The following is a 461,373-nucleotide window of genomic DNA, read 5'->3' as shown; positions in this document are numbered from 1 at the left end:
GCATCAGCCAGAGGCCGACCTTCGTGACGATCCCGAGGTCGGACTGCGTGAAGAGGCCGTCAACCCATGGGCCGTACCCGAATTTGAACAGCTGCCAGCATGTGCTCTTGGGCATGGCTCCCATGCCCGTCCGCACGCTGCGACCGTCGGCCAACATGACCTCGAGGCCACATTGCATGAGATAATGGTCTGCATATGGCGTATAACCGGCGCGGCGCTGGATGAAGGCATCAGCGACAGACTCATCGGGATCGCCGGGGCAATCGATCCCGAGTCTGAGGCCGCGCTCGCTGATATGCTCGGACAATTGCTGGAAGGTGACGCCCGGTTCGACCAGACAATAAGCGAGTTCCTCGTTCACCTCGAGGATCTTGTTCATGCGGGAAAGGTCGAGGATGATGATCTTGTCGCGCGCGGCTGCATCGCGCCCCGGCGCCGCCCGGGATGCCGGCTGAAGTGCGGCGCCTGCCGACCGTGCCGCGGCGAGGATCCTGGAAAGCTCCTCCTCGCCGGCCGGCGCGACAATCGCTATCGGCAGATTGCGTCCCGATCGAAACGGCTCCAACATCGCGGGATCGCGCGTCAAACTGGCGCCTCCCACCGAAGCTTCAATGGCGTTGACCGCCGCGGCTTGTCGCGTCGCGTCCATTTGGAGCTCCTATTTCTGGAAGTTCGAAGGCTGGAGGACGACCGGGAACCGCCCGGGGTCCGAAATGTCGAGAGCGAATTCCCCGGCGCGCAGCTTGCGGTCGATCGCGCTTGCCGGCTCGCTGTCGCGCCAGGAAAAGCAGCAATCGTTACAGCGCCAGATCGTCCAGACGGTCTCACCGTCATCGACACCGCGAAAATCGGCGGTGCTACCGTCGGATCCGCATCTTGGGCATTGCGCTGGCGTCACCGCACGTCTCCTCGCTGCATCTGGCGAATGCGTTTGCCAAGTTCTTCGATTTCCGGTCCGGTGGGCGGGGATACCAGATGAGCCTCGCCGACCGGATCAGGCGGTAGGTAGCTGGTCGCATCGATAATGAGATGATGCCCTTTCCCGGGCGTCACGGCGGCAGGATCGATCGGGACCATTGCCATATTGGGCAGCACGATGATGTCGTCGGCGCGCGTTCGGGTCGATAGGGCCCACATGACCTGGTTCAGGTCGAACGGATCGATGTCGGCATCGACCATGATCAGATTCTTGAGATACATCAGGCCGTGCGGAGTCCCGAGGGCGCGGAGTGCCACCGACTTGGCGAAGCCCGCCATCCGGTTCTTGACCGCAATGATGCCTGTCAGCCCATGCTGGTAAAGCGCATTAACCGCGGTGACTTCAGGAAAGGTCTGGCGGAGCTGCGCATAGATCGGCGCGGAGGTATGAAGGCCGATCAGCGTGTCATGTTCGGTCCAGCCCCTCCCGATGTAGATATTCTCGAAAATCGGGTTCTGCCGGTGCGATACCGCCGTCACCTTGAATACCGGGGCGCGCCGAACCCCGCTGTACGAGCCCGGGAATTCTCCAAACGGTCCCTCGAAGACGCGCTCGCCCAGGACGAGTTCCGCTTCGATCACGATCTCGCTGTCGGCGAGGATATCGATACCGTTTCCGGAGTTGGTGAGGCGTATCGGTGCTCCCATCATCGCCGAGGCATAGGCATATTCGGATTCATCATATCCGATCGGGGTCGCGGCAAAAAGCGCAACGCCCGGATGATTGCCGAGCATCACCGCGACCTTGAGCGGGACCCCTTCCCGCTCCGCGGCCAGGATCTGCCGGCCCATGTCATGGGCCGGGATCGTCATCAGGCTGAAGCGATCGGGTCCCTGGATCTGCAGGCGGTAGATACCGACATTCTGCTTGCCGAAATCGTCCGGTTCGAGCGGATCGCGCGATGCGACCGACGCCTTCGCAAGATAGAAGCCGCCATCATATTCGTTGATCCTGTAAACGGGCAGAATATCATAGAGGTTGATATTCTCTTCGTGGCGACATTCGTGGACGGGCGCCTGCCCTTCCGACACGCGGCTGATCTGCGCCGAGGCATCGCCCCATCGACCCGCGATATCGAAGAACATCTCCCTGATCGTGGTTCCCTTGGGCTGCCCGAGAAGCAGCGCGATATTGTCCCACGAACCATGGACGCCGACGACCGTTCGCTTCCCCGGATAACCCGCAATATTGTCGAATATGATCGCCGGCGCGTTGTTGACGTCCCGCGAAGCCGCGACGGCGATATTGCGAAGGTCGGGTTCGGGCATGACGCGGTCGCTCCAGCGAACCGCCTGCCCATGCTCCTCGAGAAGCTCCAGGAAGTCGCGCAGCGATCCGACCCCTCGCGCGCGCTCCGCGAGGTTGCTTCGCAAATTGCCGTCTGCCCGCTCCATCAATGCCCTCCTTCACCAGCGGCGCCGGTCTGAATGGTGACCCACTTCCACTCGGTCATGATGTCGAGATCGACCTCGGTTCCTTCCCGGCCGAAACCGGAGGCTTTCGCACCCCCGAATGGAACATGGGGCTCATCGTGCAGGGTCGGGGCATTGATATGCACCATACCGACCTCCGCTTCGCGCGCGAACTTCAGCGCCTTGTCGATATCGCGCGTGAAGATCGCCGCGCTCAAGCCATATTCGGTATCATTTGCGAGGCGCAGGGCCTCGTCCATGCTGTCGAACGGATAGAGCGACGTCACGGGACCGAAGGTTTCCTCCCTTGCGACGTCCATCTCCGGCATGACGCCGGCGAGGACTGTGGCTTCGCACACATTTCCGAGCCATTGCCCTCCCGCCAGCACATTGGCGCCCTTGTCCCTGGCGTCGTCAACGTGACGCCGGACGCGTTGCCGTTGGCGATCCGAGATTATCGGCCCCAGCATCGTCGAGGAGTCGCGGAGATCGCCCCCCGTCAGCCGCGAGGCGGCCGCGGCAAACGCTTTCGAGAAATCCTCGAATATCGGTCGCTCGACATAGATTCTCGAGGCGCCCATGCAGACCTGCCCCTGATACATGAAAATGCTGAAGATCGCAGCCGCGACCGCCTTTTCGATATCTGCGTCGGCGCAGATCACGAGCGGGCTCTTGCCGCCGAGTTCGAGCGTGTATTTCTTCAGCTCCCTTGCGGCGATCGCCGCAATATGCCTTCCGACGCGCGATGAGCCCGTGAAGGTTATCGCGCGTACCTTCGGATGGCTCGTGAGCGTGTCTCCGATGCGCGCGCCGTCGCCATAGACGACATTGAAAAGCCCAGCCGGAACGCCGGCCTCGGACCAGAGCCGGGCAAGCATGTCGGCAACCCGCGGCGCAGACTCGGAGGGCAAAAGGACAAAGGCATTTCCCGTCGCCAGAGCCATTGCGGACTGCTTGATCCCCTTGATCAACGGCACGTTGAACGGGGTAATGCCCGCGACCACGCCAACCGGCTCGCGCAGGCTCATGCTGAACCTGCCGGGGGCGTCCGAAGGGATGGTCTCGCCACGGATACGGCGCGGCACACCCGCCGCGGCGCGCAGGAAGCTCGCGGCAAATCGGGTTTCGAAACCGGCCTTCGCGATCGGTGAGCCGATTTCCTCGATGAGGACATCCGCAAAGGCTCCGGCGTCGCGCTCGATCAGCGCCGACGCCTTCACCATCCAATCCTCGCGCACCGCTGCCGGCAGGTGGCGATACTTGCGGAAGGCATCGTCGGCCGTCTCAACGGCCCGTTCGATGTCGGCGGACGTCCCTGCCGCGGCGCGCGCGTAAAGGCTGTCGTCAACCGGGTTGAGGTCGTCGAAATATCCGGCATCTCCGGGCGCCACGAACTCGCCGGCGATCCAGTGGTGAAGGTGGGGACGGGCATGGGTCATGATGAAAATCCCGGGAGATCAAGGGACGCCGACATCAGCCGCGCGCAGCCTTCGGCCAGATACCCTGCTTGCCTGGCGACAGAATTCCATTCGGATCGAGCACATCCTTCAGGCGGTGGTGCAGGTCCCATAGCGCTCCATCATTGTGGCGATAGGTCTTCGCGATCTGGTCCATGAAGGCGAGATGGGTGCGATATTCGCCGAAGCCCGCGTCGGCGGCCTCGTCCACAAGGAGGCTGAACAGGTCGTATGCACTTTTGCGCATCGCTTCGTCGGCGCGATTGTACATGATCATCAGGATGTGATGCATGTCGCGCCACCCCACGAGGAATTCGCCGATATAGTCGAAGCCGAACTGGTGGCAGCGTTGCTTGATCAGATTATATTGCGACATCGCCTCGGCCCCGTTCGGCGCGGAGATTGGCGAGAAGTTCACATGCCCGCCCCCCCCGATCCAGTTCATTATGCTGAACTCGGTCATATTGGGTTCGCCGCGCATCAGTTTCACGCGATAGTCCCATGCCGGGTCGTTTTCGCGCGCGAAGTGAAATTTCGCCCCCGGGATGCTGCCGAATGCGTCCTCGATGACTTTCCAGTTGTTCTCGATCATGGGCGGCGGCCCGTAAAGCGCGCCGTAAAAATTCCACATGCCAAGATCGAGATCGGATGCGATCTTGGCCCGGACTGACGGCGGAACCGGGCCTTTTCCGTCATAATAGTGGCGGCGTGTCGTCTTTGCCGATGCCTCCCACAGCAGATCGACTGCGACAGCAGCATTCGGGATGATCTGGTTAACCTTGAGCGGGCGCGTGATCTCGAAAATCTGCTCGAGATCTTCTTCCCGCGGGAAGGTGATCATGAACGGCTTGTACCCGGGTGGTTCGGGCATCAGCCAGATGCCGAGCTTGGTGACAACGCCGAAGTTCGATTGGGTGAACATGCCATCGAACTGGGGACCGATGCCATGCTTGCTGATCTGCCAATTCTTGCTTCCCGCGATTCCACCTTGCCCCGTGCGCACGACCTGACCGTCCGGCAACATCACTTCCATGCCGCACTGCATGATGAAGTGATCGCCGTACGGAGTGTAGCCGGCGCCATGTTCAAGGGCATTCCCCATCACGCCGCCCCATGCCGGCGCGGCGGGATCGATCCAGAGCTTGCTGCCGATCCGCTGGAGGTGCCGGTAAAGCTGCATGTAGGAAACGCCGGGCTCGACCAGCGCATAGCCATATTTCTCGTTGACCTCGATGATCCGGTTCATGCGCTTCAAGTCGAGGATGACATATCCGGACTTGCGGGGGGCCGGGCCGCCATAGGCAAAATTTCGCCCGGTCCCGATCGTCCACAACGGCGCGCGATAATTGTTCGCGATCGCGAGAATTTTCTGAATTTGCTCGATATTCTCTGGAGCAACGGCCGCCGAGGGCAACAGCGTGCCGTCGGCGAGAGGCGAATATGCATCGCGGTAGCTTGAAAGAGGAAGCTCGTCGACGAACACCCAGGATTTCCCGACGACGCCGGAGAGCTCCTCCAGAAGGCGCGAGAAGTCGGCAGCAGCAATGCCCTCGGGAAGGTTGGGCGTCATCGGACACCTCCGTCGAGGCGAAATGCCCAGGTCACGAGAAATCCGGGACTGCGCGCACTCAAGCCGCAAATCTCCGAGGCACACACCGACTCCCGCGGCCCGGCCGCCCGTCCGGCGAGCTCGTCGCGGAGGCGCATCGCAGCAACGGCCGGCCATGTGAATTGCGAAACACCTGCGAAGCCTGGCTGGCCGGCTATCCGGTGCGTCCATCGGCCGGCACCATAACTATGGTCCCAGCGCAGGATCGGAGTGGCGCCCGCCTCGACCAGAAGCTGACCGGCGATCATCGCCACCGGGTCGGAGGTCAGTCCGGCAATCACGCCCTTTCCGCTCGGGCGGTATCCGAATAATTCGTCCAGCCCAGGCCCAACCTCCAACGCGCTGGCGGTCGGAACCTCCGAGGCAAGCGCATCGGAGAAGCGGATGCTTTCGGGGATTCCCTGCTGCCGCACCACCCGGACCGGTTCGCCTCGCGCAGGCACGGAGCCGAGGCCGGCGACCCCTGCCAATCCAGCGGTGACAAGCCCTGCCCCGAGCAAGTCGCGGCGATTAAGCTCGTTCATCATTGGCTTACCCTTTCCGAAGGTTCGGTCGATTCAAGGCGCGTGATCTGGGCACTGCTGAGGCCGGTCCAGCGCCGGTCCTGGTCCCGATGAATTCCGAATTGATCGAGGACGCGAATGCAGCTGTGATCGACGATGTCCTGGACCGTCGACGGCCGCGCGTAGAAGCCGGGAACAGGCGGAAATATGACCGCGCCCATTTCAGAGCATGCGACCATGTTGCGCAGGTGAGCGAGATTGAGCGGCGCTTCGCGGACCATCAGCGTCAGCCTGCGCCGCTCCTTGAGCATGACGTCGGCTGCACGAGTGATGAGATTGTCGGACAGCCCGTTGGCGATTGCGGCCAGAGTCCGCATCGAGCATGGCGCGACCACCATACCCTCGCAAAGGAAGGATCCGCTCGCGATAGAGGCTCCCACGTTGCGAACATTGTGCACCACGTCGGCTGCCGCTTCGAACTGCTTCAGCGTCAGCGGTAGCTCCTCACGGATATTCAGCACAGCGGCCTGAGAAACGACGAGATGCGTTTCGAAGCCGGGCGTATCGCGCATCATTTCGAGAAGCCGCAGACCGTAGACTGCGCCGGTGGCGCCAGTCACGGCAATAACGATCCTCCGCAGCGTCACAGGACCCGGCGGATCGCGTCGCATTTCGGTCCAGAAATCGCCATTGCAGACCCGCTCCCGATTCTATTGTTGACGCACACCATACAATCCATTGCTCATTGTGCAAGGGATAAGTGGGTGACACCGTCGCGCATCATGGCTTGAAGCGTTCCAGCAGCCTCCCGGCCGCATCAGCGAGCGCGAATGCGTCGATTCCGACGGCGACGAAGCTCGCCCCGCCCGCGAGATGGGCATCGACCAAGGAGAGATCGCGCGACAAGATTCCTGCGGGCTTTCCGGCCGCGATGATCCGCGCGAGAGCGTCCAGCGTCAGGTCCCGCAGCCTGTCCCGGTTGGAGCTGCCCATCAGCCCCGCGGAGGCTGCGAGGTCCGCGGGACCGATGAAGAGGGCATCGACACCGTCGACCGCGGCAATTGCCTCGAGATTTTCTATCCCCGCCATGGTCTCGATCTGCGCGATTACGCAAAGCTGCGCGTTCGCTTCAGAGACAAAGGTGGGGATAGCACCCCAGCGCGACGCCCTCGCGCCGCCGATCCCCCGACTCCCTGCAGGCGGATACCGGCATGCATCGACGATCCGGGTCGCCTGTTCGGCATTTTCGACCATCGGGATCATCAGCGTTGCAGCGCCCAGGTCCAGGATCTGCCGCAGCACGATCGGATCGGAGGAAGGTGCGCGTACCACGGCGGCGCAGGAAGAGCAGCCTTCTATCGCGCGAAGCTGGTCAATAATGCCGGGCAGCGTCTGCGGGCCGTGCTCGGCATCGATCAGCAGCCAGTCGAAACCGACCCCGGCGCATATTTCAGCCACACTGGCGTCGGCCAGGGCAAGCCAGAATCCGAACAGGGGACGTTGCTGCGCCAGCGCGGCTTTGAAGCGATTGGGAGGCATGGGCAACGGCACGTCAGGCGAATCTCATGCCGATGGAGCCGAGCCTGCCGAAGTCGGCCGATATGACGTCGCCTCGAGAGACGGGAACGGGGCGCGTAAAAGAACCTCCGAGCAAGATTTCTCCGGCTTGCAGGTCCTCGCCCCAAACCCCCAACCGGTTCGCGAGCCAAGCGACGCCGCGCGCTGGATGGTTCAGCACCCCGGCCGAGAGGCCGGTCTCCTCGATCACGGCATTGCGCGAGAGGATGGCGCCCACCCACCGAAGGTCAACGGCATCGACCCGGACCGGACGCCCGCCGATGACGATGCCGGCATTCGCCGCATTGTCCGCGATCGTATCCTGGATCTTGCGCGCGCTTCCCGTCACCTCGTCGATGGCTTGAACGCGGCTATCGATGATCTCTATCGCCGGTACGACATAGTCCGTCGCCGCAAGGACGGCGTGAGCCGTGACACCGGGCCCTTTCAGCGGGCGAGCCAGGAAGAAGGCGAGCTCGACTTCGACCTTCGGGTTGATGAAGCGATCGATAGGGATATCGCCTCCTTCCTCGAAAGCCATGTCGTCGAGCAATGTGCCATAGTCCGGTTCGGTAATGCCGGCCGATTGCTGCATTGCGCGGGAGGTCAAACCGATCTTGCGCCCGATGGAATGGCGGCCCGATGCGAGTTTGCCGTCCACCCAAGAGCGGGCGACCCGGTAGCCATCCTCGATCGTCATATCGGGATAGCGGGCCGACAATTGACGAACGGGCGTCCGCGTCTTCTCGGCTTCGCCCAATTCGCCGGCGAGCGTCGCGATGAGCCTATCGTCCATGGCGGTCCCCTTCCGATCTTCCTTCGCGAGCCAAAGCGCTGCGCGTGGAAGTGAAATCCAATGGGCAATGCATTGCACATAGAGATATTCGAGTCTAGCGATATGGGATCTCGCGAGATTCCAAACGCGAATACATTAGACAATGCGATATCCATTGTGCAAAGCACTTGATCGTCTTGGACATGGAGAAGGAAGGGAGAGACATCGTGAACACAGCTGTACGCGAAGAAAAAATCGTAGGCCGCGGGCTGACATCGCACACGCTCATTGCTGGCGATCCTGCCAATCCGGCGGTCCTGCTGCTGCATGGCGCCGGGCCCGGAGCGCACGCCGCGTCGAACTGGCTGCACCTCATGCCCGACCTGGCGGAGAATTTTTTCGTCGTCGCTCCGGATCTGATCGGCTTCGGGCAGTCGACGATCCCCGACCCCTCGCCGGACAATATCATGGGCTGGATCGGCACGCGCGTGGAACAATGCCTCGGGCTCATGGAGACCATGTCGATCGACGTCGCGCACGTCGTCGGAAATTCGATGGGCGGCGCGCTTACGCTGCAGCTTCTGAGCGAGGCCCCGGAGCGTTTCGGCAAGGTCGTATTGATGGGTTCCATCGGGGCTCCCGCTCCCCGGACGCCGGAACTCATCCGGTTTCTTTCATTCTATTCCGATCCCCGTCCGTCGCGGTATCGGCAGCTTATGCACAGTTTCGCCTATGATGCAGACAAGTTCGAGGGCATGGAGGAGATCGTCTCGTCGCGCTACAAGATTGCCACCGACCCGTCCGTCATGGCCGTCGCAGCGAAGATGATCGACTCGATGAAGGTTGGTATCGAAGCTCTGGCGATGCCGCCGTCGATCCTGAGCAAGCTTCCGCACGACGTGCTGATCTTCCACGGCAGGCAGGATCGCATCGTCCCCCTCGACACCAGCCTTTATCTGCTGGAACATCTGCAACACGCGGAACTTTATGTTCTCGACAGGTCCGGCCATTGGAGCCAGCTTGAGCGGTGGGACGTCATGCGGCCGATGATGGAACTTCACTTCGGCGCCAGGGACTGGGCAAAATCGGGCTGACGATTTGGGCCATCGTCTCGAATGAGCCGACGCCGTTTGCCGGGCGGCCACTCCCCCAAGTGACCGCCCGGCGGGGCTAAATCGGATAAACCAGGTAACGTGGCAGCACGGTCGTATCGAGCAGCGCCCGGCGGGAGAGGAGCCTAAGCTCTCCCGCCGCGGATTCGCGCACGACATCCTCGTACCTGCCCGTTGCCAGCACTTCCGATACGCCGCTATCTTCGGGCGTCATGAACACGCTGAAATTCGAACGTGCGTGCCAGGTCTGATCATCGATGCGCCCGGTCGCCACCCGCTGTACAAAGTGCCGCGTACGATAATCCTGGAAGGTTCCAGCCCAGATTTGCGTGATATAGGTAACCCGGTCGAGGAGCCGTGCGCGGCAATCGTCGTACATGAAACCGAGCGCAAGCCCCTGTTCCTCATTCTCGGCCGACAGGCAGATATAGGAGGCCGCATCTTCCTCGGCATAGTTGGACAACCAGCGCGCCATGTCCTTGCTGTCGAGGGCGTCTGCGTCGGACACGAGCAGAGCGTCGAGGGCGCGGTTCAGAGAATCTGGCGCGAGGCTCATGCCGCACGCCTCGCGAATCCCATGACCTCGCGATAATATTCCCAGCGCGGCAAGTTACCGCTCTCGTCATTCTGCAGGAATTCCTCCTCGATCGTCTCGGGATCTCGGACGCCTTTCTGGAAGACGGCTGCTCCCGGCGTATGATTTCCGATGTGAATGCGATGGAAGATCGACGCGTCTTCCATGCTGATGAGGCCGCTCGGCCCGAGGAGGTTGGAGCTTTGACGCAGCCGGTGACGCACCATTTCCTCGTCGTCATCGGCGTGCGCAAAATAGGCGTAGTGAACTTCCACACGCTCGTGATCGATGGGAGTCGCAAATCGCAGGTTGATGACATCGAGATGTTTCGTCGCGACGAACGTCGGAAAAAGGCTCACGATCCGCGACCCGACCGAGGGGTCCTGACCCTTGAACTCGATGATCGAGGGATCTTGCAGGATGGTGTCACCGCGGGCGACCGACAGCTCGGATTCGAATCCGATATGGCCTCGCTTTGTGCTGGTGAACTGCCGTCCCTTTCCGCCCTGCCAGTTCAGAAGGTTGAAGGCCTGATGGAGCAAGGGGGCGTGATACCCGTCATTGTCGGTATAAGACTTCCAGTTCGTATTGTAGCGAACCTTCTGATAGCCAAGCAGCTTCAGGCGTCCGTCGCCGCCAACAAGCTCCCGCAGCGTCTCCATCATCCCCCCGAGGCTTTCCACAAGGGGTTCGGTCCGCGCCGACATCGTGACGAATACGAGACCGTAGACGCTCTCCATTCTCGGCTGCGCGAGCGGATAGTCGGAGCGGTTGAATCCGGGCAGGAATTCGCGCTGGTTCGGACAACCGACCAGCTCCCCCTTCGTGCTGAACAGCCAGCGGTGATAGGGGCACTCAAATTCTGTCTTGTTCCCCATCGGCGCGGTCTCGAGCTGATTGCCCCGGTGGGAACACGCGTTGAAAAAGGCCCTTACGACCCCATCGTCGCCACGCGCGATCAGCAGCGGGACACCCGCGAGCCTGAAGGTCTTGAAATCGCCTGGCTCGGGAATCTCGCTCTCGTGACACACGGGGTGCCACTCCTCGCCATGAAAGATGCGACGCAATTCGACATCGTAAATGTCCTTGCGCGTGAAAGCTTCCTTGGGAATCTCGTTTATATTGTGCGGCCAGTCCAGCTCCACCTTTGTCATAACGCCGACTCCATTGCTGCGGGGCTGGCGCGCTCCGCTTCAAGCGCCCTGCCAAGGTCAGCCCACATCGTCCCCGACTGCCGCGCGCCGGCGAGAAAGGCCTCGGGAACGAGATGGTATGGTGGCCGGACGGGGCCGGCCTTCATCCAGCCTGCGGCGTCCATCCGCGCCTTCTCCAGCCCGATATTGTACGTCGAGAATTCCTTGAAACTTCCATTCGGAAATAGCGGGGCCGCGGTCGGCCCGAGGCGAGACTGGAGCGCCCGGGCAGCCGTCCAGTCACCGCTTGCCCTCGCTCCCGCGACGATGTCGCGCAAGGTGGTCGTCACGAGGGGATGGCACACCGCACCGCTCGACCAGAAGGCGTCGACATCGTCTGCCATCCTCGCCGCGGCATAATAGTCGAAATCGATCGGAAGCAGCTTGATCTTGTCCTTCACCGCGGCAAGATCGGCCAACAGGGTTCCGATCCCGATATATTTGGCCGTAACGACTTGCGGAATCTCGGCGACTTGCGCCCAGAAGGATCGCGGAAAGTCGAATTTGAACGCTTCAGGGTTCGCATAGACCGCGATGTTCATGCCGGGCACTGCCTCTGCGACGTCGCGGTAGAACTGGACTGCCACGTCGAGCGCAGGCGCACACCACATCGGGATGCCGAGCATCGTTCCATCCGCGCCGATCTCGAGTGCCTCGCGGGTCAGCGCGATCGTGTCGCGCGTGTTGAGACAGGTCGTCCCGACGAACACCGGTACGCGGCCTCGGGCGGCATCCACGATGGCACGCATATAGTCGAGCTTTTCGGCGTGGGTGAGCGTGGCTGCCTCGCCCAGCGTACCCATGCTCAAAATCCCGTCGATCCCGGCTTCTATCAGGCCATTCACAACGCGTGCGGCCTCGTCGAGGTCGACGGTCTGCGTGGCCCGCCAGTCCGACGCATCATCGGTTGCTGGCGTCGGTACGATCGCCCAAGCGCCCCTGATATCCCGCGGGTGGATTAGCCTGTCGCGCATTGTCCCTCTCCTTTGAAGCTCCGCAGAATCGCGGGCCCCATTTCATTGTTCATAGTGTAATGCTTTACCCCTTGTGTTTGCAAGCACCGAGATGGTAAGATTGGACCGATCGTCCGATGCCAAGATAAACACCTGAAACTATGTAACTAATTGCGATGCGGGAGAAATGATCCATGTATGGCGGCTCTAATCGTTTTGCTGGTCAAATCGCGGTGGTCACGGGAGGCGCGCAAGGGATCGGCCTCGCTGTCGCAACGCGGATGGCCCGCGAGGGGGCCTCTGTGACAATTGCCGACCGCGCCGAGGAGGCGACAAAAGGAGCGGTAGCGGAACTGCGGTCGCAGGGGCTGGACGCACGGGCCGAGTGCCATGATCTGGAAGGCCTTGAGGGAGCGCGAGCCCTTTATAACAATGTCATGAGCCGTCACGGCCGGGTCGATGTCGCCGTGCATAATGTCGGTGGCACGATTTGGGCGAAGCCATTCTGGGAATATTCCCCCAACGAGATCGAAGCGGAGATCAGACGGTCGCTCTGGCCGACCATATGGTGCTGTCACGCTGTCTTGCCGCACCTCATTTCCGCCGGGCAAGGCGCGATCGTGAATGTCGGATCGGTTGCGACGAGAGGCATCAACCGCCTGCCCTATGCCGCCGCGAAAGGGGGTGTCTCCGCGTTGACGGCGGCATTGGCACAGGATCTGGAAGATCGCCCGATCCGCGTGAATTGCGTGGCACCTGGCGGCGTGAATGTCGCGCGCGTAACGCCCCGCAACCCGGCACCGCCCACCGACGCGGACCGCGCGGGTTTCGACACCGTTGTCCGTCAGACGCTTCGCGACACGCCGATGGCGAGGTTCGGCGAGCCGGACGAGATCGCGTCCGCGATCTGCTTTCTTGCCGCGCCGGAGGCATCCTATATTACGGGGCAGACCTTGTATGTCGCAGGGGGCGGGATAGGCTGAGGTCGACGAGGCTCAGGCCGTCGCACGCTTCAATATCTCCCGCAGCGGTGTATCGACATCGGCAAGATGCGCCGCGTCGATCTGCGTTCTGCGCTCCACGAGGCGCTTTGCGATGCCCATGTCGGAGGGGCGGTTCGCGGTGAGTGCACCGGTCACGACGCCGTCCGACAGGAAGAATGCGGAGAAGGCGCCATCTTCCATCCTCCCGCGGAGTACCACCTGCTTTTCGGCATCGATCCGCCCTGTGCACTGAATATTGAGGTCATACTGATCGCTCCAGAACCAGCAGGGACGACAATATTCCACCGGCAGCCCGAGCATGCCCGACGCAGCCGCCGCCCCTTGCTCCGCTGCATTCTGGTAGGTTTCCAGACGAACGCGCCCGCCAAAGAAGTCAGGCTGCTCGGCGACATCTCCCGCGGCGAACACGTTGGGATTGCTGGCCCTGCACTGGGCATCGACGACGATCCCGTTGCCCACGGCAAGTCCGGCGCTCGCTGCCAGCTCGATCGCGGGCACGATTCCTATCCCTACGACGATGGCATCGCACGGCACCAGCTCGCCGTCGTCAAGCTCGACCGCATTGACCCTAACCCCGTCGCGGCGGAGCGCGGCAACCGACCTGCCGAACAGGGACCGAACACCCTGCGTACGATGATATTCTCCCAGCCACCCGCCGAAATGCTCGCCGATCGTGCGAACCATCGGGGCGGCAAACGGCTCGATGGCCGTGACCTCGCACCCGATGCGGCGCGCACTCGCCGCAACCTCGGCGCCAATCACCCCCATTCCGATCACGACTATCCGGGCGCCAGGCCGCAAATCTCCGGCCAGACGAAGCGCATCGTCATAGGTTCGCAAATGATGGACGTTGACAGCGTCCGCGCCGTCCAGCGGTAACCGTCTCGCGGCCCCGCCCGTCGCGAGCAATATCCGGTCCGCGTCGATGCGCTCGCCCGAAGCCAGCCCAATGGCCCCCGCGCTCAGGTCGATGGTGTCCGCTCGCACACCGAGGCGAAGCTCTATTCTGTTCGCTTCGTACCAGGCTTCATCATGGAGATAGAAGGTTTCCGGCGGCGCTCCGTCGTGCCACAGCAACTCTTTCGAGAGCGGCGGTCTTTCGTAAGGCCGCCACGGCTCGTCGCCGACGAGGTGTATCCGTCCGTCATATCCAGCGCCGCGGAGCGCTTCCGCTGCGCGCGCGCCGGCCATATTGGCGCCGACGATCGCAATATTTCTGATCATCTGCGCTCGCCCTACTGATCGAACATTCCAAGCTTGCCGTCCTGGAGATTGACGATAACCGACTTGGTCTGCGTGTAATGGTTCAGAACCTCGTGGCTGAACTCGCGGCCGAAGCCGCTTTGCTTATAGCCTCCGAGCGGCATGTTCGGCTTGAGATTATAATAGCGATTGATCCAGACGGTCCCGGTCTCCAGCTTTCGCGCGATGCGGTGCGCCCGCGCGATATCACGGGTCCAAACGCCACCGGCCAGGCCAAAACTGGTGTCGTTCGCGCGCGCCATCATTTCATCCTCGTCGCCCCAGCTCTGCACGGTGGTCACGGGACCGAATATCTCCTCTTGCGCGATGCGCATGTCGTTCGCGACCTTGGTGAAGATCGTCGGCTGCACATAGTGACCTTTTGCAAGACCAGGATCGGCTGACCGCGCTCCGCCGGCAAACACGGTTGCGCCTTCTTCCACGGCCAGCGCGAGATAGGATTCGACCTTCTCCATCTGCATTGCCGACGCCTGCGCTCCGAGCTGGGTCGCCGGATCCAAAGGGTCTCCCTGGCGGATGTTGCCGAGCGCAGCACGAAACTTCTCGAGAAATTCCTCCTCGATGGCCTCATGGAGGAAGAGCCGCGATCCGGCGAGGCACACTTCGCCCTTGTTCAGGACCGTGGACATGGTGGCGCTCTCGACAGCGGCGTCGATATCGGCGTCCGCACATATGATATGGGCCGACTTTCCGCCCAGCTCGAGCGTCTGCGGCACGATGTTGGCAGATGCATATTGGATCACGCGCCTTGCCGTCGCTACCGACCCCGTAAAGGCCACTTTACGCACATCCGGGTGGGTAACAAGGGCTTCCCCGACGTCGGCGCCATAGCCTGTCACGACATTGACCACGCCTGGGGGCAACAGATCTGCCATTTCCACGAAGAATTCGAGCACCGACAGACATACGGTCTCGGCCGGCTTCAAGACAATGGTGTTGCCGGCCGCGAGCGCGGGCGCCACCTTGCACGCCATCATCAGGAGCGGGACGTTCCAGGGAATGATCTGGGCGCAAACACCAAGCGGCTCCCGGTGTACGATCCCGATCGCATCGGGAAAGTCCAGCGTCTGGCCATGCAGGCCGTAGGCCGCGCCGGCAAAAAGCTCGAACTGGCCGATCGCATTGGGCATGTCGAAATACATCGACTCCCGGATCGGCTTGCCGTTGTTCAAGGTCTCGAGGATGGCATATTCCTCGTGCCGGGCCTTGAGCCGGCGAGCGATCTCGTAAAGCAAGTCCTGGCGCTCTGCCGCGGAACTTTGAGACCAGGCCGGAAATGCGGCTTTCGCCGCAGCGACCGCGAGCCCTATATCCTCTGCATTGCCGGCCTGGATCCGCGTCAAGGTTTCCCCTGTCGCAGGATTCAAGAGCGCGATCGTCTTTCCGCTCGAGCCTGCGATCCACTCGCCGCCGATCAGGTGGCCATATTCGCTCCGGATGCCATAATTGCTCTCCACGGGTTTCAGCGATGCAGACATGTCAACTCTCCAGGATTAATCCACGACTTCGATCGTCAGCCGTCCCAGTGGATAGAGGCGGCACGCGAGGGCAATTCCGGCGGCCAGGTCCGAGTCCGACACATGGGCCTTGCTCATCTTGCCGAGGCGATGCGGTCCGCGAAGCACGCGGACCTTGCAGATACCGCATCCGCCTCCGCGGCATCCCACCCCGATATCGCTTGCTCCGCTCCGTTCCATCGCGACCAGAACGCGCTCGCCGTCAGGGCAGGAGAAAGCGCTCCCGCCGTGAATCTCCACCATATGCGCGAGACTCATGGTCCCGGTCCCAGCTCGCGCGCGCGGCGTGCGGCGATCGACTGACCTGCGACTGCAAAATGCGCGGGCGGTATCTCCCGCAGGATGACCCGCACCGACTCGACAGGGGCGCCGATGGCCGTCACGGCCGCAGCGGTCAGCTCGGCGATGAGCGCCTCCTTCGCCTCGGGCGTCCGCCCCTCGAGCAAGGTGACCTCGATGATCGGCATCAGGCTTGCACCCTGAGCGCTACGGACCCGAGATTTTCGATCGTCGTACGTATTGCTTGACCCCCATGGAGGGCCGGAGCGGCGGTGATGCCGCCCGCGAGAACGATGTCGCCTTCCTCGATGCGTCCGCCGCCCTGCGAAACCATTGCCGCGGCCGCCACGAGGGATCGAAGCGGGTGACCGAGGATCGCGGCGCTCGAACCCACTTCCGTTACCGCGCCGTCAACTTCCAGGATCACCCCGAGATTGGAGAGATCCTGCGAGGGATCGTTCCATCCGCCGATCACGAAGCCCGAGGATGAACTGTTGTCGGCGATCACATCGGGCAAGGCGAACTTGAAGTCTTCATACCGGCTGTCGATCACTTCCATGGCCGGCGCCACCGCCGCCACGGCGGCGAGCGCCTCGACCATCGTGACCCGCCCGGCCAGCGGAGCGCCCATCAGAAACGCGATTTCCGGTTCGATTCGGGGATGGATGAAGTTCGCGAGGGAGAGGCTTCCGCCTTCGTCCAGCATCATCGCGTCGGTGAGCCGACCCCACGCCATCTGGTCTACTCCGACCTGCCGCATTTTCGCACGGCTGGTCAGTCCCATCTTGATGCCGACCAGTCGCTCGCCGCGATCGAGGCGACGATCGATCGATAGCTTCTGGATCGCGTAGGCATCCTCTACCGTGAGGTCGGGACGCGCATGGGTAAGCTGCGGGACGGCCCTGGCGCCGACCGCGGCCTGATCGAGCGTCTCTGCAAAATCTGCCAGCCAGTTCATCGCGTCGCTGCCTGTCCGCTGCGCCCCACAAGATCGAGGGCCACGTCGACGATCATGTCCTCCTGGCCGCCGACCATTCGCCGCCGCCCCAGCTCGACAAGTATGGCCCTGGTATCGAGGCCATATTGATCGGCCGCCTTTTCCGCATGGCGGAGGAAGCTCGAGTAAACGCCCGCATAGCCAAGGCTCAGTGTTTCGCGATCCACGCGAACTGGCCGGTCCTGCAGTGGTCGGACCAGGTCTTCTGCGGCATCCATGAGCGCCATCACGTCGCAGCCGTGCTGCCAACCTTTCCGATCGGCGGCCGCGATGAAGACTTCGAGCGGCGCGTTACCAGCACCCGCTCCCATTCCGGCCAGGCTGGCGTCGATCCGTATCGCGCCCGCCTGGGCGGCGGCGATGGAATTCGCGACGCCCAACGAAAGATTGTGGTGAGCGTGCATGCCGCGCTGGGTCTCGGGCTTCAGCACGCGATCATAGGCCTCGAGCCGCGCGCGCACTCCGTCCATGTCGAGCGCGCCCCCGCTGTCGGTAACATATACGCAGTGCGCACCGTAGCTTTCCATGAGAAGGGCCTGCGCAGCGAGCGCGTCAGGCTCGATCATATGGCTCATCATGAGGAAGCCCGAGACATCCATGCCGAGGTCCCTGGCAATCCCAATGTGCTGCTTCGCGACATCGGCTTCGGTGCAGTGGGTTGCGACGCGAACCGACCGAACTCCGATGCTGTGCGCCCGCCTCAGTTCCTCGACCGTTCCTATGCCGGGAACCAGCAACGTCGTGAGAACGGCATTTTTGATCACGTCCGCAGCCGCCTCGATCCATTCCCAGTCGGTATGCGCGCCGAACCCATAGTTGAAGGACGTCCCGTTCAGGCCGTCGCCATGCGATACCTCGATCGCATCGACGCCGGCGTCATCGAGCGCCTTCGCGATCATCCGGACGCTGTCGGTCCCGTACATATGCAGGATCGCATGCATTCCGTCTCTGAGCGTGACATCCTGGATGTAGAGCGGTTGGGTAACGGGATCGAAAGTCATGCCGCCGCGCTCCCCGCATGCTGCACCATCACCTCGGCAGCCGCCTTTGCGGCGGAGGTCATGATGTCGAGATTGCCTGCATATTTGGGCAGATAGTCGCCGGCGCCTTCGACCTCCAGGAAGACGCTTGTCTTCAGCCCTTCGAATTCGCCGTAGCCCGGAATTCTCAGGGGGCGGTTCGACCCGAACCGCTCGAACTGAACATCTTGCTTCAGCCTGTAGCCCGGGACGTAGCGCTGGACCTGCGCCACCATCTCCTCGACCGCACTGCGAACCAGCCCTTCGTCAACGATATCGGTCAGCGTGAACACCGTGTCGCGCATGATCATCGGCGGTTCGGCAGGGTTCAGAATGATGATCGCCCGCCCCTTTGCGGCACCCCCGACAACCTCCAGGCCCTTCGCCGTCGTCCGTGTAAACTCGTCGATGTTGGCCCGCGTGCCAGGCCCGGCGGACCGCGACGAAACCGAGGCGACGATCTCCGCATAATGAACCGGGGCCACGCGCGATACCGCCGCGACGATCGGGATTGTCGCCTGCCCGCCGCAAGTCACCATGTTGATATTGCGCGCGCCCGAGGAAACGGAGGCGTTGACGGGCGGCACCGTGAACGGCCCCAGCGCGGCCGGGGTGAGATCGACGACGAGCTTGCCGTCCTCCGCCAGCGCTTTCGCGTGCTCGATATGCGCATAGGCGGAGGTTGCGTCGAACACGAGGCCAATTTCGCCATATACGTCGAGCGCCTGAAGGCCGGCCATACCTTCATGCGTCGTCGTTACGCCGCGCTCCCTTGCCATCGCCAAGCCTTCTGACGCCGGGTCGATACCGATCATCGCGGAGAGTTCCAGCTCACTGGAGCCCTTGAGAATCTTGATCATGAGATCGGTACCGATGTTCCCGGACCCGATTATCGCGCATTTGGTCTTTTGCATGTCATTCTTCCCTTCGGAACTTCCGCAACGGCTCGCGACGTCTCAGCCGGCGAAAGCCGCCTTGACGCTACCGAGCCCGTTGATTCTCGCTTCGATCACATCGCCGGCCGCCGCTGCCGCCATGGGACCGAGCGCGCCGGACAGGAGAACATCGCCCGCGACGAGCGGTCGGCCCTCTCTCGCCATTACCTGCGCAAGCCAGAGCGAGGCGCTGATCGGACTGCCGAGGCAGGCTATCCCGGCTCCGACCGAAATCGGCTCCCCGCGGCACTCCATCACCATGCCGCAGGTCCTGAGGTCCAGGCCCTCGAGCTTGCGAGGCACCGCACCGAGGACGAAGAGGCCGCTCGACGCATTGTCCGCAACGGTGTCCCAGATTCTGATGTCCCAGTTGGCGATGCGGCTATCGACGATCTCGATGGCCGGCACGACATATTCGATGGCGCGTATCAGTTCCGCAGTCGTGAGGTCCGGATAGGGGAGATCGCGCCCGATGATGATCGCGACTTCCGCCTCGACTTTTGGCTGGATGACCCGATCGAGGGCTACCGGCTCTCCTTCGGGCACATCCATGTCAGCGAATAGCATCCCGTAGTCGGGCTGATCGACGCCAAGCTGTGCTTGAACGGCACGGGAGGTAAGGCCGATCTTTCGGCCCACGAGCCGCCGACCCGATTCAAGCGCATTCTTGGTATTGGCCTCCTGGATCGCGTAGGCGGCCGCCACCCCCCCATCGGAAATCCGATCGCGGAGAGGGCGCACCGGAGTCCGCGTTTCTGCCGCGACTCTGAGTTCGGCCGCGATCTGTTCGATGATCTGCTGGTCGAGTTGTTCCTGATCGGGCATGGTCAAACCTTCACGCAGATATTTTCGAGTTCGGTATAGAATTCGAGGCTGTGCTGCCCGCCTTCACGGCCGATCCCGGATTGGCCCGCTCCACCGAACGCCGTCCGCAGATCACGTAAGAACCAGCAGTTCACCCAGCAAATGCCGACCGACATGGCGGCCGCGACGCGGTGCGCGCGAGACAGGTTCTGGGTCCAGATCGTCGCACACAGGCCATAGCTGGTGTCATTTGCGAGAGCGACGGCTTCGTCTTCGCTGTCGAACGGGATCACACCGCAGCATGGTCCGAATATTTCCTCGCGCATAACGGCCGCGTCGTGGGGCAGCCCCGTCCAAATTGTCGGCTCGATCCAGAAGCCCCCGGACGCGGCCGGATCGACTTGCGGTATACCGCCCCCCGTGATCAACGTGGCCCCTTCCGCCAGCGCCCGCTCGTAATAGCCGAGCACCTTTTGGCGATGCTCTTCGCTGATCAAGGGACCGACATATTGGGGATCATTGACGTCGCCCGGCCTGAGCGCTTGGGCAGCGGCGGCGAGCCTCGCTACAAAGGGCTCGAATATGGAGCGCTCGACGTAGATGCGCTCCGTCCCGAGGCAGACCTGCCCGGTGTTGAGAAACGCCGCTCGCGACACCCCTTCGACCGCCTTGTCCAGATCGGCATCGGCAAAAATCACCGCAGGATTCTTACCGCCCAGTTCGAAGCTGATATCGCGAACCCCCACGGCCGCCTGCTTCATGATCGCCTCGCCCGTACCTGTCTCCCCCGTGAAGGTGATGGCATCGACACCTGGATGGGAGGTCAGGAACTCCCCGGCCGCATCCGGGCCGAACCCGTGTACAACATTGTACACGCCCGCAGGCATACCCACCGCGTCCATCACCTCGCCCAGCAGCGCGGCGGTCCGGGGCGTCTCCTCCGAAGGTTTGACGACCACCGTGTTACCGCAAGCAAGCGCCGGTCCTACCTTCCAGGTCATGAGCAAAAGCGGAAAGTTCCATGGGCAAACGACGGCCACGACGCCTTTCGGCTTGCGGACAGAATAATTGAGCGCGCCCGCCCCGTCGGGGGTCGGGGTGGAGAACGTCTCGGTGGGAAGGGTCGAGACGACGTCCGCGAACATCCGGAAATTCGACGCGCCCCGCGGAATGTCGATATGCGAAGCGACGTGACGCGGCTTGCCGGTATCGGCGACCTCGGCGGCCAGAAAGTCCTCCGCCCTGCGCTCGATCTCGTCGGCGACCGCGGCAATGAGTCGGACGCGTTCAGCCGTCGTCATCTTGCCCCAGGGGCCGGTCAGCGCGCGCCGGGCTGCCCCGACAGCGCGATCGACATCCGCTCGCGTCGCCTCGTGGACGCGCCCCGTTTCGAGGCCGCTTGCAGGATCGATGTTGGCAAAGGTGGCGCCTGCGCTGCCCTTTTCGAAACGGCCATCGATATAATTTAGAATATGGCGTGCAATCTCCAATCCGCCTGCCGCGTCCGTAGCCTCGAGCCGCCTTGCCTGTTCCATTTAAAACTCCCTCGCCCCGATCGCAGCGGCAGCCGCATTGGCGCAGGCGACGTCGACTTCCTCGCTGCCGCCCGAAACGCCAATTCCCCCAACACATTCTCCGTCGAAGACGACCGGGACGCCTCCCCCGAACATCACGACACGGGGCTGGTGCGCGATACCTTCGCAAAGCGCAGCCGATCCCGACACCAGATCGTAAACTTCGGCAGTAGGAACCTTGAAACTTGCAGCGGTGAACGCCTTGTCCTGCGCAATCTTCTCGGAGTGGAACGGTGCCGCGCCTCCCCGCAGGAACGCGACCAACTCACCGGAAGCCCCGACGACCGCGGCGACTACCGGCGTACCGTTCGCGGCGCCGTGTCCGACAGCTGCCGCAACGGCCTGCACGGCAGCTTGATGCGTTATGGTTCGATAGTTCTCAACCATGGCGGCGGTGTCATGTATTGACCGTCATGAACCGGTCGTTCAGCGCCTTCTCATAGTAGAAGATCGCCTTGCCGGCCTGATCGACCCCCCATGTCCTTCGCGGATTGTCCGGATAATAATCGTAGCCGCCGGAGAAGGTTTCGTTCCGGTTGCCGGACGGATCGAAGAAGTAGATGGTCTGCCCGCGCGTGATCCCGTGTCGAGTCGGACCGATGTCGAGAGAGATGTCATATCGGCTGATGATATCCGCCGCATTGCCGACATCGTTCCACGATTCCAGACGGAACGAGGTGTGGTGAATTTTCGCGTCCTCGGGACCAGCAAGAAAGGCGATATCATGCGCCTTGTTGCTACAGCTCAGGAATATGCCAAGGCGCGCGCCGCTCTCCTCGTCAACCAGTTCCTCGGTGACGGAGAAATCCAGAGCATCCACGAAGATGCGCGCCGAACCGGCAACATCGATGCCATTGAGCGCGGAGTGATCATAACGCATCGCCCGCATGCCCCGCGGTTCGCTGCGCCAGACGTCCGGATTTTTCACCGGCGGACCATCCGCCGAAAGCTCCATTTCGGCATAGAGGTCGAAAATGTGACCCGTCGGAACTGCAAACCGCAGCTTGCGGCCGACGCCCGGGTCCTCACCCGCCGCGATCCAGTCGGTAGCGACGCCGCCAGCTGCGAGGCGCTCCGCGAAATGATCCAGATCCTTCTCGCTGCACACCTTGAAGCCTATCCTGTCGAGGCCGGGCATGTCGGCTTCGCGCAAAATGATGCTGTGGCGATCAAATTCGTCGAAGCCGCGAAAGAACGCGCGGTCGCCTGACCGCCCGACCAACTCCAACCCGATGCGATCGCGATAATGGAGGGTCGCCTCGTCGAGATCGAGGACGCGCATCTGGACATAGCCCGGACGCATGACGCCTGTAACTGCCATTATGACTCTCCCAGAGTTTTTACCATTTCAGCCCATGTTTGAAGAACTCGGACACTGCCCGATTGAAGCTGGCCATGCGCTCGATCTGAACCCAATGGCCGCATTCGCCGAAGAAGCGGACGTCCGAATGTTCGATGAGGTTGCCGAGGCGCAGGGAAACTTCCTGCGGGATCACCTGGTCTGCCTTGCCGTGAAGAATGAGGACCTCGTGCGGCAACGCCGCGATATCTTCCTCGCGGCTCGCCAGCATATTGATCCCCGCCTGCCGATCCGGCCCCCCGAACGTGGCGCGATATGGCTCGTGCGCGCCGGGCCGAATGCTGGCCTGATATCTGGAATCGATCAGGTCGTCGGTCAGGCGGCTTTGATCCCAAGCGAGCATCTTGAGCGATGCGTGCATCGCCTCGCGCGAAGGCTCGTAACCCCAGACGAAGTCGAGAGCCGGCGTCAGCGGGAACTCGAGCCCGGCGGCGCCCATAAGAACCGCCCGGTGCACCCGGTCGGGATGTGCGATCATGAAGGCGAGCGTGACGCCGCCGCCGAAAGAATTGCCGACCATCGAGACCCGTTCGAGACCGAGCTCATCCAGCAGGCGCACCAACTGGTCCGTCCACACCCGCTTGTCGGTGATCGCGCCAATGGAATCGCTGTAACCGAAGCCCAGCATGTCGGGCGCGATGACCCGGAACTCTTCGGCGAACACCGGCATATTGAGCCGCCAGTTTGCCCACGACGTCACGCCGGGCCCCGACCCGTGAACGAGCAAGATGGGATCGCCCGACCCGATATCGTGATAATTTGTGGTCACTCCGTCGAACGTCGTCGACTTGCCGATTTCCGGGCGATCCTGGATCGTTTCGGAGGTCATGCCTCAACCTCCATCGCATGGAAACACGTGCAAATGGCATTGGTCGCTTCGAGCATCCTCACCCTCCGTTCCGTCCGTTGAATATCGGCCGTCTGTAATGAAATTGTTGCACCATGAGAAACGCGTTTGCAACAGGTAAATGGGAACATGCCGCCGAATTCACAGAAGTCCCTCGGCCCGAAGAGCTTCGCTCACGCCCTTTTCGGCGGCAATGCGCTCCCGGAAGCGACTGAGCGAAGGGAAAGCGGCCAGTTCGATGCCGCAGAGCGGCGCCCATCCCAAGATGCAGAAGAGATAGGCGTCGGCCACTGTGAAGGTCTGTCCGAAGCAATAGCTTCTCTCGTGGAGACAGGCCTCCAGCGCTTCGAGATGGCGCAGCACTTCGGCTCGTGCCGCTGCCTTGGCAGCTTGCGGAGCCCCCTTTGAAAAAAGGGGCACGAAGCTCTTGTGAATCTCCGAAGAGATGAAACCGAGTAGGTCCGTGAACAAATATCTTTCGAAGGATCCTGCGGGCGGCGCAAGCCCTGACCCGGGCGCGAGATCGGCGACATAAAGCAGGATAGCCAGAGTCTCGGTGAGAACCTCTCCCGAGGCGAGGCGGAGCGCGGGTATTTTTCCGGACCGCTTGATATCACGGAAATCCAGCCCGTCTTCCGTGAGGCGCGTGGCCATATCGACTCTCGTCAGGGAGAAGGCCTTGCCGGTGCGCGCGAGCGCGATGTGAGGGGCCAAGGAACAGAGCCCGGGCGCGTAGAATAGCTGCATTCGTAACTCCGCGACTTCAAGGGCGGATCAAGTCCGGTGGCGGCCAGCCAGCCGGGTCAGTTGTCGATTCCGGAGAAGCCTTTCCCCGCTGCCAGGACACCGCAGGTCCGCATTGCGCTGAGCATCATCGCGGGATCTGCCTTCCCGGTTCCCACGATGTCGTAGGCCGTCCCGTGCGCAACCGACATGTGGAGATAGGGTGGCCCCATCATGATGACGCAATTCCCGGAAAAGCCCCACGTCTTCACGGCAATATGGCCCTGGTCGTGAAACATCGCGAGCACCAGATCGTAACGACCCTCTATGCACTGGCGAAACACTGTATCCGGAGCCGACGGCCCTTCGACGTTGATCCCGCGCTGCCGCGCGCGCGCAACGCCCGGGGCGATGGCACGCACCTCCTCCTCGCCGGTCGCGTGCGGATTGAGCCCTGCCACGACGATGCGAGGATCGTTGACACCCCAGCTTCGCATTGCCGCGTCGATTTGCTGCAGGGCTCCATCGATAAGGTCGGGTGTGATGAGATCGCAGACTGTGCGGATCGACATGTGGTCCGTCAGGTGGGCAACGCGCAACGGCCCGGTGAGCAAAAGCAGGTAGCTTTCGCCCGGGGTCGGGCTGATGACCATATCGAGCTTGCCGGCCAGCTTGAGCGAGCCGGTGCTGATCGGCCCCATTACCGTCCCGGCAAAATGTCCGTCGCGGGCCAGCGCGTCGAGCTCGGCGAGCCACTGAGCGGTTGCCAGGCCAGACGCGAGGGTATCTTCTGCAAAAGGGAGATCGGCCGCATCAAGTGCGCCGGTGTCGAGGACGTCGATGATCGCAGGATCGTCGCTCGGCGCGTCGAACGAGCGCAAGACCCGGACGCGCGCCGCGACGCCCGTCACTTCCAGCGCGCGTTCGATGGACGCCGCCGAGCCGACCAGCATGGGTATCGAAACCTCGTGCACCCGCCCCGTCGCCCACGCACGCACGACCACCTCGGGACCGATACCGGCGGGTTCGCCGACCATCGTCCCGATACAGGGCCTGCCACCTGTCCCGGACGTCACCGCCGCTGCCTCAGATGCTGTAGACATCGAGCATCGTCTGCGCCATGTCGTTGACTACAATGGTATATTTGCGCCGAATGACAAATGTGTCGCCGTGGGGTTCAAGGTCGTAAACGGCCGAGCCGCAATATACCGTCGGCCGATCCTCCAGCACCGACGTTGCCGACCAGTTGGTCCTCGCCTGAATGGCACCGTCGACTTGCTCGACAGAAAGCAGGCTGAACAGGTGAGATGTTCGCGGTGCCGGAGAGCTCGCTGACGATCGTCCCGTCCTGATCCTGTAGACGCGGTCCTCGAGGCCCGCGCGAGTTGGGTAGTAAATCAGCGAGATCTCGCGCTCGGGGTCTTCGGTCAGTCGGCCGCTGTCGTCCCAGGCCGGAACCCAATATTCGGCCTCGGGGTGATAGAGGTCCAGCCAGCTGTCCCAATCCTTGGCGTCCAACGCTGCGGCTTCGCGGCCAAGGAAGCGCTGGATCGCCACCCATTGTGCAACCTCGCTGCTCATTTTGCCATCTCCGGAACCGCGGTCGCGCGCTCCGTCTCCTCGCGCTCGATCGCGGTATGCATCCGCGAGACCCACTCGTCGTGGATAGCCACATAGAGGCCCTCATCCGCCACGGCGGTCCCGCTCATGATGGCATCGACACCGAGCGCGTCGCCGTGACTGCTGACTCCGCGCACCCACCTCGTCGCGCCGCGCGACATATCGTTCGCCCGCCCTGCGCCGCCGCCGAATCCGACTTGGCAATTGTTGAACTCGGTGAGATCGTCGGGCGTTGCCATTCCGCTGGCGTTGAAAAAATCCTCATATTGGCGAATGCGTAACGCACGGGCGCGGTCGCTTTCACCGACCGGAGCGATGCAATAGGTCGTCACCTCGGTCTCATCGACCGAGATCGGCCGAATGATGCGAATCTGCGTGCTGGTCTGATCCATCAGGAACACATTGGGGAACAGCTCAAGATTTCGGATTCTGCCGTTCATCCATGTGGCGCGCTCCTCGCCCCGCTCGCACTGCAGCCACTCCAGTATTTCGAAATTGGGACGATCCTGGAAATTCGCATAGTCATTCCAGAGCACGCAGTGCCCGTTGTCGAACGAAAATGACCCCCCCTCGAGCTGGTTCCAGCGACCGAAATCAAAGGCCCTTGTCTCGTTCTTCGAGGTTCCGTCGACGCGGCGGGCTACTGTCATGAAGTAGTTCGCGTGCACCGTCCCGATATGGTAGCCGTCAAGGCCGTTTTCGACCTGCAGCTTCCAGTTGCCGCGGTAGCGGTAGCGCGTTGCGCCGGGCAGAACCTCGAGATTCCCCTCGATGGACTGGTCGACCATCAGATCGATGAAGGTCTTCGCCCCGGCAAGATAGTCTTCGAGCGATACCACGTCCGGGTCGAGACTCGCAAAGACGAAACCCCGGTAGGTTTCAAGCCGCGCGACATGTTCGAGCCCATAATCTTCGCGCTTGAATCCGGGCGCGTAGCCTCCTCCGGCCTCGTCGGTGACGTCGAGCAGCCGACCGGCTGGGTCGTAGGTCCAACCGTGGAAGGGGCAGGTAAAGTTACGGCGACTGCCGCTCTTCTCCCGGCAGACACGTGCGCCGCGATGCGCGCAGGCGTTGATCATGCAGTGCAGGTTGCCCGACCTGTCGCGTGAAAGGATCACGGGTTGCCGGCCGATGAAGGTTGTCAGGAAGTCGTTCGGCTTGGCCACCTGGCTCTCGTGCGCGAGGAAAACCCAGTTTCGCTCGAAAATATACTTCATCTCGAGCGCGAAGACCTCGGCATCCGTAAAGGCGGCCCGATCGATTTGAAACCGGCCGCTCGCTTCGTCCTTGACGAGCCATGCATCAATACGCGCGCGAAGTGATTCAAGGTCGGTTGTTCCGGCCGAAGCCTCTCTCCCAGGTTGCGACATCCCTCTCTCCATGTTCGCCGGCCGTTCGTCGGCGGGCCCGTTACGCTTCGGGAGGATCGGAAAGGCGCGAACGCTGCGCTCAAGCCGATTTCGCCCTGACGATCACCATAGCAGCTATGCCATAATGTGCAATGGGTTGCACTCAGAACAAAGTTGCACTATCGGAACCACGTTGCACCATAAGAGATGCATCGGGGCGAATCGCCCCTCAAATGAGAAAAAATGCTGTGGGAGTGCGGAAAATGACGGGCGTGACCGAGCTTGGCTATCTGGGACTGTCGGTATCCGACCTTGACGCCTGGAAGCGATTCGCCAGCGGCATCGCGGGCATGGAATATGTCGACGAGGGCGAGGACGGTCGCGCCTATTTGAGAATGGACAAGTGGCATCATCGAATCGCCCTGCACCGGGACGGCGGCGACGACCTCGCCTATCTGGGGTGGCGGGTGGCCGGACCGCGCGAGTTCGACGACCTTGTCGAAAAGCTGGTCTCGCAGAATATCGAGGTTGATGTATCGACCGAAGCCGAGGCCCTCGATCGCCATGTTCTCGGGCTTGCCAAGCTGAAGGACCCAGGCGGCAATCCGACCGAGATTTTCTACGGTCCGCAAGTCGACAATCATCGTCCTTTCCACCCGGGCCGCCCGATGTTCGGAAAGTTCGTCACCGGGCCGGAAGGCGTAGGTCACTGCATTCTACGACAGGATGACGTTCCCGCTGCGGTCCGCTTCTACGAATTGCTCGGTTTGAGGGGGTCGGTCGAGTATCGACTCACCCTTCCGAACGGCATGGTTGCCACACCTTATTTCATGCATTGCAACGACCGGCAACATTCGGTCGCCTTCGGGCTCGGACCGATGGAGAAGCGCATCAACCACCTGATGCTCGAATATACCGAGCTCGACGACCTCGGCCTTGCTCACGACATGGTGCGCGAGCAGAAAATCGACGTGGCTCTCCAACTCGGCAAGCATGCCAACGACGAAGCGCTCACCTTCTATTGTGCCAACCCGTCGGGGTGGCTGTGGGAATTCGGCTGGGGAGCAAAGAAGGCCGGACCCCAGCAGGAGCATTATCTTCGCGACCTCTTCGGCCACGGCAACGAGGCCGAGGGTTACGGCATGGATATCCCGCTCGGCTGATTTGGCGCCGATCAATCAAGGGCATCTAACAAATGGAAATGGTTGCGATGGAGAGAATTCGCCTGTGCCGAATAGAAGAACCGAAGGACGGCGAACCCGTCGCGATAGCTCCCGGCGCCTATCCGCCTCTTGCCGTCTATAATGTAGACGGCGACTATTTTGTCACTGACAATACTTGCACTCACGGAAGCGCTCTCCTGACCGACGGATATCAGGACGGCGCGACGATCGAATGCCCTTATCATGGCGGCGCATTCGATATTCCGAGCGGGGCCGCGACGACCTATCCTTGCCAGATTGCCCTGAAGACCTACCCGGTGACCCTGGAAGACGGGTGGATCACCATTGATCCGCCCCGCAGTGAAGCCTGAGCCGGTGGACCTCACGACCCTCCCTCGGGCAGAATTGATGCGCGAAGTCACCGACCTCGTTGCCCTCCATGCCGAATTGATCGACGACGACCGTTTGGAGGAGTGGCCGGACCTCTTCACCGAGGAATGCCTATATTCGGTCATACCCCGCGAAAATGCAGACCGCGGCCTGCCCGTCGCAACCATCTTCTGCGACAGCAGGGGCATGCTCGTCGATCGCGTCGTCTCGTTACGAAGGGCGAACATTTTTCCCGTCCATAACTATCGTCACATCATCAGCACCAGCCGTATCCATGGCGTTACGCCGGAGGCTGTCACGGCACACACCAACTATGTTGTACTGCAGACCCGAAATATAGGCCAGTCATTCGTTTACAACACCGGGAAGTATGTCGACGAAATAGTTTACAGTTCAGGACGATTTCTTTTTCGTTCGAAGAAAGCGATCTTCGATACGGACCTTGTGGACACTCTGATGGTTCGACCCATCTAGGACTGAGGTAAGGCATGCTCAACAATCACGGCGCGGCCGACGCATCGGCAACAGCGAGCGAGCACGATCGCATCGGGTGCCGGGTTCCCTACTCGGTCTTCACTGACGAGGCGTATTACAAGGCGGAACAAGAGCGTCTCTTTCGCGGCCCCACCTGGAATTTCGTCGCCTTGGAAGCCGAGGTGCCGGAGCCGGGCGACTACAAGGCGACGTTCATCGGCGACACGCCGGTCGTCGTCACGCGCGACAAGGATGGCGGCCTGCATGTCGTCCTCAACAGGTGCGCGCATCGCGGCGCCATGGTTTGCCGTGAGCGCCGCGGCAACGCGCCGCACCTCGAATGTGTCTACCACCAGTGGGCCTACGATCTGAACGGGGATCTCATTGGTGTTCCCTTTCGCCGCGGTATCAAGGGCCAGGGCGGAATGCCCGCTGACTTCGCACTCAAGGATCACGGCCTGGTCAAGCTGCGGGTGGAGTCCCTAAACGGGCTGGTCTTCGCCACATTCTCCGAAGAGGTCGAGCCACTGCGCGACTATCTCGGCCCGCTCATCACGGAGCATGTCGAACGGATTATGTGTCGCCCCGTCAAGATTTTGGGGAATCAGCGCCAGTTCATTCACGGCAACTGGAAACTGTACGCCGAGAATACGCGCGACCCCTATCATGCGAGCCTGCTTCACCTGTTTCACAATACATTCGGTCTTTATCGCTCGACCCAGACAGGCAAGTGCGTGATGGACGAGAACAAGCGGCATTCGCTCCTGTTTTCGATGGCAGGAAGCAACGACGCCGAGCGCGACAGCCAAGTCTACCAGGAATCGCGCAGCTTCGACACGAGCTTCACGCTCAAGGACCCCTCGCTGCTGGCGGGGCGCAGCGAGTTCCCGGATGGGATTACGCTCGTCATCCTGGCACTCTATCCGAACCTCATCCTCCAGCAGATATCGAATACGCTCGCGGTGCGCCAGATTGTCACGCGCGGGCCGGACTCGTTCGAACTCGTGTGGACCCAGTTCGGCTACGCCGACGACGACCCGGAAATGGATGCCATCCGGCTGAAGCAGTCCAATCTGATCGGTCCCGCCGGGGTTATCTCGATGGAGGACGGCGAGGCGGTAGAAATCGTCCAGCAGGCAGTCACACCCGATCGCGGTGCGAAGTCGTACATCGCAATGGGCGGCGGCGGCGCGGACGATGCCGATCATCTGGTGACCGAAGGGGCCATTATCGGCTTCTGGCAAAACTATCGGAAGATGGTCGGCTTCGAAGAGGCCCTCCCATGACATCCGTCATCGATTTCTACTTCGATTTCATCAGCCCGTTCAGCTACCTTGCTCACGTGCGGCTACCCGCAATGGCGCGCGCGCATGGCCGGACCCTTGCCTATCATCCGATCGACATACCCGAGGCCAAGATTGCGGCAGGCAACTACGGCCCGTCTAACCGCGAAGTTCCGGCCAAGATCAAGGTTCTGATGGCCGATCTTGGACGCTGGGCGGACCGATATGAGGTTCCCCTCGCCTTTCCCGCAAGCTTCGAGTGCTCCGAATGGAACATCGCTGCCATATACGCGGCGCAGTGCGGCGCTGCCGAGGCGTTCGTCGCCGACGGGTATCGCAGGATCTGGGGGATCGGCATCGACCCCCGCGACGACCAGGAACTGCGCGCAGCATCATCGACGGCGGGGCTCGATCCGGACGAAGTGACGGCCTTCGTCACGTCCGGGGAGGGCGCGCTCCGCTACCGCGAGGCGAGATCGAAAGCTTATGCGCGCGGCGTGTTCGGCGCGCCGATGATGTTCGTCGATGACCAGATTTTCTGGGGCAACGACCGCCTGGATTTTCTCGAAGGATATTTGCGTCTGAACTGAGCAGAATAATCAGGGAGAGGGAGAAAAATAATGTCGAAGAATAGCCGCAGAGGCTCGCGCATCCTGGCGAGCGGCGTCGCAATGATCGCGTTTGCATGGAGCGTGGCCGGCCACGCGCAGGAGACCGCAACGGCCACCGAGCCGGAGCCCGAAGCACAGTCGAGCACAGGCATTTCCGATATCATCGTGACGGCGACCCGGCGCGAAGAGCGGCTGCAGGACGTCGCTGTCGCCGTGACGGCAATCACGGGAGATTCGCTTTCGGCCGCCGATGTGTCGACGGTTCGTTCGCTGACCCAGGTTGTGCCCGGCTTCATCGGCAGCCGCAACATGGGCGTCTTTCAGCCCGTCATTCGCGGCGTCGGGTCGACCGGGATTTCCATCGGCGACGAGCCCAATATCGCCACCTATATCGATGGCGTGTACCAGCCGGAATCGGCCGCGAACTGGATCGACCTCGTCGAGGTCGAGCGCGTCGAGGTGCTTCGCGGCCCCCAGGGCACGACATTCGGGCGCAATGCCACCGGCGGCCTCATCAACGTGATCACGCCGGACCCGAGCTTCGATCTCCGCGGCAAGGCGTCGCTGCGTTACGGCCGGATGCGCAACGATGCGGGCGACTACGACGCGCGCTTCTACATCACCGGCGGCCTGAGCGACAAGTTCGCGGCGGATTTCGCCGCGCTGTATCGCAAGAACGATGGCTATATCGACGACCTTGTTCGCGGCGGCACGCTCGGCGACCAGCAGGTGATCAACCTGCGCAGCAAGCTTCTCTGGCAGCCCGCGGACAACGCCAAAATCATCCTTACGGGCGAGTTCTTCGACCAGAACAGCACGACCAACTCGCCGCAGCCGGTTAACGGAAACACCGCGGGCCGCCGTTTTCCCGGCGTCATACTGCCTACCGATGCATGGCAGGCATCCTTGACCGGTATCCCGGCACTGGATCTTCGCCGTTGGAACGCAGCGCTTCACATCAAGCTAGAATTCGATGGCTTCAACGTCGAGGCGACGAGCGGCTTCATGAACCTGCGCTGGTATCAGGAAACCGATTCCGACGCCTCGAACATCTTCCTGGGTAATTTCCCGGCAGCCTTTGCGACCGAGTCGGGGAGCCAGGAAATCAAATTCAGTTCCGCCGATCCCGGCCGCTTCCAGTGGCTTGCCGGCGGCTATTTCTACCAGTTCGGGGGGCATTCCGGCCTGCAAATCGTGACCTCTGCCGGCCCCGGCATTCCAGCGACCACGCTCCGCCTTGACCCCGCGCTGTCCGGTCGCTCCTTCGCAGGGTTCGCCGAAGGAACATACGAGATCGTCGACGATCTGTTCGTGACCGTGGGCGCCCGTTATACGACCGAAAGGCGCACGTTCGAACAGGTCGTGAATGGCAATCTCGTTGTTCCGAAGACGGCCAAATCCTTCAACAAGTTCAACTATCGCGGTGCCATACGCTACCAATTTTCGCCGGACGGCAACATTTATGCGAGCTACGGCACCGCGTTCAAGAGCGGCGTCTATAATATGGCCGGCACCTCGCCAAACCCGGTCAATCCGGAAAATATCAAGGCGTGGGAAGCCGGAATCAAGGTCGATCCCGCCGATTGGCTGCGTACGAACCTCGCCGTCTACCATTACACCTACGACGATCTCCAGGTGCAGGCGAAGGACGCGTCGGGCCCGAGTTACATCCTGCAGAATGCGGCCAATGCGAAGATCTACGGCGGTGAGTTCGAGGCGATCGTGCAGCCGGTACAGGACCTGAGCATCCGCGGATCGGTTGCTTACAGCCACGCGCGCTATCGCAACTTTCCGCTCGCCCAGAGCTTCTTTCCCCGCCCGGATGGCGGCAACACCGTTTCGCCGGCGGACGCTTCGGGCAACGTAATGACCCGCGCGCCCGAATGGACGTTCAACCTCGGCGTCGACTGGGGCCACGAGTTCGATGCGGGTCGCCTCGGCGTTTCCGTGAACACCTTCTATTCGAGCCGGCTCTATTATGATTTCCAGAATCTCTTCTCGCAGCCGAGCTATACCCTGACGAATGCGTCGATTTCCTTCGCTCCGACCGGAGATCGCTGGAAGTTCAGCCTGTGGGCGACCAACCTCACCAACGAGAAGGTCTTTCAGACGATCCGCGTCGGCGCCCAGGCGACCGATGGCTTTTACGAACAACCAAGGAAAGTGGGCGTCAGCGCCGAACTGCGGTTCTGACGCGCCCGAACGCGATCCGAGGGCGACGAATTCGCGGATCGCGTGCGGCCAGGCTGCCGCCTTGTCCGCCAGCGCTTGCCGATAGGGCACGTGCTGGCGGACTTTGATTCACAATCGCTGGAGATTAGGTGGTCCATACCGACCCGGAGTGACTTCATGACGATCAACGGACAGATGCAATCGGCGCAGCTCACCATCGGGTCGATACTCGATTATGCCGTTCGCGCGCACGGTAACCGGCCCGTCGTATCGGTCGAACCCGGTAGCGCCGATCTGTGGCGCTACGACTATGCCGGACTGGCGCGACGGACGGCGCAGAGCGCCAATATGCTCGCCGCCGCGGGCGTCGCCAGCGGAGACAGGGTATCGTCTCTCGCATGGAATACACACCGCCACCTTGAGCTCTTCTACGCCGTGCCGGGCCTCGGAGCGGTACTCCACACCGCCAATCCGCGCCTGTCCGACGAGCAACTGATATACACGCTGAATCACGCCGAGAGCCGCGTCCTCTTGTTCGAGGCGAATCTCGCGGCTCTGGTCGAGCGCATCGCGCCCGCGCTTCACCATGTCGAAACTTTCATCGTCCTCGCGGCCGAGCCGCTTGCCGCTGGCGGTGAATTGGAAGCGCGCGCGTACGACACTTTGCTCGCCCAGTTCCCGGAGACGATCAGCTGGCCCATGTTCGACGAGAATTCGGCGGCATTTCTCTGCTATACCTCGGGCACGACGGGCGACCCAAAAGGGGTTCTGTACAGCCACCGGGCCGTTGTGCTTCACGCGATGGGAGCAAGCCTTGCGAGCGCATTTGGCCTCACGCCCTTCGATTCCGTGATGCCCTGTTCGTCGCTTTACCACGCAACGGCCTGGGGGCTTCCCTTCGTGGCCCCGCTTTGCGGCGCCAAGCTCGTACTGCCGGCAGACCGGCTGGACGGGGCGAGCCTCCACGAGCTCATTCGCGACGAGGAGGTCACCTTTACCGGGGGCGTTCCCACGATCTGGACCATGTATCTTGCCCATCTCGAGGCGACCAGGAGCGCACCCGGACCTTTGAAACGCATCATGATCGGCGGATCAGCCGTTCCGCGCGCAATGGCTGAGACATTCAAATCCTCCTATGATGTCGATGTTCTCCAGCTTTGGGGAATGACAGAAACATGCCCACTCGGCGTCATTGCGACACCGACCCCGGCAATCGCTGCCCTCGGCGAGGCGGAGATGCAGGACATGTTGTGGACGCGCCAGGGGCGACTCCAGTTCGGGGTCGACATGCGGATTGTGGGAGACGACGGCACCACATGCGCCCACGACGGCCGCAGTTCCGGGGCTTTGCAGGTGCGAGGCCCTTGGGTCGTACAACGCTATTTTCGACAGCCATCGGACTGTACGGACGATCTCGGCTGGTTCGATACCGGCGACGTCGCGACGATCGACAGCTTCGGCTTCATGCGCATTACCGATCGCACGAAGGACGTTATCAAGTCGGGGGGCGAATGGATCAGTTCGATCGACCTCGAAAATGCAGCTGCCGGATGCAGCGGAGTAAAGGTTGCTGCCGTAGTCGGTATAGCGCATCCAAAATGGGAGGAGCGCCCGCTACTGATCATCGAGCCCCATGACGGGGCGGAGCCGGCCGAAAGCGATGTCATGGCGACCCTTTCAAGGGAGTTTGCCAAGTGGCAGCTGCCCGATCAGATTCTGTTCGGTCCCGTCCCGCTCACCGCGACGGGGAAGATCGACAAGAAGCAGCTGCGTGACCGTTATGCCGGGCTCTACGGGGCTGACAACTGACCGGGACCGGCGGCGGGCAGCGCCAAGGTCAACCGGCCTCGCCGGGCCCCTCGCCGTGGGCCGGCTGCTTGCGGAGCTTCCCGGTATATTCCGAAAGCAGATCGATGGTCATCCTTGTCACGCGCTTAGAGCGTTCAGGGTCGCGGCCAATCTGGTTTCTGATGGCCAGTCCTCGAATGACGCTCCACATCAGCCACAATATGTCCTCGGCGTCGGAAGGCGAAATACCGGTCCGGGCGAAGCGCCGAACCCAGGCCTGCTCGGCTCCGACACGCCGTCGCTTCGACATTCCCCGCACATCGTCCGCAAGCGCGCGAAGTTTGTTGCCCGAAATGACAAGGTCGAGTGCGATCAGGAAATCCTCCCCGTAAAAAAATGCTTCCGCATCCTCACAGGCGGCCTCGAGTATCCGATCGTCGTCTGCGGCTCTACCGGCAGCTTCGCTGGCTCGTTCCAACGCGACGGCAAAGACTTGCTCGAGGCACGCCGCAACGAGGAGGTCCTTCGTTGGGAAATGATGCAATTGCGCGCCGCGCGATACGCCAGCGGCGTCGGCTACATCCGCAACACGAAAAGCCGAATACCCCTTCTCTCGAAGTAGTTCGATCGCCGCGGCGAGTATTCGGGCCCGCATCTTCCGGCTGCGCTCGCCCTGCGGGACACGGGATGCACCCGCTGCTTGGAGGTTATCCGTCACTCGCCTGCCACACCTCTCGCCTGAGCCTTCGCAGCACCGCTCGAAAAGGCTGCATAGCTTCCCGTCGGTCCGAGTTAAAGGCCTATTGGGTCCGCGGATCGCTCGCTGGCTTGCGGCGCGAAGTTCATATCATGTGCCGGCAGAGACCTCAGCGAAACGTCGTTCCTCCATCAACGGCAATCGACTGACCTGTTACGAACTCGCCTCCCTTGGAGGCGAGATACAATGCGGCAGCGAGCAGGTCGTCGGCTGTCTCGTGCCGCTTGATGCATTGCATGTTGAGTATCTGGGTCTTCTGCTCGGGGGTCACCGTTTCGCGTTCAATCTCCGTGAAGGTTGCGCCTGGGAGCAATGCATTGACCGTGATCCCGTCAGTGCCGAGTTCGCGCGCCATGGCGCGCGTCATACCTACGACCGCCGCCTTCGAGGCGACATAATGAAGATAATAGGGTCGCCCCAGCGTCACCACGCCCGACGAGATATTGATAATCCTGCCATGGCGGTTCCGCCGCATTACGGGGGCACAGGCCTTGGTGACGAGCATGACGCCGTCGACGTTGACGCGCATCACGTCGCGCCACTCCTCGTAAGGAATTTCCTCGAACGACCGCATCTTCAGCGTCGAGAATATGGCAGCGTTGTTGATGCAAATATCGATACGGCCGAACGCCGACAAAGTCTGGGCCACGGCGGCTTCGACGGCATCGGGATCGGCAACATCCGCAACGATGGCGATGGCGGCGCCGTCGCCGAACTCCGATACGATCTCCGCGGCAACCGCATTCGCCTTGGCCTCGTTGAGTTCAACGATCGCGACTTTCGCGCCAGCCCGAGCGAAACCGTTCGCGAAGGTCCGGCCGATCCCCTGCCCTGCTCCGGTGATCAATGCTACCTGCCCTGCAAGATCCTGCCCATATTCGGTCATATCCACTCCCTTTCTATCTCTTCGCGGTGCGACACCGCGACCTGCACGGCCGCATTACCGACTTGCCGCGCGTGAATCCTCGGGCTGCTGCCATTCGGTCAGCCATTGCCAAAGTCTTTCGACAACCCCTCCCGACAGGGTCTGCCGCGCCCTGATCTCGCATGCGTCCAGGAGTCCCGTTGCGGGATCGAAGCCCATCGAGCGAATGTCCCGCTCGACGCGTGCCGCATCTTCGAGAAAGAAGGCGAAGGTTGCCGCCTCTTCTATGTCCCGGCCAACGGTAATCGCACCATTGGCACGCATGACGACTGCTGATGCGCTTCCCAGGGTCGTGGCGAGCCGAGAGGCGGATTCAGAATCGCGCAGCAACCTCGGGTCGTTCCAGAGCGGCGGGGCGGGCGCGAAATAAGCCCCCAGTCCATGGCGGGCCGCGGGGGTGATCCCCATCGTTGACAGGGCCATGGTCGCCGGCGGCATGATCCGGCAGATACCTCCGACATCCGGTCGCGCGCGATAGATGGCCTGATGGGCTCGAACCTCTCCGAGGACGCCGGAAGGCAGATCCCCTTCGACCGAAACAATCGTCCCGGGCTCGTCGCGGATAAGACCCATAGGCATGGGCGCACATACCAGGAATTTTTCTGCATCGACCCTGGCGCTGCAATGCCCAAAGGCATGAACCAGCCCTGCGCGCCCCAATCCGCGAGCTGCCAGGCGGACCCGCTCGTCGAGAACGGGATCAAGGCGGTCCATCGCCGAACCCCTTTCCGCAACACAGCGACTCCGCCATTCGCATCGCAGCCGCCATGCTGGCGTGCTGAGCCACTCCTTTTCCGGCAATTTCCATAGCGGACCCGTGCGGAACGGTTAGGCGAACATAGTCCAGGCCGACATAGATTGTGCAGGCGCCCTCGAAGGCCGCTGTTTTGAGAGCGATCTGGCCCTGGTCGTGATACATCGACACGACGACGTCGTAACGGCCCTCGATAGCAAGGCGAAAAATCGAGTCGGGAGATACCGGCCCCTCCACGCGCCGCCCTGCCGCCCGCGCCCGCTCTATGGCCGGCGCGATCTCTGCCGCCTCCTCCATGCCCATCGCGTGGGGGTTGAGACCGGCCACGCCGATCCTGGCATCGGGCACCCCCCACCGCTGGAAGCTGTCGTCGACGACCTCAATCAGCCGGGAGATGGATGATGCGTTCACTGACGCCGGGACGGCGGAGATTGCAATATGTTCGGTTATGGGAACTACGCGAAGCGAGGGACTTACCCTGAGAAGATAGGTCCCCTCTGGCTGCAGGTCGTCGATCGATTCGACTTTCCCGGAGAGCTTCAGCGAAGAGGAATCGACCGGCGCCATGATCCAGGCCTGGATCTGCCCGTCCCTCGCCAATCCTTCCGCAATCTCGATCCATTCGATGACCGCCCTGCCCGACGCAGCGCCGGCCTGCCCGACCGACCATGCCACCCTGGGCAGATTCCCGGGGTCGAGGACGGCAATCCCGTCGGCCGCATCGTCGATATCGCCAGGGGATCGGACCGGGTAGGCTTGACACGCGATTCCGCTCGCCGCGACCGCCAGCCGGACAGCGTCAATGCTTCCGATGAGGAGGTGGCGAGCCGACCGCGGATCGCGGTCCAGCGCGAGGGCTTTCGCGCAGACTTCCGGCCCGATACCTGCCGGGTCGCCGATCACCGTCGCGACGACCGGCAGCGCGCCCAAGGCTGCTGACGCGCCGCCGTTCACAGGAGAAACGTCACGTTGCGCATCGGGGAATCATTGGCGATCAGGTAAACTTTCTTCCCGAGTATCCGCAAGCCGTCCGCCTCGCGCCTCAATCGATGGGCGGCACGCCCGAACAACGACTGCTGCTCAGCCCCCCTGACTTCCCCGAGAATGAACGTCGAGAATGCCAGGATATCTGCAGGTCCCGAGGCGCTCGCGGTGATGTTGGAGACGATCCGGATCAACCGCGACTTCGGACTTTGCGAATGCATGCGCTTGTCCTTCAGGCGAAATATCCTGTCCTCGATCTGCGGATACCGTTCGTAGATGATCGAGACCGACTCTCGCGGATCGATGTCTTCGCCATTCGACGGAACCCAGTAAAGGCCGTCGGGGTGCCAGAGCCCGAGCCATGCGTCGAACGAATGGCTGTCCATGAGTTCGGCCTCGCGATACAGGAGCGCCTCGATCTCGCTATACAGGCTGCTGCCCGGCAATATGGACGTGTCGTCCCCGGCCCGCACAAACATGGAGACTTCGTCCCGTTCGGTCATCGCAACGCCCATTCTAGCCCTCCTCGAATTCCGGACGCCCCACCATCATCGTCAGCCATTGCTTGAGCTGGCCCCGTTGCGGCACCTCGTCCGAAATATGGCCAACGATGGTGCCGTCGGCCTCGACTCGTTCGCGGTTCATGCCGCGCGAAATGTTGATCCAGGGGTCGATGCTGGCGCCGAGACCTTTTTGGACGCGCTCGAAGATTTCGGCGTCGTCGGTGGAGCCAGACCCGGCCGGCCCATAAAAGGATTCATGCTGTCGAAGACGCAGCGCGTTGATTTCGGGACTGACGTTCGCAAACAGGACGGGGAACATGACGACCTCGGTCTCGTCGACAGAGATCGGGTTCACGATCCGTATCTGGTTGTTGATGAGCTGGAGATTGGGGAAAATCCCGACATGGGGGTCCCCGGCCATCGCGAGAAGCACATCGGCCCACGATTCTTCATGTTCTGCGTAGAGCGCCTCGATGTAATCGGCCCCGCCAGGCGTGTTTTCGAGGATTGATCGGAACTTGCCCGAGTGGTTTAGCCGGTGCTTCAGAAAATCGAGCATCGTGTGGCCATTCCCGAAGTCGCGCGTTTCGGAGACGCCGTCGAAGTTGAACGGGTTCGCGCTGTGGGTCGCGCCGAGACTATGGCCGGAATCGGAATGCCGCTCCCAAGTTGCCAGCACGGAGGCATGGACGAAGAGCGGATGATACCCGTCCATGCCGACCTGCTTCCAATTCCCCTTGTATATCGTTCGGTTCGACCCCGATCGCACCAGCAGTTCGCCGCGCGGGGCTGAATCGACGAGAATGTCTATGACCTTTGCGGCGCCGCCGAGATAGTGTTCGAGAGGGGGTACGGCATCGTCCAGTGTCGCGAACACGAACCCCCGGTAGCTTGCAACGCGGGGCACTGGGGTGAGGCCGTTCTCCCGGGCATCGAAACTCGGGCCGTAGCCATCGGGTCCGGATACGCTGACCAGTTCGCCCGAGTTCGAGTAGGTCCAGCCGTGATACCAGCAGCGAAAATAACTGTCGCGCCCCTCGTCGACTTCGCAGACGATCGCGCCGCGATGACGACACCGGTTCAGGAATACCCGAACTTCGCCATCCTGGCCACGAACGAAGATGACAGGCTGCCGGCCCATCTGGCGGCGTCGGAACTCTCCGGATTTCGCGATCTCGCTTTCGTGACCGATGTACACCCAGCCCTTATGGAAAATACGTTCCAGCTCGAGCTCGAATATGCGGGGATCGGTATAGACAGCCGAATGCACCCAGCCGGGCGCAACGAGCGAGCGCAGCCCCGCGGCATCGTATCGACTGCGCGCCACGTCGAGGCGGTCCGGCACACGATGCGGCCCTGGCGGCGCGGCGCGCTCCATCGCTGCCACATCAGCGGAGGCAGGCCGGACAGGCGAGATTTGGTGCTCAGTTGGCATTTCATTCTCCGGATTGCGTCAAGAAACGGATGTCCATTTGGTCTGAAGGGCTATTCACGAGACCATGTCGTCGGCAATCGACCTCCTCGCTTGCCAGAATATGTAGGCGGCGACCGGGGCCAGGAGGCTCGCGCCGACGAGAGCGAAGCGCAGGCTCGCTCCCTTGTCCTCGCCTGCCTGCCAGGCGATGGCGTCGCTCGCTGCTCCGACGAGCAGCGGGCCAAGGCCGACGCCGATCAGGTTGAGGATTAGGAGGAACAAGGCGGTCGCTGCGCCGCGCATCTCCGGCGGTGACACGCTTTGATGGGTGCTGTGGACCGGCCCCATCCACATGGCTCCCAGAATATTGGGAAGGGCGAGACCGGCGAGCGCGAATATTCCGCTGTCGACCGTAAAAATCAGCGCGTAACAAGGCAGGGAAGCTGCCGCCGCCAGCGCGGGGACGGTGACATAGGCCCGCGCGTCATTCCGGCCATGTCGGTCGGCAAGAAAACCGCCGAGCCACACCCCGATCGCACCGCCAAGGCCGGTGGATAAACCGAGAGTCAAACCCAGGAAGCCCGCCGCGCCTAGGCCGGCAGAGGAGGCAAGGTCGCCAATCTCGGCGCCGTGGTTTCGGACGAAAAACGAGGCAAGAAACGGACCGAAGCCGTAGCCCACCGCCGCCTGGAGCGCGGTGGCCATGACCACCAGGCGGTAGGTGCGGATCCGCCACAATGTCACGACGGTCGCCACCGTCCCGATCGGCGCAAGGTCGGGACCCCGCTCCTTGCCGGTTCGCGGCTCGGACAAGACGAAGAGAAGACAGGGGGCGAGAAGAAGCCCTGGAACGCCGGCAAGGAAGAAGGCAGCGCGCCAACCATAGGCATCTGCGACCAGTCCTCCCAGTGCCATCCCTGCCAAGGTTCCTATCGGGACGCCGAGATAGTAGAGCGCCAGCGACGAGGCACGGCGCTCGGGCCGGACATAGTCGACTATCAGCGAGTTTGCCGCTGGTGTCAGACCGGCCTCGCCGATGCCGACGCCGACGCGGCCCAGGAGAAGCTGAGGAAAGTTCCGCGCCAAGCCGCAGGCGATCGTGAAGCCACTCCACAGGAGCACGGCCAACGCCATGATCCGAGGGCGGTGGCCGCGATCTGCCCAGCGCGCGAACGGAATGCCGGCGAGACCGTAGAGCAACGCGAATGCGAGCCCCGACATCAAACCGATCTGCCAGTCCGCGAGCTTCAATTCTCGACTGATCGGTTCGGCGAGAATATTCACGATCTGCCGGTCGACGAAATTGAGCGCCAGTGCTGCGGTCAGGAACATCATGGCCGCGCGCGGCCCGAAGGGCAGCCCGGTGTCCGCGGCGCCCGGAGCGTCGTTCGATCCGCGCTCCCCCGTCAGAGTGTCGGGTGCGGGGATCGACATCGGGGGTGCGTCCGGCGCTTTCACGTCCCGCCGGACCTGAGGGAGATGAAGATATTTTTCTCCTGCGAGAAGGCGAGCAGTTCGCCGAGACACTCCTCACGGCCGATCCCGGATTGTTTCATGCCGCCAAATGGGGCGCCGAGAATGTGGCGGGACGTCTCGTTAATCCACACATAGCCGACATCGACTTCCATCGCGGTTCGGTGCGCCGTTTCGAGGTCACGCGTCCAGATGGAACATGTCAGTCCGTAATCGAGTTCGTTCACCGTCTCGATCATTGTTCTTTCGTCGGTCCACTTCATGATCCCCAGCACTGGCCCGAATATTTCCTCCTGGGCGATGCGCATGCCGGGCGTCACGTCCGCGAAGATCGTCGGTTCGACAAAGAGTCCCTTCGAGAGAACGGGGTCTGATGGCGCCCCTCCTCCGCAAATGAGACGGGCTCCATCATTCTTTGCCGAAGCGATCGCTCCCATGATGCGCTCATACTGCTGCGGGCTGATCACGGCTCCCATAGACGTATCGGAATCGAGCGGGTCTCCTGGTCGAAAGCGCCCGACCGCCGCCTGGATATGCGCGAGCACATCATCGTAGATGTCCTCGTGAACGAACGCCCGGCTAGTGGACCCGCACGACTGCCCGCACCAGGCGAAGTTCATGCCCTGTACCAGCGCCTGCCCCACTTCGCCCGGATCGGCGTCTCCATAAGCGATCAGGGCATTCTTTCCCCCGAGCTCCAGCAGGACCGGTTTCAGCGTAGCGCTTGCCGCGCGCATCACCTCGCGCCCAGCCGCCGCACTCCCGACGAGACTGATCATCGCCACTTTGGGGTGCGAGGCGAGCGCGGCCCCCGTCTCACCGTCTCCGGTCAGCACGCCGAAGGTCCCGGCGGGCAACAAGCCGTCGATCAGCTCTGCAAATCTGAGGGCCGAGAGGGGCGCCTGATCGGATGGTTTGACGATGACCGCGTTGCCCGCGGCCAGCGGAGCCGCGATTTTGCCAGCGCAGAAGAGAAAGGGGTGGTTGAACGCCAGAATGCGAGCCACCACGCCGAAGGGTTGCCGAACGGAGAAATTCACCGCGTCCGGGCCGACGGGGATGGACGCCCCTTTCATTTCCGTCACCAGGCCCGCGAAATATTCTATGAGCGCTGCCGCGACCTGCGCATCGCCGATCAATTCCCGGATCGGGTTTCCGCAGTCCAGCGCGTCAAGCCGGGCAAGCTCGGCGTGGTTCTTGCGGATGATTGCAGCCATCTCGCGAAGCAAGCGCGCCCGCTCGAGGGGCAAGACATCGCGCCATACGCGAGATGCGGCAACGGCGGCCAGCACCGCCCGATCGACGTCCTCCTTGCCGGCCTTCGACACGAGTGCGATGTAGGATCCGTCGGCAGGATTGATCGACGGTCGAAAGGTGTCGGATATCGGGGCATGCCACGCACCGCCGTAGTAGAGGCCATGTTCGATCATTGCTGCCATACCGGGACTCGCTGCTGGTCGATAAATCGGGTGACGGTGTTCAGAAGCTCAGCTCGATCCCGGCACCGATGCGCCGCGGCAGTTCGTAGCGAAGGTCGGTGCCGAGCGCTCCCGGGCGCACTTCCTGGATGATCTTCTCGTTCGCGATATTGGTAGCCCAGATCGAGAAACGGAACTTCTCGTCGGCGGTCCTCCAGGAAATCTCGCCGTTGATCGAGGTGTAGGGATCCTGCTTTGTCGTGTTCAGGAAGTCGAAATAGACAGTAGAACTGCGAAAGAGGGAGCCATTGATATTCAGCGTTCCGGACTCCAGGGGCACATCGAGGCTGGGAGCGATATTGAAGGTCCATCGCGGTGCCCGCGGCAGGCGGTTGCCGGAGACATCGGCCTGCGAGACGACGTTCCCGCCCGTCGGCCTGGGGATGAAGACCTGGGCTTGCGGGAAATTGTCATATTGAGCGTGGGAATATGCGATGGCGCTGCTGACCCTGAAATTCTCGCTCGGCGCGATCGTAGTTTCCAGCTCCCCGCCATAGAGCGTCGCGTCCGCGGCGTTCTGCAAGACGTATCCGGGACCGATCGGATCCCTGGCAGTCACCTGCAAATCCTTGTAATCATAATGGTAGAGCGCAAGGTTCGCGCGTAGCCAGGGCGTGATATCCGACTTTATACCGCCCTCGAGGGCTCTCAGCGTTTCGGGATTGACGGCCGTCGCTGCCGTACCGGTCATGTTGAACACGCCGCTCTTGAACCCGGTGCTATAGGTTGCGTAGACATTCGTGTCCGGGGAGATCTCGAAGCGGACCGTTCCCTTGTAGGTGACCCGGCTGAAGGATTTTTTCGCGGTTTGCGGAAAGAGGGCGACGCCGTTGACAACCTGGTCGAAACTCCTCTTCTCGTCGGTGTACCTGATGCCCCCCGTTACGAAGAGACTGGGAACGACCTCGAGCGTCGCCTCGGCAAAGGCGGCATAGGAGGTGGTCTTGATCAGCGGGTCAAATGTGCGGACGAGCAGCGGCTGTGAAGGATCGGTGCGGCTGCTGAGAATGAAGTTCGCGTCGCCTTCGAGGTGGAAGGCGTAAAGGCCGGCGATCCACTGGAGCGGACCCGATCCATCCGATAGCAACCGAACCTCCTGGCTGTAATATTCGGACGTGATATTCGGTGCCACGAACGTCGCGAGGAGAATGTTGGAGGAATCGGAGTCGGTCGCTTGGGACGTTCGATTATGCGCATAGGCGCCCGTCGTTTCCAGGTTCACGCCCCCAAGATCGAAGCGCGTCTGAAGCGCGACACTGTACCGCCGGGTCTTGAGACTCGGACGCAGGTCGGTTGATAATTGCCAAGGCTTGGTCGGCAGGATTGCGCCGGCAAAAGCGCGCCCTGCCGTATTGCTTTCATAGGGCTGATACACATTCTCGGAACCGGCGCGATCGAAATACTCGCCAGTCAGGACGATCTTGCTGCCGTCGCCGTCGTTGAACATGAGCTTGCTTCGAACGTCTATGACACGATAGCCGCCAGCTTTGCCGCCGCGGACGAGATCGTCGACGAAATTGTCGGACTTGCGGTAAATACCTGCGATATCGGCCGCCACGGAGTCGGACAGCCCCCCGGTAAGGTAGCCGCGAATGTTATAGTCCCCGTCGCCCGTTTCCATGGCAGCGGCACGGGCCGAGACGAGGCCGCTGAAGTCGAAGCTCGGATCGGGCGTGATGACATTGATCAGGCCGCCGGTCGCGTTGCGTCCGAAAATCGTTCCTTGCGGGCCTCGAAGCACTTCGACGCGGTCGACTTTCACGAGGTCGGTCCAGGTCGAGAACGGATCTCCTTGATATATGCCGTCAACATAAGTCGCGACATTGGACTCGTCGCCCACCGAAATGCTGCTCGATCCGACGCCGCGAATGACAGGAAGGAAGACGCCCGCCGCACGCCCGCCGAAAAAGCCGGGAACGACTTGCGTGAGATTGCGAATGTCGGCCGCGCCCGACCGTCCCAGGGCCTCGGACGTCACGGCGGTCACGGCCACCGGCACATCCTGCAGCTTCTGTTCTCGCCGCGTCGCAGTAACGACGATTTCCCCGAGCCCTCCGCCTTGCTGGGTCGATTGCTCGCTTTCCTCCTGCGGCGCCGTTTCTGCGGTCGGGGGCTGCGACCCGTCACCGACAACCGCAGACGATTGCGCGTTGCTCGGCGCAGCAATTGTCGCGCCTGCTGCGAGCAGCAAAGCTCTTGTGAGGTGATAGCCTTTCATTCCCCGTCCTCCTCCTCGTCATATATTTTTTGTAAATGCCGTTCGCCCCTCAGAGCGGGAACACGAGGTACCGCGGCAGGACCGAATTGTCGGTCACGGCGGTCCGCGACAGGAAGCGGCATCGACCGCCATCCATCCGGATGATGTCTTCGTATGTCCCTGTCGCGAGTTGCTGCGGCAGCCCGGTGTCGTCCGGCGTGAAAATCACCGAAAAATTCGACGACATCGCCACGCTGCCGTCTTCGCGCCGTTCGGCTGTTACGCGCTGCGAAAAGTGGCGCGTCCGGTAATCCTGAAACGTCCCGGCCCAGATATCCTCGATGAAGGTACAGCGGTCTATGAGCCTGTCTCGACAATCGTCGAGCATCATTGCCACCTTCAGGCCGCATTCGACGTCGTTTCGGGCCGTGCAAATGTAACTCGCATCCGGGTCATCGTCGAAAGTATCAAGCCAGGCCTTCATCGCCTTGCCGTCGAGTGCGGAGATATAGGCGGCTTGCAGCACGTCGAGGCTGGCCAGCTCTTCCAGGCTCAACTTGCTCATGCCGCCGTCCTCCGGAAGCCCATCGCCGCCCGGTAATATTCCCAGTGGGGAAGATTGCCGCTTTCGTCATTCTGCCGAAATTCGAAGCTGAGGCGCGAGGGATCGGTCACACCTTTCTGGAAGACGGCCTTGCCCGGCGTGCGATTCCCGATGTGCACCCGGTGAAAAACCGACGCATCCTCCATGCTGATCAGGCCGGACGGCCCGATCGCATTGGAGCTTTGGCGGATACGGTGGCGCACCATTTCCTCGTCATCGTCCTGATGGGCGAAATAGGCGTAATTTACCTCGACCTCATCGATCGCGACCGGCGTGGCAAATCGAATGCTGATGACGTTGAGATAATTCGACGCGACGAGCATCGGAAAGAGCGCAAGAACGCTTGACCGCTTCGGGCGCCCTTCGTCACGGAACTCGATTACGGAGGTGTCGCGAATGACGCTGGTCGGCTTCGGGACGGTGAGTTCCGTATCGATACAATAATGCCCACGACCGGTCGTCGCATATTGTCTGCCGGCACCGCCCTGCCAATTAAGCATGGTGAACGCCTGGTGCAGAAGCGGCGGATGATAGCCGTCGTTGTCGCTGTAGGCCTTCCAGTTGGTGAGATATCGGACCCGGTGGTAGCCGATCAACCTGAGGCGACCGTCACCGCCCATGATATCCATCAGCGAGGTCTTGGCTTCCTGCAGGAAATCGTCGAGGCTGTCGGTCTCGGGCGACAAGGTGACGAACAGGAGTCCGCCCAATGATTCCTGACGCGGCTGAGCCAGCGGATAGTCCTTCTTGTCGAACCCGGGCGTGAACTCGCGCTGGTTCGGACAACCGACCAGCTCGCCTGCGCTATTGAACAGCCAGCGATGATAGGGACATTCGAATTCGGTCCGATTGCCGGACGGTTTGACCTCGATCTGGTTGCTGCGATGCGAGCAGGCGTTGTAGAAGGCCCTGACCTTCCCGTCCTCGCCCCTGATGATCAGGAGGGGGACGTCCGCGAGATTGCAGGTCTTGAAGTCGCCGGGGAGCGGCACCTCGCTTTCATGCGCGACGGGATGCCATTCCGGCCCCCGAAAAATCCGGTTGATCTCGGCTTGATAGAGATCCTGCCGAACGAATATCTCCTTGGGGATCTCATTGTAATTTGCCGGCCAGACAATGTCTCGCTGATACGCCTCCTGACCCGTCATCTCCCGTCCTTCCTCTAGCGCTCCACCGGCGCGTTATCGTTTGCTTCAAGATTTGAAATCGATGTGCCCCGGCTACGCTCGCAGGCACCGCGAGCCCAAGGCCGCGGACATTTAGCTCGACAGCTCCTTCATCTTCGGCGAGGCACCCCACATGCAGAAGCTCCTCGGCTCGAACCCGAACTGACGCTCCCTGTATGTCTCCTCATCGACCTCCCGGACCCCAACGGAATATTCGAAGACCATTCCGTCAGGACCCTCGAAGTAAACGAACCGCGCCCCTGAGGTCGGGTGCCGACCGGGACCGAACACGATTGGAACCTTGTGCTGCCGAAGCAGCGAATAGCTGCGTTGGACGTCGTCGATCGACTCCACTTGGTGATTGATATGCTGGATTCCGGAACGATCCGACGGCACCAGCGCGATGCTGTGATGAATCTGGCTCAGTCGCAGCAGCGGGAGCTCGCCGACGCGATCGCTCACGCGCGCGTTGCAGACCTGGGTCCAGAAATGTTCGTCGCGCGCCGGGTCGCTACTGAACAATCCGACGTGGCTGAAGCCCGTGATTCCGGCATCGCGACTTAATGTCGCGCCGCGCCCCGAGACCTGGGGAGCGACCGCGAATTCGATTTGCGCGCCCCCCGCATCGCGGAATGATATGAAGTCGATGACGCAACGTTGTTCGCGCTCCTCGTGCGATCCGCGCCGCACCGCGTGCCCGAGCGCCTCGAGCGTCGTGGCCGCACTCTCGAGGTCCGTGCCACTGGCGAGTTCGAAGCCAACGACCGTCTCGGCCGGATCGCCGGTTTCGTAACTCATCGTGCACATGCGATGGTCGGACCGAAAGGATCCGCGACCGCGTGCGCGATCGACAACCTCGAGTCCGAGAATGCGGGTCGCGAAGTCCGCAGCATGCTCGAGATCAGGGGTCTTGAGCCGTGTGTACGCGATATCGAGAATGCCGATTGTCATAACGCCGAACCTCCCAGTTCAACGAGTTCGGAGGTGGACCCCCAACTGCACCGTGACGACGGCAGGTCGGCGAACTGGCGAGGTCGCGAGCCTTGCGGAAGAGGAACGGACCCAGTCGAATAGGAGAAGTAGAAGCCCGGTACCGGACTGCTGAAAGTCAGGAAGATTTCGCCGCTCGCCGGATCCTTGCCCGGACCTCGAACGATGGCGACCTGGCGCTCCAGGAGAAAATAGCTCGATTGCATCACGGCATCGATGCTCTCGACCTCGTATCCGCCAACGAGAAAGCTGTCGCGCTTTGTCGGGACGAGCATCACGCGATGATGCTGCCCGTCCCAGCTGAGGTAGACCGCGTCCCCGACCCGGTCAGTGATGCGCGCGCCAAAGGCCTCGACCCAGACTTCAGCATCGGAAGCGGGATCGAGACAACCCAATATGACCTGGTTCAGACCGAGAATTCCCGCGTCTCGGGACGGAAAATAGCGTCGACCGCTATCTTCGGGACGTACGACGAGCTCGATGCAATTGCCGCTGAGGTCGCGGCAGCTGAGTCCGGCATGGTAACGGCGCGCCCGGCATAGCTCATATGGTATCGTCTCGGCTCGCCATCCCAGCTTCGGTAGCTGCTCCGAAAGCGCGTCCAATTGTTCGACAGTCCGGAGCGAGATGCCCACCACAGGGCGCGTCGTCTGTCCCGAGGCATCGAACTCGAGGCTATAGTATCGGGCATCCGAACGAAAACGTTCCCCATTGGGCACCTGGTCGACACGCTCCAGGCCCACAATCTCCACGGCGTGGCGCGCCGCTTCATCGAGCATGGGGCATGGGACCCGAATGAACCGCAACTGCTCTAGCATGAGCGCCTTCCATAGTTTCAGTCCGTCCATACTGTTTGTTTTGATTCGAAACAAGCCTGTTGGAAAGGGCAGCCCAAATCTAACAGTCAAGTGGTTGATTCAGAACGACAACAAGTCTCTATTTCCGCGCGGGGTCGTGAGCAGGCGTGCACCGCGCAAGACACTCTTCCGGAGCTCGCGGAGCCACATCGGCAAGCATCGCTATTCCGAGGGCCGTGCAAGACGCTTCAGGAGAGGGTGGGCTCGAGGATAGGCCTCGGCAAACGACAGCGGCTTGCCATCGGCCCTTACCTTGATCTCGAATATCGGCCCTTCGGCGCATGATACACCCGCCGTTGAATGCACACGGCAATATGGTGGCGGCGACGATCGCGGCAAATCCACCTCCCAGAATCAGACCATTGTCCTCAAGGAAAATCGTTGCACATTATGCCAAACCTGTCAATCAGCGGCGCCTCGCCCCGCTAAGACATCGCATCGGACAAAGACTGATCCCGAGCTCAAGGCGCTACGTTCAGGACGCTGCCATTCTCCGACGTCTGCTTGCTCGAGCGAGCATTTGATTGCGGGGGCGCGCACCGGACAGCCAAATGCTGGATGGGGAAGCGCGTTCAAACCTCTTGGTGGGAAATTTGTGCGGCACATTCCGACCCGGCGATTCGCGGCAGTCGATGGTCGACGAGCGGCTGGAAGCGCGGTTGCGATAAGCGCCGAATGTCACAGCAACAGCGCTACCCCTTGGAGAAAACCGTTGCAAATTCGCGCAAATCCGTGCCCAATTTCGGACCTCGGCCGCGCTCCGAGGCGAGCCGATAGTTATCGATAGGTTCCGAATTCGCGACACGGTCGAATCGAGGAATTTCTCTCTATTTTTCAAAAGCGTAGGTTTTTGACGGGCCGCAGTTCGGTCATTTCGGACCAAATATTTTTTTTGGACTTATTTTCAGTGCGTTACGCCTTAGAAAATTATTGAGTGGGAATGATGCCGGCGTCGCGGCGCTGGCTGGTATCGACAGTCAGCCGCTGGCGGCCTGCGAATGGCGGCAATCGTTAGGATCATCCGGGCGGGCATCATCGGCCTGATCGATTGAGGAGGACCATATGGACCGCATCGAGACCGAAGCGTCGGGCGGGTGCCAGTGCGGCGCGGTGCGCTGGCACGTCACGGCGGTGCTCGACACTTCGCATATCTGCCATTGCCGCATGTGCCAGAAGGCGGCGGGCAATTTCTTCGCGGCGCTGATCGGGGTGCCGCGCGACGCACTGGCCTGGACGCGCGGCGCGCCCGCGACCTTCGCCAGCTCGGACAAGGCTTCGCGCGGTTTCTGCCGCGACTGCGGCACGCCTCTCACTTACGATTATCACGAAAGCGGGCACATCAACCTGACCACGGGGTCGTTCGACGAACCCCACAAATTTGCCCCGAAAGTGCAGTTCGGCAACGAAGGCCGGCTGGCTGTCTTCGACGACCTGCCGCTGAAAGCCGAGGGGACGACCGAAGCGACGATGAGCGCCCATGTCGCCGCGATCAGCGCGAGCAACCACCAGCACCCCGACCACGACACCGACCGCTGGCCGCAATAATTCGCTAGCGCCGGCGAACGCCTGTGATACCCAACGTCCGGGCTTTGGGGAGGCACGGGGATGGCGACGCAACCGATGGGCCAGCGGATAGGCGGCGGGCGGCTGACATGGGTCGTCGGGCTGATCGCGCTGTCGTTGCTGCTCAACTATATCGACCGCGGCGCGATCGGCGTCGCCGCGCCGCTGATGAAGGACGAGCTCCAGCTGTCCGCCACCGGCTTCGGCCTCGCGGTGTCAGCCTTCTTCTGGGTCTACGCCCCCGCCTGCCTCTTCGTCGGCTGGCTTTGCGACCGTTTCTGCGTCTACCGCGTCTTCGCGCTCGGCGTCGCGATCTGGGCCGTCAGCACCGCGCTCACCGGCTTCGTTGGCGGTCTCGCATCGCTGATTTTGCTCCGCTTGTTCCTCGGCCTTGGCGAGAGCATCGCCTTTCCGGGCAGCAGCAAGATTTTCGCGGCCGAAGTGCCGATCGAACGCCGCGGCATCGCCAACGCGTCGGTCTCCGCCGCGCTCGCCTTCGGCCCGGCGCTCGGGGTCCTCCTCGGGGGAGCGATTCTCGGCGAATGGGGTTGGCGCTCGGTCTTCTGGATTTTCGGGCTGGGCACGCTGATCTGGCTGATCCCCTGGCAGATCGCCTCCGCGCCCCTGCGGGCAAAGACTTTCGCGGCCGAACCCGGCGAGCGGCTGTCGATGCGGCGGCTGATGCGCGTTCCGACCTTGTGGCGGATGGGCATCGTCCATTTCCTGTCGAACTACGGCTTTTACTTCCTGCTCGCCTGGCTGCCGCTCTACCTCGTCAATACGCGCGGCTATTCGATCGGCGAGATGACGGCGCTGACCACGCTGAGCTTCACGACGCAGGGTATCGTCGCGCTGGCGGGCGGCTGGATTTCGGACCGCATGGTCCAGCGCGGCGCCGACGAAGGCGAGCTTCGCCGTTGGCTGATGATCGGCGGGCAGACCGCGACCGCGGCGGCCATCGCCGGAATCGCCCTCAGCGACAACCCGGTGACGCTCGGCCTGTGGCTGGCGGTGGCGGGCCTCGGCACCGGGCTGATCGCGACGAACCTGTTCGCGATCGCCCAGATTTTCGCCGGGCCGCGCGCCGCGGGAAGCTGGGTCGGCATCCAGAACGCCTTTGGCAATATTTCGGGCATCATCGGCCCGATCGTCACCGGCCTGATCGTCGATTATCTTGGCGGCTATGGCTATGCCTTCGCCGCCGCGGCGGGTCTGTCGCTGCTCGGCGGATTGCTGTGGTGGACGATCATTCCCAGGATCGAGGCGATCGAGCTTTGAGCGACCCTCTGGCGAATCCCGCCGCGCGGCACTAGAGCGCGGCGAACGCCAGCGACGAAAGCCCCAGCCATGACCCCCACCGCCAAAATCCTGCTGCTCGGTTCGGGCGAGCTCGGCCGCGAGTTCGTGATCTCGGCCAAGCGGCTCGGCTGCCATGTCATCGCTTGCGACAGCTATGCGGGCGCGCCGGCGATGCAGGTCGCCGATGCGTTCGAGGTTTTCTCGATGCTCGACGGCGAGGCGCTCCGCGCGACGATCGAAAAGCACCGGCCCGACCATATCGTCCCCGAGGTCGAGGCGATCCGCACCGAGATCCTCGCAGAGGTCGAGGCCGAGGGTTTCCACGTCGTGCCCTCGGCGCGCGCCGCGCAGTTGACGATGAACCGGGACGCGATCCGCGATCTCGCCGCGAGCGAACTCGGCCTCAGGACCTCGACCTTCGAATATGCGACGAGCCGCGAGGAACTCGCCGCCGCCGCCGCGCGCATCGGCTTTCCGCTCGTCGTGAAGCCGGTGATGTCCTCGTCGGGCAAGGGCCAGAGCACGGTCAAGGATGCGGGCGGCATCGACGCCGCATGGGACTACGCCGCCGCGGGGATGCGCGGCGATCGCCTCCGCGTCATCGCCGAGGCGTTCATCGACTTTGATTACGAGATCACGTTGCTGACCGTGCGCCACAAGGACGGCGTCGCCTTCTGCCCGCCGATCGGCCACCGGCAGGAACGCGGCGACTATCGCGAAAGCTGGCAGCCCGCGGCGATGTCGGATGCGGCGCTGCGCTCGGCCGAGGCCATGGCGACCAAGGTGGTCGATGCCCTCGGCGGGCACGGCATCTTCGGCGTCGAATTCTTCGTGAAGGGCGACGAGGTGATCTTCTCCGAACTCAGCCCGCGGCCGCACGACACCGGCATGGTGACGCTGATCTCGCAAGCGCTGTCCGAATTCGACCTTCATGCCCGCGCCATCCTCGGCCTGCCGATCCCCGCCATCGCGGTGCCCGACGCCAGCGCCAGCGCGGTGCTGCTCGCCGACCGCGACGCGAGCGATTTCACCATCACCGGTCTCGCCGATGCGCTGACCGCACCCGGTGCTGCAACCTCGGTCGATGCACGCATCTTCGGCAAACCCGTGACGCGCCCCTGGCGCCGCATGGGCGTCGCGCTCGCCAGGATCGCGGACGGAACGACCGACGACGCGCGCGCGGCAGCAGTCGCGGCGGCGGCGAAACTCAAGATCGAGTATCGACGATAAAGATCCAGGCGCCGATCGGTAGAAAACCACCTGTTACGAACGTTCGCAGCGCTGATTGGGGAAGCACGAGAAGGACAATCTGGGGAGGATATCCAAATGAGCTGGAGTCGAGCGGCGACGTTAGCGCTGGTCCCATGGGCACTCTTTCTGGGGGCGCTGGTGCCATACCAGATTTGGAACGGCATGGCCGATCATTATGGCTGGGCCGACTTCGCAAAGAGGATGATTTCGATTGCGGTTATTCTCTATTGCTCTTTCACGATTGCTCTGCGGATGCGCGGGCGCGTGTGACCGGACAACCAATCGTGCTTTTTGCAATCGGCGTAACGAACCGCCCGCTAACGACCGATTGCGCACATTCTTTACCATCGTCACCCCGGACTTGATCCCGGGTCCACAGCGACCGTCGCGCCAATGGATCCCGGATCAAGTCCGGGATGACGAAAATGGGAATGGCAGCTCCCCACCCCAAATCCGCCGTCCGTCCACATCGCCGCTCAACGCTCGGCACGGACATAGCTAGCCCGCGCCCTTGGCCCGCGCTACACCCCGCGCCATGTCGGACAAGAATCATCTCTATCTGGTCGATGGCTCCAGCTACATCTTCCGCGCCTATCACCGCCTGCCGCCGCTGACGAACCCCAACGGGGTGCCGGTGGGTGCGGTCTATGGCTACACCACGATGCTGTGGAAACTCGCGAAGGATCTGCACGACGCCGACGGGCCGACCCACCTTGCGGTGATCCTCGACCATAGCAGCCAGTCGTTCCGCAACGAGATTTACGACCAGTACAAGGCGAACCGTCCCGAACCGCCCGAGGATCTGCGCCCGCAATTCCCGCTGATCCGCGACGCGACGCGCGCCTTCTCGCTGCCGTGCATCGAGATGGAGGGCTTCGAGGCCGACGATCTGATCGCCAGCTATGCCGAGGCCGCGGTGCGCGAGGGTTGGGATGTCACGATCGTGTCCTCCGACAAGGATCTGATGCAGCTGATCCGCGAACCCGCCGACGGCCCGCACGTCGACATGCTCGACACGATGAAGAATGTCCGCCTCGGCCTTGACGCGGTGCACGAGAAGTTCGGTGTCACGCCCGATCTGGTCGGCGACGTCCTCGCGCTGATGGGCGACAGCGTCGACAATGTCCCCGGGGTGCGCGGCGTCGGGCCGAAGACGGCGACCAAGCTGATCCAGGAATATGGCAGTCTCACCGCGGCGCTCGACGGCGCCAGCGGCATGAAGCCAAGCAAGCTGCGCGAAAATCTGATCGAGCATCGCGCGATGGCTGAACTGTCGCGCATCCTCGTCGACCTTAAACGCGATTGCCCGCTGCCCGATGCTCTCGACGACCTGAAGCTGGGCGCGATCCCGCCGCTGCCGCTGAAAGCGTTCCTCGACGAACATGGCTTCCGCTCGCTCTCGGCAAAGCTCGACACCGGCGCGGCGCCCAGCGGTCCGCCGACGCTGCCGCGCGCTTCGGCCCCCGCCGCTGCGGCCGCACCCGCTGCGCCCTCGACGCCTGCCCTGCCCGCATGGCCCGCGATCGACCGCGCCCTCTATGAAACCGTCACGACCCTCGAGGCGCTCGATCGCTGGATCGCCGACGCCCGCGCCGCACACATCGTCGCGGTCGATACCGAGACGGCGACGCTCGACAGCGTCACCGGCACCCTCGTCGGGGTCAGCCTGTCGACCGGCCCCGGCAAGGCCTGTTACATCCCGCTCGGCCACGGCGGCACCGACATGTTCGCCGAAAAGCCGGATCAGATTCCGCTGGGCGAAGCGATTGCCCGCCTCGGCGCGCTGTTCGCCGACGATGCGGTGCTGAAGGTCGGGCACAACCTCAAATACGACATCGGCGTGCTCGCGCAGCACGGCGTCACGATCGCGCCCTATGACGACACGCTGCTGATGAGCTTTGCGCTCGATGCCGGCAAGCATCAGCACGGGCTCGACGAGGCCGCGAAGATTCACCTCGATCATGTCTGCCTGTCTTTCAAGGACGTCTGCGGCACCGGCAAGTCGCAGATCAGCTTCGCCGAGGTGCAGCTCGACCGCGCCACCGAATATGCCGCCGAGGACGCCGAAGTCGCGTGGCGGCTGTGGAAGCTGCTCAAGCTGCGCCTGCCGATCGAGGGCGGCACCCGCGTTTACGAGATGGTCGACCGTCCGCTCGCCGCGATCGTCGAGACGATGGAGCGCGCCGGGATCATGGTGAACCGCGACTATCTGGCGAAATTGTCGGGCGAATTCGCGAACGAGATGCTGCGCATCGAGGGTGAGATCCATGAGCTCGCCGGCCAGCCCTTCGCGATCGGCAGCCCCAAGCAGCTCGGCGAAATCCTGTTCGACAAGCTCGGCCTGAAGGGCGGGCGCAAGGGCAAGTCGGGCGACTGGTCGACCGACCAGAACGAGCTTGAACGCCTCGAGCGCGACGGGGTGCCGATCGCGCGCAAGATTTTGGAATGGCGCCAGCTCGCGAAGCTCAAGTCGACCTACACCGACGCGCTGCAGCAACAGATCAACGCCAAGACCGGCCGCGTGCATACCAGCTACAGCCTCGTCGGCGCGCAGACCGGGCGGCTGTCGTCGACCGACCCCAATCTCCAGAATATCCCGATCCGCACCGAGACCGGCCGCCAGATCCGCGACGCCTTCATCGCCGCGCCCGGCCATGTGCTGATCGCCGCCGACTATAGCCAGATTGAACTGCGGCTCGCAGCGCATATGGCCGACGTCCCCGAGCTCAAGGAGGCCTTTGCGCAGGGGCAGGACATCCACAGCGCGACCGCGATCGAACTGTTCGGCGAGGTCAACCGCGACACCCGCGGCAAGGCCAAGACGGTCAATTTCTCGATCCTCTACGGCATTTCGCGCTGGGGGCTGGCGGGCCGCCTTGAAGTCACCCCCGACGAGGCGCAGGCGCTGATCTCTCGCTATTTCGAGCGCTTCCCCGGTATCAGCGACTATATCACCGACACGCTCGAGACCGCACGCGCACGCGGCTATACCGAGACGTTGTTCGGCCGCAAAACCTGGTTCCCGCGCATCAAGGCCGCGAGCCAGAACGAACGCGCCGGCAGCGAGCGCGCCGCGATCAACGCCCCCATCCAGGGCACCAGCGCCGACCTGATCAAGCGCGCGATGGCGCGCATGCCCGCCGCGCTCAACGAGGCCGGCCTGTCGGACGTCAAGATGCTGCTCCAGGTCCACGACGAACTCGTCTTCGAAGCCCCCGAGGACAAGGCCGAAGCCGCGGGCGAAGTCATCCGCCGCATCATGTCGGGCGCGGCCGAACCCGCGCTGACGCTGTCGGTGCCGCTGGAAGTCGAAATCGGCATCGGCAAGAGCTGGGGCGAAGCGCATTGATCGAAGCCTGGTTTTTCGTGGCGGCGCTGGCCGCCCAACCGGTCGCGGCGCCCGCGCCACCCGCCGCGACCGAAGTCGCTGCGCCCGCCGTCGCCGACACCGACCTGCGCGAATATGCCGCCGTCGCCGGCCGCAAGGTCGTTGGCCGCCCGGTCGGCGGGCCCTATGCGACCGCCGACAAGATCCTGCTGCTCGGGCGCGACGGCAAGGGGTATCCGGTCGTTGCGGCGAGCATCGGCTTCCCCGCACGCCAGTCGCTGCCAAAGCCGCCCGCGGGCACGCTTGCCGTTGTGCGGCTGCACCAGCGTTATGAAACCACGCTCCCCGGCCCGACCGCCGACGACCTTGCCTTCGTCGCGGCGAACCGGATGCCGTTGTTCGTGATCGGCGAATGGGCCCGGCCGGCGCCGATGTGGGAGGTCGCGTGGGTCGACGACGCCGTGCGCTTCCGCACCATCGGCGAGGTCGGCGAGATCGGCCCCTGGCAGGAATAGGCTCGCCCCGTCCACGACCGGGGAACTGGCGACGCGGCGCTGCGTCGCGCTCGCGGCGCGCGCCCGCGTGAGGCACGCCGCCGACGACGCCATCGCCGCCCAATGCATCGCCCGTCGCCGAACCGAGCCGATTTGGCGGCAAAGCCCCGTATCGCGCGCCCTGGCGAGGGCCGCGCCCTTTTCCGGCCGCGATTTTGCCTCTATGACAGGACAATGACATCCCGCTGACGCCCCTGCGACAGCGACAGTGAAAGATTTTCATGAGCACCAACCCGGCGGCGAACATGCCGACCCGCATCCAGCAGAATTTTCTGGCGCGCCACGAGCGCCGCCTGCTCAACTGGATCTGCCCGCGCCTTCCGGCCTGGACGACGCCCGACCAGCTGACGACGCTCGGCTTCCTCGGTGCGGTGATGGTCGCGGCGGGCTATGTGCTGAGCTGGATCGACGACGAGTGGCTGGGGCTGGCGCTCGTCGGTTATATCGTCAACTGGTTCGGGGACTCGCTCGACGGCAGCCTCGCGCGCTGGCGGCGGATCGAGCGGCCGAATTACGGCTATTTCGTCGATCACAGCGTCGATGCGGTCGCGACCCTTCTGATGGTCGGTGCGATCGGGATGAGCCCCTACCTGCGCCTCGACGTCGCGCTGATGGCGGTGATCGGGTATTTCCTGCTGTCGATCCACACCTTCATCGCGGCGAAGGTCGTCGGCGAATTCCGCCTGTCCTACATGGCGGGCGGCCCGACCGAGCTGCGGCTGATGCTGATGGCGATGACGATGGCCATGCCGCTGATCGGCGGCGGCGACGTGCTCGGCACCAATTTCTCGGCATTCGACCTGTTCGGCCTGGTCGTCGCGAGCATCCTCGTGACGCTGTTCATCATCCAGAGCTTCGCCACCGCGCGGATGCTCCGCGCCCGCGGCGCTTAAGGCCGCAGGCGCGCCTGCGGGTAGGTTCCAAGCAGTCGCAGCGACTTGGTCTGGAAATCCAGCTCCTCGAGCGCGCGGTCGATGCGCTCGTCGCCGGGCGCGCCGACGATATCGGCATAGAATTTGGTCGCCGCGAAGCTGGCGCCGACCTGATAGCTTTCCAGCTTGGTCATATTGACGCCGTTGGTCGCGAAGCCGCCGAGCGCCTTGTAGAGCGCGGCGGGAATATTCTTCACCTCGAAGACGAAGGTCGTCATCAGCGGCACGCCGGCGGGCGGCGCGGCCAGCGCCTCGCGCGCCAGCACGACGAAGCGCGTCATATTATGGTCGGCGTCTTCCATCCCCGTCCCGTGCAGCGTCAGGCCGTACAGCCCGGCCGCATGGGGCGGCGCGAGGGCCGCCAGGCCGACCTCGTCGCTGTCGGCGACCCACGCGGCGGCGCCCGCAGTGTCGCTGTGCGCGACCGGCGAGATATTGTTCGTGCGCAGCCATTTGCGGCACTGGCCGAGCGCCTGTTCGTGGCTCATCGCGCGGGTCACGGGACCAAGGTCGCGGCTCATAAGCCCGTACCGGATCGGCAGGAAATGCTCGCCGACGATGTGCAGCCCGGATTCGGGCAGCAGGAAATGGATATCGGCGACGCGGCCGTGCAGGCTGTTCTCGATCGGGATGATCGCGCGGTCGACGCTGCCATCGCGCACCGCCTCGATCGCGTCCTCGAACGAATAGCAGGGCAGCGGCAGCGAGGCCGCGTCATATTCGCGCGCGGCAAGGTCGCTGTTCGCGCCGGGCGCCCCCTGAAAGGCCAGACCGCGCGCCGGATCGGCGAGCGCCGCCGCCTTCATTTCGTCCACCAATCGCTGCGCCGATGCCGAATAACTGCCCATGTCTGCCTTCCCGAACTGCGCCGCGGCGCATAGCGGGGCGTGGCACGACGCGCAACCGGCCGGGCGCGCTATTTCATCCCCTTGCGCCGGGCATCGCGCGCCAGTAAGGGAGCGTCCAAATCATTACACGCGCTCGGGTTTGGAGCGCCAGCGAACGGGGCTGCACGCATGGACAATCGCAACAATACTATTGCCGGCTGGGTGCTGTTCGCCGGCATTTGCGCGCTGGGCCTCTCGATCGGTTCGGGGATGGTGTTTGCGGGCCACAACCCCGAAAAGCCCGGCTTTCCGATCGAGGATGCCGATGGCGGCGCGGGCGGCGGCGCGTCTGCCGTGCCGCTTCCGAACCTGCTCGCGGCGGCCGACGTCGCGAAGGGCGAAGCGGTGTTCGCCAAGTGCGCGGCATGCCACACGATCAACGCGGGCGGCGCCAACGGCATCGGCCCCAATCTCTATGCGGTGGTCGGCGACGAGATCGGCCATGGCCGCGGCGGCTTCGCCTTTTCCGACGCGCTCAAGAGCCATGGCGGCACCTGGACCTTCGAAAATATGGACGCGTGGCTCGCCAGCCCGCGCAAATTCGCCAACGGCACCAAGATGTCGTTCGCCGGCCTGTCGAGCCCGGAGGATCGCGCGAACCTGATCGTCTATCTGAACAGCCAGGGCTCGAACGTGCCGCTGCCCGCCGCGGAGGCGGCTCCGGCGGCCGACGCCGCCGCAGCCCCGGCCGAAGGTGCGGCCGCTGCCCCTGCCGAAGCCGCAAAGGGCGCCGAAGGCGCTGCCGCTGCTCCGGCGCCGGCTGAAGCCAAGAAATAATGCGCCTCGCGTCGGTCGTGCTGGCGGGCGCGCTGGCCCTCGCCGGCTGCGGCCAGGCCGACCAGCCTGCCGAGACGTCCACCGGAACCGCGCCCGCCGAGCCCGCCCCCGCGATCGAACCGACCGCGGCGATGGGCGAACAGGTCTTCAAGCGCTGCGTCGCGTGCCACACGATCGACAAGGGCGGCGCCAACGGCATCGGCCCCAACCTGCACGGCGTCGTCGGCCGCCCGGTCGCCTCGCATGCCGGGTTCAGCTATTCGTCGGCGATGAAGGCCAAGGGCGGCGTCTGGGATGTCGCGGCCCTCGACACCTATCTGGAAGCCCCGATGAAGGCGCTCCCCGGCACGCGCATGGCGTTCGCGGGGGTCTATGACCCCTTGGATCGCAAGGCGCTGCTGCTGTATCTGGAAGCGCAGTCGAAATAGCCCCCTTCCCCCTTGATGGGGGAAGGATATGAAGCCTTGCGCCTTTGGCGCTAGGCGAAGTTGGATGGGGGTGAGGGTGCGTCATGGCACCGCCCGTTTCGGGCCGACACCGCACCCCCACCGCTGCGACCAGGCAGCAAGCTGCTAAGTCTCGCTGCCTTCCCATCAAGGGGGAGGGATAGCTGCGCTACTCCGCCACTTTCGCGTAGAAATCCTGGATGATCTCCCACGCCTCCTCGGCCGTCTCGACGAAGTGGAACAGCGACAGGTCGCGCTGGCTGATGACGCCCTCTTCCACCAGTGCATCGAAATTGACGACGCGGGTCCAGAATTCCTCGCTGAACAGCACGATCGGGATCGGCTTGATCTTGCCGGTCTGAATGAGGGTCAGCAGCTCGAAGGTCTCGTCGAACGTCCCGAAACCGCCCGGAAACACGCAAACCGCGCGCGCGCGGAGCAGGAAATGCATCTTGCGCAGCGCGAAATAGTGGAACTGGAAGCTGAGGTCCGGGGTCACATAGCGGTTCGGCGCCTGCTCGTGCGGCAGCACGATGTTGAGGCCCACCGATTCCTTGCCCTCGTCGTCGGCGCCGCGGTTCGCCGCCTCCATGATCGACGGCCCGCCGCCCGAGCAGACGACATAATTGCGGCAGCCATTCTTGTCGGGCGGCACCTGGCTCGCGATCCGCGCCAGCTTGCGCGCTTCCTCATAATATTTGGACTTGGCGGCGAGCCGCTCGGCGATGCGCTTTTCCTCGGGGGTGCGCGCGGCGTCGAGGACCGCCTGCGCCGCGTCGGGCGCCGGGATGCGCGCCGAGCCATAGATGACGAGCATCGACTCGATCTTCGCCTCGTCGAGCATCAGCTCGGGCTTGAGCAGTTCGAGCTGGAAGCGCACCGGGCGCAGATCCTCGCGCAGCAGGAACTCGGTGTCCTGGAACGCCAGCCGATAGGCCGGGCTCTGTGTCTGGGGGGTGGAAACCGCCTGCTTGGCGAATTGCGCGTCGTCCTTGGCCTTGTGGAAACGCGAACGATGGGGTTGTTTGTCTTCTGTCATTGGCGGACGGCTACTCCCTCCGCGTGACTTTGCCAAGACTGGGGCCTCTTGATCCTCCCTGTGGCGAAGCCATGGGGAGGATCGAAGAGCTAGCGGCAATAACCGTTGCCGCTCATATCCATATGGAAATGATTATAGTGCGCCGCGTTGTAATCGGGGCTGAGCACCGTGCCGAAGCGCCGGCACGCCGATTTGTGGAGCGCGCGAAGGAAATCCTGCGACGGCTTGTCGCCCTTCCAGCCGCCGTCGAGCATGATCCGGCGGCCGTCGGCGAGGACGAAGCCCGACACGTCGATCGCGTTCGAATAGGCGTGCTGCGACAGCCGGCCCGAGCGGCCGCCATAGATGTTTCGGCAGCTGTAGGTGCCATAGGTCTCGATCTTGACAACCTCCTGCCCGAAATATTTGCGCGCCGCGGGCTTGACCGCGAACTGCGCCCACGCCGCGAAGCTCTTCGCCAGCGGACAGGTCATCGCGCCGAGGTTGGTCACCGGGGTGCCGATGTCGAGCAGCTTCACCGAATCGATCGAACTGCACCCGCCGCCATGATCCTGGTTGGGGAGCGGCGTGAAGCGCACGCCGGCCTGCTTCAGGTCGAACGCGCATTGCTGCGCCTCGGGGCTGGTGAAGGATGGTGCGCCGACCGGTTGCGGGCGCATCGGCTTGCTCGCGACCGCCTTCTTGCCGCCACCCTGTTTCATCACCTCGGGAGCGCCGAAACAGGCCGAAAGCGCCAGCGCCGCGGTGGCGGCGATCAGGATCCGGGGCTTCAGGAAAGACGGGATCGGCATAGCCGCCACAGTAGCGGCAAGATGGTTAACAAGGCGCTAACTTTTGGCCTCGGCTCGTCTGAAATTTCGCGCGGGCGGTGCAATTTGTTTGACAGCCCGGCGCACGACCCTAAACGCGGCGCCGGGCCACGCGGTCCCAACGCCGCGCGAGCTCTCTGCAAGGAGAGACTATGATGAGTGAAGTGCCGACGCCACAGGTGCGCCCGATGCGCCCCTATTTTTCGTCCGGACCCTGCGCCAAGCCGCCGGTCTGGTCCCCTGACAAACTCGCTACCGAATCACTCGGCCGCTCGCATCGCGCGAAGATCGGCAAGACGCGCCTCGCTTACTGCATCGACCTGATGCGCGAGATGCTGCAGCTGCCCGACACGCACCGCATCGGCATCGTGCCCGGATCGGACACCGGCGCTTTCGAAATGGCGATGTGGACGATGCTCGGCGCCCGCCCCGTCACGACGCTCGCATGGGAGAGCTTCGGTGAGGGCTGGGTCACCGATGCCGCTAAGCAGCTCAAGCTCGACCCGACGGTGATCCGCGCCGATTACGGCCAGCTCCCCGACCTCGGCCAGGTCGACTGGTCGAACGACGTGCTCTTCACCTGGAACGGCACAACCAGCGGCGTGCGCGTCCCCGACGGCGACTGGATCTCCGCCGACCGCGAAGGGCTGAGCTTCGCCGACTCGACCTCGGCCGTGTTCGCCTACGACCTGCCGTGGGACAAGATCGACGTCGCGACCTTCAGCTGGCAGAAAGTGCTCGGCGGCGAAGGCGGTCATGGCGTGCTGATCCTCGGCCCGCGCGCGGTCGAACGCCTCGAAACCTATACCCCCGCCTGGCCGCTGCCGAAGGTGTTCCGCCTCGTCAGCAAGGGCGCGCTCGCCGAGGGCGTGTTCAAGGGCGAGACGATCAACACGCCGTCGATGCTGGCGGTCGAGGATGCGATCTTCGCGCTCGAATGGGCGAAATCGCTTGGCGGTCTCGACGGTCTGAAAGCGCGCAGCGATGCGAATGCCGCGGCGCTCGACAAGATCGTTTCGGAACGCGCGTGGCTCAGCCACCTCGCCGCCGATCCCGCCAGCCGCTCGAAGACCTCGGTCTGCCTGTCGGTCGCAGGCGCCGACGAGGGCTTCATCAAGAAGTTCGCCGGGCTGCTCGAAGCCGAAGGCGCAGCGTACGACATCGCGGGCTATCGCGACGCGCCCCCGGGGCTCCGCATCTGGTGCGGCGCGACCGTCGACACCGCCGATATCGAAGCGCTCGGCCCGTGGCTCGACTGGGCCTACGCCTCGCTCAACGCATAACGTCGTCCCAGCGAAAGCTGGGACCGCTATCGATCATCCCCATTCCCAACGATCCCAGCTTTCGCTGGGATGACGGAGAAAATGACATGACCGCACCCAAAGTCCTCATCAGCGACAAGATGGACCCCAAAGCCGCCGCGATTTTCAAGGAGCGCGGCATCGACGTCGACGTCATCACCGGCAAGACCAAGGACGAGCTGATCGCGATGATCGGCGACTATGACGGCCTTGCGATCCGTTCGGCCACCAAGGTCACCGCCGACGTCCTCGCCGCCGCCACGAACCTGAAAGTCGTCGGCCGCGCCGGGATCGGCGTCGACAATGTCGACATTCCCGCGGCGTCGAAGCAGGGCGTCATCGTGATGAACACCCCCTTCGGCAACAGCATCACCACCGCCGAACATGCGATCGCGATGATGTTCGCCCTCGCCCGCCAGATTCCCGAAGCCAACGCGGGCACACAGGCGGGCAAATGGCCGAAGAACGACTTCATGGGCGTCGAGCTGACGTCGAAGACGCTCGGCCTGATCGGCTGCGGCAACATCGGCAGCATCGTCGCCGAGCGCGCCCTCGGCCTCCGCATGAAGGTCGTCGCCTTCGACCCCTTCCTGACCCCCGAGCGCGCGATCGAACTCGGTGTCGAAAAGGCCGATCTCGACACCTTGCTCGCCAAGGCCGACTTCATCACGCTGCACACGCCGCTGACCGACCAGACGCGCAACATCCTGTCGAAGGAAAATCTCGCCAAGGCCAAAAAGGGCGTGCGTATCATCAATTGCGCGCGCGGCGGGTTGATCGACGAGGCGGCGCTGAAGGACGCGCTCGAATCGGGCCACGTCGCCGGCGCCGCGCTCGACGTGTTCCAGACCGAGCCGCCCGCCGCCGACCATCCGCTGTTCGGCACGCCGAACTTCATCTGCACCCCGCATCTCGGCGCCTCGACCGACGAGGCGCAGGTCAACGTCGCCATCCAGGTGGCCGAGCAGATCAGCGACTATCTGCTCACCGGCGGCATCACCAACGCGCTGAACGTCCCCAGCCTGTCGGCCGAGGAAGCGCCCAAGCTGCGCCCCTATATGGCGCTCGCCGAAAAGCTGGGCAGCCTGGTCGGCCAGCTCGCGCACGACAATCTCGCCAAGATCTCGATCGAAGTCGAGGGCGCGGCGGCCGAGCTCAACCTCAAGCCGATCACCGCCGCGGTGCTCACCGGCCTGATGCGCCGCTATTCGGACGCGGTGAACATGGTCAACGCCCCGCACCTCGCGCGCGAACGCGGCCTCGACGTCCGCGAAGTGCGCCACGACCGCGACGGCGATTACCACACGCTCGTCCGCGTCACCGTCGCCACCGAAGCCGGCGACCGCTCGGTCGCGGGCACCCTGTTCAGCAACGGCGACCCGCGCCTCGTCGAGATGTTCGGGATCAAGGTCGAGGCCGACCTCGACGGCCACATGCTCTACATCGTCAACGAGGATGCGCCGGGCTTCATCGGCCGCATCGGCACGACGCTCGGCGACGCCGGGCTCAACATCGGCACCTTCCACCTCGGCCGCCGCGCCGCGGGCGGCGAAGCGGTGCTGCTTTTGAGCCTCGACTCGCCGATGCCCGAGCCTTTGCTGTGGCAGCTTTGCCAGTTGCCCGGCGTGAAGACGGTAAAGGGTTTGAAGTTTTAAAGCCCGCCTCTCAATCCCGTTCGTGTCGAGCGAAGTCGAGACACCCATCGTCGGTGTTTGCCCTCGCGGCATCTCGACTGCGCTCGATGCGAACGGAATTCGGGATTGTTGACCGCCTTAGACCATCCTAAAGGCCGCAATCGATGACCAAGGCCCCTGCCCTGCTGCCCGAAGGCCTCCGCGACCGCCTGCCCGCGCAGGCCGAGGCCGCGTCGCGCGTCACGCGCGCGCTTGTCGATGCGATGCGCGCGCACGGCTATGGCCGCGTCGCGCCGCCGCTCGCCGAGTTCCGCGAGACGCTGGGCGGCGACGACGACCGCAGCGCGCGCGACCTTCTGCGCTTCACCGATCCGGTGTCGCAGCGCACCCTCGCGCTGCGCCCCGACATCACGCGGCAGGTCGGCCGCATCGCGACCTCGCTGCTTGCCCATGCACCGCGCCCGCTGCGCCTCTGCTATGCCGGCCAGGTCGTGAAGCTGCGCGCGAGCCAGCTTCGCCCCGCGCGCGAAATGCTTCAGGTCGGCGCCGAACTGATCGGCAGCGACAGCGTCGCCGCGGCACGCGAGATCGTGACGGTGATGATCGACGCGCTCGATGCGGCGGGGATCGGCCCGGTGACGATCGACTTCACCGTGCCCGACGTCGTCGACCTGCTCGCGGGCGGGCCGCTGCCGGTCGCCGCCAGCCTCGACGCGCTGCGCGACGAACTTGATGCCAAGGATGCGGGCGCGCTCGTGCGGATCGGCGCCGAGGCCTATCTGCCCTTGCTGCGCGCCACCGGCCCGTTCGACCGCGCCATCGCCGACCTGCGCACCTTCGACACGACGGGCGTCCTGTCGACGCGGATCGACGCGCTCGAAGCGATCGCCGCGCCGATCCGGGGCCGCGTCAACCTGACCCTCGACCCGACCGAACGCCACGGCTTCGCCTATCAAAGCTGGTTCGGCTTCCAGATATTCGTCCCCGGCCAGGGTGACGCGATCGGCCGCGGCGGCGGCTATGCGATCCCGGTCGGTGACGAGCAGGAAGAGCCCGCGGTCGGCTTTTCGCTCTATCCCGACCCGCTGATCGACGACGGCCTCGGCGCCGAGGACGAGGCCGAACGCCGCATCTTCCTCCCCCTCGGCCACGACCCCGCACTCGCAGCGAGCCTGCGCGCCGACGGCTGGCAGACGATCGCGGCGCTGTCGGACGCGGACGAGGCGCGCACGCTGGGCTGCGGCTACCGCCTCACGGCCGACGGCCCGGTCCAGGCCTGAGACCCACTCCAAAGAGCCCAAGCTAAAAATCCGCCTTCCCGAACCGCGGAATCCCCTGATTCACCCCCGGCGGATCGAGCACCGTCAAGTCGAGCTCCACAGGCTCGCCGATCCAGTGCGCCAGGCTGGTGTGATCGGCGACATCGTCGTCGGTCAGCGGATGCACCAGCGCGCGCAGCCCCGTCGCCTCGATCGCCGCCACGACCGCAGATCGGTGGGCCGCCAGGAAATGCACCTCATATTGCGCAATCGGATGCGGCCCCGCCGCGCCATCGGTCAGCGCCCCGACGAACAGGATCGCGGGATCACCCCCGAACGCATCGCGCAGCGCAACCGCGGCGGGCCGTTCGGCGGGATCGTAATAGATATGCGCATGATAGGGCGCAGCGGGGTTCGTCATCGTCTCATCTTTCCAACTGCCTCGCTCGGACCCGGCCCATGGCCGTCCGATGGGATCCGGGGCAGCCGATATTGAAGGAAAGGCGCGGTCCCGCGTCAAGCTCGGGATGACGAAGGCGGGGAATGTGCGGTGACGGCCGGAAGTTGCCGTCGCCCCCGCGAAGGCGGGGGCCGCTGGAGCCGTTACGCAAGGCCGACTACGGCCCCCGCCTTCGCGGGGGCGACGGACTATTTTAACCTCCACTCCCCACCCCAAAACGGACGCCGCGCCCCGCTCGCTCAGCTGAAATCGAGCTGGATGATCTCGTTCGGCGTCGCGCGGCAGTACATTTCGATCGACTGCGAGCCGCTCGGATAGGTTGCGGTCATCGCGGCGCGGATGCGCCAGCCGCCGTTGCCTTGTTCGAGCGAGACGAGCTTGTCATACGACAGCCTGGTCCCGCCGGTCGCGCCGATCTGCCGCGCGGCGTCGTTGAAGCAATTGAGCACCGACGGACGCGACGCCGCCGGCAGGCTGTTCAGATTTGCGCTGAGCGTCGCAGGCGGGCCCGACGGATTGGTCGTCGCCGCCTCTTCGGTCCCGTCGGCCTTTTTCTTCTTGCTCGCGAGCAGCGCCAGCAGACCGCCCGCGACGACGATGCCGCCGATGATCAGCCCGGTGCTCGGCCCCTTCTTCTTTTCGGGCTCGGGCCCCGGCAGCGGCGTCAGATTGGCATAGCCGTATCCGAATTCGGCGCGGCAGCCGCTGGTCACCCAGATATAATCGGCGCCATAGCCCCATTGCCGCCCGGCGTTGCATTTGCCGCCGAGCTTGCGGAGGAGTTCGACGCGGCCATTGGTCTGCACCGCGCATTGTTCGTAACGATTGCCGCGCGACTCGCAGCGAAGCGTTCCTGCGAAATCATTGCCGGGATAGGTGCCGCCGGCGTAGCCATAGCGAAACTCGGCGCGGCACCCGCCCGATACCCAGATGCCGTCGGCGTCGAAACCCCAATCGCGCCCCTTCGAGCAGCGCCCGCCGATGACGCGGACCAGCTCGACGCGATTGTCGGTGCGGACATTACAGCGTTGCTGGCGATTGCCATAGGATTCGCAGCGGATCGTGCCCGCCCAACCCTGATTATAGCCCGGCGATCCGGTCGGCGGCGGATAGGGATAAGGGGTCTGGGCAAAGGCCGGGACGGCAAGCTGGCTGGCGACGAACGAGGCGGCGGTGACCGCGGTTACGACTGGATTGCGCATAGCTATCTCTCCCCGGTTGAATTCTGTGCCCTACAGTCCTCTTTTCCTTCGACGATCGATGCGAAGTGTTTCACATTTCAGCCGCTGGCGCCATCTTCGAAAGTGCGCGTCGATGGGGCTTTCCTACAGTATCCGGCCATGCTTAACGGATATTCCGCCGCAGCGCCGCGACGCACCAAAAAGTCACAAAGTCACAGTTCCGATCCGCGCATGCGGGGCTTTTGGAGCGTTGGCGATCTCCCGAGGCCCCGGGATAAAGGGACAAAGGAAACAAACGGATGCGTTCATCGGTGTCCCTTGTCGCTTTAAGGGTGATCGCGGCATCGGCTTGCGCGCTTTCGCGCATGCGCTAAGGACGTTCGATGGATCAAATCGTCATTCGCGGCGGCCAGCGACTCAAGGGCCGTATTCCCATCTCCGGCGCGAAGAATGCGGCGCTGACCCTGCTCCCTTGCGCGCTGCTCACCGACGAGCCGCTGACGCTGCGCAACCTGCCGCGGCTCGCCGACGTCGACGGCTTCGGCCACCTGCTCAACCAGCTCGGTTGCTCGACGACAATCGAAGGGTCGCGCCCCGAAGATTTCGGCCGCGTGATGACCGCGCGGGCGACGACGCTGACGTCGACCGTCGCGCCCTATGACATCGTCCGCAAGATGCGCGCGTCGATCCTCGTCCTCGGCCCGCTGCTCGCGCGCGCGGGCGAGGCGACCGTGTCGCTGCCCGGCGGCTGCGCGATCGGCAACCGCCCGATCGACCTGCATCTGAAGGCGCTGGAAGCCTTCGGCGCCGAGATCGAACTGGCATCGGGCTATGTGAAGGCGGTCGCGCCCGGCGGACGCCTCAAGGGCGGCAAATATACCTTCCCCGTCGTCTCGGTCGGCGCGACCGAGAACGCCGTCATGGCGGCAGTGCTCGCCGGCGGAACCTGCGTCCTCGAAAATGCCGCGCGCGAGCCGGAGATCGTCGACCTGTGCAACTGCCTCGTCGCGATGGGCGCGCATATCGACGGCATCGGCACCGAGACGCTGACGATCGAAGGCGTCGATCGCCTGCACGGCGCGACGTACCGCGTGATGGCCGACCGCATCGAGGCGGGCAGCTATGCCTGCGCCGCCGTCATTACCGAGGGCGACGTCGAGCTGGTCGGCGCGAAGGCCGACGAAATGGAAGCGACGCTCGCGGCGCTCCGCGAAGCCGGCGCGACGGTCGAGGAGACCAAGAGCGGCATCCGCGTCGCCATGTCGGGCCGCGCCCAGCCGGTTACGCTATCGACCGCGCCCTACCCCGGCTTCGCGACCGACATGCAGGCGCAGTTCATGGCGATGGCAACACTCGGCGCCGGCGCCTCGCTGTTCACCGAAACGATTTTCGAGAACCGCTATATGCATGTTCCCGAACTCGCGCGCATGGGCTGCGACATCCAGGTCAAGGGACGCACCGCGATCGTCCGCGGCGTCGACCACTTGGTCGGCGCGCCGGTGATGGCGACCGACCTTCGCGCGTCGATGAGCCTGATTATCGCCGGGCTGGCGGCGCAGGGCACGACCGAGGTCAACCGCGTCTATCACCTCGACCGCGGTTACGAGCGGCTCGAGGAAAAGCTGCAGGCAGTCGGCGCCGATATCGAGCGGATCAGCGCGGGCTAGTCCGCGTCGACCGGCACCGACACCATATTGCCGCTCACCGAGGGGCGCTCGGGCCGCTTGGCGACGGCGATCACCAGGCCGATCAGGGCGACCACGCCGCCCGCGATCGACAGCGTCGCCCAATGATAGTCCTCGAACACCGTCGAAAATCCCATGGCGATGATCGGAATCAGCACGCTCGACCAGGCCGCCTGGCCCGGCCCCACGGCGCGGATGACGTTGAAGTAAAGAGGAAAGGTGACTGCGCTGGCGATGATGCCGAGGTAGAGCACCCCGCCGAGATAGCCGGCAGTCGCCTCGATCACCGGCGGCCCGGTGGTGATCCACGCATAGCTGCCGTCGGCGAGCGCGCCGAACAGCATCGCCCAGGCGATCATCACCACCATCGACTGCGCCCGCGCCATCCTCGTTCCCTGCATGACGTTGGCGGTCGACGCGCTGACCACCCCCGCGATCGTCAGCACCGTGCCGAGGATCACCTCGTCCGCACCGAGCGCCGCGGCACGATATTCGTGCAATATCATGAGGCCCACACCGACGATGGCGATGCCGGCGCCTGCGAGGAAGCGCCCTTCGAGCGGCGTCTTCAGAAACGCGCGGCCGAGCAAGGTGTTGGGCACGATCAGCAGCGCGAACAGCACGGCGACGAGCCCCGAGGTAATATGCTGCTCGGCGCGGTAGACGAAGTTGAAGTTGAAGGTGAACTGGGCGACGCCGAGCAGCATGGCGAACGCCATGGCTTTCGCGTCGAGCCACAGCCTCTCCCGCCGGACGATGGCGAAGGCGAACATCGCGATCGCCGCCACGGCAAAGCGGTAGGTGACCGACCAGCTCGGCGGTACGATGCCGAGCTGCCCCTTGATAACGATCCAGGTCGATCCCCAGATCAGCGTCACCAACGCAAACGGAATGAGGACGCGAGGGTGGAGGAGCGTTGCGGGTTGGCTCATAGCGCCGCGATGGCGGCGGCGAGCGGTGCGACCGCGGCGGCGTCCTGATCCCAGCTGACGACAAGACGCGCGGCGCCATTGCCCCAATCGTAGAAGTCGAAGCCCTTGGCGCGAAGGTCGGCCGCTTCCTCGGCGCTGATCCTCAGGAACAGTTCGTTCGCCTCGACCGGATACATCAGCCGGTCGCCGCAAGCGGCCGCCAGCGCGGCTGCGCCGGCGTTCGCGGCGCGGGCATTTGCGAGCCAGAGATCGTCCTTCAGCATCGCGCGGATCTGCGCCGCGACGAAACGCCCCTTGCTGAGGAGGTGGCCGCCGCGCTTCTTGAGCTCGCGCACGCCAGCGCCGCCGCTGCCGCCGAAGAAGACGAGCGCCTCGGCCATCATCGCCCCATTTTTGGTGAAGCCAAACGATAGCGCATCGACCCCGGCGCGCCATGTCACATCGGCGGGCGAGCAGCCGACGAAGGCGACCGCATTGGCGAAGCGCGCGCCATCCATATGCAGCTTGAGCCCGCTCGCCTTCGCGATCGCGCTGATCTCGCGCACTTCGTCGGGGCGCCAGGCGAGGCCATATTCGGTCGCGTTGGTAATGCTGATCGCCGCGGGCTGGACCTGATGGACGTCCTTGCGGATGCCGGCGATGCGCGCCTTCAGCGCATCGGTGTCGATCTTCGCGCCCGGTCCCGGCAGCGTCATCAACTGCGCGCCGCCCGAATAGAAGGTCGGCGCGCCGCATTCGTCGACCTCGATATGCGCTTCCTCGTAACAGAGGATGCCCTGCCAGGGCCGGACGAAATGCGCGAGGATGATGCTGTTCGCGGCGGTGCCGGTCGAAATCCAGACCACCTCGCAGTCGGTTTCGAAGAGGTCCGAAAAGGCGGCATCGAGCGACTGGCTGAGCGCGTCGCCGTCGTAGGCGGTGTCGACATGATTGGCGGCGGCGAGCGCCTCCATCACCTGGGGATGGACGGTCGCAGCATTGTCCGAGAAGAAACGCATGGCGGTCATGGAGGCGCCCCTTAGCGCAGGATTCGCGATCACGCTAACGCGTTAAGATTTGGACTGTCCGGTGGCGGAATCGTCCTCCTCCGGCGCGCTGCGCGCCAGGCCCATGCCACTCGCGAGCCCAAGGCCGCCCGCCATTCCCATTCCGCCGCCGCCCGCGCCGCCGCCGCGTCCACCGCCGCTGCCGCCGCCAGCGCCGCCGCTGCTCCGCCCGGATCCCCCGCCCTTGCCACCGGCGCCCGATGGCCGAGTCGGGCCCTGCAGGGGGATGGCGATGTCGTCAGGCACGGGATCGAGGTCGAGCGCGTCGCGGATATAGTCGCGCAGCGCGATGACCAGTTCGTGGACATGCACGGGGCGGCCCTCGGCAAGTTCCTGCGCCGCGCTCGCCGCCAGCCGGACCTGTTCGGCGGTGCCGAGCAGGATGATGTCGGAAAGCGCCGCCTCGACCGCATCGCGGATGCGGCGCGGACGGTCCGATTCGCTGCCCCGCCCCTCGTCCCGGTCGCCGGTCGGCGGGTCTGTCGCAGCGTCTTGATTCGCGCCGGCGCGCCGCAGGTCGCGCAGGTGGCGCGGATCGACCGACAGGTTGCCCGTGAACGAGCCGCCGAGCACCTTATAGGCGGCGATCAGCGTCCGCAGGCGCTCGTTGATCTGACGATTGAGCCGTTCGCGGCGTTGCTGGATCGTCATCATGACCATCAGCCGGATACCGACGCCGATCAGCGTGACGAGCGCGAGCCCGAACAAGGTGGTGGCGATGCTCTGCCACGATGAGAAATCGAAGACGCGCACGGATCGGCAATCCCTTCGGCCCTGAATGCTTCAAATCGATCCTGACGCGTGTCGGCATCGCGCGCCACCCCAGAATAGGTCGAGGCGGCCAAGGCCTGGATTCGCCTTTAGCGTTCCTAGCGGTCGCGCTTCGCGAGCAGCTTCAGGCGCAGCGCGTTCAATTTGATGAAGCCCGCGGCATCCTTCTGGTCATAGGCGCCGGCATCGTCCTCGAAGGTCACATGGCGTTCGCTGTACAGGCTGTTCGGCGACTTGCGCCCGACGACGCTGGCGTTACCCTTGTAGAGCTTGAGGCGGACGGTGCCGCTGACCTTTTCCTGGCTGAGGTCGATCGCCGCCTGCAACATCTCGCGCTCGGGCGCGAACCAGAAGCCGTTGTAGATGAGCTCGGCATATTTCGGCATCAGCTCGTCCTTGAGGTGCGCGGCGCCGCGGTCGAGGGTGATGCTTTCGATGCCGCGGTGCGCGCGGGCATAGATTTCACCGCCCGGCGTCTCGTACATGCCGCGCGACTTCATGCCGACGAAGCGGTTCTCGACGAGGTCCAGGCGGCCGATGCCATGCTTGCGGCCGAGGTCGTTGAGCGCCGCGAGCAAAGTGGCTGGCGACATCGCCTGCCCGTTCAGCGCAACGCCGTCGCCCTTCTCGAACTCGATCTCGATATATTCGGGCGTGTCGGGCGCGTCCTCGGGATTGACCGTGCGCGAATAGACATAGTCGGGGGTCTCGTCCCACGGATTTTCGAGGACCTTGCCTTCCGAAGAGGTATGGAGGAGGTTGGCGTCGGTCGAAAACGGGCTTTCGCCGCGCTTGTCCTTGGGCACCGGGATCTGGTTCTTTTCGGCGAAGTCGATCAGCGCGGTGCGGCTGGTGAGGTCCCATTCGCGCCACGGCGCGATCACCTTGATGTCGGGATTCAGCGCATAGGCCGACAGCTCGAAGCGCACCTGGTCGTTGCCCTTGCCCGTCGCGCCATGCGCCACGGCGTCGGCGCCGACTTCCCTCGCGATCTCGACGAGCCGCTTCGAAATGAGCGGGCGCGCGATCGAGGTGCCGAGCAGATAGTCGCCCTCGTAGCGCGCATTGGCGCGCATCATCGGGAAGACGAAGTCGCGCACGAATTCCTCGCGCAGATCGTCGATATAGATATGCTCGGGCTTGATCCCCATCAGCTCGGCCTTGGCGCGCGCCGGCTCCAGCTCCTCGCCCTGCCCGAGGTCGGCGGTGAAGGTCACCACTTCGCAGCCATAGGTGACCTGCAGCCACTTCAGGATGACGCTGGTATCGAGACCGCCCGAATAGGCGAGGACGACGCGCTTGAAGGACTCGGACATGGACATACCTTTGGCGAGGGGAAGACGCGGGCGCGGCTAGCAGTCCGCCGCCAAAGGTGCAACCGGCTTGCCCTCTCTTGCATACACCGTGCCCCTGCGAAGGCAGGGGCACGGCAGTTTAGGAAACGCGCGTCCAGTCCATGAACCAGCCGTCGTCCCACGACTTGCCGCCGTCGCGCGAGACCCCCTGGAACCAGCGGCAGCTTTTGGGCGTGATGCGGTCCCACACGCCGCGATAGAGTTCGGGGCTCGCAAGTCCGTCGGCGCCGCCCTCGCCTTCGGACAGGAAGGTGCCGACGCCGTTCTCGAACACGCCGAGCTGGCCGGGGACGCCGACGACGCCCGATTTGGCGTTGACCCAATGGTCGGACCATATCCTTTTTTCGACGTCGAGCAGGCGGAGCCCCATGCCCGAGAAATTACGCGCCGGGATGCGCAGTTCCTCGATGCTGGCGATGCCGCCGAGGATCGCAAAGACGGTCGCCTCGCCCGGAAATTCGATCCATTTTTCGCCCTCGCGGAACCTGTTGTGAATGCGCCATTCGCCGGTCAGGAAATCGAAATCGCCGGGCTTGCCGACGGGTGCGGGGTTGATCGCGGCGGATGCGGCGGCGGGGATGAGGCTGGACATGAAGGCTCCTGTTGCAAAGGCGAGCAAGGTTCGCCGGTCTGGGGTCGCCCCCGCGACGGTGAAGTGGGGCATCGGACATTCCTTTCGCCCCCTGCCTACGCCCTCTATCCTGACATTTTCTGTCAGTTATTTTCTGCTAAGGCAGAAAAATGCGCGCGAGCCGCCTTCTCTCGATCCTGATCCTGTTGCAGGTGCGCCAGCGGCTGACCGCCGCCGATCTGGCCACCGAGTTCGAGGTGTCGGAGCGCACCATCTATCGCGATGTCGATGCGCTCAGCGCCGCGGGGGTGCCGGTCTATGGCGACCGCGGGCCCGGCGGCGGGTTCCAGTTGCTGGACGGTTATCGCACGCGGCTGACCGGCCTGTCGGCGGGCGAAGCCGAAGCGATGGCGATGATCGGCCTGCCCGGTCCCGCGGCCGACCTGGGGCTGGGCGCGGCAACGAGCGCCGCGCGCAACAAATTGCTTGCAGCCCTGCCCGGCGGCGGCGGGGCACTCGCCGACCGGATGGCGGCGCGCTTCCATCTCGATGCCGTCGACTGGTATCGCGGCAGCGAGGCGCTGCCGCACTTCCCCCGCCTGGCGCGCGCGGTGCTCGACCAGCGGTCGTTGGCGATGCGCTATGAAAGCTGGCAAGGCGTGCGCGACTGGACGGTCGATCCGCTCGGCCTCGTCCTGAAGGCGGGCATCTGGTATCTCGCCGCGCGCGGCGTCGGAAAGGTCCGGGCCTTTCGCGTTTCGAATATCCAGAGCCTGATCGTCGAGGACGAGAGCTTCGAACCGCCGGCCGATTTTCACCTGGCGCCCTGGTGGCAGGCCGAGCAGGCGCGCTTCGAAGCCGCGCTGTTCGCGACGCGCGCGACCGTACGCGCATCACCCGAAGGCTGCAAAAGGCTCGCGGCGCAGTCGCCGCGCGGCGCGGCGGCCGTCGCCGGGGCCGGCGATCCCGATGCGGACGGCTGGCGACGGATGACGATGATGGTCGAGGACGCCGACCATGGCGCGCGCGACATGCTGGCGCTCGGCGCGGAGGTCGAGGTCGTCGCCCCGGCCGACTTTCGGCGCCGCGTCGCCGCGCTCGCGCGCGAGATTGTGGCGCTCTATGACAGAACCGGTTAGTCTTTGCCTGCGGGAGGAGCATGATGAGCAAAGTCGAGATCAAGACCAAGGCGACCGAAGTGACCGTAGAGGACTTCATCGCCGCACTCCCCGACGCGCGGCGCCGCGAGGAGGCGCCGGTCATCGACGCGATCTACCGCCGCGTGACGGGGCTCGATCCGAAGATGTGGGGACCGTCGATCATCGGCTATGGCAGCTATGACTATAAATATGACAGCGGTCATTCGGGGACGATGTGCCGCGCGGGCTTTTCGCCGCGCAAGGCCGCGATCACGCTTTATCTGATGGAGAATTATGGCGATCGGCAGGACGAAGCCGACGCGCTGCTAGCCGCGCTCGGCAAGCATAAGACGAGCAAGGTTTGTCTCTACGTCAACAAGCTCGCCGACGTCGATCTGGGGGTGCTGGAGAAGCTGGTCGCGCTGACGTGGGACGTGACGAACGAGCGCTATCCGAGCTGATTGCAGGATGGGCGGGTTGCGACCGGAAGTTACCGTCGACGCCGCGAAGGCGGGGGCCGCTGGAGCCGTTGCGCAAGACCGACTACGGCCCCTGCCTTCGCGGGGGCGACGGACTATTTTAACGTCCGCTCCCCACCCTAAACCGACGTCGCTCCCTCCTCGGCCACGCCGCGTCGGAGATAGCGCCCTTCGGCCTCGCCCATATAGTCGCGCGTCAGCGGCAGGGCGTGGCGGCTGCGGGCGAACTGGATCTGGTAATTGCCCATCCCGCCGCTCTCGAACGCTGCGGTCGCGCCGGCGAGGTAGAAGCACCACATGCGAAAGAAGCGCGCGCCCATCATCGCCACGATTTCGGCCTCGTGCGCCAGCGTGTTGGCGTACCATTGGCGCAGGGTCAGCGCATAATGCAGCCGCAGCGTCTCGACGTCGGTCGCGATCAGCCGGCTTTTCTCGCTCGCCGCGAGCGTCTCGCTGAGCGCCGGGATATAGCCGCCGGGGAAGATATATTTGCGCGTGAAGGCGTCGGTCGCGCCGGGTTTGCCGAAGCGCCCGATCGTGTGGAGCAGCATCACGCCGTCGGCGGTCAGCATGTTCGCGCAGGCGCGAAAGAAGGTTTCGAAATTCGCCGCGCCGACATGTTCGAACATGCCGACCGAGACGATGCGGTCGAAGCCGCCGACTTCGCGCGCGGCCAGGTCGCGATAGTCGATCAGCTCGAACCGGACGCGGTCCGCCACCCGGGCCTGCTCCGCGCGCTGCCGCGCAAGCTCCAGCTGTTCGACCGACAGCGTGATGCCGAGCACCTCCACCGCTTCGAGCTGCGCCAGCGTGATCGCCATCCCGCCCCAGCCGCAGCCGATGTCGAGGATGCGCTGCCCGGGCGCGAGCGCGAGCTTGGCGGCGATATGAGCCTTCTTCGCCTCCTGCGCCGCGTCAAGCGTCATGTCGGGCCGCGGCCAATAGGCGCAGCTATACTGCATGTCACGGTCGAGGAAGAGGCGATAGAGGTCGTTGCCGATGTCGTAATGATGCGCGACGTTCGCGCGCGACTGGCGCCGCCGGTTGATCGAGCCGAGCCGCGTTTTCAGGCCGTCGATCCAGCGGCCGAGCCGCGTCTTGTCCTTGAGCTTCGCGCCGCGGTCCCACGGCGTGTTCATGCGAAGCAGGCCGATCAGCGCCATGATATCGCCCTCGACGACCTCCATATCGCCATCGATATAGCTTTCGCCCGCGCCGAGCCGCGGATCGAGGATCACCCGCCGCATCGCGCGGCGGCTGGCGAACCGTACGCGGACCTCGGGGAAGCCGGGAGCGGGCGAACCGAAGGTTTCGACCCCGCCGTCGGGGTCGATAACGGTCAAGCGGCCGTGGCGGATGACGCGCGAGAGGAAGGGGGTGAGTATGGACAAAAATGCGACCTCGTCATGATGGTGTCTGCCTCCCCCAAAAGTTCAGATACCGGCGTACCATTCGTAATCGACCTGGTCTTCCCAAAAGCCGCCTTTGCCCGCGCCGATGCCGTCGAGACTCGCGACGGCCTCGATCCCGGTCAGATATTTGGCGTGCTTGTAGCCCAATTGGCGCTCGATCCTGAGGCGCAGCGGCGCGCCGTTGGCGATCGGCAGAATCTCTCCGTTGAGCGCCCAGGCGAGGATCGTCTGCGGGTGGAGCGCATCGACCATGTCGCAGCTTTCGTAATAGAGCGCGTCGCCGATGCGGTCGGCGCAGCGGAAGACGATGTAGCGCGCGCTGTTCCTGACTTTCGCCGCCTCAAGGATGCGGCGGAGCTGCGGGCCGGTCCAGCCGCCGATCGCGCTCCAGCCCTCGACGCAGTCGTGGCGCGTGATCTGCGTGCGCTGCGGCATCGCGCGGATGTCGGCCATCGACAGCGACAGCGGCCGCGCGACGAGGCCGGTCACCGCGAGGCGCCAATTGGCAAAGCCTGCTCTGGCCTGCGCGGCATAGTCTTCGCCGTCGGGCAGGCTGGTGCCGTTCGAGCGAAAAACGGGCGAGAGATCGGCGACGGTGAATTCGCGGGCCAGCGCACCGCGGTTCATGAGCGCGCGCTGGCTCGCGCGGTTCATCTCCTCGCCCATCGAGAGGATCTTGCGGACCGCGGGGGCTTCGTTGATCGCGTCGCAGCCCGCCAGGAGCGGCAGCGCGCCCGCCGCGGCGACGACGCCCCCGGCGCGGGCGATCAACCGGCGGCGCGGCAGGATGAGGCCCGTCATGCCCCGTCCTCCTTTTCGGGCGGCAGCGTGAACCAGCCGCTGACCATCGACCTCACCTCATTGAGCGGACCGGCGAGGAACACCATCGCGATATGGACGAGAAAGAACAGGACGAGCGTCCATGCCGCGATGAAATGGATCGAGCGCGCCGATTGCCGTCCGCCGAAGACGTCGAGCAGCCACGGCCACGCGGCGTCCATCCCCGGCGACATGGTCAGCCCCGTCAGGATCATCAGCGGCAGCAGCACGAAGATCACGCCGATGTAGCTGAGTTTCTGGAGAATTCCGTAGCGCGCCGCCGCCTGGCCCCTCGGCAAGCGCAGCCGCGCATGATCCTTGATGTCCTGCCAGATATGCCGCGGCGACCATTCGGCGCGGCGCACGTGAAGATTGCGGCGGATATGCCCTCCGATCAGGCTCCACACCATGTAGAGCGACAGGCTGATCGACAGGACCCAGGCGAAAAACAGGTGCCAGCGCCGCCCCGAGGCAAGATCGTAGGTCGTCGGGATCGTGGCCCAGCCAGGGAAAGCCCAGGTCTGTTCGGCGCCCTGCCCGTCGGTCCAGCGCCCCAGCACGCCGGTGGTCTCGATCCGTGTCTCGCCGAAGCGGATATAGCCGGTGTCGGGCGTCGCGCCGATCGCGAACCAGGCGTGATCGAGGTTCGCGCCATATTGGCCCCAATATAGCCGCGGATGCGCGTTGAAGATCATCAGCCCGCTCATCAACAGGATGAGCAGGGTGACGGCATTGACCCAATGCCAGGCGCGCGTCGGCAAGCGGTGGCGATAGATGCGGGCCGGTGGGGAGGAAGCGGCGACGGGAGGGTCAGGCTCGGCCATAATCCTCTTTCGCTCCTCCATGCCGATCGGTTACGCTGCGACCTCCGCTTGATATTCCTCGCGGTAGCGGTTGCGCAAGCTAACCTTGTCGATCTTTTCGCTGCCAAGCTTGGGCAGTGCTTCGTTCGACAACCAGATCTTGCAAGGCACCTTATAGGCCGCAAGCCGGGCGCTCAGAAATAATACCAACGTTTCGGCATCGACATCGCTGCCGGGCTTCGTCCAGACGACCGCGCCGACGCATTCGCCGAGCCGCTCGTCGGGCAGGCCGAACACCGCGCATTCATTGACCTCGGCGTGTTCGTAGATCGCGGCTTCGACCTCCTGGCAGCTGATATTCTCGCCGCCCCGGATGATGATGTCCTTCTTGCGGTCGACGATGAACAGATAGCCGTCGGCGTCGAGGTAACCAAGGTCGCCCGAGCGGAAATAGCCATTGTCGAAGAAGGCCGCCTTGGTCGCGGCCGCATTGTTCCAATAGCCTTCGAAATTGCACACCGAGCGGATGCACACTTCACCGACGCTGCCCTGCGGCAGTTCCTTGCCATTGTCGTCGAGAATCGCGAGATCGACGAGCGGCTTCGATGCCGGACCGGTCGACGTGGGCTTCTCGACGTAATTTTCGTTGATGATGCCGCAGCCGACGGCGTTGGTTTCGGTCAGGCCATAGCCGAGCAGCGGCTTGGCCTCGCCCATCTCGGTCGCCAGGCGGCGGACATGTTCGGGCGCGCGCGGCGCACCGCCGCCAGCGTAGCTCTTGCAGGTCGAGAGATCGTAATTCTTGCGGTTCGGGCTGACGAGAATTTCATAGCTCATCAGCGGCACGCCGACGAAATAATTGCACTTTTCGTCCTGGATCAGCCGCATCGCTTCGTCGGCGTTCCACTTGGGCATCAGGACCAGTTTGCGCCCGAGCGCAAAGCTCTGAAGGAACACGGGGATTTCGGCGGTGACGTGGAACAGCGGCGTGCAGATCAGGGTCGCGGGCTGGATGTCCGACATCTGGCCGTCCTCGGTGAGCAGATGGACGATGCTCGCGGTCTGCGTCACATAGTTGAAGATCGCCTGCACGACCGCCTCGTGGCGCGAATAGGCGCCCTTCGACTGGCCCGTCGACCCCGAGGTGAAGAGAATCGTCGCCAGATCCTGCCCGGTGAGCGCCGGCAGCGCGGTTTCGGCGCTGCCGCCCGCGGCGATCGGCGCGATCGCCTCGTCGATGGGCCGGGAGATGTCGAGCGTGACGACCTTCGCGCCGTGACGGACGCCCGGTTCGGCGAGGCGCGCCGCGCGCTGCGGGTCCGCAATCACGAGCTTCGCCTCGGCGTCCTCGATCCCCGCCGCGAGTTCAGCACCCTGCCACCAGCCGTTGAGCAAGGTCGCGCAGCCGCCCGCGAGCAGGATGCCGATATAGGAAACGCACCAGGCATTGGCGTTGCGCATCGCGATGGCGACGCGGTCGCCGCGCTGGACGCCATGACCGTCGATGAGGCCCGCCGCGACCCGGCGCGCCGCGGAATAGACCTGTTTGAAGCTCAGCCGTTCGTCGCCCTCGACCAGAAAGGTCGCATCGCCATGCTGCGCAGCAAAAAATGCGACATAGTCAGCCAGATTGGTCGGTGCGTTGGAGATAAAGGGAAGCTGGTGGCCGAAGCGTTCGACCGACCCGACCTGGATCGGTCCGCCCGGACCGGTGATCAGATTATAGGCGGCTTCCAGGCGCAAATCGAGCGCTGATGGCATCTTTCATCTCTCCTCTTGGTCTCGCTCGCCTAACCCCTTATGGGGAGGCCTCTCCTGGGGAAGGATCGCGCGACTATATGTTTCTTTTTGCAACCTTAGCCGAAGCAACACAATATGTGAACTTCACTGACCTGATGGGGGAACATAGCGAAGTCGCCTTCAGCGTCTTCGGCTTTCCCATCCGCTGGTATGCGCTCGCTTATCTGGCCGGCATCTTCCTCGGCTATTGGTATCTGCTGAAGCTGATCGCGCAGCCCGGCGCGCCGATGGCGCGGCGCCATGCCGACGACATGATCTTCTATGCGATGCTGGGGATCATCCTCGGCGGGCGGCTCGGCTATGTGCTGTTCTACAATCTGGAAGCCTATCTGAAGGAACCCGCCGCGATCGTCCGGCTGTGGGACGGCGGCATGTCGCTGCACGGCGGCGTGCTCGGCGTGCTGGTCGCGATCTTGTATGTCACGCGCAAGGAAAAGCTGAGTTTCCTGCGCTTCTGCGACTATATCGCCTGCACCATTCCCTTTGGCCTCTTCCTCGGCCGCCTCGCCAATTTCGTGAACGGCGAGCTGTGGGGCCGCGTGACCACCGTGCCGTGGGCAATCATCTTTCCGCGCGGCGGACCCGATCCGCGCCACCCGAGCCAGCTCTATGAGGCCGGCCTGGAGGGCATTGTCATGATGGCGATCCTCGGCTGGCTCTTCTGGCGCACCGATGCGCGCTACAAGCCCGGCCTTCTCGTCGGCATGGCGTCGATCATCTATGGCGTCAGCCGTTTTATCGTCGAATATTTCCGCGAGCCCGACGTGCAGCGGATGAACGTCGTCGAGGCGACTGGCCTGTCGATGGGCCAGTGGCTGACCGTGCCGATGATCGTGATCGGCATCTGGCTGGTCGCGACCGCGAAAAAGCGCCGCCAGCGCGTCGAACCGATCGCGGGGCCCGACGCCGTTGCGTAACGGCCCGCCGACGCCCGAGCAACTGATCAAGGATATCGCCGCCGCCCGGCCGATGACCGTCGCCGACTATATGGCGGCGGCCAACGCGCATTATTATGCGACGCGCGATCCGCTGGGCACGGCGGGCGACTTCACCACGGCGCCCGAGATCAGCCAGATGTTCGGCGAGTTGATCGGCGTCTGGATCGCCGACCTCTGGAGCCGCGCCGGAAGCCCATCCTTCCGCTATGTCGAACTGGGGCCGGGCCGCGGGACGCTTGCCGCCGATGCGCTGCGCGCGGCGTCGCGCTTCGGCTGCGTGCCCGCCGGCATCCATCTGGTGGAGACGAGCCCGACGCTGCGTGCGGCGCAGTCGGCGCGACTGCCTGCTGCAGAGCATCATGACGAAGTCGATGCCCTGCCCGACGACGCACCGCTGGTGATCGTCGCGAACGAATTTTTCGACGCGCTGCCGATCCACCAATATGTGAAGACCAAGAGCGGCTGGCGCGAGCGGATGGTGGAGCGCAGCAGCGACGGACTGGCGCCGATAGCCGGCGACATCCCGGCCGACGATGCCGTTCCCGCCGGTCTTAGTGACCGGCCCGACGGCACCATCGTCGAAACGACGCCCGTGTCCGCCGCGATCATGCAACGCTGCGCCCTTCGGATCGCGCGGCAAGGCGGCGCGATGCTGGTAATCGACTATGGCTATAGCGGGCCCGCCGCGGGCGACACGTTGCAGGCGGTCAAAGCGCATCAATTCGCGAACCCCTTCGCCGAGCCCGGCGAGGTCGACCTGACCGCGCATGTCGATTTTACCACGCTCGCCGAGGCGGCGCGGCCGGCGGGTGTGGCGATCAGCAGCGTCGTGACGCAAGGCGAGTGGCTGAAGCGGATCGGCATCGATGCGCGGCTCGCGTCGCTATCGAATGCCGCACCCGAGCGCGCTGACGACCTCAAAGGCCAGCGCGACCGGCTGGTCGGCGCCGATGCCATGGGCAAGTTGTTCAAGCTGATCGCGATCACCGCGCCGGGCTGGCCCGCACCCGCAGGATTCACAGGAGACGCCGCATGACCGCCATCGAACTGGCGAGGCCTGACGATGCCGAAGCGATCGCGATGTTCGCGAACGGATCGTTCACGCACACCTTCGGGCATATCTATGACCCCGCCGACCTGGCGGCCTTCCTGGCGGGCTGGAACCCGCCCGGGCGCGTGCGCGCGCAGATCGAGGATTCGGAGCACGACATCGCGCTGGTCCGCGACGAAGCGGGCGCGATCCTCGGCTATATCAAGATGGGGCCGGTCGAATTCGACCTGCCGCCCGAGCAGCCGACCGACCATGCCGTCGAACTGCACCAACTCTATGTCGCCGAAGCCGCCAAGGGGACGGGCGTCGCCGCCGCGCTGATGGACTGGGGCATCGCCTGGGCGCGCGAGCGGGCGTCGATCCTGTACCTGACCGTCTTCACCGAGAACGACCGCGCGCAGGCCTTCTATCGCCGCTACGGCTTCTACGATGTTGGCCGCAACGAATTTCGCGTCGGCAATCATGTCGACGAGGACCGCTTCTTCAGGCTCGACCTGTGACGGCGCCTTTCGTCTCCGCGCCGACGCTCGCCGGCATTCCGCACGGTTTCTTTGGTCGGCAGGGCGGCGTTTCGAGTGGCGACCTCGCCTCGCTCAACTGCGGGCTTGGTTCGGGCGACGATCCGGACCTGATCGCCGAAAACCGAAGGCGGGTGGCCGATGCGGTGCTGCCGGGGGCGACACTCACCGGTCTGTATCAGGTCCACGGCGATCGCTGCGTGATCGTCGATGACGACACCGATCTCGCGGCGCGGCCCCAGGCGGACGCGCTTGCGACGCGCTCGCCGGGCATATTGCTCGGCATATTGACTGCTGACTGCGTCCCCGTGCTGTTCGCCGACCGCGAGGCCGGGGTCGTCGGTGCGGCCCATACGGGATGGAAGGGGGCAATTGCCGGGGTGACGGACTCGACGCTGGGCGCGATGGAAAGCCTGGGCGCCAGCCGCGCCAATGTCGCCGTCGCGATCGGCCCGTGCATCGGGCGCGCTTCCTATGAGGTCGACGAAAATTTCGTGCAACGCTTCGCCGCCGCCGATCCCGCAAACGAACGCTTCTTTGCTGCCGGCAAGCCCGGTCACGCGATGTTCGACATCGCCGCCTATGTCGCGGCGCGCCTCGCCGCGGCGGGCGTGTCGCGAATTGCCATCGGCGGACAGGACACTTATGCCGAGGAAGCAGATTATTTCAGCTATCGCCGCGCGTGCCACAAAGGGGAAAATACCTATGGCCGCCAATTGTCGGTGATCGGACTGGCGGGAGGATAAGAGGCAAGATGACGCGCACGCGCTGGTTTGGGCTGATCGGCGGGCTCATCGTCTTTTGCACCATGCTGCTGTTGCCCGAACCGGCGGGCATGGAGGCGACGGCCTGGCGCGTCGCGGCGCTGACCGTGCTGATGGCGATCTGGTGGATGACCGAGGCGCTGCCGCTGACCGTCACCGCGCTCCTCCCCTTCCTCACCGTTCCCGCCTTTGGCGTGATGGACGCCAATGCGATCGCCAAGGAATATTATTCGCCCATCCTCTTCCTGATCCTTGGCGGCGCGTTCCTTGCGCTGGCGATCGAGCGCGTCGGGCTGCATCGGCGGCTGGCGCTCGCGCTGCTGAAACGCGCCGCGCCGACCGGGTCGGGCCTGCTCTTCGCCTTCATGGCGGCGACCGCGCTGCTCAGCATGTTCATCTCCAACACCTCGACCGCGCTGATCATGATCCCGATCGCGCTCGCGGTCGTCCGCGCGGGGGGCGTGCGCGAGGGCGAGACCGAGGGGTTTGCGGGCGCGGTGATGATGGGCATCGCCTTCGCGGCGTCGATCGGCGGGCTCGGCACCCTCGTGGGCAGCCCGACCAACGCGATCGCCGCGGGCCTGATCGAAAAGGCGCTGGGTCTGCGCATCTCGTTTCTCGACTGGGCCATCTATGGCGTTCCGGTGGTGCTGCTGGCGACCCCGGCCGCCATGTTCGTCGTCGCCCGCGTCCAGCGGCTCGCCGAGCATCCGTTCGACGGCACCGCGGCGGCAGCGGCGCTCGGCAACCAGGCGGCTTGGTCGACCGCCGAGCGCCGCGTGGTCCCCGTCTTCCTGCTCGTGCTGCTCGCATGGGTCGCGCAGCCATGGCTGGAGCCCCTCCTGCCCAAGGGGGCGCTTACCGACGGCACGATCGCGGTTGCCGGAAGCCTGCTGCTCTTTGTCCTGCCCGACGGCACCGGCCGCCCGCTGCTGCTGTGGAAGGAAGCCGACCGTGCGCCGTGGGGGGTGATCATGATGTTCGGCGGCGGGCTCGCGCTCGCCGCGGCGATCACCGCAAGCGGCCTTGCCGCCTGGCTGGGCGCGGTGCTGGCGCCGCTCGGGTCGATTCCGACGATCCTGCTGGCGGCGATCATCGTTGCGCTCACCATTCTGATCACCGAGTTCGCGAGCAATGTCGCGACGGCAAGCGGGATCATGCCGGTGCTCGCCGCGCTGATCGCGGCGACGGGCGCCGACCCCGTCCTGCTCGCGCTTCCCGTCGCGATGGCGGCGAGCTGGGGCTTCATGCTCCCCTCGGGCACCGGACCCAATGCGCTTGCCTGGGCGACCGACCACATCGCGCTGCCGCGCATATTGAAAGCCGGGTTCGCGCTCGACATCATCGGCGTGCCGCTGTTGATCGGCGTCATCTGGGCGATTGCGTGGATAGCGTAGAAAGCGACCGGCGCGCGGACGATTTGCGCGCAATATAGTTTCAAACGAAACCTGGAGCGCTATAAGGGCCGCCATATCTCAAGGAGCTTCCCCCATGGCCATCCGCGGCACACCCAAGGCAAATACGAAGAAAATCGGCGACAAGGACCTCAGCCCGGCGACGCTGATGATGGGGCTCGGCTATGACCCGGTGCTGTCGGAAGGCTCGCTGAAGCCGCCGATCTTCCTGACCTCGACCTTCGCCTTCGAAAGCGCGGCGGCGGGCAAGCGCTTCTTCGAACATATTACCGGCAAACGCGAAGGGCCGGCCGACGGCCTCGTCTATTCGCGCTTCAACGGGCCGAACCAGGAAATCCTCGAGGATCGCCTCGCGGTCTGGGACGGCGCCGACGACAGCCTCGTCTTCTCCAGCGGCATGTCGGCGATCGCAACCCTGCTCCTCGCCCTCGTGAACCAGAATGACGTGATCGTCCATTCGGGTCCGCTTTATGCTGCGACCGAAACGCTGATCGCGCGCATCCTGTCGCGCTTCGGCGTCAGCTTCCTCGACTTCCCGGCGGGCGCGACGCGCGAGGAGATCGACGCGATCCTGGACCGCGCCAAGGCGCTCGCGGCCGAAAAGGGCGGGAAGGTCGCGCTCGTGTATCTTGAGAGCCCGGCGAACCCGACCAACGCTCTTGTCGATGTCGAGGCCGTCCGCGCGGCGCGCGATTCGGCCTTTCCCGGCGAGCAGAAGCCGGCGATCGCGATCGACAACACCTTCCTCGGCCCGCTCTGGCAGCAGCCGATCAAGCAGGGCGCCGAACTGGTCGTCTACAGCCTCACCAAATATGCCGGGGGCCATTCCGACCTGGTTGCCGGCGGCGTGTCGGGCGACCAGAAGCTGCTCAACATCATCCGTCCGATGCGCAACACGATCGGCACGATCTGCGACCCGAACACCGCCTGGATGCTGCTGCGCAGCCTCGAAACGCTGGAACTGCGGATGAACCGCGCGGGCGAGAATGCGCTGAAGGTCTGCACCCTCCTGCGCGATCATCCGAAGGTCGAAGGGCTCGGCTATCTGGGCTTCATCAGCGACGCGCGGCAGAAGGACATCTATGATCGCCATTGCAGCGGCGCCGGATCGACCTTCTCGCTGTTCATCAAGGGCGGCGAAGCCGAAAGCTTCCGCTTCCTCGACGCGCTGAAGATCGCGAAGCTGGCGGTCAGCCTGGGCGGCACCGAGACGCTGGCGAGCCACCCCGCGGCGATGACGCATCTGTCGGTTCCCGACGAGCGCAAGAAGGCGCTCGGCATCACCGACAATCTGGTGCGCGTGTCGATCGGGATCGAGGACGCCGACGACCTGATCGCCGACTTCGCGCAGGCGCTCGACGCGGTCTGACCTGTTCTCCCCTCCCGCTTGCGGGAGGGGCTATTTCTTCGCGCGCCAATCCACGACCTGCCAGCCCATCTTCGGCGCGAGCAGCTTCAGCTTGCGCGAGGGCGTGGTCGCAACGGCCTCGTCGGCGAAGTGCAGCATCGGATGGTCGGAGACATGGTCCGAATAGGCGCGGATATGCGCCGCATCGCGCGTGATCTCGTTCGCGGCAAGCCAGTCCGCGATGCGCGCGAACTTGGCCTCGCCATAACAATTGTCGCCCGCCAACCGCGCGTGGATATGATCGGCGCCGTCGGGCTCGTCGAGCCGGGTTGCGAGCACGTCGTCGATGCCCAGCCGCCGCGCGATCGCGTCGACATAGAGATGGAAGGATGCGGTCGCGAGCAGCAGCCGGTATCCCGCCTCGCGGTCGGCGGCGATCTGGTCGAGCGCGGCGCCATGCAAGCCGCGCGCGATCACCTTGTCGGCGTAGCTTTCGGCGAGCGGCGCGATCTCCGCGCGATTGAAACGCTTTCCGACGAGCAGGCGGAGGTTGATCGCCTTGAGCTGTGAGCGGTCGATCAACCGCAGGCTGTAGCCGATCCCCGCGAGGGCGACGAGCGGCAGGAACACGAGCCGCCACTGTTGCCGACGCCTTGCCACATGCATCAGGAATCCGCTGTAAGTCCCTGAACGCGTTATCGTTCGGTCCATATCGTACATTGCGACGCGATGCGCATAATCGATCGGGGGCTGAACCGGCGGCGTTTCCATGATTTCGTCCATAGAGCCGCGCATCGTTACGGCCAAGGGGGCCGGAATGACTTGCTGTCCCAATGTAAATAATACACTGTCCTCCGCAAGATGGTGGCCAGAGCGGATTTCGAAACTAGCGACGGCGCCCATGGCGCCGCGGTCCGTTTTACCGGCCGCCTGACGCTGGCCCGCCTGGGCGACGTCCCCGCGCGGCTCGAGGCGTTGGGCCCCATCGAATCGCTCGACCTGTCCGGACTCGAACGCATCGATACGGTCGGAGCGTGGATCGTCACGCGGACGGTCAACGAGCATGGCGCAAAAATCATCGGCGCCAGCCCCGAGGCCGAGCGGCTGCTGGACGCGCTGAAGGACGACAAGAGCGAATATCGCGTCCACCGCGACCGCCGCTCGGCGATCGAACGGATGCTCGACCAGGTCGGGACCGCAAGCGTTGCGATCTGGCGCGAGCTCGTCGGCATCGTCGATTTCTTCGGCGCGATGATCATCGCGCTTGCCGTCCAGATACGGGCGCGGCGGCGGCTTCGCTGGAACGCCGTCGTCACGCGCTTTCAGGCGGTTGGCGTCGACGCCCTCCCCATCATCGGCCTGATGAGTTTTCTGATCGGCATCGTCATCGCGCAGCAGGGCGCGGTGCAGCTCGAACAATTCGGGCTGGAAGTGTTCACCATCAACCTCGTCGGCCGCGCGTCGATCCGCGAACTTGGCCTGCTGATGACCGCGATCATGGTCGCTGGACGCTCGGGATCGGCGTTCGCCGCGCAGATCGGGACGATGAAGCTGACCGAAGAGGTCGATGCGATGCGGACGATCGGCGTGTCCCCGATGGAGGCGATCGTGTTGCCGCGGGTCGCCGCATCGACGATCACCATGCCGCTGCTCGGCTTCTACGCCAGCATCTGCGCGATCGTCGGCGGCGGCGTCTTCTGCTGGGTCGGCCTTGAAATTCCGCCGCTGACCTATGTGCAGCGGCTGCGCGAAATCATTCCGATGACCGATTTCTACATCATGCTGATCAAGGCGCCGGTGTTCGGCATATTGATCGGGGTGACGGGCTGTTATGAAGGTATGCAGGTACGCCAGAATGCCGAAGAAGTCGGCAAGCGCACGACCTCGGCCGTCGTCGCCGCCATATTTCTGGTGATCGTGCTCGACGCCTTCTTCGCGGTCTTCTTTTCCTCGCTGGGATGGAATTGATGACCGACGACATCCAGCAGCAGGAAATCGAAAATGAGCTGGCGGCCGCCGACGCCGTGCGGCCCGAGAAATTCGAATATGCGATCCGCATTCGCGGGCTGCGCAACCAGTTCGGCGATGCGATCATCCACGACGGCCTCGATCTCGACGTGCGTTCGGGCGAGATCCTCGGCGTGGTCGGCGGATCGGGCACCGGCAAGTCGGTGCTGATGCGCTCGATCGTCGGGCTGCAGACGCCGACGGCGGGCGAGATCGAGGTCTATGGCAAGACCCTCGACACGATCACCGACGCCGAGGAATCGCGCGACCTCCGCCGCCGCTGGGGCGTGATGTTTCAGGGCGGCGCATTGTTTTCGACGCTCAGCGTGGCCGAGAATATCCAGGTTCCGCTGCGCGAATATTATCCGCGGCTGGACCAGCGGCTGCTCGACGAGATTGCCGCGTACAAGGTGCAGATGGTCGGCCTGCCGCCCGATGCCGGTCCGAAATATCCCGCCGAGCTGTCGGGGGGCATGGTGAAGCGCGCCGGCCTCGCCCGCTCGCTCGCGCTAGACCCCGCGCTGCTCTTTCTCGACGAGCCGACCGCCGGGCTCGATCCGATCGGCGCCGCCAAGTTCGACGAGCTGATCCGCGAACTTGCCGACACCATGGGGCTGACCGTGTTCCTGATCACGCACGATCTGGATTCGCTTTATGCAACCTGCGACCGGGTCGCGGTATTGGCAGAGAAGAAGGTGATCGCCGTCGGGACGATCCCGGAACTGCTTGCCACCGAGCATCCGTGGATACAGGATTATTTCAACGGGCCGCGCGGGCGCGCAGCAGCAAGCTGCAAGCAGGCCACCGAACGGCAGGATGGGAAAAGCTGATGGAAACACGGTCGAACAATGTGCTCGTCGGCGCTTTCGTCCTCTTCTTCGTGGCGGCGCTCGCGATCTTCGTCGTCTGGCTCGCGAACGACAGCGGCGGTACGAAGCGCGAATATGACATTTTTTTCAAGCAGTCGGTCGACGGACTGAACAAGGGCGCGCAGGTGCAGTTTTCCGGCGTTCCGGCCGGTCAGGTGCGCGAGATCGCGCTGTGGCCGGAGGACCCGCAATTTGTGCGCGTGCGTATCGAGGTGAACGAAGGCGTCCCGGTGCTGCAAGGGACGACCGCCGCGCTCGAAGGCGTCGGCTTCACCGGCGTCTCGCAAATCTCGCTCGACGGCGCGGTCAAGGGCGCGCCGCCGATCACCGACAAGGGGCCGGCGGGCAAGCCCGTTATCCCGACACGCGTCGGCGGCCTTGGCGAACTGCTCAACACCGCGCCGCAACTGTTACAGCGGCTCTCGACGCTGACCGAGCGGCTGGCCGAACTGGCGGACGACAGGAATCAGGAGAGCTTCGCGAACATCCTCGACAATGTCGAAGCGACGACCGCGACGCTCGCGCGCAACGGCCCCGCGCTCGAACGCGCGCTCGCCGACGCGCGCATCGCGATCCAGCAGGCGGGCAATGCCGCCGAGCAGGTCGGCAATCTTGCCGCCTCGGCGCAGGGCACGATCGATCGCAACGTCGATCCCGCCATGCAGAATCTGCGCGATACGCTGAAGTCGGCGAACAGTTCGATCAAGACGCTCGAAGGCGCGATCTCGGACGCCCGCCCCGGCCTCCAGACGTTCAGCGAGACGACGATCCCCGAAGCCAATGCGCTGATCCGCGACCTTCGCCGCACCTCCGCCTCGCTGTCGAGCCTGACCGACAAGCTCGACCAGCAGGGCGCCGGCGCGGTGCTCGGCGGCAGCAAGCTGCCCGATTACAAGAAATGAGGACGCAGATAATGCAAACGCTCCGTACTTCCGTGCTTGTCGCCGCGGCGGCCGTCACGCTCTCGGGCTGCTTTGGCGGGCTGGGCGGCAAGACCCCGCCCTTTCTGCTGACGCTCGACCCCGATGCCGCGCCGCCGGCCGGCTCTGCGCGCACCGCGGCTGAATCAGCGACGCTGACGATCCTAATCCCCACCGCGCCGCAGAAGCTTCGCACGACGCGCATTCCGGTACAGCAAGACGACAGCAGCGTCGCTTATGTAAAGGACGCGCAATGGGTCGAGGCGCCGTCGCGGCTGTTCCAGCGCCTCGTCTCCGAAACCGTCGCCGCGCGCACGTCGCGCGTCGTGCTCGACGAAGGGCAATATCTGACCGCGCCCGGCGAGCAGCTTGCCGGACAGCTGATGGAATTCGGCGTCGATGCGCGCACGAACGAGGCGGTCGTCGTGTTCCAGGCGATGCTCGTCGCGGCGGGAGGCAAAACGGTGACCCAGCGCCGCTTCGAGGTACGCGAGCCCATCGGCGCGGTCGAGGCCAAGCCCGTCGGCGAAGCGCTCACCCGTGCGGCGAACAAGGTCGCGATTGATGTGGCCGGCTGGCTGGGGGGATGACGGCCGGGTGCGGCCTTTTCTTCCCTTTCGTCCACAAGCGACCGGAACACGACATTTATAGCTTCGTCATCCTGAACTTGTTTCAGGATCCATGGTCTGCCGTTTCCTTCGGCGCGGCATTTCATTCGAGCTCAGACCATGGATGCTGAAACAAGTTCAGCATGACGAGAATTGAACGACCGCTTCCCACCCCAAAGCAGCCCTCACCCCAGCAAGCTCTTCGACGCCTGCTCGGTCACGTCGCGCGATAGGCCGGGCTGGGCGAGAATACGTTCCAGTTCGGTTTTCATCATCGCGGCGCGTGCCTCGTCGAAGCGCTTCCAGCGTCCGAGCGGCGGGATCATCCGCGCCGCGGTCTGCGGGTTCTTCGGGTCGAGCGCGATGACCAGGTCGGCGATCAGCCGATACCCTGCCCCGTCGGCCTGATGAAAGGCCGCCTGATTGCCGGTCAGCGCGCCATAGAGCGCACGCACGCGGTTCGGGTTGGCGAGCGTGAAGTCGGCGTATCCGGCCAATTCCCTGACCGCGTCGACGGTATCGTCGCGCATCGACCACGCCTGCACCTGAAACCATTTGTCGAGCACGAGCGGATTGTCGCGATAACGCTGGTAGAAGATGTCGAGCGCCGCGACACGCTCGTCGCTGTCGCCATGCGCCAGCGTCGCCAGCGCCGCCTGCCGCTCGGTCATGCCGTCGGCATCGGAGAAAATCCTGAACGCGAGCGCCGGCACGTCGGCGAGGTCGGTCGCTGCGAGATAGGCCAGAGCGACACCGCGAAGGCGGCGGCCGCCCTTTGCCTTGCGCGACAGGATCGCCGCCGGCGGCGCGACGTCGGACAGGATCGCGCGCCAGTCGCTCTCGAGCGCCTTTCCAATCTCCGCCTGCAACGCGAGCCTTTCTCGGCGGATCGCGTCGGGATCCACGGTGAGCATCTGGTCGCCGATAAACGCTTCGCTCGGCAGCAGCACGGCCTCGGCGACAAAGGCCGGATCGGCGGCGCGGCCGGACAGCGTTTGTCCGACGGCGTCGATCACGGCCTGCGCGTTCGCCTTCTCGCCCGACACCGCTGCGACGAGCGTGTCGAGCATCAGCTGTTGCAGCGCTTCGTAACGCGCGAAGGGATCGTCATCGTGCGCGGCAAGCCATGCGAGCTCGCCGGGGGCGCGGTCGAATTCGACGATCACCGGCGCCGAGAAGCCGCGGTTGACCGACAGCGCCGGGCGCGCGGCGAATTTGCCGAGCGCGATGAGCTGGGTCGCGCCGGTCAGCACGGCGAGCGTGTCGGGCAGTTTCGCTCCGCCGTCCATGGCGAAGGCTGCAACGCGCAGCGGCATCATCGCCGGCTGCTTGTCGGGCTGGCCGGGGGTCGGCGGGACGGTCTGCACCACGTCGAGGAACCATTCGCCGCGCTCTTCGGCAAGCGACAGCTTGAGCTTGGGCGTCCCCGCCTGTTCGTACCAGCGGCGGAACTGGGTGAGGTCGATGCCCCCGCCTTCCTCCATCGCGCGGACGAAATCCTCGCACGTCGCCGCCTCGCCGTCGTGGCGTTCGAAATAGAGATCGGTGCCCTTGCGGAAGCGTTCGGGGCCGAGCAAGGTCGCCATCATCCGGATGATCTCGGCGCCCTTGTTGTAGACGGTCGCGGTGTAGAAATTCGAGATTTCCTGATAGCTGTCGGGCCGGATCGGGTGCGCCAGCGGGCCGGCGTCCTCGGGGAATTGCGCGGCGCGGAGCAGGCGGACGTCCTCGATCCGCTTGACCGGCGGGGAGCCCATGTCGGCGGAGAAGCTCTGGTCGCGAAAGACGGTGAAGCCCTCTTTCAGGCTCAGCTGGAACCAGTCGCGGCAGGTGACGCGGTTGCCCGACCAGTTGTGGAAATATTCGTGCGCGACCACGCCCTCGACCCCGTCGTAATCGAGGTCGGTCGCGGTGTCGGGGTCGGCGAGGATATAGCGGGTGTTGAAGATGTTGAGACCCTTGTTCTCCATCGCCCCCATGTTGAAGTCGCTGACCGCGACGATGTTGAACAGGTCGAGATCATATTCGCGGCCATAGACGCGCTCGTCCCACGCCATGCTGTCCTTCAGCGCCTTCATCGCGTGACCGGTGCGCTCCACATCGCCCTCGCGCACCCAGATGCCGAGTTCGACCTTGCGCCCCGACATGGTGACGAATTCGTCGCGGTTGACGACGAGGTCGCCCGCCACGAGCGCGAACAGGTACGACGGCTTCGGCCAGGGATCTTCCCACAGCGCCCAGTGATCGCTGCCGTCCTCGCCCGAGGCGATGCAGTTGCCGTTCGAGAGCAGGATCGGAAACAGCGTCTTGTCCCCCGCCATGCGCACCTTGTAGCGGCTGAGCACGTCGGGGCGGTCGGGATGGAAGGTGATGCGGCGAAACCCCTCGGCCTCGCACTGGGTGCACAGCATCCCGTTGGAGGCGTAGAGGCCCATCAACTGCGTGTTTGCGGCGGGATTGATCGCGGTATCGACCTCGACCACCGCCGCGGCGCGGTCGCCGAGATCGACGATCAGGTCGGGGCCGTCCATGCGCCAGTCGTTCCAGCCCTCGCCATCGACGCGCACCGCAAGCGGCGTGAGCCCGTCGCCGCGCAGGGTCAACGGCAGCGGCGCATCGGCATGGCGCACGACCGAGAGCGCCGCAGACACCCGCGTTTCGTCGATCCCGAGGGCGAAATCGAGCGCGATGTCGGGGATCTGCCATTCGGGCGGTCGATAGTCGCCGCGGTGGATGGTGACGGGGACGGCGGGGGTGGAAGAGGCGTCGGTCATGCACGAGGGTCTAGGCGCGGCGGCACAGGCGCGCAATAAGGTGCGCGATGGCGAAGATGCTGATTTTCGGAATGGGCTATGCCGCGGGACATCTCGCCGCGCGGCTCGATGCGCGCGGCTGGGAGGTCGTGGGCACGACGCAGGACGGACGCGGCGACAGCATTGCGTTCGGCGATGAGGCGGCGGTGATCGGGGCGCTGCGCGCGGCGACGCACATCCTGTCGTCGGTGCCGCCGGTTGCAGGCGCCGATCCGGTGCTGGCGCGCTATGGCGAAGCGCTCGGCGTCGCGCCCGCAAACTGGGTGGGCTATCTTTCCTCGACGGGCGTCTATGGCGACACCGGCGGCGCATGGGTCGACGAAAGCGCGCCGATCAAGGGCCGCCGCGCCGATCGCAATGCGGCCGATGCCGCGTGGCAGGCCCTGCGCAGCGATGTCCGCGTGTTTCGCCTGCCCGGGATCTACGGCCCCGGCCGGTCGATCCTCGACCGCATCGGCGAAGGGCGGGCGCACCGGATCGCCCTGCCCCACCAGGTTTTCAGCCGTGTCCATGTCGACGACATCGCGGGCGGCGTGATCGCGTCCTTTGGGGGTGCAGCGGGCGTCTATAATCTTGCCGACGACGAGCCTTGCCACCAGAACCGGCTGGTCGAATGGGGCTGTACGATGCTGCGTGCGCCCTTGCCGCCGCTTCAGAAGATCGAGGACGCGGGGCTGTCGCCGGCCGCGCGTGCTTTCTATGCGGAGAACCGCCGCGTCGCGAACGGCAAGGCCAAGCGACTATTCGGCTGGACGCCGCGTTATCCGACGTTTCGTGAAGGACTGAGCGCGGTGCTTGGTTGATTGCACGCAAAGGCGCGAAGGCGCAAAGACGGCAATCGGCGCTCCGCGTTGGAAACCTTACGCAAAGACACAAAGGGGGCGCGCTCCGCATCGTCGCCCCCCGGCGCCTCAGGCAATATTGAAGAGAGAACTTCGCGCAATCTCGACGCCGCGCCGGTTGAGCGGCCGCCCTCTTTGTGTCTTTGTGTGAGATACTCTTCTTTGCGCCTTCGCGCCTTTGCGTGAGGCCCTATTGTTTCCCGTCAGATCAGCACATCCACCGTGTGGATCAATACGCCCACCAAACCGCCGACCAGCGTGCCGTTGATGCGGATATATTGCAGGTCGTCGCCGACGGCACTTTCCAGCCGGTCGGTGATCGTCTTGGCGTCCCAGCCGCGGATCGTGTCCGAGACCAGCTTCAGCGCGGTCTCGCCATAGCTGTCGACCATGCCGACGACCGCACGGCGCGCGTAGCGGTTGAGCGTGCGCTTGATGCCTTCGTCCTCGCCGAGCATCGTGCCGAACTGCGTGATCAGCTCGCCAAGCTGACCCGCCAGCATCGTGTCGGGATCGCGCGCGGCCTTCAGGAGCGCGCTGCGCCCCTGTTCCCACAGGCCGTCGAGCCAGCGCTTGACCGCCTTGTTCTCCAGCAGTTCGTCGCGGACCTTGGCGACCTTGGCCTTCACGTCGGGGTCATGCTGCAGGTCGAGCGCCATCTTGGCGAGACCTTCCTCGACGCGGATGCGCAAGGGGTGCGTTTCGTCGACCGCCATTTCGCTGAGCAGCTTGCTGAGCCCGGCGACGATCCGGTTCGAGATGCTTTCGTCGAGCCCGGTGAAGCGCACGATCGCGTTGCTGTTGTCGTGGACCATCTGGTGGATCAGATGCTCGTTGAGTTCGAGCGTCTTCGATCCCCATTTGACCATCGCGTCGAGCAAGGGCTGGTGGCGACCCTCGGCCAGCGCCGCCTGGAGCGCCTGACCGAGCAGGGGCGCGACATCGAGCTCGCGCAGACGGTCGGCGATCGCCGATTTGACCATGCCGCCCAGCCGCTGCTGGTCGAGCGCGCCGAGCCCGTCGGCGATGATCCGCGACGCCCCGAGTTTCAGCCGTCCGCCGCCCTCGGCCGGCTGCGAGAGGAATTTACCGACGGCGCCCGCGACGTCGACCGTTTGCATCTTGCGCGCGATCAGCCGCGGCAGCAGAAAATTGGTGAGCAGGAAGCGCGCGAGCGTGTCGCCGATGCGGTTCTTGTTGCGCGGCACGATCGCCGTGTGCGGGATCGGCAGCCCCATGGGGTGGCGGAACAGCGCAGTGACCGCGAACCAGTCGGCCAGCCCGCCAACCATCGCCGCCTCGGCAAAGGCGCGGACGAAGCCGACCGCCGGATGGACATCCTGGAAATATTTGGCGCTGATGAAGACGATCGCCATGACGACGAGCAAGCCCGTCGCGACGACGCGGATATTCGAGCCCTTCGCCGGAATCGCGACGCCAATCGGCCGGGAGAGCGCATGGTCGGTCATGCGAACCAAATGGCGAAATGCCGCAAAGGTTGCAACCGGCGCAGTCGTTTACCGCGCCGGCTGCGATCCCTCATTCGGCCGGTTCGGGCGCGGGCGCGCTGTGCGGCTTGGTATCGTCGCCCTTGCGATAGGTCAGCAGGTTCATCGAGAAGAAGCGGCCGAGGCGCTTTTCAATGCTGTCGGCGAGGCTGAAGCCGGCTGGAACGATCAGCAGCGTGAGCATCGTCGACAGCGTGAGGCCGCCGATCACGACCACGCCCATCGGCGCGCGCCACGCACCGTCGCCCGACAGCGACAGCGCGGTCGGCACCATGCCGGCCACCATCGCAACCGTCGTCATGACGATGGGCTGCGCGCGCTTGCGGCCGGCATCGAGCAGCGCCTCCATCTTGCTGACGCCTTGGTCCATCTCCTCGATGGCGAAATCGACCAGCAGGATCGAGTTCTTGGCCACGATGCCGAGCAGCATCAGCAGGCCGATATAGACCGGCATTGAGACTTCCATGCCGGCGATCCACAAGCCGAGCAGCCCGCCGAGCGGCGCGAGCAGCAGCGACGACATGTTGACGAGCGGCGACAGGAAGCGGCGATAGAGCAGCACCAGCGTCGAGAAGACGAGCATCAAGCCCGAGATCACGGCGATCAGGAAGTTCATCGCCAGTTCGGCCTGCCACTTCGCATCGCCCTGAATCACCCGGCGTACGCCCTGCGGCATATTCTTGACCGCGGGCAGCGCGTCGATCTTCTTCTGTGCATCGCCCGTGACCAGTCCCGGCGCCAGATCGGCGCCGATCACGATGCGGCGGGTCTGATTGTAACGGCGAAGCTCGGTCGGACCCGCGCCAAAGCCGATCTCCGCGACCGATTTCAGCGGGACGGTCGTCCCACGCGAGGTGGGCACCGGCAGATTCTCGATGGTGGCAAGGGCGCGGCGCGAATCTTCGGACAGCAAGACACGGATCGGAATCTGGCGATCGGACAGCGAAAATTTCGCTGCATTCTGATCGATGTCGCCGATCGTCGCGATACGGATCGTCTGGCTCAGCGCAGCGGTCGTGACGCCCAGCTCCGCAGCGAGATCGAGGCGCGGCTTCACGATGATTTCCGGGCGCGGAATGTCACCCTCGATCCGCGGCGAGCGCAATTCCTTGAGCTTGCCCATCTGGCTGACGATCGTCATCGCATGCTTTTCGAGCAGCGCCGGATCGTCGCCGCCGATCACCATGGTGATGTCGCGGCCGGAGAAGCCACCCGACTGGCTCTGGAACGACACGCGCGCGTCGGGAATGGCCGCCATCTTGGGCTGAAGGCTGCGCTCCCATTCGACGCTGCTGATTTCGCGTTTCTTCTTCAGCGTGATGTAGACGCTGCCGCCGCCGACATTGACGTCGTAGAAGGCGTTTTCGACCGTGCTGTTCGCATCGAGGATCGCATTGATCTGGTTCGAGATATGCTCGCTCTGCGCCAGCGTCGAACCCGGCGGCAGTTCATAGCGGACCTGGCTATAGTCGCTGTTGGTCGTCGGCTGAAACTGCTGGGGCAGCGTCATGAACAGCACGATGCTCGCGGCAAAGGCGACAACGCCGATGCCGACGATCCAGACGCGATGGTCGAACAGGCGCGCATAGGCGCGCTGCGCAATCGACTTTGCCCAATGGGTGAACGCCCATTGGCGCAGGCCAAGCGCATAAGCGAGCGCACCGACGATGACTTGCAGCAGCGCGACGAGCAGATACGCCGCGATCACCGAGATCGGCGTAAGCAGCAGAAAATGCAGCGCAGCGTTAGGAGCATCCTGGCCGACCGGCACCGGCTTGAAATAGCTCGCGATCATAAACAGCCCGGCCAGGGCGGCCGAAACAAGCGGGACGATTAGAAACATCGGGCGCGTCGGTATCAGTTCATAGCCCGCCCGCTTCGCCTGATGCTTCGAATTGTCGAGCGTCCACGCGAGGATACGCTCGTAGCGGTCGACCCACGGACCCGAGGCGTGATCCTGTTCGCCCTGCGCCGACAGAAAATAGGCAGCGATCATCGGCGTAATCATGCGCGCGACCGCCAGGCTGACGAGCACCGCGAAGACCACGGTCATCCCGAACTGGATGAAGAACTGACCCGACACCCCCGGCATCAGGGCGACGGGGAGGAAGACGGCGACGATGGACATCGTCGTCGCCACGACGGCAAGGCCGATCTCGTCGGCGGCGTCGATCGACGCCTGATAGGCGGTCTTGCCCATGCGCATATGCCGGACGATATTCTCGATCTCCACGATCGCGTCATCGACGAGCACGCCTGCGACGAGGCTGAGCGCGAGCAGCGACAGGCCGTTGAGCGAAAAGCCCATCATTTCCATGAACCAGAAGGTCGGGATCGCCGACAACGGGATCGCGAGCGCGCTGATCAGCGTCGCGCGCCAGTCGCGCAGGAACAGGAAGACGACGACGACGGCGAGCACCGCGCCCTCGATCATCGCGGCCATCGAGCTGCGGTATTGCTCCTTGGTATATTCGGTGCGCGTGAAGAGGATCTTGAAATCGACCTTGGGGTTGTTCTTCTTGATCTCTTCCAGCTTCTTCATTGTCTCGTCATGGACGGTGACGTCGGACGCGCCCTTTGCCTTTTCGATCGAAAAGCTGAGCACCTGACGGCCCTTGATCTTCGCAAGGTTGCGCTGTTCGGCATAGCCGTCGGTCACCGTCGCGATGTCCGACAGGCGGATCGTGCGGCCGTTGCCGATCGAAATGCGCGAGTCGCCCAGCGCGAAGGCATTGGCGGCGTTGCCGAGCACGCGGACGGCCTGCTCGGACCCCGCGATTTCGGTGCGGCCGCCCGCAGCATTGACGTTGGTCTGGCGAAGCTGCTGGTTCACCTGGCTTGCAGTCAGGCCATAGCTTTGCATGCGCGCCGGATCGAGGATCACGCGAATCTCACGGTCGACGCCGCCCGAGCGGCGCACCTGGCTCATGCCGGGGATCGACAGCAGATCCTTCGCGACGGTGTTGTCGACAAACCACGACAATTGCTCGAGCGTCATGTCGCTCGTCTCGACCGCGAAATAGGTGATCGGGCCGCCGGCGATATCGACGCGGACGACCTGCGGCTCGAGGATGCCGTCGGGCAGGTCGCTGCGGATCTGCTGCACCGCCTGGTTGACGTCGTTATAGGCGCGGTCGATCGGGGTGCCGATGGCGAACTGCACCATCGTGCGGCTGTTGCCTTCGCCGATATAGGACGACATTTCATCGACGCCGCTGACGCCGCGCACCGCGGCCTCGACGCGCTGCGTCACCTGCGTTTCAAGCTCGGTCGGCGCGGCGCCCGGCTGGGAGACGATGACCTGCACCGCCGGGAATTCAACGTCGGGATTGTCGTTGACGTCCATCCGGTTGAAGCTGACGACACCGGCCAGCAGCAGCAGCACGAACAGGACGATCGGCGGCACCGGATTGCGGATGCACCAGGCGGAGATGTTGCGAAAGCTCATGATTCAAACGCCTTTTGTGCGCGTGCTGACCGTATGCGGTTCGTTACTGCGACGATTTCTGGACCACCGGCTTCACCTTTTCGCCGGGGTTGAGGAAAGCGCCCGCAAGCACCACGACCTTTTCGTTGCCGGTCAGGCCCGAGGCGATCGACACGCCGCCATCGGTCACCGTTCCGACCTTCACCGGCACGCGCTGGATCACATTTTTGCTGTCGACGACGAGGACATAATTTCCGGCAGTGCCGTCGCTCTGGACCGCGCTTTCGGGAAGCAGCGGCGCCTGTTCGGTGCCCGAGACGAGCCGCGCGTCGGCAAAGCCGCCGGGGCGCAGCGCCGCGCTGTACGGGACCGCAATGCGAACCGTGCCCTGGCGCGTCTCCAGGTTCACGATCGGCGCGACCTGCCACACCTGACCCGCGATCTGCAGGCTGGTGCCGACGGGCGTCACCGTCGCGCGGGTGCCGACCTTTATCCGCTGCAGATCGGCCTCGGACATTTGCGCGAGCATCTCCATCTCGCCGCCTTTCGCCATGCGGAACAGCACGCCGCTGCCCGCGCCGACCACCTGTCCCGGCTCGACCTGGCGCGTCAGCACCAGGCCCGCCGCCGGCGCGACGATGTTCAGGCGGCTGTTGCGCGCCGTCGCCTCGCCATATTGGGCCTGCGCCACGCGGACCCGGGCGTTCGCGGCGTCGCGCGTCGCGCGCTTGCGATCCATGTCGGCTTTCGAGATGAAGCCGCGGCCGACCAGCGCCTGCGCGCGTTCGAGCTCGGCCTGCGCCAGATCGGCGTCGGCCTGCGCGACCTTGATCGAGGCGGCAAGGCTCGCCGCCTGCTGCGACTGCACCGAGCGGTCGATGATCGCGAGCGTCTGCCCGGCACCGACCCACTGGCCGGGCTCGACGAGCACGCGGACCACCTGGCCGCCCTCGCCGGCGATGCCGACGGGCATTTCACGGCGCGCGGCGATGGTGCCGTTCGCGGCAATGGCCGTCTGCACCGACACGCGGCCGGGGACCATGACGGTCACGCTGGGTATATTCTGTGCGCCCGGCCCCCCGGCTGCCGCCGCCGGATCGTCGGCGGCCCTGTGGGTGAAGGCATACCAGACGCCGATCAGGATGACGGCGATCAGGACGACGGCGGCGATCGTGAACATCCGCTTCCGGCGATTGTCCTGATCTTCGTAAAAGCTTTGGGTCCCCGCCAGGCTGTCCATCGAATCCACTTTCCGCTCGTAGTTCACGCCAAATTCCTCATCCGCCGCCCCGCGGCGGCCGGAACCGCGATCGCCCTCAAGCGACCCGCCCCCAATCCACGCAGCGAAACAAACCCTTCGAAGGTGTATTATCTTATTACATCACCATAGGCAAGGCTTGAAACAACAGTTGCCGCCCGACGCCTCGGCGCGCGCCTCTTAGGCAGATTGGGCTGTGAATTCCAGTGCTTGGCGCAAGAAAAAGGGGCGGCCGGTCGATCCCGGTCGCCCCTTTTGCGGCCATCCGTCCGGATCGGACGAAATGGCGATGCCGGTCAGCGCACCCTGCCGCGCCGGACGAGGTTGACGATCGCGAGCAGGATGATCGCGCCGAGAAACGCCGTCAGCAAGGTCATCGGGTCGAACGCGTCGCCGCGGAGATGGCCGCCGCCGAGGAACCGGCCAAGCAGGAAACGCCCGAGGATCGAGCCGATACAGCCGACGATGATGTTGAGGAAAATGCCCTGCTGGGCATCGGTCCGCATCACGATGCTGGCGAGCCAGCCGATGACGCCGCCCATGACGATAGCGATAATGAAATCAATCATATTGAGACCCCCTACGATCCTTATGATGCCCGACGCTGCAGGCGGGATGATGGTAACCTAAATCCTTGCAATTACCTAGCGAAATGGCCGCATCCATGGGGTGCGGCATGCCTCGCCGGATGCGCATATAATCGAGAATGGGGAAAAAGGTTCCCGGCCGGTCCCTGAGGACACGGCCGGGAGAGGAGGATCAGTTCCGGTCGGGGAACTGCTCCGGGTCGCAGGAACAGGCTTAAGCAGGGTTGTTTTACGGCGATGTGACGAAGGTCACAGGCGCGGCAATTTGTTGCGGGCGGGCAGAAGGCGGCGCGCAAACGAAATGGGGGCCGACATTGCTGCCAACCCCCACTATCCGGTTGTTGCTCCCGCGGGCCTCCGCTCCATGTCATCCCGGTTTACCGGCCCGAAGGCCTGCAACCCGCAAATGATACGTCGCGGCGCGCGCCGGATCAGTCCGGCGATGGTTTGGTCGGCCCCCTTTCGGGGGCCGGCCTCACCTGAAAGACCCTTCATCATCTCGTCCGTGCCTCTGCCGAAGCAGCTGCGCTTCCAAAGCGATGGACTGTCTTTCATATGCCCGGTCTGGTTCGCCTCAACTCGTGGGAATCGCTGCGTTCCGTGACCAGACTGTCGGTCGATTTCCTCGTAAATCCAGTCCGTTATCTTCTGGCTAGTCTTGCAACTACCCTTCGTGTCCCGGCGGCTTTTCGTCTCTGTCGTCCGATGATTTGAAGCTGTCACGAACCGTTTTCGCCGCCAACAAAAAATGCGCGAAAAATCCGCTGCCGGCTCCTGCGCTTGTGGATAACTCCGGCATTAGCAACAAGCGGATCCACTGCTGCATTTTTGTAACAAGCGCGCAGCATTTTCCAACGCGATTGCCGCGGTGCAGCAATCGAGTCCCGAAAACGACTCAGTCCGAAAATCCCCGACGCGGTCAGCGAGTCGCGACTCAGGCGCGGCCGAGATCGCCCTTGCCGACAGTCCCCGACGCCATTTCGAGCATCCGGTCGAGGCTCTTGCGGGCGGCGAGACGCAGCCCCTCGTCCATCTCGATCTGCGGTTTGAGGTCGCGGAGCGCCAAATAGAGCTTCTCCATCGTGTTGAGCGCCATGTACGGGCAGATGTTGCAGTTGCAGTTGCCGTCCGCGCCCGGCGCGCCGATGAAGGTCTTTTCGGGCAGCGCCAGCTCCATCTGGTGGATGATGTGCGGCTCGGTCGCGACGATCAGCGTGTCGCCGGGGAAGCTCTTGGCGAACTGCAGGATGCCGCTGGTCGATCCGACATAGTCGGCATGGTCGACGATATGCGGCGGGCATTCGGGGTGCGCCGCGACCGGCGCGCCCGGGTGCTGCGCCTTCAGCTTCAGCAGCTCGGTCTCGCTGAACGCCTCGTGCACGATGCAGACGCCCGGCCACAGCAGCATGTCGCGCCCGAACTTGCGGTTGAGATAGCCGCCGAGGTGCCGGTCGGGGCCAAAGATGATCTTCTGGCTCTCGGGGATCTGGCTGATGATCGTCTCGGCGCTCGACGAGGTGACGATGATGTCGCTGAGTGCCTTCACTGCCGCCGAGCAGTTGATGTAGGTCAGCGCGATATGATCGGGGTGCGCCGCGCGGAAGCGCGCGAACTGTTCCGGCGGACAGCTATCCTCGAGGCTGCAGCCCGCGTCCATGTCGGGCAGGATCACGGTCTTTTGCGGGCTCAGGATCTTCGCGGTCTCGGCCATGAACTTGACGCCGCAAAAGGCGATGACGTCGGCGTCGGTGTCGGCGGCCTTGCGCGAGAGCTCCAGCGAGTCGCCGACGAAATCGGCCAGGTCCTGAATCTCCGGCTTCTGGTAATAATGCGCGAGGATGACGGCGTTGCGCTCCTTGCGGAGGCGCTCGATTTCGGCGCGCAGGTCGAGGCCCGAGAGATTCTCGCGGACGGGAGCAGTCATGGCTTTATCCTTATATGGCCTTGCCTTGCGGGCCCTCTACACCGGGGTCCGCGGCAGGGCAATCGGCGCCGTCCTTACATGGTTGGCGGCGGCGCAAAGGCAAGGCCGTCGACGGCGGCGCCCGGATGACCCGAGGTAACGAACGCATAGATGGCGTCGCCGAGCGGTGAAAAGGCGATCAGATGCGCGATCAGGATCGGCGCGAGGATACCGAGGATACCCCACCACCACGCCGGATGCACCCGCCCCTCGCGCCTGAGGTCGCGCGCCATGCCGACGGCCGGCATGGCCAGTCCGCACAGGAGGGCAATGTCCCAGGCGTGCGCCCCGAGCAGCGGCATGGGCAGCAGCCGTCCGAACGCCGGCCCGAGGATCGACGCCATCGCGCACAGCTGAAGCCGCATATGCCAGTCGCGGCGCCGACGCATCTTGAGCGCGGCGGCAATCAGCACCGCGAAGCACAGGACGTTCACCGGATTGGCGATCAGGAAATGCTGCGGCTGAAAGAAGAAGGGTGCGGTCCCGCGCTGGATGACGTCGATGGTGATCCAGAAGCCGAGCAGGATCATCGCCAGCGTCCAGACCGCGGCCAATTGGCCCAGCCGTCGATGGAGTGCCGCCGAGCCGTTCGATGCGAACCAGCTTTGCGCCACGAAGATGCCGACCCAGGTCATGAAGATGAGGGCGTGGACATGGACCAGCGGGCGCGCCGCGAAGGTCGAGCGCCCCATCGCCCATTGCATCGAAAAGCCCGCGACGACGATGATCGCCATCGCCGCTGCGCTGCGAAAATAGAAACTGTCCTTGCCCGCCGCCGCGGATGATTCCTGCACCATGGTCGCCATCGGAACGCCCCTTTTGCCCCAATGCCGGCGAGACTATCGCAACGGCCGGGCTGCGGAAAGTCGTTTCACTCGGCGAAGCGCGCCGTCACGTTCGCGTCGATGCCGGCGGCCTTGAGTGGCATCGCGAAGCTCTGTTCGACCGCGTTGCGGGCGGCGGTGCGCGCGAGGCGCATCGGGGTCGCGCCCTTCGCCTGCTTGATGAGTTCTTCCTGCGCCGCCTTGCGGTTCGCGGCGTCGAGCGTCTTTTCCGCGTCGGTCAGCGTCAGCAGGATCACGCCGTCGCGATATTCGCTGATCGAGTCGAGGTCGATTTCGGGTCCGGCGAGGCGGAGCGGCGGCAAGGTGATGCCGAGCGAATTGGTCGCCGCGTCCCAGTCGAGATCGGATTGCTTCAGCTTCGCGAGGTCGAGTTCGTAGCGCACGGTGCCGGGCATGATCAGCGTCTTCTTTGCCTCAAGCCCGAGCCGCGACTGTGTCGAGGTGACGACCGCCACATAGCGCGCGGTAAAGGGGACGAGGACATTCTGCTCCTGCAAGCCCTGGAGGCTCGCGGCGACGACGGTCTCGGGATCATAGCCGCGCTGCCAGTCGCGCCACGCCCGCCAGCCGAGGAAGAGCGCCACGCCCAAGAGGACGAGGACCAGGATGCGGAACAGCGAACGGTTCATGCAAGGAGCCGCCATTCGTCGGCCGCGCGCGCAACCTGACCGCGCTGTTCGAGGTCGAGCAGATGCGCGAGCACCGAGCGGCCGGCGGCGCCGGTCAGGCGCGGGTCGAGTCCCTTGTACATATGCTTCACCATATCGGGGATGACGTGCGTGCCCTTTTCGAGTTCGCGCAGGATCTGGCGCTCGCGCTGCCTGCGATGCCCGAGCATGCCGCGGACGAGCTGGCGCGGCTTGGTCACCGCCGGCCCGTGCGCGGGATAATAAACGCGGTCGTCACGGTCGTAGAGCTTCGAGAGGCTCGCCATATAGGCCGCCATGTCGCCGTCTGGCGGGCTGACGACGCTGGTCGACCAAGCCATGACATGATCGCCGGTGAAGAGCGCGCCGCTTTCGACAAGCCCGAAGCAGAGGTGGTTCGAGGTGTGGCCGGGCGTCGCAACGGCTTCGAGCGTCCAGCCGTCGCCCGACAGACGCTCGCCGTCGGCGAGCACGCGGTCGGGGGCATAGTCGGGGTCGAACGCCGAGTCCGCGCGCGGGCCGTCATCGCGAAGCGCGAGCGGGGCGCAGCCGATGATCGGCGCGCCGGTCGCTTCCTTGAGCGGCGCGGCGGCCGGCGAATGGTCGCGGTGGGTGTGGGTGCACAGGATGGCTGCGACGCGCTGGCCTTCCACGGCGCGCAGGATCGCGTCGACATGGCCCTGCCCGTTCGCGTCAGGCGGATCGCCGATGCTCATGCCGCTGCCCGTCGGGCCGGGGTCGATCACCGCGACGTCGCTGCCCGCGCCGACGATCCAGGTCTGGGTGCCGGTGAAGGTATAGGGCGACGGGTTCGGCGCGAGGACGCGGCGGACGAGCGGCTCATGCCGTTCGCAATCGCCGGCGCGGATCGTGTCGGGCCAAGGCTTTTCTTCGCTCATGCCCCTGCATGTGGCATCGCCGCCGCCAAAGGAAAAGGGCGGACGCGAAAAAGGGAGCGGTCATGAAACCGCTCCCTTTCCCCGCCCCTGCCGCCAGCCCCACCGGGGAATGGGGGCCGGCCAGGTAGCTCTTGGCCCGTCAGTTGCCCGCTTTTTCGAGGTCGGCGATCGCCTTGTCGAGGTCGGCGGCGACCTTCGCGCGCATCTCGTCCGACAGGCCCTGCGCCGTGCGGCCCTTGTCGAATCCCTCGCGCGCCTTCTTGAGCGCCGAGAGCCGCGCCGCCTTGGTTTCGGCAGTATCGCCGCAGCGGATCATGTAGATGTGCTCGCGCTTGTTGCCGTCGACCTCTTCGCGGTTGACGATCGGCGCGGGCTTCGATCCGTCGCCGCACTTGCCCATCACCATCGCCTTGCCATCGGGCGACTTCCACGCGCCATGGGGCATAATCGCCATCGGCGGCAGAGGCGCCATCGGGGGCATCGGCGCCATGACGGTGCGAATGCGCTCGCGGCGCTTCGCCTCCAGCTTGTCGGCGATCGCCTCCGCCTGCGCACCGGCGATGCCCTGTTCCTTCAGCGTCGCAATCACATCATCGCGCGACAGGCCGCCGGGGGTGCGGATTTCGATGCGCTTCATCTTCCCATCGGTGGGCGCGAACATCACCGCGGGGTGATCCTTGCCCTCACCCTCGCCGCTTTGACGGATGACGATGCGGCGGACTTCGCGCTTCTTGCCGTCCTTATCGGTGCCCGCATCGCCGTCGGCATGTTCGGTGAAGACCATGAAGCCGGGTGCTTCGGGTGCTTCGGGGGCAGCGGGCGCTTCGGGCGGCAGCGGCGCCTCGGGCGGCGCCGGCGGCTCGGCGATGTCGGCCTGCGCGCTCGCCGTCGCGGCGGGAATCAGCGTCGCGGTCGTCGTAAGCACCGCAAGCGTCGCCCCGCCGACCAGCAGCTTGCCGATCAGACCCCGCTTCTTTGAAATATCCTCCCTGGTCAGCATCGTCAGTCTCTCCTGCAGATTGTCATGGACCGCCATCGGCGCGGCGAGCGACAGGCGGGAGCCCACCGCCGCCTTGGCGATCGCGGTGGCGTAGCGCGCGGTCCGCAAATGGCGGGGCGCGGCGTCGGACATCGTCAGGACACGCGCGTCGCACGCCGCCTCCTGATCGAAACGGAAGGCACGGATCGCGCGCCAGGCAAAGGGGTTGAACCATTGCGACGCGAGCAGCAGCAGCGCGGCGGCATTCGCCCACAGGTCGCCGTGGCGATGGTGCGCCAGCTCGTGATCGATCGCCAGTGCGCGCTCCTCGGCGGCGTAGCGGGCGAAGAAATCATGCGGCACGGCGACGAAGCGGTTCCAGAGGCCGAAAGCGACCGGGCCGTCGACCATATCGGTCATCACCAGCCGAATCTTGCCGATCGGTTCCAGTTCGACCGCGGCGCCGAGCACCTCGCGGCGGAAGCGGCGGTGCGACAGCCAGGCCGCGACCAGCACGAAAGCGACCCCCGCCATCCAGATCGCAAAGATATAAGGCACAAGGTCTGCGAAGGACCAGAGCGGCCCGGCCGCGACCGGCGCATCGGCCAGCGCGTCGACCGGCACCAGGAACACCGCCTCGCTGGCGGGCTGCGCCGCGGCGACCGGCACCGCATCGGCGAAGGGCAGCGGCGGCAGGAACAGCCGCAACGCCGGCACGAGCCAGAGCATATAGGTGAGCTGCGGGCCGAAATGGCGCGCAAAGGGCTTGCGGATCAAAAGGACCGCGAGGACGAGGGCCGCGGTGGTGACCATCGTGTCACCCCAGACCTGCAGGACCATGGCGGCGCTCATGACTTGAGCTTCCGGAGCAGGGCCTCGATTTCGGCAATGTCGCTGTCCGATAAGGCTTCACGCTCAGCAAGATGCGCGATCAGCGGGCTGACGCGGCCGCCGAAGAGGCGGTCGACGAAGCGCTGCGATTCCTCACCGACGGCGTCGGCGCGTTCGACCGCTGGGCTGTAGAGATAGCGGCGGCCATCGGCCTCGGCCGTAACCGCGCCCTTCTGGACGAGCCGTGCAAGCAGCGTCTTCACCGTCGCCTGCGTCCAGCCGTTGATCTTGCCGATGCGCTGGGTCAGGTCGGCGGCGGTCTGCGGGGCTTTCTCCCACAGGGCCGACAGCACCTGCATCTCCGAGTCGCTTGCTCTTTCCGCCATGCCGGAAACCCCTCCCATCGGCGCTGATCTGCAATACGACTACAAATGTAGTCAATCGGCTGAACGCTTCCTGAACGAAAATGAACCGGCGGATGTCGGGAATTTTGACAGGGCGCAGGAGCGGTAAGGAATTGCTAACCAGCGTCTCCCGCCAAAATCCCCGAAGCCGGCAAATTGGCACGCGGCTTGTATAGTATCAGATGTTCCCGAGTGTTCCGCTCAATGGAGCGGTGGGGGACATCAGTCTGGTCCCTGATGTCCCCTGCCCCCACTCCGGAAATCCCCACTTGCCCCCGATGCAAACGGGGGGCGGAGCGGCCGAAAGGCCCCGCCCCCCGGATGCTTTTCCATGCGACGGAAAACAAAAAGGGACGGGCTGCGAAGGCAGCCCGCCCAGATATCGGCCGTCGCGGTGAGCGCGACGGCCGCCCCATCTATCGGTTATTCGGCGGACTGCGCCTGCGCGTCCTGCTGCTGCTCGGCGGCGTTCTTGAGCTGGCCCTTGGTCATGCCCGTGACGAGCACATCGCCCGACCCGGCGAAGTTCGCCGCCGGAAGCGTCGCGACGCGGTTGCCGACCTCGACCGTCACCGCCTGCACGACACCGCGGCCGGTCTGGCGCAGCTCCTGGACATAGCCGATCACCTTACCGCGCGGGTCGGTGACGGGCATGCCGGGGGCAACGGCGAACATGCCGTTACCGCTGGCGGCACCGCTGCCCGCGGCCGCAAGCTGGCCGAGGCTGCCCTGAAAGCTGCCCGCGGCCGAACCCGCGCCGCTCGCGGTCCCTGAAACGCCCGACAGCGTGCCGCCGGCCTGATCACGGACCTTGCCCACCGCGCCGCGCGCAGTCCCAGCGACGGTCGAGGCGCTGTCGCGGGCGGCGCCGATGGCGCCGCGGGCGGTCTGACCGACGGCGTCGGTGCCGACCAGCTGGGCGTCGAGGCTGCCGTTGCCCGAGGCGCTGCCCGAACCATTGGCGCTGCCGCCGATCGTGTTGCCGATCAGATTGCCGTTGCCGTCCAGCGAGCCGCGGCCGCTGGCATCAGCGCCGCCCTTGCCCTGCACGCGGCCCGAGCGCCGATCGACGCTCGCGTCGCCGCGACCCGAACCGGCGATGTCGCCGGTCGAACCGATGGTGCTGCCAATCGGACCGGTGGGGTTGCCGAGCGTCCCGCCCAGCGTACCGCCGAGGTTGCCGCCAAGCCCGCCGCTGCCGCCGAGTAGCTGCGCCGAGGCCGGAGCCGAGAAAGCCATGGCCGACGCAGCGAGCGCGATGGCCGAGATGAAAATACGATTTGCCATTTGTCCTACTCCTGAATGTGCGGCCCGGAGGGGGTGGGCCTGAGGAGAGAACGAGGGCGCGTTCGATTTTCTTCCGAAAAAATTTGTGCGCGCCCGGCGATACGTCCCTTCGTCATCCCGGCGAAGGGACGTTCAGCGGCCGCCGCAGGTGCCGCAAATCAGGCCGTGGCCGTAAAGCTTGTCGCGGCCCTTCTTGCCGAGATCGCGCGCCTCCATCACCATCGCGGCGACCGCCGGGCCGATGCGGTCGATGCCCGGGGCCGGGTAACGGAGCGCGAGGCGTCCGGCGACGAGCGGGGCGGCGAAGGACGTCCCGCGCAGCCGCTCACTCGACGCGGCGCCGGTCGCGGCGAGCACGGCGTCGCCCGGCGCCGCGAAATCGACATGGAGCGCTCGCCCCGCCTCGGGAAGCACGCGATCCTTGGCGTCGACGCCGGTCACCGCAAAGACCCCGCGGTAGGAGGCCGGATAGGCGGGCGGCGCCGCTGGTCCGTCGTTGCCGACCGCCGCGACGACCAGCATGCCGCGCTGCTGCGCGCGCTGGATCGCCGCCGCGAGCAGCTTGTTGTCGGGGCCCACCAAGCTGATCGTCGTCACCGCGACGCCGCCTTGGGCGAGCCAGCCGAGCGCGCGCGCGATTGCGCTGGCGTTGCCGCCCGCGGGATCGCTGCCATAGACATCGGCCGCGCGTAGACGCTGCCCCGGCGCGCTGCCGCGGACCGCGCCGTTGCCGATCAGCAGCGACGCGACCGCCGTGCCGTGCTTGCTGGCCGCGGGCGCCCCCCTGGCGAAGCCGCGCTGCTCGACCCGGCCACCGAGCGACGGGTGCGCCGCGACGCCGCCGTCGATCAGGCCGAGCGATGCCGCGCCACCTGCCGAGGGCGCCGCGAGCGCGGCACCGGACAACGCGCCGCCGGGTCCGCTGGCGAAATAGATATTGTCGACATCGACCTCGGCGGCCGGGAGCAGTTTCGCGAGCTGTTTGCGCGCGCGGGCGAGGCTGCGCCCCTCGGGCACGCGGAAGCGCGCGATATCGAGGTCGAGCCCCTCGACATGTTCGCGGTCGATCAGCGCAAAGCCCTGTTTCGCCGCGCTCGCCACCATCGCGTCGTCGATGCCGGTCGCGACGAGGACGCCGCGCACCGCGGGCTCGCCGCGCTCGTCGAGCTCGATGCTGTCGCGATGGCCACGGACGAGCGCGGCGATACGGTTGAGACGGACGTCGGCGAGCGTATCGGCAACGGTGATCAGCGGATCGGCGCCCACGCTCGGCAGCGGCGGGATCGTTCGCGCCGCATCGGGCAGCTGCACCGGCGGCAGCGCGACCTGCGCCGAGACCTTCTGCCCGATCCCGACTGAAATCAGGAGCAGACTCGCAATCAGCAACAGGATGGCGGTTACTCGCATCATTGACCCTCATACGCGGCGGCCGCGAAGCCGATGCAGAAAAATTTATCACGATGCGGAAGAAACGATAGAAGCGCATCGTTTCTTCCTGCGAACGGCGAGAAAAGGCGACGATGCGCTTCGAAGAGGAACTGATCGAACTGCTGCCCCGGCTGCGCCGTTTTGCGCGCGGGCTGGCGCGCGACGCCAACGATGCCGACGATTTGTGCCAGGCGGCGATCGAACGCGCGTTGAAGTCGCGCGATCAGTGGCAACAAGGAACGAGACTGGATAGCTGGATGTACCGCATTACCCGCAACCTCTGGATCGACGATCGCCGGGCCGCGACCCGGCGCGGCATCCATGCGCCGATCGACGACGCCGTCACCCAGATCGCGGGCGACGGCGCGGCCGAAGTCGAGGCGGGAACGCTGCGCGGCGACGTCGACGGCGCGATGGCGCGGCTACCCGACGAACAGCGCGAAGTGGTGATGCTGGTCCTCGTCGAGGGCTATGCCTATCGCGAGGCGGCCGAGATACTGGAGGTGCCGATCGGCACTGTGACCTCGCGCCTCGCACGCGGACGCGAGACGTTGATGAATTTGCTGGGAGAAGCGGCATGAGTTTCGATCCCGCCACCGTTGCCGCCTATGTGGATGGCGAGCTCGACGACCTGACCGCGCGCCGGATCGAGCGCGAGGCCGAAACCGACACCGCGCTCGCGGCCGAGATCGTGCGGCACCGGGCGCTGAAAGCGCAGCTTGCGGCCCATTTCGCACCGATCGCCGAGGAGCCCGTTCCCGAACGGCTGCGCGCGCTGCTGGCGACCCGCGAAACGGTCGACACGAGCCTTGCCGCGCGGCGCGAAGCGAAACGGTGGCGGCTCGACGCCACCCACTGGGGCGCGATGGCCGCGGCGCTTGTGCTGGGCATTACGGTCGGCACGCGGCCTTGGGCGCCGACGCCGAACGTCGCGACGTCGAACGGAACGCTGATCGCCGCCGGGCCGCTGGCCGAGGCGCTCGACACACAGCTGGCGTCGAATCAGCCGGCCGGCGCCGATGTCCGGATCGGGCTCAGCTTTGCAGACAAGGACGGCCGCTTCTGCCGCAGCTTCGAGAGCGCGACCCTCGACGGCATCGGCTGCCGCAAGGAAGGTCGCTGGCAGCTCGAGCGGACGCTGCAGGGACAGGCGGGATCGGACTACCGGCAGGCGTCGTCGGGCGAGCTTGCAGCAGCCGCCTCCGCGATGATGGCGGGCGATCCGCTGGACGCCGACGCCGAGCGCGCGGCGCGCGACGGCGGGTGGCGCAAGAAGTAGGGCTTAGCGCTTATTCGGCGCGGGCGGGGATGCCGGTCACCAGCTGGTGAAGCTCGCCGGCTTCCCACATTTCCATCATGATGTCCGAGCCGCCGACAAATTCGCCCTTCACATAGAGCTGGGGAATCGTCGGCCAGTCGGAAAATTCCTTGATGCCCTGGCGAATTTCCATGTCCTGCAGCACGTCGACGGTGTCATATTCGATCCCCAGGCGGTCGAGCATTGCGATCGCGCGCGAGGAAAAGCCGCACTGCGGGAACAGCGGCGTGCCCTTCATGAACAGCAATACGGGGTGATCGGCGACCAGCTTGGCAATACGGTCGTGGGTGGCGGGATCGCTCATTGATTCAGTCTCCGGGGCGCGTCGCGCCGAAAAAGTTGGCTCAGTCCCTTATGAAGGAACGCCGGTCGTCAATTGCAAGGCATGAAGTTCGCCGCCCATGCGTCCGCCGAGCGCGGCGTAGACCGCCTTGTGCTGCGCAACGCGCGTCAGGCCGCGAAAGGATTCGCTGACGACATGCGCTGCATAATGGTCGTTGTCGCCCGCCAGATCGGTGATCGACACGCTGGCGTCCGGGAACGCCGCCTCGATCATGGCCTTCAGATCGGCCTGCTGCATGCCCATCGGATCGCCCCTCAGTTCTGGCTGTCCATGAACTGGCGGCGCGCCTCGGCGGTCTTGTCGTTCAGCACCGAGCGGATTTCGGCGTCGCTGATCTCGACCTGCGCCGCGGTGAGGTCGCCCGCGAGCTTGCGGATGACGTCTTCGTCGCCCGCTTCCTCGAAATCGGCCTGCACGACCGCCTTGGCATAGGCGTCGGTTTCCTCGGGCGTCAGCCCCATGCGCTCGGCCGCCCATTCGCCGACCAAGCGGTTGCGGCGCGCGATGATGCGGAACTGCACTTCCTGATCGCGCGCATATTGCGCTTCAAAGGCTCGTTCACGATCGTCGAATGCGCTCATTTTTAGTCCTTGCCGGAAAATAGGGGTTCGCAGTCCAGATAGGTCGCTGTGCCAAAGCGCGCAAGGCGCTGTGCCGCTGATCACTTCCCTTTTTCAAATGATGGGTTTAGGGTCCGCCCCGACGGGAATGGGTCGTACCGCAGCATTGAAGACTGCGCCTTGCCGCCGACAGTTGCGGACATGGCGCCTTGAAGCTTGCTTTGGGGGATTTGGTGATGACCGCTCGACGTCCGTTTTTCGTGCCGATTCTGGCGGCGCTGGCTCTTGCCGCGCCCGGAGTCGCACAGGCACAGGCCAGCGACCCCACGCTCCGCGACAGCTTCTCGATCGGCGACCAGGGCGGTTCGCTCTGCGAAGTGCAGGCGACGGTCCGCGATTCCGTCATCAAGGGGATGTTCGACCGCGCCTGGCTGATCGTGTGCCGCGACGCCAGCCAGCCGGTGGGCTATGTCCGCATGCTGCGCGCCAGTCCCGAGGAGGCGCGCGCGCGAATCGACGCCGGCCGCACCGGCACGATCGTCTGCGCCGACGGCGCTTGCACCGTGAAGGACAGCAATGTCGCCTGGACGACGCGCGTCGAGGGCGCCGGCGACGTGACTTACGCGGCCGAAGGCTTCGAGGCCTATGGCGACGCGCTGACCATAGCGCTCGCTTCGATCAAGCAGCGCAAGGTCGTGCCCGGCGTGATCAAGGTCGCAACGACCTCGGTCGGCGGCAACGACGGCTTCGCCCGCACGCTCGCCGGCACCATCGACGTCGACAAGGCGCTGGCCGAGGGATACCGGCGCAACCACAGCGGCGACTATGCCGAAGCCGCCGAATTCTTCGAGGCGCTGTCGCGCCGCGCGCTCGACGAGCAGGCGGCCGCCGACCTCGACCCGACGGAATTCACCCTGAACCGTGCGCTCCAGCGCTCGAACCTCGGCGAGTTTGCGGAAGCCGAGCGACTGTTCGGCGAAGTCGAGGCGATCCCGACCAGCGATCCGGTCCAGCTGCGCCTCCGCCGCAATTTCCGCGCGATCCACGCGCTGAACCAGCGCGACTATGACGGCGCGGCGGCGCTGCTCCAGACGCCGATCCCGCCGTTGTCGAACGCGGTGACGGTCGAGGACGGCGCGGTGACGTTGACGCCGGAAATCGCCGCGGGCGTCAACAGCGGCGCCAACGCGCGCGCAGTGCGCCAGACCGGCGACCGCGAGCGGCTGACGCCGCTGGAGCGCGCCCAGATCATCGACGCACAGGCGGTGCATCTGCTCGGCACGGTCGAACGGCTGCGCGGGAATGCGGCGGCAGCAAAGACGGCGCAGCTCAAGGGGCTTGGCGACGCGCTTGCGGTCCGCGAAGGGCGCGTGACCTCGATCGTCCGGCTGCGTTCGCAGATGCTGGGCGAACTCGCGCTCGCCGAAGAGGCGCTCGGCAACGAGGCTGCAGCGGACGCGCGCTTCCTCGAATCGATCAACGCGCTGTCGGTCGAATATCCCGAGACCAACGCCCTCGCCTCGGCGCGCGCGCGCTATGCCGCGTTTCTGACGCGGCATAGACAGGACGACAAGGCGCTGGCCATCTACAAGGAGGTTGTCACCGCGCTTGCCGCGTCGCAGCGATCGACCACCGGCATGGCCAATATGATGGCGCCCTATTACAAGCTGCTCGCAAGCCGCAGCGCGGCCGACGCGTCGGCGGTCGGCGACTTCTTCGTCGCCAGCCAGTTGCAGGTCCGTCCCGGCGTCGCCGACACGCAGGCGGTGCTCGCGCGCGAACTGTCGGCAGGCAGCGACGACGGGGCGCGGCTGTTCCGTCAGGCGACGACGCTGAACCGCGACATCGAGCGCGCGCGGATCGAGGACGCCCGCCTCGCGCAGCTGCCGGTCACGCCCGAAATCAATGCGTTACGCGCCGACCTGAAGACCCAGCTCGACAATCTGTCCTTCCAGCAGGCCGAGACGGTCGCGAAGCTGTCGGCTTATCCGCAATATCGCGTCGTCGCACCGGGCAAGCTCGACCTCGCCGAGCTGCAACAGGTGCTGAAGCCCGACGAGGCCTATCTGAAGATGCTCGTCGTCGGCGATGCCGTCTACGCCATGATGATCGGCAACCAGGACGCGCAGCTCTGGCGTACCGATATCAGCACGCAGGGGCTGGAGAATGCGGTCGATGCAATCCGCGCGACGATCTCGGTGGTCGAGAATGGCCGCCGCGTGACCTATCCCTTCGACGCGGCCACCGCGCGCCAGCTTTACACGCAGCTGTTCGCGCCGGTTGCCGACCGGCTGCCGCGCGTGTCGCACCTGATCTTCGAGCCGGACGGTGCGATGCTGCGGCTGCCGGTCAACCTGCTGATCACCTCCGACACCGGCCTCGCCGCCTATGAGGAGCGGCTGACCGATCCCAATGCCGACGCGTTCGACATGCGCCAGATCGCCTGGCTCGGCCGCACGACGCGCCCGAGCACCGCGGTATCGGCGCTGTCCTTCCGCAACGCCCGCCAAGCCCCGCCTTCGGACGCGGCGCGCCAATATTTCGGGCTGGGCCAGAATTTGCCGGTCGTCGGCGGCGTCCTGCCCTCGACCGGGACGCGCGGCGCGGCATCGGGCAGCGCCATCGACGGCAGCTGCCAATGGGACGTCAGCCAGTGGAGCCGGCCGATCTCGGCGACCGAGCTGGTGACCGCCACCCGCACAATGAGCCGCGACACGACGACCATTCTGACCGGCGGCGCTTTCACCGACACTGCGGTCAAGAACCGCGGCGACCTGTCCGATTATCGCATCATCCATTTCGCGACGCACGGCCTGGTCACCGCACCCCGGCCTTCTTGCCCCGCACGCCCGGCGCTGGTCACCTCGTTCGGCGATCAGGATTCGGACGGCCTCCTGACCTTCCAGGAAATTTTCGACCTCAAGATCAACGCCGACCTCGTCATCCTGTCGGCGTGCGACACCGCGGGCGCGGCTTCGGTCGCAGCGACGCGCGAAGCGGGCGTCGCGAGCGGCGGCGGCAACGCGCTCGACGGGCTCGTCCGCAGCTTCATCGGCGCCGGCGGCCGCTCGGTCGTCGCGAGCCACTGGCCGGCCCCCGACGATTTCGACGCGACGACGCGCCTTATCGGCGGCCTCTTCGCAGCCCCGCAGGGCGAGAGCGTCGCCGATGCGCTGTGGCAGACGCAGATGGTGCTGATGAACGACAAGCAGACCTCGCACCCCTATTATTGGGCGGGTTTCGCGATCATCGGCGACGGCGCCCAGCCACTGCTGCGCGCGACGACGACCGCCGCGGCGGACGGACAGGCAGCAGGCCGCGCGGCCCGCTGACGAAACCCGGACCCTGATGGCCAGCCAGACGATCGATACAGCGACGGCAGACGCACGGCCGGCGGCCGTGCCGCTGCGCAAGCGCATCCGCCGGCTGGTCATGCAGCTGGGCCCGTCGCGCATGGCGGCGACGATCCTGTTCCTGATCGTCGCGACATTGTTTGCGCGCTTCAGCTGGCAGATGCCGCTGGTCGGCGATGCCGAACGTGCGCTGTATGACGCGCGTTCGATGGTGATGGCGCCGCATGTCCCGCAGGACAAGCGCATCGTCATGGTCACTTATAATGACGAGACGCTCTTCAACACCGGCATCCGCTCGCCGCTCGACCGCACGGTGCTGACCAACGCGCTCGCCAATCTCGACCAGATGGGCGCGAAGGCAATCGGGATCGACATATTGTTCGACTCGCCGCGCCCCGACGACGATGCGCTGAAGGCGCAGTTGCGCGCGATGAAGACCCCGACCTGGATCGCCTATATCGAGCAGTCGAGCAATCCGAACACCATCTTCTTCGAACAGCAGAAGTTCCTTGCCGCCTATCTGGCGGACGTCACCACCGACAAGACGAAGCCGACCAGCGTGCGTTTCCGCACCGATGCCGACAGCGTGATCCGCAACTGGCCCGACCGGCCGAAGGGCCTGCCGCCGCTGATGGCGAACGCGATGGCGCCGGTCGATGCGAGCCACGCCGATTACCAGGGCAACATCCGTTTCCTGGTCCCCGCGCGCGCCGCCGCGGGCCAGGAGGAACCGGTGTTCGCGAACATCCCCATCGACACCTTCGCCATGCCGATGGACGACGAGATGCGCGCCGGTTTTTCCGAGCTGATCAAGGACCGCTATGTCCTGATCGGCGGCGACATCATCGATACCGATCAGTTCAACATCCCGTCGAGCCGCTTCGTCGACCCCACCACCGGCCAGCACGAGACGATGATCGGGCTGGAAGTCCATGCGAGCATGCTGGCGCAGCAGCTGGACAAGGACTGGTCGCAGCGGCTGCCAGGGCCGGCGCTCTGGATCCTGGCGCTGCTCGTCGTCCTTGCGGGCGGGTTGACCGCGCTGATCGACATGCGCGCGCGCTGGGTCGCGGTGGCGTTCCTCGGGCAGATGGCCTTCTTCGTCGCCTTTCCCTTCTGGCTGCAGGGCAATGGCGTCGACACCACGACCCTCCCCGCCTTCGGCTGGGCGCTCGGCTGGCTGCTCGGCTATGCCGCGGTCGGCACCGCAGCGCGCACCATCGGGTCGCGCCAGCGCGCCTTCGCGCAGTCGGCGCTCGGCAAATATCTGCCCGCCGACGTGGCCGCCCAGATCATGCGCGACCCCGATCAGTTGTCGCTGCACGGTGAGCGTCGCAACATTTACTGCGTCTTCACCGACCTCGAAGGCTTCACAAAACTCAGCCATGCGACAACGCCGGAAACAGTGGCGCGCCTCCTCAACGAATATCTCGACCGGCTGTCCGACGTTGTGCTCGAGCATGGCGGGACGATCGACAAATTCGTCGGCGACGCGATCGTCGCCTTCTGGGGCGCGCCGCTGAGCCGGCCCGACGACGGCGAGCGGGCGGCAGCCGCCGCCATCGCCATGAACCAGGTCGGCGAACAATTCCGTACCGACTTGAGGGCCGAGGACGTCCCGCCGATCGGCATGACGCGCGTCGGGCTGCACGTCGGCGACGCGATCGTCGGCAATTTCGGCGGTGAGGACCGTATTCAATATACCGCGCTCGGCGACAGCATGAACACCGCCTCGCGGCTCGAATCGGCGAACAAGAGCCTGAAGACCGCGGTGCTGATCTCCGCCGAAGCCGCGGTGAAGTCGGGCCGGGATGATCTGGTGCCAATGGGCCGCGTCACGCTGCGCGGCCGCGCTCAACCTGTCGACGTCTTCACCCCGCGCCCCGACCTGTCGGCGCAGCAGCGCGCGCGTATCGCAGACCTTGTTGCTGCGCACGCCGCAGGTGATAAAAATGCCTATGTGACCTGCGCCACAGCGCTGGCCGAAGAATTCGGTCAGGAACCAGCCATCATGTTCCTGATAGAACGCTTGAACGAGACGAAAAAAGGAGAAAGCTATGTCCTTTCCTGAAAAGTCGATCCGCCGGATGGGGCTGACCGCCGCGGCCGCGATCATGGCGCTGGCCGTCGCCGGCACTGCCGCCGCGCAGTCGATGGTCGTCCGCTCGACCGGGCCCTCGGCCGGCAAATATCCGACCGGCACCAAATTGAAGTCGACCGATAAGCTCACCCTTGCGTCGGGCGACAAGGTCATCCTGATGCAAGGCGGCAAGACCCGCACGCTGTCGGGGCCGGGCACATTCGGCGCGACCGGGGTAATCCAGGCGAGCAGCTCGATGGGCACCACGGTCACGCGCATGTTGTCGCCCAGCCCCATGCGGCCGCGCGGGGGGGCCACCCGCGGCGACCTGCCCGAACCGGCGCCGAGCGAGATGCGCGCACCGAACGTCTGGCTGCTCGATTATCGCGAAAGCGGCACCTTCTGCGTCGCCAACCCCGCGACATTGATGCTGTGGCGCCCGAACATGGAAGGCGACACCGCGCTGGAGATCGAAAGCGGTGGCAAGAAAGCGACGGTGGCGATCGTCGACGGCGCCAATTTCCGCAAATGGCCGACCGACCAGGTGCCGCTGCAATATGGCGTCGACTATCGCTTGTCGGGCGCGGGCCTGTCGAAGCCGGTGACCGTGCGCTTCGCCGAAATGGGCGCGATCCCCGACACGGTCGAAGGGTCGGTGGACATGCTGATGGCCAAGGGCTGCACGCCGCAGCTCAACCGCCTGGCCGAGGCGATGTCCGAAGCCGAGACAGCGGGTGGTTAACGGAAACGGGTTGGCATTGAACCGTTTCGGACCATCTGTTAACAACTGAACAAAATCAGTCGCAACCAAGCGGCAAGTCCTTTCCTTGGGTCGAAAATTCGCACTGCTGCGCCAGCGGCAGAGCCTGCAGAATTGTTGCGTTTCGTAGGTTGCGAACGCATGCGAACACAAGGGGTGGTGATGACCGACAAGGGGTATGTGGACACGATGGGAATCGCGGTGCCGAAAGGCGGAGCGATTCGGCGGGCGCTGGCCTGCTCGGCCGGGCTGATCGCCGCCGCGATACCCCTGACCGCACAGGCGCAGGTGGTGCCGACCCGAGAAGAAATCCAGCGCCCGAACCTGCCCCCTGCCTCCCCTCCGGGGGAACAGGTCGTCACAAGCGACGATGCCATCGAGCGCGCGCCCTGCCCGCTCGCCAATCCCGAATTCGCGAATGTTCGCGTCACTGTCCGCGGCGTGCGGTTCTCGCCCGTCGAGGGGATCGATACCTCGATGCTCGACGCCAGCTGGTCGGACAAGGTCGGCCAGGATCTGCCGATCGCCGTCGTCTGCGACATCCGCGATCGGGCCGCGACGATGCTGCGCAGCAAGGGCTATCTCGCCGCCGTCCGCGTGCCGCCGCAGACGATCGGCGCCGACGGCATCGTCCAGCTCGACATTCTTTCGGCGCGCATGACGCGCATCGAGGTGCGCGGCGACGCCGGCGCGAACGAGCGCCTGCTGCAACGCTATCTCGCGCGTCTTGACGATCAGCCGGTGTTCAACATCATCGATGCCGAGCGCTACCTGCTGCTGGCGCGCGACATTCCGGGACTCGACGCGCGCCTGACCCTGCGCCCCGGCGCGGTGCCGGGCGAAGTCGTCGGCGAAGTCACCGTCGTCCGCACGCCGGTGCTGTTCGACGCCAATATCCAGAATTTCGGGTCGAAGGACGTCGGCCGCTGGGGCGGGGTCGCGCGGGTGCGCTTTGCCGGGCTGACGGGCATGGGCGACCTGACCACGGCGAGCTTCTATACGACGCCCGATTTCGATGAGCAGAATGTTCTGCAGCTGGCGCACGAGTTTCGCATCGGCGGCGAAGGCCTGCGCCTCGGCGCCAGCTACACCTATGCCTGGACGCGTCCCGATATCGCCAATTTCCCGGTGAAATCGACGACGCAAATCGTCAGCCTGTTCGCCTCCTATCCGCTGGTGCTGACGCAGGCGCGGCGGCTTTCGGTCGGCGGCGGGCTCGACATCATCGATCAGGACATCGGGCTCGGCGGCGTGCCGCTCAACCGCGACCGCATCCGCGTCTTCAACCTGCGCGCCGATGCGAGCTGGGTCGACCCGGCCTCGATCGGGGGCAAGGGCGGATTCAGCCCATCCGAACCGCGCTGGAGCATTGCGACATCGCTCGAGGCGCGGCAGGGCGTGAATTTCCTCGGCGCGAGCGACGATTGCGGTCCCGGCGGCGCGACCTGTTTCCTGCCCGGCGCGATCCCGCTGACGCGCATCGAGGCCAAGCCCGACGCGTTTCTCGTGCGGGCGCAAGCGCAGATCGAATGGCGGCCGCACAAGCTGTTCACGCTCGCGATCTCACCCCGCGGCCAATGGGCGAGCGATCCGCTCGTCGCCTATGAGGAGTTTTCGGGCGGCAACTTCACCGTGGGGCGCGGGTTCGATCCCGGCACGATCATCGGCGACAGCGGCGTCGGTGTGTCGAGCGAGCTGCGCTACGGCTCGTTCGTCCCCGCGAACACCAAGGCCTTCGCGCTCCAGCCCTTTGCCTTCTTCGACGCGGCATGGGTGTGGAACAAGGACACGGCCTTCAACGGGCTCAACCCGCAGAAGCTCTACTCGGCGGGCGGCGGCCTGCGCATCGCCTATGGCGCGCTGGCACGGCTCGACCTGACCGTCGCCGCGCCGCTCAACCGCGCGGGTTTCCTGGCCCAGAAGCCCGACCCCCGCTTCCTGGTTTCGTTTACGACCCAGTTCGGCGTGAAGGCGCGCTGATCCATGACTTTTGCATCGAGGACCCATGCCATGCGTGCCACCGCCACCCCCTCGCCCGTCCGCAACGGCAAGCGGCGCCTGCTAAGCAGCTGCGCAATCGCCGCGGGCATCGCGGCGCTTGCTTATGGCGGGCCGGCTCTGGCGCAGGTCGCGGGATCGGGGACGATCACGTCGCTGCCGGGCGGATCGACATCGAATACCGGGGCGAACCCTTCGACGATCAACGTCAACGGCGCGCAGACGATCATCGATTGGACCCCCTCCAACACACCGGTTGGCGGCGTCATCGATTTCCTGCCTTCCTCCAATAACCTTACCTTCGTCGGCAACGCGCAGAACTACATCGTGCTCAACCGCTTCGCCGGAACCGGGACCAACCAGGTCGGAATCAATGGCACGGTCAACAGCTTCGTCAACGTTCCGGGTATCGGCAACGTGCAGGACGGCAATATCTGGTTCTACAATGCCGGCGGCATCCTGATCGGCAGTTCGGGCGTCTTCAACGTCGGCAGCCTAGTGCTGACGAGCAACAATATCGACACGACAGGCGGCCTTCTCGATCCGTCGACAGGGGCGATCCGTTTCCGCGGCACATCGGGCAGCACCGCGCCGGTCACGATGAACGGCGAGATCAACGCCAGCCGTGCTCTGGGGCAGGCGGGCAGCAGTTATGTCGCGCTCGTCGCACCGCGCGTCACGCAGGCGGGTTCGGTCACCGTCAACGGCTCGGCGGCCTATGTCGCCGCCGAACAGGCCGACATCACCATTCGCACCAGCGGCCTGTTCGACATCAACGTCACGGTTGGCGCCGAGGGCGGCAATGCCCTCACGCACAGCGGCACGACGACCGGACCCGAACAGCAGGCGGCGGGCCTTGCCCAGCGCATCTACATGGTCGCGATCCCGAAGAATGTCGCGGTCGGCATGCTGGTGTCGGGCGACGTCGGCTACACCGATTCGACATCGGCCATCACCAATTCCGACGGATCGGTGGTCCTGTCGGCGGGCTATAACATATCGAACGGCGCGATCACCACGACCCCCGTCAACGCCACCGCGGCGAACCTGACGATCAACGACGCGCTGTTCCGCAGCGACGTCCTTGCGCATGCAAGCGGCGCGTTTGTCGGCCAGCCGCTTTTGACGGTTCCGCCGCTTGGCGGGCCATCGTCGGGTCCGCCGCCATTGCAGATCGGCCGTATCATCATCCAGGGCAGCGGAACCTTCATCGGCGACGCGAGCGCCACGCTGACCGTCAATGCGGGTCGTCAGGTCGGCGCGAGCGGTCCGTTGACCGTGCTGTCCGGCGGCGTCGGCAGTTCGCCGGGCAGCGCGGCGGTCAACGTCAATGGCGGCGCTCTGATCCCGGTCGGCGGCCTGTCGATCCTGGCAAATGGTCATCTCGATAGCGTGACCGGCAATGTGCTTGGTGGCAATGCGTCGCTTTCGATTACCAACGGTGGCATCCTCCAGACGACGAGTTCGGTCCTCGTTTCGGCGACGGGAACGGGCGGCATCTCGGGATCTGGCGCGGGCGGCAACGGCGCCGGCGGCACGGCGAGCATCGCTGTCAGCGGCCTCGGCAGCCAACTCAACGCCGGCGATGTTTCGGTCGACGCCAACGGCTTCGGCGGCGGGCTGACCACCAATCCCTCCGGCGTCACCACGGCCGCAGCCAACGGCGGCAACGGCCAGGGCGGCACGGCGACGGCGACGGTCGACAATGCGGCAAGCGTAACCGTGGGCGGCGGCGTCACCCTGTCCGCAAGCGGATATGGCGAGTTCGGCAGCGCCCTGTCGGGCAATGGAACGGGCGGCACCGCGCGGTTGACGATCAACGGGGCGCGCACGGCCTTCACCTCGCAATTCGCCGCGATTGAGGCGCAAGGCTTTGGCGGCGGATCCTTCTCGCGGTCATCAATCGGCACTTTCCTCTCGCCGATCGGCGGCGACGGCACGGGCGGCGTCGCGGAGTTGCTGATCAATGCCGACACGTCGGCCGCGCTCAGCCTGGGCGCGGTGGGGCTCAACGCCAGCGCGGCCGGCGGCCAGGCGAGCGGCGCGGAGAATGCGGCGGCCGGCGACGGCTTCGGCGGGACGGCGAACCTGACCGTCGATGGCGGGGTATTGCTGGCCTTCAACGACTTTTCTGCCCTTGCAAGAGGCGATGGCGGCAGCGCGTCGAGCCCGACCGGCCTGACGGGCGTGTCGGGCAACGCCCGCGGCGGCGACATCGCGGTCATCATCGACAATGGCTCGGCGCTGACGGTGAACGGCAGCTTCGTCACCGATGCGAGCGGAACGGTGCTGACGTCGGATCTGGTCGGCAACGGCGCGGGCGGCAACATCGACATCACGGCGCTGAACGGCGCGCTGCTCGACGTCAACGCCGTCCTTTATGCCTATACCTTCGGCGGCAGCATCGCCAACGGCTTGCCGGGCAGCGCCGGAACCGGGTCTGGCGGCACGATCGATGTGCTGGCCGACCTCAGCGGCACCGTCAGGGCCGACAATTACTATCTCGATGCACGCGCGTCGGTCGCCAACGTGTCCGGCAACAACGGCATCGCCCAAGGCGGCCAGATCACAATGACGTCGCTCAACGGCGGCGTGCTCGAATCGACGAGCGACGGGCTCGATTTCCTGGGGGTCGACGCGGGCACCGGTTATAGTCAGGGCGGCGCGTCGGCAACGGGCGGCGACATCACGATCTTTGCCAATGAAGGCAGCATTTCGCTGGCAAATCCGTTACTTTCGGCGTCCGGCGTATCGGGCGGCGCGCTCGCCGCGGGGGCGCCGACCCCGACCGGCACGGGCGGCACCATCACCATCCGGACCGGTTTCGATGCGACCAGCGCGCTGACGTTTGGAAGCTTCAGCGCCATCGCGAACGGCAGCACGCAGGCTTTCGTCGAAGGATCCGGCGGCGAAGAATTCATCCCGGCGGGCAATGGCCAGGGCGGCACGATCCTGTTTGAAGCGAATGGCGGCACCGTCACCGCCAACGGCTCGATGACTCTTCGGGCGGACGGATATGGCGGCGTCGGAACAGGCAATATCGGCCGCGGGGGCACCGCCGGCTTCAGCCAGATCGGCGGCGCGGTCACGGTCGGCGACTTGCGGATCAGCGCCGACGGTTACGGCGATGCGATCCAGGGCCTGTCGGGCGATGGCTATGGCGGCAGTGCGTCGGCCGCATTCACCGGCGGCACCTTCACCGGCGGCGACCTTCGCGTTTCGGCGAGCGGCTTTGGCGGCAACGGGTTCAGCGGCGACGATCTGGACCCGTCCAATCCGCGCGCTGCCGGCGACGGCGGCAACGGGGTCGGCGGCAATGCGACGATCACCGTTGGCGGCGACACCGTCATCGATTCCGCCGGTCTCACGGCGACTGCAAATGGCTTCGGCGGCTCCGGCGGCGATTTCTTCAACTATAACGGCGTGACGGGCAACAGCGGCGATGCCGGCAACGGCGCGGGCGGTTTTGCGTCGATCAACCTGACGTCGGGCGAGATCAACGCCGATGCCATCGTCGCCGACGCCGGCGGCACCGGCGGCAATGGCGGCCGGACCTTCCTGCCGTCGAGCAGTTCGGGCCTTGCGACCGGGTTCGGGGTCGGCGGTAACGGCGGCAACGGCGACGGCGGCTCGGCAATGATCGAGATCGCCGGCGCGACGCTCAACATCAGCGAAAGCATCACAAGCTATTCGGGCGCGCGCGGCGGCGATGGCGGGGGCGTCCCCGAATCGAGCAGTTCGGGTACGCCGACCGGCGCCAGCGTCGGCGGCACCGGCGGCAGCGCACGCGGCGGCCTCGCGCAGGTGATCGTCGACAATTATGACGCCGGCACCCTCGCGATCGTGCTCGACACCTCGTCGTTCGGCGGCCGCGGCGGCGACGGTAGCGACGGCGACGGCGGACGCGGCGGCGATGCCTTCGGCGGCACCGCGCGCGTCGAGGCGATCGGCGCGAATGCCCGCGTTATCGTCTCGCAGGCCAATTTCGAAGTCAGCGCGGTCGGCGGCGACGGCGGCGATGCCTTTACCGATTTCTCCTCGCGCCCCACAATCGGCGGCCGCGGCGGCGACGGCGGCTTCGGCACCGGCGGCGAGATCCAGGTCGTCGCGAGCGACGGCGCGATCGTCGGGCTCGGCATCGGCCGCACCGGCGGCGGCGTGTTCAGCAGCATGGGCACCGGCGGCAACGCGGGCCGCGGCGCCGACAATCCGAATTCGGTCACCCTGCCGGGACCCGACGGTATTCTCGGCACAATGGACGATATCGTGCCGCGTGGCGGCGACGGCGGCATCGGCGGCGGCGGCACCGGCGGCACCGTTTTCCTGTTCGGCAACGGCGGCACCATCACCTCGGGCGGCGCTCCGATCGACATCACGGTCAACGGCCTGTCGGGTCTGGGCGGCGATGGCGGCATCGGTTCGGGCGGCACCGGCGGCTGTTGTTCGGCCTATCTCGATTTCGGCGGCCGCGTCCTGTTCGAAACCCGGAACACGGCGGGCGGGGCCGGTCAGATCACGCTGGGCGACACGGTCATCGACGCCAATGGCGGCGGTGCGGGGCGTATCGAGATGCGATCGGTCGGCAATATCACGATGACGAGCCTGACCGCCGAAGCGCTGGGTTTCGCTTTCCCGACCAGCAACAACACCGACGAAGCCAATCAGGGCATTTTCCTCGCTCCCGTCGGCGGAACGATCGGCACCGGGGGCGACCTGACGCTCCGCACCAGCGGCTCGATCGGCGTCTATGCCGCGGGTAGCGGCAGCGTGAACGCCGGCGGAAACATGTCGCTGGAGGCCGGCGATCAGATCGACCTGCGCCATGATGAGCGGGGCGCCGCGAATGCCACCCTGTTTGCCACAGGCGACCTCACGATCACTGCGGGCAACACGCTCAGCGGCGCGGCGGGGACGCTGCTTGCCGCCGACGGTAGGCTGACGCTGGCGAACTCGACGCCGGCCGGCAGCATCGCGGTCGACCGGCTCGACGGCGACGACATCTTCATCACCAGCGACGGCAGCGTCAGCGTCGAGCATGCCGAGGCGGATGGGGATTTCACCGCGACGGGCGCCAGCTTCCGTACCGGACTCAATTCCATCATCACCGGCGGCAACATCAACATCACCTCGCCCGGCGCGGTCGATCTCGGCAATTCGACCGCGGGCGGATCGGTGTTCGTGACCGGCCAGTCGATCGTCTTCAGCAACATCGACGCGGGCTTCTTCGTCGGCCTCAACGCGACGGGCACCACGACCGGCGCCGAGGGCATTCGCGGCGCATCCATCACGTCGGACAACAGCAGCGTCAGCGTCAACGCCAACAGCATCGCGGTCGAGGCGGTCCAGTCCGACGGCTTCCTCAGCGCTGCGGCGAGCGGCGGCAATGTCGCGATCGGCGAAGCGATCGCCCGCACGGGCATCGATATCTTCGCGCAGGGCGATATCACCGGCAGCTATGCGGGCGGCGGCGATGTCTCCCTGCGGGCAGGGAGCGACATCATCGCTTCGGCGAGCGCGATCGGCGAAGGCGGCAGCAGCAGCAGCGGATCGCCGACAGCGGCGAGCGTCTATGCCCAAGCGGGCGGCGACATCGTCCTCACCAACAGCGAGGCGTCGGGCATGTTCGGCGTCGCGGCCGGCGGCGCGATCGACATCGACGGCGCGACGGTCGGCGAGGATATGCTTGTCATCGCGCGAACCAGCGCAACGCTGGCTAACATCACGGTGGGCGACGATTTCGACGTCCGCGCTACCGGTGACATCAACGCGACCAATGTCGCCACGACCGGCGCCGGACCCGATACGCAGTTCCTGCTGTACCTGCCCGAGGGGGGCTTTACGATCACGCAGGGTGAAGGCAGTTCGGCGATCAACGGCGCGGACATCAACATGACGTCGGTGACCGGCACGATAGCCGCGACCGACGTGTCCGCCGACGATGATATGACGCTTGATGCGGCGATCGACATCACCGGCGACGGCGACCTGTTCGCGGGCGGCAATTTGACGCTGACCGCGGGCGGCGCGATCGCGATCCTGGACGCTGAAACGGGGGATGGCGGCGCGATGACGCTGACCGGCGCAGCGGGCGTGACCGCAAGCACCCTGCGCAGCCGCGGCGTCACCACGCTGACTGCCGACAACGGCGACATCGAGATCGGCAGCCTGAGTTCGTCGGGCAACGTCACAGCGAGCGCAGACAGCCTCAACATCGGGACCAGCGGCCCGATCGCGTTTGCAAGCATCGTCACCGACGTCGGCGACGCGACGATCGATTCGAACAACGTCCTGACCATCGACAGCGCGACGGTTGCGCGCACTGCACGCTTCGTCAACAGCGGCGAGCATATGATCATCCGCAGCCTGACCGCCGCGGACGCGCAGATCGACGGCAACGACATGATCACGATGACCAGCGTCAACGTGACCAACAGCATCGACGCCTTTGCGCGCGGGCTGGTTCTGGTCGACGGGGTCGTTACCGCCCGCAACATCGCGATCGGATCGGGCGACATCACGATTGCGCCGGCCGGGCGCGTCGGCACCGCGGGCACGACCGCGGCGCTGTCGCTCGCGAACAGCGATAATGAAAGCCCGACCTACGTCGGCGGCACGGGGTCGCGCAACGGCTACCACATCGACGCGGACGAGCTGACGCGCCTGTTCGGGACCGACATCGAAATCTTCGCGCCCGAGCTCGATATCGTGTCGGGCGGTTCGGTCGGCAGCAGCCTGCCCCCCGACGTGATCGTCGACAGCTTCACGCTCACCGGCGGCGGGCCGAACGCGCAGGGCGTTCCCTCGAATCTCGGCGCCAACGGCTCGTTGACGATCCGCACGCCGGGCAAGATGCGCGTGATCGGCAATGTCCAACTGACCGGCCTCAGCGATACCAACGAATTGAACCTCTTCGCCGATGAGGCGCTGGAGGTGATCCTGGGCCAGGGCACCGTTCGCCTACTCGGCGCGAACAATGCAACCGGCGGCGTGCTGAACATGCGGTCGGAGGACATCATCGTCGCGACCACCGCGGCGATCACCGATGTCGCCAACGCGACGACGGTTACCGCAATCAATACGCGGCTGGGCCAGAACGACGGCGTCGTCCTCGACGAGGGCGCGCTCTTCGCGCGCCGTATTGCCTTCGACGTCATCGGCGGCGTCTATGTCCAGAACAGCGGCGCCGGGACCGACTTCGGCCAGCGGCGCGGACTGACCTTCGGCGCCGGGGGCCTCGATGTCGTGACCGAGGGGCCGTCGCGGATCGTTATCAACGGCGTTCAACTTGGTCCCAACGGCCAAATCACGGGGCTCGACACCATCTCGCAGCTGACGATCGCGGGCAGCCCCTTGTCAAGCCAGCCGACGACAGGCTCGCTGGGCTTCGATCCGCTCTCGACCTTCAACGGCTGTGCGATTGCGAATGTGGCGAGCTGCTCGGTCCGCTTCGACGGGGAAAGCCTGTTCCCGGTGCAGGACGTGATCGAGGATCAGGAAAGCGATGGCGACGGCGACGAGGGCGACGGCACGACGCTGCCCACCGCGCTGATCACGATGCGCGATCTCGACCCGCTTTCGGGTGAGCCGCTGCTGGACGATCCGGTGACGGGCGCGGGCAACGACGATCTGTGGACGCCAGCACCCGACACGCAGCAACCCTGAAACGTCGCCCCCCGCGCACGCGGTGGCCCTTGGCGGCTTCGGCCACCATCGCTGCGTAAAAGGTTCGCGGCCCCCGCCTGTGCGGGGGCGACGTGGGAGTTGACGCATAGCGATAGATCAAGGCATGGGCGCGGACATGACCGACGCCCCTGCCCCCCTGCGGCTGTTCAACAGCCTGACGCGCCAGCTGGAAGAATTCCAGCCCGTCCACCCCGGCGAGGCGCGCGTCTACAGCTGCGGGCCGACGGTCTATAACTATCCCCACATCGGCAATATGCGCGCCTATGTCTTCGCCGACACGCTGGGGCGCACGCTGTCGTTCAAGGGCTACAAGCTCACCCACGTCATCAACATCACCGACGTCGGCCACCTGACCGACGACGCCGATGCGGGCGAGGACAAGCTGGAGAAGGCGGCGGCCGAGAAAGCCCAGTCGATCTGGGACATCGCGCGCCATTATACCGAAGCCTATTGGGCCGACGTAAAGGCGCTCAATATCCGCCAGCCCGCGCACTGGTCGATCGCGACCGACTATGTGCCGCAGATGATCGAGTTCGCCAAAGCGATCGCCGACAGGCATTGTTATGAGCTGGAGAGCGGCCTCTATTTCGACACCACGACGGTCGCCGACTACGGCCGCCTCGCGCGCCACGGCACCGATGAGGGCGAAAGCCGCATCGATCCCGTCGACGGCAAGCGCCACCCGGCGGACTTCGCGATCTGGCGCAAGACCCCCGCGGGCGAAACGCGCCAGATGGAATGGGACAGCCCCTGGGGCAAAGGCGCGCCCGGCTGGCATCTCGAATGCTCGGTGATGTCCGAAGCGCTGCTCGGCTTTCCGTTCGACATCCACACGGGAGGGATCGACCACCGCGAAATCCACCACCCGAACGAGATCGCGCAGAACCAGGCGCACAGCTGCTCCGACGCGAGCGGTGCGCGCATCTGGATGCACAATAATTTCCTGATCGAACGATCGGGCAAGATGAGCAAGAGCGCGGGCGAATTCCTGCGCCTGCAACTGCTGATCGACAAGGGCTACCACCCCCTCGCCTACCGCCTGATGTGCCTGCAGGCGCATTATCGCAGCGAGCTGGAGTTTTCGTGGGAAGGCTTGGGCGCGGCGCTGACGCGGTTGAAGCGGATCGTGATGGGGGTCCAACGATTGAAGACCCAGCACAAGGAAAAGTATGGCGCTGAATGGTCACCTCTACATCCGCCCGGCGAATGGACGCTCCAAAAGTTCAAGAGCGCAATGACGGATGATTTTGCGCAGTCGAACAATCTGCTTCAATTTGACCGAGAAATCTCGAACGACCTCGGTGCCCAAAGCGCCTTGTTGGAAATCGAGTTGGTTCTTGGGCCTGGAGCAGAGAAGCAGTCGGCTTCTGACAGGTTGAATACTCTCGCCGCCATCGACGACGTTCTTGGTCTCTCGATTTGCACCATATCCCGAACTGATCTGCGTGTCCGCCCCAAAGCCGCTAAGATAACCGAAGACGAAATCGAAACATTGCTGGCCAAGCGCAAGGAAGCCCGCGCCATCAAGGACTTCGCAACCTCCGACAAGCTCCGCGACGAACTCGTCGCCGCGGGGGTCGAGGTGATGGACGGCGACCCGCTCGGCTGGGACTGGCGATTGGAGAATTAATCGGCTTCTCTTCCCGTTCGTGTCGAGCGAAGTCGAGACACCCGGAAGGAGTGCGCCGTCGATAGGCATCTCGACTTCGCTCGATGCGAACGGGAATGGGAGAGCAAGATAATGCCAAAAACCGTCACCGTCCTCTCGGGCCTGATCCGTCCGCTCGTCGAAAACCGCCTGCCCGACTGGATCGAACCGCGCTTCTTCGCCTCGAAGGAAGAGGCACTCGAACTCGCACCATCGGCAGAAATCGGCTGGTTCGACATGTACGACAAAAAGGATATGGCCGCGGTCATCACCGCCGCGACGCAGCTGAAATGGCTAAACTCGATCTACGCCGGGGTCGACGGCATGCCGCTCGATCTGCTCGCCGAGCGCGGCACGGTCGTGACCAACGGCGCGGGCATCAACGCAATCACCATCGCCGAATATGTCGTGATGGGTATGCTCACCGTCGCCAAGGGCTACCGCGACGTCGTCCGCGCCCAAGAACGGCGCGAATGGCTGATGGAGTCGCCGGGCAAGATCGAACTCTTCGGCTCGAAAGCGCTCCTCCTCGGCTATGGCGCGATCGGCAAGCTGATCGAGGAGCGGCTGAAGGCGTTCGCGGTCGACGTCACCGTCGTTCGCCGCTCGCCCGGCGCCAACACGCTGACCCCGGACCAATGGCGCGATCGCCTGGGCGATTTCGACTGGGTGATCCTGGCGGTGCCTGCAACGCCCGAAACCGACGGGATGATCGGCGCCGCCGAACTGGCCGCGATGAAACCGACGGCGACGCTCATCAACATCGCGCGCGGCAGCGTCGTCGATCAGGACGCCCTCCTCGTCGCGCTGAACGAGCAGCAGATTGCCGCCGCCTTTCTCGACGTCACGACCCCCGAACCGCTGCCTGCCGACGATCCGCTGTGGTCGCTAGACAACGCGCACATCACCATGCACCTGTCGGGCCGCGCGCAGGACAAGATGTTCGTTCGCTCGGCGGCGCGCTTCCTGGAAAATCTCGATCGCTGGAAAAAGGGCAAGGCCGTGGAGCCGCGGGTGGATTTGACGCTGGGTTACTGACGCGGCCGCTCGGCCTTCAATTCACGCACCAGCGGTTGCAGCCGCTCGTCATATTTGGCGAGCATCGTGTGCGCACCCGCATGGTCGTAGAAGCTGACGAGCTCGCGCCCGTTCCAGCGATGCAGCGCATAGGCCGGGTCTTCGGCGACGATCATCGGCCGGTCGTCGGGGTGGTTCTCGTCGATCGGACGGAGGTCGAGCGAGACTTGCGGCGCGGTCGAGGAGCAGATCGCGACGGTGCGCCCCTCCCACGACACGGTGACGCTGCGATGCAGGTGGCCGCAGATCAGCCCGCGCACCTGCGGGTGGCGCTGGATCACGGCGGTAAAGGCGGCGACCCACGGTTCGTCGGGGTCGGTGTTCATCCACTCGATGCCGCTTTCGACCGGCGGGTGGTGCATGACGATATAGGTCGGCTTGCGCTTGTCCTTCGCCAGCTCGGCATCGAGCCACGCCGACCGCCGTTCGCAAAAGGCGCCGCCATGGCGACCTTCCTCCAGCGTATCGATCGTCACCAGCCGCAGTTCGGGCAGTTCGATCGTATATTGGATGAAGCCATTGCCGTCGTCGAAGCCGGGGAATTGCGCGTGGAAATTGTCGCGCAAATCGTGATTCCCGACGCTCGGCCACACCGGAAAGGGGCAGCGCGAGAAAGCGGTGGACAGGCGGCGGTAGCTGTCGGCGTCGCCGCGATCGGTGATGTCGCCGGTCGCCAGCAACAGGTCGGGGCGGTTCGGCCCCTCGATCAGCACATCGAGGACGTCATCGAGCCGCTTGCGGTTGTATTCCGCCGGATTATCGGGATCGAACCCGATGTGGATGTCGGTGATCTGGGCGATCAGCATCGTCGTTCATTGCCCCTGCTCCGGCCGTCCGGTCCCGGCCGTACCACGTGTCATCCACCCCGCCTAATGGCCCCGAGCGCCGGTGTGCGCCACGTCACATCATAGAGCCCGCGCCCCTGCGGACCTGTGATCATGCTCACACCATAGATAGCGCGCAGAGGTTTATTTGTGATTGCCGCGCTGTTTACCTTTCTTTTGCGGGCCGGCGACCACGGTTTGCCGCCGTCCGAATGATATTCGTGGCACATCGCGCAGGGCGATTCGGTCGCCGTCTCGACCTTCACCAGCCGCGCCCCATTCTCGCCGACATGACAGTCGCGGCATTGGCGCAGGGCGGGCACGAGCAGGTCGGCCGACTGTTTCGATCCCGGCGCCGCGGTGTGGCAGTCGGCGCATTGCGTTTCGCTGTGCGCGTCATGATCGAACCAGCCCTTGGTTAGGAAGCGCGGCGTCTGGTTGACCGCCATCACGCGCCAGCCGTTGCCTCCCTGCGGGGCAAAAATCGTGTGGCAGTCGTAGCAGGCGCCGCCTTTCGAGAAGACGGCGCGCACCGCATCCTCGGCACGGTTCGGGCGCACCGCGACCTCGCGGAAATAGATGTTGTAGACCCGCCCCTCGGCATAGTTGCCGGGGCGGCGGCGCTCCATGCCGCCGAGCTGCAACGGCCGCGACGGCGGGGTCGAGCGGTAATAGGCGGTCAAATCGGCGACGACCTGGTCGGGCTCGCCGTGACGCAGCGTGCGCGTGACGCCGCCGACGGTCTCGAACGCCAGGCTGTGGCACATCGCGCAGTCGCGCTCCATCTCGACCGGCTTCACACGCACGCCGTCGGCCTCGACGCGGTGGCAATTCTCGCACTCGAGCTTGTTCCCGAAATCATAGCGGCCGCGGAAGCTCGCCGCCATCCGCGCGACGCCGCCGGTCGCCTGCAGGTGCAGGTCGTGCGGGAATTTGAGGCCGTCATAGTCGAGCGGCGCGCCCTGGCCCAAGGCCGCGCGCATCGGCTTGGCGCCCGGCGCGGCGCGGACGAGCGGGCGGAATTCGGGGTGGCTGGTGCCGAAATCGGCGGCGTCGGCAAGCAACGTCGGATGCCCCGCGGCCTTCAGGCGACCGGACATCCCGTCGTGGCAGTCGGCGCAGAATTTCTGCGGCGTCGCCGCCATCGGCCCCGCGCCTTCATGCTCGGTATGGCAATCGACGCAGCGGCCCTGCGGCTTGTTGAAGGTCTTGGCGAAGCCCGCCAGCACCTTCTCGCCGATCCCCGGCGGATGCCGCGCGGCAAGCAGCATCGCGGCGGGCGCGTCGGCATGCGCCATGCTCATCGCCTTATGCTCGCCGGTGTGGCAGCCGACGCACGCCTTGTCGGTCACCGCGACGAAGGGCTCGACATGGCACGACTGGCAGTCGTTCTTGAGATTTGCGTGCGCGCTCGACAGCGTTCCGGACAGCCAGGCCGTATCGGCGTGATAGCCGTCGGGCCGCTCGTCGACATTTTTATAGCTGTACCACGCCCAGATCGGCCCTACGAGGAAGGCGAAGAGCATCAGCAGGCCGAACACCCACGCGCCCATGCGCTTGCCGGGCATCACGCCCTGCAACGAAAAGGCCTTGGCCTCGTCGACGTCCTTCGACGATTGCGACAGCTCGTCGATGCGCTCGACGAGCAGGATGATATTGTCACCCTCGCGCGCGATCGTCAGGCGATGGCCGCCAAACCGCAGCTCGGCGCCGGCGGCGCTGTCGATATCGGCGGCATCGACGCTGCGGCCGTTGATGTCGAACCCCAGTCCTTCCTGCGCCTGCACCCGGACATGGCGGCCGTCGGCGCTGCTGATCGTCGCATGGTGCGGATTGACCGCCAGATCGGCGATGTGGATGACATTGCCGCCCTCGCGGCCGAGCGTGATCGTATCGCCCGGCAGCGCTTGGTCGCGGATGATCTGCTTGCCCGTCTTGGTCGTCGAGATACGGCGCAGGATAAAGCTCATGGTCCCCCTCTCCCCGCCCTACCAGTAGAAGAAGACGCTGATGATGTGCGCCGACAGCGCCGCGATCAGCGCGAACGTCAGCGGCACATGCACATAGAGCCAGATTTCGAGCAGCGCCCGGATCTTGAGATGCTGGCGCAGCCGCGCGAGTGCGGCTTCCTTTTGCGACAGCAGCCCGATCACCTTGTCGCGCGCCTCGGCATCGCTGCTGCGCGACATGCCGAGCGTGCGGAGCGCGGCGGCGGTCGCGCAGCGCGGGTAGCGGCCCGACAGGCGCGCGCCGATGCCCCCCGCGAACGGATCTTCGTCGAGCGCGGCGAGCACTGGCGCGGTATCCTCGGGCGTCAACGGCTGCGCGGCGGAATGAAGCTGGCGATCGAAGGCGCGGATCGCCTCGAGCATCTGCATCTGCGTCATTTCGTCGCGGTTGTTCGACAGCGCGGCGGGCAGGGTCGAATAGACGACGACACCATAGAGGCCCGAGAGGATCACGAGCATCATAAGCGCCCAGGCCAGCGTGTGGACGTTCCAGCCGAGCTGGAACCCGGTGTGCCAGGTGCCGATGACGATCAGGCTGAGGCCCAGATAGACATGCGCCGAGGTCCACGCCTTCAGCGACCAGTAATCGCTCGTCATCTTGCGCTTGCGATAGCCGAGCGCGGTCAGCCACAGGATCAGCCCGGCGCCGATCGTGCCGAGCGTATAGCCGTACCAGCTGCCGCCATTGTGCCGCGGGGTGACGTCGACCAGCGCATAGCTGACGATGATCAGCAGGCAGAGCCCGCCGGAAATCTTGGCCCAGCGGAAATTGGCGTAGCGCAGGAAGCCTTCGTGCCGCCGTTCGCGGACGCGCTCGGTCTGGGTCGCCTTGCTGCGACGGCCCAACAGCCTTTTGGGAAACAAGGACGCCATCAGCCCGCGTCCTCCTGCAGGCGCGCGATCGACAGGAATTCTTCGGGCGAAACGCGGATCGCGGCGCCGGTCGGGCAGGCGCGGACGCAGGCGGGGCCGCCGGCGATGCCCTTGCACATGTCGCATTTGACCGCGATCTTCTTGGGCTTCTCCTCACCCAATTTCTTCTTGGTCCATTTGGGCGAGGGTTCGCCGGGTCCGGGGCCGAAACCGGTGAGCAGCCAGCGCAGCAGGCTGGGCTTCTCGGGCGGCGCGGCCTCCATGCGGATCACGCCATAGGGGCAGTTGCGCATGCAGTTGCCGCAGCCGATGCAGCCGGGCTCCATGAACACTTCGCCGTCCGGTCCGCGATGGATCACATTCGGCGGGCAGTCGGCCATGCAGTGCGGATGTTCGCAGTGACGGCAGCTGGTGGGGACGTGCAGGTGCGCGAAGGTCTTGCCCGCTTCACGGTCGAGGCGCGACAGGCCCTCATGGCTGTCCGCGCAGGCCTTTTCGCAATTGTCGCAGCCGACGCACAGATTCTCGTCGATCAGCAGCGCATCGGTCGCCTCGCCGAGGCCTTCCTTCATGATGAAGCCTGCGGTGTCCGAATAGAGATCGACCGCACTCGAATAGCTGGCCTTGCGCGATTCGATGAAATTGTTAATCGCCGCGCGCTCGGCGACGGCGGCCTCGGTCGCGATGCGGACCTGCGGGCGCTTGGCGAGCATCTCCTTGAACTGCTGACCCTTCAGCCGGATGACCTCGCTCGCGACCGCCGCCTTCACCGTCGCATTGCGCTTCTCGCCGCTCAGCACCGCCATTTCGCCGAAAAAGCTGCCGGCTGGCAGGTAGCGGAGAAAGATCGGCTTGCCGCCGATATCCTTCTCGACGACCATCGAGCCCGAGCGGATGACATAGACGTCGTCGCCTTCATCGCCCTCGGCGAGCACGACCTTGCCCGCGGGGACGCGCTCGATCGCCGGGTCCTCGACGATCGGCTGCAGATCCTCGACGGTCAGGCCGCCCTTGAAGATCTGGAGCAGCTGGCGTTCGAGCGAGATGCGGTTGATCACGCGTTTGGCGCCCGGCACCGCCGCCATCAGTTTGAGCGCCGCGGTGCGCGACACCTCGACGAAAATGCTGTCCTCGCCGGCGCGGATCGTCGCGCCGCGCTTGCGGCCCGAGATCAGGCCGACCTCGCCAAAGATCGACCCCTGCTCGATCGGCACCGTCACGCCGCCGCCGATGTCGACGACCGCGCTGCCGTCGGCGATCGCGAAAAGCGACGATCCCGGCTCATCCTTTTCGAACACCACCTCGCCCTTGCGATAGAAGGCGACCTTGGAATCGAGCATGAACTCGCGCATCTGCAGCGGCGACACATCGGCGAAGATGCGGACGCGCTCGCGCAGGAAATCCAGCCATTCGGTCACCGACCGCTGCTGCGGCAGGCCGGCAAAGATCGCCGCAAGGTCCTTTTCGTCGGCGGGGGTCAGCGTCTTGTTGCCGTTGATGAACTCGACGACGTCATAGCCCTGGTTCATGCAATGCTTGATCAGCGGATAGCCCGCGAGCGCGCCGATGACGAAGATGCCGGGCACGGTCGATTCAAAGGTCGGTGACAGCTTCGGAAAGGCTTCGCGATCGGGGCCGGTAAACTCGATCCCCATCGACTCCACAAAACCTCGCGGCGCGACCGAGCCCAGCCGCGCGACGATGACATCGCACTGGATCTTTTCGTCGCCGGTCGGGGTCTCGAGCGTCAGCCAGCCGGGCTCGACCAGCTTCGGCTGGGTCTCGGTGCGGATCGACATGAAGCCGTTTTCGCCCGCCTCCATCATGTCGGAGACATTCTTGGCCTTGGCGCGCGCGAAATCCTTCGATCGGTTGAGGATGGTCACGGTATTTTCGAGCGCTTCCTCGGCGACGCCGAGCGCATTTTCGATCCCCGCGTCACCCGACCCCACGACGGTGATATGCTTGTCCTTGAAATCCTCGGGATCGTCGACGGTGTAGATGATGTGCGGCAGGTCGTTGCCGGGGCAGCGCATGCGGTTGGGATTGCCCTGCGTGCCGATCGCCAGCACGATATTCTCGGCCTTGAACGCGCCCTTCGTGGTCTTGATCTCGAACGCGCCCTGCTGGCCGGTCACCTCGGTGACTTCGGCTTCCTTGACGACATTGACCTTGTTTTTGGCGGCATCCTCGTCCCAGTTGGCGAGGATATATTCGCGCGCGCCCTCGGCAAAGCGGCAGTCGGAGCGAAGATCGAGCCGGTCGGGCGTCGCGAGGACGCGCTTGCCCTTCTGATATTTATAGATGGTGTCGGAAAGGTGATCGGTCTTTTCGAGCAGGACGTGGCTCATGCCCAGCTGCCCCGCGCGCGACGCCGCGCTCAGCCCCGCCGGTCCCGACCCGATGATCGCAACCTTGACCGTCTCGCTCATGCGCCCGCGCTCCCGCAGGAGCGGCCTTGGTCAGTCCTGTTGCTGAAGCACGCGCGCACGGGCATCCTGATCCCCCCAATCGCCCACCCCTGGACGATCATCAAACTGGATGCGACCCGGACTTATGTCCTGGAGGACGAGCTATGCCCTTGAAAGCGGGAAAAGGTCAACCGGCGAGACACCAGATTCCCCCTGCTGCGATACGTTCGCAATAGGGCGGTTTCAGGCGAGTTCAAACATCGCCGCGATGCGGTCCGACGTCGCCGGCTCGAAACGCGACCAGCCATCGGGGCCGAGCTTTTCGAGCGGACGGAAGCGCGCCTTGTACGCCATGCGCGCCGACCCCTCGATCCAGTAGCCGAGATAGACATATGGCAACCCGGCGTTCGCGGCGCGCAGCACATGGTCGGCGATGATATAGGTGCCGAGCCCTTCGCGCAGCGCGTGGCCCGCATCGAAAAAGCTGTAGATCATCGACAGCCCGTCGCCCTGCCGGTCGGTCAGGCAGCAACCGACAAGGCGGCCCTTGCTGCCGTCGGTCGTCGGCTCGCGATATTCGATCATATAGCTGTCGACCGGGGTCTGCTCGACCATGTCGGCAAAATCCTGCTCGTCCATGTCGGCCATGCCGCCATTGGGGTGGCGCGATCCCAGATAGGCGCGCAGCAGCGCATATTGCTCTTCGGTCGCCCACGGCTTGCACGCGACGGCGACAAGATCGCGGTTGCGGCGGATCGTCCGCTTCTGCGAATTGCTGGGCGTGAACTCGCTGGCGCAGACGCGCACCGAAACGCAGGCCGAACAGTCGGCGCAGCTCGGGCGATAGGCGACCGACTGGCTGCGGCGGAAACCGATTCGGCCCAGCGCGTCGTTCAATTCGGTCGCGTTGTTGCCGCTGAGTTCGGTGAACACCTTCCGTTCGGTCTTGCCTTCGATATACGGGCATGGCGCCGGGCTGGTGACGAAAAAGCGCGGGAAACGGAAGGGTGCGGACACGCGAGACGGACCTTTCGGACTAGCAATGCGGAGCCCCCCGACGCGGGTCCGTTGCGCTACATGCAGCGGTTATGCCGCGCGCCGTCAATGGTGCAAAGACCATTTACCATTTTTGTCCGTGCCGATTTGAATCAGGCGCAAAAAATTCTGAATCGCCTGGTAACTTTTGTGCCGATTTGAATCGGATCAGGCGTATCCACGCAGTTCGTCGCCGGTCAGCGTCGCGACGTGCAGCACATTTGTGGACCCCGGCGTGCCGAACGGGACGCCCGCCATCATGACCAGCTTCGATCCCGCCTTGCCGATGCCGTGGCGCAGCGCCATGCGCTTGCCCTTGGCGATCATCTCCTCAAAGCTGCCGATGTCCTTGGTCGGAACGGCATGTGCGCCCCACAACAAGCCCATGCGCCGCGCCGCCTCGCGCTTCGGCGTCAGCACGAGGAGCGGCGCCCCGGCCCGCTCGCGCGCGACGCGGCGCGCGGTCGAGCCCGAGAAGGTGAAACAGATGATCGCGTCGGCGCCGATCGTCCGTGTGATGTCGCCCGCCGCTTCGGCGAGCGCGTCGGCGGTCGTCGCGTCGGGCGTCGTCTCGGTAAAGTGCAGGCGGCGGAAATAATCGGGGTCGCTCTCGACCGACCGCGCGATCGAATCCATCATCGTGACAGCTTCCACCGGCCAGGCGCCCGCCGCAGTCTCGGCCGACAGCATGATCGCATCCGCGCCGTCGTACACCGCCGTGGCAACATCGCTAACTTCCGCACGCGTCGGCGACGGCGAGACGATCATCGATTCGAGCATCTGCGTCGCCACGACGACGGGCTTGCCCATGCGCCGCGCGGTCGCGACGATGCGCTTCTGCAGCGGCGGCACCGCCTCGGGCGGCAGTTCAACGCCCAGGTCGCCACGCGCCACCATCGCGGCGTCGGCGATCTCAAGGATTTCCTCGAGCCGCTGCACGCCCGAGGGCTTTTCGAACTTCACCAGCAGCGCCGCCTTGCCACCGATCAGCCGCCGCGCCTCGGCCACGTCCTCGGGGCGCTGGACGAACGACAGCGCGATCCAGTCGACATGCTGTTCGAGCGCGAAGGTCAGGTCCTTGCGATCCTTTTCGGTCAGCGCCGCGAGCGGCACGACGACGTCGGGGACGTTGACGCCCTTGCGATCGGAGATCTTGCCGCCGACCTCGACCACCGTCTCGATCCGGTCCTTCGAAACGCTCTTCACGCGCAGCACCAGCTTGCCGTCGTCGATCAGCAGCCGCGTGTCGGGTTCGAGCGCCGCGAAGAGCTCGGGATGCGGCAGATAGACCCGCGTCGCATCGCCTGGCGCCTTGTCGGCGTCGAGAACGAAAGGCTTGCCCTTCACGAGTTCGGCCGGGCCATCCTTGAAGGTGCCGACGCGCAGCTTCGGCCCCTGCAGGTCGACGAGGATGGTCGTCGGGCGCCCGGTGTCCTTTTCCAGCGCCCGGATCGCCGCGATCACCTTGGCGTGACCGGCATGATCGCCGTGGCTCATGTTCACCCGGAAGGCATCGGCCCCGGCGCGATGCAGCGCCGCGATCATGTCGGGATTCGCGCTGGCGGGGCCAAGGGTCGCCAGGATGCGCACCTTGCGCTGGCGGGGGGTGAAACTCTGGACCACAAATGCTCCGATGACGTGGGGGGAATTGAGACCGCTTGCCTAGGCGCGTTGCCCCGGCCAAGGCAAGTCGCGTATAGCTATTCATCCGCCGACCAGAAGGAAAGCCGCCATGTCCTGCAGCGACGACACGACCGCCCCGAACGATGCGCTCGACACCCTCGACGACGCCGCCGCCGCCGCGGCGTTTCGCCGCCTCGTCCGCCTGCTCCAGCATCGCAGCGACGCCCAGAACATCGACCTGATGGGCCTCGCGGGCTTCTGCCGCAACTGCCTCGGTGACTGGATCGCCGAGGCGGGCGGCATGGACAAGGAAGCCGGGCGCGCAATCATCCACGGCATGCCAACCGCCGACTGGAAAGCGCGCTTCCATACGCCTGCCACGGTAGAGCAGCTGCAACGGATGGAAGAAAGCATGGCCAAGAATCCCTGACCTCGCTAGGTGAGCCGCGAGGCGATTCTCGCCACCCAAATCCAACCTTCAGCGGAGTCCAAAATGAGCGAAGCCACCGTGTCCGACGAACAACTGCGCCTTTTCATCGAGCGCATCGAGCGGCTGGAAGAAGAAAAGAAGGGCATCGCCGACGACATTCGCGACGTCTATCTGGAATCGAAGTCGCAGGGCTATGATCCCAAGATCATGCGCCAGATCGTGCGCCTGCGCAAAATGCCCGTCCACGACCGCAAGGAGATGGAAGCGATCCTGGACGTTTACAAATCGGCGCTCGGCATCGCCTGACGCCTTTTATCCAAGCCGGGAGAATGACGATGTTCAGCACCACCACCAACATGATCGAAGGCCGTCCGGTCCGCGAATATCTGGGCATCGTCACCGGCGAGGTGATCGTCGGCGCCAACCTCTTCCGCGACCTGTTCGCGAGCATCACCGACATCGTCGGCGGTAGGTCGGGCAAATATGAGGACGTCCTCGCCCGCGCGCGCAAGGAAGCGATCGCCGAGATGGAAGCCGAGGCCGCACGCCTCGGCGGCAACGCCGTGGTCGGTGTCGACCTGGACTATGAAGTGCTGGGCCAGAACGGGTCGATGCTGATGGTGAGCGCCTCCGGCACCGCCGTGGTTGTCTGAAACCGCGCGCCACGCTAGGGGCGGCGCCAGCTTTCAAAATTACCGATGGAGGGTGGCTGTGGCCGGCCATAGTAAATTCAAGAACATCATGCACCGCAAGGGTGCGCAGGACAAAAAGCGCAGCGCGCTTTTCTCCAAACTCGCGCGCGAAGTCACGGTCGCGGCGAAGATGGGCCTGCCCGACCCCGATGCCAACGCGCGCCTGCGCGCCGCGGTCAACGCCGCCAAGGCGCAGTCGATGCCCAAGGACAATATCCAGCGCGCGATCGACAAGGCCGCAGGCGGCGAAGGCGAGAATTACGAGGAAATCCGCTACGAGGGCTATGGCCCCGGCGGCGTCTCGCTGATCGTCGAGGCGCTCACCGACAACCGCAACCGCACCGCGACCAACGTCCGCACCGCCTTCTCGAAAAACGGCGGCAACCTCGGCACCTCGGGCAGCGTCAGCCACGGGTTCGACCGGCTCGGCCTGATCACCTATCCTGCGAAAGCCGGCGACGCCGACACGGTGTTCGAAGCGGCACTCGACGCGGGCGCGGACGATGTCGAATCGTCCGAAGACGGCCATGAAATCTGGACCAGCGTCGACAGCTTGCACGAAGTCGCGAAGGCGCTCGAGGTCAAGATCGGCGAAGCCGAAGGCGTAAAGCTGGCGTGGAAACCGACGATCAAGAGCGAAGTCGGCGACGAAGCGACCGCCCAGTCGCTGTTCAAGCTGATCGACACGCTCGACGACGACGACGATGTTCAGACCGTGTGGGGCAATTACGAAATTCCCGACGCGGTGATGGAAAAGCTTGGCTAGACCCCAAGACCCGTTCGCATCGCGCGAAGTCGGGATGCCCATCGGTCGTACACGCCTCCGGGGTGTCTCGACTTCGCTCGGCACGAACGGATTGTGATGATCATCCTCGGCCTCGATCCCTCGCTCAGCTGCACCGGCTGGGGCGTCATTCGCGTCGAGGGTAGTCGGATCAGCCACATCGCCAACGGCCAGGTGAAGACCGACGCCAAGGCGCCCCTGCCCGAGCGGCTCGCGCATCTCGATACGGTGCTCGCGGCCGTGATCGCCGATCATGCTCCCACCTGCGCGGCGGTCGAGGAAGTGTTCGTCAACGACAATCCGCAATCGACGCTCAAGCTGGCGCACGCCCGCGGCGTCGTCCTGCTCGGCTGCGCGCGCGGCGGGCTGGACGTCGCCGAATATGCGCCGCGCCTCGTCAAGAAAGCCGTCGTCGGCACCGGCGGCGCGGCGAAGGAGCAGGTACAGGCGATGCTGCGCGTCCTGCTGCCGGGAGCGAAGGTCGCGGGCGCCGATGCGGCTGACGCGCTGGCGGTCGCGATTTGTCACGCGAACCACCGCCCGCGCTTTTGATGATTTCACGCGAAGGCGCGAAGACGCGAAGAGGCCCGCTTGGGCCGTCAGGCCCGGTTCTCGCGCTCCACCGCGTCGTCGCCAACGTAAGGGGAAACAAGCCGCTTCGCGGCAAACGCGGCATCTTCGCGTCTTCGCGTCTTCGCGTGAACCAAATCTGTTCCCTTTTCATTCCTGCCGCGCTAGCACGGTGAAATGATCGCAAAACTCACCGGACGGCTCGACAGCAGCGGCGCAGGCCATGCGGTGATCGACGTCGGCGGCGTCGGCTATCTGGTCGAGGCCTCGGCACGCACCTTGGACGCGCTCGGTCCGGTCGGCGGCACCGTCACCATCCACACCGAAATGCTGGTCGGTGAGGATTTCCTGCGCCTGCTCGGCTTTGCCAAGGCCGAGGAACGCGACTGGTTCCGCCTGCTTACCAGCGTCCAGGGCGTCGGCGCCAAGGTCGCGCTCGCGATCCTGTCGGCGCTGGAAATCGGCGACCTGCAACGCGCGCTCGCCAGCGGCGACAGCGCGATGATCGCCCGCGCGAACGGCGTCGGGCCGAAGCTGGCGCAGCGGATTGCGCATGAGCTGAAGGACAAGGCGGGGGCGCTGGGCGGGATCGCGGGTTCGAGTCCAGCCCTGTCCGCCACCAGCGGCCCGCTCGGCGACGCCGTCACCGCCCTCACCGGCCTCGGCTTCAAGCCCGGCGAAGCCAGCGCCGCGGTGGCAGCGGCGAACGAGGAATTGGGTGCAGGGGCGAGCCTCGACGCTTTGGTTCGCGCGGCGCTGAAGAAAGTGGCCAAGTGACCGCCCGCATCCGCAACGCCGCCTGCCGCTGCGGCCAGCTCCGCATTGCATGCACTGGCGAGCCGATCCGCGTCTCGGTCTGCCACTGCCGCAACTGCAAGGCGCGAAGTGGAAGCGCCTTTGCCGCACAGGCGCGCTTCCCGGCCGATCAGGTTCGCACCGAAGGCGAAGCGAAACTGTACCAGCATCCCGGCGGCAGCGGCACTCTCGCGGACTTCTACTTCTGCGAAAACTGCGGATCCACGCTCTGGTTCCTCAATCGCCCGGGACTCGACAGCTACGCCGTGCCGATCGGCAATTTCGAACCCGGCCATGATTTCGAACCCCAATTTTCGGTCTATGAGGATCGTCAGGAACCTTGGGTTTGTATCCTCGGCGAGGCAATAGAGCGTTTATGACCGAGCCCGCCCTCACGACCCCGATCCGTACCCCCGAGGACGCCGACGCGGCGCTGCGGCCCAAGTCGCTCGCCGAATTCGTCGGCCAAGCCGCGGCGCGCGAGAACTTGCGGATTTTCATCGAGGCGGCGAAGGCGCGGTCCGATGCGCTTGACCATGTGCTCTTCTATGGCCCCCCGGGGCTCGGCAAGACGACGCTGGCGCAGATCGTCGCCAAGGAGCTCGGCGTCGGCTTCCGCTCGACCAGCGGACCGGTCATCGCCAAGGCGGGCGACCTCGCCGCGCTGCTTACCAACCTCGAGGACGGCGACGTCCTCTTCATCGACGAGATCCACCGCCTGTCGCCTGCGGTCGAGGAAATCCTCTATCCCGCGATGGAGGACCGTGCGCTCGATATCATGATCGGCGAGGGGCCGTCGGCGCGGTCGGTCCGCATCGACCTACCGAAGTTCACCCTCGTGGGCGCGACGACGCGGCAGGGGTTGCTGACGACGCCGCTCCGCGATCGCTTCGGCATTCCGGTGCGGCTCAACTTCTATACGCATGGCGAGCTCGAACAGGTCATTTCGCGCGCCGCGCGGCTGCTCGCGCTGCCGATCGCGGCCGACGGCGCGCTGGAAATCGCTAAGCGCTCGCGCGGGACGCCGCGCATCGCCGGACGTCTGCTCCGCCGGGTGCGCGACTTCGCGACCGTCGCCGGGCATGCGGTGGTCGATGCGAAGGCCGCCGATGCCGCGCTCAATCGGCTGGAGGTCGACGCGCTCGGGCTCGACGCGATGGACCGCCGTTACCTGACCATGATCGCCGACATCTATCGCGGCGGCCCCGTCGGGGTCGAGACGCTCGCGGCGGGTCTCAGCGAGCCGCGCGACACGATCGAGGACGTGATCGAGCCCTATCTGCTGCAGGCCGGCCTCATCGCCCGCACTGCGCGCGGGCGGTGTCTGAATGCCAGCGCGTGGAAGCATCTGGGGCTCAATCCGCCCGCAGGTTCGCAGGACGGACTTTTCGATCAGGCAAAATAGGCGGATTTCCGCGGCTTTCATTCCACCAAGCGGCCCTCAAGTGCGACGAACCGTTGATGAGGGGTTTGCGACGAGTCGTTGCGTCGCTATCGGTCCTAAAGATGGCCGATGTTCCCCCACCCTTCGTCCCCGGCGCCTTCGTCGGGGCCGCGCACCATTATCGCGCGCGCATCTATTTCGAGGACACCGACCTGTCGGGCATCGTCTATCACGCCAATTACCTGCGCTATATGGAGCGCGCGCGCTCCGACATGCTGCGCCTTGCGGGCATCGACCAGCGCGCAGCGATGGAGGGCGGCGAAGGCGCGTGGGCGGTCACCGATCTGACCATCAAATATCGTAGCCCCGCAAAGCTCGACGACGACATCTTGGTCGTCAGCACCGTCGAAGCGGTGCGCGGTGCAAGCGTGATCATCGCGCAGCGCATCCTTCGCGGTCAGGACGAGTTAACGAACGGACGCGTCACCGCGGCCTTCCTGTCGCCCGAAGGCCGGCCGCGTCGCCAACCCGCGGGCTGGGCCGAACGCTTTACCGCCATCATGAATGGAGAGACTTTCCCTTGCTAGACAATATCAAGCTGGCCGCCGACGCGGCGACGCTTTCCCCCGTCGCACTGTTCCTGCAGGCCGACTGGATCGTCAAAGGCGTGATGATCGGGCTTTTGCTTGCATCGGTCTATGTCTGGGCAGTGATCTTCACGCACGGCCGGGGCGTCGGGAAGATGATGCGCGCATCGGACCAGTTCGAGCGCGATTTCTGGCGCGCCGAGAATATCGACAAATTCTATGACAAGAACAGCACCGAGGAACTCCCCAGCGCGAAGGTGCTGGCGGCCGGGATCAGTGAATGGCGCCGCTCGACCAAGGGCAAGGTCATCGATCGCGACGGCACGCGCGAACGGCTCGGCATTGCGATGAACGCCGCGGTCGAGGGCGAAGTCGACCGGCTGGCCGAAAAGATCGGCACGCTCGCCACCATTGGCGCCGTCGCGCCGTTCGTCGGCCTGTTCGGTACTGTCTGGGGCATCATGCGCAGCTTCACCGCGATCGCGGCGGAGAATAACAGCAGTCTTGCCGTCGTCGCGCCCGGCATCGCCGAGGCGCTGTTTGCGACCGCGATCGGCCTGTTCGCGGCGATCCCGGCGGTCATCGCCTACAACGCCTTCTCGCAGCGGCTGAACCGCCTCGAATCGCGGCTCGGCCGCTTCGCCGACGGGCTGCACGCAACCTTCAGCCGCGAACTCGAGGTCGAAGCCTGATGGCGATGTCGGGCCCTTCCGGCGGCGCCGGCGGACGGCGGCGCGGGCGCGGCGGACGGCGGGCGCCGATGGCCGACATCAACGTCACCCCGCTCGTCGACGTCATGCTGGTGCTGCTGATCATCTTCATGATCACCGCGCCCTTGCTCGCCTCCGCGGTGCCGATCGACCTGCCCGACAGCCGCGCCAAGCCGGTCGAGACCGAGGAGCAGGAACCCGTGCAGCTGTCGATCAACGCCGACGACACCATCTATCTTGGCGATCAGGTCGTGCCCGAGGCCGAGCTGCCCGCGCGGCTCGACGCGATCGCGCGCGAGAATGAGGGCAAGGACAAGCCTCGCCAGATCATGCTGCGCGCCGACAAGGGCCTCGACTATGGCCGCGTGATGGCGGTGATGGGTGAACTCAACCGCGCCGGCCTGACACGCATCGCGCTCGTCACCACGGGAGCCGAAAGCGGCGCGGCGGCCGAAGCCGCGGTCACCGACGGTTCAGGCAGCGGCCAATAGGCTCCGGATCATGGCTGCCACAACAGCACCCGGGGGGAACCAGAATGCCGGCATCGCGATCGCGGTGCTGCTGCATATCGTGGTGATCGGTCTGCTGTCGGTGCAATGGACGGCCGGCGACCGGCGCTTCGACAATCCGCCGATGGAGGTCGATCTGGTTGCCGAGACGGCACCGCAATCGAGCGCGCCGGTGATCACCGAAACGCCACCCGCGGCGCGGCTGGGCGAAGAATATTCGGAAGAGATCGCCGTGTCCGAGCCCGTGCCGACGCCGCCGGTGCCCGAACCGGTCGTCCGGCCGACGCCGGCTCCGACGCCCAAACAGGTGGCGCGGCCGGTGGTGACGCCGAAGAAAACGCCGCCGGCTGCACAGAAGGCGGTGCCCAAGGCCACGCCGAAGGCGACCACGCCGCCGAAGAAGACAACGACGCGCCCGACCGGACGGCTCGACGGGATCGTCGACGGCCTCAGCAAGGGACCAACGAAGTCGACCCAAACCAAGGGCGCGCCGGCCGCGACGACGGCGGCCGAGGTCAAGCGGTCGATCGATGTCGCGATCGACGGCAAGATCCTGCCCTACTGGCGGCGCAATGTGCCGTCGGGGGTCGATATCGACCAGCTGCGCGTCGTGCTCCGCATCCAGCTCAGCCGCGACGGGCGCGTGACCAGCGTCAGCCAGGTCGGCGAGCTATCGGGCAAGACCGACAGCAATGCGCCGCAGCAGAAACTGTTCATCGAACGCGCGGAACGCTCCATCCGCCAAGCCTCGCCCTTCGACTTGCCCGACGAATATTATGATCAATGGAAGGTCTGGGACGTGACCTTCCGCGCGAAAGGAATGTGATGACACCGCTGACTCTCCGGCTCGCTCTGCTTGCTTCGGCGCTCGGCGCCGTTTCGGCGCTCCCCGCAGCAGCCCAGACGCCGCCCGCGACGACGACCGAGGCCCCGCGTACGGCGGAGGTGGTGGCCGAGGTCTCGACCGAGCGCACCATCATCGCCGTCCCCGCCCTCGCCACCCCCGCGGTCACAACTGTCGCGGGCCTGCGCACGGACAGTCTCGGCCGTCAAATCGCCGAGGTCATCGCTGCCGACCTTGAGCGCAGCGGGCTGTATGCGCCGCTCGGCCCCGGCAGCGTCCGTGCGATCAGCATGGCCGAAGTCCGCGCGCCCAATTTCGCCGATTGGCAGGCCAGAAACGCCGACAATGTCGTCCACGGTTTCGTGCAGACGAACAGCACCGGCGGGCTTGTCGTTGGATGTTATCTCTACGACACGGCGCTTGGCACCGAGCTCGTCCGCCAGGGTTTCGAAATCCAGCCCGGCGACTGGCGCCGCGCCGCGCATAAATGCGCCGACGCCATCTATTCGCGCCTGTCGGGGGAATCGCCCTTCTTCGACAGCCGCGTCGCCTATATCGCCGAGAGCGGGCCCAAGGGGAACCGCATCAAGCGGCTCGCGATCATGGATTCGGACGGCGGCAACCACCGCTTCATCACCAACGGTCAGGCGCTCGCGATCAGCCCGCGCTTCTCGCCCGATTACAAGAAGATCGTCTACGTCTCCTATCTGAACAACCGCGTCCGCGTGTTCATTTACGACATCGCGAGCGGCAGCCAGAAGCTGGTCACCGAAAGCGGCAACGCGACCTTCGCGCCGCGCTGGTCGCCCGACGGGCGCCAGATCCTCTATTCGATGGCGGTCGGCGGCAACACCGACATCTATCGAATCTCGGCCGACGGCGGCACGCCGGTGCGCCTGACGAGCACGCCGGGGATCGACGTGGGCGGCAGCTTCTCGCCCGACGGCAAGAAGATCGTCTTTGAAAGCGATCGGTCGGGCAGCCAGCAAATCTATACGATGAACATCGACGGATCGAACCAGCAGCGGATCAGCTTCGGCGGCGGGCGCTATGCCACCCCCGAATGGTCGCCGCGCGGCGACCTGATCGCCTTCACTCGCATGGGCGGCGGCGAATTCCGCGTCGGCGTCATGACGCCTTCGGGCGGCGGCGTGCGGATGCTGACCAACAGCTGGCAGGACGAGGCGCCGACCTGGTCGCCGAACGGCCGCGTCATCCAGTTCTTCCGCACCTCGCCTGGCCGCGAAGGCAAGTCGCAGTTGTGGCAGGTCGACCTGACCGGCGTGAACCTGCGCCGCCTGCCGACGCCGCAAGACGGTTCGGACCCGAGCTGGGGTCCAATCCTGCCCTGAGCGATCGGTCGAAGGCATCGGAACCAAAGGAAATCGGCCGGGTTCAACTTAAGTTAATCCCCGACCCGCACGACTGAAGACGAAACAACAAGAGGACAGAAGCCATGACGATACGCAAAACCACCGCGATGATCGCGGCGATCACCATGTTGACTGTTGGGGCTTGTGCGAAAAAAGCACCCGATACGCTTCCCCCTGCGCCCGATGGCAGCGGCACCGACACGGGGACCGGAACCGGAAACGGGGTCGTTCCCGGATCGCAGGAAGATTTCCTGGCCAGCGTTGGCGCCATGGGCGACCGCATTTTCTTCGATCTCGACCAGTATAATGTCGATGCACAAGACCAGGCGACGCTGCAGACCCAGGCGCAGTGGCTGGCGCGCTATCCCGCTGTCCGCGTCACGCTGGAGGGCCATGCCGACGAACGCGGCACCCGCGACTACAATATCGCGCTCGGCGAGCGCCGCGCCAATGCTGCCAAGAATTACCTCGCCTCGCTCGGCGTCGATCCGAACCGCATCCAGGTGATCAGCTATGGCAAAGAGCGCCCTGCTGCGCTCGGCTCGACCGAGGAAGCCTGGGCGCAAAACCGCCGCGCGGTGACCGTCGTTATCGGGAGCTGATAAGCGGCCACAAAGGCACCGCGGCCCACGCCGCGGCGCACGCGAACAATCCGAAGGGGACCGGCCGCTGGGCCAGCGGCTGGTCCCCTTTTCGCTGTCCGAATAGCGCCCAGACAATCCCGCCGAGGCTGGCGAGCAGCAGCATCAGCGGCAGCGCCTGCCAGCCGAGCCAGGCCCCGATCGCGGCGACGAGTTTCGGATCGCCGCCGCCCATGCCGTCCCTGAGCCGCACCCTTCGGTAAACCCACGCGATGGCGGCGAGCGTCAGACCGCAGACCACGGCACCGACCCAGCGGTCAATGAGCAGCGTGCCGAGCATCGGCCCCGCGATCAGCAGCCCGGTCGCGCCAAGCAAGGCGTTGAGCCCATCGGGCAGCCAGAAATGCCGCGCGTCGAGCAGCGCGAGCGGCAGCAGCATCCAGCCGAACAACGCCCAGAGCCACCCCGCCGTGCCGGGCATCCACGCGAGCGCCGCGACGCCGATCAGCGCCGAGCCGAGTTCGACGCGCCAGTGGAAGGGATCGATCGGGCGATGGCACTGGCGGCAGCGTCCGCGCGAGGCGAGCGCCGACAGCAGCGGCACCAGATCGGATACGCCCAGCCCCCGCCCGCACCCGTCGCACTGCGAGCGGCCGAGGACTGAACGTCCCGCCGGCCAGCGCAGCACCAACGTTGCGATGAAGCTGCCGAGAACCAGCCCGACGAGCCCGGCAAAAGCGACGCCCGCGCCAAAGGGCAAGGCGCCGAGGATCGGCATGTCAGAAGCGGCCCGTGGTCGCCAGCACGTAGCCGTCCGATTCCGGCTTGAAGCCGAGCACCGCGAGCGCCGCCGCCATCGCCGGGTCGCGGTCGACGTTGATCGCGAATTGCGCACGATAGGCGCCGCTGCCGTCGAATGACAGCGTCAGCCGTTCCATCCCCGACTGACTGGCGAGCGCCGCCTGCGCGCGGCCATTTGCGCAGCTGAGCGGGCCCGACAGCCCGTGCGACAGGTCGAGGCCCGCGATCGGCGCGCCGACCATCAGCTGCAGCCGTCCCGCGGCTTCGACGCATTTGCCGTCTGCGCCGAAGCGAACGGACGCGCCCTCGAAGCGGATCGTGTCGACCGGTAGCAGCCCGAGCCCGCCGGAGAGCGAGGTCACGCCATTGACGTCGGACATGCCGCGCGGATCGCTGCCGTGCAGCCGCCCCGCGAGCGCGCCCAAGCGATCATCGGCGCGCGAAAAGCTGAGTTCGGTATCCCCGCCGAGCAGCGCGAGCGGCGAAAGGCTGGCGCGCACGCTGCCCAGCGGCAGCGCGCCCAGGCGCGCGTCGATCAGGGCGCCCGACCAGACCGAGCCGCGCACCTCGCGCGCCGCGATCCCGGCCTCGCTTGCGCCGGACCATGCGAGCGCGAGCCGCATCGGAAAGGTCGTGACCAGCAGCAACAGCGCGAGGAGCGCCGCGGCGATAATCCAGCGCCGGCGCGACCTCATTGGTCGCCCTTTCGAAGCTCGGCGGTCATCCCGACTGTGCCGTCGGCCGCGGGCGTGATGGTCAGCTGGTCGACGACGAAGCCCTGCGCCTCCAGGCTGGCGATCCAGTCGGTGAGGACGGGCGCTTTCGCCGTCGCGATCGCGATCGTCGCCTGCCCCTGCCCGCGCGCCTCGTTGCGGTCGAGCGTCAGCCCGATCTCGCCCGCCGACTGCGCAAGATATTGGTCGAGCGCGACCGCGTCGACCGCAGCGGCAACCGGTTTGGCGGGGCGCTGACCCAGTAGCGCGACCTTCGCCGCGACACGGCCCTCGCGCTCGATCGCCGCCGCATGACGGGTTTCGAGGTCGACGAAGGCGGCGTAGGCGGGACGGCCCAGACCCCAGATGACGACGCCGAGCGCAAGCATGCCTGCGACGCCGACGAGCCAGCGTTCGCGCGTCGACAGGCCGCTCCACCAATTTTGCAGTCGCTCGGTCATGGCACCGCCCGGATCGTGATGTTTGCCATCTGCTGGCCGTCGGTCCCTGCCATCGGCTGCGCCGTGACCTTATACCCGCGCGCCTGCAGCGCGAGCAGCACCATATTCACATCCTCGACCCGCGGCGCGGCAAGCGTCGTCGTCAACGTGCCGTCGGTGCGGTGCGACAGCGCTTTCAACGACACGCCGGGCACGTCGCGCATCGCGTCATAGAGCGCCGAGGCGGGTATCGAGAAGGCGAGCGGTCCGCCGCCCGCTGCGGCCAGGCGGCGGTCGATCTCGGCTTCCGCCGCCGCCGCGTCCGCCGCCTCGATGCCAGCCTTTTTCGCTGTTACGACAACGACTTCGTCGGCGCGACTGGTATCGGACATCAGCCGAATGGCATGGACAATCGGGATCGCGACGCTGACGATGACGAGCGCGATCAGCAGCCGCTTCGCGAGCGTCAGACGCTCCGCATCGACCGACCAGCGCCGCTTCGGCTTCCACGCGCCGCTGCGCAGGTCGAGCGGGGGCGCGGCAAGCGAGAGCAGCAACGCCTCGCGCATCCGGTCCGCGTCGAGCGGCGCGATCACGCGCTCGCCCGCGATCCACGGATCGAGGTCGGGGTCGGACTGAAAGGCGCGGTCTGGCGTGCGGATGATCGCCTCGCCGGCGACTTCGGCGAGCCACAGCGAGTCGGGCTCGGGCGGCGGCACCGTCGCCGCCGAGGGAATGATCGTCGGCGCGTCAAGGCCGCGCGCCGTCAGCCAGTCGGTCCACGCCGTCATCGCGGCATGCGTCGTAACCGCCACGGGAACCGCCTGCCCCGCTTCGGCGGGCTGGCCCGCAACCACGTGCAACGCCGCGGCGTCGCCCAAGCTATCCTTCAGCGCGTCGAGCCGCGCCGCGGCGGCGGCCTGCGCGGGCGGCGCGTCGGGATAATGATGCCAGCGCAGCGGCACGTCGGCGGCGGGCGCGAGCGCGATCAGCCGGTCGTCGCCCCTCCCGTCCTGCGGTTTCTCCCACGCATCGACCCAGCCGTCGTCCTGCCCCGAATCGACGATCACGCCGTCATCGACGCGCAGCCAGGCGGGGCGCACGGCATCCTCGCCCGCGAGCGCCGCCACGGGGGGCAGCCACAGAACCAGGGTGCGCGTCACGTCAGTCGCTTTCGCCCCAGTCGCGGCGCACGATCGCGGGCGGCGCCCGTCCGGCGCTGGCCGCACCGCCATTGGCGTCGATGAGCGACACTGCCTTCAAGAAACCGTCCCCCATCGTCACATTCGTCGTCAGCGCCAGCCAGCGACTGTTCACCCCGGCCTGTTCGGCAACGTCGCTCGGCGGATCGAGCCGTTCGAGCGACCGCGCCTCCCAGAATCGCACGCTGCTGCCATAGCCGCCTGCGGGCCGCGCCGCCAGCGCCGCCCGTGCATCGGCGATGCGGATTTGACCGGGGATCAGCATCGCGATGAGCGGCGCCTGTTCGGGCGCAAGCGTGTTGACGTTGAGCTTTACGGGTTCGGCGACCGGCAGAACGCAAATCCAGGGCTTCAGCCGCGCATAGGTCTTCGGCGTCACGCCACGCACCGCCCGCAGCTCGCTGACATCGGCCATCTTGCGGTTGGCGGGCAGATAGGCGGCCTGCAATCCGCGATAGACATTATCCTCGGCGCCCAGCGGCCCCTCGTTGCTGTCGCTGTCGATCCAGTCGGCGGCGGCGCCCGCGATTCCCTGTGCCTCGCTTTGGTCTATGCCGATCAGCTTCATCAGTTCCGCAAATTGCGCCACCGCGCCCGACCGCTGGCTGAGCTTGCCCGGCAGCGTCTCGGCCGCAAGGCTGTTGAGGTTGAAGCAATTGTTGGCATCGCTCAGCCGCGCGCGCCCTTCGCCGCCGGGCAGCGGCAGGGTGAAATCGCGGCCGAGCCAATCGCCCGCAAGCGTCAGCTTGGCCGGGTCGCGCCCGACGAGATCGGCGACACGGCGGAGCGCGATCTGTTCGGCGGCGAAGGTGTAAGCGCGGCCCTGATCCACCGTCGCCGCGCTGCCCGCGATCCGCGTCGCCAGCGTCAGCCGGTCGAGCGCGGTCGCGGCGATCACCGCCATCACCGCCACGAGCAGCAGCACGCTGAGCAGCGCCGCACCGCGTTGATCCCTGCCCCGCTTCATGGCGCGGGCACCGGAACGACGGGAGGCGGAGGCAAGGTCGGCGCGGTCAGAAAGAGCATGGTCAGCGGCTCGCGGCCGCGCCGCGTCAATCGCACCTCGACCGCGCGCGGAAGGCGATCGCCGGGTTCGCTGGTCCAGCTGTCGCTCCAACCGCCCTGCGCGTCGCGATAGCGCACCGCGACCCCCGCCACTTCGCCGATCAGCCGGTCGCCGTCGGACAGCGCCTTGCCGTCGAGCATCGGCTGCGTTACAAGCCGCCATTCACCGCCGACCAGCGCATAACCGACGCGCTCGACGCTCGGCCGCGGACTGCCGTCGTCGGCCCCCGCCCCGGCATGGACGAAGGCGAAGCCGGTCGAGGAGCCGATGAACGCCGGCACGGCCTCGCCCGCGGGGCCGCGCGTCGGCCGCTGCACCGCCTGCGCGAGGTCGTTCGCCATCACCGCGCGCAGCCGGTTGATCCCGCTCATCCCCTTGAGCCGCGCTTGCACCGCATCCTGCGTGTCAACGCTGCTGCGCAGCAGCCCGACGCCCATCGCCGCGATCACCGCGAAAATCGACAGGGCGACAAGCATCTCGACCAGGGTAAAGCCGCGTTCGTCCCTCATCGCGACGGCCTGATGATCGTCAGCACCGCCTGCCCGTTGCCGCTTTCGGGACGCACGGTCAGGTCGATGCGCAGCAGGCTGTCGTCGGCGGTGCGCGCGACGCGCTGTTCGATGCGCCAGGTGCGCCCCGCGTTGGAGATGCTGCTGGCGCTGTTGCCGATCGTCGGCGGTGCGGGATCGGTCCAGAGTTCGACCGCGCGGTTCTGCGCGACGATGCCCGCCATCGTGCTTTCGTCGAGGTCGCCGGCGGTGCGGACGGCATAGGCGTCGAGCCGGACCAGCGTCAGCGCCGCGATGCTGATAATGCTGAGCGCGACGAGCATTTCCAGGAGGGTGAAACCGCGCTGGCTATTGCCCACGGCTGACCTCCCCGGTCGCCGAGACCCGGACGATCTCGCGCGCGTCCCCGCCCGACAGGACGACCGCCTGCGGGGTCGGGCTGGTGCCAACGCGGTCGAAGAGGATGCGCGACGTCGCCTGTCCGTCGCCCGCCGCAAAGTGGACGTCGTTGGGCCAGCCCCGCTGCTCGAAGGCGCGGCCCGGCACCGGCTGCCAAGCGCCGTCTATGCGGCGCTCAAAGCCATAGCCCGACGGCGCGAAATTGACCGCGACGCTACGCCCCTCGATCACCGCGACGTCGCGCGCAGCGGCGAGGCGCGCGGCAAGCCGATCGGCTTCGGTCCGCACATTGCGCTCTTCGCCGGGAATGGTCAGCACGACGACCGTCGCCGCGAGCGCCATGATCGCAAGCACGACCATCAATTCGACGAGCGTGAATCCGTTGACCGGAGGCGAAGGCGCCTCAGCTGTCCGCCCGGATGTCCGCATTATCGCCGGTCCCGCCGGGTGCGCCGTCGGCGCCCATCGACCAGATCTCGAACGCCTTTCCGTTCGCACCGGGCGCTTGGTAATTATAGGGACGGCCCCAAGGGTCGGCGGGCAGCTTCTTGATATAGCCGCCGCGTCGATAGCGCTCGGGCTGCGCGAGTGCGGGCGGCGCGGTGACCAGCGCGTTGAGACCATCTGTCGACGCCGGATAGGTCAGATTGTCGAGGCGATATTGCTCGAGCGCGCTTTCGAGCGTCGCAATATCGGCCTTCGCCTTGGTCACCATCGCCTTGTCCTGGCTGGGCAGCACGTTGATCATCACCACCGTCGCCAGCAGGCCGATGATGAAGATCACGACCATCAACTCGGTGAGCGTGAAGCCGCGTTCGCCCTTGCGGGGCCGGCGGGACGGACGCGCCTGATTGGTGTAGGCAGGATCGAGCATCAGGCGAATGATTAACTTCATCAGCGACATTTTCATAGTCCGGCAAGGTTCTGCAACTGGAGGATCGGCAGCAGGATGGCGAGGATGATGAGGGCGACGCACGACCCCATAACGACAATTATGACAGGTTCGAGTAAGGCCATCGACGCGGCGGTGAAGCGGTCGAACTCGCGCTCGAGATAGTCGGCGGCGCGCTCCAGCATCTGCTCGAGCCGCCCCGCGCTTTCGCCGCTCGCGGTCATATAGACCAGCAGCGGCGGAAAGACGCCGGCGTCGCGGAGCGCTGCCGACAGGCTGCCCCCTGCGCGCACCTGGTCGACGATGCTGGCGGTCGCCGCGGCAAGCGCAGCGTTGCGGATCGTCGGCACGGTCAGCCGCAGCCCCTCGACCAGCGGCAGCCGGCTCGACACCATCGTCGACAGCGTGCGCGCGAAGCGGGCGGCATGGAGATCGCGGAGCAACCGGCCGAAAAGCGGCAGGCGAAGCAGCCGAGCATCGACCGCGGCCTTGAAATCGGGGCGGCGCATCGCCGTGACCCAGCCGAATATCGCGGCGGCGATCAGCAAGGCGATCAGCCACCACCAGCTCGCGGCAAAACTTGAAATCGCGATGACCGCGCGGGTCAGGAATGGCAGTTGCTGGCCGACATCGGTGAACTGCTCGACAACGCGCGGCACGACAAAGATCATCAACGCCGCCACGACCCCGATTGCGACGATCGCAAGCACGACCGGATAGGCGAGCGCCGCGATCAGCTTGCCGCGCACCTCGGCTTGGCGTTCGAGCAGGTCGGCGAGGCGCGCGAGGATCGTCGTCAGGCTGCCCGTCGTCTCGCCCGCCGCGACCATCGCGCGATAGAGCGGCGGGAAGCTGCCCGGCTGGCGCCCCATCGCGTCGGCGAGGCGGCGCCCTTCGAGCAGGCCGGCGTGGACGTCGGCGATCACCGCTCGTGCGCTTTCGGCCTCGCTCTGGCGGGTCAGCGTGCGCAGCGCCTCTTCGAGGGGCGCGACTTCGACGAGCGTCGCGAGCTGACGCGTGAAGAGCGCCAGCTCCTTATGGCCCAGCCTGCCCTTGCGAAACGCGAGCAGCGAGCGGCTGGCGACGGGCTTGCTCCCCGCCTCTTCGACCGCGACGATATGGAATTTGCGGCGAACGAGGTCAGCGCGGGCGGCATCGTCGTTGGCGGCGGTCAGCCGCCCCTTGCGCTCGCGGCCCTGGGGATCAATCGCCACATAGCGATAGTCAGGCATCGACATCCTCGCGCCGCGCGATGCGGATCGCTTCCTCGGGCGTCGTCAGCCCCTTGGCGACCATCGTGCGGGCCGCGCTGGCGAGGGTCGGCGCCTTCAGAAAGGCGTGCTTCGCGATCATCGCCTCGTCGCCGCCGGCATAGATGTAGCGGCGCACGGTCTCGTCGACCTTGATCGCCTCGAACACCCCAATGCGCCCCTTGAAGCCGGTGCCGCCGCACTGGTCGCACCCCTTAGGGCGCCAGATGACTGTGCCGATGTCGAGCCCGAGCATGGCGGCGACGCTGTTGTCGGCCTGCACCGGCTCGCGGCAATGGTCGCAGAGCTTGCGGACAAGCCGCTGCGCCAGCACCGCGCGCAGGGTGGAGGCGAGTAGGAAGGGCTCGACCTTCAGATCCTTGAGGCGCGTGATCGCACCGACCGCGTCGTTGGTGTGGACGGTCGACAGCACGAGGTGGCCGGTCAGCGACGCCTGTACCGCGATATCGGCGGTCTCGCGGTCGCGGATTTCGCCGACCATCACGACGTCGGGGTCCTGGCGCAGGATCGCGCGCAGCCCCGCGGCAAAATCGAGCCCGACCTTGTTGTTGACCTGCGTCTGTCCGACCCCGTCGACGGCATATTCGACCGGATCCTCGACCGTCAGGATATTGCGCTGGCCGTCGTTGAGCTGCTTGAGCGCCGCATAGAGCGTCGTCGTCTTGCCCGATCCGGTCGGCCCTGTGACGAGGATGATGCCATTGGGCTCGGCCAGCGCCTCGCGCAAGATCCGGTCGGCCTCGCCCGCCAGGCCGAGCACGTCGAAATCGATCCCTGCCGTCTCCTTGTCGAGGATACGCATCACGACGCGCTCGCCCGCCCGGCTCGGCAGGGTCGAGACGCGGACGTCGACCGCCTTGCCCGCCAGCGTCAGCGCGATCCGCCCGTCCTGCGGCACGCGGCGCTCGGCAATGTCGAGGCGCGCCATGACCTTGATGCGGCTGACGACGACCGGCGCGACGTGCGGCGGCATCCGCAGATGTTCGCGCAGCACGCCGTCGGTGCGCATGCGCACGACAAGCCCGCTTTCATAGGGTTCGATATGGATGTCGCTGACCCCCTGCCGCACCGCTTCGGCGATGATCGCATTGATCAGCCGGATCGCGGGCGCATCGTCGGCGCTGTCGAGCAGATCCTCGGCGCTGGGGATGCCGAGTTCGAGGTCGCTGCCGCCCACCGTGCCCGCCATCGCGGCGGCCGAGGCGTCGACGGCATAATGGTCGGAGAGCAGCCGGTCGAAATCGGCGGCGTTTGCCGTGGCGACGCGGATCGGCGCCGCGAGATAGCGCTTCACCTCGATCAGCACCGCAGGATCGCTGCCCTCCCGCAAGGTGGCGAGCCAGCGTCCCTCGCCGTCCTGCGCGATGACGACGCCGTGGCTTCGCGCGAATCCATAGGGAATATCGACCGGCGCCGGGGGAGGCGCCGCCGGTTCGATGTCGGTCACGGATAGTCTCCGGGCGGGGGTGCGGGCGCTTGCGACACCGAAGGGGGCACGTCGGTGCTGATCACCTTGCCGTCGGGGCCGCGCAGTTCGGGCAGGTTGACGGGGCCGACGGTGATATCGGCGGCGGTCGCTTCGGTCGGAACCGGCGGCACGGCGCCCAGATAGTCGCGCACCAGCGTGTCGATCGCGGGCTCTTCGTCGGGGTTCCGCTGCAACTGGAAGTCGCGGATATAGCCATAGCGGCGCGCGGTGAGCGCGGCATTATCCTCACGATTGCGCAGAACCGTCGGACGGATAAAGACCATCAGGTTGGTCTTCGAGCGGCTGCGGCTGCGCGACTTGAACAATTCGCCGATCAGCGGAATGTCGCTGAGCAGCGGGATACGCTCGATCGTCTTGCGCTCATCGTCGTTGAGCAGGCCGCCGATCGCCAGAATCTCGCCGTCATCGACGGTCAGCACCGTCTCGAAAGAGCGCTTGTTGAGGATCAGGTCGCTGTTGCGCGACGATACGGGGCCGGCGACGCTCGACACTTCCTGCCGCAGAAACAGCTTCACCTCGCCCGCGCCATTGACCTGCGGCGTCACCTCCAGCTTGATCCCGACCTCTTCGCGCTGGACCGTGCGGAAGGCGTTGTCGAAATTGTCCGAAAGCGCCTCGCCCGTCGTGATTGGTACTTCCTGCCCCACGAGGAATTTCGCGGCCTGATTGTCGAGGGTGACGATGTGCGGCGTTGCGAGCAGGTTCGAGGTCGTGTCCGACTTCACCGCATTGATGATCGCGCCGAAGATGGTGTTCTTGCCGATATCGCCAGCAAAACCCGCAAAGCCACCGGTCGCCGTGAGGAGCGATGCCGCAGCCGCTTCCTGCAGACTGTTGCCGAGCGCGCTGTTTGTTTGAGTGACCGTCGTGTTGCCGTTGACCGTGGTCGTCTCCTGCGACAGCCGGTTCGCCGCATAGGCGCCGCCCAGCGTGAAGATGTTCGGCTGGGCATTGCTGTAATTGGTCGCGACGAATGGGATATTCTTGCCGCCGAGCAGGAACTGGACGCCGAGGCGCTTCGCCGCATCGTCGCCGATTTCGACGACGATGGCCTCGACAAGCACCTGTTGCCGCCGGCTGTCGAGCTGGCGGATCAACTCCCCGAGCATCCGCTGCACATCGCTGTTCGCGGCGACGATGATCGCGTTCGCGCCCTCGTAGCGCGTGACGATCGCGGGGCCGCGCGTCGCGATGCTGCCGCCCGAGCCGCTGACCGAGGTCGAGGTGGTGGCTGCCGGTGCCGATGGCGCCGGCGCGCTGCCCGTCGAGGCAGAAGACGAAGAAGTCGCCGGAGGCAGCCCCGCCTTCTGCGCCGGATCGCTGCCGCCGCCGACGAGTTGCTGCAAGGTCGGCAGCAATGTCTCGGCATTGGCATGTTCCAGCCAATAGACGCGCAGTTCGGTCCCGCCGGCTGCTTTCGCATCGAGGTCGTTCGCCATCGACGCAAACCGCGCGACGAGCGCCTGGTCGCCGCGCAGCGCGATCGCGTTGCTGCTGTCGATCGGCACGATTGCCAGCGGCGCGCGCGCGCCCTCGCCCGCCGCCGGGACAAGCGCGGTGAGCGCGGCGGCGATCTCACGCGCGCCGGCATTTTTGAGCGTAACGATCTGGCTGGTCGAACTGTCGCGGTCGATGCTCGCCGCCAGCGAACGGATGCGGCGGATATTGTCGGCGAAATCGGCGACGACCAGGCTGTTCGCGTTGCGGTTGGCGGTCAGCGAACCCTGCGGGCTGACCAGCGGGCGCAGGGTTTCGACCGCGGCGACAGCGTCGATATGTTTCAAGCGGATGATTTCGGTGACGAACTGGTTCTGCGCCGCGCCGCCGCTGCCGATGCGGCCCGGCTGTGCCGCGGCGCCATCGATCGGCTGGACGCGGTAGCTGCCGTTCGGCCCCGGCACCGCGACGAGGCCGTTCGAACGCAACGTCGACAGGAAGATTTCGAAATACTCGCTCCGCGACAGCGGCCGGTCGGTGACGACCGACACCTTGCCGTTGACGCGGCCGTCGATCACGAAAGTGCGCCCGGTGATCCGCGCCGCGTCCTGGATGAAGGCGCGGATATCGGCGTCGCGCACGTTCAGCGTATATTGCGCGAGCGCAGGGACAGGCGTGGCAGAAACGAGCGCGGCGGCAAGCATCAAGGAGAGTTTGAAGCGCATGGATCTCTATTGTTTGGACAGGAAGATGGCGACCGGGACGACGCTGGCGCCGCGCTCGACCTCGAGCGAGAGGCGTGCGCCCGGCGCGAGCTGATTGGCGAGCGCGGCGGCATCGGCCGCCGAGCCGATCGGCCGGCCGCCGACCGATCGGATGACGTCCCCGGGGCGCAGGCCCGCGGCGCGGAAAGCGCCGCCGTCGCCCTGCGGCTGGACGACCAGCCCTGTGACCTTGCCATTCTCGGTGCGCGGCGCGAAGCCGACGCCGGCCTTGATCGCGGCAGGCGAAAGTTCGCCACCCGCGGGTGTTGATCCGACCTCGGGGGTAGGCGCAGGCAGCGGCGTGGCCGCATTCGGCGCGGCAACAGGCGCGTCGCTGCTCTGGTCCAGGAACAGGCTCTCACGGGCGCCGCCGCGGTCGAGCAGCACATGGTCGAAGGCGACACCGACAAGCTTCAGCCCCGGCGCGACCTCGTCGCCGACCGCATAGCTGTTTTGCACCCCGTCTTCGCCCGCGATGATAGCAGAGCCGCCGCCGGTCGCTTCGTTGATGTTGATGCCGAACAGCGTGAGGCCGGCGGACGTCACCGTCGCATTCGCAGGCCCGGCTGCGCTTGAGCGGAAGAAGGGGTCCAGGCTGGAAAAGAGCGCGCGGCGTTCGGCCGGCGATGCGATCACCGCGGTCTGCGGCTGCCAGGCGCCGAGCGGCGACAGGGGCACGACCAGCGCCCAGAGCAATCGCACCGCCTGCCACACCAGCAGGGCTCCGAGCAGGCCGACCAGCAGCAGCGGCCAGATTTCCCGCGGCGAGCCCCCCCGGACGCGCAACCACGACGGGAGCGCGCGTGGCAACCGAACGGCCGATCCGGACATCAGCGTCGCCATGAAATCGTCCTGTCCCCCTTAACTGAAACCCGTCTCGCGAATCGCCTAGAGGCGAACGGTGACAATCAGTTGACGGGAAGATTACAGTTTTTTGTCAGAGGGGCGAGTCCGCCCTGCACGGCTCGTCGCAGTCGCCACCCCGGCCAAAACCGGGGTAGCGCGCAAGGGACGCCTAAAACTTCAACGTGCCGCCCAGCGAAAAAGTCGTGCCGGTCTTATAGAGGTTATAGTAGATGATGTTGTCGCCGTTCTGCTGCAGTTCCTTGTACTTCGTACCGAAAATGTTGCGGGCCTCGAACTTCAGCTCCAGCTCCTTGCCGAACATCGAGACGCCCTGCCGCGCGACGAAATCGACCTGGATGCTGGGGCGTTCGAAGATATCGGGCTGACCAGACGGACCGCGACGCGTGATACGATCCGAGGCATAGGAGACCAGTATCGTCTGCTGCGACAGTCTCTCCGTGTCCTCGAGGCCGAATTCGACGTTCACCAGATGATCCGACTGGCCGGTCAACGGCGCACCGTCGCGGAAGAATTGGCTGGCCAACGTCGCGCCGGTGAACGGAAAAGCCTGAACCGGGTCATCGGCGGCGACCTTAAGCTTGGACTTTGAATAGGTGTAATTGCCGATGAACACGCCGCGGCGGGTCGCGAAAAAGCCATCGCCCCAGCCGCTGAGCTCGAAGAATTTTTGGACCTCGAACTCGGCGCCATAGAGCGTCGCTTCCGGCGCATTGGCGAACCGCGTCGTCACGCTGTTGCCGTCCGAGCTGGCGTAGGTTTCGATCGGATTTTTGATCTTCTTCCAAAAGCCGCCGATCGACACGCGCTGTTCGGGCGCGAAATACCATTCGAAGCGCCCTTCGGCGTTATAGAGCTGGCTGTCGACGAGTTGCGGGTTGCCCTGGAAGGTCCGGTTGGTGTCCGGATCATAATAGGTCTGGAACACCAGCTCGCGGAACTGCGGCCGGGCGATCGTTTTTGATGCGCTGAGGCGCACCTGCATCTGCGGCTGCAGCTCGTAGGTGAGCGTCGCGGCGGGCAGGAAATAGTCGCGGTTGAGGCTGGTCGGGGGCGGCAGCGTCGGGCTGACGTTATAGACCTGCACCGCGCTGACGCGTTGCACAGCGGTTTCATAGCGAACACCAGCGTTGATGTTCAACCCGTCGAGCAGGTCGGCCTGCAGCTGGAAATACGCCGCATGATTGCGCAGGATCGCCTCGAAAGTCGGGTTCGAACCGGTGCTGTCGACAAGGCTGATACCCGTCGGGCTGGGGTTCGCCGGGCAATTGGGATCGGTCGGCGGGTTGAGCGGCGGGAAACAGATCACCGCCTGCGACAGCAACTGGTCAGGGCGCAGAATCGAAATGGCCAACGGGATATTGTTGTTGCCCTGAAACAGAAAATCGCGGCGTTCGGTGACGCGGTTGGTATCGGCATAGGCATAGCCATAGACCGCCTTCACCGTTGGCGAGAGCTCGTAGGTGAAGTCGACGCCCGCCGAATAGAGATTCTCGTTGAGCTCCGAAAAGGCGATCGTCGCGCTGCCCGGACGCTGGCCCGTGTTCAGCGTGTTCGTATAGAATTGGCCGAAGGGATCGGTCGCGCTGTTTGAGCGGCTGTAGAGAAAGCTCAGTTCAAACGGCGCTTCGCGCCGCGAATTGGCATAGCTTGCGCGCACGTCAACGCTGAGGTCGTCGAAGGGCTGGAATTCGCCGACGAACTGGGTGTTGAACAGCTGACGCGCGAACCAGGCGGTGTCCTGATACAGGAAGCTGACACCGGGGTTCGAATCCGCGGTCAGCGGGCGGTCTTCGGCGCCGAGACGCGCCTGCTTGATCGTGTCGCGGATATAGAGATTGGTCCAGCGCACCTTGTTTTCGCCGAATTCGGCGCTGAGACCGATCAGCCCGTTCACCACGACGCGATTGTCGGTGATCACGCGGTTGACGTTGGTGTTGAGCGACGACAGATCGAGCGCGTTCGCGGTTTGCTGCGTTACGTCGCGCGTGCGCCAGCGGCTGGTATAGCCCGCCGTCGCAATCAGGCCGACTTCGGTGCTGCCAAGCGTCCAGGATTTGCCGCCGGTAACATTGGCACCCCAATTGACCGGCATATTGTCGTTGCGCTGGACGATCGCATTGCGGCCGGTGACGAATTGGCCGGCGATCGCCTGCTGGTTGACGCTCGGGTCGTTGATGCGAAGCCCCGACGCGCGCCAAGCCTTGTACGCGGACGGCAGATTGCGTTCGCCGTCGCCAAAGCCGGTCCAGTCGGTGCTCGACCCATAATAGGTATAGCCAAGCTGGCCCGTCGTTTCGGAATTGCCGCCGATGCTGCCGCCGACCTGCAGAAAGGCGTCGCGCGGAACGGCCTTGGTCGTGAGGTTGATCACGCCGCCGCCGAATTCACCGGGGAAGTTTGCCGAATAGCTCTTCTGCACCAGCGACGAGGCGATGATGCTGCTCGGAAAGATGTCGAGGGGAACGACGCGCTTCAGCGGCTCCGGGCTCGGCAGCGGCGAGCCGTTGAGCAGCGCGAGCGAATAGCGGTCGCCAAGGCCGCGGACATAGACGAAGCCGTTGCCGACGACGCTAAGCCCGGTGACGCGACCGAGGGCGCCGGCGATATTGCCTTCGCCCGTCCGCGCGATGTCGGCAGCGCCGAGGACCGAGACGACCTGCGGCGCGGTGCGTTCGATATTGGCGTTGCGGCGGCCGGTGACGACGATCTCGCCGCCGGGGATCGAGACGTCGGTGTCGTCATCGGCCGGCGCTTCGTCGGTCGCCGCCTCGGCAGGCGTGTCGGCGGCCGGATCGGCCGCGGGCGGCGCCGCGGTTTCCGCGGCGGGGTCCGATTGCGCCATCGCCGGGGCGGGCGCGACGAGCGCCGTGGTGATCAAAAAAAGGCTGGCGAGCCGGATCGGCTTGGACATGACAGTCACCCCTCAGAAACTCATAAAAATGCGGGAAAGGGAGGGCGCGGCCTGGACCGCCCCCTCCCCTCCAAGAGCCGAAGCCTCAGGTGGTCGGGATCGCGGTGCACAGGCCCGAGTTGGTCGTACCGAAGTTCGCCGTCGCGCTGTTGCACGTCCAACCCTGATACCAGGTGTCGCTCGCGCCGCTGACCGCGCCGATGTAGGTTACTGCGTCGAAGAAGCCCGCCCGCGTCAGCGCAAAGCCGTTGAACGTCGTACCGTTCAGCGTCGACACGTTGAACGGCGTAACCGCTGTTTCGGTCGCGCCGTTGACGAAGACGTTGGTCAGCGTCGGCGTATAGGCGTCGTTGTTACCGTTGGTGCCGGTGCCGAAAATCGCCTGGACGTCGCCCGCGGTGACGCCGTTGCTGCCGATATATTTCGTCGCGCCGCACTGCATGAGGACCGAGCGGAAGAGCGGAGCGCCAAATTCGTCGACCGCCGCATCCTGCGTTCCCGACGCCGTCTGGGTGCGGCTGATGCGGAGGCACGAGTTGTTCGGGCTGACGACGACCGAGTTGTAGAGGCCATAGTCCGTGCCGCCGCGCAGCAGGAAGGTCGCCTGGTTCGACGAGCTGTTGGTCGAATTCTGCACGAAGACATAGTTCGACACGCGGGTGTTCTGGCGCGGGGTGTTGCCATCGCGGTCGTTGTCGGTGTCGGCTTCGATCATCGAGTCGCCGACGTTCGGACGCTGGACAAGGATGCCGTACTGGAAGTTCGCTTTCGCACCGACGTCGGTGTCGAGATTATCGTCTTCGGCCCCGACCGAAATAAAGTGCTTCACATGCGTGTTGCCGCCGAACACCTCAATCGCGTCGTCCGAGCTGTTGTACGACTGGACATGGTCGATCTGCGTCGCCGAGCCCACGCCCTGAAGCGTCAGCGATTGCAGCTCGCTGTTGCCCGAGAGAATGTAGCCCGAGAAGCGGATCTGGACATAGCTGATCGTGCCGCTGTTGTCGGTGTTGAGCTCGCCGCCATAGAGCGCCGGGTCGACCGCGCCTTCGGTCTGGCGTTCGCAGGCGTTGGTGCCCGGGGCCGCTGCGGTGGCGGCACAATCGGTGATCCGGCCCCGGCCGCTCAGCACGACGCCGCCCCACTGGCCCGACGAATTTTCGGTGTTCAGGCCCTGGATGTTGTCGCGGCTGGTGAAGATGATTGGGCGCGTGGCGGTGCCGACGGCCGAAATGCGGTTGCCGCGGTTGACGTTAATCCATGACGGACCCGATTCACCGTAGAGGATGACGCCCGGTTCGATCGTCAGGACGACGTCGGTCGGATCGGTCGTTTCCTCGGTCGGCCCCTGGTCGAAGCCCACGTCGACGCGGCCGTTGATGCGATAGACGAGCCCGGCGATTTTCGGCAGCGTCGAGCTGGCGGTGAAGCGCGCCGGCAGCGTGCAGACGCGAAAGCTGCCGACCGAGGCGTTGGCGATCGTGCCGCTGTCGGTGAGCGTGCCGCCGCCAACGGTCGGACAGCCGGCGGCCGGGGTCACCGACACGGGGGTCGGCGTCGGAGTCGGGGTGGGAGTCGGGGTCGGCGTCGGGTTGATGATGATAGGACCGCCGGTGCCCGGCGACGCGATATCGTCGGCGCCGCAGGCTGCGAGGGTAGAACAGGCCACGCTGGTGAGCATGACCAAACGAACGCGCGCAAAAGCCGCCATGATATCTCCGTTCCCGGTGTGCGCCTGCGGCGCGATGAAAAAACAGGCCGTGAACGAGTGAAGAGTCGCCGTCTCGCCCCCGGTGACGCCGCCACTAGGGTGATTCGATGACGGTCTGACGCCAGAGCGATGACATTTGGGTGACGCTTTCGCGTCGGTTCGGTGACATCGGCGAATAGCGCAGCGGAAGCCCGGACGCGGTCGCTTCGCAGGCGTAAGAAATAAAAGCCGAGAAGCTCGCTTGCATCGCCCGAAAAGCTTTGCTAGGCGCCCGCTCCTACCTGGTGCCGGACCCGATCCGGACCATCATGATGTGCGGTCGTGGCGGAACTGGTAGACGCGCAACGTTGAGGTCGTTGTGGCCGAAAGGCCGTGGAAGTTCGAGTCTTCTCGACCGCACCATTTAGCCCGATCATGGCTTATCCCGATCATCTGGGAGCGATCCGGCAGGCTTCGGCCGGGCCGCCGCAACGTCGTTGACGGCCGTGCTCGATCGGCAAGGCACGGGTCCGAACCTTAACCGCCCTTAATTGCGCACTCCCGCGGCGGCGGCCGGAGCAGCGCGCGGCCGGCGGCGGCGCCCGTCGTCCGGCCGTCATCGACGGCGAGCACCCCGTTGACGAACAGCTTACGCACCCCAGCGCTTAGTTCGCGCGGGTTCACATAGTGGGCGCGGGGTCTGTATTCGATGGGGTCAAATACCAGCACGTCGGCGTAGTAACCCGAACGCAGATAACCGCGCCCGTCGAGCTTGTAGATGTCGGCGGTGCGCCCCGTCGACTGGCGGACAAAGGTCGCAAGATCGATGACCTGCCTTTCGCGGACATAGCGCAGATATTTCTCCGGAAAGGTCGCGAACATGCGCGGATGGCCGTCCGATCCGTCGGACGACGTCACCATCCAAGGCTGCTGCATCAGCAGGTCGACATCGGCCTGCGCCATGTTGAACGAGGCGACCGAGGTGCCGCCGCCGCGCTCGCCCAGGCCTTTCGCCTGGACGCTCTGGCGGATGATGCGCAGCGCCGCGTCGCGGCTGTCGACTTTCCACTCCGCCGCGACCTGCTCGAGGGTTTGGCCGGTCCACGGAAAGCCTTGCGCGATCAGCAGCAGCGCTCCAGCTCCGCCGCGCCGGCGCAGATTGTCCTGCATTTCGGCGCGGATCCGGGCAAGCGTCGCCGGTTCGTCCAGTCGCTTCAACAGCGCTGGCCCGCCGCCATCGACCGCCCAACGCGGCAGCAGCGCCGCGTCGAGGTTCGATCCCGAAGCGAGCCACGGATATTGGTCGGCAGTCACATCGACCCCCTCGGCGCGCGCGGCGTCGATCGCCGCGATCACCGCGCCCGCCTGACCGTGGACATCGACGCCGAGCGCCTTCAGATGCGCGAAATGCACGGGCATGCCGGCCTGCCGCCCGATCTCGATCGCCTCCCGCACCGAGCCGAGCAGGCCGATGCTGTAGGTTGATTCATCACGCTGGTGCGTGTCGTAGAGCCCGCCGCGAATCGCCGCTTCGCGCGCCACGGCTACGACTTCGCCGGTTTTCGCAAAGCTTTGCGGCGCGTAAAAGAGTCCGGTCGACAGACCCAGCGCGCCCTCGCACATGCCCTTCGCGACGAGCGCCCTCATCCGGTCGAGTTCCGCCGCATCGGGTGCGCGGGCGTCCTGCCCGAGGACGCGCTGCCGCACCGGCCCGAAGCCGACGAAGAAGGCGACATTGGTCCCGACGCCCGAGGTCTGAAGCTGGGCGGCATCCTCGGCGACATCGGGCGTGCCGGCGCCATCGACTCCGATCATCACCGTACTGACGCCCTGGTTGAGCCATGCCGCGTTGACGCGGACCGCCTTGTCGGGCGAGCGCAGAAAGCCGTCGGCATGGGTGTGCGGGTCGATGAAACCTGGCGCAACGATCAGACCGGTCGCGTCGATCACGCGATCCGCGGCATAGCCGCCTGCCGGGCCGACATAGACGATCCGGTCGCCGCGGATCGCGACGTCACCAACGAAGGGCTTGGAGTCGCTGCCGTCATAAATCATCCCGCCGCGTATGACGACATCGACCGCCTCGTCGGCCTTCGCCGATGCGCCCGAAACGCAGAGCATCGCGGCGGCGGCCGAGAACGCGGCCATCGTGCGGGCGATACGAAGCGAGGCTAGCGGCATGTCATGACCTTTCGGCGGATGCGTCCCGCAACGAGATGTCCCGAACAGGCGCCGCGCGTCCAGCGAGCGTTGTTGCACCCCCTATAACCCGATGGCATAGAGAAGGAGCCGCCGCCGGGCAATCCGTTGAATGGCGACGCCGGCGCAGTCTTCACAGGGACAAGAACGCGATGAATCTGCGCCAGATCGAGGTCTTCCACGCGGTGTTCCTGCACGGCACGGTCAGCGCCGCCGCGCGCTCGCTCAACGTGTCGCAGCCGTCGGTGACGAAAGTCCTGCGCCACGCCGAACGCTCGATCGGCCTCACCCTGTTTGAACGCTCGAAGGGCCGGCTGATCCCGACACAGGACGCGCATACGTTGTTCGCCGAGGTATCGGACATTCAGGACCGCGTGCGATCGCTGCGGCAGGCGTGCCAGAATCTGCGTCACGGCCGCGGCGGCCTGCTGCGCATCTCGGCGCTTCCCTCGCTCGGCCTCGGCGCGGTGCCCGAGGCGGTGTCGCGCTTTCTCGTCGACCATGACGATGTGATGTTCGACCTCCAGACGCTGCATCACGACGAAATGGTACGCAAACTCTATGAGCATGAGACCGACATCGCGATCAGTTTCGAGGTGCCGCTGTCCGCGCCCGTCGCGCATCAGGTCATCGGCGAGGGCGAGTTGGTCGTCATCTATCGCGAAGAGGATATGCCCGGCGCGCCGCCGCGATTGCATCTCGACGAGCTCTGCGGCCACAAATTCATCAGTCCCATCCAGGGCGGCCCGATTGGCCGAATGCTGTCGAGCGAGCTCAGCCGGCTGGAAGTCGTGCTCGATGAAGTCGTATCGGCGCGAACCTATTATGTCGCGGCGGCACTGGTGAATGCCGGGGTCGGCATGGCCATCGTGGACAATTTCACTGCCCATGCGGCGCTGCCGCCCGGCGTATCCAGCCGGCCGCTCCAGCCCGCGATCACCTTCGACATCAACGCCGTCTATCTTCAGAACCGGCCGCCGTCGAAAACCGCGTCGGCCTTTCTCGCGACGCTTGCCACGGTGCTGGAAGGATTATAGCGTCAGGCTATAGGATATATGGCGCTAGATATTGGGGCGCCGCGCCCGGCGAGAGTAGGGTCGGCGCTTCCGTCATCCGCAGGTTGCCCTGATCCATGATCGAAACGCCTTATCTTCTCTACCTCGGCCATTCGACCGACCCCGCCGACATCAAGACCTCGCGCGGACTCGCCGTGTTCCGGCCCGACATCTGCATCGGCGAATATCGTCATGACGATTGCCCGCTGACGCTCGACCTGCCGCGCATGGATTTCGCCGCGGCGCATGCGGCGGGCGCGCGGACGCTGGTGCTCGGCATCGCCAACGCCGGGGGCAAGCTCGGCGAGGCGCTGATCGTCGACGCGCTCGCGGCGTTGGAGGCGGGGCTCGACATCGCATCGGGGCTGCACCACCGGCTCAACGCCGAACCGCGGCTGGTCGAGGCCGCGGCGCGGCTGGGGCGACGGCTGCACGACGTACGCGACCCGCGGCCCGACATTCCGATCGGCAACGGCAAGAAACGCGCCGGCAAGCGCCTCCTTACCGTCGGCACCGATTGCTCGGTCGGCAAGATGTACACGACGCTCTGCCTGGCCAGCGCGCTTAAAAAGCGCGGCGTGGCCGCCGATTTCCGCGCAACCGGGCAGACCGGGATCTTGGTCGCGGGCGACGGCGTGCCGCTCGACGCGGTGGTCGCCGACTTCATTTCGGGCGCGATCGAGCAGGTGTCACCCGCGCGCGACGACGGCGGCTGGGATCTGATCGAGGGGCAGGGCTCGCTCTACCATCCCTCCTTCGCCGGCGTGTCGATGGGCTTGCTCCACGGTGCGCAGCCCGACGCGCTGGTGATCTGCCACGACCCGGTGCGCCCGCATATGCGCGGCCTGCCGCACTATCCGCTGCCGGGCATCGCGCAGACGATAGAGGCCAATCTGACCGCCGCGCGGCTCACCAATGCCGATGTCCGCGTCGTCGGCATCGCGCTCAACACCTCGGCGATGACAGAGGACGAGGCGAAGGCAATCTGCGCGAGCATCGAGGCCGAGTTCGGGCTGCCAACGAGCGACCCCTACCGCTTCGGGGTCGAGGCAATCCTCGACCGGCTGCTGGATGTCGATGCGACGGCGCAAACGGCCGTCACCGCCTGACCCGAGCGATATGCCCCGTACCCTGACCGTTGCCGGCGAGATACTGCCGCTGCACACCCCGTTCCGCATCTCGCGCGGGGTCAAGACGGCCGCGCAGGTGGTGACCGTCGCGATTGCGCAGGACGGGGGCACCGGGCGCGGTGAATGCGTTCCCTACCCGCGCTATGGCGAGAACGCTGAGAGCACCATCTTGACAATCGAAGCGGCGCGCGGCGCGATCGAGCGAGGCGCCACGCGGCAGGAGCTTTTGCAGCTGATGCCCGCCGGGGCCGCACGCAACGCCGTCGATTGCGCGCTGTGGGATCTCGAGCTGAGGCTTGCGGCAACCGATATCGCGACCGCGCTGGGCCTCGAAACGCCGCTGCGCCCGATCGTCACCGCGATGACCGTCAGCCTCGACGCGCCCGACCGCATGGCGGCCGCGGCGGCCGCGCTCGCCGACGCGCCGCTGCTGAAGGTCAAGGTCGATCGGAGCGATCCCGCCGCGCAGATCCGCGCCGTCCGCGCCGCCGCCCCGAAACCTAAGATGATCGTCGATCCCAACGAGAGCTGGACGATCGCCGAAGTCAGCGACCTGCAAGGGCTGTTGACCGACCTTCGCATCGACCTGCTCGAACAGCCGCTTCCCGCCGACGCCGACAGCGACCTGATCGGTTTCCGGTCGGCGATTCCGATCGCAGCCGACGAGGCGGCGCACGTGGCGGACGATCTGGAAAGCCTGCCCGACGGCTATGGCGTGGTGAACATCAAGCTCGACAAGACGGGCGGACTGACCGCCGCGCTGGAACTCGCGGAGGCGGCGCGGGCCCGCGGGCTGCGGGTGATGACCGGCTGCATGATCTGTTCATCGCTGTCGATCGCGCCGGCCTGGGCCATTGCGGCGCAGAGCAGCTTCGTCGATCTTGACGGGCCGCTCTGGCTTGCAGAGGATCGCGCGGGCGGGGTTCGGGCGGACAACGGCATCCTGATGCCCCCGCAGCCCGGCTTCTGGGGCGGCATGTGACGTAATCGATCGGGTAAGGGGGCGGATGACAGGCTTGCTTCGACGCTGGTTCGCGGTGCCGCTGTGGCAAAGGGTGCTCGGCGCGATGGCGATCGGCGTGCTGCTCGGCCTCGTCTGGCCCGCCGCGACCGATGCGATCGCCGTCGTCGGCGAACTCTTCGTCCGCCTGATCCGGATGCTCGTCGTGCCGATCGTGTTCATCAGCATCGCCTCGGGCGTCACCGCACTCGCCGACCCGCGAAAGCTGGGCTCGGTCGGCGCGCGGACGGTCGCCCTGTTCGCCGCGACGACTTTCTGCGCGGTGTCGATCGGCATGATCGTCGGCCTGCTGCTCGAACCCGGCCAGGGCGCCGCGCTCGGCAGCGCCGCGCCGCATGCACTCGGCGAGCCCAAGTCGCTGCACGACCAACTGGTCGGCATCGTGCCGCTCAATATCGTCGAAGCGCTGGTCGCGGGCGACATGCTCGCGATCATCTTCTTCTCGATCCTGTTCGGCTTCGGCGTCATCCTCGCCGGTGAACAGGGCCGCCCGATGGCCGACCTGCTGCAATCGGCGGGGCATGTCCTGTTCCAGCTGGTGCGGATCGTCATGGAAATCACGCCCTTCGGCGTCCTGGCGCTGATTGCGAAAGCGGTCGCCGACAATGGCGTCGCCGTGTTCGCCAACATCGGCTGGCTGGCGGTCGGGGTCGCGGCGGGCGTGGTCCTGCAGATATTGCTGGTTCACGTGCCGCTGCTCGCCTTCGTCGCCAAACAGCCGGTGTTGCGCTTCTACCGCAAGATCGTCGATGCGCTGGCAGTGGCCTTCTCGACCGCATCGTCGGCGGCAACCCTACCCGTCGCGCTGCGCATTGCGCTCGAAGATCTTCACATCGCCCCCGGCGTCGCCAAGACCGTCCTGCCGATCGGCGCGAGCATCGGGAAGGACGGCACCGCCATGTATGTCGGGCTGCTCAGCATATTCGCGCTGCAAGCCGTCGGCGTCGAACCCGACCTGCCGATGCTGGCAATCGTCCTGCTCACCGGCGCGCTCGCCGCCTTCGGCACCGCGCCGATCCCGTCGGCTTCGCTCTTCATGCTCGCCGCCGTGCTGTCGGCGGTCGGCGTGTCGCCTGAACAAACGGCACTCGTTGTCGGCTTCATCCTGCCCTTTGACCGGCTGCTCGACATGACGCGCACCGTGGCGAGCGCGAGCGCAAACCTGACGGTCACGAGCACCGTGGCGCGTTGGGAAAAGGCGATCGAACCCGAGGCTCAGGCGTGACCGCCATCGCCGTCGATGCGGGAGCGGTCCCGGCCGAAGCCCCCGTGAAGCCGTCGACGCGCCGCCTGCTCGGCCTCTACCTGCTGCTCGGCTTTTCGGCCGGCCTGCCCTTTTACATGTTCAACGCCGTGCTGACGCTGCGCCTGTCGCGGCACGGCGTCGATATCGTGATCATCGGCTTTTTCGCATGGATCGCGCTACTGCCGACGTTCAAATTCGCCTGGGCGCCGCTGGTCGAGCGCTATGACATCCCCGGATTTGCACGCTTCTGGGGGCGGCGGCGCGGTTGGATCATGTTGTCGCAGCTTGGAATCTTCCTCTCCATGGTCGCGATGGCCTTTACCTCGAGCGACAAGAGCCTGCCGCTGACCGCCTTATTCGCCATCCTGCTCGCGTTCTGGACCACGACGCTCGAGGTCGCAGCCGACGGCTGGCGCATCGAGCTTGCGCCGACCCAGGCCGAACAGGCGCCGCTCGTCGCCGCGAACCTGTGGGGCTATCGCAGCGCGATGGTGGCGGCGGGCAGCGGCGCGATACTGGTGGCGGCTTGGTCCGATTGGACGATCGCCTATCTGGTCATCGCGGTCGCCGCCTTCCTCCCCTTCCCAATCCTCGTGGCGATGCGGCCCGAGCACGAGGGTGCGCGCCGCGCGCGTGCGCTGGTGAAGGGAATCCTCGCCAGCCTCGTCATCCTGTTTGCCGTCGCGCTCGTGACCGCAGCGGTGGGTTGGGCGCTGCTATCGGTCGCACAGGGCGCGGGCATTTCCGCCAGGACCAACGTGACCCCCGTCGTTCTCGCCATTGCGCTGCTGCCTTTCGCCGCGCTGGCGCTCGCCCTCCCCCGCATCAACCGCCTGCCCGCGGATGCGTCCGCGCGCATGTCGACCTTCGCAGCCCCCTATGTCGAGTTGTTCTGGCGCTACGGCTATGCCGTCCTCGCCGTGCTGGCGTTCGTTTCGCTATACCGCATGGGCGATGTGCTCGCGCTGACCCTGTCGCACCCGCTGTGGAACGATGCGGGCTACAGTCTGCACCAGATCGGCGTCGCCGATGGCGTCGTCGCGCTGTCGGCGAGCATGGCGGGCGTCGCGCTCGGCGGCTGGCTGTCGACGCGGCTATCGCTCGGTTGGACGCTAGGGATCGGCGCGGTGACCGCGGCGCTCGGCAACTGGATCTATGTCTGGCTGTGGCACAGCGAGCCTTCGGCTTTCGTCCTCTACACCTCGGTCGCCGTCGATCAGTTCGGCAACGGCTACGCGGGCGCGGTCTTCGTCGTCTATCTGTCGATGCTGGTCAGCCCCAAATATCCCGGCGCACAATATGCGCTGCTCTCGGGCTTCGCCTTCCTGCTGCCGCGCCTGCTCGCGGGCGCGTCGGGATCGATGCAGACTGAGATCGGCTATGACGGCTTCTTCCTGCTATCGGGTGCATTGAGCTTTGCCGCGATCCTGCTGTTACCTGTCATCGTGCGCGTGAAGGCGCGGCTGACATGACGATCGAAGCTGTCTGCGAAGCGGGCTTCGCCCCAGCGTTGGATGCGGTCGAAAGCAGCCGCATTCCCGGCGCGGCGCTAGGTGTAATCGACGCCCAGGGGGCAAGTGCCGTGCGCTTCGCCGGCATGGCCGCGCTCGTCCCCGAGCGTGAGGCGCTGACGCGCGAGCACTGGTTCGACCTCGCTTCGCTCAGCAAGGTCATCGCGACGACCGTGATGATCCTGACGCTCGCCGAACAGGGCCGCCTCGACCTCGACCGCCCGCTGACCGACGCAATTCCCGATCTCCGCCAATATGACGTCGCGAACGCCGCCGAGCGCAGGCTAACCTTCCGCGACTGCCTGATGCATCGGACCTTCCTGCCCGCGGTAGAGCCCATCTATACCTATGGCGACGATCCGGCGCGGCTGCGCGCCTTCGTGCTGCAACGCGAATGGCGGCACGGGCCGCCGGTCTATTCGGACATCAATTTCATCCTGCTCGGCATCGCGATCGAGCGCCTCACCGGCGCACCGCTGTCGGATTGGCCACTCGGCGAAGGGCTCGGCTTCGGCCCGCCGCCCGGCCCCGCGGTCGCCACCGAACATTGCAGCTGGCGGGGGCGCGTGATGAAGGGCGAGGTCCATGACGAAAACGCCTTCGCGCTAGGCGGCGCCGCGGGCCATGCGGGGCTGTTCGGCACCGTCGAGGGCGTCCTCGGCTTCACGCGCGCGCTGATGGCGGGCGAAATTCTCTCGCCCGCCATGCTCGCCGAAATCCGAACCGCGGGCGACCGCCATCGCACCTGCGGCTGGGAGCGCGCCTTTACCGGATGGCACGGCGGCGACACCTGCTCGGCCAATACCATCGGCCATACGGGCTTCACCGGAACCGGCCTCTGGATCGATTTCGAGCGCGGCCTTGCCTGGACGTTGCTCACCAACCGGGTCCACCCGACCCGCCACGCCGACAGCGGCATCGCGACTCTCCGCCCCGCCGTGGGCGAGCGGGTCATTTCAGCTTGGGACGAACGGACATAATATGACCCCATCGATTGCACGCTTCACTTTCGCATCGGCTCTCGCCCTGTCGCTTTCGTTGACGACGGCCGGCGCCCAAACGACCCCGGCGGCGCCATCGCCGCAGACAATCGTCGAACAGAAGCTCGCCGAAGGGCCGGCAGGATCGCGCTTCGGCGTGCTCGTCACGACGCTCGACGGTAAAATCCTCGTGTCGATCGCCCCCGACCAGCGCTTCATCCCGGCCTCGAACACCAAGATGTTCACGACCGCGATCGCCTATGCCGAACTGCCCATGCTCCAGCGCACCGCGAAGGGCGCGGGGGTGCGGCTGGAAGAACGCGCGGGCGGCGTTGCCGATGTCGTACTGCACGGCCGCGGCGACGCGGTGCTGTCGAGCGCCGACGACTGCAAGACCGACTGCCTTCAGACACTCGCCGACGCGGTCGCCGCGAAGACGCGCCATGTCCGCAACATCGTCGGCGACGACAGCTGGTTTCCCGACGAGCGCTGGAGCCCGGGGATGAGCTGGAACAATATCCAGTCGCGCTATGGCACCGGCGTTTCGGCGTTGACGCTCGACGATAATGAGCTGGTGATGACGCTGACGCCCGGAGCGGTCGGCACGAAGCCCGCTCTTCAGGCATCGGGCTATTATATCGTCGAAAATCTGGTCGCGACCGTCGCAGGCAAGGCGGAGAATATCGAGGCCTTCCGTATGCCGAACAGCCGCGCGCTGCGTCTGACCGGCACGGTCGGCGCAGAGGCCGGGCCACTGACCCTTCGCTATGGCATCGACGATCCGGCCCATTATTCGGCATGGCGTCTCGGCGAATTGCTGAAGGCACGCGGCGTCCGCGTCGATGGCGCGATCGAGGTGCGCCACCGCCCGCTGACCGCCGCCGACGATCCCAGGAACCGCAACGGGGGCCCGGTCGTTCTGCCCGCCGAGCCCGCGATGCTCGCCGAGCTGCCCGCGCCGTCGCTCGCCGAGAATATGGTGCGGATCAACAAGGAGAGCCAGAATCTCCACACCGAGCTGATGCTGCGGCGCGTGTCGCGCAACGCTGGCAGCGGCTCGATCGCCGACGGGCAGGCGGTGATGCGCAGGGTCATGACTGAGGCGGGGCTGCCCGCCACAGGCTATTTCTTCGCCGACGGGTCGGGCATGTCGAGCTACAACCGCATCAGCCCGCGCGCCGCGGTCGGGCTGCTCAGCTGGATCGCGCGCCAGCCATGGGGCACGGATTGGCGCACAACGCTGCCGATCGCCGGGCGCGACGGCACGCTCCAGAACCGCTTCAAGGGCACCATCCTCGAGGGCAAGCTGTTCGCGAAGACCGGGACGCTCAACGCCTCGCGCGCGCTGTCGGGCTATTTCATCGCGCGCAGCGGCCAGACCCTGGTCTTCTCGGCGCTGGCGAACGACATGCCCGAGGACACCGACGCCCAGGCAAGCGCCGCGGTGGACCGCGCACTCGTTGCTATTGCCGAAATGCTCTAGGCTTCGGGGTCAAAACGGTGTGGGCTACGGCATGCCGATCCACCGCCGCGTTGCTGAACCACAAAGGCTGCATCGTCCCCGCGAGCCATAGGGGATAGAAGTCCCGGTAGCGCGGCGAGCGCGGATCGGCCGACTGTCCGGGCAGCAGCAGGAAGCGGCTGTTGTCCCATGCGCCGACGTCGGCGACGAACAAATAGCTTGCGCCGTGCGAGACGTTGAAGCTGCGCCGCGCGTTGAAACCGCGCGCCATCGGCGTCTGGCCGTCGCCGCCCGAGCGCCCGCCCTCGATCTTTGGAAAGGCGGCCGCGATCGCACGATTGGACGCCGCAAGCGGATGCTCGATCGCGACACGGTGCAGGTCGCCCCATTGCCAGCCCGCCGGATCGGGACCCCCGAGCGTGATCGCCCGGTTCCAGCCCGCGACCAGCGCGCGGTCGATCATTGCGTCGCGCTCGGCAACCGGATCCTCGCCCAGACGATTGTCGGGCGACGCCAGGATACGCAACATTTCGGACAGGTTGACCGACGAAATCAGGTCCTTTGCGCCCGCTGGGACAATCCGCTCGCGAAAGTCCGCCGATAGCGCGAGCATCACCATTTCATAGAGCAGCGCCGCGGCGCTGTCGGCCTCGATCCCGCAGTCCCAGCGCCGCAGCAGCGCGACCGCCTTGGCGGCCTCGGCCGTGGGCGCGCTCGGAAGCAGCTTGAGCAAGGCGCGCGCCGGCAGCGACTGGACGTCGTGCTGCAACGCGATGCTGTCGGCGATCCGGTGTTTCGGTTGCGCGCGCAGCACTTCGGCGCAGCGGTCATAGCGAAAGGAATCGCTCCAGCTGAAGCTGATGATCCGCTCGCGATAGGGATAGCCCGCGGGCAGGTTCATCTGGTTCGCCGAGGCGAACCAGCCTTCGGGCGGGTTATAGACGTGCGGCATATCCTCGACCGGCAGGATGCCCGTCCAGTCGAAATCGCCGTCGCCGGGTGCCGGAAACAAGCCGTCGTGCTTGGGCCGCCGCGGCACGAAACCGATCGTCTGCCAGCCGGTGTTGCCGTCAATATCGGCATAATGGAAGTTGGTCGGCGAGACATGCAGCTTGAACGCCTGGCGCAGCGACGCCCAATCCTTCGACAGGTTGATCGCAATCATCGCAAAGCGCGAATTCGCGCCCGGCAACATGCTGGCCGTCGCAAAGGCGACCGCGCGGTTTCGCGCCGCATCCTGTGAGACGATCGGACGTCCCCCGGCATAGCGCAGCGTAACGCGCTCGGGCGGCGCGCCCTTGACCGCAATCTCGTCCTCGAAAATCTCGAACGCCTTCCATTCGCCCTGGTGCCAATAGCGGGCGGGGTCGCCCTCCTTCGTGCGCAGGATGAACAGGTCGGTCTGATCGATATGGAAATTGGTGCGACCGAAGGCGAAGCGGTCGGTGTGGCCCTGCATGATCCCGGGCAGCCCCGGCGAACCCGCCCCGATGACGTCCAGCCCCGGCGCGGTCAGATGCACCATATGCCGCGGGCTCGCACGTCCGATGCCCAGATGCGGGTCGTTGGCCAGGATCGGCCGCCCCGTGGCCGTCCGCGACCCGGCAACCGTCCACGCGTTGCTGCCCAGCGCAAAGCGATCGCTCGTCCGCGTTTCGGGGTCGAAGCGCGCCTCCTGCACCGGATCGAAATCGAGCGGACGGTTCGCGGGGTCCAGCACCCCGAGATCGGCCTCGCTGACCGCCGCGACGTCAAGGCCTTCGGGCACGGTAAAGGACCAGGCGGGGCGCAGCGGGATCATCAACTGCTCGGCCTCGAGCAATCCCCGCGCCTGAAGCTGGGCGCGGCGTATCTCGTCGTCGGCGTCGCCCATGCCGATGCCGCGATTGCGGACCAGATCGCGCACATCCCAGCGCAGCGGGCTGATCCCGAGGATGCCATATTCGAGCGGCAGCTGCGATGGTTCGGCGGCCAGCTCGTCGATCCGGGCATTGACCCCGGCGACATAGCCGCGCGCGCAATCGAGCACATCGGGCGGCATCGCGGCCAGTTCGGCGTCGATGTCGCCGCGATACAGGAACAGCCGCGCCGCCTTGTCCGCGGCGACGAAACGCGGGCCGAACGCCTCGGCCATCCGCCCCATGTCCCGGCGCTGCTCCATGTCGATCTGGAACAGTCGGTCGCGCGCAACCAGATAGCCCTGCCCGAAATAGGCATCGTGCAGCGAGGCGGCGCGGACGTGCGGAACGCCGAGTTCGTCCTCGATCACCTCGATCGGCGCCCGGGCGCCCGCCAGGCCGATCTTGCGCGTGCCGCCCTTGATCCGCGGTTTTGCCCAAAGCTCCCCCGGCGTCGCGACAAGTGCGGCGGAAGCCAGCAAGAACGCACGGCGCTGGATCAACGGCCCCTCCCCCCAAATGGATAACGACAGCAAAAGCAGACCCTATCCCAGCAACATACCCGCAGGCCATAACAAGCGAACCGCCCCCTATAACTGCAAGCTATCCGGCTTCGGCCATGCTTCACGCTACCCATTCCCTTGGGCTATATGTCCATATCGCGAGGTTAGCAGCGAAGCTGTTGACCGGCCGCGGCCACCCTGTAACCTCGCTGTCACGAAATCGGCTGTCCGCGGCCTCCGGCCCCCGCGATGACCGAGGCGCGCAAAGAATATCATGAAAAAATAAAAGGGCGGAGCGAGACATCCGCCAGGCGATCAGGTGGGACAATAGGGCGGTCGGGAGTACGCGTTGGACGGCTCACGGCGCAGCCCTTGGTCAAAAAGGGGACTGTTAACATGCATGATTTTGGACGAGTTCGCCGGCCGCTGGGCCGCCGCAGTGCTTTCGGCGCCGCGATGACCGCGCTGGCGCTGGTGCATGGCGCACCCGCCCTGGCGCAGGAGAGCGCTGCGCCCGCCGACGCGGCCGAGGCGGCGGCCGCCGACCAGATCGTCGTCACCGGCTCGCGCGTCGTCCGCGACGGGTTCCAGGCCCCAACCCCCTTGGTCGTGCTGACCCGCGAAGACATTCAGAACACTTCGCCGACGAACAATATCGCCGATTTCGTGAACCAGCTGCCTCAGCTCGCCGGTTCGACCAAGCCCGCCAACTCGCGCCTCAACATCTCGAACGGTTCGGCGGGCATCAACGCGCTCAACCTCCGCAACCTCGGTGAGGGCCGCGTCCTGATCCTGGTCGACGGCCGCCGCTCGGTCGGTTCGACGATTTTCGGCTGGGTCGACATCAACACCATTCCGCAGGCGCTGGTCGAGCGGGTCGAGGTCGTCACCGGCGGCGCCTCGTCGGCCTATGGTTCGGACGCCGTCACCGGCGTCGTCAACTTCATCCTCGACAAGAAGATGACGGGCGTGCGCATCACCGGCGATATCGGCATCACCGACGTCGGCGACGGCTTCAACTATTCGGGCAGCATCGCGGGCGGCAAGTCCTTCGCCGACGGCCGCGGCCACGCCCTGTTCAACCTCGAGGTCGCGCATCAGGACGGCATTTACGAGGTCGATCCGAACGACCGGCCTTGGAACCACAAGGGCTACCTAGCCTTTGCGAACCCGGCCTATACGGCGACCAACGGCCAGCCCGCCTTCATCACCTTCCGCCAAAATGCCGGTCAGACGAACCAGGCGCCCGGCGGCTTCATCACCGCCTCGACCGGCACCACCGCGAACGCACTGCGCGGCCTCTATTTCGGCAACGGTGGTCAGGTCATCCCGTTCCAGTATGGCTCGTTCAACTCCCCCGCGCTGGGCGGCGCTGCCGCGGTCACGCGTACGGTCGGCGGCGACTGGCGGGTCAATGACTCGGGCCGCCGCATCGGCCTCAACCCCCGCGACGACCGTTGGGGCGCCTATGGCCGCCTGAGCTATGAAATCTCCGACAATGTCGAGATTTTCGCCGAAGGCTCGTTCAACAAACAGGAAGTCTTCTTCAACGCCGGGCCCAACCTCGGTTCGGCCAACCTGAACACGACGGGCTGTACGACCGTTCCGGTTCCGATCACCTGCAACGCCTTCGCCCTGCAAACGCTGGGCGCAGCGCGCCTCGCAGGGGTCACCCAGATCAGCATCACGACCACCGCGGCAGATCTGCCGTTCCGCGGCATCAACAACAAGCGCCAGGTCCAGCGTTACGTCGCCGGCGCGCAAGGCGAATTCGACGCGTTCGGCAATGCCGCGCGCTGGGATGTCTTCGGCCAGTACAGCCGGTCGGATCTGCGCGAGCAGCTTCGCAACATCATGCATGTGACGCGCATGGCGCAGGCGACGAATGCGGCCTTTGCACCGGCGGGCAATGCGCGCGGCTATGCCGTCGGGTCGATCCAGTGTCTGATCAACGTCGACGCCGTCACCACCAACGACGATCCGAACTGCGTGCCGCTGAACCGCCTCGGCATCGGCGTCGCCGATCCGGCTGCGATCGACTATGTGCTGGGCGACCCGTACCGCAAACAGGTGCTCGAACAGTTCGTCACCGGCGCCAACCTGTCGCTGACGCCTTTCGCGACATGGGCCGGCGACGTCAGCGTCGCGGTCGGTGCCGAATATCGCGAGGAAAAGATTCGCGGCAGCGTGCCTGACGAGTTCCAGCCGATCATAAACGCCAACGGCACGACGACCAACCGCTGGTCGGTCGGCAACTACCTGCCCTTCCGCGGTAGCTACAATGTGAAGGAAGCCTATCTCGAAACCGTGGTCCCGCTCGGCCTTGGGCTTGAGTTCAACGGTGCGGTGCGCGGCACCGACTATTCGAACTCGGGCTATGTCACCACGTGGAAGTTGGGCGCAACCTGGGCGCCGATCGAGGATATCCGCTTCCGTGTGACGCGATCGCGCGACATTCGCGCGCCGAACCTCAATGAGCTGTTCCAGGCCGGTACGGCGAACAGCGATTCGGTCCGCAATCCGGCCTTCACGCCCGACCTCGCCAACGGGCCGCAATTCTTCCCCTATTCGGGCCTGACGACGGGCAACCCGAACCTGACCCCCGAAAAGGCGGATTCGTGGAACATCGGCGGCGTGGTCACCCCACGCTTCATTCCGGGCTTCACCGCATCGGTCGACTATTTCCGCATCGACCTGGAGGACGCGATCGATTCATTGAGCGCGCAGGAAACGATCAACCGCTGCTTTGAAGGGCGGCAGGAATATTGCGACGCGATCACCGACGATCCGACCCGCTCGACGCCGACCGTCCCCTACAAGCTGATCCGGACGCAACCATTCAATTTCGTCAGCAAGCTGGTGCGCGGTATCGACTTCGACGCCGCCTATCGCCTGCCGGTGGGCGAGAACGCCGCGATCACGCTGAAGGGCACAGCCACCCGCTATATCGAGAATCTCTCCGATACCGGCATCCCGGGCACGGTGCCGGTCAACACGGTCGGCGCCAATGGCGGTCAGGCCAGCACGCCGAAATGGATTTTCCGCGCCAACATCAACTATTCGACCCCGACCTTCTCGGGGACGGTCACCGGGCGCGGCGTCAGCGCGGGCAAGTATCTCGCCAACGCGATCGAATGCACGACCGGCTGCCCGACCTCGACCAGCCAATTTCCGACCTACGACAACAACCACGTCAAGGGTCTGTTCTACGTCGACCTCAATCTGACGCAGAAGATCCGCTTTGAAAGCGCCTCGCAAGCGGAGCTTTTCTTCAACGTCACCAACCTGTTCAACGCCAACCCGCTGCTGCTGCCCGAAACCGGCCTGGCGGCGAACAGCACCTATTCGGACCTGCTCGGCCGCCAGTTTCGCGTCGGGATCCGGTTCAAACTGGACTGACGCAACATCATTGGCGCCAAGGAAAGGGAGGGCGGCGCCCTCCCTTTTTTTTGCCCCACCCGCCGAACCGCGCCCGGACCGCAAAACGCGATCCATAAGGGATAGGCTCGGCGTCGATGGCGTTTGAATTTGCGCGAGGTTCGATGTGACGATGCCGGCGCTGTGACGTCTTGACCGCGGCGCGATCGCATTCCACATTGTTGCTATCGTTCAACAACGGAAAGGAGGTGGTCTGATGTCTCATTGTCATATGCCGCGTGCGGCAAAGTTCATGAGCCTGGCCTCCGCCACGGAGGCACGGCTCGCCTGAGCTGGCCCATGTTGGCTGACAATGGAAAGGCCGTCCCGAAAGGGGCGGCCTTTTGTCATGGCGGCGTCTCAGGTGACGAAGAGGTCGGGAAACTCCCGCGGTTGCGATCGCAGATATTGCGGGGGCGCCTTGACGCTCGCGCCCAGATGCGCCGCGGCGTGCCACGGCCAGCGCGGGTCGAACAGCATCGCACGAGCCAGCGCGATCAGATCGGCATCGCCCGACGCCACGATCGCTTCGGCCTGGTCATAATCGGTAATCAGCCCGACTGCGACGACGGGCACCGCGACCGCCGCCTTCACAGCGCGCGCGAGCGGCACCTGATAGCCTGGCCCGACCGGAATCTGCTGTCGCGGATCGAGACCGCCGCTCGACACATGGACCGCCGCGCAGCCGCGCGCTTCGAGCACTCGCGCAAACGCGATGGTTTCCTCGATCGTCCAGCCGCCTTCAACCCAGTCGGTGCCCGAAACGCGGACGGTGACCGGCCGCTCGGCGGGAAAGGCGCGGCGTACCGCGTCGAAGATTTCCAGCGGAAAACGCATCCGGTTTTCGAGGCTGCCGCCATAATCGTCGGTGCGCTGGTTCGACAACGGCGAGAGGAATTGATGCACCAGATAGCCATGCGCCGCATGGATCTGGACCGCGGCCAAGTCCAGCCGCGCCGCCCGCTCGGCCGACGCGGCGAAGGCGTCACAAATGCGCGCCATCTCGCCGCCGTCGAGCGCAATCGGTGCGACTTGCCCTGCGGCGAAGGGCAGCGGCGATGGCCCGACGGTCTGCCAGCCGTTTGGATCGCCCGGCGGCAGCTGCGCCCCGCCCTTCCACGGCACTTCGACCGAGGCCTTTCGCCCGGCATGGCTGAGCTGGATCGCGATCGGCATGTCCGACCAGCGGCGAACGCTTTCCAGCGTGCGCGCCATCGCGGCCTCGGTCCCCTCGTCCCACAGCCCGACGTCGGCATAGCTGATCCGCCCCTCGGGCAGCACCGCCGTCGCCTCGATCGTCAGCAGCGCCGCCCCCGATAGCGCGAGGTTGCCGAGATGGATCAGGTGCCAGTCGGTCATGCAGCCATCGACCGCCGAATATTGGCACATCGGCGCGATGACGATGCGGTTGCGAAGGTTGAGGCCGCCGACGGACATCGGCTGGAACAGCGCAGGTTCGGTCACAAAAACTCCAGAGCAGAGGGGATCAGACGCCCATCATACCCGCGGTTGTGGCGCCGTCGATGACATAGTCGCTGCCCGAGATGAAGCCGGCCTCGTCGGACGCGAGAAAGGCGACGAGCGCGCTCACTTCATCGAGCTGCGCCATGCGCCTCATCGGCGCCATCCCCTCGAACGTTGCGCGTGCGGCCGCGGGATCGGGCGAGCGGTCGATGACGCCGCGGATCATGTCAGTTTCGACGACACCGGGCAGGATCGCATTGACGCGGATTTTATACCCCTTGCCCGCGCAGTGGATCGCCGCCGATTTGACGAGCGCGACCACCGCCGCCTTGGTCACCGAATAGGCGACATAATTTCCCATGGCGCGGTGCGCGTTCATCGACGAGTTGACGATGATCGAACCGCCGGGCCCTTGCGGGTTCTTGGCCATCGCGCGGATCGCATGCTGAACCGTCAGCATTACGCCGGTCTGGTTCACGCCGACGATATGGTTCCAGGCATCGATGCCGATGTCCTCGACGCTGGCATCGCCTGCCTCGGTCCCGGCATTGGCAAAGGCGACGTCCAGCCGGCCATATTCGGCCTCGACCTCCGCCATCAGCGCATCCCACGCCGAAGCGTCTTCGACGCGATGGGCGCGGAAGATGGCGCCGGTCCGGGCTTCGACGAGCGCCGCCGCTTCGGCGTTCGAGCCGGTGAAGACGACCTTCGCGCCTTCCTTCGTCAGCCGCTCGACCGTCGCCGCCCCGATTCCGCTCGTCCCGCCGGTGACCAAAGCGACCTTGCCGCCGAGCCTCTGCTGCATCGCACCTCTCCTCTCGTCCGCCCTCTTGCCAGTTTCGCTCCATTCGGGAACCTATCAATACAGCAAGGTGACGGCAGCGCACCGCGTTCGCATGATGGCGCCATAACAGGAGGAGAGGACCGGCGATGAGCGACAGCGAACATCCGCCCCGCATCAACTGCGTGCTGATCTGCGGCGGCGTCTGGCACGACATGGATTTCGCGCGGCTCGAGCTGCTCAAACTGCTCGCCGAGGACCAGCGCGTCCGGACGCGCGTGTTCGAGAATTACGACAATATCGAGGCGATCGAAGGCGCCGACATCCTCATCACCTACACCTGCGACGTCGCGCCGTCGCTCCCCGCGCAGGAGGCGCTGAAGCGTTGGCTCGCCAGGGGCGGGCGCTGGTACGCACTCCACGGCACCAATTCGATCCTGCGGTTGCTCGACACGGGCGTGTGGGATGCGCCGCGCTGGGCGCCGCTGATGATGGATTTGCTGGGGTCGCAGTTCATCAGCCACCCGGCGATCGAGCCTTACACCGTCCGCGTCGTCGATCCCGATCACCAGCTCACCAAGGGCATCGAGCCGTTCGAGACGACCGACGAGCTCTATCATCTCGAAACGCACGGCGACCTCCATGTCCTGCTCGACACCGAATGCACCGGGCCGGGCACCGGCTTCGTCGAGGCCGAGGATGCGCCGGGCACCTATCCCGTCTTCTATATCAAGCGGCATGGCGCGGGCGCGGTGCTGTACCTCACGCTCGGCCATTGCCGCGGGCATTATGATTTGCAGCCGATGATGGACTGGTGGCCGACCGTCGACCGCTGCGCGTGGGACCTGCCGGTCTTCTACGACCTGCTGCGCCGCGGGATCGGCTGGCTGAAGGACCGCGAGAGGGTTTGAGTGGAGGTGCCGAGCACGAGGCAACATTTCCTTATCTTGTCATTCCCGCGAAAGCGGGAACCCAGAGTGGGGTATGCCGACGGACGCCCTGGGTCCCCGCTTTCGCGGGAATGACAAACGGGGCGGGTCCGCTTCCGCCCCAAAACTGCCCCGCCAAACCCCTCAAGCCACCGCGCGCAGCTTGCGCCTATCCTCGCGGATCAGCCCCGCCGCCCGCAAAGCAACCGCCATCGCCGGCGCGTTCGTGTTGCCGGTCACCGGCGACGGCATCACCGAACAGTCGACGACACGCAATCCGTCGACGCCGTTGACGCGCAGCCGCGCGTCGGTGACGGCGCGGTTGTCGCTTCCCATGCGGCACGTCCCCACGCCGTGCAGGCCGCAGGTCGCGAGGCGGCGGAAAGCGGCGAGGATTTCGGCGTCGCTCTGCACCGCCGCGCCGGGAAGCAGTTCGCTTTCGACCAGCCCGACGAGCGCGGGCTGCGCCATATAGCGGCGCATCGTATGCACCGCGGCGATCGCGGTGCGCTCGTCCTCGCGCGTCGAGAGCCAGTTGGGCTTGATGTCGGCGGGCGCGTCGCTGCCCGGCCCGGTGATCAAAATGCTCCCCTCGCTCGTCAGGCGGAGCAGCTGGCCATAGATGGTCATCCCCGGCTTGCGGTCGATGCTGCTGAGCGGCACCGGATGCTTGTCGTCGCCGAGCGCGAAGGTGTAGCCGCCGAGGTAAAGCTGAAGGTCGGGCCGCAGGTCGCGGCTGGTCAGGTTCAGGAAGGCGCCGACCTCGAACGGTCCCGTCGCCATGATCCCGCCGCGCGTCAGCAAATATTGCGCCATCGCGCGCATCAGGCCGATGCCGAAGAAACTGCGGTTGCTGCCGACGTCGCGCGACAGGCGGTGCGGCATCGAAAAGCCCAGATGCTCGCGCATCCGCCCGCCGACGTCGGGCGCATCGACGACCGGGCCGACCCCGGCGGCGCGCAGCACATCGGCGGGGCCGATCCCAGAGCGCTGGAGCAGCAAGGGACTTTCCAAAGCGCCGCCTGAAACGATGACCTCGCCGGCGCAATCGAACCGCTGCGGTTGGCCCGCGACCTTCGCCTCGACCCCGACGACCCTGCCGCCCAAGATGACCAGCCGCTCGGCCATCGCATGCGTCACGACGCGCAGGTTGGGTCGTTTCTTCGCCCGCGCGAGAAAAGTCGTCGCCGCGCTTTCGCGCCGCCCACTCCGGACGTTGTGCGCGTAAAAGCCAACGCGATCCAAGGTCGATCCGTTGAGATCGTCGACGGGCTTCAGCCCCATCTCGACGCCCGCCTGCACCATCGTCTCGGCCAGCGGATAGCTGTGGATCTTCGGCGCAACCCTGACCGGCCCGCCCGCGCCGCGCATCGCGCTGGCGCCGAGGCCATGATCTTCCAGCTTGCGAAAGGCGTCGGTCATCGCATCGCCATTCCAGCCGGTGCAGCCGAGCTTTTCCCATTCGTCATAATCGGCCGGTTCGCCGCGGCTCCAGATCATGCCGTTGACCGCCGACGATCCGCCCAGCCCCTTGCCGCGGATCCACACCTCGCCGGGCGCGCTGCCGTCGCCGCGCGGCTGCGACACGCCATAGGCCCAGATATGGTCGGGATTGGTGACCAGCTTGGCGACCCCCTTGGGGATCGCGACCCAGCGGCTGTCGTTGCTGCCGCCCGCTTCGAGCAGCAGCACCCGGATGGCGGGGTCGGCGCTTAGCTGCTCGGCAAGGACGCAGCCCGCCGACCCGGCGCCGATGATGATATAGTCCCAGTCCGTCGTCATGCGGCCTCTCCTGTCCCGGGCCAACCTTGGAACCGTCGGCGCAGCCGGCGCACCTAGCTCAATAAATAGTCCCCTCGCCCGCTGTCCGGCATGATAGTGCCGCCACAAAATAAGGGAGGATGCGATGGCAGGAGCAAGCGGGCGGATTGCCGAGAAGACGGCCTTTGTGACCGGCGGCGCGTCGGGGCTGGGGCTCGACATCGTCCGCCGCTTCGTCGCCGAGGGCGCCAGCGTCGTGATCGCCGACATCGACATCGCCGCGGGCGAGGCGCTCGCCGCGGAGCTTGGTCAGCGCTTCGTCAAACTCGACGTGTCGCAGGAAACCGAATGGCTCGCCGCGCTCGGCACCTGCGAGCGCATCGACATCCTCGTCAACAATGCCGGGATCACGACGCACGGTTCGATCGAGGATCTGACGCTCGCGGCCTTTCGCCACGAATTTTCGGTCGACGTCGACGGGGTGTTCCTCGGCTGCAAGCATATCATTCCGAAGATGAGGGATCATGGCGGGTCGGTGATCAACATGTCGTCGATGTGCGGTGTGCGCGCGCAGGCCGATCTCGCCGCCTATAACGCCGCCAAGGCCGCGGTGACGCATCTCACCAAATCGGTCGCGCTGCATTATGCCCGCAAGGGCTATGGCATCCGCTGCAATTCGGTGCATCCGGGCGCGATCCACACCCCGATCCTCGAGAAAGTGATGGCGCAGGTCGCCGACGGCCAAGCGCTCTACGACAGCTGGGTCGCAACCCACCCGGTGGGCCGCCTTGGCAAACCCGAGGAGATTTCGGCGATCGTTCTCTATCTGGCGTCCGACGAATCGGCGTTCGCGACCGGCGCCGAGTTCCGCATCGACGGCGGCAGTTCGCTGTGACGGCGGGGCGCCTCGACGGCCGCGTGGCGCTCGTCACCGGCGCGGGATCAGGGATCGGCCTCGCGACCGCACGGCGCCTCGCCGCCGACGGCGCGCGCGTCCTGACCACCGACCGCGCGGGTCAGGTCGACATCGTGGGCGATGTCACGGCGCCGGGTATCAATGCAAAGCTGGTAGCCGAAGCCGAGGCGCGGTTCGGCCGGCTCGACATCGTCGTCGCTTGCGCCGGCATTACCGGCTTGCAGATGCTCGACGAGGCCAGCGACGAATTTTTCGACCAGATGATGTCGGTCAACGTTACCGCGGTGTTTCGCCTGATGCGCGACGCGCTGCCCCTTCTCAAACAATCGCCGCACGGACGGATCATCCTGATCGGATCGGTGATGTCGAGCTTCGGCGAAGCAGGCATGACCGCCTACAGCGCGTCGAAACATGCGGTGCTGGGCATGACCAAGTCGGTCGCGGCCGAGGTCGGCGCGCATGGCATCACGGTCAATTGCATCCAGCCCGGCGCGATCGAGACGCCGATGACCGCCCCCGCCTTCACCGCTATGCCCGAATTCCGGCAGAAGTGGATCGACAAGGCGGCTCTCGGTCGGCTCGGCCAGCCCGAAGACATCGCCGACGTTGCCGCCTTTCTGGCCTCCGACGACGCCCGTTTCATGTCGGGGCATGGCGTTTTCGCCGATGGCGGCGCGACCCAGAGGCAATAGAAAGCAAGGAAATCAGGGGATTTCGTGCCGCTACGGCATGCCTGATATTTTTGATGATTGTTGAATCGCACCATAAAGCGGACCTTCCCCCCAACGCGACCGGCGGGCTATGCGCCGGCGCGAGAGGGAGGAACGACGATGATCACGCATGCCCGAATGCTGCCTGCCATCCATGCCACTGTGTCGCTCGCTGCACTGGCCATTGCCACGCCGGCGTTTGCCCAGGAGGCACCGGTGCAGGACGACGGCGGCGCCATTCGCGAAATCGTCGTCACCGCCCAGAAGCGCGAGGAAAGCGCCCAATCGGTCCCGGTCGCGATTACCGCCTTGGACGAAAAGGCGCTGGATACCGGCATGGTGCAGGATATTCGCGACGTCGCGGGGCGCGTTCCCAGCCTGGTGATCGACAGCGTGTCGGCCGGTCCGAGCGCAGCGGCGATTTCCATTCGCGGCATTTCGTTCGAGGATATCGAAAAAAGCTTCGACCCGACCGTCGGCGTCGTCGTCGATGGCGTGTTCATCGGCACCAACACCGGCCAACTGCTCGACAGTTTCGACCTTGAAAGCCTGCAGGTCCTGCGCGGTCCGCAGGGAACCCTGTTCGGCCGCAACACGATCGGCGGCGTGATCGAGGTGAAGCGCACGAAGCCGACCGACGATTTCGGCGTCAAGGGCCGCCTATCCTATGCCAGGTTCGACACCAAAAGTGCCCGGCTGGTCGCCAACAGCGGCAAGCTGGGAGATTTCATCGCGATCAAGGCCTTCGGCTTCTACGACAAGACCGACGGTTTTGTCCGCAACCTCAGCACCGGCGGCCGCGATGGCAAATATGAAACGCTGACCGGCGGGGCGACCCTGTTGATCGAGCCCAGCAGCGATTTTTCGGCCGAGATAACCTATGAACATATGCGCGAGCGCGGCGAGACGGTTTCGATCCCGACATCGTCGAGCCTGGACCTGATCTGCCTCGCCGCCGGCGCGCCCGGATTCTCGCCGGTCGCCGAATGCAACCGCTTTGCCCTGCCCGATCGCGGCGTCGACGGCACCTACCAGCGCGCCCCGCACGACGTCACCAACGACACCGACGCGGTCACCGGCAACATCACCTGGTCGCTGAACGACAATATCACGCTCTTTTCGGTCACCGGCTATCGCACCAATGACGAGAATGTCGCGCAGGACTTCGACGGCAGTTCGGCGGATTTCTTCGCCACCCGGCGCATCCAGCAATTCGAACAGTTCAGCCAGGAGCTGCGGGTGCTGGCCGAGCTGAGCGACGCGGTCAACCTGCTGGTCGGCGGCTATTATTACAACAGCAATTACCAGCTGGACCAGTTTACGCGTCTGGGACCCGTGCCCTCGCAAAGCGCGACCGGCGCGACGCTTCGCGCCTACACCGACAATAAGGCCAGGTCCTATGCCGGCTTTGCCGACGCCCAGTTCAAGCTGACCGACCGCTTCAAACTGTCGGTCGGCGGCCGCTACACCCGCGACAGAAAGCAGACCTTCAACAACTACGGCCAGGTCGTGGGGCTGGTCGAATTGAGCCAGCCGAACTTCGACGGACGGTCCTGCGTGCGCGTCACCGGCGTCTTTGGACCGGGACCCCTCGCAGGGCTGCCGACTTACGGTCCCGCCACCAATTGTTCGGGCAAGGCGTCGTTCGGCAAATTCACTTGGCGCGCCAACGCGACCTATGAAGTCGGCGACAACAAGATAATCTATGCTTCCTATTCGACCGGCTTCCGGTCGGGCGGGTTCAACGGACGCGCCGCATCGCCGACCTCGCTTGGTCCCTATTTCCCGGAAACCGTCGACGCGTTCGAGGTCGGGTTGAAGGCCGACTGGCTCGACCGGACGTTGCGGACCAACATCGCGCTGTTCCACACCAAATATGACAACAAGCAGGAAGAGGTCGTCCAGCCCTCGCCGCCGGGTTCGGCCCAGCCGCAGGAGACGGTGGTCGGAAACGCCGCGTCGGCAAAGATCACCGGCGCCGAGCTCGAACTGATCATGCAGCCGTCCGAATCGCTGAACTTCACGGCATCGGCAAGCTATATCGACGCCAGGTACGGAACCTTCCTAAAGGATCTGAATGGCGACAATGTCGGCGACGACGTGTCGACGCTCACCCTGCGCCGCGCACCGAAATTCCAGTTCTCGACCGGGGCCAATTATTCGAAGGACATCGGCTCGGGACGCCTCGACGCCAATATCTTGCTCCGCTTCCAGAGCAAGGTGGCGACCTGCATCGTCGCCAACCGGCCGGTCGTCTTCGGCGCGGTCACCAACGATTTCCGCTGCTTTACCAAGGATCGCGAAAATCTGTCGGGACAGGTGTCCTACACCTTCATGACGGGCAGCGGGGAAGTCAGCGTCGCCGTGTTCGGCCGCAATCTGACCAACGTGCGCGACATCGGCAGCACCTTGCCGGTCGCCGGTCTTTTCACCTTCTCCGGCTCCATCGAGCCGCGCACATACGGTGTCGAGCTCGGCTTCAAGTTCTGACGACAGAATGTTCCCGCCGGGGCACGGCGGGGTCGTAAAAGGGGAACCAAGAACAAGGGGCGGCGCATTGCACCGCCCCTTGTTTGATGGACAGACCAGAGGAACCAGGATGACGCAGGCCTTTTTCGACCATCCCTATCTGTCCGGGCATCATCAGCCGGTGCGGTTCGAGGCGACCGCGCCCGACCTGATCGTCGAGGGCGAGATCCCGGCGGATCTGGTCGGCGTCTTCTATCGCAACGGCCCCGAACCGCTCTATCCGACGCGCGAGGGCGAGTATCATTGGTTCGACGGCGACGGCATGGTCTATGCCTTCCATATCGCCGACGGCCGCGCATCGATGCTCAACCGCTGGGTCCGAACCGAAAAGTTCGAAATGGAAATGGCCGCGGGCAAGCGCCTGTTCGGGCTGTTCGGCAACCCGATGACCGCCGACCCGTCGGTCGCGGGCAAGCGCTACAACACCGCGAACACCAACATCATCGTCCATGGCGGCAAGTTGCTGGCACTGATGGAGGGCGCACCGGCGGTCGAACTCGATCCGCGCACCCTCGAAACGCTGGGCGAGGAACATTATGGCGGGACGATCACCACGACCTTTTCGGCGCATCCCAAGATCGACCATGCGACGGGCGAGCTGATCAATCTGGGCGCGATGATCAACGGCCCGATGGGGGCGCCGCAGATCCGCTACGACGTGATCGACGCCGATGGCCGGGTGACCAAGGCCGAGCTGATCGACATGCCGCACAATGCGCTGATGCACACCTTCTTCCTGACCGAAAACTGGGTCGTCTTTCCGGTCATCCCGATCGACGCCGACCTCGGCCGCTTCATGCAGGGCGGGCCGATGACCGCGTGGGTCAATGGCCGCCCGACGAAATTCGCGATCATGCCGCGCCAGGGTTCGGCGAGCGACATACGCTGGTTCGACTATGAGCCGCGCCACATGTTCCACGAACTCAACGTCTGGGAACAGGACGGCAAGATCGTCGCCGACGTCGCCGCCGCGAACGGCACCGCGCTGTTCCCCGACGAGACGGGCGCGAAAAAGACCCATGGCGATACCCAGCAGAGCCTGCGCCGCTGGACGATCGATCCGGGCACGAACGGCAACGGGACGTGGCTCAGGGAGGAAACGCTCAACGACCGCGACATCCAGTTTCCGCGCCCCGACGACCGGTTCATGACCCGCGCCTCGCGCCACAGCTTTGCCAACATCAATTTGAACAGCCGCGACGGCCGCGCCGAGGGGATGGACGCGGTACTGCGCTTCGACACCGTGAGCGGCCGGGAGGATATCTACCACTTCGGTAATGGCGCTTCGTGCGGCGAGCTGGTTTTCGCGCCAAAGATGGGCGCTGTGGGCGAAGGCGACGGCTATGCGATGACGCTGGTCCACCGCGCAGGCGCAGCGACAAGCGAGCTTGCGATCTTCGACGCGCTCGACATCGCGGCGGGGCCGGTTGCGACGGTCCATGTCCCGTTCCGCGTCCCGTCGGGTTTTCATTGCAATTTCTACGCCGCCGACTCCAGTCTCTACCGGCAGGCGTTCGGTCACGCCTGACCAGGGGAGAGAAAGTCAGTGAAGGTTCCAGCCTTTCAGCGGATCGCCGACGTCGCGCGGACCAACGCGCGCGAACGTCCCGACCGGATCCTCTTCCACTTCGAAGGCCGCGCGACGCGTTACGCCGATTTCGACGCGAACAGCAGCCGCGCCGCGAACGCGCTGATCGCGCTCGGCCTGAAGCCCGACGACCGCGTCGCCTATCTCGGCAAGAACAGCGATCTTTATTTCGAGCTGCTGGTCGCGGTCGCCAAGGCAGGGGGCGTCATGACGCCGGTCAACTGGCGCCTCGCGGTCCCGGAAATCGCGTGGATCATCGAGAATTGCGGCGCGCGCATCCTGTGCGTGGGACCGGAATTCACCGAGCTGGTTGCCGCGAACCGCGCCGCCTTTCCTGGCGTCGAGCATGTGGTCGCGACCGAAGGCGCGGCGAGCGGCTTTCCCGATTATCGCGGCTGGCGCGACAGCTTCCCCGCCACCGACCCCGGCATCGCGCGCGGCGAGACCGATGCGGTGATCCAGATGTACACCTCGGGCACCACCGGCAAGCCCAAGGGCGCGGTGCTGACCAACGGGTCGGTGCTACGTTCGCAGCTCGATCGCGATCCAGCGCTACAGGCCGAATGGGAACGCTGGGACGAGGATGACGTCGGGCTGGTCGCCATGCCCTGCTTCCACATCGGCGGCACCGGATACGGCATCACCGTGATGACCAACGGCGCGACCGGCGTCATCACGCGCGAGTTCGACCCCGGCGGGGTGCTCGACCTGATCGAGGCCTATGGCATCTCGAAAATCTTCATGGTGCCCGCGGCGATGCAGATCATCGTCAACCAGCCCCGCGCACGCGAGGTCGATTTCTCGCGCCTGCGTCACATCGCCTATGGCGCCTCGCCAATCCCGCTCCACCTGCTGCGCCAGTGCATCGACGTCTTCCAGTGCGGCTTCGTCCAGATGTACGGCATGACCGAGACGTCGGGCACGATCGCCGCGCTGCCGCCCGAGGATCACGACCCGGCGGGCAACGAGCGCATGCGCTCGGTCGGCAAGCCTTTGCGCGGGGTCGAGATGCGGGTGATCGATGAGGGCGGCAATCCCCTGCCCCCGCGCGAAATCGGCGAGATCGCGATCCGCGCGCAGGCCAATATGCGCGAATATTGGGGGCGGCCCGAAGCGACCGCCGAGACGATCGACGCGGGCGGCTGGCTGCGCACCGGCGATGCCGGCTACACCGACGAGGACGGCTATTTCTACCTCCACGACCGGGTGAAGGACATGATCATCTCGGGCGGCGAGAATGTCTATCCGGCCGAGGTCGAGAATGCGATCTATGGCCACCCCGCCGTCGCCGATGTCGCGGTGGTCGGCGTCCCCGACGACAAATGGGGCGAAGCGGTGAAGGCCTGCGTCGTCCTGCGCGAAGGCCAGAGCGCCGATGCAGGCGAGATCATCGGCTGGGCGCGGACACGGATCGCGGGCTATAAATGCCCGAAGTCGGTCGACTTCATCCCCGCGCTGCCGCGCAACCCGTCGGGCAAGATCCTGCGCCGCGAGCTCCGCGCGCCCTATTGGGAAGGGCGCGAGCGGCAGATCAGCTAGCTTGCAGCTTCGCCATCGCCGCGCCGACGGCGGCGGCGATATCATGCTCCTGCGGATTCCCGCGCAGCGCGAGACCGCCATTGGGCTGCAAATTCTCGCCGGTCACGAACGCCTCGTCGCTCGCCAGCCACAGGCATGCGTTCGCCACATCCTGCGACGTGTTCAGCCGCCCCAGCGGATAGCGCGGCAGGAAGGCATCGACGAGCCCCGGCGTCGCGAACGCGCCCTCGGTCATCGGCGATTCGGTGAACGCCGGCGACACGATATTCGCCCGGATCCCCGCCGCGCCGAAATCATTGGCGACGCAGCGGATCAGCGCCTCCGACCCTGTCTTGGTGCCGATGTAGGCCGCGTGATTGCTGATCGGCGAGCGCGTCGTCGCCGACGATATCTGGATGATCGAACCGCCGCTCGGGTCGTTCGCCAGCATCGCGCCGACGAACGCCTGCAGGAAATGATGCACGCCGGTGAACTGCAGCGCGACGATGCTCGCCAGCTCCTCCTCGGTCACCTCGAGCAAGGGCTTGAGCAGCCCCCAGCCGCTCGCGTTCAGCGCGACATCGACCCCGCCCATCTTCGCCTTCGCCGCATCGGCGAGCGCGAAGACCGATGCCTTGTCGGTGATATCGCAAAGCGCGGCGTGGCCGCCGATCTCCCCAGCCAGCGCCTCCAGCGGCTCCGCCTTGCGCCCCGCCACCATCACCGTCGCACCCTCGCGCGCAAAGAGCCGCGCGGTGACCTGCGCCATATTTCCCGTCGATGCCGCGCCGATGATGACGGCGCGCTTGCCTGCCAGCCTGCCCATGTCGATCTCCCTACAGCTTCAACAATTGCTTGCCGCGGTTCTGGCCGCTGAACAGGCGCTTCAGCGTCGCCGGAGCATTTTCGAACCCCTGCTGCACATCCTCGCGATAGGTGAGCCGTCCATCCTGGACGAAACCCTCCAGCCGTTTGCGGATCGCCGGAAATTCGGCGGCCCAGTCGAGCACGATAAAGCCCGCCATCGTGCCGCGGCGAAAGACCAGATTGAAATAATTTTGCGGGCCCGCGGGCAGCGATCCGGTCTCGTACCGGCTGATCCCGCCGCAGATCACGACCCGCGCGCCTGTCGCGATCTCGCCGAGCATGTCGTTGAGGATCGCGCCGCCGACATTGTCGAAAATGACGTCGACCCCGCGCGGACAATGTTCGCGGATCTGGGCCCGCACATCGCCTGCCTTGTAATCGATCGCGGCGTCATAGCCCGCTTCCTCGACGAGCCAGCGGCATTTGTCCTCGTCGCCCGCGATGCCGACCGCGCGGCACCCCGCAATCTTCGCAAGTTGACCCACGACCGACCCCGTGGCCCCCGCCGCGCCCGAGACGAGCACCGTATCGCCGGCGACCGGCCGCCCGACCTTGAACAGTCCGCACCAGGCGGTGACCCCGGTCGTCCCCAGCACGGACAGCATCGCGGTCGGCGGCAATTTTGTGTCGATCTTCACCAGCCCCTCGCCGGTCGAACGGTGCCATTCGGTCCAGCCGGTCGATCCCATGACGAGGTCGCCGACCGCAAAGTCCGGATGGTTGCTCTCGACAACTTCGCTGATCCCGCTACCGCGCATCACGTCGCCGATCGCCATCGGCGCGACATAGTCGGCGATATTTTCCATCCACCCCTTTTGCGCCGGATCGAACCCCAGATAGAGTGTCTTCAGCAGCAGTTCGCCCTCGCCCGGCGCGCCGATCCCGGTCTCGACGAGCTTGAAATCGCCATCCTCGATCCCGCGCCCGCGCGGATGTCCGTTCAGCAGCCATTGGCGCGATGTCGGCATCGATACTCTCCCTGTTCGTTGCCGCGAAATTGCGCTCGCGCCGGACAGGCATCCACCGCCAAAAGTGCCAGTCGATTGCGGGGCGGCGAGGCGTAGGGTGCAATCAGGGAGAGATATTATGCCTGAGGTCCGCCGCAGTTTCTGCCGCTTCTGCCATGCCAATTGCGCGATGCTGGTCACGATCGACGAGGGCCGCGTCACCAAGGTGCAGGGCGATCCCGACGACCCCGTGTTCGGCGGCTATACCTGTATCAAGGGCCGCCAATTGCCCGACGCCCACCACGGCCCGCAGCGGCTGACGGTGTCGCAAAAGCGCGTCGCCGGGGCGTTTCAGGATATCGCGATGGACACCGCGCTCGACGAGATCGCCGCGAAACTGTCGGCGATCATCGCCGAGCACGGCCCGCATGCCGTCGCAGTCTATGGCGGCACCTACGCCTTCCAGAACAGCGCCGGGGTCGGCAGCGCGATGGCCTTCGCGCAGGGGCTGGGCACGCGCAACATCTATACGTCGGTCACCCTCGACCAGCCCGCCAAAGTCTATACGACGATGCGTTACGGCAACTGGATGGGCGGGATGCACAGCTTCGCCGAGGCCGACGTCGCCTTTTTCATTGGCAACAATCCGATCGTCTCGCATTATGGCCCGCCGGGTGGCCTGCCGCCCTTTTCGCCATCGCGCCGCTTGCGCGATGCGCTGGATCAGGGGCTGAAGCTGATCGTCGCCGACCCGCGCGAGAGCGACGTCGCGGCTCTCGCACACATCCACCTGCCGGTTCGCCCCGGCGAAGATCCCGCGCTGCTTGCCGGGATCATTCATGTCATCCTGTCCGAAGGCCTCCAAGACCAGGCGTTTGTCCAGCAATATGTCGACGGCCTCGACGAGCTGCGCCGCGCCGTCGCCGATTTCACCCCCGCGGTCGCGGCCGCGCGCGCGGGCGTCGACGAAGCCCAACTGGTCGCCGCGGCGCGGATGTTCGCGGGCGGTGCCAAGGGCGTCGTCTCGACCGGCACCGGTCCCGAAATGGCGGGAAACGGCACGCTCACGCAGTATCTGGTCTCGTCGCTCAACATCATCTGCGGGCGCTTCTGCCGCGAGGGCGAGAAAAGCTCGATCCCGCGCGTCTTCACCCCCGTCACCCCGCGCCGCGCGCAGGTCGCGCCGCCGATGGCGCTCTTTGGCGAGGGCTTCCCCGCCTCGCGCATCCGCGGCCTCACCCATCTCGGCATGGAGATGCCGTGCAACGTGCTCGCCGACGAAATGCTGACGCCTGGCGAAGGCCAGGTGCGCGCGCTGATCGTGATCGGCGGCAATCCGGTGGTCGCCTTTCCCGATCAGGACAAGATGACGCGCGCGATCGACGGGCTCGACCTGCTCGTGTCGATCGACGTCAACGCCGAGTCCGCGACGGCGAAGCGCGCCGACTATATCCTCGCGCCCAAGATGTGCCTCGAGCGCGAGGACATCAGCAACCTTTCCGAATGGTGGTACGAAATCCCCTACGCCCGCTATACCGAAGCGATGATCGCCGCACCCGGCGACCTGCTCGAGGAGTGGGAGATGCTCTGGGAACTTGCACACCGTCTCGGCACCGGCCTGCCGCTTGCGGGCGGGGCGTGTCCGATGGACGTGCGCCCGACCAAGGAGGCGTTCCTCGACCTGATGGTTGCGGGCTGCTCGGTCGCACCGAGCGTCGTGCGAGCGGATACCGTCGACGGCAAGGCAGTCATCTATGAGGATCTGCATCCGATCGTCGAACCCGGCGATCCCGATGCGCCCGGCCGTTTCGACCTCACCGCAGGCGCCATGCCCGACCAGCTGATCGCCTATGGCAACGCCGAGCAGCCGACGCCCGATTTCCCGTGGCGCATGGTCTCGCGCCGCAGCAGGCACCGCTTCAACTCGACAGGGCAGAATTTGCCCGCGCTGCGCGCCAAGCGCACGACCAATCCCGCCTTTCTGCATCCCGACGATCTGGCGCGCATTCCCTGCAATGACGGCGACACCGTCCGCATCCGGTCGGCGGTCGGCGAAGTCGTCGCGGTCGCGCGCGCGGCGGAGAATATGCGCCCCGGCGTCGTGTCGATGGCGCATGCCTTCGGCGGCCCGGACATCGGCCCAGACGGGGTGCATGAGCATGGCGCCTCGACCAATCGCCTCGTCAGCGAGAGCGCCCACTACGACCCCATCACCGGCCAGTCGCTGCAAAGCGCGATCCCGGTCTCCATCGTTCCGGCTTGAGGAGCCCCTATGCCCGACAACCGCCGTTTCCTGCTTGTCCGTCGTCCCGAGGGGGAACCGGTGCCGGACGATTTTTCGCTGGTGACCGAGCCGACGCCCGAGCTCGCCGACGGCGAGTTCCTGATCCGCAACCATTATGCCTCGCTCGACCCCGCGATCCGCGGCTGGATGGACGATGCGCCGAGCTATATGCCGCCGATCCCGCTCGGCGCGCCGGTGCGCGCGTCGACCGTCGGGATCGTCGAGGCGAGCAGGGCGGAGGGCTTTGCGCCCGGTCAATGGGTGATGGGACTGAACGGGATCGAGGATTATTCGGTCGGCACCGTCGGCGGCTTCACCCAGCCGATCGACGCCAGCCTCGTGCCGTCGGTGACCAACTACCTCTCGGTGCTCGGCGCGGTCGGGATGACCGCCTATTTCGGCTATATCGACGTGTGCGAGCCCAAGGGCGGCGATGTCGTGCTGGTGACCGGCGCGGCGGGCGCGGTCGGTTCGCTCGTCGGCCAGATCGCGAAGATCAAGGGCGCCAGCAAGGTCATCGGCATCGCGGGCGGCCCCGAGAAATGCGCCCGGCTGATCGACCGCTACGGCTTCGACGCCGCGATCGATTATCGCGGCAAGGATGTGCAGGCGCTGACCGATGCGATCCGCGCCGAAGCGCCCGATGGGGTCGACATCATCTTCGAAAATGTCGGCGGCGACATCCTCGACGCCGGGCTCAACAATCTGCGCCACGGCGCACGGATCGGCCTTTGCGGGTTGATCAGCGAGTATAACAGCGTCGAAAAGGTCGGCGCGCGCAACATCTGGCAGCTCATCGTCCACCGGGCCTCGATCCGCGGGCTGCTGGTGGCCGATTATATTCCGCGCTTCGCCGAGGGCGCCGCCGAAATGGCTGCATGGCTCCAGCAGGGTCGGCTGATCGCCGACGAGCATGTCGACGAGGGGATCGAGAACAGCTTCGACGCCTTCATGCGGCTTTTCGCCGGGAGCAATCAGGGCAAGATGATCCTCAAGATCGCATGACCGGACCGCGCCGCCTTCTCGTCCTGTCGGGCGGCCATCCCTATGAAGCCGAGCCTTTCGCCGAGCTGCTCAAGAGCTTCGAGGACTGGACGGTCACGCACCTGGCCCACCCCGAAGCCGAGATCGCGGTCGCCGAGGGTGCGGCTAACGATGCCGATGCCATCCTCTTCTACGACATGCCCGGATACAGCTTCGGCGACGGCCGCGCAGCGACGCGGCCGCCATCCTTCACCTATCGCCGCGCCATCACCGACTATTTCGCCCGCGGCGGCGGCGCGGTCGCGATGCATCATGCGATCGCCGGCTGGGCCGAATGGCCCGATTGGGCGGAGATGATCGGCGGGCGGTTCCTTTACGAGCCTGGCGAGGCACATGGTGAGGAGCACCTCGACTCGGGTTACCGCCACGAGGTCCGCTACGACGCGGTGGTCCTCGACCCTGCGCATCCGGTGACCGCCGGCCTGCCGCCGCGCTTTCCGCTGTGCGACGAGCTGTATCTGGCGCCGGTGTGGGGCGCGGCGACCCCCCTGCTCCGCGCCGATCACGCCTTCGTCCGCGGCAATTTCTATTCGGCGGCGCAGGCGGTGGCGGGGCGCATGTTCAGCAACGACGGCTGGGACCATCGTCCCGAAAGCGACCTGATCGCGTGGGAGAAGCCGGTCGGCGCGGGACGCCTGATCTATCTTCAGCCCGGCGACGGCCCCGCGGCCTATGCCGACCCGAACCTTCGCCGCTTCCTCGCCAACGCGCTGGCGCATGTCGCGCGCGCCTAACGAAAACGTGCATCGCGCGGCGGGTGCGGCTGCATATAGTTGCGCCGATAACGAGAAGATTGAGGGACGAGGCGTGAACACTATCGCCGCAAGCAGCTTTTTCGAGCCGCAGGTCATCGCCGACCCGTTCGATTATTATCGCGCCTGGCTGCCCAAAAGCCCTGTCGTCCAACTGTCGGAAACGATGTTCCTGGTGCTCTCGTACGACCTGTGCGCGCAGGCGACGGGCGATGTGGAGACTTTCTCGAACAATTTTCAGGGCGCCTTGTCGGGCGCGATGGCGGAGGATGGCGATGTCGCCGCAATTCTCGCCGAGGGCTGGCCGCAGGTCGATACGCTGCTTACCGCCGATCCGCCGACGCACACCCGCTTTCGCAAGCTGGTCAATCTCGCCTTCTCGATGAAGCGCGTCGCCGCGATCGAAGAGGATATGCGCGGCGTCGTGATCGAGCTGATCGAGAAGATGGCCGCAGCCCATGAGTCCGGGGCAGAAGTCGATTTCGTCCGCGATTTCGGCATTCCGCTGCCCGTCGCGATGATCGCCAGCCAGATCGGCATGACCGGCGACGATCTCGACAAGGTGAAGCGCTGGTCCGATGCCTTCGTCGACCGTCTCGGGCGGATGATCCCCAAGGAGCGCGAGCTGGAATGTGCGCGCGAGGTCGTCGAGTTCCAGCATTTCGTCAAGGCCAAGATCGACGAGCGCCGCGCGAACCGCACCGACGACCTGCTCTCCGACCTCGTCTATGCCGAGGTCGACGGCGAACGACCGCTGGAGGACGCCGAAATCCTGTCGATCATGCAGCAGTTGATGGTCGCGGGGAACGAGACGACGACCTCGGCGCTCGCCGGCGGTCTGCTCCAGCTGATCGAAAACCCCGACCAGATGGCAAAGGCGGTGGCCGCCGCCGACACAGGAAACGAGCGCGCGATCATCAATCTCGTCGAAGAAGTGCTGCGCACCGAAAGCCCGACCGCGGGCATGTGGCGGATCGTGCTGAAAGACGCCGAGCTTGGCGGAGTGAATATTCCCAAAGGCGCGATGGTCCAGCTGCGCTATGCCGCGGCGAACCGCGACCCGGCCAAATATCCCGACCCCGACCGATTCGACATCGAACGCGCCAATGCGCGCAGCCACCTGGCTTTCGGCAAGGGCATCCATATGTGCGTCGGCAATATGCTGAGCCGCAAGGAAATGGCCGTCGCCTATACCGAGCTGCTAAAGCGCCTGACCGATTTTCGCGTCGCCGACGGACATGTTCCGAGCTGGCCGCCGAACATGCTGCTGCGCGGGCTGACCACGCTGCCGATCAGCTTTCGGCGGCGCGCATGAACTTCGACCTCGACGAAGACCAGCAGCTGACGCGCGACACGATCGGCCGCTTTCTGCGTCCGGTCGATGTCGCGGCGCGGCACGCAATGCGGCGCAGCGCAGGCGGCTATCCGCGCACGCGCTGGCAGGAGATCGCCGACTTGGGCCTGCTGGCGCTCGCGGCGCCCGAGGCGCTGGGCGGGATCGGCGGCACGATGGTCGATCTGGCGCTCGCCGCCGAGGCGCTTGGCACGGGGATCGCGATCGATCCCTGGATCGAAAATGGCGTGCTGCCGATCCGCCTTGCCGCGGCCGCCGGAGACGCAGCGCTTGTCGCCGACCTGCTGGCCGGCCAGCGCCTCGCGGCCGTCGCCTTTGCCGAGCCGGGCCGGCGCTATGAAACGACAGCGGTCGGGACGAGGGCCGAGGACGGCCAGATCGTCGGCGCGAAGATTTTCGTTCTTGGCGCGCCGCTGGCCGACACGCTGCTCGTCACGATCGCGGGCGACCGGCTGGCCAAGATCGCGCCCGATGCCGCCGGGGTCGTGCGGCAGGATTATCCGGTAATCGACGGATCGAACGCCGCGACGCTCGACCTGCACCGGGCGCCGGCCGACATCTTCGACCTGCCCGACGCCAAATTCCGGCGCGTGATCGGCGACGTCCAGACGCTGGCCGCCGCCGAAATGCTCGGCCTGGCGCAGCGGATGTTCGACGACACGCTTGCCTATGTCGGCGAGCGCCAGCAGTTCGGCGCCGCGATCGGCAGCTTTCAGGCGCTCCAGCACCGGCTCGTCGAATGCTATGCCGCGCTCGAACAGGCGCGTTCGATGGTGCTGCGCACCGCGATGCTCGACCCCACCACCGACGACGCCAACTGGCCGCGCATCGCCGCGGGGGCCAAGGCCTTTGTCGGCGAAGCGGCCATGCGGATCGGGCTGGAAGCGGTGCAGATGCACGGCGGCATGGGGCAGACCGACGAGCTGGCGATCGGCCATGCGCTGAAACGGGTGATGCTGCTCGACAAATTGTTCGGCGATCAGGACCATTGCCTGCGCAGCTTTGCGAGAGCGGGATGAGCGCGCTCGCCCCCATTGCGCCGGGCCTGTGGACCGACGAGGCCGAACCGCGGCTGATCGGCGGCCGCCGCGCCGACGGCGAGATCGTCTTTCCCGTGCCCGATGGCGACGCCGCGGCGCTGGTCGAACCCGTCGCGCTGTCGCGCAAGGGTGCGCTTTGGTCGTGGACGACGCAGGGGTTCGAACCCAAGGAGCCCTACAGCGGCCCGCAGCCGTTCCAGCCTTTCCTCCTCGGCTATGTCGAGCTGCCCGGCGAGGTGATCGTCGAGACGCGGATCGTCGATGCCACTCCCGACGACCTGATCATCGGCATGCCGATGGAGTTCGCGGTCGTTCCCTTCGACGACACACGGTCGACCTATGCCTTCCGCCCGGAGCGCCAGCCATGAGTGACGACGTCTATATCATCGGCGCCGGCATCCACCCCTTTGGCCGCACCGACGGGCGGTCGGGGCGCGACCAGGGCGTGTTCGCGGTGCGCGAGGCGCTGGCCGACGCAGGCATCGCGTGGAGCGACGTCGAATTCGCCTATGGCGGGTCGGCGGCGGCGGGATCGGCCGACATCATGGTCAACGAACTCGGCCTGACCAGCGTGCCCTTCATCAACGTCGCCAATGGCTGCGCGACGGGAGGCAGCGCGCTGACCGCGGCGCAAAATGCCATCGCGGCGGGCGCGTGCGACATCGCGCTCGCCGTCGGTTTCGACAAGCATCCGCGTGGTGCCTTCAACGCCAAGCCTGCCGATTACGGCCTGCCCGATTGGTATGGCGAGACGGGGATGATGCTGACGACGCAATTCTTCGCGCTCAAGATCCAGCGCTACATGGCGCTCCACGGGATCAGCCGCCGGACGCTGGGGCTGGTGGCCGAAAAGGCGTTTCGCAACGGCACCTTATGCGACCATGCCTGGCGGCGCTCGCCGGTCGATCTCGACACGATATTGAACGCGCCGATGGTCAACGATCCGCTGACCAAATATATGTTCTGCTCGCCCGCCGAGGGCGCGGTCGCGCTGGTGCTGGCATCGGCCAGGAAGGTGCGCGAACTCGGCGCCGACGCGGTGCGCATCGCGAGCGTCGCCTTCCGCACCCGCCCCGAGGGGTCGTTCGAGGTGTTCGCGCCGTCGATCAGCGTGGGCGGCGGCGGCAAGCCGACGGAGATCGCCAGCAAGGCCGCGTTCGAAATGGCCGGCATCGGGCCCGAGGATGTCTCGGTCGCGCAGTTGCAGGACACCGAAAGCGGCGCCGAGATCATGCATATGGCCGAAAACGGCTTCTGCGCCGACGGCGAACAGGAACACTGGCTGGCCGAGGGCTGGAGCGAGATCGGCGGCAGGCTGCCGGTCAACACCGACGGCGGCTGCCTCGCGTGCGGCGAGCCGATCGGCGCTTCGGGCCTGCGGCAGGTCTATGAGAACACCGTGCAGCTGCGCGGGCGCGGCGGCGAACGACAGGTGCCGAACGACCCCAAGGTCGGTTATTCCCACGTCTATGGCGCGCCCGGCCTGTCGGCCGTCGCGATCCTCGAACGCTAGAAGAAATATGGATCTGGATCTGACCAAGGACGAACAGGAATTTCGCGAGGAAGTGCGCGACTTCCTGCGCACGTCGCTGCCCGATTATGTCCGCGACGGCGCGCGGCGCACCCCCGGGGTTTTCGTCGAACCCGACATCGGCCTCGTCTGGCACCGCATCCTCAACGACAAGGGCTGGGTCGCCTATCATTGGCCCGAGGATTGCGGCGGCACGGGCTGGACGCCGATGCAGCGCTATATCTTCGAAAAGGAGTGCGCGGTCGCCGGCGCCCCTGCGCTGTCGGTGCTGGGTCTCCGCCTCGTCGGCCCCGTGATCTGCGCCTTCGGCACGCAGGAGCAGAAGGACCGCTTCCTCCCCGCGATCCGCGCCGGGACCGATTATTGGTGCCAGGGCTACAGCGAACCGCAGAGCGGCTCCGACCTGGCCTCGCTGCGCACCCGCGCGCGGCGCGAGGGCGACGAATATATCGTCGATGGGTCGAAAATCTGGACGACGCACGCGCATCACGCGAACTGGATCTTCTGCCTCGTTCGCACCGACGGCGAGGTCAAGAAACAGGCTGGGATCAGCTTCCTGCTGATCCCGATGGCCCAGCCCGGCGTCACTGTCACCCCGATCATCACCATGGCGGGCGATCACGAGGTCAACCAGGTCTTCCTCGACGGCGCGCGCACGTCGGTCGACAACCGGATCGGCGAGGAAGGCCAGGGCTGGACGATCGCAAAATTCCTGCTCGAGAACGAGCGCGGCGGGTCGTTCCACGCGCCGCGCCTGATCCGCGCCATCGACCATCTGGAACAGCTCGCGGGCGCCGCGCCGAGCGGACATAATGGCCCGCTCGGCGACGATCCGCAGGTCGCGATGCGAATCGCGCGGCTGCGACTGGAGGCCGAAGCGCTCGAAACAACCGAACTGCGCATCCTCGCCGACATCGCGAAGGGTCGCCCGGCCGGGCCGCAGACGTCGCTGGTCAAACTGATCTCGTCCGAGATCCACCAGCGGATCGATGGCGTGGCGATGGATCTGCACGGCTATGACGGCCTGCAATTGCCGACCGTCCGGCCGCTCTATGGCAATGAAGCGCCGCCGGCGATCGGCGACGAGGACGCACAGGTCGCGGCGGCCCGCTATCTCAACAGTCGTGCCTGGACCGTCTTCGGGGGTTCGAGCGAGGTCCAGAAGAATATCATAGCAAAGACGGTGCTCCGCTTATGACACATGCATTGCGACTTGCCGGTCCGTATGAGATAGTCCCCGCCATGGGAGAACAGGCAGAAAAACTGCCGGTCGACGGGTTTGCACCGCCAATGGACGCCCGGACGCTGGTCGAAGCGGTCACGATCCGCAATGTGGAGGATATTCACGATGCGGCCGTCGTGCTGCGCGATTATGCCGCGGCCTATGGCCTGCGCGTCGCGCTGTGCGACGATATCGCATCCAAAGAGACGATGGTCGATGCCGACGGCGCGGTTCTGGCCGCCGACCTGTTCGGCTGGCTGGGAGACGGCGAGCGCTGGTGGGAGGACCATCGGCTGGCGCTCCATTCGCCGCTGCCGCGCTCATGCCGCTACGAAAGCGAGCCCTTCTGGTGCAACAGCGAAGGATTTCGCACCGCGCAGCCCAACCCCTATCTCGAAGAGATCGATCCGGGGCGCTATTTTGCCGCGAACCCGCGTTACAAATCGGCGATCGTGGTTCCGGTCCATCTGCCCTTCGGCCAGATTTCGGCCAACAGCTTTCATCCTGGCGATCCAGACATCGTCGACCTGACCGATTTGTTCGCCGAAATCGGCGACACGCTGGGCCTCGCGACGCGGCGCTTCATCGCCGGCTATGCCTCGGCGATGCGCACCAAGCGACGCATTCCCTCGGATTGCGAACTGTCGAAGCGCGAAGTCGAATGCCTGCGCTGGGCGGCGATCGGCAAGACCGACCGCGAAATCGGCATGATCATCTCGCTGAGCCACGCCACGGTCCGTTATCATGTGCACCGCGCGGGCGAGAAGCTGAACTCGGTCAACCGCGCGCAGACGATTTTCAAGGCCGGGCAGCTGGGGTATCTGGGGGCGAATAGTTAGAGCTATCCTATATTCCGTTCGTGCTGAGCTTGTCGAAGCACCGTCCTTCTCTTCTGCGCCGCCAAAAGGAAGAGCGGCGCTTCGACAAGCTCAGGGCGAACGGAGTTGGGCGAGCGCGATCGAATTACCCCAACGACCGGAGCGGCGCGCTTCCGTCCCAGTCCTTCGCTGCATCGCGCATCATTGCGAACAGTTCGCGCGTGCCTGCCTGCGGTTCCAGCAGTTCGATCAGCGTCCCCGGCCCGGTGCCGGGGTCGGCGTAGATCACCCCGCCGCTGTCGCCGACGGGCGCCTCGAAGATGACTACCGCACCGACCTCGGCGCAGCGCGTCCGCGCCTCCGCAATCGAATCGACCAGCACGCACACATGGTGCAGCCCCTCGCCCACCGCATATTCGCCGCGATAGAGCGACTTCGCGTCATTCTCCGGCTGGATCAGCTCGATCTGCATGTCACCCCAATAGCCGAGTGCCATGGTGAACACCGGATCGCTCGCCTCGCCGCGATAGCGCCCTCCGGGGAGCGACACGTTGGGCAGCAGGAAGAAGGGGCCCGCACCCATCACCTCGGTCCAGTGCTTTACCGCGGCGTCGAAATCGGACGGCACGAAGGCAAGCTGCATGATGTCGCCCAGCGATGCCAGCGTTGCGGGTGCGGCCATGTCTCTCCCCTCAAAAGCGATAGCGCACAAGCGCCAGCCTTTGTGCGATAAGCTGTTCGAGACCCGGAGTCATACTGGGCAAAATGTGAGGGATAGCCATGGCCGAGTCCGACCCCAAGATCGCCGCGCAGGACTGGTTCACCGTCCGCAAGCGCAACGCGCGCGCGGGTCTGCGGAAGCTGGTGGCGATCATCGCCGAGAACCGCACCGACCGCGCCGAGGCGCCGCTGCCGCTGCACAAGTCGGTCTATATGAGCGATGCTCGCAATGCGGCGGAGATGGAGCATGTTTTCCGCAACGAGCCGATCGTCGCCGGGCTCTCGGGCGACATTCCCAAGGCGGGCGACACGCTGGTATTCGACTCGGTCGGCCCGTCGATCCTCGTCACCCGCGGCAAGGACGGCGTCGCGCGCGCTTTTCTCAACATGTGCACCCACCGCGGCGCGAAGCTGGTCGAAGAGAAAGAGCCCTGGAGCGGGCCGCGCCCGCGCCTCGTGTGTCCGTTTCACGCCTGGACCTTCGACCCGGCCGGTCAGCTCGTCGGTCAGCCGGGCAAGGAAGGTTTCGCGAACTGCGAAATCGGCGCGCGCAACCTGATCGAACTGCCTTGCGCCGAGCATCTCGGCCTGATCTTCGTGCGCGCCAATCCCGATGGCGCGCCGATCGATGCCGCCGCGCACTTGGGCGATTTCGGGCCGGTGCTCGCGCAGCTGGAATTGCACCGCGCCGAGCCGGTCAAGAAGGGCATCCTCACCGCGGACGCCAACTGGAAGTTCGCGCTCGACACCTATGGCGAGGGCTATCATTTCAAGATGCTCCACGCTTCGACGATCGGGGTCACGCACTACAGCGACCGCAACGTCTATGAACCGATGGGCCGCCATCACCGCGTCAGCTTTCCCGACCTGTCGATCGGCGAGCTGGTCGGCAAGGACGAAAGCGAATGGCCCGAGACCGACTATGGCGGGGTGCACTTCCTGTTCCCCAACACGGTGATCTTTTTCGGTGCGGTGACGCCCGGCGTCTATTTCACCCAGGTGTTTCGCCTCTTTCCCAACGGAGCGGGCAGGATGTTCTGCCAGTTTGCCGTCTATGCGCCCTTCGGCGTCGAGAGCGAGGAGCATCGCGCGATGTGCGAGATGGCCTATGACGCGACAGCGACCGTCGTCCAGACCGAGGATTATCGCGTCGCCAGCAACGGCTATGCGAATCTCGTCACCGCGCCCGACGATTTCCATGTCGTGCTCGGCGCGAACGAGCCGGCGCTGCACGGCGTCCACCGCTCGATCGCCGCGGCATGCAAGATGCCGCTCGACCAGATCGCCTGACCTTTCCGGAGCTATCGATGAACGACCTCTCCCCGCCCCAGGACCAGACCCGCGACGACCGCTGCCCGGGTACCAGCTATACCGACATGCTCAAAGCCGACACCCGGCGCGTCCCCGACTATCTCTTCGCCGAATCCAATCAGGACCTCGGCGACGCGCCGATCCCGATCGCACGCTATGTCAGCGAGGATTGGGCGAAGCTCGAACGCGAAAGGATGTGGCCGAACATTTGGCAATTCGCCGCGCGCGAAGAGGATATGCCCGAACCCGGCGACACCGTCGTCTATGACATCAACGAGAAGAGCATATTGCTCGTCCGCCAGAAGGATTATTCGGTCAAGGCCTTCTACAACGTCTGCCTCCACCGCGGCCGCAAGCTGCGCACCGAAAGCGGCCCCGCGGTGCATCTGCGCTGCCCTTTCCACGGCTTTTCCTGGCATCACGACGGCCGCTTCAAGGAGGCGCCCTGCGCCTGGGACTTCAAGCATCTCGAAGCCAAGGACATGAGCCTGCCCGAGTTGAAGGTCGAAAGCTGGCAAGGCTTCATCCTCGTCACCGAAAATCACGACCTGCCCGCGTTTCGCGACTGGATCGGCCCCGGGGTGGAACATTACGACAATTGGCGGCTCGACGAATGTTACACCGGCGCGTGGGTCGGCCGCGTCATCCCCGCGAACTGGAAGGCGGTTGCCGAAGCGTTCATGGAGGCGTGGCACAGCATCGTCACCCATCCGCAGATCCTGGGCTTCACCGCCGACGCCAACACGCGATACGATCTCTATGGCGACTTCCTCAATCGCGCGATCACCCCGGCGGGCGCAATGTCGCCGCACATCAAGGGCAAGGACCAATTCTACGTCCTGAAATCGCTCGAGGAGTTCATCGGCGGCGGCGACAGCCGGGCGCGCCGCGCGACGGGTGATCCGACCGACCTCAAGGGCTTCGAGGCCGACGACCCGATGCTGGCGCGCAAGGTGTTGGCGCAGGCGAACCGCGACGCCTTCGCGGCAATGAACGGGCACGATTATTCGAACGCCACCGACAGCGAGATGCTCGACAATTTCACCTATAATGTCTTTCCCAACTGGTCGCCGTGGGGCGGGCTGGTGCCGAACATCGTCTATCGCTGGCGGCCATGGGGCGATGCCGACCATTGCCTGATGGAAGTCCGCATCCTGATGCGCACGCCGAAGGGCGAAAAGCCGCCCAAATCGGCGCCGATGCACCTGATCCCCGACGACCAGCCCTTCGCCAGCGCCAGCCACCTGATCGGCGCCGCGCTCGCCGGGGTGTTCGACCAGGATATGGAAAACCTGCCCTATGTGCAGGAAGGGATGAAGTCGTCGCCGAACGGGGTGATCGAGCTCGGCCATTATCAGGAAAGCCGCATCCGGCATTTCCAACGCACGCTCGGCAAATATATCGACGGCGAACTTCCCGTCTGATGGCGCGCACGGCCCCGCTGCTATCGCTTGCGGCCGGGGTCCTGCCCGAATTTTCGCCCGAGCAAACCGTCGCGGCGGCCATCGACGGCGGCTGGCCGGCGACCGGCATCTGGTACGATCCCGAAACCTGGACCACCGCAACGACGATCGAGGTGCGCGACCGCGCCGCCGACGCAGGACTCGCGATCCTCGATATCGAGGTGATCTGGCTGAAGCCCGGTCCCGACGATCCCGCGCATTTCGCGGCCATCGACGCCGGCGCGGCAATCGGCGCGCGCAATGTCCTGATCGTCAGTTCGGAAGACCATGACGCCCGCGCGGCGGGCAAACTGAACCGGCTCGGCCATCATGCCGCAGCGGCGGGGCTGCGCGCCTGTCTGGAATTTGCGGCCTTCACCACCGTCGGCAGCATCGCGAGCGCAACGGCCCTGCTCGACGCCGCCGACTGCGACAATCTTGGCCTGCTGATCGACCCGCTGCATCTGGCACGGACGGGCGGCTCGCCCGCCGACCTGGCGGCGATCGATCCGCAGCGTTTCCCCTACGCGCAGTTCTGCGACGCGCCGGCGTCGGGCCCGCCGCCGAGCGACGTTCCCGAAATCATCCGCGAAGCGCTCGACCTGCGCCTGATGCCCGGCGACGGCGCGCTGCCCCTGGACGCGCTTCTGGCGCAGTTACCTCCGGCCACACCGCTCAGTGTCGAGCTGCGCAGCGCCGCATTGCGCGACAGGCACCCCGATCCTGCCGATCGCGCGCGCGCGCTCTTCGCCGCGACGCAGCGCTGGTTCGTCGCCTAAGTCCAGTCCTGTCGCTTCGCCCATTCCGAAAACGGGGTCGGTGTTACCCCCAGCAGCCGCGCCGCCGGCGCGGAATCAAGCGCGACGGGCGACACCGGCTGGTCGTTGTACCAGCGATAGAATTTCGCCATCCCGTCATAAATGCTCGCCGGCTGCACCTCACGCGAGCCGGTTACAAGCTCGCTCATCCGCGCCGCGAACTCGTCGGGGCTCAGGCTCTGAAAGCGCACCGGCCGTCCGGTCGCGACGCTTAGCCGCTCGGCAACTTCGGCGCCAACCAGCGGCTCGGGACCGCCCACAGCGATCCGGTCGGCGACCAGATCCTCGTGCAGCAGTGCCGAAGCCATATAGGCCGCGACATCAGTCAGGCAGATCCAGCTGATCTTCAATGTCTCGGCGGCGGGATAGGCGAATACCCCGCTGTTCACGATCGCCGGACGCGACCAGATGCGCGTGATATTGTCCATGAACACCATCGGCTCGATGATGACATAAGGCACGCCGCTCTCATGGATCGCGCGCTCGATATCGCGCCGTCCGTCGTGCGCCGACAGGCCCAGGTCGCGGTCGGCGACGAAGCAGCTGGTGTTGAAGACGATCTTCTGCAGCCCCGCCGCGCTTGCCGCCGCGGCAATATTGCGCCCCATCGTCGCGGCGCGCTCGCGGTCGAATTCGAACGGCAGGTGCATCGCAAGCGCGTCTTGCCCGTCGAAGGCTGCGGTCAGGCTGGCGACGTCGTAGAGATCGGCCGCCACCTCAGGCACATCGGCATGGACCGTCGCCGCCATGGCGCCCGGCCGCCGCACGCCGGCGGTCGGATCGAGGCCCCTCGCCTTCAACGCGGTCAGAAGCGGAATCCCCTGATCGGCGGGGGCGCCGAGGACGAGAATCTTCTTCACGCCGCGCCTTGAACGCTCTCAGCGTTCAGTTGCCCGACCATGTGCGCGGTGTCGAAATAATGGATGCGCATCGACGCCATCTTGCCCGCATCGTCGAATTCGGTGACCTCGGCGATATGCGTCTCGAAGCGTTTGCCGCTCGACTTCGCGGTCACGGTGAAGTGCAGCAGCGCGACGGCATATTTCTCTCCGCCCACCAGCTCCTGCCACTGGACGACGGGATCCTCCCAAAAGCCCATGACATGCGCGTAAAGCCGCTGCAGCGCGTCGCGCCCGCGCCATTCGCCGCCGTAAGGAAGCGACATGGGTTCATAGATGACGAGATCGTCGGCCATGAAATCGGCGACCGCGTCCCACTCGCCGCGTGCGACCGCGGCGTACATCGCCTTGCTGGCTTCGAGCGGGGTCATTCGATCGTGCCGACCAGCGCGCCGACCGGATAGACTTCGCCCTCGACCCCGATCGGACGGATGATCCCGGCGACCTGCGCCTCGACCTCGACCGTCGTCTTGTCGGTTTCGACCGTATAGATGATGTCGCCGACCTCGACGCGCTCGCCGTCGCCGAACATCCATTCGTTCAGCGTCATTTCGGTCGCCGACATGCCGACCTTGGGAATCCGCAGCTCTTCCGCCATGGCTCAGCCTTTCCAGTTGACCGCCGTGCGCACCGCATCGGCGATCGCATCCTTGTTCGGGATCCACGCCTGTTCGAGCGCGTTCGCCATCGGCACCGCCGAAAAGGCACCGCCGATGCGCGTCACCGGCGCCTTGAGCTTGCCGAAAAGCCGTTCGTTAAGCCGCGAGGCGATTTCGGCGCCGGTGCCATATTGCTTCACCGCCTCGTGCAGCACCACCGCGCGGCCGGTCTTTTCGACCGAAGCGTTGACCGTCGCCTCGTCGTAGGGGGCGATGGTGCGGAGATCGATGACCTCGACCGAAATCCCCTCGTCGGCAAGCTTGCCCGCGATTTCGAGCGCGTCGAGCACGGTGCGGCCATAGGTGACGATCGTGCAGTCGCTGCCTTCGCGCGCGATCGCCGCCTTGCCGAGCGGCACGATGTGCCCCGGCCCCGGGTCGTCGGATTTCAGGCCGTAGCAGAGGATATTCTCGATGAAGATCACCGGGTCGTTGCACGCGATCGCCGCGCGCATCAGCCCCTGCGCGTCGGCGGCGTTCGACGGGGTGACGATCTTCAGCCCCGCGACATGCGCGAACCAGGCCTCGAGCATGTCCGAGTGCTGCCCACCGAAGCCGACGCCGACCCCGGTCGTGGTGCGGATCACCAGCGGCACATGGGTCTGCCCGCCCGACATGAAGCGCAGCTTGGCGGCATGGTTGACGATCTGGTCCATCGCGACCGTCACGAAGTTCATCAGCATGATCTCGGCGATCGGGCGGAAGCCCGCGAGCGCCGCCCCGACGCACGCGCCGACGATCGCCTGCTCCGAGATCGGCGTCGCGCGGACGCGGTGCTCGCCATATTTTTCGGTCAACCCCGCCGAGATCTTGAATACCCCGCCGCCTTGTTTGGCGGCGACATCCTCGCCAAGCAGGATCACGCCCTCGTCCTCGGCCATCGCCTCGTCGATCGCGCGGTTGATCGCCTGCGTCATCGTGATCTGGCTCATGCCGCAATCTCCTCTTCGAAGACATCCTTGCGGATTTCCTCGGGCCCCGGCAGCGGGCTGTTGGCGGCGAATTCGGCAGCGGCGTCCATCTGGGCATCGAGATCGGCGACGATCGCGTCGAGCTCCGCCTCGGTAAACTGATGGTCGAGCATCAGTTGTCGCAGCCGCGGCAATGGATCCTCGGCGGCCATTTCGGCGAGATGCTCGGGCGGCATGTAGGAAAAGTCCGCGCCGAAGAAATGGCCCATCATGCGGTAGCACATCGCCTCGATCAGCGTCGGCCCCTCGCCCGCACGGGCGCGGTCGACCGCGGCCTTGGTGGTGGTGTACATCGCGATCGCGTCGTTGCCGTCCACCTTCACGCCGGTCATCCCATAGGCCTTGGCGCGGGTGACGATCGAGTCGACCTTGGTATGGTCGGCAAAGGCGGTGTGCTCGCCGTACCGGTTGTTCTGGCAGAGGAAGATCACCGGCAGCTTCCAGAGCTGCGCCATGTTCATGGCCTCGTGAAACGCGCCGATGTTGGTCGCGCCGTCGCCGAAGCAGACCATCGTCACCTTGCCGTCGCCACGGTTCTGCGACGCGAGCGCGAGGCCGTTGGCGATCGGCAGGCCCGATCCGACGACCCCCGTCGTCACCATCACCCCGGTTTCGGGATGGGTGATGTGCATCGATCCGCCCTTGCCGCGGCAGGTGCCGCCGACCTTGCCTGCAATCTCGGCGAAGAGGGGGTTCAGCGGTACGCCCTTGGCGATCTGGTCGTGCTGGCCGCGATAGGTGGTGACGAGATAATCGTCCTGTTCGAGCGCCGCCATCGCCGCCGCCGACACCAGTTCCTGCCCGCGCACCGTGTAATAGATGACCGCGAGCTTCCCGGTCATCAGCAGCGAACGGAATTTCTCGTCGGCGCGCGCGACGCGCATCGTGCGGGTGTAGATGTCGCGCAGCTTGTCGCGGTCGATCGTCGTGTCGGTCATGCAGGCTCTCCGATGCCCAGTTTGGGGTTGGCGCTGGCGGCGGCACTGGGACGCGCGGCGACCCGGTCACGCCAGGCGGCAAGGTTGGTCAGTGCGGGATCGAGCGGCTGCCCGACCATCGCGCCGAATTCGACGAAGCTGTAGAGCAGGATGTCGGCGAGGCTGAAACGGTCGCCCGCAAGCCACGGCCCCGCCCCGACGATCCGGTGGAGCTGGACCAGCCCGTCGGCAGCGAGCCGCTTCAAATCGGCGGCTGCATCGGGCAGGCAGAGCAGCCGGCTCTCGAACATCGGCAGGCCCTCGGCACCGCGGAAGCCCGCGGTCATCGGGACGACGACGAGCTGGTCGACGATCCGCACCAGCATCCGCGTCTGCGCACGCTCCTCGGCGCCCGCGCCGAGCAAGGCGCGGCCGCCCATAGTCTCGTCCAGATATTCGCAGATGGCGACACTCTCGGCTATGCAGCCGCCATCGTCGAGCTCGAGCAATGGCGTATGCCCAAGCGGGCTCTTGGCGCAGAACTCTGGCTGCCTGTTCTCGGCCGCCATGATATCGACGAACTGGCGATCGACCGCGACTCCCGTCTCGGCGAGGTACATCAGCACCACGCGCGGATTGGGGCCGAGCGACTGATAGAGTTTCATCGCAAGGGCCCTAGAACTGGACGCGCTTGGTGAAGCCGCCGTCGATGACGAGATGCGCACCGGTCATGTAGGGGCAGGCGGGCGAGGCCACGAACACGATGCCTTTCGCCACTTCCTCGGGCTCGCCGAACCGCCCCATCGGCATCTGCGCGAGCGTCGCATCATACAGCGCGGGAACCGCCGACTTGATGACCTCCCAATTGCCGCCGGGATAATAGATGGCGCCGGGCGAGACGATGTTGACGCGGATATTCTGCGCCGCGAGCGCCTGGCTGAGCTGCGAGCCATAGGTGATCAGCGCCGCCTTCAGCGCGTTGAACGCCTGCGGCACGATGAAGGTCTCGACCGCGGCGGTCGACGACATGAAGATGATCGACCCCGATCCCGACGCCGCCAGCGCTTCGGTCAGCGTCTCGACACCGTGCACCGCCCCCATGATGTCCATGTCGAGACCGCGCTGCCAGTCGCCGGTCGCCCCCTGCCCCGACGAGCTCGCGGTGTGGATGAAGATGTCGCAGCCGCCGAGCGTATCGCGCGCCTTTTCCAGCCAGGCGCGATAGCCGTCGGGATTGTTCGTCATGTCGAACTGTTCGCCAAAGACCTTGCCAGGCCCCGCGGCGTCGATCGCCGCCACCGCGGCCGCGACCTTGTCGGCATCGCGCGAGAAGAAAGCGACGTCGGCGCCCTCGGCGGCGAAAATCTTGAGCGAGGCGAGCCCCAGCCCGTGCGCGCCGCCGTTGATGATCACCTTCTTGCCGGCAAGACCCAGATCCATCGCATCCTCCTCATGTCATTTTGCGAGGAAGAGTAACGCGATCTCCGGGTCCTAGACATCAGCAAAAATGGGAGCGGCCAACCGCCGTCTTTGCACGTCCATCAGCCCAAGCTCGCCCGGCGAAAGGACGCGCAGCTCCTTTACGAAGTCGCGCGCCGCGCCGCCCATAGCCCGAAACTGCCGATAATCGCATAGCAGAGGAGCGGCACGGCCAGCGCGACCCGGATATCACCGCTGACGTCGGCCACGACGCCGAACAGATAGGGGACAATCGCGCCGCCGATGATCGCGGTGCACATGATGCCCGAACCCTGCGGCGTCCGGTCGCCAAGCCCCTCGGTCGCGAGGCTGAAAATCGTCGGAAACATCAGCGAGTTGCAAAAGCCGACAAGGACGAGCGCCCAACCCGACAGGGATCCGGTGGTCACCGCCGACAGGATGATCAGCGAAATCGCGCCTGTCGCAAAGGCCGCAAGCACACGTCCGGGCTTGGCCAGCCGCAGGATGAAACCGCCGAGCAGACGCCCGACCAGCGCGCCGAGCCAGTAGAAGGCGACCAGCTTGCCCGCCGCCTGAAGCCCGAGGCCCATGACGCTGGCCTCGCCGAGATAGGCGATCAGGTTCGAACCGATCGCCACCTCGGCGCCGACATAGGCAAAAATGCACAGCGCGCCGAACTGGACGCGCCGGTTGTGGGTGAGCAGGCTCCAGGTGCCCTCTAGCTTCACGTCATCGGTCTTCGCGTGGTCGAGCGCCGATCGATACGTCCAGAACACCGCCGCGATCACGAGCATCAGCACGCCGAGCCACATATAGGCCGTGCCGATCGACGCGCCTTCGGCGACGCGATAGGCCTGAATCTGCGCCTCGGTTGAGGTGTCGGCATCGATCGGCTGCGAATCGCCGAGCAGAAAGGTCGCGCCGCCATAGACCATCAGGAATACGCCGATCGAGTTGAACGCCTGCGCGAAGGTCAGCCGGCTGTGCGAGGTTTCGACCGGTCCAAGCGTGAGGATCACCGGGTTCATCGCCACCTGCAGCACGGTGATCCCCGCGCCGATGCAGAAGAGCGCAGCGAGGAAACCGGGGTAGGACGCCGCGGCCGAGGCGGGGATGAACAGAAAGGATGCCGCCGCGACGATGACGAAGCCGAGCACGAAGGTGCGGATATAGCCGAGCTTCGACATGATGATGCCCGCGGGAATCGAAAAGGCGCCATAGGCGATGAAAAACGCCATCTGGACGAGGTTCGCCTCGGCATGCGTCAGGTGGAACATCGGCTTGAACTTGCCGACCAGCAGGTCGTTGATGTTCGTCACCCCGCCGAGCAGGAAGAACACCGCAAAAGCCAGGATGAGTACAATCTTCGTGCTGCCGCCGCCCCTCCCGGGTTCTTCGACGACACCCGGATCCGCATGTGTCGCAACGTTCGGCGCCAATGCCATGTCTCTTTCTCCCCGGCCTGCCTATATTTTTCGATGTGTGGTCATTCTGCCTTTGGCGGGCAAGCCAGATTCTCACCGACCGCCTCGACCCGCGCCGACATCAGCGTCAGCGCGAGACCCTTGTCGCCGCTGAGGTTCACCGCTTCGTCGATCTTCTTGAAGTCGGCGCCCGCGTCCGCGAAGCAGCGCAGCGGAATCTTGATCATCGAGACCTTGCTGGTGGGCGCGGTCTTGACCAGCTCGCCGATGTCAAAGGCCCGGCCGCCGAGCGACAGCCGCGCCGGGGCGGCGGCGTCGATGCGCCAGTCGAGGCGTAGCGCGAAGCTGTTGTTGAGCTGGCGCATCATGTCGGCGTTCGGGCCGGAGAGGCGGAACGAGGCGGCCCCGGTCCAGACGAAGCTCTTGCCGTCTTCCTGCGCGGCGACATCGACCGAGCGCGTCTTGAGCAGGCCGTAGCTGCTGTCGAGCGGCCCCGAATCGACCTGCCGCGATCCCCCGGCGTCGGCGATCGACAGCGTCCATGGCGCGCGCGCACGGCCGCCCGAGAAGAAATTCTCGACATTCAGCATGCCGGCGATGTCTATGCCCGGCTTCTCGGAAAGCTGCGGCACGCTCTTCTTGTCGGCGTAGGTCAGGCCGTAACCGACGTCGAACTGCGGCTTCTCGATCGGCGAACGCGCGTCGGCGGGCCAGGCGAAGGGCAGTTTCCCGGTAAAGCCGCGCGGCGTCTCGCCATCCTTGCCCGCGACGAGCACGTCGGCAACGCCGTCGCCCTGCGATCCCGGCAGCCAGGCCGCGACGAAGGCGTCGGCGGCGTTGATCTCGGCATTGGTGAACATCGGACGGCCCGACAGGAACACCGCCACCACCGGAATGCCTGCCGCCTTCAGCTTTTTGAGCGTCGCAAGATCGGTCGCCTCGGCGGGCTGATAGTCGAGCGTCGGGACGTCGCCCTGGAATTCGGCATAGGGATGCTCGCCGAACACGACGACCGCCACGTCGGGCTTTTCCTTGTAAGCGCCGCCGTCGGACAGCGTCGCGACGCCGCCCGCGTCGCGCACCGCCTTGTCCATCGCCTCCCAGATCGTCTGGCCGTTTGGGAAGTCGGCGTGGGTGACGTCGGTGCCCTGCCAGCTGATCGTCCAGCCGCCCGACTGGATCGCCATGTCGTTCGCGCCGGGGCCGGTGACGAGGACGCGGGCTCCGGGCTTGATCGGCAGCACGCCGCCATTGTTCTTGAGGAGCACGAGCGATTTCGCGACCGCTTCGCGCGCCACCGCGAGATGGTCGGGGCTCCCGACAGCAGCGAAATTGCCGCGATCGACATGCTCGACGTCGAACAGGCCGAGCTTGTATTTCACACGCAGGATACGGCGCACCGCATCGTCGAGGCGCGCGGCGGGGATCGTGCCGTCCTTCGCCTGCTTCACCGTGGTTTCGTAGAGCCCCTTCCAACTGTCGGGCGCCATGAACATGTCGAGCCCGGCGTTGATCGACTGCGGGCAGTCGGTGACGCTGCACCCGGCGACCTGGCCGTGGCCGTTCCAGTCGCCGACCACGACGCCTGCAAACCCCATCTTGTTCTTGAGCGCGTCGGTCAGCAGGCCCTTATTGCCGTGGTGCTTGACCCCGTTCCAGCTCGAAAAGCTGGCCATGACCGTCAGCGCGCCTGCGTCGATCGCGGCGGGATAGCCCTGCGCATGTTTGGCGACCAATTCCTCTTCGCCGATCTTGGCATCGCCCTGGTCCTTGCCCTCGAAGGTGCCGCCATCGGCGAGGAAATGCTTGGCAGTGGCTGCGACATGCGTCGCGCCGACCGATCGGCCGGGAACGAGCGGTCCCTGCAGCCCGAGCACCATTGCCTTCGCATAATCGGCGACCAGCTGCGGATCCGAAGAATAGCCTTCGTAGCTGCGACCCCAACGCAGATCCTGCGGCACGGCCAATGTCGGTGCGAACGTCCATTCGATCCCGCTGCCCGAGATTTCGGCGGCGGTCACTTGGCCGATGCGGCGGATCAGATCGACATCGCGCGTAGCGCCCAGACCGATATTGTGCGGGAAAAGCGTGGCGCCGGGGATATTGTTGTGGCCGTGGACCGCGTCGACCCCAAAGATGATCGGGATCGCGACGCCGTTCGGCTGCGAGCGCAACGATACCGCGCGAAATTCGCCGACGAGCTTCGCCCAATCTTCGGCGGTCGAGCGTTCGTTGCCGTTGGGGCCGCTATTACCCCCCGCGAGGATCGACCCGAGCGGGTAGGTTTCGAGATCCTTGGGCGTGATGGTGCTGATGTCGCCCTGGATTAGCTGGCCGACCTTCTGCTCGACCGTCATCTTCGCGAGCAGCGCGTCGATGCGCGCTTCGGTTGCGGCGTCGGTGAGCGCGGCGGGGCTTCTGGCGGCCGGCCAGAGATCAGTGTGGACCTCAGCGCTGCCCGAATTCACCGGCTGCGCCGTCGCCACATTGGACCCGCTTGCCAGCAGCATCGCGGTCGCCATCGCTATCGCCTGTCGACGCATCTCTCTCCCATCCCTTTATTGTCGCGCTCTATGTGAACGTTATCAAAATCTCTCTCGCACAGCGTCTGGCCGAAATCAAGCGCGATCGTGGGATGCCGGTCAGGCCCGGCGGGGCATGGTCGCGAGCAGCAGGACGGCGACCGCCGTCAGCCCTGCAAGCAGCAGGAACAGCGCGCTGAATCCGAATCCCGGCACAAGCGAGAGCGTCAGCCACGGCATGATCAGCGACGGCATGGTGTTGGCCAGATTGAAGATGCCGAGGTCGCGCCCGCGATACTTCGCGCGCGGGAGAATACGGAGCGTCTGACCCGCGTGGAGCGACAGAAAGGCTGTCGTCGTGATGCCGAAGACCAGATAAGCGAACTTCGCCGATGTGGGGTCAGCGGCCAGCGCCATACCGACCAGCCCCGCCGCCGACACGATCGCCGTCACAACCAGCGGCGCGAAGGGGCGATCGTTGCGGTCGGCCCAGCGTCCCGCGAGCAGCGCGACCGGCACCGCCACGGTCAGTGCGACGCTGAAAATTCCCGCCTTCTCATTGTCGCCCATCGCGGGGTCGATCGAGCGGAACCAGAAATAGAGATAGGCGAACAGCGCCGCCTCGGCGATCTGGACGAGCAGGCGCGCCAGCCACATTCGCGCGGCAGGCTTGGTGACCTTGCGCTCCTCCGACGCCTCCGACCGCATGAGTTCGGGAAAGGCTCGCGGGCGGCCCAAGACCAAAGCCGGCAGGACCGCGGCCGCGACCATCGCCGCGATCACCGACAGCCGTTCCCCGAAACCGGTGATCCCGGGCAGTGTGACGATCGCCCCCGACCAGGCTCCGAGCGCGGGCGAGAGCGCGAGAAGGCCGCCAAGCAGGCCCTTCTGCTCGTCGGGGACGACATCGCCGGCCCAGGCCGCGAGCGGTCCCAGGATCATGTTGAGCGCAAACTGCCAGGCGATGATCAGGCTCATCAGCGTCGCCATGTCATGCGCGAGCGGCATCGCGAGGAGCAGGAAAATCGTAAGGACCAACCCCGCGCCCACCCACAGCCGCCGCCCGCCGGTCCGGTCGCTGAGCCAGCCGAACAGGATCCCCGCGGTGCTGGCCGCGAGCGCGCCGAAAAAGGTCAGATAGCCGAGCCACTGGACATCGTTCGCGCCCGCCAGCTCGGCCATGCGCGCGGGCAGCAGCAGCGTCAGGAAGGGCACATAGGCGATCGCGCCGCCGGCGGAAGCGAGCGCATAGAGCAACAGGAAGCCGAGTGACTGGCGCCGCGGCGGTTCGGCCTCATCCATAGGGCGCTGTCGATCCGCGCTCGACGAGCCCGCCGCTGACGACTGCGGGCTCCGTCGGCCGCGGCGCGCCGCGCTGCGCGGCGATAATCAGTTCGACCGCGCGCGCCACCGTCTCCGAAATCGGCTGGTCGACGGCGGTCAGCGGCGGTTGGCTGAAATTCACGATTGGCGTGTTGTCGAAGCTGACAAGCGACAGCTGCCCCGGCACATCGATGCCCAGCTCGCGGGCGACCTCGAGCGTCGCGAGCGACATCTGGTCGTTGCTCGCGATGATTGCGCTCGGCGGGTTCGCCTGCCCCAGCAACTGCCGCGCGGCCGCTTCGCCCGAGGCATAGCTGAAATCGCCCTCGGCAAGCAGGCCGTCAGTCAGCAGCCCCGCGGCGGTCATCTCTGCGCGCCAGCCGTCGATGCGCCAGTGGCTGAGGTCATATTCGACCGAGCCCGAAATGAACCCGATGCGCCGATGGCCGAGGTCGATCAGGTGCCGCGTCGCGCGCGCCGCCGATCCTTCGTCATCCATCGTCAGCGCAATCCCCGCCTCGCCGCCGTGCGAGCCGATGCGCGCGAAGGGAATCTTCTGTTGATGCAGCAGGTTGACGATCTGCGGATTGTCCGAATGGGGCGGTGTCAGGATCACCCCGTCGGGTTGCAGCGCCGCGATCGCCGCGCGAAGCTCGCGCTCGATATGGTCGCTGTGCGTATCCACCAGCTCGAAGATCATCCGGTATCCGAACTCGGCGCATTTCAGCATCCCGCCGAACAGCATCTGATCGACCCAGTCGGTGCCCTGCCGCGCCTTCCAGTCCGCGATCGTGCGTTCGCGGTCGTTGATCGCGAGGATGAGGTACGAACGCGACCCGCTCATCCGCTGCGCCGCGATCGAGGGGACATAGCCGAGCTTGTCGATCGACGCCTGCACCCGCTCCTTCATTTCGGGGCGCACATTCGGTTCGTCGTTGATGACGCGGCTCACCGTCTGCAGCGACACCCCCGCGTCGGCTGCAACATGCTTGATCGTCACCGACTGCCGCCGACGCCCCATCAGTCCCCGTCGCCCCCCTTCATGCCACGATTTGCGCTGCTAGCCGCCTCATCGCCGCATTGCCAGACGCTAAACCGACCGTCTTTCATCTTCTCCAAGGTCACGCCGCTTTCGGCTCCGCCGCGCCGCAATATTGCGCAACATAATCCTGATGCGACGGCAGCGTCGCGGCGGTGCGCGTGACGCTCTCGCGCAGCGAGGCCATCAGCCGTTCGAGTTCGTCGTCGGACAGCTTCTCGGCGATCGGGTGATAGCTTTGCGGATCGACCCCCTGCCCCATCATCACCTGCACCCAGCTGTTCTCGGCGAACAATTCCTCATTCTTGCGGAAGGTGCGGCCGGTCTCGCGGAACAGCTCGATCTTCTGTTGCAGGCTATCGGGCACCGGCATGTTGGCGACATGCCGCCAGAACGGGCTGTCGCGGCGCTCGGTCGCCTTATAGTGCAGGATCACGAAGTCGCGGATCTGCTCGATGTCCTGCCGCTGTTGCTCGTTGAACTCGATCGCGTCGCGTTCGCTGACGCGGCCGTTCGGCATCAGGCGGATGAAGCGCAGCACCGCGCGCTGAATGAGGTGGACCGTCGTCGCCTCGAGCGGTTCGACGAACCCGCCCGCCAACCCGACCGCGACGCAGTTGCGATACCATTGCTTGCGGCGGACGCCGCCCTTGAACTTGATGTCGAAGGGCTCGATCCGCGGCGTGCCGACGCTCGACATCAGCCGGTTCAGCGCCTCGTCGCGCGACAGATAGCCGCTCGCATAGACGATCCCCGCCCCCATCCGGTGCTGGAGCGGGATGCGCCACTGCCAGCCGGCGTCGTGCGCGATCGCCTGGGTATAGGGCATCGGCGGCCCGAGATGGTCCGACTGCACCGCTATCGCGCTGTCATTGGGCAGCCAGTGCGACCAGTCCTCGAACCCCGCGTGCAGCGCACCGTCGATGAGAAGCCCGCGAAAGCCAGTGCAGTCGACGAACATATCGCCCTCGACGCGGCGGTCGCCGTCGAGCAACAGCGCCGCAATGTTGCCGCTCTCCCCATCGAGCTCGACCTTCTGAATCTTGCCCTCGACCCGCTTCGCGCCGTCCGCCTCGGCCAGTTTGCGCAAAAAGCGGCCATAGAGCGTCGCGTCGACATGATAGGCATAGTTCATCCGGTCTTCGGGCAGGTGCGCGAACTTGCCCTGCAGCCCGGCAACGAGCTCCAGGCAATAATCGTCGTAGCTGTGCGGATAGCCCTTCGCGCGGGCGTGCAGCCAGAAATGCTGAAAACCCGCCGACCAATGATCCTTGCCGCTGAGGCCGAAGCTGTGGAAATAGCTGTGCCCGTCATATTTCCAGTTGTCGAACAGGATGCCGAGTTTGAAGGTCGCCTGCGCCGCGCGCATGAACTCGGGCTCGGGAATGCCGAGGATGCGATTGAAATTGACCAGCGGCGGGATGGTCGATTCACCGACGCCGATCGTGCCGATCTGCTCGGACTCGACCAGCGTCAGGTCGACGGTCTTGCCCATCGTCCGCGCGATCGCCGCGGCCATCATCCAGCCCGAGGTTCCGCCACCCGCGATCACGACCCGGCGCACTGGCTTTGCTTCACTCATCTGCTCAACGTCCTCAATAAAAAGGCGCGCAGGCGCCCGGCGCTTTCAGGGGTCAGGGGCGCCAATATGCTGCGCCCCGCTTCGGGGATATGATCGGTGACGGCACTGCCGGCGGCGAAGACATAATGATCGAACAGGTCGCGCCAGATCGCGCGATCTTCGGCCGGCAGGTCGCGGATAGCGAGGATCGCATGATTGAGCGCCTCCTGCGGCTGGCCCAGCCAGGCGGGGGTCCGCCGCCACCAATAGTTGACGAGGATATTGAAATCCTCGAGCCCCTCGACATGGTGCCACCACATCGACGGAATGAAGATCGCGTCGCCGGGCTCCAGCTCGACCGTCTGCGCCTGCGCCATCGCCTCGACGAACTTCGGATGCGCCGCGAGGTCGGGATGGTCGAAATCGACCATCGAGACCGCGCGCCCCGCCGGGGTGTTGTCGATCGGGCCGAGATACAGGTTGCGAAACTCGCCCGGCGGAAACAGCGTGAAGCGGCGGCGGCCCGCGGCGCAGCAGGCGAGATTGTCGGGAAAATCGTTGTGCGCCGCAATCCGCGTCCGCGTCCCGATCCAGATGCTTTCGAGCGGCGCGCGGTTGCCGAGATCGACCCGGTTCGCTTCGCGGAGCCCATCGAAATAGGCCGCCATGTCGACCGAGCCCAGATAGACCGCGCGCGGATCGTTCAGCTCTTCGCTCTTGTCGATCCCCGCGAAAATGTCGGTGAGCTTGCCGGTGCCGGTGCGGAAATTCATCTCCATGTTGGCGTCGTAGAAGAAGCGCCCGTCGTGCCCCGGCGGGCCGATCGATACGGTGAACGGCCGGTCGCGTGCGCGATCGAGCAGATATTGCCGCACCGCGCGCGCCGATGTTTTCGCCTCGGCGACGAGCGGCCAGTCGGCGACGAGGCCGCGGATCACGAAAGGCTCGCGCGCCTCGTCCAGCAGGGCATCGAGCGCCGCGGCATCCGCCACCGCCCGCTCCCGAACCCGCGCCAGGCGGTCGTAGATCGGGGCGTCGCGATCAGCCACCGCGCCGCCCGTTCTTGCGCGCGATCATCGGCCCGATCTGCGCCAGCGAGGCAAGCGCCATGAAGATCGGCATCAGATGTCCCGCCTCGTGCAGCGCGCCGAGCGCCGCAGCATCGAGGCTGCGCAGCTTCGCCTCGTCGATGATGTGAAAGCCGACGAGCGAATGCACCGACCCGTCGTCGAGCGTCACCTCCAGCGTGAAGGGTTCGAGCAGGTCATGCTCGGCGAGCGCCGCGAAGAACGCCGCGCTTTCGCGATAGCCTTCGTCGAGATCCCCCAGCTTGTCGGCGATATCTTCCAGGAAGGGCGTCGACAGCCCGCTGGCGTCGAACAGCCGCACCCCCTCGCCGTCCGCCGCGATGCGCGGATGGCCAAGGTCGACATGCACCTGCCCCGGCGTATCGTCGTCGGCCGACCGCCCGATCAGGAAGGGCTGGATCGCGAGCGACAGCGGGCGATAGCCCGCGTCCCAGCGCGGCCCGTCGAGAAACAGATTTTCGCCGCTCTCGAAGCCGAAGAGCGCAACCGCGAAGAATTGCTCCTGACCCGCCTCACGGCGGAAAAGGATCGGAAAATGCCCCTGCACGCGCCGGAACTCGGTCGGCACGGTCAGCGTCGCCATCACCCCGTCGCCGAGACCCGCGCCCGGTTCGACCCGCACGCGAAGCTCGCGGTGGCTGCTGCTGTCGAGAAGGGCGTGGTTGGTCATTCGGCTCTTTCTTTATTCGGCGGCGATGCGTTCGGCAGCGAGCGCGTCGAGGTAGCTACGGTTCGTCGGCAATCCCGCGGTGAGCATCCGCGCGCGCTGCCGTATCTCGGCCAGCGCCGTCATCGCGCGGTCGCTCGTGGACCAGCCGGCGGGAGCAGGGAAGCCCATGCCGTAGAGGATATATTGGTGGCTCTCGGCCGAGAAAATCTCGTCGACGTAGGGAAAGTCCCACGTCGACGGCGGCTGGCTGCGCCACAGCTCCAGCATCTCGGCAAGGTGCGGCGGGATATGACTTGGCTCGCGGTGCGCGCGCCAATAGGGCTCGTCGCGGCGGCTGAGCACATAATGGAGCTTCAGAAACTCGACGATGCGGTCCCAGCGATAGCGGAAGAGCGTGTTGAAGCGCGCGGCGTGAATATCCATCGCCGTCCGATCGGCAGGAAAATTGTCGGTGAGCGCGCGCAGCGACAGTTCGATCAGCACGATCGCCGAGGCCTCGAGCGGCTCGATGAAGCCCGCCGACAGCCCCACCGCAATACAATTCTTCTCCCAGAAACGGGCGCGGTGGCCGGTGCGAAAGTCGATATGCCGGAAGGGCACCTCAGGCGCGTCGGGCAGTTCGCGGGCGATATGGGCGCGCAGCACGGCCTCTGCGGCATCGGGCTCCATAAAGCGGCTGGAATAGACACAGCCGATCCCTCGCCGCGATGGCAGGCCGATGTCCCAGATCCACCCCGCTTCGTGCGCGGTCGCGATCGTCTGCGATGCAATGGGGCTGCCCGGCGGGACAGGCACCTGCGATGCGATCGCGCGGTCGTTGAACAGCTGGCCACCGCGGTCGATCCACTCGATGTCTAGCGCGCGACCGATCAGCAGCCCGGCAAAGCCGGTGCAATCGATGAACAGGTCGCCCGTAATCGCAGCGCCGTCACGCACGGTCAGCGCGGAGATGTCGCCATTCGCGGCTCGCTCGACGCCGGTGACATGCGCAAGGGCATGCGTGACGCCCAGTTCGCGCGTCGCGTGTGTTGCCAGCAGCGCCGCGAATTTCCCGGCGTCGAAATGATAGGCATAGTTGGCGGCGCCCTGATAGCCCGGCATCGCCCGCTGCCGCGGGGCCAGATGCTCGCTGCAAACCGCCGCCTGCGCGCTCATCGCTGTTGCATAGGGCTGGTCGGGCGCCGCCACCTGCCACGCCGCAAGCAACTCGCCCGTCGGCACCGCCGGCGGTGTCGTGAAGGGGTGGAGATAGCTGTCATCCGCGGAGCCATCGACCCAGCCATCGAAGCGCGACGCCTGCTTGAACGCGCCGTCGCACGCCGACAGAAAATCGCCCTCATCGAGACCTATGGCAGCCAGCGTCGCGCGCATCGTCGGCCAAGTGCCCTCGCCCACGCCGACGATCGGCACATCGGGCGCCTCGACCAGCGTCACCGACAGCGGCGCGGCTTTTGCACGGCGTGATACGGCGAGCAGCGACGCGGCTAGCCAGCCGGCCGTGCCGCCGCCAACAATGACCACCCTCTCCACTTTTTGCGCCATTGGGAACGTTCCTAAGCCACTCGTCGCCGTCCGTCACGCAAAAGAGCCGCACCCCGGGGAAGGCACGGCTCTCTTGCCACGGAAGGTGTGGCCAGGCCTAGAAGTTGAACCGGACGCCGGCCGCGTAGCGGGCATAGCCCGGCGACGCGAAGGTGACGTTGTTCTTGCTCCGCAGGTGCCCGCGGCGCCCTTCGCCGGTCAGGTTGATCGCCTCGGCAAAGACTGTGAAGCCCGGAATGAACTCATAGCTCGCGCTGGCGTCGATCTGCCAATATTCCTCGATATAGGTCGGGTTCGGCCCGCTGCTCTGGAGGAATTCGTCGCGCCAGTTCCAAGCAACGCGCGCCTGCAACCCGTTCTTGTCGTAATAGGCGACCGCGTTGGCGCTGTCGCTGAGGCCGGTGAGCGCGAACTGCGGCACCGACGACGGCTGCGTATTGTCGTAGGTCGCGTCGCCGTTGACGATTGTATAGTTCAGGATGACGCCGAAGCCGGTGTCCCAGAAGCTGTGCTGGAGCGCAAATTCGAAGCCGTTAAGCGACGCCGTCTGATCGCTGTTGATCGGCTGTGTGATCTGGAAGTTGAGCGCCGGATCCTCGGGCAGCGTGTTGATCGTCCCGACAAAATTGCCCTCTTGCGTGCCACCGGTGATCGTCACCGATCCCGGATAGTTGGCGAAGATATATTGGCGGATCTGCGAAACCGTCGCATTCTGCCCCCGCGCTGCGAGCGCGGCATTCCAGCGCGGACCGCCCACGGGCGTCCGCAGCCCGAATGCCTCGGTATCGACGCGGGTGGTCGAGATGAAGTTGCTGACATCCTTGTGGAAATAGCCGACCGACAGATAGCTGCCGGGCATGTAGTACCATTCGGCCGACAGATCGATATTCTTCGATTTGTAGGGGATCAGGCCCGGATTGCCTTGCGCTCCCGTGCCCCCGCCGACGCGGAACAACGTGTCGAGCGTGCGCCCCCCCTGCATATTGGCATAGTCGGGCCGCGTGATCGTGTGGCTGTACGACGCGCGCAGCTTTACGTTCTCGATCGGCGAGACGTCGAAGTCGAACGCGGGCAGCCAATTCTCATACGACCCCTTGAAACGGGTAAAATCGCTCTGGCCGGAGAAGATGATGTTGAACTCGTTATCGCCGACCCAGCGCGTGCCCGTCGGGACGGGAACCAGCGCCGCCGAGGAAATATCGGTTGTCTCGTAGCGGACGCCCGCGACGAAATGCGCGGGATTGTCGAACAAGTCGAACTTGCTCGCAACCTGCAGATAGGGCGCCAGCGTCTTTTCGGTAATCCGCCGGTCGGTGTTGTAGGTGGCGATACAGGTGCCGGGGATCGCCTGCGAACCCGTCTGCGGCCGGCTGCACGTGCCGTACTTGGACTCGATCAGGTCGACCATCCGTTCGAAATCGAAGGTATAGAAGCTCTGGATCATTCCCGGCTGCGCCAGACCGGGGAATTTGTCGGGCAGCGTCTCGAGCGTGAAGATGTCGTCGGGAATGTCCGACGCCGGACCAGCGCCACCCCAGGTATCGTTCTGGATCGTGCCAAAGGCCGAACGGACATTATTTTCGACATAGGACACGCCGAAATCGATGCTGTCGAGGAAGCCGCCTTCATGATCATAGCGGCCGCGCAGCTGGACCTGATTGATCTCGTCGCGGAAATAGGCGGCGCGGAAGGCATTGCCCGTGGGCTGGATCAATGCGGCGTTAAGCGGATCGATTCCCGGGTGCATCGCATAGGAAATGATCGGCAGGTCGTTCTCGAAATTGATCGTCTGGGTTCGCACGCCGAAGATCGCGTTGCCGACCGACATGCTCGACCCGAAGCGGTTGACCGGCTTGACCGTCGCGGTCGAATGATGCGCATCGAGTTCGACGAAGACACCCTCCGGCCCGTCCCACTGCAGATTGAATCCGACCGAGCGGTTTTCGGCCCGGTTATCGGTCAGCGCGCCGCTGTACGACAGATCCTTGCCCCCATTGAGCGCGGTCGTGCTGGGCGGGGCCGGCGGGGCGGCGAAGCGTTCGGTATAGAAGATCGGGCCGGCGACCGGACCGTCGGTCCACGCGCTCGACGTATCTTCATGGTTGAACCAGATGCCGACGTTGCTGTTGCGCGTCGTCACCGTGTTGCGGGAATAGGTATAGTCGAGCGTTGCGGTCAGCGCGTCGCTCGGGCGGAATTGCAGCACTGCCTGACCGTTGATGCGCTCGCGGTCGATGTCGTTGAGGTCATAGGACGCGTTTTGCGGCACCTGATAGACGTCGGTCGCATCGGGGCGGTTGGTGATGTTCGCAAAGCGCGGATCGCCCGGCTGCGCCAGCGAGCCCCAATTGTTCTCGCTGCCTAAATAGCCGTCGCGCCAGCCCACATTCGCCTTGTTCTCGCTCGCCTTGCGCTTCTGATACGACCCCGTGATCAGGATGCCGATCGTGTCGTCGCCGAGCGTCGTGCTGAAGATGCCCGAAATTTCAGGCGTAATCGGATTGCCGTCGTTGCGCGACGAGTCATAGACGGCCTTCGCCGACAGGCTGCCGTACAGGCCCGGCTTGTCGAGCGGGCGGGGGGTACGGATGTTGATCGTCGAGCCGATGCCGCCCGATTCGATCGTCGCCCGGCCGCTTTTGTAGACTTCGACCGCCGACACGCCTTCGGAAGCGAGATTGGCGAAGTCGAACGAACGCGACGAAGGGGCGCTGCCGCCGTCGCCGATGAGCGCCGTCGGCATTTGCCGGCCATTGAGCGTGACGAGGTTGAAATCGGGACCGAAGCCGCGGACCGTGACGGTCGAGCCCTCCCCATTCGAGCGGTCGATTGAAACGCCGGTGATACGCTGGAGCGATTCGGCGAGGTTGGTGTCGGGGAATTTGCCGATATCTTCGGACGAGATGGCATCGACGACGCCTTGCGCGTCGCGCTTGATATCCGCCGCCGCGGAAAGGCTGGCGCGGATGCCGGTAACGACGATTTCATCGCCTTCGCTGACGTCAGCCGGTGCTTCCTGTGCCATGGCCGCCTGGGCCGTGCCGATCAGCGCCAGCGCCGACGTACCGACCATGAATTTGGCGAGCCAATGCTTGTGCGAAGCCTGCATCCCGTAACCCTCCCAATATCGCCATTCTGTTGATGGCATTTGAATGTGAACGTTCACCTAAATGATAACGTTCTCTTTGTCAACGCGTTCGCAGCGATAATTGCTTTTGGCATTGGGTGCGCCACCCATGGCTGGGATCCGCCGCTTTCCCTCTTCAAGAGTGAATATCAGCTTGAGATTCAACGAATAACATTTGGCCTTGGATGATGCGGCGCAGTTCACGTCCGCAGGCTACAAAGCGCGAAGACTACGAATGCAACGATCCAGCCGCCTCGGTTGGTCGGCATCAGGAGCGAGAAAACCGCGCGGACGGCCTGGCCTGATCCTTTGCACCATCAAAAGCGCCGCGGGCATTCATTGTTCAGGCAGGATCGCCGCGGCAGTTGAAGAGCCTACGCGGCATACGCAGCTGCGACGGTGCTATGACCCGCTGCCCCGGCTTGGCGTTCGTTTTGAACGCTTCGGCTATGGCAAACCGATGCAACGGAACAATCTTTTCGCGAAGCGGTAATCGCAATCGGAAGGCGGCCACCCTGGCCGTAGGAGAGATACGATGACAAAGCTTCTGACAATTTTTGCGATGGGCTGCTCGATCTTGGCTCTGTCTGCTTGCAACACGGTGAAAGGCGCCGGACGCGACGTTGAATCGGTCGGAGACTGTGCCGATGGCGTGAAGGGCAACTGCTGACGCGGCTTGACCATGTTAATGGGCCAACGAGCACGAGCGTCGGTGACGCTCGTGCTCCCATGATCATCGACCAGATCAGCAGAAGATTGTCCTGCGCCGCCTATGGCCGATAAAAGGTCGCATCTCGAGCAGGCAATTTACGCGCTTTCACTCCAGCGCACGGACAGCCGCGCCAGTTTCGTCTGCCGAGCAGCACGAGCAACTGCGCGAAGCCATGATCGGCCTGCATCCGGTATGACATGGCGACGTCGACATCGTCGGCATGCAAGGCGCGGATGCAGTCGAGCGCCATATCCTCTGGCACGTCGAACGCGCCGCTGCCGATGTCATAATCACCAATCGCCTCGGCGCGGATGCCGACCGTGAAGGGCGGCAGCATGTCGTAGAAGAAGCCCTTGAAATGATCGGGCGCGAACTGGATCACCAGCTCGGGATCAAAGGCCCGAACCTCTTCGCCCAGCGCGCGGAACGCCGCCCGCACCTCGGCGTCGATCGCCGGGTCGGCATCGACATGGTCCATCAGCGGGGTGTGCGATGCGCAGATCAGGCGCACGGTCATGCGAACCGCTCCGTCACGCGGGCGTCAGCGCGTGGGCGCGCAGAAACTCGATGTGAAGCGCATTGAATTCGTCAGCCTTTTCCCACTGCGGCCAGTGCGCGCAGTCGTCCATCACGACCAGCGGCCGGGCGTTCGGGATCGCCGCGACGAAACGCTCGCCCGTCGCGACCGGCGCAGTGGGGTCGTGATCGGTCCAGATGACGAGCGTCGGGGCGCTGATCCTCGACAGGCTTTCGTCGGTCAGGACGTTGCGCATGCGGATATCCATATTCTGCAGGCACAGGATATGCTCCATCGCCTGCAAAAATCCGGGCTGAGTGTAGATGGCGAGACGCAGTTCGACGAGATCGTCGGTCACGCGGGCGGGATCGTTCATCAGCCATTCGAGCCGCGCGCGCACCGTTTCCGGACTGGCCTCCGCCACCGCCTTCATCGTGACATTATAGACGCGCTCCATGACCTTCGGGTCGGTGTTCAGCCCGCCCGCGGTATTCAGCGTCAGTGACGCAACACGCCCCGGATGGTCGATCGCGAACTGCGCCGCGATCCAGCCGCCGAGCGACTCGCCATGAACGTGGAGCCGGTCGAGACCCAGCGCGTCGGCGAAGTCGAGCAGATGCTGCACATAATGCCGGATCTCGTAATCATGGTCGGGCTTGCTGCTGTAGCCGTGGCCGACCATGTCGAGCGCGATCGTCCGCCAATGTTCAGCATGCGGCAGCAGGTTGCGGGTGAAGGCCTCCAGATGTCCACCGGTGCCGGGGATGAAAACCACCGCCTCGCGTGCGTGCGGGTCACCCGCCTCGACATAGCGCGTCCGCACGGGTCCCGCCTGCACATATCCCAGACGGATCGTCCCCGCCGCGATTTCGGGCCACAAAAACATGCGATCTCTCCCGTCTGATTCGATATACATCCTAGCATGCTAGAAGGCAAAGTAAAGCCAGGTCGGCTGAAGCGGGTTCAAATCACCGCACCGCGAGTCTGGCCCCATCCTCAAAATCCCATGACATTTGGGGATTTTTGTTAGGATCGGGGCACAGGAGTCGCTTGACGATCGACTCTTGCATTCTAGTTCGTCGAGAGAGATAATCGGCAGACCTCGGCGCGCGAGGTCGGAGGCTGACGGCGTGAACAAGAAGGATGAAATCTACGACCTGCTGGTCAGCCGGCTCGTCGAAGCGCGCTACAGCTTCGGCCAGCGCCTGTCGGTGAAGGAGCTTGCCGCCGATACGGGCGCGAGCCGCCAGCCGATTATGGCAGCGCTCAACCGGCTGAGCTCGGAGGGCTTTGTCCGCATCATCCCGCAGGTCGGCTGCGAAGTGGTGAACCCCGGTCATGACGAGATCGCCGACTTCTACCTGATGTTCGAACGGCTCGAAGGATTGCTCGCGGAACTGGCGGCGGCGCGGCGCACCGACGCGCAAATGCGGGATTTGCGGGCACTTCAGGGCCGCATTTTGGCGATCGACTTCGGCGATCCGCACAGCGCCGCAGAATATGGCCAGCTCAATCGCGCCTTCCACCAGCTGATCCACGACATGGCGCAATCGCCCTTCGTCGATGAACGGCAGAACAGCAATTTCAACATGTCCGATTTCTTCATCAACCAGGCCGGCGGCTTCGATCCGTTCATGGCCGACGCCGCGCGCGAGCATGACGAGATCATCGAGGCGATCGCCTCCAAATCCCCCGCTCGCGCCCGGACGCTCGCCGAGACCCATATCGGCGCGGTCGCCTCGTCGGTCCTCGCCGGCATGCGCAAACATCGCGCCGCCGCGTAACTAACATACTTGCATGCAAGTCGCAGTTGCGCTAAAGCGCATAGCATAGGGCGGCCGGCCCGCGCGACTCGTTCAATCGGAAGCGCGAAAGCCGGCCCCCTCCACCGCCGAGCACCCACAGAGGCGCCGCAAGGGAGTGAGAAACGATGGCCTCAGGCCCGACGACCGGCCCGATCTTTGATGGCGAGGCGCTGCGCGCCCGCTACCTGGCCGAGCGCGACAAACGCCTGCGCCGTGACGGCGAAACACAATATATCGAGGCGAGCGGCGACTTCGCCGATTTCGTGGCCGACCCTTATGTCGAACCCGGCTTTGCCCGCAGCGCCGTGGCCGAGGACGTCGAGGTTCTTATCGTCGGCGGCGGAATCGGCGGACTTCAGACCGCCGCCGAGTTCGTCCGCCGCGGTATCGCCGATTTCCGCATCGTCGAACAAGCGGGCGACTTCGGCGGCACCTGGTACTGGAACCGCTATCCCGGCGTCCGCTGCGACATCGAATCCTATATCTATATGCCGCTGCTCGAGGAGGTCGGGACCGTCCCGGCGGAACGCTATTCGACCGGCGCCGAGATCTTCGCGCATTGCCAGGCGATCGGCCGTCATTTCGGCCTTTACGAGCGGACGCTGTTCCAGACGCGGATCGAGCGGATGGATTGGGATGCAGGTGCCGAACGCTGGATCGCGCTGACCGACCGCGGCGACCGCATCGCCGCGCGGTTCGTGACCGTCAGCCAGGGACCCCTCGCCAAGGTGAAGCTGCCCGGCATTCCCGGGATCCGCGACTTCACGGGCCGCATGTTTCACTCGGCGCGCTGGGACTATGGCTATACCGGCGGCGATCAGAACGGCGGACTGACCGGGCTTGCCGACAAGCGCGTCGGGGTGATCGGCACGGGTGCGACCGCAGTGCAGATCGTCCCGCGCGTCGCCGAGCATGCCAAGGAGCTCTATGTCTTCCAGCGCACCCCGTCGGCGATCGACATCCGCTCCAATCGTCCAACCGATGCCGACTGGCTCCTGAGCCAGGAACCGGGATGGCAGCGTCGGCGCATGGACAATTTCCTGGGCATCGTCTCCGGCAAGCCGGTTCCCGAGGTGCTGGTCGACGACCATTGGGGCGACCTGTTTCTGCGCATGGGCGAGTTGATGCGCGAAGCGCGTGCCGCCGGCGAGACGCCGGACCCCCACGAAAAGATGCAGCAGTCGGATTTCGAAAAGATGGAGGCCATCCGCGCCCGCGTCACCGCCGAGATCACCGATCCCGATCTGGCCGCAAAACTGAAGCCCTGGTATAATTTCCTGTGCAAGCGACCGCTGTTCAGCGACGAGTATCTGCCCACCTTCAACCGTCCTAACGTCACGCTGGTCGACACGGACGGGCGCGGCATCGAGCGGATCACCGAAACCGGGATCATCGCCAATGGTCGGGAGTATCCGCTGGACCTGATCATCCTTGCGACGGGTTTCGACGTCGGCGCGCCCCCGCACAAGGTCGGCGGCTATAAGGTGACGGGCCGCGACGGCGTGACGCTTGCCGAACGCTGGGAAGGCGACCTGCGCACCCTCCACGGCACGCAGCTCAGCGGCTTTCCCAATTTCCATATCGTCGGCGGCACCGCGCAGGGGACGACTGCATTCAATTTCACGCATACGCTGCGCATGCAGGCCGAACATGCGGCGGAGATCATCGCCCATTGCCGGAGCCGGGGCATTGCCGCGCTGGAACCCAGTACCGACGCCGAAGAGCGCTGGCACGCGTTGCTCGAGGCCAAGCATGTCGATCACGAACATTTCTATGAAGAGTGCACGCCGGGCTTCCTGAACAACGAGGGACAGTTCCGCGACAAGCCGACCTTCGTCGGCGGCACCTATGGCGGCGGCCCGCTGGAATATGAGGAATTGCTCGCACGCTGGCGATCGAAAGACATGGCAAGCGACCTCGTGGCGCCGCCCGCCGCGGCCGAGCGTTACCGCGCAACCGGATAATCAGGGGGACGGAGCGGGGCCGGCTTTCGGGCTTTCCCTGCTCCAATCTTACATGCTAGAATGTTATGAGGGAGAGGTCGAATGAACAAGATGGTCAGCAGGCTGCTTGCCGCCAGCGCCACGATCGGCGCACTCGCCGCCGCGCAAGCTGCGCAGGCGCAGGACGTGCCCCCCGCCGGGGATACCGCCAGCTATGGCGATGACGAGATCATCGTCACCGCCCAGAAGCGCGAGACCAATCTGCAGGACACGCCGCTTGCCATCTCCGCGATCGGCGGCACTGCGATGGAAGAACGCGGGATCGACGACGTCAACAATCTGCAGAGCTATGTCCCCAATCTTCGCGTGGGACAGGAGCAGGACGGCGTGAAGATCACGCTGCGCGGGATCGGCATCCAGGGGACGAGTTCGATCACCGACAATGGCGTCGCCTTCTATCAGGACAATTTCTATGTCTCGCGCCCGGCGGGCGGCAGCGCGGTCTTCTATGACGTCAACCGCGTCGAAGTGCTGCGGGGACCGCAAGGCACGCTCTATGGCCGCAACGCGACCGGCGGCGTGATCAACGTGATTTCGAACGAGCCGTCGAAAGGCAATTTCGCGGGCGAGGTCGGAGCGAGCTATGGCTCGCGCAACCTGTGGGAAGTGCGCGGCTGGTTGAACGCCCCGCTCGGCGACGTTGCGGCGGTGCGCATCTCCGCCGTCTATACCGAGGAAGACGGCTATCTGAAGAATCTTCGCGGCCCCGACCTTTACGGCACCAACGGCGATCTCACCGTGCGCGGGCAGGTCAAGGTCGGCGACGTCGATAGCGTCGAACTGCTGCTCTATGGCCTCTATTCGAAGCTGAAGGGCACGGGCAGCGCGAACCAGTTCCTGCAGCGCAATATCGGCGGGCCGCCGCCGGTGCAGGCGCTGCTCCGCACCCTGCCCCCCCTCAATCTGAACCCGCGCGTCACCGACATCGACGCGCCGGCCTATCTGACCGTCGAAACCAAGCTCGCCTTCGCGCGGCTGCGCAAGGATTTTGGCGGGGTAGAGGCGTATCTGCAGGTCGGCCGCATGTGGCAGGACAGTTATAACCAACAGGATTTCGACGGATCGCCGGTCGACGTCTCGATCTTCAACAAGGATCAGGACAATAAGTCGACCAGCGTCGAAGCGCGGCTGGCGTCGACCCGCGACGGCCCGTTCAGCTGGATCCTCGGCGGCTATTATTTCGACGAGAGCACGTACACCTTCGCCGCGTCCGCCTGAAAGGCCTGACGCCGGGCGGCGTCATCAGCCTGCCCGATTTCATCCTCGACGAATATGGGAACAGCAAGACGATCGCGGGCTTCGCGTCGATCACCTATGCGCTGAGCGATGCCTTCCGCGTCAGCGGCGGCGTCCGTTATACCGAGGACAAGAAGGACGGCCGCAAGATCACGCGGGGCAATTTCGGCCAGCCCTTTCCGCCTGACCTGCCCAACGCGATGTTCCCGGCGGACGTAAAGTTCGACAAGGTCACGTGGAAGGCCGGAGTCGAATATGACGTCGCGCCCGACGTGCTGGCCTATGCGAGCGTGTCGAACGGTTACAAGGCGGGCGGCTTCAACCTGTCGTCGGACGGCCGGCCCTATGACCCCGAAACGATCACCGCCTATGAATTCGGCATCAAGTCGGACCTGTTCGACCGCGTCGCGCGGATCAATCTCGACGCCTTCTACTACGACTATACCAATCTGCAGCTCACCACGCTCGGCGTTGCCGCCGACGGGGTGACGCCAGGGCAGTTCACGACCAATGCCGCGGCCAGCACGATCTGGGGTATCGAACTCGATACGCGCTGGCGCCTGTCCGATCGCTTCACCTTTACCGCGGGCTATTCCTATATCGATGCCGAGGTCGACGAATATCGCAACCGCGACCCGCTGGCGGGCCCGGGGCCGCTGCTCGACTATTCGGGGAACCGCCTGCCTTTCGTCTCGCGCCACACGGTCAACCTCGGCATCAATTACGAGGTCGAACTGGGGTCGGGCACGCTGACCTTTGCGGCCAACAGCAATTTCCACAGCGCCTTCTATCTGCGCGAATTCAACAATTATGCGATCGACCGCGTGCCGTCGAACACCAAGACCGACCTGACCGTCACCTATCGCCTCAGCGATCCGGGCCTCAGGGTCACCGGCTATGTGACGAACATCGAAAACAACGTCGAACGCAACAACATATATCTGACGCCGGGCTTCATCGGGGTCAGCCCGACGACCGCCTATACCAAGCCGCGCACCATCGGCGTGCGGATCGACTATTCCTTCTAGGGGAGACCTTGTGGACCCAGATTTGCCGCTGCGCCGGGGACCGCGCCCGCGCACCATCCCCTGCGCCCCGCACAGCCAAGTCGACCAGATCGTCCTCGAAGCGCGTCGTCTGGCGGCAGAACTGATCGAGCAGCTTGCTGGGCTAGCGCATGTGAAGCTGGGGCACAGTCTGCGCGCCCCGCCAGGTTCGGTAGGCTTTTATCTCGACGCCGCGGCCTGCTGCGACAATGGCAATGCCTTCCTGCTGGGCGACGAGTTTGCGCATGTCCATCTGGAGGATGATTGCAGTCTGCACGTCATCCTGCCCGAGCCGCTGCGCAGCGCCGCCATCGCTGCCGGCTGGGCCGAACCGCACCCGCTCGCCGGACAGCCTAGCGTGTCGCCCGACACGGTGATGCTGTATGCGCCGCGCGATGCGGAGGAGGTCGGGGTGCTCGCAGCGCTGGTGCGGGCAAGCTGGGCGAATGCGCGCGGGCTCAGTGGCGCAACTGCTCGCTGATCTGCCGCGCCGTGTTCTGGAGCCGGGCCGCGATATCCATCGCATGGTCCGGGTTGAAGCGCAGCGGCGATCCCGACAGCGAAATCGCATAATCGCTACCCCGCAATCGATGGAGCGGCACCGCGACGCAGCCGAGATCGTCGGCCATTTCGCGATCGTCGATCGCGTAGCCGCGCACGCGCGTCGCCGCGAGTTCGTTACGCAGCCGGGCGGGATCGGTGATCGTATGCGCCGTCAGCGGCACCAAGGGCGCGGCGAGATAGGTATCGAGCCGGCTCTCCACGAGCTGCGCGAGCAACACCTTGCCGATAGCCGTGCAATAGGCTTCGAGCTGCATTCGCTCGCGCGTGAATCCGGTCTGCGCGCCTTCCTTGACGAGATATGTGACCATTTCGCCTTCGAAAACGCCGAGGTAGGCGGTCGCCCGCTCGGCTTGGGCGAGGCGTCGGAGCATTGGTCGTGCGATCTCAATCAAGCGCGCATGCGGGCTCACCCGCGCGGCGAGCTGGCGCAGTCTTTCCCCGCCGGCATATCGGCCGCGCGCAATTCGCATCAGCAATTCCCGTTCGACCAAGAGCGCCAGCAGCCGCCGGCCGGTCGCCGGGGCGAGTCCCGCGCGGGCGATGAGTTCGGTGGCCGGCGTGCGCCCGCCGTCCAGCGTGACGGCTTCGAGAAGCGCCAGCGTCCGAGCGGCCGACTGCGAACCTTGCATGTTAGAATTACTCATAATGTGAGCATATATACGCACTCGCAACTATCGGGTCAAAAGCCGATCGCATAGAATGACAGGATCGGGAGGATGTTTGAATGACGGTCAGCCATGACGATCTCGCGCTCCGCTTGCGCACTGCCTATAATGCCGGGGCCGTGCCCCCGCTGCGCGACGGTCTGGAGCCGACCGATGTCGAGGGCGCCTATGCCGTGCAGACCATCAACACGCGTTTCTGGGAAGCCGCCGGGCGCCGGATCGTGGGTCGCAAGGCGGGCCTGACCGCGAAGGCGGTGCAGATACAGCTCGGGGTTGATCAGCCCGATTTCGGCGTCTTGTTCGACGATATGCGCGTTGCCGATGGCGGCACGCTCGACCCCGCAAAGACCTTGCAGCCGAAGGCCGAGGCCGAAATCGCCTTCGTGCTGGGAGCCGACTTGCCCGACGCCGACACGAATGTCGAGCAGGTCGCGGCGGCGGTGGCGACCGTTCATGCCGCGATCGAGATCGTCGACAGCCGCATTGCGGACTGGAAAATCACCTTCGCCGACACCGTCGCGGACAACGGCTCGTCCGCCTTCTTCGTGCTGGCCGACGAAGGCCTGCCGCTGCACGGGCTCGACCTTGAAGGCGCGGCGATGGCGATGGAAATCAACGGCGCGGTCGCTTCGACGGGTATCGGTGCCGCCGCGCTCGGCAATCCGCTCAACGCCGCGGCCTGGCTTGCGCAGACGCTAGCGGCGCGCGGCGAGCCATTGAAGGCTGGTGACATCCTGCTGGCGGGCGCGCTGGGGCCGATGGTCGCGCTGACCCCCGGCGATCATGTCCGTGCAGAGGTCGCCGGGATCGGCGCGTGCAGCTTCACCTATGAGGGCTGAGACGATGACGAACATGCCTGATGGTAAGACCAGAGTCGCGATCATCGGATCGGGCAACATCGGCACCGACCTGATGATCAAGATCATGCGCCTGTCCGACGTGCTCGAGATGGGCGCCTTCGTCGGGATCGATCCCGGCAGCGACGGGCTGAAGCGCGCCGAGCGGCTTGGCGTGCCGACCACCGCGGACGGGCTCGACGGGCTCGTCGCGATGCCCGGCTTTGCCGATATCGGCATCGTGTTCGACGCGACGTCGGCGGGCGCGCACCGGCGGCACAGCGAAGTGCTGATAGCGCACGGCAAGCGCGTCGTCGATCTGACCCCCGCGGCGATCGGTCCCTACACGATCCCACCGGTCAATGGCGATGCGCACCTCGATGCCGCCAACGTCAACATGGTGACCTGCGGCGGGCAAGCGACGATCCCGATCGTCGCGGCGGTGAACCGCGTCGCCAAGGTCCACTATGGCGAAATCGTCGCTTCGATCGCCTCGAAGAGCGCCGGCCCCGGCACGCGCGCCAACATCGACGAATTCACCGAGACGACAAGCCAGGCGATCGTCGAGGTCGGCGGGGCGACGCGCGGCAAGGCGATCATCATCCTCAATCCCGCCGAACCGCCGCTGATCATGCGCGACACCGTCTATTGCCTGTGCGACGACGCCGACCGAGCAGCGATCGCAAGGAGCGTCGACGAGATGGTCGCCGAGGTGCAGACCTATGTGCCGGGCTATCGCCTGAAACAGGCGGTGCAGTTCGAAAGCATCGGCGGCAACGCGCCGCTGCGCATACCGGAGATGGGCGGCAGCTTCACAGGCTTGAAGGTCAGCGTCTTCCTCGAGGTCGAAGGCGCCGCGCATTACCTGCCGGCCTATGCCGGCAACCTCGACATCATGACCTCGGCGGCGCTGAAGACCGCCGAGAAGATCGCGCTCCGCATGAAGCAGGAGATGGCGGCATGAGCTTCGATCCGACGAGCGAGAAGCTCTACATCCAGGACGTCACGCTCCGCGACGGCATGCACGCGATCCGGCACCAGTACGGCCTCGACCATGTGAAGGCGATCGCCAAGGCACTCGATGCGGCGAAGGTCGATGCGATCGAGGTCGCGCACGGCGACGGCCTCCAAGGGTCGAGCTTCAACTACGGCTTCGGCGCCCACACCGACTGGGACTGGATCGGCGCGGTCGCCGAGGTGCTCGAGCATAGCGTGCTGACCACGCTGCTGCTGCCGGGCATCGGCACCATCCACGACCTGAAGCACGCGTATGAGATGGGCGTGCGCTCGGTGCGGATCGCGACCCACTGCACCGAGGCCGATGTCGCGAAGCAACATATCGAGTTTGCGCGCGGCATCGGCATGGACGTTTCGGGCTTCCTGATGATGAGCCATATGTCGGAGCCCGAACCGCTCGCGCAGCAGGCCAAGCTGATGGAAAGCTATGGCGCGCACTGCGTCTATGTCACCGACAGCGGCGGCGCGATGACGATGGATCAATATGCGGCGCGGCTGCAGGCCTATGACCGGGTGCTCAAGCCCGAGACGCAGCGCGGCGTCCACGCGCACCACAATCTCAGCCTCGGCGTCGCGAACAGCATCGTCGCGGTGCAGAACGGCGCGGTGCGCGTCGATGCGAGCCTCGCCGGCATGGGCGCGGGGGCGGGCAATGCGCCGCTCGAAGTCTTCATCGCCGCGGCCGACGTCGCGGGCTGGAACCACGGCTGCGATCTCTATGCGCTGATGGACGCCGCCGAAGACCTCGTCCGTCCGCTGCAGGATCGCCCGGTGCGTGTCGACCGCGAGACGCTGACGCTCGGCTATGCCGGGGTCTACTCCAGCTTCCTTCGCCATGCGGAGAAAGCCGCCGCCGACCACGGACTCGACACGCGCGCGATCCTCGTCGAACTTGGGCGGCGCAAGATGGTCGGCGGGCAGGAAGACATGATCGTCGACGTCGCGCTCGACATGCTGAAACAATAAGCCGGGGAGAGGCACGAGTGGATCTGGGTATCAAGGGGCGCACCGCGATCGTGTGTGCGGCGAGCAGCGGCCTCGGCCGCGCCTGCGCCAAGGCGCTGGCGGGCGAAGGCGTTGATGTCGTGATCAACGCGCGCACGGCCGAAACGCTCGAAGAGGCGGCGGCCGAAATTCGCGCGCATGCACCCGATGTGACGGTCACCACCGTCGTCGGCAGCGTGACCGAGCCCGACGTGCGTGAGAAGCTGGTCCGGGCGGCGCGCGAGGTCGATATCCTCGTCAACAACGCCGGCGGACCGCCGCCGGGCGACTATCGCGACTGGGACCGCGACGTCTGGATCGCGGCGATCGACCAGAATCTTCTCGCGGCGGTCGAACTGATCAAGCTGACCGCCGACGATATGGCGGCGCGCGGCTTTGGCCGGATCGTCAACATCACCTCGTCGGCGGTCCGCGTCCCGATCCCGGTGATCGGCCTGTCGAACGCGACGCGCGCGGCGCTCACCAATTTCGTCTTCGGGCTGGTGCCGCAATATTCGGGCAAGGGGGTGACGATCAACAATCTGCTCCCCGGTCCGTTCGACACCGGGCGGTTGCGCAATTCGAAGGACATCACGAAGCATTTGACCGGCAACGCCGTCGCGGGCCGCGTGGGCGATCCCGACGAAATGGGCGCGATGTGCGCCTTCCTCTGCAGTCGCCATGCCGGCTATCTGACCGGGCAGAATATCCTGATGGACGGTGGCCTCTATCCCGGCAGTTTCTAGCTGTCAGGCCATCATCCGGGGCAAGTGGGACGCGACGGGACGCCAACTACCTTTAACCCGATGATTTTCTTGTTTTTATGAGACGCCCTGGATCCCCATGGTCCCCTTCGGGACCGCGGCCTGGCAGGGGCAGCAGGACTCGAACCCGCGACCCTCGGTTTTGGAGACCGATGCTCTACCAACTGAGCTATACCCCTAGGCCGGAGTGCGCCCCTAGCCCGATTGCCGGGCGGGAGCAAGGGGGATGACGGGTTGCGCGTCCCAATGCGCCTGATATGCGCGAAGTCGCATGACCGCCGCCCCATCCTCCGGCCCGCCGCAGCATTATCTGGGCGGCATCGCGCTCCGCCTGCTTGCGATGGCAAGCCTGTCGTTCATGTTCGTGCTCGTCAAATATATCGACCGGGCTGGCATCCACCTCGCCGAAAGCCTGTTCTGGCGGCAGGCGCTGGTCCTGCCCTTCCTGCTCGTCTGGATTCGGGCGACGACCGGGGGCTTCGCCTCGCTCAAGACGGATCGTATCGGCGCCCACGCCCGCCGCGCGATGATGGGGCTGACCGGCATGGCGTGCAATTTCGGCGGCATGATCTTCCTGCCGATGGCCGAGGCGACGACGATCAACCTGTCGGTGCCGATCTTCGCGGTCATCTTTGCCGCGATCCTGCTCGGCGAGCAGACCGGCTGGCAGCGCTGGGGCGCGGTGATCGTCGGCTTTATCGGCGTGCTGGTCGTGCTCAACCCCGGCGCGAGCTTTGCTGCCGGGTTCGGCGGCGCGCACGGGATGGGGACGCTGATCGCGCTCACGGGCGCGGTGATGACCGCGCTGATCACGATCGCGGTGCGCGACCTCGGCCGCACCGAGCCTGCCGCGACGATCGTCTTCTGGTTCAGCCTGCTGTCGATGATCCCGCTCGGGATCGCCCTGCCCTTCGTCTATACGCCGCACAGCGCACACGAATGGCTGCTGCTGATCGGCCTCGGCTTCTCCGGAGCGGTGGTGCAGATGTCGCTGACCGGAGCGCTGCGACTGGCACCGGTCGCGGTCGTCATTCCGATGGACTATTCGGCGCTGCTCTGGTCGATCGCCTGCGGCTGGTGGTTCTTCGGCACCTTCCCTGCCGAGACGACCTGGATCGGCGCGCCGCTGATCGTCGCGAGCGGCCTGTTCATCGCCTGGCGCGAGCATCGCCGCCATATCGACCGCCCAAAGGAGGTTGCCGCGTGACGTTACCCATCCTGTACCACTGCGCCGATGCGCGCTCGCTGCGCTGTTTGTGGGCGGTCGAGGAGGCCGGGATCGACGTCGACCTGCGCCTCCTCAAATTTCCGCCGCGCGCGTTCGAGCCCGACTATCGCGCGGTGAACCCGCTGATGACGATTCCCGGCTGGGTCGAGGACGGCCGGCTGATGACCGAATCCGCGGCGATCTGCGAACGCATCGCCGAAGGTACGCCGCTCGAAGTGCGCCGCGACGAACCCGACTATTGGGATTGGCGCAACTGGCTGCACCGCAGCGACGCGACGCTGACCTTCCCGCTCGCGATCATGATCCGCTACACGCGCGTCGAGCCCGAGGAACGACGGCTGCGCCAAGCCGTCGAGGATTACAAGGCCTTCTTCGGTGGCCGCGCCAAGAGCATCGAGGCGGCGCTGGCCGACGGGCGCGAGTGGCTGGTCGCGGGGCGCTTCACGATCGCCGATATCGTGATCGGCTATGCGGCGTTTCTGGCGACGACGCTGGGTGCTGACGATGTGTTGGGCGACGCTACGAAGATATGGCTGGAGCGGTGCATGGAACGCGACGGGTTCAGGCGGGCAAGGGCTCGGCAGAAGGGCTAGCGGAAACGGCGGCTTTGGGGTGGTTAGCTGCCCCTCAATTCTCGTCATGCTGAACTTGTTTCAGCATCCATGGGCTGAGCTCGAATGAAATGCCGCGCCGAAGGGAACGGTAGGCCGTGGATCCTGAAACAAGTTCAGGATGACGAAGCTATAAATGTCGTGTTTCGGTCGCTAGCCGCCACCGCTCAATTCACCATCCGCTCATAGCCCGCCCAATAGGGCGCACGCAGGTCCTTGCGCAGGATCTTGCCCGAGGCGTTGCGCGGCAGCGCTTCGATCACATCGACGCTGCGCGGCGCCTTGAAGGCGGCGATGCGTTCGCGGGCCCAGGCGATGATGTCGGCTTCCTCGACGCTCATGCCGGGCTTGGGCACGACGACCGCCTTCACCGTCTCGCCCCATTTCTGGTCGGGGATGCCGATCACCGCGACCTCCTGTACCGCGGGGTGGCCGAAGATCGCGCTCTCGACCTCGGCCGGATAGACATTCTCGCCGCCCGAGATGATCATGTCCTTCATCCGGTCGTGGATGAAGAGATAGCCGTCCTCGTCGAGATAGCCGGCGTCGCCGGTGTGGATCCAGCCATCGGCGGTCATCGTCTTCGCGGTCGCCTCGGGCAGGTTCCAGTAGCCGATCATGTTGTTCGACGAGCGGGTGACGACCTCGCCGACCTCGCCCGTCGGCACGCTCTCGCCGTCGGGACCGAGAATGCGAATCTCGACGCCGGGCAGCGCCTTGCCCGCCGAACGCATCCGCGCATTCCCCTCGGGATCATGATCCTCGGGCGGCAGCATGCAGATCGTGCCTGTCGTCTCGGTCATCCCGTAAGCCTGAATGAAATCGGCTCCGAACATCTTGATGCACTGGCGCAGCAACTCGAGCGGGATCGGCGCGGCGCCGTAGAGGATATATTTGAGGCGGCTGTAGTCGACGCTGGCGCAGCGCGGGTGCATCAGCAGCATCTGGAGCGCCGCGGGAACGATGAAGAAGCGCGTGACGCCATGATGCTCGACCGCGTCGAACACCCCGTCGGGGTTGAATTCGGCAAGGATGATGCCGGGCAGCCCGGCGGCAAGCGCCATGATGCCGAGCCCGGTGCCGCCGATATGCGCGCAGGGCATCGCGACGAGCACCGCCTCGTCATCGTCCCATTTGGTGTAGGGCATGTCGGCGTCGTTCGAATGCTTGCGCAGCGCGAAGAGGTTGCGGTTCGACAGCACCGCGCCCTTGGGATTGCCCGTGGTGCCCGAGGTGTAGAGCTGAAGCACCGCGTCGTCCTGCCCCGAGGGGGTGAACGATGCGCGGGCGGTGTTCGCGATCAAGGCACGCGCCTCGTCGGCGCCGACGATGCGCGGACCATGCTCCAGCTTGCCAGCGAGCTGGTCGGGCACCGCGTCGAAGCCGGGGCCGGTGAAGACGATCTTGGCCTTGGTGTCGTTGACGACATAGGCCCATTCGGTCGGCGACAGGCGCCAGCCGATCGGCGCCATCACGATGCCCGCGCGCGCGGCGCCGTAGAAGAGGGTGAAATAAAGGTCGCTGTTCTTGCCGATCCAGGCGATGCGGTCGCCCTTTTGCAGCCCCGCCGCGAGCAGTGCAGTCGCGACGCGCGCGGTGCGCTCTTCCAGTTCGCCATAGGTGAACAGGCGATCCTCTTCGCGCATCGCCGGCCGGTCGGGCCGATCCGCCGCCCAATGGGTCAGGAACTCGTCGAATGTAAAAAGGTCCGAGACGTCGCGGGCCATCTGTCGCTCTCCATCGAATCGCGTCGTTTTGCGCGGTTGCGGTGAGGCTAACGGCTCGCGCGCGGACGTAAAGCCGCGATTGGCCGACCTGCCACGACGGCCAGTCAGACCTTGCGGAACAGCAGCATCAGATTGTTCGCCGGCATCGCGCGGCGTTCGGCGAAGGTGAAACCGGCTTCGGCGGCCACCGCCTTCACCACAGCGGTGTCGCGCAGACCCCATTCGGGATTGCGCGCACGAAGGCTGGCGTCGAACGCAAGGTTGCTCTCGGCCGTGGGCACATCGGCCTCGGCATAGGGGCCGTACAGGATCAGCGGCGCCCCGGCGGGAAGCAGCCGCGCGGCGCCTGCGAACAGGCCGGGCGTCGCGGCCCAGGGGCTGATATGGACCATGTTGATGCACAATAGCGCATCGGCGCGGGCAAGCGGCCAATCGGGCGAAGCCGCGTCGAGCATCAACGGCGGGGCGAGGTTGGCCAGCCCGGCCTCGGCGCTCCAGGCGGCGATCGACGTCAGGGCGTCGGGATCGGGATCGCTCGGCTGCCAGTCCAGATGCGGAAAGGCGGCGGCGAAATGCACGATATGCTCGCCCGATCCGCTCGCGACCTCCAGCACGGTGCCCGCGGGGGGCAGCCAGTCGGCCAGCACCGCCACGATGGCGTCGCGGTTGCGCAGCGTCGCGGGGGCGTGCCGCTTGGCTCCGTTCCCGCCCTCACCCGGCGTCCAAGGCTGCGACGTCACGCCTTCGCCTGCGCTCGCGCGCGCCGCTCGCGCACGATCAGCCACAGGAACAGGCCGACGGGGCCGACCATCAGGGTCAGGAACAGGAACGGGAATTGCACGATCCGGCTGAAGCCCTTCGCATCGGCATCGCGCGCGATCCACATCCCGGTGAACAGATCGAACGCCAAATAATGCACCCACCCCAACGTCGCCCCCCCGGGCGTATCGAACAGCTTCATCACCCCCTCGATCGACGAGAAATCGCCGCCGCTCCCTTGCCCGCCCGGATCGATCCCGCCCGACAGGAAGCCGGCGATCAGGACGAGGTAGAGAAGGCAGAGCAGGAACACCCCGGCATACATGACGAACGACAGGATACGCGGACTGCGCGGCGCGAAAGCGAGCAGCGCCCAACCCGCGAACGCCCAATAGTTGGCCAGCAGGTAGATGGTGTTCCAGCTCATGATGTCCCCCTTTTCCTCTAGAACAGGCCGCCAAGTCCGAAGAGCAGGATGCCCACGAACAGCGCGATCAGGCCGACGACGACGATCAGCAGGATCAGGCGCGCCGCAGGAAGCCGCCGCGTCGCGACGAACGAGGCGGCGATGCCGAGGCCGAACGCGATCAGCGGGGCATAGAGGAACGCCCAGTCATAGCTGAACTCGCGCCGCACCTTCACCATCTCCCATTGTTCGACGACGAGGCCGTACATCGTGATCGCGGCAAGCCACACCGCGACGAACACCACCGCGAACAGCGCGCCGGCGGCGAGGCAGCCCGCAGCGGTGCGTCTCGCCGCGCCGTCGGCCGGTTCGCTCAACTGCCGCCGATTTCGCTGAGCGAGGCGGCGCCTGGCGCAACCGCGGGCTCACTCCATGTGAGAACGGGCTTGCGCGCCGCCAGCGTCTCGTCGAGCCGCGCGCGCGGGGCGAAGTGCGGGGCGGTCTTCAGCGCCGGGTCGCCGTTCTTCGCGCGCAGCGCGATGCTGCGCAGCGCCCCGATGAACTGGTCCAGCACCGCCTTGGACTCGGTCTCGGTCGGTTCGACCAACATCGCGCCGTGGACGACGAGCGGGAAATAGACCGTCATCGGGTGATAGCCCTCGTCGATCAGCCCCTTCGCGACGTCGAGCGTCGAGAAGCCCTCGGCGAGCCCTTTGTCGCTGAACAGCGCCTCGTGCATGCACGGTCCTGAGAAGCCGAAGGGCGCGTCGAGCACATCGTCGAGATTGCGCAAAATGTAATTGGCGTTGAGGACCGCATCCTCGGCGACCTGCTTCAATCCGTCGGCGCCGTGGCTGAGAATATAGGCCAGCGCACGGGTGAACATGCCCATCTGGCCGTGGAAGGCCGTCATGCGGCCGAAGGTTTCGGGATGATCCTCGCCGGCGCTTTCCTCCTCGATCAGGCGGAAGCCGCCGTCGGCCTGCTTCGTGACGAAGGGCAACGGCGCAAAGGGCGCGAGCGCTTCGGACAGCACGACCGGTCCCGAACCCGGGCCGCCGCCGCCGTGCGGGGTCGAGAAGGTCTTGTGCAGGTTGATGTGCATCGCATCGACGCCAAGGTCGCCCGGGCGAACGCGGCCGACGATCGCGTTGAAATTCGCGCCGTCGCAATAGACATAGCCGCCCGCCGCGTGGACCGCGTCCGAAATCGCCCGCATGTCGCGCTCGAACAGGCCGCAGGTGTTGGGGTTGGTGATCATCACGCCCGCAACATCGGGACCGAGGCGCGCCTTGAGCGCGGCGAGATCGACCCGGCCTTCCGCCGTCGCCGGAATATCCTCGACCGTAAAGCCCGCGAAGGCCGCGGTCGCCGGGTTGGTGCCGTGCGCGCTTTCGGGGACAAGCAGCACGCGTCGGTCGTCGCCGCGAGCTTCGAGCGCGGCCTTGATGCAGAGGATGCCGCACAGCTCGCCGTGCGCGCCCGCCTTGGGAGACATCGCGACGCTGTGCATGCCGGTCAGCGTCACCAGCCATTCGGCGAGTTCGTGGATCACCGCATAGGCGCCCTGCACCGTTTCCTGCGGCTGCAGCGGGTGCGCGTCGGCGAAGCCCGCCATCCGCGCGACCTTTTCGTTGAGGCGCGGGTTGTGCTTCATCGTACAGCTGCCGAGCGGGAACAGGCCGAGGTCGATCGCATAATTCTGGCGCGACAGGCGCGTGTAATGGCGCACCGTCTCGGACTCGCTGAGCCCCGGCAGGCCGATCCGCGCCGTGCGCGCGAGCGCGCCGAGGTCCGCGGCGGCTGCAACTTCGTCGAAATCGACGCCGGTTGTTTCGGTCGAGCCGATCTCGAAGATCAAGGGCTCTTCGAGCATCAGCGCGCGGTTGCCGGTGAAAGTCACGCTATCGTCGGCGCCGCCGGCGGTCATTTCGGGGCGCCAGCCGGCGCGATTGAGCGCGGTCATGCCAGCACCTCCTTCAGCGCCGCGGCAAAGGCGGCGATATCTTCCTCGGTTACCGTCTCGGTCACCGCGACGACCAGGCCGTTCGCGAGTTTGTCATTGCCCGGATAGAGGCGGCCGAGCGACACGCCGCCGAGCACGCCCTTTTCGGCGAGCAAGTGAACGACCGGCCGCGCCGCTGTCGACAGCTGCAGCGTGAATTCATTGAAGAAGCCGCCGTTCAGGACCGACACGCCGGGAACCTTGGCCAACTCGGTGGCGGCCAGCTTCGCGCGGCTGTGATTGATGGCCGCCAGCCGACGCAGGCCCGCTTCGCCGAGCAGGGTCATGTGGATGCTGAACGCCAGCGCGCAAAGTCCTGAGTTCGTGCAGATATTGCTGGTTGCCTTTTCGCGGCGGATATGCTGCTCGCGCGTCGAGAGCGTCAGCACGAAGCCGCGCTTGCCGTTAGCGTCGACGGTCTCGCCGCAAAGGCGCCCCGGCATCTGGCGGACATATTTCGCCTTGCACGCGAACAGGCCCACATAGGGTCCGCCGAACTGGAGGCCGACGCCGATCGACTGGCCTTCGCCAACGACGATGTCGGCGCCCATCTCGCCCGGCGCCTTGATCAGCCCGAGCGCGACGGGTTCGGTGACGACCGCGATCAGCAGCGCGCCGGCAGCCTGGCATGCGCTCGCCAATGCGGTCATGTCGTCGATGCGGCCGAGGATATCGGGATATTGGACGACGACGCAGCTCGTCTCCTTGTCGATGCTGGCCGCAAGCGCCGCCCAGTCGGTTCCGGCCTCAAGGCTTGGGTCGCCATCGACGAGAACGTCACCGGTATATTTCGCCATCGTCCGCGCGACGCTGCGGTAATGGGGATGCAGGCCCGTCGAGAGTAGAGCCTTGCCGCGCTTCGTGACGCGCCGCGCCATCACGATCGCTTCCCAGCAGGCAGTCGAGCCGTCGTACATCGACGCATTGGCGACGTCGGTGCCGAGCAGGCGGGCGACCTGGCTCTGGAATTCGAACAGCATCTGCAGCGTGCCCTGCGCGATCTCGGGCTGGTACGGCGTGTAGGCGGTCAGGAACTCGCCGCGCTGGATCAGATGATCAACGCTCGCCGGCACATGGTGGCGATAGGCCCCTGCGCCGAGGAAGAACGGCCCCTCGCCCGCCGCGCGATTCTGCTGCGCCAACGCCGCCATATGACGCTCGACCGCAAGCTCGCTTGCATGGTTCGGCAGACCGGGGATCGGGCCGTCAAGCCGCGCCTCGGCAGGCACATCGACGAACAGATCGTCGATCGACGACGCGCCGACCGCGGCGAGCATCGCCGTCCGGTCGTCGCTGGTGAGAGGAAGATAGCGCATGAACTACTCCGGAGAAGAAGCTGGTTTAGCAGCGAAAATCTGGGCGGTGTCGGCAAGTGATCCGCTAAAGACCGTTGGGCCGGCGTGCGTCGTGCGCACCCAAGGCGCGAGCCAGATGCGAAAGCCGGCGTCGCGAACGCGGCGGCAAAAGGCGTAATCGTCAGAGAGCAGCGCGTGGCTTTCAGGCTCGATCAGTGGGCAAAAGAAGGCGGGCTCGAGGTCGCCGACACCGTGCGCTTGCCGCTCGGCCGGGTCGGGTCGATAGACGAGTTCGGCAAACGTCGACCGCATACCCTCCAGCACGTCGCGCCGGATGAGCATCATCGCGGTGCCCAGCCGCGACAGCTCGACGAGGTCGGTCATCTTGAAGCTTTGCCCGGGGTTTTGGAAATGCAGCGCGAAGTCGCCCGCATAGCGTTCGAGATCGGCAGGGTTGTTCTTCGCGAGGCCCGCCTCGACCGCGCGCGCGACATTCTGCCAGTTAACGATCCGCCTGGGATAGGCCGCGCCGAGCACCCCGCATTCGGGCTTGGCGTCCATCGCGCGGATCATCGAGAAGATGTCGTCGGGCGAGAAGTCGATGTCAGCATCGACGAACAGCATATGCGTGCAGTCGCTGCCGAGGAACATCGCCGCCAGCGTGTTGCGGGCGCGGGTGATCGACGGCTGGTAGAGGATGAATTCGAAGCGCACCGGCAGCCCGATCGCTTGGGCACGCAGCGCCAGGTCCAGCGCCGCGCGGACATAGGTGCCCTGCGCCCCTTCATAGATCGGCGTCGCCACCATCAGGCGGCAATTGGCAAGCGGGGCGTCGGTCATCGGCACCATCCTCCACCCTCCCGAAGGAGAGATCAGCGATTACAGATCGGCGATGAAATCCTTGTATGCTTGCGCGTTCATCAGGCCGTCGAGCTGGCTCTTGTCGCTGAGGGTCATGCGGAAAAACCAGCCCTCGCCCTCGGGGTCGCTGTTGACGAGCGCGGGGTCTTCTTCGAGCTGGCCGTTGCCCTCGGTTACGGTGCCGTCGACCGGCGCATAGACATCGCTCGCCGCCTTCACCGATTCGACGACCGCGGCGTCGCCGCCCGCGCTCAGTTCGGCGCCCGTGTCGGGAACCTCGACGAAGACGATGTCGCCAAGCTGACCCTGCGCGAAGTCGGTGATACCGACCGTCGCGACGTCGCCGTCGACGTCGATCCATTCATGCTCTTCGGTATAATAACGCGGCATCGGTCAGCCTCCTTGCTTGCGGATATAACGGTGTGGAACGAAGGGCATCGGGGCGACGGTGCAAGACACCCGTTTGCCGCGCACCTCGGCCGCGATCGCGGTGCCGGGTGCGGCATGGTCGCGCGGGACATAGCCCATGGCGATGGGCGCGCCGACGCTGGGGGCGAAGCCGCCCGACGTCACGACGCCGATTTCTTCCTCGCCGTCGAACAACTTCGCGCCCTCGCGCACGGGCAGCTTGCCGTCGATGAGCAAGCCGACGCGCTTGCGCGGAGAACCGTCGGCGAGGTGGCCGAGGATACGCGCCGCGCCAGGAAAGCCGCCTTCCTCGCGGCGGCGCTTGCTGATCGCGAACGCCAGGTCGCCTTCGATCGGGTCGATTTCTTCATCAAGGTCATGGCCGTAGAGGGGCAGTCCGGCTTCGAGCCGCAGGCTGTCGCGCGCGCCGAGGCCGATCGGCTTCACTTCGGGTTCGCCGCAGAGCAAGTCGGCGACCTGTTGCACCTTGTCGGCATCGACCGAAATCTCGAATCCGTCTTCCCCGGTATAGCCCGAACGGCTGATCCACGCGTCGACGCCGCCGATCTGATACGGCCCGCCCATCATGAAGACGAGCGCGTCGAGCGGCCACTGACCGGTCGTGTGGCGCTTCAGCGCGTCGAACGCCTTCGGTCCTTGCAGCGCGAGCAGCGCGCGCTCCTCCAGATGGTTGATCGTAATCGCGTCGGGCAGTGCTTCGCGGAGGTGGCCGATATCCTCCCACTTCACCGCGCCGTTGACGACCATATAAATGCCTTCGGGCCAGCGGCTGAGCATCAGATCGTCGAGGATACCACCCTCTTCGTTCAGCAGCAGCGAGTAGCGCATCCGGCCAACCGTCAGGCTCTTCACATCGCCGGGCAGGACCGCCTCGAGCGCCTCGTCGAGCCCTTCGCCCGAGAGATAAAGCTGGCCCATATGGCTGACGTCGAACAGGCCCGCATTCTCGCGCGTCCAGAGATGTTCGGCCATGATGCCTTCATACTGGATCGGCATCCAATAGCCGGCGAACTCAACCATGCGGCCGCCCTTCGCGCGGTGCCAGGCATCGAGCGGCAGCGTTGCGGTTTCGACCGCCTCTTCGCCCGTAAATTCGCTTTCGGTCATGTCAGTCTCCCGCGGTTGACACGGCGAACGCGCGGCGGGTTGCCGCGGTTTCTGCCATGCCCCCTCTGTCACGGGAACCTGAGAGTTTTCCTCCATCAAATGATGGAGTTACCCCTTCGGTGGTTCCGATCCTCTCCCAAATGGGGCAGCCGGAACGCTTTCCAGAGTGTCCGTTCCAGCCAGCGCGGTCCGTTGACCTGAGAGTTTCCGGGGCGGTTGCTCCTTCGGTGGCGGATCAGGTTGCCCTGCCCCGCGCTCTCCCGCGCAGCCGGTCGAATCCCCTTCCGAAGGCCCGACAGACAAGCGAGCCTTGGCGCTGGCCCTTTAAGGAGTCAATCGGCGAGCGCGCGGATCGCGTCGTTTTCGTGGATATGTACGCCCGACCCCCCTTGCGCCGCGAGCGCGACGGCGGCCTTGGCGACCGTCGCGCCGGGAATCGAGCGATACCGGCGCAGCGCGCCATGGAGCAGCGCGTTGGTCAGCGGCGCCGCGATCATCGCCAGCCCCTCGCCGAGCCGCGGCGGCCCCTGCCGCTCGCCCGTCAACAAGCCGGGGCGCAGGAAATCGACCCGATCGAAGCCGAGCCCGCGCAGCCCTTCCTCGGCCTGACCCTTGGTGCGCAGATAGAAATTGCCCGCCTTCGCCGATGCACCGACCGAACTGACCGCGATCATATGCTTCGCGCCGCTGCGCTTCGCGCCCTCGGCGACGGCGAGCACCAGATCATGATCGACGGCGCGGAACGCCGCCTGCGATCCGGCCTGCCGGATCGTGGTGCCAAGACAGGAAATCAGGGTTGTGGGTTTTTCGGCGGCAATGATGTCGGGCCAATCTTCAGGCGGCGCAACGATCAGCCGATGCTGCGGCGGCAGGCCCACAACTTCGCGGCGGGCCAAGACAGTCAGCGGCGCGGCTGCATTGGCAACAATCGCCTGCCCGACCATCCCGGTCGCGCCTACGATCAGCGTATCAGACATGCGCCAGCGCCTCGGGCACTTCGCCGCGGCCGAATATCTCGGCATAGCGGTCAATGGCGAAGCGGTCGGTCATACCGGCAATATAATCGCCGATATGGCGCGTTGTCGCGCATTCTTCGCCCGGGATACGCGACGACCAATCCTCGCCCATCAGCCGCGGGTCGGCGGCATAGGCCTCGAACAGCCGGGCGATCACCTGCTTCGCCCCCGCCGCGGCGGCGACTTGCGACGGGTGATGATAAAGATTGGCGTACATGAAGCGCTTGAGCTCGCGCTCCTTGCGCGCGAGATCGGGCGAGAAGCCGCCGAGCATCCGTCCCGCGGCGCGCACGTCGTCGGCGCTGGCGACGCCCGCATCGGCGACATTCGCCGCCGTCGACGCTATGACGTCGTTGACCATGACCCCGATCTGGTCGCGCACCAGCTCGCGCAGCAACCGCTCGCGCGGTGCGCCCGGGAAACGCTGCTCGACGGCGTGGAAGTTCGCCGCGACGAAGGGCTGCTCCATCAGCTGCTCGATATCGAGCAAGCCGGCACGCAGCCCGTCATCGATGTCGTGATTGTCATAGGCGATGTCGTCGGCGACCGCTGCGATCTGCGCCTCGAGGCTGGCGTGACTCGACAGCTCCAGCGGGAATTCCGCGTCGATATCGGACAGCGCCCAGCCCGGATGGCGGACCGGGCCATTATGCTTGGCGAGCCCCTCGAGCGTCTCCCACGTCAGGTTGATGCCGTCGAACAGCGGATAGGGGCATTCGAGCCGCGCGAGCGTACGCAGCGTATGGCCGTTGTGATCGAAACCGCCATGCGCCGCCATCGCCGCCTTCAGCGCATCCTCGCCGGCATGGCCGAAGGGCGAATGTCCGATATCGTGCGCGAGGCAGAGCGCCTCGGTCAGATCCTCGTTGAGCCCCAGCGCGCGAGCGATGCCGCGGCCGATCTGCGCGACCTCGATGCTGTGGGTCAGGCGGACGCGATAATGATCGCCGTCGGGCGCGACGAAGACCTGTGTCTTGTGGCGGAGACGGCGAAAGGCGATCGAGTGGATGATGCGGTCGCGGTCGCGCTGAAACACGTCGCGCGGCCCGCGCACGACGCGGCCCAGCTCGTCATGGAACCGTCCGCGGCTGTCCTCGGGTCGGCTGGCGCAGTCAGCGGTGCTCACTTGATGGGGTCGACGTCCTGGCCGGCTTCGCTGTTGAACAGGAAGCCGTCCCCGCCCGCCTTCTTATAATCCCCCAGCCAGTCCTGCGCGGCCTTGCGGTCCTTGAACGGGCCCACGAGCAGCCGCCGTGTCTTACCCCATTCGGTCGTCGCGCCCGATTTGCCCTTGAAGATCGCGGGGCTCTTCTTGGCGAATTTTCCGAAGTCAGTCGCCAGCGCCTTGGCGTTCGCGCCGGTCGCGACCTGTACCCAAATGCGCGCAGGATTGGCTTTCTTTTCAGCGGCTTCGGCTTTGGCCTTCGCATCGGCCTCTGCTTTTGCCTTCGCGGCTGCATCGTCCTTCTCGCGCTTCGCTGCCTCGGCGGCGTCGGCCTTGCGCTTGTCGGCCTGCAGTTTCGCGAGCGTATCGGCGCTGATCGCGGAGGCGGACGCCGCCATTTCCTCGGCGGGAATCTCGATCGATCCGGCGATTTCGGCGAGCGACGCCAGCGGTGCAGCAGCCGATACCGGAGCAGAGCTCGACGGCAAGGGAGCGGGCGGCGGCGGTTCGGCCGCGACGGCGATTGCCTGTACGGGAGGGCTCGCTGGGGTCGACACCGGCGTCGCGGGTCGGCCCATATCATTGATCGAGAAGCCGGGACCGATCGGTTTCGACGACGAGGTTGGATTCGTGCCGACCGACGAAGTTGCCGGCGCTTGCGCCGCGGCCGCGACAAGCGACGGATCGGCCTTGACGACCGTCGGCGCCGGGCCGCCGGCCGTTGGAAAGGGATTGTCCGGGGTCGGCGTGGCCCTGACGGGCGCTGGCGCCGAGCCGCTGGCGGCCGGGAACGGGTTCTCACGGGTAGGCCGCGAAGAAGTCACCGGGGCGGGTGTGGGGGTCGCTGCGACCGGCGCAGGCGTCTGCCGCGGCGGCGGGCTGGCGTCCGCGGGCTTGGGCGACGGGGTCGGGCGCGACATCCGCAGCGTCGATGTCGGCGCGGGAGTCGGGGCCGGCTTCGGCGTCGCCGCGGCGGGACGTTTACCCGTCGCAACGGGTGCCGGGGTTGGCGGCGGCGTCGCGGCCGCCATTTGCACCGGCTTGCGCTTCGGCCCGAGTTCGCCCGAAGGGAAGCGCCCGAAATGCGCGGCGGCCGCTTGCTGCGCCGGATTGAGGCGGTCCATCTGCATCAGATAGGGCAGGATATTCTGCGCCAGCGCCGGCGGCATCGTCGCGTTGACGATCTCGGTCGCTTCCTTGTCGCGCCCGTTCATGGCGAGGATCATGGCGCGCGAGCGCCACGCGGCGCGGTCCTGTGTGCGGAGCTGTGGCGTCAGCAGTTGCACCCCCCGATCGGCCTCGCCGCTGATCCCCAGCGACAGCGCGTAGCGGCGGATCAGTTCGTCGTTCGGCGCGATCGAGAGCGCGAGTTGATAGTCGCGCTGCGCCGCGTCCTGCTGCCCCAAAAGGTCGCGCGCAAGGCCGCGATCGGCGAGGAATAGCCGCTCGGGCGCACCGAGCAATTGCGCTTCGCCGAAATAGTCGAGCGCGCGCGTCGGGCTTTCCATATGGACCATCGCCGACCCGAGCGCCGCCTTGATCGCGCCGTCGCGCGGGCTCGCCTGTTCGGCGCGGGTCAGAAAACCCACCGCGGCGCGATAATCCTCCAGCTCGATCGAGGCGCGTCCGGCGTCGAGCAACGCGGCCGTGTCGTTGTTGTTCGTGGCGAGACGGCCGAGCGCCGACGACAGCAGGGTCCGCGCGGCGGTGCGCCGGTCCATCGCCGCCTTGGTCGCAGCATCGGGGGTCGCCCCCTGCCACGCCAGCGCCGGCGTCGACAGCGCCGTACCGAGCAGGAATGCGCCGAACGCCGCGGCGAGTTGCCGCGCGCGTCCGGGCTCTTTGGTCATTTTCGATCGCCGCAGGGGCAAGTCACATATCCCGTTACCGGCTGCCACGCCCTGAGGACGGCCGTCGATGCCCCGTTACTGGTTGTTCTGCCGCCCCAGGAAACGCGGAATATCGACCCCGTCGTCCTTGTCGCCTTCATCCGCGTCGGGCGAAGCCGAGCCGCGCGACAAACGCGACATGCGTTCGAACAGCGTGCCGCCGCCGATTGACCGTGCCGGCGCCTCTTCAGCGGATGTCGCCGGAGCGGCATCGAAGGGCGCCGCGGCGGGACGATAGATTTCCTCTGCCGGAGCCTCGGGTTCGCTCAGCACCAGCTCGTCGCCCGTGTCGTCATAGCTGGCTGCGACGTTCGACAATTCCATCGGCTCCTCGTCGGCGGCTTCGGCTGTCGGCGCTTCGGGCTCGGGCGCCGAGAGCGAGAAACCGGGGGTCGGGTCGGCGTCCTCGGCCGCGGCCTCGACGGGGCTTTCCTCGACCTCGGGCTCGATCGCCTCTTCGGCGACCGGAGCGGCAGGCGCGGTGCGCGCCGGCTGGAACGAGAAGCTGCGGGCGGCGGGCGTCGCGGCAGCCACGTCGCCCGTGCCGTCGATGCCGGTCGCGACGACCGACACGCGGATTTTGCCTTCGAGACCTTCATTGAAGGCGCTGCCCCAGATGATGTTGGCGTCGGGATCGACCAGCTCGCGGATGTGGTTCGCGGCTTCGTCGACTTCCATCAGGCGCATGTCTTCGCCGCCGGTGATCGAGATGATGACGCCCTTCGCGCCCGCCATCGACACGCCGTCGAGCAGCGGGTTGGCGATCGCCTTCTGCGCCGCCTCGAGCGCGCGGCCATCGCCTTCGGCCTCACCGGTGCCCATCATCGCCTTGCCCATTTCGCGCATCACGCTGCGCACGTCGGCGAAGTCGAGGTTGATGAGGCCGGGCATGACCATCAGGTCGGTGATACCGCGCACGCCCTGCTGGAGCACCTCGTCGGCCATCGTGAACGCTTCCTTGAAGGTCGTGTTCGGATTGGCGACCAGGAAAAGATTCTGGTTGGGAATGACGATCAGCGTGTCGACATGGTCCTGCAGCTCGGCAATGCCCGATTCTGCCGACCGCATGCGACGGTTGCCCTCGAAGGTGAAGGGCTTGGTCACGACACCGACGGTCAGGATGCCGCGGTCGCGCGCCGCTTTCGCGATGACCGGAGCAGCACCGGTGCCGGTGCCGCCGCCCATGCCGGCGGCGATGAAGCACATGTGCGCGCCGTTCAGCGCCTCTTCGACCTGCGCGATGCTCTCTTCGGCCGCGGCGCGACCGACTTCGGGCCGCGAGCCTGCGCCCAGACCCTGGGTGATCTGCGTCCCCAGCTGGATGCGGCGCTCGGCCGGCGATGCGTTCAGCGCCTGTGCGTCGGTGTTGGCGACGACGAAATCGACGCCCTCGACGCGCGAAGCGATCATGTTGGCGATGGCATTGCCCCCCGCGCCACCGACGCCGATCACCGCGATCCGCGGCTTCAGTTCATCGACCTGCGGCGGGCCAATATTGATGCTCATCAACTAATCTCCCTGCAACGGCGGACCAGCGCCGCTTCCCTCACCTTGCAACCCATCCGGACGTCAGTCCCACCGTCCGGCTTTCTGGTACTGCATTGCACTATTGTGACCTCGGAATCACCCAAAAAATTAACCTTTTCGTCGCTCCGGCAATCAAAAACTGCTTTTAAGTGCCGCCATCAACCGGTTGATGATGCCGGTGCTCTTCGGACGGTACACATCCTGCGCCATCATCGGCAAATCGCGGAGGTCGACCGGGTCCGAAGCGGCGTAGAGAACCAGACCGGCGAGCGTCGCGAAAGCGGGTCCCGAATGCGCATCGGGCAGTCCGTGCAAGCCGCGCGGTCGGCCGACACGCGCCGCGCGGCCGAGCGCGACCTGCGTATAATCGGCGATGCCTTTGAGGTCGGCGCCGCCGCCGACGAGCACGACCTGACGCCCGATCGGGCCGACGAAATGCAGGTCTTTCAGCGTCCTGCCGATCTCTCCCATCATCGCATCGAGGCGCTGGCGGATCACGGTGACGAGCTGCGCGCGGGTGATGCGCGGAGAGTCGCTGCCCGCGGGCGCGCTCGGGTCGAGTTCGATGATGTCGTTGTTGTCGCGCGGGCTGGCCGAGGCAGAGCCATAGAAGCTCTGGAGCCGCTGCGCCTGGCTGCGACGGATGCCAAAGGCCGAGGCGATGTCGTCGGTGATGTCGCTCGCGCCAAAGGGCAGCGACGCCATCTCGACCAGCATCCCGCCGGCGTAGAGCGAAACGGTAGTGACCGCCGCGCCGAGTTCGACGAGCGCGACGCCAAGGTCGCGTTCCTCGTCGGACAAGCAGGCGAGCCCCGCCGCGATCGGCGACGCCACGACCGCGTTGACGTCCAGATGCGCCTGCCGCACCGCGGCCTCGAGGTTCCGTACCGGCGCGCCGTCGGCCATGATGATATGGATATCGACGCCAAGCCGGTCGGCGTGAAGTCCGATCGGGTTCTTGACCCCGTTGAGCCCGTCGAGCGTGTAGAGCGCGGGCTGCGCGTGCAGGATCATGCGACCCTCCGGATCGATGCCGGCGCGGCCGGCGGCGAGCAGGTCGTCGATGTCCTCCTGCTCGATCCGGTGCCCGCCGAGTTCGCTCTCGATCGGCGCGACGTCGCTGAGCAATCCGCCCGCCGAGAAGCTGACCCAGACGTCGTCGATGTTGAGGCCCGCGATGCGCTCGGCCTGTTCGATCGCCTCGCGCACGACATGCTCGGTCTGCTCCATGTCGGCGACATATCCGCGCTGGACGCCGCGGCTCTCGCGCTGGCCGGTGCCAAGAACATGAAGCTGGCCGTCGGCGGTCTGCCCCGCGATCAGCGCGCACACTTTCCACGAGCCGACATCGAGCGCGGTAATGATCTTTTCGATGCGCGGCGGCGCCATGCCTTATCCCTTCTCCGCCGTCTGGACCGCAGCCACCGCATCGCGCGCGTCGTCGAGCTTTGCGGGCGCAACCTGCCCTTCGTGCGGCAAGCGTAGCACGAAACGCGACGGGTCGCGCATGTCGAAACGCAGGATACCGCGGCCGAGCAACCGGTTGGCGCCGTCCATATGCGCGAATTTCGCGAGCGCCGCCTTGGCTTCGGGTTCGCCCTCCGGAAGCGACAGCGTCTCACCGCTGCGGAAGCGCAAATCCCAACGGCGATTGCCGACCCAGGTCGCGCCCGCGAGCAATTCCTTGAGGCTGCTCGCCTCGGACAGCAGCCGGTCGAGATCCTGCGCGCGCTGGTTCGCCTTCGGCCCGATGACGAGCGGCAGGTCGGGCATCGTCGCGACGGTCACGGGTTCGAGCACGACGCCCTTTTCGTCGATCAGCGACAGGCGGCCCGAATGCTGCCAGATCGCCGCCGGGCTGCGTTCGACGATGTCGACGACGAGCGTGTCGGGCAGGCGCCGCGACACGCGCGCATCCTTGATCCAGCCATATTGCATCAGATCGTGACGCACATCCTCCAGATCGACCGCTGCCATCGAGCGGTCCTTCTGCGCGAGTGCGATGTCGTAGACTTTCAGCCGATCGATGCGGTCGGCGCCGACGACCTCGACCTTCCGGACCTGGAACCCCGCCCGGCCGACCGCCTGCGCATATTCCTCGTGGATTTTCGCGGTCACGCCGGTCGCCTGCGCGACCAGCGCCACCAGCCCCGCGAGGCCGATCCCGACCGTCCAGTTCGCGACGCGCTGAAGCCGCTGCGGCGAGATCGGCAGCGCGTTGATGATCGCGTCGAGCCGCGACTGCTGGACCTTCCGCCGCTTCTTCGGCGCCCGCGCCGGACGCCGCGGCGGAGCCTTGCCGCGCTTGATCTTGGTACTGCTCATGACGTCATTCTCATGACAACGCTTCCCCCACGATGCGTTCGACGAGTTCGGCATAATCCATGCCGATAGCGCGCGCTTGCTCGGGCACCAGACTCAAGGGCGTCATGCCGGGCTGGGTGTTGACCTCGAGCAGGAAGATGCCCGCCAGGCCATGTTCATCGTCCCAGCGAAAATCGGAGCGCGACGCGCCCTTGCAGCCGAGCAGGCGATGCGCCTGGACCGCCAGATCCTTCATCCGCTGCGCAACCTCGTCGGGGACCTCTGCGGGACAGACATGCTCGGTCAGCCCCTCGGTATATTTGGCGTCATAATCGTAGAAACCCGACTTCACGCGCAGCTCGGTCACCCCCAGCGCCTCGTCGCCAAGCACCGCGACGGTCAGCTCGCGCCCCTTGATGAAAGGCTCGGCGAGCAACCGGTCGAACTCCTGCCAGGGACCAACCGCTTCGCGCGCGATCGGGTTGCCGTAATTGCTGTCGTCCTTGACGATCGCGACGCCGACCGACGAGCCTTCGTTGACGGGTTTCAGCACATAGGGACGCGGCAAAGGGTCGACGGTGAAGAGGCTTTCGCTGTCGACCATCGTCCCCGTCGGCATCGGAATACCATGCGGCACGAGCGCCTGCTTCGTCAATTCCTTGTCGATCGCGATCACCGACGTGACGAGGCCGCTGTGCGTGTATTTGAAGCCCATCAGGTCAAGCATGCCCTGTACGGTGCCGTCCTCACCGGGAACGCCGTGGAGCGCGTTGAAGACGACCTCGGGCTTCGCGTCGGCGAGCTTGCGGGCGACGTCGCGGTCCATGTCGATCCGCGTCACCTTGTGGCCGCGCGATTCCAGCGCGTCGGCGACGCCATTGCCGCTCATCAGCGACACTTCGCGTTCGGCGGACCAGCCGCCCATCAGGACGGCGACATGCCAGGGGCCGCGGGTCATGCAGAAACTCCAATATTCAAAACCGTTTGTCCTGAGCTCGTCGAAGGACCGTTTTTTCTGATCGACGCTGAAAGAAAAGGACGGCCCTTCGACAAGCTCAGGGCGAAAAATGTGAGGGAAAGCAACGTCACTTCGCCACTCCCACGCGTTGAATCTCCCATTGCAGTTCCACGCCGCTCTTCGCCTTCACGCGGCGGCGGACTTCCTCGCCGAGCGCTTCGATATCGGCGCTCGTCGCCTCGCCGGTGTTGATGAGGAAATTGGTGTGTTTCTCGCTGACCTGTGCGCCGCCGACCGCGAAACCGCGGCAGCCGGCCTCGTCGACAAGCTGCCACGCCTTGTGGCCGTCGGGGTTCTTGAAGGTCGAGCCGCCGGTCTTCGAGCGCAAAGGCTGCGAGGCTTCGCGGCTCGCCGAAATGCGGTCCATTTCGGCCTGGATCGCGGCAGGCTCGCCGGAGCGGCCGCGGAAGGTCGCGCCGATGACGACGGCGCTCTCGGGCAATTCGCTGTGACGATAGGTGTAGCCGAGGTCGGCAAGCTTCAGCGTGCGGCGCTCGCCCGAACGGAGCACGACGTCGCAATCGATCAGGATATCCTTGACCTCGCCGCCATAGGCGCCGCCATTCATCCGCACGAAGCCGCCGACGGTGCCGGGGATCGAGCGCAGGAATTCCATCCCCGCGATACCCGCGTCGCGCGCGGTCGAGGAGACGAGGATGCCCGACGCGCCGCCGCCGCAGCGCAGGGTCGTGGCGTCGACGGCCTCGACCTTTGCGAAGGGCTTGCCGAGCCGGACGACGACGCCCGGAAAGCCTCCATCGCGGACGATGAGGTTCGAGCCGAGGCCGAGCGCCATCACCGGGACGGCGGGATCGAGCCCGCGCAGAAAGTCGGCGAGGTCTTCGGCGTCCTTGGGCTCGAACAGCCAGTCGGCAGGGCCGCCCGACTTGAACCAGACAAGCGGCGCCAGCGGCGCCTTCGCCGTCAGCTTGCCGCGTACGGCCGGGAGGGTATCGGCCGTGCTCATGCCGCCTCGACCGCGGCGGCGAGGCCCGCCGCCATCTTGGTGATGTCACCCGCGCCGAGGCAGATGATCATGTCGCCGGCGCCGAGATCGCCCGCAGCGATGCTGGCGGCGATGCTCGTCGCAAGCGCCCCGGCGTCGGTGACGACATGGGCATGGCGATGGCCGCGATCGCGCAGGCCCGCGACCAACGAGTCCGACGAGATGCCCTCGATCGGGCTTTCGCCCGCGGCGTAGACGGGCAGCGCAATCACCATGTCAGCGTCGTTAAACGCCTGCTGGAAATCATCCATATGATCGCGCAGACGCGTGAAGCGGTGCGGCTGGACAACGCCGACGACGCGCCCGGCCCCTGCCCCTTCGCGCGCCGCCGACAGCACCGCGCGGATTTCGACCGGATGGTGGGCGTAGTCGTCGATCACGGTGACGACGCCGCCCTCCACGGCAATCTCGCCAACCTTGGTGAAGCGACGCTTGACCCCGGCAAAGCCGTTGAAGCCCGAGACGATCTTGTCGTCGCCGACCCCCATATGCAGTGCCACCGCAATCGCCGCGAGCGAGTTCTGGACATTGTGGCGGCCCGACATCGGCAGGTGAATGCCCTCGATCGTCCGGCTGTTGCCGTCGCGGTCGCGCACGACGACGTCGAAGCGGTTGCCGTCGGGGCCGGGCACGACATTGGTCCCGCGCACGTCGGCCTGCGCCGAAAAACCATAAGTCACGATCCGGCGGTCGCGGATGCGCGGAATGATCGCCTGCACCTCGGGATGATCGAGACACAGCATCGCCGCGCCGTAGAAGGGCACATTCTCGATAAACTCGACGAAGGCGTCCTTGATCGCGTCGAAGCTGCCGTAATGATCGAGATGTTCGGGGTCGATGTTGGTGACGACCGCGATCGTGCCGTCGAGGCGCAGGAAGCTGCCGTCGCTCTCATCGGCCTCGACCACCATCCAGTCGCTCGCCCCAAGGCGGGCGTTCGAACCGTAGTTGTTAATGATGCCGCCGTTAATCACCGTGGGATCGATACCGCCCGCATCGAGCAGCGCCGCGACAAGGCTGGTCGTCGTCGTCTTGCCGTGTGTACCCGCGATGGCGACGGTCGACTTGAGGCGCATCAGTTCGGCGAGCATTTCGGCGCGGCGGACGATCGGGATGCGCTGCGCAAGCGCGGCCTCGACCTCCGGATTGCCGCGCTTGACCGCGGTCGAGGTGACGACGACCGCGACGCCGTCGACGTTCGAGGCTTCGTGACCGATGCTGACCTTGATCCCACGCTTGCGCAGGCCCTCGATCACATAGCCGTCGGCGATATCGCTGCCCTGCACCTGATAGCCAAGGTTATGCATCACCTCGGCGATGCCGGACATGCCGATACCGCCGATACCGATAAAGTGGATCGTGCCGATGTCGGTCGCGACGCCGCGCATCAGCAATCTCCCACGCGCGTCGCGGCGATGCCGGCGGCCACGGCAGCACTGCGCGAGGGAGCGCCGACGCGGATCACGTCCATCATCGGCGGCGCGGCGAGCGACTCGACAAGATCGGCCAGATCGCGCGTAGCGTTGGGCAATCCGCAGCTCGCGGCGTTCTCCGCCGCGGCTTCGAGCGCGCCGGGTTCGAGCGCCATGCGCTGGATATGCTTGGCGACCTCGGCGGCGGTGAAATCGGGCTGCTGGAACGAAATCGCCCCGCCCGCCTCGACCAGGTCGACGACGTTGTAGGTTTGATGATTGTCCATCGCGTGCGGATAGGGAACGAAGATTGCGGGACGCCCGGCGCAAGCGAGCTCGGCGACGGTCGAGGCGCCCGCGCGCGCGATGACGAGATGCGCCCAGCGCAACCGTTCGGGAAAGTCGGTGATGTAGGATGCGCATTCGGCCGCAACGCCGAGTTCGGCATATTTGGCGCGCACCGTCTCGATATCGTCCTCACGGCACTGCTGGACGACCTGCAGCCGGTCGAGCAACGCGCGCGGCAGCATCGCGACCGCAGCGGGCACGACGTCGCTCAGCACCGTCGCGCCGAGGCTGCCGCCGACAACGAGCAGGCGAAAGATGCCATCCTCGGGCAATGGAGGAAAACCGTCGTCGCGGATCGCGATGATCTCGTCGCGAACCGGGTTGCCGGTGATGTGTAGCTTGGCCTCCTTCCCGGCCGGGAAGCGCTGGATATTATGGTAGGCGACCGCGACCGCATCGACGCGCGGCGCCATCAGCCGGTTGACGCGGCCCAGCACGGCATTTTGTTCGTGGATCACGCGCGGGCGCTTGGTCGCGCCCGCTGCCAGCAGACTCGGCAGCGAGGGATAGCCGCCGAAACCGACCACCACCGCCGGATCGAATGCGTCGATCAGGTCGATGCCCATGCGCCGCCCTTTACGGATCGCCAGCGCAGCCTTGACCCAACCGACCGGACCGCCCGATACGCGGCCTGCGGGCAGGACATGCGTTTCGAGCGCGTCGGGCGCGCCCGGAATCTTGAGCCCGCGGTCGTCGCTGACCAGTGCGACACGGTGGCCGCGCGCGATCAGCTCGCCCGCAAGGGCATAGGCAGGCAGCATATGTCCCCCCGTCCCGCCGGCGGCGAGAAGGAAGTGGCGGGTTGCGGTCATTTCTTGTTCCAGTGGCTCGTCATCGACACACGGGCCGCATAGGGGTTTCGCCGGGTCAGCGACAAGAGCAAACCCATGCCGATCGACAAGGCGATGAACGAAGACCCGCCATAGCTGATGAAGGGCAAGGTCATGCCCTTCGACGGGAAGAGCTGGGTGTTCACCGCCATGTTGATTGTCGCCTGTCCGCCGAACTGCGCGATCAGCCCCGATACGGCGAGAATCAGGAAACTGTCTTCCTCGTCGAGCAGTCGAACGAGCACGCGGACGATGATCGCGAGAAACAGGACCGCGATCGCGATGCATGCGATGATCCCGAACTCCTCGCCGATGACCGAGAAGATATAATCGGTGTGCGCCTCGGGAAGCTTGAACTTGGCAAGACCAGCGCCGGGACCGGTGCCGATCAGCCCGCCAGCGGTCAGCGTGGCATGCGCCTTGTCGACCTGAAAGCTGTCGCCCTCCGCGAACAGCCAGATGTTGATGCGCTGCTGCGCCACGGGATAGAAGAAATAGGCGAGCACCAGGCCTACCACCCCCGACGCCGCCAGCGCCCCCATAATCCGCATCGACAGGCCCGCGACCATGACGAGCACCAGCCAGGTCGCGACGAAGATGATCGTCTGTCCAAGGTCGGGCTGGCCCATCAGCAGGATGGCAATGATTCCGGTCAGCACGGCGCTGAGCGGGACTACGGGCAGGCTCTGGTCATGCAGCCGCAGCGACAGGACCCACGCCAGCGACACCGCGAAAAACGGCTTCAAAAACTCCGACGGTTGCAGGCGGAACATGCCGCTGCCGATCCAGCGCTGCGCGCCGTTCACCGCTGTGCCGATCAACGGCACGAGGAACAGCAGCACCAGGAAAGCCATTGTGCCGTAAATGGCGAAGCGCCGGGCCTGCGCCTTCGGCAACATCGACACCGCCAGCATCACGGGAACACCGACCATCACCCACATCAGCTGGCGATAGAAATAATAGAGCGGGTCGAGGCTGGCGGTGCTGGTCGACAGTTTCTGGGCGGCAACGGGCGACGCCGCTGCGACCGCAACAAGGCCGATCGCGATCAGCATCGACACCAGCAGCAAAAGCACGCGGTCGATTTCCCAGAACCACAGGCCCAGCGGCGTGCGGTCGGCGCGGCTGAGGCGCGGCCCCCGGCGCTTGACCGTCCGCGTTGTGGCGATCACCGGCCTTTCGGTTGCGTCCATATTGTCGGTCCCCCCACGCATGTCGTCATCCACGCTCCAGAGCCTGCACCAGCTCCCGGAACGCATCCCCCCGCTGCTCATAGTCTTTGAACTGGTCGAACGAGGCGCAGGCGGGCGACAGCAGCACGATGTCGCCCGGCGCAGCGTTGGCCGCCGCTTGCCGGACCGCGGTCGCGATGTCGCCCGAGCGTTCGACCGGCGCCGCATCGCCGATCTCGGCCGCGAAAGCCTCCATCGCCTCGCCGATCAGATAGGCGCGCTTGACGTTCGGAAACCAAGGGCGGCAGGCGGACAGCCCGTCGCCCTTGGCCTGCCCCCCGGCAATCCAGTGCAAACGCTGGTCCGGCGCCGGCGGGAAAGCCGCCAGCGCCGGTGCAGCGGAAGCCGCGTTGGTCGCCTTGCTGTCATTGAACCAGCGGACGCCCCCGACTTCGCCGACCAATTCCATGCGGTGCGGGAGCGACTTGTAGGTCGCGAGCCCGCGCTCGATCTGTTCGTCGTTCAGCCCCAGCACACGGCACACCGCGATCGCGCAGACGGCGTTCTGCGCATTGTGCGGGCCCTGCAGCGCCGGCCAGCGCGCCTGATCGGCGGGATCGATATCCTTCGCCGAGACGCGGTGCAGCCGATGGTTGATGCGCCCGGCGATCATCTTCGACGGATCGTCGTCGGTCGCGACGATCGCGACCTGATCACGGTGCTGGAGCGAGAAAAGACGCGCCTTCGATGCGGCGTAGCCTGCAAAACCGTCGTAGCGGTCGAGATGGTCGGGGCTTAGGTTGGTCAGCACTGCGATATCGCAAGCCAGGCTGTGCGAGAGATCGATCTGATAGCTCGACAGCTCGAGCACATAGACGCCGCCTTCGGGGAGCGGATCGCGGCTGAGGATCGGCAGGCCGATGTTCCCGCCCGCCAGCGCCGGGATGCCGGCGGTTTCGAGCATGTGGGTGACGAGCGCGGTCACGGTCGACTTACCATTGGTGCCGGTGATGCCGACGACCCTGTGCGACGGCAGCTCGGCCCGTGCCTCGGCGAACAGTTCGACGTCGCCGATGACGGGTACATGCGCCTCGCGCGCGTGGCCTGCGATCGGGTGGCGGTTGAGCGGTACGCCCGGCGAGACGACGACGCCCGCGAAGCCGATCAGGTCGATGTGGGTCGGGTCGCCGATGTCGGCGTTGAGGATCATCGCCTCGTCACGCGCCTCTTCGCGGTCGTCCCATGCGGTGACGCCCGCGCCGCTGGCGACCAGCGCCTCGACCGTGGCGAGGCCCGAGCGCGCCAGCCCCAGCACCGCATAGCGGCGACCGGCAAAGGCGCGCGAGGTGATCACCGGAGCTTCAAGGTCGCGAGCCCCGCGAGCGCGAGGACGATCGAGACGATCCAGAAGCGGATGACAACGGTGGATTCGGGCCAACCGAGCTGTTCGAAATGATGGTGGATCGGCGCCATGCGAAAGACGCGCCTGCCGGTGCGCTTGTACCAGAAGACCTGGATGATCACCGACAGCGCCTCGACCACGAACAGCCCGCCGATGATGACGAGCACCAGTTCGTGTTGCGCGGTGACCGCGATCGTCGCGAGGGCGCCGCCCAATGCGAGGCTGCCGGTGTCGCCCATGAACACCGCCGCGGGCGGCGCGTTGAACCACAGGAAGGCCAGGCACGCGCCGATGATTGCGGCGGCGAAGATTGCCAGCTCGCCCGCGCCGGGGACATGCGGAATGCCGAGATAGCCCGCAAACTTCACGTTGCCCGACAAATAGACGATGACGAGGAAGGCGAGGCTCGCGATGATCACCGGAAAGGTCGCGAGCCCATCTAGCCCGTCGGTCAGGTTCACGGCATTGCCGAAGCCGACGATCAACACCATCGCGAAGACATAATAGAGCGGCCCCATCGGGATCACGACATCACTGAAAAACGGGAGGTACAGGTCGGTGCCGGTCCGCGACACGATCAGCAGGACCGCGACTCCCGCGATGAAAAATTCGATCAACAGGCGCACACGCCCCGGAATCCCGCGGTGGCTGGCCTTGGTTACCTTGTCGAGATCGTCCAGGAAGCCGACCGCGGCGAAGCCGCCGGTCACGAAGATGCACGCCCAGACGAAGCGGTTCGACAGGTCCATCCACAGCAGCGCGGAGACCATCAGCGAAATCAGAATCATGAGCCCGCCCATGGTGGGCGTGCCCTTCTTCGCGAGATGGCTTTGCGGGCCGTCGTCGCGGATCGGCTGCCCCTTCCCCTGCCGCATCCGCAGCATCAGGATGAAGCGTGGCCCGATCCACAGGCCGATGATCAGCGCGGTGGCCACCGCCGCCCCCGAGCGAAAGCTCAGATAGCGGATAAGGTTGAGCGCCCCCGGAAAGCCAAGCCATTCCGCCAGCCAGTATAACATCAATAGTCCCCGTCGGTCAGCGCGGTCACGACATGCGACAGGCCGACACTGTTAGAGCCCTTCACCAGCACCACGTCGCCGGGGCGGATGAGGTCCTTCAGCCGCGCTGTTGCAGCCGAATGCGCGGCCACATGCTCGAAATCGACCTGCCCCTCAAGCGCTTTGGCGAGCGGCGTCATCTCGTCGCCGACCAGCAGGGCGAACTGCACTCCGGCTGCGACGAGCGGAGCGGCGAGCCCGGCGTGATAGGCTTCGCCGCCCGGGCCCAGCTCCTTCATCGCACCGAGAATCGCGACCTTGCGCTCTGCGGATTCGGTCCCGAGCTGGTCGATCGTCGCCGCCATCGAGGCGGGGTTGGCGTTATAGCTTTCGTCGATGACCAGGATATGCCCGCCGGGCACCTCGACACGATGCCGCGCACCGCGCCCGGCCAGCCCGCCCATCTCGGCAAAGGCCAAGCCCGCAGCAGGCAAATCGCCGCCGACGGCCTTGACGGCCGCGAGCACCGCCATCGCGTTTGACACCCAATGCGCGCCGGCCTGCGCGATGGTGAAGCAGAGCAGCGCGTCCTGCACCTGCGCGGTGACGAGCGAGCCGCCGTGGCCGTCGGGAAGCCAGTCGACGGCGCGGACGTCGGCGCCTTCGCCGAGCCCGAAGCTGACGATATGCGCCGCGTGCTGCTCAGCCTTGGCGCGGAGGCGCGCATAATGGGGGCTGTCGAACGGGACGATCGCGGTTCCGCCAGGCTCGAGGCCCTCGAAAATCTCGCCCTTGGCGTCGGCAATCGCCTCTTCGCCGCTGAAAAATTCCATGTGCGCCGGGGCGATCGTCGTCACAATCGCGACATGCGGGCGCACCATCCGGGTGAGCGCGGCGAGTTCGCCCGCGTGGTTCATCCCCATCTCGAACACGCCGAAATCGGCGGTCGAGGGCATGCGCGACAGGCTGAGCGGCACGCCGACATGGTTGTTGTAGCTTTTGACCGAGCGGTGCGCCTTGCCAGGGCGAAAGCGGTCGAGCGCGGCGAACAGCGCTTCCTTCGTGCCCGTCTTCCCCGCCGAGCCGGTAACGCCGATGATGCGTCCGTGGCTGCGCGCGCGCGATGCGACGCCAAGCGCGTTCAGCGCCGCGACGCTGTCGGCGACGCGGACGTGCGGATGGTCGATGCCGGTCTCGCAGATAATGCCCGCAGCGCCCGCGACGATGGCCTTGTCGATGAAGGCGTGACCGTCGGCGACTTCGCCCTTCATCGCGATGAAAAGATCGCCTTTGGTCACCTCGCGCGAGTCGAAGGCGACGCCGCTCACCGTGAAGTCGGCGCTGGCGGTGCCGCCGGTGGCCGCGGCGATGACGCGGGCGGTCCACAGCGGGTTCATGCCGCCTCCTCGCGCGCGACGGCGACGTCGTCGAAGGGGATGACGCGCATATCGTCGCCGCGCCCGACGATCTGGCCTTGCTCATGACCCTTGCCGGCGATGCAGACGATATCATCGGCGCGCGCGGCGGCGATGGCGGCGGCGATGGCGGCACGGCGGTCGCCGATGATCTGCGCCTCGGGAGCGCCTTCGGCAATCGCCGCGCGGATGGCCGCGGGGTCCTCGCCGCGCGGATTATCGTCGGTGATTATAGCGAGATCGGCTTTTGCGGCTGCGATCTTGCCCATCTCGGGGCGTTTCGCCTGATCGCGATCGCCGCCGGCGCCGAAGACGAGAATGAGCCGGCCGCTTGCATGCGGACGCAGCGCATCGAGCGCCGCCTCGATCGCGTCAGGCGTGTGCGCATAGTCGACATAGACCGGTGCGCCCGACTTGGTGATTGCCGCGCGCTCGAGGCGCCCCCGCACCGGCTGGAGCCGCGCAAGATTGGAGAGAGTCAGACCGACGTCGCCGCCGGTCGCGATGACGAGGCCCGCCGCGACGAGCGCATTGGCGACCTGGTAGGCCCCGGTCAGCGGCAGATCGACCTTCTGCGTGAGATCGCCCGCCGCAATGACGAGCGACTGGCCGAGCTGGGTCGGCTCGCGCGAGATGAGGCGCAGGGCTTCGCCCTCCGTGCCGACCGTCAGCAACCGCAAATTTCGGGCCTCCGCTGCATCGATTACAGGCGCCGAATATGCGTCATCGGCCCAGACGACGGCGGCGCCATCCTGCTCGACGACGTCGGTGAACAGCCGCAGCTTCGCCTGAAGATAGGCCTCCATCGTGCCATGATAATCGAGATGATCGTGGCTAAGGTTGGTGAAGGCCGCGGCCCTGACCTTCAGCCCCTCGGTGCGATATTGATCGAGCCCGTGGCTCGACGCCTCGAACGCCGCGTGCGTGACGCCCTCGATGGCGAGCCCCGACATATTCGACAGAAAGGTCACGATATCGGGCGTCGTCAGCCCCGTCGACGCGCTGTCCAGCGAGGTGGTGATGCCGAGCGTGCCGATGGAGGCGGCGTTGAAGCCCGCCATCCGCCACAGCTGGCGCGTCATCTCGACCGTCGAGGTCTTGCCGTTGGTGCCGGTCACCGCGACGCAGGTCGCCGGAAAGCGGTGGAAGAAACGCGCCGCGATATGCGCGAAGGCGCGGCGCGGGTTGGCGTCCGCGACATGCACCGCGCCTTCGACCTTCGCCTCCGGCCGCGCGACGACCGCGACCGCGCCCGCCTCGACAGCCGCCGGAATGAAATCCTCGCCATTGAACTTTTCGCCGACGAACGCGCCGAAGATCGTGCCCGGCGCGACCTTGCGATGGTCGATCGCGAGCCCGGTCACCACCGGGTCCGTTCCCGCCGGGCCCTGACTTTCGAGCAGCGCGGCGAGACGCATTATTCGGCTTCCCCGTCTCTCCGCACGAGAGGAATGAGTTCGGACACATCGACGTCGCGGCTTTCGTCAGGATAGACGCCAAGCATCGGACCCGCGCGCATTACGACCTTGCGCACGACCGGCGCGGCAGTCCAACCGGCGGTGCGCTGGCCCGAGCTATAGGCGTTGCCCTTGGGTTCATCCACCATCGCGACGATGACATAGCGCGGATTGTCCATTGGGAAGGCCGCGGCGAAGGTCGCGACCACCGAGCTGCGGCGATAGCCGCCAACGCCGGGCTTTTCGGCGCTGCCGGTCTTGCCCCCGACGCGGAAACCGGGCGCGTCGGCCTGCTTGCCGGTGCCGTCGGTGACGATCAGGCGGAGCAGCTGGCGCATGCGCGCACTTGTCGATGCCTTGAACACGCGGCGGCCCTGCGGCGGCGCCTTGTCGCCCAGCTTCATCATCGTCGCCGGACGCCAGACGCCGCCGTTGACCAGGGCGGCATAGGCGCTGGCGAGATGGAGCGGGGTCACCGCGATGCCGTGGCCGTAACTGGTTGTCATCGTCGTCAACCGGCCCCAGTCCTTCGGCCACAGCGGGAAGGCGCGCTCCTTCAATTCGATCGCGGGGCGCTTGTTGAATTCGAGGTTGCGAAACAGCTTTTCCATCTTCTCGCGGCCGAGGTCGTCGGCGATCCGCGCGGTCGCGATGTTCGAGCTCTGGATCAGCGTCTCGGGCACATTGTACCAGCGCCCCGGATGGCTGTCGCGAATGCGGAAGCCGGCAATCGCAAGCGGCGCGCTGGCGTCGTAACGACGCGCCATGCTGGTCACGACGCCGTCGTCGATCGCGGCGCCGATCGAGAGCGGCTTGAAGGTCGATCCGAGTTCGTACAGATTATAGCTCACGGCATTGCGGCGGGCGGCCGCGTCGGCGGCGACCAGTTTGTTCGGATTATAGGTCGGCAAGGACGCCATCGCCAGCACCTCGCCCGTGTGTACGTCGAGAATGATACCCGCTCCGCCGATGGCTTCGAGGTTGGTCACCGCATTATAGAGTTCGCTTTCGAGCACGCCCTGCACCCGTGCATCGATCGACAGGGCCAAGGGCTGACCGCGCGTCGCAGCGTCGGTCAGCTGCTTGTCGAAAGCGCCTTCCACGCCGGTGACGCCGTGCCCCTCGGCATCGGTGAAGCCGAGGACGTGCGAGGCAAGGCTGAGCTGCGGATAGAGCCGCTCTTTTTCGCGCGGAAAATCGAAGCCGACGTCGCCGATCGCGTTCACCGCCGCCACCTGGTCGGGCAGCGCGCGGCGGCGGATATAGGTCGGCTTGGAACCCGACAGCTTGGCAAGAAACTCCTCGCGCGGCGTATCGGGGAAAATCTTCACCAGTTCGTCGGCCAGATATTGCCGGTTGTTGAGTAGCTTCGACGGCACAACGCGGATCGAATAGCCGTCGATCGTCCGCGCCAGCGGCACGCCGTTGCGGTCCACGATGTCGGCGCGCGCGGGCAGGAAGGCCGCGGCGCCGTTGTTGCTGCCCGCGCCAGTGTCGAACAGCGCAAAGTAGAGCAACCGCACCGAAATCAGGAAAAAGGCTGCCATGAACAGCAGCATCAGCATCATCAGACGCTGCTGCGCGGTCAGCAGGATCTGCTGCCGCACACCAGCGGTACGTACTCGGGTCGGGCGGACGACCAGCGTGTTCATTGGGCCGACCTGCCCTCCCTCGCTTCGCGGGCCGCGGCCTTTTTGAGATCGGCGAGCGTCGAATCGGCGAGCAGTTGGTCCTCGATCATCTTCAGCTGTTCGCGGCGGCGCGTCGGCGTCATCCGCGGCGCAGCATCGCTGCGCACGTCGCTGTCAGCCTGTGCGAGGACGATCGGCTTGGCGGCGGTGGGCTTCGCCGCGACCGGGCTTTCCCTGGGCGCCTCGGCAACGGCGACGGGCGAGACCATCGCCATCAGCACCGGCGCCACCTCGTTGGCGCCGCGGGCGCGCGGCAGGCCGTCGAGCGAGGCGAGCTGGCGCTCGTTCGCCAGATATTGCGAGGCCGAGGGCGCCGAATAGCCGAAGCTCTCGGCGTTCCATTGTTCGAGCTGGCGCATCGAGGCGCGCACCGCGAGTTCGGATTCGAGGTAGCGGATATTGTCGCGCGTCCTGTCGATCTGCTTGGTGATCCGCGCAAGCTCGCTGCGCGTCGCCGCGACCTTGAGCGATACCGGATAGAGCGCCATCGCGAAGATGAGCACGAGCAGGACCAAGCCGATACCCTGGAGCTTGCGGGCGGCCATCAGCATGACATTGCCTCCTTCATCTTGGTGTCGGGCCAAGCCGGCGCCGCGGTGCGGATCGCGCTGCGCAGCGTCGCCGAGCGCGCCCGCGGATTGCGCGCTTCCTCGGCCTTGCCGGGACGGACCTTGCGCGCCGGGGTCTGGAAAGTTGCAGCCCGCGCCGGAGGGATTGGCGCGGGCCGATGACGCGATCCAGCGGCGTCACCGCCGCTGCGTTCGCGCAGAAAGTTCTTCACGATGCGATCCTCGGTGCTGTGGAAGCTGACCACCGCCAGCCGGCCGCCGGGGCGCAGCACGCGCTCGGCCGCAGCAAGGCCCGCGACCAGCTCGTCCAGCTCGCCGTTGATGTGGATGCGGATCGCCTGGAAGCTCTTGGTCGACGGATCCTTGGGCGCGCCGGGCGGGTGGCGGAGCGCCTTGCGGATCACCGTCGCCAGTTCGGCGGTGCGGCTGAGCGGACGCGCGGCGACGATCGCGCGGGCAACGCGGCGCGACTGGCGCTCGTCGCCATAGTGGAACAGCACATCGGCGATCTCGTCTTCGTCGGCGCGATTGAGCCACTCAGCGGCGCTTTCGCCCTCCTGCGCCATGCGCATGTCGAGCGGGCCGTCCTTCTGGAACGAGAAGCCCCGTTCATCGCGGTCGAGTTGCATCGACGAGACCCCGATGTCGAAGGTGATGCCGTCGACCGCGTCGATGCCGCGCTCGGCGAGCAGCCGGTCGATCTCGCCGAAGCGGCCGTGGATCAGGGTCAGCTTGCCGTCCGCTTCGGCGACCAGCGCCTGCCCTTCGGCAATTGCGTCGGGATCGCGGTCGCAGGCAATGACGTCGGCGCCCGCGGCGAGCATCGCGCGCGTGTAACCGCCGGCGCCGAAGGTCGCATCGACATGGCGCTCGCCCGGGGCGATGGCGAGGGCGGCGATGACTTCTTCACGGAGGACCGGATCGTGGCGGGGATCCCGAGGGAGGTCGGTCACTTTCGCGCCTTCCCTTTGGTTTCGGCCCAGGAGGCGGCGAGGCGCTGAAGCACCGGATCGGCGGCGGCGCATTCGGCAAGCGTCGGCAGCCACCAGATTTCGAAGCGGCGCCCCGACCCGACGAAGGCGGTCGCACCCTCTTCGCCGACGCGGTCGCGCGCGGTGAAATTGGGCAGAAAGCGCCCGCTGTCGTCGAGCGTATAGGGTTCGGTGTAACTGAAGCGCTTCTTCGACGCCTCGTCCTCGTCGAAATCGAGGTTGCGCGCGAGCGCGGTTTCGCGGTCGCGCTCGATCTCGTCGATCAGGCGATCATATTGGTCCTCGCCATAGGCGACAAGGCACGGCAATTTCTCGTGGAAACCAACCCAAAGCACGCGCTGGCCGTCCGCATTGAGGGGCACATTGTTGCGGAACTGCGAGGGGACGGCGATGCGTCCCTTGCCATCGATCGCGGCGAAGTTGGTACCCGAATAACGGCCGGGCGTCACAATCGCCATCGTCGCTGCCCCCCGCTTCGCGCCTCCGGGCAATAATTTCCTGTCCGCGGAATCATGGATTTCGCGCCGAAAGACTCAGGTGGAGATTGCCCCTCTCCGACTCCTGCCTATCAAGACTCCATCGGGGTGGAAAGGGGAAATTTAGGGCAAGATAGGGTAATTACGCCCCAAAAGGGTAATTCTGCGACAAAATGGGCGCAAAGACGGGTTCGACGCGTCGAAGGACACATCAAAACCGGTCGCTAACTTTCGGAAAAGAGGGCGCGCGAATCAGCGTGCGCGCGGATCGATCCAGACGGAGCGCAGGAAGGCCGCCGGCGCATCCGGCCAAAGCCGCGCCGACAGCCATTCCATCGTGTCGGCCTTGCGGAGGTGCGCAGCCCATGCCGGATCGGGCTGCCAGAGCGGTGCAAACAACAAGTCGGCGTCGCCGACGAGCCATACGGTCCCCTCGCCGATCCGGCAGAAAGCGATTTGGCCACCGGCAAAGCTGCGGCAGGCGGGCGGCAAGCGATCGAAGCGTCCCGCGCTGAACAGGTGCAGCCTGCCGCCATCCGCCACCACCGCGGCCGGCCGGGATTCGGCCGCGCCCAGCACGACGCCCCAATGATCGAGCAACGGAGTGAGCAGGCTCGTCACCGGTGGATTGCGCGGATCGCCCAGCGGATGCCGCGTCGGCCAGCCCGACAGCGCGTCGGCGAGGATGACCGCCCGGCCGCCGCGCCTGACGAAAGCGTCGATCGCGACCAGCTCCCGCGGTGCAAGCGCGCGCGGGTGCGCGAGCAACAGCGCGCCGCCCGGCAGGGGCGGCTGGTCAATCAGGCTATCGACCAGCCGGACCGGCCCCGCCGCCTCGAGCCGCGCGAGCGCAGGGTCGTCCTGCGTGCCTTCGGCGATCATCGCGGCGATGTCCGTCCCGCCCGACCAGCGGAGCGGCAGGCCGGTCAGGATCGTGGCGGGCGCCGCGGTCGCGACGGGCGGACGATAGAGCGAAGCGAGCAGCGCGTGCGCGCCTGCGAACCAGCCCGCGACGAGCAGCAGCGCCAGTGCAAGCTGCACCGCCCTGCCCGCGCGCCACCGCCCGATCGCTTCGACAAGCAAGGCGAGCATTGCGCCAGCAAGCGCGACAAGAGCGAGCTGCCGCCACGGCAACATCCCGGCAAGACCATAGGCAAGACCGGCTTGTACGATCAGCAGCAAAAGCAGGGCGAGCGCGCCGGCTCGCAACCGCAGCGGGACGGGATCGCGCCGGCTCAGCCACGCCAGCAAGAAGACGGGCACCGGCAGCAGCGGCAGCACCAGCGCCGGGTCGATCCGGCCGAGCAGCATTTGGCCGCCCACCAGCCATGCCAGCGCAACCGCGAGGAGCGCGGCAACGATAGCCCTCACGAGGGGCAAGCGCGCGATCACCGCGTCGACTGACGCGCGCGCTCCAGAGCCGGGTCGGGTTCCAAATCGGGCACGGTGGAGGCGCGCGACGGCGCCTTTGCCGCCGGGACCTCGGCGGGTGCCGCGGCCGTCTTGTTCGCGCTTGGATCGGATACCGGCTGCACGCCAAGCTCCTCCAGCGGCGCGCTGCCCGCCTTCTGCTCCTCGCCGGCCGCCTTGACCTCGGCGGTCGGGGCGACGCCCTGCGCCACATTTTCGCGTGCGCGCTCGCCGATAAGGCCCGCCATGCCGACCAGCAACAGCACCGACAGCACGCCCGCGATGCCGATCTGGAGGCGGCGCATGCCGTCCTGCGGCGGCGTCGGTTGCGGCGCTGCAGGCGCCTTGCCAGGGGGCTGTGTGCTCATGTCGCCAATCCTTTGTTCGCCAGCCATGCGGGATTGTAGAGCGTCGAGAGATAGCGGAATCCGCTGTCGCAAAGGATCGTCGCGATCCGTTTGCCGGGCCCGAGTTTCCGCGCCAGCGCCATCGCGCCCGCGACGTTGATCCCCGACGACAAGCCGAGGCACAGCCCCTCCTCGTCGAGCAACTGGCGCACGACCTTCAGTCCTTCTTCGTCGGAAATGCGGAATTGCGTGTCGATCGGCGCACCGTCGAGATTGGCGGTGATGCGGTTCTGGCCGATGCCCTCGGCGACGCTCGACCCTTCGGCCTTGAGTTCGCCGCACTGATAATAATTATAAAGGCCTGCGCCGTGCGGATCGGTCAGCGCCACGACGATGTCGGCATCATGCGCTTTCAGGCCCAGCCCCGTGCCCGCGATCGTCCCCCCGGTGCCCGCGGCGCAGGTGAAACCGTCGATGCGGCCCTCCATCTGCTGCCATATCTCCTCGGCGGTGCCGAAGATATGCGCCTTCCGGTTGGCGATATTGTCGAACTGGTTCGCCCAGATCGCATTGTCCGTTTCCTCGGCGATGCGGCGCGAGGTGTGGACGAAGTGGCCGGGATTGGCGAAGGGCGCCGGCGGAACGAGCACCAGCTCCGCGCCCAAGGCGCGGATCGTGTCCATCTTCTCGGCGCTCTGGTTGTCGGGCATGACGATGATCGTCTTGTAGCCGAGCGCATTGGCGACGAGCGCGAGGCCGATGCCGGTGTTGCCGGCCGTACCCTCGACGATGGTTCCGCCCGGCGCCAGGCTGCCGTTCGCTTCGGCATCGCGCACGATATAGAGCGCGGCCCGGTCCTTCACCGATCCGCCGGGGTTCGCATATTCGCATTTGCCCCAGATTTCGCATCCGGTCGCTTCGCTGGGGCCCTTAAGCAGGACGAGCGGCGTGTTGCCGATCAGGTCCAGGCTGGTTTTGGCAATCGTCATGCGCTTTGATCTAGGATGCCGCCTGCAGCGCCGCAAGACAAGTTCGCTTGCGGACCTCATCGTTCGCCTTTGTCGACCAACGGAGCTTCAGCGCCGACGAACGGCGGCACCCAGCCTCCAAACGGGTTGCATTGTAACAGTATATCATTACTGAACGCGGCGAACGCTCATCCCAACGAACAGGATTCTCCCCTCCATGCGCTTGCTCTCCTCCGCCGGCTTCACTCTCATGCTTGTGCTTTCTTCGCCTGCCTATGCTCAGGATCGCACCGACCAGACCGGCGACGATGATTTCCACACCGATCAGGCCATCGTGGTCACCGCACCCTATGTCCGCAGCCTCGACATCCTTGGCAATGTCACGGTGATGGAGGGCGAGAAGCTGGCACAGGACATTCGCGGTCAGATCGGTGACAGCCTGACCAGCCAGCCCGGCGTTTCGGCAACCAGCTTCTCGCCGGGTGCGTCGCGCCCGGTGCTTCGCGGCTTCTCGGGCAAGCGCGTCGCCGTGCTCGTCGACGGCATCGGCTCGATCGATGCCTCGACAACGTCCGCCGACCATGGCGTCAGCATCGACCCGCTGACCGCCGAGCGTATCGAGATTCTGCGCGGCCCCTCGGTCCTGCTCTTTTCGAGCCAGGCCGTCGGCGGCGCGGTCAACGTCTTCGACCGCCGTATCCCGCGCGGCCTGCCCGAGGATCCGCTGCATATCGACGCGCTCGCCAGCTATGGCAGCGCCGCCGATGACGTCGGCATCGGCGCCTCGGTCGATGCGCCGATCGGCAAGCAGTTCGTGATCCATGTCGACGGCAATTATCGCGACAGCGGCAACCTGCGCGCGGGCGGGCTCATCTATTCGGACCCCCTGCGTCAGCGCCTGCTCGGTCTTGCCGCGGACGCGACAGCCGACGGAGACGCCGACGAAGCGGAGCGGCTGACCGAGGCCGCGAACAGCCGCGGGCGCATCCCCAACAGCGCGAGCACCAGCACCAGCGCGGGCATCGGCGGCGCCTTCGTCAACGACGGCGGCATGCTCGGCGTTTCCTTCGGCTATTATGACAGCGAATATGGCATCCCGCCGCGCGCCGACCTTGGCGAGGCGCCGACGATCAAGCTCAGGCAATATCGCGCCGATCTGCGCGGCGAGGTCGAGCTTGGCGACGGACTGTTCGAAAAGCTGCGCTTCCGCGGCGCCTATGGTGATTATCGCCACACCGAATTCGACGATGGTGTCCCCGGTACGACGTTCCTGAACAAGGGGATCGAGTTCCGCGCCGAGCTCGCGCAGAACGACCGCGGCGGCTGGCGCGGCGCGAGCGGCGTCCAGTACAGCGCGCGCGATTTCGCCGCGATCGGCGACGAGGCTTTCCTGCCGCGCAACGAAAGTCAGAAGATCGCGGCCTTCACGTTGCAAGAATATGAAATCGGCGCGCTGACGATCGAGGGCGCGTTGCGCTTCGAGAATGTCGGCATCACCGCCAATTCGATCGGCTTCGACCGCAGCTTCGACAGCCTGTCAGGGGCAGTCGGCGCAAGCTATGAGCTCGCCGACGGGTTGAAGGCCAGCCTTTCGGTCTCGCGTAGCGAACGCGCGCCCTCGCCGGAAGAACTGCTCTCCGATGGCCCGCATGCCGCAACGCAGGCCTATGAGCGTGGCGACCCGACCTTCGGCAAGGAAACGAGCTGGGGCGGCGAAGCTTCGCTGAAGTTCAACCGCGACGGCTGGTCGGCCGGCCTCACCGGCTATGCGAGCTGGTTCGACAACTTCATCTATGAAACCGACACCGGCCTGACCGAGGACGACCTGCCCCTCTATGTCTTCCTGCAAGACAAGGCGCGCGTCTGGGGTTTCGAGTTCGAAGGCACCGCCCCGCTCGCGCAGGCGGGCGGCTTCCATATCGCCGCCGACGTCACCGCCGACATGACGCGCGCGAAAATCGTCGATGGCCCGTTCGTGCCGCGCATCCCGCCGCTGCGCGTGAAGGGCGGGCTCGAAGCATCGGGCGAACGCGTGGATATGCGCGCCGAGGTCGAATGGACCGACGACCAGAACCGCATCGCGGCATTCGAAACGCCGACGAAGGGCTTTACGCTGGTCAATGCCTCGATCACCTGGCGGCCGCTGCCCGAAACCAAGAATCTGTCGCTGACGCTCGCGGCAGACAATATCTTCGACGTCGATGCGCGACGCCATGCCAGCTTCACCAAGGATTACGTGCCGCTGGCCGGCCGCGATATCCGCATCACGGCGCGGGCGAGCTTCTGATCTCCGCTCACCCGGTCGGAGCCGGGTCCGGCACCACCGTCGGACCCGGCCACCCGATTATTTGAACGGCAACAGCTTGCGCTTGTTCCAATAGATCGAGGTTGCCGCGGCATAGGCGCCGACCTTTTCCCACACCTTTTGATCGATCGTGCCGATGTCGGCGCCCGCGGCGATATAGGCCTGGACGATCGCGTTGATCTGATCGTCGGTCATCTCGCTCGACAGGTCGGGGTTCGCACCGCGCGGACCGAAGTCCAGCACCTGGTCGACGACATTCGCCTTCAGATTCGCCTTTGCAATATCGCCGACCAACCATTCGCGGGAAATGCGCGCGAGGCTGTAGTCGAAGTAGGTCGCCTTGTCGGCGGCCGCGATCTTGTGCTCCGCGACGCAGCTGTCGACGATGTGGCCGAGTTGCTCGAACACCGCATCGCGGCCGGCGTCGTCGCCGTCGCTGGTCATCGCGCCGCCGATCGACGCCTTGAGTTCGGGCGTGGCCGCGCCGACGGCGCAATCCAGCTGCTTGCCTTCCTGCGCGGCCGCCGCAACCGGCGCCATGGCCAACGCCAGGGCCGCGCCGGCCATCCAAGTCCTGATCATCGAATAAATCCTCCCACCCACGAAAATTCGACCCTCAGGAGAGCATGGCCATCCCGCCATTAACATGCAATGTCTGGCCGGTGACATAGCCCGCTTCCCTCGACGCGAGATAGACGACCGCAGCGGCGATATCGCTGCCCTCGCCCATCCGACCCGCCGGGATCCGCTGGTTGAGCGCTTCTTTCTGCGCATCGGGGAGGTCGTCGGTCATTGCGGTCGCGATGAAGCCCGGCGCGACGCAGTTTGCGGTGACGCCGCGGCTGGCGAGTTCCTGCGCCAGCGCCTTGGTCATGCCGGTAACGCCTGCCTTCGACGCCGCATAATTGGCCTGCCCCGGATTGCCGGTGGCGCCGACGACGCTGGTGATCGAAATGATGCGTCCGAAGCGCGCCTTCATCATCGGCTTGGCGGCGGCGCGCGCGAGGCGGAAATTGGCCTCCAGGTTGATGCGGATGACGTCCGACCACTCCTCGTCCTTCATCCGCATGATCAGATTGTCGCGCGTCACCCCCGCATTGTTGACGAGAATGTCGAGCTGGCCGAGCGCCTCGACCGCCGAGGGCACCAGCGCATCGACCGCGGCGGCATCGCCGAGGTTGCAGGGCAGCGCAACATGATCGCCGCCCAGTGTGTCGCGAAACGCGTTCAGCTTGTCGGCGTTCGAGCCCGACACCGCGAGCCGCGCCCCCTGTGCCGCAAGCGCTTGCGCGATCGCCGAACCGATACCGCCCGAAGCGCCGGTGACGAGGGCAGTCATGCCGGTGAGATCGAACATCGTTGTTTCTCCTGAAATCTGAATCTTAAAGCGTTTTCAGCAGCGCCTCGACGTCGTCCATCGAAATCACGCTGACGGTTTCGACTTCGCCCGACGCGCTGCGCTTGACCATCGGCGAGAGGACCTTGCCGCCGAATTCGACGAACTGGCCGACGCCGATTTCCTCCATTGCGCCGACGCTTTCGCGCCAGCGGACGCGGCCGGTGACTTGGGCGACGAGCAGGTCGCGGATCGTGTCGGCATCGCTGACCGGGCTTGCGGTGACGTTGGCGACAACGGGGACGAAGGGCGCGGCGGGAGGATTGGCGGCCAGCGCTTCGGCCATCGCGTCGGCGGCGGGCTGCATCAGCGGGCAGTGGAACGGCGCCGACACGGGGAGCAGCACGCCGCGCTTGATCCCGAAATCCTTGACCAGCGCGACCGCGCGCTCGATCGCGCCCTTGTGGCCCGAGATCACGACCTGCGAGGGGTCATTGTCATTGGCGACGGTGCAGACCTCGCCCTCGGCCGCCGCGTCGGCGAGTTTTTGTGCGGTGTCGACATCGGCGCCGATCAGCGCCGCCATCGCGCCGACGCCGACGGGGACGGCCGCCTGCATCGCCTGCCCGCGCGTTTTCAAGAGCCGCGCGGTGGTCGCAAGATCGAAGGCGCCGGCAGCGCAGAGCGCGCTATATTCGCCCAGGCTGTGGCCCGCGACATAATCGGCCTTGGCCGACAATGTCACGCCGCCTTCCCTTTCCAGCACGCGCAGCGTCGCGATGGCGTTGGCCATGATCGCCGGCTGAGCATTTTCGGTCAGGGTGAGCTGGTCCTCGGGGCCTTCGGTCATCAGGTGGAACAGCTTTTGTCCCAGCGCGTCGTCGACCTCCTGGAACACTTCGCGCGCCGCCGGCGACGCGTCGGCGAGCGCCTTGCCCATGCCGACCGACTGGCTGCCTTGACCCGGAAAAATGAATGCGCGCATCTGGCGTCCCCTGCGTGTTTATGAATGGCGAACGCGCCTATTCCTTCACCCGGCGCGATGCAAGCCGAAGGGCACGACCCTGTTCGCCGCGTCGTGGCCGATGTCGGCCCGGCCGAGATAGGGGATATCGCAGCGCGCGCACCACTCGCGGGCAATGTCCTCGGCGTCCTTCCCGAACGGCCGGTCGTTTTCGGGCACGTCGCTGACGCGGCCAAGGCGGATACCGGCGAGCCCGCGCGGGCCGAGATAGCTCGCGATATGGAAAAAGGCGCGATCGAAGGCATAGAGATATTCGCTGACCTCCTCGATCAGCAGGACATGCCCCGACAGATCGGGCTCGAGCGGCGTACCGAGCAGCATCGAGAGCGTCATCAGGTTGAACGCTGCGTGCCGCGCACCATGCGCGAGCCCCGGCTCGCACGCGGCGGGATCGCGGGCGACGAGCCAGTCGAGCGCGCGCGTTATCGCCCCATCGCCGCCCTCGCGGCGAATATCCGCGACCATCGGCCCATGCGCGACATGGTCGAAGCCGTCGCGATAGAGCGCGCCGAGCAGATTGCCCTGATCCGAATAGCCGAGGAACGCCTTTCCGCGCGCGGCCAGCGTCATCGCGGCAACCGCATCCTCGGCGATCCGGCACGCGCCATAGCCGCCGCGCGCGAACCACACCGCGTCGATATCGAGCCGGTTCGCCATTTCGACGAGCGCGGCAAAGCGGTGCCCGTCCTCGCCCGCGAAGTGCCCGTGGACCGCAAAACATTGCGGATCGAACTCCAGCTCGACATCCGGATAGCCGAGGCTGGCGATGGCGCGCGCCGCCTCCGCATCGTCGGGCAGGATGGGCGTCGACGGGGCTACGATTCCGATGCGCATGGAGCCGACCTTAATTCCGTTCGTGTCGAGCGAAGTCGAGACACCCCGAAGGCACGCGCCAAGCCGATGGACCTCTCGACTTCGCTCGATGCGAACGGGAAAGGGAATGTCGCCCTGGTTGCAAACCCTTCGCCAAGGCCATATCGCGCCGCCATGTCGGAAAACAAATCCTATTTCTTCTGCGGCATCGGGGGGTCGGGCATGCTGCCGCTCGCGATGATCGTCGCGGCGCGCGGTGCAAAAGTTTCGGGCTCCGACCGCAGCCGCGACCAAGGCCGCAGCCGGGACAAGTTCGCCTGGATCGAAAGCCGCGGCGTCGCCCTGTTTCCGCAGGACGGCAGCGGTATCGCCGCCGGGCAGACCCTGGTCGCCTCGGCGGCGGTCGAGGACAGCGTGCCCGACGTCGCCGCGGCGAATGCGCTGGGGTTGCCGCGGATGACGCGCGCCGATCTCAACGCCGCGCTTTTCAATGCCGCCGATCAGGCAATCGGCATCGGGGGCACCAGCGGAAAATCGACCGTCACTGGCATGATCGGCTGGATTCTCGAACGCAGCGGGCGCAAGCCGACCGTGATGAACGGGGCGGTGATGCGCAATTTCGCGAACGCCGCCATGCCCTTCGCCAGCGCGCTCGTCGGCGATGCCGGCACCTATGTGAGCGAGGTCGACGAGAGCGACGGATCGATCGCGCTCTATCGCCCCGATGTCGCGGTCGTCACCAACATCAGCCTCGATCACAAGAGCCTCGAAGAACTGCACCGGCTGTTCGGCGATTTCACCGCCCAGGCGCGCGTCGCGGTGATCAACGCCGACGACGCCGAATCCGCGCCGCTGCTCGCGCGCGACAATGTGCTGAGCTTCGGCTTTGCCGCCGATGCGTCGGTGCAGGGCAGCGATTTCGAGGCGCTGCCCGACGGCTGCCGCTTTATGGTTCACGCGGACGGCACCGCATACAAGGCCAATCTCCCTATGCCCGGCCGTCACAACGCCGCCAATGCGCTCGCCGCCATCGCCGCGGCGCTCGCCTCCGGCATTCCGGTCGCGCAGGGGGTCGAGGCGCTCGCCGACTTCGCCGGCCTCGCGCGCCGCTACGAGGTGCTCGGGCAAGCGAACGGCGTCACCGTCATCGACGATTTCGCGCACAACCCCGACAAGGTGGCCGCGACCCTCGCCGCGGTCGCCGAACTCCCCGGCCGCGCGCTGCTCTTCTTCCAGCCGCACGGCTATGGCCCGCTCCGCCAGATGGGCAAGGAACTCGCCGCCAGTTTCGCGCAGGGAATGCGCGACGGCGACAGACTGTTTGTCAGCGATCCCGTCTATTTCGGCGGCACCGTCGACCGCAGCACGGGCAGCGAAGCGCTCGTCGCGAATATCGTCGCGGGCGGTGCCGACGCGGTCCATCTGACCACCCGCGCCGAATGCGGCGTAGCGATCCTGGACGAGGCGAAACCCGGCGACCGCATCCTGATCCTCGGCGCGCGCGACGACACGCTCACCGAATTCGGGCGCGAGCTGCTCGCCCGGCTCTGATCAGCCGAAGATGTCGTCGGCGTTGCGAACGCCGCCACGGCGATGCCGGAAATGGCCGATCGCGAAACCGATCAGCAGCGCGGCCGACTGGAGGATCAGCTCGAAACCGATGGTGAAGACATAGGTCAGAGGATCTGCCCTGACCCCGCCCGCAATCAGCCCGCCAAGGCCGCCCATCAGGCATGAAAGCCCCAGTACCGCTCCCAAATGCTTCAGCCCCAGCCGTTCGCTGGTCATCCCCCAGCTGAACAGCCCGATCAAAATGGCAATCTCGATCATGCGCGCCCCCTTTTGCCCGCGTTGGTGTCTCACCCGGCGACGACGGCGGCAAGCGCCAAATGCTCCGCTCTGCGCTTGATTTCCGCCCGCGAATCTGTATAGGCGCCCTCATTCGGGGCGAGGCCTTGTGCCGTTCGCCCCGTTTGCTTTGCACGAATACGCAAGGCCGAAGACAGCCGGAGGGGTTTCGCGATTGGCGCGAAATCAGCGATCGGTCAAATCGAAGGAAGCGCACCATGCCGTTTTACGAGCATGTCTTTATCGCGCGTCAGGACCTGAGCCAGGCTCAGGTCGACGCGCTGGCGGAAACCGTCACCAACGTCATCGGCGAGTTCAAGGGCACGGTTCACAAGACCGAGACCTGGGGCCTGAAGCAGCTCGCCTACAAGATCGCGAAGAACCGCAAGGGCCATTATGTGATGCTCTCGGCCGAAGTGTCGGGCGAAGCCATCGCAGAGATCGAGCGCCAGGCCGCGATCAACGAAGATATCATCCGCTGGCTCACCATCCGCGTCGACGAACTCGAAAAGGGTCCGTCGGTCATGATGCGCAAGCAGGAACGTCGTGGGGGCCGTGGCGGCCGTGACCGCGACGGCGAAGAATAAGGAACAGCACGATGGCACGACCCTTTTTCCGCCGCCGCAAGACCTGCCCCTTCAGCCAGAAGGACGCACCGGTCATCGATTACAAGGACGTCCGTCTGCTCCAGGGTTACCTGTCGGAGCGCGGCAAGATCGTCCCGTCGCGGATCACCGCGGTGTCCACCAAGAAGCAGCGCGAGCTGGCGAAAGCGATCAAGCGCTCGCGCCACATCGGCCTGCTCCCCTACATTGTGAAGTAAGGAGGGCGGACCGATGGAAATCATCCTGCTCGAACGTATCGAGAAACTCGGCGGTATCGGCGACGTCGTCACCGTCAAGAACGGCTTTGCCCGCAACTTCCTGTTGCCGAACAACAAGGCGCTGCGCGCGAACGAAGCCAATCGCAAGCTGTTCGAAGCGAACCGCTCGAAGATCGAGGCCGACAACGCCGAGCGCCGTACCGACGCCGAAGGCCGTGCCAAGGACGTCGACGGCAAGCAGGTCGTCCTGATCCGTCAGGCGTCGAACACCGGTCAGCTCTACGGCTCGGTTTCGGTGCGCGACATCGTCGACGCGCTGGTCGAAGACGGCGCCGCGAACATCACCAAGTCGATGGTCGAGCTCGAACGCCCGATCAAGTCGCTTGGCCTGTTCGACGTCAAGGTGAAGCTGCACCCGGAGGTCGTCGTGACCGTTGCGGTCAACGTCGCCCGTTCGCCGGACGAAGCCGAAATGCAGAAGCAGGGCATCGACGTGATCGCCGCCATGTTCGAGGAAGAACAGGCCGAAGCGGTCGCCTCGGCACTCGAACCCGACAGCGAAGACGAGTTCGAAGACGCCACGCCGCCGTCGGAAGTGGCTGCGCAAGAAGTCGAAGCTGCTTCGGACGAAGCCGAAGAAGCGTAAGCTTCCGAAGGCAACGCCTTTCGAAAGGGCCGTGTTTCCTGACCGGGAACGCGGCCCTTTTCTTATGCGCTGCCCTTTCCTATGGCAGCGGCGATGGCCGATGATCCCTTCCCGCGCCGCTTCGCCGCCGATGCCAGCCTGTTGCCGCATATGGCCGATCTGGCGAATGACCGTGTCCTGATCGCACTCCTGACCGAAGCCGACTACCGGACCGCGAGTTTCCTTGACCAACGGCTGCTCGCCGAGCGTATCGGTCGTCAATGGATGGCGTGGGACGCGCTACCCGACCTCGGCAACGCGCCGCATCCCGACTTCATCTTTCACATCGGGCACGTGGGCTCGACACTCGCCTCGCGCCTGCTCGCCGAAGTGAGCGGCACGCTGCCGCTCCGCGAGCCGATGCTGCTGCGTACGCTCGCGCAGGTCGCCGAACGGATCGATCGGCCCGAGTCCGTCTGGTCGCCCAACCTTTATGCCAAGCGGCTGGCTCAGACTCTCGGCTGGCTCGGCCGCGGTTTCTCGCTGGGGCAGCGCTCCATAGTGAAAGCGTCGAGCGTCATTACCGCGATCGCCGACGACCTGACCGGAGCCGAAGGTCGCGCGATCTTCCTCCACGTTCCGCTGCCGCGTTATATCGAGACCATCCTTGCCGGCGAGGCCTCAATGGCCGAAACGCTCGCGCAGGCGCCCGCACGCATGGCGCGGCTCGCGGCATTGCTGCCCGATTTTCCCCACAAGCTTTGGCAATTGCCGCCGGTGACGCGCGTCGCGATGAGCTGGCTTTGCGAAATGGCGAGCGCGCAGCGCACGCTGCCGCCCGCCGATCCGCGCCATCTGTGGATGGATTTCGAGGCGATGCTCGCTGACCCTTCGACAGCGCTCGCCTCGCAATGCGCGCATTGCGAGCTTCCGGCCGATCCGGCGCGCATCGAGGCCGCGGTCGCTGGCCCGATCATGCGCCAATATTCGAAGGCGCCCGAACATGGCTACAGCCCCGACCTCCGCCGCCAATTGCAGGCGCAGGCGGCGTCCGACCATCGCGACGCAATCGGCGAAGCCCTAGGTTGGGTTGAAGCCCTCGCCGGGCGCTATACACATCTTTCTCATCTGCCGATCCGCTAGGAGCCGCCATGTTCAAGCTCGTCCAGCTCCTCGATGACCAGGCGGTACGCGCGCTGCGCGACATCGCGGCCAGCGGCAAATTCGTCGACGGGCGGATCAGCAATCCGCATTCGACCGTCAAGAACAACCTCCAGCTGCACGACGCGGGTGCCTATGAGCGCTCGTCGAAGATCCTGCTCGACGCGATGGTGCAGAATGCCGACTTCATGGCATTTTCCTTCCCCGCCCGCATCGCGCCGCCGCTGCTGACGCGTTACACGCCGGGCATGCATTACGGGCTGCATCCGGATGCCGCCTATATCCCGCTACCCGACGGGCAGCTGCGCACCGATGTCAGCTGCACCGTGTTCTTGGGCGACCCGGCCGACTATGACGGCGGCGCGCTGCATGTGAAGCTCGGCAACGCCGACCTGCGCTTCAAGGAAGCGCCCGGCGTCGCGGTCGTTTACCCCTCGCATACACTGCACGAGGTCGAACCCGTGACGCGCGGCGAGCGGCTTGTTGCGATCACCTTCATCCAGAGCCTGATCCCCGACGTCCAGCATCGCAATCTGATGTACGAACTCAACGAGGTCGCCGCGCTCGAAGGCGGCAACATGGCGCCCGAGAATTTTACCCGGCTGCAGGCGGTCCAATATCAACTGCTGCGACAGTGGCGGCGCTAGCCGCCCCTCAATACCCCATCAGCGCCAGCACTTCCTTGCGGCTGCGCTCGTCGTCAAGGAAGCAGCCGAGCAACCGGCTGGTCACCATGCCGACCCCCGGCGTACGGACGCCTCGGCCGGTCATGCAGCCATGCTGCGCGTCGATCACCACCGCAACGCCATGCGGCTGGAGATTGTCCCAGATACAGCGCGCGACCTCCGCCGTCAGCCGCTCCTGCACCTGCAACCGCCGCGCATAGCCGTTGAGGACGCGCGCGAGTTTCGAAATACCGACGACACGGTCCTTGGGCATATAGGCGATCGACGCCTTGCCGGTGATCGGCGCCATGTGATGTTCGCAGTGCGACTGGAACGGGATGTCCTTGAGCAGAACGAGCTCGTTGTATCCGCCGACCTCCTCGAAGGTTCGCGACAGGTGGATCGCCGGATCCTCGGCATAGCCCTGGCAATATTCCAGCCACGCCCGCGCCACGCGCTTCGGGGTGTCGAGCAGGCCTTCGCGCTCCGGATTGTCGCCCGCCCACTCGATCAGCGTGCGGACCGCGTTCAGTACCTCTGCCGGGACCACCGGCTTGCCGTCCGGCCCCGTTTCCACCTTCGTCATCGCCCTGCTTTCACTGTTGCTATCATGTCGCACATTTCGACGCGAAATGCCGTCAGTGCAACCCTGGGTTCCCAAGAATTTCCGTCGCCCGCCCAAGTTTACGTTGCGGAATCTGCGCTTTTTTCAAATTGGGACGCGCCCGGATTTCTGCGCTTTTTTAACGATAACAAGTGACTTGCCGCTTTCGTCAACTCGGCGCACCTTCAAACCCTTACAGAGTTCGCTCAAGCGGACCGTAAACCGGAGATGCCGGCGTTCTTCCCCGACGCCGGTGGGAGAGGACGATGACCAGCGCAGCTGGCAGGTGGGATAATTACAAGCACTCGGCCGGTCCGGCCCGGTGCGCTTTGTCATGCCTGGTCGATTCCCCTCCCCTTACCTGAAATTGCAATTTGGGCGGCCCGCGTTTGCGGGATCGAAAAAGGGAGGATGTAGATGAAGTTCAAAGCACTGATCGGCTCGTCGGTACTTGCGATGGCGGTGGCGACGCCAGCGTGGGCACAAGAGGGCGAGACCGATGCTTTCGGCGGCGAGATCGTCGTCACCGCGCAGCGCCAGTCCGAACGCCTCCAGGACGTTCCGATCGCGGTCAGCGCCTTCTCGGCCGAATCGCTGGAAGCGCAGCAGATCGAAAACCCGTCCGACTTGCAGCTGACGCTGCCCAACGTGACATTCACCAAGACGAACTTCACCTCGTCCAGCTTCACGATCCGCGGCATCGGCGACCTTTGCGTCGGGGTGAGCTGCGACAGCGCGACCGCGATCCACCAGAATGAATCGCCGCTGATCGGCACTCGCCTGTTCGAGACCGAATTTTTCGACCTTGAGCGTATCGAGGTGCTGCGCGGCCCGCAGGGCACGCTGTTCGGCCGCAACGCCACCTCGGGCGTCGTCAACGTCGTCACCGCCAAGCCGGACCTCACCGGCTTCGGCGCATCGGGTGAGTTCGAATATGGCAACTACAACAGCATCAAGGCGAAGGGCATGGTCAACCTGCCCATCGGCGACACGCTGGGCGTCCGTATCGCCGGCTTCTACCTGAACCGCGACGGCTATACCAAGAACCTGTTCGACAACAGCCGCATCGACGATCGCGACATGTACGCGATCCGCGGGTCGATCCGCTGGCAGCCGACCCCCGACACCACGCTCGACCTTCTCGGCTATTATTTCCGAGAAAACGACAATCGCATGCGCATCCAAAAGCAATATTGCCAGCGCGACGCAACCGGCGTCCTCGGCTGTTTGAACAACCGCCGCGATGTCGGTGTGACGAACGGCAACTCGACCTTCGTCGGGGTGCTGACCAGCCGCGAATTCCTGGCGATCCGCGGTATCCCGACCGCCTTCGGCCTCGGCAGCCTCTATGGTCCCGACTCGCTCTCGACCTTCCAGGGCACGGCTGATCCGCGCGTCGTGAACACGGATTACAAGCCGACCTATTTCTCGGACGAATTGCAGCTTCAGGGCCGCCTCGAACATAGCTTCGGGTCGATCAACGTGTCGCTCGCCGGCGTCTATCAGGAAGCCAAGGTCGACAGCCAGCAGGACTATAATCTGTCGATCCAGGACCGCAGCTTTTTCGCGCCGGCGCTCGGCGCGCTGGCCGCGGCGGCGGCGGGCGGCATTCCGGGCCTGCCGGCGAGCTATTTCTCGCCGATCGCAGCGGCGCTGATCCCGAACGGCCCGACCGGCAACCTCTGCACGTCGCTGTCGGAGGAGACCGGACTCGGCGCCTATGGCGGGTTCAAGACCTGTACGGCAACACCGCAGGACTTTGACCGGTCGAACCAGGATAGCAGCAGCTGGTCGGGCGAGCTTATCGTCAGCTCGGACTTCGACGGGCCGTTCAACTTCCTGATAGGCGGCATCTATGGCAAGTCGCACCTTACCGAGAACAGCTATTATGTGAACTCGTTCGGGATCGACTATCTGACCGGTATCCTGGGGTCTTTCACCGCACTGGGAACCGCACCGCCGACCGGTCCGCTGCCGCCGTCGTACCTTGCGACCCCCTTCTTCCGCAACAATACGGACGATTTGAAGGTCACGTCCTACGGCATCTTCGGCGAAGCCTATTTCGAGTTCAACGATTCGCTGAAGCTGACTGTCGGTCTGCGGTATAACGACGACAAGAAGAGCGTGGTCGCCCGCTCGACCCTGGCGAGCTTCCTGACGCCGTACAGCCAGACCGGCAGCGCGTTCAACTCGCCGTTCGTCGGCAGCTTCGACGCCGATCCGGGCCTTGCCGGCAACCAGCCGTTCCAGGTCCGTCAGGTCTCGTTCAACGAATGGACGGGACGCGCCGTTCTCGACTGGAAGCTGACGCCCGACAACCTGATCTATGCCAGCTATTCGCGCGGCTATAAATCGGGCGGCATCAACCCGCCGCTGCAACCGATCTTTGCCGTCGACGAATCCTTCGCGCCCGAGATCATCAACTCTTTCGAAGTCGGGTCGAAAAACCGCTTCGGCGCGTTGCAGCTGAACGTCACGGGCTTCTACTACAAATATAAAGCCCTGCAGCTCAGCCGCATCGTCGCGCGCACCTCGGTCAACGATAACGTCGATGCCGACATCTATGGTGTCGAGGCCGAAGCGGTGATCACGCCGTCGCCCGACTTCGTCGTCAACCTGGGCGCCAGCTACCTGCACACTAAGGTGTCGAGCGACAAGCTGCTCGGCAACCCGCGCGATCCGTCGGGCGGCCGTTCGGATACGGTGATCATCAAGGACATCACCAACGGCTCGAACTGCGCCGTGGTCCCGACCACCGCAGGCAACGCGGCGGGCGTCCAGACCTATGTCACTGCGGTGAACACCGCGCTTGGTCTGCGCGGTCCCGCCAGCTTCGGCCAGAACAGCGGCATCAATTCGCCGGGCGCTTTCGGCATCTGTTCGGTGCTCGAATCGACGGCGGCGAACCCGTCAGCCCCGCTCCGTGCGCTGTTCGCCACGCCGACCGGCGCGCTGCCCTTCACCGTCGCCAACGCCGGCGTGCCGGTGAACATCCGGGGCAACAAGCTGCCGCAGGCGCCGAACTACAAGTTCAGCGCGGGCGCGCAATATACGTTTAACTTCGACAATGACATGTCGCTGACGCCCCGTGTCGACCTGACCTACACCGGCGACAGCTATGGCAACATCTTCAATGGCCGGATCAACGAGATCAACGGCTATGCGCAGGTGAACGCCCAGATCCAGCTCAACGGGCCGGACAAGAAATGGTTCGTGAAGGCGTTCGTGTCGAACATCTTCGACAGCCAGCCGGTCACCGGTCTCTATGTCACCGACCAGTCGTCGGGCCTGTTCACCAACGTGTTCACGCTCGATCCGCGTCGCTACGGCCTTCAGGCAGGCTTCAAATTCTAAGCCTGACGTCGAAAAACAAAGGCCCGGCCATTCACGCGAATGGTCGGGCCTTTTTCGGAGTCATGAGAACCACCGGATAGCAGAAAGGGCGCGTCCACCAGGACGCGCCCTTTCTCTTGTCTCGATCCTTAGGGATCAGAACGAAGCGCGGAGCTTCACGCCGTAGAAGCGCGGCGGCGCGGGATAGACCGCGAAGCTCGTGCCCTGCTCGGGAACCGGGAACGACGTGATGTTGTAATATTTGTTGAACAGATTCTCGACATAGGCCTCGATGCCGAAGCGGTTGTCGTTGAAGTTCAGGCCGACCCGCGCATTGACGATCGTGTAGCCGTCATTGGTCGTGAACGGCACGCCCAGCGGCGAGTTCAGCGTGTTCGAGTCGCTGTTCGTGCGCGCGTCGATGTGGACGAGACCGCCGACCGAGCTGCTGAGCTGCGGCGTCCAGGTCGCCGACGTCGTGATGACGTGACGCGGCGAGTTGGTCAGCGGCTTGCCGTTGTCGCTGCCCGCCAGCGGATCCTTCACCTCGGTGTCGAGGAGAGTATAGCCGACGTGGAAGTTCAGGTCGCTGACCGGACGGATGATCGCATCGAGCTCGACGCCCTTCGAAATCACCTTGTCGAAGTTGCGGACCACGAAGCGCGTCCCTTCGAACGCGTTGTTCTGATAGCCCTTGAACGTCGAGTGGAAGACCGACCCGTTGAACTGGAAGGCGCGGCTGAAATTGGTCTTGAAGCCGATTTCATACACATCGGCGGTTTCGTTGCCGAATTCCAGGTCGGTGATCTGCGCGCCGTTGCCGCCCAGGAACACGCTGTCGAACGAACCACGGTCGAGGTTGTAGCCGCCCGATTTGTAACCGCGATCGTAGCCGCCATAGAGCAGCACCTCGTCCGAAACCTTGAACGACAGCTTGGCGGTGCCCGTGAACTCGCTCTCGCTGCGATCGCCCGTGTAATTGCCGTTGAATTCGGAGTTCACGGTCGGGTTGCAGGCATAGAGATAGACCAGCGGGAAACGCGCGCCGAGGCCGGCGCGATAGGCGGCGGCCGCAGGGCTCTGCAGGAAGTTGCAAGCCGGAACCTGCGAGTTCAAGTTCGCCTTGATGTCCTTGTTTTCGTGGTTGTAGCGCAGACCCAGCGTCAGCGAGAGCTGATCGCTGATGTTGATAATGTTGTGCGTGAACAGCGCAAAGGCTTCGGTCTTGACGCTATACTGATCGGCAACCTGACCGCCGCCGTTGGGCGTGCGCGGCAGCGGCACCCCCGCGAAGACCGGAACCGCCGGGCCGAGCGTGCCATAAAGCTGCAGGCCCTGCGGCGGCAGACCGGGCTGGCCGGCGGTCAGCGCGTTGAAGATGCCGTCGACGAACTGGTCGGCCTGGGTGCCGAAGCGCACGCGGTCGGTGAGTGTCGTCTTCTCGTTCAGGTAAAAGCCGCCGATCAGCCAGTCGAGACCGCCGTCGAAAGCCGAACCGTTGAAGCGGACTTCCTGCGTGAAGTCGCGCAGGCCCGTGCGATAGCCTTCGCGATAGGCGCGGTCGAGACCCGAGAAATCGATGTCCTGGTTACGCAGCGCCTTCCAGTCGCGATAGGCGGTGATCGAGGTCAGCGTGACGCCGCCCAGATCCCAGTTGAGCTCGCCCGAAACGCCCCATTCCTTGACCTGTTCGGACAAATCACGGTTCGGCGAGGCCGCCATCGTGCGCGACTTGGGATCGAACGGACGGACGATGCCGACACGGCCGACGGCGCCACCGAGTGCGGGATTGGCCGAGAAGGCCTGGATGACGTTGCTGGCGGCAAAGCCCAGTACCGTGTTGATGTCGGCCGGGTTCGGAGCGATCTGGAAACCCGAATTGGAGTTGATCGCGCCGCAGCACTGTTCGTCGGTCTCGGCATAGTCGCCGATGATGCGCAGGCTGACATCGTCGCCTTCGAACAGGGTCTGGCCGCGAACGAACCAGCGATCGACGTCGTTGAAGCGGCGATCCGAATTGGCGTCTTTGATATAGCCGTCACGCTTGTGATAGCCGCCGTCGAGGCGCGCCGCGATCTTTTCGGTCAGGCCGCCGGTGACGCCCGCCTTGGCTTCGATCTCGTCGTAATTGCCATAGCTGAGTTCGGCATAGCCGCCGAGTTCGAACGAGGGCTTCTGGGTGATGATGTTGAGCGCACCGGCCGAAGTGTTGCGGCCGAACAACGTGCCCTGCGGACCGCGCAGAACTTCGACGCGCTCGATCGGCGGCAGGTCGGCAAGCGCAACGCCCGCGCGGGCGCGGAGCACGCCGTCGATGAACACGCCGACGGCGGGCTCGAAGCCCGGGTTGTCACCCGCGGTGCCGATGCCGCGGATGCGCAGCACGACGCCGGTCGCCGAGGACTGACCCGTGGTCACCTGAAGGCTGGGCGCGACCTGACGCAAGCCGCGAATGTCGGAAATGCCACTGTTGGTGAGTTGCTCGCCGCCGACGACACTGAGCGCGATCGGCACGTCCTGCGCGATCTGCGAACGGCCGGTGGCGGTGACGATGATGTCGCCCTCATAGCCAGCGTCGTCTTGGGTGGTCGCCGTCTCGTCGGCGGCAGCGGCGGCCTGAGCGAAGGCGTAAGCGGGGGTGGTTGCGGCGCACAGCATCGTGGCGCCCAACAGAATGTTGCGCATGGTCATGATGTTTCTCTCTCTCCAAACCGCCGCGCGCAGCCCAAAGGCCTAAGTGGGAGATGCCCGGCAGTAGCTCATCGCTGTAGCCGACCGCTTCGCCGCGTCAACGCGCACGCGCGCTAAATCGCCGATTTTCCGGGTATTAGTGGCCAAATAGCCACAGTTTACGGTACGGCATCGTGGCAGCCCGAGGGTCGTGAACCGAAGAAGGGCCGGCGCCGCAATCAACGTTGCAACCCGCCCAATTTTAAATCCTGCAAGATTAAATCGTATGCGATTGACTTTCACAAACGACTCATCTATATAGATCGTATCCGATATAAACGGATAAGATGTAAATCAGAAAGGTATCGAATATGGCTGACAAACTTCTCTACAACGGAACCACGCACGTCGCCGGCGGACCCAAGGGCCATGCGCGCAGCAGCAGCGGCAAGCTCGACCTGCCCCTGCCGCAGCCACACCCCGCTGCCGAGGAATTGTTCGCCGCCGCTTGGTCGGCCTGCTTTATCGCCGCAACCCAGGTCGCCGCGTCGCAGCGCAAGTTAACTCTTGCTGGTGCACCCGAAATGGACACGACGATCGACCTGCTGCAGGGCGAAGACGGGTTCCACCTTCGCGCCAAGCTGAACATTCATGTTCCGGGCGTCGAAGGCGACGAAGCGCGGGCGCTGATCGAAGCCGCCCACGCGATCTGCCCCTATTCGAAGGCGACCGCGGGCAATATCGAGGTCGAACTGAACCTCATCTAATCCTCGGCGCACAAACCGCCTTGCTGGCCGGGCGGCGCATACGCGCCGTCCGGTCGGTGCGTCTTGAATGCTTCGGCCAGTTGGTGAGCCGATGCCTGGATGATCTGATTGCCCCATTGCCGCGCCGGGCATGCCGCGCCCTGCGGCCGCAAGCGGCTCATGGCCCATCTTTATCTTTCAAAAGAAAAGCTTTGCAAAATCGACGTGAAAGGGCTTGTCCGCCCTTTCTCAATCAATTAGATAGACTTTGTTGCCGAATAATCCACGCCGTCGACGAGCGCGAAGCGGCTTGCTCGACGTGCCAAACCCGGACGGCAGCGCCGGACCCAGCCCAGGCGACAACGCCAGGCCCTCATCGACACTGACAATGCGGTTATGGGAGCCGCGGAGCGCGAGGAGTCGACTCCAGTTTCAAAGATTGCGCGCTTGTCGGTGCACGTGCCGCCTGCTGCGCGGGCGCGACCTAAGGGGGGTTAGTTGACAAAATTCCAGGGGAGTGCGGCCTTTTTCGCTTATGGCCAAAGCCGCGTCGCGTGCGGGTTTCGCTTTTCCAGCGATGTCGATGCCGGGCGTCAGGCTGGTGCGGAGCGATGCGCCGCCGAGGACGCCGCGCTTGCGCGCCAGCAATGGTGAGAGCGGCCAGCTCAGATGCGCCGCAGCAGCAGACGGTCGGCGGTGTGATCGGCGCGCTTGTGAATGATCACGTCGGCACGCTGGCGCGTCGGCAGGATATTTTCCAGCAGATTGGGCAGGTTGACCGTCTGCCAAAGCCGCTGCGCAAATTGCACCGCCTCTTCGCGCGAGGCTCCGGCCAGATGGTGGAAATAGGATTCGGGGTCCTGCATCCGGGTTCTTTGAAGCAAAAGGAACCGGTCCACATACCATTGTTCGATGACATCGGGTTCGGCGTCGACGAAGATGGAGAGGTCGAAGAAATCGGCCGCCGTGAACACGGGCCCATGGCGCCGGTTCACGCCATCGCCGATCTGGAGGACGTTCAGTCCCTCGAAGATCAAGATGTCGGGCGCCTCGACCACATCGAAGGCGCCCGGAACGATATCGTAGCTGGTGTGCGAGTAGACGGGGGCGCTGGCGCGCTCGCCCGCGCGGGCCTGCGCGAGAAATTCGATCATGCGCCGGACGTCATAGCTTTCGGGAAAGCCCTTGCGGTCCATCATGCCGTCGCGGAGCAGCTTTTCCGCGGGCCAAAGGAAGCCGTCGGTGGCAATAAGATCGACCTTCGGATGGTCAGTCGCGCGCGACAGGAGCAGCTTCAGCACACGCGCGATCGTACTCTTGCCGACCGCGACGCTGCCCGCGATCGCGACGATGAAGGGTCTTGCGTGCGATGCCCGGCCGACAAACTCGTCGGTAACCGCGGCCAGGCTGCGTGCGGCGTTGACATGCAGGCTGATCAACCGAACCAGCGGCAGGCAGATTTCCTCCACCTCGGCGATCGACATCGGCTCGTTGGCCCCGCGCAGCAGCGCGAGCTCTTCTTCGGCCAGCAGGAGCGGAACGCTCGACCGCAACCGGCTCCACTCGGCGCGATCGAAAGTCGAATGGCTGCGTATTTCCATGCAGGTCCCTGTGGTTGGAGCCCACGGCCGATGGTCTTGCCGGCCGCGGCACATTGCGCGGTTGCCGTATGTCATGCACCCCCGCTTCACAACAGGCTTTTCACCCGCCGCAGCGCTCGCGCGCCCATCTGCCGCATGACCCTCGCCAACGACTTGCGGATCGCCGTCAGCCCCGGGCCGATCCATTGATTTTATATCCCGTTCAAAGCTTCACTCGCTCAACCAAAAGGGGAAATGACATGAAATCCCGTTTCTATCCGTCGACCGGGGCTCTCCTCGCTCTCAGCCTCCTACCCTCTACCGGCGCATTGGCACAAACCGAGGCGCCGGTCGCCGATGGCGATCAACGGCTCGGCGATATCGTCGTGACCGCGCAGCGCCGCGACGAGTCGGCGCTGGATGTCCCGATCGCGCTGTCGGTCCTCAGTGGCGACGAATTGGCGCGGCGCGGCGTGAGCAATGTCAACGATCTGCAATTCCAGACGCCCTCGCTCGAGGTCGTGCCGGCCTTCGGCGGCGGACAGCCGCAGTTCCGCATCCGCGGCGTCGGTTTCGAGGATTATGCGACGAACAACACGCCAACCGTCGGTATCTATGTCGACGAAATCGCCTATCCGGTGCCCGTGATGACGCAGGGTGCGTTGTTCGACATCGAGCGCGTCGAGGTGCTGCGCGGGCCTCAGGGTACGCTCTATGGCCGCAATACGACGGGCGGCGCGATCAACCTCATCACCCGGCGCCCGACCGAGCAGTTCTCCGCCGGTGTCGACGCCGAATATGGCCGCTTCGGGCTGCTGAAGGCCGGAGGCTTTGTCTCGGGACCGATCAGCGAAACGCTGCGTTTTCGCGTCGCGGGCGTCACCGAACAGGGCGGCGGATTCCAGCGCAACCGCAACACCGGCGAAAAGCTTGGCGACGCCGATCGCCTGTTTGGCCGCGCGCTGCTCGACTGGACGCCATCGGGCAGCGCCACCATCCAGTTCAACATCCACGGCGGCCGGGACCGCAGCGAGCAGACCGGCCTCTATCTCTTTCGCCCCTTCCAGACGCGCGGCTACGGCGGCCCTCTCGGCCCGGTGATCCCGGCCGACACGAACCGCCGTCAGACCGGCTGGGGCCTGTCGCCGACCTTTGCCGCGCTCGCGGGATATGACGTCGACGACAAGCCGCACCGCGACAATGATAGCTGGGGCGCCAGCCTGACCGGCAAATTCGATCTGTCCGACGCGGTCCGCTTCACCAGCATCAGCAGCTACGAGAAATTCAAGCGCCGCGAACTCGCCGACTGGGACGCCTCGGCGAGCCGCGAATCCGATACGTTCTGGGGCAGCGACGTCGAGGTTTACTCGCAGGAACTCCGGCTCTCGTCGAACGGCGACCGACCGCTGAACTGGGTCGTCGGCGGCTATTATTCGAACCAGACGCTCGACGAGCTGTTCCTGACCGACTTCAGCGAAAGCCTCGGGTTTATAACCGACACATCCTATCGCCAGAAAGCCGAGTCAATCAGCGGCTTCGGGCAAGCGAGCCTTGCGCTCGGCGAGCGTTTCGCGATTGTCGGCGGCATCCGCTACGAGCATGAAAAGCGCAAGCTGCGCGACTTCGCGACCAAGATCGGCGGCACGCCGCTGTTCCTCGACGGCAATCGCAACGCGACGCTGGATGAGGCGAGCGGCAAGCTCGCGCTAGAGTTCCGCCCGCGCGACGGGCTGCTCTTCTATGCCAGCGCCAGCCGCGGAGTGAAGTCGGGCGGTTTCACCGTCTACAACTCGCCGAACGCGAACCAGATCGACGCCTTCAAACCCGAAATCCTCTATGCCTATGAGGCCGGGTTCAAGGCCGACTTCGCGCGGGCGGTCCGCTTCCAGGGCTCGCTTTTCTATTATGATTATCGCAACCAGCAGGTGCTGGGCACGATCGTCAATCCGCAGCGCGGGCTGATCGGGCGCATCATCAACGCCCCCAAATCGGAAATCTACGGCGGCGAACTCGAAATCCAGATCGCGCCGACCAGCCGTGTCCGTATATCGCAGTCGGTCGGCTATAAATATGGCCGCTACAAGGATTTCTCCGATATCGACACCACCACCCTTCGCCTCGTGAACGGCCTGTATGTCGCCGATACGATCGACAAATCGGGGCAGCCGATCCCGATCGCGCAATGGAGCTACCAGGGCTCGATCAGCTATGCGCTGCCGCTCGGCAAGGACTTCGGGCTCGACCTGCAGGGCGATTACAGCTTCCGCGACGAGCTGCCGTCCTTCCTTGGCCCGACCTATGACCTCGATGAGCGCTGGATCGCCAACGCCACCGTTACGCTGCGCCCCGCCAAGGGCAATTGGTGGGTCGGCGCCTATGCGCGCAATTTGTTCAGGACGAAATATGACCTGACGCGGAATTTCTTCCTGCCGAACGCCAATATCGCTTCACCGGGACGCCCGGCCTCCTATGGTGTGCGTTTGGGCTTCAGCTTCTGAGCCGGGAGACCAAGATGAAAATTGCAGCATATATATTGGGCGCGATTGTCCTCCTCGCGCTTGGCGGCTGGCTCTATCTGCGTGCGCCGGACATTCCGGCCAAGGACCTTGCCCCAAAATATGCCCGCAACAATTCGCGCTATGCCGAATTGTCGAACGGCGTCCGCCTTCACTATCTCGAAAGTGGGCCCGCCGACGCGCCGGCGGTGCTGCTCGTTCACGGGTTCGGTGACAACAGCTTCTCATGGGACGGCTGGGCCAAGGCGCTGGCCCCGGCGCATCGCGTCATCGCGGTCGACCTGCCCGGCCATGGGCTGACCGAGGCGCCCGCAGACTTCGTCGCGGCGGCCGACAAATATGCCGATGTGCTCGACGAACTGCGCGCGAAGCTGGGCATCACCGAATGGGCGGTCGCGGGCAATTCGTTGGGCGGCAGCGTGGCCTGGCAATCGGCGCTCCGCCATCCCGCGCATGTGTCCGAGCTGATCCTCGTCGCGGCGGGCGGCTGGCCGAGCAAGGCGATCGACGAGGATCCGCCGCTCGCGTTCCGGCTGATGCGCTACAAGCTCGGCCGTGACTTCATCGCGTCGATCGACAACAAGCCGCTGATCATCGAGGGGCTGAAGCGCAATGTCGTCGACGACAAGGTGCTGACCGACGACTTCATCCAGCGCTGGGCCGACCTCCAGCGCCTGCCCGGCCACCGGGCGATCCTGATGTCGCTCAATCCGGGCAGCGCCGCAGCCTCCGCGGAAAAGCTCGCCGCGATCAAGATCCCGACGCTGATTCTTTGGGGCAAGCAGGATCCGCTGCTCGACGTCTCGGGCGCCGACCAGTTCAAGGCGGCGATCCCGCAGGCCGAGCTTATCATCTATCCCGACGTCGGACATTTGCCGCAATGGGAACAGCCCGATAGGACGGGTCAGGATGCCGCCAAATTCCTGGCGCGCCATGCCGAGCCATAGAAGGCGCCTTGATGGCCAGCGACCAGTTCGGAAATGAAATCAGCGGCGCCGATGTGGCGGACGTGCAAGCGATCGACGCCTTCGTCGGCGGCCTGCTCGCCTACCACGTCCGCGCCGCCGATATCTTGACGCGTGGCGCCGATCCGCGGTCGGCGGCGCTTGTCCAGATTTATGCAGGTTACCTGCACCTGCTCGGCGAGCATGGCGCCGCGGCCGATGCGGCACGGCCGTTCCTCGACCGCGCGAAGCGGCATCACGCGCTGACCGAACGCGAAACCGCTCTCCTGAAGATATTGAACGACTGGATCGCCGCCGACATCGACGCGGTGATCGCCGGCCTGACCGGGACTGTCGAAAAGCATCCGCACGATCTGCTCGCGCTCAAACTCCTTCATTATCATCTGTTCAATCGCGGCGCCTTTCCAGCCATGCTGCGCGCCGCCGAGCGGGTCGCCGAAGGCGCACCCGATGCGCCCTATGTCCACGGCATGCGCGCTTTTGCGCTCGAACAGCTGCACCGGATCGGCGAAGCCGAGCAAGCGGCGTGGCAGGCGCTCGACATCGTGCCGGGCGATCCCTGGGCGCAGCACGCGCTGGCGCATGTCTGGCTGACCGAAGGACGGATCGAGGAGGGTGCCGCGGCGCTCGAACATTGGGCGACCGACTGGATCGAACTCAACAGCTTCATGGTGACCCACCTCTGGTGGCATCTGGCGCTGTTCCGCCTGAGCCAGGGCCGCGAGGGCGAAGCGCTGCAAATCTATGACGAGCAGGTCTGGGCGCATGACAAAAGCTATTCGCAGGATCAGGTCGGCGCCATCTCATTACTCGCGCGGCTCGATCTCGCAGGCGTCGACGTCGGCGCACGCTGGGACGATATTGCCGATCATGTCGCGGGACGCGACCGCGACACGCTCCAGCCCTTTCTGACCGTCCAATATCTGTATGGACTGGCGCGCGCCGGGCGGCCGCAAGCCGACGCGTTGCTCGCCGCCATCGACCGCGCCGCTGCCGACACGGGCAGTCAGGATCACGCGGTCTGGGACCAGGCGGCAAGGCCCCTCGCGCATGGGCTGGTCGCGCATGCCGGCGGTGATTTCGAGGCGGCTATCGCGGCGATATCGCGCGCGCTGCCGCATCTCGTCAGTCTCGGCGGCAGCCATGCGCAGCGCGACCTTTTCGATCTCATTCTGCTCGATGCCCAGATTCACAGCGGCCGATGGGGTGAGGCGCGGCAGGCGCTGGAACGCCGGCGTCGGCATGATCCCGATGGCGTCCCGCTCAACCGCACGCTCGGCGATGTTTATGAGCGGCTGGGCCTGCCCGAGCAGGCGGCCGAGGCGCGGGCGCGCGTCGCGAGGCGCCTTGCATGACCGCTCTGCTGCGGCTGGTCGTCGTCCTGCTCCTGTCCCTCGCGGCCGTCGTCGCGGTCTCCGCGCAGGCGCAGGGCAACCTACGCGTCGCGCTTCAGCTCGAGCCCCCCAATCTCGATCCCACCAGCGGCGCCGCCGTCGCGATCGACGAGGTCGTTTATGCGACGATTTTCGAGGGGCTGGTACGCGCCGACACCGACGGATCGATCCGGCCGCTGCTCGCCGAAAGTTGGACTGTCTCGTCCGATGGGCTCGTCCATGATTTCAAGCTGCGCGGCGGTGTCCGCTTTCACGACGGCCGTCCGCTCACCGAAGACGACGTGATTTTCAGCCTACTGCGCATATCCGCCAAGACGTCGAGCAACGCACAAGCGCAGGCTTTTTCGCGTATTGCCGCGGTGACGTCGCCCGCGCCCGGTCGTGTCCGGATCAGGCTGAAGGCCCCCGACGCCAATTTCCTAACCCTGCTCACCCTCGGCGACGCGGTCATCGTGCCGCGCCATGCCGCCAAGACGCTCGCCACCGACCCCATCGGCACCGGCCCCTTCCGGTTCGCGGACTGGCGGCGCGGTAGCGACATCACGCTGGTGCGCAATCCAAATTACTGGGGGAAGCCCGCGCGGCTGGCCCGCCTCACCTTCCGCTTCATCGCCGATCCCAGCGCCGCTTATGCCGCGGTCAAGGCAGGGGATATCGATCTGTTTCCCGATTATCCTGCCCCCGAAACCTTTGGCCAACTGCGCAGCGATCCGCGCCTCAAGCTGACCGTCGGGCCGACCGAGGGCGAGGTCATCCTGTCGATGAACCAGCGGCAGGGGCCGCTCGCCAATCTGGCGGTCCGCCGCGCGATCGCGCACGCGCTCGACCGCCGCGCGATCATCGACGGCGCGATGTTCGGCTATGGCGTTCCGATCGGCAGCCATTTCCCGCCGCAAAGCCCCGACTATATCGACTTGACCGGGCGCTATCCCCACGACGTCGAAGCGGGACGCCGCCTCCTCGCCGAGGCGGGCTATGCCGATGGCTTCACCCTGCGCCTGAAACTGCCGCCGCAATCCTACGCCCGGCGCACCGGCGAAATCATCGCGGCGCAGCTCGCCAAGCTCAAGATCAAGGTAAGGATCCAGAATCTGGAGTGGCCGGGCTGGCTCGACGAGGTGTTCGCGCGCCACGATTACGACCTGACCATCGTCAATCATGCCGAACCCTTCGACTATGACATCTATGGCCGCACCGGCTATTATTTCGGCTACGACAGCCCGGCCTATCGCGCGCTGCTCGCCCGGCTTCAGACGGCGCGCGACCCTGCGACGCGGCATGGGCTACTGGCCGAAATCCAGCGCACGCTGGCCGACGACGCGGTCAATGGCTTCCTGTTCCAATTCCCACGCCTTGGCGTGCAGGACGCGCGGCTTCAGGACGTCTGGATCAACACGCCGAACCAGGCGATCGATTTCGCGACGGTCAGTTTTGGCGGCGCAGCGGGCGGTGACGACGCGTCGTCCGACAAAAGCATCGCGTCGGGCGGATGGGGCATACCCGCCCTGCTCCTTCTGCTGATCGGCGTCGCCGCGGCACTGTGGCGCTTCGGCCTGCCCTATGTCGCCTCGCGGCTCGGCAGTTTTGCGATGACGCTGGTCGCGGCGACCGTCGTGATCTTCGCGCTCATTCAGGTCGTTCCGGGCGATCCGGCCGCCTATATGATGGGGCTGGGCGCGACCCCGCAGGCAATCGCGGCGCTTCATGCCGAACTTGGCCTGACCGGGTCGGTGCCTGAGCGCTATCTCGCGTGGGTCGGCGGAATGCTGCACGGCGATTTCGGGATCAGCTATGTCTATCGCGTGCCCGTCGCCGGCCTCTTGGCGGATCGTTTCGCGCTGTCACTGCCGCTCGCCGGGCTCGCCACCGCGCTGTCGATCCTTGTCGGCGTGTCGGCGGGATATTGGGCCGCGCTGCGGCGAGGCAGCGCCGTCGATGTCGTCATCAGTTGGCTCGCGCGCCTCGGCATCGCGCTACCGAGCTTCTGGCTCGCGATGCTCCTCGTCCTGTTGTTCGCGGTGGGGCTCGGCTGGGTCGAGGCGGGCGGCTTCCCCGGCTGGTCGGCGGGTACAGGGCCGGCGCTTCGAGCGCTCGCGCTGCCCATGGTCGCGCTTGCGCTTCCGCAGGCGGCGATCCTCGCGCGGGTCACGCGCGCGAGCCTGCTCGAAACGCTCGACGAGGACTATGTGCGAACCGCGCGCGCGAAAGGCCTCGGCCGAGCGCGCGCCGCCTTTCGCCACGCGCTGCCGAACGCGCTCGGTCCCGTGCTGACCGTGCTCGGCCTGCAATTTCCGTTTCTGCTCGCCGGAGGTGCGATCATCGAAAATATCTTCTTCCTGCCGGGCCTCGGGCGGTTGGTCATTCAGGCGATCGCGCAGCGCGACCTGATCGTCGTGCAGTCGGTGGTCGTCGTGCTCGTCGCAGTGACGGTGCTCGTCAGCCTGCTCATCGACATGCTGGCCGCCGCGATCGACCCACGGCTCCGCGAGGGCGAGCGGCGATGACGCAGCGCAAGACGATCCTCGCAATCGGCCTCGCAATCACCGGATTTTTCGTCGCAGCAGCGCTGCTCGCGCTCGTCTGGACCCCCTATGATGTCGCCGCGGTCGAAATCGCCGGTCGTTTGTCGCCGCCCAGCGCCGCGCATTGGCTCGGCACCGATCAATATGGCCGCGACATGGTGTCGCTACTGTTCGCCGGTGCGACGACGTCGCTCGGCGTGTCGCTGCTGTCGGTCGGCGCCGCGCTTTTCATCGGCGTCCCGCTCGGCCTCTATGCCGCGGCGAAGGGTGGGCTGATCGACGGGCTGATCATGCGCTTTGGCGATCTGGTGTTCGCCTTTCCGTCGCTGATGCTCGCGATCATCCTGTCGGCGCTCACCGGTCCCGGCGCGAGCAATGCGATCATCGCGATCGCCATCTTCAATATCCCGGTGTTCGCGCGATTGACGCGCGGCGAGGCACGCCGGGTGTGGACCTATGACTATATCGCCGCCGCACAAATCGCCGGCAAAGCCGCGCCGCGCATTTCCTTCGAACATATCCTGCCGAACATCGCCGGGCCGCTGCTCGTCCAGGCGACGATCCAGTTCGCGCTCGCGCTGATCGCCGAAGCGGGCCTTTCCTATGTCGGACTTGGCGTCCAGTCGCCGCAGCCCAGTTGGGGACGGATGCTAGCCGAATCGCAGACGCTGATCGGCACCGCGCCGCAACTCGCGATCCTGCCGGGCGCAGCGATCCTGCTCGCCGTGTTCGGCCTCACCCTGCTCGGCGACGGGCTGGGCGAGACGCTGCGCGGGGCGCGCGGCGCATGACGCTGCTTCGCTTCGACAATGTCGGCGTCGCCTATCGCGGGCAGATGGCGCTGCAGGGTCTCAGCCTCGACGTCGGCGCCGGCGAGATCGTCGGGCTGATCGGCGAATCGGGCTCGGGAAAATCGACCGCCGCGCTCGCGGCGATCGACCTGTTGCCACCCGGCGCGGAGCGCTCGGGCACGATCCTTGTCGAGGGGCGCGACCTGAAATCGCTCGCCGAACGCGAACGCGACGCGGTGCGCGGCGGCGCCATCGGGATGATATTCCAGGAGCCGATGCGCGCGCTCAACCCGCTCCAGACGATCGGCGCGCAAGTCGCCGAGGCCGTCAGGCTGCACCATGCTGTCGGGCGGCGCGCGGCGCGCGGCGAGGCGGCGAAGCTTCTCGAACGCGTCGGCCTGCCGGAGGAAAAGGTCGCATCGTCGCGCTTTCCGCACCAGCTTTCGGGCGGGCAGCGGCAGCGGGTGTGCATCGCGATCGCGATAGCCGGAAATCCGCGCATCCTGATTGCCGACGAACCGACGACGGCGCTCGATGTCACGACGCAGGCGCGCGTCATCGCGCTGCTCGTCGAACTGGCGCGCGAGCGCGGCATGGGATTGCTGCTCGTCAGCCACGACCTCGCGCTGGTCGGCGGGGTCGCGGACCGCATCGTCGTTCTGAAAGAGGGCCGACAGGTCGAAGCCGGTCCGACGCGGCAGATCCTCGGCGCCCCGCAACAGGCTTATACCCGCACGCTGATCGCCAGCGCGCGCCACAAGCCCGATCGCACCGCGCCCGCGGCGGACGCGCCGCCCCTTCTCGACGTACGCGGGCTCGAACGCAGCCATCGTGCGCGGCGGACATGGCGGCGGGCGGTGCCGGTCAAGGCGATCGACGACATCTCCTTTGCGATCGCGGCAGGCGAAACGCTCGGCATCGTCGGCGAATCGGGCGCGGGAAAGACCAGCTTGCTTCGCACCATCCTTGGGCTGGACCGTCCCGACGGCGGTTCGATCACGCTCGAGGGCGCAGATATCTTCGCGCTTTCGCGGGCGGACCTGCGCGACCATCGGCGCAAGATTCAGGCGGTGTTTCAGGACCCTGCCGCCAGCCTCGACCCCCGCCAGCGAGTCGAGTCGATTGTCGCCGAACCGCTGCATCTGCTTGCCGAGCCGATCCCGGCGGCGGAGAAGCGCGCCCGCGTCGAGGCGATTCTCGAGCGCGTCGGGCTCGCGTCTGCTGACGCCGACCGGCTGCCGCATCAATTCTCGGGCGGCCAGCGCCAGCGCATCGCCATCGCGCGGGCATTGATCCTGAGGCCGAAGCTGGTGGTGCTCGACGAAGCGGTCTCGGCGCTCGATGTCTCGATCCGCGCCGACATCCTCGACCTGCTCGCCAGTCTGGGCCGCGAGTTCGGGATCGCCTATCTGTTCGTATCGCACGATCTCTCGGTCGTGCGCGCTGTCACCGACCGCCTCCTCGTGCTTCAGAACGGCCGGATCGTCGAGCAAGGCCCCACCGCCGAGCTGCTTGCTTCTCCCCAGCATCCGCACACCCGCGAACTTGTCGCGGCGTCGCCCGATCTCGACCGGGTCATCGCCCAGCTGGCCCAGGGTTAAACTTCGCCCGCGTGAAAGACGCCGCGCGCGATCGCGCGGGCAAGGCAATCGGCGGCGGCGGACCCAAGGCGCGCCGCCTGCCACTGCCGGCTGCGGTCAGTCGGTAGCGCAATGGCGCCGCTCGCCACTGCGAACACAAGATCGCCGTCGAACGGCGTGTGAACCGGACGGATCGCGCGCGCGAGGCCATCCTGCGCCATCATCGCCATCCGCTGCGCCTCGGCCTTGCCGAGGTCGGCATTGGTCGCGACGACCGCGAGCGTGGTATTCGCTCCCGCCTGAAGCCGCCCCAGCTCACGGAGCCGCGTTTCATCGGGCGCCGGATGGATCGCCGGCGCGGTGTCGCCCGGCCGCCGCCCCCCGAACTCGCCCTCAATCTCAAACGGCCACGCCCAAAAGGTTTCGCCATCGGGCATGAAGACCGATCCGACCGGATTGACCACGGCCAGCGCCGCGACGACAAGGCCGTCCTCCAGCACGATCGACGCGCTGCCGACCCCGCCCTTCACATGGCCCGCCATCGCGCCGCGGCCAGCACCGACCGACCCGAGAGCGATGGGGCCAGACACCGCTGCCGCCGCGGCCCGTTGACCGAGCGCACGGTAGGGCGATTCCACCCAGTCCTTGTCGCCCGCATTGTTGAGATCATGGAGCACTGCGCCCGGCACGATCGGGATCGGCCGTCCGCCCGCGCGCAGTCGCATGCCGATGCCTTGCGCCGACAGATGGTCGATGACGCCGTCGGCGGCGCTCAGCCCGAATACCGACCCGCCGGAAAGGCAGATCGCATGGATGCCCTCGACGACATTCTGTACCGCCAGCGTCTCGGTCTCGCGCACGCCCGGACCTCCGCCGCGGATATCGACCGCCGCGGTCCATGCCCCATCGAACAGCAGCGCGGTGACGCCCGTCCCGACGCGATCGTCGGTCGCGTGCCCGACGCGGATGCCTGCAATATCCGCAATGCTGTTATCGGGACCGGGACTAAAACTCATTCCGCACTATCTTTCCAGGGTTCGGGCCACGGCCGCTGCGCCGGACGCATCTGTTCATAGGCGTGCGACACTTGCAACACGCCGGCATCGTCGAAACGGCGACCGACGATCTGCAACCCGATCGGCAGGCCCGCCGCCGTATAGCCGCAGTTGATCGACGCGGCAGGCTGTTCTGTCATGTTCCACGGCACCGTAAAGCCAATATGCTCGAACGGCCGTGTCGGATCGTTGACCGGGCTCGCATATTCGGCGGGAAAGGCTGCGACCGGCGCCGTCGGCGACAGCATGAAGTCGAACGGCGCAAAGGCATCGCGGCCCTTCTCGCGGATCTGCATGAAGGCTTCGCTGCCGCGATAGACTTGCGCGCCGCTGTAACCGCGCGCGGGTTCGACCCATTGGCGGATATAAGGCAGGATCAGCGCCTGCCGGTCTTCGGGCAGAGCCGTCATCTGGTCGAAAAAGCGCGCGCGCCAGAAAATGTCGATCCCGTCGAGCATCGCGCGGGTGAAGAAGGGACCCACCGGCTCGACGATGGCCCCGGCGTCCGCAAACAGCTGCGCCGCGGCGATGGTCGCATCGCGTATCTCGGGATCGACCGCAAGGCCGCACCCGGCGTCGAGCATCAGGCCGATGCGCAGGCCTTTGAGGTCGCGCTCCAGCCGCTCCCACGGCAGGTCCGCGGGCGGCAGGCTCATATAGTCGCGCGGATCGGGGCGGCTGAGGATGCTCATCAGCAGCGCGGAATCGGCCACCGTCCGCGTCATCGGACCCGCCACGCGCCCCATATAGGGCGGATCGATCGGGACCCGGCCAAAGCTCGGTTTGAAACCGAAGATGCCGCACCACCCCGCGGGCAAGCGGGTCGACCCGCCGATGTCGGTGCCGATGTGGAGCGGGCCATAGCCCGCAGCGGCCGCCGACCCCGCGCCTGTACTCGACCCGCCGGGCGATTTCGAGAGATCCCACGGATTGCGCGCCAACTTGTGAAAGCTCGACAGGCCCGACGACAGCATGCCGAAGTCGGGGGTCGTGGTCTTGGCGAACAGGACGGCGCCGGCTTCACGCACGCGCGCCGCGGGGGGCGCATCCGCGTCCTGCAAGGTCATGTCGCCCGCCGCCGTTCCCATGGGCTTCGCCACCCCCTTCGTGGCGATCAACTCCTTGACCGTGACGCTTATCCCGTCGATCGAACTCAGCGGCTCGCCCGCCATCCACCGGCCCTCCGCCGCGCGAGCCGCCGCCAACGCGCCTTCGCGGTCGATCGCCCAGCACGCGGCGAGCAAGGGTTCGGCTTCATCGAGGCGCGCCAGCACGCTGCCCAGAAGTTCCACCGGCGACAGGGCCCGACGCGCGAACAGCGTCGATAATCGGGTCGCCGACAGATCGCATGCCTCGGTCACGGCATGATCCTGGCAGCGTCCGCATCGAGCCCCCAAATCATGTGGGCCGAAATCCGGCGAGCCCCCGCGGGACCGCATGGCCTGCCTTGTCGTGCCACAGCAAATGAGCGATCGGCAAAAAGTGTGCGCATGTCCCGGAGGGCGGGACAGAATCGATCTCGCCGGGCATAATCGCTAAGGCGATGCGCGTGTCCATGATCCGCTACCCCTTTCACCCCTTCTGCGTCCCGGCGCGCCGGTGGTTGCGCTCCAATCCAGACCGGCGAAGAACCGCCATGAAGGCGATGTTGCCACCCTCTCGCGACCGGCGATGCTGTTGCTCGCATCGATCAGCCACAGCCCCCTTATCGCCAAGCATGGAATATTCCCGATTGTCAATTGATTTGATTGAGTAACTTGATCGACAGGAACGCCCCCGCAGGGGGCGATAGTCGTCGGGTCATGGCCCGGACCCTCGGGTCTGACGCGTCAGCCGCCCGGGAGGCGATGTCGAGAAGGCCCGCGATCTCGCGAAAGGCTGGCCATATGCAGGCTACAGAATGACCGTTTTTTCGGCCAGCGGGGAAAAGGTCGTCGAGGACCATATCCTCCATGCGAAAATACATTTCGACATGCCCTCGGCGCTGACCGCCGCCGGTGGTAATGTGGTCACCACCGACGTCGACTTTGCGCCGAATGTGATCGTCGATCGCGAGCTGATCACGGGACAGAATCCGCGGTCCGACCACCCGATCGCCGCGGCCTCCGTCGCTGTGCTCGACCCGTCGCTCGTTACGGCGTGAGGACGCGCATGACTGGCGGGGCGCTGCGCTGGCGCCCCGCCGACCACCACGACCCAAAAAGGAGAAGCCCCGATGTCCAAACAAGTCAAAGTCGTCGCCGCGCTGACCGCCCGCCCCGGACAGGTCGATGCGCTAAAGGCGTTGCTGGAAGGCATGATCGCCCCCAGCCGCGCCGAACCCGGCAACCTGCGCTATGATCTGTGGCAGGATCAGGCCGATCCGGCGCGGTTCGTCTTCGACGAGCTCTATATCGATGCAGCGGCGAATGCCGCACACCGCGAGACCCCGCATTTCCAGGCCTATCTGGCGCGGATCAACGAGCTTGCGGACCGCACCGCCTATGCCTTGACCCCGGTCGATGTGGAACCTGAAGACTGATCCACCCTCCCCGCGGGCGCGAGCGCAGACCTCCCGTCCCCCTGGCCGCGCCATGCTCTCAGGCCGTAGGCCCGCCGGGTGAAGAGAAATTGGCAGCCGCCCGCGCGAGGAAGCGCTCGATCTGATCGCCGTTCGCGGCCCGGTCGGCGGCAACCGGCGCACGCAAGGCGGTCACGGCGGGAAAGGTGCCATAGCCTGCGAAGAGGCAATGCCAGCTGAGGTTGGGATAATAGCCACCGACCCCCAGATCGTCGATCGCCTCCCCAAGGTCCGCGCCCGTGAACCAGGCAGTGATGAGGGTTTTGAGATTGTCCGAGAGCGCGTCCATCGTCGACGCGTCGTGCCAATATCCCGATCCACCCCGCCGGTTCATCCGGTAATGGGCGACGATATAGTCCCGTATCCCATCATATCGCGCGCCTATCCGGGCGTTGAACATATCGCGGTGACGCGCGGTGAAGTTGCCACCTTCATAGGCGGCCAGAAACTCCTGAATGGTGGCGATCACGATGTGGAGGGCCGTGGCCTCCAGCGGCTCTATAAAACCCTGCGCCAGTCCCATGGCGAGGCAGTTCGCGGTCCAACTCGTGGCAAGCCGGCCGACCTTCATGTCGAGATGCCGGAGCGGCGCGTCGGCGTCACCAAGCCCGAGCGCTGCGCGCAACTCCGCCTCCGCCGCGTCGCGGTCGAGGTAGCGGCTGGAATAGACATAGCCGTTGCCGACGCGGGTGGTCAGCGGGATCGACCAGCGCCAGCCCGCCGACATCGCGATGCTGCGCGTCGCGGTGACGACCGGGCCGGTGGCGGGATGAGCGGTGGGCGCGACCACCGCCCGATCGTTGAACAGATTTTCCGCGAATGGCAGGAAGCGTGCGCCGAGCGCCTGCTGGGCAATCATTGCACGGAAGCCGCTGCAGTCGATGAAAAAATCGCCTTCGAGCCGCTCGCCGCCGTCGAGGATCAGCGCCGCGACATCGCCATTGGCGGCGATCTCAACCCGTTCCACCGTTCGCGCGAGATGCTCGGCGCCTTGCCCGACGGCGTGGCCGCGAAGATAGGTCCCGAGTTTGTGCGCGTCGAAATGATAGCCGTAGCCAAGATCGAAGGGGAATGTCTCGCCGCCGTGCGGACCGCCGCCACGCGCCGCGACGCGGGCCGCAAGATAGAAGCTGTCGGGGTTGGCTTCGACATCGACGCCGCTTCGCCGAAGCGCGGCATTGCGGAAGAAATCGCCCTCGGTATGGACGTCCAGCGGGCCTGGGAAGGGATGAAAATAGCGCTGGTATCCGTCGGCTAAAGACCATCCTTCGAACCCGATGCCGAGCTTGTACGTGGCGTCGCAGGCCGGCATCCAGTCGCTTTCAGCGATGCCGAGCGTATCGAAAAACGCCTTGAGCTGCGGCGTGGACCCTTCGCCGACGCCGATGATGCCGATGTCGGGCGACTCGACGACCGTAATCCGCACCGGATGGGCGCGCCAATGATGGCCGAACAACGCCGCCGTCATCCATCCCGCGCTACCGCCGCCGAGGATGACGACATGAAGCGGCTCCGCGGCAGACTGGCTCATCGCGGCGCCACGCCGAGGGCGAGGTACGGTATGGCCGTCATCGCCCCGGATGGAGACGCATTGCCGCTCCGCCGCCCGGCGCCAGCCACAGCCGGTAGGTGTCGCCGCGTTTCACGCGGATCGTGTCATAGGCGATGCGATGCCGGGCATCGGTGAGATAGGTCGCGCCGTCGCCGTCCTTGTAGATCGTCGCGGTGTAAGTCTTGCCGGGGTCGAGGAAGTCGAACTGCAACGTCAGCGTGCGTTCGGTCGCATCGTTCACGCCGCCGACATACCAGTCGGCGCTGGCGCGGTCCTTGCGGGCAAAGATCGCATAGTCGCCGACTTCGCCGGCGATCAGCCTGCTCTCTGACCAATCGGCCGGCACCTTGGCGATAAAGTCGAGCTCGCGCGGATGCGCCTCGAGATTCTCGATAAAGTCCGCCGCCATCTGGATGGGCGAGTAGATGGCGAGATAGAGACCGAGCTGCTTCGCGAGCGTCGAGGCGAGCGGCGCCTTGTTCGCGCCTTCGAGGCTGAGCACCCCCGGCGTGAAGTCCATCGGGCCCGACAGCATGCGCGTATAGACCAAAGTCGGTTCGTGATCGGGGTCGTTTGCGAAGGCGCCCCACGCATTATACTCCATGCCGCGCGCGCCCTCGCGCGCGACCCAATTGGGGTAAGTGCGCCGCAGGCCCGTGTCCTTTACCGGCTCGTGCGGATTGACCGCGATCCGGTATTTCGCTGCGGTCTCGACGACCTTCAGATGATGCTGCACCTGCCGCTGGCCGTCGTGCCATTCCATGCGGGTCTCGCCCGGCGCGTCGCCCGGCGCAATAATTCCCCCGGCATCGGCGACATAGCCGGTCTTCACCGCCCGGACACCCAGCCGGGCGTAGAGCTTCATCGCGTCGTCGAGTTGCGCTTCGTAAACCGCGATATTGCCGCCGGTTTCGTGATGCCCGATCAGGGTCACGCCCTTCTTGCGCGCATAGTCGGTGACTCCCGCGAGGTCGAAATCGGCGGTCGGCTGAGTGAAGCTGAAGCGATCGCCATGGCCGAACCAATTGCCGTCCCAGCCCTTGTTCCACCCCTCGACAAGCACGCCGCCGAAGCCATGCTTGGCCGCAAAATCGATATATTGCTTGGTTCGCGCCGTCGTGGCGCCATGACGCGGCCCTTCCGCCCAGCTCCAGTCGCCGCGGATCATCCCCCACCAGATGCCAATATATTTCATCGGCTTGACCCAGCTCACGTCGCCGAGCTTGTTCGGCTCGTTGAGGTTCAGCTCAAGGTCGCTTTCCACCAGGCCGGCCGCGGTGTCGGCGATGCGGACCGTGCGCCACGGCGTTGCGAAAGGCAGGTCGCGCACCACACGAGGTCCCCGCGAGGACGGGGACAGCGTCGCGCGGAACTTCTGACCCTCGGCACGCTTGAACCACATGCCGGCATAGTCGACGAGCGCCGCTTCGTGGAACGAGAGATGCGTGCCGTCGTCGAGCCGCATCGTGATCGGCGTGTGGGCCGTTGCAACCGCCTCGATCGGCGTCTTTTGATAGACCTGCTCGTAACGGTTCCACTCACCGCCCGTGATCCACCAGGCCGTCCCCTTGGGCACGATGTCGAACTCGGTGAATTCATCGGCGATCCGCGCGGTCGCAAGCCCGGGCTGCGTTGGCAGTTCATAGCGAAAGCCGATGCCGTCATCGAACAGGCGGAAGCGGACGTTCATCGCATGGCCGCCCCAGCTGGCATCCTGGCGGAGCCGGACGAGCAGCTCGTTGTGCACATCGTGCACGAAGCGCCGTTCGCCCCAGGGCTGCTCCCACCGTGAACTGGCGCGGGCGCGTTCGACCGTATCGATCGCGAAACCGCGCTGCAGGCCAATGCCATCAGTCAGAATGAAGCCTAGCTTCGACGGAGCGATAAGCAACTTGCCGCGGCGTGAGATCGACCAGGTCGGACGGCCGTCGTTGTCGGTCGAAACAGTGAGGACAATGCTGCCGTCGGGCGATGCCGCGGTCTCAGCCCGCGGCGCCGCTTGCGCGAACGCAGACGCGGGCACGAGCGCCAGCAGCAGGGAGAGAGCCATGCGGACAGTCATCAGTCGGTTCCTTCGATTTGCAGCCAGAGCGCGCCGCTTGCCGGCAGCCATTGCCGGTCCGCGCCATTCAGGGCGGCGACCGGCGTGCCGACGTCGGCGTAGCGCGCGATATCGATCCGATCGCTGCCCAGGTTGAAGAGGCATCGCACCCGGTCGCCGTCGGCGACACGGTCGAACGCCAGCAGGTCGCCATCCGCCACCCAGCGCTCGTTACGACCGCGCCTGAGCGCAGGATGGGCGCGCCGCAGCGCCACGAGCTTTCGCGTCAGATGAAGCAAGGAGCCCGGATCGGCTTCCTGTCGATCAACCGCGAGCGTCCCGTGCGCCGGACCGAGCGGAAGCCAGGGATCGCCGCTCGAGAAGCCGGCATGTTGCGCCGTCGCAGTCCATGGCAGCGGGGTGCGTGCGCCGTCGCGTGACAGCGTCAGCGGCCAGTTTTTCAGCGCTTCGGGGTCCTTGACCAGCTCGAACGGAATGTCGACCTGATCGAGCCCAAGTTCCTCGCCATTGTAGATGATGATATTGCCGCGCAGCGCGCACAGCAGCGCCATCTTCATGCGCGCGAAGGACGCCGCGTCGACGCCGGGCGGGGTCCAGCGCGACACCGCGCGCGGCGCGTCGTGATTTTCGAACGCCCAGCTCGGCCACCCCGTGCCCGGCGTGTCGGGCCACTGCTCCGCCGCTTCCCGCACGAGCTGAGGCGTCAGGCGGTCAGCATAGAGAAAGTCGAAGCCATAGGCGCTGTTGAGGCGGTGCTCACCCGCGGTGAACAGCTTCATTTCGCGCACGGCGTCGTCGCCGCCGACCTCCGCCACCGTGAAGCGGTCCTGATAGCGATCGGTCAGGGCGCGGATGCGTTCGAGGAACAGCGGGATGTCGGGGTGGGACTGGTTATAGATTTTCTGCTGGAAGTCGAACGGCCGCGTCCGAACCTTGTTTGACGGCGGCGCGGGCGGGTTGTCGCGCAGGTCCGGATCGTGCATCGAAAAATTGATCGCATCGATGCGAAAGCCGTCGACGCCGCGATCGAGCCAGAAGCGCACGACGTCGAGAAGCGCATCCTGGACATCGGGGTTGTGCCCGTTGAGCTGTGGCTGCGAGCCAAGGAAATTGTGAAGATAATATTGGCCGCGCCGTGCATCCCACGTCCAGGCCGGACCGCCGAACACCGACTGCCAGTTGGTCGGGGGCGTGCCGTCGTCGCGCGGGTCAGCCCACACATACCAGTCGGCCCGCCCATTGTCGCGGCTCGCGCGGCTTTCGCCGAACCAGGCGTGGCGGTCCGAGGTATGGGCGAACACGAGATCGGTGGTCACTTTGAGACCGAGGTCATGCGCCCGCGCGACCAGCGCATCGAAATCGGCGAGCGAACCGAAGATCGGATCAACGCCGCAATAGTCGGCGATGTCGTACCCGAAGTCGTCCATCGGCGATGGATAGAAAGGGGACAGCCAGATCGCATCCACGCCGAGCGAGGCGACATAGTCCAGCCGCGCGGTGATGCCGGCGAGATCGCCGATGCCATCGCCGTTCGAATCGGCGAAGCTGCGCGGATAAATCTGATAGATAACGGCGCCGCGCCACCATTCGTCGGCGTCGGCGGACGAAACGGGATACGCGGCAAGAGTCTGGTCGGTCGTCACGTGGGTTCGCTTATTCGCTGGCACGGCAAATGATGCTGCCGAAAGCCGGGATGGAAAGGGAAAGGCTGCCCGGAGCCGACACCGCCGACGGACACACACCCAGCAACGGGGTGAGCGTGCGTGTTTTGATATCCACCGGGATGTTCGCCGACAACGGGGCTGCAGACGTGTTGAAGGCCAGAATGATTTCGCGGCCGGTTTCAGGGTCGAAGCGCGACACCGCGAGCAGGCCGGGCTTGTCAGACATCGCGCGTATTTTGGTCGCGCCCCGCATCAGCGCCGGATTGGCGCGGCGGATAGCGCTGAGCGCGGCGATGTGGCGATAGAGCGGGTGGGCGGTGTCGAAGTTCGCGTCCGCCGTCGTGGCGTCCGTCCCGATCAGGTCATTGTCGTTGTAGATCGCGACCTTCGAGGCGAACATGTCCTCGCGCGCGAGTTGATCGTTGCCGTCCGACACAAAGCCCTGTTCGTCGCCATAATAGATCGTCGGCAGTCCGCGCAGGGTCAGCATCAGGCTGTGGCCGAGCTTCAGACGCTGAAGCAGTTCGGCTTCGCTTGCCCGCGGGTTGGCCGCCCGGACGAAGGTTGCGAAGCGGCCCATGTCGTGATTGCCAAGAAAGGTTGGCAGCGTGAGAGCCGCGTTCGCCCCGCCCTTGTACAGCAGATCGCCGTCGAAAAGGCGGGCGAACTGGTCGGTCCCCTTCGTGCCGCTCACCGCGTCGATCGCCGCGCGGGCGAACGCGAAGTCGAGCACGGCCGGCAGGCCCGCAGCATGCGTGTACCAGGCGAGCGCGCCGGGATCGAGCGCGTCGATGTAGACCTCGCCGAAAATATGGAAATTGGCGATGCCGCGTGCCTTGGCGCGTGCCTGCATAGCCGGCACAAAGGCCTGCCAGAACTCGGGGTTCACATGCTTGGCGGTGTCGATCCGAAAGCCGTCGATGCCGAACTCATCGATCCAGCGACCATAGATATCGATGAATCCCTGCACGACTTTCGGATTTTCGGTGGCCAGGTCGTCGAGACCGGCGAAGTCCCCGTAAAGAGCCGATTCTCCTATCCAGTCGCTGTTGCCGCGGTTGTGATACAGCCGCGGATCGTTCAGCCACGAGGGCACCTTGGCCTTCTCCTCGCCCTTGGGAATGAACGGCGTGTAGGCGAAGGAAGGATCGACCAGCTTCGACCAATTTTCGGGATCGGGGTCATGGTCGCCCGCAAAGCCGGGGTTGATCGCCGGTCCGTCAAGGCCGCCGCGCCGCGAGAAGGGATAGTCGCCCAGACTGCGGTAGCGATAGCCGTTTGCATCGCCCTCGCGGTAGCGGATCACATCGGCGGTGTGGTTGGTGATAATGTCCATATAGACTTTCATGCCGCGCGCATGCGCCGCGTCCACGAAAGCCTTGAAGTCCGCGTTCGACCCGAAGTGCGGATCGACGCGGGTGAAGTCCGTGACCCAATAGCCATGGTATCCGGCGCTCTCGTCGCCTTTCGGCCCCTGCACCGGCTTGTTGCGAAAGACCGGTGCGAACCAGATGGCGGTCGCGCCGAGGCCTTCGATATAGTCGAGCCGTTTGATGAGCCCTGCCAGGTCGCCGCCATGATAAAAGCCCTTGGCGGCACGATCATACCCCGTCGCCAGCCGGTCACCCGCGAGGCCGCCGCGATCGTTCGCTGGATCGCCGTTCTCGAAGCGGTCGGGAAGCACGAAATAGATCACATCGTCGGTGATAGGCCGCGTGCGTGCATCGCCGGATTGCGCCGCGCAGGACAGCGGCGCGAGGAGCAGCGCCAACGACGCGAGACGGCGGATCATGCCGTAACGCCTTCCGGACGCACCGCCGAAAGGAAGCGGTCATAGCTTTGCATCTGGGCGACCTCGCGTTCGATCAGGAGCAGCTGGGCTGCAAGAAACTGCCCGAGATCCGCCGGGTCGATGCTGTCGGCGAGCGGATGCCAGCGCCGCGCTTCGACGCCTTGGCCGGCGAGAACCTGCAGCCAGCCCGACTCCGTGAACAGCTCCTCATGCTCGCGCACGATGAGCCCCTGCGCCCGGTACAATTCTAATTTTGCCGCAAGCGTGTCTGGCAGGTCCATAGCCGCGCGATCGCGCCAATAGGGCGTATCGCGGCGCGCGGTCGCGTGAAAATGGAGGATGATGAAATCGCGGATGCGCTCCCATTCGAAATCGCTCTGCCGATTGAATTCGGCCGCCACCGCCGGATCGCAGTTGCCCGCCGGCAACAGTTTGATCAGCCGCGAAATGCCCGACTGGACAAGATGAATGCTGGTCGATTCGAGCGGCTCCATAAAACCGGCCGCCAGACCGAGCGCCACCACGTTGCGGTTCCACATCCGGCGGCGCTTGCCACTGGTGAAGCGCAGGCGATTGGGCTCGGCCTGCGAGGGCCCATCGAGGCCGGCAAGCAAGGTCGCGAGCGCGTCCTCGTCCGAGAGGTGCGCCGAGGAATAGACATAGCCGTTCCCGATCCGGTGCTGCAACGGGATCCGCCATTGCCAACCGGCGTCGCGGGCGGTCGCGGTCGTCCAGGGCTGCTGCGCTACGGCGCCGTGCGCGCAGGGAACGGCGATGGCGCGGTCGTTGATCAGCCAGTGCGACCAATCGTCGTAGCCGGTCCCGAGCGCCTCTTCGATCAGCAGGCCCCGAAACCCAGAACAGTCGATGAAAAAATCGCCGTCGAGCGTGCGACCATCGTCGAGTGTCACCCCGGTCACATCCCCGCTTCCGCCATCCAGCTTCACGTCGGCGATCTTGCCCTCGATCCGCTCGACCCCGCTCGCCTCCGCGCGGCGGCGGAGAAAGGCCGCGTAAAGCCCGGCGTCGAAATGATAGGCGTAGGGCATTTCAAGAAGGTGCGGCGAGGTCCGCGGCGCGCCGCGCTGCATGCGCAGGGCACGCGCGGCCTGTTCGTTGAGCGAATAGGCGCCGAGCGGGGCCGCGATGCCCGCCGCCCGGCCGCGAAGCCAATAATGGTGAAATTCGAGCAGCCCGAGTCCGCGTCCCACGGCCCCGAACGCATGCATATAGCGCTCACCGCGGCCGCCCCAGTCGGCGAATTCGATGCCGAGCTTGATCGTGCCGCGCGTCGCGGCGAGAAACGCCTCCTCGTCGATGCCGAGCGCCTCGTTGAACAGGCGGATCTGCGGGATCGTCGCTTCGCCGACACCCACGGTTCCGATGGCATCGGATTCGACGAGCCGAACCGACCATTGCCGAGGCAGGAACCGGCGCAGGCAAGCAGCCGCCATCCAGCCTGCCGTGCCTCCGCCGATGATGATCAACCGCATGGCGATCCTTTGATCAGTGCTGCGCCCGCGGCGCAACAAGATGATGGGGGCGGCGCGACCCTGCCGCCCCCATCAAGGGAGGGATCAGAATTTGAACGAGGCACCCGCGAGGAAGCGGCGGCCATAGGTTTGATAATCGATGACCGCCCGGGCATCGCGCGGATCGTCGGTGACGAAGGGTTCGTCGGTGAGGTTCTGGCCCTGGACGAAGATCGACAGGCCTTCCAGCGCGCTGCCCGGCTGGAAATCATAGCCGATCTGGGCATCGATGATCATCTCGGGGCGCGCACGCCGCCGGACGCGAGCCCCGCCGAAGCCCGACACTTCGCCGATGAAGCTTGAGCGGTAGCGGGCGCTGACACGCGAGTTGAAGCCCCATTTTTCGAAATAGGCGGTCCCATTCGCGACCCACTTCGAATAGCCCGGAATATCCTCCGCCGGCGCGCCGGGCGTGGGTGCGATCTTGGTCTTGGTATAGGACGCGCCGCCGGTCACACCGAACCCGTCGAGCGCCGAGACGATCTCGCCGAACGGCAGCGTGCCGGCAAGTTCGACGCCATAGAGCTTTCCGCCCTTGCCGTTGATGGGCGCGTTGACCGTGCCCATATAGTTGACGATGATGGGCAATCCGTTGCCGTCGTTCCCCGGTGCCTGGATCGGATAGCCGGTGAAGTCGAACGGAGTCTCTTGGTTGTAAATGTAGCTTTTCAGATCCTTGTAGAACAGCTGCACCGCAAGATAGCCCCTCGATCCGAAATATTTCTCGAACGTCAGGTCGGCGGCGTTGGCGCGCCACGGGCGGAGGTCGGGATTGCCCGCGCTGCCTGCGCCGGCGCGGACGACGGCGCAGGTGCGGCCCGTCGGACAGACCATGTTGCCCGGATCGCCGACCGTCGTGCCATAGCTCAACGTGGCTTTTAGGTCGTCGAGGCGCGGACGGATGATTTCGCGCGCCACGCTGGCGCGGATCACGAAATCGCTCGCGGTGCGCAGCGACAGGTTCAGGCTGGGCAGCACGTCGATATAATCGGTGCTCTCGCGGCGCGGGATGCCGACGATGTTCGGCGACCCGTTGGGATTGGTTCCCGCGAAGGAGGCCGTCGCACCGTTGGAATTCTGGTCGGTAAAGATCGCCTGGACGCCGAAATTGCCGGTGAGGACCGACGATCCCATCTCATGGTCGATATTCGCCTGGAGATAGGTGGTCATCAGCTTTTCGGAGACGTCATAGGCCTTGACCACCACATCGCCATAGGGATTCGGCACCAGCTGGTAGATACCGCCCGCGAGCAGGTCGCGCGGATCATAGCTGACCACCGGACCGAGCCCGAGGTACGACAGGTTGGTCGTGCCGAGGCGATATTGGTCGGGGATCGGCACGCTCGTCAGCCCGTCGATGTTGGCGACGAGGCCGACGAAGGCTTCATCCGGGGTCAGGCTCTTTTTGCGATCGGTATAATTGACCCCGAACTGCACCGAGCGCAGGAAGCCCTCCAGCTCGCGTTCGATTTCGACGCGATATTGCCAGAGCTCGTCCTTGATGATGCGGTTGTTGTAATAGCCGTCCTGGCCGCCGCGGATCCGGCGCCCGTCGACCCCCGTCTGATCCCCGCCCCAACCCAAGGGGCTGGTCAGCTGGATCAGGTTATAGTCGCCATAGTTGAGGGTGGGGCTGAAGATGGTCCCGTTGCGGTCGCTGGTGAAACCGATAGTGTCGGTCGCGCCGACGTCGGCGCCGCGCCCGGTGCCGGCATTGCTTTCGAAGATCAGTTCGTTGCGGTCGGTTTTCGACATGCTGATGTCGGCCGTGACATTCCAGCCGTCGTCGCCTTCCCAGCGGTTGTTCCAACCGAAGCTGTAGAGCTTTGCATTGCGCTCGAACACGTCGTTGCGCACGACGCCCTCGACGTTCGAGAAGCGGCCGGCGCGCGCAAACACGAACTGACCGCTCGAATCGATATCGGTGATCGTCAGCTTGGTGGCGTTGGGGCTGGCGGGATCATTGTTGACGTCGAAGCCCAGCGGCAGCTCGATGCCGCGCTTGATCTGGTCGTCCTTGAAGTCCGAATAGAAGGCGTCGAACGTCGAAGTGAAATTGGGCGTCGGGCGCCATTGCACCGTTCCCTGAAGGCCGAGGCGCGTTAGCTGGGTCGAGGTCGCATAGCTTTTCGAGCCCCCGATCACCACCGGGCTCGCAGCGGTGCCGCCGCCGGCATAGCCCCAGGCGTTGAATTCCTGGATCTGGTAGGGTTCGTCGACATAGGAAGCCGAAAGCGCCACACCGAGCGTGTCGTTGGCGAACTGATCAACGAAGACGCCGCTCACGCGGTAGCCATATTTCTTCGAGCCTGCGTTGAGCTTGCCAAGATCGGCCCAGGTCCCGCGCGCGCCGATCGAGATGGCGCGCTTGCCATAGTCGAGCGGGCGAATGGTGCGCAGGTCGACGGTTCCCGAAAGCCCCTGTCCGACGATCGAGGCCATCGGCGTCTTGTAGACAAGGACCTGGTTCACGACCTCGGAGGGATATTGGTCATATTCGACGGCCCGATTGTCGCCGGTCGAGGTTTGCTCGCGGCCGTTGAGCAACGTCGTCGAAAAATCCGGCGCAAAGCCGCGGATCGAAATCGAGTTCGAACGGCCCGAGACGCGCTGCGAGGTCAGGCCGGGCAGGCGCGCGATCGATTCCGCGATCGATGCGTCGGGCAGCTTGCCGATGTCTTCGGCCGAAATCGATTCGACCACCTGGTCGCGTGTTTTCTTGGCGTTGACCGCGCTCTGCAGACTGGCCGAATAGCCGGTCACGACGATATCACCCTCGCCGCTCGCCTCGTCGGCTGGCGCGGCGGTTTCGTCCTGCGCCATCGCGGCGGCGGGTATGAAGGCGATCGACGCAAGGCCCAGTGCGAGAACGCTGGCACCGCGGCTAAGATTGGTCGGCTTGATCATTGTGGACTCCCCTGGTTGCGACGGGTGGTCTCACCACACGGACGGCAAAGGGGGCGGCGACATCGCCGCGCGGCATCCTTCCCGGCACGTGGGTTTTCCCATCTGCAGCTTCGCAATTGAGCCCAATCGCAGCGAACGACCATAGGGTATACGTATACGCATATTATGCAGGGTGGGCGCCTGTCGCCCAAAAACCACAGCACCGGCACGGGCTCGCGCCCTTGATACAAACCGCGTGCAAATGATTTGCGCCGACCATAGCAATCGCTAGTCTGGAGCATGTAGGCGGCCGGCGCACGGGCCGCCACGACAGGGAGACGATGATGGGGCGCCAGCCCTCCGCCAAGCCGACCAGCTTCGACATCGCGTATCTGGCCGGCGTCTCCCAGCCGACGGTGTCGCGGGCGCTGCGCGGCAGCAAATCGGTAAGTGCCGCGACGCGCGCCAACATCGAACGCATCGCGCATGAGCTCAACTACACCGTCGACAAGAATGCCTCCAGCCTGCGCTCGCAGCGCACGCACACGCTCGCGCTCCTTTTCTTCGAGGATCCGACCCCCGACGAATCGATGATCAACCCCTTCTTCCTCTCGATGCTGGGGTCGATCACGCGCGAGTGCGCGCTGCGCGGTTATGACCTGCTGATCAGTTTCCAGCAAATGCACAACGACTGGCATGTCGCCTATCAGGACAGTCACCGATCGGACGGGATCATCCTCCTCGGCTATGGCGACTACCAGCTCTATCGCGCCAAGCTCGAGCATCTCGTCGAGATGGACACCAAATTCGTCCGTTGGGGATCGGTCGCCGACGACAATATCGGGCTGACGGTCGGATCGGACAACGTCGGCGCCGGGGTCCAGGCCGGCGATCATCTTATCGAGATCGGCAGGAGGCGGATCGCGTTCCTCGGCGATGCGTCGGACCACGCGCCAGAGTTCAAGGACCGCTACACGGGCCTGTGCAAAGCGATGGCGGCGGTGGGGCTCAAGATCGATCCGCGATTGCAGCGCGACGCCGTTTCGTCGGAGAGCTCGGGTTACGCCGCGACGCGCGCGCTCTTGGAGCAGGGCGTGCCTTTCGATGCAGTCTTCGCCGCCAGCGATCTCATCGCGATCGGCGCGATGCGAGCGCTGACCGAAGCGGGCGTTTCGCTGCCAGGCCAGGTTGCGATGATCGGTTTCGACGACATTCCGGCGGCCAGCCTGACGGCGCCGACCCTGACGACGGTGATGCAGGATATCAAGGGCGCGGGCGCCCTGCTCGTCGATGCGCTGCTCCGCCGGATCGACGGTCAACCCGCCGAGCGCTCGATCCTGCCCACACGCCTGATCCGCAGGCAGAGCACGTCGGTCTGAGCCTTACGTATTCGTATACCTGCCTTTCGCCCGCTTGCTCTTGCGGGGGTCTGCTGCAAGATCGCGGCGCAGAAAGAGCCGCCCGTGCGGCCGTGCGGGGAGAGACGACATGGAGAAGCCTCGGCAAAGCCGCGCCGGACTTTGGAACATCAGCTTCGGCTTCTTCGGCATCCAGATCGGCTTCGCGCTTCAGAACGCCAACATGAGCCGCATCTTTCAGTCGCTCGGCGAAGATATCGAGAAACTGCCTGGGCTGTGGGTGGCGGCCCCGCTTACCGGGCTGCTGGTACAACCGATCATCGGCCATTTGAGCGACCGCACCTGGCTGGGCCGCCTCGGACGTCGCCGGCCCTATTTCCTTGCCGGCGCCATTATGGCCGCCATCGCCCTGTTCATCATGCCGCAAAGCCCGGCCATCTGGTTCGCCGCGACGATGCTCTGGATACTCGATGCCTCGCTCAACATTTCGATGGAGCCGTTTCGCGCCTTCGTCGGCGACATGCTTCGAAAGGACCAGCATAGTGTCGGATACGCCGTGCAGACCGCCTTCATCGGCGCCGGCGCCGTGGTCGGCTCGCTCTTTCCGTCGCTGATGGACGCCATGGGCGTCGCCAATGTCGCACCGCCGGGGGAGATTCCCGATACCGTCCGCTACGCTTTCTGGTTTGGCGGCGTTGCGCTTTTCGTTTCCGTCCTTTGGACCGTTATCACGACGCGCGAATATGATCCCGCGGAGATGGGGCGCTTCGCGGCTTCGCCGGCCGAAGCCGTGCCAACCGTGCGAGCCCTTGCGTCGCGAAACTATCGCGCCTGCTTCGCCTGGCTAGCTGCCGGACTGGCCGTCATGGCGATCCAGCAGCAGTTTTCCTTGCTTCGCGAAGTTCTGCTCCTAGGCGCGCTGCTCATTGCTTATGGTCTTGCCAGCCTGATCGCCATCGGCCTCGCGCGCCGCGGCAACGAGACCAACATGCTGTCGAGCATCGTCGGGGATTTCTCTGGCATGCCGCCGATCATGAAGCGGCTCGCCCTCGTCCAGTTCTTCAGCTGGTCGGCGCTGTTCATCATGTGGATCAACACCACGCCCATCGTCGCCCAATATCATTTCGGGACGACCGATGCGGCGAGCGCCACCTATCAGACCGCCGCCAACTGGGTCGGCACCCTCTTCGCCGTCTACAATGGCGTGGCCGCCGTCGCGGCGCTCACCCTCCTGCCCTGGCTGTCCAAGCGCATCGGGCAGGCGCGCACGCACATCGCCGGCCTGATATGCGGCGCCCTCGGCTATGGCAGCTTTTTCCTGCTGCGCGACCCCACGCATCTCATTGCGAGCGAGGTCCTCATCGGCATTTTCTGGGCATCGGTTCTCGCGATGCCCTATGCGATCCTCGCCTCCAGCCTGCCGCAGGGAAAGCTCGGCATCTACATGGGCCTCTTCAATATCTTCGTGGTCGTGCCGCAGTTGCTTGTCGCGACGGTCATGGGCTCGATCATGGAGGCCTTTTTTCCCGGGGCGCCGATCTACACCATGGCGTTCGCGTCGGGCACCTTGCTGCTCGCGGCGGCTGCCATGACGCGGGTGACGCCGCTCACTGACGGGGCCGCCCGATGATGCCCCGGCTCGCCCGCCCCGCCCGCCTTGCCGCCCTCGCGGCCGTCGCGACTTGCGTCTGCGTCGCCCCCTCCGCCGCTCAGCAGTCGGCGCCACTCTATAACTGGAAGGCGCCCGACATCGCGCCGCTGCAGCATCCCGACTGGAGCCGCGATGCCATTCTCTATCAGCTCAACACGCGGCAGTTCACCCGCGAAGGAACGTTTCGGGCCGCCGAAAAGCAGCTTCCGCGCCTGAAAAAGCTCGGCGTCGATATCATCTGGCTGATGCCGATCCACCCGATCGGCGAGAAGAACCGCAAGGGCAGTCTCGGCTCGCCCTATTCGGTGAAAGACTATTACGCGGTCAATCCCGAGCTTGGTTCGCTCGATGATTTCAAGGGCTTCGTGAAGGCGGCGCACGCCCAGGACATGAAGGTGATCATCGACTGGGTCGCCAACCACAGCGCCTGGGACAACCGGCTCGCGACCGAGCACCCTGACTGGTACGAGAAGGACTGGAAAGGCGATTTCAGACCGACCCCGTGGTGGGACTGGTCGGACATCATCGACTTTGACTGGTCGAAGGAAGGCGTCCGGGCCCATGTCGGCGAGGCGATGCTCTACTGGGTGCGCGAGACCGATATCGATGGCTTCCGGGCCGACGTCGCGGGCTATGTCCCGCTCGACTTCTGGATCACCGTTCGCGCGCGTCTGGAGGCTATCAAGCCTGTCTTCATGCTGGCCGAATGGAAAACGCCCGAGATGCACAAGGCCTTCGACGCGACCTACGCCTGGGAATGGCACAACAGCGTTCGCGACATCGCGAAGGGCAAGGCCGATGCGACCGCGCTATACGGCTATTACGCCGAAAATGAGAGCGCCTGGCCCGCATCGGCGATGCGGATGGGCTATGTCGAAAATCACGACAGCAACGCCTGGGATGGATCGCAATATGAGGTTTTCGGCGACGCATTGCCGGCCATGATGGCGCTCAGCTTCACCCACGAGGGCCTTCCGATGGTCTATAACGGACAGGAAGCCTGCAACGCAAAACGACTGGCCTTCTTCGAACGCGATCCGATCGATTGGAACGCGCGGCCCGACTGCAAGCTCGGGGCCCTACTTGCCAACCTTGCCGCCTTCCGCAAGGCCAATCCGGCCCTCTCCAACGCGCCATGGGGCGGCCGCATGACCAAGCTCGACAATGACAACGCCGCGCAGCTTTTCAGCTGGGTTCGGCAGGTTGGCGGCAACAAGGTGGTGGGGCTTTTCAACCTTTCCCCTCGGCCGCTGCGCGCGACGCTGACGTCGAAACTCGGGGAGGGCGACTATATCGAATTCGGCACGGGCGCGCGCCGTACAATCGGCGCGCGCGAACCGATCGAGCTGCCACCATGGGGATTTTCGCTATACGCGGCCGCACGATAGCCAGCCCGACTGCGAGCGGCATGGCGCTGGACTGCGCGCTTTTCACGAACTCACTAATCGCCCATGCCAAATCGACCGCTATCCGAGAAATAGTGGTGCCCGGGGACGGGATCGAACCGCCGACACTGCGATTTTCAGTCGCATGCTCTACCAACTGAGCTACCCGGGCAGGGCCGCTGCGGCATCGGGGCCGCGCTGGCGAGCGGCGGCTATAGGCAGGGCTTTTCATCCTGTCCAGTGGCTTTGTTGCGCTATTTCGACGCCTCAACTCTCGCCGAATCCGCCATCGTCGGCGCCGGTGTCGGGGCCTTCGTGCGCGGGCACGCGATAGCCTTCGTCGAACCATTGATTGAGGTCGCGGTCGCGGCAGCCGCGGCTGCAAAAGGGCCGGTATTCCTGCGCGCGCAGTTTGCCGCAGAGCGGACATTTGGTAGGCCTGACGACGGCTTCACTGGGCATGACCCACTCCCTTCACGTCTGTATCGGCAACCACTTCAGAAGGACGGCCGGTACGCCTTTGCAGTTCGGCGATCCAGTCCGGATGCGCGCGAATATGGTCAGCGACGGCCGGTCGCGCCACCAATCGCAGCAGCCCGGCGCCGACCGCCCGCTCGGCCTGCCGCAGCAGCAGCGCTGCGTCGGTCGCGACGGGATCAAATCGTACCTGCTCGATCAGCGACGGACGCGACCGGCGCCGAATGATCTGCATCAATCCGAAGCCGTTGATCGCAGTGCGCTCGAACGGTTGCGGCAACAGCGCGTCGATCAGCGCATCGATCGCGTGGCGCCCGGCCCGGCCCGGCAGCGACGGAAAGTCGATCGCGATCGATCCACCGATGTCGCAGCAGCGGATGACCTCCACCGCGGCCGTCGCGCCTGCCTTGGAAAGCGCCAGCGCGTCCCCCTCACCGTCGATGTCGATCAGCGTCATCGCAGGCGTCGTATCGACCCACAGCGCGCCGCCGGAGAAAGGCCAATGGCCAACGCGAACCCGGTCAATCAATTCGGACCAGCCAAGCTCTTCCAGGCGATCGGGTCCGGTCGGCCCCAGGTCCACGACAAGCAACCCGCTCATCGCGACGCGCGCCCGCAAATCGGGGCCTTCGCCAAGCGGCGCCTCCGTCATGCGCGCGCGCGCCGGCTTGTCGCGGCCGCGTTCGCGCAGCGCCATGCGGGTGATCTCGACGGTCAAGCTGGACCCGACCGAGATCGATTGCGCCACGCCGGCGATGGTCGCGACCGGCTGCCCGGGCAGATCAAGCGCGACCAGCGCGACCTTGCCCGCCTCGACCAGCCGCCCCGCCACGACCGCGCCGACGCGCGGCCCCTCGCCGTCGCGCTCGATCTGCGCCTCCACGATGCGGCCGTTCTGGACCAGCGCGGCGCGGCATTCGCCGATGCCCGCCTCATAGAGCCACTCAGCCAAGCGGCACTCCGGCGCTGCTCAGCAGAGTGCGGGTCTCGAAGAGCGGTAGCCCGACGACGTTCGAGTGGCTGCCCGACAGGAAGCGCACGAAAACCTCTGCTTTGCCCTGGATCGCATAGCCGCCAGCCTTGCCCATCCCCTCGCCACTGGCGATATACCAGTCGATCTCTGCCGCGCTCAGCGCTTTGAACGCGACGATCGTATCGACGACGCGGATGCGGGGTTTGCCGTCGGCGCCGATCACGCAGACGCCCGACCAGACATGGTGCCGCCGCCCCGAGAGCAGACCCAGCATGCGGCGCAAGTCCGCTTCGTCGGCAGGCTTTTCGAGGATGCGGCGCCCGACGGCGACAGTCGTATCGCCCGCCAGCACGACCTCATCCGGCGCGCGCTCGACGGCGAGCGCTTTGCTCTCGGCCAACCGCGCGACATAGGCGCGCGGCAGTTCGCCCTTCAGCGGCGTTTCGTCGATTTCAGGGGCGGCGATGCGCGTCGGCGTCAGGCCGATCCGCGCCAGCAATTCGCGCCGGCGCGGTGAGGTGGAAGCAAGCACCAGCACGGGCGATACCGCGCCGCTCACTTGAAGCGATAGGTGATCCGACCCTTGGTCAGGTCATAGGGGGTAAGCTCGACGAGCACTTCGTCGCCGACCAGGACGCGGATGCGGTTCTTGCGCATCTTGCCGGCCGTGTGGCCCAGAATCTCGTGGTCGTTTTCCAGCTTCACGCGGAACATCGCGTTGGGGAGCAGTTCGACCACCTGGCCGCGCATTTCCAGAAGTTCTTCTTTCGCCATCAATCCTCTATGGGCTCGAAATATTCGGATGCGCGCCCATAACCGCAATTCTTCCCAATTGAAAGCAATCTGTCATTCGGCCGGATTATGCTTGGCGAGGAACGCATCGAGCCGGTCGAACCAGTCCTTTCGGTTCGCCGGATCGGAAAAGCCGTGCCCCTCTTTCGGGTACGCGATATATTCGAAATTCTTCTTTCCGGCCGCCTTCAGCGCCGCGACCAAACTCTTCGACTGCATGACCGGGACGATGCTGTCGTCCTCGCCATGCGCGATGAGCACAGGGCGATCGAGCCGCACGGCCTGCTGCGTCGGCGACACTGTTTCCAGATCGAAGTCGCTGTCGCCCCGCACGCGCTCCTGCCACCGCCTGCCCGCCTTCTGGGTCAGGAAGCGGCGATTGTATCGGAGGATCGACTTGAGGTCGCTGACGCCCGCGAAGCTCGCTGCGCAGCGATAGCGTTCGGGGTTGCGGATAACAGCCCACAGCGCCGCATAGCCGCCGTAGGATGCACCGATCACGCACACGCGGCCGCTGTCCACAATTCCGTCCTTGACCAGCCAATCCATGCCGTCGTCGAGATCGTCCTGCATCTTGCGCCCGATCTGTCCGATGCCCGCGTCGCCGAACACCGTTCCATAACCGCCAGACCCCCGGTAATTGGGTTGCAGCACCGCATAGCCGCGATTTGCCAGAAACTGGATATCCGCGTCATAAGCCAGCTTGTCGCGAACGCCGTAGGGACCGCCGTGGGGATAGATGATCAGCGGCAGCTTCTTCGCCTCGCGCCCCTTGGGGAGCGTCAGATAGGCCGGGATCGTCAGTCCGTCGCGCGCCTGATAGCGCACAGCTTTGGTCGGCGCGAGGCGATCGGGATCGAGGCTTTGCTGCATCGACGCGATCGGTGACATTTCGCCTTTCTTCCGGTCGAGCAGATAAAAGACCCCAGGCTCGTCGGGCGCGGTGGCGAAGATCAGCATCAGCTTGCCGTCGCGGCTGCGCGAGGTCACCCACGCCTGTCGGCCGGGGATCGCCTGATCGATCTGGCTTTGCAGCTTCCTGTTCGCGGTGTCGAACCATTCGACCCTTTCGCGGTCGTCGGTGTAGGCGACGCCCTCAAGCGCGGTGCCGTCAGCATTCAGCCAATAGCGGTCGATATCGTAATTGTCGCTACCATACACCAACTCGCCGATCTGGCGCGTGCGATAGTTGAAGCGATAGAGCGCCTGCCGCCCGGTCTGCTTGTCGCTAAGCACATAGCCTTCGTCCGATCCGGCCCCGATCTTGGCAATTTCGAAGTCGACATTTTCGTCGCCCGGGCGGAGCGCCGCGATCATTTCGAATTTTTCGGCCTCGGTGCTTCGATAGAAGAATTTGAACTTGCCGCCGTCATAGCCGAAACCGGCGCGGACGACCCCGGCGTCGTCGGCGAACCATTCCATCACCGGCGCGCGGCGCTTCACCACTTCCGTCATCTGGCCGTCGGACAACGAAACGCGGAACACCGATGGATAGGAGACAGAGTCGGCCTGCATCGAGAGCAGAAGATAGTGGCCTTCGGGATCGACAAAGAGCACATCGTCGCCCTCGAGGCCGCGATTGCCCTCGCCGATCAGCCTGTTCGACTTCGTGGCAAACTCGTGGAGGATCAGCGCCGACTGGCTGATCTCGATCCCCATAAAAGACATACCGCGCCCGACGCTGATCAACAGCTTGTCGTTCCCTGCCCAGCGCATCCATCGGAAATCGACCTTTTCGGGCAGGTCGACACGCGACAGCGTTTCCTGATCGATCGGACGATAGGCGATGACCTGCCGCCCTTTGACGCGGCCGAGAAAAGCCACCGACGTCCCGTCCGGGGAGAGCATTGCATTCGCAATGTCTGGAAGCCGTGACAGTTCCTCGGTCGGGATAAGCGCCGGGCGCGCCTGCCGCGGCTCGTCGGACGCGTGCGCCACATGCGCGGCCAAACCCATCGCTGCTGCGAGCAGCATGCCTCCAAATCTTTTCATCGCCCACCCCGGTTTCGATGGTGGGAGCATAAGCGACTGACGCGGCAGCGCAATGCCGGCTTAGCTTACAAGGCGCAGCTTTCGCGCGATCCGCCAGCCGACGGTCTTCGCCCATGCGTAGCTCGGCCAGCGGGGCGGCATTTGCGGGTCGAGACCCAGGCGGCGGAGCGCCGCGTTGGCGGCATGCGCCTCGGACTCGCGATAGCTCCATTCGCTGCGCCACGTGATCGACAGTGAGATCGACGGCGCATCGCCATTGGCGACGAAGTGCGGCGCCATCACGGGCACCAGCACCGCATCGCCGGGTGCCAGCGGCACCTGCTGCGCGCCGTCGCGATAGGCCTCGTCCCACGGCAGGTTGCGGTGGCCACCGGTGTGATAGCGCTCATGCTCGATCCGGTGCGCGAAACGTTCGTCGCCTGCCGGCCAGACGTTCATCACCTTGGTCCCGCGCAGCTGGAGCAGGATATTGTGCTCGGGATCGAAGTGGAAGGGCGTGATCGACCCCGGCGAGGAGATGAAGATGAAGCCCTGCGGGGTCAGCATCGCGCCCGTCCGCGGTTCGACGACCGATTTCAGCTCGCCGAGCAGGTCCATCAGCAGCGTGCGATAGTTAGGGACGGTCTCGATATTCTTGAGCACCGCCCAGCTGCGGTTGCTGTCGATCGTGCGGATCGTCTCGCCGATCGACAGCCCGTTCGAGGGGACGTCCTCGGGCTTGATCCCGATCGGCACATCGCCCGGATTATACTCGACCTGCCCCGCGGGCATTCCTTCGCCGAGCGCCGCCAGCGCTTCGAGCGACAACAGGGGATGATCGCGCAGGCGATGGTGCAGCAACCCCGCCTGCGACGGATAGAGGCTGTCGATCCTCGCGAGCGTTTCGGCCGGAAAGACCGGCTCGCCGATAGTCTGGTGGGCCGTCATGGCAAATCCTGTGCGTCGGGTGTCGCGGGCGCGGCGCGCTTCCAGCGTCGCCAGAGTCTTTCCGCCCGGGTCAGCGCGTTGAAACGCAGCCGGTCGGAGCTGCCCGCCAGCGGGACGTTGACCCAAACGAGGCGCCGCCGTTCGCGCCACACGCTGTCGATCATCGGGTGACCGGGGGCGGCGCAGCTGTCGACCCAGTCGATCCGCGCATCGCCCAGCAGGTCGAGGTTCGCCTGTTGCAGCAGCACCCCGGGCGAGAAGCGCGCATAATCCTCGTCGAAGGCGGTCTTGAACGAAAAGCCGCCGGGTGGGCAGAGGAAATTGATCAGCATCGCAAGCGGACGTCCGTCCAGATCGAGCGAACGCATATCGAGCCGCCCGGCATCTGCCGCGCCAGCCAGCACGGCGCGGAACCAGGCTTCGGTCTCGCCATGGCTGGCGAGCGCGGACTCGGCGCGGCCTTTCCAGCCCCGCGCCTCAAGCTCGAGAAAGCCGTCGAGCCACGGATCGAGCGCCTCGCCCGGCTGCCAGCGGCGGAAGGTCAGCAGGCCCTGCTCGGCAAGGCGGTTTGCCTGCCGCCGCAATTCCTTGCGCTTCTTCGCCCGGACCGCTTCATCCCAATAAGCCTCGGGCGAAAGGTCGCTGTCGAGCAACGCGCGCTCTTCGCGGTGGACGACCTCGGCCTCGCCGCCGCGTACGCGCGCGACATCGACCAGCGCCTTGTGCAGCGGACCGTCCTCGGTCAGCCGCGGGACATGCACGAGCGTCCTGGCCCAGGCGGACGCGTCGCACCACCCGAGCAGGATCGACCAGAAGAGATTTTCGCATCCCGCGCGCACCAGCGGGAGCCCAAGGAAATGATTGTGATGCGTCCAGCCGGTCACATGGCGCAGCGGCAGGCGGCCATATTTGGCCGCGTGCGCAAGCGGCATCACGCCGATCACCGGCCCAGTGCTGCCGTCGCGAACCATGACGAGCCGGGCATGGCGCTGGGGGTCCAGCAGATGCAGCGCCGATTGCAGACACCAGCGCTCGGCGAAGGGATTGGGCTCGCTTGCCTCCTCTGCCAGCCGGTCCCACGCCGCCGCCAGCTCGTCCGACAGCGCCAGCGGATCGACGACGCGCACGGTCAGCGGGGCAACTTCCGCGTCGCTGGTCGGAAAGGCAGGATGGACCGTCATCGGGTGGAGGTTAGCAGGCAGGGGTTAAGATGGCGTGGAAATGACCGTCGTCCCTGCCTGCGCGGGGGCGACGAATATTCTTCAAATCCCGAACAGCTTCGCGAGCGACTTCTCCAACATGAAAAATTGCCAGATCAGCCGCCCATGATCGCGTCGCCCGGACTGGTGTGCGGCAACGACGCGTTCGATCTCGGCCATGTCGAACCAGCCCGAGCGCGCGAGCGTCGACGAGGCCGCGAGCGCCTTCGCCTGCTGGGCGAGGGGTCCGCGGAACCAGGCCGACACCGGCGTCACGAAACCCATTTTCGGACGATACAGGATGTCGTGCGGCAGATAGCGCTCCATCGCCTGCTTCATGATCGCCTTGCCCGTCCCGCCCTTGACGCGCATCGATGCGGGCAGGCTCGCGGCGAACTCGATCAGGCGATAGTCGAGCAAAGGCTCGCGCGCCTCGAGGCTGACCGCCATGCTCATCCGGTCGGTTTTGGTCAGGATGTCGCCGGGCAGCCAGATCATAAGGTCGGCATATTGGGCGCGGTCGAGCGCCTCGCGCGCCGGCGCGTCGTGCATCGCCTGCCAATAGCGCGCTTCGGCGATATGGTCGCCGAGCGCGTTGACCGCCGCGTCGTTGAACAGGCGCGCGCGCTGCGCCGGGCCCGTTACCCCCACCGCCTCGGCATAGCCTTCCGCCCCGCTCTTCGACAGGCTGGCGAGCGTGGCGCGGGCGCGCAGCGGACGCGGCGCCCAGTCCATTTGCGGCCACACGCGCGACAGCGGGCCGAACAGCCCCTTGCGCAGGACCGAAGGAATCATCGCGCGCAGCCTCTCCTCCTGATGCTGAAAGACCAGACGGCGATAGCCTGCAAACGCCTCATCGGCGCCGTCGCCCGAGAGCGCCACGGTCACCTCTTCGCGCGCGAGTTCGCACACGCGGTAGGTCGGCAGCGCGCTCGCATCGGCGAAGGGCTCGTCGAACATATCCGCGATCTTGTCGATCAGCCCAAAATCCGCCGCCGCGACGGTGCGCGTGCGGTGGTCGGTCGCGAAGCGCTCGGCGATCGCTTGCGCATAGGCGGTCTCGTCGAGCGCCGCCTGATCGAAGCCGATCGTGCAGGTCTTGACCGCCTTCGAGCTCACCTCAGCCATCAGCGCGACGACGGCGCTGCTGTCGACCCCGCCAGACAGGAAGGCGCCGAGCGGCACGTCCGACACCATACGGTGGGTGACGGCCGCGCGCATTAGGTGGACGAGATGTTCGGCCGCCTCACCTTCGCTGGCGCGAATGCGTTTCGAGAAATCGGGCGCCCACCATCGCGTCGGCGCGGGCACCGGATTGCCGCGTTCGAGCAGCAGGAAGTGCCCCGCGGGCAGCTTTTCGACCCCCGCGACGATGCAATTGTCGTCGGGGACATAGCCGAGCGCAAGGAAATCCTCGACCGCGGTGAGGTTCGCCTCCTGCCGCAGCAGCGGATGGCGGAGCAGGCCTTTGAGTTCCGACGCAAAGGCGATCGATCCGTCGGAAAGTCGCGCGAAATGGAGCGGCTTTACCCCCAGACGGTCGCGCGCCAGGAACAGGCAGCCGCGCGCATGATCGTGGAGTGCGAAGGCGAACATGCCATTGAGCCGCGACAGGCAATCCGGCCCCCATTGCCGCCACGCCGCGATGATCACCTCGGTATCGCCGCTGGTGCGAAAGCGATGGCCACGGTCTTCCAGTTCGGCGCGCAGCTCGCGGAAGTTGTAGATTTCACCGTTATAGGTGAGCGTCACCATCTCGTCGTCGCTCGCCATCGGCTGCGGGCTGCCCGCGATGTCGATGATCGACAGACGGAGGTGGCCCAAGCCGACGCCGGGCGCGGTCCAGTCGCCCGAACCGTCGGGGCCGCGATGGCTCATGGGGTGCAGCATCGCGCGAACGCGCGCGGGATCGACGGGTTTTGCCGTCTCGATATGATAAATTCCCGCGATCCCGCACATATAGGAAGCAGCTCTAGCGGGTTTTCAAGGCGCGGTCAGCCATCGCCTGCGCTCCGCCCGACGCGGAAACGAAATCGGCGATCGCATCGCGGCCGCCCTGCCCCTCCTCGGCGGACACGATCAGCGACAGCGCGCGCGGGTCGCCGCCGAACAGCCGCGCCTTTAAACCGGCGAGCTTGGCGCCGCGCGGGCTGCCCGTCGCCGCGCCGTCGACGACAAACCAGGTCGCCGCATCGCGCAGCACCGGGCCGGAATGGAGCAGCCTTTCGGTCTTTGCGCCCGCGACGGCAGGCAGCGCGGCGCTCCACGCCCATTTGCTGTCTGGGTCGATGGCGCCCTGCCCGTAAGCGACCACCTCGCGCCCCTCGGCCTGACGCACATACCCGCCGATCGCGACCGCGACGCGACGACCCTTGGCATCACCGAAATGCCGGAGCAGCCGCTGGTCGGCGCCATCGAAACGGGGGGTCCACGCCGCTTGTTCGGATGAGAGGACGGTCCAGCCCGCTGGCGTCGCGATTTCCATCACAGCCGGCAGCGGCGCCGAGCGTCCGCCGATCAACATCGCCCAGCCCGTAAAGATGAGCGGGATGACCAGCGCAGCGGGAAGCACCGCAAGCGCCTTGCCCGCAAAACGCGGCGTGCCATCCAGCCCGGCCACATCGACAGCAGGGTCGTTCGCGGGCCGGTCGAACCAGCCGCGAGCGACTAGCATGACGAGCAGGATCACGGCCCCGAAGAAGACCCAGCCATAGAAGATATGATCGATCCCGCCCGCCGCCTCGATTCCCCAGATTTCGGCCGCGACCATCGTGCCATAGGCGCGCAGCGCGTTGGCGAGGATCGTCGTCGCCAGCGCAAGCGTCACGAAGACGATCCGCCGCCGCCAGCCCTTGAAACAGAGGTGCGCCGCGAACACCGAATAGGCGAGCATCGCGATCAGGAAATTGACCCCCGAACAGGCCTCGGCGACCTCGAAGAAGCCGGCGCGGGTCGTGATGAACACGCCTTCCATCTGCGCCTCCAGCCCCGACAGGTGGAGCAGGGCCAGCGAGATATGCGCGGTCAGCGTCTGAAGCAGCGGCACCAGTTCCTCGCCGAAGGGTATGAGCAGCAGCGCATAGCCGAGCGGAAAGAGCAGCCCGCGCACCAGCTTTTCGCCGAGCATCGCGGCCACCGCACCCTGCAGCATCAGCACCAGCGCGAGCTGGCGGAACAGGCCGATCCCGGCGGCATCGCCGACGAGCCACACCAGCCCCGCACCCGCCATCCAAAGCAGCGCCGGCCACCAAAACACCGGCGTCAGCGGCTTCAGCAGGTGCGCGCGCTGCGACAGCAGCCAGCCGATCATCGGGATCATCAGCAGGCAGTGGGTGAAGGTCGAACTGCGCCACCAGATGCCCACCATGTCGGCGGCATCGCGGTAGAAGATCGCGACAATCGCCGCCGACAGCCCGGCGAGCGCCACCAGATGCCGCTGCCAGAGGGTCCATGTCTTCGCGGCTGCGATCGTTTCTACGGTCACGCCGCCAGCCCCAGCAATTTGGCGAGCGGCGCGAGCCGCGCGTCCCAACCGTAGCGCGCGATCATGCGTTCACGCGCAGCGGCTCCCATCTTCGCCGCACCCGCCCGGTCGTCGAGCAGCTGCACGACAGAGGCTGCCATCGCTTCGGCATCATCGGCGACGAGCAGATGTTCGCCCGGCACCGCATCGATCCCGGTCGAAGCAGCTGCACTCGCGACCACCGGCCGCGCCATCGCCATCGCTTCGAGGAGCTTGTTCTGCACACCGCGCGCGAGCAGCAGCGGCGCGACGACGGCATCGGCCGCGGCTAGCCACGACCGCACGTCGGGGACTTCGCCGGTGACGATCACGCCGGGCAGCGCGCCCAGCGCGCGAACATCCTCGGTCGGCGCCCGGCCGACGATCGCGAAGCGCGCATCCGGATGCGCCTTGCGGACGCGCGGCAGACTGTCGGCGACGAAGCAGTGGACCGCATCGATGTTCGGCCGATAGTCCATCTGGCCGGTGAAGACGATCAGCGGCCCTTCGCCCACGCCCACTTGGTCCAGCGGCAGCGCCGGATCGAAGCGCGCGGTGTCGATCCCGTTCTCCACCGCGCACACCTTGTCGGCACCGAGGCCGCTGCACTGTCGGAACAATGCCGCCTCGGCCTCGCTAACGAACAGGCTGGCATCGACCGCCCGCGCGACCTTCGCTTCGAACGCGCCAAGCTTTTTCGCCTCGCGGGCATGGACCCAGCTCAGCGGCTGGCGCTTGTCCTGTTCGGCATAGGTCGCGAATTTCGCCGAATCGACGTCGACGAAATCCATCAGCACCGGGCCGGCAAAATCGGGAGGCAGATATTGCGCCATCTGTCCCGAGAAGGCGACGATGTGGGTGACGGTGCCGAGCGCAAGCAGCGCGCCGACATGCTCGGCGAGCGCGGCATTGCGGAACAGGCGGTTCGACACCGGCTCGCCGCGCAGCACTGCGTGCGCAAGCGCGACCGGGCGCGAGACGTTGCGCACTTCAATCGCCAGCGTCTTGCAGAGCGGCGCCATCCTGTCCCAAGCGACAGCGGCGTCGGCTTCGTTGTCGGCGAGCGCCGCTATGTGCACGGGCGCGAGCCTGGCCAGCGCCTCGAACATATGCCAACTGCGGATGCGGTCGCCGCGGTCGGGCGGCCAGGGCGCGCGGTGGACGAGGAACAGGATTTCGGCCACTATCCCAGCCCGCGTGCGATCAGCGGGCCGATGCGGTTCGCCGCCCATAGCGGCAGCTTTTTCCAGAGGTCGACCTGCAGCCGGTATTTGGCGCTGTTGGGATTGGTATCGCGGGCCTTTTCGCCGGGCGCCAGCCAGCGCGCATAGACGAGCGGCTTGGGCTCGAAGCCCCAATTCTTCTTGTAGGCAAAGGGACCGGTGCCGATCTTCGACCGGCCGAAATCGAAGCGCGTGCAGCCACGCGTGCGGGCGTGGCGCATCAGCGCGAAGTAGAGGAGTTCGTTGGCGCGCAGCCGCCGCGCGTCGGTGGTGCCGCCGCCCCAATAGGGCATGACGGTGCCGCGCCAGTAGAGGCTGAGGACGCTGGCGACAACTTTACCATCGTCGCGCACATCGAGGATGTCGGCGGCGTCGCCGAAGGCGTCTATAACGCACGAAAACAAGGACTTAGGGAAAACCGGCGTACCCAGGTTGCGGACGCTCGTCGCGTAGATGCGGTAGTGATCGCGGCGGTGCTGTTCGTCGCGGCCCGTCGTCACCGTCAGGCCGCCGTCGAGCGCCTTGCGGACCTCGGCGCGCTGTTTGCGGGGGATCGCGAGGAGTTCGGTGTCGTCATCGACGGCGAGGTCGCGGGCGAAGCCGGCATAGATGTCCTGCTCGACCTGCCAACCCTCTGGCAAGGGGCCGCCGCGCAGTTCGACAGACGGCACGCCGAGCGAGCGCGCCATGTCGGCGGCGCCCTGCGCGAGCACGGCCGCCGCGGCGGCGTCATCGGCGAGGATGCCGCCACCCACGGCGAAGCCGCTGCCGACCAGCGCCTGCCCGAACAGGGGCGAGCGGATATGATGGAGCGGCAGGAGGCCGGTCAAAGCGCCGCCCGCATCGCGCGCCGTGACGAGATGGCAGCGATGCCCGGTCGCGCGCGTGATCGCCTCGCACCACGCCCGCGTGTGGAAGGGGGTCGCGTCCGGATGCGCGGCGACATAGGCATCCCATGCGTCGGCATCGCTCAGCGCGACCGGGGACTGGATCGGCGCGTTCACGCCGCGGCGCGCCACGGCTGCGCGCGCTCCTGCTGCGCGGGGAGCAGCGCGTCGGCGCGCGTCCAGTCGAAATCGGCAAGCAATTTCTTCAGCTTCCCCGCCATCGCCGACAGGCCGGTATAATGACGGATCTTCGACTTGATCGGCGCGTCGGCGACGCGCGGCTGGCCGGGATCGATCTCCCACGGGTGGAAATAGAGGATCGCGGGATGGCCGTCGGCGTTCATCCGCTCGATCGCCCAGCGCGTGAAGCCATAGGGAAGCAGGCGCATGAAGCCGCCGCCGCCCGCCGCAAGCGTGCGCCCGGCAAGGCGCGCGGTGGTGACCGGCCATTCGACGAGATCGCTGTCGGGCAGCGGGCGCCAGGCATGGCGCGGGCTGTGCGGCCAGCCGTAATGATCGTGGACGACCGGCGCGACGCTCGACGAATAGGCATAGCCCTGTTCGGCGAGCACCGCATGCGCCCAGGGCGTGCGCGTATCGACCGAAAAGCTGGGCGCGCGGTAACCGCGGATCGGCACGCCGCCGAGGTCCTCAAGGATCGCCCGCGTCTTCTTGAGGTCGGCGGCGAACTCGTCGGCAGTCATGGTGAAGACGCGCTTGTGGTCATAGCCGTGGCTCGCCAGCTCGTGCCCCGCCGCGACGATGCGCTTGATCAGCGCGGGATAGCGTTCGGCGACCCAGCCGAGGGTGAAGAAGGTGCCCTTCGCGCCCGCGTCGGCAAAGATTTGCAGCACCGCGTCGCAATTGGCCTCGACGCGGCATTCGAGCCCGTCCCAGTCGGCGCGGCCGATCGTGCGCTCAAAGGCGCCGACCTGGAACCAGTCCTCGACATCGACCGAGAGGCCGTTCTGCATTGTCCCTCACCTTCGCCGATCTTCTAGTGCGGGATCGGCTCCGAGTAAAAGATGTGTTCCCCCGCGAAGGCGGGGGCCCATCACCGACCGATGCCATCTTCCGCCGCCGGATGATGGATCTCCGCCTTCGCGGGGAAACACCATATAAATTGGCGCCATAAATTGGCGCCGCCTCAAAACATCACGCAGCCCAGACCTGCGAATTTTGCGGGTTGGGCGAATTTTCGGGATCGCGTTCGACCCATTCGATCAGCAGGTCGAGCACGCGGCGGAGCGCGGCGTCCTGTTCGACGAGGCGCGCCTCGAGGCTGGCGATCTGGTCCTTGAGCGCATCGAGCTGGGCTTCGTCGACCGCGGGCGCAGCGGCGACGGCGGCCTCGGGCGCGACATCGTGAACGCCCTCCGCTTCGCCCGCCTGGTCGGCGACGAGCGACCGCGCGGCGGCAAAATCGGGCCTGGCTTCGGGCGCCGCGAACGGCGGGCGGCCATCGGTTGCGGGCGCGGGCCATTCGGCGGCGGCGTGCGCGACGACCTCCTCGACCGGCAGCGGCGCGAGGCTCGCCTCGTCGATGCCGCGGTCGGCCTCGATCTCGGCGATGACATTGCGGACATGCTGCGCCGAAATGCGGTGCAGTTCCTCGACCGCGCCGAACAGCAGCAGGCGGCTGACGAGCACGTTCAGCTTGCGCGGCACGCCGTCGCTGTAATCGAAGATCAGCTCATACGCCTCGGGCGCGAAGCTGGGGTTGCCGGTCCAGCCCACCTTTCTGAGGCGGTGCAGGATATAGGGCTCGACCTCCTCGGGCTCCATCGGGTCGAGGTGGTGCGTCGCGATCACGCGCTGGCGCAGCTGTTCGAGCGTCGGCGTGTGAAACAGCGTCTGGCGGAATTCGGGCTGGCCGAGCAGGAAGATCTGCAGCAGCGAATGGCCGCCGAGCGTGAAGTTCGAGAGCATCCGCAGCTCTTCGAGCGCCGAGATGGCGAGATTCTGGCCCTCGTCGACGATCAGCAAGGTGCGGCGGCCGGCGCGCGCCTGTTCGCGCAGATATTCCTCCATCGAGCGCAGCAGCTCGGCCTTGCTCTGGCCTTCCCATTCGAGCCCGAACTGTTCGGCGACGAGGCGGAGGAGATCGTCGCCCTCGACCTGCGTCGACACCAGCTTGACCGCGGTCAGGCGGCTGGGGTCGATCGTGTTCATCAGATGGCCGACCAGCGTCGTCTTGCCCGCGCCGACGTCGCCGGTGATGACGATGAAGCCCTCGCCCTGCGCGAGGCCGTAACCCAGATAGGACATCGCCTTGCGATGCGTGCCGCTCTCGAAATAGAAAGACGGATCGGGCGTCAGCTGGAACGGGCGTCCGGTGAAGCCATAATATTGATCGTACATCGCGAAATCCCGTATTGCTGGATCAGAAATTATACCGCAGGCCGACGAGCGCCGAGCCGATCAGTTCGCTGTTGAACCCGTCCTGGTCGAACGCGTTCAGCGAGGCCGCGGCGGTGCCGGTCAGGCTGCGCCAGAAGCGCCGCGAATAGGTCGCCGACAGGCCGGCGGCCTGCACGTCCGCCGAATTCGGCGAGCCATTGTCGAAATAGCTCACATAGCCCGACAGGCTGACGTCCGAATCGGCGTCGAGCTGACGCCCGGCCGACAGGAAGAGATAATAGCTTTCGTCCTTCACGCCGTTGAGGCTCGCCAGCACCGAGGTGCGCGGCACGAGCAGGCGGCGCTGGTCGTACCCGACGCCGACGCCGTAGCTCCAGCGGCCATAGCTGGACGACAAGGTCGCCTGCACCCCGCGGCTGCGATACTGGAATCCGGTCGCGGAGCCGAGCTGGCTGTTGAGGCAACTGCCGCCCTGCTCGCCGAAAACGCAGGGGTTGATGTCGCCGCTGATCGGGTTGCGCGTCGGATCGAACTGCGTCGGCAGCGCGGCGAGCCCGCCCGACAGACCGCGCCCGAAGCTCGACAGGCCGTCATAGACGCCGACCTGCAACGTCGTCGCATGGTCGGGGCGATAGGCGAAGCTGCCCGTATAGATGGTGTCGCCATAGCGGCGGCCGACGCGCGCGGTCAGCGAGGTGCGGCGGCTGGGCTGCCACATGACACCGGCATCCCAGATCAGCCCATCGACATCGAACGACAGCTGGCGCGGGCTGGATGTGTCGGTGACGAACCGGCCGTTGGCGTCGCGCACGGGAACGCCGTTCCCGTCGAGCAGCGGATCGCGCTGGCCGATCTCGATGTCCTCATAGCCGACGCCGCCGAGCAGCGCGACCGTCGGGCCGATCGGCATCGTCACGTCGGCGCGGGCATATTTGCCCTCGAACCGCTGATCGAGCTGGCTGGTGTCTTCGCGCTCATAGCCGCCCGACAGCTGCCAGCCGAAGGGCAGGTCGCCCGGACGCGCGCCGATGCTGGCCCAGGCGAGATGATTGGTCGAGCTGTCGAAGACGTCCTGCGCCTGCGCACCGGGGGCGAGCACCGCGGGGGTGTCGATCTCGATCTTGGTATAGCCGAAGCGATAGCCGGCGCCGACGTCGAGCCCGCCGAGACGCTGGGTCAGCGTCGGGCCGGCATAGACCGAGTAAAGATCGGCCGAATTGCTGCTGTTGCCGATGAACAGCCCGCTCGCGGCGCCGCCATTGTCGGCGCGGCTGCGCGTCGCGAGCGCGCCGCCTTCGAGGTTGAACCCCTGCCCCGCGCCGATCCGGCCGCGCGCGATGCCGCTGATGACGTCGCCGTCATCGAGCCCGCCCGACAGGCCGAAACGATATTCGTAGCGAAGCGAGGCGGTCGCCTCGGCATTGCGCGCCGCGATCGAGGCGTCGACCCCGGCGGCGATCGTCGTATAGGTCAGGACGTCGTTGTCGCCGCCCTTGAGGTTCGCGGACAATATCTGCCCGACCTCCAGATAGGGACTGACGTCGGCGCGGCGCTGTTTCTGCGGGCGTTCGCCGCGCTTCGTGGGCTTGCGGTCGGCTTCGGCGCCCGATGCGGGCGCGCTGCTCGCAGCGAGATCGCCCGAGCCCGAACCCGACCCCGGATCGCCCGAAAATTGTGCGTGCGCGCTCGTCGCGGTCCCGGCGAGCAGCAAGGCAGCAAGCGTCGCCCCACGGCGCATGCTGAAACGGTCGCGCATCATGACGCGCCTCCCTGTCCATAATAGGTGCCGAAGCGGCGGCCGCCCGGCGAGAATTTCACTCCGTTCAGGAGCAGCTGGATATGCGGGCACGCGCCCATCAGCCCGATCGCGTCGCGCAGCGCGCTTTCGAGCGTTTCGTCGGCGCGCACGACCATGATCAGCTGGCCGACATGGCCGGCGAGCACCGTCGCGGGCGAGGCCGCGAGCACCGGCGGCGAATCGAGGATGATGATGCGGCCCGGCGCCCCGGCCTCGAGCTGCGCGAGCAAGGTCTCGGTCCGCGCCGAGGCGAGCAGTTCGGTGTCGTTCAGATGCTGCGTCCCCGCGGGCATCACCTTCAGCCCCGCGATGTCGGTCTGGATCAGGCAGTCGCCGAGCGGCAGCGTCGGATCGGCGAGCGCATCCATCAGGCCGGGCCCGTTTTCGAGGCCCAGTGCGCCGAGCACGCTGGGCTTTGCGATGTCGGCGTCGATCAGCAGCACGTCGTAATCGGCCTCGGCGGCGAGGCTGAGCGCGAGATTGACCGCCGAGAAGGTCTTGCCCTCGCCCGGATTGGCCGAGGCGATCAGCACGCGGTGGCCGCGCGGCACGACCGGGCGGTTCGCGGTGCCGGCGAAGTTGCGGATGATCTCGCGCTTCACGATGCGATATTCTTCGGAAATGCCGGTGACCGGCGCGCCCGGAACGATCATGCCGCGCGCGGCGAGGCGGGCGCGGTCGATCGTGCCCTGCCGCGCGGGAACGATCGCGGGCGCGGCGCGGGCGATGTCCTTGCGCGGCGACGGCTGGACCGGCGCAGGCTCGACCGCTGGGGCGGCTTCGGCCACCGGCGGTTCGGGCGGCAGCACTTCGGCCTGCGGCGCAGGTGCGACCGGCGCTGCGGGTTCGGCTGGCGCGGCCTTGGCCTTGCGCGCCTTCTTCTCGGGCTCGGGCGGCAGTTTCGAGACGTCGATCGTCGCGGCGTTCTTCGCCGGGTCGAGGCCGTACAGGTCGGCGGCGCGTTCCAGCAGCGAGGGCGGACGCTTGACGGGGCGTTGGTCGTTCATGTCTTCCTCCCCGCTCACGCGACCATGCCGCGCTGGACGAACTCGGCGACCAGCAGCAGCGCATAGAGGCCGACGAGCGCCCCCGCGCCGCTGGCGAGCCAGACGAGCCGCTTGCGCCGTTCGATATGCCGGTCGGGGGTCACGACCTCGGTGATCGAGCCGATCACCGGCAGGCCGCTGGCGCGTTCGAGCTTCGCCGCGGTCGCATAAGAGGTGCGAACCTGGCCGAGCGCGAAGGCCGCGCCGACGCCGCCGCCGAGGCCGGCGAGCAGCACGAGCGTCAGGAACAGCGGCCGGTTCGGCGCCGCGGGGCTGGTCGGTTTCGACGGCGGGTCGAGCAGTTCGATCTTGATCGCATCGGTTTCGGTCTCGACGTCGCCGCGCATGCGGACCTGTTCGCGCTGGGCGAGCAGCTTGTCATACTGCGCCTTCGACGCGGTATATTCGCCGTTGATCCGGTCATATTCGGCGGCGATGCCGGGGTTCTGGATCTGCTGCGAGGTGATGCGCGAGATGTCGCCCATCAGCTGCGACTTGCGGGCGGTCAGCGCGCTGACGGTCGCCTGGCGCTCGGCGCGCATCGCGGCGAGCGACGCGTAAGCGGGGTTTTGCATCCCGCCGCCACCGCCGGCGCCTTCGCGGTCGGCGATGGCTTTGAGCGAGGCGATCTGGCTCTTGAGCGCGATGACGTCGGGGTGCGCGTCGGTCAGCCCGCGCGAGCGCATCGACGACAGCTCGTTCTGGGCGCCGGCGAGCTGCTGGCGCGCGACGCTGCCGCCGACGCCGCCGACGCCGGGGATCGTCGCCGGGGTCGAGGCGAGCTGGCCGTTGGCGGCCGCAAGCTGCGCCTGCGCCGACACCAGCTGCGAATCGATCTGGCCAAGCTCGGCGCGCGCCGCATCGACGCGCTGCGCGGGCGAGCCGCTGCCGCCGGGGATCATGCCGATATTCTGCGCCTCGAACGCGCCGCGGCGCGCCTCGATCTCGCGCAGCGCCTTTTCGCGCTCGGCGATCTGGGCGTCGAGGAATTTCAGCCCCTCGCGCGCGTTCATCCGGCCGCCGCGCAGCTGGTCGTCGCGGAAGACGGTGATCAGGCTGTCGAGCACGCCCGAGGCGAGCTTCGCATTGTCGGCGTCCGACAGGCTGCCGACGGCGATGGCGGAGGTGATTTCGAAGATATTGTCCTGCTGCGGAACGACCTTGATATTCTTTTGCAGCATCGCGACCGCGCCGGCCTTTTCGCGCTCGCCCGCGCCCGAGTTGATCAGGCCGGTGGTCAGCGCGACCTTTTCGAGGTTGCGCGCGCTGGTCAGCGTGTCGCGGATCTGGTCGATCTGCTGGCGGCCGTTCGAGGTCTGGACGTCGTCGGGCAGGATCTGGTTCACGTCGACGAGCAGGCGCGCGCGCGAATCATAGCGGTTCGGGATCGACGCGACCGCGAGCCAGCCGAGGATGCAGATGCCCCAGGCGACGCCGAGCACCAGCCACCGGCGCGTCCAGACGCTGTGCAGCGCCACCCGGAATTCGTCGTAAAGGCCGTTCATCGTCTCGTGTCAGTCCTTGGCAAGGGCTAGGGGTTCGGCGGTCCGGTGCGGGTCAGAACATGCTTTCGGGGATGATGATGACGTCGCCGGGCTGGAGGCGGACGTTCGCCTTGATGTCGCCGCGCTTGATCAGGTCGCCCAGGCGCAGGCCGAACTCCTGCTGCTTGCCCGACCCCTTGTCGAAACGGACGAGGCGCGCCTTGTTGCCCGCGGCATATTCGCCGAGGCCGCCGACCGCGATCATCGCGTCGAGCACGGTCATGTTGGCGCGAAAGGGGATCGACGCGGGCTTCTCGGTCGCGCCGACGACGCGGATCTGCTGCGAGAAGGTGCTGTTGAAGCTCGACACGATCACGCTGACGATCGGGTCGGTGATATATTGGCTGAGCTGGAGCTTGATGTCCTGTTGCAGCATGGTCGGGGTCTTGCCGACCGCGGGCATGTCGGTGATCAGCGGGGTGGTGATGCGGCCGTCGGGGCGCACCTGCACCTTGCCGCCGAGCTCGGGATTGCGCCACACGAAGATCTGGAGCTCGTCGAGCGGGCCGATGATATATTCCTCGCCCGGCCCTTCCTGATTCTGCACGAAGGTCGCGCTTGGCAGCTGCGGCGCGGCGCCGCCGGCGCCCATGCAGCCGGTAAGAGCGGTCGCGGCGATGCCCGAAACCAGCGCGGCTTTCGCGGCACGAAGCGAGGGGAAGGACGTCATGTTCATATCACCTTTCGAGCGGCTGGAGGCCACCGCGGCTCCGCAAGCCCCGCAACGACAGCCAATGCGTCAGGGTCAGCCATTGCTCGAAAAGGGTGAACATACCGTTAGTATTGGGATAAGTTCGGACCGCGCTCGTCGCACTCTGTGCCGATGCGGCACAGAAATTAACCTTGGCGCGCGTGCCTCAGACGAGCATCTCGCGGGCCGGCCCCTGCCCCAGGAAGGCGGCCGGACTCGCCGAGGCCCCGTAGGCGCCTGCCTGAAAGAGCACAACAAGATCACCGACATCGGCGCGCGGCAGGCCGACCTGGTCGCCCAGGCGATCGAGAGGGGTGCAGAGGCAGCCGACGACCGACACGGTCTCGGCAGGCCCGGCGCCGAAGCGGTTCGCGACCGCGATCGGGTAGTTGCGGCGGATCACGGTGCCGAAATTGCCGCTGGCGGCGAGCTGGTGATGCAGGCCGCCGTCGGTCACGAGGAAGGTTTCGCCGTGGCTGACCTTCCGGTCGACGATGCGGGTGAGATACACGCCCGCTTCGGCGACGAGCCAGCGGCCGAGTTCCATGGCGAAGCGGCTGCCGCCAAGCACGGCATCGCGCGTCGCCAGCGTCTCGCCGAGCGCCCTGCCGACCGCGGCGACGTCGACCGCCCTGTCACCCGGGAAATAGGGCACGCCCATGCCGCCGCCGAGATTGACGAGCGGCGGGGTGGCGCCGATCTGGTTCGCGAGGCGCGCCGCGAGCGCCACCGTCTGCGCCTGCGTCTCGGCGATGGCGGCGGCATCAAGCGCCTGCGATCCCGCGAAAATATGGAAGCCTCGCCAGTCGGCGCCGAGGCCCAGCAGGCGGCGGACGAGCGCGGGCACGTCGGCGGCGTCGACCCCGAAGGGCTTGGCGCCCCCGCCCATCTTCATCCCCGACCCCTTAAGGTCGAAGTCCGGATTGACGCGCACCGCGAGGCGCGGCGTGATGCCCGTCCGCGCCGCGATCGCCAGCGCGCGGGTCGCTTCGCCGGCGGATTCGAGGTTGAGTGTTACCCCCGCGCGGATCGCGGCCTCGAGTTCGCGGTCGCGCTTGCCGGGCCCCGCGAAGCTGATGTGCTCGGCCGCCATGCCGCTCGCCAGCGCCGCTTTCAGCTCGCCGCCCGACGCGACGTCGAGCCCGTCGACCTGCCGCGCCATATGGATGAGCAATGGCGTATAAGGGTTCGCTTTCATGGCATAATGAAGCTGCACCCCGGCGGGCATCGCGGCGCGCCATTCGGCGACGCGCGCGCCCAGCATCGCGCTGTCATAGACGAACAGGGGCGTATCGCCCGCCGCCTCGGCGAGCGCGTCGGCGCGCATTCCGCCGACCAGCAGCATGCCCTCGGCATCGGCGGCGAAGCCGGGCGGGATCGGACCGTGCGGCTTCATGCCACCACCTGCCAGTCGGCGGCGATCGCGACGCGGTCGAGCTTGCCGTTCGGATTGCGCGGCAGTTCGGCGCGCCATTCGATCGTCTGCGGCTGCATGAAATTGGGCAGATTCTGTTTGAGGTACGCCGCCAGCGCGTCGCGGTCGGCGGCGCCCTTGCCGCGCACGATCAGCACGATCGCGGCGCCGAGCCGCGGGTCGGGTACGCCGAAAGCGACCGCCTCGTAGATCAACCCCGACGCGACCGCGACATCCTCGACCTCGGTCGGGCTGACCCGGTTGCCCGCGGTCTTGATCATCGCGTCGTCGCGTCCGACGAAGGTGAGCAGGCCATCGGCGTCGCGGCGCACCGTGTCGCCCGACCAGACCGCGGTGCCGCCATAAAGCGACGCGGCCGGCGCGGGCCTGAAGCGTTGCGCGGTGCGATCGGCATCCTGCCAATAGCCTTTGGCGACCAGTGGGCCAGCGTGGACCAGTTCGCCCGGTTCATTATCGTCGGTCACGCTGCCGTCGGGGCGGCAGATCAGGATTTCGGCGTGCGGGATCGCACGGCCCATCGAGGTCGGATGCGTCGCCACCAGCGCGGGATCGAGATAGGTCGAACGGAACGCCTCGGTCAGCCCGTACATCGGATAGATGTCCGCGTTGGGGAAGGTCGCGCGCAGGGCGTCGATCAGCGACGGGGTCAGCGCGCCGCCGCTGTTGGTGAGCCGCCGGAGCAGCGCCGCGGTCTCGGCGGGCCAGTCGCTCTCGACGAGTTGCACCCAAAGCGGCGGCACCCCGGCCAGCGTCGTGATGCCGTGCCGCGCGACCGCCTTTACGACGTCGCGCGGGGTCAGATAGTCGAGCGGCGCCACCGCCCCGCCCGCATGCCAGGTCGAGAAAAGCTGGTTCTGCCCATAGTCGAAGCTGAGCGGCAGCACGGCGAGGACGCGATCATCGGACGTGAGCGTCAGATAGGAGGCGACGCTTTCGGCGCCGAGCCACAGATTCGCATGGCTGAGCATCACGCCCTTCGGACGCCCCGTCGAGCCGCTGGTGTAGAGGATCGCGGCGAGATCGTCGGGCTCGGCGATCGAAAGCGGCAGGCCCTGTCCTCCCGAATCAATCACGTCTTCGGCGATCTTCAGATCCTGCACCGCGCAGTCCTCGGGCAGGTCGCCCCCGAGCATGTCGGCGCGCGACTGGTTGGCGATCAGCAGCTTGGCGCCGCTGTCGGTCAGGATATGCGCGACTTGCGGCGCCTTGAGCAGCGGGTTCACCGGCACATGGATCAGCCCCGCGCGCGCCGCGGCGAGCGGCATCAGGCAGGCGGCGCGCGTCTTCGCGCTCCAGCTGGCGACGCGCTCGCCGGGGCCGCCCACCTGTTCGAGCAGCCATGATGCGAGCCGCCCGACCCCGGCGTCGAGATCGGCGAAGGTCGTGACCTTGTCACCGATCAGCAAGGCAGCCGCATCCGCCGCGCCAAATTTGACGAGATGATCGATCGGTCGCGAGGGCGGATTTTGTGGCGTGGTCATCGGCTGTTAGGACAGTGGTGATAGAGCGCGGGACCATGCATGGGAACGGTGAAGATCACGCTAATGATGATGCGGCGAAGGCCGCAGGCTTTGCGTCGCCGTTCGACCGGGCCGAATGGTTCGACCTGCTCACGGCGCATGGTTTTGCGGGCGCGGGCCGGGTCGACGCACGCGGCAGGGCGGGCAGGACAACCGCGCTGCTGCCGCTTCGGATCGAAAGGCCCGGCTATGTTGCGGGGCTGACCAACTGGTACAGCTTTGCGATCCGGCCTCTTTATGTGACCCGCGGCGAAAGCCGGCGCCCAGAGCTCAAGGGCGCGGACATCGGTCGCAAAACCCTGGCCCCCGGCCTTCGCCGGGGAGCACATGATGCCGGTATCGAAAGCAACCAAGATGCGGCGCTTGCCGACCTCTTCGTGAAATTACGCTCCAAGGCCGCACATTTGTCGCTCTACCCCATTCGCGAAGATGAACGGCAGAGCATCAGCGCGGCGATGCGGACCGCCGGATGGTGGGTGAAGGCCACGTCGGCGGGCGATCGCCACTGGCTCGACCTTGCTGGTCTGGATCACGACAGCTGGTGGGCGAGCCGCCCCGGCGCGCTGCGCAGCACCGTGCAGCGCAAGGCGAAGAAGGGCATCGTCGACATCCAGCTGCTGACCGAATTCGATCCGGGCAGCTGGGCGGCCTATGAGCAAATCTATGCCGCGAGCTGGAAGCCCGAGGAGGGCCATCCCGCCCTGCTCCGCGCCTTTGCCGAAGCCGAGAGCGCGCGCGGCACCTTTCGCATGGGGATCGCGCGGATCGAAGGCGTGCCCGTCGCCGCGCAGTTCTGGACGGTCGAGGACGGCACCGCCTTCATCCACAAGCTGGCGCATGTCGAGGACAGCCTGAAGGCGTCGCCGGGCACGCTGCTGTCCGGCGCGCTGTTCCGGCATGTGATCGAGGTCGACGGCGTGAAGCGCGTCGATTTCGGCACCGGCAACGACGCCTACAAGCGCGACTGGATGAACCGCTACGAGCCGCTGTGGCGCATCGAGGCTTTCAATCCGTCGCGCCCCGCGGCATGGGGTCCGGCACTAAAGGCCTTCGCCCGTTCGCTGCTCAGGAAAGACACATGACCGATTCCACGACCGTCGACGCCACCCTGCGCGCGCTGCTCGCCGATGTGCTGGGGCTTGGCGAGGAGCGCGCGGCGGCGCTGACCGTGGACAGCGGCCTGTTCGGCGAGCTGCCCGAATTCGATTCGATGGCGGTCGCGACCGTGCTGACCGAGATGGAAGACCGCCTGGGCATCCTCATCGACGATGACGAGATCGACGGCGAAATCTTTGAAACCTATGGTAATCTGCTCGCCTTTTCGCAGCGCAAGGTGGCGGATTGATCACTTACTCATCCGTTCGTGCTGAGCTTGTCGAAGCACCGTTCTTTCTTGCGATGTCGAGAGAAGGGCGGGCCTTCGACAAGCTCAGGACAAACGGAACAGGGGTGAGCTGAAGATTGCCATGCCACCCCCCGAGCATCGCCTAAACATCACCCCCGCGGGCATCCCCCGCGCCACCATCCTGATCGTTCCACCGCTGTTCGACGAGGCGAACCGGCTGCGCCGCACGCTGGCGCTCGCGATGCGGGCGCTGGCGGCCGACGGATTTGCGGCGGTGCTGCCCGATCTGCCGGGACAGAATGAAAGCCTTGTCGCGCTGGACGCGGTCGATCTGGAGCAATGGCAGGACGCGCTTGCCACGGTCGCTGCCGGCATCGACGGGCCGGTCGTCATCGCGTCGGTTCGCGGCGGGACGCTGCTCGATCATCGCGCCAACGCCGCCGCCTGGTGGCGGCTCGCGCCCGTCGGCGGCGCCTCGCTGCTGCGCACGATGATGCGCGCCCGCGTCACCGCCGACCGCCAGGCGGGGATCGAATCGTCGCTGGACAGCCTGCAAGAGGCCGCGAAGACAGCGCCGCTGCTGCTTGCCGGCAACCTGCTGTCGGCCGCGATGGTCGCCCAGCTCGGCAGCGCCGACGCGCGGCCGGTTGCGCCGCTGCGCAGCATCGGCCTGGGCGCCGACGGCATCGCGGGAACGCCGCTGTGGCTGCGCGCCGAGCCCGGCGAGGATGCCGCCATGGCGTCGGCGATCGCCGCCGACATTTCCGCCTGGATCCAGACATGCGGCATCAGCTGAGCTTTGCCTGCGAAGGCGCGGCACTTGCCGCGACGCTCGACGAAGCGGCGGGGACGACCGGGCTGCTGATCGTGTCGGGCGGCAACGAGGTGCGGAGCGGCGCGCATCGCGGGATGGCGATGCTGGCGCAGCGGATCGCGGCGGCGGGGCATCCGGTGTTCCGCTTCGACCGGCGCGGGATCGGCGACAGCGAGGGGATCAACGGCGGCTATGCGAGCAGCGGGCCCGATATCGCGGCCGCGATTGCCGCGTTTCGCGAGGCCGCGCCGCACGTCACGCGCGTGGTCGCCTTCGGCAATTGCGACGCGGCGAGCGCCTTGTTGCTGCATCAGCCGCTGCCGCTCGATGCGCTGATCCTGGCCAATCCGTGGACTTATGAGGACAGCGACGAGGAGGCAGAAGAACCGGCGCTGCCGCCCGCGTCGGCGATCCGCGCGCGCTATTGGTCGCGGCTGAAGGATCCGAAGAGCCTGTTGCGCCTGGTCAAAGGCGAGGTCGATGTCCGCAAGCTGGTCCGCGGGCTGTCGGCGCTGGGTCCGTCGGCCGCGCCTGCTGCGCCGGGCAGCCTGCCGGCGCGTCTCGATCGCGCGCTGGCGGCCCTGACCTGCCCCGCCACCATCCTGCTCGCCACCGGGGACCGGACAGCGCAGGCTTTCGCCGACAAGTGCCGACCGTCCGCGATCCCCGTCGAACGCCTCGCCAGCGCGTCGCACAGCTTCGCCGGCGAGGACGCGGAGTGGTTGGTCGCGCGCGTAGTGGAGAGGCTCGCCTGACGGCTGCTTTGGGGTGGAAGCTGCCCCTCGATTCTCGTCATGCTGAACTCGTTTCAGCATCCATGGCCCGCGCTCGAATTTGACGCAGTGCCAAAGGAAATGGCGCGCCGTGGATCCTGAAACAAGTTCAGGATGACGATGATGTGAACGTCGTGGTCCGGCCGAACGCCGTCGTGTCGCCGCTCAGGCATCCACCATCGCGTGATACTCCGCCTCGGCCAGAAAGCGCTCGGCGTCGAGCGCCGCCATGCAGCCCATGCCCGCCGCGGTCACCGCCTGGCGATAGACCTTGTCGGTGACGTCGCCCGCGGCGAAGACGCCGGGGATCGCGGTCAGCGAGGTGCCCGGCGTCACCTGCAGATAGCCGTCGTCATCGAGCGGCAGCTTGCCCTTGAACAGCTCGGTCGAGGGGCTGTGGCCGATCGCGACGAAGCCGCCGTCGGTCGGCTCGTGGCTCGCCGCGCCGGTGACGGTGTCGATCAGGTCGACCCCGACGAGACCCGCGGTGCCGCCACCCGCGACGAAGCGCTCGACGCGCTTGTTCCAGAGGATCTTGATCTTCGGGTTCGCGAACAGGCGGTCCTGCAGGATCTTCTCGGCGCGCAGATGATCGCGGCGGTGGATCAGCGTCACATCGTCGCTGTGGTTGGTGAGGTACAGCGCCTCCTCGACCGCGGTGTTGCCGCCGCCGATGACGACGACCTTCTTGCCGCGATAGAAAAAGCCGTCGCAGGTCGCGCACGCCGACACGCCCTTGCCGCCCAGTTCCTGTTCGCCGGGCGCGCCCAGCCACTTCGCCTGCGCGCCGGTCGCGATCACCAGCGTTTCGGCGAGATAGACATCGCCGCCGTCGCCGGTCAGCCTGAACGGGCGCTGCGAGACGTCGACGTCGACGATCGTGTCCCAGATCATGGCTGTGCCGACATGCGTCGCCTGCGCGGTCATCTGTTCCATCAGCCACGGGCCCTGGATCACCTCGGCAAAGCCCGGATAGTTTTCGACGTCGGTCGTGATCGTCAGCTGGCCGCCGGGCTGGAGCCCCTGCACGACGATCGGCCGCATGCCGGCGCGCGCCGCGTAGATGGCGGCGGACAGGCCGGCGGGGCCGGAGCCGAGGATGAGCATTTTCGTGTGGTGCGTGGCGGGCATGGCGATCTTTCGGGTGCGCGGGCGAATCCTGTGCGGGACCGCACAGATGGGTGTTGCCAACTGCGCTAGCAAGGGTCAGTTTCCGCGCCAAGGGGAGTCGAACAAATGGCGAGCTGGTGGGACCGTCTGAGACGCCGCGGCCGTTCGGCTGGCTCGCACAGGACGCGGCGCGGCTGCGTGACGGGAGGGTGACGAGATGATGCGCCATTGGCTGATCCTGATCACCGCCCTCTTCCTGGTCGCGCCGACCGCAGCGGAGGCACGCAAGGTCGCGCTGATCATCGGCAACAGCGACTATGCGAACACCAGCCGGCTGGTGAACCCGGCGAACGACATCAAGCTGGTCGCCGCGTCGGCGCGGAGCGCGGGGTTCGACGACGTCACCATCGCCGCGAACCTGTCGGTCAACGACTTCCAGAAGGCGATGCGCGACTTTCGCGTCAAGGCCGAGGGCGCCGAGATCGCGATGGTCTATTATGCCGGGCACGGGATCGAGGCGCAGGGCAAGAACTGGCTGATCCCGACCGATGCGGGGCTGAAGTCCGACCTCGACCTGCCCTATGAGGCGGTCAACCTCGACCGCGTGATGGAATCGGTGTCGGGGGCGCAGATCCGCATGGTGATCCTCGATTCGTGCCGCAACAATCCGTTTGGCCGCTCGTGGAAATCGGGCACGCGCGCGGTGCAGACGGGACTTGCGGGGGTCGAGGCCGACGACGTGCTCGTCATCTTCGCCGCCGCGCCGGGACAGACCGCCGCCGACGGAACGGGCGTGAACTCGCCCTTTGCCGCGTCGCTCGCCAGGCGGCTGCCGCAGCCCGACCTGCCGGTGCAATTGCTGGGCGGCGCGATCCGCGACGATGTGCTGGCGGCGACCGAAGGACGGCAGCGCCCGTTCGTCAGCGCGAGCATCACCGGCACGCCGGTCTATCTGGTCCCGCGCCCCGGCGCGCCGCCGGCCGGCAATCGCAGCGCGCTCGAGGAGCTGATGTGGAAGGGTGCGGTCGCCGAGAACAGCGTCAGCGCGTTCAAATCCTATCTCGCCGAATTTCCCAAGGGCAAATATGCGGTGCTGGCGGGCCAGAGCGTCGCACGGCTCGGCAAGGACCCGAAGGCGGCGGCGCCCGCCGCGGCGGCGGTGATGGCGAGCGCACCGGTGACGAAGAAATACACGCTGTCGAACATTCGCGTCGAGGCGGTGAAGCTGACCGGCCGGCTCGGGCTCGGCCTGCCCGACCAGCTGTTCCTGCGCTTCAACACCGGCGAGCGGTTTCCCGAAGGATCGCGCGAGATTTTCTCGATCAAGCGCGGCGAAAGCTGGGTCGTCGACCGCAATTTCGCCTTCGAACAGCCGGTGAGTTTCCAGCTGCGCGAATTCGACGACATCGGCGGCAGCGACAATATCGGCACGATCGAACTGGGATCGACACCCGGCACCTTCACCAAGACGCTGAACGGCGATGCCAGCGACTATCGCGTCACCTATACGCTGACGCTCGGCTGACGACCGATAGCGGTCGGACCTTTTTTCCTTATGTCACCCCCGCGAAAGGCGGTCCGAGGCACGGGGCTCTGACCCGCAACCCGGTGCGGGGTCAGCCTACGGACGCTCTGGGTCCCCGCTTTCGCGGGGATGACAAGGAAGGGAGAAATGTCGGCTTTCGAGCGGTAGTTGCCGTCGCCCCCGCGAAGGCGGGGGCCGCTGGAGCCGTTGCGCAAGGCCGACTACGGCCCCCGCCTTCGCGGGGGCGACGGACTATTTTAACGTCCGCTCCCCACCCCAAAGCAGCCGCCGAATTATTCCTTCTCGCCCACCTCTTTGAGCCCGTGCCCGACGCTCACCCGTTCGTCGAAGACGAAGCAGCTGCCGTGCCAGCGGCTGTTGGCTTCGGGAACCTGCTCCAGATAGGCGAGGATGCCGCCCTTCAGGTGGACGACCTCCTCGACGCCTTCGCTGCGCAGGAAGGCGGTCGATTTTTCGCAGCGGATGCCGCCGGTGCAGAACATCGCGATGCGCTTTCCCGCAAACTCGGCGGCGTGCTCGCGCCACCAGCCGGGGAAGTCGCCGAAGCTCTTCGTATGCGGATTGAGCGCGCCGTCGAAGCTGCCGTAGCCGACCTCGAAGTCGTTGCGCGTGTCGATCAGCACCGTGTCCGGATCATCGACGAGCGCGTTCCAGTCGGCGGGGTCGATATAGGGCGCCGCCTCGCGCGCCGGGTCGAGCCCCGGCACCTTCATCGTGACGATTTCCTTCTTGAGCCGGACCTTCAGCCGCTGGAAGGGCATCGCGGTGGCGGCGGAATATTTGACGTCCAGGTCGGCGCAACCGGGGAGCGCGCGGATATGCGCGATCACCGCCGCGATGCCGTCTTCGGGCCCGGCGATCGTGCCGTTGATCCCCTCGCGCGCGAGGAGCAGCGTGCCCTTCACGTCGTGCGCGGCGCAGCGGTCGAGCAGCGGTTGGCGCAGCGCAGCGGGGTCGCCGAAGGGCGCGAAACGATAGAGGGCGGCGACGGTGAAGGTCATTGCGGAGGCCCCCTTAACCGTTTGCCCTGAGCTTGTCGAAGCCTGTCCTGAGCGACGCCGCAGGCGGCGTCGAAGGGGGCCGTTCTTTCCTTCGAGGAGACAAAGGACGCTGCTTCGACAAGCTCAGCACGAACGGGGTTGGGTATCGGTCAGCCGAACGGATCGCGCCGCGCCGTCGCATAATGCGCCATCGCCATCGTCGTCCATTGCGCGTTGACCCGGATGCAGGTCGGGAAGACGCTGGCGTCGGTGACGAGGACATTGGTCGTCCCGTGGACCCGGCACTCCGGATCGACGACGCCATATTGCGGATCCTCGTTGATCGCATTGCCGCCGTGCGGATGGCTGCTCGACAGCGTCACATCGTCGGCCTCCTCGATCGCATCCTCGAAGAAGGCGTCGACGTCCATGCCGGGTGTGACCGTCTGGCCCTTCGTGAGCGCCGGATAGCATTCGAGCGCGCCCGCGGCGAAATGGACCTTGGTCAAGGTCGCCATCGCGCGGCGGAGCAAAGGCAGATCCTCCTGCGCATCGAGCTTGAACTCGAGCTTGCCGTCCTTCACCCGCCCGCGCCGGTCGGCGGGAAAGAGGATGCCCGCCGAATGGACGCGGCCGAAATTCCGCATCCGCTCCGCATGGTCGCCGAACCAGCCCGGCATCAGCGACGCCATCGCCATCGGCGGCTGGAAATGGCTTTCGAGCAGATAGTCGCCGCAATCGACATAGCTCGCCATCTGGTCCTCGTCCCACGCATCGCCGCCGACGCCCGGCGGCATCAGCGCGACGACCGGCGAGGCGATGTTGAGCGACACCTGATAGCCGGTGCCGTCGATGTCGCTGCGGCTGAGCAGCTTCGACGAGGCGATCGTGCCCGCCGCGACGACAACCCCGACGCGCGCGCGGACAAGCGCGCGCGACCCGTCGGGCAGGATCAGCTTCACCGCCTCCGCCTCGCGCCGCCCGTCGATCGCGGTCTGCCAGACGATCTTGTCGGCTTTGGTTCCCGGCAGGATGCGCGCGCCCGCGCGGCACGCGTCGGGCAGATAGGTCTGCGCCATCCCCATCCGCCGCCCATAGGCGCAGCCGGCGTTGCAATAGCCGCAATAGGCGCAGGCGTTCGGCGTGTTCGGCGGCCCGAAATTTTTTGCGAACCAGTCGGCGATCGCGCGGCCGTCCTTCGGATCGCCCGATGTCGGCGCATAAGCGTTCCAGCCGTTGATCAGATGCGGGCCGTTGTGCCGCCCGCTGCGCGGCTCGATCTTGGCGATGCCGAGCCGCGCCTTGATCGCGTCATAGCTTTTGTGGAAATCGACCTTGTCGACCGGCGCGCCGATGCCCGCCCATTTGTCGAGGACGTCGACCGCATCGGGATGCGTCCGCCCCGCCTCGTTCACGCGCAGGCAGATGCCGTTGTTGATCGTCGAAGAGCCGCCGACGCAGCGCCCCTGGAACACCACGAAATCGCGATTGGTCGAGGTTTGCAGCGCGCCATGCTTGAACAGGTTCGCGACCATGTCGAGTTCGTGATGGTTGATCCGCGGCGAGGGATAGAAAGGCCCCGCCTCGACGACCAGCACCTTATACCCATGATCGTGCGCCATATGATAGGCCGCGACCGCGCCGCCCGCGCCCGATCCGACGACGATCACATCATACTCGTCCTCGAGCGCCGCCGCGTCGAGGATATGCGCCGGATCGATCTCGCGCCCGTCGATCCGCGTCAGCGGCATCTCGCCCGGTCCGCGCACGCGATGCTTGGGCAGGGTGAAGCCGATCTGGCGGTGAACCGGATTGGCGGCGTTCGCATCCTGGTCGCCGGGCTCGATCCCCGGCTGCCAATGGCCGTAATAGCAGCCGTAGATGACGCCGCGCAGCCGCGCCATATCCTGGAACAGGTCGATCTGGCTGTTCTGCAACCGTCGCTCGATCCGCCGGGCGCGCTCGGCGACGTCGGCGAGTGCGAACAAGGGTCCCAGCACCACCTCGGTCGCGGTCAGCGACAGCCGGATTTCGTCGAGCTTGGTGCCGCCAACCTTGGCGAACAGTTCGGCGATATTGGCGACGACCTGATCGGCCGTGATCGCCATCGGCGCCCCGTGAAACAGCGCCTCGGTCAGCGCCTTCAGAAATTTGAGCTGCCCGAAATTGAACGGTGCCGCCATCGCCCTGCCCCCTTGCTGTCCCCACTGCGCAGATGCGGGCCTATAGGGCGGAAACGCAAGGCGATATTGTATCGGAACGACAGCTAGACGGGGCCTTCGAATATGTCGACGCGCCAGACCGCAAGATCCGTGTCGCGGCGGGACGATGCAAGATAGCGCCCCCACGCCTGCGCCTCGTGCGCGACGATGCCGAGTTCCCAGACGCAAAAGGTCGGCCGCGCCGCGCCCGCTTCGCCCGGATAGGCGGGGTCGAAGGGCGCGAAGGCGGGCATGTCGCCGTGGCGATACCAGACCGCCTCCCACAGCTCGTTCGACCCGCGCCACACGGAGACGAGCAGAAAATAGAAATCCGCGCCGCAGCGGTGGAGCAGCACGAAGCCATGATCCCCGGGATCGGCTACGGCGGCGGCTTCGGCCTCGAACCAGTCTTCGCAAAGCCGGGCAACATCGTCCGGCACCGGCGCGTCGGGGGAGGTCAGATGATAGAGTTTGAAGACGGTGCCGTCCGCTTCGCGCAGACCCGCAAGGCGGCCGGTTTTGGGATAGTGGCGATAGGCGACATCGACGGCGGCGGACATGGCGGACTCCTTTTTGTTCCGCTTATGTTCTATACGTTTGTGCCCCCGGTATCGAGTCAAAAATCAGTCGATGTTTGGCTCCATGGCAGCTGACGACCGGTTGCCGACGTCAGTACGTTAGTGCAGTGATGCGCGATGGATAACTCAACTGATTGCTGTTGCTCCGAACTGGCCGACATGGCCGTAATTGGTATGGGCGATGCCGAAGGCATGGACGAGCGGATTTTTGAAACGCTCGATCTTGTTCGCAATTACGGAGACGAAAAGTGGTGGCTCTATGCGTCCACCTGTCGAGCCTGCGGACAGAATTGGATGGTCGCTCAAGAAGAACGAATTCACGATAACTACTGCTTGAAACGCATTGACCAAGACACTTTGAGCGCGATTGTCGAACATTCCAGATGGCCGCCCGACTTTCTCTCCTACGAACTAATTCTCCGTCTTGGGCGCGAAGCTGGACATGTGGCGACATTCCTTGACTCGAGAAGCCCAGTTCTTGTCGAAACAGCGCATGATCTGCGACAGGCGAGGCCAGAAATATCGATCGAAGATATTGCTTATGCACTGGCTATCCCTACCAAGCAGGCTAAGCGACTGCTGAAGGTCTAACGTCCGCTCCCCACCCCCAAGCAGGCATCCGCTTCAGGCCGCCTTCTTCTCCAGCCGATATTTGTGCAGCAGCGGTTCGGTATAGCCCGACGGCTGGGTCACCCCCTCGACGATCAGCGCGCGCGCGGCGCGATACGCAATGCCGTCGGGCGTCAGCTTTTCGTACAGCGGGTCGCCCGCGTTCTGCGCGTCGACCTTCGCCGCCATGCGCGCCAGCGCCGCATCGACCTGCGCCTCGGTGCACACGCCGTGGAGCAGCCAGTTGGCGAGCGCCTGGCTGCTGATCCGCAGCGTCGCGCGGTCCTCCATCAGGCCGATGTCATCGATGTCCGGGACCTTCGAGCAGCCGACGCCCTGGTCGATCCAGCGCACGACATAGCCGAGGATGCCCTGGCAATTATTGTCGAGCTCGCGCGCAATCTCGGCCTCGCTCCAGTTGCGACCGGCCGCGACGGGAATGTTGAGCAGCCGATCGAGCGACGGCACCGCCTCGCCCGCAATCTCCTTCTGCCGCGCGAAGACATCGACCTGGTGATAATGGAGCGCGTGCAAGGTTGCGGCGGTCGGCGACGGCACCCAGGCGGTGTTCGCGCCGCTCTTCGGATGGGCGATCTTCGCCTCCAGCATCGCGCGCATCAGGTCGGGCATCGCCCACATGCCCTTGCCGATCTGCGCCCGCCCGCTGAGCCCGCAGGCGAGGCCGATGCGGACGTTGCGGTCCTCATAGCTGGCGATCCAGTCGCTCGCCTTCATCTCGCCCTTGGGGATCATCGGGCCCGCGCGCATCGAGGTGTGGATCTCGTCGCCGGTGCGGTCGAGGAAGCCGGTGTTGATGAAGACGATGCGGTCGCGCACCGCCTCGATGCACGCGGCGAGGTTTGCGCTGGTACGGCGCTCCTCGTCCATCACGCCGACCTTGATCGTATGGCGGTCGAGGCCGAGCATATCCTCGACCGCGTTGAACAGCCGGTCGGTGAAGCCGCATTCCTCGGGCCCGTGCTGCTTGGGCTTGACGATATAGATGCTGCCCGCGCGGCTGTTCTTGCGGCTGCCGAGATTCTGGAGGTCGTGGAGCGAACAGAGGCTGGTGATGACGGCGTCGCAGAGCCCCTCGGGCGCCTCGGCGCCGTTCGGCAGGCGGATCATCGGCGTCGTCATCAGATGGCCGACGTTGCGCACGAACATCACGCTGCGGCCGGGCAGCGTGAACGCCGTGCCGTCGGGCGCGGTCCATTCGCGGTCGGGCTCCATCGCGCGGGTGACGGTCGCGCCGCCCTTGGCGAAGCTTTCGGTGAGGTCGCCGCGCATCAGGCCGAGCCAATTGGTGTAGCCGAGGGTCTTGTCCTCGCCATCGACCGCGGCGACGCTGTCCTCGAGGTCGATGATCGTCGTCAGCGCGGCTTCGAGCAGCACATCGGCGATGCCCGCCGGGTCGGTCCTGCCGATCGCGCTGTCGGGATCTATCACCAGTTCGATATGCAGGCCATTGTGCTTGAGGAGGATGCCGCCGGGCTTGCTGCCTGCCCATTGCGAGCGATCGGCGAGGAGCAACTGGCCACCGTCCCAATCGCTCCAGCTTCCCGACGCCAGCGGCACCGCTTCGTCGAGGAAAGCCTTGGCGCGCGCGATCACCGCGGCGCCGCGTGTCGCATCGTAACCGCCGGGCTTTGCCGGCGGCGCGTCGAGCGCGTCGGTGCCGTAAAGCGCGTCGTAGAGGCTGCCCCAGCGGGCATTGGCGGCGTTGAGCGCAAAGCGCGCGTTGAGCGCAGGCACGACGAGCTGCGGCCCCGCCATCGTCGCGATCTCGGGGTCGACGTCCACGGTGCCGACCCGGAACGGCGCAGGCTCGGGGACGAGGTAGCCGATTTCGCGGAGGAAGGCCTGATAGGCGGCCGCGTCGTGCGGCTGGCCCTCCCGCGCCTGATGCCAGGCATCGATCCGCGCCTGCAAATCGTCGCGTTTAGCGAGCAGCGCGGCATTTTCGGGGGCGAACCTGGCGAGCAGGTCGGCGAAGTCGGCCCAGAATTTCTGCGCATCGACGCCGGTTCCGGGCAGCGCCTTTTCTTCGATGAAGGCGGCCAGACGCGAATCGACGGAGAGGCCGTTGCGGTCGAGGAAGTCAGTCATTCAGCACCCTTTGGTCAGCGCGATCGCGCAATGGAATCCGGGGAGGAAAGGGCCGCCGCCCTATGGCGCGATTGCGCCGGGTTGGCAATGGGGGTGCAAAGCGGGGTGCCGGCCGCTATGGGCGCGCCATGATCGCGCGCGAACTCCTGGCCACCGCTCCCGTCCCCGGCGGCGAAGAGCTGCGCCTGTTCCGGCGCGGCGGCGATTTCACGATCGCGCTGGGTGGCAACGAGCTGATGAGCAGCCGGCTGAGCGGTTCGGAAGTCGCACTCGCCGAGATGAGCTGCGACCGGCTGCGCGGCGGAACGGCGGCGCATTTGCTGATCGGCGGCTATGGCATGGGGTTCACGCTGCGCGCCGCGCTGGCCCGGCTCGGCGCCGACGCGCGCGTCACGGTGGCCGAGCTGGTGCCCGACATCATCGACTGGGCGCGCGGGCCGATGGCCGATCTGACCGCGGGCTGTCTCGACGACCCCCGCGTCGCGCTGCGCATCGCCGACGTGTCGGGGGTGATCGGCGGAGCGGTCGGCGCGTTCGATGCGATCCTGCTCGACGTCGACAACGGCCCCGACGGGCTGACCCGCGAAAGCAACGACCGCATTTATTCTGCCGCGGGGCTGGACCGCGCGCGGCGCGCGCTGCGGCCCGGCGGCATTCTGGCCATCTGGTCGGCGCATCCCGACGTGCGATTCGCGCGGCGGCTGAAGGACGCGGGCTTCGCGGTCGAAGAGGTCGCGGTGCGCGCGCGCAGCAACCGCAAGGGCGCGCGGCATATCATCTGGTTCGCCCGCGCCGCCTGACCCGTCACAGGGGGTGCCAAAGCCCCTCGCCGCTCGCTATAGCCGGTGGATGACCAGCCTGACCGCAACCGAACAAGCGACGCTCGAACGCGCGGCCGATGCGCCGATGCTGCGCCAAGTCGAAGCATGGGCCGCGGTGAACAGCGGCACCGGCAACCTCGCCGGGCTCAAGACCGTCGCGGGGCTGCTCGCCGACGCCTTTGCGGCGCTGCCCGGCGACGTCCGGCTCGTCGCGCCCGATCCGGTCGAGAGCGTCGACGCCGCGGGAAACGTCAAGACGACGCAGCGCGGCGACCATCTCCACCTTCGCGTGCGGCCCGGGGCGCCGGTGCAGCTGCTGCTCACCGGCCATATGGACACGGTGTTCGCCGCCGACCACCCGTTCCAGACGCTCCAGTGGCTCGAACCCGGCGTGCTCAACGGCCCCGGCACCGCCGACATGAAGGCGGGGATTTCGGTGATCCTCGCGGCGCTTACGGCGCTCGAGGACTCCCCGCTCGCCTCGCGCGTCGGCTACGACGTGATGATCAACAGCGACGAGGAAACGGGCAGCCACGCCTCGGCCGCGCTCATCGCCGAGCTGGCCAGGGGCAAGACCGCCGCGCTCACCTATGAGCCCGCGCTGCCCGATGGCGGATTGGCGGGCGCGCGGCCCGGCAGCGGCAATTTCTCGGTGATCGTCCACGGCCGGTCGGCGCATGCCGGGCGCAATCCCGAGGACGGCCGCAACGCGCTGATCGCCGCCGCCGATCTGGCGCTGCGACTGAATGCGCTGAAATCGCCCGATCTCAAGGTCAATCCGGCGAAGATCGACGGCGGCGGCCCGAACAATGTCGTCCCCGACCAAGCGATCCTGCGCGTCAATCTGCGCCCCTCGACGCCCGCGGCGATGATCGCAGCCGAAACCGCGCTGCGCGATGCGGTGGCGGCGGTGTCGCGCGAGCATGACGTGCATTGCCATCTCCACGGCAATTTCAACCGCCCGCCCAAGCCACTCGATCCCGCCGCGACGCGGTTGTTCGAACTGGTCCGCGACTGCGGCGCCGCGCTCGGCCTGCCGCCGATCCGCTGGAAGGCGACCGGCGGTGTGTGCGACGGCAACAATATCGCCGCGTGCGGTGTGCCGGTGGTCGACACGATGGGCCCGCGCGGCGGCGCGATTCACTCGTCGGACGAATTTTTGATCGTCGACAGCCTGGCCGAACGGGCGCAATTGTCGGCACTGACGATGATAAGAATAGCGGAACGGGGGACGGTGTGAATTATGTGATCCGGGCAGCCAAGCCGGGCGATTTGCAAAGCATTTACGAGATGGCGAAGCTGACCGGGGGCGGCTTCACCAATCTGCCCCCCGACAAGAAGGCTTTGCGCGCCAAGCTGGAGCGCGCCGAAGCGAGCTTTGCGTCGGACAAGGAATATCCGTCGGACGAGCTCTATCTGATGATGCTGGAGGATCTCGATAGCGGCGAGGTGCGCGGCACGTGCCAGATTTTCGGGCAGGTCGGCCAACGTTGGCCTTTCTACAGCTACCGCATCGGCACCGACAGCAAGCATAGCGAGCAGCTGGGCCGCACCTTCCACGCGCAGGTGCTGATGCTGAGCAACGACCTGAACGGCGCGTCGGAAGTCGGCGGGCTGTTCCTCCACCCCGCGGCGCGCGCCGGCGGGCTCGGGCTGCTGCTCGCGCGCTCGCGCTACCTGTTCATCGCGCGCCACCGGCCCCGCTTCGCCGACCGCATCCTCGCCGAGCTGCGCGGGGTGATCGACGAGGCCGGCGGCTCGCCCTTCTGGGACGGGGTCGCGGGCAAGTTCTTCGGGATGAATTTTCAGGAAGCCGACCAGTTCAACGCCGTGCACGGCAACCAGTTCATCGCCGACCTGATGCCCAAGCACCCCGTCTATATCGCAATGCTGAGCGAGCATGCGCGCAGCGTCATTGGCGTCCCGCATCCCACGGGACGCGCCGCGATGCGGATGCTGGAGAATGAGGGCTTCGCGTTCGAAAATTATGTCGACATCTTCGACGGCGGCCCGACGATGACCGCCCGCACCGATCAGGTCGCCAGCATCCGCGATGCGAAGCATATCGAGGTGGCGGGGATTGCCGAAGGCGGCAGCGACGCGCTGATCGCGACCGGGCGGCTCGCCGATTTCCGTTGCTGCTTCGGCCAGATCGGCGAGAGCGGCACGATCGACGCCGACGCCGCGCGCATATTGGGCGTCGCCGCGGGCGATGAGATCAGCTGGATCGGCCGATAACAACCTGTCGTCCGTTCGTGCCGAGCTTGGCGAAGCACCGTTCTTTCTTTGGTGTTGCTGAGAAAGAACGGCCCCCTTCGACGCCGCCTGCGGCGTCGCTCAGGACAGGCTTCGACAAGCTCAGGGCGAGCGGCTTTTGAATTGAACAACTGGAGTGAGAGCAAGCCATGCTCACGGAAATCAACTTCGACGGCATCATCGGGCCCAGCCACAATTACGCCGGTCTCAGCCGCGGAAATATCGCCTCGGCGAGCAATGCGGGCGACGTGTCGCAGCCGCGCGCCGCGGCGCTGCAGGGCATCGACAAAATGCGCCACAATATCGCGCTCGGCCTGCCCCAAGGCTTCTTCATGCCGCTCGACCGGCCCGATGTGCCGTGGCTCGAAACGCTCGGCGCCTCGCTCGATACCGCCGAGGCGCATCTGCGCGCGCAGGCCTGGTCGGCTTCGTCGATGTGGGCCGCGAATGCTGCGACCGTCTCGCCCGCACCCGACAGCGCCGACGGCAAATGCCATCTGACCGTCGCCAACCTGGTGACGATGCCGCACCGCAGCCATGAATGGCAGGGCACGCTGGCGCAGCTCCGTCTCGCCTTTGCCGATCCCGCCTTCGCGGTCCACGGCCCCGTCCCCGCCCCCTTTGGCGACGAGGGCGCGGCCAACCATATGCGGCTCTGCGACGGGCATGGCTCGCCCGGTGTCGAAATCTTCGTCTATGGGCTGAGCGGCGGCCGGTTCCCGGCGCGCCAGCATCTCGACGCGTCGAAAGCGATCGCGCGCAAGCACCGGCTCGATCCGGCACGCACGCTGTTCATCCGCCAGTCGGACACCGCGATCCAGGGCGGCGCCTTTCACAACGACGTCGTCGCGGTCGCGAACGAGCGCGTGCTGTTCACCCACGAAACCGCGTTCGAGGATCGTGAAGCGGCGCATGCCGAAATCCGCGCCGCCTTGCCCACGGTCGAGATCGTCGAAGTTCCCGCGAGCGCGGTGAGCCTGCCCGACGCGATCAAATCCTATCTGTTCAACGCGCAGCTCGTGAGCCTGCCCGACGGTGGCGGCATGGGGCTCGTACTTCCCACCGAGGCGCGCGAGACGCCTGCGGTCTGGCGCTGGTTGGAGGAGCATGTCGCGGGCAACGGCCCGATCCGCCGTCTGCTGCCCGTCGACGTCCGCCAGTCGATGGCGAACGGCGGCGGTCCCGCGTGCCTGCGCCTGCGCGTTGTCGCCGACCCCGCGGCGGTCGATCCGCGTTTCATGGCCGATCCGGCGAAGCTCGACCGGATTGCGGCGGTCGTCGCGGCGCATTGGCCCGAAGCGATCGCACCGGGCGACCTCGCCTCCTCCGCGCTCGTGCGCGACGTCCAGCGCGCGCGGGCGGCGTTGCTCGAGGCGTTGGATTTGAACGAATTACTGTAGGAGTGGAAGCGGTCGATCGCCGCCGTTTCTCTCTTCGTCACCCTGAACTTGTTTCAGGGTCCATGGCTCGCCGCCTCCTTCGGCGCGGCGCTCGATCAGAGATCAGGCCATGGATGCTGAAACAAGTTCAGCATGACGAATTAGGGGCACCCCAACCTCCTCCTTGCCATTATATGTCGAGTTAATTTACAGTTTACCATAGGAGCTTGGGGACAAGTCCCCGATTTGCGCCACTGGCACGGCGCTTGCTTGGATCCATGGTAATGCTGAAAAAAATCGGACGCCTGTTCGTCATCAAGACAAAGTTCGAGGCTTGCCTCATCATCTACGCGCTTGGTGTCGGTGCGATGGCCCGCGGCATGGCCTATCTCGACCATTATCCGGGGATTGGCGGCAAGCTGTTGCTGCTGGCCTGTACCGGGTCGGTGTTCCTTGCCGGTGCGAAAATCTTCGACTGCCTCCGCTACGAGCAGGCGGCCGAGGCGGCGATGCCGCAGGTCTAGCCCTGTCATCCTCCCGGCGAAGGCCGGGATTTCAACCTCGCGCCCATATGCACCGGCGAGATGCCGGCCTTCGCCGGGATGACGATCCGTGGTTAGCGGACTTTCGTCCGCCACCAAGCTGTGCCAAGGCATGACGCATGAGCAGGATCAGCGGACACCCGACTCTCAGCACCGAACATGTCTATGGCCTGACCTTGCGCGTCGCGCGCTGGCGCGCGGGGGCGGGCGGGACGCCGCTGTTATTCCTCAACGGCATCGGCGCCGACATCGCCGCCGCCGCACCGCTGCTGGCGCAGTTCCACGGCCGCGAAGTGTGGACGCTCGACATGCCCGGGGTCGGCGGTTCGCCCGACGCGCTGCTCCCCTATGGCGCGCCGACGATCGCGGCGGTGGTGATGGAGATCGCCGACCGCTTCGGACACAAGATCGTCGACCTCGCCGGTTTCAGCTGGGGCGGCGCGCTGGCGCAGCAGGTCGCGGTGCAGTTTCCGGACCGCGTCCGCCGGCTGGTGCTGATGGCGACGACGCCGACCGTCACCGCGCCGGGGATCGGCTGGGCGGCGCTGCTCGACGACGATATGCTGGCGAGCGGGCTCAAGCTGCCGACCGCGACCCCGCTCGGCCTGGCCTATCAGACGATGGCGATGGCGGGCTGGACGAGCGTCGCGACGCTGCCGCAGCTCAAGATGCCGGTGCTGATCCTGATGGGCGAACGCGACGGCGTCGTCCCCGCCTGCCACGGTCAGGCGATCGCCGATCTGGTCGATGGCGCGGTGCTGGAGGTCGTGCCGGGATCGCACCTCTTCCCCTTCACCCATGCCGCCGATGTGGCGACGCGGATCAGTTCGTGGCTGGATCGACCGGAAGCGGCCCAAGCCGCCGCTTGAGGAAGTCGGCGATCGCCGCGGCGGTCTCGCCGGGCGCTTCCTCCATCGGCAGATGGCCGATCCCGTCGAGCAGCACGACTTCCGACCCCGCGATGCGCTCGTTGAAGGTCTGCGCCGCGGTCGGGTTGATCAGCCGGTCCTCCTTCCCGAACAGGATCAGCGTCGGCGCCTTGATCGCCCCGACGCGGCTCGCCATCGCCGGTTCGCGGTCCATCCGGGCGCGCAGCACCGTCGCCTCGCGGTTGCCGGGAAAGCGCAGCAGCTCCCAATAGCGGTCGATCATCGCGTCATCGACGATGTCCTGCTTCGCGATCGACCCGCGCAGCGATTCCTCGACCAGCGAGCGCGGTGTGATCTGCGTCGCGAGCCAGCGCCCGAAGGGATATTCGAGGACGCGAAAGCCGATGTTCGACGGCGGCCGCTTCTCGCCCTTGCGCAGCGGCATGCCGGCGGCGTCGATCAGCAGCAGCGCATCGACCCGCTCGGGCCGCGCGAGCGCGTAACGCCAGGCGACCCAGCCGCCCATCGAATTGCCGCCGAGCGTGAAGCGCTCCAGCCCCAGCTTCGCCGCGACGACATCGACCGCCTCCATCATCCCGTCGGCGCCGTAATCCTTGTCGGGCGTGCCGCCGGTCAGGCCATGCCCCGGCAGGTCGAGCGTGACAATGCGATAGGTGCCGCCCAGTCGCTGCACCAGCGGTTCCCATGTGTGCAGGCTGGCGTTCGAGCCGTGGAGCAGCAGGATGACCGGGCCGTCGCGCTTGCCCTGATCGCGGTAGTGGATGTGCTGGCCCGCCGGACCCGCGACGAACAGGGCGTGCGGGCCGCCATATTTGGCGATCATCTCGTCGCGGTCGGTATCGCCCGTGCGCAGCACCAGGAAGGCGATCAGGATCGCCAGCACCAGCCCGAGCGGAATCAGCACCCGCTTGCGCCGGAACATCGGCCGGTGCGGCGGCAAGGGTTCGAAATCGTCCTCGTCGATCGCTTGCATCACGCCCCCCTCAAGAGCTCGCGGAGCCCAGCCCGTCGGCCCCGCTGGTCGTCAATTGTCCTGTCGGCCACCCTATTGATGAATCGGCCGGCGCGATGTCTCGGGCAGGAACAGCAGGCCGACGATGACGGTGATCACCGCGACGACCACCGGATACCACAGGCCATAATAGATATTGCCCGTCGCCGCGACCATCGCGAAGGCGGTCGTCGGCAGGAAGCCGCCGAACCAGCCATTGCCGATATGATAGGGCAGCGACATGGCGGTGTAGCGGATGCGACTGGGGAAAAGCTCGACGAGCAGCGCCGCGATCGGGCCGTAGACCATCGTCACCAGCAGGACGAGCCAGAAGAGGATGGCGACGACGAGCGGCTTGTTCATCGCGTCGAGGTCGGCCTTGGCGGGATAGCCCGCCGCGGCGGTCGCAGCCGCCAGCTGCTTGCGGAACGCCTCGGCCGCTCCGGCGCGATCTTCCTCGGCGAGCCGCCAGGGATCGGGCGCGATCAGGATTGTCTTGCCGATCCAGACGTCGGCGCTCTCGCCCGTGATCCGCTCGCGCGTGACGCTCCTGTAACTGACCCCAGCCTTGGCGAGCGCCGATTTGGCGATGTCGCAGCCGGTGCTTTCGAACTTGTTCTTGCCCACCGGATCGAACTGGAACGCGCACGAGCCGGGATCGGCAGTAACGGTTACCGCGGCGGCCTCCTGCGCCCTTGCCATCGCCGGATTGGCGGCGCTGGTCAGCAGGTGGAAGGCCGGAAAATAGGTGAGCGCGGCGAGCGCGCAGCCCGCCAGGATGATCGGCTTGCGCCCGATCTTGTCGCTGAGCCAGCCGAAGAAGATGAAGAAGGGCGTGCCGAGCGCCAGCGCGATGGCGATCAATATGTTCGCGGTCGCGCCATCGACCTTCAGCGTCTTTTCGAGGAAGAAGAGCGCGTAGAATTGCCCGGCGTACCAGACCACCGCCTGCCCCGCGACCGCGCCGAACAGCGCCACGATCACCCATTTCAAATTGCCCCAGCGGCCGAAGGCTTCGGTGAGCGGCGCCTTCGAGGTCGTGCCCTCCGCCTTCATCTGCTTGAAGACCGGGCTTTCCTCGAGCTGGAGGCGGATCCAGAGCGAGACGCCCAGCAAAATCGCCGAGATCAGGAAGGGAATGCGCCAGCCCCAGTCGGCGAACGCCGCCTCGCCGAGTGCCGAGCGCGTCCCGATGACGACGAGCAACGCCGCGAACAGGCCGAGCGTCGCGGTCGTCTGGATAAAGCTGGTGAAGAGGCCGCGCTTTCCTTCGGGCGCATGCTCGGCCACATAAGTGGCGGCGCCGCCATATTCGCCGCCGAGCGCGAGGCCCTGGAGGAGGCGCAGCACGACGAGCATCACCGGCGCCGCGACGCCGATCGACGCATAGCTGGGCAGCAGCCCGACGAGGAAGGTCGACAGGCCCATCAGGCCCATGGTGACCAGAAAGGTGTTCTTGCGCCCGACAAGATCGCCGATGCGCCCGAAGACGAGCGCGCCGAACGGCCTTACCGCGAAGCCCGCGGCGAACGCCGCGAGCGCGAAGATGAAGCCGGTGGTTTCGTTGACGCCCGAGAAGAATTGCGCCGAAATGATCGTCGCAAGCAACCCGTAGAGGTAGAAATCATACCATTCGAACACCGTGCCGAGCGACGAGGCCAGGATGACCTTGCGTTCGCTTTGGCGGGTGTCGACCGGTGCTGCCGCGACTTGGTCGATCATATTCTTCCCCCGTTCGCCCTGAGCCTGTCGAAGCCTGCCCTGAGCGACTGACAAGTCAGTCGAAGGGGGCCGTTCTTTCTTTTAGCCGATGCTAAGGAAAGGACGGTGCTTCGACAAGCTCAGCACAAACGGAAAAAGAGGGTAGCGCCGGATTTTACCCGACGCGCTTGACCGCGCCCTTGTGGGCGCCGACGCTCTTGTTGCGCGGGCGGAAGCGGCGCTTGCGCTGGCCTTCGGCGCCTTCGCCGGCCGCACCGTCGCGGCGCGGACCACGATCGCCGCGCGGCTTGTTGCCGTCGCGGCCGCGCAGCGCATCTTCACGCTGACGCTGCGGGTTGCGGCCCTGGCTGCCGGTGTCGCGCGGCGGCTGCGCCGGCTTGGGCAGGTTGCGCACCAGCTCGTTGAAGTTCGCGGGCAGCGGCATCGGTTCGGACTTCGACCGCGTCACGCGCTCGATGTCGCGCATGTAGGGCCGCTCGTCGGGCGCGATGAAGCTGATCGCCTTGCCCTCGGCGCCGGCGCGGGCGGTGCGGCCGATGCGGTGGACATATTGTTCGGGCACGTTCGGGATCTCGAAGTTGATCACATGGCTGACGCCCGACACGTCGATGCCGCGCGCGGCGATGTCGGTCGCGACGAGCAGCTTGATGTCGCCCGAGCGGAACGCCTGCAGCGCGTGGGTGCGCTGCGACTGGCTCTTGTTGCCATGGATCGCCATCGCCTTGATCCCCGCGCCGGCCAGGTGGCGCACGACGCGGTCGGCGCCATGCTTGGTGCGGGTGAAGATCAGCGCGCGGTCGATGTCTTCGCTGGCGATGACCGAATGGAGCAGCGCCTGCTTTTCCTTCTGTTCGACGAAGGTCGCATATTGGCTGATCTTTTCGACCGTGGTCGCCGCGGGCGTCACCGAGACGGTGACCGGATCCTCGAGGAATTGTTCGGCCAGATGCGCGATTTCCTTCGGCATCGTCGCCGAGAAGAACAGGTTCTGGCGGCGCGACGGCAGCAGCTTGGCGATGCGGCGCAGCGAGTGGATGAAGCCCATGTCCATCATCTGGTCGGCTTCGTCCAAAACGAAGATTTCGACATCGTCGAGGCGCAGCGCGCGCTGGTCGATCAGGTCGAGCAGGCGGCCCGGTGTGGCGACGAGGATTTCGACGCCCTGCGCCAGGTCGCGGATCTGCTTGTTGATCGGCACGCCGCCGAAGACGGTCGAGACGCGCAGCTTGGTAAAGCGGCCATAATCGCGGCAGCTCTGCGCGATCTGGGCGGCCAGCTCGCGCGTCGGGGCGAGCACGAGCATGCGGCAGCTGCGCGGATTGGTACGGTGCTGGTGGGTGATCAGATGGTGGATCGAGGGCAGCGAGAAACCGGCGGTCTTGCCGGTGCCGGTCTGCGCGATCCCGCACAGGTCGCGGCCCTTCATCAGCGGCGGGATCGCCTGCGTCTGGATCGGGGTCGGGACGGTGTAATCCTTGGCGGCAAGCGCGCGATTGATGTCGGCGTGCAGGCCAAAGTCGTTGAAAGTCGTCATAAAATACTCACAGTGAGCGACGCGCAGGCGCATCCGTTCGCGTCGAACGGACGGCGCACGGGCCGCGGGTTCGAAACGACCCGCGTGAAAGGGTGCCTCTGGGGACAAAGCGCTGGTCCGGCTCGCCCGCGCCTGAAAATGGGCGGGAAATCACGCTGCCGGTGGTTGCGGCGGGTGGTCCCGCCATGCTGCGCTGCAAGGGCATATGGCATGGGTTGCGCAGTTTTGCAAGATAATTGCGCGGATTTCCCTAACAGACTTCTCGACCCGTTTGCCCTGAGCTTGTCGAAGGGCCGTTCTTTCTTCATGAATGGGAGAAGAGAAGAACTGTGCTTCGACAAGCTCAGCACGAACGGATGAGGGGCAGTGTTTTGGCCGAAAAGATCATCGTCATCGACGAGGGCACGACCTCGACCCGCACGATGCTCTTCGGCGCCGACGGGACGCCGCTCGGCAGCGCGCAGCGCGAGTTCCGCCAGCATTATCCCGGCCCCGGGCTGGTCGAGCATGACGCCGCCGAAATCTGGGAGGCCACCCTCGCCTGCACGCGCGAGATGATCGCGCAGGCCGGCGGCGCGGGCGCCGTCGCGGCGATCGGGATCACCAACCAGCGCGAGACCGTCGTCTTCTGGGACCGCACGACCGGCGCGCCGCTCGCCCCGGCGATCGTGTGGCAGGACCGGCGCACCGCCGCCGATTGCGCCGCGCTGAAGGACGCGGGCCACGAACCGATGGCGCAGGCAAAGACCGGCCTGCTGCTCGATCCCTATTTCTCCGGCACCAAGATCGGCTGGGCGCTGAACAACTGGCCGCAGCTCCAACAAGCGGGCGACCGGCTCGCGGTCGGGACGATCGAATCCTATCTCGTCTATCGGCTGACCGGCGGCGCACATGTCACCGACGCCACCAACGCCTCGCGCACGCTGCTGATGGACATCAACGGCAACGGCGGCTGGGACGGCGAACTTTGCGACCTGCTGGGGGTGCCGATGAGCCTCCTGCCCGAGATCGCTGGCTGCACGGCGACCGTCGGCACGACCGATCCGGCGCTGTTCGGCGGCGCCATCCCGATCAGCGGCATGGCGGGCGACCAGCAGGCCGCGACCATCGGTCAGGCATGTCTGGCGCCCGGCCAGACCAAGGCGACCTTCGGCACCGGCGCCTTCATCCTGTCGGCGAGCGGCGCCAAGCGGCCGGTTTCCGACAACCGCCTGCTCGCGACCATCCTCGTGCAGGAAGGCGATGTTCGCTCCTATGCGCTGGAGGGATCGGTGTTCGTCGCGGGCAGCCTGATCAAATGGCTGCGCGACGGGCTCGGCCTGCTCGCCAGCGCGGGCGAGAGCGAGGGGCTCGCGCGATCGGTCGCGGACAATGGCGGGGTCTATCTGGTCCCCGCCCTCGCCGGGCTCGGCGCACCGCACTGGCGGCCCGACGCGCTCGCGGCGCTGTCGGGTCTGAGCTTTGCGAGCACCAAGGCGCATGTCGCGCGCGCGGCGCTCGAGGCGCAGGCGTATCAGGCCCATGACCTGAAGGCGGCCTTCGCCGCCGACGGGGTCGATTGGGCCGAGGTGCGGATCGATGGCGGCATGGCGGCGAACGACTGGATGGCGCAGGATCTGGCCGACATGCTCGGCATATCGGTCGAGCGGCCCGATTTCGTCGAGAGCACCGCGCTGGGCGCCGCGATGCTCGCCGCGACGGGCGCCGGGCTCTACCCCGATCTCGCAAGCGCCGCCGCCGCGATGCGCGGCACCGCGACGCGCTTCACCCCGGCGCTCGATGACCAGAAACGCAAAACGCGCCTTGCCGGCTGGCAAAGCGCGCTTGCAAAAGTTCTGGCCTGAGCCGGGAGCGGATTAACGCTTGAGGGTGAGCCCGCCGAAGCGCTTGTTGAACTTCGCGACCTGGCCGCCCGCGTCGAGCATACGGCCGGTGCCGCCGGTCCACGCCGGGTGCGCCGTCGGGTCGATTTCGAGCGTCATCACGTCGCCCTCTTTGCCCCAGGTCGAGCGCGTCTGATATTCGGTGCCATCGGTCATCTTGACCGTGATCATGTGATAGTCGGGATGCGTGTCTTTTTTCATGTCTCTTGGCTCCTGTGCCGCCGGTTACCGACCGGCAGCTGAGTCGATGCTTTCCCCGTCACGGGGCCCGCGAAGCGGCTGCCATTAGTGCGCTACTTTGGAAAATGCAACCCAAACCCCGTTCGCCCTGAGCTTGTCGAAGGGCTGTTCTTTCTCTCAGGCGTCGAAAAAGAAGAACGGTGCTTCGACAAGCTCAGCACGAACGGAAAATTGAGAGGGCTCAGTCCCCCGGCGGATCGGCGATCATCGCGGTGAACTGGCATTCGGTCGCCAGCTGGCCATCCAGCATCGCCTTGCCTTCGAACTTGCAGATGTTCCGCTTCGTTTGCAGGATGGTGACGTGCAGGTCGAGCAGATGGCCGGGTTCCACGGGCTTGCGGAACTTCACGCCGTCGATGCCCATGAAATAAACGAGCTTGCCCGATCCCGCGAGGCCAAGCGATTCGATCGCCAGCACGCCGCCCGCCTGCGCCAGCGCCTCGACGATGAGGACGCCGGGCATGATCGGCCGGCCGGGAAAATGGCCCTGAAAGAAGGGCTCGTTGATCGTGACCGCCTTGACCGCGTGGATCGAGCTGTCCTTGACCATCGAAACCACCCGGTCGACCAGCAGCATCGGATACCGATGCGGCAGCAGGGCAAGGACCCGGCGGATGTCCGCCGGGCCCAGTGCGCCGTCCGTATTTTCCCCGTCGGCCATGCGGCTTAGCGCGTGGTCGGCGCGGTGCCGGTCGGGGCCGGCGCCGGGGTCGCCGGACGGGCGCCCGGCTGGGCGGCGCGCGCGGCGTCGATCAGCTGCTGGTTGCGCTGCTGGACGAGCTGGCCCGGCTGATAGCCCGCGGGAACCGCCGTCGACACGGTCGGCAGGATGCGGTTGAGTTCGACGACCACCGCATCGGTGATGTCGACATTGTTCTCGCGCGCCAGCACGGCGTCGGGATTCAGCAGCAGGTCGACCTTCTTCGCGGTCATCGCGGCCTTGATCGCCTCGTTCATGCGGACGCTGATCTGGTCCTCGACATATGCGATCGCGAGTTCGACCGGCGCGCCGATCTGCGCCAGTTCGGCCTGCGCCGAGCGCTGCTTGTCCTGGACGGCCTTTCCGGCGGCCTGGACGGCGGCCTCGTTGCGCGGCGTCTTCTTGGTCTCTTCGTTATATTTGGCGATCAGGACGTTCATTTCGGCCTGCAGCGTCTGGCCGCGGGTGTTCTGCTGATCGATCTGCGCCTTGTAGGTGGTTTCGATCTGCTGGGTCGCGACGGTGAAGGCGTTCGAACGCGCGGCGGCGGCGCGAACATCGGCGACGGCGACGCCCTTCGCCTGCGCGGCGGCCGGGACCGAAGCCAAGGGCGAAGCCGAGATGGCGGCGATGGCAAGGGCCGAAGCGGTGAGAATTTTCTTCATTAGAATTGAGTTCCTACGTTGAATGAGAAGCGTTTGGTGTCATCGCCCTCTTCTTTGCGAAGGGCGTAAGCGAAGTCGATCCGGAAGGGACCGAAAGGCGAGTTCCAGTTCACGCCGGCGCCGATCGAGACGCGGGGTTTCCACGTGTCGCCGAAGAAGCGTTCCTCGAACGGGGCAAGCGGCGAGAAGCCGGTCGCGCAAGTCGTATACTGGCCCGTCGGCGTGGTGGTGCCGTCGGGATTGGTGGTGATGGTCTGCGTCGCGAACGCCTGGGTGCCGGTGGTCGCGTTGCGGCAGAGATATTTGGTGAGGCCGTCCGCGGGGTCGCGGAAATCGGCGAGCGTGGTCAGCGTCGGGCGGCGTACGCCCCACACCGAACCGACGTCGAGGAACACCGACGGCCGCAGCCCCAGTTCCTTCGCGCCGGTGCCGAGCGGGATGTCGATCTCGACCCGGCCCTGATAATAGGCGCGGCCGCCGAGCGCATCGTCGATGCGGGCGTTGCCCTTGACGAGTTCGGTGTTGAGCACCGGGTTCGCGGGATCGGTCAGGTCGACGTCCGGATAGCGGATGACGCGCGGGCCGATGCCGCGGATGTCGAAGCCGCGCATCTGCGGTTCGCCGAGGAAGAAGCGGTCCGTCAGGCGGACCTTGTCGCTGGTCGGGGTCGGGCGGCCGCCGAACGGATAGATATAGCCGCCTTCGGCCGAGATATTGAGGATGAAGCGGCTGCCGAGGTTGAAGTGCTTCGACGCGTTGGCGCGGGTGCGTGCATATTTGACGCTGCCGCCGAGGCCGGCGAAATCCTGGCTGAGCGAGAAGGACTGGCCGCGCGTCGGACGCAGGCGGTTGTCGCGGTCGTCGTAGGCGAAGGTGTACCCGACCAGCGAGGTCGTACGCTTGCCGATCGCGTCGCACAGATAGCGGCCGGCGATCAACGGGTCGCACTGGTCGCCGAAATAATAGAGCGAGCGGTCGAGCGTCACATCGTCATAGTTCAGGCTGTAGCGGCCGAACATCGACATGAACTCGGTCAGCGGCACGCCGACATTGACCTGGAAGCCGGTCGTGACCTGCTGGAAGGTCGTGCGGCGGTCGTTGTTGATGAAGTTGAACGAGTTCAGATCGCGGCGATAGACGCTGCCGCCGATCGAGATGTTGCGGTCGAACAGATAGGGTTCGGTAAAGCCGAGCTCGACCGACTTCGAATAGCTCGAATAATTGACGGAGGCCTGCAGCTGCTGCCCGAGGCCGCGGAAGTTGCGCTGGCGGATCGACGCCTGCAGCAGGAAGCTCTCGATCGACGAGAAACCGGCCGACAGCGACAGTTCGCCGGTCGGCTTTTCCTCGACATTGGTTTCCAGGATGATCCGGTCGGGGGCGCTGCCTTCCTTGCGGTCGATCTCCAGATTTTCCTGGAAATAGCCGAGGCTGTTGATGCGGTTCTCGGTGCGCTTCAGGCCGAAGCTGTTGAACGCGTCGCCTTCGTTGAGGCGGAATTCGCGGCGCACGACCTTGTCATGGGTCAGCGTGTTGCCGTTGACGTCGATGCGCTCGACATAAGTACGCGGGCTTTCGGCGACGTTGAAGGTGATCTGCATCGTCCGCGTTTCGGGGTCGCGGCGGAACTCGGGATTGATGTCGGCAAAGGCGTAGCCGAACAGGCCCGCGGTCTCGCTGAGGCTCTCGACCGTGTCCTCGACCAGCTTCGCGTCGTACCAGTCGTCCTTCTTCATCGGCAGCAGCGTCTTCAGCATTTCGGGCTTGAAGTCGCGCAGCTCGCTCTTCACGTCGACATCGCCGAACTTGTAGCGTTCGCCCTCCTCGACGACATAGGTGATGATGAAGTCCTGCTTGTTGCTGGTCAGCTCGGCGACCGCCGAAATGACGCGGAAGTCGGCATAGCCGTTTTGCAGGTAGAACAGGCGCAGCTTCTGCTGGTCATAGGCCAGGCGATCGGGGTCGTAGCTGGTGTTCGACGACAGGATCGTCAGCAGGCCCGACTCCTTGGTCGCCATCTCGTCCTTGAGGTCGCCGTCGCTGAACTTTTCGTTGCCGATGATGTTGATCTGGCGGACCTTCGACTTCGGCCCTTCGTTGATTTCGAACACGACGTCGACGCGGTTCTGGTCGAGCGACACCATCTTCGGCTCGACCGTCGCGGCGAAGCGCCCCTGGCGCTTGTACAGCTCGATGATGCGCGCGACGTCGGCGCGGACCTTCGAACGCGTGAAGATCTGGCGCGGCGCCATCTTGATCTCGGGACGGATCTTGTCTTCCTTCAGGCGCTTGTTGCCCTCCAGGATGACGCGGTTGATCACCGGGTTTTCGGCGACCTGGATGGTCAGCGCACCATTGTCGTCGCTGATCTGGTAATCCTTGAACAGCTCGGTCGCGGCGAGGTCCTTCAGCGCCTGGTCGAGCACCGAACGGTCATAGGTCTGGCCGACGCGCAGGCGCAGGTACGACAGGATCGTCTGCGCCTCGAGGCGCTGGTTGCCGACAACGGTGATCGAGCGAATCGTCGTGGCGCGGGGTGCGGCGTCGGGCGCGGGCGCCGTTGCGGTCGGGACCACCGTGGGCGGCGCGGCCTGCTGCGCCTCGGCCGGGGCGATCGGCCATGCGAGCATGGTGCCCGCCATCAGCAGCGCCGACCGCTGGACCCGGCCATTGAAATTCTTTGAAGCCACGCTGTTCATCCCGCAAAAATAACTCAAAAGCGACGAACCCGCGCGGACGCGGGCTGGCGCGCACTCCTGCACCAGTCCGTCTATCCAATCAAGCGCGCGATCCGGTCCCAAAGGCCGAATGAGCCCAAATCATTGAAAGTCACGACCAGCATCAACGTCACGATCGCCATGAAGCCGAATCGGAACGCCCATTCCTGCGCCTGGGGCGGCGCAGGGCGGCGCCGGATCGCCTCATAGGCGTAGAAAAGCAAATGACCGCCATCGAGCATCGGCAATGGCAACAGGTTGATGAACCCCAGATTGATGGAGATCAGCGCCGCGAGGAAGATCAGCGAGGCGACGCCGACCGCCGCCCGCTCGCCCGACACCTTCGCCATGTTGAGCGGCCCGCTCATATCCTTGATCGAGCGATTGCCGGTGACGATCTGGCCGAGCACCTCGCCCGTCTGGCGCACGATCTGGCCGGTCTGGCGAAAGCCCACCGCGACCGCTTCGGGAAACGAGACCTTCTGGAACACGATGGTGCCGGGGCTGATACCGATCAGTCCGCGCTTGAACGCGTTGCCGAACTCATCCTTTTCGGTGACGAGCTTGGGCGTCAGGCGCACGGTCTGCTCGGCGCCGCTGCGCAGGATGCGGACGTCCATCGGCTCGCCGGCGCGGTGCGCGACCGCCATCGGGATGTCGGTGAACACCTCCATCGCGCGCCCGTCGACCGCAAGGATGCGGTCGCCCGGCCGGATGCCGGCCTCTTGCGCCGCCGACCCGGCCATCACCTGGCCCGCGACCGGCGGATTCGTCGGGGTGCCGCCGATCCAGGCAAAGCTCGCGAGGATGAGGATCGCGAACAGGAAATTGGTCACCGGCCCCGCAACGACGATCGCCGCGCGCTTCCACACGGGCTGCGCAGGGAAGCTGTGCGAGCGGATGTCGTCGGGCAGGTTCTTCCAGTTGGCGTCGGGCTGGCTGACCGCGTCGCGGTCGCCCGCAAACTGGACATAGCCGCCGAGCGGCAGCCAGCCGATCTTCCATTCGGTGCCGCGCTTGTCGGTCCAGCCCAAAATCTTGCGCCCGAAGCCGATCGAAAAGGTGTCCGCCTTCACCCCGCACAAGCGGCCGACGATGTAATGGCCATATTCATGGACGAACACGAGCGGCCCCAAGACGAGCAGGAACGCAAGGATCGTGAAGGGAATACCGGGAGCTTCAAGCATGTTCGTATTGGTCCACAAAATGCTGGGCGGCGGCGCGCGATGCGCCATCGACGCTGAATATGTCCTGAAGCGAGGTCGGAACCGCCGGCGCCCCGGCGTCGATCACGCGGCGAACCGTATCGACGATCGCGGGGAAGGAAATGCGCCCCGCCAGGAAAGCAGCGACCGCCACCTCGTTCGCCGCGTTGAGTTGCGCCGGGCGCGCGCCGCCCTCGGCGATCGCGGCGCGGCAGAGCGCGGTCGCGGGAAAGCGGACCTCGTCGGGCGCCTCGAAGTCCAGCCGCGCGATGTTCGCAAGGTCGAGCGGCGCGCACGGCGTCGCCATCCGCTGCGGCCAGGCGAGCGCCGAGGCGATCGGAATCCGCATGTCCGGGGAGCCGAGCTGCGCCAGCGTCGAACAATCGACATATTCGACCAGGCTGTGGATCACCGACTGCGGGTGGACCAGGATTTCGATACGGTCGAGCCCGACGGGAAACAGGTGATGCGCCTCGATCAGTTCAAGGCCCTTGTTCATCATGGTCGCGCTGTCGACGCTGATCTTCGCGCCCATCGACCAATTGGGGTGCGCGACAGCCTGCGCCGGGGTGACGCGCGCCATGTCCTCGGCAGTCATGGTGCGGAACGGCCCGCCGCTCGCGGTCAGGATGATGCGGCGCACCTGGTCGATCCGTCCGCCCGCGAGGCACTGAAAGATCGCATTATGCTCGCTGTCGACGGGCAGGATCGTCGCGCCCGATTTCCGCGCCGCCGCCGTCATCAACGCGCCCGCGGACACGAGTGCTTCCTTGTTGGCGAGGGCGACGTCAGTGCCGGCCTCGAGCGCCGCCATCGTCGGCGCGAGGCCCGCGGTGCCGACGATCGCCGCCATCACGAGGTCGGTCGGACGCTGCGCCGCTTCGACGAGCGCGGCGGCGCCGGCCGCGGTTTCGATCCCCGTCCCGGCGAGCGCCGCCTTCAGCGCCTCGTGGCAGCTTTCATCGGCGACGACCGCGACATCAGGCCGAAATTCCTTGGCGAGCTTCGCCAGTTCGGCGACGTCGCAATTGGCGGTCAGGACCGCGACATCCCACGCCTCGCCGTCGCGCCGCACAAGATCGAGGGTCGATTGACCGACCGATCCGGTGGCGCCGAACAGGGAGAGGCGGCGCGTCATCTCAGCCCCGGATCGCGATCTGCCCGGCGTACGCCAGCGCGCCGAGAATGAGCGCGACGGGCAGCAGCCCATCGACGCGGTCGAACAGCCCGCCATGGCCGGGGATCAGCTTGCCCGAATCCTTGGCGCCCGCCCGGCGCTTCATCCAGCTTTCGCCAAGATCGCCGAGCTGCGCGATCAGGCCCATGACGAGGCCGATCCACAGCGGCACCCCGACGATGCCGCCGCGGTCGGCGACCGTCGAGCCGACGACGAGCGCCGCGATCATGCCGCCGATCAGTCCCGACCAGGTCTTCGAAGGGCTGATCCGCGGCGCCAGCCGCGTGCCGCCAAAGGCGCGGCCCGCGAAATAGGCGCCGATGTCGGTCGCCCAGACCATGCCGAAGACCCAGAGCGCCGCGGTCATGCCCAGATGATCGCGAATGTACCAGAGCCCCGCGATCGCGCCGAGGATCGCCAGCGGGCCCAGGATATTGAGCGCCGTCTTCGCGCCGCCGCCCAGCGTCATCGCGCGGACGAGCGCGAGCCATTCGACGACCACCAGCGCGCCGCCGACGAGCAGCAACAGGCCGAAGGCGATGCCGCCGAACCAGAGCGCCATGCCCGCGATCGCGAAAAGCACGATCGCCGATCCCACGCGCGTCCAGAGGTCAGACTTTGCCGCGGCCATATCCTATAATCCCCCGTAGCGGCGTTCGCGCCGCGCAAAATGGTCGAGCGCCGCCTGCAGGTCGGCGGGCTTGAAGTCGGGCCACAATATGTCGGTGAAATACAGCTCGGCATAGGCCGACTGCCAGAGCAGGAAGTTCGACAATCGCATCTCGCCCGAGGTGCGGATGAGCAGGTCGAGCGGCGGCATGTCGGCGGTGTCGAGATGCGCCTCGATCGCCTCTGCCGTAATCGCGCCCGCCGCCGCCGCCGCCCCGGCGGCGCGGACCAGCTCGTCCTGCGCGCCATAGTTGAGCGCGACCGCCAGCGTCGTACGCTTGTTGCCCGCCGTGCGTTCGAGCGCATTCTCGATCAACGCGACGACGTCGGGGGCAAGCCCGCGCCAGTCGCCGATGACCTTGAGCCGTACGTCATTGGCGGCGAATTCGTCGAGGTCGGAGATGATGAAGCGCTTCATCAGCCCCATCAGGTCGTTGACCTCTTCCTCGGGCCGTTTCCAGTTTTCGGAGCTGAAGGCATAGAGCGTCATCGCCTCGATGCCGAGGTCGCCCGCCGCGCGGACGATCGTGCGCACCGCCTCGACCCCCGCCCGGTGCCCGGCGATGCGCGGCAGCAGGCGCTTCTTGGCCCAGCGGCCGTTGCCGTCCATGATGATCGCGACGTGGCGCGCACCGTGATGAGTTTCAGACACCGGAGAAACCTAGAATTCCGTTCGCCCTGAGCCTGTCGAAGGGCCGTTCTTTCCTCTTGAAGAAAAGGACGGGGCTTCGACAAGCTCAGCCCGAACGGCTGAGGGGTGAGCCCGAAAAAGCACTAGCCCAGGATTTCCTTTTCCTTCGCGGTCGCCGCGGCGTCGATTTCGGCGATCGTCGCGTCGGTCAGCTTTTGGACCTCGGCCTCGGCGCGCTTGCGCTCGTCCTCGCTGATTTCCTTCTTGTTCTCGTCCTGCTTCAGATTGTCCATGCCGTCGCGGCGGACGTTGCGGACGGCGACGCGCGCCTTTTCGGCATATTGCCCCGCCAACTTCGACAGCTCCTTGCGGCGCTCCTGCGTCATTTCGGGAATCGGCAGGCGCAGCGTCTGGCCGTCGACGATCGGGTTGAGGCCGAGCCCCGCCGAGCGGATCGCCTTGTCGACCGGGCCGACGTTCGACTTGTCCCACACCTGCACCGACAGCATCCGTGGTTCGGGCGCGCTGACCGAGGCAACCTGGTTCAGCGGCATGTGGCTGCCATAGACCTCGACCGTCACCGGATCGAGCAGCGCGGTGTGCGCGCGGCCGGTACGGAGGCCGCCAAGGTCGCCCTTCAGCGATTCGACCGCGCCGTGCATGCGGCGCTCGAGATCGGCCTTGTCATATTTCGCCATCTGTCTTTCCTCTCTTATGCTTCCGGGGCGTCGCGGGGCGGCGGTTGGTCAGCCGGCTTCGCCGACGACGGTCGAAACGCCCTCGCCGGCCAGCACGCGCGCCAGATTGCCGGGCTCGCGAATGTTGAACACCACGATCGGGATATGGTTGTCGCGGCAGAGCGCCACCGCGCTCGCGTCCATGACCTTCAGATTGTCGGCGAGGACGCGGTCATAGCTCAGCGTGTCATAGCGCACCGCCGAGGCATCCTTCTTGGGATCGGCATTATACACGCCGTCGACGCTGGTCCCTTTCAGCAGCGCATCGCACTTCATCTCGGCGGCGCGCAGCGCGGCGCCGCTGTCGGTGGTGAAATAGGGCGCGCCGACGCCCGCGGCAAAGATCACGACGCGGCCTTTTTCGAGATGGCGCTCGGCGCGGCGGCGGATCACCGGCTCGCACACCTTGTCCATCTCGATCGCCGACTGGACGCGCGTCTGGACGCCAAGCTGTTCGAGCGCGTTCTGCATCGCGAGCGCGTTCATCACGGTCGCGAGCATGCCCATATAATCGGCCTGCGCGCGGTCCATGCCCTTGGCGGCGCCCGCCATGCCGCGAAAGATATTGCCGCCGCCGATGACGAGGCAGATTTCGAGCCCGCGATCCTTCGCCTCCTTGACCTCGGCGGCCATGCTCGCGACGGTTTCGGGGTCGATGCCGAAGGGGGTCGATCCCATCAGCGCCTCGCCCGACAGCTTGAGCAAAATGCGTTTCATGCCGGGCAAAGCCATGTCGGGGGGAACCTCTTGCAAACTCAACATATGCGAATGGCGCGCACCCTAGTGAAGGCGCGCGCCATTGCCAAGCGGACTGCCGCGCTCCCTTCACTTCGTCATGCTGAACTTGTTTCAGCATCCATGGCCCGGCTTTCGCCTTCTGAGCCTGCGGAGACCGGAAGGTCCGGCCATGGACCCTGAAACAAGTTCAGGGTGACGAGGAAATGAGGGACAGCCCCTAATTAATCAAACGCCGGCGGCCGCCGCGACTTCTGCCGCGAAGTCGCTTTCTTCCTTCTCGATGCCTTCACCGAGCTGGAAGCGGACGAAGCCCTTGAGCGTGATCGCAGCGCCGACATCCTTGCCGGCTGCCGCGACGACTTCGGCGACCGGGGTCTTGCCGTCGATCACGAACAGCTGCGACAGCAGCGCGTTTTCCTTGCGGTACTTGGCGATCGCACCGTCGACCATCTTCGCGACGATCTCGGCGGGCTTGCCCGACTGGGCGGCCTTTTCCTCGGCGATCGCGCGTTCGCGCGCGACCAGGTCGGCGTCGAGGTCGTCGCCGTTCAGCGCCAGCGGGTTCGCCGCAGCGACGTGCATCGCCAGCTGCTTGCCCAGCGGCTCCAGAACGTCGGCGCCCGCGCTCGATTCGAGCGCGATCAGCACGCCGATCTTGCCCATGCCGGGCGCGGCCGCATTATGGACATAGCCCGTCACGACGCCCGAGCCGACCGACAGGATGGCGGCGCGGCGCAGCGACTGGTTTTCACCGATCGTCGCGATGTTGCTGGTCAGCTTTTCCGCGACGGTGCCGCCGGTCGGATAGGCCGCCGCGCCCAGCGCGTCGATGTCGGTGATGTTGTTCGCGAGCGCGACCTTGGTCACTTCGCGGACGAATTCCTGGAACTGCTCGTTCTTGCCGACGAAGTCGGTTTCGCTGTTCACTTCGACCAGCGCACCCTTGGTGCCGTCGGTGGCGAAGCCGACGAGGCCTTCGGCGGCGACGCGGCCGGCCTTCTTGGCGGCGGCGGCGAGGCCCTTAGTGCGCAGCCAGTCGATCGACGCCTCGATGTCGCCGCCATTTTCGGCGAGCGCCTTTTTGCAGTCCATCATGCCGGCGCCGGTGCGGTCGCGCAGTTCCTTGACGAGAGCGGCCGTGATTTCAGCCATGGGATATTCCTTTCCAAAACGGCGGGCGCGTTTCGGCCCGCGGGACGCCCGCGCGCATGGCGGGGCGATAAGTCAAAGCGATGACAGGGACGGCGCGAGCGTGGCGCCGCGCCGTCCCGTCACCAACAGAGCGGATTAGGCGTCGCTCTGACGTTCGGTTTCGGCGGCGGCCTCGGCCGGGACCTGTTCGTCCTCGGTCACCGCGGCAGCCGCTTCGGCGGCCGGGGCTTCTTCGGTCAGCGCCGGTTCGGCGACGGGCTCGACCGCCGCGCCCAGGTCTTCGCCGCGATCGGCGCGGGCCTGCTGGCCGCCACGGGTCGCCGCCTGGGCAACCGCGTCGCAGTAAAGGCGGATGGCGCGCGCGGCGTCATCGTTCGCCGGAACCGGAAAGGCGATGCCATCGGGCGAGACGTTCGAATCGAGGATCGCGACGACGGGGATGCCGAGGACGTTGGCTTCCTTGATCGCCAGCTCTTCCTTGTTCGCGTCGATCACGAACATCACGTCGGGGATGCCGCCCATGTCGCGGATGCCGCCGAGCGACATTTCCAGCTTGTCGCGTTCGCGGGTGCGGTTGAGCACTTCCTTCTTGGTGAGGCCCGAGGTGTCGCCCGAAAGCTGCTCTTCGAGCGTCTTCAAACGCTTGATCGAGTTCGAGATCGTCTTCCAGTTGGTGAGCATGCCGCCCAGCCAGCGGTGGTTGACGAAATGCTGACCCGACGCGCGGGCCGCATCGGCGATCGGGCCCTGCGCCTGGCGCTTGGTGCCGACGAACAGCACCTTGCCGCCGGCGGCCGAGGTCGAGGCGATGAAGTCGAGCGCGCGCGCGAACAGCGGCACGGTCTGCGACAGGTCGAGGATGTGGATGCCGTTGCGCGCGCCGAAGATATACGGCTTCATGCGCGGGTTCCAACGGTGGGTCTGGTGGCCGAAGTGGGCGCCAGCTTCGATAAGATTCTGCATCGTGACGACAGGTGCCGCCATAGTCTTTCTCCTTCCGGTTAGTCCTCTGGAAAGCAAGAACCGGGTTCCGCAAGCGGATGATCCCGGCACCGGTGATGTGCGCCTTCCATGTGGAATGGGCGGGCCGTTAGACGGGTTGGCCACCAAAAGCAAGCGCCGCGCGCCGCTTTTCGACCGAATATGCCGGCCGGTCGTCGCAGCCGAAATCTTCATTTCGGCGACAAAGCGACTCCGTTCGTCGCATTTTGCTTGAGAACAAAACAGGAACATGGAACGAAAAGCGTACCGAAACCGTAGCTCCCAGCAGGTTTCGCACGAAAGAAGCCGAAAGGGAACAAAATGGTTCAGGTCGCCGCCGCTCTCCTCTTCGCCCTCGCCGCCGGGCTTGGCCTGATGGTGATTCTCGCGATGCTCAAGACCAACGGCGATGCCATTCTCTCGGCGCTGGCCGGCGAAGGCGCCTTCCCTGCGAATACCGCGCCGCAGCCCCCTGCGACCGTGATCAAGCTGCGTCCGTCGGCCCCGCGCCGTCACATTTCGCGCGCGATCACCGCCCGCCCGCAGCTCAGCCGCGCCGCCTGACCTTCGCATAGCTCGCGACGCCGAACGGCAGCGTCGCCGCATAGACCGCGCACACCGCGAGCAGCGTCAGCCATGGCGCGGTGACCAGCGCGGCGCCCAGCAGCCCGACCCCCGCCAGCGCGAACAGGCGCCACGACCGGCGCAGGCGGATCGACGCCCAGCTATAGGTCGGGATCGCCGAGATCATCAGCATCGCGACGCCCAGCGACCAGGGCATGACGACATACCATTCACGGAACAGGTCGTGCCCGGTCACCAGCCACAGATAGACGGGCACGAACGACAGCCCGGCCCCGGCCGGCGCCGGAATGCCGGTGTTGAACCCCGCCGACTTGTGCGGCTGGAAATCGGCGTCCATGCGCGAATTGAAGCGCGCGAGACGCAAGGCGCAGCAGACCGCGAGCGCGAGCGCGGCGGTCCAGCCGAACTTCGGCGCATATTGCAGCGACCAGAGGAACAGGATCATCGCCGGCGCGACGCCGAAGGCGATCACGTCGGACAGGGAATCGAGCTCGGCCCCGAACTTGCTCTGCGCGCGCAGCAGCCGCGCAATGCGTCCGTCCATGCCGTCGAGCACCCCGGCGACGATGATCATCGTGATCGCGGCGCTCCATTCCTGGCCGATCGCGAAGCGGACCCCGGTCAATCCCGAGCACAAGGCCAGCAGCGTGATGGCGTTCGGCGCGAAGGCGCGCAGCGGAATCCCGCCGATGCGGCGCCGCTCGGCGTCGGCCGCCGGCTGCTCGCTTTCCGCCATCTTACTGGCCGATGCCGTCGAGGATTTCGGACGTGCCGAGCCGCGCGATCACCGTCTCGCCCGCCAGCGCGCGCTGGCCGAGCAGGACCTGCGGCGTCGTGCCCGCGGGCAGATAGACGTCGACGCGGCTGCCGAAGCGGATCAGGCCGACGCGCTGGCCGGTCGTGAGCTCGGTTCCCATGCTGACGAAGGGCAGGATGCGCCGCGCGACCAGGCCCGCGATCTGGGTGAAGCCGATCCGCACCCCGTCGGCGCGTTCGACGACGAAATGCTGGCGCTCATTCTCCTCGCTCGCCTTGTCGAGGTCGGCGTTCACGAACTTGCCGGGAATATAGACGAGCTTGCGCAGCGTACCGGCGACCGGCGTGCGGTTGATGTGGACATCGAACACGCTCATGAAAATCGAGACGCGCAGCATCAGCGGATCGTTCAGCCCGTCGGGGCCGGCAATCTCGGGCGGCGGCGCAACCTCGGCGATCTGGGTGACCAGCCCGTCGGCGGGCGCGATCACGATGTCGCTGCCGGTCGGCGTCACGCGCACCGGGTCGCGGAAGAAGGTGCCGATCCAGATGGTGACCCCCAGCATCAGCCAGCCGAGGATATCCCAGCCGAGCAGCCAGAAGCAGAGGGTGACGATCCCCGCGATCAGCACGAACTTGCGGCCTTCGGGATGGATCGAAGGCCAGCGCCACTTGATGCCGCCGCCGGGGCGGTTGGAAGAGATGGTTGTGGACATGGCGGTCTTTCTAGGGGGCAGCTTTCATATAGACAATGCATAAGCACCGACATCGCTGCCACTTGGGCGGCACTTTGGCTGCCAGGCCGGCTGCGACGCGGCCATTGATCAATCGCCCGGCTTTGCTTAAGGCCCGCTGCAACTCCGACTCCCCAAGGAAAAAGGCTTAACGCATGGGCAAGATCAAGGTAGCCAACCCGGTCGTCGAACTCGACGGCGACGAAATGACCCGGATCATCTGGCAATGGATCCGCGAACGGCTTATCCTGCCCTACCTCGACATCGACCTGCATTATTACGACCTCGGCATCGAGGAGCGCGACCGCACCGACGACAAGATCACCGTCGAAGCCGCGAACGCGATCAAGAAGTACGGCGTCGGCGTGAAGTGCGCGACCATCACCCCCGACGAAGCGCGCGTCGAGGAATTCGGCCTCAAGAAGATGTGGAAGTCGCCGAACGGCACGATCCGCAACATCCTGGGCGGCGTCGTGTTCCGCGAACCGATCGTCATGAAGAATGTCCCGCGCCTCGTCCCCGGCTGGACCGACCCCATCGTCGTCGGCCGCCACGCGTTCGGCGACCAGTATAAGGCGACCGATTTCCGCGTCCCCGGCCCCGGCAAGCTGCGCCTGGTGTTCGAGGGCGAGGACGGCACGCTGATCGACGAGGAAGTCTTCCAGTTCCCCTCGGCGGGCGTCGCGATGGGGATGTACAATCTCGACGATTCGATCCGCGACTTCGCGCGCGCCAGCCTGAACTATGGCCTCGCCCGCGAATGGCCGGTGTATCTGTCGACCAAGAATACGATCCTGAAAGCCTATGACGGCCGTTTCAAGGATCTGTTCGAGGAAGTGTTCCAGGCTGAATTCAAGGCGAAGTTCGACGCGCTCGGCATCGTCTACGAGCATCGCCTGATCGACGACATGGTCGCCTCGGCGCTCAAATGGTCGGGCAAGTTCGTCTGGGCCTGCAAGAATTACGACGGCGACGTCCAGTCGGACACCGTCGCGCAGGGCTTCGGCTCGCTCGGCCTGATGACCAGCGTGCTGATGACCCCCGACGGCCAGACGGTCGAATCCGAAGCCGCGCACGGCACCGTCACCCGCCACTACCGCATGCACCAGCAGGGCAAGGCGACCTCGACCAACCCGATCGCGTCGATCTTCGCCTGGACCGGCGGCCTCAAGCACCGCGGCAAGCTCGACGACAATGCGGCGCTGATCAAGTTCGCCGACGACCTCGAAAAGGTCTGCGTCGCGACGGTCGAAAGCGGCAAGATGACCAAGGACCTCGCGCTCCTCATCGGTCCCGACCAGAACTGGCTGACGACCGAGGGCTTCTTCGAGGCGATCGTCGAGAACCTCGACAAGAAGATGGGCGCCTGATCTTGTTTCGTCGTCCCGGCGCAGGCCGGGATGACGGTCTGAAAAGTGGCTTTAACAGCCTAGCCAATCGGGGCCGGCCTGCATAAGGTCGGCCCCTATGGTATCGGAACAGGAAACGTCGGCCATCGGCAACGCGCTGGTGGTGCTGGGCGCGGCGGGCATCGTCATCCCCGCTTTTGCGCGCTTCAAGATTTCGCCGGTGATCGGCTTCATCCTCGTCGGACTGCTGGTCGGCCCGTCGGGCCTCGGCTCGCTCGCCGCCGATTATCCCTGGCTGAAGCATGTCACGATCGGATCGACCGAGGATATCGCGCTCTTCGCCGAGTTCGGCATCATCCTGCTGCTCTTCTCGATCGGGCTCGAACTGTCCTTCCGCCGCCTGTGGCAACTCAGAAAATTGGTGTTCGGCATCGGCGCCGCCGAACTGACGCTCGGCGGATTGCTCCTCGGCAGCGCGCTGCTGCTGTTCGGCGATCATTCGCTGCCCGCCGCCTATGGCCTCGGCATCGCGCTCGCGCTCTCGTCGACCGCACTGGTGCTGCCGATCGCGGGCACCAAATCGGCGGTCGGCCGCGCGTCCTTTTCCATGCTGCTGTTCGAGGATCTGGCGCTGGTCCCGATCATCTTCGTCCTCGCCGCGCTGTCGCCCACTGCGGCGGGGGACGGCGCCGAAATGTTCCTGACGACCCTGTGGCAAGGCGCCGTCGTCGTGGCGGTCCTGGCCGCCGCCGGCTGGTTCCTGCTGCCGCGTATCTTTGCGCAAGCCGCACGCGCGAAAGACCCCGAACTGTTCCTCGCCGCCAGCCTGCTCGTCGTCATCGTCGCGGCCATGGCGACCGCCGCGGTCGGCCTGTCGCCGATCGTCGGCGCGCTGCTCGCGGGCCTGATGATCGCCGAAACCGAATATCATAACGAGGTCGAGGCGATCACCGCGCCGTTCAAGGGCCTCGCGCTCGGGGTCTTCCTGATCAGCGTCGGCATGGGCGTGGACCTCAAGACCGTCGCCGAATATTGGCCGCAGCTGATCGCGGCGGTGGTCGGCGTCGTCGCAGTGAAGGCGATCGTCACCGCCGCGCTGCTGCGCTTTTCGGGCATGGCGCGGCGCGGCACCGCCGCCGAGGTCGGGCTGTTGATGGCGAGCCCGTCCGAAACCACCCTGATCGTGCTCGCGACCGCGCTGCAGGCGCAGATCATCAGCCGCGACACCGCGGAGTTCTGGCAGTTGGTCACCGCCATCGGCCTCACCATCACGCCGCTGCTTGCCCGCGTCGGCCACGACATCGCCCGCCGCATCGAAATGCGCAGCGGCGACGCGCAGGCCGACGAGACCCCCGAAGGCCGCACCGTGGTCGTGGGTTTCGGCCGCGTCGGCCATACGGTCGCCGAGCTGCTGCGCGAGCATGGCCGCCCCTATATCGCCGTCGATGCCGATATCGACACGGTCGCTGCGGCACGGCGCGACGGCTTCAAGGTGCGCTTCGCCGACGTCGCGCGCCCGGGCAGCCTCGACAAGCTGGGCATCGAGACCGCGAACGCGATCGTGCTGACGATGGACGACCCGGTGCAGCAACTGCGCATGACGCGCCAGCTCAAGCAGAAATATCCCGACCTGCCGGTGATCAGCCGCGCGCGCGACGCCGATCATGCCGCCGCGCTCTATCAGGCCGGCGCGAACGACGCGGTGCCCGAAACGCTCGAAAGCTCGCTGCAACTGGCCGAGGCGGTGCTGATCGACCTCGGCGTTGCGATGGGGCCGGTGATCGCCTCGATCCACGACGTCCGCGCCAAGATGCGCCACGACATCATGACCAAGGGTCAGCTCGACCGCGAGCCCCGCATTCGCAAGACGCGGCGGCCGGTCGAGAACGGCGGCAACGCCTAGCTTGTCCGGACATTCGGCTCAGGGTGAGCCGGAAATGGTGATTTTACGCGAACCGGAGCCCGGCGTACTTCGCCACGCGCGCGCCGGAAGTACGGAAAATCGGCATTTGCAGGCAGCCAGGGGCCGAATGTCGATACAATCTAGCGCCCGCCCGCGGCCGCGGCCGTGTTCAGCGCGCTCGCCTCGGCCAGCGTCATCCCCGTCGGCAGGATCGCCAGCGACCATTGCCGCGACGGTTGCAGATATTGTTTCGCCAGCCGCTGGACATCGGCCGCGGTGACGCTGGAAATATCCTGTTCGATCGACAGCGCCTGCGCGGTGACGCGCGGATCGCGCGTCGCGCCTTCGAGCAGGAACATCCAATAGACATTGCCCGTCGAGGCGCGCGCGACCTGCTCGCGGATCGGCCCCGCATTGCGCGCCAGTTCGTCGGCGCCGACCGGATTGGCGACGAGGTCGGCCGCGATGTCGCGGGCGATGCCATAGAAGCGGTCGATGTCCTTCGGCGCGAGCAGGCTGCCGACCAGCAGATATCCCCCGCTGCCCTCGAACCCGGTCGGCCAATGGCTGTCGACCACGGGGCCATAGCTCGCGCCCTGTTCGGCGCGCAGCCGGTCGAAGAGACGATCGTTGAAGATCGCCGCGAGCACATCCATCGCGCGCTGGTCGCGCGGGCTGCCGAGCCCGCCGCTCGTCGGCCACGCCGTCATCGCCGCGGCCTGCCCCTTTTCGCCGCGGTGATAGGCGATCTCCGGCGTGACATTATGCTTGGCGAAGGCGACCTGCTGCCCCGACGGCGGCGCAACCGGCCCCCGCGGCGGCAGCGCGCCCAGCGTCTCGGCCAGGATCTTGCGATAGTCGACCGACGCCAGATCGCCGAACAGCTGCACCTCGATCGGCCCGCTCGCCAGCCGCGGTTCCCAGAAGGCGCGGAAAGCAGCGGGGGTCAGCGCCGAAATCTCGGCCTTCTCGGGCGGCGTCCAGCGGGCGTCGTTGCCCGTCAGCCAACCGCGCAGATTGCGGTCGAGCACTGCGTTGGGGGTCGCATCGTTGAGGTCGTAGCCGGTGAGGAAACCGACCCGCAGGCGCTCGACCGGCGCCGCATCCCAGCGCGGCTGCGACAATTGGCCCGCGATCAGCTTCATCTGGTCGGCCAGGTCGGCCGGGCGGCTTTCGGCCGCCAGCTCGAACGCGTCGTCCTCGATGGAGAAATTCATCTGGATCTGGCGGCCGTTGGTCAGCTGGTCGATCTCGTTCTGACCCCACGGCCCGATGCCGCTCGCCAACAGCGCGTAATCGCCGGTCCACAGCAGGTTCGGCGCATCGGCGGCGACGCTGCGGTTGCCCGATCCGAAGCGCACGTTGACGCGCACCTTGCCGGGCTCGACGCGATTGTTCGAGACAAGCGCGGTGACGCCGTTCGCGAATTCGATCCGCTCGGCGCGCAGGCCCGGGAGCAGCGCCGAAGAGGTGATCGTGCCGGGCGTTCCGATCGCCGGCAGTTGGCTGAAATCAACCTTGGCCGCGGCGAGCCGATCGTCGCGCGCCTTGGCGGGCGCCGCCAGCGCCGCGAGCAGCGCGCCGTCGCCGCCCGCGACCGGCGTCGGCGTCGTCAGCACGATGCGCGTCACCGGCGCGGCGAAGATCGCGCGGCTGATGTCGAGCATCACCTGCGGCGTCGCCGAGGCGCGGATCGCCTTGAACATGTCGACCTGCCCCTGCGGGCTGGTCACGACCTCGCTGATGTCGACCGCGCGCACGATGTCGTCGGCGAGCCGCGCGCCCGGCTCGTTGCGGGCGTTGTCGAGTTCCTTCTGGAGGAACGCCTGGATTTCGTTCGCCTCGCGGTCGATGTCGGCCTGCGACGGCGGCGTCTGCACCGCATCGGCGATCACCCCGCGCACGTCGGCGAGCGCCGCCTGCCAGTCGCTGAGCGGAACGATCTGCGCCATCGTGACGTCGGCGCTGCGGCTGACATATTGCTGCTCGACGGTGGCGACGAGATAGCTGCCCCCCGCCCGCGCGCGATTTTCGAGGCGGCGGTTGACCAGCGCCTGCGCGATGAACTCCAGGTAGAGCCGCCGGGTATTTTCCACCGTGTCGATGCGCTTTTTCCACGGGCGGATCATCGCCAGCGTCAGCGCGAGCGGCTGGTTTGCCTCGACGATCGCCTTCGCGACCGGCGCCTTGGGGTCGGGCTTGCCGAAATCGGGCTGCTTTACCGCTGCGCCGCTGCCGCGCCAGTCGCCATAATATTTCGCGATGAGCCGCTCGAATTCGGCCGGGTCGCCGTCGCCGGCGATCACCACCACCGCGCGCTCCGGCCGGTACCAGCGGTCGTGGAACGCCCGCACCGTATCGGCGCGCGCCGCGGCGAGCGATTCATTGGTGCCGATCGGCGAGCGGTCGCCAAGCAGCTGCCCGGCGAAAAGATGCGCCGTGGTCGCATCGGCGATGCGCTTTTGCGGACCGTCGGATTCGCGCAGCTCGGACATCACGACGCCGCGCTCGGCGGTGACCGCCGTGTCGGAAATCAGCGGCTCGCGCACCATGCCCGACAGCAATTTCATGCTCTCGTCGAGCGTCGCCGGGGTCACGCTCGGGATATCGAGCTGATAGACGGTCTGCGTCGGCGTCGTCTGCGCGTTGGAATCGCTGCCGAAGGTAACGCCGAACCGCTGCCAGATACGCTTGGCCTCGCCGTCGGGAATATGCTCCGATCCGCGGAAGGTCAGATGCTCGAGCAGATGGGCAAAGCCGCGTTCCTTGTCGGTCTCGAACATCGAACCGACATCCATGCGGACGCGGATCGACACCTGGCCGGGGGGCACGCCATTGTTGCGGACGGCGTATCGGACGCCGTTCGGGAGCACGCCGAATTTCCATGCGGTATCGCGCGGGATGTCGCTGCCGGCATAGAGCCAGTCCGCATTCTTCGGATTGACCGGCGCCGCCACCGCTGTCGGCGCATCCTGCGCAGCCGCCCCCATGGGAAGCAGCGCGAGCGCGGTCGCGGCGGCGCAGGCGGTTGTAAGCGAGCGGGAGAAACGAAGACGCGGCGGCGCGGGAGAATAAGACATTGGCTCACCTTATCGCGTTCGAACCTTGCTGGCCACTGAACTTAGACGAACGCTTGCCCGGCGCCGATCATCGGCCTAGCCAGACCGCATGACCGTGTCCGCCACCGCCGCCCCGCTCGCCGCGCTCGTCCAGATGACGAGCGGGATCGATCCCGACGCGAACCTGAGTACGATCGACAAGGCCATGGCCGCCGCCGCCGATGCGGGCGCGGCGATGGCCTTCCTCCCCGAAATGTCGCTGCTGCTCGACCGCGACCGCGCGCGATCGGGCGCGCATGTGGCGCGCGAGGCCGACAGCCCCTGGCCCGCGGCGTTGCAGGACATGGCGCGGCGCCACGGACTGTGGCTCCATACGGGATCGATGCCGCTCCTGTCCGACGACGGCGCCAAGCGCGTCAACCGCAGCCATGTCATCGCGGCGAGCGGCGAGATCGTGGCACGCTATGACAAGATCCACATGTTCGACGTGACGCTGCCGTCGGGGGAGAATTGGACCGAATCGGCGGCCTATGCCGGGGGCGATGCGATCGCCGTCGTCGATACGCCGATCGGGCGGCTCGGCCTCACCATCTGCTACGACATCCGCTTTCCCGAACTCTATCGCGCGCTCGTCGAGGGCGGCGCAGAGATCATCGCCGTGCCCGCGGCCTTCACCGTCTCGACCGGCGAGGCCCATTGGCACATTTTGCTCCGCGCGCGCGCGATCGAGACCGGTTGCCATATTCTCGCCGCCGCGCAGGCTGGCACACACGCCGACGGCCGCGCGACCTATGGCCACAGCCTCGTCAGCGATCCCTGGGGCATCGTCCTCGCCGAGGCCGAGGCGAGCAACAGCAGCGGCGACGGTGGTTTCGACCTCGCGATCGCGCCGATCGCGGGCGAAGCGCGCGATCGTGCGCGGCAGGCGATCCCGATCGCGCGATCGCGCGCGGCGCGCAACATCACGCTTTGATGCGAACCGGCCTCCGCCGGCCCGGTCGTCGCTGTTACAAAAAGTGAAATTCTCAAACCGGAAACGCACAAAAGGCCCCGAGCCGAAGCTCGGAGCCTTTCGGTATAGAGCGATCAGCCGCTAAATTACGGGCTGGTCGGGGTGTCGCTGTTGTTGTCCGACGCGATCACGATGCCACCGATGATAGCGGCCAGAGCAACGATCGCGATGATCCAGCTGGTGCTGCCTTCGAGTTCGCTTTCGCCGGCAACGTCCGACGCTGCGCGGGTCTGGGCCGAAGCGGCAACCGGAGCTGCGAGCATCGACACTGCTGCGAGAGAAACAGCAGCTTTCTTAAACAGGTTCATCATTTTCTCCGTCCACTGGAAAAACTAGTCTTCTCGAATCACACCAGCGATTTTTATCCCCGGCCTGACTCTGCTCAGTATGTGTAGGCAGTGTCGTCGCCAATTGCAACGACGATTTGGCCTAATCCGCAATTGTTATGAAATTGCTAAATCTAGGAAATCCAGCCAATTTGGTGTTAAATTAACCGCGCCGGACCCGGTCAAAAGGCTCGCTGGTAACGGGGTATCCCAAGTGCCCCGGAATGCACAGGTGCGACTGGCCGTCGCGATCCTCGATCCAGGGGGTGACCAGTTCGACCGGGAACTGTCCGGCATGCGCGGCAAAGCTGGAAAAGTCATGCTGCCCGGCAAGCCGTTCGAGGTTGCGCCGGGTCGGGAAGATCACCGACACGTCGCCACGATCGGCCATGGCGAGCGTTTCGCGTGCCGACGACCAAAAAATGTGACTGTGTTCGGCCTCTTCGACTGTCAGCTCGTGACCATGGGGCGGCGCCATGACGGCATAGAAGCGCGTATCGAATGTCCGCGCCTCTTTGAAATTGGGGCACCAGCGCGCGAAAGGTACGAGCGAATCCAATGCGATTCGCTCGCCGCGCGATTCGAGGATGGCCGACAGCAGCGTGCCGGCGAGCAGCGCCTGCCGGACCTCGGCCAGTTCGCCTTCGCCCAACCCCGGCCAGCCGACGGCAAGCCCGGTTTCCTCCAGCGTCTCGCGCAGCGCCGCCACGCGCGCAGCGCCCTCGGCTGCGTCCGCAAAGCCGTGCCGGCGCGCGACCAGATAGTCGTCGGGATCGACCCGCCCGCCCGGAAACACGACCGCACCGGCGGCGAAAGCCATGTTCGTCGCTCGTTTGACCATCAATATCTCGTCGGGGCCGCAGTCCGCCGCGGGTCGCATGATGACGAGCGTCGCGGCGGGGATGGCGCCTTCGGGCAGTGCGGGGTCTGGGGTGGGAAGCAGGTCGGTCATGCGGGATCGATAAACAGGCTTCGCCCGCTTGTCATCCGGCGCCGTCGACGGGCCATTGCCGCCAACCCTCGGCGGGTGCAAGATATGCCTTCGACAACCGGCCGGCGTGGGGAGCATCGCCATGGGAATACTGGAAATTTTGGGCGTCGCTGGCAGCCTCAGCCTGCTCGCGGGATGGCGGCTCTACCTCACCATTTTGGCGACCGGCGTCGCGATGTATTTCGGCTGGCTGCCGCTGCCCGAGCATTTGAAGGCGCTGCAGATCCTCGCCAATCCCTGGGTGCTCGGCGTCGCCGCGACTGGCACGCTCGCCGAATTTTTCGCCGACAAGGTCGCGTGGGTCGATACCGCGTGGGACTCGGTCCACAGCTTCATCCGCCCGCTCGGCGGCGCGCTGCTGGCGCTGGCGCTCGTCGACAGCTCGGACCCGGCCTGGCAGGTCGTCGCCTTCCTGCTCGGCGGCGGCGGCGCGTTGCTCAGTCACGGCGCGAAAGCAACGACGCGTGCGGTCGTCAACATCAGCCCCGAACCGTTCAGCAATGTCGCGGTCTCGACCAGCGAGGATGTCGCGACGGGCGGTCTGCTCGCGCTCGCGATCGCCTATCCGCCGCTTGCGATCGTCATCGCGGTGCTGATGCTGGTCGCGGCGGTCGTCGTGATCATCGCGCTGCGCCGCCTGCTCCGGAACATCAAGGCGACGCTGAAGAAAGCGCTCGGCGACGAACCCGTCGACCCTGCCCTGCCCCCGGCTTAAGCCGGCAGCAATGCCTTCAGCGGTGTAGCCGTATCGGCAAGCTGCTCGGGCGTGGCGCGGAGGCCTGCGGTGACGATCATGCGGCCCTGCACATAATCCTTGGTCGCGTTGACGCAGTCGAGCGCAATGACCTTCCCGCCCTTGAGATAGACGATCGAAAAGCTGCGCGTCGCGGGATCGCCGCGCAGCACCGCCTGATCGTGCCCGGTGGACAGGCCCGCGGTCTGGAGCTTCAGATCATATTGGTTCGACCAGAACCAGGGGATCGCATGATAGGGCGCTTCGTCGCCGACGATGCCCTTGGCGACGACATTTGCCTGGTCATTGGCATTCTGCACCGATTCCAGCCGGATCGTCGCGCCTTCGGCAAAATCGTTCACATGCGCGGCGCAGTCACCGATCGCATAGATGTCGGGCAGGCTCGTCTTGCACAGGCGGTCGACGAGCACGCCGTTGCCGCCCTCGGCGCCTGCCGCGATCAGCGGTTCGACCGCAGGCACGATGCCGATGCCGACGATCACCAGATCGGCGGGGATGACCTCGCCGTCGGCGAGCCGGACGCCGGTGACGTGCGTATCGCCCTCGATCGCATCGACGCACACGCCGAGCCGCAGGTCGACGCCGTGATCCCGATGCTCCTTCTCGTAGAAGCGCGACAATTCGACCCCGGCAACGCGCGCGAGGACGCGGTCGAGCGCTTCCAGCAGCACGACCTTCTTGCCCGCCTTGCGCAGCACCGCCGCGGCCTCGAGCCCGATATAGCCGCCGCCGATCACCACGATCTGCCCCGCGGTCTCCGACGCCGCCTTCATCGCGTCGGCATCGGCGCGCGTGCGCACCCCCTGCACGCCGGGCAGGTCGCCGCCGGGGATCGGCAGCATGCGCGGGCTCCCGCCGGTCGCCCAGACGAGCTTGCCATAGCCGATCGTCTCGCCGCCATCGGTGGTCACGGTATGGCCGGCCGGATCGACCGACGCGACGCGCTTGCCGAGCAGCATCGTCACCGCGCGCTCGTCCCAATATTTGGCGGGGCGGAGCTGGATGCGTTCGAATTCCTTCTCGCCCGCGAAATATTCCTTCGACAAGGGCGGGCGCTCATAGGGAAGCTCGGGCTCGTCGCCGATGATCGCAATGCTGCCCTCGAACTTCTGCGTGCGCAGCATGATCGCCACCTGCGCGCCGCCGTGCCCGGCCCCCACGATCACCACGTCGAACTTCATCGATCCCTCCGCCACGGAATGCGCATTCTTTGCGCGCGTCCCTGACATGCGGGCCGGGGCGGCACAAGAAACATTGGCTATGCGGCCTGCACGACCAACTCGTCGCGCAGGCCGATCAGTTTCGCCCCCAGCGCCTCGATCCCCGCATCGCTCTGCGACCCCGCAACGACCGACGCCGACAGGCAGAAACCCGGCGCGATCCCCGTCATCCCCGCCGCCACGGTCCACACGCCGCGGTGCGTATAGCCCTGGTCGATCGCATAGCCGCGCGCCGCCGCCTCGCGCACCTGCCGCGCATAGGTCTCGAACGGCAGCTCGGCCTGCCAGCGCACGGGCGCATAGCGGCGCGCGAGTTCGCCCTCCCCCACGCCCTGCGCCGCCGCGATCGCCCGGCCCGCCGCGCCGCTGCCGAGCGGCTGGCGCTGGTCGTCGGCGAGGCTGAGGCGCATCCCCGCGTCGCTTTCCGCCCGAACCGCGAGCTGCATCCGGTCGCGCGACACGATCTTCCACAGGCCGACCGCCGCCTCGGTGCTTTGCGCGAAGGCCGCCATCCGCGGCAGCGCCCGGTCGACGAGCCGCGCGCCGGCGCTGTCGCGCAGCGCCTCTGTCGCCAGCCACGGCGCGGTCAGGCGATAGCGTTTGCTCGCCCCCTCGCGCTCGATCGCCCCCTCGGCAACAAGCGTTTTCAACAGGTTGAGGCAGCTCGACGGGCTGAGCCCGACGCTGCGCCCGATGTCCGACAGCGTCGACGCGCCCGCATCGCCGAGCAGGCGGAGGATCGCAAAGGCTTGCGAGACGGAGCGAACAGGACCGGTCATCGCGCATCGAATATTTTCAACATGATGAAAAATCAATTCTGAATGTTGAAATGATGCACCGACCCGCATATCGCGCTACCAACGCGAATCGAACGGGAGAGCGGCCATGAGCGGATGCCTGGACGGAAAGGTCGTCGCGATCACCGGCGCCGGGCGCGGCATCGGGCGCGAGCTCGCGCTGCACTGCGCCGCGCAAGGGGCCGCCGTCCTCGTCAACGACCCCGGCGTTGCGCAAGCGGGCGACGGCGGCGATGCCGCTCCGGCCGAGACCACCGCGAACGACATTATTGCCGCGGGCGGCCAGGCCGCCGCCAACTTCGGCAACGTCGCCAATCCCAAGGATGCCGCCTCGATCATCGAGGATGCCGTCGCGCGCTTCGGCCGCATCGACGCCGTCGTGAACAACGCCGGGATCCTGCGCGACACCATCTGGCACAAGATGAGCTACGAGGACTGGAAAAGCGTCATCGAGGTCAACCTCACCGGCGTCTTCAACGTGTCGAAGGCCGCGACGCCCTATTTCCGCGAGCAGCAGTCGGGCAGCTTCATCCACTTCACCTCGACCAGCGGGCTGATCGGCAACATCGGCCAGGCCAATTACTCCGCCGCCAAGCTCGGCGTCGTCGCGCTGTCGCAGTCGATCGCGCTCGACATGGCGCGCGTCGGCGTCCGCTCGAACTGCATCGCCCCCTTCGCGTGGAGCCGCATGACCTCGTCGATCCCCGCGACGACCCCCGCCGAACAGGAGCGCGTCAAGCGCCTGCAGGAAATGTCCCCCGACAAGATCGCCCCGCTCGTCGCCTATCTGGCGTCCGACCTGTCGCGGGATGTCACCAACCAGATCTTCAGCGTCCGCAAGAACGAGATCCTGCTCTTCTCGAAACCGCGCCCGGTCCGCTCGATGGCCAAGCTCGAGGGTTGGACCGCAGAGGCGATCGCCGACGAACTGATCCCCGCCTTCCGCCCCGCCTTCGCGCGCGCCGACGAGGTGTCGGCGCACGTCTTCCCCTACGACCCGATCTGAGGAAAAGCCCATGAGCAACCCCGGCATGGACGCGGACGTCTTCGACCAGTTCATCGAACAGCTCGAACGCTATGTGCGCGATCGCCTTCTCCCCGCCGAGAAGGACATCATCGAGAGCGATGAAATCCCCGCCGAAATTCTCGCCGAACTCCGCGACATGGGCCTTTTCGGTCTGACGATCCCCGAGGAATATGGCGGCGCGGGGATGAACGTCAGCCAATATATCAAAACGATCCACACGATCAGCTATGCCATGCCGGCGTTCCGCTCGATCATCTCGATCAACATCGGCATGTTCGCCTCGGCGCTCAAGAATGGCGGCACCGAGGCGCAGAAGGCCGAATGGCTGCCGCGCGTCGCGGCGGGCGAGATCGCCTGCTTCGGCCTCACCGAGCCGGGCTCAGGGTCGGACTCGGCGGGGCTCCAGACCACCGCGACGCAGACCGACAACGGCTGGGTCCTCAACGGCACCAAACGCTACATCACCAATTCGCCCTTCGCGAAGGTCGGCCTGATCATGGCGCGGACGAGCAAGGAAAATCTGCCCAAGAACGCCCATGTCTCGGCCTTTGTCGTGCCCTTCGACGCCCCCGGCATCACCATCGGCAAGTCGGACAAGAAGATGGGCCAGGCGGGCAGCCATATCGCCGACGTGATCATGGAGGATGTCCGCGTCGGCGGCGAAGCTTTGCTCGGCGGCGAACTCGGCAAGGGCTTTGCCTATGCGATGATGAGCCTCGACAACGGCCGCATGTCGGTCGGCGCCGCCGCGACCGCCTACGCCCGCCGCGCGCTCGACAGCGCGATCCGCTACGCGACCGAACGCAAGGCCTTCGGCGAACCGATCGCCAACTTCCAACTGATCCAGCAGATGCTCGCGCAGAGCGAGATCGACATCTACGCCGCCGAATGCATGATGGCGGACGTCACGCGCCGCGCCGACGCAGGCGAGAATGTCCTGCGCAAGGCCGCGGCGTTCAAGGTCTTCGCCAGCGAAATGTGTGGCCGCGTCGTCGACGCCTGCGTCCAGGTCTATGGCGGCGCGGGCTATCTTGCCGAATATGACGCCGAGCGTTTCTTCCGCGATGCGCGCATCTATCGCATCTACGAAGGCACGACGCAGATCCTGCAGCTCCAGATCGCCAAGCATATGCTGCGCGAGTTCGCGGCGGCGTGAGGGTGGCTGAGAATATCCCGTCACCCCCGCGAAGGCGGGGGCCGCTGGAGGTTTACCCGGCGGCGAAGGGCAAGGCCGACACCGGCCCCCGCCTTCGCGGGGGCGACGGAGCATTCCATGTATAACCTCCTCCCCAACCTCCCCGTCATCGAAGCCTCGTCCTTCGTCGCCTCGCCCACCACCGGGCTCTACCTCGCGCAGTTCGGCGCCGAGGTGATCCGCGTCGACCAGATCGGCGGCGGCCCCGATTTCCGGCGCTGGCCGGTGACGGCGGAGAACAACTCGCTCTATTGGGAAAATCTCAACCGCGCGAAAAAGTCGGTCGCGCTCGACCTGTCCCGGCCCGAGGGCCGCGAGCTGTTGCAGGAGCTGGTGCGCGCCACCGGCCAGTTCGTCACCAACTTCCCCGTCGACGGCTTCCTGTCGCACGAAAGGCTGGCGGAGGGCCGCCCCGACCTGATCACCGTGCGCGTGATGGGCTGGGCCGACGGCTCGCCCGCGCTCGACTACACCGTGAACAACAGCGTCGGCTATCCGATGCTCACCGGCGCGGGCCCCGAACCGGTCAACCATGTGCTGCCCGCATGGGACCTGCTAACCGGCGCCTATGCCGCCTTCGCGCTGCTCGCCGCGATCCAGCGGCGCAGCGTCAGCGGCGAAGGCGGCGAGGTGCGCATCCCCTTGTCGGACGTCGCGATCGGCACCGTCGCCAACCTCGGCGGCATCGCCGAAGTGCTCTATTCGGGCGAGAACCGCCCGCGGCTCGGCAACGCCGTCTACGGCCTGTTCGGCCGCGATTTCGTGACCCGCGACGGGCGGCGGACGATGATCGTCGTCGTCACCCCGCGCCAATGGGCGAACCTGATCGCCGCGCTGAACCTCGGCGACGCCATCGCGAGCATCGAGGCCGCGCGCGGCGTGTCGTTCGCGAAGGACGACGGCCTCCGCTTCAATCACCGCGACGCGCTCTATCCCTTGTTCGAAAAGGCGATCGCCGGGCGCGACCACGCCGACCTCGCCGCCGCCTTCGACGCGGGCGGCATCGTCCACTCGCCCTATCGCACGATGCACGACGCCGCGAACGACCCCGCGCTCGTCGCGAACAACCCGATCTTCGGCGCTGCGCAAAACCCCAGCGGCTTCGCCTATCCCGCCGCGGGCGCTTTCGCGACCATCCCGCAGGCGGACCGCGAACCCCCGCGCCCGGCCCCGCGCAATGGCCAACATACCGAAGAAGTGCTGACCTCGCGCTTGTCCCTGTCCTCGGGCGAAATCGCCCGCCTGATCGATGCGGGAATCGTGGGTGTCGCCGAAAAATGACGCAAACCCTATCCCGTTCGCGTCGAGCGTAGTCGATACGCCCCTCAGGCCAGAACGGCATCTCGACTTCGCTCGATGCGAACGGAAAAGAAAAGTTGGAGAATGACATGACCCTGCGCCGCGCCGCCATCGTCGCCCCGATCCGCACCGCCGTCGGCAAGTTCGGCGGCTCGCTCTCGTCGATCGCCGCCGGCGACCTCGGCGCTGTCATTCTGAAGGCGCTGATGGAACGCACGAAGATCGACCCCGCGCGCGTCGACGACGTCGTTTTTTCCCAAGGTTACGGCAACGCCGAGGCGCCCAGCATCGGCCACTGGTCGTGGCTCGCCGCGGGCCTGCCGCTCGAGGTGCCGGGCTACCAGCTCGACCGCCGCTGCGGCTCGGGGCTGCAGGCGGTCGTCAACGCGGCGATGATGGTCCAGACCGGCATGTCCGACGTCGTCGTCGCGGGCGGCGTGGAATCGATGTCGAACGTCGAACATTATACGACCGATATCCGCAAGGGCATCCGCGCGGGCAACCTCACCCTCCACGACCGGCTGACGCGCGGCCGCGTCATGTCGCAGCCGGTCGAGCGCTTCGGCGTCATCACCGGCATGATCGAGACCGCCGAAAATCTCGCGAAGGATTATGACATCAGCCGCGAGGCGTGCGACGCTTATGCCGTGCGCAGCCACCAGCGCGCCGCCGCGGCCTGGGCGAACGGCCTGTTCGACGACGAACTCGTGCCCGTCTCGGTCCCGCAGAAAAAGGGCGACGCCATCGTCTTCGCCCACGACGAGGGCTACCGCGCCGACGCGACGCTGGAATCGCTTGGCAAGCTCAAACCGCTCGAAGGCGGCGTCGTGACCGCAGGCAACGCGAGCCAGCAGAATGACGCCGCCGCCGCCTGTCTCGTCGTCGCCGAGGACAAGCTCGACGAACTCGGCCTTACCCCTATCGCCTGGTACCACAGCTCGGCTGCCGCCGGCTGCGACCCCAGCCGCATGGGCATCGGCCCCGTCCCTGCGGTCGAACGCCTCTTCGCGCGCAATGGCCTCGGCTGGGGCGACATCGACCTCGTCGAGCTCAACGAAGCCTTCGCGCCGCAGGTGCTCGCCGTGCTCAAGGGCTGGGGATGGAGCGATGACGATAGCCGCAATGAAATCCTCAATGTCAACGGCTCGGGCATCTCGCTCGGCCACCCGATCGGCGCGACCGGCGGGCGCATCCTCGCCAATCTGACCCGCGAACTCGTCCGCAGGGACGGCCGCTACGGGCTTGAAACCATGTGTATCGGCGGCGGCCAGGGCATTGCCGCAATCTTCGAGCGCGCGGCGTAAGGCGCCGGAGAACGATAAGCGTCAGGCAGCCAGAATGAACCAAGCTCCCCTTCCTCGTCACCCCGGACTTGATCCGGGGTCCATTGCCGCGCCGATGGCATGGACCCCGGATCAAGTCCGGGGTGACGATGGCAATGAGGACGGGTTTTGACGATGCGTGCGGATCTGAACCGCGCGCTCACCGCGGCGCAAGCCTACCGCAGCGCGGCGCAGGCCGCGCTCGCCGAAAGGCTGGCCGCCAAGCCGATCGATAGCGAACAGCGCGCAGCGCATGGCTTTGCGTGGGTCGCAACGACGGTCGCGGCGCTCGAGGCAACGCTCGGCTGGAACGAGTCCGGCCCGGACTCGAACCCCCTCGACGCCCAGATCACCCTCCTCGCGTTCGCGGAAAGCATCGGCCAGCTCACCGGCGGCCTGCCGATGGGGCAGAACGAGATCTTCCGCCCCGCCGATCTCGGCCTCGCCGCTGCCGCCCGCACCCTCGCCGAGACCTGCGCCGATCTGCTCGAAGCCGACCACGCCGCCAGCCGCGCCGAGGTCGCCGCCGCACTCGCCGAAGGTCACTGGCCCAGCGAAACGCTGCACGACGCCGATCTCGACGCGATCCGCGATCAGTACCGCCGCTTCACCGACGCCGCGATCGTCCCGAACGCGCACGGCTGGCACCTCGCCAACGATCTGATCCCCGACGCGACGGTTCAGGCGATGGCCGACCTCGGCACCTTCGGCGTCTGTATCCCCGAACAATATGGCGGCCTCGGCCTCGGCAAGCTCGTCATGTGCATCGTCACCGAGGAATTGTCGCGCGGCTGGATCGGCGCCGGCTCGCTCGGCACCCGGTCGGAGATTGCGGGCGAACTGATCGCCCAAGGCGGCACCGGCGCGCAAAAGGCCGAATGGCTGCCGCGCATCGCCAGCGGCGAAATCCTGCCCACCGCGGTCTTCACCGAACCCGATGTCGGCTCCGACCTCGGCGCGCTCCAGACCCGCGCGCGCCGCGAGGGCGACCGGTGGATCATCGACGGCGCCAAGACCTGGATCACCCACGCTGCGCGCTCGGACCTGATGACCCTGCTCGCGCGCACCGTCCCCGACGCGAAGGGCTATGCCGGCCTGTCGATGCTGCTCGTCCCCAAGCCGCGCGGGACCGAGGTCGATCCCTTCCCCGCCGACGGGATGACCGGCAGCGAGATCGAGGTGCTCGGCTATCGCGGGATGCGCGAATATGCGCTGCAGTTCGAGGGGCTTGCGGCCCCCGCCGACGCGCTGCTCGGCGGCGAGGAAGGCCAGGGCTTCAAGCAGCTCATGCGCACCTTCGAGGGCGCGCGCATCCAGACCGCCGCGCGCGCCGTCGGTGTCGCGCGCCGCGCGCTCGAACTCGGGCTGGGTTATGCGCTGACCCGCAAGCAGTTCGGCAAGGCGATCGTCCATTTCCCGCGCGTGTCGGACAAACTCGCGATGAGCCTCGTCGATTTCGTGATGGCGCGCGAGCTGAGCTATGCCGCCGCGCGCGCCAAGGATCAGGGCAAGCGCTGCGATATCGAGGCGGGCATGGCCAAGCTGCTCGGCGCGCGCGCCGCCTGGGCGAACGCCGATGCAAGCCTGCAGATCCATGGCGGCAACGGCTATGCGCTCGAATATGAGATCAGCCGCATCCTCTGCGACGCGCGCATTCTGGGCATCTTCGAAGGCGCGGCGGAGATTCAGGCGCAGGTGATCGCGCGCGGGCTGACCGGAGGACGCAATTGATGAGCGCCCAAATTACGAACGACTGGCAGAGCTGGATCGGCCGCGAGGATGTCCGCCACGACCATGTCGACCCAGCCGCCGTGAAACGCTGGCTCGCGACGCTCGACCGCGCCGCGCCCGCCGACGGCAGCGTCCCGCAGGCCTATCACTGGTGCCTCTGCCTCCCCGACGCGCCGACCGCGATCCTCGGCGCCGACGGCCATCCGCTACGCGAAGACAGCGACGACAGCTTCCTGCCCCCCATCCCCCTGCCCCGCCGCATGTGGGCCGCCAGCAAGGTCGAATTTGTCGCGCCGCTGCGCCCCGGCCAGTCGGTGATGCGCAGCTCGCGCGTCGCCTCGATCACCGAAAAGCAGGGCGGCTCCGGCAAGCTCGTCTTCGCCGAAGTCGCGCATGAAACCCGCGGCGACGGCGAACTCGCGGTGCGCGAAATCCAGTCGATCGTCTTCCGCGAACCGGCGCCTGCTGGAGCGCCGCCCGCCCCGCCGCCGGCAAGTGGCAACTTCGACGCATCGGGCTGGGACGCGCACCGGATGCTCGTCCCGTCGGAAGCCCTGCTGTTCCGCTACTCGGCGCTGACCTTCAACAGCCACCGCATCCACTACGACCTGCCCTATGCTTGCCAAGAAGAGGGCTATCGCGGCCTGGTGGTCCACGGCCCGCTCACCGCGACGCTGCTGCTCGACCTTGCGGCGCTGCATTTCGGAGATAACACACTGAAAAAATTCGATTTTAGAGGAACCTCCCCCGCGATCTGCAACGAGGAGCTCCACCTGACGCTGCGCGGCACCTTCGACACCATCGAACTCGCCGCCTTCGCCAGCGACGGCCGCCAGGTCATGGCCGCAACCGCCGCCGCCTAAACCTGATCGCGCAGCATCTCGCCGATCGAACTCGCGAAATGGCTCTCCATCGCCGCCCGCGCCCGCGCGGGCGACCTTGCCGCAATCGCCTCCGCCACCTCGCGGCGGCGCAGCCTAAGGAATGCCGAGATAACGGACGATGCCGTCATCGAGCACGCCGCGAACGGCGCCGCCGGCGATCTGGACGGGCGGCGAAAAGACGATCGGATCGGTCATACGCCCGTCCCTATCACCGAACGCGCGCCGCGGCACAGCCGCGCGATTTTGCCCGAAGGCGAAATCACTGTGCCAGCCGAACGGGTCGAAAGGCCGGTGTAAAGCGGAGACGGGATAGTGGTGCCGCTTACAGGACTCGAACCTGTGACCCCATCATTACGAATGATGTGCTCTACCAACTGAGCTAAAGCGGCACTGGTGCCCAGAAGAGGACTCGAACCTCCACGACCTTGCGATCGCCAGCACCTGAAGCTGGTGCGTCTACCAATTCCGCCATCTGGGCACGGGGTAGGAGCGGGCGCTTAGCGGCGCGGCGTGGCGCTTGTCAACCGCGGCGCGGGGAGCTCGGCATATTTTATCGCCGCGGCACGGTTTTGCGCGCTCGCCGCCGTCTCGGCCCTTGCCCCGCCCGGCGCTTCGCGGCATGGGAGCCCATCGGGACGCCCCTCGCGTCCTTCCTCAGAGAATCACAACCAGGCGAACGGCAATGCGCAACCTCGACGGGCAGTTGATCACGGTATTCGGCGGCGGCGGCTTCCTCGGCCGCTATGTTGTGCAGCGCCTTCTCGCCCGCGGCGCGCGTGTCCGCGTGGCCGAGCGCGAGCCGCGCAAGGCCGTGTTCCTGAAGCCGCTCGGCGGGCTCGGCCAGACGCAATTCGCTGCGGCCGATGTTCGCGACCCCGCCGGCGTGGCGCGAGCCGTCGCGGGCAGCGATGCCGTCATCAACCTCGTCGGCGCGTTCGACGACATGGTCGCGGTGCAGGCCGGCGGCGCCGGCCATGTAGCCGCGGCCGCGAAAGCCGCCGGTGTCGGCACCCTTATCCATATTTCGGCGATCGGCGCCGACAGCGAATCGCCATCGGCCTATGGCCGCAGCAAGGGCGACGGGGAGGCGGCGGTCCGCAAGGCGTTTCCGCGCGCCGTGATCCTGCGCCCCTCGATCGTGTTCGGGCGCGAAGACAGTTTCATCAATCGCTTCGCCGCATTGATCCGCATGCTGCCCGTGGTGCCGGTGATCGCGCCCAAAACGAAGTTTCAGCCGGTCTATGTCGGCGATGTCGCCGATGCCGTTGTCGCGGCGCTCGGCGATGGCGCGGCGTACAAGACCTTCGAACTCGGCGGGCCACAGGTGCTGACGATGCTCGAGCTGCAGCAGTGGATCGCCGGCGCAATAGGACGCAAGCGCCTGTTCGTCGAGATCCCCGACATCGCGTCGTCGACGCTGGCAACCGGCTTTGGCTGGGCGCCAGGCGCCCCGATCACCAAAGACCAGTGGCTGATGCTTCAGCGCGACAATGTCGTCGCAAGCGGCGCCAAGGGCCTTGGCCAGCTTGGCGTCACCCCGACCTCGCTCGCCTCAGTCGCCGACGGCTGGCTGGTCCAGTATCGCCGCCACGGCCGCTTCGCCCAAACCGCTTAACCGCCCCCCGCGACTCCCGCGAAGACTGCCAGCCCCGCGCGCGGGTCGCCTCGTTCTGGGCGGGGAGAGCGATACGATTTGGGGACGTGACCGCGCTGGTCGCGGTTTCGATGCCGCTGGCCGGGTGCGACGACACGCCGGCCTTCATGGACTGCCGAAGGATGCCGCCGAGCGTGCGACGCGTGCACGCGAAGCTGGAAGCCGCGAGCGCGATCCCAACATCGGACTCGCGACCAGCCCTAAGAAACTGATCGCGCGGGCGCTCGAGCTCGGTCCGCCGGCCAATGTGCTGAAAGCCTGCGACGCGCGGCATAAATAGCCGCTGGCAAAAGCGGCCTGCGCTGCGTAGGCTTGGGGACAGGACAAGGGCGTCCGGCATCGGTCGGGCGCCCTTTCGCACAACCGCAAACGGCATATTGGAGCCCCATGAGCATCTGGCTGATCGCCGTCATCCTCGGTATCGTCGAGGGACTGACCGAATTCCTCCCCGTCTCGTCGACGGGCCATCTCATCCTTGCGACCGAACTGCTGGGCTACGACGCCTCCAAGTGGGCGGTATTCAACATTGCGATCCAGCCGGGCGCGATCCTTGCGATCGTTGTGCTTTATCGCAAGCTGTTCTGGGACATGTTTACGGGCTTCTTCCGGCGCGATCCGGTCGCGATCGCCTTTGTGCGCAATCTGCTGCTCGCCTTCGTTCCCGCGGTGGTCCTCGGCCTTGCCTTCGGCGACTATATCGAAGCGTTGCTCGAAAATGCGGTCGTCGTCGCCTGGGCGCTGATTATCGGCGGCGTCGGCATCCTGCTCGTCGAGCGTTTTGCCAAACCGAAGGAAAGCGGCGGCGTCGCGGCGCTCTCGACGCGCCAGTCGATCATCGTCGGCCTGGTTCAGTGCATCGCGATGATCCCCGGCGTCAGCCGCTCGGGCGCGACGATCATGGGCGCGATGGCGCTCGGTATCGACCGCAAGACCGCCGCCGAGTTCAGCTTCTTCCTCGCGCTGCCGACGCTGACCGGCGCGACGGTGCTCCAACTCGCCAAACATCAGGACGCGATCACGAAAAACGACATCGGGCTGATCGCGCTCGGCGCCTTCGTCTCGTTCGTTGTCGCGTGGGCGGTGATCAAGGCCTTCCTTGCGGTGGTAACCCGCTACGGCTTTGCGCCTTTCGCCTGGTATCGAATCATCGTCGGCATCGCCGCGCTGCTATGGCTGGGCATGAGATAGGACCGATACGGACTTATTTTATGAAAGAAAATTGCGCCGTGCTGTTTTGAGGCAAATCGCGCCTCTATTTTAGGTCAATAATACTGACCTAACTCGCATTTCGCCCGTGACAGCTGCTTTGAACCCATGCCATCGCCTCCATCAACGAAGGGGATATGGCATGGCTTCCGACCGCATGCTCCAATTTGTGGGGCGTGAACAATCTTATCCGGACAAGCGCTCGGCCGAAGAACGGGCGCGCGATTTTCGCGAGATCGCCGAGCGCTATGCTGCGCCCGATGCCGATGCACAGGCCGCGCGCTGTTCGCAGTGCGGCGTGCCCTATTGCTCGGTACACTGCCCGTTGCACAATCATATTCCGGACTGGCTGCGCCTGACCGCCGAGGGGCGGCTGCGCGAAGCCTATGAGCTTTCAAACGCGACCTCGACCATGCCCGAAATCTGCGGCCGCATCTGCCCGCAGGATCGCCTCTGCGAGGGCAATTGCGTGATCGAATTCTCCGGCCACGGCGCGGTGACGATCGGCAGCGTCGAGAAATATATCACCGACACCGCCTGGGCCGAGGGCTGGGTCGAGCCGATCCATGTCGGCAAGGCGACGGGCCAGTCGGTCGGCATCATCGGCGCGGGGCCCGCTGGCTTGACCGCGGCCGAATATCTTCGCGTCCTCGGGCACGACGTGCATATCTACGATCGCCACGACCGCGCCGGCGGCCTCCTCACCTATGGCATCCCGGGCTTCAAGCTCGAGAAGGATGTCGTGATGCGCCGGATCGAGCGGCTCGAAGAGGGCGGTATCCACTTCCACCTCGGCTTCGAGGTCGGCAGAGACGCAACGCTCGACCAGCTTCGCCAGAAGCATGACGCAATCCTGATCGCGACCGGCGTCTACAAAGCGCGCGAGATCAATGTCCCCGGTAACGAAGCCACCGGCGTCGTCGCCGCGCTCGACTATCTGATCGCGTCGAACCGCAAGAGTTTCGGCGACACGGTCGTCGAGTTCGAAGACGGCCGTCTTGACGCCAAGGGCAAACATGTCGTCGTCGTGGGCGGCGGCGATACCGCGATGGACTGCGTCCGCACCGCGGTGCGCCAGGGCGCGCGGTCGGTGAAATGCCTCTATCGCCGCGACCGAGAGAATATGCCCGGCTCGCAGCGCGAAGTCGCCAATGCCGAGGAGGAAGGCGTCGAATTCGTCTGGCTGTCCGCGCCCGAAAGCTTCACCGCCGACAAGCGCGTCAGGCAGGTTTCAGTGCAGGGCATGCGCCTCGGCGCGCCCGACGCGAGCGGCCGCCGCAGCCCCGAAGCCGACCCCGGCCGCACCTTCGACCTGCCCGCCGACATGGTGATCAAGGCGCTGGGCTTCGATCCCGAGGAACTGCCGCACCTGTTCGGTTCGCCCGACCTCAGCGTCACGCGCTGGGGCACGCTGCGCGTCGATCACCAGACGATGATGACCAGCCTGCCCGGCGTCTTCGCTGCCGGCGACATCGTGCGCGGCGCCAGCCTGGTCGTCTGGGGCATCCGCGACGGCCGCGACGTCAGCGAGCAGATGGCAAAGTGGTTGAAAGCGAAGGCGATAAGCGAAAAGAAGGCGGCATGACCAACAGGGGAAGGACTCACATCATGTCGAACTGGAAAACCGCTCTGCTCGCCGGCGCCATGGCCTGTGCGCCGGTGCAGGCTTTCGCCGCGCCGACCGAGGCGCCGCTCGCCGAAACCGTTGCGCCCGCAGAGGAAGACCTGACCTCGCCCGAAAATCTCGAGAATGCAAAGGCGAAGATGCAGCGCGAGATGGACCAGGCGATCGCAATGGTCGAAAAATTCTTCGACACCAGCAACCTTCCTCCGATCGATCCCGCGCGTCTTGCCCTCGCGCGGCAAAGCACTGCGGCGCTGCTCCCCGCGGGCAGTCTCGAGAAGATGGTCGATAATCTTTACGGCAAGGCTTTCGACCTGTTCCTGGCCGAGATGGACGGCGCGTCGCCGCTGATGCTGTCGATCAAGACCGGCGTCGAAAGCGACAAGATCGAGGCGCTAGACGACAAGAGCAAGACCGCGATCGCCGACCTGTTCGACCCGCACCGCAAGGAGCGCGGCGACCAGATACTGAAGGTCGTGAAGCCGCTGATCAGCGAAGCGCTCGCCGACCTCGAACCGCCGATGCGCGAGGGACTGGCCAAGGCTTATGCCCGCAAGTTCAGCGCGCCGCAGCTGACCGAAATGAACGCTTTCTTCGCGACCCCCACAGGCAAGCTCTACGCCAGCGAGTCGATGGCGCTCGGCGCCGATCCCGAGGTCATGCTCGCGACGATCAAGGCGGTGCCGCCGATGATCACGAAGTTCATCGACCGCGCCCCCCAGATCGAGGGGCAGCTGAAGGAACTGCCGAAGGAGAAGCAACTCACCGATCTCAGCGATGCCGAGATTGCGAAGCTGGCCAAGCTGATGAAGGTCGACGCCAAGACGCTGAAGGAAACGCGGGACAATTGGACGAATCCGGCGGTCGAGGAAGCCGTCGATGCCGGCGCCGACTGGAACGCGGATGACGCTTCGGCAGCGGATGCCGCCGCCGATGCCGCCGCAGCGGCAGCCGACGCGGCGGGCGAATGGGATCCCGCCTATGAACGGGCCAACTGGTCGGCCGCCGACCTGAAACGCGTCGAGGATGCCGAGAGCGCGCTCGAAGCGGCTTCGACCGCCGCCTACGACGCCGAGCAGGCCGCGATCGCCAACGCGCGCAAGAAGAAGAAATAGCATGGCTGGCGTCATCCCGGCGAAGGCCGGGATGACGATGAAAACTGAAGCAGGATCATAAGATGTCCCACTATCATACCCCCGAACACGCGCGGTTAGCAGCCGACGGCATGTATCGCCCCGACCTGGAATCCGATGCCTGCGGCGTCGGCCTGGTCGCGGCGACCGACGGCAAGCCGTCGCGCCGCGTCGTCGAGGCGGCGATCGAGGCGCTGCGGGCCGTCTGGCACCGCGGCGCGGTCGACGCCGATGGCAAGACCGGGGACGGGGCGGGCATCCATGTCGACCTGCCGGTCCGCTTTTTCGACGACGCCATCGCCGCATCGGGGCACAAGGTGCGCCCGAACCGGCTCGCGGTCGGCATGGTCTTCCTGCCGCGCACCGACCTCGATGCGCAGGAGCATTGCCGCACGATCGTCGAGTCCGAAATCATCGACGCCGGCTTCACCATCTATGGCTGGCGCCAGGTGCCGGTCGATGTCTCGGTGATCGGCGACAAGGCGCAGCGCACGCGCCCAGAGATCGAGCAGATCATGATCGCCGGGCCGCTGCCCGACGAACAGTCGCTCGCCGAGTTCGAAAAGCAGCTCTATCTGACGCGCCGCCGCATCGAGAAGAAGGTCATCGCGGCGCAGATCGCCGACTTTTATATCTGTAGCCTGTCGGCGCGCTCGATCATCTACAAGGGGCTGTTCCTCGCCGAGAGTCTTGCGGACTTTTATCCCGACCTCGCGAACAAATTGTTCGAAAGCCGGGTCGCGATTTTCCACCAGCGCTATTCGACCAACACTTTCCCGCAATGGTGGCTCGCCCAGCCGTTCCGCACCCTCGCCCACAACGGCGAGATCAACACGATCCGCGGCAACAAGAACTGGATGAAGAGCCACGAGATCAAGATGGCGAGCCTCGCCTTCGGCGAGCATTCGGAAGACATCAAGCCGGTGATCCCCGCGGGCGCGTCGGATACCGCGGCGCTCGACGCGGTGTTCGAGACGCTGTGCCGCGCCGGCCGCGACGCGCCGACCGCGAAACTGATCCTCGTCCCGGAAGCCTGGGGCGACGACGCCGAGATGCCCGACGCGCACCGCGCGATGTACAATTATCTCGCCAGCGTCATGGAGCCGTGGGACGGTCCCGCCGCGCTCGCGATGACCGACGGCCGCTGGGCGGTCGCGGGCATGGACCGCAACGCGCTCCGCCCGCTGCGCTATACACTCACCGCCGACAACCTGCTCGTCGTCGGCTCGGAAAGCGGCATGGTGCTGCTGCCCGAAGCGAGCATCCGCAAGAAGGGCCGCCTCGGCCCCGGCCAGATGATCGCGGTCGATCTCGACGACGGCACGCTTTATGAAGACCGCGCGATCAAGGACAAGATCGCGGGCGCCGCCGACTATGCGTCGCGCGTGAAAGGCTTCCGTACGATGGCCGACCTGCCCAAGGGCGGCAAGGCGACGCTGCCGACCTTCGATCGCGCCGAACTGCTCCGCCGTCAGGTCGCCGCAGGCCTGACGATGGAGGATATGGAACTGATCCTCGCGCCGATGGTCGAGGACGCCAAGGAAGCCGTCGGCTCGATGGGCGACGACACCCCGCTCGCGGTGATTTCCGACAAGCCGCGCCATGTCGCGCAATTCTTCCGCCAGAATTTCAGCCAGGTCACCAACCCGCCAATCGACAGTTTGCGCGAACGGCATGTGATGAGCCTGAAGACGCGCTTCTCGAACCTCGCCAATATCCTCGATGAAAAGGGGCAGAGTGCGCACGTCCTCGTGATCGACTCGCCGGTGCTCGTCGGCGACGACTGGGACCGGCTGCGCGCCTATTTCGGCGATGCCGTCGCCGACATCGATTGCACCTTCAAGGTCGGCGGCGACGCCTCGACCCTGCGCGAGGCGATCGCCCGCGTCCGCCGCGAGGCCGAGGATGCGGTGCGCGCCGGGCGCAGCGAGCTGTTCCTGTCCGATCAGGCGATCGGCGAAGGCCGTGTCGGCATGGCGATGGTGCTCGCCGCCGCCGCGGTCCACACCCACCTCGTCCGCAAAGGCCTGCGCAGCTACGCCTCGATCAACGTCCGTTCGGCCGAGGTGCTCGACACCCATGCGTTCGCGGTGCTGATCGGCGTCGGCGCGACGACGGTCCACGCCTATCTTGCCGAGGCCGCGATCGCCGATCGCTGGTCGCGCGGGCTGTTCGGCGGCGAACTGTCGCTCGCCGACTGCCAGCTTCGTTTCCGCAAGGCGATCGACGACGGGCTGCTCAAGATCATGGCGAAGATGGGGATCGCGGTGATTTCCAGCTATCGCGGCGGCTATAATTTCGAAGCGGTCGGTCTCAGCCGCGCGCTCGTCAACGACCTCTTTCCCGGCATGCCCGCGAAGATTTCGGGCGAAGGCTATCAGTCGCTGTTCATCAACGCGACCGAGAAGCACGAGGCCGCATTCGACGCGCGCGTCACCACCCTGCCCGTCGGCGGTTTCTATCGCCAGCGCGCCGGCGGTGAAACGCATGCCTATTCGGCGCAGCTGATGCACCTGCTCCAGACCGCGGTCGCGACCGACAGCTATTCGACCTATCTGCAATTCGCGCGCGGCGTCGCCGACCTGCCGCCGGTGTACCTCCGCGACCTGATGGAGTTCAACTATCCGGCGCAAGGCGTCGCGCTCGACAGCGTCGAGGCGATCACCGAGATCCGCAAGCGCTTCGTCACCCCCGGCATGTCCTTGGGCGCGCTGTCGCCCGAGGCGCACGAGACGCTGGCGATCGCGATGAACCGGATCGGCGCCAAGGCGGTGTCGGGCGAAGGCGGCGAAGCCAGCGAGCGCTACCAGCCTTATGGCAATGGCGACAATGCCAACAGCAACATCAAGCAGATCGCGAGCGGCCGCTTCGGCGTCACCACCGAATATCTCGGCGCCTGCGACGAGATCGAGATCAAGGTCGCGCAGGGCGCCAAGCCCGGCGAAGGCGGCCAGCTCCCCGGCTTCAAGGTCACCGAGTTCATCGCCCGCCTGCGTCACTCGACCCCCGGCGTGATGCTGATCTCCCCCCCGCCGCACCACGACATCTATTCGATCGAGGATCTGGCGCAGCTCATCTACGACCTGAAGCAGATCAACCCCAAGGCGCGCGTCTGCGTCAAGCTCGTCTCCAGCGCCGGCATCGGCACCGTCGCGGCGGGCGTCGCCAAGGCGCACGCCGACGTCATCCTCGTCTCGGGCAACACCGGCGGCACTGGCGCAAGCCCGCAAACCAGCGTCAAATATGCCGGCACGCCGTGGGAAATGGGCCTCTCGGAGGTCAATCAGGTCCTCACCCTCAACGGCCTCCGCCACCGCATCCGCCTGCGCACCGACGGCGGGCTCAAGACCGGGCGCGACATCGTCATCGCGGCGATCCTCGGCGCCGAGGAATATGGCATCGGGACATTGAGCCTGGTCGCGATGGGCTGCATCATGGTGCGCCAGTGCCACAGCAACACCTGCCCCGTCGGCGTCTGCACGCAGGACGAGAAGATGCGTGCGAAGTTCACCGGCAGCCCCGAGAAGGTCATCAACCTGATGACCTTCATCGCCGAGGAAGTGCGCGAAATCCTCGCCAAGCTCGGCTGCCGCAGCCTCGACGAGGTGATCGGCCGCACCGAGCTGCTGCGTCAGGTGAGCCGCGGCGCCGAGCATCTCGACGACCTCGACCTCAACCCGATCCTCGCCAAGGTCGACGCTCCCGACGATCAGCGCCGGTCGCAGGGGCCGAACTTCCGCAACCCGGTGCCCGACAGCCTCGACGCGCAAATCCTGACCGACGCGAAGCCGCTGTTTGAGCGTGGCGAGCGCATGCAGCTGACGTACAACGTCCGCAACACCCACCGCGCTGTCGGCACGCGCCTGTCGGCGGAGGTCACCGCGCGGTTCGGGATGAACGGCCTCGCCGACGACCATGTGCAGGTGCGCCTGCGCGGCACCGCGGGCCAGTCGCTCGGCGCTTTCCTGTGCAGCGGCATCACGCTCGAGGTCTTCGGCGACGCCAACGACTATGTCGGCAAAGGCCTCTCGGGCGGCCGCATCATCGTGCGCCCGACCGTGTCGAGCCCGCTCGTCAGCCAGCACAACAGCATTGTCGGCAACACCGTCCTCTATGGCGCGACTGCGGGCACCTTGCTCGCGGCGGGTCAGGCGGGCGAGCGTTTCGCGGTCCGCAACTCGGGCGCGAAGGTCGTCGTCGAGGGCTGCGGCGCCAATGGCTGCGAATATATGACCGGCGGCACCGCGGTGATCCTCGGCCCCGTCGGGTCGAACTTCGGCGCCGGGATGACCGGCGGCATGGCCTTCATCCTCGACACCGACGGCAGTTTCGAGCGCCGCGCGAACGGCGAATCGATTGTCTGGCAGCGGATCGCGAGCAGCCATTGGGAAGCCGTGCTCAAGGAGCTGGTCGAGGATCATGCGCGCGCGACGGGCAGCAAGTGGTCGGCCGAGATTCTCGCAGACTGGGAGCGCTGGCACGGCCAGTTCTGGCAGGTCTGCCCCAAGGAAATGCTCAGCCGCCTGACCCATTCGCTGAACGAGGAAGAGGTCGAGGTCGTCGCGGCGGAGTAACTCGTCGCGCCGGAGATGCAATCCGTCGCAACGGGAAAGGACGTTCAGGGCAGCGAAAGAGTCTCCGCCTTAAATGCGCCGCTTCGACAGCTGCCTCCCGAAAGGACGACGCCATGCGCTGGACTCTCGCTGCCCTCCCCCTGATCGCGCTCGCAGCGCCGATGCCCGCCGCCGCGGCCGACGCGCGCGGCGCCGTTGCAGCGCTCAACGATCCCGCGATGCAGGACCGGTTGGCCGACACCGTGACCGCGCTCATCGACGCCATGATGCAGATGCCCGTCGGCCCGCTCGCCGAAGCCGTCGCGCGCGTCGATCCCGAGTCCGACGCCGCCTATATCCCCCGCGATGCCACCGTCGGCGACATTGCCGGCCGCGACCGGCGCGATTCCGAGCGCATGGGCGCCGACGTCCGCGCCAGCGCGCGCATGGCGGGTAAAGCCGCATCGGCGCTTCAGGCCTATGCGCCCGTGCTGAAGGACATGGCCCGCGATCTCGCCTCGCAATGGGAGCGGGAGCGCGACGCCGCCCGCCGCTAAAGTCCCGTTCCGTCATCCCGGCGAAGATGTGGAAATACCGCGCCATAGGCGTTGCGCGCAGCGCCCGCCTGCCGCTATGCGGTAAGCATGTGGCAGCTCTACCAATTCCCTCTATGTCCCTTCTCGCGCAAGATTCGGCTGCTGCTGGGGGAGAAGGGCGTCGGCTATGAACTGGTGCGCGAATCGCCGTGGGAGCGCCGCGACGAATTCGTCGATCTGAACCCCGCGGGCCGCACGCCGGTGATGGTCGACCAAGCGCGCGGACAGGTGCTGATCGACAGCAGCGCGATCGCCGAATATTTCGAGGAAACCGTCGAGGGCAAGGCGATGATCAACGGCACGGCCGCGAACCGCGCCGAGATTCGCCGGCTCGTCGCGTGGTTCGACCATGATTTCTATTTCGAGGTCACCGGGCCATTGCTTTTCGAACGGATGCAGAAGCGCATCGTCCATCGCCAGCCTCCGGACGGCGGCGCGCTGCGCGAGGCGATGAAGGCCGCGAACCAGCATCTCGACTATATCGACTATCTGATCGACCACCGCACTTGGCTGGCCGGTGCGACGATGAGCCTCGCCGACCTCGCGGCGGCCGCGCATATTTCGGTCGCCGACTATCTGGGCGGCATCGACTGGACCGGCCACGAGCAGACCAAGGGTTGGTATTCGGGGCTGAAGTCGCGCCCATCCTTTCGCCCGCTGTTGGCCGAACGGATGGAAATCGTGACCCCGCCCAAATATTATGAGGACGTCGATTTCTGACGCGGCACGCGCCTCGCGCTCTTAGCAGTTGACGTAAACGTCAACCGACCGCGATACTCCCGCGAAAGGGAGAGATTCGCGATGACCGACACCACCATCCTCACGACACGCCGCGGCCATGTCCTGATCATCACGATCAACCGGCCCGAGGCGCGCAACGCAGTCAACGCCGCGGTGCATGTCGGTATCGGCACGGCGCTCGAAGCGGCCGAGGCCGACCCCGAAATCCGCGCGGTCGTCATCACCGGGGCGGGCGACAAAAGCTTCTGCGCGGGCGCCGACCTCGTCGCGCTGTCGCGCGGCGAAAGCCTCGCGCCCGACGATCCGGCGCAGCAGGAATGGGGTTTCGCGGGCATGGTCTCGCACCCGATCTCGAAACCCATCATCGCCGCGGTCAACGGCTTCGCCTTCGGCGGCGGCTGCGAGATCGCGCTGATGAGCGACATCATCGTTGCTGCCGACCATGCGCAATTCGGCTTGCCCGAGGTCAAGGTCGGGCTGTTCGCGGCGGCGGGCGGCGCCTTCCGGCTGGCGCAGCAACTACCGCGCAAGCTCGCGATGGAATATATGCTGACCGGCGACCCCATCCCCGCAGCGCGCGCCGCCAAGTTCGGTCTCGTCAACCATGTCGTCCCGCTCGCGGAACTCCTCCCCACGGCGCTCGCACTCGCCGAGAAGATCGCCGCCAATGCGCCGCTGTCGGTGCAGGCTTCGAAGCGGGTCGCGCTCGGCATACAAGACGGCCGGATCGCCGCCGACGCGCCCTATTGGGAGCACAACACCCGCGAGCGTAGCGTGCTGATGCGCAGCGAAGACGCCCGCGAAGGCCCGCTCGCCTTCGCACAGAAGCGCAAGCCCGAGTGGAAGGCGCGCTGACATGATGACCGACCCCGAGCGCATTCCCGTCATCATCGGGGTCGGACAGCTCAACGACCGGCCCGACGACCCCGATCAAGGGCTCGACTCGCTGGGACTGATGGTCGCAGCGCTGAAGCTTGCCGACACCGATGCGGGCGGCGGGCTCCTCGCCGACCTCGACAGCCTGGCGATCGTGGACCAGATCAGCTTCCACAGCCTCGGCAAGCTTCCCGAACCGCTCGCCGCTGCGATCGGCGCCAACCCCGCGATCAACTATCAGTCCGCTGCGCCGCACGGCGACACGCCCGTCCGCTTGCTCAACGAGGCCGCGAACCGCATCGGCGCGGGCGAGGTCAAACTCGCCGCGATCGTCGGCGCCGAGGCGCTGCGCACCGCCGCCGGCCGCGCCGCCAAGGCCGCGAGCGGCGAGGACAAGAGCTACAACGCGATCCGCAAGGTGGCGACGCGGCGCGAGCCGAATTACGCGCAGAAGCACGGCCTTGCTGCGCCGGTCGATGTCTATCCGCTCTATGAAAATGCAACGCGCGCCGCATGGGGGCAAAGCCTGGCGGAGGCGCAATCCGAAAGCGCCGAAATCTGGTCCCGCTTTTCGGAGGTCGCCGCCGCAAATGAGGGCGCATGGATCCGCAAGCCTGCGTCGCCTGACGATATCCTCAGGGTCGACGAACGCAACCGCCCGATCGCCTTCCCCTATTCGAAACTGATGGTCGCCAATTCGTCGGTGAACCAGGGCGCTGGCTTCCTGGTTGCAAGCCTCGCCGAAGCGCGCCGCCGCGGTATCGCCGAGGATCGGCTGGTCTATGTGGGCATGGGCGCCGCGGCAAAGGAACCCGCAAGCATCCTCCACCGCGACCGCTACGACGGTAGCGTGAGCATGGAGACGTCGATCAACCGCACGCTTCAGCTCAACGCGATGAGCGTCCATGATTTCGATTTCGTCGAACTTTACAGCTGCTTCCCCTGCGTGCCAAAAATGGCGCGGCGCACGCTCGGCTGGCCGGAAGACCGGCCCGCGACGGTGTTCGGCGGCCTGACGTTCGGCGGCGGGCCGATCGCCAATTATATGAGCCATGCGATCGTTTCGATGGTCGAGAAGCTGCGCAGCGAAGGTCGCTATGCCTTCCTCTTCGCCAACGGCGGCTTTGCCACCGACAATCACTGCATCGTGCTGGGCCGCAAACCGATCGCCGCCGCGAGCTTCCCGCAGGATTTCGACTACCAGGCCGAAGCCGAAGCGAAGCGCGGACCGGTGCCCGAACTGGTCGAGAATTATACGGGGCCGGCGACGATCGAAAGCTATACGGTGTTTTACGGCCGTGATGGGACCCCGAAAGCGGGGGTCGTCGTGGCGCGAACGCCCCACGACCAGCGCACGCTGGCGCATGTCGATGTCGGCGACGCGGCGATGCTGGCCTTCCTGACCGACGGTGAGGCCGAGCCGGTGGGGACGGCGGGACAGGTCGTGGCGCTGGCCGAAGGCTTCGGCTGGCGGGCTGCGTAACCGTTCAAAATCCGTTCGTGTCGAGCGAAGTCGAGACACCCAGAAGTCGTGTGCGACCGAGGGGCATCTCGACTTCGCTCGATGCGAACGGGGATTTTAGGGCAGCACTCGGACGCTAGATCTCGAAACTCACCCCCTGCGCTAGCGGCAGCGCGTCCGAATAATTCACCGTGTTCGTCGCGCGCCGCATATATTGACGCCAGCTGTCCGAACCGCTCTCGCGCCCGCCGCCGGTTTCCTTCTCGCCCCCGAACGCGCCGCCGATCTCGGCGCCGCTTGTGCCGAGGTTGACGTTGGCGATGCCGCAGTCGCTCGCGGCGAGGAAGCGTTCGGCCTCGCGCATGTCGGTGGTGAAGATCGCCGACGAGAGGCCCGCCGCCACATCGTTGTGCACCTCGATGACCGCGTCGAGATCATAGTAGCGCATCACATAGAGGATCGGCGCAAAGGTCTCTTCGAGCACCGGGCCGACCTGCCCCGGCATTTCGACAAGCGCGGGACGCACATAGAAGCTCGCGCCCTCGCCGACGCGCTCGCCGCCATGGACCACGCCGCCCGCCGCCTTTGCCGCACCCAGCGCCTCCTCCATCATCTCGAACGCCGCGCGGTCGATCAACGGCCCGACGAGAACCTCGCCTTTCAGTGGATTGCCGACACCCACGCTCGCATAAGCCGCCTTCAGCTTCGTCACGAAGCCATCGTAGATGCTGTCGTGCAGGAACAGCCGCCGCGTCGTCGTGCAGCGCTGCCCTGCGGTCCCCATCGCCCCGAACGCGACACCGCGCAGCGCCAGGTCGAGGTCGGCCGACGGCGCGACGATCACGCCATTGTTGCCGCCAAGTTCGAGGATCGCGCGCGCGAATCGCTGTGCGAGCCGCGGCGCGACCGCGCGGCCCATGCGCGTCGACCCGGTTGCCGAAACGAGAGCGACGCGCGCGTCGTCGACCAGCACTTCGCCCGCCTCCCGCCCGCCGATCAGCAATTGCGACAGCCCCGCGGGCGCATCGCCGAAGCGCGCCAGCGCGCGCTCGAAAATCGCTTGCGTCGCCAAGGCCGTGAGCGGCGTCTTTTCGGACGGTTTCCAGACGACGCTGTTGCCGCAAACGAGCGCCAGCGCCGCATTCCACGCCCAAACCGCCACGGGGAAGTTGAACGCAGAGATCACCCCGACGACGCCGAGCGGATGCCAGACCTCCATCATCCGGTGCCCCGGCCGCTCGGTCGCGATGGTCAGGCCGTAAAGCTGGCGCGAGAGGCCGACCGCGAAGTCGCAGATGTCGATCATCTCCTGCACCTCGCCCGCGCCTTCGGACGGGATCTTGCCGGCCTCGATCGTCACGAGCTTGGCCAGATCGTCCTTCGCGGCGCGCAGTTCCTCACCGAACAGGCGCACGAGTTCGCCGCGGCGCGGCGCGGGGACACCGCGCCACGCGCGGAAGGCCGCGGCCGCCTGACCCAGCGCCGCGTCGATCGCGGCTGCATCGACGATCCGCACCTGCCCCAACTGTTCGCCGGTCAGCGGCGTCACCGCGGGCATCGACCCGTCGGTCCACGCGGCACGATCGACGCCCAGTCCGTCGAGCAGCCGTCCGACATCTTCGCCGATCCCGGTCATCGATAGTCCTTTCAATTGCAATCTCCTGCCGCCTCTAATCGCCTCACCCCGTTCGTGTCGAGCGAAGTCGATGCACCCCGAAGTCCTGTGCGACCGAGGGGCATCTCGACTTCGCTCGATGCGAACGGATAAGGAGGGACTGACAAGATTCGCGGCCTAAGCGACGGGCCTGCAAAGCGGGAGAAGCAGACGTGTCCGACCTACCCCCCTCCGAACCGCTGGTTCCCGTCCCCGCCGACGCTGCGGCGAACACGCATTGCACCACCGCCGATTACGACCGGCTCTATCGGCAGAGCGTCGACGACCCCGACAGCTTCTGGGCCGAACAGGCGACGCGGATCGACTGGATCAAGGCGCCGACGAAGATCGGCAACTGGTCCTATGACCCGGTGAGCATCAAATGGTATGAGGATGGCGTTCTCAACCTCTGTCACAACGCCGTCGACCGCCATGTCGCCGCCGGCCATGGCGAGCGCACCGCGATCATCTTCGAACCCGACGCCCCCGACGGCGAGACGCGCACGATCAGCTACAAGTCCCTGCTCGCCGACGTCATCCGCATGGCGAACACGCTGAAGAAGATGGGCGTCCAGAAGGGCGACCGCGTGACCATCTATATGCCGATGATCCCCGAAGGCGCGGTCGCGATGCTCGCCTGCGCGCGTATCGGCGCGGTGCACAGTGTCGTCTTCGGCGGCTTCTCGCCCGAGGCGATCCACGGGCGGATCGAGGATTGCGCGAGCGACTGGTTGATCTGCGCCGACGAGGGGCTGCGCGGCGGCAAGACCGTTCCCTTGAAGGCCAATGTCGACAAGGCGCTGGAGCGCGTTGACGTGAAGGCTGTGCTCGTCATCGCGCACACCGGCGGCGACGTGGCGATGAAGGAAGGCCGCGACCATTGGTACGACGCGCTGTCGGCAGACGTCGGCACCGACTGCCCGTGCGAGCCAATGAATGCCGAGGATCCGCTCTTCATCCTCTACACCTCGGGATCGACGGGCAAGCCCAAGGGCGTGCTCCACACCGTCGGCGGCTACAGCGTTTGGACCGCGACGACCTTCTGGTACGGGTTCGACTATCGGCCGGGCGAGATTTTCTGGTGCACCGCCGACATCGGCTGGGTCACCGGGCACAGCTATGTCATCTATGGTCCGCTCCAGAACGGTGCGACGACGCTGATGTTCGAGGGGATTCCGAACTATCCCGACCACGACCGTTTCTGGCAGGTCGTCGACAAGCATCACGTCAACATCCTCTACACCGCCCCGACCGCGATCCGCGCGCTGATGCGCGAGGGCGATGAGTATGTAACCCGCCACGACCTGAGCTCGATCCGTTTGCTCGGCAGCGTCGGCGAGCCGATCAATCCCGAGGCGTGGCGCTGGTATCACCAGATCGTCGGCAAGGGCCGCGTCCCCGTGATCGACACCTGGTGGCAGACCGAGACCGGCGGGATCATGATCACGACGCTGCCGGGCGCGCATGCGATGCAGCCGGGGAGCGCGGGCAAACCCTTTTTCGGCGTTCGCCCCGAACTCGTCGATGCCGAGGGCAACAAGCTGGTCTGCCAAGAAACAGGCGGCGCGGCCGAGGGCAATCTTTGCATCACCCACAGCTGGCCGGGGCAGGCGCGCACGATCTACGGCGATCACCAGCGCTTCGCCGAGACCTATTTCTCGACCTACAAGGGCAAATATTTCACCGGCGACGGCTGCCGCCGCGACGCCGACGGTTACTGGCGGATCACCGGGCGCGTCGACGATGTGATCAACGTCTCGGGCCACCGCATGGGCACCGCCGAGGTCGAAAGCGCACTCGTCCTGCACGAGGATGTCGCCGAGGCCGCAGTCGTCGGCTTCCCGCACGATATCAAGGGTCAGGGCATTTACGCTTATGTCACGCTCAACGCCGGGGTCGAGCCGACCGACGCGATCGTCGCGGCACTGAAGCAGCAGGTGCGCAAGGAGATCGGCCCGATCGCGACGCCTGACCATATCCACCTGACGCCGGGCTTGCCCAAGACGCGCTCGGGCAAGATCATGCGACGCATCCTGCGCAAGATCGCCGAGAATGATTTCGGGTCGCTGGGTGATACATCGACATTGGCCGACCCGAGCTTGGTCGACGGACTGATCGAGGGGCGGAAGAACAGGTAGTGCCACAAACCCTTCCCCCTCGATGGGGGAAGGATACGAAGCCTTGTCGCGAAGCGATTAGGCGGAGTTGGATGGGGGTGATCGCGCGGCCTTGCGCCGTTGATTTCGGCCGAAATCACACCCCCCACCGCTGCGACTAGGCGGCAAGCCGCCAAGTCTCGCTGCCTCCCCCATCGAGGGGGCGGTAAATCAGGTTAGAAATGAAAGTCGGGAAGCTCGGCGAGCGCGATGCCCAGCGCCTCGGACCAACCGTCGGCGACGCTTTCGAAATAGGGATCGTTGCGTTCGAAGCGGCGCTCGCGGACGGTCGTGAAATCGTCGCGCTCGTGAACCTTGAGGTCGATCGGCAGGTCCACGCCGGCATTGGCGCGGATCGTCGAATCGAACGAAACGCACAGCAATTTCACCGCATCCTCGAACGACATGGCGGGATCGTAGGAGCGCACGATGATCGGCCGGCCATATTTGGTCTCGCCGATCTGGAAGAAAGGATTGTCCTCGCCCGCCTCGATGAAATTGCCCTCGGGATAGATCAGGAACAGCCGCGGTTCGGCGCCCTTGATCTGCCCGCCCACGATCAGCGAGGCGCGGAACAGCGAGTCGGCTGCCGACTGACCCTCGTCGTTATGGCGCATCACGATGTGGCGCAGCGTCTCGCCGACGATCGTCGCGACCGCGAACATCGACGGCGCGGCAAGGATCGAGGGATGGCGCTCTTCGGGCGCCTTAGTGCGCTCGTCGAGCAGGCTCACGACCGCCTGCGTCGTCGCGAGATTGCCCGCCGACATCAGCGTGATCACCCGCTCTCCAGGCACATGCCAGCTGCGCATTTTGCGGACCTGCGAGATGTCGTCGACACCCGCGTTGGTGCGGGTGTCCGACATGAACACCAGCCCCTTGTTCAAACGCATGCCAACGCAATAGGTCATCGAATCCCGCTTCCCCGCCCGGATAGTCTTGTGCCGCCCTCGATCGGCTTATTGCTGCACCTGCAATTGGACAACCAGATTTTCTTGCGCTGCACCATAGCGCATCCCGCGAACCGGGGCGGCGTCGCGATAATCGAGGCCGGTTGCGACGCGGATATAACGCTGGTCGGGCGAGTGGCCGTTGCTCACGTCGAAGCCGATCCAGCCGATATGCTCGAAATGCGCCTCGGCCCAGCCGTGCGTCGCATCCTGCTGCGTCCGGTCGTTCATCATCAGATAGCCCGAGACATAACGTGCAGGATGGCCGAGGTGGCGCATCGCGGCGATAAAGATATGCGCATGGTCTTGGCACACGCCGCCCTCGCCGGCGAACGCCTGTTCGGCGGTCGTCTCGGCGTCGGTGACGCCGATCCGGTAGGGCAGCTTTTCGATGATCAGCGCCGACAGCGCGTGCGCGCGTTCGATGTCGGTCGCGAAATCGCGGCGCAGCTCGGCCGCCAGCGAACGGACCCCTCGTCCGGCGCGCGTCAGCGGGGTCGGGCGCAAAAAGGTCCACAGCGGCATGGCGCCGCGGTGCGTCCCGATCACCCCGTCCCACGTCACCAGCTCTACCTCTCCCGAGCAGCGGATGACCAGCTCTCTCGTCCCGCTGTCGACCGACACCAGGTCGACGCCATTCCCGTGATGGTCGGTGTAATGAAGCTGCTGCGTCCCGCCCTCGATCTCGATCGTCCAGTCATGGATCAGCTGCTGGCCCGCCCGCTGCTTCGGGGTCAGCTTGACCTGCTGCAACGCATAGCGAACCGGGCTGTCATATTGGTAGCTGGTGATATGTTCGACGCGAAGTTTCATCATCATTCCACAAAGCGATAGTCGCGCTCGAACTGCTGCGCGAGCGCGGCGTTGGCGCGGAGGAAGTCGGTGATGAACTCGTGCAGCCCGCCATCGAAGATCGACGCGATGGGGCGCGACAACCGCTCGTTGCACATCGACGCGCCCATCCGGATCGCATCGGTTTCCTGGCCATAGGTGCGTTCGAGCAAGCGCAGATTGTCGTTCATCTGCTCGCAGCAGAAGGCCAGGCTACGCGGCATCTGCTTATAGAGGATCAGGAATTCGGCGATCTTCAGCGCACTGATCTCGGTCCCGTAAAGCCAGTGATAGGCGCGGTGCGCCGACACCGAACGCAGGATCGTCTCCCACTGCACATTGTCGATCGAGCTGCCGATATGCGCGACCGAGGGGAGCAGCAGATAATATTTGACGTCGAGGATGCGCGCGGTGTTGTCGGCGCGCTCCAGAAAGGTGCCGATGCGCGCGAAATTATAGCCGTCGTTGCGCAGCATCGTCCCCGAAAAGGCGCCGCGCACGAGCGCGCTCTGCTGGCGGATCGCGGCAAGCACATCAGGCAGGTCATCCTCGCGCACCTGACGTTTGAGCAGCGCGCCGAGCGTCATCCAGCTGGTGTTCACGGCCTCCCAGACCTCGCGGGTCAGATAGGTCCGCGCGGTGCGGGCGTTGTCGCGCGCCTGCTTGACCACCGACAGGATGCTCGACGGATTCGAGGGGTCGCGCAGCATGAAGTCCACGACGCGCTGCGAATTATAGTCCTGCTGCGTCTGCTTGAAGGCGTAATTTTGCCCGGCGGTCACCAGCACCGAACGCCATTCGGCCGCGGCAGTGCTCGACCGCGTCAGCGCGATGCGAAAGCCCGCGTCGATAAGGCGGGCGTTGTTCTCGCTACGCTCGAGGTAGCGCGCCATCCAGTAGAGGCTGCCTGCTGTCTTGCCGAGCATCAGTCTTCCAATACCCACGTGTCTTTGGTGCCGCCGCCCTGGCTCGAATTGACAACCAGCGACCCCTTGCTCATCGCGACGCGGGTCAGCCCGCCGGGGGTGATCGTGAGCCCCTGCGGCGACATCAGCACGAAGGGACGCAGGTCGACATGGCGCGGCGCAAGCCCCGCCTTGGTGAAGATCGGCACCGTCGACAGCGACAGCGTCGGCTGCGCGATATAGCCGCGCGGGTTCGCTTCCAGCTTCGCCCGAAACGCCGCAATCTCTTTCTTGCTCGCCGCGGGACCGACGAGCATCCCGTAACCGCCCGATCCGTGCACCTCCTTCACCACCAGTTCGGGGAGGCGCTCCAGCACTTCCTTCAGATGATCCGGCTCGCTGCACCGCCAAGTCGGGACGTTGGGCAACAGCGCCTTCTCGCCCGTGTAGAACTCGATGATGTCGGGCATGTACGAATAAAGCGCCTTGTCGTCGGCGATGCCGGTGCCCGGCGCATTGGCGATGGTGATGCCGCCGGCGCGATACACATCCCAGATACCCGGCACGCCGAGCATCGATTCCGGCCGGAAATTCAGCGGATCGAGGAAATCGTCGTCGACACGGCGATAGAGGACGTCGATCGGCGTATAGCCCTGCGTCGTACGCATCGCGACGCGGCCGTCGACGACGCGCAGATCATGGCCCTCGACCAGCTCCGCCCCCATCTGGTCGGCGAGGAAGCTGTGCTCGAAATAGGCGCTGTTGTGGATCCCCGGGGTCAGCACCGCAACCGTGGGCGTGCCGTTGCACTTCGGCGGCGCGCACGCGGATAGCGACTTCAGGAGATTCAGCGGATAGTCGCTGACTTCGTGCACCGAAATCTTCGCGAACAGCTCGGGGAACATCTGGAGCATCGTCTCGCGATTTTCGAGCATGTAGGAAACGCCCGACGGAGTACGCGCATTGTCCTCCAGCACATAGAATTCGTTCGCCCCGGTGCGCACGATGTCGATGCCGCTGATGTGCGTATAGACGCCGCCCGGCGGGTCCATTCCCATCATCATCGGCAGGAAGGCCTCGTTGCGCGAGATCAGCTCGGTCGGGACGCGCCCGGCGCGCAATATCTCCTGCCGGTGATAGATGTCGTGGAGGAAGGCGTTGAGCGCGCGCACGCGCTGCTCGATTCCGCGCGACAGGCGGCGCCATTCGCTCGCCGAAATGATGCGGGGGACGACATCGAAGGGGATCAGCCGCTCGTCGGCCTCGTCCTGGCCATAGACGTTGAAGGTGATGCCGGTGGTGCGGAAAAAGGCTTCGGCTTGCTGCGCCTTGCGCTGGATACGCGCGGCATCCTCGCGATCGAACCATTCATGATATTCGCGATAGGGCGAGCGAACGTCGCTGCCTTGCCCGATCATTTCGTCGAAAAATGGAATGCCCGAGCCCTTTCCACGCAACATGCAACCGGTCCTGCCGCGCCCCTTGTCCTGAGCATACGCGGCCCATTGTTCCTGCCTGCTGCGTCGCTTGTCTGGCTAAGCGGCCGCCAAGCTTATGACCCGAATGCTAGCACTGCGGCGCGGGAAGGCAAGAGCGCAAAAGCCGTTAGAAACCAAACAGAAGGCGCACGGCAACAAAGCCGACGAGCAATGCGGTAAGCCGCCGGATAAGGGTCGCAGGGCCGCTCTTGACCGCAAGTTGAGTCCCGATCGCGCCGCCGATCAGCACCGCGACCAGCAAAGGCCAATGCCCGGCCACCGCCGCGACCATCTCGCCGCCCTTGCCCTTGATCAGTTGCCCGGTCAGCCCGAACAGGCTGTTGAGGAGGATGAACAGGCTCGCGGTCGCCGCGACGCTGCGCGCTTCCGCCCAGCGGATGAGGTGCAGGATCGGCGCAAGGAAGATGCCGCCACCGATGCCGACGACCCCGGCGAGATAGCCGAGCGCCGCCGCGACCGGCAGCAGCAGCTTTGGCGACAGCTTGACCGGCTTCGCCGCCTGCGGCTGGAACAGCAGCGCGAGCGCCGAGGCGAGCAGCGAAAGCCCTAGCAGGGTGACGAGCAGCCCCTGCTTCACCGGCGTCAGACCGCCCAAGAAAGCGAGCGGCGCCGCAACCGCCACCAGCGGCAGCGCCTTCGCCCAAGGCATCACCCCGGCGCGGGCGAAGCGGATCGTACCGCCCGTGACGACGACGACATTGCACGCAAGGCTGATCGCCGGAACGAGCCCGACCGCGACGCCGCCGAGCAGCAACAGCGCGGTATAGGTCGACCCGCCGCCGAATCCGACCGCAGCGTAGAGCAGCGCGGTAAGGCCGAAGAGAGCGGCGAGTCCGGTCATATAACTACCCCTTGTCCGTCATCCCGGCGAAGGCCGGCTTTTCTCCCTCTCGCCCCTATCCACCGGCGAGATCCCGGCTTTCGCCGGAATGACGATCCTTTGAAGGTCGCCGTTATAACTGCCCGTGGCAATGCTTGTATTTGCGACCCGACCCGCACGGACATGGCGCGTTGCGGCTGATCTCGAGCGCCGCATAGGGATTTTCGCCATCGGGCAGGTCGGGACGCGGCGACTGCATCGGCGGCAGCGTGTTTGCGATCACGCCAAGTTCGCCCGCGTCGATGTCGCCGCTGTTGTCCTCGCCCGTGAACGGGTCGATGTGCGTCGTCAGGAAGTCTGGCAGATCGGGAAGCGGCATCGGCTCGGGTTCCTGATACTGGAAATCGATCCGCGCGACGGTGCGCGTCACATCCTCGCGGATGTTGGACAGCATGCGCTCGAACAGCGCAAAGGCTTCCTGCTTATATTCGTTGATCGGCTGCTTTTGCGCATAGGCACGCAGGAAGACGACCTGACGCAGCGCGTCGAGGGTCGAGAGATGCTCCTTCCAATGATGGTCGAGCGTCTGGAGCAGGATCGACTTTTCGATGCCGCGCCACGTTTCCTCGTCGACCTGCGCCGCCTTTTCGGCCGCCATCGCGTCGGCGCGCTCCTGGATGCGGCTTTCGAAGAGTTCGGGATCGACCGCATCTTCCTCCATCCATTCGTCGACGGGCACATCGAAGTCGAGGATGTTCTGGACGCGCTCGCGCATCTGCGCGGTGTTCCACTGTTCGGGATAGCTGCCCGGCGGGCACGCGTCGGCGACGATCGCGTTGACGGTTTCGGCGCGCATCGCGGCCATCACCTCGTCGACGGTCTCGCTGTCGATGATCTCGCCGCGCTGTTCATAGATGACCTTGCGCTGGTCGTTCATGACGTTGTCATATTCGACGACCTGCTTGCGGATGTCATAGTTGCGCGCTTCGACCTTCTTCTGCGCGGTCTCGATCGCCTTCGACAGCCACTTCGACCCGATCGCCTCGCCATCCTCCAAATTCTTGTTCATCATCTTGGAGAACAAGGTGTCGGGGCCGAAGATGCGGAGCAGATCGTCGTCGAGACACAGGTAGAATTTCGACAGGCCGGGATCGCCTTGGCGCCCCGAACGGCCGCGCAGCTGATTGTCGATGCGGCGGCTTTCGTGACGTTCGGTGGCGAGCACGAACAGCCCGCCAGCGGCGCGGACGGCCTCGCGCTCGGTCGCGACCTCCTGCTGGATGCGCGCGATGGCGGCGTCGCGCTCTGGGCCTTCGGGCATATCGCGCAGCTCGTCCTCGATGCGGAACTCCTCATTGCCGCCAAGCTTGATGTCGGTGCCGCGGCCCGCCATGTTCGTTGCGATAGTGACCGCGCCGGTGCGGCCCGCCTGCGCGACGATATGCGCCTCGCTCTCGTGGAAACGCGCGTTGAGCACGCTGTGCGCGACGCCTTCCTTTTCGAGATAGGAGGACAGCAACTCCGACTTCTCGATCGACACGGTGCCGACGAGCACCGGCTGGCCGCGCTCTTGCGCCTCGCGGATCGTGCGCGCGATGGCGCCGAACTTGTCGGTGATATTCTTGTAGAACTCGTCCTCCTCGTCGATGCGCGCGATCGGACGGTTGGTCGGGATGGTGACGCAGTTCATCTTGTAGATATCGAAGAACTCCGCGGCTTCGGTCGCCGCGGTGCCGGTCATGCCGCTGAGCTTCGGATACATGCGGAAATAATTCTGGAAGGTGATCGAGGCGAGCGTCTGGTTCTCGGGCTCGATCTGCACGCCTTCCTTGGCTTCGACAGCCTGGTGCAGGCCGTCGGACCAGCGGCGGCCGTCCATCATGCGGCCGGTGAATTCGTCGATGATGACGACCTTGCCGTCCTTGACGATATAGTCGATGTCGACCTTGAACATCTGGATCGCCTTCAGCGCCTGGTTGACGTGATGGACGACCTGCGTGTTTTCGATGTCATAGAGGTTGCTGCCCTGCAGCAGTCCCGCGGCCTCCAGCAGCCGTTCGACATGCTCGGTGCCGTCCTCGGTCAGGCTGATCGACTTGGATTTTTCATCCTTCTCATAATCCTCCTCGACGAGCTGGTGGACCACCTCGTTGACGCGGATGTAGAGCTCGGACTTGTCGTCCGTGGGCCCCGAGATGATCAGCGGGGTGCGCGCCTCGTCGATCAGGATCGAGTCGACCTCGTCGACGATGCCGAAGTTGAATTCGCGGTGGACCATCTGCTGACGGTCGAACTTCATATTGTCGCGAAGATAGTCGAACCCCAGCTCGTTGTTCGTCGCATAGGTGATGTCGGCGTTATAAGCCTCGCGGCGCTGCGTCTCGTTGAGGTTCGGGACGATGATCCCGGTCGTGAGCCCCAGGAAGCCATAGACGGTGCCCATCCATTCGGCGTCGCGGCGGGCGAGATAGTCGTTGACGGTGACGACATGGACGCCCTTGCCTTCCAGCGCGTTGAGGTAGCAGGGCAAGGTCGCCATCAGCGTCTTGCCCTCGCCCGTCGCCATTTCGGCGATCTCGCCGCGGTGAAGGACGATGCCGCCGATCATCTGGACGTCGAAGTGGCGCATGCCCAGCGTGCGCTTCGATGCTTCGCGCACCGTCGCAAAGGCCTCGGGCAGGATGTCGTCGAGCGTGTCGCCGGCCGCGAGCCGGTTGCGGAAATTCTGTGTCTGCGCCTTCAAATCCTCGTCACTCAGCGCTTCGAGTTCGGGCTCGAAGGCGTTGATCTTGGCGACGATCTTGCGCATCGAGGCGACGTAGCGATCGTTGGACGAGCCGAACAGGCTCTTGGCAATGCTGCCGAACATATGGTTTTCCTTGGATTTCTGATAGCATGGGGCGGCAGGTGCGCCGCGAAATATGATAAAGGCCCCTGCGCGCGCAGAGGCGAGGCCCTCAAATCAGGGCGTCAGCAGGGGCTGCTATTCGAGCGCGCGGTCACTGCCGGTAAGGAGGCCTGGAAGATGCGGCGGGGCGGCCTTGCGCGGCTTGCCGCTGCTACCCGAGGTGCGCCGTACGGGCGCGGCCGTGGTCGGACGGCGTTCGCTCTCGGCGACTTCGGTCTTGCCCGCGCTTTCGGCGAGCATGACGAGCGACCCCATCGCCGCCGGCATGGCAGGCGCGGCAACCGCCCGGTCGGCGGTCGCCAGGCCGGTCAGCAATGCCAAAAGGGTCAGAAGTAACCGCAAGAATTGCCCCTCTTCACGTCCGGAGCGCGGATTATTGCACCCCGTTCCCTGAACATAGGGTGAAACCGGCCGCGCGTCTAGGGGCTGCAACAAGGATGTCGGTTGGGGGTGGGAAGCGGACGTTTCCTTATGTGATCCCGGGCAAAAGCCGGCACCCATCTTCCCGCGGTGCAACTGGGCCCCCGGCTTTTGCCGGGGATCACATCAGCTAGGTCCGCTACCGGCCGATACCCGACATCAGCCCAATTGCGGGTTGAGTTCCTTCACCTCGATAAGAAAGCTCTTCGGTTTCTTGAACAATTTGCTCTGTCGGTTGACCTTCAACCCCGCGACTTCGGCCAACTCCATCACGAAATGGACGCAGTTGAATTTGTTCAGGCTGTAACTGGGCTGCTTGCGGTCGCGCCACTCGGCAACCTTCGCCATCAGCCGCGCGTAAGTCGCGTCGTCGACGACGACGTCGAACTGCCGGTCGCTCTTTGCGATATAGTCGGCCTGCTGCGACTGCACCTCGCCCTTCACCGACCCGAACAGGATCGCCGGGCTGACCGAGGTCGCGGTGAAGCCGTAATTGGCATCGACCGCCTCGCCCGTCGCATCGACCGTTCCTTTCACGACGATGAAGGCGTGCGGAAAGCGGTCGCCGAAATCATGGCTGTAGAAGCTGACCGTCACCGCCGCCTGCAACGGTGCAAGGCAGAGCGACAGCAGGGCGAGGAGCATCAGGGAAAGGCGCGACATCGGCGTCCTGATAGCGACGCCGGGCGGCTATTGCCAAGCCGCGATTGCCGCTTGACGTTCACGTCAGCCTGCCCTCTTCTCCCACTGACATAAATGTAAGGGAGGGTCGGCATGACGCGGAAGGCGATTTTCATCACCGGCGGGGGTTCGGGCATCGGCCGCGCGACGGCGCGCCATTTTGCGGCTCAGGGCTGGTTCGTCGGGATCGCCGACGTCAATGCGGCGGGGATCGACGAGACCGCGGCGCTGCTTCCGGAAGGCGCCTCGTCGCGCCACATCATGGACGTGCGCGACCGCGACCAGTGGCGGGCCGCGCTCGACGCCTTCGCCGCGGTAAGCGGCGGGCGGCTGGATGTGCTGTTCAACAACGCCGGCATCGGATCGGGCGGCCAGTATATCGACATGGCGCCGGAGGAGGCCGACCGGCTGATCGCGATCAACTTCGGCGGTGTTGTCAACGGCATCTATATGGCGTTGCCGCTGCTCCGCGCGACCCCCGGATCGACGATCCTCAACACCGGCTCGGCGTCGGGCTTTTATGGCGTGGCGGGCCTTGCCGTTTATTCGGCGACGAAGTTCGCGGTGCGCGGGCTTACCGAGGCGCTCGAAATCGAATTCGCCAAGCACGGCATCAAGGTGCGCTCGCTGATGCCGGGCTTCATCGACACGCCGTTGCTGGATCAGGTCAGCGCCGACAGCAACGAACCGGCGCGCAATCGCCTGTCCGAAAGCGGCTTCGAAATCGTCCCCGTCGAGCGCGTCGGCGAAGCTGCGTGGGAGGCGGTGCATGGCGCCAAGGTCCATGTCACCGTCGGCAAGATGGCGAAGCGCCTGTCGCGTCTCGCGCGCTTCTTCCCCGGGCTGATCGCGAAACAGTCGAAGAAGATCGACGGGCTCGGCGCTGCGGGGCACCAGGGCTAAGCCCTAGCGCCGACCCGTCGCGTAATCGATCCGGATCCGCACCCACGCGCCCACCTGCGACCGCCCGCCGAGGCGCGGCGGCCGGACGCGGAACTGCCACGCGGCGGCGAGGACAGCCCGGTTGATCTGCGATCCGCTGGGATACTCGTCGAGCGCGACGCAGTCCTCCACCCGGAAATCGGCGACGGTGCGGCACGCGATCAGACCCCAGCCGGGTCCATTCGCGGTGGAGAGATAGCCGCGCAGCTCACCATCGCTCGGCTCGCGATACCAGGCAGCGGCATAGAGCGGCTCGCCGTTGGGCGCCGTGCCCACGCGCTTTGTATCGCTGGAGGAGGAGGCGCCGCCGATATTGGGCGGGCCATAGACCGGGCCGGCGGGCGGCCGGGCGCTAGGGGGAATTTGCGGCGTCGGCGGCTGCTCGCTCGGCGTCGGAAGTTTTGGCGCGCTTTGCGGCTCGGCCGCCGGCGCGGGCAAGGGCTGGATCGGTGCCGGCGGCAGCGGTTGGGGCCGCGGCGATGTCGACGGCTCGTCGCTCCGTTCGCGCGGCTGGTTGTCGGGCTTGGGCGCTTCTTCCGAAATTTCGGTTGCCTCGAGGCTCACGACGGTGACGCGCGCGTCCTTGAACATGGGCGGCTTTTCCGCGCCCAGATAGAGCAGCAGGAACAGGAGGAGCGCGGGGATCAGAACCGACAGGCTCAGCGCCAGCGCGCGCCGCCCCGTCCCGATTGCGAGCTGATCGCCATAGGGCGCCGCGCGGACGGGGCTTAGCTGACTCAATCGCTGATAGAGGCGGGTCGGCAAGGTGCCGGGGCTATAATCGCGGGGGATGGAACGCGCCACCGCTTTGATCGGCGCGATCGTGCCGGGCGCCCGGCGATGCTATTTCTTGGCCCCGCAGGTCACCGATCCGCTGCCGATATTGCGGACGGTACACGCCGGCCGGCCCAGCACGACCGTCTGTCCGATCCCGCGCGCGGTGATCGCCGCGGTCTTGACCGCGCTCAATACATGGTCGCCCGCGCCCTCGCTGTCGCTGACCAGATCGTCGACGGCCAAGCGTCCGGCATCGAGCCTGTTCGCGCCCGACAGCGTCATCTGGCCGGCCTTCGCCTTGCCCGCGAGCGTCACGCTGCCGTTGCCGACCATCGCGACGTCCAGCCGGTCGGCGGCGATTTCGCCGACCGCCAGCGCGCCTGGGCCGCGCAGGCCGACCGCGACGCGCGCGCCTCGCAGTCGGTCGATGGTTAGCGACCCGGCCCCGGCGAGCGTCGCCGAGCGGAGGTTCGCGGCGTTGATGCGGATCGTCACGACGCCCTGCGGCGAGGCCCGCTCCTCGTCGCCCGCATATTTCTTTTCGCTGATCACCAGCCGCCCGTCGCGCGCCTCCAGCACAAGGCGGTCGAGCTCGCCCTGCGGCCCGGTCGCGATCGCGCTGACCGGCGCGCGCGTCGTCACCTCGACGACGACATCGGCATTGACCTCGATCACCTCGAAGCTGGTGAGGCCGTAACGCTTCTCGGCCGCCGTCGCGGGGCCGGTGAAAAGCAGGGCGGTGGCCGCGAATGCGGCCCAGCGCGAAAAACTGGTCATGGCGCCGCCTTAGCCCGGAAGGCATGGCGGCGCCAGCGACGCGTCACTTGCAGGTCGCAGTGCCCGATCCCAGCGCCTTGGTCGTGCATTTGCCGCCGCCGCTGATGTTCGCGTCGCCCGATCCCAGGATGCTGATATCGGCCGCGCCGGTCGCCTGCGCATCGACGTCGCCCGATCCGGTGATCGACACGTCGAGCGTGTCGGCGACCAAACCGTCGGCGTCGATGCTGCCCGATCCGGTGACGTTATAGCCGCCGGTGCCGATGGTGCCGCCGCCGATCTCGATATCGCCCGAACCGGAAATGGTGAGCTCGGCGCTTTTGCCCGTCAGCTTCGCGACCTTGAGGTCGCCCGACCCGGTGACGACCGCCTCGACCGCGTCGCCATCGACGGAGTCGGCGTCGATCGAGGCCGAACCGGTCAGCCGCAACGTGGTGAGTTTCGGCATGGTGATCGCGATCTGCAATCCATTGCCGTCATGGTCGCTGAAGGTGAAGCCCGAGCGCTTGCGGCCGATCGACAGCACATCACCGTCAAGCACGATCTCCAACTCGTCGATCTCGCCCTTCGATCCCTTGGCGGTGATCGCAAAGGCGTCGCCCTGACGGATGGTGACGTCGTCGGGGCCGGCGACCTTGACGCCGGTGAAACCCTTGAGGCCGAAGCTCTGCGTCACCGTCGGCCCGGCCTCCACCGTTCGCTTGCCGTCTGCCTTGTCCGACGTCACTTCGGCGCTGCAGGCGGTGACCGCCAGCGCGAAGGCCAGCGGAAGAGCGGTGATCGTCCAGTTACGCATGCCTCAATCTCCTTTGTGTGTTATACTGATAACACACAAAGGAGAGACTGTCCAGCGGCGCTTACCAGCGCAGCCAGCGCGGAAGGACTATCCGTCCGGCGACGCCCGAAAGCCCCACTGCCAGACCGTGCCAGAACGCGATATGAACCATGTCGCCCGACGAGCAATGGAGCGCGACGATCGTCGCTCCGGCGGCCCCCGCGGCAATCCCGATCACCCAGCCCGCGCGCGTGGGCGAGGTCGGCGCGCTGGCCTTGAGCCAGCAGAAGAGCGCCGCCCCGACGCCGAGGCCGGCGATCAGCCCATCGATCGTGCAGCGCAGGCCGTTCTGCGGCTTCATCGCTTCGATCGCCCCATGGCTGTCGCCGAAGCCCATGAAGATCGCGGTGAGCGGCAGCGCCAGGGAGGCCAAGCCCGCCCAGCGCCAGCCGCTATAGTCGCGCCCGACGCCGGGCAGGCCCATGCGCAGCGCACTCCACGCCGCCGACAGGCCGAGCGCGACGATCAGCCAGAAGGCGAGCATCGGCAGCGGTGCCATCATCGCGCCCGCCGCCAGATCGTGCCGCATGCCGAGCAGCCAGAGCAGGCCGGCGGCACCGATCAGCCAGCCCGCGGCGACCCACAGGCTGCCGAAGAGCAGGCGCCGAGGCTTTACGGGTTCCAGGTCGTCGGCCAGCCCGTCGATCAGCGCGTCGATCGATGCGTCGCTCATTGTCATTCGCTTTCAATCAATTGCGCGAGCTTCTTCAGCCCGCGGTGGATATTCACTTTGACCAGCGACTCGCTCTGGCCGCAAATCTTCGATGCCTCGGCGATCGAGGCGCCCTCGATCTTGACCAGCGTGATCGCCTGCGCCTGCTTCGGCGGGAGCAAGGTCATCAGATGGTCAATGCTGAGCCGCGCATGCACCGCCTCGTCTTCGGCGCCGACGGCGGCGTCATTGTCGCCGAGTTCGGCCTCGTCGCGCTGGCGGCGCAGCATGTCGATCCAGCGATAGCGCGCGATCGCGGCGAGCCAAGGCAGGAACGGTCGGCCCGAATCCCACGTCGCAAGCTTGCGGTGCATCGACACCAGCGTTTCCTGCACCAGATCGTCGATATGATGGGGGGCGATGCGGCGCGCGAAATAGCGCGACAGCCACTGGCGGCAATCGCCGAGCAGCGCGCGGTAGGCCGCACGGTCCCCCCGCTGCGAGGCGGCCATCAGGCGCGCGAGCGAAGGTTCGTCGAGGCTCATTTCGCACGCACCCTAGCAAGCAGCGCGTCGAGCGAAAACAGCCCGCCGCCGCGCACGATCAGGATCGCCGCCATCGCGACCCACAGCGAATGCACCGGCCACCAGGCATCGGGAAAGACGAAGATCTGGATGACCAAGGTCATCACCAGCAGCGCGCCGGCGGAGAAGCGGGTCGCGAGACCAAGGAGCAGCAGGATGGGAAAGAAATGCTCGGCATAGGTGGTCAGCGGCACCGCAATCACCGGGTCGAGCGGCAGCCCCGAAAATTCCGACGCGAACAGGTCGTATTGCGACGGGTCGATCTGCAGAAAACTGCCTTCGACCACCTTGGTCTGGCCCGAACGCCAGAAAACGCCGGCAAGCGCGAGGCGGAGCAGGAACAAGGCGATCGATTCGGGAATTCGGGACGCGGCGATCGCCACGCCGCGGTCGTAAAAGGCGACAATGCGATTCATCTCTCAAACCTTTTCAAATGCCCCTGCGTCGATCAGCGCGGCGATTGCGGCGCCACCGTCTGGATGCTGTTCGGCGAGCCGGGCGATCGGGTTACCGAGCGGCGAAATTTCCTTTGCCAGATCGAGCGCGGCGTCTTCGGCCGGGTGCAGCGCCAACAGCCGCACCTCGGCGGCTGGACGTATGACGAGCAGCGCGGTGGTCCCCGACGGCAGCGCGGCATCGACAACCGGCGCGGCATCGCTGGTCAGCGTGACGATCCGCGCAGCGGGGTGAAGACGAACCGGCAGGCGCAGCAGCGTCGCCTCATCCTGTCCCGCCAGGTCGGCAAGGCGCAGCGGATCGGCTTCGGCGGCATGATAGCTTTCGAGCCAGGCCCATTCGATGCACGCAACGTCCGCCGCGAGGGGATCAGCCAGCCACCCGGCGAAATCGCGGCCGATGTCCGGCAGCGCGAGCGCTTCGGCGCCGCCGCCCTCGACGAAGGCGCGCGACTGGCGATTGAATTCGGCGTCGCCCAGATGTTCGCGCGTCCGTGGAAACGTGTCTTCGAGCGCAACGAGCCGGGCGTGCGAAACGGTATTGGCATGGACGCTGAGGCCGCGCAGCACCGCCGCATCGTCGCCCGCGAACAACCCGGCGGGCAAATGATCGGGCCCATGCAGCAGCGTCGCCGCGATGGCCGTCTGTTCGCGCTCAAGCATCGACGGGTTCGATCAGCCGGCCGGCTGTCGCAGCTTCGGCCATCAGCACAGCGAAGTCGGGAACGTCGGTGTCCCATTCGACGAGCACCGGCTTCGGTCCCGCGCGCCGCAGAAAACGGACGAGCAAGTCCCAGCAGCTCGAACGCACCGGCGAGCCATGATCGTCGATCGCGATCCGGCCGCCCATATCGTCATCCTTGACCGCATGGCCGGCGACATGGATCTCGCCGACGAGCGCCGGATCGAAGGCATCGAGCCAGGGCGCGGGATCGAGCCCCAGATTGAACGCCGACACCTCGACATTGTTGATGTCGAGCAGCAGGCCGCAGCCGCTGCGGCGGCAGAGTTCGTGGAGGAATTGCACTTCGTCCCAATCGCTTTTCGCATAAGCGAGATAGCGCGAAGGATTTTCGATCAGCATGCTCCGGCCGAGCCGGTCCTGGACGCGGCCGACCTGCGCCGCGAAATGATCGAGCGCGGCGTGCGTGTAGGGAATCGGAAGCAGGTCGGGAAATTTGTCGTGCGGCCCGTTGCTCCAGCTGAGGTGGTCGGAGACCATCGCCGGCGCGTAGCGATCGCACAGCGCCGCGAGCGCTTCCAGTTCATCGGCGTCGACACCCGACGCCGAGCCCAGCGACAGCCCGACCGAATGAAAGCTGAGCGGCAGATACTCCGCGATCGCGGTCAGCCAGCGATGCGGTGGCCCGCCTGCGCCGAAGTAATTTTGGGGGTGAACTTCGACCCAGGCGGGCGCCGCCCCCCGCTCCGCCGCATCGAGCACGTCGGCATAGTGCCGGGATCGAAGCCCTATGCCGGCACGCGGCGGCAGCGAGTGTAGCGGGGGGACAGACAAGATCAGCCCTTCTTGGGAACCGGCTTCGCATTGCCCTTGTGCGCGGTCAGCGTGCCGCCCATCTTGACGCAGGTGCCGGCCTTGACACTCTTCCAGGCGTTGCCCTGATAGTCGACGGTCGCGGTGCCGGCGCAGCTCGTACCCGGACCCGCGGCGCAGTCGTTCTTGCCCTTCAGCGCAATGCCGAAGCATTTCTCCGTCTTGCCTTCGGCGGCGACGGCGGTGCTGCCGACCGCGTTCCCGGCGGCCATGGCGAGAATGGCCGAGGCGGCCAGCGACAGTTTCAGCGTGTTGGTCATGTGGATACTCCCTTGGAAAATGGATGATGCGGGGGATGGCATCGTCCATGGTTCGCGGGCGGGCGCGCCGTGGTTACGCGGCCACGCCTTTAAATCGCCACCTTCATGGGCCAGAGGCGCCCCTCAATCAGGAACCGGACGATGAGCGTAGCCTTCCGCCGCGAGAGCGACGACGAGCATAAAGAGCCCGAATATGAGCTGCCGATTCCGGTCGGCGCGAACCTTGTCACGCCTCGCGGACTGCGCCTGCTCGGCGAAGCGGTCGCGCGGCTCGAAGCCGCGGTCGCGGCCGAGACGGACGACGACGCGCGCAAGAAGCTGCAGCGTCAGCTTCGCTATTTCAACACCCGCAAGGCGACCGCCGAAGTCCAGGCGCCGGTGGAAGACGACGTCGTCCGCATCGGCAGCCGCGTGTCCTATGCCCTGAACGGTGCCGAACGCACGGTGACGATCGTCGGTCACGACGAGGCCGATCCCACCGCGGGCCGCATCGCCTTTACCGCGCCCTTGGGCCGCGCCTTGATGGGCGCCGAAGCGGGTGACATGGTCGAATTTCAGGGCCGCGAGGATGCCATCACCGTCCTCGCCGCCGCCGCCGATCCGGAGGTCATGGCATGAAGGACAAGTTCGAACGCCACAAACAGCCCTGGACCGCGGCCGAGATCGACAAGCTCCACACGCTCGCCAAGAAGGGCATGGCGCTGAAGGCTATCGCGAAAGCGCTTACCCGCAGTGAGGAATCGGTGAAGGTCCGCGCCAAGGCCGACGGCCTGTCGATCGCAAAGCTTCACTAGACGTCACATGACGAGTTACGACGCCATCGTGCTGGGTGCCGGCGCGGCCGGACTGATGTGCGCCGCGGTCGCGGGGCAAAGGGGCCGGCGCGTCCTGTTGCTCGACCACGCCGACCAGGTCGGCAAGAAAATCCTCATTTCGGGGGGCGGCCGCTGCAATTTCACCAACATCCACACCGCACCCGACCGCTATATCTCGGCGAACCCGCATTTCGCCAAGTCGGCGCTCGCGCGCTACACACCCGCCGACTTCATCGCGCTCGTCGACCGCTACGGCATCGCGCACCATGAAAAGACGCTCGGCCAGCTCTTCTGCGACGGCTCGGCGAAGCAGATCGTTGCGCTGCTGCTCGAGGAATGCGCGAAAGGCGCCGTCGACGTCCGCTGCGGCCAGCCGGTGGGCGGGGTGACGCACGCGGACGGCAGTTTCACCGTTCGATTTGGCGAGCTGTCGTTTACGGCGCCCAATCTCGTCATCGCGACCGGCGGGCCGTCGATCCCGAAAATGGGAGCGACCGGCTTTGCCTATGACCTCGCTCGCCGGTTCGGGCTCAAGGTGGTTGAGCCGCGCCCGGCGCTCGTCCCGCTGACGCTCGGCGGCGACGATGTGTTGTTCCGCGACCTGTCGGGCGTCGCAACGCCCGTCGAGGCGCGCGCGGGCAAGGCGGCCTTTCGCGAGGCCGCGCTCTTCACGCACAAGGGCCTCTCCGGCCCAGCGATCCTCCAGATCAGCAGCTATTGGCGTCATGGCGAGCCGGTGACGATCGATTTCCTGCCCGACGCCGGGCCGGGCTGGCTGGTCGAAGCCAAGCGCACAAGGCCGCGCGCAACGCTCGCCTCGGCGATCGCCCTCCCCGACCGCCTCGCGCAGACGCTTGCCGATCGGCTCGCGCTCCCCGGCGAACTTGGCGCGCAGACCGACCGCAAGCTCGCCGAGGCCGAGGCGCGCCTCGCGCGCTGGGCCTTTCACCCCAACGGCACCGAAGGCTTCGCGAAGGCCGAGGTTACCGTCGGCGGAATTTCAACCGCAAACCTGTCCTCGCAATCAATGATGGCCAAAAGCGTCCCGGGACTGTATGCGGTCGGCGAAGCCGTGGACGTCACCGGGTGGCTGGGCGGCTATAATTTTCAATGGGCATGGGCCAGCGGACACGCGGCGGGCCAAGCTCTTTAGGAAAAACCCAAACAATTCCTCGTCATGCTGAATGCAGTTTCAGCATCCACGACCCAATTGTTCGGAACCGGGCATCAGACCCGAACCGAATCCCGGGCGGCGAAGAACAAACCACGGCAGCTTTGCCGCACAGGATAAGAAGAACAACATGCCTTTCGATACGCTTTCTCCCGTCCTTTCGGACGCCCTTACCGCGCGCGGCTATGAAGCGCTCACCCCCGTCCAGTCGCAGGTCACCGAAGCCGAAGCCAAGGGCCGCGACCTGCTCGTTTCGGCGCAGACCGGCTCGGGCAAGACCGTCGCCTTCGGCCTCGCGATGGCCGACGAGCTGATCGAGGGTGATCGCCTGCCCTTCGCCACCTCGCCGCTCGCGCTGATCGTCGCACCGACGCGCGAGCTCGCGCTGCAGGTCAGCCGCGAACTCGGCTGGCTCTATGCCAAGGCCGGCGCGCGCATCGCGACCTGCGTCGGCGGCATGGACGCCAGCAAGGAACGCCGCGCATTGGGTCAGGGCGTGCAGATCGTCGTCGGCACGCCGGGACGCCTGCGCGATCACCTCGAACGCGGCGCACTCGACCTGTCGGCGCTCCGCGTCGCGATCCTCGACGAGGCCGACGAAATGCTCGACATGGGCTTTCGCGACGACCTCGAGGAAATCCTCGACGCCACCCCGGCGACGCGCCGCACCTTGCTGTTCTCGGCAACACTGCCGAAGCCGATCGTCCAGCTCGCCAAGCGCTACCAGCAGGATGCCTTGCGCATCTCGACCGTCGGCGAAGACCGCGGCCATGGCGACATCGCCTATCAGGCGGTAACCGTCGCCCCAGCCGATATCGAGGGCGCGGTCGTCAACCTGCTCCGCCTCCACGATGCCGAAACCGCGATGCTGTTCTGCGCGACGCGCGACAATGTCCGCCGCCTGCACGCGAGCCTCGTCGAGCGCGGCTTCTCCGCGGTTGCCCTGTCCGGCGAGCATAGCCAGAACGAACGCAACCACGCGCTGCAGGCGCTGCGCGACCGCCGCGCCAAGGTCTGCGTCGCGACCGACGTCGCCGCGCGCGGTATCGACCTGCCGACGCTCAGCCTCGTCATCCACGTCGAAATTCCGCGCGATGCCGAGGCGCTCCAGCACCGTTCGGGCCGCACCGGCCGCGCGGGCAAAAAGGGCACCGCGGTGATCATCGTCCCCTATCCGCGCCGCCGCCGCGTCGACGGCATGCTGCGCGGGGCGCGCATCAACGCCGAATGGATGGATGCGCCGACCGCCGCCGACGTGCGCAAGCGCGATCAGGAACGGCTGATGGAAAAGCTGCTCACCCCGGTCGAGCATGAGGCCGAGGATATCGAGCTCGCCCAGCGCCTGATGGCCGAGCGCACCCCCGAGGACATCGCCGCGTCGCTCGTGCAGGCGCACCGCGCGCTCATGCCGCCGCCCGAGGATCTGCTCGACAATGGCCCGCGCGGGCGCGATGCCACTGGCCGCCCCGAGCGCGGCGAGCGTTTCGAACGTCCCGAACGCGGCGGAGACCGTCGCGAAGGGTTCGAGGATGCGGTGTGGTTCCGCCTCAACATCGGGCGCCATCAAAACGCCGACCCCCGCTGGATCCTGCCGCTGCTTTGCCGCCGCGGCCATGTGAGCAAGAACGAGATCGGCGCGATCCGCATCGGTCCCAAGGAGACGATGTTCAACATCCCGCGCGCGATCGCCGACCGCTTTGCCGAGGCGGTGGTGCGCACGGCCAATCAGGACGGCGAAGACGACAGCGGCGTCGCGATCACCCCCGCACCCGACGGCCCGACCTATCCGCCGCGCCGCGACAAGAGCCCGCGCGACAAGGGTCCGCGCGACGGCGCCCCGCGCAGCACGCTTGGCCGCGCGCCGGGCGGCGACCGCGGCTTCGGCGATCGTTCGGGTCCGCGCGGTCCGCGTGGTCCGGGCGCGCCGGGCGGCAATGACCGCTACAAGCCCAAGCCCTACGGCCAACGCAGTCCGCGCCGTCCGTCGAAGTGAGCCATAAACCCCTCCCCCGACGGGGAGGGGCTTTTGCCGCAGCGCCCTTGCGCTCTATGTTCCGGTCCACCAGATGGTCCGGACAGCAGGAGAGCGGCGCATGAAAGCGATCGAAGCCTTTATCGAAAGCCAGGGCGGACCCGAGGTCATCGACTGGCGCGAGGTGACGCTCGGCGAACCCGGCCCGGGACAGGTGCTGCTCCGCCAGACCGCGGTCGGGCTCAACTATCTCGACATCTATCACCGCGACGGGACTTATCCGGTTGAACTGCCAGGCGGCCTCGGCGTCGAATCCGCCGGCGAGGTGGTCGCGGTCGGCCCCGACGTCCATGGCTTCCAGCCCGGCGATCGCGCCGCGACCTTCGGCCCCGAACGCAATGCCTACGCCAGTGCGCGGATGATTGGCGCGGCGTCGCTGTTCAAGCTTCCCCCTGATATCGACGACGAAACCGCCGCCGCCGGGCTGCTGAAAGCGTGCACGGCCGAGATGCTCGTCGAGCGCTGCGCCAAGGTCGAGGCCGGCTGGCCGGTGCTCGTCCACGCTGCGGCGGGCGGGGTCGGGCTGATCCTCGTCCAATGGCTGAAGGCGATCGGCGCGACGGTGATCGGCACCGTCAGCACCGAAGCGAAAGAACATGCCGCGCGCGAGGCCGGCGCCGACCATGTCATCCGCTACAAGGCGGACGATGTCGCCGCGCATGTTCGCGAAATCACCGACGGCCAGGGCGTGCCCGTGACCTTCGACGGAATCGGCATGGCGACCTGGGCGAGCTCATTGAAGGCCACGGCGCGGCGCGGGCTGATCGTCAGCTATGGCAATGCCGGCGGCGCGGTGACCGGGGTCAACCTCGGCGTCCTCGCCCAGCACGGCTCGCAATTCGTGACGCGCCCGACGCTGTTCGACTATTATCTCCACCCCGGCGAGCGCGCCGCGGGCGCCGCGCGCGTGTTCGAGATGATCGAGAGCGGGGCGGTGAAGATTACGGTCGGCCAACGCTATTCGCTGGAGGACGCGGCCCGGGCGCATGCCGATCTGGAGGCAGGGCGGACGACGGGGTCAAGCCTGTTGATCCCCGAGCACCGCTAGATTTCCGTTCGCATCGAGCGAAGTCGAGATGCCGTGAAGCCAAGCACGACGATGGGTGTCTCGACTTCGCTCGACACGAACGGGCACTACAGGCAGCTCAAGCCTTCAACCTTTCCGCATGCCACGCGACATGCTCGGCCATGAAGGTCGAGATGAAATAATAGCTGTGGTCGTATCCAGGCTGCATCCGGATCTCCGCTTTTTGTCCGTTGCGTTCGCAAGCCTCGACCAGCAGCTCGGTCTTGAGCTGGTCGGCGAGGAAGGTATCGGCATCGCCTTGGTCGACGAGCAGGTCGGGCACGCGCAGCCCCTGATCGAGCAGCATGCACGCGTCATAGGCATACCAGTCCTCGCGATTGTCGCCGAGATACCCGGTCAGCGCTTTCTCGCCCCACGGACATTGCGACGGCGCCACGATCGGCGAAAAGGCCGAGACCGAGCGGAAGCGGTCCTGATTACGCAGGCCAATGGTCAGCGCACCGTGCCCGCCCATCGAATGGCCGGTGATCGCCTGCCGCGTCAGGTCGGCGCTCGCGAAATTGCGGAGCACCAGCGAGGGCAGCTCGTCCTCGATATAGGAGCGCATCCGGTAGTTCTTCGCCCACGGCTCCTCGGTCGCGTCGACATAGAAGCCCGCGCCGAGCCCGAAATCCCATGCGCCCTCGGGATCGTCGGGAACCCCCTCGCCGCGCGGGCTGGTATCGGGGGCGATTAAGATGACGCCATGCTCGGCGCAGGCGGCGCGATATTCGCCCTTCTCCATCACATTGGCGTGGGTGCAGGTCAGCCCCGAAAGATACCAGAGCACCGGCAGCTTGGCACCGGGCGCGTGGTCGGGGACATAGACGGCAAAGGTCATATCGGTGCCGGTGGTGGTGCTGGCATGTTTATACACGCCTTGCGTACCGCCATGGCTGCGGACGGTGGAGAGGGTTTCAATGGGCATCACGCCTTGTGACGCGCGCGCCCGAAACGCGCAACCCCGCCGTCCGCGCGGGACGACGGGGCCGGACGAAAATCGGGCCGATCAAATCTGGGCGAACCCGCCGTCGACGAAGAGCTCGACACCATTGACATAGCTCGCAGCATCCGAGGCCAGGAAGGCCGCAACCTTGCCAATTTCGCGCGGTTCGGCAAGGCGGCCGAGCGGAACCCCGGCCGACAGACCCGCCTCGAACTCGTCCCATCCGGCATCGCCGCCGGCCACCCCGTGCAGGCCCGGTGTCCGCGTGCCGCCGGGCGCGAGAACATTGACCCGGATCTTGCGGTCCTTGAGGTCGAGGATCCAGCCGCGCGCGAAGTTGCGGATGGCGGCCTTGGTCGCGCTATAGACGCTGAAGGCCGGCAGTGCGCGGGTCGAGCTGGTCGATCCGGTCAGGATCACCGACGCGCCGTCGCGCAGCAGCGGCAGCGCCTTCTGCACCGTGAACAGCGTCGCCTTCACATTGAGCCCGAAGGTCTTGTCGAAATCCTCCTCGCTGATCGCGCCGAGCGGCGCGAAGCTGCCACCGCCCGCGTTGGCGACGAGGATGTCGATCGGCGCGCCATGCTGCTGGACGACGTCATAGAGGCGGTCGAGGTCGGCGAAGCTGGTGACGTCGCCCTGCACACCGACGGCGCCATGGCCGATCGCCTTGACGGCGGCGTCGAGTTCTTCCTGCCGGCGACCCGTCACGAACACCTTTGCGCCCTGCGCGGCGAGTTCCTGCGCGATGCCGAGGCCGATACCGCTGTTCCCACCGGTCACGACCGCCACTTTGCCCTTGAGATCATAGGTCATGGTCATTCTCCTTATCCGCGGCGGCGAACCGTTCGCCGTCCGATGAAAAGGAGATAATTGCGCAACGATACGAGCTGTAGTCGGCAATATTGACACTTATCGTTCTATCAATAGAACGATAATCATGCAGGACCTCAATGATCTGCGCTACTTCGATGCGGTGGTGACGAACGGCGGTTTCGCGCCCGCAGGCCGCGCGCTGCGCCTTCCCAAATCGAAGCTCAGCCGCCGCATCGCGGCCTTGGAGGAGAGGCTGGGTGCGCGCCTCATCGAACGCTCGTCGCGGCGCTTCCGCGTCACCGACATCGGCCTTGCCTTCCACGCGCAAGCCCAACTGGCGGTGGCCGCGGCCGAGCGTGCGGAGGCGCTGGTCGAGGCGAGCCTCAGCGAACCGCGCGGCACCGTGCGCATGGCGTGCCCCACCGGCCTCGTCGCGATCGTGTCCGACCTGATCCCCGAGTTCCTGACGCTCTATCCCAAGGGGCATGTGCAGATCGTCGCCGCCGACCGCCCCGTCGACATCATCGCCGAGCGGATCGACGTCGCGCTCCGCGTGCGCGTCAAGCTCGACAGCGATGCCGCGCTGACGATGCGGACGCTGGCGCACAGCCGCCGCATCCTGATTGCCAGCCCCGCGCTCGCGAACCGGATGGCGGGCCGCGGGATCGAGGCGCTCGCCGACACGCCCACGCTCAGTTCGTCGGGCGAGGATGGCGAGGTGGTCTGGCGGCTCGAAGGTCCTGGGGGCACGATCGAGAATGTCCGCCACACCCCGCGCCTCAGTTGCGGCGATTTCACCGCGATCCGCGCCGCCGCGCTCGCGGGCCTTGGGGTCGCGATGCTGCCCGACCACGCCTGCGCCGCCGAACTGCGCGCCGGAACGCTCGTCCATGTCCTGCCCGAATGGCGGAGCGAGGATGGGATCGTCCATCTCGTCTTCACCACGCGCACGGGATTGCCGCCGCTCGTGCGCGCATGGATCGACCATCTGGCCAAGGGGTTCAAGAACCCCGCGCTGTTCGGGGGCCGCTAGCCGGCTTGCGCGGGAATCGCCGCCACCAGCGGCGCATGCCCCCAATGCCGCAGCAGGCGCAGGATCGCCGGGCCCGACAGGCCGAGCGTGCCGGTGTTGCGCAGCGGGTGGACGTTGACCGTGTCCGCCGCCGCCAGCCTCTCGTCGAGTGCAACGGTGATACTGCCCGGCCGCGCATTGATGGCAGCCAGCGGCGTCACCGAGCCGGGCGCAACGCCGAGCAGCCGTTGCATGTCGTCGGCCTTGCCGAAGCTCACCCGCTTGCTGCCGATCGCCGCGGGCAAGGCTTTCAGGTCGACGCGTGCTTCGGATGGCACCGTCACCAGCCAGAAGGCGCCGCCATTGTCCTTGAGAAAGAGGTTCTTGGTGTGCGCACCGGCGATCGCGGCGTTCACCGCGTCGCTTTCGGCAACGGTGAACACCGCGACATGCTCATGGGCGGCGAAGGGGATCGCGAGGTCCTTCAGATCGTCCAGCAACCCCGCTTCGCCGCGCATAAAGCCTCAGACGACGCGGTGCAGCGCGCAGAGCTTGTTGCCCGACGGATCGCGCAGATACGCCAGATAGAGCTGGCCGAAACCGCCTTCGCGCACCCCCGGCGGATCTTCGATCGAGGTGCCGCCGTTGGCGACGCCCGCGTCGTGCCACGCCTTGGCCTGTTCGGGGCCTTCCATCGCGAAACCGATCGTGCAGCCGTTGCCCGCGGTCGCCGGCTGGCCGTCGATCGGCGCCGTGACCAGGAAGAGGCCGCCATTGTGCATGTAGATCAAGCGCCCCTTGTCATCGACGATCCCCGGCTTGCCGCCGATCGCCTGGAAGGTCGCGTCATAGAATTTCTTCGACGCCTCGATGTCGTTCGATCCGACCATATTGTGACTGTACATGGCTTCCGCTCCTCCTGATTATGGTTGCGATTCGATACCTAACCCGCCTGCCCGGTCGGGGCCAGCCACGATCATGTTTTCGGTTCACCGGAAATGCCGAATCAGCGGAAGACCACCGTCTTTCGTCCGTCGATCAGCACGCGCTGCTCGGCGACCCAGCGCACCGCGCGCGCCAACACTTGCGCCTCGACGTCGCGGCCGATGCGGATCAGATCGTCGACGCTGTCGCGGTGATCGACGCGCTCGACCGCCTGTTCAATGATCGGCCCCTCGTCGAGGTCGCTGGTCACGAAATGCGCGGTCGCGCCGATCAGCTTGACCCCGCGCTCGTGCGCGCGGTGATAGGGCTTCGCGCCCTTGAAACCCGGCAGGAAGCTGTGATGGATGTTGATGCAGCGGCCTGCAAGCTTTGCCGACAGGTCGGACGAGAGCACCTGCATATAGCGCGCGAGCACCAGATAGTCGGCGCCGCTGCGCGCCATCAGGTCCAGGATGCGCGCTTCCTGTTCGGCGCGGTTGGCGTCGCTGACCGGGAAATGGTGGAACGGTACGCCATGCCATTCGCTGAGGCGCCGCTGATGCTCGTGGTTCGACACCACCGCGACGATGTCGATCGCGAGGTTGCCGGTCGACCAGCGGTGGAGCAGGTCGTTGAGGCAATGGCTGCCCTGCGACACCGCGATGACGAAGCGCGGCTTGGCGGCGCGGTCGCTGATCCGTGCATCCATCGCGAAACGCTCGACGATCGGCGCGAACGCCGCCTGCACGCCCGCGAAATCTGCCGGGAAGCGCGGCCCCGCCCCGCGAAATTCGACGCGCATGAAGAAGCGTCCCGAATCGAGGTCGGCATATTGCTGGCTGTCGAGGATGAAGCCGTCGCGCTCCGCCAGCAGCCCGGTGACCGCGGCGACGATGCCCACCGCGTCGGCGCAGCTGAAGGTCAGGACATAGGGTCCGGTCAAATTCTTCCTCCCTCGACCGGCCAACATCAAAATCCGCTCGCCCTGAGCTTGTCGAAGGGCCGTCCTTCTCTCCGGCGCCCTAGAACGAAGGACGGTGCTTCGACAAGCTCAGCACGAGCGGAAAATAAGTATTAGAACACCACCACACTGCGAATACTCTCCCCCGCATGCATCAGGTCGAACCCCTTGTTGATCTCTTCCAGCCCCATGACGTGGGTGATCATCGGGTCGATCTCGATCTTGCCAGTCATATACATGTCGACGATCTTCGGCACGTCGGTGCGGCCCTTCGCGCCGCCGAAGGCGGTGCCGCGCCAGTTGCGGCCGGTGACGAGCTGGAACGGGCGCGTCGCGATTTCCTTGCCCGCCTCGGCCACGCCGATGATGATCGAGGTGCCCCAGCCGCGGTGGCAGGCTTCGAGTGCGGTCCGCATCACTTCGGTATTGCCCGTCGCGTCGAAGGTGTAATCGGCGCCGCCGTCGGTCATCTGGACGATCGCGGCGACGACATCCTCGCGGCTCGTCCCCTTCGAATTGAGGAAATCGGTCATGCCGAACTTGCGGCCCCATTCCTCGCGCGCGGAGTTGATGTCGACGCCGATGATCTTGTCGGCGCCGGCGAGGCGCGCGCCCTGGATCACGTTGAGCCCGATGCCGCCCAAACCGAAGACGACAACATTGTCGCCGACCTGCACCTTCGCGGTGTTGATCACCGCGCCGACGCCGGTCGTGACGCCGCAGCCGATATAGCAGCTCGACTGGAAGGGCGCGTCCTCGCGGATCTTCGCGACCGCGATCTCGGGCAGCACGGTGAAGTTCGAGAAGGTCGAGCAGCCCATATAATGGAAGATCGGCTGGCCCTTGTAGCTGAACCGCGTCGTGCCGTCGGGCATCAGCCCCTTGCCCTGCGTCGCGCGGATCGCGGTGCAGAGGTTGGTCTTGCCGGAAAGGCAGCTTTTGCACTGGCGGCATTCGGGGGTGTAGAGCGGGATCACATGGTCGCCGGGCTTCACGCTGGTGACGCCCGCGCCGACCTCGCGCACCACGCCCGCACCCTCATGCCCCAGCACGCTCGGAAAGATGCCCTCGCTGTCGAAGCCGTCGAGCGTATAGGCGTCGGTATGGCAGATGCCCGTCGCCATGATCTCGACCAGCACCTCGCCCGCCTTCGGGCCTTCCAAATCGAGTTCGACGATTTCGAGCGGCTTCTTCGCTTCGAACGCAACGGCGGCGCGGGTCTTCATGGCGGATCTCCTTCTCGCTGCGCGCCATCCGCCAAATGCGGCGGCAATGCAAGATGCGGATAATCCTCCCTGTGGCCAAAGGTCATGGGGAGGGGGACCGCGCCCGCAGGGCGTGGTGGAGGGGCAGCGACGCTCGCGCCCTTGCCCCTCCGTCAGCGGCTGCGCCGCTGCCACCTCCCCATCGCTGCGCGACAGGGAGGATTAGGGGGGGGCGCGTCGGTCCTTAAAGCGACAAAGGATACGGACGTGCAGCGCGAAACTGTCTCCTTTGTCGCTTTAAGCGAAGGCCCGAATATCGACTGATTCAAAGACCCGAAGCGGAGGCTGGCAGAGCGAAATAATGTAGGAAACCCCCTTTTGAGGCCCCCTGTTTCGTCACCCCGGACTTGATCCGGGGTCCATGACGTCGGCGCTACAATGGATCCCGGATCAAGTCCGGGATGACGAGGGAGTTAGGTCGCTCTCAATCCGCTGCGCCCGCAGGAGGAGCCGATCTGGGCGGTCTATCCGCAGCGCCGCCATCTGCTGCCGAAGTTGCGGCTGCTGATCGACAAATTGCACGAGGAATTGCCGGGGGCGTTGCGGCGGAGTGAGGCGCTATAGACAGCGCAATTCGCCTGACCACATATGGTTTGGACGCAGGCATTGAGGATCGAGTTGTCGCAGAAAGTCTGCAAACCTTTTCCGCAGAACTTCAGGAAGCTCTCCGTCAAAGTCCGCATCCTGCGCCGCTTCGGCAATAAGCTCTCGATAGCGAAGCAAGGCTTCCGCAAGAGTCTCAACATCCTTGTTTACGTATCTCGGTTCGAAACCCCCATCATGATCGAGAATGAGGACCGTGCCTTCGGCATCGAGCACAATCGGATCGCCACTCCCATCCGATCCTATCGGCAGACAAGAATTAAGATGTTCTGGAAGAGCTCCTTCAGGAACCCAATCAAGAGAACTCTTACCGAAGCTGAGGCAAGGCGCAGCTTCGGTCGGCAATCCGGCAGCCGTCAGAAAATGCTCTGCTTCATTTGGCACTTGTGAGACCGCGAAATCATCATCAGTGTAGCGATAGACCGTGTCTCCGCCCGCTTCCCAAGCAGCTTTAAAATCTTGCGCGTTCATAGTGGCGTTATGCGAACTGTTGGATGCACTGGCAACCAGCTAGTCTAATCTCAACACTCCACCACACTAACCGCCAGCCCGCCCTTCGACGTTTCCTTATATTTGTCGCGCATGTCGCGGCCCGTTTGCAGCATCGTCGCGATCACCGTGTCGAGGCTCACCACATGTGTGCCGTCGCCGATCATCGCGATGCGGCTCGCGTCGATCGCCTTGATCGCGCCCATCGCGTTGCGCTCGATGCACGGGATTTGCACCAGCCCGCCGATCGGGTCGCAGGTGAGGCCGAGGTTGTGCTCCATGCCGATTTCGGCGGCGTTCTCGACCTGCGCGTTGGTGCCGCCGAGCGCCGCCGTGAGTCCCGCCGCCGCCATCGAGCAGGCGACGCCGACCTCGCCCTGGCAGCCGACCTCGGCGCCCGAGATGCTGGCGTTGCGCTTGTAGAGCGCGCCGACCGCGCCCGCGGCGAGCAGGAAGGTGCGCACCCCCGCCGCGTCGCCGCGATAGCTGCGCTTGTAATAGCGGATCACCGCCGGGATGATCCCCGCCGCGCCGTTGGTCGGCGCGGTGACGACCTTGCCGCCCGCGGCATTTTCCTCGTTCACCGCCATCGCCCACAGGTTGATCCAGTCCATCATCGCCATCGGATCGGACAGATTCTGCTCGTGCCGCGCGCGGATGTCGGCGGCGATCTGCGGCGCGCGGCGCTTGACCTTCAGCCCGCCGGGCAGCACCCCCATGCTCGAACAGCCGGCGTCGATCGACGCGTCCATCGCGCCGGCGATCGCATCGAGCCCCGCCTCGACCTCTGCGAGGCCGCGATGGACCAGCTCGTTTTCGAGCATCATTTCGGCAAAGCTCTTGCCCGATGCCTCGCCCATGCTCAGCAGGTCGGCGCCCGAGGTGAAGGCGAAGGGCAGTTCGACCTCATCCTCCGCGCCGCGGCTGTTGCGCCCCGCTTCGTCCTCGTCGACGACGAAGCCGCCGCCGATGGAGAAATACATGCGCTTGGCGAGGATCTCGCCCGCCGCGTCGCGCGCGGTGAAGCTCAGCGCGTTGCTGTGGAACGGCTGGCGCTGGCGCATCTGGAAATGCAGGTCGCTCGCCGGCTGGAAGCGGACGCGCTGGCGTCCGAGCAGATAGAGGAAGCCTTCGCTGGTCGCGCGATCCCAATGCGCCTTGATCGCGGCGAGGCTGGTCGAGGCGGGGATTTCGCCCGCGAGCCCCGCGACGATGGCGGTGTCGGCGGCGTGGCCCTTGCCGGTCAGCGCGAGCGAGCCGTAGAGGTCGGCCTCGACATGCGCGGTCCTGGTGAGCAGCGCCTGCTCGTCGAGCCAGACGGTGAAGCGCCGCGCCGCCACCATCGGCCCGACCGTATGCGAGCTGGAGGGGCCGACACCGATTTTGAAGAGTTCGAACAGGCTGATCGTCATCGCGCGCCTATACGCGGATCGCGATCAGCGGGATAGGCCGCGCGGGTCAAATTTCGTTACGAGGAATATCAAATCCTCCCTGTGGCGAAGCCATGGGGAGGTGGCAGCGCCAAGCGCTGACGGAGGGGCCACGCCGTGGCGTCCTCGCCCCTCCACCATCGCCTTCGGCGACGGTCCCCCTCCCCACGGCTACGCCGCAGGGAGGATCATATATTTACGCCGGATAGGTCCAGGTCGCCTCGCGCGCGAAATTCTCCGCCGCGAAATCCCAGTTGAGCAGCTCGTCGACCACCGCGTCGACATAGGCGGGGCGCAGATTCTTGCGATCGATATAATAGGCATGTTCCCACACGTCGATCACGACGAGCGGCTTGATGCCCGCGGTCAGTTCGGTGCCCGCGTCGTGCGTATCGGTGACCGACAGCGTGCCGTCGCGCGCGACGAGCCACGCCCAGCCCGACGCGAAATGATTGACCGCGGTATCCTTGAGCTTCTTCTTGAGGTCATCCAGCGACCCGAAATCGCGCTCGATCGCGGCGAGCAGGTCGCCCTTGGGCTCGGTCTTCGCCGGGCTCAGGCTTTCCCAATAGAAGGCATGATTCCACGCCTGCGCCGAATTGTTGAACAGGCCCTTGTTGCCCGATCCTTCGGCGTGATGGACGATTTCCTCGAGGCTCTTGTCGGCCAGCTCGGTGCCCTCGATCGCGGCGTTGGTCTTGTCGACATAGGCCTTGTGATGCTTGCCATGGTGCGTCGCCAGCGTGTCGGCCGAGATGTGGGGCTCGAGCGCGTCGAGCGCATAGGGGAGAGGAGGATGGGCGATCGTCATGGCAGTCTCCATTTTATTATGAGGGTGTTTGCGGCCTTTAACTCGGTATCGCGCGGGTGGGTTGCAAGGTCGTGACGGGGAATTTTTCCTTTCGCCTGCGTCAAAAACTCCCGTGTTCCCCCGCAAGGGTGTTGGGAGTCACGTGCCTCCCAACACGGCCCTCACGGGTCGGCTCGAATTTCACGGACGGGCGATGGACCCCCGCCTTCGCAGGGGAACACAAACAAAAAGATGGGATGGCAAAAGAGGCTAAGTCACCATCGCCTGCAGCGTCGCGATCCGGTCGGCCTCTTCGGCGGGCTTGTCGCGGCGGATGCGCGAAATGCGCGGGAAGCGCATCGCGAGACCCGACTTGTGGCGCTTCGACGCGTGGATCGAATCGAAGGCGACCTCGAGCACCAGCGATTTTTCGACCTCGCGCACCGGGCCGAAGCGGTTCAGCGTGTTGTCGCGCACGAACTTGTCGAGCCATTTCAGCTCCTCATCGGTGAAGCCCGAATAGGCCTTGCCGACGGGCAGCAACTCGCCGTCGTCGCTCCAACAGCCGAAGGTATAGTCCGAATAGAAGCTCGCGCGGCGGCCGTTGCCGCGCTGGGCATACATCATGACGCAATCGGCGGTGAGCGGATCGCGTTTCCATTTGTACCAGAGCCCGGCGCGCCGCCCCGCGACATAGGGTGCATCGCGGCGCTTGAGCATCACCCCCTCGATCGCGGCGTCGCGCGCGCCGGCGCGGCGTTCGGCGAGGTCGTCGAAGTCTGCGGCGTCGATCACCTGCGACAGGTCGAAATGGCTCGTGGCGAGGCGCGGAACGAAGGCTTCCAACTGCCGCCGCCGTTCGGTCCACGGCAGCGCGCGCAGGTCGTTGCCGTCGACGGCTAGCAGGTCGTATACGCGGACGAAGGCCGGATAATCGGCGAGCATTTTCTTCGACACGACCTTGCGGCCGAGCCTTTGTTGCAGCGCATTGAAGCTCGCGGCTTCGCCCCCCTGCACCTCGCCGCGCACGAGCAGTTCGCCGTCGATCACCGCATCCTGATCGAAGGCCGCGACCAGCTCCGGGAACGCCCCGCTGATCTCCTCGCCGCCACGGCTGTAGATGCGCGTCTCGCTGCCGCCCCGCACGATCTGGACGCGGATGCCGTCCCATTTCCACTCGGCGGCATAGTCGGCGAGGTCGACCGTCCCTTCCTCCAGCGGATGCGCGAGCATGAAGGGGCGGAAGAAGGCCACGTCGGCGAGGTCGGGCCGCTCCGCCCTGCCCTCACCCCAGGCGAACAGCGGCGCATAGGGCGGCGGGATCGCGTGCCACAGCTCCTCGACATCGTCGACGGGCACATCGAACGCCTGCGCAAACGCCTGTTTCGCAAGCCGCGCCGACACCCCGACGCGCATCCCGCCGAGCGCGATCTTCAGCAGCGCGTAGCGTCCGTCGGCATCGAGGCGGTCGAGCAGCGAGGCGACGACTGCGGGGGCATCGCTGCGGGTGGCGGCGGAGAGGGCGTCGACGGCTTCGGAAACGCTTAAGCCCCTCCCCTTCAGGGGAGGGGTTGGGGTGGGGCCTGTCGAGGTTAGTCCGGCCTGACATGCCCGGAGCCCTTGACTCCCTCCCCTGAAGGGGAGGGAGTCAAGGGCTCCGGCCACAGCAGCGCCGCCGTCTCCGCCGTGTCACCCACAAAATGCCGCGACAGGCGGAACAATTCCTCGTCCACGCGGGTCGCCAGCAACGCCCTGACCGTTCCCGCCTTCACCGCAGGAAAATCGAGGCTCTCGGTCAGCGCCGCGATCGCCCAGCCGCGATCGGGGTCGGGCGTGTGGCGGAGATAGTCGACGATCAGCGCGAGCTTGCTGTTGCGCGAACGCGTGTAGATCAGCCGGTCGATGAGGGCCGCGAAGCGCTTCACGCCTCCTCCTCCAGATCGCGCCCGACGAGGTGGAGCGCGCGCGCCTTGCGCTGATGCAATTCGCACCAGCGGAGCAGCCCGTCCTCGCTGCCATGGGTGATCCAGCTTTCGTTCGGGTTCACCTCCGAAATCGTCGTCGTGAGTTCGTCCCAGTCGGCATGGTCCGAAATCACCAGCGGCAGTTCGACCATCCGCTGCCGCGCGCGCTGGCGCACGCGCATCCACCCCGACGCCATCGCGGTCACCGGATCGGGCAGCCGCCGCGACCAGCGGTCATTGAGCGCCGAGGGCGGCGCGAGGACGATCTGCCCCGCCATCTCGGCCTTGTCGGTCTCGCTCACCAGCCGCAGTTCGCCGAGGTCGACGCCGTGGAGCGCGTAGAGGTTGCACATCTTCTCGAGCGCGCCGTGGATATAGATGGGCGCGGCCCACCCCGCGCCGCGCAGCTCCGCAATCACCCGCTGCGCCTTGCCGAGCGCATAGGCGCCGACGAGCACCGAGCGGTCGGGCTCGGCGCGCACCGCGCCGATCAGCTTGGCGATCTCATCCGACGTGGGCGGGTGGCGGAACACCGGCAGGCCGAAGGTCGCCTCGGTGACGAAGATGTCGCACGGCACGACCTCGAACGGGGCGCAGGTCGGGTCGGCGCGGCGTTTGTAGTCGCCGGTAACGACGATCCGCTCGCCCGCATATTCCATCAGGACCTGCGCGCTGCCGAGCACATGGCCGGCGGGATGGAAGCTGAAGCGCACCCTGCCACGCTCGAACCCGTCGCCGTAGGGGAACGCCTGGTTATGGCTCGCCTCGGCATCGACGCCATAGCGCAGCGCCATGATCGCCAGCGTCTCGGGCGTCGCGAACACCGCGCCATGGCCGCTGCGCGCATGGTCGGCGTGGCCGTGCGTCACCGCGGCGCGCTCGACGGGACGCGACGGGTCGATCCACAGGTCGGCGGGCTTGACGTAAATGCCGCTGGGGTGCGGCTCTATCCAGTGTTTCGCCTTCGCCATCAGGCGGCGAGTTTCCGGGCGAGCGCCAGATCGGCAACGAACATCTCGCGCTCCTTCGCCGCCCGCTCGCGGTCGGGCAGGCGCAGCAGGAAGGAGGGATGGATCGTCGCGATCAGCTTCGTGTCCCCTTCCAGCTCGTGCACCGCACCGCGCATCGACTTGATGCTCGCGCTCTTCCCCGTCACCCCGCGCAGCGCGCTCGCGCCCAGCGTGACGATGATGTCGGGCTGCACCAGCGCGCGCTCCTTGTCGAGCCACCAGCGGCAGATATCGATCTCCGCCGTTGTCGGATTCTGGTGCAGCCGCCGCTTCCCGCGCGGCTCGAATTTGAAATGCTTGACCGCGTTGGTGAGGAACAGCCGGCGCCGCTCGAGCCCCGCCTCGTACAGCACCTCGTTCAACAGCTGCCCCGCAGGCCCGACAAAGGGCTTGCCCTCCAGATCCTCGCGGTCGCCGGGCTGTTCGCCGACGAGCATGATCTTCGCCGCCCCCGGCCCCTCGCCCGCGACGGCCTGCGTCGCGTTGCAATGGAGCGGACAGCGCGTGCAGCGGCTCACCGCTGTCGCCAAATCGGCCAGCGTCCCGATCTCGTCGCCGAAGGTCAATTGGTCCTGCACACGCGTCCGCCACTTGCCGGTCAAAGGGTTCGCGACCGAAACGGCCGTCGCGCGCATGCGTTCCACCCGCGCCTCGGCGCCCGCGATCAGCGGCGCGATATCCTGCGCCTCGGGCAGATTCTTCCAATATTTCTTGGGCATCTCGGCGCGCATCGCGTCGATCTTGACCCGCGCGGGATTGAAGATCGCGCCATAATAAGTGCGCCACTGATCCTCGACGACGTCGCTGTCGGGCACCTCGTCCTTCGTCCCGCCGGGCCCGTAGGTCAGCGTCTCGTCCTGCCAGATCGCGCGCGCATCCGGGGTCAGGATCGCCCAGTCCATGCCGTAGAAGCGGCGCTGGAAAAAGGGCGCGGTCAGCCGGAGGATGCGATGCGTCGGCTCGAACCAGGCCGCGAAACTTTCGCGTCCTTCCTCTTCGCCCAGCCGGCGAAAGCGGACGAAGGCGTGCATCTTGTGGACATCGCGGCGGATCGCCTTGTCGGCCTTGCGCAGCCAGTCGACTTCCGGGTCGGTCGTCCGCGCGAGCAGCTGCCGGTCGTGCAGCGCGCGCCAGACGAGGCGATAGAGCCGCGCCGGCACTTCGGCATCGCGGTGACAGATCACGCGCTCGGCGATCTGGACGAGTTCGCGCGGCAGGCTGAGCCGGCCCGCGGGCGCCGCGGTCGCCTCATCGCCGAACAGCGACGCGCCCTCTGCACTGCCGCGCCAGCTCACATCGTCCGGCGCCACGCCGCCCGCGAGCAGCCCGCGCGCCGCACTCCGCCACTCGGCGAAGTCGCCGGGCACCGTCAGCACCACCTCCCTCACAGCGCGAGCGCCAGCTGCTCGGCGGGCGGCGCAAAGCGGGCGCGCAGATCGGCGCTGTCGGTGAGCTTGCCCGGCCGCCAGTCGGGCGTGACGATGAAGGGCAGGACCTTCTTCACCGACGCCGTCAGCTTCGCGAGGTCGCCGAGCCTGAGCTTGCCCAGCCGCCGCGCCGCGACGATGCGGTCGACGGCGCGCGTCCCCAGCCCCGGCACGCGCAGCAGCATCTCGCGCGGCGCGCGGTTGATATCGACCGGAAACGCCTCGCGCCGCATCAGCGCCCAGGCGAGCTTGGGATCGATCGCGAGGTCGAGCATCCCGCCGCTCGCGCCCTCCATGATCTCCGCGCGCTCGAAGCCGTAGAAGCGCAGCAGCCAGTCGGCCTGATAGAGCCGATGCTCGCGCATCAGCGGCGGCCGGACCGGCGGGAGGTCGCTGCTCGCATCGGGGATCGGGCTGTATGCCGAATAATAGACGCGGCGAAGGCGATAGCCCGAATAGAGGTTCGTCGCGGTCTTCAGGATATCGTCGTCGCGCGCCGCGTCCGCGCCGACGATCATCTGCGTCGATTGGCCCGCGGGCGCAAAGCGCGGCGGCTTCGCCTTGCCGATCAGCCGGCTCTTCGCCGCCTCGATGGCGTCGTCGGCGCCGACGCGCACCGACGCCATCGTCTTGCGGATCGTCTCGGGCTTTTTCTCGGGCGCGAAACTTTGCAATCCCTCTTCGGTCGGCAGCTCGACATTGGTCGACAGGCGATCGGCGTAAAGGCCTGCGAGCGCAAGCAGCCCCGGATCGGCACCGGCGATGGTTTTCAGATGGATGTAGCCCCCGAACCGATGCTCCTCGCGCAGGATGCGCGCGACCTCGACGAGCTGCTCCATCGTATAATCTTCGGAGCGGATGATCCCCGAGGAGAGGAACAGCCCCTCGATATAGTTGCGCTTGTAGAAATCGAGCGTCAGCCGCACCACCTCCTGCGGGCTGAACCTGGCACGCTCGACGTTGCTCGACGCGCGGTTGATACAGAAACGACAGTCGTAGATGCAGAAGTTGGTGAGCAATATCTTGAGCAGCGAGATGCAGCGGCCGTCGGGCGCATAGCTGTGGCAGATGCCCATTCCCTCGGTCGAGCCGATGCCCTTGGTGCCGACCGAATCGCGCTTCACCGTTCCCGACGAAGCGCAGGACGCGTCATATTTCGCCGCATCGGCCAGCACCGCCAGCTTTTCGAGAATCGGTTTCGCGGACATAGCCCATGCCTAGCATGAGAACATAGAGCGAACAATTATCCTGTGTTAAGGGGATCGAGTCAGGCGTAGCGCCACCGCGCGGGCAGCACGATCTCGACGATCAGCCCGTCGGGCTCCCAGCGCCGCTCGATCGTCCCGCCGAGGTTGTTCTTGACGCTGCGCTCCATCAGCAACGTCCCGAAGCTCGTGCGGTCGGGCGCGACCACCGGGCGGTCGCCGCCGCTTTCGGTCCAGACCAGGCGGAACATGCGCGGATCGGGGGCATCGTCGGGATCCTGCGCCCAGGCGATTTCGACGCTGCCGTCGGCGCCGGTCAGCGCGCCATGCTTCATCGCGTTGGTGGCGAGCTCGTTGAACAGCAGCGCCATTGCGACCAGCGCATTTTCGGGAAGCAGCAAGTCGGGCCCCGACCAGCGGATGCGCGGGAAGCTGGCCTCGAGCTCGCGCATCAGCGCATGCATCGACCCGGTCATGAAATTCGCGCTGAGCAGGACATTCTGCGCCCGGTTGAGCGCGTCGAGCCGGCTGCTGATCCGCTCGACATAATCGTCGATGTCGGTCGCCGCGTGCCGGGTCAACGATATGATCGCGCCGACAGTGGCGAACAGGTTGCGCATCCGGTGATGCAGCTCGCGCATCAGCAAATTGGCATTTTCCTGGCGGCTCTTCTGCTCGGTGATGTCGATGCACACGCCGGTGAGCAGCGCATCATTGTCGCGCACGTCCCAGTCGCCGCGCACCGCGATCCAGCGCACCCCGCGCTCGGGATGCAGGACGCGATGTTCGATCGCATAGGGCGCCCCGCTCGCCATCGATTCGTCGAGCATCGCGCGCACCGTCGCACGGTCGTCGGGGTGGATGCGCTCGAACGCCTCCTCGCTCGTCCTCAGCGCGGTGCTGTAATCCGCGCCCCACAGCTCGGCGGCCGCGCCGCGCCACTGGAGCAGGTCGCTCCGCGTATCGAGCTGCCAGGTCGCGATCCCCGAATAGTCGATCGCGCGTTCGAGCGCGCGCCGCGCCTCGTCGCGCTCGACGATGGTGCGGCGAAGGTCGGCCTCGGCCATGATGATCGCCGCGAAATCGCCCAGCCGCTCCATCTCGCGAAAGCTGAGCGTCGGTCGCGCCTTGCGGTCGATGATGCACAGCGTCCCGAGGATCGCGCCGTTGTAGGCGCGCAGCGGTACGCCCGCGTAGAAGCGGATGAACGGATCGCCGGTAACGAGCGGATTGCTGGCGAAGCGCGGGTCGGCGCGCGCGTCGGGGACGACAATCGGCTCCCCGCGCCGAACGACATGGTCGCAAAAGCTGACTTCGCGGCTGGTTTCGGGCACGTCGAGGCCGTGGGCGGACTTGAACCACTGACGGCAGTCGCCGACGAGCGAGACGAGGGTGATCGGCACCTCGAACAGATCGGCCACCAACTTGGTGACGCGGTCGAACTCCGGTTCGCGGTCGGTATCCATGATCCGATATTCGCGCAGCGTATCGAGCCGCCAGCGCTCGCGCTCCGCCGGATCCTGGTCCGTGCCGTCCGCCAAATTCTGCCCCCCGCTTCCTGCCGGCGCCGGCGCGCCATCATTCGCTGTGGGCCGCTGTGCCATGAAAATGGTCCCTAAAAAAGCTTATGAGCAACATGCAAGGAAAGTGAATGAAAATCCGCCCCTTACACGCTGGCCGATCGCGTCCCGCCCGACTCTACGCATGTGGCCGCCAACGGTTGCACGCCCCAATCGCGCTTTTTCGGCGCTCCCGATGGAACCGCATCGCAGCATACCGCGTATGATCGCTTCTAGAGGGAGATCAT

Annotated in this window: 403 protein-coding genes, 5 tRNA genes, 1 pseudogene and 2 riboswitches (1 of these 411 only partly in view); of the genes and pseudogenes, 159 read left to right on the top strand and 250 right to left on the bottom strand. The window is 65.8% G+C overall.

Going from position 1 to position 461,373, the window contains the following annotated elements:
- The 9 genes from ATE67_RS02320 to hpaH all read right to left on the bottom strand — a co-directional run.
- A protein-coding gene (locus tag ATE67_RS02320; protein ID WP_058815052.1) for an FAD-binding oxidoreductase crosses the window boundary here: on the bottom strand, nt 1-649 show its 5' portion. The gene continues 812 nt to the left of window position 1, outside the view; only the first 649 of its 1,461 coding nucleotides appear in the window; its start codon is at nt 647-649; the stop codon falls past the left edge of the window.
- Nucleotides 650-658: 9 nt separating this feature from the next.
- Nucleotides 659-898 (bottom strand): non-oxidative hydroxyarylic acid decarboxylases subunit D, encoded by a 240-nt coding sequence (locus ATE67_RS02315; protein WP_058815051.1) that lies wholly within the window; start codon nt 896-898, stop codon nt 659-661.
- Nucleotides 895-2,373: a non-oxidative hydroxyarylic acid decarboxylases subunit C gene (locus ATE67_RS02310; protein ID WP_058815050.1), complete on the bottom strand. Its 1,479-nt coding sequence runs from the start codon at nt 2,371-2,373 to the stop codon at nt 895-897. The genes ATE67_RS02315 and ATE67_RS02310 overlap by 4 nt, the downstream gene beginning before the upstream one ends.
- Nucleotides 2,373-3,830 (bottom strand): aldehyde dehydrogenase family protein, encoded by a 1,458-nt coding sequence (locus ATE67_RS02305; RefSeq protein WP_058815049.1) that lies wholly within the window; start codon nt 3,828-3,830, stop codon nt 2,373-2,375. The genes ATE67_RS02310 and ATE67_RS02305 overlap by 1 nt, the downstream gene beginning before the upstream one ends.
- Nucleotides 3,831-3,864: 34 nt before the next feature.
- The gene (locus ATE67_RS02300) at nt 3,865-5,418 is read right to left on the bottom strand and encodes an FAD-binding oxidoreductase (protein WP_058815048.1); all 1,554 of its coding nucleotides are present in this window, start codon (nt 5,416-5,418) and stop codon (nt 3,865-3,867) included.
- The gene (locus tag ATE67_RS02295) at nt 5,415-5,984 is read right to left on the bottom strand and encodes a hypothetical protein (protein ID WP_058815047.1); all 570 of its coding nucleotides are present in this window, start codon (nt 5,982-5,984) and stop codon (nt 5,415-5,417) included. The genes ATE67_RS02300 and ATE67_RS02295 overlap by 4 nt, the downstream gene beginning before the upstream one ends.
- Nucleotides 5,981-6,631: a UbiX family flavin prenyltransferase gene (locus tag ATE67_RS02290; RefSeq protein ID WP_156416861.1), complete on the bottom strand. Its 651-nt coding sequence runs from the start codon at nt 6,629-6,631 to the stop codon at nt 5,981-5,983. Before ATE67_RS02290 ends, ATE67_RS02295 begins: the two co-directional genes overlap by 4 nt.
- A gap of 109 nt (nt 6,632-6,740) precedes the next feature.
- Nucleotides 6,741-7,511, bottom strand: a complete 771-nt coding sequence (locus ATE67_RS02285) for an HpcH/HpaI aldolase family protein (protein ID WP_231728014.1) — start codon at nt 7,509-7,511, stop codon at nt 6,741-6,743.
- A gap of 1 nt (nt 7,512) precedes the next feature.
- Nucleotides 7,513-8,313 (bottom strand): 2-oxo-hept-4-ene-1,7-dioate hydratase, encoded by an 801-nt coding sequence (hpaH, locus tag ATE67_RS02280; protein WP_058815045.1) that lies wholly within the window; start codon nt 8,311-8,313, stop codon nt 7,513-7,515.
- A gap of 167 nt (nt 8,314-8,480) precedes the next feature.
- Between hpaH and ATE67_RS02275 the strand changes: the two genes are divergently transcribed.
- Complete coding sequence (locus ATE67_RS02275; protein ID WP_231728013.1) at nt 8,481-9,386, top strand: alpha/beta fold hydrolase; 906 nt, start codon at nt 8,481-8,483, stop codon at nt 9,384-9,386.
- A 76-nt stretch (nt 9,387-9,462) separates the two neighbouring features.
- Here ATE67_RS02275 and ATE67_RS02270 read toward each other — a convergent pair whose 3' ends face one another.
- Genes ATE67_RS02270 through ATE67_RS02260 form a run of 3 tightly spaced genes read right to left on the bottom strand, consistent with a single transcriptional unit; the run spans nt 9,463 to nt 12,145 of the window.
- A complete protein-coding gene (locus tag ATE67_RS02270; protein WP_058807231.1) occupies nt 9,463-9,960 on the bottom strand; it encodes an aromatic-ring-hydroxylating dioxygenase subunit beta in 498 nt (165 codons plus the stop codon).
- Nucleotides 9,957-11,132 carry an aromatic ring-hydroxylating oxygenase subunit alpha gene (locus tag ATE67_RS02265; RefSeq protein ID WP_058807230.1) on the bottom strand — a complete coding sequence of 392 codons (1,176 nt, stop codon included), beginning with the start codon at nt 11,130-11,132 and terminating at the stop codon, nt 9,957-9,959. Before ATE67_RS02265 ends, ATE67_RS02270 begins: the two co-directional genes overlap by 4 nt.
- Nucleotides 11,129-12,145: a dihydrodipicolinate synthase family protein gene (locus ATE67_RS02260; protein ID WP_058815043.1), complete on the bottom strand. Its 1,017-nt coding sequence runs from the start codon at nt 12,143-12,145 to the stop codon at nt 11,129-11,131. The genes ATE67_RS02265 and ATE67_RS02260 overlap by 4 nt, the downstream gene beginning before the upstream one ends.
- Nucleotides 12,146-12,318: 173 nt before the next feature.
- Here ATE67_RS02260 and ATE67_RS02255 point away from each other — a divergent pair, with 173 nt between their 5' ends.
- On the top strand, nt 12,319-13,107 hold the full coding sequence (locus ATE67_RS02255) for a 1,6-dihydroxycyclohexa-2,4-diene-1-carboxylate dehydrogenase (protein ID WP_058815042.1): 789 nt from the start codon (nt 12,319-12,321) through the stop codon (nt 13,105-13,107).
- A 12-nt stretch (nt 13,108-13,119) separates the two neighbouring features.
- Here ATE67_RS02255 and ATE67_RS02250 read toward each other — a convergent pair whose 3' ends face one another.
- The 16 genes from ATE67_RS02250 to ATE67_RS02175 form a co-directional block, all read right to left on the bottom strand.
- A complete protein-coding gene (locus ATE67_RS02250; protein WP_231728012.1) occupies nt 13,120-14,352 on the bottom strand; it encodes an NAD(P)/FAD-dependent oxidoreductase in 1,233 nt (410 codons plus the stop codon).
- A gap of 11 nt (nt 14,353-14,363) precedes the next feature.
- Entirely contained in the window at nt 14,364-15,869 is a 1,506-nt protein-coding gene (locus ATE67_RS02245; RefSeq protein WP_058807227.1) for an aldehyde dehydrogenase family protein, read from the bottom strand.
- 15 nt (nt 15,870-15,884) lie between these two features.
- Nucleotides 15,885-16,166 carry a 2Fe-2S iron-sulfur cluster-binding protein gene (locus tag ATE67_RS02240; protein WP_058807226.1) on the bottom strand — a complete coding sequence of 94 codons (282 nt, stop codon included), beginning with the start codon at nt 16,164-16,166 and terminating at the stop codon, nt 15,885-15,887.
- Nucleotides 16,163-16,375: a 2-hydroxymuconate tautomerase gene (locus ATE67_RS02235; protein WP_058807225.1), complete on the bottom strand. Its 213-nt coding sequence runs from the start codon at nt 16,373-16,375 to the stop codon at nt 16,163-16,165. The genes ATE67_RS02240 and ATE67_RS02235 overlap by 4 nt, the downstream gene beginning before the upstream one ends.
- The gene (locus ATE67_RS02230; RefSeq protein WP_058815041.1) at nt 16,375-17,145 is read right to left on the bottom strand and encodes a 2-keto-4-pentenoate hydratase; all 771 of its coding nucleotides are present in this window, start codon (nt 17,143-17,145) and stop codon (nt 16,375-16,377) included. Before ATE67_RS02230 ends, ATE67_RS02235 begins: the two co-directional genes overlap by 1 nt.
- Nucleotides 17,142-18,185, bottom strand: coding sequence for a 4-hydroxy-2-oxovalerate aldolase (gene dmpG / locus ATE67_RS02225; protein ID WP_058807223.1), 1,044 nt, complete (start codon nt 18,183-18,185; stop codon nt 17,142-17,144). Before dmpG (ATE67_RS02225) ends, ATE67_RS02230 begins: the two co-directional genes overlap by 4 nt.
- Nucleotides 18,182-19,117 (bottom strand): acetaldehyde dehydrogenase (acetylating), encoded by a 936-nt coding sequence (locus ATE67_RS02220; protein ID WP_058815040.1) that lies wholly within the window; start codon nt 19,115-19,117, stop codon nt 18,182-18,184. Before ATE67_RS02220 ends, dmpG (ATE67_RS02225) begins: the two co-directional genes overlap by 4 nt.
- A 42-nt stretch (nt 19,118-19,159) precedes the next feature.
- Complete coding sequence (locus ATE67_RS02215; protein ID WP_058807221.1) at nt 19,160-19,963, bottom strand: 2-keto-4-pentenoate hydratase; 804 nt, start codon at nt 19,961-19,963, stop codon at nt 19,160-19,162.
- Between the two features lie 2 nt (nt 19,964-19,965).
- Entirely contained in the window at nt 19,966-21,477 is a 1,512-nt protein-coding gene (locus tag ATE67_RS02210) for a 2-hydroxymuconic semialdehyde dehydrogenase (protein ID WP_082660145.1), read from the bottom strand.
- Nucleotides 21,478-21,903: a GlcG/HbpS family heme-binding protein gene (locus tag ATE67_RS02205; protein WP_058815039.1), complete on the bottom strand. Its 426-nt coding sequence runs from the start codon at nt 21,901-21,903 to the stop codon at nt 21,478-21,480. It lies immediately after the preceding gene.
- Between the two features lie 10 nt (nt 21,904-21,913).
- A complete protein-coding gene (locus tag ATE67_RS02200; protein ID WP_269433426.1) occupies nt 21,914-22,819 on the bottom strand; it encodes a catechol 2,3-dioxygenase in 906 nt (301 codons plus the stop codon).
- Between the two features lie 37 nt (nt 22,820-22,856).
- The gene (locus tag ATE67_RS02195; RefSeq protein ID WP_058807218.1) at nt 22,857-23,705 is read right to left on the bottom strand and encodes an alpha/beta fold hydrolase; all 849 of its coding nucleotides are present in this window, start codon (nt 23,703-23,705) and stop codon (nt 22,857-22,859) included.
- Between the two features lie 159 nt (nt 23,706-23,864).
- Nucleotides 23,865-24,470, bottom strand: a complete 606-nt coding sequence (locus tag ATE67_RS02190) for a glutathione binding-like protein (RefSeq protein WP_058815037.1) — start codon at nt 24,468-24,470, stop codon at nt 23,865-23,867.
- A 56-nt stretch (nt 24,471-24,526) separates the two neighbouring features.
- On the bottom strand, nt 24,527-25,483 hold the full coding sequence (locus ATE67_RS02185) for a PdxA family dehydrogenase (RefSeq protein ID WP_156416860.1): 957 nt from the start codon (nt 25,481-25,483) through the stop codon (nt 24,527-24,529).
- A gap of 49 nt (nt 25,484-25,532) precedes the next feature.
- Entirely contained in the window at nt 25,533-26,027 is a 495-nt protein-coding gene (locus ATE67_RS02180; protein WP_058815035.1) for an aromatic-ring-hydroxylating dioxygenase subunit beta, read from the bottom strand.
- Nucleotides 26,024-27,436, bottom strand: a complete 1,413-nt coding sequence (locus tag ATE67_RS02175) for a Rieske 2Fe-2S domain-containing protein (RefSeq protein WP_058815034.1) — start codon at nt 27,434-27,436, stop codon at nt 26,024-26,026. The genes ATE67_RS02180 and ATE67_RS02175 overlap by 4 nt, the downstream gene beginning before the upstream one ends.
- Nucleotides 27,437-27,678: 242 nt before the next feature.
- Between ATE67_RS02175 and bphC the strand changes: the two genes are divergently transcribed.
- From bphC to ATE67_RS02140, 7 genes are all read left to right on the top strand, one after another.
- Nucleotides 27,679-28,578, top strand: a complete 900-nt coding sequence (gene bphC, locus ATE67_RS02170; RefSeq protein ID WP_058807213.1) for a biphenyl-2,3-diol 1,2-dioxygenase — start codon at nt 27,679-27,681, stop codon at nt 28,576-28,578.
- Between the two features lie 32 nt (nt 28,579-28,610).
- Nucleotides 28,611-28,949, top strand: a complete 339-nt coding sequence (locus ATE67_RS02165) for a non-heme iron oxygenase ferredoxin subunit (protein WP_228765593.1) — start codon at nt 28,611-28,613, stop codon at nt 28,947-28,949.
- Nucleotides 28,924-29,442, top strand: coding sequence for an aromatic-ring-hydroxylating dioxygenase subunit beta (locus ATE67_RS02160; RefSeq protein WP_228765594.1), 519 nt, complete (start codon nt 28,924-28,926; stop codon nt 29,440-29,442). The genes ATE67_RS02165 and ATE67_RS02160 overlap by 26 nt, the downstream gene beginning before the upstream one ends.
- A 14-nt stretch (nt 29,443-29,456) precedes the next feature.
- On the top strand, nt 29,457-30,728 hold the full coding sequence (locus tag ATE67_RS02155) for an aromatic ring-hydroxylating dioxygenase subunit alpha (RefSeq protein ID WP_082660143.1): 1,272 nt from the start codon (nt 29,457-29,459) through the stop codon (nt 30,726-30,728).
- Nucleotides 30,725-31,315 (top strand): 2-hydroxychromene-2-carboxylate isomerase, encoded by a 591-nt coding sequence (locus ATE67_RS02150; RefSeq protein WP_058807210.1) that lies wholly within the window; start codon nt 30,725-30,727, stop codon nt 31,313-31,315. Before ATE67_RS02155 ends, ATE67_RS02150 begins: the two co-directional genes overlap by 4 nt.
- A gap of 30 nt (nt 31,316-31,345) precedes the next feature.
- Nucleotides 31,346-33,529 carry a TonB-dependent receptor gene (locus tag ATE67_RS02145; RefSeq protein WP_058815032.1) on the top strand — a complete coding sequence of 728 codons (2,184 nt, stop codon included), beginning with the start codon at nt 31,346-31,348 and terminating at the stop codon, nt 33,527-33,529.
- A 156-nt stretch (nt 33,530-33,685) separates the two neighbouring features.
- The gene (locus ATE67_RS02140; protein WP_156416859.1) at nt 33,686-35,317 is read left to right on the top strand and encodes a long-chain fatty acid--CoA ligase; all 1,632 of its coding nucleotides are present in this window, start codon (nt 33,686-33,688) and stop codon (nt 35,315-35,317) included.
- Nucleotides 35,318-35,345: 28 nt separating this feature from the next.
- Here ATE67_RS02140 and ATE67_RS02135 read toward each other — a convergent pair whose 3' ends face one another.
- From ATE67_RS02135 to ATE67_RS02075, 13 genes are all read right to left on the bottom strand, one after another.
- Nucleotides 35,346-36,014, bottom strand: coding sequence for a TetR/AcrR family transcriptional regulator (locus ATE67_RS02135; protein ID WP_156416858.1), 669 nt, complete (start codon nt 36,012-36,014; stop codon nt 35,346-35,348).
- A 148-nt stretch (nt 36,015-36,162) separates the two neighbouring features.
- The gene (locus ATE67_RS02130; RefSeq protein ID WP_058815031.1) at nt 36,163-36,939 is read right to left on the bottom strand and encodes an SDR family NAD(P)-dependent oxidoreductase; all 777 of its coding nucleotides are present in this window, start codon (nt 36,937-36,939) and stop codon (nt 36,163-36,165) included.
- Nucleotides 36,940-36,993: 54 nt separating this feature from the next.
- Nucleotides 36,994-37,692, bottom strand: a complete 699-nt coding sequence (locus ATE67_RS02125; RefSeq protein ID WP_058815030.1) for a class II aldolase/adducin family protein — start codon at nt 37,690-37,692, stop codon at nt 36,994-36,996.
- On the bottom strand, nt 37,679-38,686 hold the full coding sequence (locus ATE67_RS02120; RefSeq protein WP_058815029.1) for a PdxA family dehydrogenase: 1,008 nt from the start codon (nt 38,684-38,686) through the stop codon (nt 37,679-37,681). Before ATE67_RS02120 ends, ATE67_RS02125 begins: the two co-directional genes overlap by 14 nt.
- A complete protein-coding gene (locus ATE67_RS02115) occupies nt 38,683-39,231 on the bottom strand; it encodes an aromatic-ring-hydroxylating dioxygenase subunit beta (protein ID WP_058807199.1) in 549 nt (182 codons plus the stop codon). Before ATE67_RS02115 ends, ATE67_RS02120 begins: the two co-directional genes overlap by 4 nt.
- Nucleotide 39,232: 1 nt before the next feature.
- The gene (locus ATE67_RS02110; protein WP_082660142.1) at nt 39,233-40,597 is read right to left on the bottom strand and encodes an aromatic ring-hydroxylating oxygenase subunit alpha; all 1,365 of its coding nucleotides are present in this window, start codon (nt 40,595-40,597) and stop codon (nt 39,233-39,235) included.
- Nucleotides 40,598-40,708: 111 nt separating this feature from the next.
- Nucleotides 40,709-42,067, bottom strand: a complete 1,359-nt coding sequence (locus ATE67_RS02105) for a spinster family MFS transporter (protein ID WP_058815028.1) — start codon at nt 42,065-42,067, stop codon at nt 40,709-40,711.
- Between the two features lie 20 nt (nt 42,068-42,087).
- Nucleotides 42,088-43,536: an aldehyde dehydrogenase family protein gene (locus ATE67_RS02100; protein ID WP_231728010.1), complete on the bottom strand. Its 1,449-nt coding sequence runs from the start codon at nt 43,534-43,536 to the stop codon at nt 42,088-42,090.
- Between the two features lie 49 nt (nt 43,537-43,585).
- On the bottom strand, nt 43,586-45,802 hold the full coding sequence (locus tag ATE67_RS02095; RefSeq protein ID WP_082660141.1) for a TonB-dependent receptor: 2,217 nt from the start codon (nt 45,800-45,802) through the stop codon (nt 43,586-43,588).
- Between the two features lie 49 nt (nt 45,803-45,851).
- On the bottom strand, nt 45,852-46,346 hold the full coding sequence (locus ATE67_RS02090; protein ID WP_058815026.1) for an aromatic-ring-hydroxylating dioxygenase subunit beta: 495 nt from the start codon (nt 46,344-46,346) through the stop codon (nt 45,852-45,854).
- Nucleotides 46,343-47,533: an aromatic ring-hydroxylating oxygenase subunit alpha gene (locus ATE67_RS02085; protein ID WP_058815025.1), complete on the bottom strand. Its 1,191-nt coding sequence runs from the start codon at nt 47,531-47,533 to the stop codon at nt 46,343-46,345. The genes ATE67_RS02090 and ATE67_RS02085 overlap by 4 nt, the downstream gene beginning before the upstream one ends.
- A 111-nt stretch (nt 47,534-47,644) precedes the next feature.
- Nucleotides 47,645-48,502, bottom strand: coding sequence for a VOC family protein (locus ATE67_RS02080; RefSeq protein WP_058815024.1), 858 nt, complete (start codon nt 48,500-48,502; stop codon nt 47,645-47,647).
- Nucleotides 48,499-49,320 (bottom strand): hypothetical protein, encoded by an 822-nt coding sequence (locus tag ATE67_RS02075; RefSeq protein ID WP_156416857.1) that lies wholly within the window; start codon nt 49,318-49,320, stop codon nt 48,499-48,501. The genes ATE67_RS02080 and ATE67_RS02075 overlap by 4 nt, the downstream gene beginning before the upstream one ends.
- Nucleotides 49,321-50,460: 1,140 nt before the next feature.
- On the opposite strand from ATE67_RS02075, the gene ATE67_RS02070 reads away from it, so the two are divergent.
- The 7 genes from ATE67_RS02070 (at nt 50,461) to ATE67_RS02040 (ending at nt 58,286) form a co-directional block, all read left to right on the top strand.
- Nucleotides 50,461-50,943, top strand: a complete 483-nt coding sequence (locus ATE67_RS02070; protein ID WP_058815022.1) for a GFA family protein — start codon at nt 50,461-50,463, stop codon at nt 50,941-50,943.
- A 60-nt stretch (nt 50,944-51,003) separates the two neighbouring features.
- On the top strand, nt 51,004-52,239 hold the full coding sequence (locus ATE67_RS02065; RefSeq protein ID WP_058815021.1) for an MFS transporter: 1,236 nt from the start codon (nt 51,004-51,006) through the stop codon (nt 52,237-52,239).
- A gap of 69 nt (nt 52,240-52,308) precedes the next feature.
- Nucleotides 52,309-53,490 (top strand): formate-dependent phosphoribosylglycinamide formyltransferase, encoded by a 1,182-nt coding sequence (gene purT / locus ATE67_RS02060; protein WP_058815020.1) that lies wholly within the window; start codon nt 52,309-52,311, stop codon nt 53,488-53,490.
- 96 nt (nt 53,491-53,586) lie between these two features.
- The gene (locus tag ATE67_RS02055; RefSeq protein ID WP_058815019.1) at nt 53,587-53,781 is read left to right on the top strand and encodes a hypothetical protein; all 195 of its coding nucleotides are present in this window, start codon (nt 53,587-53,589) and stop codon (nt 53,779-53,781) included.
- A gap of 265 nt (nt 53,782-54,046) precedes the next feature.
- Nucleotides 54,047-56,860, top strand: coding sequence for a DNA polymerase I (gene polA / locus ATE67_RS02050; RefSeq protein WP_058815018.1), 2,814 nt, complete (start codon nt 54,047-54,049; stop codon nt 56,858-56,860).
- On the top strand, nt 56,857-57,354 hold the full coding sequence (locus ATE67_RS02045) for a hypothetical protein (protein ID WP_058815017.1): 498 nt from the start codon (nt 56,857-56,859) through the stop codon (nt 57,352-57,354). Before polA ends, ATE67_RS02045 begins: the two co-directional genes overlap by 4 nt.
- Before the next feature lie 260 nt (nt 57,355-57,614).
- The gene (locus ATE67_RS02040) at nt 57,615-58,286 is read left to right on the top strand and encodes a CDP-alcohol phosphatidyltransferase family protein (RefSeq protein WP_058815016.1); all 672 of its coding nucleotides are present in this window, start codon (nt 57,615-57,617) and stop codon (nt 58,284-58,286) included.
- Here ATE67_RS02040 and ATE67_RS02035 read toward each other — a convergent pair.
- Nucleotides 58,283-59,173: a prephenate dehydratase gene (locus ATE67_RS02035; RefSeq protein WP_058815015.1), complete on the bottom strand. Its 891-nt coding sequence runs from the start codon at nt 59,171-59,173 to the stop codon at nt 58,283-58,285. The genes ATE67_RS02040 and ATE67_RS02035 overlap by 4 nt on opposite strands.
- A 168-nt stretch (nt 59,174-59,341) precedes the next feature.
- Between ATE67_RS02035 and ATE67_RS02030 the strand changes: the two genes are divergently transcribed.
- Nucleotides 59,342-59,989 (top strand): c-type cytochrome, encoded by a 648-nt coding sequence (locus ATE67_RS02030; protein WP_058815014.1) that lies wholly within the window; start codon nt 59,342-59,344, stop codon nt 59,987-59,989.
- Complete coding sequence (locus ATE67_RS02025; protein ID WP_058815013.1) at nt 59,989-60,417, top strand: c-type cytochrome; 429 nt, start codon at nt 59,989-59,991, stop codon at nt 60,415-60,417. The genes ATE67_RS02030 and ATE67_RS02025 overlap by 1 nt, the downstream gene beginning before the upstream one ends.
- A 187-nt stretch (nt 60,418-60,604) precedes the next feature.
- Here the strand turns inward: ATE67_RS02025 and ATE67_RS02020 are convergent, their stop codons facing one another.
- Both ATE67_RS02020 and ATE67_RS02015 read right to left on the bottom strand, forming a co-directional pair.
- Complete coding sequence (locus ATE67_RS02020; protein WP_058815012.1) at nt 60,605-61,474, bottom strand: LOG family protein; 870 nt, start codon at nt 61,472-61,474, stop codon at nt 60,605-60,607.
- 89 nt (nt 61,475-61,563) lie between these two features.
- Entirely contained in the window at nt 61,564-62,265 is a 702-nt protein-coding gene (locus ATE67_RS02015) for an extensin family protein (protein WP_058815011.1), read from the bottom strand.
- 173 nt (nt 62,266-62,438) lie between these two features.
- Here ATE67_RS02015 and ATE67_RS02010 point away from each other — a divergent pair, with 173 nt between their 5' ends.
- The 3 genes from ATE67_RS02010 to ATE67_RS02000 all read left to right on the top strand — a co-directional run bounded on the left by ATE67_RS02010 (nt 62,439) and on the right by ATE67_RS02000 (nt 66,498).
- Nucleotides 62,439-63,566, top strand: a complete 1,128-nt coding sequence (locus tag ATE67_RS02010; protein WP_058815230.1) for a phosphoserine transaminase — start codon at nt 62,439-62,441, stop codon at nt 63,564-63,566.
- 86 nt (nt 63,567-63,652) lie between these two features.
- On the top strand, nt 63,653-65,239 hold the full coding sequence (gene serA, locus ATE67_RS02005) for a phosphoglycerate dehydrogenase (RefSeq protein ID WP_058815010.1): 1,587 nt from the start codon (nt 63,653-63,655) through the stop codon (nt 65,237-65,239).
- A gap of 143 nt (nt 65,240-65,382) precedes the next feature.
- Entirely contained in the window at nt 65,383-66,498 is a 1,116-nt protein-coding gene (locus ATE67_RS02000; RefSeq protein ID WP_058815009.1) for an ATP phosphoribosyltransferase regulatory subunit, read from the top strand.
- A gap of 22 nt (nt 66,499-66,520) precedes the next feature.
- Here the strand turns inward: ATE67_RS02000 and ATE67_RS01995 are convergent, their stop codons facing one another.
- The gene (locus ATE67_RS01995; protein ID WP_058815008.1) at nt 66,521-66,898 is read right to left on the bottom strand and encodes a DOPA 4,5-dioxygenase family protein; all 378 of its coding nucleotides are present in this window, start codon (nt 66,896-66,898) and stop codon (nt 66,521-66,523) included.
- 278 nt (nt 66,899-67,176) lie between these two features.
- Complete coding sequence (locus ATE67_RS01990; RefSeq protein WP_058815007.1) at nt 67,177-68,139, bottom strand: DUF3011 domain-containing protein; 963 nt, start codon at nt 68,137-68,139, stop codon at nt 67,177-67,179.
- A 362-nt stretch (nt 68,140-68,501) separates the two neighbouring features.
- Between ATE67_RS01990 and murA the strand changes: the two genes are divergently transcribed.
- Nucleotides 68,502-69,785 (top strand): UDP-N-acetylglucosamine 1-carboxyvinyltransferase, encoded by a 1,284-nt coding sequence (gene murA, locus ATE67_RS01985; protein WP_058815006.1) that lies wholly within the window; start codon nt 68,502-68,504, stop codon nt 69,783-69,785.
- On the opposite strand, the gene ATE67_RS01980 is transcribed toward murA, so the two are convergent.
- The 5 genes from ATE67_RS01980 to ATE67_RS01960 all read right to left on the bottom strand — a co-directional run bounded on the left by ATE67_RS01980 (nt 69,782) and on the right by ATE67_RS01960 (nt 74,499).
- Nucleotides 69,782-70,735, bottom strand: a complete 954-nt coding sequence (locus tag ATE67_RS01980; RefSeq protein WP_058815005.1) for a DMT family transporter — start codon at nt 70,733-70,735, stop codon at nt 69,782-69,784. The two genes, murA and ATE67_RS01980, sit on opposite strands and share 4 nt — an antisense overlap.
- A complete protein-coding gene (locus tag ATE67_RS01975; protein WP_058815229.1) occupies nt 70,732-71,733 on the bottom strand; it encodes a threonine aldolase family protein in 1,002 nt (333 codons plus the stop codon). Before ATE67_RS01975 ends, ATE67_RS01980 begins: the two co-directional genes overlap by 4 nt.
- A 51-nt stretch (nt 71,734-71,784) precedes the next feature.
- Complete coding sequence (locus ATE67_RS21605; protein WP_058815004.1) at nt 71,785-72,534, bottom strand: hypothetical protein; 750 nt, start codon at nt 72,532-72,534, stop codon at nt 71,785-71,787.
- A 116-nt stretch (nt 72,535-72,650) separates the two neighbouring features.
- Nucleotides 72,651-73,868, bottom strand: a complete 1,218-nt coding sequence (locus ATE67_RS01965) for an argininosuccinate synthase (RefSeq protein ID WP_058815228.1) — start codon at nt 73,866-73,868, stop codon at nt 72,651-72,653.
- 118 nt (nt 73,869-73,986) lie between these two features.
- Entirely contained in the window at nt 73,987-74,499 is a 513-nt protein-coding gene (locus tag ATE67_RS01960) for a hypothetical protein (RefSeq protein ID WP_058815003.1), read from the bottom strand.
- Between the two features lie 149 nt (nt 74,500-74,648).
- Between ATE67_RS01960 and ATE67_RS01955 the strand changes: the two genes are divergently transcribed.
- Both ATE67_RS01955 and ATE67_RS01950 read left to right on the top strand, forming a co-directional pair.
- Entirely contained in the window at nt 74,649-75,617 is a 969-nt protein-coding gene (locus tag ATE67_RS01955) for a helix-turn-helix transcriptional regulator (RefSeq protein WP_058815002.1), read from the top strand.
- Between the two features lie 23 nt (nt 75,618-75,640).
- A complete protein-coding gene (locus ATE67_RS01950) occupies nt 75,641-76,078 on the top strand; it encodes a DUF1801 domain-containing protein (protein WP_058815001.1) in 438 nt (145 codons plus the stop codon).
- Nucleotides 76,079-76,215: 137 nt separating this feature from the next.
- On the opposite strand, the gene ATE67_RS01945 is transcribed toward ATE67_RS01950, so the two are convergent.
- The 4 genes from ATE67_RS01945 to ATE67_RS01930 are packed head-to-tail and all read right to left on the bottom strand — an operon-like array spanning nt 76,216 to nt 80,891.
- Nucleotides 76,216-77,487, bottom strand: a complete 1,272-nt coding sequence (locus ATE67_RS01945) for an SAM-dependent methyltransferase (protein WP_058815000.1) — start codon at nt 77,485-77,487, stop codon at nt 76,216-76,218.
- A gap of 42 nt (nt 77,488-77,529) precedes the next feature.
- Nucleotides 77,530-78,309 carry a molybdopterin-dependent oxidoreductase gene (locus ATE67_RS01940; protein ID WP_082660140.1) on the bottom strand — a complete coding sequence of 260 codons (780 nt, stop codon included), beginning with the start codon at nt 78,307-78,309 and terminating at the stop codon, nt 77,530-77,532.
- A complete protein-coding gene (locus tag ATE67_RS01935) occupies nt 78,306-79,151 on the bottom strand; it encodes a cytochrome b/b6 domain-containing protein (protein WP_058814999.1) in 846 nt (281 codons plus the stop codon). The genes ATE67_RS01940 and ATE67_RS01935 overlap by 4 nt, the downstream gene beginning before the upstream one ends.
- A gap of 30 nt (nt 79,152-79,181) precedes the next feature.
- A complete protein-coding gene (locus tag ATE67_RS01930) occupies nt 79,182-80,891 on the bottom strand; it encodes a class I adenylate-forming enzyme family protein (protein WP_058814998.1) in 1,710 nt (569 codons plus the stop codon).
- Nucleotides 80,892-80,968: 77 nt separating this feature from the next.
- Between ATE67_RS01930 and lgt the strand changes: the two genes are divergently transcribed.
- The 6 genes from lgt to ATE67_RS01900 all read left to right on the top strand — a co-directional run bounded on the left by lgt (nt 80,969) and on the right by ATE67_RS01900 (nt 86,985).
- Nucleotides 80,969-81,847 (top strand): prolipoprotein diacylglyceryl transferase, encoded by an 879-nt coding sequence (gene lgt / locus ATE67_RS01925; protein ID WP_058814997.1) that lies wholly within the window; start codon nt 80,969-80,971, stop codon nt 81,845-81,847.
- Between the two features lie 52 nt (nt 81,848-81,899).
- Nucleotides 81,900-82,904: a class I SAM-dependent methyltransferase gene (locus ATE67_RS01920; protein ID WP_082660174.1), complete on the top strand. Its 1,005-nt coding sequence runs from the start codon at nt 81,900-81,902 to the stop codon at nt 82,902-82,904.
- A complete protein-coding gene (locus ATE67_RS01915) occupies nt 82,901-83,419 on the top strand; it encodes a GNAT family N-acetyltransferase (RefSeq protein ID WP_058814995.1) in 519 nt (172 codons plus the stop codon). The genes ATE67_RS01920 and ATE67_RS01915 overlap by 4 nt, the downstream gene beginning before the upstream one ends.
- Entirely contained in the window at nt 83,416-84,183 is a 768-nt protein-coding gene (pgeF, locus tag ATE67_RS01910) for a peptidoglycan editing factor PgeF (RefSeq protein WP_058814994.1), read from the top strand. The genes ATE67_RS01915 and pgeF overlap by 4 nt, the downstream gene beginning before the upstream one ends.
- Before the next feature lie 8 nt (nt 84,184-84,191).
- A complete protein-coding gene (locus tag ATE67_RS01905) occupies nt 84,192-85,598 on the top strand; it encodes an SLC13 family permease (RefSeq protein WP_058814993.1) in 1,407 nt (468 codons plus the stop codon).
- Nucleotides 85,599-85,692: 94 nt separating this feature from the next.
- Complete coding sequence (locus tag ATE67_RS01900) at nt 85,693-86,985, top strand: cystathionine gamma-synthase family protein (RefSeq protein WP_058814992.1); 1,293 nt, start codon at nt 85,693-85,695, stop codon at nt 86,983-86,985.
- 30 nt (nt 86,986-87,015) lie between these two features.
- Here the strand turns inward: ATE67_RS01900 and ATE67_RS01895 are convergent, their stop codons facing one another.
- Nucleotides 87,016-87,747, bottom strand: coding sequence for an HAD family hydrolase (locus ATE67_RS01895; RefSeq protein ID WP_231728009.1), 732 nt, complete (start codon nt 87,745-87,747; stop codon nt 87,016-87,018).
- A gap of 78 nt (nt 87,748-87,825) precedes the next feature.
- On the opposite strand from ATE67_RS01895, the gene ATE67_RS01890 reads away from it, so the two are divergent.
- Genes ATE67_RS01890 through ATE67_RS01875 form a run of 4 tightly spaced genes read left to right on the top strand, consistent with a single transcriptional unit; the run spans nt 87,826 to nt 91,350 of the window.
- Entirely contained in the window at nt 87,826-88,932 is a 1,107-nt protein-coding gene (locus tag ATE67_RS01890) for an MlaE family ABC transporter permease (RefSeq protein ID WP_058814991.1), read from the top strand.
- The gene (locus tag ATE67_RS01885; RefSeq protein ID WP_231728008.1) at nt 88,932-89,801 is read left to right on the top strand and encodes an ABC transporter ATP-binding protein; all 870 of its coding nucleotides are present in this window, start codon (nt 88,932-88,934) and stop codon (nt 89,799-89,801) included. Before ATE67_RS01890 ends, ATE67_RS01885 begins: the two co-directional genes overlap by 1 nt.
- The gene (locus ATE67_RS01880; protein WP_058814990.1) at nt 89,801-90,742 is read left to right on the top strand and encodes an MlaD family protein; all 942 of its coding nucleotides are present in this window, start codon (nt 89,801-89,803) and stop codon (nt 90,740-90,742) included. The genes ATE67_RS01885 and ATE67_RS01880 overlap by 1 nt, the downstream gene beginning before the upstream one ends.
- Before the next feature lie 11 nt (nt 90,743-90,753).
- Nucleotides 90,754-91,350: an ABC-type transport auxiliary lipoprotein family protein gene (locus ATE67_RS01875; RefSeq protein ID WP_231728007.1), complete on the top strand. Its 597-nt coding sequence runs from the start codon at nt 90,754-90,756 to the stop codon at nt 91,348-91,350.
- 203 nt (nt 91,351-91,553) lie between these two features.
- On the opposite strand, the gene pepN is transcribed toward ATE67_RS01875, so the two are convergent.
- Nucleotides 91,554-94,142 carry an aminopeptidase N gene (gene pepN / locus ATE67_RS01870; protein WP_058814988.1) on the bottom strand — a complete coding sequence of 863 codons (2,589 nt, stop codon included), beginning with the start codon at nt 94,140-94,142 and terminating at the stop codon, nt 91,554-91,556.
- A 47-nt stretch (nt 94,143-94,189) separates the two neighbouring features.
- Between pepN and ATE67_RS01865 the strand changes: the two genes are divergently transcribed.
- Entirely contained in the window at nt 94,190-94,984 is a 795-nt protein-coding gene (locus ATE67_RS01865; protein WP_058814987.1) for a hypothetical protein, read from the top strand.
- Nucleotides 94,985-95,226: 242 nt separating this feature from the next.
- Here the strand turns inward: ATE67_RS01865 and ATE67_RS01860 are convergent, their stop codons facing one another.
- From ATE67_RS01860 to ATE67_RS01805, 12 genes are all read right to left on the bottom strand, one after another.
- Nucleotides 95,227-96,492 carry a DUF445 domain-containing protein gene (locus tag ATE67_RS01860; RefSeq protein WP_058814986.1) on the bottom strand — a complete coding sequence of 422 codons (1,266 nt, stop codon included), beginning with the start codon at nt 96,490-96,492 and terminating at the stop codon, nt 95,227-95,229.
- Between the two features lie 70 nt (nt 96,493-96,562).
- Complete coding sequence (locus tag ATE67_RS01855; protein WP_058814985.1) at nt 96,563-99,979, bottom strand: efflux RND transporter permease subunit; 3,417 nt, start codon at nt 99,977-99,979, stop codon at nt 96,563-96,565.
- Between the two features lie 43 nt (nt 99,980-100,022).
- Nucleotides 100,023-101,198 carry an efflux RND transporter periplasmic adaptor subunit gene (locus ATE67_RS01850; protein ID WP_156416877.1) on the bottom strand — a complete coding sequence of 392 codons (1,176 nt, stop codon included), beginning with the start codon at nt 101,196-101,198 and terminating at the stop codon, nt 100,023-100,025.
- A 314-nt stretch (nt 101,199-101,512) separates the two neighbouring features.
- Nucleotides 101,513-101,785, bottom strand: coding sequence for a GlsB/YeaQ/YmgE family stress response membrane protein (locus ATE67_RS01845; RefSeq protein ID WP_082660138.1), 273 nt, complete (start codon nt 101,783-101,785; stop codon nt 101,513-101,515).
- A gap of 952 nt (nt 101,786-102,737) precedes the next feature.
- Nucleotides 102,738-103,727 carry a quinolinate synthase NadA gene (gene nadA, locus ATE67_RS01840; RefSeq protein WP_058814983.1) on the bottom strand — a complete coding sequence of 330 codons (990 nt, stop codon included), beginning with the start codon at nt 103,725-103,727 and terminating at the stop codon, nt 102,738-102,740.
- 74 nt (nt 103,728-103,801) lie between these two features.
- Nucleotides 103,802-104,572, bottom strand: coding sequence for a hypothetical protein (locus tag ATE67_RS01835; RefSeq protein WP_231728006.1), 771 nt, complete (start codon nt 104,570-104,572; stop codon nt 103,802-103,804).
- A 65-nt stretch (nt 104,573-104,637) separates the two neighbouring features.
- Nucleotides 104,638-105,240 carry a DUF4230 domain-containing protein gene (locus ATE67_RS01830; protein ID WP_058814982.1) on the bottom strand — a complete coding sequence of 201 codons (603 nt, stop codon included), beginning with the start codon at nt 105,238-105,240 and terminating at the stop codon, nt 104,638-104,640.
- Nucleotides 105,237-106,157, bottom strand: coding sequence for an MBL fold metallo-hydrolase (locus ATE67_RS01825; RefSeq protein ID WP_058814981.1), 921 nt, complete (start codon nt 106,155-106,157; stop codon nt 105,237-105,239). Before ATE67_RS01825 ends, ATE67_RS01830 begins: the two co-directional genes overlap by 4 nt.
- Before the next feature lie 139 nt (nt 106,158-106,296).
- Nucleotides 106,297-107,988, bottom strand: a complete 1,692-nt coding sequence (locus tag ATE67_RS01820; protein WP_058814980.1) for a M56 family metallopeptidase — start codon at nt 107,986-107,988, stop codon at nt 106,297-106,299.
- Nucleotides 107,985-108,353: a BlaI/MecI/CopY family transcriptional regulator gene (locus ATE67_RS01815; protein ID WP_058814979.1), complete on the bottom strand. Its 369-nt coding sequence runs from the start codon at nt 108,351-108,353 to the stop codon at nt 107,985-107,987. Before ATE67_RS01815 ends, ATE67_RS01820 begins: the two co-directional genes overlap by 4 nt.
- Before the next feature lie 441 nt (nt 108,354-108,794).
- Complete coding sequence (locus ATE67_RS01810; RefSeq protein ID WP_058814978.1) at nt 108,795-109,658, bottom strand: hypothetical protein; 864 nt, start codon at nt 109,656-109,658, stop codon at nt 108,795-108,797.
- Nucleotides 109,659-109,790: 132 nt separating this feature from the next.
- Nucleotides 109,791-111,065 carry a S8 family serine peptidase gene (locus ATE67_RS01805; RefSeq protein WP_231728005.1) on the bottom strand — a complete coding sequence of 425 codons (1,275 nt, stop codon included), beginning with the start codon at nt 111,063-111,065 and terminating at the stop codon, nt 109,791-109,793.
- Between the two features lie 113 nt (nt 111,066-111,178).
- On the opposite strand from ATE67_RS01805, the gene ATE67_RS01800 reads away from it, so the two are divergent.
- Complete coding sequence (locus tag ATE67_RS01800; RefSeq protein WP_058814976.1) at nt 111,179-111,667, top strand: RNA polymerase sigma factor; 489 nt, start codon at nt 111,179-111,181, stop codon at nt 111,665-111,667.
- Nucleotides 111,664-112,365: an anti-sigma factor family protein gene (locus tag ATE67_RS01795; protein WP_058814975.1), complete on the top strand. Its 702-nt coding sequence runs from the start codon at nt 111,664-111,666 to the stop codon at nt 112,363-112,365. The genes ATE67_RS01800 and ATE67_RS01795 overlap by 4 nt, the downstream gene beginning before the upstream one ends.
- Before the next feature lie 10 nt (nt 112,366-112,375).
- On the opposite strand, the gene grxD is transcribed toward ATE67_RS01795, so the two are convergent.
- Genes grxD through ATE67_RS01780 form a run of 3 tightly spaced genes read right to left on the bottom strand, consistent with a single transcriptional unit; the run spans nt 112,376 to nt 113,328 of the window.
- A complete protein-coding gene (gene grxD, locus ATE67_RS01790; protein ID WP_058814974.1) occupies nt 112,376-112,708 on the bottom strand; it encodes a Grx4 family monothiol glutaredoxin in 333 nt (110 codons plus the stop codon).
- 48 nt (nt 112,709-112,756) lie between these two features.
- Nucleotides 112,757-112,990: a BolA/IbaG family iron-sulfur metabolism protein gene (locus tag ATE67_RS01785; RefSeq protein ID WP_058814973.1), complete on the bottom strand. Its 234-nt coding sequence runs from the start codon at nt 112,988-112,990 to the stop codon at nt 112,757-112,759.
- Between the two features lie 11 nt (nt 112,991-113,001).
- Nucleotides 113,002-113,328: a DUF1476 domain-containing protein gene (locus ATE67_RS01780; protein ID WP_058814972.1), complete on the bottom strand. Its 327-nt coding sequence runs from the start codon at nt 113,326-113,328 to the stop codon at nt 113,002-113,004.
- A gap of 215 nt (nt 113,329-113,543) precedes the next feature.
- Here ATE67_RS01780 and ATE67_RS01775 point away from each other — a divergent pair, with 215 nt between their 5' ends.
- The 7 genes from ATE67_RS01775 (at nt 113,544) to ATE67_RS01745 (ending at nt 131,867) form a co-directional block, all read left to right on the top strand.
- On the top strand, nt 113,544-116,639 hold the full coding sequence (locus ATE67_RS01775) for a CHAT domain-containing protein (RefSeq protein WP_058814971.1): 3,096 nt from the start codon (nt 113,544-113,546) through the stop codon (nt 116,637-116,639).
- A gap of 16 nt (nt 116,640-116,655) precedes the next feature.
- Complete coding sequence (locus tag ATE67_RS01770; protein ID WP_058814970.1) at nt 116,656-118,731, top strand: adenylate/guanylate cyclase domain-containing protein; 2,076 nt, start codon at nt 116,656-116,658, stop codon at nt 118,729-118,731.
- On the top strand, nt 118,718-119,482 hold the full coding sequence (locus tag ATE67_RS01765) for a hypothetical protein (protein ID WP_058814969.1): 765 nt from the start codon (nt 118,718-118,720) through the stop codon (nt 119,480-119,482). The genes ATE67_RS01770 and ATE67_RS01765 overlap by 14 nt, the downstream gene beginning before the upstream one ends.
- Nucleotides 119,483-119,662: 180 nt before the next feature.
- Entirely contained in the window at nt 119,663-121,480 is a 1,818-nt protein-coding gene (locus ATE67_RS01760) for a ShlB/FhaC/HecB family hemolysin secretion/activation protein (protein ID WP_058814968.1), read from the top strand.
- A gap of 30 nt (nt 121,481-121,510) precedes the next feature.
- Nucleotides 121,511-129,160, top strand: coding sequence for a hypothetical protein (locus ATE67_RS01755; RefSeq protein ID WP_058814967.1), 7,650 nt, complete (start codon nt 121,511-121,513; stop codon nt 129,158-129,160).
- Between the two features lie 136 nt (nt 129,161-129,296).
- On the top strand, nt 129,297-130,811 hold the full coding sequence (gene cysS / locus ATE67_RS01750; protein WP_058815222.1) for a cysteine--tRNA ligase: 1,515 nt from the start codon (nt 129,297-129,299) through the stop codon (nt 130,809-130,811).
- 111 nt (nt 130,812-130,922) lie between these two features.
- Nucleotides 130,923-131,867: a D-2-hydroxyacid dehydrogenase gene (locus ATE67_RS01745; protein WP_058814966.1), complete on the top strand. Its 945-nt coding sequence runs from the start codon at nt 130,923-130,925 to the stop codon at nt 131,865-131,867.
- Here ATE67_RS01745 and ATE67_RS01740 read toward each other — a convergent pair.
- The 6 genes from ATE67_RS01740 to pyk all read right to left on the bottom strand — a co-directional run bounded on the left by ATE67_RS01740 (nt 131,861) and on the right by pyk (nt 140,681).
- Complete coding sequence (locus ATE67_RS01740) at nt 131,861-132,712, bottom strand: metallophosphoesterase (RefSeq protein ID WP_058814965.1); 852 nt, start codon at nt 132,710-132,712, stop codon at nt 131,861-131,863. The two genes, ATE67_RS01745 and ATE67_RS01740, sit on opposite strands and share 7 nt — an antisense overlap.
- Nucleotides 132,713-132,762: 50 nt before the next feature.
- Complete coding sequence (locus tag ATE67_RS01735; protein WP_058814964.1) at nt 132,763-134,700, bottom strand: cytochrome c3 family protein; 1,938 nt, start codon at nt 134,698-134,700, stop codon at nt 132,763-132,765.
- 18 nt (nt 134,701-134,718) lie between these two features.
- Complete coding sequence (locus tag ATE67_RS01730) at nt 134,719-135,612, bottom strand: hypothetical protein (protein ID WP_231728004.1); 894 nt, start codon at nt 135,610-135,612, stop codon at nt 134,719-134,721.
- Nucleotides 135,612-138,044 (bottom strand): NAD(P)-binding domain-containing protein, encoded by a 2,433-nt coding sequence (locus ATE67_RS01725; RefSeq protein ID WP_058814963.1) that lies wholly within the window; start codon nt 138,042-138,044, stop codon nt 135,612-135,614. Before ATE67_RS01725 ends, ATE67_RS01730 begins: the two co-directional genes overlap by 1 nt.
- A 222-nt stretch (nt 138,045-138,266) precedes the next feature.
- Nucleotides 138,267-139,040, bottom strand: a complete 774-nt coding sequence (locus ATE67_RS01720) for an arginyltransferase (protein ID WP_058814962.1) — start codon at nt 139,038-139,040, stop codon at nt 138,267-138,269.
- 186 nt (nt 139,041-139,226) lie between these two features.
- A complete protein-coding gene (gene pyk / locus ATE67_RS01715; RefSeq protein ID WP_058814961.1) occupies nt 139,227-140,681 on the bottom strand; it encodes a pyruvate kinase in 1,455 nt (484 codons plus the stop codon).
- A 109-nt stretch (nt 140,682-140,790) separates the two neighbouring features.
- On the opposite strand from pyk, the gene ATE67_RS01710 reads away from it, so the two are divergent.
- The 14 genes from ATE67_RS01710 (at nt 140,791) to pal (ending at nt 149,961) form a co-directional block, all read left to right on the top strand.
- Nucleotides 140,791-141,111, top strand: coding sequence for a DUF1244 domain-containing protein (locus tag ATE67_RS01710; RefSeq protein ID WP_058814960.1), 321 nt, complete (start codon nt 140,791-140,793; stop codon nt 141,109-141,111).
- 63 nt (nt 141,112-141,174) lie between these two features.
- Complete coding sequence (locus tag ATE67_RS01705) at nt 141,175-141,417, top strand: DUF2312 domain-containing protein (RefSeq protein ID WP_058814959.1); 243 nt, start codon at nt 141,175-141,177, stop codon at nt 141,415-141,417.
- A 29-nt stretch (nt 141,418-141,446) separates the two neighbouring features.
- Nucleotides 141,447-141,764, top strand: a complete 318-nt coding sequence (locus ATE67_RS01700; RefSeq protein ID WP_058814958.1) for a heavy metal-binding domain-containing protein — start codon at nt 141,447-141,449, stop codon at nt 141,762-141,764.
- A gap of 58 nt (nt 141,765-141,822) precedes the next feature.
- Nucleotides 141,823-142,569, top strand: a complete 747-nt coding sequence (locus ATE67_RS01695; RefSeq protein ID WP_058814957.1) for a YebC/PmpR family DNA-binding transcriptional regulator — start codon at nt 141,823-141,825, stop codon at nt 142,567-142,569.
- Between the two features lie 96 nt (nt 142,570-142,665).
- On the top strand, nt 142,666-143,139 hold the full coding sequence (gene ruvC / locus ATE67_RS01690) for a crossover junction endodeoxyribonuclease RuvC (protein WP_058814956.1): 474 nt from the start codon (nt 142,666-142,668) through the stop codon (nt 143,137-143,139).
- Between the two features lie 195 nt (nt 143,140-143,334).
- Entirely contained in the window at nt 143,335-143,934 is a 600-nt protein-coding gene (gene ruvA, locus ATE67_RS01685) for a Holliday junction branch migration protein RuvA (RefSeq protein ID WP_058814955.1), read from the top strand.
- Nucleotides 143,931-144,332: a GFA family protein gene (locus ATE67_RS01680; protein WP_058814954.1), complete on the top strand. Its 402-nt coding sequence runs from the start codon at nt 143,931-143,933 to the stop codon at nt 144,330-144,332. The genes ruvA and ATE67_RS01680 overlap by 4 nt, the downstream gene beginning before the upstream one ends.
- Nucleotides 144,329-145,357 carry a Holliday junction branch migration DNA helicase RuvB gene (ruvB, locus tag ATE67_RS01675; protein ID WP_058814953.1) on the top strand — a complete coding sequence of 343 codons (1,029 nt, stop codon included), beginning with the start codon at nt 144,329-144,331 and terminating at the stop codon, nt 145,355-145,357. Before ATE67_RS01680 ends, ruvB begins: the two co-directional genes overlap by 4 nt.
- 101 nt (nt 145,358-145,458) lie before the next feature.
- A complete protein-coding gene (locus tag ATE67_RS01670) occupies nt 145,459-145,923 on the top strand; it encodes a YbgC/FadM family acyl-CoA thioesterase (protein ID WP_082660137.1) in 465 nt (154 codons plus the stop codon).
- Nucleotides 145,917-146,615, top strand: coding sequence for a protein TolQ (tolQ, locus tag ATE67_RS01665; RefSeq protein ID WP_058814951.1), 699 nt, complete (start codon nt 145,917-145,919; stop codon nt 146,613-146,615). The genes ATE67_RS01670 and tolQ overlap by 7 nt, the downstream gene beginning before the upstream one ends.
- On the top strand, nt 146,615-147,124 hold the full coding sequence (tolR, locus tag ATE67_RS01660) for a protein TolR (protein ID WP_058814950.1): 510 nt from the start codon (nt 146,615-146,617) through the stop codon (nt 147,122-147,124). The genes tolQ and tolR overlap by 1 nt, the downstream gene beginning before the upstream one ends.
- Before the next feature lie 10 nt (nt 147,125-147,134).
- A complete protein-coding gene (locus tag ATE67_RS01655; RefSeq protein ID WP_058814949.1) occupies nt 147,135-147,968 on the top strand; it encodes a hypothetical protein in 834 nt (277 codons plus the stop codon).
- Nucleotides 147,968-149,338: a Tol-Pal system beta propeller repeat protein TolB gene (tolB, locus tag ATE67_RS01650; protein WP_156416854.1), complete on the top strand. Its 1,371-nt coding sequence runs from the start codon at nt 147,968-147,970 to the stop codon at nt 149,336-149,338. Before ATE67_RS01655 ends, tolB begins: the two co-directional genes overlap by 1 nt.
- A gap of 104 nt (nt 149,339-149,442) precedes the next feature.
- Complete coding sequence (gene pal, locus ATE67_RS01645; protein ID WP_197411863.1) at nt 149,443-149,961, top strand: peptidoglycan-associated lipoprotein Pal; 519 nt, start codon at nt 149,443-149,445, stop codon at nt 149,959-149,961.
- Here the strand turns inward: pal and ATE67_RS01640 are convergent.
- From ATE67_RS01640 to ATE67_RS01570, 15 genes are all read right to left on the bottom strand, one after another.
- Nucleotides 149,948-150,718, bottom strand: coding sequence for a prepilin peptidase (locus ATE67_RS01640; RefSeq protein ID WP_058814947.1), 771 nt, complete (start codon nt 150,716-150,718; stop codon nt 149,948-149,950). The two genes, pal and ATE67_RS01640, sit on opposite strands and share 14 nt — an antisense overlap.
- A gap of 1 nt (nt 150,719) precedes the next feature.
- Complete coding sequence (locus ATE67_RS01635) at nt 150,720-151,436, bottom strand: type II secretion system protein N (RefSeq protein WP_058814946.1); 717 nt, start codon at nt 151,434-151,436, stop codon at nt 150,720-150,722.
- Nucleotides 151,433-151,915 (bottom strand): type II secretion system protein GspM, encoded by a 483-nt coding sequence (gene gspM / locus ATE67_RS01630; protein ID WP_058814945.1) that lies wholly within the window; start codon nt 151,913-151,915, stop codon nt 151,433-151,435. The genes ATE67_RS01635 and gspM overlap by 4 nt, the downstream gene beginning before the upstream one ends.
- Nucleotides 151,912-153,057, bottom strand: a complete 1,146-nt coding sequence (gene gspL / locus ATE67_RS01625) for a type II secretion system protein GspL (RefSeq protein WP_058814944.1) — start codon at nt 153,055-153,057, stop codon at nt 151,912-151,914. The genes gspM and gspL overlap by 4 nt, the downstream gene beginning before the upstream one ends.
- Nucleotide 153,058: 1 nt before the next feature.
- Nucleotides 153,059-154,063: a type II secretion system minor pseudopilin GspK gene (gene gspK, locus ATE67_RS01620; protein ID WP_058814943.1), complete on the bottom strand. Its 1,005-nt coding sequence runs from the start codon at nt 154,061-154,063 to the stop codon at nt 153,059-153,061.
- On the bottom strand, nt 154,060-154,671 hold the full coding sequence (gspJ, locus tag ATE67_RS01615; protein WP_058814942.1) for a type II secretion system minor pseudopilin GspJ: 612 nt from the start codon (nt 154,669-154,671) through the stop codon (nt 154,060-154,062). The genes gspK and gspJ overlap by 4 nt, the downstream gene beginning before the upstream one ends.
- A complete protein-coding gene (gene gspI / locus ATE67_RS01610) occupies nt 154,668-155,030 on the bottom strand; it encodes a type II secretion system minor pseudopilin GspI (protein ID WP_231728003.1) in 363 nt (120 codons plus the stop codon). Before gspI ends, gspJ begins: the two co-directional genes overlap by 4 nt.
- The gene (locus ATE67_RS01605) at nt 155,020-155,499 is read right to left on the bottom strand and encodes a GspH/FimT family pseudopilin (protein ID WP_058814941.1); all 480 of its coding nucleotides are present in this window, start codon (nt 155,497-155,499) and stop codon (nt 155,020-155,022) included. The genes gspI and ATE67_RS01605 overlap by 11 nt, the downstream gene beginning before the upstream one ends.
- Nucleotides 155,474-155,944 (bottom strand): type II secretion system major pseudopilin GspG, encoded by a 471-nt coding sequence (gene gspG / locus ATE67_RS01600; RefSeq protein ID WP_058815218.1) that lies wholly within the window; start codon nt 155,942-155,944, stop codon nt 155,474-155,476. The genes ATE67_RS01605 and gspG overlap by 26 nt, the downstream gene beginning before the upstream one ends.
- Nucleotides 155,945-155,976: 32 nt before the next feature.
- The gene (gspF, locus tag ATE67_RS01595) at nt 155,977-157,194 is read right to left on the bottom strand and encodes a type II secretion system inner membrane protein GspF (protein WP_058815217.1); all 1,218 of its coding nucleotides are present in this window, start codon (nt 157,192-157,194) and stop codon (nt 155,977-155,979) included.
- Nucleotides 157,187-158,680: a GspE/PulE family protein gene (locus tag ATE67_RS01590; RefSeq protein WP_058814940.1), complete on the bottom strand. Its 1,494-nt coding sequence runs from the start codon at nt 158,678-158,680 to the stop codon at nt 157,187-157,189. The genes gspF and ATE67_RS01590 overlap by 8 nt, the downstream gene beginning before the upstream one ends.
- Nucleotides 158,677-160,884, bottom strand: coding sequence for a type II secretion system secretin GspD (gene gspD, locus ATE67_RS01585; RefSeq protein WP_058814939.1), 2,208 nt, complete (start codon nt 160,882-160,884; stop codon nt 158,677-158,679). Before gspD ends, ATE67_RS01590 begins: the two co-directional genes overlap by 4 nt.
- 6 nt (nt 160,885-160,890) lie before the next feature.
- On the bottom strand, nt 160,891-161,766 hold the full coding sequence (locus ATE67_RS01580) for a type II secretion system protein N (RefSeq protein WP_082660136.1): 876 nt from the start codon (nt 161,764-161,766) through the stop codon (nt 160,891-160,893).
- Nucleotides 161,767-161,938: 172 nt separating this feature from the next.
- Nucleotides 161,939-164,701: a TonB-dependent receptor domain-containing protein gene (locus ATE67_RS01575; RefSeq protein ID WP_058814938.1), complete on the bottom strand. Its 2,763-nt coding sequence runs from the start codon at nt 164,699-164,701 to the stop codon at nt 161,939-161,941.
- A gap of 85 nt (nt 164,702-164,786) precedes the next feature.
- Nucleotides 164,787-166,412 (bottom strand): hypothetical protein, encoded by a 1,626-nt coding sequence (locus tag ATE67_RS01570; RefSeq protein ID WP_058814937.1) that lies wholly within the window; start codon nt 166,410-166,412, stop codon nt 164,787-164,789.
- 315 nt (nt 166,413-166,727) lie between these two features.
- Here ATE67_RS01570 and ATE67_RS01565 point away from each other — a divergent pair.
- Nucleotides 166,728-166,814 (top strand) — tRNA-Leu (locus ATE67_RS01565).
- 114 nt (nt 166,815-166,928) lie between these two features.
- Here the strand turns inward: ATE67_RS01565 and ATE67_RS01560 are convergent.
- Nucleotides 166,929-168,512, bottom strand: coding sequence for an N-acyl-D-amino-acid deacylase family protein (locus ATE67_RS01560; RefSeq protein WP_058815215.1), 1,584 nt, complete (start codon nt 168,510-168,512; stop codon nt 166,929-166,931).
- 230 nt (nt 168,513-168,742) lie between these two features.
- Here ATE67_RS01560 and ATE67_RS01555 point away from each other — a divergent pair, with 230 nt between their 5' ends.
- The 7 genes from ATE67_RS01555 (at nt 168,743) to dacB (ending at nt 177,016) form a co-directional block, all read left to right on the top strand.
- Complete coding sequence (locus ATE67_RS01555; RefSeq protein ID WP_058814936.1) at nt 168,743-169,627, top strand: LysR family transcriptional regulator; 885 nt, start codon at nt 168,743-168,745, stop codon at nt 169,625-169,627.
- Between the two features lie 95 nt (nt 169,628-169,722).
- A complete protein-coding gene (gene dgcN, locus ATE67_RS01550) occupies nt 169,723-170,754 on the top strand; it encodes an N-acetyltransferase DgcN (protein WP_058814935.1) in 1,032 nt (343 codons plus the stop codon).
- A 10-nt stretch (nt 170,755-170,764) separates the two neighbouring features.
- Nucleotides 170,765-171,757, top strand: coding sequence for an N-acetyl-D-Glu racemase DgcA (gene dgcA, locus ATE67_RS01545; RefSeq protein ID WP_058814934.1), 993 nt, complete (start codon nt 170,765-170,767; stop codon nt 171,755-171,757).
- Between the two features lie 25 nt (nt 171,758-171,782).
- On the top strand, nt 171,783-173,021 hold the full coding sequence (locus ATE67_RS01540) for a dicarboxylate/amino acid:cation symporter (protein WP_058814933.1): 1,239 nt from the start codon (nt 171,783-171,785) through the stop codon (nt 173,019-173,021).
- Nucleotides 173,018-174,514: a hypothetical protein gene (locus tag ATE67_RS01535; RefSeq protein ID WP_058814932.1), complete on the top strand. Its 1,497-nt coding sequence runs from the start codon at nt 173,018-173,020 to the stop codon at nt 174,512-174,514. Before ATE67_RS01540 ends, ATE67_RS01535 begins: the two co-directional genes overlap by 4 nt.
- Entirely contained in the window at nt 174,511-175,533 is a 1,023-nt protein-coding gene (locus ATE67_RS01530; protein ID WP_058814931.1) for a serine hydrolase domain-containing protein, read from the top strand. Before ATE67_RS01535 ends, ATE67_RS01530 begins: the two co-directional genes overlap by 4 nt.
- Before the next feature lies 1 nt (nt 175,534).
- Nucleotides 175,535-177,016 (top strand): D-alanyl-D-alanine carboxypeptidase/D-alanyl-D-alanine endopeptidase, encoded by a 1,482-nt coding sequence (gene dacB, locus ATE67_RS01525; RefSeq protein ID WP_058814930.1) that lies wholly within the window; start codon nt 175,535-175,537, stop codon nt 177,014-177,016.
- On the opposite strand, the gene ATE67_RS01520 is transcribed toward dacB, so the two are convergent.
- The gene (locus ATE67_RS01520) at nt 176,997-179,396 is read right to left on the bottom strand and encodes a penicillin acylase family protein (RefSeq protein ID WP_058814929.1); all 2,400 of its coding nucleotides are present in this window, start codon (nt 179,394-179,396) and stop codon (nt 176,997-176,999) included. The two genes, dacB and ATE67_RS01520, sit on opposite strands and share 20 nt — an antisense overlap.
- 396 nt (nt 179,397-179,792) lie before the next feature.
- Here ATE67_RS01520 and ATE67_RS01515 point away from each other — a divergent pair, with 396 nt between their 5' ends.
- On the top strand, nt 179,793-182,795 hold the full coding sequence (locus ATE67_RS01515; protein ID WP_058814928.1) for a TonB-dependent receptor plug domain-containing protein: 3,003 nt from the start codon (nt 179,793-179,795) through the stop codon (nt 182,793-182,795).
- Between the two features lie 378 nt (nt 182,796-183,173).
- On the opposite strand, the gene ATE67_RS01510 is transcribed toward ATE67_RS01515, so the two are convergent.
- Together ATE67_RS01510 and ATE67_RS01505 are read right to left on the bottom strand one after the other, a co-directional pair.
- Nucleotides 183,174-184,277 (bottom strand): NADH:flavin oxidoreductase/NADH oxidase, encoded by a 1,104-nt coding sequence (locus ATE67_RS01510; protein ID WP_058814927.1) that lies wholly within the window; start codon nt 184,275-184,277, stop codon nt 183,174-183,176.
- Between the two features lie 22 nt (nt 184,278-184,299).
- Nucleotides 184,300-185,082 carry an SDR family NAD(P)-dependent oxidoreductase gene (locus ATE67_RS01505; RefSeq protein ID WP_058814926.1) on the bottom strand — a complete coding sequence of 261 codons (783 nt, stop codon included), beginning with the start codon at nt 185,080-185,082 and terminating at the stop codon, nt 184,300-184,302.
- Between the two features lie 125 nt (nt 185,083-185,207).
- Here ATE67_RS01505 and ATE67_RS01500 point away from each other — a divergent pair, with 125 nt between their 5' ends.
- Nucleotides 185,208-185,969, top strand: coding sequence for a ThuA domain-containing protein (locus ATE67_RS01500; RefSeq protein WP_058814925.1), 762 nt, complete (start codon nt 185,208-185,210; stop codon nt 185,967-185,969).
- A gap of 162 nt (nt 185,970-186,131) precedes the next feature.
- Here ATE67_RS01500 and ATE67_RS01495 read toward each other — a convergent pair whose 3' ends face one another.
- Entirely contained in the window at nt 186,132-187,769 is a 1,638-nt protein-coding gene (locus ATE67_RS01495) for a GMC family oxidoreductase (RefSeq protein WP_058814924.1), read from the bottom strand.
- 124 nt (nt 187,770-187,893) lie between these two features.
- Between ATE67_RS01495 and ATE67_RS01490 the strand changes: the two genes are divergently transcribed.
- The 5 genes from ATE67_RS01490 to ATE67_RS01470 all read left to right on the top strand — a co-directional run bounded on the left by ATE67_RS01490 (nt 187,894) and on the right by ATE67_RS01470 (nt 195,030).
- Nucleotides 187,894-188,643: a glucose 1-dehydrogenase gene (locus ATE67_RS01490; protein WP_058814923.1), complete on the top strand. Its 750-nt coding sequence runs from the start codon at nt 187,894-187,896 to the stop codon at nt 188,641-188,643.
- On the top strand, nt 188,640-189,356 hold the full coding sequence (locus ATE67_RS01485; RefSeq protein ID WP_058814922.1) for an SDR family NAD(P)-dependent oxidoreductase: 717 nt from the start codon (nt 188,640-188,642) through the stop codon (nt 189,354-189,356). The genes ATE67_RS01490 and ATE67_RS01485 overlap by 4 nt, the downstream gene beginning before the upstream one ends.
- A 138-nt stretch (nt 189,357-189,494) precedes the next feature.
- Nucleotides 189,495-191,864, top strand: a complete 2,370-nt coding sequence (locus ATE67_RS01480) for a TonB-dependent receptor (protein WP_058814921.1) — start codon at nt 189,495-189,497, stop codon at nt 191,862-191,864.
- A gap of 109 nt (nt 191,865-191,973) precedes the next feature.
- Nucleotides 191,974-193,431 carry a carotenoid oxygenase family protein gene (locus ATE67_RS01475; RefSeq protein ID WP_058814920.1) on the top strand — a complete coding sequence of 486 codons (1,458 nt, stop codon included), beginning with the start codon at nt 191,974-191,976 and terminating at the stop codon, nt 193,429-193,431.
- An 18-nt stretch (nt 193,432-193,449) separates the two neighbouring features.
- A complete protein-coding gene (locus tag ATE67_RS01470; RefSeq protein ID WP_058814919.1) occupies nt 193,450-195,030 on the top strand; it encodes a fatty acid--CoA ligase in 1,581 nt (526 codons plus the stop codon).
- Here ATE67_RS01470 and ATE67_RS01465 read toward each other — a convergent pair.
- Both ATE67_RS01465 and ATE67_RS01460 read right to left on the bottom strand, forming a co-directional pair.
- Nucleotides 195,023-195,835 (bottom strand): SDR family NAD(P)-dependent oxidoreductase, encoded by an 813-nt coding sequence (locus ATE67_RS01465; protein ID WP_058814918.1) that lies wholly within the window; start codon nt 195,833-195,835, stop codon nt 195,023-195,025. The two genes, ATE67_RS01470 and ATE67_RS01465, sit on opposite strands and share 8 nt — an antisense overlap.
- Nucleotides 195,836-195,845: 10 nt before the next feature.
- Nucleotides 195,846-196,844 carry an NADP-dependent oxidoreductase gene (locus ATE67_RS01460; protein ID WP_058814917.1) on the bottom strand — a complete coding sequence of 333 codons (999 nt, stop codon included), beginning with the start codon at nt 196,842-196,844 and terminating at the stop codon, nt 195,846-195,848.
- Between the two features lie 118 nt (nt 196,845-196,962).
- Here ATE67_RS01460 and ATE67_RS01455 point away from each other — a divergent pair, with 118 nt between their 5' ends.
- From ATE67_RS01455 to ATE67_RS01415, 9 genes are all read left to right on the top strand, one after another.
- Nucleotides 196,963-199,086 carry a molybdopterin-containing oxidoreductase family protein gene (locus tag ATE67_RS01455; protein WP_058814916.1) on the top strand — a complete coding sequence of 708 codons (2,124 nt, stop codon included), beginning with the start codon at nt 196,963-196,965 and terminating at the stop codon, nt 199,084-199,086.
- A gap of 9 nt (nt 199,087-199,095) precedes the next feature.
- Nucleotides 199,096-200,112, top strand: a complete 1,017-nt coding sequence (locus ATE67_RS01450; RefSeq protein ID WP_058814915.1) for an NADP-dependent oxidoreductase — start codon at nt 199,096-199,098, stop codon at nt 200,110-200,112.
- Nucleotides 200,109-200,885, top strand: coding sequence for a ThuA domain-containing protein (locus tag ATE67_RS01445; RefSeq protein WP_058814914.1), 777 nt, complete (start codon nt 200,109-200,111; stop codon nt 200,883-200,885). Before ATE67_RS01450 ends, ATE67_RS01445 begins: the two co-directional genes overlap by 4 nt.
- Nucleotides 200,886-200,958: 73 nt before the next feature.
- Nucleotides 200,959-202,218 carry a cytochrome P450 gene (locus ATE67_RS01440; protein ID WP_058815214.1) on the top strand — a complete coding sequence of 420 codons (1,260 nt, stop codon included), beginning with the start codon at nt 200,959-200,961 and terminating at the stop codon, nt 202,216-202,218.
- Nucleotides 202,215-203,276: an acyl-CoA dehydrogenase family protein gene (locus tag ATE67_RS01435; RefSeq protein ID WP_058814913.1), complete on the top strand. Its 1,062-nt coding sequence runs from the start codon at nt 202,215-202,217 to the stop codon at nt 203,274-203,276. The genes ATE67_RS01440 and ATE67_RS01435 overlap by 4 nt, the downstream gene beginning before the upstream one ends.
- A complete protein-coding gene (locus ATE67_RS01430; RefSeq protein ID WP_058814912.1) occupies nt 203,273-203,665 on the top strand; it encodes a Zn-ribbon domain-containing OB-fold protein in 393 nt (130 codons plus the stop codon). Before ATE67_RS01435 ends, ATE67_RS01430 begins: the two co-directional genes overlap by 4 nt.
- On the top strand, nt 203,662-204,810 hold the full coding sequence (locus ATE67_RS01425) for a thiolase family protein (protein WP_058814911.1): 1,149 nt from the start codon (nt 203,662-203,664) through the stop codon (nt 204,808-204,810). Before ATE67_RS01430 ends, ATE67_RS01425 begins: the two co-directional genes overlap by 4 nt.
- Nucleotides 204,811-204,817: 7 nt before the next feature.
- The gene (locus ATE67_RS01420; RefSeq protein ID WP_058814910.1) at nt 204,818-206,026 is read left to right on the top strand and encodes an acyl-CoA dehydrogenase family protein; all 1,209 of its coding nucleotides are present in this window, start codon (nt 204,818-204,820) and stop codon (nt 206,024-206,026) included.
- Between the two features lie 44 nt (nt 206,027-206,070).
- Entirely contained in the window at nt 206,071-206,889 is an 819-nt protein-coding gene (locus tag ATE67_RS01415) for a helix-turn-helix transcriptional regulator (RefSeq protein ID WP_231728001.1), read from the top strand.
- Nucleotides 206,890-207,013: 124 nt separating this feature from the next.
- On the opposite strand, the gene ATE67_RS01410 is transcribed toward ATE67_RS01415, so the two are convergent.
- Nucleotides 207,014-207,550 carry a VOC family protein gene (locus ATE67_RS01410; RefSeq protein WP_058814908.1) on the bottom strand — a complete coding sequence of 179 codons (537 nt, stop codon included), beginning with the start codon at nt 207,548-207,550 and terminating at the stop codon, nt 207,014-207,016.
- Nucleotides 207,551-207,648: 98 nt separating this feature from the next.
- Here ATE67_RS01410 and ATE67_RS01405 point away from each other — a divergent pair, with 98 nt between their 5' ends.
- Genes ATE67_RS01405 through ATE67_RS01395 form a run of 3 tightly spaced genes read left to right on the top strand, consistent with a single transcriptional unit; the run spans nt 207,649 to nt 211,120 of the window.
- On the top strand, nt 207,649-208,878 hold the full coding sequence (locus tag ATE67_RS01405) for an aromatic ring-hydroxylating oxygenase subunit alpha (RefSeq protein WP_058814907.1): 1,230 nt from the start codon (nt 207,649-207,651) through the stop codon (nt 208,876-208,878).
- A 17-nt stretch (nt 208,879-208,895) separates the two neighbouring features.
- Nucleotides 208,896-210,323, top strand: a complete 1,428-nt coding sequence (locus ATE67_RS01400; RefSeq protein WP_058814906.1) for an aromatic ring-hydroxylating oxygenase subunit alpha — start codon at nt 208,896-208,898, stop codon at nt 210,321-210,323.
- Entirely contained in the window at nt 210,323-211,120 is a 798-nt protein-coding gene (locus ATE67_RS01395; protein WP_058814905.1) for a sugar phosphate isomerase/epimerase family protein, read from the top strand. Before ATE67_RS01400 ends, ATE67_RS01395 begins: the two co-directional genes overlap by 1 nt.
- Here the strand turns inward: ATE67_RS01395 and ATE67_RS01390 are convergent.
- The 16 genes from ATE67_RS01390 to ATE67_RS01315 form a co-directional block, all read right to left on the bottom strand.
- Nucleotides 211,117-212,019, bottom strand: a complete 903-nt coding sequence (locus tag ATE67_RS01390) for an SDR family oxidoreductase (RefSeq protein ID WP_058814904.1) — start codon at nt 212,017-212,019, stop codon at nt 211,117-211,119. The genes ATE67_RS01395 and ATE67_RS01390 overlap by 4 nt on opposite strands.
- Nucleotides 212,016-212,429 carry a nuclear transport factor 2 family protein gene (locus ATE67_RS01385; protein WP_058814903.1) on the bottom strand — a complete coding sequence of 138 codons (414 nt, stop codon included), beginning with the start codon at nt 212,427-212,429 and terminating at the stop codon, nt 212,016-212,018. Before ATE67_RS01385 ends, ATE67_RS01390 begins: the two co-directional genes overlap by 4 nt.
- The gene (locus ATE67_RS01380; RefSeq protein ID WP_058814902.1) at nt 212,426-212,656 is read right to left on the bottom strand and encodes a biotin/lipoyl-containing protein; all 231 of its coding nucleotides are present in this window, start codon (nt 212,654-212,656) and stop codon (nt 212,426-212,428) included. The genes ATE67_RS01385 and ATE67_RS01380 overlap by 4 nt, the downstream gene beginning before the upstream one ends.
- Before the next feature lie 3 nt (nt 212,657-212,659).
- Nucleotides 212,660-213,649: an alpha-ketoacid dehydrogenase subunit beta gene (locus tag ATE67_RS01375; RefSeq protein ID WP_058814901.1), complete on the bottom strand. Its 990-nt coding sequence runs from the start codon at nt 213,647-213,649 to the stop codon at nt 212,660-212,662.
- A complete protein-coding gene (locus ATE67_RS01370; protein WP_058814900.1) occupies nt 213,646-214,626 on the bottom strand; it encodes a thiamine pyrophosphate-dependent dehydrogenase E1 component subunit alpha in 981 nt (326 codons plus the stop codon). Before ATE67_RS01370 ends, ATE67_RS01375 begins: the two co-directional genes overlap by 4 nt.
- Nucleotides 214,623-215,270, bottom strand: coding sequence for a glutathione S-transferase family protein (locus tag ATE67_RS01365; protein ID WP_058814899.1), 648 nt, complete (start codon nt 215,268-215,270; stop codon nt 214,623-214,625). The genes ATE67_RS01370 and ATE67_RS01365 overlap by 4 nt, the downstream gene beginning before the upstream one ends.
- A 10-nt stretch (nt 215,271-215,280) precedes the next feature.
- The gene (locus tag ATE67_RS01360) at nt 215,281-216,045 is read right to left on the bottom strand and encodes an SDR family NAD(P)-dependent oxidoreductase (protein WP_058814898.1); all 765 of its coding nucleotides are present in this window, start codon (nt 216,043-216,045) and stop codon (nt 215,281-215,283) included.
- Between the two features lie 140 nt (nt 216,046-216,185).
- Entirely contained in the window at nt 216,186-217,490 is a 1,305-nt protein-coding gene (locus ATE67_RS01355) for a sugar MFS transporter (RefSeq protein WP_058814897.1), read from the bottom strand.
- Nucleotides 217,491-217,531: 41 nt separating this feature from the next.
- Nucleotides 217,532-219,991, bottom strand: a complete 2,460-nt coding sequence (locus ATE67_RS01350) for a glycoside hydrolase family 3 protein (protein ID WP_231728000.1) — start codon at nt 219,989-219,991, stop codon at nt 217,532-217,534.
- A 120-nt stretch (nt 219,992-220,111) separates the two neighbouring features.
- Entirely contained in the window at nt 220,112-221,293 is a 1,182-nt protein-coding gene (locus ATE67_RS01345; protein WP_058814895.1) for an MFS transporter, read from the bottom strand.
- On the bottom strand, nt 221,286-222,335 hold the full coding sequence (locus ATE67_RS01340) for a LacI family DNA-binding transcriptional regulator (protein WP_058814894.1): 1,050 nt from the start codon (nt 222,333-222,335) through the stop codon (nt 221,286-221,288). Before ATE67_RS01340 ends, ATE67_RS01345 begins: the two co-directional genes overlap by 8 nt.
- Before the next feature lie 100 nt (nt 222,336-222,435).
- Complete coding sequence (locus ATE67_RS01335; RefSeq protein WP_058814893.1) at nt 222,436-223,935, bottom strand: tryptophan halogenase family protein; 1,500 nt, start codon at nt 223,933-223,935, stop codon at nt 222,436-222,438.
- A complete protein-coding gene (locus ATE67_RS01330; protein ID WP_058814892.1) occupies nt 223,932-224,963 on the bottom strand; it encodes a cupin-like domain-containing protein in 1,032 nt (343 codons plus the stop codon). The genes ATE67_RS01335 and ATE67_RS01330 overlap by 4 nt, the downstream gene beginning before the upstream one ends.
- A complete protein-coding gene (locus ATE67_RS01325) occupies nt 224,956-225,672 on the bottom strand; it encodes a SapC family protein (RefSeq protein ID WP_058814891.1) in 717 nt (238 codons plus the stop codon). The genes ATE67_RS01330 and ATE67_RS01325 overlap by 8 nt, the downstream gene beginning before the upstream one ends.
- Before the next feature lie 12 nt (nt 225,673-225,684).
- Complete coding sequence (locus ATE67_RS01320; protein WP_058814890.1) at nt 225,685-227,214, bottom strand: tryptophan halogenase family protein; 1,530 nt, start codon at nt 227,212-227,214, stop codon at nt 225,685-225,687.
- A gap of 97 nt (nt 227,215-227,311) precedes the next feature.
- Nucleotides 227,312-230,323 (bottom strand): TonB-dependent receptor, encoded by a 3,012-nt coding sequence (locus tag ATE67_RS01315; protein ID WP_058814889.1) that lies wholly within the window; start codon nt 230,321-230,323, stop codon nt 227,312-227,314.
- 553 nt (nt 230,324-230,876) lie between these two features.
- On the opposite strand from ATE67_RS01315, the gene ATE67_RS01310 reads away from it, so the two are divergent.
- Nucleotides 230,877-231,011 carry an entericidin A/B family lipoprotein gene (locus ATE67_RS01310; RefSeq protein WP_058814888.1) on the top strand — a complete coding sequence of 45 codons (135 nt, stop codon included), beginning with the start codon at nt 230,877-230,879 and terminating at the stop codon, nt 231,009-231,011.
- Between the two features lie 100 nt (nt 231,012-231,111).
- On the opposite strand, the gene ATE67_RS01305 is transcribed toward ATE67_RS01310, so the two are convergent.
- Entirely contained in the window at nt 231,112-231,570 is a 459-nt protein-coding gene (locus ATE67_RS01305; RefSeq protein WP_058814887.1) for a hypothetical protein, read from the bottom strand.
- Nucleotides 231,571-231,583: 13 nt separating this feature from the next.
- Nucleotides 231,584-232,456 carry an alpha/beta fold hydrolase gene (locus ATE67_RS01300; protein ID WP_058814886.1) on the bottom strand — a complete coding sequence of 291 codons (873 nt, stop codon included), beginning with the start codon at nt 232,454-232,456 and terminating at the stop codon, nt 231,584-231,586.
- A gap of 244 nt (nt 232,457-232,700) precedes the next feature.
- Between ATE67_RS01300 and ATE67_RS01295 the strand changes: the two genes are divergently transcribed.
- From ATE67_RS01295 to ATE67_RS01275, 5 genes are all read left to right on the top strand, one after another.
- Nucleotides 232,701-233,354 (top strand): GntR family transcriptional regulator, encoded by a 654-nt coding sequence (locus ATE67_RS01295; protein ID WP_058814885.1) that lies wholly within the window; start codon nt 232,701-232,703, stop codon nt 233,352-233,354.
- Nucleotides 233,355-233,500: 146 nt separating this feature from the next.
- Nucleotides 233,501-235,339 carry a flavin-containing monooxygenase gene (locus tag ATE67_RS01290; RefSeq protein ID WP_082660129.1) on the top strand — a complete coding sequence of 613 codons (1,839 nt, stop codon included), beginning with the start codon at nt 233,501-233,503 and terminating at the stop codon, nt 235,337-235,339.
- Between the two features lie 81 nt (nt 235,340-235,420).
- A complete protein-coding gene (locus tag ATE67_RS01285) occupies nt 235,421-236,596 on the top strand; it encodes a TonB-dependent receptor (RefSeq protein WP_058814884.1) in 1,176 nt (391 codons plus the stop codon).
- The gene (locus tag ATE67_RS01280; RefSeq protein WP_082660128.1) at nt 236,536-237,642 is read left to right on the top strand and encodes a TonB-dependent receptor; all 1,107 of its coding nucleotides are present in this window, start codon (nt 236,536-236,538) and stop codon (nt 237,640-237,642) included. Before ATE67_RS01285 ends, ATE67_RS01280 begins: the two co-directional genes overlap by 61 nt.
- A gap of 10 nt (nt 237,643-237,652) precedes the next feature.
- Complete coding sequence (locus tag ATE67_RS01275; RefSeq protein WP_156416853.1) at nt 237,653-238,141, top strand: luciferase domain-containing protein; 489 nt, start codon at nt 237,653-237,655, stop codon at nt 238,139-238,141.
- On the opposite strand, the gene ATE67_RS01270 is transcribed toward ATE67_RS01275, so the two are convergent.
- A complete protein-coding gene (locus tag ATE67_RS01270; protein WP_082660127.1) occupies nt 238,119-238,868 on the bottom strand; it encodes an IclR family transcriptional regulator in 750 nt (249 codons plus the stop codon). The two genes, ATE67_RS01275 and ATE67_RS01270, sit on opposite strands and share 23 nt — an antisense overlap.
- An 80-nt stretch (nt 238,869-238,948) precedes the next feature.
- Here ATE67_RS01270 and ATE67_RS01265 point away from each other — a divergent pair, with 80 nt between their 5' ends.
- The 4 genes from ATE67_RS01265 to ATE67_RS01250 are packed head-to-tail and all read left to right on the top strand — an operon-like array spanning nt 238,949 to nt 242,472.
- A complete protein-coding gene (locus tag ATE67_RS01265) occupies nt 238,949-239,728 on the top strand; it encodes a 2-keto-4-pentenoate hydratase (protein ID WP_058814880.1) in 780 nt (259 codons plus the stop codon).
- 4 nt (nt 239,729-239,732) lie between these two features.
- On the top strand, nt 239,733-240,689 hold the full coding sequence (locus ATE67_RS01260; protein WP_082660126.1) for an acetaldehyde dehydrogenase (acetylating): 957 nt from the start codon (nt 239,733-239,735) through the stop codon (nt 240,687-240,689).
- On the top strand, nt 240,686-241,708 hold the full coding sequence (gene dmpG, locus ATE67_RS01255; RefSeq protein WP_058814879.1) for a 4-hydroxy-2-oxovalerate aldolase: 1,023 nt from the start codon (nt 240,686-240,688) through the stop codon (nt 241,706-241,708). Before ATE67_RS01260 ends, dmpG (ATE67_RS01255) begins: the two co-directional genes overlap by 4 nt.
- A 17-nt stretch (nt 241,709-241,725) precedes the next feature.
- Entirely contained in the window at nt 241,726-242,472 is a 747-nt protein-coding gene (locus ATE67_RS01250; protein ID WP_058814878.1) for an SDR family oxidoreductase, read from the top strand.
- 121 nt (nt 242,473-242,593) lie between these two features.
- Here the strand turns inward: ATE67_RS01250 and ATE67_RS01245 are convergent.
- A tRNA-Trp gene (locus ATE67_RS01245) sits at nt 242,594-242,669 on the bottom strand.
- 92 nt (nt 242,670-242,761) lie between these two features.
- Between ATE67_RS01245 and ATE67_RS01240 the strand changes: the two genes are divergently transcribed.
- Together ATE67_RS01240 and ATE67_RS01235 are read left to right on the top strand one after the other, a co-directional pair.
- A complete protein-coding gene (locus ATE67_RS01240; protein ID WP_058814877.1) occupies nt 242,762-243,697 on the top strand; it encodes a DMT family transporter in 936 nt (311 codons plus the stop codon).
- Nucleotides 243,694-244,311 carry a glutathione S-transferase family protein gene (locus ATE67_RS01235; RefSeq protein ID WP_058814876.1) on the top strand — a complete coding sequence of 206 codons (618 nt, stop codon included), beginning with the start codon at nt 243,694-243,696 and terminating at the stop codon, nt 244,309-244,311. The genes ATE67_RS01240 and ATE67_RS01235 overlap by 4 nt, the downstream gene beginning before the upstream one ends.
- A 185-nt stretch (nt 244,312-244,496) precedes the next feature.
- On the opposite strand, the gene ATE67_RS01230 is transcribed toward ATE67_RS01235, so the two are convergent.
- From ATE67_RS01230 to ATE67_RS01080, 31 genes are all read right to left on the bottom strand, one after another.
- On the bottom strand, nt 244,497-246,056 hold the full coding sequence (locus tag ATE67_RS01230; protein ID WP_058814875.1) for a fatty acid--CoA ligase: 1,560 nt from the start codon (nt 246,054-246,056) through the stop codon (nt 244,497-244,499).
- A 104-nt stretch (nt 246,057-246,160) separates the two neighbouring features.
- A complete protein-coding gene (locus ATE67_RS01225) occupies nt 246,161-246,796 on the bottom strand; it encodes a DUF938 domain-containing protein (protein ID WP_058814874.1) in 636 nt (211 codons plus the stop codon).
- On the bottom strand, nt 246,793-247,242 hold the full coding sequence (locus tag ATE67_RS01220) for an ABA4-like family protein (protein WP_058814873.1): 450 nt from the start codon (nt 247,240-247,242) through the stop codon (nt 246,793-246,795). Before ATE67_RS01220 ends, ATE67_RS01225 begins: the two co-directional genes overlap by 4 nt.
- Before the next feature lie 17 nt (nt 247,243-247,259).
- Nucleotides 247,260-247,598, bottom strand: a complete 339-nt coding sequence (locus ATE67_RS01215; RefSeq protein ID WP_058814872.1) for a hypothetical protein — start codon at nt 247,596-247,598, stop codon at nt 247,260-247,262.
- Nucleotides 247,595-249,151 carry an aminomethyl-transferring glycine dehydrogenase subunit GcvPB gene (gene gcvPB, locus ATE67_RS01210; protein ID WP_058815212.1) on the bottom strand — a complete coding sequence of 519 codons (1,557 nt, stop codon included), beginning with the start codon at nt 249,149-249,151 and terminating at the stop codon, nt 247,595-247,597. Before gcvPB ends, ATE67_RS01215 begins: the two co-directional genes overlap by 4 nt.
- Before the next feature lie 32 nt (nt 249,152-249,183).
- Nucleotides 249,184-250,542, bottom strand: coding sequence for an aminomethyl-transferring glycine dehydrogenase subunit GcvPA (gene gcvPA / locus ATE67_RS01205; RefSeq protein ID WP_058814871.1), 1,359 nt, complete (start codon nt 250,540-250,542; stop codon nt 249,184-249,186).
- Nucleotides 250,543-250,545: 3 nt separating this feature from the next.
- Nucleotides 250,546-251,361 (bottom strand): glycosyltransferase, encoded by an 816-nt coding sequence (locus tag ATE67_RS01200; protein ID WP_156416851.1) that lies wholly within the window; start codon nt 251,359-251,361, stop codon nt 250,546-250,548.
- Between the two features lie 39 nt (nt 251,362-251,400).
- The gene (gene gcvH, locus ATE67_RS01195) at nt 251,401-251,772 is read right to left on the bottom strand and encodes a glycine cleavage system protein GcvH (RefSeq protein WP_058814869.1); all 372 of its coding nucleotides are present in this window, start codon (nt 251,770-251,772) and stop codon (nt 251,401-251,403) included.
- 3 nt (nt 251,773-251,775) lie between these two features.
- Nucleotides 251,776-252,918 carry a glycine cleavage system aminomethyltransferase GcvT gene (gene gcvT / locus ATE67_RS01190; protein ID WP_058814868.1) on the bottom strand — a complete coding sequence of 381 codons (1,143 nt, stop codon included), beginning with the start codon at nt 252,916-252,918 and terminating at the stop codon, nt 251,776-251,778.
- Nucleotides 252,919-252,973: 55 nt separating this feature from the next.
- A riboswitch (glycine riboswitch) is annotated at nt 252,974-253,093 on the bottom strand.
- Nucleotides 253,094-253,191, bottom strand: a riboswitch (glycine riboswitch).
- Nucleotides 253,192-253,250: 59 nt separating this feature from the next.
- Entirely contained in the window at nt 253,251-253,895 is a 645-nt protein-coding gene (locus ATE67_RS01185) for an NAD(P)H-binding protein (RefSeq protein WP_058814867.1), read from the bottom strand.
- Nucleotides 253,888-255,060 (bottom strand): deoxyguanosinetriphosphate triphosphohydrolase, encoded by a 1,173-nt coding sequence (locus ATE67_RS01180; RefSeq protein WP_058814866.1) that lies wholly within the window; start codon nt 255,058-255,060, stop codon nt 253,888-253,890. Before ATE67_RS01180 ends, ATE67_RS01185 begins: the two co-directional genes overlap by 8 nt.
- Nucleotides 255,057-256,949, bottom strand: a complete 1,893-nt coding sequence (locus ATE67_RS01175; protein ID WP_156416850.1) for a tetratricopeptide repeat protein — start codon at nt 256,947-256,949, stop codon at nt 255,057-255,059. The genes ATE67_RS01180 and ATE67_RS01175 overlap by 4 nt, the downstream gene beginning before the upstream one ends.
- Before the next feature lie 75 nt (nt 256,950-257,024).
- A complete protein-coding gene (gene ftsZ / locus ATE67_RS01170; RefSeq protein ID WP_058814865.1) occupies nt 257,025-258,494 on the bottom strand; it encodes a cell division protein FtsZ in 1,470 nt (489 codons plus the stop codon).
- 153 nt (nt 258,495-258,647) lie between these two features.
- Nucleotides 258,648-259,904, bottom strand: a complete 1,257-nt coding sequence (gene ftsA / locus ATE67_RS01165; RefSeq protein ID WP_058814864.1) for a cell division protein FtsA — start codon at nt 259,902-259,904, stop codon at nt 258,648-258,650.
- Nucleotides 259,905-259,907: 3 nt separating this feature from the next.
- Nucleotides 259,908-260,840, bottom strand: coding sequence for a cell division protein FtsQ/DivIB (locus tag ATE67_RS01160; RefSeq protein ID WP_058814863.1), 933 nt, complete (start codon nt 260,838-260,840; stop codon nt 259,908-259,910).
- A 10-nt stretch (nt 260,841-260,850) separates the two neighbouring features.
- Nucleotides 260,851-261,777 (bottom strand): D-alanine--D-alanine ligase, encoded by a 927-nt coding sequence (locus ATE67_RS01155; RefSeq protein WP_058814862.1) that lies wholly within the window; start codon nt 261,775-261,777, stop codon nt 260,851-260,853.
- 127 nt (nt 261,778-261,904) lie between these two features.
- Nucleotides 261,905-262,804, bottom strand: coding sequence for a UDP-N-acetylmuramate dehydrogenase (gene murB, locus ATE67_RS01150; RefSeq protein ID WP_058814861.1), 900 nt, complete (start codon nt 262,802-262,804; stop codon nt 261,905-261,907).
- The gene (gene murC / locus ATE67_RS01145; RefSeq protein WP_058814860.1) at nt 262,801-264,231 is read right to left on the bottom strand and encodes a UDP-N-acetylmuramate--L-alanine ligase; all 1,431 of its coding nucleotides are present in this window, start codon (nt 264,229-264,231) and stop codon (nt 262,801-262,803) included. The genes murB and murC overlap by 4 nt, the downstream gene beginning before the upstream one ends.
- Nucleotides 264,231-265,415, bottom strand: a complete 1,185-nt coding sequence (murG, locus tag ATE67_RS01140; RefSeq protein ID WP_058814859.1) for an undecaprenyldiphospho-muramoylpentapeptide beta-N-acetylglucosaminyltransferase — start codon at nt 265,413-265,415, stop codon at nt 264,231-264,233. Before murG ends, murC begins: the two co-directional genes overlap by 1 nt.
- A complete protein-coding gene (locus ATE67_RS01135) occupies nt 265,412-266,626 on the bottom strand; it encodes an FtsW/RodA/SpoVE family cell cycle protein (RefSeq protein WP_058815210.1) in 1,215 nt (404 codons plus the stop codon). The genes murG and ATE67_RS01135 overlap by 4 nt, the downstream gene beginning before the upstream one ends.
- 25 nt (nt 266,627-266,651) lie before the next feature.
- A complete protein-coding gene (gene murD / locus ATE67_RS01130) occupies nt 266,652-267,959 on the bottom strand; it encodes a UDP-N-acetylmuramoyl-L-alanine--D-glutamate ligase (RefSeq protein ID WP_058814858.1) in 1,308 nt (435 codons plus the stop codon).
- Nucleotides 267,956-269,026: a phospho-N-acetylmuramoyl-pentapeptide-transferase gene (gene mraY, locus ATE67_RS01125; protein ID WP_058814857.1), complete on the bottom strand. Its 1,071-nt coding sequence runs from the start codon at nt 269,024-269,026 to the stop codon at nt 267,956-267,958. The genes murD and mraY overlap by 4 nt, the downstream gene beginning before the upstream one ends.
- Nucleotides 269,026-270,402 (bottom strand): UDP-N-acetylmuramoyl-tripeptide--D-alanyl-D-alanine ligase, encoded by a 1,377-nt coding sequence (locus tag ATE67_RS01120; protein WP_058814856.1) that lies wholly within the window; start codon nt 270,400-270,402, stop codon nt 269,026-269,028. Before ATE67_RS01120 ends, mraY begins: the two co-directional genes overlap by 1 nt.
- A complete protein-coding gene (locus tag ATE67_RS01115) occupies nt 270,399-271,838 on the bottom strand; it encodes a UDP-N-acetylmuramoyl-L-alanyl-D-glutamate--2,6-diaminopimelate ligase (protein WP_058814855.1) in 1,440 nt (479 codons plus the stop codon). The genes ATE67_RS01120 and ATE67_RS01115 overlap by 4 nt, the downstream gene beginning before the upstream one ends.
- Nucleotides 271,838-273,529 (bottom strand): peptidoglycan D,D-transpeptidase FtsI family protein, encoded by a 1,692-nt coding sequence (locus tag ATE67_RS01110; protein ID WP_058814854.1) that lies wholly within the window; start codon nt 273,527-273,529, stop codon nt 271,838-271,840. The genes ATE67_RS01115 and ATE67_RS01110 overlap by 1 nt, the downstream gene beginning before the upstream one ends.
- Nucleotides 273,526-274,119 carry a hypothetical protein gene (locus tag ATE67_RS01105; RefSeq protein ID WP_058814853.1) on the bottom strand — a complete coding sequence of 198 codons (594 nt, stop codon included), beginning with the start codon at nt 274,117-274,119 and terminating at the stop codon, nt 273,526-273,528. Before ATE67_RS01105 ends, ATE67_RS01110 begins: the two co-directional genes overlap by 4 nt.
- Nucleotides 274,113-275,090, bottom strand: a complete 978-nt coding sequence (gene rsmH / locus ATE67_RS01100; protein ID WP_058814852.1) for a 16S rRNA (cytosine(1402)-N(4))-methyltransferase RsmH — start codon at nt 275,088-275,090, stop codon at nt 274,113-274,115. Before rsmH ends, ATE67_RS01105 begins: the two co-directional genes overlap by 7 nt.
- Nucleotides 275,087-275,587, bottom strand: a complete 501-nt coding sequence (locus ATE67_RS01095) for a division/cell wall cluster transcriptional repressor MraZ (protein ID WP_058814851.1) — start codon at nt 275,585-275,587, stop codon at nt 275,087-275,089. The genes rsmH and ATE67_RS01095 overlap by 4 nt, the downstream gene beginning before the upstream one ends.
- Nucleotides 275,588-275,857: 270 nt before the next feature.
- Nucleotides 275,858-276,976, bottom strand: a complete 1,119-nt coding sequence (locus tag ATE67_RS01090; RefSeq protein ID WP_231727999.1) for a GldG family protein — start codon at nt 276,974-276,976, stop codon at nt 275,858-275,860.
- A 17-nt stretch (nt 276,977-276,993) separates the two neighbouring features.
- Complete coding sequence (locus tag ATE67_RS01085; protein WP_058814850.1) at nt 276,994-277,383, bottom strand: hypothetical protein; 390 nt, start codon at nt 277,381-277,383, stop codon at nt 276,994-276,996.
- Nucleotides 277,380-278,351 (bottom strand): cysteine synthase A, encoded by a 972-nt coding sequence (locus tag ATE67_RS01080; RefSeq protein WP_058814849.1) that lies wholly within the window; start codon nt 278,349-278,351, stop codon nt 277,380-277,382. The genes ATE67_RS01085 and ATE67_RS01080 overlap by 4 nt, the downstream gene beginning before the upstream one ends.
- A 196-nt stretch (nt 278,352-278,547) precedes the next feature.
- Here ATE67_RS01080 and ATE67_RS01075 point away from each other — a divergent pair, with 196 nt between their 5' ends.
- The gene (locus ATE67_RS01075; RefSeq protein WP_058814848.1) at nt 278,548-280,617 is read left to right on the top strand and encodes a TonB-dependent receptor; all 2,070 of its coding nucleotides are present in this window, start codon (nt 278,548-278,550) and stop codon (nt 280,615-280,617) included.
- Between the two features lie 57 nt (nt 280,618-280,674).
- On the opposite strand, the gene ATE67_RS01070 is transcribed toward ATE67_RS01075, so the two are convergent.
- Genes ATE67_RS01070 through ATE67_RS01055 form a run of 4 tightly spaced genes read right to left on the bottom strand, consistent with a single transcriptional unit; the run spans nt 280,675 to nt 283,829 of the window.
- Nucleotides 280,675-281,217, bottom strand: a complete 543-nt coding sequence (locus ATE67_RS01070; RefSeq protein WP_156416849.1) for a hypothetical protein — start codon at nt 281,215-281,217, stop codon at nt 280,675-280,677.
- A gap of 34 nt (nt 281,218-281,251) precedes the next feature.
- Nucleotides 281,252-281,992: a 3-oxoacyl-[acyl-carrier-protein] reductase gene (gene fabG, locus ATE67_RS01065; protein ID WP_058814846.1), complete on the bottom strand. Its 741-nt coding sequence runs from the start codon at nt 281,990-281,992 to the stop codon at nt 281,252-281,254.
- A gap of 25 nt (nt 281,993-282,017) precedes the next feature.
- The gene (fabD, locus tag ATE67_RS01060; RefSeq protein ID WP_058814845.1) at nt 282,018-282,956 is read right to left on the bottom strand and encodes an ACP S-malonyltransferase; all 939 of its coding nucleotides are present in this window, start codon (nt 282,954-282,956) and stop codon (nt 282,018-282,020) included.
- A 45-nt stretch (nt 282,957-283,001) separates the two neighbouring features.
- Nucleotides 283,002-283,829, bottom strand: a complete 828-nt coding sequence (locus tag ATE67_RS01055) for an LD-carboxypeptidase (RefSeq protein ID WP_058814844.1) — start codon at nt 283,827-283,829, stop codon at nt 283,002-283,004.
- A gap of 153 nt (nt 283,830-283,982) precedes the next feature.
- Between ATE67_RS01055 and ATE67_RS01050 the strand changes: the two genes are divergently transcribed.
- A complete protein-coding gene (locus tag ATE67_RS01050; RefSeq protein WP_058814843.1) occupies nt 283,983-285,359 on the top strand; it encodes a Mur ligase family protein in 1,377 nt (458 codons plus the stop codon).
- On the opposite strand, the gene ATE67_RS01045 is transcribed toward ATE67_RS01050, so the two are convergent.
- Nucleotides 285,360-285,638, bottom strand: a complete 279-nt coding sequence (locus tag ATE67_RS01045; protein ID WP_058814842.1) for a hypothetical protein — start codon at nt 285,636-285,638, stop codon at nt 285,360-285,362.
- 236 nt (nt 285,639-285,874) lie between these two features.
- On the opposite strand from ATE67_RS01045, the gene rpsF reads away from it, so the two are divergent.
- The 5 genes from rpsF to ATE67_RS01020 all read left to right on the top strand — a co-directional run bounded on the left by rpsF (nt 285,875) and on the right by ATE67_RS01020 (nt 288,912).
- The gene (rpsF, locus tag ATE67_RS01040) at nt 285,875-286,243 is read left to right on the top strand and encodes a 30S ribosomal protein S6 (protein ID WP_058814841.1); all 369 of its coding nucleotides are present in this window, start codon (nt 285,875-285,877) and stop codon (nt 286,241-286,243) included.
- A gap of 11 nt (nt 286,244-286,254) precedes the next feature.
- On the top strand, nt 286,255-286,479 hold the full coding sequence (gene rpsR, locus ATE67_RS01035) for a 30S ribosomal protein S18 (RefSeq protein WP_037517582.1): 225 nt from the start codon (nt 286,255-286,257) through the stop codon (nt 286,477-286,479).
- Nucleotides 286,480-286,492: 13 nt separating this feature from the next.
- Nucleotides 286,493-287,125: a 50S ribosomal protein L9 gene (gene rplI / locus ATE67_RS01030; protein ID WP_058814840.1), complete on the top strand. Its 633-nt coding sequence runs from the start codon at nt 286,493-286,495 to the stop codon at nt 287,123-287,125.
- A gap of 93 nt (nt 287,126-287,218) precedes the next feature.
- Nucleotides 287,219-288,247, top strand: coding sequence for a hypothetical protein (locus ATE67_RS01025; RefSeq protein ID WP_156416848.1), 1,029 nt, complete (start codon nt 287,219-287,221; stop codon nt 288,245-288,247).
- 8 nt (nt 288,248-288,255) lie between these two features.
- A complete protein-coding gene (locus tag ATE67_RS01020; RefSeq protein ID WP_058814838.1) occupies nt 288,256-288,912 on the top strand; it encodes a Fe2+-dependent dioxygenase in 657 nt (218 codons plus the stop codon).
- Nucleotides 288,913-288,919: 7 nt separating this feature from the next.
- Here the strand turns inward: ATE67_RS01020 and folE are convergent, their stop codons facing one another.
- Nucleotides 288,920-289,516 carry a GTP cyclohydrolase I FolE gene (folE, locus tag ATE67_RS01015; protein WP_058814837.1) on the bottom strand — a complete coding sequence of 199 codons (597 nt, stop codon included), beginning with the start codon at nt 289,514-289,516 and terminating at the stop codon, nt 288,920-288,922.
- A 435-nt stretch (nt 289,517-289,951) separates the two neighbouring features.
- Between folE and ATE67_RS01010 the strand changes: the two genes are divergently transcribed.
- Entirely contained in the window at nt 289,952-292,888 is a 2,937-nt protein-coding gene (locus tag ATE67_RS01010) for a TonB-dependent receptor (RefSeq protein WP_058814836.1), read from the top strand.
- 135 nt (nt 292,889-293,023) lie between these two features.
- Here ATE67_RS01010 and ATE67_RS01005 read toward each other — a convergent pair whose 3' ends face one another.
- The gene (locus ATE67_RS01005; RefSeq protein ID WP_156416847.1) at nt 293,024-295,558 is read right to left on the bottom strand and encodes a TonB-dependent receptor; all 2,535 of its coding nucleotides are present in this window, start codon (nt 295,556-295,558) and stop codon (nt 293,024-293,026) included.
- 350 nt (nt 295,559-295,908) lie between these two features.
- Between ATE67_RS01005 and ATE67_RS01000 the strand changes: the two genes are divergently transcribed.
- Complete coding sequence (locus tag ATE67_RS01000) at nt 295,909-296,304, top strand: Ohr family peroxiredoxin (protein WP_058814835.1); 396 nt, start codon at nt 295,909-295,911, stop codon at nt 296,302-296,304.
- On the opposite strand, the gene ATE67_RS21260 is transcribed toward ATE67_RS01000, so the two are convergent.
- Nucleotides 296,301-296,465 (bottom strand): hypothetical protein, encoded by a 165-nt coding sequence (locus ATE67_RS21260; RefSeq protein ID WP_156416846.1) that lies wholly within the window; start codon nt 296,463-296,465, stop codon nt 296,301-296,303. The two genes, ATE67_RS01000 and ATE67_RS21260, sit on opposite strands and share 4 nt — an antisense overlap.
- Nucleotides 296,466-296,781: 316 nt before the next feature.
- On the opposite strand from ATE67_RS21260, the gene ATE67_RS21255 reads away from it, so the two are divergent.
- Nucleotides 296,782-296,937: a hypothetical protein gene (locus tag ATE67_RS21255; protein WP_156416845.1), complete on the top strand. Its 156-nt coding sequence runs from the start codon at nt 296,782-296,784 to the stop codon at nt 296,935-296,937.
- Between the two features lie 11 nt (nt 296,938-296,948).
- On the opposite strand, the gene coaA is transcribed toward ATE67_RS21255, so the two are convergent.
- Nucleotides 296,949-297,884, bottom strand: coding sequence for a type I pantothenate kinase (coaA, locus tag ATE67_RS00995; RefSeq protein ID WP_058814834.1), 936 nt, complete (start codon nt 297,882-297,884; stop codon nt 296,949-296,951).
- Nucleotides 297,885-298,123: 239 nt separating this feature from the next.
- Here coaA and ATE67_RS00990 point away from each other — a divergent pair, with 239 nt between their 5' ends.
- The 6 genes from ATE67_RS00990 to ATE67_RS00965 are packed head-to-tail and all read left to right on the top strand — an operon-like array spanning nt 298,124 to nt 307,652.
- Nucleotides 298,124-300,361: a TonB-dependent receptor gene (locus ATE67_RS00990; RefSeq protein WP_058814833.1), complete on the top strand. Its 2,238-nt coding sequence runs from the start codon at nt 298,124-298,126 to the stop codon at nt 300,359-300,361.
- Between the two features lie 14 nt (nt 300,362-300,375).
- A complete protein-coding gene (locus ATE67_RS00985) occupies nt 300,376-301,326 on the top strand; it encodes an alpha/beta fold hydrolase (protein ID WP_058814832.1) in 951 nt (316 codons plus the stop codon).
- Nucleotides 301,327-301,337: 11 nt separating this feature from the next.
- The gene (locus ATE67_RS00980) at nt 301,338-302,699 is read left to right on the top strand and encodes a tetratricopeptide repeat protein (RefSeq protein WP_058814831.1); all 1,362 of its coding nucleotides are present in this window, start codon (nt 301,338-301,340) and stop codon (nt 302,697-302,699) included.
- Nucleotides 302,696-305,242: an ABC transporter substrate-binding protein gene (locus ATE67_RS00975; RefSeq protein ID WP_156416844.1), complete on the top strand. Its 2,547-nt coding sequence runs from the start codon at nt 302,696-302,698 to the stop codon at nt 305,240-305,242. Before ATE67_RS00980 ends, ATE67_RS00975 begins: the two co-directional genes overlap by 4 nt.
- Complete coding sequence (locus ATE67_RS00970; protein WP_058814830.1) at nt 305,239-306,051, top strand: ABC transporter permease; 813 nt, start codon at nt 305,239-305,241, stop codon at nt 306,049-306,051. Before ATE67_RS00975 ends, ATE67_RS00970 begins: the two co-directional genes overlap by 4 nt.
- Complete coding sequence (locus ATE67_RS00965; protein ID WP_058814829.1) at nt 306,048-307,652, top strand: dipeptide ABC transporter ATP-binding protein; 1,605 nt, start codon at nt 306,048-306,050, stop codon at nt 307,650-307,652. The genes ATE67_RS00970 and ATE67_RS00965 overlap by 4 nt, the downstream gene beginning before the upstream one ends.
- Here the strand turns inward: ATE67_RS00965 and ATE67_RS00960 are convergent.
- Both ATE67_RS00960 and ATE67_RS00955 read right to left on the bottom strand, forming a co-directional pair.
- Entirely contained in the window at nt 307,649-308,647 is a 999-nt protein-coding gene (locus tag ATE67_RS00960; protein WP_058814828.1) for a P1 family peptidase, read from the bottom strand. The two genes, ATE67_RS00965 and ATE67_RS00960, sit on opposite strands and share 4 nt — an antisense overlap.
- Nucleotides 308,644-310,047, bottom strand: a complete 1,404-nt coding sequence (locus ATE67_RS00955; protein WP_058814827.1) for an amidase — start codon at nt 310,045-310,047, stop codon at nt 308,644-308,646. The genes ATE67_RS00960 and ATE67_RS00955 overlap by 4 nt, the downstream gene beginning before the upstream one ends.
- Nucleotides 310,048-310,586: 539 nt before the next feature.
- Between ATE67_RS00955 and ATE67_RS00950 the strand changes: the two genes are divergently transcribed.
- Both ATE67_RS00950 and ATE67_RS00945 read left to right on the top strand, forming a co-directional pair.
- A complete protein-coding gene (locus ATE67_RS00950) occupies nt 310,587-310,829 on the top strand; it encodes a hypothetical protein (RefSeq protein WP_231727998.1) in 243 nt (80 codons plus the stop codon).
- Nucleotides 310,830-310,901: 72 nt separating this feature from the next.
- Nucleotides 310,902-311,207, top strand: a complete 306-nt coding sequence (locus tag ATE67_RS00945; protein ID WP_058814826.1) for a putative quinol monooxygenase — start codon at nt 310,902-310,904, stop codon at nt 311,205-311,207.
- Between the two features lie 58 nt (nt 311,208-311,265).
- On the opposite strand, the gene ATE67_RS00940 is transcribed toward ATE67_RS00945, so the two are convergent.
- The 6 genes from ATE67_RS00940 to ATE67_RS00915 all read right to left on the bottom strand — a co-directional run bounded on the left by ATE67_RS00940 (nt 311,266) and on the right by ATE67_RS00915 (nt 322,755).
- Nucleotides 311,266-312,777, bottom strand: coding sequence for a tryptophan halogenase family protein (locus ATE67_RS00940; protein ID WP_058814825.1), 1,512 nt, complete (start codon nt 312,775-312,777; stop codon nt 311,266-311,268).
- A gap of 37 nt (nt 312,778-312,814) precedes the next feature.
- A complete protein-coding gene (locus ATE67_RS00935; protein WP_156416843.1) occupies nt 312,815-314,860 on the bottom strand; it encodes a glycoside hydrolase family 97 protein in 2,046 nt (681 codons plus the stop codon).
- A complete protein-coding gene (locus ATE67_RS00930) occupies nt 314,860-316,503 on the bottom strand; it encodes an alpha-amylase family glycosyl hydrolase (protein WP_058814824.1) in 1,644 nt (547 codons plus the stop codon). Before ATE67_RS00930 ends, ATE67_RS00935 begins: the two co-directional genes overlap by 1 nt.
- 10 nt (nt 316,504-316,513) lie before the next feature.
- Nucleotides 316,514-318,316, bottom strand: coding sequence for an alpha-amylase family glycosyl hydrolase (locus tag ATE67_RS00925; protein WP_058814823.1), 1,803 nt, complete (start codon nt 318,314-318,316; stop codon nt 316,514-316,516).
- On the bottom strand, nt 318,313-319,809 hold the full coding sequence (locus ATE67_RS00920) for a tryptophan halogenase family protein (protein WP_058814822.1): 1,497 nt from the start codon (nt 319,807-319,809) through the stop codon (nt 318,313-318,315). Before ATE67_RS00920 ends, ATE67_RS00925 begins: the two co-directional genes overlap by 4 nt.
- 84 nt (nt 319,810-319,893) lie before the next feature.
- Nucleotides 319,894-322,755: a TonB-dependent receptor gene (locus ATE67_RS00915; protein ID WP_058814821.1), complete on the bottom strand. Its 2,862-nt coding sequence runs from the start codon at nt 322,753-322,755 to the stop codon at nt 319,894-319,896.
- 323 nt (nt 322,756-323,078) lie between these two features.
- On the opposite strand from ATE67_RS00915, the gene ATE67_RS00910 reads away from it, so the two are divergent.
- The 3 genes from ATE67_RS00910 to ATE67_RS00900 all read left to right on the top strand — a co-directional run bounded on the left by ATE67_RS00910 (nt 323,079) and on the right by ATE67_RS00900 (nt 327,131).
- The gene (locus ATE67_RS00910; protein ID WP_058814820.1) at nt 323,079-324,113 is read left to right on the top strand and encodes a LacI family DNA-binding transcriptional regulator; all 1,035 of its coding nucleotides are present in this window, start codon (nt 323,079-323,081) and stop codon (nt 324,111-324,113) included.
- 109 nt (nt 324,114-324,222) lie between these two features.
- Entirely contained in the window at nt 324,223-325,722 is a 1,500-nt protein-coding gene (locus ATE67_RS00905; protein WP_058814819.1) for an MFS transporter, read from the top strand.
- Nucleotides 325,719-327,131: an alpha-amylase family glycosyl hydrolase gene (locus ATE67_RS00900; protein WP_058814818.1), complete on the top strand. Its 1,413-nt coding sequence runs from the start codon at nt 325,719-325,721 to the stop codon at nt 327,129-327,131. Before ATE67_RS00905 ends, ATE67_RS00900 begins: the two co-directional genes overlap by 4 nt.
- Nucleotides 327,132-327,224: 93 nt before the next feature.
- Here the strand turns inward: ATE67_RS00900 and ATE67_RS00895 are convergent.
- The 20 genes from ATE67_RS00895 to ATE67_RS00800 all read right to left on the bottom strand — a co-directional run bounded on the left by ATE67_RS00895 (nt 327,225) and on the right by ATE67_RS00800 (nt 349,456).
- A tRNA-Phe gene (locus ATE67_RS00895) sits at nt 327,225-327,300 on the bottom strand.
- 95 nt (nt 327,301-327,395) lie between these two features.
- Nucleotides 327,396-327,590, bottom strand: coding sequence for a DNA gyrase inhibitor YacG (locus ATE67_RS00890; protein WP_058814817.1), 195 nt, complete (start codon nt 327,588-327,590; stop codon nt 327,396-327,398).
- On the bottom strand, nt 327,580-328,557 hold the full coding sequence (locus ATE67_RS00885) for a ribonuclease (RefSeq protein ID WP_058814816.1): 978 nt from the start codon (nt 328,555-328,557) through the stop codon (nt 327,580-327,582). Before ATE67_RS00885 ends, ATE67_RS00890 begins: the two co-directional genes overlap by 11 nt.
- Complete coding sequence (locus ATE67_RS00880; protein WP_082660125.1) at nt 328,550-329,137, bottom strand: Maf family protein; 588 nt, start codon at nt 329,135-329,137, stop codon at nt 328,550-328,552. Before ATE67_RS00880 ends, ATE67_RS00885 begins: the two co-directional genes overlap by 8 nt.
- Nucleotides 329,134-329,352 carry a translation initiation factor IF-1 gene (gene infA, locus ATE67_RS00875; protein ID WP_010162480.1) on the bottom strand — a complete coding sequence of 73 codons (219 nt, stop codon included), beginning with the start codon at nt 329,350-329,352 and terminating at the stop codon, nt 329,134-329,136. The genes ATE67_RS00880 and infA overlap by 4 nt, the downstream gene beginning before the upstream one ends.
- A gap of 72 nt (nt 329,353-329,424) precedes the next feature.
- Nucleotides 329,425-331,362, bottom strand: a complete 1,938-nt coding sequence (locus tag ATE67_RS00870; protein WP_231727997.1) for an alpha/beta hydrolase family protein — start codon at nt 331,360-331,362, stop codon at nt 329,425-329,427.
- A gap of 60 nt (nt 331,363-331,422) precedes the next feature.
- Nucleotides 331,423-332,289 (bottom strand): cupin-like domain-containing protein, encoded by an 867-nt coding sequence (locus ATE67_RS00865; RefSeq protein ID WP_058814814.1) that lies wholly within the window; start codon nt 332,287-332,289, stop codon nt 331,423-331,425.
- Complete coding sequence (locus tag ATE67_RS00860; RefSeq protein ID WP_058814813.1) at nt 332,286-333,470, bottom strand: GNAT family N-acetyltransferase; 1,185 nt, start codon at nt 333,468-333,470, stop codon at nt 332,286-332,288. Before ATE67_RS00860 ends, ATE67_RS00865 begins: the two co-directional genes overlap by 4 nt.
- A gap of 81 nt (nt 333,471-333,551) precedes the next feature.
- Nucleotides 333,552-335,447, bottom strand: a complete 1,896-nt coding sequence (locus ATE67_RS00855) for an XrtA/PEP-CTERM system amidotransferase (protein WP_058814812.1) — start codon at nt 335,445-335,447, stop codon at nt 333,552-333,554.
- Nucleotides 335,448-335,460: 13 nt separating this feature from the next.
- Nucleotides 335,461-336,972: an exosortase A gene (xrtA, locus tag ATE67_RS00850; RefSeq protein ID WP_058814811.1), complete on the bottom strand. Its 1,512-nt coding sequence runs from the start codon at nt 336,970-336,972 to the stop codon at nt 335,461-335,463.
- A complete protein-coding gene (locus ATE67_RS00845) occupies nt 336,969-338,174 on the bottom strand; it encodes a TIGR03087 family PEP-CTERM/XrtA system glycosyltransferase (protein WP_231727996.1) in 1,206 nt (401 codons plus the stop codon). Before ATE67_RS00845 ends, xrtA begins: the two co-directional genes overlap by 4 nt.
- Entirely contained in the window at nt 338,174-339,232 is a 1,059-nt protein-coding gene (locus ATE67_RS00840; protein ID WP_058814810.1) for a FemAB family XrtA/PEP-CTERM system-associated protein, read from the bottom strand. Before ATE67_RS00840 ends, ATE67_RS00845 begins: the two co-directional genes overlap by 1 nt.
- Entirely contained in the window at nt 339,214-340,074 is an 861-nt protein-coding gene (locus ATE67_RS00835) for an XrtA system polysaccharide deacetylase (RefSeq protein WP_058814809.1), read from the bottom strand. Before ATE67_RS00835 ends, ATE67_RS00840 begins: the two co-directional genes overlap by 19 nt.
- A 181-nt stretch (nt 340,075-340,255) precedes the next feature.
- On the bottom strand, nt 340,256-341,461 hold the full coding sequence (locus ATE67_RS00830; protein WP_058814808.1) for an XrtA/PEP-CTERM system-associated ATPase: 1,206 nt from the start codon (nt 341,459-341,461) through the stop codon (nt 340,256-340,258).
- 22 nt (nt 341,462-341,483) lie between these two features.
- Nucleotides 341,484-343,220, bottom strand: a complete 1,737-nt coding sequence (locus ATE67_RS00825; protein ID WP_058814807.1) for a hypothetical protein — start codon at nt 343,218-343,220, stop codon at nt 341,484-341,486.
- Complete coding sequence (locus ATE67_RS00820) at nt 343,217-344,266, bottom strand: AAA family ATPase (RefSeq protein WP_058814806.1); 1,050 nt, start codon at nt 344,264-344,266, stop codon at nt 343,217-343,219. The genes ATE67_RS00825 and ATE67_RS00820 overlap by 4 nt, the downstream gene beginning before the upstream one ends.
- A gap of 14 nt (nt 344,267-344,280) precedes the next feature.
- Nucleotides 344,281-345,810, bottom strand: coding sequence for an XrtA system polysaccharide chain length determinant (locus tag ATE67_RS00815; protein ID WP_058814805.1), 1,530 nt, complete (start codon nt 345,808-345,810; stop codon nt 344,281-344,283).
- Nucleotides 345,811-345,862: 52 nt separating this feature from the next.
- Complete coding sequence (locus tag ATE67_RS00810) at nt 345,863-346,519, bottom strand: XrtA/PEP-CTERM system exopolysaccharide export protein (protein ID WP_058815203.1); 657 nt, start codon at nt 346,517-346,519, stop codon at nt 345,863-345,865.
- Nucleotides 346,520-346,706: 187 nt separating this feature from the next.
- Nucleotides 346,707-347,936, bottom strand: coding sequence for a pyridoxal-dependent decarboxylase, exosortase A system-associated (locus ATE67_RS00805; protein ID WP_058814804.1), 1,230 nt, complete (start codon nt 347,934-347,936; stop codon nt 346,707-346,709).
- The gene (locus ATE67_RS00800; RefSeq protein ID WP_058814803.1) at nt 347,933-349,456 is read right to left on the bottom strand and encodes an acyl-CoA ligase (AMP-forming), exosortase A system-associated; all 1,524 of its coding nucleotides are present in this window, start codon (nt 349,454-349,456) and stop codon (nt 347,933-347,935) included. The genes ATE67_RS00805 and ATE67_RS00800 overlap by 4 nt, the downstream gene beginning before the upstream one ends.
- Nucleotides 349,457-349,491: 35 nt before the next feature.
- On the opposite strand from ATE67_RS00800, the gene ATE67_RS00795 reads away from it, so the two are divergent.
- The 4 genes from ATE67_RS00795 to ATE67_RS00780 all read left to right on the top strand — a co-directional run bounded on the left by ATE67_RS00795 (nt 349,492) and on the right by ATE67_RS00780 (nt 352,409).
- Entirely contained in the window at nt 349,492-350,577 is a 1,086-nt protein-coding gene (locus ATE67_RS00795; protein WP_058814802.1) for a GNAT family N-acetyltransferase, read from the top strand.
- Nucleotides 350,574-350,840 carry an acyl carrier protein gene (locus ATE67_RS00790; RefSeq protein ID WP_058814801.1) on the top strand — a complete coding sequence of 89 codons (267 nt, stop codon included), beginning with the start codon at nt 350,574-350,576 and terminating at the stop codon, nt 350,838-350,840. The genes ATE67_RS00795 and ATE67_RS00790 overlap by 4 nt, the downstream gene beginning before the upstream one ends.
- Nucleotides 350,841-350,961: 121 nt before the next feature.
- Nucleotides 350,962-351,636 carry a hypothetical protein gene (locus ATE67_RS00785; RefSeq protein ID WP_058814800.1) on the top strand — a complete coding sequence of 225 codons (675 nt, stop codon included), beginning with the start codon at nt 350,962-350,964 and terminating at the stop codon, nt 351,634-351,636.
- The gene (locus tag ATE67_RS00780; RefSeq protein WP_058814799.1) at nt 351,621-352,409 is read left to right on the top strand and encodes a hydrolase 1, exosortase A system-associated; all 789 of its coding nucleotides are present in this window, start codon (nt 351,621-351,623) and stop codon (nt 352,407-352,409) included. The genes ATE67_RS00785 and ATE67_RS00780 overlap by 16 nt, the downstream gene beginning before the upstream one ends.
- A 183-nt stretch (nt 352,410-352,592) precedes the next feature.
- On the opposite strand, the gene trxB is transcribed toward ATE67_RS00780, so the two are convergent.
- Nucleotides 352,593-353,558 (bottom strand): thioredoxin-disulfide reductase, encoded by a 966-nt coding sequence (trxB, locus tag ATE67_RS00775; RefSeq protein WP_058814798.1) that lies wholly within the window; start codon nt 353,556-353,558, stop codon nt 352,593-352,595.
- A 196-nt stretch (nt 353,559-353,754) separates the two neighbouring features.
- Between trxB and ATE67_RS00770 the strand changes: the two genes are divergently transcribed.
- On the top strand, nt 353,755-355,062 hold the full coding sequence (locus tag ATE67_RS00770) for a caspase family protein (RefSeq protein WP_082660123.1): 1,308 nt from the start codon (nt 353,755-353,757) through the stop codon (nt 355,060-355,062).
- 293 nt (nt 355,063-355,355) lie between these two features.
- Here ATE67_RS00770 and trhO read toward each other — a convergent pair whose 3' ends face one another.
- The 3 genes from trhO to ATE67_RS00755 all read right to left on the bottom strand — a co-directional run bounded on the left by trhO (nt 355,356) and on the right by ATE67_RS00755 (nt 358,824).
- Nucleotides 355,356-356,084: an oxygen-dependent tRNA uridine(34) hydroxylase TrhO gene (gene trhO / locus ATE67_RS00765; RefSeq protein WP_082660122.1), complete on the bottom strand. Its 729-nt coding sequence runs from the start codon at nt 356,082-356,084 to the stop codon at nt 355,356-355,358.
- A 149-nt stretch (nt 356,085-356,233) separates the two neighbouring features.
- Entirely contained in the window at nt 356,234-358,246 is a 2,013-nt protein-coding gene (locus ATE67_RS00760) for a GMC family oxidoreductase N-terminal domain-containing protein (protein WP_058814796.1), read from the bottom strand.
- 83 nt (nt 358,247-358,329) lie between these two features.
- The gene (locus ATE67_RS00755; RefSeq protein WP_058814795.1) at nt 358,330-358,824 is read right to left on the bottom strand and encodes a hypothetical protein; all 495 of its coding nucleotides are present in this window, start codon (nt 358,822-358,824) and stop codon (nt 358,330-358,332) included.
- A gap of 135 nt (nt 358,825-358,959) precedes the next feature.
- Between ATE67_RS00755 and ATE67_RS00750 the strand changes: the two genes are divergently transcribed.
- A complete protein-coding gene (locus tag ATE67_RS00750; RefSeq protein WP_156416842.1) occupies nt 358,960-359,433 on the top strand; it encodes a hypothetical protein in 474 nt (157 codons plus the stop codon).
- A 33-nt stretch (nt 359,434-359,466) separates the two neighbouring features.
- On the opposite strand, the gene ATE67_RS00745 is transcribed toward ATE67_RS00750, so the two are convergent.
- The gene (locus ATE67_RS00745) at nt 359,467-361,560 is read right to left on the bottom strand and encodes a malate synthase G (protein WP_058814793.1); all 2,094 of its coding nucleotides are present in this window, start codon (nt 361,558-361,560) and stop codon (nt 359,467-359,469) included.
- Nucleotides 361,561-361,688: 128 nt separating this feature from the next.
- Here ATE67_RS00745 and ATE67_RS00740 point away from each other — a divergent pair, with 128 nt between their 5' ends.
- From ATE67_RS00740 to ATE67_RS00715, 6 genes are all read left to right on the top strand, one after another.
- Nucleotides 361,689-362,360: a spermidine synthase gene (locus tag ATE67_RS00740; protein ID WP_058815202.1), complete on the top strand. Its 672-nt coding sequence runs from the start codon at nt 361,689-361,691 to the stop codon at nt 362,358-362,360.
- A gap of 49 nt (nt 362,361-362,409) precedes the next feature.
- Entirely contained in the window at nt 362,410-363,621 is a 1,212-nt protein-coding gene (locus ATE67_RS00735) for a hydrolase (RefSeq protein ID WP_058814792.1), read from the top strand.
- Nucleotides 363,618-364,619: an arginine N-succinyltransferase gene (locus tag ATE67_RS00730; protein WP_058814791.1), complete on the top strand. Its 1,002-nt coding sequence runs from the start codon at nt 363,618-363,620 to the stop codon at nt 364,617-364,619. Before ATE67_RS00735 ends, ATE67_RS00730 begins: the two co-directional genes overlap by 4 nt.
- Nucleotides 364,620-364,786: 167 nt before the next feature.
- Nucleotides 364,787-366,037, top strand: coding sequence for an N-succinylarginine dihydrolase (locus ATE67_RS00725; RefSeq protein WP_058814790.1), 1,251 nt, complete (start codon nt 364,787-364,789; stop codon nt 366,035-366,037).
- Nucleotides 366,038-366,300: 263 nt separating this feature from the next.
- The gene (locus ATE67_RS00720; protein ID WP_058814789.1) at nt 366,301-366,540 is read left to right on the top strand and encodes a hypothetical protein; all 240 of its coding nucleotides are present in this window, start codon (nt 366,301-366,303) and stop codon (nt 366,538-366,540) included.
- Nucleotides 366,541-366,677: 137 nt separating this feature from the next.
- Complete coding sequence (locus ATE67_RS00715; protein WP_058814788.1) at nt 366,678-367,427, top strand: alpha/beta fold hydrolase; 750 nt, start codon at nt 366,678-366,680, stop codon at nt 367,425-367,427.
- Here ATE67_RS00715 and ATE67_RS00710 read toward each other — a convergent pair.
- The 3 genes from ATE67_RS00710 to ATE67_RS00700 form a co-directional block, all read right to left on the bottom strand.
- Nucleotides 367,381-368,421 carry an alpha/beta fold hydrolase gene (locus ATE67_RS00710; protein WP_058814787.1) on the bottom strand — a complete coding sequence of 347 codons (1,041 nt, stop codon included), beginning with the start codon at nt 368,419-368,421 and terminating at the stop codon, nt 367,381-367,383. The genes ATE67_RS00715 and ATE67_RS00710 overlap by 47 nt on opposite strands.
- A gap of 72 nt (nt 368,422-368,493) precedes the next feature.
- Nucleotides 368,494-370,161, bottom strand: coding sequence for an MFS transporter (locus ATE67_RS00705; RefSeq protein ID WP_058814786.1), 1,668 nt, complete (start codon nt 370,159-370,161; stop codon nt 368,494-368,496).
- A gap of 154 nt (nt 370,162-370,315) precedes the next feature.
- A complete protein-coding gene (locus ATE67_RS00700; protein WP_058814785.1) occupies nt 370,316-371,695 on the bottom strand; it encodes a DEAD/DEAH box helicase in 1,380 nt (459 codons plus the stop codon).
- A gap of 371 nt (nt 371,696-372,066) precedes the next feature.
- Between ATE67_RS00700 and ATE67_RS00695 the strand changes: the two genes are divergently transcribed.
- Nucleotides 372,067-373,539, top strand: a complete 1,473-nt coding sequence (locus tag ATE67_RS00695) for a glycerol kinase (protein WP_058814784.1) — start codon at nt 372,067-372,069, stop codon at nt 373,537-373,539.
- Nucleotides 373,540-373,551: 12 nt separating this feature from the next.
- Here the strand turns inward: ATE67_RS00695 and rpmE are convergent, their stop codons facing one another.
- From rpmE to rpsB, 12 genes are all read right to left on the bottom strand, one after another.
- A complete protein-coding gene (gene rpmE / locus ATE67_RS00690; RefSeq protein ID WP_058814783.1) occupies nt 373,552-373,779 on the bottom strand; it encodes a 50S ribosomal protein L31 in 228 nt (75 codons plus the stop codon).
- Nucleotides 373,780-373,999: 220 nt separating this feature from the next.
- The gene (gene fabZ / locus ATE67_RS00685; RefSeq protein ID WP_058814782.1) at nt 374,000-374,479 is read right to left on the bottom strand and encodes a 3-hydroxyacyl-ACP dehydratase FabZ; all 480 of its coding nucleotides are present in this window, start codon (nt 374,477-374,479) and stop codon (nt 374,000-374,002) included.
- 5 nt (nt 374,480-374,484) lie between these two features.
- On the bottom strand, nt 374,485-375,183 hold the full coding sequence (locus ATE67_RS00680) for an OmpH family outer membrane protein (RefSeq protein WP_058814781.1): 699 nt from the start codon (nt 375,181-375,183) through the stop codon (nt 374,485-374,487).
- Nucleotides 375,183-377,882, bottom strand: a complete 2,700-nt coding sequence (gene bamA, locus ATE67_RS00675; protein ID WP_058814780.1) for an outer membrane protein assembly factor BamA — start codon at nt 377,880-377,882, stop codon at nt 375,183-375,185. The genes ATE67_RS00680 and bamA overlap by 1 nt, the downstream gene beginning before the upstream one ends.
- Before the next feature lie 71 nt (nt 377,883-377,953).
- Nucleotides 377,954-379,087: an RIP metalloprotease RseP gene (gene rseP / locus ATE67_RS00670; protein WP_058815201.1), complete on the bottom strand. Its 1,134-nt coding sequence runs from the start codon at nt 379,085-379,087 to the stop codon at nt 377,954-377,956.
- Complete coding sequence (locus ATE67_RS00665; protein ID WP_058814779.1) at nt 379,080-380,243, bottom strand: 1-deoxy-D-xylulose-5-phosphate reductoisomerase; 1,164 nt, start codon at nt 380,241-380,243, stop codon at nt 379,080-379,082. Before ATE67_RS00665 ends, rseP begins: the two co-directional genes overlap by 8 nt.
- A 1-nt stretch (nt 380,244) precedes the next feature.
- Nucleotides 380,245-380,913: a phosphatidate cytidylyltransferase gene (locus ATE67_RS00660; RefSeq protein ID WP_058814778.1), complete on the bottom strand. Its 669-nt coding sequence runs from the start codon at nt 380,911-380,913 to the stop codon at nt 380,245-380,247.
- 3 nt (nt 380,914-380,916) lie between these two features.
- Nucleotides 380,917-381,603, bottom strand: a complete 687-nt coding sequence (gene uppS, locus ATE67_RS00655) for a polyprenyl diphosphate synthase (protein ID WP_082660121.1) — start codon at nt 381,601-381,603, stop codon at nt 380,917-380,919.
- Nucleotides 381,604-381,725: 122 nt separating this feature from the next.
- On the bottom strand, nt 381,726-382,280 hold the full coding sequence (frr, locus tag ATE67_RS00650) for a ribosome recycling factor (protein WP_058814776.1): 555 nt from the start codon (nt 382,278-382,280) through the stop codon (nt 381,726-381,728).
- A 48-nt stretch (nt 382,281-382,328) separates the two neighbouring features.
- Entirely contained in the window at nt 382,329-383,051 is a 723-nt protein-coding gene (gene pyrH / locus ATE67_RS00645; RefSeq protein WP_058814775.1) for a UMP kinase, read from the bottom strand.
- Between the two features lie 231 nt (nt 383,052-383,282).
- The gene (gene tsf, locus ATE67_RS00640) at nt 383,283-384,209 is read right to left on the bottom strand and encodes a translation elongation factor Ts (protein ID WP_058814774.1); all 927 of its coding nucleotides are present in this window, start codon (nt 384,207-384,209) and stop codon (nt 383,283-383,285) included.
- A 135-nt stretch (nt 384,210-384,344) separates the two neighbouring features.
- Nucleotides 384,345-385,193, bottom strand: coding sequence for a 30S ribosomal protein S2 (gene rpsB, locus ATE67_RS00635; protein ID WP_058814773.1), 849 nt, complete (start codon nt 385,191-385,193; stop codon nt 384,345-384,347).
- A gap of 318 nt (nt 385,194-385,511) precedes the next feature.
- Between rpsB and ATE67_RS00630 the strand changes: the two genes are divergently transcribed.
- Nucleotides 385,512-385,754 (top strand): hypothetical protein, encoded by a 243-nt coding sequence (locus ATE67_RS00630; RefSeq protein WP_058814772.1) that lies wholly within the window; start codon nt 385,512-385,514, stop codon nt 385,752-385,754.
- On the opposite strand, the gene ATE67_RS00625 is transcribed toward ATE67_RS00630, so the two are convergent.
- Nucleotides 385,738-386,511, bottom strand: coding sequence for a CDP-alcohol phosphatidyltransferase family protein (locus ATE67_RS00625; RefSeq protein ID WP_058814771.1), 774 nt, complete (start codon nt 386,509-386,511; stop codon nt 385,738-385,740). The genes ATE67_RS00630 and ATE67_RS00625 overlap by 17 nt on opposite strands.
- 1 nt (nt 386,512) lies before the next feature.
- Nucleotides 386,513-387,247, bottom strand: a complete 735-nt coding sequence (locus ATE67_RS00620) for a phosphatidylserine decarboxylase (RefSeq protein ID WP_058814770.1) — start codon at nt 387,245-387,247, stop codon at nt 386,513-386,515.
- A gap of 173 nt (nt 387,248-387,420) precedes the next feature.
- Between ATE67_RS00620 and ATE67_RS00615 the strand changes: the two genes are divergently transcribed.
- Complete coding sequence (locus tag ATE67_RS00615; RefSeq protein ID WP_058814769.1) at nt 387,421-388,635, top strand: NADP-dependent isocitrate dehydrogenase; 1,215 nt, start codon at nt 387,421-387,423, stop codon at nt 388,633-388,635.
- A 97-nt stretch (nt 388,636-388,732) separates the two neighbouring features.
- On the top strand, nt 388,733-390,517 hold the full coding sequence (locus ATE67_RS00610) for a cation:proton antiporter domain-containing protein (RefSeq protein ID WP_058814768.1): 1,785 nt from the start codon (nt 388,733-388,735) through the stop codon (nt 390,515-390,517).
- A 140-nt stretch (nt 390,518-390,657) separates the two neighbouring features.
- On the opposite strand, the gene ATE67_RS00605 is transcribed toward ATE67_RS00610, so the two are convergent.
- Complete coding sequence (locus ATE67_RS00605) at nt 390,658-393,597, bottom strand: M16 family metallopeptidase (protein WP_058814767.1); 2,940 nt, start codon at nt 393,595-393,597, stop codon at nt 390,658-390,660.
- 88 nt (nt 393,598-393,685) lie between these two features.
- Between ATE67_RS00605 and ATE67_RS00600 the strand changes: the two genes are divergently transcribed.
- Nucleotides 393,686-394,549, top strand: coding sequence for a carbon-nitrogen hydrolase family protein (locus ATE67_RS00600; protein ID WP_058814766.1), 864 nt, complete (start codon nt 393,686-393,688; stop codon nt 394,547-394,549).
- Between the two features lie 125 nt (nt 394,550-394,674).
- Here ATE67_RS00600 and ATE67_RS00595 read toward each other — a convergent pair whose 3' ends face one another.
- Together ATE67_RS00595 and ATE67_RS00590 are read right to left on the bottom strand one after the other, a co-directional pair.
- Complete coding sequence (locus ATE67_RS00595) at nt 394,675-394,896, bottom strand: hypothetical protein (protein ID WP_058814765.1); 222 nt, start codon at nt 394,894-394,896, stop codon at nt 394,675-394,677.
- 181 nt (nt 394,897-395,077) lie between these two features.
- Nucleotides 395,078-395,866 carry an NUDIX hydrolase gene (locus ATE67_RS00590; protein ID WP_058814764.1) on the bottom strand — a complete coding sequence of 263 codons (789 nt, stop codon included), beginning with the start codon at nt 395,864-395,866 and terminating at the stop codon, nt 395,078-395,080.
- A 121-nt stretch (nt 395,867-395,987) separates the two neighbouring features.
- On the opposite strand from ATE67_RS00590, the gene ATE67_RS00585 reads away from it, so the two are divergent.
- The gene (locus tag ATE67_RS00585; RefSeq protein ID WP_058814763.1) at nt 395,988-396,620 is read left to right on the top strand and encodes a DUF4126 domain-containing protein; all 633 of its coding nucleotides are present in this window, start codon (nt 395,988-395,990) and stop codon (nt 396,618-396,620) included.
- Here ATE67_RS00585 and ATE67_RS00580 read toward each other — a convergent pair.
- Both ATE67_RS00580 and ATE67_RS00575 read right to left on the bottom strand, forming a co-directional pair.
- Entirely contained in the window at nt 396,617-397,840 is a 1,224-nt protein-coding gene (locus tag ATE67_RS00580; protein ID WP_058814762.1) for an NAD(P)/FAD-dependent oxidoreductase, read from the bottom strand. The two genes, ATE67_RS00585 and ATE67_RS00580, sit on opposite strands and share 4 nt — an antisense overlap.
- 77 nt (nt 397,841-397,917) lie before the next feature.
- Nucleotides 397,918-398,658 carry a helix-turn-helix domain-containing protein gene (locus ATE67_RS00575; RefSeq protein ID WP_058814761.1) on the bottom strand — a complete coding sequence of 247 codons (741 nt, stop codon included), beginning with the start codon at nt 398,656-398,658 and terminating at the stop codon, nt 397,918-397,920.
- A 106-nt stretch (nt 398,659-398,764) separates the two neighbouring features.
- Between ATE67_RS00575 and ATE67_RS00570 the strand changes: the two genes are divergently transcribed.
- The 6 genes from ATE67_RS00570 (at nt 398,765) to ATE67_RS00545 (ending at nt 406,113) form a co-directional block, all read left to right on the top strand.
- Nucleotides 398,765-399,682, top strand: coding sequence for an SDR family NAD(P)-dependent oxidoreductase (locus tag ATE67_RS00570; protein ID WP_058814760.1), 918 nt, complete (start codon nt 398,765-398,767; stop codon nt 399,680-399,682).
- A gap of 10 nt (nt 399,683-399,692) precedes the next feature.
- A complete protein-coding gene (locus tag ATE67_RS00565) occupies nt 399,693-400,859 on the top strand; it encodes an acyl-CoA dehydrogenase family protein (RefSeq protein ID WP_058814759.1) in 1,167 nt (388 codons plus the stop codon).
- A gap of 117 nt (nt 400,860-400,976) precedes the next feature.
- On the top strand, nt 400,977-402,179 hold the full coding sequence (locus tag ATE67_RS00560) for a CoA transferase (protein ID WP_058814758.1): 1,203 nt from the start codon (nt 400,977-400,979) through the stop codon (nt 402,177-402,179).
- A 107-nt stretch (nt 402,180-402,286) separates the two neighbouring features.
- On the top strand, nt 402,287-403,501 hold the full coding sequence (locus ATE67_RS00555; RefSeq protein ID WP_058815200.1) for an acetyl-CoA C-acetyltransferase: 1,215 nt from the start codon (nt 402,287-402,289) through the stop codon (nt 403,499-403,501).
- A 153-nt stretch (nt 403,502-403,654) separates the two neighbouring features.
- On the top strand, nt 403,655-405,250 hold the full coding sequence (locus ATE67_RS00550; RefSeq protein ID WP_058814757.1) for an acyl-CoA dehydrogenase family protein: 1,596 nt from the start codon (nt 403,655-403,657) through the stop codon (nt 405,248-405,250).
- A complete protein-coding gene (locus ATE67_RS00545) occupies nt 405,250-406,113 on the top strand; it encodes an FAS1-like dehydratase domain-containing protein (protein ID WP_058814756.1) in 864 nt (287 codons plus the stop codon). The genes ATE67_RS00550 and ATE67_RS00545 overlap by 1 nt, the downstream gene beginning before the upstream one ends.
- A 334-nt stretch (nt 406,114-406,447) precedes the next feature.
- Here ATE67_RS00545 and ATE67_RS00540 read toward each other — a convergent pair.
- Both ATE67_RS00540 and ATE67_RS00535 read right to left on the bottom strand, forming a co-directional pair.
- Nucleotides 406,448-406,523 (bottom strand) — tRNA-Thr (locus ATE67_RS00540).
- A 2-nt stretch (nt 406,524-406,525) separates the two neighbouring features.
- Nucleotides 406,526-406,612, bottom strand: a tRNA-Leu gene (locus ATE67_RS00535).
- 204 nt (nt 406,613-406,816) lie between these two features.
- Between ATE67_RS00535 and ATE67_RS00530 the strand changes: the two genes are divergently transcribed.
- From ATE67_RS00530 to ATE67_RS00485, 9 genes are all read left to right on the top strand, one after another.
- On the top strand, nt 406,817-407,749 hold the full coding sequence (locus tag ATE67_RS00530) for a complex I NDUFA9 subunit family protein (protein WP_058814755.1): 933 nt from the start codon (nt 406,817-406,819) through the stop codon (nt 407,747-407,749).
- A 426-nt stretch (nt 407,750-408,175) separates the two neighbouring features.
- Nucleotides 408,176-408,976: an undecaprenyl-diphosphate phosphatase gene (locus tag ATE67_RS00520; protein ID WP_058814753.1), complete on the top strand. Its 801-nt coding sequence runs from the start codon at nt 408,176-408,178 to the stop codon at nt 408,974-408,976.
- A gap of 160 nt (nt 408,977-409,136) precedes the next feature.
- The gene (locus tag ATE67_RS00515; RefSeq protein WP_058814752.1) at nt 409,137-410,579 is read left to right on the top strand and encodes an NAD(P)-dependent oxidoreductase; all 1,443 of its coding nucleotides are present in this window, start codon (nt 409,137-409,139) and stop codon (nt 410,577-410,579) included.
- A 23-nt stretch (nt 410,580-410,602) separates the two neighbouring features.
- On the top strand, nt 410,603-411,733 hold the full coding sequence (locus tag ATE67_RS00510) for a DUF2059 domain-containing protein (protein WP_231727995.1): 1,131 nt from the start codon (nt 410,603-410,605) through the stop codon (nt 411,731-411,733).
- A gap of 62 nt (nt 411,734-411,795) precedes the next feature.
- A complete protein-coding gene (gene gltB / locus ATE67_RS00505; protein ID WP_058814750.1) occupies nt 411,796-416,325 on the top strand; it encodes a glutamate synthase large subunit in 4,530 nt (1,509 codons plus the stop codon).
- Between the two features lie 113 nt (nt 416,326-416,438).
- On the top strand, nt 416,439-416,861 hold the full coding sequence (locus ATE67_RS00500) for a hypothetical protein (RefSeq protein ID WP_058814749.1): 423 nt from the start codon (nt 416,439-416,441) through the stop codon (nt 416,859-416,861).
- Nucleotides 416,862-416,948: 87 nt separating this feature from the next.
- Nucleotides 416,949-417,620, top strand: a complete 672-nt coding sequence (locus tag ATE67_RS00495; RefSeq protein WP_058815199.1) for a glutathione S-transferase family protein — start codon at nt 416,949-416,951, stop codon at nt 417,618-417,620.
- 81 nt (nt 417,621-417,701) lie between these two features.
- Nucleotides 417,702-418,496: a crotonase/enoyl-CoA hydratase family protein gene (locus ATE67_RS00490; protein WP_058814748.1), complete on the top strand. Its 795-nt coding sequence runs from the start codon at nt 417,702-417,704 to the stop codon at nt 418,494-418,496.
- A 4-nt stretch (nt 418,497-418,500) separates the two neighbouring features.
- Nucleotides 418,501-420,000, top strand: a complete 1,500-nt coding sequence (locus ATE67_RS00485) for an acetyl-CoA acetyltransferase (RefSeq protein WP_058815198.1) — start codon at nt 418,501-418,503, stop codon at nt 419,998-420,000.
- Between the two features lie 115 nt (nt 420,001-420,115).
- Here the strand turns inward: ATE67_RS00485 and amaB are convergent, their stop codons facing one another.
- Entirely contained in the window at nt 420,116-421,615 is a 1,500-nt protein-coding gene (amaB, locus tag ATE67_RS00480; RefSeq protein WP_058814747.1) for an L-piperidine-6-carboxylate dehydrogenase, read from the bottom strand.
- 191 nt (nt 421,616-421,806) lie between these two features.
- Between amaB and acs the strand changes: the two genes are divergently transcribed.
- A complete protein-coding gene (gene acs, locus ATE67_RS00475; RefSeq protein WP_058814746.1) occupies nt 421,807-423,771 on the top strand; it encodes an acetate--CoA ligase in 1,965 nt (654 codons plus the stop codon).
- A gap of 194 nt (nt 423,772-423,965) precedes the next feature.
- Here the strand turns inward: acs and ATE67_RS00470 are convergent, their stop codons facing one another.
- The 8 genes from ATE67_RS00470 to ATE67_RS00435 form a co-directional block, all read right to left on the bottom strand.
- The gene (locus ATE67_RS00470; protein WP_058814745.1) at nt 423,966-424,700 is read right to left on the bottom strand and encodes a peptidase; all 735 of its coding nucleotides are present in this window, start codon (nt 424,698-424,700) and stop codon (nt 423,966-423,968) included.
- 48 nt (nt 424,701-424,748) lie between these two features.
- Entirely contained in the window at nt 424,749-425,558 is an 810-nt protein-coding gene (locus tag ATE67_RS00465; RefSeq protein ID WP_331458735.1) for a transglutaminase family protein, read from the bottom strand.
- Nucleotides 425,555-426,496, bottom strand: coding sequence for an alpha-E domain-containing protein (locus ATE67_RS00460; protein ID WP_058814743.1), 942 nt, complete (start codon nt 426,494-426,496; stop codon nt 425,555-425,557). The genes ATE67_RS00465 and ATE67_RS00460 overlap by 4 nt, the downstream gene beginning before the upstream one ends.
- Nucleotides 426,496-427,935, bottom strand: a complete 1,440-nt coding sequence (locus ATE67_RS00455) for a circularly permuted type 2 ATP-grasp protein (protein ID WP_058814742.1) — start codon at nt 427,933-427,935, stop codon at nt 426,496-426,498. Before ATE67_RS00455 ends, ATE67_RS00460 begins: the two co-directional genes overlap by 1 nt.
- Nucleotides 427,936-428,080: 145 nt before the next feature.
- On the bottom strand, nt 428,081-428,815 hold the full coding sequence (locus ATE67_RS00450) for a sulfite exporter TauE/SafE family protein (RefSeq protein WP_058814741.1): 735 nt from the start codon (nt 428,813-428,815) through the stop codon (nt 428,081-428,083).
- A gap of 112 nt (nt 428,816-428,927) precedes the next feature.
- A complete protein-coding gene (gene secA, locus ATE67_RS00445) occupies nt 428,928-431,663 on the bottom strand; it encodes a preprotein translocase subunit SecA (protein ID WP_058814740.1) in 2,736 nt (911 codons plus the stop codon).
- 114 nt (nt 431,664-431,777) lie between these two features.
- Entirely contained in the window at nt 431,778-432,044 is a 267-nt protein-coding gene (locus ATE67_RS00440) for a hypothetical protein (protein ID WP_058814739.1), read from the bottom strand.
- Between the two features lie 237 nt (nt 432,045-432,281).
- Entirely contained in the window at nt 432,282-432,785 is a 504-nt protein-coding gene (locus ATE67_RS00435) for a hypothetical protein (RefSeq protein WP_058814738.1), read from the bottom strand.
- 111 nt (nt 432,786-432,896) lie between these two features.
- Here ATE67_RS00435 and ATE67_RS00430 point away from each other — a divergent pair, with 111 nt between their 5' ends.
- Nucleotides 432,897-433,706 (top strand): SDR family oxidoreductase, encoded by an 810-nt coding sequence (locus ATE67_RS00430; protein WP_058814737.1) that lies wholly within the window; start codon nt 432,897-432,899, stop codon nt 433,704-433,706.
- Between the two features lie 3 nt (nt 433,707-433,709).
- Here the strand turns inward: ATE67_RS00430 and ATE67_RS00425 are convergent, their stop codons facing one another.
- The 9 genes from ATE67_RS00425 to ATE67_RS00385 all read right to left on the bottom strand — a co-directional run bounded on the left by ATE67_RS00425 (nt 433,710) and on the right by ATE67_RS00385 (nt 439,640).
- Nucleotides 433,710-434,549, bottom strand: coding sequence for a hypothetical protein (locus tag ATE67_RS00425; RefSeq protein WP_231727994.1), 840 nt, complete (start codon nt 434,547-434,549; stop codon nt 433,710-433,712).
- A gap of 39 nt (nt 434,550-434,588) precedes the next feature.
- Complete coding sequence (locus ATE67_RS00420) at nt 434,589-435,299, bottom strand: head GIN domain-containing protein (protein ID WP_058814736.1); 711 nt, start codon at nt 435,297-435,299, stop codon at nt 434,589-434,591.
- Between the two features lie 43 nt (nt 435,300-435,342).
- Nucleotides 435,343-436,095, bottom strand: coding sequence for a head GIN domain-containing protein (locus ATE67_RS00415; protein ID WP_058814735.1), 753 nt, complete (start codon nt 436,093-436,095; stop codon nt 435,343-435,345).
- Between the two features lie 61 nt (nt 436,096-436,156).
- Nucleotides 436,157-436,807 carry an NrsF family protein gene (locus tag ATE67_RS00410; RefSeq protein WP_058814734.1) on the bottom strand — a complete coding sequence of 217 codons (651 nt, stop codon included), beginning with the start codon at nt 436,805-436,807 and terminating at the stop codon, nt 436,157-436,159.
- A gap of 2 nt (nt 436,808-436,809) precedes the next feature.
- Nucleotides 436,810-437,331: a sigma-70 family RNA polymerase sigma factor gene (locus tag ATE67_RS00405; RefSeq protein WP_058814733.1), complete on the bottom strand. Its 522-nt coding sequence runs from the start codon at nt 437,329-437,331 to the stop codon at nt 436,810-436,812.
- Nucleotides 437,328-437,786, bottom strand: a complete 459-nt coding sequence (locus tag ATE67_RS00400; RefSeq protein WP_058814732.1) for a DoxX family protein — start codon at nt 437,784-437,786, stop codon at nt 437,328-437,330. The genes ATE67_RS00405 and ATE67_RS00400 overlap by 4 nt, the downstream gene beginning before the upstream one ends.
- 3 nt (nt 437,787-437,789) lie before the next feature.
- Entirely contained in the window at nt 437,790-438,488 is a 699-nt protein-coding gene (locus ATE67_RS00395; protein WP_058814731.1) for an HvfC/BufC family peptide modification chaperone, read from the bottom strand.
- On the bottom strand, nt 438,481-439,341 hold the full coding sequence (bufB, locus tag ATE67_RS00390) for an MNIO family bufferin maturase (protein WP_058814730.1): 861 nt from the start codon (nt 439,339-439,341) through the stop codon (nt 438,481-438,483). The genes ATE67_RS00395 and bufB overlap by 8 nt, the downstream gene beginning before the upstream one ends.
- Nucleotides 439,342-439,343: 2 nt before the next feature.
- Nucleotides 439,344-439,640, bottom strand: coding sequence for a BufA1 family periplasmic bufferin-type metallophore (locus tag ATE67_RS00385; protein WP_058814729.1), 297 nt, complete (start codon nt 439,638-439,640; stop codon nt 439,344-439,346).
- Nucleotides 439,641-439,781: 141 nt separating this feature from the next.
- On the opposite strand from ATE67_RS00385, the gene ATE67_RS00380 reads away from it, so the two are divergent.
- The 5 genes from ATE67_RS00380 (at nt 439,782) to ATE67_RS00360 (ending at nt 444,706) form a co-directional block, all read left to right on the top strand.
- Nucleotides 439,782-440,258, top strand: a complete 477-nt coding sequence (locus tag ATE67_RS00380) for a GreA/GreB family elongation factor (RefSeq protein ID WP_058814728.1) — start codon at nt 439,782-439,784, stop codon at nt 440,256-440,258.
- Entirely contained in the window at nt 440,255-440,434 is a 180-nt protein-coding gene (locus ATE67_RS00375; protein WP_054724496.1) for a hypothetical protein, read from the top strand. The genes ATE67_RS00380 and ATE67_RS00375 overlap by 4 nt, the downstream gene beginning before the upstream one ends.
- Before the next feature lie 7 nt (nt 440,435-440,441).
- Nucleotides 440,442-441,608 (top strand): NAD(P)/FAD-dependent oxidoreductase, encoded by a 1,167-nt coding sequence (locus ATE67_RS00370; RefSeq protein WP_058814727.1) that lies wholly within the window; start codon nt 440,442-440,444, stop codon nt 441,606-441,608.
- A 148-nt stretch (nt 441,609-441,756) separates the two neighbouring features.
- The gene (locus tag ATE67_RS00365; RefSeq protein WP_058814726.1) at nt 441,757-443,619 is read left to right on the top strand and encodes a DEAD/DEAH box helicase; all 1,863 of its coding nucleotides are present in this window, start codon (nt 441,757-441,759) and stop codon (nt 443,617-443,619) included.
- Nucleotides 443,620-443,719: 100 nt separating this feature from the next.
- A complete protein-coding gene (locus ATE67_RS00360; protein WP_058814725.1) occupies nt 443,720-444,706 on the top strand; it encodes a quinone oxidoreductase family protein in 987 nt (328 codons plus the stop codon).
- Between the two features lie 97 nt (nt 444,707-444,803).
- Here ATE67_RS00360 and fghA read toward each other — a convergent pair whose 3' ends face one another.
- Both fghA and ATE67_RS00350 read right to left on the bottom strand, forming a co-directional pair.
- Nucleotides 444,804-445,652, bottom strand: coding sequence for an S-formylglutathione hydrolase (gene fghA / locus ATE67_RS00355; protein ID WP_058814724.1), 849 nt, complete (start codon nt 445,650-445,652; stop codon nt 444,804-444,806).
- Nucleotides 445,653-445,733: 81 nt separating this feature from the next.
- A complete protein-coding gene (locus ATE67_RS00350; protein WP_058815196.1) occupies nt 445,734-446,486 on the bottom strand; it encodes an SDR family NAD(P)-dependent oxidoreductase in 753 nt (250 codons plus the stop codon).
- Nucleotides 446,487-446,610: 124 nt separating this feature from the next.
- On the opposite strand from ATE67_RS00350, the gene ATE67_RS00345 reads away from it, so the two are divergent.
- Nucleotides 446,611-447,519: a LysR family transcriptional regulator gene (locus ATE67_RS00345; RefSeq protein ID WP_058814723.1), complete on the top strand. Its 909-nt coding sequence runs from the start codon at nt 446,611-446,613 to the stop codon at nt 447,517-447,519.
- Here ATE67_RS00345 and ATE67_RS00340 read toward each other — a convergent pair.
- The 12 genes and pseudogenes from ATE67_RS00340 to ATE67_RS00285 all read right to left on the bottom strand — a co-directional run bounded on the left by ATE67_RS00340 (nt 447,516) and on the right by ATE67_RS00285 (nt 461,107).
- Nucleotides 447,516-448,016 (bottom strand): prolyl-tRNA synthetase associated domain-containing protein, encoded by a 501-nt coding sequence (locus ATE67_RS00340; RefSeq protein WP_058814722.1) that lies wholly within the window; start codon nt 448,014-448,016, stop codon nt 447,516-447,518. The two genes, ATE67_RS00345 and ATE67_RS00340, sit on opposite strands and share 4 nt — an antisense overlap.
- A 6-nt stretch (nt 448,017-448,022) precedes the next feature.
- Nucleotides 448,023-448,403, bottom strand: a complete 381-nt coding sequence (locus ATE67_RS00335) for a VOC family protein (protein ID WP_058814720.1) — start codon at nt 448,401-448,403, stop codon at nt 448,023-448,025.
- Nucleotides 448,404-448,504: 101 nt separating this feature from the next.
- The gene (gene purU, locus ATE67_RS00330; RefSeq protein WP_058814719.1) at nt 448,505-449,392 is read right to left on the bottom strand and encodes a formyltetrahydrofolate deformylase; all 888 of its coding nucleotides are present in this window, start codon (nt 449,390-449,392) and stop codon (nt 448,505-448,507) included.
- Between the two features lie 104 nt (nt 449,393-449,496).
- The gene (locus ATE67_RS00325; protein WP_058814717.1) at nt 449,497-450,609 is read right to left on the bottom strand and encodes an S-(hydroxymethyl)glutathione dehydrogenase/class III alcohol dehydrogenase; all 1,113 of its coding nucleotides are present in this window, start codon (nt 450,607-450,609) and stop codon (nt 449,497-449,499) included.
- A gap of 597 nt (nt 450,610-451,206) precedes the next feature.
- Nucleotides 451,207-451,722: an SUKH-4 family immunity protein gene (locus ATE67_RS20895; RefSeq protein ID WP_082660117.1), complete on the bottom strand. Its 516-nt coding sequence runs from the start codon at nt 451,720-451,722 to the stop codon at nt 451,207-451,209.
- A gap of 50 nt (nt 451,723-451,772) precedes the next feature.
- Entirely contained in the window at nt 451,773-453,152 is a 1,380-nt protein-coding gene (locus ATE67_RS00315) for an L-serine ammonia-lyase (RefSeq protein ID WP_058814713.1), read from the bottom strand.
- A gap of 214 nt (nt 453,153-453,366) precedes the next feature.
- Nucleotides 453,367-453,981, bottom strand: a complete 615-nt coding sequence (locus ATE67_RS00310; RefSeq protein WP_058814711.1) for a superoxide dismutase — start codon at nt 453,979-453,981, stop codon at nt 453,367-453,369.
- Nucleotides 453,982-454,230: 249 nt separating this feature from the next.
- Nucleotides 454,231-455,885: pseudogene (locus tag ATE67_RS00305) on the bottom strand (cisplatin damage response ATP-dependent DNA ligase).
- Nucleotides 455,882-456,895, bottom strand: coding sequence for a ligase-associated DNA damage response exonuclease (locus tag ATE67_RS00300; RefSeq protein WP_058814709.1), 1,014 nt, complete (start codon nt 456,893-456,895; stop codon nt 455,882-455,884). Before ATE67_RS00300 ends, ATE67_RS00305 begins: the two are co-directional and overlap by 4 nt.
- The gene (locus ATE67_RS00295) at nt 456,895-458,322 is read right to left on the bottom strand and encodes a UdgX family uracil-DNA binding protein (RefSeq protein ID WP_058814707.1); all 1,428 of its coding nucleotides are present in this window, start codon (nt 458,320-458,322) and stop codon (nt 456,895-456,897) included. The genes ATE67_RS00300 and ATE67_RS00295 overlap by 1 nt, the downstream gene beginning before the upstream one ends.
- Nucleotides 458,319-459,569 carry a putative DNA modification/repair radical SAM protein gene (locus ATE67_RS00290; protein WP_058814705.1) on the bottom strand — a complete coding sequence of 417 codons (1,251 nt, stop codon included), beginning with the start codon at nt 459,567-459,569 and terminating at the stop codon, nt 458,319-458,321. Before ATE67_RS00290 ends, ATE67_RS00295 begins: the two co-directional genes overlap by 4 nt.
- A gap of 59 nt (nt 459,570-459,628) precedes the next feature.
- Nucleotides 459,629-461,107, bottom strand: coding sequence for a GAF domain-containing protein (locus ATE67_RS00285; RefSeq protein ID WP_231727993.1), 1,479 nt, complete (start codon nt 461,105-461,107; stop codon nt 459,629-459,631).
- Nucleotides 461,108-461,373 lie beyond the last annotated feature (266 nt).

Origin of the sequence: Sphingopyxis sp. H050 (assembly GCF_001468265.1) — a bacterium.
Taxonomy (GTDB): domain Bacteria; phylum Pseudomonadota; class Alphaproteobacteria; order Sphingomonadales; family Sphingomonadaceae; genus Sphingopyxis.
This window is presented reverse-complemented; position numbering and strand designations above follow the sequence as displayed.

Excerpts from the sequence above, each read along its gene's own strand:
- ATE67_RS01745 (WP_058814966.1), top strand. The coding sequence starts at position 130,923 with ATGCCAAAAACCGTCACCGTCCTCTCGGGCCTGATCCGTCCGCTCGTC.
- ATE67_RS01830 (WP_058814982.1), bottom strand. The coding sequence starts at position 105,240 with ATGAACCGTTCGCTGTTCCGCATCCTGGTCCTCGTCCTCTTGGGCGTG.
- ATE67_RS00500 (WP_058814749.1), top strand. The coding sequence starts at position 416,439 with ATGCGCTGGACTCTCGCTGCCCTCCCCCTGATCGCGCTCGCAGCGCCG.
- ATE67_RS00325 (WP_058814717.1), bottom strand. The coding sequence starts at position 450,609 with ATGAAGACCCGCGCCGCCGTTGCGTTCGAAGCGAAGAAGCCGCTCGAA.
- ATE67_RS00710 (WP_058814787.1), bottom strand. The coding sequence starts at position 368,421 with ATGCAAGCGATCGACGAGGACGATTTCGAACCCTTGCCGCCGCACCGG.
- ATE67_RS01975 (WP_058815229.1), bottom strand. The coding sequence starts at position 71,733 with ATGCGTTTCTTCTCGGACAATGCTGCGACCGTCCATCCCCAGGTGATG.
- ATE67_RS01855 (WP_058814985.1), bottom strand. The coding sequence starts at position 99,979 with ATGAGCTTTCGCAACATCTCCGCCTGGTGCATCCGCAATCCGGTGCCG.
- ATE67_RS01465 (WP_058814918.1), bottom strand. The coding sequence starts at position 195,835 with ATGGGCAGGCTGGCAGGCAAGCGCGCCGTCATCATCGGCGCGGCATCG.
- ATE67_RS01950 (WP_058815001.1), top strand. The coding sequence starts at position 75,641 with ATGAGCAAAGTCGAGATCAAGACCAAGGCGACCGAAGTGACCGTAGAG.
- ATE67_RS02085 (WP_058815025.1), bottom strand. The coding sequence starts at position 47,533 with ATGACGGGTCAGGAGGCGTATCAGCGAGACATTGTCTGGCCGGCAAAT.
- nadA (WP_058814983.1), bottom strand. The coding sequence starts at position 103,727 with ATGACTGCTCCCGTCCGCGAGAATCTCTCGGGCCTCGACCTGCGCGCC.
- fabZ (WP_058814782.1), bottom strand. The coding sequence starts at position 374,479 with ATGGCCGACGGGGAAAATACGGACGGCGCACTGGGCCCGGCGGACATC.
- ATE67_RS02155 (WP_082660143.1), top strand. The coding sequence starts at position 29,457 with ATGCTCAACAATCACGGCGCGGCCGACGCATCGGCAACAGCGAGCGAG.
- ATE67_RS02185 (WP_156416860.1), bottom strand. The coding sequence starts at position 25,483 with ATGGTCGGCGAACCCGCCGGTATCGGTCCCGAGGTGGTCGTGCGTGCG.
- ATE67_RS01635 (WP_058814946.1), bottom strand. The coding sequence starts at position 151,436 with ATGAGGTCGCGCCGGCGCTGGATTATCGCCGCGGCGCTCCTCGCGCTG.
- ATE67_RS00400 (WP_058814732.1), bottom strand. The coding sequence starts at position 437,786 with ATGAATCGCATTGTCGCCTTTTACGACCGCGGCGTGGCGATCGCCGCG.
- ATE67_RS01825 (WP_058814981.1), bottom strand. The coding sequence starts at position 106,157 with ATGAGCGAAGAAAAGCCTTGGCCCGACACGATCCGCGCCGGCGATTGC.
- ATE67_RS01135 (WP_058815210.1), bottom strand. The coding sequence starts at position 266,626 with ATGGACGCAACCGAAAGGCCGGTGATCGCCACAACGCGGACGGTCAAG.
- rpmE (WP_058814783.1), bottom strand. The coding sequence starts at position 373,779 with ATGAAAAAAGACACGCATCCCGACTATCACATGATCACGGTCAAGATG.
- trxB (WP_058814798.1), bottom strand. The coding sequence starts at position 353,558 with ATGCCCGCCACGCACCACACGAAAATGCTCATCCTCGGCTCCGGCCCC.
- ATE67_RS01580 (WP_082660136.1), bottom strand. The coding sequence starts at position 161,766 with ATGGCGACGCTGATGTCCGGATCGGCCGTTCGGTTGCCACGCGCGCTC.
- ATE67_RS00890 (WP_058814817.1), bottom strand. The coding sequence starts at position 327,590 with ATGCCCAGTGAAGCCGTCGTCAGGCCTACCAAATGTCCGCTCTGCGGC.
- ATE67_RS00945 (WP_058814826.1), top strand. The coding sequence starts at position 310,902 with ATGTCCAAACAAGTCAAAGTCGTCGCCGCGCTGACCGCCCGCCCCGGA.
- ATE67_RS01505 (WP_058814926.1), bottom strand. The coding sequence starts at position 185,082 with ATGCAGCAGAGGCTCGGCGGCAAGGTCGCTTTGGTCACCGGCGGGACG.
- coaA (WP_058814834.1), bottom strand. The coding sequence starts at position 297,884 with ATGGAAATACGCAGCCATTCGACTTTCGATCGCGCCGAGTGGAGCCGG.
- ATE67_RS01480 (WP_058814921.1), top strand. The coding sequence starts at position 189,495 with ATGATCACGCATGCCCGAATGCTGCCTGCCATCCATGCCACTGTGTCG.
- ATE67_RS01410 (WP_058814908.1), bottom strand. The coding sequence starts at position 207,550 with ATGGCCGCACCCGCAACGCTGGCATCGCTGGGCGACATCATGCAGCTT.
- ATE67_RS02305 (WP_058815049.1), bottom strand. The coding sequence starts at position 3,830 with ATGACCCATGCCCGTCCCCACCTTCACCACTGGATCGCCGGCGAGTTC.
- ATE67_RS01260 (WP_082660126.1), top strand. The coding sequence starts at position 239,733 with ATGACGAACATGCCTGATGGTAAGACCAGAGTCGCGATCATCGGATCG.
- ATE67_RS01285 (WP_058814884.1), top strand. The coding sequence starts at position 235,421 with ATGAACAAGATGGTCAGCAGGCTGCTTGCCGCCAGCGCCACGATCGGC.
- gspG (WP_058815218.1), bottom strand. The coding sequence starts at position 155,944 with ATGCTCGATCCTGCCTACACCAATCAGGCGCGTCCGTCCCGCCGGCCC.
- ATE67_RS01115 (WP_058814855.1), bottom strand. The coding sequence starts at position 271,838 with ATGCGTCTCGCCGCGCTGCTCGAAAGTCAGGGCCCGGCGGGAACGGAC.
- ATE67_RS01705 (WP_058814959.1), top strand. The coding sequence starts at position 141,175 with ATGAGCGAAGCCACCGTGTCCGACGAACAACTGCGCCTTTTCATCGAG.
- ATE67_RS00310 (WP_058814711.1), bottom strand. The coding sequence starts at position 453,981 with ATGACGATCGCCCATCCTCCTCTCCCCTATGCGCTCGACGCGCTCGAG.
- ATE67_RS01300 (WP_058814886.1), bottom strand. The coding sequence starts at position 232,456 with ATGTTTTTGTGGCCCGAAATCGCGGCGGGGACGATCCGTCTGGGATAT.
- ATE67_RS01605 (WP_058814941.1), bottom strand. The coding sequence starts at position 155,499 with ATGCGGACATCCGGGCGGACAGCTGAGGCGCCTTCGCCTCCGGTCAAC.
- ATE67_RS00450 (WP_058814741.1), bottom strand. The coding sequence starts at position 428,815 with ATGACCGGACTCGCCGCTCTCTTCGGCCTTACCGCGCTGCTCTACGCT.
- ATE67_RS01930 (WP_058814998.1), bottom strand. The coding sequence starts at position 80,891 with ATGCCATCAGCGCTCGATTTGCGCCTGGAAGCCGCCTATAATCTGATC.
- ATE67_RS02105 (WP_058815028.1), bottom strand. The coding sequence starts at position 42,067 with ATGTCGATCCCCGCACCCGACACTCTGACGGGGGAGCGCGGATCGAAC.
- ATE67_RS01075 (WP_058814848.1), top strand. The coding sequence starts at position 278,548 with ATGCGCTTGCTCTCCTCCGCCGGCTTCACTCTCATGCTTGTGCTTTCT.
- ATE67_RS02030 (WP_058815014.1), top strand. The coding sequence starts at position 59,342 with ATGGACAATCGCAACAATACTATTGCCGGCTGGGTGCTGTTCGCCGGC.
- tolR (WP_058814950.1), top strand. The coding sequence starts at position 146,615 with ATGGCGATGTCGGGCCCTTCCGGCGGCGCCGGCGGACGGCGGCGCGGG.
- ATE67_RS01800 (WP_058814976.1), top strand. The coding sequence starts at position 111,179 with ATGCGCTTCGAAGAGGAACTGATCGAACTGCTGCCCCGGCTGCGCCGT.
- gspF (WP_058815217.1), bottom strand. The coding sequence starts at position 157,194 with ATGCCTGACTATCGCTATGTGGCGATTGATCCCCAGGGCCGCGAGCGC.
- ATE67_RS01780 (WP_058814972.1), bottom strand. The coding sequence starts at position 113,328 with ATGAGCGCATTCGACGATCGTGAACGAGCCTTTGAAGCGCAATATGCG.
- ATE67_RS01885 (WP_231728008.1), top strand. The coding sequence starts at position 88,932 with ATGACCGACGACATCCAGCAGCAGGAAATCGAAAATGAGCTGGCGGCC.
- ATE67_RS02125 (WP_058815030.1), bottom strand. The coding sequence starts at position 37,692 with ATGGACCGCCTTGATCCCGTTCTCGACGAGCGGGTCCGCCTGGCAGCT.
- gcvH (WP_058814869.1), bottom strand. The coding sequence starts at position 251,772 with ATGCCGCGTTATTATACCGAAGAGCATGAATGGATCGACGTCGACGGC.
- ATE67_RS00860 (WP_058814813.1), bottom strand. The coding sequence starts at position 333,470 with ATGACGGTCCATCCTGCCTTTCCGACCAGCGACGCGGAAGTTGCCCCG.
- ATE67_RS00460 (WP_058814743.1), bottom strand. The coding sequence starts at position 426,496 with ATGCTCGGCAAGACAGCAGGCAGCCTCTACTGGATGGCGCGCTACCTC.
- gspM (WP_058814945.1), bottom strand. The coding sequence starts at position 151,915 with ATGACCGAGCGACTGCAAAATTGGTGGAGCGGCCTGTCGACGCGCGAA.
- ATE67_RS01395 (WP_058814905.1), top strand. The coding sequence starts at position 210,323 with ATGGCGCGCACGGCCCCGCTGCTATCGCTTGCGGCCGGGGTCCTGCCC.
- ruvB (WP_058814953.1), top strand. The coding sequence starts at position 144,329 with ATGACCGAGCCCGCCCTCACGACCCCGATCCGTACCCCCGAGGACGCC.
- ATE67_RS01500 (WP_058814925.1), top strand. The coding sequence starts at position 185,208 with ATGAGCGACAGCGAACATCCGCCCCGCATCAACTGCGTGCTGATCTGC.
- ATE67_RS02270 (WP_058807231.1), bottom strand. The coding sequence starts at position 9,960 with ATGAGCCTCGCGCCAGATTCTCTGAACCGCGCCCTCGACGCTCTGCTC.
- ATE67_RS00585 (WP_058814763.1), top strand. The coding sequence starts at position 395,988 with ATGGGAATACTGGAAATTTTGGGCGTCGCTGGCAGCCTCAGCCTGCTC.
- ATE67_RS01375 (WP_058814901.1), bottom strand. The coding sequence starts at position 213,649 with ATGAGCCAGATCACGATGACGCAGGCGATCAACCGCGCGATCGACGAG.
- ATE67_RS00700 (WP_058814785.1), bottom strand. The coding sequence starts at position 371,695 with ATGACGACTTTCAACGACTTTGGCCTGCACGCCGACATCAATCGCGCG.
- ATE67_RS00510 (WP_231727995.1), top strand. The coding sequence starts at position 410,603 with ATGTCGAACTGGAAAACCGCTCTGCTCGCCGGCGCCATGGCCTGTGCG.
- ATE67_RS01995 (WP_058815008.1), bottom strand. The coding sequence starts at position 66,898 with ATGACGAACCCCGCTGCGCCCTATCATGCGCATATCTATTACGATCCC.
- ATE67_RS02165 (WP_228765593.1), top strand. The coding sequence starts at position 28,611 with ATGGAAATGGTTGCGATGGAGAGAATTCGCCTGTGCCGAATAGAAGAA.
- ATE67_RS01920 (WP_082660174.1), top strand. The coding sequence starts at position 81,900 with ATGACCGTCGCCGACTATATGGCGGCGGCCAACGCGCATTATTATGCG.
- ATE67_RS00745 (WP_058814793.1), bottom strand. The coding sequence starts at position 361,560 with ATGACTGACTTCCTCGACCGCAACGGCCTCTCCGTCGATTCGCGTCTG.
- ATE67_RS00370 (WP_058814727.1), top strand. The coding sequence starts at position 440,442 with ATGACGAGTTACGACGCCATCGTGCTGGGTGCCGGCGCGGCCGGACTG.
- ATE67_RS20895 (WP_082660117.1), bottom strand. The coding sequence starts at position 451,722 with ATGAACGCGCAAGATTTTAAAGCTGCTTGGGAAGCGGGCGGAGACACG.
- ATE67_RS00345 (WP_058814723.1), top strand. The coding sequence starts at position 446,611 with ATGCAGGACCTCAATGATCTGCGCTACTTCGATGCGGTGGTGACGAAC.
- ATE67_RS01175 (WP_156416850.1), bottom strand. The coding sequence starts at position 256,949 with ATGACCAAAGAGCCCGGACGCGCGCGGCAACTCGCCGCGGCGTTCGGC.
- ATE67_RS01560 (WP_058815215.1), bottom strand. The coding sequence starts at position 168,512 with ATGCTCTGCGTTTCGGGCGCATCGGCGAAGGCCGACGAGGCGGTCGAT.
- ATE67_RS01415 (WP_231728001.1), top strand. The coding sequence starts at position 206,071 with ATGGGAGAACAGGCAGAAAAACTGCCGGTCGACGGGTTTGCACCGCCA.
- ATE67_RS01900 (WP_058814992.1), top strand. The coding sequence starts at position 85,693 with ATGGCCATCCGCGGCACACCCAAGGCAAATACGAAGAAAATCGGCGAC.
- ATE67_RS01185 (WP_058814867.1), bottom strand. The coding sequence starts at position 253,895 with ATGTCTGATACGCTGATCGTAGGCGCGACCGGGATGGTCGGGCAGGCG.
- gltB (WP_058814750.1), top strand. The coding sequence starts at position 411,796 with ATGTCCCACTATCATACCCCCGAACACGCGCGGTTAGCAGCCGACGGC.
- ATE67_RS01080 (WP_058814849.1), bottom strand. The coding sequence starts at position 278,351 with ATGACGATTGCCAAAACCAGCCTGGACCTGATCGGCAACACGCCGCTC.
- ATE67_RS00795 (WP_058814802.1), top strand. The coding sequence starts at position 349,492 with ATGCATGGGAACGGTGAAGATCACGCTAATGATGATGCGGCGAAGGCC.
- ATE67_RS02175 (WP_058815034.1), bottom strand. The coding sequence starts at position 27,436 with ATGTCGCAACCTGGGAGAGAGGCTTCGGCCGGAACAACCGACCTTGAA.
- ATE67_RS01530 (WP_058814931.1), top strand. The coding sequence starts at position 174,511 with ATGACGATCGAAGCTGTCTGCGAAGCGGGCTTCGCCCCAGCGTTGGAT.
- rpsF (WP_058814841.1), top strand. The coding sequence starts at position 285,875 with ATGCCGTTTTACGAGCATGTCTTTATCGCGCGTCAGGACCTGAGCCAG.
- tolB (WP_156416854.1), top strand. The coding sequence starts at position 147,968 with ATGACACCGCTGACTCTCCGGCTCGCTCTGCTTGCTTCGGCGCTCGGC.
- gspD (WP_058814939.1), bottom strand. The coding sequence starts at position 160,884 with ATGCGCTTCAAACTCTCCTTGATGCTTGCCGCCGCGCTCGTTTCTGCC.
- ATE67_RS01955 (WP_058815002.1), top strand. The coding sequence starts at position 74,649 with ATGCGCGCGAGCCGCCTTCTCTCGATCCTGATCCTGTTGCAGGTGCGC.
- ATE67_RS00470 (WP_058814745.1), bottom strand. The coding sequence starts at position 424,700 with ATGACCTATTGCGTTGGCATGCGTTTGAACAAGGGGCTGGTGTTCATG.
- ATE67_RS01515 (WP_058814928.1), top strand. The coding sequence starts at position 179,793 with ATGCATGATTTTGGACGAGTTCGCCGGCCGCTGGGCCGCCGCAGTGCT.
- ATE67_RS01110 (WP_058814854.1), bottom strand. The coding sequence starts at position 273,529 with ATGAACACGCTGGTCGTCCGCCCGACCCGAGTACGTACCGCTGGTGTG.
- ATE67_RS00465 (WP_331458735.1), bottom strand. The coding sequence starts at position 425,558 with ATGATGATGAAACTTCGCGTCGAACATATCACCAGCTACCAATATGAC.
- gcvPA (WP_058814871.1), bottom strand. The coding sequence starts at position 250,542 with ATGCGCTATCTTCCTCTCACCAGCGACGACCGGACGGCGATGCTCGCC.
- ATE67_RS02080 (WP_058815024.1), bottom strand. The coding sequence starts at position 48,502 with ATGACAATCGGCATTCTCGATATCGCGTACACACGGCTCAAGACCCCT.
- dacB (WP_058814930.1), top strand. The coding sequence starts at position 175,535 with ATGACCCCATCGATTGCACGCTTCACTTTCGCATCGGCTCTCGCCCTG.
- ftsZ (WP_058814865.1), bottom strand. The coding sequence starts at position 258,494 with ATGAGCATCAATATTGGCCCGCCGCAGGTCGATGAACTGAAGCCGCGG.
- ATE67_RS00970 (WP_058814830.1), top strand. The coding sequence starts at position 305,239 with ATGACGCAGCGCAAGACGATCCTCGCAATCGGCCTCGCAATCACCGGA.
- ATE67_RS02140 (WP_156416859.1), top strand. The coding sequence starts at position 33,686 with ATGACGATCAACGGACAGATGCAATCGGCGCAGCTCACCATCGGGTCG.
- ATE67_RS02235 (WP_058807225.1), bottom strand. The coding sequence starts at position 16,375 with ATGCCGATCATCGAGGTCACCTTGCTCGAGGGGCGGACGCCCGAGGCG.
- ATE67_RS02130 (WP_058815031.1), bottom strand. The coding sequence starts at position 36,939 with ATGACCGAATATGGGCAGGATCTTGCAGGGCAGGTAGCATTGATCACC.
- ATE67_RS01045 (WP_058814842.1), bottom strand. The coding sequence starts at position 285,638 with ATGATCGAGATTGCCATTTTGATCGGGCTGTTCAGCTGGGGGATGACC.
- ATE67_RS02190 (WP_058815037.1), bottom strand. The coding sequence starts at position 24,470 with ATGCAGCTATTCTACGCGCCCGGGCTCTGTTCCTTGGCCCCTCACATC.
- murA (WP_058815006.1), top strand. The coding sequence starts at position 68,502 with ATGGATCAAATCGTCATTCGCGGCGGCCAGCGACTCAAGGGCCGTATT.
- ATE67_RS01820 (WP_058814980.1), bottom strand. The coding sequence starts at position 107,988 with ATGAGCGCCGCCATGGTCCTGCAGGTCTGGGGTGACACGATGGTCACC.
- ATE67_RS00625 (WP_058814771.1), bottom strand. The coding sequence starts at position 386,511 with ATGGCGGAAAGCGAGCAGCCGGCGGCCGACGCCGAGCGGCGCCGCATC.
- ATE67_RS02095 (WP_082660141.1), bottom strand. The coding sequence starts at position 45,802 with ATGAAAGGCTATCACCTCACAAGAGCTTTGCTGCTCGCAGCAGGCGCG.
- ATE67_RS01230 (WP_058814875.1), bottom strand. The coding sequence starts at position 246,056 with ATGGCCCGCGACGTCTCGGACCTTTTTACATTCGACGAGTTCCTGACC.
- ATE67_RS00360 (WP_058814725.1), top strand. The coding sequence starts at position 443,720 with ATGAAAGCGATCGAAGCCTTTATCGAAAGCCAGGGCGGACCCGAGGTC.
- ATE67_RS00430 (WP_058814737.1), top strand. The coding sequence starts at position 432,897 with ATGACGCGGAAGGCGATTTTCATCACCGGCGGGGGTTCGGGCATCGGC.
- ATE67_RS02020 (WP_058815012.1), bottom strand. The coding sequence starts at position 61,474 with ATGACAGAAGACAAACAACCCCATCGTTCGCGTTTCCACAAGGCCAAG.
- ATE67_RS00915 (WP_058814821.1), bottom strand. The coding sequence starts at position 322,755 with ATGATCAAGCCGACCAATCTTAGCCGCGGTGCCAGCGTTCTCGCACTG.
- ATE67_RS01765 (WP_058814969.1), top strand. The coding sequence starts at position 118,718 with ATGTCCTTTCCTGAAAAGTCGATCCGCCGGATGGGGCTGACCGCCGCG.
- ATE67_RS00660 (WP_058814778.1), bottom strand. The coding sequence starts at position 380,913 with ATGGCCGCGGCAAAGTCTGACCTCTGGACGCGCGTGGGATCGGCGATC.
- ATE67_RS00820 (WP_058814806.1), bottom strand. The coding sequence starts at position 344,266 with ATGAACGACCAACGCCCCGTCAAGCGTCCGCCCTCGCTGCTGGAACGC.
- ATE67_RS02055 (WP_058815019.1), top strand. The coding sequence starts at position 53,587 with ATGAGCTGGAGTCGAGCGGCGACGTTAGCGCTGGTCCCATGGGCACTC.
- ftsA (WP_058814864.1), bottom strand. The coding sequence starts at position 259,904 with ATGGCGCCGCCGCGCATCGAAAAGATCATTACCGCGCTCGATGTCGGC.
- ATE67_RS02230 (WP_058815041.1), bottom strand. The coding sequence starts at position 17,145 with ATGAACTGGCTGGCAGATTTTGCAGAGACGCTCGATCAGGCCGCGGTC.
- pyrH (WP_058814775.1), bottom strand. The coding sequence starts at position 383,051 with ATGGCTTTGCCCGGCATGAAACGCATTTTGCTCAAGCTGTCGGGCGAG.
- ATE67_RS01160 (WP_058814863.1), bottom strand. The coding sequence starts at position 260,840 with ATGAGCAGTACCAAGATCAAGCGCGGCAAGGCTCCGCCGCGGCGTCCG.
- ATE67_RS00810 (WP_058815203.1), bottom strand. The coding sequence starts at position 346,519 with ATGACGTCCTTCCCCTCGCTTCGTGCCGCGAAAGCCGCGCTGGTTTCG.
- ATE67_RS00815 (WP_058814805.1), bottom strand. The coding sequence starts at position 345,810 with ATGAACGGCCTTTACGACGAATTCCGGGTGGCGCTGCACAGCGTCTGG.
- ATE67_RS00960 (WP_058814828.1), bottom strand. The coding sequence starts at position 308,647 with ATGAGTTTTAGTCCCGGTCCCGATAACAGCATTGCGGATATTGCAGGC.
- ATE67_RS01980 (WP_058815005.1), bottom strand. The coding sequence starts at position 70,735 with ATGAGCCAACCCGCAACGCTCCTCCACCCTCGCGTCCTCATTCCGTTT.
- ATE67_RS00560 (WP_058814758.1), top strand. The coding sequence starts at position 400,977 with ATGTATAACCTCCTCCCCAACCTCCCCGTCATCGAAGCCTCGTCCTTC.
- ATE67_RS01425 (WP_058814911.1), top strand. The coding sequence starts at position 203,662 with ATGAGTGACGACGTCTATATCATCGGCGCCGGCATCCACCCCTTTGGC.
- grxD (WP_058814974.1), bottom strand. The coding sequence starts at position 112,708 with ATGAGCGATCCCGCCACCCACGACCGTATTGCCAAGCTGGTCGCCGAT.
- ATE67_RS00905 (WP_058814819.1), top strand. The coding sequence starts at position 324,223 with ATGGAGAAGCCTCGGCAAAGCCGCGCCGGACTTTGGAACATCAGCTTC.
- ATE67_RS00415 (WP_058814735.1), bottom strand. The coding sequence starts at position 436,095 with ATGCGTAACTGGACGATCACCGCTCTTCCGCTGGCCTTCGCGCTGGCG.
- ruvC (WP_058814956.1), top strand. The coding sequence starts at position 142,666 with ATGATCATCCTCGGCCTCGATCCCTCGCTCAGCTGCACCGGCTGGGGC.
- pal (WP_197411863.1), top strand. The coding sequence starts at position 149,443 with ATGACGATACGCAAAACCACCGCGATGATCGCGGCGATCACCATGTTG.
- ATE67_RS02260 (WP_058815043.1), bottom strand. The coding sequence starts at position 12,145 with ATGCGCGACAGGCTAATCCACCCGCGGGATATCAGGGGCGCTTGGGCG.
- ATE67_RS01380 (WP_058814902.1), bottom strand. The coding sequence starts at position 212,656 with ATGGCGGAAGAGCTGCGGATTCCCAAGGTCGGCATGTCGGCGACCGAA.
- ATE67_RS01385 (WP_058814903.1), bottom strand. The coding sequence starts at position 212,429 with ATGACCCCGCTCGAAGCCAGCAAGGCGATGTACGCCGCGGTCGCACGC.
- gcvPB (WP_058815212.1), bottom strand. The coding sequence starts at position 249,151 with ATGACCGCCGGCGGCGCCGACGATAGCGTGACTTTCACCGGCAACCGC.
- ATE67_RS02115 (WP_058807199.1), bottom strand. The coding sequence starts at position 39,231 with ATGGGCGTTGCGATGACCGAACGGGACGAAGTCTCCATGTTTGTGCGG.
- ATE67_RS02110 (WP_082660142.1), bottom strand. The coding sequence starts at position 40,597 with ATGGAGCGCGCCGCGCCGCCAGGGCCGCATCGTGTGCCGGACCGCCTC.
- ATE67_RS00900 (WP_058814818.1), top strand. The coding sequence starts at position 325,719 with ATGATGCCCCGGCTCGCCCGCCCCGCCCGCCTTGCCGCCCTCGCGGCC.
- ATE67_RS00385 (WP_058814729.1), bottom strand. The coding sequence starts at position 439,640 with ATGACCAACACGCTGAAACTGTCGCTGGCCGCCTCGGCCATTCTCGCC.
- ATE67_RS00545 (WP_058814756.1), top strand. The coding sequence starts at position 405,250 with ATGAGCGCCCAAATTACGAACGACTGGCAGAGCTGGATCGGCCGCGAG.
- ATE67_RS00590 (WP_058814764.1), bottom strand. The coding sequence starts at position 395,866 with ATGACCGACCTGCTTCCCACCCCAGACCCCGCACTGCCCGAAGGCGCC.
- ATE67_RS01740 (WP_058814965.1), bottom strand. The coding sequence starts at position 132,712 with ATGCTGATCGCCCAGATCACCGACATCCACATCGGGTTCGATCCCGAT.
- rseP (WP_058815201.1), bottom strand. The coding sequence starts at position 379,087 with ATGCTTGAAGCTCCCGGTATTCCCTTCACGATCCTTGCGTTCCTGCTC.
- ATE67_RS00555 (WP_058815200.1), top strand. The coding sequence starts at position 402,287 with ATGACCCTGCGCCGCGCCGCCATCGTCGCCCCGATCCGCACCGCCGTC.
- ATE67_RS02065 (WP_058815021.1), top strand. The coding sequence starts at position 51,004 with ATGGCGACGCAACCGATGGGCCAGCGGATAGGCGGCGGGCGGCTGACA.
- ATE67_RS01350 (WP_231728000.1), bottom strand. The coding sequence starts at position 219,991 with ATGGCGACCGCGATGCTGCTGGCAAGCGGGTCCAATGTGGCGACGGCG.
- ATE67_RS00950 (WP_231727998.1), top strand. The coding sequence starts at position 310,587 with ATGACCGTTTTTTCGGCCAGCGGGGAAAAGGTCGTCGAGGACCATATC.
- ATE67_RS00580 (WP_058814762.1), bottom strand. The coding sequence starts at position 397,840 with ATGAAGTTCGACGTGGTGATCGTGGGGGCCGGGCACGGCGGCGCGCAG.
- ATE67_RS01310 (WP_058814888.1), top strand. The coding sequence starts at position 230,877 with ATGACAAAGCTTCTGACAATTTTTGCGATGGGCTGCTCGATCTTGGCT.
- murG (WP_058814859.1), bottom strand. The coding sequence starts at position 265,415 with ATGACCGCAACCCGCCACTTCCTTCTCGCCGCCGGCGGGACGGGGGGA.
- ATE67_RS02200 (WP_269433426.1), bottom strand. The coding sequence starts at position 22,819 with ATGCGTCCGGGCTATGTCCAGATGCGCGTCCTCGATCTCGACGAGGCG.
- ATE67_RS01435 (WP_058814913.1), top strand. The coding sequence starts at position 202,215 with ATGAACTTCGACCTCGACGAAGACCAGCAGCTGACGCGCGACACGATC.
- bphC (WP_058807213.1), top strand. The coding sequence starts at position 27,679 with ATGACGGGCGTGACCGAGCTTGGCTATCTGGGACTGTCGGTATCCGAC.
- ATE67_RS01200 (WP_156416851.1), bottom strand. The coding sequence starts at position 251,361 with ATGACCGACGCCCCGCTTGCCAATTGCCGCCTGATGGTGGCGACGCCG.
- ATE67_RS01420 (WP_058814910.1), top strand. The coding sequence starts at position 204,818 with ATGGATCTGGATCTGACCAAGGACGAACAGGAATTTCGCGAGGAAGTG.
- ATE67_RS00725 (WP_058814790.1), top strand. The coding sequence starts at position 364,787 with ATGCTCACGGAAATCAACTTCGACGGCATCATCGGGCCCAGCCACAAT.
- ATE67_RS01010 (WP_058814836.1), top strand. The coding sequence starts at position 289,952 with ATGAAGTTCAAAGCACTGATCGGCTCGTCGGTACTTGCGATGGCGGTG.
- ATE67_RS02040 (WP_058815016.1), top strand. The coding sequence starts at position 57,615 with ATGAGCACCAACCCGGCGGCGAACATGCCGACCCGCATCCAGCAGAAT.
- ATE67_RS00550 (WP_058814757.1), top strand. The coding sequence starts at position 403,655 with ATGCGTGCGGATCTGAACCGCGCGCTCACCGCGGCGCAAGCCTACCGC.
- ATE67_RS01940 (WP_082660140.1), bottom strand. The coding sequence starts at position 78,309 with ATGACGGGCCTCATCCTGCCGCGCCGCCGGTTGATCGCCCGCGCCGGG.
- ATE67_RS01760 (WP_058814968.1), top strand. The coding sequence starts at position 119,663 with ATGACCGACAAGGGGTATGTGGACACGATGGGAATCGCGGTGCCGAAA.
- rpsB (WP_058814773.1), bottom strand. The coding sequence starts at position 385,193 with ATGGCGGCACCTGTCGTCACGATGCAGAATCTTATCGAAGCTGGCGCC.
- ATE67_RS00375 (WP_054724496.1), top strand. The coding sequence starts at position 440,255 with ATGAAGGACAAGTTCGAACGCCACAAACAGCCCTGGACCGCGGCCGAG.
- ATE67_RS01575 (WP_058814938.1), bottom strand. The coding sequence starts at position 164,701 with ATGTCCAAGCCGATCCGGCTCGCCAGCCTTTTTTTGATCACCACGGCG.
- ATE67_RS00830 (WP_058814808.1), bottom strand. The coding sequence starts at position 341,461 with ATGTACGATCAATATTATGGCTTCACCGGACGCCCGTTCCAGCTGACG.
- ATE67_RS01860 (WP_058814986.1), bottom strand. The coding sequence starts at position 96,492 with ATGACCGACCATGCGCTCTCCCGGCCGATTGGCGTCGCGATTCCGGCG.
- ATE67_RS00940 (WP_058814825.1), bottom strand. The coding sequence starts at position 312,777 with ATGAGCCAGTCTGCCGCGGAGCCGCTTCATGTCGTCATCCTCGGCGGC.
- ATE67_RS02250 (WP_231728012.1), bottom strand. The coding sequence starts at position 14,352 with ATGATCAGAAATATTGCGATCGTCGGCGCCAATATGGCCGGCGCGCGC.
- ATE67_RS00780 (WP_058814799.1), top strand. The coding sequence starts at position 351,621 with ATGCGGCATCAGCTGAGCTTTGCCTGCGAAGGCGCGGCACTTGCCGCG.
- ATE67_RS01105 (WP_058814853.1), bottom strand. The coding sequence starts at position 274,119 with ATGCTGATGGCCGCCCGCAAGCTCCAGGGTATCGGCTTGGTCCTGCTC.
- ATE67_RS00990 (WP_058814833.1), top strand. The coding sequence starts at position 298,124 with ATGAAATCCCGTTTCTATCCGTCGACCGGGGCTCTCCTCGCTCTCAGC.
- ATE67_RS01475 (WP_058814920.1), top strand. The coding sequence starts at position 191,974 with ATGACGCAGGCCTTTTTCGACCATCCCTATCTGTCCGGGCATCATCAG.
- ATE67_RS00920 (WP_058814822.1), bottom strand. The coding sequence starts at position 319,809 with ATGCGGTTGATCATCATCGGCGGAGGCACGGCAGGCTGGATGGCGGCT.
- ATE67_RS00925 (WP_058814823.1), bottom strand. The coding sequence starts at position 318,316 with ATGATCCGCCGTCTCGCGTCGTTGGCGCTGCTCCTCGCGCCGCTGTCC.
- mraY (WP_058814857.1), bottom strand. The coding sequence starts at position 269,026 with ATGTTATACTGGCTGGCGGAATGGCTTGGCTTTCCGGGGGCGCTCAAC.
- ATE67_RS02100 (WP_231728010.1), bottom strand. The coding sequence starts at position 43,536 with ATGATCGAACATGGCCTCTACTACGGCGGTGCGTGGCATGCCCCGATA.
- gcvT (WP_058814868.1), bottom strand. The coding sequence starts at position 252,918 with ATGACCGAAAGCGAATTTACGGGCGAAGAGGCGGTCGAAACCGCAACG.
- ATE67_RS02075 (WP_156416857.1), bottom strand. The coding sequence starts at position 49,320 with ATGCTCGATGAAGCGGCGCGCCACGCCGTGGAGATTGTGGGCCTGGAG.
- dmpG (WP_058814879.1), top strand. The coding sequence starts at position 240,686 with ATGAGCTTCGATCCGACGAGCGAGAAGCTCTACATCCAGGACGTCACG.
- murB (WP_058814861.1), bottom strand. The coding sequence starts at position 262,804 with ATGAGCACGGCCGATACCCTCCCGGCCGTACGCGGCAAGCTGACGGCG.
- ATE67_RS00530 (WP_058814755.1), top strand. The coding sequence starts at position 406,817 with ATGCGCAACCTCGACGGGCAGTTGATCACGGTATTCGGCGGCGGCGGC.
- ATE67_RS01865 (WP_058814987.1), top strand. The coding sequence starts at position 94,190 with ATGGCGAAGATGCTGATTTTCGGAATGGGCTATGCCGCGGGACATCTC.
- ATE67_RS01450 (WP_058814915.1), top strand. The coding sequence starts at position 199,096 with ATGCCCGACAACCGCCGTTTCCTGCTTGTCCGTCGTCCCGAGGGGGAA.
- ATE67_RS02035 (WP_058815015.1), bottom strand. The coding sequence starts at position 59,173 with ATGGGCAGTTATTCGGCATCGGCGCAGCGATTGGTGGACGAAATGAAG.
- ATE67_RS01655 (WP_058814949.1), top strand. The coding sequence starts at position 147,135 with ATGGCTGCCACAACAGCACCCGGGGGGAACCAGAATGCCGGCATCGCG.
- ATE67_RS00750 (WP_156416842.1), top strand. The coding sequence starts at position 358,960 with ATGGATAACTCAACTGATTGCTGTTGCTCCGAACTGGCCGACATGGCC.
- ATE67_RS00680 (WP_058814781.1), bottom strand. The coding sequence starts at position 375,183 with ATGAAGAAAATTCTCACCGCTTCGGCCCTTGCCATCGCCGCCATCTCG.
- ATE67_RS01340 (WP_058814894.1), bottom strand. The coding sequence starts at position 222,335 with ATGGGGCGTCGGCGGCAGTCGGTGACGATCAAGCATGTTGCAGCCGAC.
- ATE67_RS01345 (WP_058814895.1), bottom strand. The coding sequence starts at position 221,293 with ATGGATGAGGCCGAACCGCCGCGGCGCCAGTCACTCGGCTTCCTGTTG.
- ATE67_RS00350 (WP_058815196.1), bottom strand. The coding sequence starts at position 446,486 with ATGACCTATGATCTCAAGGGCAAAGTGGCGGTCGTGACCGGTGGGAAC.
- ATE67_RS01365 (WP_058814899.1), bottom strand. The coding sequence starts at position 215,270 with ATGAAACTCTATCAGTCGCTCGGCCCCAATCCGCGCGTGGTGCTGATG.
- fghA (WP_058814724.1), bottom strand. The coding sequence starts at position 445,652 with ATGCCCATTGAAACCCTCTCCACCGTCCGCAGCCATGGCGGTACGCAA.
- ATE67_RS02090 (WP_058815026.1), bottom strand. The coding sequence starts at position 46,346 with ATGAGCAAGTTGAGCCTGGAAGAGCTGGCCAGCCTCGACGTGCTGCAA.
- ATE67_RS01455 (WP_058814916.1), top strand. The coding sequence starts at position 196,963 with ATGCCTGAGGTCCGCCGCAGTTTCTGCCGCTTCTGCCATGCCAATTGC.
- ATE67_RS00455 (WP_058814742.1), bottom strand. The coding sequence starts at position 427,935 with ATGTTGCGTGGAAAGGGCTCGGGCATTCCATTTTTCGACGAAATGATC.
- ATE67_RS01050 (WP_058814843.1), top strand. The coding sequence starts at position 283,983 with ATGTCGGAAAACAAATCCTATTTCTTCTGCGGCATCGGGGGGTCGGGC.
- ATE67_RS01960 (WP_058815003.1), bottom strand. The coding sequence starts at position 74,499 with ATGTCCAGCCTCATCCCCGCCGCCGCATCCGCCGCGATCAACCCCGCA.
- ATE67_RS02290 (WP_156416861.1), bottom strand. The coding sequence starts at position 6,631 with ATGCGACGCGATCCGCCGGGTCCTGTGACGCTGCGGAGGATCGTTATT.
- ATE67_RS01835 (WP_231728006.1), bottom strand. The coding sequence starts at position 104,572 with ATGGCGACCATGGTGCAGGAATCATCCGCGGCGGCGGGCAAGGACAGT.
- trhO (WP_082660122.1), bottom strand. The coding sequence starts at position 356,084 with ATGACCTTCACCGTCGCCGCCCTCTATCGTTTCGCGCCCTTCGGCGAC.
- ATE67_RS01770 (WP_058814970.1), top strand. The coding sequence starts at position 116,656 with ATGGCCAGCCAGACGATCGATACAGCGACGGCAGACGCACGGCCGGCG.
- ATE67_RS01700 (WP_058814958.1), top strand. The coding sequence starts at position 141,447 with ATGTTCAGCACCACCACCAACATGATCGAAGGCCGTCCGGTCCGCGAA.
- frr (WP_058814776.1), bottom strand. The coding sequence starts at position 382,280 with ATGGCGAAATATGACAAGGCCGATCTCGAGCGCCGCATGCACGGCGCG.
- ATE67_RS01020 (WP_058814838.1), top strand. The coding sequence starts at position 288,256 with ATGTTCAAGCTCGTCCAGCTCCTCGATGACCAGGCGGTACGCGCGCTG.
- ATE67_RS01540 (WP_058814933.1), top strand. The coding sequence starts at position 171,783 with ATGACAGGCTTGCTTCGACGCTGGTTCGCGGTGCCGCTGTGGCAAAGG.
- bamA (WP_058814780.1), bottom strand. The coding sequence starts at position 377,882 with ATGAACAGCGTGGCTTCAAAGAATTTCAATGGCCGGGTCCAGCGGTCG.
- ATE67_RS02300 (WP_058815048.1), bottom strand. The coding sequence starts at position 5,418 with ATGACGCCCAACCTTCCCGAGGGCATTGCTGCTGCCGACTTCTCGCGC.
- ATE67_RS01370 (WP_058814900.1), bottom strand. The coding sequence starts at position 214,626 with ATGACCGACACGACGATCGACCGCGACAAGCTGCGCGACATCTACACC.
- ATE67_RS01120 (WP_058814856.1), bottom strand. The coding sequence starts at position 270,402 with ATGAACCCGCTGTGGACCGCCCGCGTCATCGCCGCGGCCACCGGCGGC.
- ATE67_RS01240 (WP_058814877.1), top strand. The coding sequence starts at position 242,762 with ATGACCGCCGCCCCATCCTCCGGCCCGCCGCAGCATTATCTGGGCGGC.
- ATE67_RS01155 (WP_058814862.1), bottom strand. The coding sequence starts at position 261,777 with ATGACCCGCGGCCCCTGGCATGTCGCCGTCCTGATGGGCGGCTGGTCC.
- infA (WP_010162480.1), bottom strand. The coding sequence starts at position 329,352 with ATGGCGAAAGAAGAACTTCTGGAAATGCGCGGCCAGGTGGTCGAACTG.
- amaB (WP_058814747.1), bottom strand. The coding sequence starts at position 421,615 with ATGACCGGGATCGGCGAAGATGTCGGACGGCTGCTCGACGGACTGGGC.
- ATE67_RS00790 (WP_058814801.1), top strand. The coding sequence starts at position 350,574 with ATGACCGATTCCACGACCGTCGACGCCACCCTGCGCGCGCTGCTCGCC.
- ATE67_RS01025 (WP_156416848.1), top strand. The coding sequence starts at position 287,219 with ATGGCCGATGATCCCTTCCCGCGCCGCTTCGCCGCCGATGCCAGCCTG.
- ruvA (WP_058814955.1), top strand. The coding sequence starts at position 143,335 with ATGATCGCAAAACTCACCGGACGGCTCGACAGCAGCGGCGCAGGCCAT.
- ATE67_RS00420 (WP_058814736.1), bottom strand. The coding sequence starts at position 435,299 with ATGACCAGTTTTTCGCGCTGGGCCGCATTCGCGGCCACCGCCCTGCTT.
- ATE67_RS00965 (WP_058814829.1), top strand. The coding sequence starts at position 306,048 with ATGACGCTGCTTCGCTTCGACAATGTCGGCGTCGCCTATCGCGGGCAG.
- fabG (WP_058814846.1), bottom strand. The coding sequence starts at position 281,992 with ATGTTCGATCTCACCGGCATGACTGCCCTCGTCACCGGCGCTTCGGGC.
- ATE67_RS01915 (WP_058814995.1), top strand. The coding sequence starts at position 82,901 with ATGACCGCCATCGAACTGGCGAGGCCTGACGATGCCGAAGCGATCGCG.
- folE (WP_058814837.1), bottom strand. The coding sequence starts at position 289,516 with ATGACGAAGGTGGAAACGGGGCCGGACGGCAAGCCGGTGGTCCCGGCA.
- ATE67_RS01805 (WP_231728005.1), bottom strand. The coding sequence starts at position 111,065 with ATGCGAGTAACCGCCATCCTGTTGCTGATTGCGAGTCTGCTCCTGATT.
- ATE67_RS00985 (WP_058814832.1), top strand. The coding sequence starts at position 300,376 with ATGAAAATTGCAGCATATATATTGGGCGCGATTGTCCTCCTCGCGCTT.
- ATE67_RS01055 (WP_058814844.1), bottom strand. The coding sequence starts at position 283,829 with ATGCGCATCGGAATCGTAGCCCCGTCGACGCCCATCCTGCCCGACGAT.
- ATE67_RS00610 (WP_058814768.1), top strand. The coding sequence starts at position 388,733 with ATGGTATCGGAACAGGAAACGTCGGCCATCGGCAACGCGCTGGTGGTG.
- ATE67_RS02010 (WP_058815230.1), top strand. The coding sequence starts at position 62,439 with ATGAGTGAAGTGCCGACGCCACAGGTGCGCCCGATGCGCCCCTATTTT.
- ATE67_RS01730 (WP_231728004.1), bottom strand. The coding sequence starts at position 135,612 with ATGGCGTCCTTGTTTCCCAAAAGGCTGTTGGGCCGTCGCAGCAAGGCG.
- ATE67_RS01000 (WP_058814835.1), top strand. The coding sequence starts at position 295,909 with ATGGCTGACAAACTTCTCTACAACGGAACCACGCACGTCGCCGGCGGA.
- ATE67_RS02215 (WP_058807221.1), bottom strand. The coding sequence starts at position 19,963 with ATGCCCGATCAGGAACAACTCGACCAGCAGATCATCGAACAGATCGCG.
- ATE67_RS00755 (WP_058814795.1), bottom strand. The coding sequence starts at position 358,824 with ATGTCCGCCGCCGTCGATGTCGCCTATCGCCACTATCCCAAAACCGGC.
- gspJ (WP_058814942.1), bottom strand. The coding sequence starts at position 154,671 with ATGAGGGACGAACGCGGCTTTACCCTGGTCGAGATGCTTGTCGCCCTG.
- ATE67_RS00620 (WP_058814770.1), bottom strand. The coding sequence starts at position 387,247 with ATGTCCACAACCATCTCTTCCAACCGCCCCGGCGGCGGCATCAAGTGG.
- ATE67_RS01965 (WP_058815228.1), bottom strand. The coding sequence starts at position 73,868 with ATGTCCGAGTCCTTCAAGCGCGTCGTCCTCGCCTATTCGGGCGGTCTC.
- ATE67_RS01640 (WP_058814947.1), bottom strand. The coding sequence starts at position 150,718 with ATGCCGATCCTCGGCGCCTTGCCCTTTGGCGCGGGCGTCGCTTTTGCC.
- ATE67_RS01725 (WP_058814963.1), bottom strand. The coding sequence starts at position 138,044 with ATGAGCGAGACGGTCAAGGTTGCGATCATCGGGTCGGGACCGGCGGGG.
- ATE67_RS01445 (WP_058814914.1), top strand. The coding sequence starts at position 200,109 with ATGACCGGACCGCGCCGCCTTCTCGTCCTGTCGGGCGGCCATCCCTAT.
- ATE67_RS00800 (WP_058814803.1), bottom strand. The coding sequence starts at position 349,456 with ATGACCACGCCACAAAATCCGCCCTCGCGACCGATCGATCATCTCGTC.
- ATE67_RS02025 (WP_058815013.1), top strand. The coding sequence starts at position 59,989 with ATGCGCCTCGCGTCGGTCGTGCTGGCGGGCGCGCTGGCCCTCGCCGGC.
- ATE67_RS02240 (WP_058807226.1), bottom strand. The coding sequence starts at position 16,166 with ATGAGTCTCGCGCATATGGTGGAGATTCACGGCGGGAGCGCTTTCTCC.
- ATE67_RS02255 (WP_058815042.1), top strand. The coding sequence starts at position 12,319 with ATGTATGGCGGCTCTAATCGTTTTGCTGGTCAAATCGCGGTGGTCACG.
- ATE67_RS01670 (WP_082660137.1), top strand. The coding sequence starts at position 145,459 with ATGGCCGATGTTCCCCCACCCTTCGTCCCCGGCGCCTTCGTCGGGGCC.
- ATE67_RS02265 (WP_058807230.1), bottom strand. The coding sequence starts at position 11,132 with ATGACAAAGGTGGAGCTGGACTGGCCGCACAATATAAACGAGATTCCC.
- hpaH (WP_058815045.1), bottom strand. The coding sequence starts at position 8,313 with ATGGACGATAGGCTCATCGCGACGCTCGCCGGCGAATTGGGCGAAGCC.
- dgcN (WP_058814935.1), top strand. The coding sequence starts at position 169,723 with ATGATCGAAACGCCTTATCTTCTCTACCTCGGCCATTCGACCGACCCC.
- ATE67_RS02310 (WP_058815050.1), bottom strand. The coding sequence starts at position 2,373 with ATGGAGCGGGCAGACGGCAATTTGCGAAGCAACCTCGCGGAGCGCGCG.
- ATE67_RS00825 (WP_058814807.1), bottom strand. The coding sequence starts at position 343,220 with ATGATGCGCGACCGTTTCAGCATGCGCCGTGGGGCGACGCTTGCTGCC.
- ATE67_RS01305 (WP_058814887.1), bottom strand. The coding sequence starts at position 231,570 with ATGACCGTGCGCCTGATCTGCGCATCGCACACCCCGCTGATGGACCAT.
- ATE67_RS02210 (WP_082660145.1), bottom strand. The coding sequence starts at position 21,477 with ATGGAACAGGCAAGGCGGCTCGAGGCTACGGACGCGGCAGGCGGATTG.
- ATE67_RS02245 (WP_058807227.1), bottom strand. The coding sequence starts at position 15,869 with ATGTCTGCATCGCTGAAACCCGTGGAGAGCAATTATGGCATCCGGAGC.
- ATE67_RS02195 (WP_058807218.1), bottom strand. The coding sequence starts at position 23,705 with ATGACCTCCGAAACGATCCAGGATCGCCCGGAAATCGGCAAGTCGACG.
- ATE67_RS00705 (WP_058814786.1), bottom strand. The coding sequence starts at position 370,161 with ATGATCGACCAAGTCGCGGCAGCACCGGTCGACACCCGCCAAAGCGAA.
- ATE67_RS00855 (WP_058814812.1), bottom strand. The coding sequence starts at position 335,447 with ATGTGCGGGATCGCGGGAATTTATCATATCGAGACGGCAAAACCCGTC.
- ATE67_RS01880 (WP_058814990.1), top strand. The coding sequence starts at position 89,801 with ATGGAAACACGGTCGAACAATGTGCTCGTCGGCGCTTTCGTCCTCTTC.
- ATE67_RS00615 (WP_058814769.1), top strand. The coding sequence starts at position 387,421 with ATGGGCAAGATCAAGGTAGCCAACCCGGTCGTCGAACTCGACGGCGAC.
- ATE67_RS02180 (WP_058815035.1), bottom strand. The coding sequence starts at position 26,027 with ATGAGCAGCGAGGTTGCACAATGGGTGGCGATCCAGCGCTTCCTTGGC.
- ATE67_RS01490 (WP_058814923.1), top strand. The coding sequence starts at position 187,894 with ATGGCAGGAGCAAGCGGGCGGATTGCCGAGAAGACGGCCTTTGTGACC.
- ATE67_RS01990 (WP_058815007.1), bottom strand. The coding sequence starts at position 68,139 with ATGCGCAATCCAGTCGTAACCGCGGTCACCGCCGCCTCGTTCGTCGCC.
- ATE67_RS01325 (WP_058814891.1), bottom strand. The coding sequence starts at position 225,672 with ATGACCAACCACGCCCTTCTCGACAGCAGCAGCCACCGCGAGCTTCGC.
- ATE67_RS00395 (WP_058814731.1), bottom strand. The coding sequence starts at position 438,488 with ATGCTTGAGCGCGAACAGACGGCCATCGCGGCGACGCTGCTGCATGGG.
- ATE67_RS01220 (WP_058814873.1), bottom strand. The coding sequence starts at position 247,242 with ATGAGCTGGAACACCATCTACCTGCTGGCCAACTATTGGGCGTTCGCG.
- ATE67_RS01320 (WP_058814890.1), bottom strand. The coding sequence starts at position 227,214 with ATGGCGCAAAAAGTGGAGAGGGTGGTCATTGTTGGCGGCGGCACGGCC.
- ATE67_RS00740 (WP_058815202.1), top strand. The coding sequence starts at position 361,689 with ATGATCGCGCGCGAACTCCTGGCCACCGCTCCCGTCCCCGGCGGCGAA.
- ATE67_RS01810 (WP_058814978.1), bottom strand. The coding sequence starts at position 109,658 with ATGGCAAATCGTATTTTCATCTCGGCCATCGCGCTCGCTGCGTCGGCC.
- ATE67_RS00335 (WP_058814720.1), bottom strand. The coding sequence starts at position 448,403 with ATGTACAGTCACAATATGGTCGGATCGAACGACATCGAGGCGTCGAAG.
- ATE67_RS01850 (WP_156416877.1), bottom strand. The coding sequence starts at position 101,198 with ATGGACAGCCTGGCGGGGACCCAAAGCTTTTACGAAGATCAGGACAAT.
- ATE67_RS00570 (WP_058814760.1), top strand. The coding sequence starts at position 398,765 with ATGAGCGGATGCCTGGACGGAAAGGTCGTCGCGATCACCGGCGCCGGG.
- purU (WP_058814719.1), bottom strand. The coding sequence starts at position 449,392 with ATGTTGGCCGGTCGAGGGAGGAAGAATTTGACCGGACCCTATGTCCTG.
- ATE67_RS00405 (WP_058814733.1), bottom strand. The coding sequence starts at position 437,331 with ATGAGCCTCGACGAACCTTCGCTCGCGCGCCTGATGGCCGCCTCGCAG.
- ATE67_RS00980 (WP_058814831.1), top strand. The coding sequence starts at position 301,338 with ATGGCCAGCGACCAGTTCGGAAATGAAATCAGCGGCGCCGATGTGGCG.
- ATE67_RS02295 (WP_058815047.1), bottom strand. The coding sequence starts at position 5,984 with ATGATGAACGAGCTTAATCGCCGCGACTTGCTCGGGGCAGGGCTTGTC.
- ATE67_RS00770 (WP_082660123.1), top strand. The coding sequence starts at position 353,755 with ATGATGCGCCATTGGCTGATCCTGATCACCGCCCTCTTCCTGGTCGCG.
- ATE67_RS00870 (WP_231727997.1), bottom strand. The coding sequence starts at position 331,362 with ATGAAAAGATTTGGAGGCATGCTGCTCGCAGCAGCGATGGGTTTGGCC.
- ATE67_RS01905 (WP_058814993.1), top strand. The coding sequence starts at position 84,192 with ATGACGCGCACGCGCTGGTTTGGGCTGATCGGCGGGCTCATCGTCTTT.
- ATE67_RS01430 (WP_058814912.1), top strand. The coding sequence starts at position 203,273 with ATGAGCGCGCTCGCCCCCATTGCGCCGGGCCTGTGGACCGACGAGGCC.
- purT (WP_058815020.1), top strand. The coding sequence starts at position 52,309 with ATGACCCCCACCGCCAAAATCCTGCTGCTCGGTTCGGGCGAGCTCGGC.
- ATE67_RS00290 (WP_058814705.1), bottom strand. The coding sequence starts at position 459,569 with ATGTCCGCGAAACCGATTCTCGAAAAGCTGGCGGTGCTGGCCGATGCG.
- ATE67_RS01495 (WP_058814924.1), bottom strand. The coding sequence starts at position 187,769 with ATGACGACGGACTGGGACTATATCATCATCGGCGCCGGGTCGGCGGGC.
- rplI (WP_058814840.1), top strand. The coding sequence starts at position 286,493 with ATGGAAATCATCCTGCTCGAACGTATCGAGAAACTCGGCGGTATCGGC.
- ATE67_RS00435 (WP_058814738.1), bottom strand. The coding sequence starts at position 432,785 with ATGTCGCGCCTTTCCCTGATGCTCCTCGCCCTGCTGTCGCTCTGCCTT.
- ATE67_RS00495 (WP_058815199.1), top strand. The coding sequence starts at position 416,949 with ATGTGGCAGCTCTACCAATTCCCTCTATGTCCCTTCTCGCGCAAGATT.
- ATE67_RS01290 (WP_082660129.1), top strand. The coding sequence starts at position 233,501 with ATGGCCTCAGGCCCGACGACCGGCCCGATCTTTGATGGCGAGGCGCTG.
- dgcA (WP_058814934.1), top strand. The coding sequence starts at position 170,765 with ATGCCCCGTACCCTGACCGTTGCCGGCGAGATACTGCCGCTGCACACC.
- ATE67_RS01405 (WP_058814907.1), top strand. The coding sequence starts at position 207,649 with ATGGCCGAGTCCGACCCCAAGATCGCCGCGCAGGACTGGTTCACCGTC.
- ATE67_RS00410 (WP_058814734.1), bottom strand. The coding sequence starts at position 436,807 with ATGAGCGACGCATCGATCGACGCGCTGATCGACGGGCTGGCCGACGAC.
- ATE67_RS02015 (WP_058815011.1), bottom strand. The coding sequence starts at position 62,265 with ATGCCGATCCCGTCTTTCCTGAAGCCCCGGATCCTGATCGCCGCCACC.
- ATE67_RS00835 (WP_058814809.1), bottom strand. The coding sequence starts at position 340,074 with ATGCAGAACGGCCTCTCGGTCGATGTCGAGGACTGGTTCCAGGTCGGC.
- ATE67_RS00490 (WP_058814748.1), top strand. The coding sequence starts at position 417,702 with ATGACCGACACCACCATCCTCACGACACGCCGCGGCCATGTCCTGATC.
- ATE67_RS00365 (WP_058814726.1), top strand. The coding sequence starts at position 441,757 with ATGCCTTTCGATACGCTTTCTCCCGTCCTTTCGGACGCCCTTACCGCG.
- lgt (WP_058814997.1), top strand. The coding sequence starts at position 80,969 with ATGTTTCTTTTTGCAACCTTAGCCGAAGCAACACAATATGTGAACTTC.
- ATE67_RS00605 (WP_058814767.1), bottom strand. The coding sequence starts at position 393,597 with ATGTCTTATTCTCCCGCGCCGCCGCGTCTTCGTTTCTCCCGCTCGCTT.
- murC (WP_058814860.1), bottom strand. The coding sequence starts at position 264,231 with ATGCGCGGCGTCGCGACCGACATCGGCACGATCCACTTTATCGGTATC.
- ATE67_RS01460 (WP_058814917.1), bottom strand. The coding sequence starts at position 196,844 with ATGCCGACATCGCGCCAATGGCTGCTGAACGGACATCCGCGCGGGCGC.
- ATE67_RS01085 (WP_058814850.1), bottom strand. The coding sequence starts at position 277,383 with ATGAGCACACAGCCCCCTGGCAAGGCGCCTGCAGCGCCGCAACCGACG.
- ATE67_RS00520 (WP_058814753.1), top strand. The coding sequence starts at position 408,176 with ATGAGCATCTGGCTGATCGCCGTCATCCTCGGTATCGTCGAGGGACTG.
- polA (WP_058815018.1), top strand. The coding sequence starts at position 54,047 with ATGTCGGACAAGAATCATCTCTATCTGGTCGATGGCTCCAGCTACATC.
- ATE67_RS02070 (WP_058815022.1), top strand. The coding sequence starts at position 50,461 with ATGGACCGCATCGAGACCGAAGCGTCGGGCGGGTGCCAGTGCGGCGCG.
- ATE67_RS01755 (WP_058814967.1), top strand. The coding sequence starts at position 121,511 with ATGCGTGCCACCGCCACCCCCTCGCCCGTCCGCAACGGCAAGCGGCGC.
- ATE67_RS02220 (WP_058815040.1), bottom strand. The coding sequence starts at position 19,117 with ATGCAAAAGACCAAATGCGCGATAATCGGGTCCGGGAACATCGGTACC.
- fabD (WP_058814845.1), bottom strand. The coding sequence starts at position 282,956 with ATGCGCGCATTCATTTTTCCGGGTCAAGGCAGCCAGTCGGTCGGCATG.
- ATE67_RS01095 (WP_058814851.1), bottom strand. The coding sequence starts at position 275,587 with ATGGCGATTGTGACGCCCGGCCGTTATTCGGGTACCAACTTCGCCGCG.
- ATE67_RS00735 (WP_058814792.1), top strand. The coding sequence starts at position 362,410 with ATGACCAGCCTGACCGCAACCGAACAAGCGACGCTCGAACGCGCGGCC.
- ATE67_RS01070 (WP_156416849.1), bottom strand. The coding sequence starts at position 281,217 with ATGATCAGGACTTGGATGGCCGGCGCGGCCCTGGCGTTGGCCATGGCG.
- cysS (WP_058815222.1), top strand. The coding sequence starts at position 129,297 with ATGACCGACGCCCCTGCCCCCCTGCGGCTGTTCAACAGCCTGACGCGC.
- ATE67_RS00665 (WP_058814779.1), bottom strand. The coding sequence starts at position 380,243 with ATGACGCGCCGCCTCTCCCTGTTCGGCGCCACCGGATCGGTCGGTCAA.
- ATE67_RS01265 (WP_058814880.1), top strand. The coding sequence starts at position 238,949 with ATGACGGTCAGCCATGACGATCTCGCGCTCCGCTTGCGCACTGCCTAT.
- secA (WP_058814740.1), bottom strand. The coding sequence starts at position 431,663 with ATGTTCGGCAGCATTGCCAAGAGCCTGTTCGGCTCGTCCAACGATCGC.
- dmpG (WP_058807223.1), bottom strand. The coding sequence starts at position 18,185 with ATGACTTTCGATCCCGTTACCCAACCGCTCTACATCCAGGATGTCACG.
- ATE67_RS01710 (WP_058814960.1), top strand. The coding sequence starts at position 140,791 with ATGTCCTGCAGCGACGACACGACCGCCCCGAACGATGCGCTCGACACC.
- ATE67_RS00565 (WP_058814759.1), top strand. The coding sequence starts at position 399,693 with ATGAGCAACCCCGGCATGGACGCGGACGTCTTCGACCAGTTCATCGAA.
- ATE67_RS00935 (WP_156416843.1), bottom strand. The coding sequence starts at position 314,860 with ATGACTGTCCGCATGGCTCTCTCCCTGCTGCTGGCGCTCGTGCCCGCG.
- ATE67_RS21260 (WP_156416846.1), bottom strand. The coding sequence starts at position 296,465 with ATGAGCCGCTTGCGGCCGCAGGGCGCGGCATGCCCGGCGCGGCAATGG.
- ATE67_RS01890 (WP_058814991.1), top strand. The coding sequence starts at position 87,826 with ATGGTGGCCAGAGCGGATTTCGAAACTAGCGACGGCGCCCATGGCGCC.
- ATE67_RS01360 (WP_058814898.1), bottom strand. The coding sequence starts at position 216,045 with ATGGATCTGGGTCTTGCCGGCAAGAAGGTGATCATCAACGGCGGCGCG.
- ATE67_RS01555 (WP_058814936.1), top strand. The coding sequence starts at position 168,743 with ATGAATCTGCGCCAGATCGAGGTCTTCCACGCGGTGTTCCTGCACGGC.
- ATE67_RS00805 (WP_058814804.1), bottom strand. The coding sequence starts at position 347,936 with ATGAAGCCGCACGGTCCGATCCCGCCCGGCTTCGCCGCCGATGCCGAG.
- ATE67_RS01315 (WP_058814889.1), bottom strand. The coding sequence starts at position 230,323 with ATGCAGGCTTCGCACAAGCATTGGCTCGCCAAATTCATGGTCGGTACG.
- tsf (WP_058814774.1), bottom strand. The coding sequence starts at position 384,209 with ATGGCTGAAATCACGGCCGCTCTCGTCAAGGAACTGCGCGACCGCACC.
- ATE67_RS00865 (WP_058814814.1), bottom strand. The coding sequence starts at position 332,289 with ATGACGGCCCACCAGACTATCGGCGAGCCGGTCTTTCCGGCCGAAACG.
- ATE67_RS01815 (WP_058814979.1), bottom strand. The coding sequence starts at position 108,353 with ATGGCGGAAAGAGCAAGCGACTCGGAGATGCAGGTGCTGTCGGCCCTG.
- ATE67_RS01785 (WP_058814973.1), bottom strand. The coding sequence starts at position 112,990 with ATGGGCATGCAGCAGGCCGATCTGAAGGCCATGATCGAGGCGGCGTTC.
- ATE67_RS00910 (WP_058814820.1), top strand. The coding sequence starts at position 323,079 with ATGGGGCGCCAGCCCTCCGCCAAGCCGACCAGCTTCGACATCGCGTAT.
- ATE67_RS01845 (WP_082660138.1), bottom strand. The coding sequence starts at position 101,785 with ATGATTGATTTCATTATCGCTATCGTCATGGGCGGCGTCATCGGCTGG.
- ATE67_RS02145 (WP_058815032.1), top strand. The coding sequence starts at position 31,346 with ATGTCGAAGAATAGCCGCAGAGGCTCGCGCATCCTGGCGAGCGGCGTC.
- ATE67_RS00575 (WP_058814761.1), bottom strand. The coding sequence starts at position 398,658 with ATGACCGGTCCTGTTCGCTCCGTCTCGCAAGCCTTTGCGATCCTCCGC.
- ATE67_RS01935 (WP_058814999.1), bottom strand. The coding sequence starts at position 79,151 with ATGGCCGAGCCTGACCCTCCCGTCGCCGCTTCCTCCCCACCGGCCCGC.
- ATE67_RS01005 (WP_156416847.1), bottom strand. The coding sequence starts at position 295,558 with ATGACCATGCGCAACATTCTGTTGGGCGCCACGATGCTGTGCGCCGCA.
- ATE67_RS00760 (WP_058814796.1), bottom strand. The coding sequence starts at position 358,246 with ATGGCGGCACCGTTCAATTTCGGGCAGCTCAAATTTCTGAAGGCGCTG.
- rpsR (WP_037517582.1), top strand. The coding sequence starts at position 286,255 with ATGGCACGACCCTTTTTCCGCCGCCGCAAGACCTGCCCCTTCAGCCAG.
- ATE67_RS00485 (WP_058815198.1), top strand. The coding sequence starts at position 418,501 with ATGACCGACCCCGAGCGCATTCCCGTCATCATCGGGGTCGGACAGCTC.
- ATE67_RS00630 (WP_058814772.1), top strand. The coding sequence starts at position 385,512 with ATGGTTCAGGTCGCCGCCGCTCTCCTCTTCGCCCTCGCCGCCGGGCTT.
- ATE67_RS00380 (WP_058814728.1), top strand. The coding sequence starts at position 439,782 with ATGAGCGTAGCCTTCCGCCGCGAGAGCGACGACGAGCATAAAGAGCCC.
- ATE67_RS01775 (WP_058814971.1), top strand. The coding sequence starts at position 113,544 with ATGACCGCTCGACGTCCGTTTTTCGTGCCGATTCTGGCGGCGCTGGCT.
- ATE67_RS00600 (WP_058814766.1), top strand. The coding sequence starts at position 393,686 with ATGACCGTGTCCGCCACCGCCGCCCCGCTCGCCGCGCTCGTCCAGATG.
- ATE67_RS00975 (WP_156416844.1), top strand. The coding sequence starts at position 302,696 with ATGACCGCTCTGCTGCGGCTGGTCGTCGTCCTGCTCCTGTCCCTCGCG.
- ATE67_RS01400 (WP_058814906.1), top strand. The coding sequence starts at position 208,896 with ATGAACGACCTCTCCCCGCCCCAGGACCAGACCCGCGACGACCGCTGC.
- pepN (WP_058814988.1), bottom strand. The coding sequence starts at position 94,142 with ATGACCGACGCCTCTTCCACCCCCGCCGTCCCCGTCACCATCCACCGC.
- ATE67_RS01270 (WP_082660127.1), bottom strand. The coding sequence starts at position 238,868 with ATGAGTAATTCTAACATGCAAGGTTCGCAGTCGGCCGCTCGGACGCTG.
- ATE67_RS00720 (WP_058814789.1), top strand. The coding sequence starts at position 366,301 with ATGCTGAAAAAAATCGGACGCCTGTTCGTCATCAAGACAAAGTTCGAG.
- gspK (WP_058814943.1), bottom strand. The coding sequence starts at position 154,063 with ATGAAGCGGGGCAGGGATCAACGCGGTGCGGCGCTGCTCAGCGTGCTG.
- ATE67_RS00315 (WP_058814713.1), bottom strand. The coding sequence starts at position 453,152 with ATGACGATCAGCCTGTTCGAACTCTTCAAAATCGGTGTCGGCCCCTCC.
- ATE67_RS00340 (WP_058814722.1), bottom strand. The coding sequence starts at position 448,016 with ATGCGCGGCGAAGCGGGGTTGCTGGACGATCTGAAGGACCTCGCGATC.
- ATE67_RS01335 (WP_058814893.1), bottom strand. The coding sequence starts at position 223,935 with ATGAGTGAAGCAAAGCCAGTGCGCCGGGTCGTGATCGCGGGTGGCGGA.
- ATE67_RS00715 (WP_058814788.1), top strand. The coding sequence starts at position 366,678 with ATGAGCAGGATCAGCGGACACCCGACTCTCAGCACCGAACATGTCTAT.
- ATE67_RS01735 (WP_058814964.1), bottom strand. The coding sequence starts at position 134,700 with ATGAGCTTTATCCTGCGCCGTATCTCGACGACCAAGACGGGCAAGCAG.
- ATE67_RS00300 (WP_058814709.1), bottom strand. The coding sequence starts at position 456,895 with ATGGCGAAGGCGAAACACTGGATAGAGCCGCACCCCAGCGGCATTTAC.
- ATE67_RS00595 (WP_058814765.1), bottom strand. The coding sequence starts at position 394,896 with ATGAACCTGTTTAAGAAAGCTGCTGTTTCTCTCGCAGCAGTGTCGATG.
- ATE67_RS01355 (WP_058814897.1), bottom strand. The coding sequence starts at position 217,490 with ATGGCATTGGCGCCGAACGTTGCGACACATGCGGATCCGGGTGTCGTC.
- ATE67_RS01570 (WP_058814937.1), bottom strand. The coding sequence starts at position 166,412 with ATGGCGGCTTTTGCGCGCGTTCGTTTGGTCATGCTCACCAGCGTGGCC.
- ATE67_RS02000 (WP_058815009.1), top strand. The coding sequence starts at position 65,383 with ATGACCAAGGCCCCTGCCCTGCTGCCCGAAGGCCTCCGCGACCGCCTG.
- serA (WP_058815010.1), top strand. The coding sequence starts at position 63,653 with ATGACCGCACCCAAAGTCCTCATCAGCGACAAGATGGACCCCAAAGCC.
- ATE67_RS02205 (WP_058815039.1), bottom strand. The coding sequence starts at position 21,903 with ATGGTTGAGAACTATCGAACCATAACGCATCAAGCTGCCGTGCAGGCC.
- ATE67_RS02150 (WP_058807210.1), top strand. The coding sequence starts at position 30,725 with ATGACATCCGTCATCGATTTCTACTTCGATTTCATCAGCCCGTTCAGC.
- ATE67_RS00785 (WP_058814800.1), top strand. The coding sequence starts at position 350,962 with ATGCCACCCCCCGAGCATCGCCTAAACATCACCCCCGCGGGCATCCCC.
- ATE67_RS01895 (WP_231728009.1), bottom strand. The coding sequence starts at position 87,747 with ATGGACGAAATCATGGAAACGCCGCCGGTTCAGCCCCCGATCGATTAT.
- ATE67_RS00515 (WP_058814752.1), top strand. The coding sequence starts at position 409,137 with ATGGCTTCCGACCGCATGCTCCAATTTGTGGGGCGTGAACAATCTTAT.
- ATE67_RS01795 (WP_058814975.1), top strand. The coding sequence starts at position 111,664 with ATGAGTTTCGATCCCGCCACCGTTGCCGCCTATGTGGATGGCGAGCTC.
- ATE67_RS01875 (WP_231728007.1), top strand. The coding sequence starts at position 90,754 with ATGCAAACGCTCCGTACTTCCGTGCTTGTCGCCGCGGCGGCCGTCACG.